This is a genomic window from Kribbella endophytica (assembly GCF_054781295.1).
The window spans coordinates 2,983,683-3,431,912 of the sequence record NZ_BAAGUR010000001.1; the positions used below are offsets into that span (position 1 = coordinate 2,983,683).

Genomic DNA, 448,230 nt, shown 5'->3' on the forward strand with positions numbered 1-448,230 from the left:
AGACCTAGCAACTGTCGCTAACGCCTGCGCTCATCGAGCCAGCTTCGCAGCGCTTCGTGGCCTCGGACACCGACATTCTTCGGTCGCGCCGCTTGTTCCCAGACGCGCCTGGACAGGCTCCAGTTTGCGTACGCCGTGCGCCTAGGCACGGTGTAGGTCGTCTCCCCTTCGGTGTACCCGAGATTGTGAGAGATCGTGTTGGAGCCGACGTTGTCGGGTCGCGCGCGGGAGTGGGCTACGTCGGCGTCCAGCCCATCGAAGGCTAGGACGAGCAGGCCGTAGCGAATAGTTGTGGCGTGTCCTTTCCGTCGATATGAGGGTGCCACCCAGGAGCTTGATTCCAACTGTCGGCCCGGGAGTTTGTCCTCGGGTTGCAAGGATGCCCAACCGATGGGGCAGCCTGGCGCGGCTTCGACGATCAGGTCAAGGTTCCACCATTCGCTGCCAGACGGATGCGGGTTTCGTTCTATTCGGGTTAATATCCCTTGGCGTGCTTGAACAAGTTCAGTGGCCGGCCGAGGTTGAGGCTCGAGGTTGAAGTCGTCGTCAAAGACCGCCATGAGCTTATCAAGGTCGTTCACGTACGGGACTCTTAGCGTCAGCTCTCCGCACTCGACGCGTAGCTGCTCAATGGATCCGTCAAAAGGCACCCGGTCACGTCCTCGTATTTCCTTTATAGATCCGACGCTGCCGCCAGAGTGGGCCGGATCTGACACACCAGACGGCGCTCAGGCCTGCCGCGCTGAGCGCAGTTGCGACGGTACTGTGTCGCGAGCGCTCTCAGCCAGGGGCACGACATGGGCGGGCACCAAGTCACCGGACCACGGATGGTTGGGGCAACCGCGCCAACACATGCCGTCAGCTACTGCGCCGCATCAGTCACATCGCGCGCCTTGACAACAGCCCACGCCTGGCGCGGCCAATGTGTGACGTCCCGTGGCCATTCAACCCGTCGCCCCATCGCCAGCTGGAAATGAGATGGTGTGGGCGCCATGGCCTCGCTCCGAGCCGAGGATCGTCATGGAGGCTCGTACCGACATAGTCAGGGAAGGTGCGCGACAGCGACGGTGCCATCTTCGCTGTTGACGTCACGGACTTGACGTGGCACGAAACCTTCCAGCACACCTCGAAGACTCATTCTCAACTAGAGCGTGGTTTTCACAGCACCGTGGGGTCGCGCTCACGACATCCGACCCTGTCGGTTTCTTTCGAGTTTTCTCTGCGTTCCCAACGAGGAGATGTGCGAGCAGGGGCGCCCTTCCTGGGAAGCGTCGTACCTGTACCTGAGGTGCACGGGCTCCACCGCCGCACCAGATCCGCAAGTTCGAGGCCGTTCAAGCGTCTGCGTCACGGCCGGCGGAGGCCGGATGCTGCGGCTGATTTCGAGCAGTTGTCGATCTCGAGGACCACGGACGTGGCAGGCCTGCATGAGTCCCGTTCATCGCGATCTTGACTTCTGCCAAGCTCAAGGAGAAGTTCCGCACCCGCTGAGACGCACCTTTAACCGCCAATGTGTCGGTGCCCGTCGCTAGAGTTCGCATCGAGTCAATCCGGGGGAGCACCCATGAAGCTGAAGATGCTGTACGTACGGTTCTACAAGGCGTTCAACTACGACTACCTGCGCAAGGGCCACCCGAAGGCCGTTCCCGACCCTTGGGATTTGCTGCCTGAGTCCGAGTTCTTCTTCCCTTACGTCCGCGTTCCGCTCGAGGAAGGCATCACGACCGTCGTCGGCGCGAACGAGTCTGGCAAGAGCCAACTGCTCGGCGCGATCAAGTGCGTGCTGACCGGGGAGGGCATCGAGCGGCGCGACTTCTGCCGATATTCGCAGTTTTTCACCGTCGGCGGGGCTATGAAGGTCCCCGAGTTCGGCGCAGAGTTTAGCGGCCTCAGTGACCAAGAGCGTGACACCATCGGCAAGCTCGCCGGGCTGCACCCGACAGCCTCGATCGGCACCTTTCACTTCTTTCGCGAGAACGGTGGTCCCTCCCTGTACGTCCGCGACGGGGCCGAGTGGAAGACGGTGCCGTTGAAGCCCGCGGCGGTTAAGTCGCTCGGCCTGCCGACGTTCTTCCTCATCGACGCCAAGACCCCACTACCCGACAGTGTCCCGCTCTCCTACCTAACCGCTAGCGAAAGGCGAAGGTCGCTCGGTCGCGCAAGCAAGTCTTCGGCTGGCTCGAGAAGCTGATCGAGAACCAGGACTGGTTCGGCAGCAAGGAAGCCATCGATAAGGCCACACCCGAGATGCTCAACGATTACGCTGCGCTGTCCGCGGACGAGAGTGCGGACGAGGCACAGTTGCTGCGACGTCTCAAGCTCGCGGAGAAGCTCCTAATCCAGGTCGCCGGCATCGGCAAGGAAGCGTTCGAGCAGCTTCGAACCGCAGTCAAGAGCCACGACGGCTACGCCAACGCGATCGTGGCCAAGATGAACGACGACCTGGCCAAGGCCCTCAACTTTCCTAGGTGGTGGTCGCAGGACCGGGAGTTCTCGTTGACGTTGACGCTGCGCGACTTCGACCTGGTCCTTACCGTCCGCGACCGCACCGGCAGCGAGTACGCATTCAGTGAGCGCAGCGGAGGCATGTCGTACTTTCTGTCCTACTTCGTGCAGTACCTATCGCACGTGCCTGCCGATGGGCAAGAGGTGCTGCTAATGGATGAGCCGGACGCGTACCTGTCGATGCTCGGCCAACAGGACTTGCTCAGGATCTTCGACTCATTCGCAGCGCCGGAGGACCCCGATACACCCGCCGTTCAAGTCGTGTACGTGACCCATTCACCGTTCCTCATCGACAAGAACCACAGTGAGCGGATCCGCGTATTAGAAAAGGGAGACGGCGACGAGGGCAGTCGTCTAGTCGCCAACGCTGGCCGTAACCACTACGAGCCGCTTCGGTCCGCGTTTGGTGCCTTCGTCGCCGAGACGACCTTCATTAGTAACTGCAACCTGATGCTTGAAGGACAGGCTGACCAGGTCCTCCTGGCTGGCATCAGCTCGCTGGCGCGTCGACTCGGCTCCCTTGGCGAGTCGCTCGACCTCAACAAGCTCTCGCTCGTCCCGTCGGGTTCAGCCGAGCACATCCCCTACATGGTCTACCTTGCGCGCGGTCGCGACGTTGACACTCCCGCCATCGTCGTCCTCCTCGATGGCGACGGTGAGGGCGATGGAATCCGCAAAGAGCTGAGGAACGGCTACCGCAACAAGAAGTACGTTGAAGACGCCTACGTCATCCAGACCAGCGACCTCGACCTCGCGAACCTCAGGATCGACACCAGCGGCGTGCTCGAAATCGAGGATCTTATCCCAGCCGACCTCGCCGTCATCGCCATCAAAAGGTACGCCTCCGAGGTGCTAGCGCCCGAGGAAGCGGCCAAGGTCGAGGCCACGGCGATCGAGCTCACAATTGAACCCGGCGAGAAGCTCTTCAAGACCGCTGAGGCAGTGTGCAAGACCCTTCCGCACCCGCTCCGACTCGACAAAGTCGGCTTCGCCAGGGCTGTGCTCCACAGCCTGGAGCACAAGGGCGATGACGACCTGCGATCGCGTACGCTCGCGAATTTTCAGGTCCTCTTCGACCGGGTCAACAAAGCACAACGACAGGCGGTCCGCGCAAACAGTCGAGAGCGGGTCCGGCGTACGTTGCGACGTTTCGTCGATGCCTTCCGACGTGACCACCCAGCGTCGGCTCTGAACCGCGACGTCGAGGCGCTGCTCGAAGACGTCGAGGGCCAGCTCACGGAGGTCACTGACGAAACTGAGGAACTGCGCTCGGCTGTACGGCTGATCCGCTCCGACTTCAAGCTGGAGGATGCTCCCGGTGCGCCGGTCGCGAGCTACAACCAACTCCTGGTGCGGCTTGCGGCACTGCCAGACACCGGTGTTCGAGTTGCCCAGGATGACAGCGCGCTTTGAACACTACCTCGGCTCGCAGCCGATCAACGTCGTTCGAGAGGCAACGACTCCCTGACCGCCGGCGGGGCCTAGGAGTCAACGATTTGCGACTGGTTCGGGCTACGGGTGGACCTGAGAGCGGACGGCCGAAATACGTCGGCGTCATCAGCACTAGCCGACGTAGAGGCCAGCGTGTGCATGCAGCGTCCACACCTAATGGCTCAGCGCAACCGTCCGCATGGACATGGCAACAAACTGACACATAGAGCGCGTTTCTCACAGTGTCACGACGTGCTCAACGTGCGGTCACGTCTGGCTCGATTTGCAGGCCGCCCATCAGGCGGTTCGACTGGGCAGTCATACCGCCGGGGAACTGGACGGCGTCGGTGGTGACGGCCATCGCGATGTCGGAGGGAAGTGCTTTGGCGGCCGCCGAAGTAGGTGATGTCGGGCGCGTTCCGCTCGGCCTACTCGGCGCGGGCGACGGTTTCGAGGTGGATGACGGCGAGGTGGCCGTCGCCGGTGATGCGTACGGGTTCGTCGAGTTCGGCGACGTCGCCGGGGCTCAGCGTGGTGTTCGTGGGCTGGAGGGTGGCGGATCCGTCCAGGCACACAAGGACCAAGGGGTTTGCCTTGGGGATCGTCAGCGGGGCGAGCGACAGCTGCTCGATCGACACACTGGCGGTGGCGCGGCCTCGGCGGGTCATCACGTTGAGGTCGCGGGTCGGGCCGGAGACTTGGCAGCGGACCTCGAGGCCTCCGTCGAAGTGAAAGGGCTCGTACGACGTAAGCGTGTGCCCGATCCCGGCTAACCGCAGGGTCATCGGCGGGCCATCGATCAGGATGATCGTCCGGTCGACGTCCGGGAAGACCGAGAAGTCGCAGTCCTCGGTGACCTCGGCCAGGCTCACACGCCAGACGAAGTCACCCGAGGAACCGCCGCTCGCCAGCTCGGTCGTCAGGCCGGCGCCGTTGCGCCACGGCACTCGTTGCTGGTCCGCGGCCCGCTCGTAGCGCAACGCCTCAGCCCAGCCCCTTCAGCAGCTGGCGGGCCATGACGATGCGCTGGACCTGGTTGGTGCCTTCGTAGATCTGGGTGATCTTGGCGTCGCGCATCATGCGCTCGACCGGGTAGTCGTGGGTGTAGCCGTAGCCGCCGAGGAGCTGGACGGCGTCGGTGGTGACGGCCATCGCGACGTCGGAGGCGAAGCACTTGGCGGCGGCGCCGAAGTAGGTGAGGTCAGGAGCATTCCGCTCGGAGCGCGCGGCAGCGGCGTACGTGAGCTGGCGCGCGGCCTCGAGCTTCATGCCCATGTCGGCGAGCATGAACTGCAGGCCCTGGAACTCCGCGATCGCCTTGCCGAACTGCTTGCGCTCCTTCACATAGCCGAGCGCGTAGTCGAGCGCCCCCTGCGCGATGCCGAGAGCCTGCGCGGCGATCGTCACGCGGGTGTGGTCGAGCGTCGCCATCGCCGTACCGAAGCCCGTGCCCGGCGCTCCGATCATCCGCGACGCAGGGATCCGGACGTTGTCGAAGTAGACCTCGCGGGTCGGCGACCCCTTGATGCCGAGCTTCTTCTCCGGGGCGCCGAAGGACACGCCCTCGTCGGCCTTCTCGACCACGAACGCCGAGATGCCCTTCGACCGCGCGTCGGGATCCGTCACCGCGAACACCGTGTAGAAGTCGCTGACGCCGGCGTTGGTGATCCAGCGCTTCACGCCGTTCAGCACGAAGTCGTCGCCGTCGGCGACCGCGCGGGTCTTCATCGACACCGCGTCCGAACCGGCCTCCGGCTCGGACAGGCAGTACGAGAACATCGCGTCACCGCTCGCGACCGGCGGCAGGTACCGCTGCTTGACCTCCTCGGACGCCGACAGCAGCAGCGGCAGCGAGCCGAGCTTGTTCACCGCGGGGATCAGTGAGGTGGACGCGCAGGCGCGGGCCACCTCCTCGATCACGATCACCGTGGCCAGCGCGTCCGCGCCGGCGCCGCCGTAGGCCTCCGGGATGTGCGGGGCGTGGAAGTCCGAGGCCTTCAGCGCGTCGTACGACGCCTTCGGGAACTCGGCGAGCTCGTCGACGTCCCCGGCGTGCGGGGCCACCTTGGCGTCGCAGACGTCGCGGACCGCCGCCCGGATCGCCTCGTGCTCCTCGGACAGCGCGTACAGGTCGAATGAGTTACTCACGAGTTTCAATCTACGACGGATCGCCGCGGACCGGGAGCCGACGGCACCGGAAAGTGACGTACGGCGCACCCACCGGCACCGGGCCGACCAGCGCCGTTCACGGAACGGAAAGTCGCGTCGGTAGAGTCGCCCGCATGACTGAAGGCACGCCCACCGGCTCGCTGCGGATCGCGGTGATCGGGACCAACTACCTCGGCGCCAACACCGCCGCGGGCATGGCCGAGTTCGGTTTCGACGTGATCGGCGTCGAGATCGACGAGCACCGGCTGAAGCTGCTCAACGACGGCAAGGCCCCGCTGTACGAGCCGGGACTGGACCCGCTGCTGAAGAAGCACGTCGACTCCGGGCGGCTGCGGTTCACCAAGGACTACCGCGAGATCGCCGACTGGGCGGACGTGCACTTCGTCTGCGTCGGGACCCCGCAGACCGAGGGCAGCGACGCCGCCGACCTGGCGCAGGTCAACTCGGTCGTCGACATGCTCGCGCCGCTGCTGACCCGGCCGACACTGGTCGTCGGGCGTTCGACCGTCCCGGTCGGTACGTCGAAGCTGGTCGAGCAGCGGTTCCACAACGAGGCCCCGGCCGGCGCCGGCGTCGAGATCGCCTGGCAGCCGGAGTTCCTGCGCGAGGCGCACGGCGTCGACGACACGCTGCACCCGGATCGCCTGGTGTTCGGCGTACAGACCCCGGAGGCCGAGGCGACGCTGCGCCAGGTGTTCGCGACGCCGATCGCCGAGGGCGTGCCGGTCGTGGTCTGCAACCTTCCGACCGCCGAGTTGGTCAAGGCCGGCGCGAACGCCTTCCTGGCCACGAAGATCTCGTTCATCAACGCGCTCTCGGAGATGGCCGACGCGACCGGCGCCGACGTCACCCAGCTCGCCGACGCGCTCGGCTTCGACAAGCGGATCGGCCGCGGCATGCTCAACGCGGGACCGGGGTACGGCGGTGGCTGCCTGCCCAAGGACCTGCGCGCCTTCATGGCCCGGGCCGGTGAGCTCGGGGTCGAGGAGGTGATCACGCTGCTGCGCGAGGTCGACGACATCAACTACCGGCGCCGCGCGCGGATCGTCGACGTCACCCACGAGCTGCTCGGGGCCGCGTGGATCGGGCGGAACGTCACGGTGCTCGGTGCCGCGTTCAAGGCCGGCACTGACGACGTCCGGGACTCGCCCGCGCTCGACATCGCCGGGCGGATCCAGCTGCACGGCGCGACGGTCACCGTGTACGACCCGGAGGCGATGGAGAACGCGCGCCGGGTGCGTCCGACTTTGCGGTACGCCGCTTCGGCGCTCGAGGCGTGCGAGGACGCGCACCTGGTCCTGCACCTGACTGAGTGGCCGGAGTTCCGCGCGCTGGACCCGGTCACGCTGAAGGACGTCGTGGACACCCCGGTGATCCTCGACGCGAGGCTGCTGCTCGACTCGGCCCAGTGGCGCGCGGCCGGCTGGACCTACCGGGCGCCGGGAAAGCCGTAAGGCCAATCAGCTGACGGTCGCGTTGCGCATCACCGGGCGGGTGAGCGCAACGAGGCCGATCAACGCCGACGCGACTCCGATGCCCAGGCAGACACCCGTGATGCCGACGCCGTCCAGGTCGGCGAACGTACCGAGCACCGGGTTCATCACCACGAGCGCGAGGTTCTGGCACAGTACGACGACCGACTGCAGCCGCGACTGGAACTCACGCTCGACCGAGTTCATCAGCAGCGGCAGCACGTGCCCGGTGAACAGGCCGACGCCGATCCCGCTCACCGCTGCGGCAGCGATCGTCAGCGGCAACTGGTCCGACAGCGACAACCCGAGCAGCCCGACCGCCGCGAAGAAAAGCCCAATGGCAGCGACCATCCCGGGCCGGCTGAACGCACCGCGCATCAGGATCCGCAACGCGATCACGCCGACCCCGAGGCTCCGGGCCGCGATCAGCACACCCGCCGTACCCGCCGACCACTGGTGATCGCGGGCGAGCAACGGCAGCAGCAGGATGTCCAACGGCATCAGCAGTCCGGCCGCGAGCGTCATCGTGATCAGCAGCGTCCGCGTGAGCGGCCTGCCGAACGCGACCTTCATCCCTTCGGCGATCGACCGGAACATGCCCAGCGTCGCCTTCGGCGGCAGCTCGATCGTCTTGCCCAGCAGGGCCAGTACGACGATCATCACCGCGAACGTCAGCGCGTCGAACCCGGCCGCCGCGGTCAGTCCGGCCCACCCGACCAGCAGTCCGCCGACCAGCGTGCCGATCACCGCGAACACCATGCCGGTCACCTGGAAGCTCGCCATCGCGCGCGGGATCTGCGCGGGCGGCACCAGCAGCCGGGGCATCGCACGCGACGACGGCAGGAAGAACGCGTCGATCACGCCGACCACGAGGGCCGTGGTGACCAGCAGCCAGACCGGCTCGTCGACCGCGATCGTCGCCGGGACCAGGGCCGCGGTGACCACGAACATCGCCGTACAGCTGACGATCAGGACGCGCGGTGCCCCGAACCGGTCACCGATCGCGCCGCCGATCAGCAGGAGTGCCGCGCGCGGAGCTGCGGCGAGCAGCAGGACCAAACCGGCGACCTGTCCGCCGTAGTGGCTGGCGGACCAGCCGATGGCGAACGACATCGTGAGATCACCGAGCAGGGACACGGCAGCACCGAGCAGCCAGATCCAGTAACGGATCGGGATGCGCTGAGTGTCCGGTTCTGCGGGCGGAGTCACGATCGACGACCTTAGACGACAATGGTTGGGATCTCACGGCTACCCGCCCCGAAGGTGTGGAAAACCGTCTTGCAGCAGCCTTAACGCAGCTCTTCTGCGCCCTCACGCACCGCGACACCCTTGGCCTTGGCCAGCTCCGCCAGCGACTCTTGAAAGTCTGTCATCTTCTTCAGGAGTTCGGGGTCGTGCGCGGCGAGGATGCGCACCGCCAGCAGCCCCGCGTTGCGTGCGTTGCCGATCGACACCGTCGCCACCGGGACGCCGGCCGGCATCTGCACGATCGACAGCAGCGAGTCCATCCCGTCCAGGTACTTCAGCGGCACCGGTACGCCGATCACCGGCAACGGCGTGACCGCGGCCAACATGCCCGGCAGGTGCGCCGCGCCACCGGCTCCGGCGATCAGCACCTTGAGCCCGCGGCCGTGCGCCTCCCGGCCGTACTCGATCATCTCCACCGGCATCCGGTGCGCGGAGATCACGTCCGCCTCGAAGGTCACGCCGAACTCGGCGCACACCTCCGCGGCGGCCTTCATCACCGGCCAGTCGGAGTCCGATCCCATCACGATGCCCACGGTCATGGCCGGTTCCTCACTCGTCGATCGTGCCGGTCAGGTACGCCGCGGCGTGCCGCGCGCGTTCGCGAACCTCGTCCAGGTCGTCGCCATACGCCGTGACGTGCCCGACCTTGCGGCCCGGCTTCACGGACTTGCCGTAGAAGTGCACCTTCAGACCCGGGTCGCGGGCCATGCAGTGCAGCAGTCCCAGGTGCATGTCCTCGACGTCGCCGCCGAGCACGTTCACCATCACCGTGTACGGCGCCCGCGCGGCCGGCGATCCCAGCGGCAGGTCCAGTACGGCGCGCAGATGGTTCTCGAACTGGCTGGTGACCGCGCCCTCGATCGACCAGTGGCCGGTGTTGTGCGGACGCATCGCCAGCTCGTTGACCAGCAGGCGGCCGTCACGCGCCTCGAACATCTCGACCGCGAGGATTCCGACCACACCCAGCTCGCCGGCGATCCGCAGCGCGGTCTGCTGCGCCTGCGCGGCCTTGTCCGGGTCCAGGCCGGGGGCCGGTGCAGTCACCTCGACGCAGATGCCGTCCCGCTGGACCGACTCGACGACCGGGTAGGCGACGGCCTGGCCGTGCGGGCTGCGGGCGACGATCGCGGACAGCTCGCGGACGAAGTCGACCTTCTCCTCGGCCAGGATCGGTACGCCGGAACCGAACGCCTGCGCCACCGCCGCGTCGTCCGGACCGTCGACGAACCAGACGCCCTTGCCGTCGTACCCGCCGCGGGTGGTCTTGAGGATGATCGGGAAGCCGCCGACGCGCTTGGCGAAGTCCGAGACATCAGCCGGTGTCGCGACCACCTGGTGAGCCGGCGCGGGCGCGTCGATCGTGTCGAGGCGCTCCCGCATCACCGCCTTGTCCTGCGCGTGCACGAGCGCGTCCGGACCAGGCCGTACGGCGACGCCGGCCGCCTCCAGCTCACGGAGCAGGGCGGTCGGCACGTGCTCGTGGTCGAAGGTGACGACGTCCGCCTCCGCGGCGAACGCCTTGACCGTCGCCGGGTCGCGGTAGTCGCCGACCGGAGCGTCGGCCACCGCCTGCGCCGCCGACACGGTCGGGCCCTCGGCCAGCACCCGCAGCTGGATGCCCAGCGCGACCGCCGACTCCTGCGTCATCCTGGCCAGCTGACCGCCGCCGACCATGCCCACCACGGGGGTCCCGACGGGGAGATCCTTACGCTCGAACTTCACGGCCCCGAGCCTAGTGGTTGAGGATTCTTCCGCTTACATCACCCGGGGCCGGGCGGCCACCCCGCCGCGCGGGCGATTTTCGTGTCGGCCCCCACGGCGGGTACCGTGAAGATTGCCCCACTGACTGCGCTCAGCCAGTTGTCCGTTCACAGAGAGTCCACTGGTCCGTTGAAGATCTTCACCACGCTGTACCGCCAGGTCGAGCACCTGGTGCACGAAGTGGCCAAGTTCGGGCTGGTCGGTCTGCTCGGCATGGTCGTCGACCTGCCGATCTACAACTGGCTGGTCTTCGACAACCCGCTGGTCGTGTTCGGTACGCACGGCGACGGCATGCTGCACGACCGGCCGGTGACGGCGAAGTTCATCTCGGTCACGGTCGCCACCGTCGCGACGTACCTGGGCAACCGGCACTGGACCTGGCGGCACCGCGAGCGCACCGGGCTGCACCGCGAGTACGTGCTGTTCTTCGTGCTGAACGGCATCGGCCTGCTGATCTCGGCCGGCTGCCTCGGCTTCTCGCGGTACGTGCTGGACATGCACAACGCGCTCGCCGACAACATCTCCGCGAACGTGATCGGCCTGGGGCTGGGCACGCTGTTCCGCTTCTGGTCGTACCGCAAGTGGGTCTTCCGCGAGGAGCTCGAGCTCGACGAGGCAGAGCACCAGGCCAAGGCGCCGGACACCCCGGCCGGCCTGGACGCCGAGAACACCGGCGACATCCCCGTGGTGCGCTGACCCCCACACACTCCTTGGAAGGCCCGGAACTCTCCTGTTCCGGGCCTTTTCGCGTCAGGCGGTGAGGATCGCGTGCAGCCGGCGGGTGGCGCGCCACTGGAGCTGCTTGATCGCGCCCTCGGTCCGGCCCATCGTCCGGGCTGTCTCGGCGATGGACAGGCCGCTGAAGAAGCGCAGCACGATGCATTCGCGCTGCTCCTCGGCAAGGCCGCCGACTGCTCTGCGGAGCAGCTCCGCGTCCAGGGCGGCGAGGGCGGCCTGCTCGGGGCCGGCCGACGGCTCGTGCTCCGGTTCGATCTCCTCGGTGACGACCGCCAGGCGGACCCAGCCGGAGCGGTAGTGGTCGAAGATCAGGTTGCGCGCGATGGTCAGCAGCCAGGCGACGAAGTTGCCGCCGGGCGCCGAGTACGAGTCGAGCTTGCGGAGCGCGCGGACGAAGGTCTCGCTGGTGAGGTCCTCGGCGACCGGTACGGCGGAGACCTTGGCCAGCACGTACCGGTAGACCGTCGCGACGTAGGCGTCGTACAGGTCGCCGAAGGCGGCGGTGTCGCCGGACTGGGCGCGCCGAACCGTCGCCTCGATCCCGTCGATCTCCGGGCCGGCGACGGTCGCCGTCCGGTCGGGCACGCTCGCTCCTCGCCGTAGGTGTTCGCTTCCTTACCCAGCGCGTTCGGAGCGGGGTGCCCGGTGGATGGGTCCCATCCGGAGCGGAGGCGGCTTCGAATGCCCGGGGATGCTTCGGGTCCAGAGCAGGGAGAGTTCATGTACGCACCGGCACCGCTTCGTCGTCAGCTGAACCGATCGGGCTTGATGCTGCTCGGGCCCGCGTTCGTGGCTGCGGTCGCGTACGTGGATCCGGGGAACTTCGCGACGAACATCGCGGCGGGAGCGACGTACGGGTATCTGCTGTGCTGGGTGGTCGTCGGGGCGAACCTGATGGCCGTGCTCGTGCAGTACCTCGCGGCGAAGGCGAGCATCGCGACCGGGAAGACATTGCCGCAGCTGTGCCGGGAGCATTTCCGGGCGACAACGTCACGTGGGTTGTGGGCTCAGGCCGAGTTGGTGGCGATCGCGACCGATCTGGCCGAGGTGGTCGGTGGGGCGATCGCGTTGAACCTGTTGTTCGGCGTACCGCTGCTGCTGGGCGGTGCGATTACCGGGGCTGTCTCGTTCGGGTTGTTGATCTATCAGTCGAAACGCGGGCAGCGGCCGTTCGAGGCGGCGATCATCGGGCTGCTCGCGGTGGTGCTGGTCGGGTTCGTCGTCTCCACCGTCAGGGCCGAGCCGTCGGCGGGAGCGGTGGTGAACGGGATGATCCCGCGGCTCGACGGCACCCAGTCGTTGGTGCTGGCCGCCGGGATGCTCGGTGCGACGGTGATGCCGCACGCGATCTGGCTGCACGGTGCACTGGTCACCGACCGGCACTGGAAGTCGATCCGGTCGGCGTCGGGCAAGCAGCGTGTACTGCGGGCGACCCGCATCGACGTCGCCGTGGCGATGGCACTGGCCGGCGCGGTCAACCTCGCGATGGTCGTTCTGGCCGCGGCCGCACTGAGCGGATCAGGCGCTGACTCACTCGATGCAGCCCACGCGGCGATCGGCGACAGGCTGGGTCAGCTGCCCGCGCTGCTGTTCGCGCTGGCTCTGCTGGCGAGCGGTTTCGCGTCGTCCTCGGTCGGCACCTACGCCGGATCGGTCATCCTGGAAGGGTTCTGGCAGCGCCACGTGCCGCTCGCCGTACGGCGCCTGATCACGCTGCTGCCCGCGCTGATTGTCCTTGCCATCGGCATCGATCCGAGTCGGGCGCTGGTCGTTTCGCAGGTCGTGCTGAGCTTCGGGATCCCGTGCGCGCTGTGGCCGTTGGTGAAACTGACCGCGTCCCGGCGGGTGATGGGGGCCTTGGTCAACAAACTGCCGACCACCCTGCTGGCCTGCCTTGTTGCGACGGCAGTGACCGCGCTCAACGTCGTACTGATCGTCCTCACCCTGAAGAACTGAACTTCCACCCATCCGCGACGGCACCGGGCCCGAAGGACCACTGCCGGCCGGAGAGAGCCGGCGTCCGTGCTGGTGCCGTCGCGGCCTGACGATCCCCGTTGGCGGCACCAGTCGGGCCGATCCCTATTACGGACCCTGTCGTCTCGTAAAGAGGTGTCTCCTCACCACGGGCGGCCTCGTTGGGTTCAGTGGATCGTCAATCCACTGCCCGGCGGTATAGCCGGGCGAACCGCACCATCGGAGTGTCTCCGCGTATGTTCGACAAACTCTTCATCCGTAACGCGATCGACCGCAGTGCCGAGAACGGCGTCGACCGGCGCAAGTTCCTGCGGGCTGCCGGTGTCACCACCGTCGGCGCGGGGCTGGCCGGCGGCGGGCTGCTCGCCGGCGGCGTCCTCAACCCAGCCGCGGCCGACTCGGGTCCGCTCGGACTGGACCTCGGGCTCGGCGACAAGCACCACCCGAGCGCTCAGCCGAGCGACGGCGCGGTGCTGAACTTCGCGCTGAACCTGGAGTACCTGGAGGCCGAGTTCTACCTGCGCGCCGTCCGGGGCTACGGCCTGGCCGCCACCGAGGTGCTGGGCAAGGGCAAGCCGGGCGCCGTGCGCGGTGGCCGCAAGGTCAAGTTCCAGACCAAGGCCGTCAAGGCGTACGCCGAGGAGATCGCTGCCGACGAGCTGGCGCACGTCCGGTTCCTGCGCAAGGCGCTCGGCGGCGCGGCCGTCGCGCGGCCGGCGATCGACATCGACGCGGCCTTCACGGCGGCGGCGACCGCGGCCGGGCTGATCAAGCCCGGTCAGAAGTTCGACGCGTACGCCAACGAGAACAACTTCCTGCTGGCCGCGTACGTGTTCGAAGACGTCGGCGTCACGGCGTACAAGGGTGCCGCGCCGCTGATCAGCAACAAGACCTACCTGGAAGCGGCGGCCGGCATCCTCGCCGTCGAGGCGTACCACGCGGCGAACATCCGCACGAGCCTGGTGGCGGCCGGTCTCGAGGTTCCCTCGGTCGCGATCTCCAACGCGCGCGACAGCCTGGACGGCAAGTCGGACGTCGACCAGGGCGTCACGTACCAGGGCAAGACGAACATCGTGCCGACCGACGCCAACGGCATCGCCTTCAGCCGCGGCGCCGACCAGGTCCTGAACGTCGTCTACCTGACCCCGAAGAAGGCCACCAAGGGCGGCTTCTTCCCGGCCGGCGTGAACGGCGAGATCAACACCAGCCGCGCGAACTGACCTGCGCGGTACGCCGCCTGATCCCCGCGGTCTGACGGCACACGCACGGCCCTCGTGGCGCCGATCCCGGCGCCACGGGGGCCGTGCCATTTCGCCGTCTTCCGCAGTGAAACCGTCTAACCCAGCTTCTTGAACATGTGGACGTCTTCGGCTCCGCCGGGGATGCCGAGGGTGCGGCCGGTCTCGGTGTAGCCGTGGCGTTGGTAGAACGCCGGGGCCTGGAAGGTGAACGACGAGACGCACGCCCGGTCGCACCCGCGGCGACGAGCCTCGTCCTCAGCAGCCTGCAGCAGCTTGGCGCCCCAGCCGTCGCCGCGGCTGTCCGCGCGGATCCACACCATCTCGATCCCAAGCAACCCGGCCCACGTCCAGGCCGTCAGCCCACCAACAAGCTCACCGGCGTCGTCCAGCACCTTGACCGACAACTCACCCTGATCCGCCGCGGTGGTCCCCGTCGCCGCGAAGTTCACCTCGTCCAGCCCGGCCGACAGTTGCTCGCCGAGCTCCTTGTCCCCGTCCCCAACACTGAGCGTCCCGGTGGCCTGATCCGTCATGCCGCTCAGTGTGCCCGGGCGAGGGCTCACTGTCCGACCTGGTGCTGGGGATCCGTCGGTATTGTCGCAGCATGACTCCCGCCCTCCAGAGAGCGCTGTCCACAGTGGGTCGGTTCAACGACGCGCATCCTTGGTCTCACAACGATGCCTATGCCGCGCTTGTACTCCACCATGCGCGTCGGGTCCGTGCGGCTGGTGGGACGGAGGCCCTGGATGTCGGGTGCGGGACAGGGAATCTCGTACGTCGGCTCGCGGGCGTCTTGCCCGCGGTGACAGGGATCGAGCCCGATGGCCCGACCGCGGAGCTGGCTCGGCGTACGACTGCTGACCTCGCCAACGTGCGCATCCTGTCCCAACCGTTCGACGAGTCCCACAAGGACCGCTACGACCTCATCACCTTCGTCGCGGTGCTGCATCATCTGCCGTTGGAAGCCACGCTGGAGAAGGCGCGCGAGCTGCTGCGCCCGGGTGGCCGGCTCGTTGTCGTCGGCCTCAGCCGGGAATCGCCTGCAGACCTTCCCTGGTCGATTGCCTCGCTGGTCCTGAATCCGATCGTCGGCGCCGTCGTACACCCGCGACGAGCAACTGAGACGCCGACACAGATGACCGCGCCCACCGCCATGGCGGCGGAATCCTTTGAGGAGATCGCCCTCACCGCCGAACGCGTCCTCCCCGGCGTACGCCTGAGGCGAGCTCTGTTCTGGCGCTACACCCTGACCTGGACCGCTAGCTGATCCTGAAAGGATGTGGCTATGGAACAGGTCTTGAGTCGGCAGGAAGCATCGGACGCGGTCCAGGACGCCGGGTGGCGCTTCTTGCTGGGCGCTTTGCGTACGTCGGTCCCGGTCGAGTCGTTGACTCGGGCAATCGCCTTGGCGGCAGACGCCGTCGCGGTGTGCGGCGACGACGCCGATCAGCACCTTCAGGTCGATGCACGCCCCGATCGGGTCGTCCTCACTCTGCAGTCGGTGGAGCACGCGGCGGTGACCACCGTGGACGTCGAGCTCGCGCTGCGGATCTCTGCCGCCGCGGACAAGGCCGGGCTGCAGGCGGAGCCCGAGATCGGCACGGGAGCACCGCGATCCGTCCAGGTGCTGGAGATCGCGATCGACGCACTGGACATCGCCGGGATCCGGGGGTTCTGGAGGGCGGTGCTGGGCTACACGGGTGAGGCGGGTGCCGAGGGACCGGAGGATCCGCTCATCGACCCGGTCGGGCAGGGGCCGGCCATCTGGTTCCAGCAGATGGATCAGGCGCGCCCGCAGCGCAATCGGATCCACTTCGACATCTGCGTTCCGCACGACGAGGCACCACGGCGCATCGAGGCAGCGCTGGCGGCCGGGGGCCGGCTGGTGTCCGCGACGCGTGCGCCCGCTTTCTGGGTGCTGGCCGACCTGGAGGGGAACGAAGCCTGCGTGACCACCTGGCAGGGCCGCGACGGCTGACAGCGTTCGGATCAGCTGGCGGTGGCGGCCTGGTGCAGAGCGGCGGCGACGGCTTCCACCGCGGGGGTCCGGGTAGCGCGGGTGAGCAGGAAGACCTCGCGGTCGATCGGGCCTTCGGCGAGCGGGCGGACGGCGACGCCCGGTACGCCGTACCCGAGAACCAGATCGGGCAGCAGTGCGCAAGCGCCGGCGGTGCGGACCATCTCGACGAGGATGAGGAAGTCGTCGGAGGCGTAGCGCAGGTCGGGCTCGAAGTGGCCGAGGTCGCGGCAGGCGCGGATCTGCATGTCGCGATGGCCGGTGCCGGGTTGGCAAGCGGCCCAGCGGGCGTCGGCGAGGTCGGTCATGCGGACTTTCGCGTTACCTGCTTGGGGATGTGACTCGGGCAGGACGAGGCGGACCTGCTCGCGGACGAGCGACTCGCGCGCCAGATCGGTGTGGACCGGGCGCGGCTGGCCGGAGTACTCGTCGCCGACGACCGCGTCGAGCTGTCGCAGCCGCAGGGCCGGGATCGACTCCTCGACCTCGGCTTCGGTGACCTCGACGCGGACGCCGGGATGACTTGCTGCGAGCGCGGCGACGGCCGGGGCGACGATGCGGAGGAAGGCCGACTGGAAGGCCGAGACCCGTACGACGCCTGCTGGGTGACCGGCCGCGATCGCGGCGACCTCGGCCTCGGCGGCTTCCAGGCCGTCGAGCAGTACGGCGGCATGGCGGACGAGCGCCTGGCCGGCGTCGGTGAGGCGGACGTTGCGGCCGGTGCGTTCGAGCAGCTTCGCGCCGGCTTCGCGTTCGAGGACGGCGAGCTGCTGGGAGATCGCGCTGGGCGTGTAGCCGAGGGCCTTCGCGGCGCCGTGCATCGTGCCGCGAGCGTGCAACTCGCGGAGCAGGCGGAGTCTTCGGAGATCGAGCATCGTTCACCAAAGCTATCTGGTGTCATGCAGAAACGTGAGATGGACGTGAACAGTTGAGCGCTGCGAGCATCGTCGCGTGGGTGCCTTCCTCTGTCTCCTGTCCGCCGCCTGCTTCGGTGCCATGGCGATCTTCGGCAAGCTCGCGTACGACGCGGGCGTCGACGTCGGCGACCTGTTGCTCGTGCGGTTCGCGGTCGCCGCCGTCCTGCTGCTCGTCGTCGCCGGTACGACGGGCGCGCTGCGCGGCGTACCGCGTCGCTCGCTGGTCGCCGGTCTCGCGATGGGCGGGATCGGGTACGCGACGCAGTCGGGTCTGTTCTTCGGTGCGCTGGAACGGATCGACGCTTCGCTGCTCGCGCTGCTCCTGTACGCGTACCCGGCGCTGGTGACGATCGGCGCGATCGTGCTGCGTCGGGAGCGGGCTTCGGTGCGGAGGGTTGCCGCGCTGGTGATTGCTTCGGCCGGTACGGCGTTGGTGCTGGGCGGGGCGGCTTCGGGGAGCCTTGATCCGTTGGGTGCGGCGATGGGGTTCGGTGCGGCTGTTGCCTACACGGTCTACATCCTGGCGGGCGACCGCGTCGGCGGCGGCGGTCAAGCAGGTGATCGCGCCGGGATTCCGCCCGTTGCCTTGTCCTCTCTGGTGTGCACCGGCGCGGCCTGCACGTTCGCCGCTTTCTCCGCTGTACAAGGTGGTCCGCGCCTCGACTTCGCGCCGAGCGGCTGGCTCTGGCTGACCGCGATCGCCGTGATCAGCACCGTCGCCGCGATCCTCACCTTCTTCGCGGGCCTCGCCCGCGTCGGCCCGTCGGCCGCGTCGATCCTGTCCACTCTCGAACCGGTCGTCACGGTGTTGCTGGCGGCAACTATCTTCGGCGAGTCCCTCAGTCCGGTCCAGCTCCTCGGCGGTGCGGTCGTGCTCACCGCCGTGCTGGTGATCCAGTGGCCGGTCAGTCGTGCGCGGGAACCTGAGCTGCTCGTCCGCGGGTGACGAAGTACGCGGCGATGAATGCGATCGAGGCCGCGACGATCACGCCGGCGAGTACCGGGTGCATGTCCTTGGACAGACTCGGTGCGCGGTCGGGGCCGATCGCCCACGCGGCGAGCGGGATCGCGTACGCCGTCGCCAGCGCCGCGGCCCACCAGCGGAGGGCGCGAAAGCGGGCGGAGCACAGGGTGCCGGTGAGCAGCACGGCGACCGGGATGATCGCGAGCATCGCGAACTGGCCGACGACCATCACCGGGATGGCGAAGGCCGCGATGATCACCGCGCGGGACGGGCGGCGAACGGCGGTGGACTCGACGGTGGGCTGAGCGGTGGTCGTCATGAGTTGCTCCTCTGGATACGCATGTAAGTTTACGACTGTAACCTTACGCTTTGAGTTAACAGCTGTAAAGTGATCGGCGTGGAACAGCGCAAACGAAGTCGACGGGGCGAAGGCGGGCAGTTGCGCGACGAGATCGTGGTCGCCGCGGCACGGTTGCTCGACCAGGAGGCGGGGGAGCAGGCGGTGACGCTGCGCGCGGTCGCCCGCGAGGCGGGGATCAGCGCGCCGTCGATCTACCCGCACTTCGCCGACCGCGACTCGATCCTGCTCGCGGTCGCCGAGCAGGCCTTCGCCGAGCTGGAGACGCACCTGCGCGCCGTACCGCCGAACCTCGGTCCGGCCGAGCGGCTGCGAGCGATCTGTACGGCGTACTTGGCGTACGCGCAGGAGAAGCCGAACCGCTACCGGACCATGTTCGGCGCGGTCTGGAGCGCCCCCAAGTCCCTCGAACGCGTCCCCGACCTGGCGATCGAAACTCTCGGCATGAACGCGTTCGGCGTCCTCGAGCAGGCGTTGACCGACTGCGTCGAAGCTGCCGAGTCCACCAGCGCCGCCCCCACCGCCGACGCAGCCGCCGTCTGGGTCGCCCTCCACGGCCTGGCCCAACTACGAGTCGCCGCGTCCCTCTTTCCTTGGCCCGCCGACCTCGAAGCCACTCTTGTCGGGCGACTGGCCCTCCTGGCGCCTAGGCGAACGCCAAGCTGACCGCGTGGGTGTCTTCGAACAGGTGCATCTTGACGATCTGGTCTTCGACGACTCGCAGGCGCAGTGCGACCGGGGTGGTGAAGACTCGGCCGGTCGAGGCTGCGGTGTGGGTGAACTCCGCGAAGACGACCGCGGTGTCGCCGTCCATGACGATGCTGTCGGGGCTGACCTGGCTCTGGCCGGCGACGAAGTGCGACCACATCGTGCGGAGGAACACCGGGACGTCGGAGCCGTGCTCGCGGGCGCCGGTCCAGGGGAGTGTCGGGCTGCCGGGGACGTACCAGTCGATGTCGTCGGCGAACAGTTCGCCGACGCCGTCGGCGTCCTGTGCGCCGAGCCGGCCGAGGAAGTCCTGGACGACGGACAACGTACTCATGAGATCTCCCAGATAGTTTTTGACGAGACAGTCCAAAAATAGCGTTTTAGACTGAATAGTCAAGTACGCGCTACGCTCGTGCCATGGGACGACCGCGCAAGTTCGTGGAGGCCGACGTGCTGACCCGCGCCGGCGAGACCTTCGCCAAGCAGGGGTACGGCGGCACGAGCGTCGACGACCTGGCCCGCGCGACCGGCGTCGGCAAGCAGAGTCTCTACAACGCGTTCGGCGGCAAGCGCGAGCTGTTCCTCAAGGCGTTGTCGGCGAAGACCGCCGAGGCGATCGCCCTCGTCGACGAGGAGCTCGGGAGCGAGACCTCGACGCCGCTGGAGCGGATCAAGGCCCAGGTCCTGCGGATGGCGATCACCTTCAGCGATCCCGCGCCGTCCGGGTTCTTCGTCACCAAGGCTGCCGTCGAGATGGCCGACCAGGACGAGGAGGTCGCCCAGTCGGCGCTGGCGGCGTACGAGAGTCTCGAGGCGATCTACAAGCACTGCATCGAGGAGGCCCAGGCCAGCGGTGAGGTCGACGGGTCCGCGAACGCGGGCGAGCTCGCCGGCTACTTCGTCGCGGTCACCCGCGGCCTGGAGGTGCTCGGCGCGGCCGGTATCGGCCGGGCCCGCCTGACCGGGATCGCGGTGACGTCGCTCAGCGTCCTCCTGGCGCCTCACGCCGGGTGACAACCCGCACACTCCACGGGGTCGAAACCGAAAACTTTCGGGTTATCCCCATTGCGCTGAGTGGTCGATCGGATACATGCTGCGGAAGGTTGTAAGCAGCAACTGTCGTGCGGCTCTGTGAGGGAGCTTGCTCTCAGCCGCTGACCGGACCGAGGAGATCCGATGACCTTCCGCCCCCGCCCGCTCGTGCTCGCCACTTTGAGCTCGTTCGCCCTGGTCGCCGCCGCGGCCGGCGGTGCCGTCGCCGCCGTTGCACCGGACGACGCGCCCCAGGCCAAGGCCCCCGCCGTACCCCAGATCAAGGTGCCCGCGGCAACAGACACCGACGGCGACTCACTGCCCGACACCTGGGAGACCAGCGGCTACGACGCCAACGGTGACGGCGTCGTCGACGTCGACCTGCCCGGGATGGGCGCGACGCCGAACAAGAAGGACCTGTTCGTCGAGATGGATTACATGGACGGACGCCTGGCCAGTACGGCGGCGCTCGACCGGATCGTCCAGAGCTTCGCGAACGCGCCGATCAGCAACCCCGACGGCAGCACCGGCATCCGGATCCACCTCGACGCCGGTTCCGCCCGCGGTACGGCGTACGACCTCGGCGGCGGCAACCAGGTGCCGTACGACAGCAACCTGCAGCCGGCCGAGCAACAGACCGACGCGATCAAGTCGGCGAACTTCGCCTCGGCCCGCAAGGCCGTCTTCCACTACATGCTCTGGGCCGACGACTACGACAACAGCTGCAGCAGCGGCAACGCGTTCGCGATCCCGAACGACACGTTCATCGTGACGATGGGCCCGAAGTGCAGCTGGACCGTCACCGAGGACATGAACGTCGGCACGTTCATCCACGAGCTCGGCCACGACCTCGGCCTGACCCACGGTGGGTCGGACTCGGTGAACTACAAGCCGAACTACCTGAGCGTGATGAACTACCACTTCCAGTTCGCCGGCGTCCCGCGGACCAGCGGCGCGGCCTGGTTCAGCTACTCGAACTTCGCTCCGCCGGCGCTGACCGAGACCAGCCTGAAGGAGTCGACCGGCCTGGGCAGCGCCGCCTCGACCTGGAAGACCAAGTGGAAGTGCCCGGACAACACCACCCGGACCTCGGGCGCGGCCAACCTCGGCATCGACTGGAACTGTGACGGCGACACCGTCGACACCGCGTCGGCCGACATCAACCGCGACGGCGGCAAGACGACGCTGACCACCCAGAACAACTGGGCGAACGTCCGCTTCGGCGGCGGTGACGTCGGGGGCGGAGCCTCGCAGAACAAGGTGAGGACCCCGGCGCACGAGCTGAAGGAAATGACCCAGCAGGAGTACCAGCACGAGCACTGAGTACGACGAAGGGGCGCTCACCATCACGGTGGGCGCCCCTTCGCGATGGATCAGGAAAGCGTCGCGAGCGCGTCGTTCCAGGTCTTCGACGGACGCATCGCGGCCGCGGCCAGCTCCGCGTTCGGCTGGTAGTACCCACCCAGCTCGACCGGGCTGCCCTGGACCGCGAGCAGCTCCTCGACGATGGTCTGCTCGTTGCTCGCCAGGGTCTCGGCGACGGCGGTGAACAGCTTGGCCAGCTCCGCGTCGTCGGTCTGCTTGGCCAGCTCCTGCGCCCAGTACAGCGACAGGTAGAAGTGGCTGCCGCGGTTGTCGATGCCGCCGATCCGACGGGTCGGCGACTTGTCCTCGTTCAGGAAGGTCGCGGTCGCCCGGTCGAGGGTGTCGGCCAGGATCTGGGCCTTGGCGTTGCCCGTGGTCTGGGCCAGGTGCTCGAAGCTCGCGGCCAGCGCGAAGAACTCGCCCAGGCTGTCCCAGCGCAGGTAGTTCTCCTTCGCGAACTGCTGCACGTGCTTCGGCGCCGAGCCGCCCGCACCGGTCTCGAACAGCCCACCGCCGGCCATCAGCGGTACGACGGACAGCATCTTCGCGCTGGTGCCCAGCTCGAGGATCGGGAACAGGTCGGTCAGGTAGTCGCGCAGCACGTTGCCGGTCACCGAGATGGTGTTCTCGCCGCGGCGGATCCGCTCCAGCGACAGCTTGATCGCGTCCACCGGGGCCAGGATCTTCAGCTCCAGGCCGTCGGTGTCGTGCTCGCCCAGGTACTCGTTGACCTTGGCAATGATCTGCGCGTCGTGCGCACGGGTCTCGTCCAGCCAGAACACCGCCGGGTCGCCGGTCGCGCGGGCCCGCGTGACGGCCAGCTTGACCCAGTCGCGGATCGGCGCGTCCTTGGTCTGGCAGGCGCGGAAGATGTCACCGGCCGACACGGCCTGCTCCAGTACGGCGTTGCCGTCGGCATCGACCAGTCGGACCGTACCGGTGGTGGCGATCTCGAAGGTCTTGTCGTGGCTGCCGTACTCCTCGGCCTTCTGCGCCATCAGGCCGACGTTCGGGACCGAGCCCATCGTCGACGGGTCGAAGGCGCCGTTGGCGCGGCAGTCGTCGAGCACGACCTGGTAGATCCCGGCGTAGCTGCTGTCCGGCAGCACGGCGAGCGTGTCGTGCTCCCCGCCGTCCGGGCCCCACATGTGGCCCGACGTCCGGATCATCGCCGGCATCGAGGCGTCGACGATCACGTCGGACGGCACGTGCAGGTTGGTGATGCCCTTGTCGGAGTCGACCATCGCCAGCGCCGGGCCGTCGGCCAGCTCGGCGTCGAAGGACGCCTTGATCTCGGCGCCTTCCGGCAGCGCGGCCAGGCCGTTCAGGATGCCGCCGAGGCCGTCGTTCGGGGTCAGGCCGGCCTTCGCCAGCACGTCGCCGTACGCCGCGAAGGTCTTCGGGAAGAACGCGCGGACGACGTGACCGAAGACGATCGGGTCGGAGACCTTCATCATCGTGGCCTTCAGGTGGACCGAGAACAGCACGTCCTCGGCCTTGGCCCGGGCGACCTGCGCGGTCAGGAACTCGCGCAGCGGCGCGACGTGCATGACCGACGCGTCGACGATCTCGTCGGCCAGCACCGGCACCGACTCGCGCAGCACGGTCGTCGTACCGTCGTCACCGACGAGCTCGATCCGCAGCGCGCCGTCCTTGGCGATCACGACCGACTTCTCGGTCGAGCGGAAGTCCTCGGCGTCCATCGTGGCGACGTTGGTCTTGGAGTCCGGGGTCCAGGCGCCCATCCGGTGCGGGTGGGTCTTGGCGTAGTTCTTCACCGAGGCGGGCGCGCGGCGGTCGGAGTTGCCCTCGCGCAGCACCGGGTTCACGGCCGAGCCCTTGACCTTGTCGTAGCGGGCCTGGATCTCCCGCTCCTCGTCGGTCTTCGGCTCGTCGGGGTAGTCCGGCAGCGCGTAGCCCTGGCTCTGCAGCTCGGCGACCGCGGCCTTCAGCTGCGGGATCGAGGCCGACACGTTCGGCAGCTTGATGATGTTCGCCTCGGGCGTCTTGGCCAGCTCACCCAGTTCGCCCAGCGCGTCCGCGATCCGCTGGTCCTCGGTCAGGTGCTCGGGGAACAGCGCGATGATCCGCCCGGCCAGCGAGATGTCCCGGGTCTCGACGGCGACCCCCGCCTGCCCGGCGTACGCCTGGATGACCGGCAGGAACGAGTACGTCGCCAGTGCCGGCGCCTCGTCAGTGTGGGTGTAGATGATGGTCGGGTCAGTCACCGTGTACTCCGCTCCCAGTGTGCCTACGTGCTGTGTTTGCCTACGTTCTGGCGCCTCCACCTTAGTGGCGGCCGATGCCTGACCCGGCCACGGGTTTCGGTGACCTGGGCCACCTGTACGGAGGGTGACCGGCCCTTCGGCCCTCACACGCTCGGCCGCTCGCCCGTTCCATGGGTACAACGAGACGAGGAGAGCACCATGAGCATCCGGCACGCGGTCGTCGGTACGACGCTGGGCGACCTGACGCTGGTCGCGTCCGGTGACGCGCTGACGGGCGTCTACTTCCCGCACCACTGGACCCGGCCCGACCGGACGACCCTCGGCGACGAGGTCCCGGCCGAAGGGGACCCGGTGCTGACCCAGGCGGCGACCGAGTTGCACGAGTACCTGGCCGGCACGCGGCGGACGTTCGACGTACCGCTCGCGCTCGACGGCGACGATTTCCAGCAGCGGGTCTGGGCTCTGCTGGCCGAGATCCCGTACGGCACCACCACGACGTACGGCGAACTGGCGGCGCAACTCGGCGACAAGGCACTGGCCCAGAAGGTCGGCCAGGCCGTCGGGCACAACCCGGTCTGCGTCGTCGTCCCGTGCCACCGGGTGGTCGGCAAGGGCGGCAAGCTCACCGGGTACGCCGGAGGCCTGCGCCGCAAGCAGCTCCTGCTCGACCTGGAGGAGCCCAGCGAAGTCCGCGCCGGGCGGCTGTTCTAGAGGTCCTTCGAGTAGGCCTCGTACGACCAGGGCGCCAGGACCTTGGTCTTGAGGCTTGCGCCGAGGCGGGCGTAGAAGCGCTGGGCGCCTTCGTTGCTCTCGCGCATGCCCCAGCTGATGGTGAGCTTGTGGGGCGCCGCGACCTGGCGGGCGAGCTCGAGCATCAGGAGCTCGCCGATGCGCCGGCCTCGGAAGCGTTCGCGGACGTAGAGGTCGTCCAGGCCGAGCACGTCTCCGCCGGTCCACAGGTGCAGGCGGCGTACGGCGGAGACGTAGCCGGCGGGCTCCCCGTCGTACTCGGCGATGAGGACGGTCACCGTGTCGTCGGCGAGGAACTCGCGAAAGCGGTCGACGGTAACGGTGACGTACTGGCCTTCGTCCTGGTGGTCGGCGATCTCGCCGATCAGCGTGCGGACCAGCTCGGCGTCCTCGGGGACGGCGCGGCGGACAGTGGTGGGCATGCTCGCACTGTACGGAGCCGCGCGGGTCGGCGGCGAGCGTTTGCTTCCTGGGTCAAAGCTTGCCGTTGGTGCGGAGGGTGGCGATCGCGTTCATGGTCGCGATGCCGCGCCAGTCGAGGGCCTGGCCGGGGGACCAGTGCAGGTAGTCGACGTCCCAGCCGCCGTCGTCGTGCTGCTCGGCGGCGAGCCGGTCGAGGTCCGCGTCGAGCTGCTCGGGGGTGAACAGCGCGCGGCTCGGCGTACCGGGGTGCGGGGACATCGTGATCGGGGTGATCTTCTCGTCCTCGGTGCCGCCCTCGACGGGAAGGTTGCCGTTGGCATCGAGTGAGGTACGCAGGCGCTCGACCGCCGCCGCGGCGCGGGCCGGGTCCGGTACGGCGTCGAGGAAGTCGAGCGCGAACTTCACGGTGTACCCGCCGACGCCGTCGGCCTGCTCGATCGTCGTCCAGCACCATTCGGTGGCCTTGGGCAACCACGCGTGCTTCGACCCGGCCTGCCAGAGCTTGCCGGCGATCGCGTACGTGAGGAACCCGCTCTCCGGCGCCGGGACCATCCAGGGTGCGCGCGGGTAGCCGTCGGCGCTCGGCAGGACGGTCGGGATGCCGCCGTCCGGGTTGGTGATGGTGGTCAGCCAGTCGCCGATCTCGTCGACCATCGGATCGTCCAGGGCGTCGATGCCGGCGAGGACGTCCAGTGCGTGCAGTACGGCGGAGGTTTGGCTGCCTGGGCAACGTACGTCGGGTTCGAGTGCGTGCCCGAAGCCGCCGTCCTTGGTGCGGTAGGCGCGCAGGGTGGCGACGACTTGGTCGGTCGGGGCGCCGTGCAGGAGGACGGCAAGCCGGTGCCGATCGATCAGGCGAGCGTTGGCGAAGACGAACTGTTCTGCTGCGGTGAGGTCGATCATGGGTACGACGTTAGGCCGCATGCATCGGCTGGTCTTTCAGGAAACGGTCACGCGGCTGGAATTGGGGGAACGGTCATGCGGCTGGTGGTTCAGGAAACGGTCACGCGGCGGTGAGTGTGGCGTCCTTCAGGAACTGGACCGGCGTCAGCCCGGTCAGCCGGCGGACCTCGTCGTTCATGTGCGCCTGGCTCGCGTACCCGGCGGCGAACGCCCGGCTGGCGAGCGCGTCGTCGCCCGGCTGCACGATCAACCGTCGGAGCCTGGCCACGCGCGCGAGCATCTTCGGCCCGTAGCCGACGGCGTTCTGCATCCGCCGGTTGAGCTGCCGCTCGCTGATCCCGAGATCCGCGGCCGCCGTGGACACCTTCGCCGCCGGCTCCGCGAGCTTCCGCGCCGCTGCCACCGCGAGTGGATCAGGAGCCGCCCGCCGCTGCAGCACGGTCTCGGTCAGAATCCTCAGCCGCTGCGCCGGATCCGCCGATCCGAGCGCGTCGCCGAGTGCTCGTCCCTCAGCACCCCACACCAGGTCGATCCCGACCCGAAGATCCCGCAACTCCGAAGCCGGCAAGCCCAGCACCGCACCTGCCGCTCCCGGCCGCAACCGAATCGCACAGCTGTTCTCCGTCGCAGGGCCTGTCACCCAAGGCCCGGTGTCCGGCCCCGCCACCACAAGCTGAGCCCCGAGCCACACCAGATCAACACAGCCATCGGGGATCACCCGAGTGGTCTTCCCCGCGACCGGGTCGCTCTCCCACAAGCAAGCAACCAGCGGCTCCAAGCCCACCGGCGCCCGGTACTCGCGGTAACTCATACATCCGACCCTAACCCCGCCCACCGACAACAAGCAGGCGAGAGCGAACACCGAGCATCAGCAAGTCCAGTCCCGCGGCGAACAACTTGTCCGGGCCGTCGGCTGCTACCGCGGCGAGAGTCCAGTGGGCGATTGTTTCGAAGGTTACTCGGGCTGTGCTTTCCGGGACACCTAGAGCGACCAGTGCACCGATCTGCGCTCGGACGAGGGCGGCTCGCGAGCCGTCGCCGAGGTCCCGGTACGGCGTTGCCTTCGCCTGGATCAGCGCGGCCAGGCCGGGGTGCTCGGCGTAGAAGCCTCGCAGCCGATGCGAACCAGAGGTGGTGACCGCGATCCAGTCGTCCAGCGTGCGCACTTCCGCGTACGCCGTACGGTCGGCTGCGAACGCGTCGAACGCGTTCCGCGCCACCAGTTCGAGCAGCTCGTCCTTGTTGCGCACGTGGTGGTAGAGCGACGGCGCCCGAACAGCCAGCCGCTCGGCCAGCGACCGCATGGTCAACCCGCCCACCCCATCGACCCGGATCACCCCCAACGCCGCCTCGACAATCGCGGACACGGTGAGGCCGGCCGCCACGTGGGACGAGGCGTCGCGCGGCCCGGCGCTCCGCGCCGGAGCGCCCTGCGCCGGAGCGCCCTGCGCCGGAGCGCCCTGCGCCGGAGCGCCCTGCGCGTCGCGGCGTACCGGCATCGCGGAATCTCCCTTGTCGCGGCTGTCCACCGCGCCTAGCCTACTTGTCTAACGTTGTTAGACGAGAGGACCATCATGCCCGGAGGACTGCGTCCCGACTATCCCGTGCGGACCGATCGGCTGGATCTGCGGCCGCATCGCCGCGAGGATCTGGACGATCTGCTCGCCTTCCACTCCGACCCCGACGTCGTCCGCTACACCCCGTGGCCCGTCCGCGACCGCGAGCAGACCGCGGCGACCCTGGAGACCAAGCTCGGGCAGGGCGAGATCACCGAGCCGGGCCAGTGGCTCGTGCTGGCGGTCGAGCTGCGTGAGACCGGCACGGTGATCGGCGAGGTCCTGCTCAAGTGGGCCAGCGACACCGACCGTCAGGGTGAGCTCGGTTACGCGCTCAACGCCGAGTACCACGGCCGCGGCTACGCCGCCGAAGCTGCCGAGGCGATGCTCGAGCTCGGCTTCGACGACCTCGGTCTGCACCGGATCATCGCGGTCATCGTCGACCGCAACGAGGCCTCGGCCCAGCTCGCGAAGCGCCTCGGTATGCAGCAGGAAGCCCACTTCGTGGACGCCGCGTTCTTCAAGGGCGAGTGGATCGACGACCTGGTCTTCGCCCTCCGTGAGGACGACTGGCGAACCCGCCGGGTCCACCAGGTGGCAGACCGGTGAAACGTTCGGGCCCCTTTCTCCGATAGACGGTAGAGAGGGGGCCGGGGGCAATGAAAATGACGGGGGAGCCGGCGTGGCGCTTGATCGCGCTGCTGCGGCTGGTCGAGCGTGAGCAGGTCGAGCTGGTCGAGGCCAGCGGGGAGGACGTGGTCCTGGACGCCTGGTTCGGGCCGAACTCGCCCGCGTCCCGCACGCCCCGGCCCTGGACCTGCCTGCACTCGTCCCGGCGGGGCGAGCCCCCGATTTCCTGAGTCCGTCCTCCGACACCCGGCGTCATGGATTGACCACACTTGGTGTGGGCACTTGACTGGGGAGAAGGAGGTAGAGATGGCGGCTACGGGGTTTTTCGGTGGGCAGCGCTATCGGATCGTCTGGACGGCCGTGGTCGGGTTCCTGCTGCTGGCCGGTGCCGGCGCCGCCGTCCTGCTGATCAGTCCGGCCACCTGCCTGATGACGTTCGTGATGGGCGCGGGCACGGTCGGCTCGGTCTACCTCAGCGCGGGTCTTGCCGACGGCAAACCGGCGAAGTATGTCGCTCGCCAGGTCGGCAAGTGGTCGCTGCGGTCGGGTGCCCTGACGCTGGCCGTCTGCGGGTACGTCGTGACTGCCGGCTGGACGACGATCGCACTCGTCGTCGCGGTCGCCGCGACCTCGCCGTACGTCGTGAAGCACTTCTGGACGCCGGCCTCGACGATCGAGCAGTACTCCGACGAGGAGCTCTGTCTGGCCTGGTGCCTGAGCAGTACGGCGCTGGAGTCGGCGGCGGGCGCTGACGAGCGGATGGCGATCACCGCGACCCGGCTCAGCTACCTCGACGAGCTGGAGCGTCGGCAGCCGGAGACCTTCGCCGCCTGGCTGGAAACAACTCCCCGGCCGACGGCCGATCCGAGTGACTTCTTCACCAGGACGGACCACCACACGTCGTCGGAGTAAGAATCAGTTAAGCCGCCGCTCACCGGACCCCTGGCGCCGGACGCGGTCGGTAGGATCGCTCGGATGCCGGGGCCGACGAGTGGGGGCGTGATCCGGGCTCGCGACCAGGTGGTCGTCGGGCGGGACCCCCAGGACACGTACTTCTTCCTGACCATGCCGCGCAACGTGCTGCGCACGCATCCGCTGGTGGTGCACACGACCGGCGTCACCGACCGCTGCGCCGTTGCCGGCGACCAGGTCACCCAGGTGCTCGCGAGTGGTGACGAGATGTTCTCGGCGACCTGGACGGTCAGCCGCGCCGAGTGGGGCCGGCAGTGGACCGTCACCACCGACCAGTACGGCTGGCGGGGCGTCGGCGCCCAGGTCGACTACCTCTTCGAACCCGTTGCCGAAGGCACCCGTCTGACGCGGGTGATGACCGTCCGCCTCGCCCCGGGCCACCAGGAGTGCGAGGCGCTCCCGCAGTTCACCGACCACTCGATCCCGAAGCGCTTCCTGCACAACGTCAAGCACCGGGTCGAAGCGGTCCGCGCGGCGTTCTCGTTCTGAACAAGGGGATCACAAGGTGGTCTTGATGATGCCCATCAGCAGTTCCTCAGTCTCGCGCGGAGTACCGGCGGAGATCGAGAGCGCGTCCATGGTGATGACGTACTTGTCGAGGTCCTCGCGCTTGTCCAGGTAGACGGCGCTGGTGAGGTGCTCGATGTAGACGACGTCGGGCAGGTCGGTCTCGGCGAACCGCAGGATGCTGAAGGCGCCGCCGGTGGCGGCGTACAGGCCCTTGTCGAACGGGATGACCTGCAGCGTGACGTTCGGGCGCCGCGAGACCTCCAGCAGGTGCTCGAGCTGCTCACGCAGTACGCCGGGCTCGCCGACGCCGCGGTGCAGGACCGATTCGTCGACAACGGCCCACAGGCGCAGGGGTCGCAGCCCGCGGGTCAGCACGGCCTGGCGCTCGATCCGCAACGTGACGAGCCGCTCGACCTCGGCCGGCGGCAGCGGCGCCTCGCTGTGGCCGAGTTGCATGACGGCGCGGGCGTACCCGGCGGTCTGCAGCAGGCCCGGGATGAACTGCGACTCGAAGGTCCGGATCATGTCCGCGGCGACCTCGAGGCCGAGGTAGGCGTGGAACCAGTTCGGCGTGAGGTCGTCGTAGCGCTGCCACCAGCCGGGGTTGTTCGCCTGCTGGGCAAGGTCGAGCAGCCGCTCGCGCTCCTCGACGTCGTTCATCCGGTACAGCGTCAGCAGGTCGTCGACGTCGCGCGGCTTGAAGCCGACCTTGCCGAGCTCGAGCCGGCTGATCTTCGACTCCGACCCACGGATCGCCCAGCCCGCGTCACCGCGGCTGATCCCGGCCTCTTCGCGCATGCGGCGCAGGTGGGCCCCGAGCATGATCCGCAGGGCGGTCGGACCGCCCAGCGCGCCCTGCTCCTCGGACACCAGGACCCTCCCCATCGACTATCCCGTGACGTGCCCGCCGATCTTTGCACGTCCGATGCGGCAATGGGGAGTCCGGACTCGCTACGGGGTGTGATATTTCCGCTCCGATGTGGATAGGCTCGGATCTTCAGCCGAACCTTCCCCGAGTGAGGTCGCCGTATGTCCGATGCCACCAAGGCTCCGAGTTCCGTCCCGGTGGGTGTGGACACCACCAGGGCCAGTATCGCCCGGGTGTACGACGCCTTCCTGGGCGGCAAGGACAACTTCGAGGTCGACCGCGAGGTGCTGCGTGGGGTCCAGGCCGCCGCGCCGCAGGCCCAGGACCTGGCCTGGTCGAACCGGAACTTCCTGATCCGCTCGTGCCGGTTCCTGGCGGGCCAGGCGGGGATCACGCAGTACCTGGACTGCGGATCCGGTCTGCCGACCGCCGAGAACACCCACCAGGTCGTGCAGCGGATCCAGCCCAGCGCCAAGGTGCTCTACATCGACAACGACCCGGTGGTGCTCGCGCACGGCCGCGCGCTGCTCGAGGAGAACGAGAACACGCTGTTCCTCAGCGCCGACATCTTCGAGCCGGACGAGGTGCTGAGCAAGCCCGAGGTGCGTGAATTCCTCGACTTCAGCCAGCCGATCGCCGTGATGCAGGCCGGCACGCTGCACCACTACATCGGCACCGAAGGTGCGCAGATCATGCAGAAGTACGTCGACGCGGTGGTACCCGGGTCGTACACGGCGATCTCGCACTTCTTCGACCCGGAGACTCCGGAGCACACCGAGGTCGCCCAGAAGATGGAGGAGAAGTTCATCCACAGCCCGATGGGCAGCGGCAGGTTCCGCACCCGCAAGGAACTGATGGAGTTCTTCCCCGGCCAGGAGCTGGTCGCCCCGGGCCTGGTGCTCTGCGACGACTGGTGGCCGGACGGCCCACGGCTCAAGCCGCTGAACCAGGTCGAGGAGTGCATCGTCGGCGCCGTCGGCCGGAAGGTCTAAGCGGACTCCGACACCAGCACGAGGGTCGTGCCCGGCTCCAGTGCGCGGAAGACGTGCGGGAGGTCGCCCGGGTAGGCGATGTAGTCGCCCGGGGCGAGCTCGACCGGCTCGGTGCTGAGACCGATGAGGGCCCGGCCCGAGCCCAGTACGACGTGCTCGATCGTGCCCGGCATGTGCGGTTCCGAGTTGCGGCCGGGGCCGGGTTCGATCGTCAACCGGTAGATGTCGCGGCGCGCGTTCGGCGGGCAGGACGCGACCAGCGTCGCGCTGTAGTCGGCCTTCTCGGACCGGATCGCCGGGCCCTCGTTGGCCCGGATCACCTGCACCTTCGGCCGCGGCGGGTCGATCAGGTCGCCGAACTGGATCTCCAGCGCCACGCACAGCGCCCACAGCGTCTCGACGCTCGGGTTGCCGGTCCCCGACTCCAGCTGCGACAGCGTGGACTTGGCGACGCCGGCCCGTTTGGCGACCTCGCTCAGCGACAAGCCCGTCCGGGTGCGCTCGCGGCGCAGCGAGCCCGCGATCACGTCGAGTGGTGCCTTGGCGTCCATCAGTGTTCGCCCCATCGGTCCATGCGTTCGACTTGACGAACGCCCTCCGTCTGTTCATCATAAAACCCATGCGTTCGATCTGGCGAACACTCGACCCAGGCCTGGCCCGTGACATCGCACTGGTCTGCCTGGCCGACGGGGTCGTCGGGCTCTCGTACGGCGCGATCAGCGTCGGCGGGGGACTGAGCCTGTGGGTGCCAGTCGCGATGTCGCTGCTGGTGTTCGCGGGGGCGTCGCAGTTCCTGTTCGTCGGGATCGTGGCGGCCGGGGGCTCGCCGATCGCGGCGACCGTCGCCGGGCTGCTGGTGAACAGCCGGCACGTCGCGTTCGGGCTCGCGGTCAGCGACGTGCTCGGCGGCGGCTGGCGCCGGATGGCCGGCAGTCACCTGATGACCGACGAGAACGTCGCGTTCGCGCTCGGCCAGGAGGAGCTACGACACAAGCGCGCGGCGTACTGGCTGTGCGGGATCGGGATCTTCATCAGCTGGAACGTCGGGGTGGTAGTCGGCGCGCTCGCCGGGTCGGTGATCACGGACACCGACGCGTTCGGGCTCGACGCGGCGTTCCCCGCCGTACTGCTCGCGCTGGTGCTGCCCGCGCTGAAGGACAAGGCAACCCGTACGGCGGCGCTGGTGGGCTCGGTCGCCGCGCTCGCGGCGACGCCGTTCCTGCCGGCCGGGCTGCCGGTCCTGCTGGCTCTCGTCGGTCTGCTCTTCTACCGCCCGATCACGACCGACAGAACCCTGGAACCCGCCTGATGAACAATCCCGCCCTGGTCCTCGTCGCGATCCTGATCCTTGCCGCAGGCACCTTCTCGCTGCGCGTCGCCGGCCCGATGATGCGCGCCCGCTTCGAGCTCTCCGACCGGGCGCAGCAACTGCTCTCCACCGCCGCGGTCGTCCTGCTCGCGGCGCTGGTTGCCACCGCCACCTTCACCGCGGGCCACACCCATGCCGGGATCGCGCGGCCCCTCGGCGTACTGGTCGGTGGGGTCCTCGCGTGGCGCCGAGCGCCCTTCGTCCTGATCGTGGTCGCAGCAGCGGCCACCGCCGCGGGGCTTCGCCTGCTCGGCGTTCCCTAGAGCACCTGCTGCAGGTAGGTCTCCAGCCGATCCTGCAGTACGCCGGGCGTCAGGTCGGTGCGCCCGAGTTCGCGCCACGGGCCCGCGACCTTCTCGGCGTCGGGCGCGAAGCCGAGCGCGTCGAGGACCTGCCAGTGCCGGAGATCCTTGGAGAGCTGCCCGCCTGCGGCGACGTAGAGGTCGGCAAAGCGCAGGCCGACGTCCGCGCCGTGCAGCAACGCGAGTGCGGTCGAGCAGTGCGCGACATCCAGATCGGCCGGTCCCCAGGAGGTCTCGACCCAGTCGACGACGCCGCTGACCTGGTCGCCGTCGAAGAGCACGTTGCCCGGATGGAAGTCCCGGTGCAGCAGCACTCCGTCGTACGGCGGAAGCTCGCGCGCGACGACCTCGACCGCGCGGGTCCAGACCTCCGGCCGGTTGGTTGCCTCGGGCACCCGAACCTTGTCGGCCGAGACCCAGACCTGGAACTCGCGCGGCCTGGGATCGACCTGGACGCGGTGGATCGCGACCAGTTGCTCGGCGAGCTGACGGGAGCGGTCGGCCTGGACGTCGACTGCGCCTGGCAGCAACGACATGACGAGCGACGGCGCTTCGCCGTACTGCGCTGTCGAATCGACGGCTAGCAGGCGCGGCGCCGGGACGCCGTCGACGTCGGCGAGTGCGCGGAGCATCCCCGCCTCCCGTTCGAGCAGACCTTGCGCGTGCCGGCGGAAGAACTCGGTCACGAACGAGCGGACCACGACCTCCCGCCCGTCGACGAGCCGGACGCGGCGCATCTCCGACGTCCAGCCGCCGCGCAACGGGGTCACCGTGTCGACGCGGCTACCGGTCTGTTCGATCACCCAGCGCAGCAGCTGTTCCACGCACCGCACCCTACGTCGCCCTTTCGGGCAGATTGGCCTGGCGGGATCCTCCGGCGGGTTAGCGTGCGGGGTATGACGAGCTACTCCGGGGGACCTGTGGCACCGAAGCGGACACTGACGTGGATCGCGATCGGCTGCTTCGTCCTCGGGCTGGTGCTGAGCGGGATCTTCGTGGTCCGCCTGGTGCAGAACCTGCCGAAGGCCCCGACCCGGGTCGACGGCGGGACCGTGCAACTGACCGACGACGGGCTGACCGTGTACTCGACGGTCCCGACCCTGATCCCGCCCTGCACGGCGAAGGATGCCTCCGGCACCGACATCCCGCTGGAACGGGTGAAGGGGTCGCAGCAGATCACCCTGAACGGCGACACCTGGTACGTCGTCGCCCAGTCGGTCCGCAAGGTCCCGGCCCAGGAGATCGTGGTCGACTGCGACGCCGCCGGCACCGGAGGAACCTTCTACGCCGGCCCCAAGCTCGCACTCGGCTCCCTGGTGGTGTCGGTGCTGCTGGCGATCGGCTCGTTCGTGATCTTCTTCCTGATCGGCATCGTGCTGATCATCGTCGACAACGTCCGCAGACGCCGCATGAGAAAGGCAACCATGGCTAACCCCGGCCCGAACAACCCTCCGACCCAGGCCAACACGTTCCCGACCTTCGGCCAGAACGGTGTGGACCCGGACTACCCGGTCCCGCCCGCCGACGAGCCCCGCGGCTACACGCAGCACGGCGGCCCCGGCACCGGCAACGACGGCGTAGACCCCGACTACCCGGCCCCCCAGCCGGCCCCGCCCGGCCCGGGCAACGACGGCGTCGACCCGGACTACCCGGCCCCGCCCGCCGAGACCGACGGCGTGGACCCGGACTACCCGGCGCCCCCGGCTGAGACCGACGGAGTCGACCCCGACTACCCGGCCCCGCCGCGCAGCTAGTCAATACAGACCGAAAGAGCTCGACCACCAGGTGGTGGTCGAGCTCTTTCGGTTCAGGGTCGAGCTAGGAACTCGCTCCCACCGATTTCGGGCGGAGGAGGAACGCTCCGATGTAGAGCAGGGCGGCGATGACGATCAGGCCGTCGAAGCCGATGATCAGGGCTGCGTACTCGAGGCAGCCGCCGAGCAGGGCGCCGAGGAGGTTGGCGCCGAAGCTGGCGGTGCCGTCGGCGGTGTCGGTGAAGCGCTTGGCGAAGATCACGTTCGCGGCGAAGATCGGCAGGAACGCGATCACGACCGCGACCAGGGCCCGCAGGCCGAGCGGCATGCCGAGCAGCCAGCTGTCGGGGAAGATCCAGCTCAGGAGCAGACCGCCGAACAGCACGACGTACATGGTCTTCAGGGGTGGAGTCTTGAAGCGTCTGGTGACTTCGACGGCGGCCAGTACGGCGACCAGGACGCCGGCGAAGACGATCGCGTTGACCACCCACGTCGTCCCGAACAGCAGGGCGAAGCCGGTGATCGACTTGGTCTCCAGCAGCATGAAGCCCGCGCCGAGCAGGAACAGGTCGGCGTACGGCCGCATCCGCCGGTACGACGAACCGCCGCCCGCGATCCCCACGCCGATCAGGCCGGCGACCAGGATCAGCGCGATCGTGATCAGGTACAGCGACGGGATCCGGTCGGTGAACAGGTACAGGAACGGCCGGTTGTCCGTCGCCGGCGGCGGCGTGGTCGCGGACGCACCGGCCCACTCCGACCCGCAGGCCTGGTCCGCGGTGGTCAGGCCGACCGTGACGACGGCCTGCTGCAGGTCGTCGCCGACCTTGTCGACGCACGGCTTGTGCCCGAACGCCTTCTGCGCCGTCGAGGCGAGCCGGTCGATCAGCCACGTCTCGCGGTAGTAGTTGTACATCGCGAACGCGCCGCCCGGCGCGAGGTGCTCCTGCGCGCTCTTGAACGCCTGCTCGGTGAACAGGTAACTCTCCAGCCGCAGCGAGCTCGCGCCGTTCACCAGCGTCAGCGAGTCCGGCAGCGCGAGCAGGATCAGGTCGTACTTCTTGTCGGTCCGGGACAGGAACGCCCGCCCGTCGTCGATGTGCGAGGTGACGCGCGGGTCCTGGTACGGGTGGTCCGGGTGCTGCTCGCGGCCGATGTCGCGCAGCCGCGGGTCGATCTCGACCGCGTCGACGTGCTTCGCACCGTTGCGCAGGGCAACGGCCACGTCGGTGCCGGAGCCGGCGCCGATGATGAGGACGTTCTCCGGGTTCTTCTTCGCGGCCCGCTCGTACGGCAGCCCGTACTGCGGCTCCCACTGCAGCCGCTTCTCGGCCGGGATCGCCTGCTGGTGCGGGACGCCGTTCACGGTGATCGTCAGCAGCGGCGTGTTCTCGTACGTCGAGGAGGAGGTCTGCACCTTGTAGTACGGCGACCAGCTGTTCTCCGGCCGGGTCGACTCGTGCAGCAGCACGCCGAGCATCACCAGCAGCGGAGTCGCCACCAGCGCGCCGCTCAGCGCGGCCGCGGTCGCCTTCTTGCCCGGCACCATCAGCGCCAGGAACCCGACGGTGACCAGCAGCCCCCACCAGATCGGCGGCGCGCCGAGGAACGACAGCAGCGTGAACGTCACGATGCCGGTCAGGCTGCCGATCAGGTCGTACCGGTACGCCGTGAGCCGCGGCAGCTCGGTGAAGCAGCGCCCGACCAGCTCGGCCGGCCCGGCCAGGATGACGGCCGCGGCGATGAAGATGATCGGCAGGATCACCCAGACCGGCGGGCCGGTGGTGTCCAGGCTGGTGAAGTAGATGACGCTGTCGCCGGACCGGTTGACGGTCACCGGCTTCCACGCGATCACCAGCACCAGCAGGCCGAGCATGATCGGGGAGTAGTACGGAAGCCGCTTGGCCTTGCCGGCGCGCAGGATGCCGATCCCGATGCCGAGGAACGAGCCGAGCAGCACGAAGTTCGAGAAGTAACTGAGGTGGACCACGTTCGAACCGGTCCAGCGGATCAGCGCGAGCTCCAGGAAGAGCATCAGGGCGCTGGCGGCAACCAAGCGGGGTTTGACCCCGATCGGACTCTGCCACTGGGGAGGTTCGGCCGTACGAGGGGTTGACGAGTCGACTGCCATGGGCTGGGACCTTACCCAGGACAGTGGCCTACGTCACCCCTCGTCCGGCTTTGGAACTACCGGCGTGCCGGTTTCACCAGCTGGCAGCCCGACTTGTTCAGGTCGATCGTGCGGGAGGCGGTCAGGCAGGTGTAGAGCCACCAGGTCTGCTGGCCGTACGCCGCGCCCTGGTCGACGGTGACGTTGCCCGCCGCATCGACCTCGCAGGGGTTGTTCACCGTGCAGCGGGCGCCGTCCTCGTTGCCGGTGTTGTTGACGCCGATCACCTCACCGGTGCTGGTGCTGACCACCGGCGAGCCCGACGTACCGCCGATCGTCTCGCAGCCCGGCTGCAGGTACTTGATCGAGCTCTTCCAGGTCCAGTTGCCCTCGCGCAGCTCGGGAATCGTGGCCTGCACCGAGCAGGTGTAGATCCGCTTCCAGTAGCCGGACACGACGGCCATGCCGGCGCCGTTGGCCGGGCCCTGCTTGGCCAGCGTCAGCGGCGTGACGTTGAGGCGGGTCTTGATCGCGTTGTAGGTCTCGTTCACCTCGTACACGATCATGTCGGTCTTGGTCATCGTGCCGTAGAGGATCCGGCTCGCGCGCACGGTCCCGGCGTTGCTCGCGTTCGGGCGCAGCAGCGTGATCGAGCGAGTCGAGGCGCGGTTGACCAGAACGACGCCTGGGTTGAGGAATCCGCCTTCGTAGCAGTGCCCGTTGGTGAGCACCATCGCCTTGTCGGTACCGACCGACTCGGCGTACCGGACCAGCGAGGCGGAGCAGTTGCTGAGCGCTGCGATGCCGGTGTAGTCGGCACCCGGCGCGGCGGCCTTCGCGGGTGCCGCCGGCGCTTCGGCGACCTCCACCGCGTGGGCCTGGCTACCGCCGAGCAGCACGGCGCTGCAGGCGAGAGCGGAAACGAGAACGGAACGGACGAGTTTCATGGGCGGTGATCCTTTGTCCTCACAGGTGTCCGCGAACTGGGCGGTTGCAGACAGGGCGTAGTGGCCTTGGAACTCTTCGTATCCGAAGACCCGCCGCCGAAACCATCACAAACGCGTGAAACCTGCCGATCCAGGGGCGGTTGCAGGGGTTTCCCTCCGCACCCGCAACCATCCACCACCCCAGCGGACACCAGCAGGTATGCGTTCACTCACCCTGTTGGTGTCTTCCGCCCTTCTGCTCTCTTCACTGACCGTCATGCCGGCGACCGCCCAGCCACCGCCGCCCCCGTCCGAGCCGGTACTGACAACAGTGCCGGTGCTGAAGACGGTGCCGGGCCGCTCGACCCGGCTCGACCCAGGAGCACCCGCGAAGGCGCCCGCCGTACTCGCGAAGCGCTTCGCCGCGGCGAAGACCGCCGCATTGACCCTGCGTCATCTCGACCGGACCGGAACGCTCTCTCCCGGAGCTGAGACCGCGATCGCGAGCCTCGACGGGATCGTCAACGAGCCCGTGGACGTCGGCACCGGCGAGGTGACCGTCGAGCTCCCGCTCGGCCGGTACGTCCTGGTCAGCGTCGTGCCGACCGGTACGACGGCCAGTGTGCTGGTGCAGCCGTTGCTCGAGCTGGGTGCGGCCTCGACGGTCGTGCTCGACGCGCGACAGGCGAAGCCGTTCGACGTGACGGTCGCGGACCACGCCGTCGCGTCGTCGTTCGCCGCGCTGTACTTCTCCCGCCGTGCCGACGACGGCTCGCAGATCCAGTTCCAGCTTCCCGCCGAGACGATCACCGACGTGTTCGCCGCGCAGACGGGTCCGGCCGTTCCGGCCGGGGAACTGACCTCGAGCGTGATGACCCAGTGGGCCGTGCCGGGCAAGGCCGGGGACTTCACCGGGACGCCGATCACCTACAACACGATGAACACCATCCGGGGCACGTTCTTCACCGGCCTCCAGCGCGTGGTCCAGCCGAAGACGCTGGTCCCGTTGGAGGCCCGCCTGTTCACCACCGGTCCTGGCCTGAGTACGACGAAGTCGGTGCATCTGCTCGCGCCGGAGATGTACTCCAGCTGGGGCAAGGGATACGGCGGCCCCGGGCCGCGCACGGTCACCGAGTACGTCGAGCCGGGCGCCGAGGTGCTCGAGAGCTTCCAGGAGCGGGAAGAAGGGCCGGACGCTCTGCTGGTCACCGCGCAGGACGACCGGGCCACCCGGACGATCTCTCCCGGCCGGACCTACACAACGCCGTGGAACAAGGGCGTGCTCGGCCCGTTCGTCACCGAGAGCGCGGCGATGCGGTACGGCGACTTCTTCGGCGTCGGCATCGGGATGTCCAACGACTCCGCGGGCCACACGGGCTGGGGTCAGGACACCGCCGCCGTCACCAGGCTGTACCGCGACGGCGTCCTGGTCGTGGAGGCCGACCGGGCCGGAGATCTCGGTCGCGATGCTCAGGTGGAGCCCGGCCTGGCGTCGTACCGGTTGGAGAGCGAGGTCGTGCGCAATGCCGCGGCGCGTCGATCGACACAGGTGAAGGCGTCCTGGACGTTCCGCTCCGACACGGCGAGCGAGGACGGCGAAAGGCTGCCACTGTGGTCGATCGGCTTCCGGCCGGCCGTCGACGCGACCAACGACGTACGGCGGACCGCGATCACGAAGCTCCCGTTCACCGTGACGCCGCAGCCGGGAGCGACTGTCGGCAAGGTCGGGAAGCCGGTCGTGGAGCTGTCCGGTGATCGCGGCAAGACGTGGCAGCGAGCGACGGTTGTCACGCAGCGCAACGGGTTTGTCGCGGTCGCCGCGACGCCGCCGGGTGCGACGATCTCCTTGCGGGCCAACGCGACCGACTCGGCCGGCAACACGATCGAGCAGACCGTGGTGGACGCGTACGGGCTGCGCTGAGACCTACGTTACGAAGGCGTCGACCCCCGCAGGTCGGCGCCTTCGTTGTGCACTCAGGCTGTTACTCTCCGACTCGGAATCCGCCCAGCTCGAACCATCCCCCGGTCGCGTACGTCGTACGAAGTGACCCTGGGGGAACAGGAGGTGGACGTGATGCGGCCGGAGAAGCCGGAGCTGAAGAATCTGAGTGAGCCGGTCCGCTTCAAGCGGGCGCTGGCGCTCCTGCTGATGACGCTGGTGCTGCCGGGCTCCGCGCAGATCGTGGCGGGCAGCAAGAAGGCCGGCCGGTACGCCTGGCGGGTGATCGCGGGACTGGTCGCGATCGTCGTGTTCCTGGTGCTGCTGTCGCTGGTCTGGCGGTCCGGGACGATCAACCTCATCGTGTCGCCGACCACGCTGCGGATCGTGCAGGTGCTGCTGATCCTGCTGGCCGTCGGGTGGGCCGCGCTGTTCGTCGACGCCTACCGGCTCGGCCGGCCGCTCACGCTGGAACGCAACCACCGGCTGACCGCGAGCATCGTGGACGGCGTGCTCGTCGTCCTGGTGATGAGCGTCCTGATCTGGGGCAGCACGATCGTGTCGGCGCAGCGCGACTTCGTCGCCAGCGTGTTCGGCAACGGCGAGAAGTCCAAGGCGGACAAGGGCCGCTACAACGTGCTCCTGCTCGGTGGCGACTCCGGCGCCAACCGGATCGGCGTCCGGCCGGACAGCCTGACGCTGGCCAGCATCGACGCCGAGACCGGGCGGACCGTGCTGATCGGTCTGCCGCGGAACATGGCGAAGGTGCCGTTCCCGGCCGGGACCGAGATGGCCAAGCAGTTCCCGAACGGCTTCGAGTGGGACGGCTGCGGCCACGACTGCTACCTGAACGGCGTCTACACCTGGGCGATGGGACACAAGCAGCACTTCCCGGGTGTGAAGGAGCCGGGGTTGGTGGCGACCCAGCAGGCGGTCGAGGGACTGACCGGGCTGAAGGTCAACTACTACGTGCTGATCGACATCGCCGGCTTCCAGCACTTGCTCGACGCGGTCGGCGGAATCACTGTCGACGTGGGCAAGAAGGTCCCGATCGGCGGCATCGGCGGGCCGATCAAGGGCTACATCAAGCCGGGCAAGGACCAGCACCTCGACGGGTACCATGCGATGTGGTTCGCCCGGTCCCGGGCCGGGGCCAGCGACTACGAACGGATGACCCGGCAGAAGTGCGTGATGACCGCGATGCTCAACCAGCTCTCGCCGCAGAAGGTGCTGACCAAGTTCCAGGGCATCGCTTCGGCCAGCAAAGAGGTGGTCCAGACCAACATCCCGTCCGGTGAGCTGGGGACCTTCACGGACCTGGCGCTGGACTCCAAGAAGCTTCCGGTGTCATCCTTCTCGCCGGTGCCACCGCTGATCAAGACCGGTGACCCGGACTTCGACCTGGTCCGGACGAAGGTCGCGGAGGCGGTGGGCAAGTCCGAGGCACTGGACAAGGGATCCGACGACGGGGACGGTAAGAAGTCGGACACACCGAGTAGCGTGTCTCCCAGTAAGAAGCCGAGTTCGCCCGGCAAGACCCCGTCCAAGCCATCCACCGACGTCGACGACGTCGCACAAGTCTGTAAGGCCTGACCTGAAGATGCTGTCCAACTGGCCCCCGGTCTCCGTCGTGATGCCCGTGCTGAACGAGGAACGCCACCTCGAGGAGGCGGTCGGCCGCGTTCTCGACCAGGAGTATCCCGGCGAGCTGGAGGTCGTGCTCGCGATCGGTCCGGGCAAGGACCGGACCGAGGAGATCGCTGCCCGGCTGGCGGCCGCCGACGCCCGGATCACGATCGTGCCGAACCCGACCGGCAAGACGCCGGCCGGGCTGAACGTCGGCATCGCGCACGCCCGGCACGACATCGTCGTCCGGGTCGACGGGCACGGCGTGCTGACGCAGGGCTACATCACCCGCGCGGTCGAGGTGCTGGACGAGAGCGGCGCGGACAACGTCGGCGGCGTGATGGCGGCCGAGGGGCGTACGCCGTTCGAGATGGCGGTCGCCTGCGCGTACCGGTCCCGCCTCGGGCTCGGCGCCTCGACGTTCCACCAGGGTGGCAAGGCCGGACCGGCCGACACCGTGTACCTGGGCGTCTTCAAGCGGACGGCGCTGGAGCGGGTCGGCGGCTTCGACGAGTCGATGCACCGCGCCCAGGACTGGGAGCTGAACTACCGGATCCGCAAGACCGGCGGGCTGATCTGGTTCAGCCCCGACCTGTCGGTGACGTACCGGCCGCGCTCGTCGCTGTCGGCCGTCGCGAAGCAGTTCTTCCACACCGGCCAGTGGCGCCGCGAGGTGATCCGCCGGCACCCCGAGACCGCCAGCAAGCGGTACCTGGCGCCCCCGGTCGCCGTCGGCCTGCTCGCGGTCGGGCTGATCCTCGGCGTCGTCGGCCTGATCGTCGGCAGCGCGATCCTCGACCTGGGCTTCATCATCCCGCTCGGGTACGCGCTCGCCGTGATCGCCGGCTCCGCGATGGAAGGCCGCTACCTTCCGTGGAAGGCGCTCTTCTGGCTGCCCGGCGTGATCGCCACCATGCACGTCTCCTGGGGCCTCGGCTTCATCGTCGGCCTGCAGGAGAAGCCGGCCGGCCCGGCGCTCACGTCACCGGGCGCAGCCTGACGCTCTGACGTATGCGATCGGGCCGCTCGGACATGGAGCCGCCCGATCCAATGTCGTTGAATGGGTGGCATGACTGAACTGCTGACGCCCGAAGACCTCGAGTTCCTCGCCCGTCCGCTGCACGGTTTCCTCACCGTGGCCGAGAGCCCAGCTCCGGCACAGCCCCGGCCCGTGTGGTTCGAGGCCACCGACGACGGGACGATCCAGCTCTTCACCGAGCCAGGTGCGCTGAAGGTCCGGCGCCTGCGCCGCGACCCGCGGGCCTCGATCGTGGTTGCGGCGCCCGTCGGTGAGCCCGAGCGCTGGGTGTCCGTGGTCGGCCGAACGACGATCGAGGACGACGGCGCGCACGACCTGTGCTCCCGCCTCGCCGCCCGGTACTGGGACCTCGGCGACGAGGCGCTGGCCGGCGCCCTGAAGGAGATGCTGGGCGCCGACCTGCTCCGCATCGTCATCCACCCGGAGTCCGTCCGCCGCTACGCCCTCTGACGCTCGGCCGGGCGTCGTACGGCGTCAGCGGCGGGTCATCGTGGAGTCGTAGCCGCCACCGCCGGGGTAGATCCACTCGCCGACCATCACCCGGTCGCCGTCGGTGAAGGTGCCCTCGAAGTACGCCGGGCTGCCCTTCGCGCCACCCCAGATGGTCAGCTTGTCGCCGTCCAGTTCGTAGGTGTAGTCGAGCGTGTCGCCGGTCGAGCCGTAGAACCGCGAGTGCACATCGGCACTGGTCGGCTCCCCGAACGGCCGCAGGTTGCCGATGATCTCCACCCCACTCACTCGGTGCCCGGAGTGCTCGAGCTCCACGGTCTGCAGGAGGAAGTAGCCACCCTCCATCCACTCGTACTTCACAACGCCCTCGGCGCCGCCGGTCACGGTCCACTCGCCGACCAGCCGGTCGAGCGCCTTCAGCCCGGCGGTCGGGGCGGGGGTCACGTGGTTCTCGGTCATCGTCGTCTCCTCGGTTCCGGTCCGCAGTTCCTGCGCACTCACCGCCACCTCGGATCCGCCCGGCCGGCTTCAACATCTGCTGGTCTGTGAGGTGGATCACACGTCGGCTGATGTTGAAGCAGCTCTCTCGGCAGCGAGGTAGCGGTGACACACCGACCCGAGGAGCACCCGATGACCACTCTCACCGCCACCAGAACGTCCACCACCCGCCAACTGCTGACCGCCGCGGCGATCGCCGGACCGTTCTTCTACGCGGTCGCGATCGCCCAGATGCTGACCCGCGACGGCTTCGACCTGCGGGTCCACCCGATCAGTCAGCTGGCCACTGGATCACTCGGCTGGATCCAGATGATCAGTTTCGTACTCACCGGCCTGGGCGTGATCGCGCTCGCGGTCGCCCGTCGCCGACTGATCACCGAGGGCACCGGCCGCCGCGCGGTCCCGCTCTTCCTCGGTCTCTTCGGCGCCGGCCTGGTGATCGCCGGCCTGTTCCCGATGGACCCGCAGAACGGCTTCCCGACCGGCGCACCCGACGGCACGGTCGAGATGTCCTGGCGCAGCGTCGTCCACTCGGTCGGCGCGGCGGTCGCCTTCACCGCGCTCGCGGTCGCGTGCATCGTCCTGGTCGTCGACGCGGTCCGGCGCCGGTTCACGAAGGCGGCGGTCGGGCACGGAGTGGTCGCGTTGGTGATGCTGATTCCCGTGTCGCCGACCGGGGCGAGCCTGCAGATCGCCTTGACTGGAGCGGTGGCCTTCACCTGGACGACCGTGTACGCCGTGCAGCTGACCGACCGGAGGACGAGATGAAGTTTCTGGTGCTGAGTTACACCCCGGCGGACAGCTGGGACGGAGCGACGGCTGACGTGCCGTCGGAGGAGGCGCTGGCGGCGTTCGCGGCGTACCAGGTGTTCGAGAAGGAGCTGCGGGAGACGGGGGAGTTCGTCACCAGCGAAGGGCTGGGGCATCCGGTGGTGACGACGACCGTGCGGAAGACGAGCGCCGGGGTGGTGGCGACCGACGGTCCGTTCGCGGAGCTGAAGGAGGTGCTGGCGAGTTTCGCGGTGATCGACTGCGTGAGTCTCGAGCGGGCCACCGACATCGTGAAGCGGATGGTCGACGTCCTGGGCGAGCCGATGGAGATCCGGCCGATCATGGGTGACGACTTCGCCGGCTGAGATGCCTTCCACCGAAGAGATCGAGCACCTGCTGCGCACCGAGGCGCCGCAGGTGCTCGGTGCGCTCGTACGACGCTTCAGCCGCTTCGACACGGCCGAGGACGCGACGCAGGAGGCCTTGCTGGTCGCGAGCCGGCGATGGCCGAAGGAGGGAATCCCGGACGAGCCGCGGAGCTGGCTGATCCGCGTCGGCTATCGCCGGATGGTCGACCTGCTGCGCTCCGAGCAGGCGGACCGCCGCCGCGAAGAGGAGGCCGCCCAGGCCCGCGCCGCTCAAGCTCAGGCCGCCCAAGCCCAGGCCGACCCGGCCGGCCCCGCGCCGCAGGTCGCCGACCAGGACGACAGCCTGCTGCTGCTGTTCCTGTGCTGCCACCCAGCGCTCTCCCCGCCGTCCCAGGTCGCCCTGACCCTGCGCGCCGTCGGCGGCCTGACGACCGCGGAGATCGCCCGCGCGTACGGCGCTGCCGAGCGCTCGATGTCGACCCGGATCAGCCGGGCCAAGCAGACACTCAAGGACAGCGGCGCCCGCTTCACCGCGCCGACCGACGATCAGGACGAGCGGATCGCGGCCGTCATGCACGTGCTGTACCTGATCTTCAACGAGGGCTACACCGCCACCGGCGGGGACCAGTTGGCCCGAACGGACCTGTCTGCCGAAGCGATCCGGCTGACCCGCATGCTGCACCGCCTGCTCCCCGACGACCACGAGGTCGCCGGCCTGCTCGCGTTGATGCTGCTGATCGTCTCCCGCGACGCGACCCGCGCCGACGAGCAGAACCACCTGGTCCAGCTGGAGGACCAGGACCGCTCGCGGTGGGACCAGGCGTTGATCGCCGAGGGCGTCGCGCTGATCGAGGGTGCCTGGGTGCATCGCCAGGTCGGCCCGTACCAACTCCAAGCGGCCATCGCCGCCATCCACGCCCAGTCGAAGGACGCCGCGCAGACCGACTGGCCGCAGATCGCCGCCCTCTACCTCTGGCTGGAACGCCTGGCGCCCACCGCCCCGATCCGCCTGAGCCGCGTCGTCGCCGTCTCCAAGGCCTTCGGCCCGCAGCGTGCCCTGGCCTTGCTGGACGATCTCAACCTTGCCGAAGATCCGCTCGTCCATCACCGCGCGGCCGCCGTACGGGCTCATCTGCTGGAGTCCACCGGCCGCCCAGCAGAAGCCCGGGCCGCTTATCTCGACGCTGCCGACCTCACCGCGAACGAGGTCGAACGTCGCTACCTGCGAGCCCGGGCCGAGAAGCTCTAGTGCCAGTTGGAGATCTGCACGTCGTCCGGCGACGGTGAGCCCTTGCCGGTCTCCACGTAGTCCTTGAGGCTCAGCAGGTACGACGCCCACTTGGTCGAGCAGTGGTTCATGAACTCGACCGGCTCCTTCCAGCCCTCGTGGGCGAACAGCACGACGGTGTGCTCGCCGTCCTGCTTCAGGTCGAACGTGATCGTCGTCCCCATCCACTCCTCGGGTCCCTCGGCGACCTCCCAGCGGACCCGGTCGGGCTTGATCTCGATGACCTTCATGTCGAACCCGCCCGGGATGAACCGGAACTTGATCACCCCGTCGACCGACGCGTCGCCCGCGGTGTCGGTGGTCCACCACGAGGCCAGGCCGTCGATGGTGGTGAGGGCCGGCAGGACGTCGTCCGCGGTCGTGGCCTTGGTGGCGATGCGGTGCAGGATGTCGGGCATGGTCAGTGCTCCTTCTTCTTCGGTGGTACGGATTCGGACTTCTTCTGAATGGTTTCGGCGAGGCGCTTGATGCGCTGCAGGCGGCGGTCCCAGGTGGCGCCGACGTCGGCCAGTTGGGCCGCTGCCCGGGCCAGCTGCGCGTCGTCGACCTGGTAGCGCATCTCGCGGCCCGCAGGGGCGACGTGCACGAGTCCGACCCGGTCCAGTACGCCGAGGTGCTTGGCGACGGCCTGGCGGGTCACGGGGAGCTGATCGCTGAGGCTGGTCGCCGTACCGGGGCCGTCGGCGAGCAGTAGATCGAGCAGCCGGCGTCTGGTCGGGTCGCCGATCGCGGACCAGAGGTCGTCGTCGATCATCGCGCGGCCAGCTTGTCGACGTACCGGCCGAGCCGCGACAGGAAGTGGTCCCAGCCGTTCTCGTGGTCGCGGTACTGCTCCTCCAGTACGGCGACCTCCCAGCCCTGCTCGCGGAAGCCGGTCTCGGTCAGCTTGAGCGTCGTCCCGGTCCCGTTCGGGACGAGCTCGAAGGTGACGAGCAGCGAGTTGGCCGTGGCGGCCGGCTCGCCGACCGGGTGGGTCCAGCGGAACGAGAACAGCCGGGGCTTCTCGACCTCGACCACGGTGATCGCGACGGCCTTCGGGTCGTCGGTGCCCTGGTCGAAGACGATCCGGCCGCTGCCCCCGGGGACGAGCGGGTAGTCGGCCTCGTCGGGCCACCACTCGCGCAGGTGCTCGGGGCTGCTGACCACCTCGAACACCACGTCCGGGCTGGCGTCGATGTGGATCTCGCGTTCGAGGGTGCCGTACTCCATCGGGAACTCCTGGTGATCTGCAACGTTTGGTTGCGCATCACTGTAGTCACGCAACCATCGGTTGCACAAGCCCTCACAGAAAAGCCCCCGGGACCACCGAGGTCCCGGGGGCTTCGCGGCAGGCTCAGCGCTTGCCGGTGGCTTCCTTGTTGTACGCGTCGACAACTTCCTTCACGTCGCCGTCCATCTTCAGGACGCCCTTGTCGAGCCAGATCGCCCGGTTGCAGGTGTCCAGCACGACGTCGAGCGAGTGGCTGACCAGGAAGACCGTGCCGGCCTGGTCGCGCAGGTCCTTGATCTTCTGCTCCGAGCGGACCCGGAACTCCGCGTCACCGGTGGCCAGGGCCTCGTCGACGAGCAGGATGTCGTGCGTCTTGGCCGAGGCGATCGCGAACTTCAGTCGCGCCGACATGCCCGACGAGTACGTCGACATAGGCAGGTCGATGAAGTCGCCGATCCCGGAGAACTCGACGATCTCGTCGTACCGCTCGTCGATCTCGGCCGGGCTCATGCCCATCGCGAGACAGCCGAGCACGACGTTGCGGTCGCCGGTCAGGTCGTTCATCATCGCGGCGTTGACACCCAGCAGCGACGGCTGGCCGCCGGTGTAGATCGCGCCCGAGGCCGGCGGCAGCAGGCCGGCGATCGCGCGCAGCAGCGTCGACTTGCCGGAGCCGTTACGGCCGATCAGGCCGATCGCGTCACCCTTGTTGGCGGTGAAGGTGACGTTCTTGACCGCGTGCACCTCGCGGATGGTCGGCCGGTCCTGACGCTTGAGAATGCGCCGGAACGCGGTCGCCGCGGTGCCCTTGCCGCCGGAGCCGGCCGCCACCTTGTAGATGATGTTGACGTTGTCGGCGATCACGGTCGGGACAGCACCTGACGGCGGCGCGGGGGCCGCCGGGGTAGGAGCTGCCGTCTCAGCCACGGCCATACCTGTCCTCCGCTCGCCAGAAGTAGATGAAGCCGCCGACAAAGGCGATGACCGCCCAGCCGATCGCGATCGGCCACGCGTGCGGGAGCGCGTGCTTCTCGTGCGACTCCAGCAGCGCGCTGCGCATGATGTCGATGTACGCCGAGATCGGGTTCAGCGCCAGCACGTGGATGACCCAGCCCGGAGCGTCCGCGTCGCGCAGCTTGTCCGGGATGGAGAAGAAGATGCCGGACGCGTACAGCCAGGTCCGCGTGATGAACGGCAGCAGTTGGCTGATGTCGGTCAGGAACGTCCCCAGCCGCGCGAAGATCAGCGTCACGCCGACGTTGAACATGGTCTGCAGCAGTAGCGCCGGCACCACCAGGAACCAGCTCAGCGACGGCCCGTCGGTGAAGCCGACCAGCAGCAGCAGGATGCCCATCGAGATGAACAGCTGGTTCAGCTCGTTGACCACGTAGGCCAGCGGCAGCGTCGCGCGCGGGAAGTGCAGCGTGCGGATCAGTGACATGTTCGTCGCGATCGCCCGCGAACCCTCGGTCATCGAGCGCTGCGTGTAGGTGAAGATGAACATGCCGCAGATCAGGAAGGCCGGGTAGTTGTCGATCCCGCCCTTGGTGCCCAGCAGGACACCGAAGGCCAGGTAGTACACCCCGGCGTTCAGTAGTGGGGTGAGGATCTGCCAGACCGATCCCAGCCGAGCACCCGCGTAGAGCGCGTACGTGCGCGCGCGGGCGTAGCTGTAGATGAACTGGCGACGGCCCCACAGTTCACGGAGGTAGCCCCAGAACGGCGGACGTGCCGCGCTCTTGGACAACCCGTAGCGTTCGGCCAGTGCCGCGGCGTCCGCGGTGGTGGCCGACTCGGCGGCGGTTGACATGCGGGACAATCTACTGGGCCCCGGGCTGTGCTCTCACATCGGCGCGCTCTGAACCGTTTCAGTCGGTGACGGATGGTCGCGGCTCGACAACAATTCGCCACAGCCCGAGGCGATCGGCCGACGACCGCATACGTTCTGCGGGTGAAGGATTCCCGCCCGCACGACCTGTCCGAGGAGCAGCTCGGATTCCGCCGCCGGGGAGCTGTTCGCTGGCTCCTCCCGACCGTTCTCGCGAGTGCCGGACTGAAGGCCGTGCTGGCCGGCATCTTCGGCGCGTACGCCGACAAGCGCGAGCTGCAGAGCGGCCTCCAGGCCGAGATCTACCACCACGGCGACGACGAGCTGTGGTTCGACTTCGTGGCCGATCTCGGCGACGGCTTCGACGCGACGTACTCGATCGCGTCGGTGCTCGCGGCGCCGGCGCTGTCGCCCGCCGACAACCTGCACCTGCCGCGTGGTCAGGTGCTCGTGATGGGCGGTGACCAGGCCTACCCGGCCGCGTCCGCGACGGCGTACGAGGATCGGACGAAGGGCCCTTACCGGGCAGCCCTTCCGCGCGATGACACTGCGCGCGAGGATGAGGTCGAGGACAGGCCGACTCTCTTCGCGCTGCCGGGCAACCACGACTGGTACGACGGCCTGACGGCGTTCCTGCGGGTGTTCGCGCAGAGCCGGCCGGTCGGCGGGTGGGACACCGAGCAGGCCCGCAGCTACTTCGCGATCCAGCTGCCGCAGCGCTGGTGGCTGCTCGCGATCGACACGCAGTTCGACGAGTACATCGACGCGCCGCAGCTGGCGTACTTCCGGCGCGCGACAACACAGATGCGCGAGGGCGACGGCGTGATTCTCTGTACGCCGAAACCCGCGTGGATCAAGGCCGGGTCGGGCGGCGACGCCCGTGGGTACGACGCGATCCGGTTCTTCGAGCGCGAGATCGTCCGGCCCGCGGGGGCGACTGTGCACGTGATGCTGTCGGGGGACTCGCACCACTACGCCCGGTACGCCGAGCAGGACGGGACCGGGCAGCGGATCACCAGTGGAGGTGGTGGTGCTTACCTGACCGCCACGCATCTGCTGCCGAAGAGTCTCGAGCTGCCGCCGAAGACGTCGCGGGTGACCGAGACCGATGAGCACACGACGTTCTCTCGCGCGCAGACCTATCCGTCGCGGGAGCAGTCGTCGCGGCTGGCGAACGGGATCTTCCGGCTGCCCTGGCGTAATCCTGGATTCTGGGGACTGACCGCGTTCCTGCAGACGGTGATCGCGTTGCTGCTGCAGTTCGGGCTGGCGTCGGATCCGCAGGGGGTGTTCGGGACGCTGGCGGTGTGGGCGCCGGCGGCCTTTGCCGCGCTGGGGACCGTGGTCGGTGGAGTGCTGTTCGCTCGGTTGGGGTTGGAGCGAAGTTCGTTCGCCGCTGGGATTGCGGGGGTTCTGCACTCGGCGGCGCATCTGGCGTTGGCCGGCTTCTGGGCGGTGGTGCTGTACCGGCTGGAGGCCAGCGCTGAGCAGTGGATCACCGTGGTGGTCGCGTTGGTCGGTACGCCGGTGGTGGTGGGGTTCGTGGATTCGTTGGTGGTCGGGGTGTACCTGCTGATCGCTTGCCGGTTCGGGTTCAACACCAACGAGGTCTTTGCCGGGCAGAGTCTCGAGGACTACAAGGGGTTCCTGCGCTTGCACATCGATCGCGAGGGAGCGCTGACGATCTACCCGATCAAGGTGCCGAAGGTCTGCCGGGAATGGAAGGCCAATCCCGAGGGCGAGCCGGGGACTCCTTGGCTGATTCCGGCCGAGGGATCGATCGTGACCGAGCTGATCGAGCAGCCGGTCGAGGTCACCCGCGCGAGCGCCGCCACGACCGCGCGGGTGTGAAAGGGGGAAAGCCTGGCCGCCCCGAAGCGGCTGCGCCGGCCGGGCTCGCGCCCAAGTAGTCGGCCCGTTTCAGTTCTTGACCTCGCGCAGCCGGCCGGTCTCGACCTCGTAGACGAAGCCGCGGACCGAGTCCTTGACCGGGATGAACGGGTCCGCGGCGATCCGGGCCAGGGACTGGCGGATGTCCTCGTCCAGGTCGGAGAAGGCCTCGGCCGACCAGTCCGGCTTCTGGCCGGTCTCGTCCTGGATCGACTTCTTGAACTCGTCGTCGGTGAAGGTCAGCATCCCGCAGTCGGTGTGGTGGATCAGGATGATCTCCTGCGTCCCCAGCAGCCGCTGGCTGATCGCGAGGCTGCGCCGCTCGTCGGCGGTGATCACCCCGCCCGCGTTGCGGATCACGTGCGCGTCACCTTCGGACAGCCCGAGCAGCCCGTACGGGTTCAGCCGCGCGTCCATGCACGCGACCACCGCGACGCGCTTGCCGGGCGGCAGCGGCAGGTCGCCCTTGTCGAAACTCGCTGCGTACTGCTCGGCGTTCGCCAGCAGTTCGTCGGTCACGCTTATCGTCGCTCCCCAAAGTCGAGTAATCAGATAGACAAAGCTAACTTTTCCTCGTCGTTCCGGGGTGACGTCCCACTAGGCGGACAATCGAGTCCTCACAGCGTCCAGCTCGTCGTCGGTGAGCCCGGCCTGCCGCAGATAGGCGACCGGACCGCCGTACGTCGTGTCGAGGTGCCGCAGGATCGCCGTCATCGACTCGGCGCGGGTGTCGCGGAACTCGAGCAGCTCGGCGTGCAGCGACTCGTCCGGCTCGGCCGCGAGCTGCTCGGCCATCAGCGACGCCATGTTGTCGCGGGTCAGGAAGTAGTCCGCGACGATCTCGTCCTCCGGTACGCCGGCCACCGCGAGCGCCAGCGCGACGATCACGCCGGTCCGGTCCTTGCCGCCGAAGCAGTGCACGACGACCGCCCCCTCGGGCGCGTCGATGATCGCCCGGAAAACCGCCGCGACCAGCTCGGGGTGCAGGTCGAGCATCTCGTTGCAGGAGTCGACGATCGTGGTCGCCGTACTGGGTGGGTCGGCCGGGTCCTGTAGTGGCAGGTGCGCGCCGATCGGGTCGTCGGTGAACGGCGTCGGGTAGCCGCCCACCTCACCGTGCGAGCGCAGGTCGATGATCCGGCTCACGCCGGCCTGCCGGATCGTCTCGACGGCGGCGGGCGTCACGTACTGCAGGCTGTCCGCGCGGATCAGCGCGTTCTCGCGGATCCGCCCGCCGTCCGCGGTCGGCAGCCCGCCGAGATCACGGACGTTCCTGCAGTCGGGCCAGTCCAGTCTCATGAGGTGGTCCGCGTCCGGACCTGGTCGTCGAAGTCGGCGACCGCCTTCGCGATGCCGTCCGCGGTCAGTGCTGACTCTTCCAGAATCGTGATGCGCCCAGGTCTGGTCTGCGGTGCGTACGCCACGATCTCGCCGAACTCCTCCAGCCCGAAGCCGAGCTCCTCCGGTCGGACCGGCAAACCGTGCCGGTGCAGGCAGTCGACCGTCGTCCCGAACGCCGCCTCGTCGCCGCGCAGGTACCACGCGAACGCCGCGCCGAGCCCCACCTGCTCGCCGTGGAAGGCGCGCCGGCTCGGGTGCATCAGGTCGATCGCGTGCGAGATCTCGTGGCACGCGCCGGACGACGGCCGCGACGTACCGGCCACCACCATCGAGATCCCGGACAGCACCAAGCCCTCGGCCAGCGTCGCCAGGAAGACCTCGTCGACGATGCCGCCGGGGTGGTTGACCACGGCCTGCGCCGACGTCCGCGCGAGCGACACCGCGAGGCCGTCGATCTCCTCGCCGTGCGCCGCGTGCGCGGCCTCCCAGTCCGCGATCGCGGACAGGTTCGAGGTGATCTCGCCGATCCCGGACCGGACCGACCGCGGCGGGGCCTGGGCGATCAGGTCGAGGTCGACGATCACCGCGATCGGCGCCGGTACGCCGTACGAGCCGCGCCCGGCGTCGTTGTCCAGCGTGCTGATCGGGGAGCCGATGCCGTCGTGGGCCAGGTTGGTGGCGACCGCGACCATCGGCAGCCCGAGCCGCGCGGCGGCGAACTTGGTCACGTCCAGCACCATGCCGCCGCCGATGCCGACGATCGCGTCGTACCGCTTCTGCTTGATCTGGTCGACCAGCTTGATCGCGGTGTTGATCGTGCCGCCGTCGACGGTGAACCAGTCGGCGTCGACCAGCCCGTGCTCGAAGGCGTTCTGCACGATCGGCCCGTACGTCGGACCGACCGCGATCGCGACCCGGCCGGACGTCGAGATCCGCTGGTCGGCCAGCACCTCGGCCAGATCCTTGAGGGCACCACGCCGGACGTCGACGACCAGCGGCGCGGTGACGAAGCGGGCTAGGAGGGGCATACGATCTCGCGGGCCCGGACCAGGTCGGCATGGTTGTCGATCTCGACCCAGTCGAGCTTGCCGATCGGGGCGACGTCGATCCGGAAGCCCGCGTCGGCGAGCACCTGGTACCCGTCCTCGTAGTACAGGTCGGGGTCGTTCTCCCAGGTCTTGCGCAGCGCGGCGGCCAGGTCGTCGGCCGCGGACGGCTCGATCAGCGTGACGCCGATGTACTCCCCGGTCGCGGTCGCCGGGTCCATCAGCTTGGTGATGCTGCGGACGCCGTGGTCGTCGTGCCAGACCACCTTCATCTCCTCGTCCGCGAGCGTCTTCTCGGTGTCGAGCGCGAGGATGATGCGGCGGTCGTCGCCGCGGGCGTCGAGCAGCGTGCGTTCCACCGAGACCGGGTGCACGGTGTCGCCGTTGGCGAGCACGACCCCCTCGGCGAACAGGTCGCGGGCGCACCACAGCGAGTAGGCGTTGTTCCAGATCTCCGCCTTGTCGTTGTGGACCAGCTGCAGGCGGACGCCGTACCGGTCCTGCAGGTCGCGGACCCGGGCCTCGATCGCGGCCGCGGCGTACCCGACGACGATCGCGACGTCGGTCAGGCCGACCTCGGCGAAGTTCGCCAGGGTCAGGTCGAGCGGGGTGGTCTCCGCGTCGATCGGAACCAGCGCCTTGGGCAACGTGTCCGTGTACGGTCGCAGGCGGCGGCCGGCCCCGGCGGCGAGAACCAGTCCGATCATTGGCCGATGATACCGATTCGGGCCTGTTCGGACAGGGCATCGGCGAACTGGCAGGATGGGCCTCATGACTTGGCTGGTGACTGGCGGGGCGGGGTACATCGGAGCGCACGTGGTGCGCGCCTTCGCGGCGGACGGGATCGACGTCGTCGTGATCGACGACCTGTCCAGCGGGAAGCCGGAGTTCCTGGTCGAGGGAGTGCCGTTCGTCGAGGCGAACCTGCTCGACACCGACGTGGTCCGGTCGACGCTCGCCGGAATCAGCGGTGTGGTGCACCTGGCCGGGTACAAGTACGCCGGGGTGTCGGTCGAGAAGCCGATGCACACCTACACGCAGAACGTCACCGCGATGGTCTCGCTGCTGAACGCGATGGCCGAGACCGGTGTCCGCAACATCGTGTTCTCCTCCAGCGCGGGCGTCTACGGCACGCCCGAGGACGAGATCGTCACCGAGCAGACGACGCCCGACCCGCAGAGCCCGTACGGCGAGACGAAGCTCGTCGGCGAGTGGCTGCTCGCGGACCAGGCGAAGGCCGTCGAGCTGAGCCACACGTCGTTGCGCTACTTCAACGTGGTCGGCTCGGGTGACCCGAAGGTGTACGACGCGAGCCCGTACAACCTGTTCCCGATCGTCTGCAACCTGCTGACCCAGGGCAAGGTGCCGCAGATCTACGGCACCGACCACCCGACGCCCGACGGTACGTCGGTCAAGGACTACGTCCACGTCGCCGACCTGGCCCGCGCGCACGTCGCGGCCGCTCGCGCGCTGGACTCGGGCAAGACCCTCGAGCCCGTCTACAACCTCGGCTCCGGCACCGGCACCAGCGTCCGCCAGATCATGGACGCCGCCCGCCGCGTCACCGGCATCGACTTCACCCCGGGCGAAGCCCCGCGTCGCCCCGGTGACCCTTCCCGCGTCGTCGCCTCCGGCGAGCTCGCGGCCCGCGACCTGGAGTGGAAGAACACCCACACCGTCGACGAAATGTTCGCCTCGGCGTGGGAGTCCTGGCCGCGGAGCTAGAACGTCGTCAGTGCCTGCCGCGCGGGTGATCTCCACCTGCGCACGCCGGCGACCGGTCGGATCCAGGTGAGTCAGCCGTCGCGCTTCTCGATGCCGTAGGCCATCACGATGCCGGCCGGGTTGCCGGTGGTCGCACAGAAGACGGAAGAGCTTCGCACCTTGCTCGGACTCGTCCAGGGGCCGTGCACCTTCGACGCGCTCCAGTTGCAGCGGGCCCAGACGCGGAACGTGCCGTACCCGGACTTGCACATCGCCCACGCCTTCGCCCTGCGGTCGACGCCTGAGCTGCAGCTGGTCGGCGGTGAGGGCTCGCGAGCCTCGGCCGGGGACGTGGTGCCGACCGTCAGGGACAGGCTCGCCGCGGCGAGCACCAGGACCATCGACGCCGCTCGGTTCGGCATCGACACACTTCGTACGGGCAACTTCACGAACGCTCCTTCGCTGGGGTCTCGGACGACGCAAGGCTAGGAACCCCGGCTGTCGTCGTACTGCCCGTACTGCGCCCGTACCCGCAGGTTGTCAGGTGCGGTCGTGGAGGGTGATCTGGTAGCCGTTGGGGTCGGCGAAGGTGAAGGTGCGGCCGAAGGGGCCGTCGGTGGGGGCGGAGACGATGGGGTGGCCGTCGGCGGTCAGGGCGTCGTGGATGGACTGGACGTCGGTGGCGTGGAGCCAGATGGCGGCGCCGATGCCGGGGTGGGGGACGGACGCGAGATCGGTGCCGGGGACGACTTCGCGGAGGGCGAAGGCGATCGGCTTGGTCTCGAAGACGACGGCGTGCGGCGGGCCGGCCGGGGAGCGGACGAGGCCTAGGTACTGCTCGTAGAACGCCTGCGAGGCGGGGAGGTCGTGGGCTTGCAGGGAGATGAAGTCGGGGCCGGTGACGGGCACGGTGATGCTCCTTCGTGGTGTGTGTCAGTTTTCTGACATACCCGAAGCTATGTCAGAATACTGACATGAGTCAAGACGGTGTCGACCTGCAGACGTCACTGGGCTACCTGCTGAAAGAGGCGTCGAGCGCGCTGCGCGCCGCCATGGAGGAGGTGCTGCGCCCGCTCGGGATGAGCGTCACGCACTACTCCTGCCTCGAACTCCTGGCTCAACGCCCGGGCCTGTCGAACTCCGAGCTCGCACGCGGTGCGTTCGTCACCAGACAGTCGATGAACGTCCTGCTCCAGACCCTGGAACGCGACGGCTACGTGGTCAGGCCCGCCCAGGCCCCCGTCGGAAAGGTGCTCCCCACCCAGCTCACCCCCCGAGGCCGAGCCAGCCTCGAGAAGGCCTCCGTCGCGGTCCGTTCCGTAGAGGTCAGAATGCTGTCCGGCATGACCAAGCCCGAACAGACAGCCGCATTCCAAACCCTCCAAAGCATGATCCACTCCCTGCGCGAGGCAAGATGACCGACGGACAGCTGAGCGGCTATCAGCCCGACGGCCCAGCGGGTCCTTGGCGGGCGGTCGAGGGGAGTACGTCGTGCCCGTGCGGCCTGCCTGTCCAGCACCCCTGGAAAACCAGGGACGACACCTTCAGTCCGGCATCCTTCATCGGCGGTCTGGTCTGGTACGTCGTACTCGCGGGCGCCTTGCTCGGCGAGTTCTACCTGTTCAGCTGGATCCTCGGCGGCCTCCTGATCGCCTCGCTCGCCGGATCCCTTGTGGTGCAGGCGATCCGGCACCACCGCAAGTTCTGCTGGCTACGCCGAGGCCTGTGGTTCGGCGTCGCCACCCCCGGTCTGCCTGTGCGGGTTGTGTCGGCCTTCAGCGTTTGACCGCGTCGAAGCAGGCGGCGGGGATCGTCAGGTTTACCTCGCCGCGGCGGTTGAGGTCTTGCTCGACGGCGGTGAGGTCTTCGGCGAGCTCCAGCCAGCCGTCGAGGAAGCCGAGGCGGATGAAGTAGTGGTTGAGGAGGGCGGTGCCGTCGGCGAAGCGCCAGGTGAAGGTGGTCTGGTCGACCGTTGCGTCGAAGCCTGCTGTGGTTAGTAGCTGCAGAGTGCCGTCGACTGTTGCACGGTGGGCCAGGTGCTCGTCCAACGCCTGCTGGTCGACGTACTCACGCAGTACGTCGTAGAACTCCTGCATGTGCCCGACCAGGTTCGTGCTGATCAGCAGCCGCCCACCCGGCCGCAGCACCCGGTGGCACTCAGCCAGTACGACGGAAGCGTTGTCGAAGTTGTTGATGCCCAGGTTGGACACCACGACGTCGACCGACTCATCCGGTAGGTCCAGCGATGCCGCGTCCGAGACGACGAGTTCGACCTCGCGCAGCCCGAGGTACTCGACCTTCCGGCGCAGTACGTCCATCGCGTCGGCCCACGGGTCGACGGCGATCACCCGGGCGGCCGAGCGCTGGGCGAGTTCGACGGTGAGGAAGCCGGTGCCGGCGCCGATGTCCAGGATCGTCTGGCCGCGCCGCAGCGGGACGCGGTCGAGGATCAGCTGGCCGAACGGCGCCGACCACAGCGGTAGTTCGTCGTACTGGTTGGCTACCTCGCGGGTGATCTCCACCCGTGCACGCTAACCACCGGCGGGGTGCAGCTTGACCTCGGCGATGGAGAGCGGGTTGGACTGGGACTCGAGTTGGATGCGGACGTAGCGGGCGGTGGTGTCGAGATCCACGAGCGAAGGCGAACCGGCGGCCGTGGTTTGGCGGAGGGCGGTGACGCCGGGGGTGTTGCGGGCTTCGTCCAGCGAGGTGGCGGTGATGGGGGAATCCGACGTGAGGACCCAGTAGTTGCTGAGGCGGTCGGAGCAGCAGTCGGTGCGGTTGTAGAGGGCCAGCTGCGAGAGCGCCTCGGGCTGCCCGAGGTCGACCTGCCACCAGGCTTCGGTGGACGGCTCGGCGGTGTGGGTGACGGAGTTGTCGCCCCAGCTGCCGCTGGTGTTGCCGTCGACGGCTCGGGAGGCTTCGGCGTTGTGGGCCGTGGTGCTCTGGGTGGCGGGTTTGCCGCGGGCGAGGTTGACGCGCCAGAGGCCGGTACCGGCGCGGGCGGTGAGTGTCCCGTCGGGGCTGGTGTGCGAGGCGGTCAGGGTGAAGTCGCCTTCGCCGGACGCCATCGTGGGCGTGACGGTGAAGACCCCCGTGAACGGCTTGCCCGGTTTCACGGCGGCCGCCGCCACAGTGGTCGGAGAGACCGTCCAGCCGTCCGGAGCGGTCAGCTTCAGCTCGCCGGCGGCGAGCGTGCCCGTCACCGCCGCCTTGACCTCGACCGGCGTCAGCGCGACAGCGGTCGGGGCTGTGAGCTGGAGCTGGGACTTGGAGTGGATCACGTACGTCCGGCCGCCGGCCGCATCAAAGGTGATCGTGTCGGCGGCGGTCCGTTGGTACCTGACCGGTCGCCCGTGCGGATCGACCACGGTGAACGGCCCGGCGAGGATCTGGTTGCGCAGGGCAACGGATCCGGCACGGTCCGGCCGGACCCGGATCTCGGAGGCCGACCCCGACTGCCAGGTGGCGCCGACCGTGATCGCGCCGCGCGCCCGCAGTCCGTCGTACGAGCCCTTGTCGGCCCAGGCATCGGGCAGCGCGGGCAGGACGTCGATCACGCCGGCGTGGCTCTGCAGCAGCATCTCGGCGACCCCGGCGGTCGCGCCGAAGTTGCCGTCGATCTGGAACGGCGGGTGGGTGTCCCACAGGTTTTTCAGCGTGCTCGTCTTCAGCAGCTCGGACAGCATCTTGTGCGAGTGGTTGCCGTCGAGCAGCCGGGCCCAGAAGTTGATCTTCCACGCCTTGCTCCACCCGGTGCCGCCGTCGCCGCGCCCCTCCAGCGTCTTCACCGCGGCAGCTGCCAGCGCGGGGTCCTCCGAAGGAACGATCTGCCGCCCAGGGTGCAGCCCGAAGAGCTGCGACGTGTGCCGGTGCTGGTCGGTCGGGTCGTCCCAGTCCTCCTTCCACTCCTGCAGTTGACCCCACGAGCCGACCTTCGTGCCCGGGTCGAGCCGCTCAAGGATCGATGCGAGCTGCGCCTTGTACGACGACGATTCGCCGACCAGCGGCGCCGCCTCGGACAGGTTGGTGAACAGGTCCCACACGATCTGCTGCGGCATCGCGGCGCCGGCCGAGTAGTCGCCGTGCTCGGGCGAGAAGCTCGGGCTGACGACGAGCTTCCCGTCCCGCGGATCGACCTGCAGTTCGTCGATCCAGAACGCGGCCAGCTCCTTCATCAACGGGTAGGCCCGCTCCTTCAGGAACCGCTTGTCTTGCGTGAACTGGTAGTGCTCCCAGTAGTGCTGCGCGAGCCAACCACCAGCGTCCGGCATCCAGAACGCCAGCGGGTACCCGATCACGCCGGTGAAGCCGAACGGATTCGTCTGGCTGTGGACGACCCAGCCATCAGCGCCGAACATCTCGCGAGCCGTCACGCGTCCCGGCGGCACCAGCGCGTCGACGAAGTCGAACAACGGCGCCGTGGTCTCGCTCAGGTTGGTGGTCTCGGCCGGCCAGTAGTTCATCTGCAGGTTGATGTTGACGTGGTAATCCGAGCGCCACGGCGGGGTCGTCGAGTGGTTCCAGACGCCCTGCAGATTCGCGGGCAGGGGCGAGTTGCCGCGCGACGACGCGATCAGCAAGTACCGCCCGTACTGAAAGAACAGCGTCTCCAGCGCCTTCCGGGCCTCAGGCGTTGCCGTCCCTTGCTGGTACTGCGCGAGCAGCTCGTCGGTCGGCACGTCCGGCATCACCTGCCCGAGCTCCAGGTTGACCCGGTCGAACAGCTTCCGGTGATCGGCGATGTGCCGCGCCTTCAGTACGCCATACGGAAGCTTGCTCGCGGCATCGACCCGGCTGGTGACGCCGGCGTGCGGATCCTTGCCGCGGTACGTCGGGTAGACGTCGGAGTAGTCGGTCCCCGAGCTCATCACGAGCACGGCGGAGTCGGCGCCCGCGACCGTGACGGTGCCGTCGGCGTTGTCGGTCCTCGTGCCGCCGGTGGTGATCACCTGCGCCTGCAGCTCGTACTTGAGACCGTTGTCGAGCAGCGCGCCCTTGACGGTGATCCGGCCGCGTTCGGCGGTCGCCGTCAGCGTGCGGTTCGCCTCGCCGGTCAGGCTCGCGGTGAAGCCGACCTTGCCGCGCCGGTCGGCGTCGATCCGCGCGACGATCACGTTGCCGGGCGCGCTGGCGAAGTATTCGCGGGTGTGACGGACGCCGTCCACGGCGTACTGGACGCCGGCGAGCGAGTTCTCGATGTCGAGGTGCCGTCGGTACGACGTCGCCGTGCCACTGTGCTGCATGGCGAGCTTGAGGTCGAGCAGCGGCTGGTAGTCGCCGAAGCCGATCTCGTTCTGGGCCAGCATGTTCGTGGCGACGTCGGGGGCGACCTTGAGGTCGCGGTTGATCATCGTGCGAATGTCGGTCAGCGCGTTCGGCCGCGGCGTACGCCAGTTGCCGAAGTCGTAGCCCTGCTGGGATCCGGGGCCGCCGGTCCAGAGGGTCTTCTCGTTCAGTTGCAGGTGCTCGGTCGCGGTGTCGCCGAACACCATCGCACCGCTCGCGCCGTTGCCGATCGGCAACGCCTCGGACTCCCAGTCGGTCGCGGGCGCGGTGTACCAGAGCGCCAGTTCGCCGGGGCTCTTCGGTGGTGGTGCCGCTTCGGACGGCTCGGACGGCATCGTCAGTCCGGCCATCAGGGTTGCCGCAGCGAGTAGGGCGAAACCAGCTGTGCGCATCCGAGCCCCCACAGAGATCCGATGAATTCCGCACACTGTAGGCGGGTGGTCACGCTGTGTCTACAGGTCGTCTGCATGCGTCATAGGATCTCTTACCGGTTCAGCGCCTCGGCAATCAGGTCGCCGACCTGGTCGAGCTCGAGCAGGAATCCGTCGTGGCCGTACGGGGACTTCACCAGGTGCAGAGGAGCGTTGCTGGCCTCGGCCAGTTCGGTGGAGAGGCGGGCCGGATAGAGGCGGTCGGAGTCGACAGCGGCGACCACCAGGCGGGCTTTCAGACCGCTGAGGGCTTGGGTCAGGCCGTTGCGGTCCCGGCCGATGTCGTGGGAGTTCATCGCGCGCGTCAGTACGACGTACGAGCCGGCATCGAAACGATTGGCCAGCTTGGTCGCGTGGTGGTCGAGGTAGGACTCGACGGCGAACCGGCCGTCGCCCTGGGGGTTGCGGCCGAAGCGCGTGGCCAGCTCGTACTCCGAGCGGTAGGTGACGTGCGCGATCCGGCGGGCGATGCCGAGTCCTTCGAGGGGTGCCTCGCCGGTGTCGTAGTAGTCGCCGCCGTGCCAGTGCGGGTCGGACTCGATCGCGGCGAGCTGCGGCGCGCACCACGCGATCTGCTCGGCGGTCGCGTACCCGGTCGACGCCAGTACGACGGCCGTCGCGACCCTGTCCGGATAGAGCAACGGCCATTCGAGCGCACGCATCCCGCCCATCGAGCCGCCGATCACAGCGGCCCAGCGGTCGATGCCGAGCTGGTCCGCGAGCGAGGCCTCGGCGGCGACCTGGTCGCGAATGGTGATCGCCGGGAACCGGCTGCCCCACGCCCGGCCGTCGGGCGCCAGCGACGACGGCCCGGTTGAACCTTGGCATCCGCCGAGCACGTTGGCGGCCACGACGTACCAGTCGTCCGGGTTGACGTACGCCGGGATCAACCCGTCCCACCAGCCCGGCGTCGGCTGCCCCGGACCGGCGGGCCCGACGACATGCGCATCCCCAGTCAGCGCATGGCAGATCAGTACGGCGTTGTCGCCGGCCGCGTTGAGCCGGCCCCACGTCTCGTACGCGATCGTCACGTCCGGCAGCGTTCCGCCGTACTCCAACGGCAGTCCGCCGATGCCGGCGAACCGCCGGGTGCCGACAGGATCGCCCGCCCGCCACCCACCGGCCACCTGACCTGGTGAGAGGTCCGCCTCCACGGGCGGGCGATCCTGGTTCATGGACGGCCGTCAGGCCGACTTGGCCGCGGCGAAGCCGACCTCGAGGTCGGCCAGGATGTCGTCGATGTGCTCCAGGCCGACAGCCAGCCGGACCAGGCCCGGGGTGACGCCGGAGGCGATCTGGTCGTCGCCGGACAGCTGGCTGTGCGTGGTCGAGGCCGGGTGGATCACCAGCGACCGGACGTCGCCGATGTTGGCGACGTGGCTGTGCAGCTGCAGCGCGTTCACGAACCGCTTGCCCGCGTCGACGCCGCCCTTGATCTCGAACGCGACCACGGCACCGGCGCCGCGTGGCGTGTACTTCTGCGCCAGCTCGTAGTACTTGCTGGACGGCAGGCTCGCGTACGCGACGCTGTCGACCTCGTCGCGGGCTTCGAGCCACTGGGCGACCTTGAGCGCGTTGTCCAGGTGCCGCTCGATCCGCAGCGACAAGGTCTCCAGGCCCTGGGCGATGAGGAACGCGTTGAACGGCGACACCGCCGTACCGAGGTCACGCAACCACTGAACGCGCGCCTTCAGGATGTACGCCAGGTTGCCGAGCTCGGAGCCGACGCCGAGCGCGGTGCCGTAGGTCAGCCCGTGGTAGCTCGCGTCCGGCTGGTTGAAGCCGGGAAAGCGGTCGGGGTTGGCGGCGTAGTCGAACTTGCCGGAGTCCACGATGACGCCGGCGATCGCCGTACCGTGACCGCCCAGGTACTTCGTGGCCGAGTGCACGACGACGTCGGCGCCGTGTTCCAGCGGACGCAGCACGTACGGCGTGGCGACGGTGTTGTCGACGATCAGCGGGACGCCGAACTCGTGCGCGACACCCGCGATGCCCTCGATGTCGAAGATCTCACTCTTCGGGTTCGCGATCGTCTCGCCGAAGAAGGCCTTCGTGTTCGGCTTGATCGCGGCCTTCCAGGACTCCAGGTCGCTCGGGTCCTCGACGAAGCTCACCTCGATGCCGAGCTTCGGGAACGTGTAGTGGAACAGGTTGTACGTGCCGCCGTACAGGCTCGGGCTGCTGACCACGTGGTCGCCGGCCTCCGCGATGTTGAGCAGCGCGAGCGAGGTCGCGGCCTGGCCGGACGAGACCAGCAGCGCGGCCGTCCCGCCTTCCAGGCTGGCGATCCGCTGCTCGACGGCGTCCTGGGTCGGGTTCTGGATCCGGGTGTAGATGTTCCCGAACTCCTGCAACCCGAACAGGCTGGCGGCGTGGTCGGTGCTGTCGAAGGTGTACGACGTGGTCTGGTAGATCGGCAGCGCCCGCGCCTTGGTGACCGCGTCGGAGGTCTGACCGGCGTGGATCTGCCGGGTCTCGAAGGACCAGCTCGGGGTAGTAGTCATACAAAGACGATAGAGTTACTACACATTCACCTCGGGTGACCATCCACATGGTGGACGGTTGGGTTGCCTAGTCCTTCGCGGCGAGGTTGAGGGCGGCGGCGCCGAGCAGGACCCCGCCTTCGACCGGGAGGGTGAGGCCGGTGATCCAGGCGGCGTCGTCGGAGGCGAGGAAGGCGACGGCCGCCGCGATGTCCTCGGGTTCGCCGACCCGGCCGAGCGGGTACATCTTGGCGAGCCGGACCAGGGCGTCGGGCTGGTTGTCCCAGTTCGGCGTCCGAATGGTGCCGGGGGCAACGATGTTGAAGCGGACGCCCCGGGATCCGAAGCGGGCGGCGAAGTTCTGGGTCATCGCGGTCTGACCGGCCTTGGCGGCGGAGTACTCGACGTTGCCGAAGGCGGCGAGGCCGTTGACCGAGCTGATCGTCACCACGTTGCCGCGGGACTCGAGCAGGTGCGGGAGCGCGGACTGGATGCACCGGGTGGCGCCGACCAGGGTGAGGTCGAGCTGGCGGTGCCAGTCCTCGGCCGTGGTGTCCTCGGCCTTCGAGTTCACGATGCAGCCGCCGGCGTTGTTCACCAGTACGTCGAGCCGCCCGAACCGCTCGACCGCCGCCGCGACGGCCGCGTCGATCTCCTCGCGGCTGGTGACGTCGACCTTGACCGCGAGGGCCTTGTCGCTGCCGAGCTCGGCGACCAGCTCGTCGAGCCGGTCCTGCTGCAGGTCGGTGGCGACGACCGTGCCGCCCTCGGCGACGATGCGTTGCGCCACCGCGGCGCCGATGCCCTGCGCTGCCGCCGTGACCAGCGCGACCTTGCCCTCGAACCGCTGCACCATCAGTCCTCCACCACCCGGTCGACCTTCTCGTCCGCCATCCGTCGTTCCAGCTTGGCGGGATCGAGGTTGCGGCAGAGGACGATCGAACCACCTCCGGAGATCACCCCGACCAGCAGACCGAGTCCGGCCGGGTCGACCAGGTCGCGGGTGACGAGGATGCGCTCCGCGATCGGCGCCGCGGCCGCGATCACCTCCGCGTGCGTGCGTCCGTCGTATGCCGGGCTGTCGGCCGTCGGCGGGTTGAACGGCACGAACAGGTCCGGGTGGTTGTAGACCTCGGCGCCGTAGTCGTGCACGCCGTCCGGCACCGGGTCGCGGAAGCGCCCGCCGAGCGGGAGCAGCGCGGACGCGATCGACTCGCGGTTGCCACGGACCCGGAAGTCCGGGCCGGTAATCGCCAGATCGCCCTCGCCGGTGGTCACCGACGCGCCCGCCGACCAGGTCGCGAGCGCCCAGACGACGCCGAGCCAGTGCGGCGGCAGACCGATCGCGACGGTCTCCTCCGGCTCCAGCTCGTACTCGTCGACGAGCAGGTTCGCGGTCTTGGCGACCCAGTTCGCGGTGGTCACCGCGCTGAGCTCGATCCGCTCCCCGGTGACGTCGTCGTAGTGCGTGAGGAACGGACTGGCGCCGTCGCGGCGTACCGCGGCGGCAAAGAGTTCGGGCAGGGTTCCGGCCATGCCCCGAAGCCTACGTTTCGCATCCGGGGCTAATGTGGTCGGGGAGAAAGAAGGCTTTCGATGGAGACACTGCTGGCGCTGCCCGAAGGCGGCGAGTGGATCGTGCTGCTGATCGTCGTCGTCCTGCTCTTCGGCGCGAATCGCCTGCCCGAGCTGACCCGCAACACCGCGCGGGCCCTGGTCGAGCTGAAGAAGATCACTCGCGAGGCGGAGCAGCCTCCGATCCCCCCGGAGCCGTCCGCCGCGGAGCGCGCCGAGCCCGCTGCTGCCGAGCCGCCCGCTGCCGAGCGCCCAGCCTCCGCCGGACCGGCCACAGACTCCTCCCAGCAGCCGCCTTCCCCCACGAACTAGCTGCCGTACGGACGTCACCAGCGACGACTCCCCGGCGATCGCGCAGGGATGAGTACGACGAAGGGCTGACGACGGTTGCGACCGTGGGTCGATGTTTGCCGACGGCCCGCTTTCTAGGGTCGGGAGCATGTGGACTCCTTTGGTTGCAGCAGTTACCAGCCTCAGCCTCTTCGGCCTCGGCGATCCCGTCTGGCCCGAGCTCGGCAACGGCGGGTACGACGTGGTCAGACAGAAACTCGACTTCGCCTTCGCCAACGACCTGACCAAGTACACCGCCAGTACGACGCTCACCGCGCAGGCCACGGATCGGCTGCGGGAGTTCGATCTCGACCTGCTCGGCCCGCAGGTCAGTGCCGTCAAGGTGAACGGCCGCCCGGCGACCTGGCGGACCACGCCGGAAGGCGAGCTGGTCATCAAGCCGGCCAAGGTGGTCGCCAAGGGTCAGGCGTTCGTCGTACGGGTCGATGTGCGCAACGACCTGCCGGAGACGAGCGAGCAGACGCCGTTCCCGCCGGGGTTCATGCGGCAAGGCCAGTGGGTGCAGGCGGTCAACCAGCCGTCCGGCGCGCGGCGGATGCTCGCGGTCGACGACCATCCCGCGCAGAAGGCGCCGACGGCGGTCAGCATCACCGGCCCGGCCAAACTGAACTCGATCGCCAACGGCCGACTCGTCGCGACTGTGAAGAGCGGTGGCCGGACCACCCGGTTCTTCCGCGAGGGCCGCAAGCTCGCGACCGAGCTGCTGCAGGTCGGCGTCGGTCCGTTCACGGTGATCCACGCCAGAGGACCGCACGGCATGGACCTCCGGTACGCCGTACCGACCGCGCGGCGCGGCGAGATCGAGCCGCAGCTGAAGTCCTTCGACCGGTCGGTGCGGTACCTGGAGCAGCGCCTCGGCACGTTCCCCGGCCGCCGCGCCGGTGCGTACATCACGCCGATGGGCGGCGAGCTGGAGACGCAGGGGCTGACGCTGCTGGCCGCGGACGAGATGACCAAGGAGTCGTTCGAGAACAACGGCAGCGAGGCCGTCGTCCTGCACGAGGTCGCGCACGAGTGGTTCGGCAACTCGGTGTCGCCCCGGCAGTGGTCCGACCTGTGGCTGAACGAAGGCCACGCGGTCTTCTACCAGGGCCAGTGGGCGGCCTCGAAGTACGGCACCTCGGTCACCGACTCGATGCGGCACGTCTACGAGGACCGCGAGCTCAACCTGTTCGAGCACGGACCGATCGCCAAGCCCGATCCGAAGACGTTCCCCGGCGAGCAGAGCCTGATGAAGCCGTACGCCACCCCGGCGTACGAGGGTGGAGCGCTGACACTGTTCGCGCTGCAGCAGAAGGTCGGGGCCGCGACGTTCGAGCGGATCGAGCGGACCTGGGTGCGTGAGCACGCCAACGGACTCGGCAGCACCGAGGACTACATCGCGACCGCGTCCCGCGTCGCGGGCCGAGACCTCGGACCTTTTTTGCGCGGCTGGCTGTACGGGATCAAGCTGCCCCCGATGCCGGGCCACGCGGACTGGAAGCCGGGCAGTGGCAGCTGAGTCGGTCGCCGGTAGGGTCGGTGCATGCTGATCCTGATCGGCCTCGCGCTGATCCTGGCCCTGACCGTTGCCACGGGCTACTTCGTCGCGCAGGAGTTCTCCTACGTGGCGGTGGACCGGAATCGGCTGCAGGGCCTGGCCGACGAGGGGAACGCGGCCGCGGCCCGGGCCCTGAAGGTCACCGCCCGGCTGTCGTTCGTGCTGTCCGGCGCGCAGGTCGGGATCACCGTGACCGCCCTGCTGGCCGGGTACTTCGCCGAGCCGTACCTGGGTGAGGGCCTGCAGAAGATCTTCGGCTCGGCCGGGATGCCCGAGGGCGTCAGCCTGACCGTGTCGGTGATCGTGGCGCTGCTGCTGGCCACCGTGATCCAGATGGTGTTCGGCGAGCTGGCCCCGAAGAACCTGGCGATCGCCCGGGCCGAGGCGATCGCGCTGCGGCTGTCCCGGTCGACGCTGATGTACCTGACCGTGTTCGGGCCGATCATTCACCTGTTCGACGCGACCTCGAACCGGATCCTCCGCCGGGTCGGCATCGAGCCGGTCGAGGAGCTGCCGCAGGGTGCGACCGCTCAGGACCTGGACCGGATCATCGCGACGTCGTACGAGCAGGGCCTGCTGGACCGGGACACCACCCGGCTGCTCGACCGCGGGCTCGACTTCCGCGGCCGGCTCGCGGGTGAGGTGATGGTGCCGCGGGTGGACGTGATCACCGTGCACGAGGACGATCCGCTGACCCGGGTGGTCGAGCTGCTCGAGACCGGGCACAGCCGCTTCCCGGTGGTCGCGTCCTCGGTCGACGAGGTGGTCGGGGTGATCGCGATCGGCGACGTGGTCGAGGTCGAGCCCGGTGATCGGCACCACGTGACGACGGGGTCGCTCGCGGCGCCGCCCGTCCTCGTGCCGGACACGCTGGCGCTGCCCGCCGTACTGGAGCAGCTGCGGACGACGCACCGGCAGCTCGCGATCGTCGTGGACGAGTTCGGCGGGTTCGCCGGGGTGGTGTCGCTGGAGGACATCGCCGAGGAACTGGTCGGGCCGATCCGGGACGAGGACGACCTGCCGGAGGGCGATCTGATCAGCAACGGCGACGGGAGCTGGACGTTGCCGGCGCGCTGGCGGCTCGACGAGATCGAGGAAGCGACCGGGATCTCACTGCCCGAGGACGAGGACTACGACACGGTGTCCGGACTGGTGATGGCGCGGCTCGGGCGGGTCCCGGTGGTCGGTGACGAAGTGGTGATCGACCTGCCGCCGCGGTTCGACCACGACGGGCGCCAGGTGCCGTTGGAGCGCGCACGGGTAACCGTGCAGACCGTGCTGCGGCACGTGCCGGGCCTGATCGTGCTGGAGCGGCTGTCATGAGTACGACGGTTGCGCTGCTGATCTCACTGGTCCTGCTGGTCTGCAACGGGTTCTTCGTGTCGGCCGAGTTCGCGCTGGTCGCCTCGAAGCGGCATCGGCTCGAACAGGCCGCGGCCGAAGGCAGCCGGGCCGCTCGTGCCGCGATCGCCGGGGTCAGCGAGCTGTCGCTGATGCTCGCGGGCGCGCAGCTCGGGATCACGCTCTGCACGCTGGGACTCGGCTCGCTGTCGGAGCCGGCGGTCGCTCACCTGCTGCATCCGCTGTTCGAGCTGGTCGGCCTGCCCGAGAACGTCGGGCACGTGATCGCGCTGATCATCGCCGTCGGTGGGATCGGCCTGCTGCACGTGCTGCTCGGCGAGATGGCACCGAAGTCGTGGGCGATCAGCGATCCGGAGCGGTCGGCGTTGATCCTGGCGCTGCCGTTCCGCGGGTTCACGTACGTGTTCCGGCCGCTGCTCGTCGTACTGAACTGGATGGCGAACGTGTGCGTCCGGGCGGTCGGCGTGACGCCGCAGAACGAGATCGCCAACGCGCACGGTCCCGACGAGCTGCGGTTGCTGATCGAGTCGTCCGGCGAGCACGGCACGCTGGAGGCCGCCGAGCACGACCTGCTGACGGCGATGCTCGCGCTGCAGAACACGACCGTCGCGCAGGTGATGACGCCGACGGCGCAGCTGGCGACGGTCCGCGCCGAGGCGACGGCTCGTGAGGTCGAGCTCGCGAGCCGGCAGCAGGGACGGTCGCGGCTCGCGGTGGTGTCGGCCGAGACGCGGACGCTGTGCGGGATCGTGCACGTTCGCGACGCGGCGCGGGCGACCACGCGGGGTGGCAAGACCTTGCACGCGTTCGACCTGATGACCGAGCCGTTGCGGCTGCAGGCCGGTACTCCGGTGGCGGCGGCGATCCGGGTGATGCGGGAGCGGCGGTCGCAGTTGGCCGTCGTACAGGAGGAAGAGCGGCCTGTTGGCGTGGTCGCGCTGGAGGATCTGCTGGAGGAGGTGATCGGGGAGTTCGACGACGAGACCGACCCGATCATCACGGCCGCGCGGAACGTTCCGGAAGAATGATCGGAGCGCCGGTCGTCGGGTGCGGCCAGACCTCGACCCGGTGCTGGTAGACGTCGGTGACGAGCTCGGCCGTGAGGACCTCGGCAGGTCGCCCGAACGCCGCCAGGCGGCCCTGCGACAGGACGGCGATGCGGTCCGCGTAGCCGGCCGCGAGGTTGAGGTCGTGCAGGACGATCACGACCGCGTCCCCTTCCGCTGCGCGCCGACGGGCGAGCTGGAGCACGTCCTCCTGGTGGTGCAGGTCGAGGGCGGCGGTCGGCTCGTCGAGCAGGAGCAGCTGGGTCTCCTGGGCGAGGGCCCGGGCGAGTGAGACGCGGGCGCGTTCACCGCCGGACAGGGAGTTGAAGACGCGGTCGGTGAAGGCCTGCGCGTCGGCGCGGTCGAGCGCCGTACGGATGGCGTCGTCGTCGTGGTCGGCGCGTTCGGTGCCGTCCCACGGTGCGCGGCCCATCGCCACGATCTGGCCGACCGGGAACGGGAACGAGATCGTTGCCTGCTGCACCATCACGGCGCGGCGCATGGCGGCCTCGACCGGTGACCAGTGCTCGAGCGGTTCGCCGTGCAGCTCGACAGTGCCGTGGTCGGGGTTCAGGTCGCCGCTGAGTACGCCGAGCAGAGTGGACTTGCCGGCGCCGTTCGGGCCGACCAGGGCGAGCACCTCGCCGGTGCGGACGGCCAGAGTGACGTCGTCGAGGACCTGGGTGCCGCCGAGCTGGACGGAGACGTCGTGGGCGGCAGCGATCGTCGTAACGGCTTCGATGCGGTCGGGCAGTCGGCGTTTCATCCCCAGCCTCCTTGCCGGGCGCGAGTTCGGCGGAGCAGCCAGAAGAAGAACGGCGCGCCGACCAGCGACGTGATCATGCCGATCGGCAGGTCGGCGTTGCGGATCAGGATGCGGGCCAGCAGGTCGGCGCAGATGACCAGGACGCCGCCGGCCAGAGCGCTTGCCGGGAGCAACAATCGATGGCCGGGGCCGGCGATCATCCGGATCAGGTGCGGGACGACCAGACCGACGAAGCCGATGATGCCGCTGAAGGCGACGCTCGCGCCGACCAGCAGCGCGACCACGACGATCGCGACGAGCCGGAGCTTCTCGACGTCGACGCCGAGGTGCGCCGCGGAGCGGTCGCCGAGGGACAGCAGGTCGAGTCGCTTGGCGAGGACGAACGCGGCGGTCAGTCCTACCAGCGTGAACGGCGCGACTGCGGAGACGGCCTGCCAGGTGGCGCCGTTGAGGCTGCCGAGCTGCCAGAAAACCAACTGCTCGCGGGCGCTGGTGTCGGCGATGAACGTGGCGAACGAGATCAGCGTGAACGCCAGCGAGTTGACCGCGATGCCGGTGAGGACGAGGGTGACGATCTCCGTACGACGGCCGGCGCGGGACAGGCTGTGGACGAGCAGGGTGGTCGCGAGCCCGGTGGTGAAGGCGGCGACGGCGATCGTCCAGTTGCCGAGCCAGGTGATGCCGGTGACGATCACGAGGCTGGCGCCGACGGCCGCGCCTGAGGAGACGCCGACGACTGATGGCTCGGCGAGTGGGTTGCCGAAGACCCCTTGCATCAGGGCGCCGGCGGTCGCGAGGGAGGCGCCGACGAGGACGGCCAGGGCGACTCGGGGGAAACGCACCTTCCACAAGGCGTTGTCGCCTTGCGGGTGGTGTGGCAGTGGACCGAGATCGAGGGGCAGCTTGAGGTGTAGCAGTCCTTCGAGTCCGCTGTCGATGCGATGCAGAACCGAGCCGATGATCTCTGCCGGTGGGATCTGCAGTTGACCGACACCGGCAGCGACGACAGAGATGATGAGCAGCGCAATTGTCAGGCCGGTCAGCAGACCGGCGGACCGCAGACGCTTCACGGGGTGTAGACGGCCTTGGCCAACGCCTCGACGGTGCGGCCGGTGCGGGGGCCGAAGCTGAGCAGCTCGGTGTCGTTCATGTCGACGATGCGGCGGTGCTGGCCGGCGGGCGTCTGCGCGATGCCGGGCAGTTTGAGCAGGCCGTCGACGCCCTTGAGCGACTTGAGGCCCTCGGTCATCACGATGATCAGGTCGGGCTGCGACCGGATCAGCGCCTCGCTGGTGAGCGGGACGAACGGCTTCGTCAGGCCGATGTCCGTGCCGGTGTCGACGCCGCCGATCGACTTGATCATCGCGTCGGCGCCGGAGCCGGGGCCGCTCATCAGGTAGACGCCCGCCGAGCCGCGCACGTACAGGAACGTCATCCGCAGCGGCTTGGCGGCGGCCGGGGCGAGGCCGAGGGACTTGACGATCTCGTCCTGCGTACGGCGTACCAGCTGCTCGCCGCGCTCCGGCACGCCGAGGGCGCCGGCGACCGCGCGGATCTGGCTCGGGATGTTGTCCATCGTGCGGGCGTCGTCGAAGAAGACCACCGGGACGCCCGACGCGCGCAGTTGCTGGAGCACCTCGGGCGGGCCGATGCTCTTGTCGGTCAGGACGACGGTCGGGTCGAGCGCGAGGATCGCCTCGGCGTTCAGGTCGTGCGCCGACGGGGTGACCTTCGGCAGGCTCGCGGCCTCCGGGAAGCCGGTGGAGGTGTCGCGGCCGACGACCTTGTCGCCGAGGCCGAGGCTGAAGACGATCTCGGCGAGCGTGCCGTACAGGTCGACGGCGATGATCCGGCTGGCGTCCTTGACTTGGACCTGCTTGCCGTCGCAGGACTTCACGTTGACGGGGAGCTTGGGCTGGTCGCCTTCGACCGCGTGGATCGAGTGGTCGGCGAGGGTGGCGGTGGAGGGGCCGGTCAGTTCGTGCGGATCCTGGGTGCCGGCAGTGGTGGTTGCTTTAGGCAAGGGCTTGCCGTCGGCGTCGGTGCTGATCGCGAAGCCTTTGACGGCGGGAAGACAAGCGTTGACCACGCCCGGAGCTGCGGCTTCTTGGAGGGCCGCGGGTCCGGCGCAGCCTGCGGTGATCAACAGAGCGCAGGCCAGGAGAACTCTCACGACGCGACCTGTGGCTGGACGAGTTCGGCCAGGGATGCCAGGACGTCGACGTTGAAGCGGTAGGCGAGCAGCACCTCTTCGAGCACCTGGTCCTGTTCGCGGACGTCGAACGGGGTCTCGTCGAGCAGAATCCGGTAGCGGTCCTTGAACGGCTTCACCGCCGGGACCTGCTCGAACGTGTAGAACCGCACGCCGTCCTTGTCCAGCCCGTACGCCGACGCGACCAGCCGGCCGATCGCCTGCCCGCCGGACAGGTCGCCGAGGTAGCGGACGTAGTGGTGCGCGATGAACCCGCCCGGCCAGGTCGCCAGCTCCTCCAGGCGCCCGGCGTACCGAAGTGTGGCGGCGGTCGGCTCGGGGATCTCGACGCCGACCGAACGCAGGTACGCGAGGTCGGCCTCGAGGGCCAGGCAGCGGTTGAGCTGCGGGAAGTGGAACGGGCCCGCGACCAGGTCGTCGGCCAGGCCGGCGCCGACGCGTTCGAGGGCTTGGTAGATGACCGCGTGCTGCGCGACCAGCGCGGCGTACGCCCCGAGGTCTAGGCGGCCGGTGGTCAACGCGGTCAGGTAGGTGCTCCCTTCGGCGTCTCGGTGCAGGCTGAGACTCCGTTCCCGGAGTCGCTGCGAGAACGGCGGCTGAGCGGTGGCCGTCGGGCCCGATGGTGAGGTCACGAGACTTAGGTTAACCTAAGTTAGGTGAGGCTTACCTATAAAAGTGTCGCTGGGTTGGTGGTTCTAGTGGTTGGGGGTCTGGTCTGGGGGAGCTCCGTCGCGTCCGCCGCACCGGCCGCGACCGGGCCGCAGGGGCAGGTGGTCACCGTGTCGCGGAGCCTTGGGCTGGATCCGAGCGGGACCTCCGTCACCGTGCGTGGCCGGGGATTCGACCTGAACAAGGGGATCTACGTCGCGTTCTGCGTGAACAAGGGCCCAGGGCAACTGCCGTCGCCCTGCCTCGGCGGGGTGGACATGCAGGGCGCCTCCGGGACGTCGGCGTGGATCTCGTCCAACCCGCCGTCGTACGGCGAAGGGTTGGCGACGCCGTTCACGCGGAGCGGTGGCAAGGGATCGTTCGAGGTCCGGCTGACGGTGAAGGCGAAGGACCAGTTCACCAACTGCCTGGATCGCAAGATCGCGCCGAACGGGTGCGTGATCGGGACGCGTGCTGACCACACGCGGACGGCCGACCGTACGGCGGACGTGCTGATCCCGGTCACGTTCGCCGGTGCTGCCTCGTCGAAGCCGACACCGACGCCGACCGCGACTTCGAGCAAGTCCTCCACCGTTGTGAAGCCGTCCGCGGACGATCCGACCACGCCGGTCAAGCAGGAGGGCGGCCCGCTCGCCAACACCGGTGGCACGACGATGACGCTGCTCGTCGCCGCCGCCGTACTGGCTGTCGTCGGTACCACCACCATCGCCGCTACCCGCCGCCGCAAGGAGCCCACCGCATGACCGCCCGCCTGAGTCGACTACGTGGAGTACTGGTTGCCCTTGCTTCGTTGGCCGTTGTTTCTGCTTCTGCACTTCCTGGTGTGGCTGCGCCGACCCCAACAGTTTTTGAACCGAAGCTCGAGGTCTCCAAGACCACCGGAGTGACCGACGGGGAAGAGCTCACCGTGCGCGGCTCCGGCTTCGATCCGGCGGCCAACCTCTCGACCCGCGTCCCGGTGACTCCCGGGCAGCCGGCCGGGGTGTACGTCGTGTTCGGCTCGTTCGCCGACACGTGGCGGCCGTCCGCCGGCGCCGACTCGACGACGCGCACCCTGATCGACACGAAGTGGGCGCTCCCGCAGACCTCCTTCGACCAGGTCGGCACCGACTTCCCGAACCAGAAGCCCCGCCTGGTGCTGCTGAACGCCGACGGGACGTTCGAGGTGAAGGTGAAGGCGAAGACCGTCGCCGAGAACCCCCGCAACTACGGCGTCTACACCTACCCGGGCGGCTCGGCGATCAACGCGGCCCACGAGCTCGCCGTACCGGTGACGTTCGCCGGTGGCGGTGATCCCGAGCCGGAAGGTCCGCCGCTCAACACCCTCGACTGGGGGCTGAAGGCATCGTTCCGCACCTACATCGAAGGCCCGATCGCGCACGGCTCGATCGCGATGCGCGAACCCGCGACCCGCAACGGCGACAACACCTTCCGGTTCCCGGGCGGCAGCGGCACTGCCGAGCAGGTCGGCTTCACCGGTGGCGTGTACTTCAAGGGCCACGAGATGCAGGCCGGCAACCCGCTGCTCGAGCTGACGGTGACCGACGTACGGGTCACCACCTCCGGCAGTACGGGCACGGTCGTCGCGGACGTGGTCAGCAAGAGCCTGGAGACCGGGCAGCCCGCGACGTACGACGACGTCGTGCTCGCCGACGTCGACTTCAGCACGCACCCGGTGGTCGTGAAGGACGGCGTCGCCACGGTGATCGCCGCGCCGACCAAGCTCACCGAGGCCGGCGTTCCGGCGTTCGCGAACTTCTACACCGCCGGTACGGCGCTCGACCCGATCAGCTTCTCGGTGAAGCTCACGACCGCGCCCGTCTGGACACCGAAGCTCGAACTGTTCGGTGCCGACGGCAACCCGCTCGGCACGGTCCCCGCGGCCGGTGCGACGGTCACCGTCCGCGGCAGTGGGTACGACCCTGCCTCCAATCCGTCCACCCGGCCGCCGGTGACGCCCGGTCTGCCTGCTGGCGTGTACGTCGTGTTCGGCAGCTTCGACCAGGTCTGGCAGCCGTCCAAGAACGCGGTGCCCGAGACCCGGCGCGTGCTCGACCAGAAGTGGGCGCTGCCGGATGCGTCCCGGCCGGGCGGCGCCAACCCGGCGTACGTGACGTTGAAGGCGGACGGGACGTTCGAGACGACGCTGACCGTGAAGCCTGCTTCTGCCGCGACCGGGACGTACGGCGTCGCGACGTACGCGGCGGGTGGAGCGTTGCCGAACGCCACGCAGGAGCTGCTGAAGGCCGTTGCGTTCGGCACCGTTGAGAAGCCGGTGCTGACGGTGACGCCTGCCGTTGAACTCACCGACGGGCAGGCCGTCGTCGTGAAGGGGACCGGCTTCGCGGCGCAGCGCGCGCTGTACGTCGCGCAGACGCCGCAGGGCACGGTCGGCGAATCCAACCCCTCGCCGTTCTCGGGCGCTCAGCGCGTCGTCACCACCGCGGCCGGAACGTTCGAGGCGACTGTCGAGACGGCGGTGACGTTCACCAACGAGGGCGCTGACGTCGACTGCCTCGCGGTCGCGTGCCACATCGCGAGCTTCAACTCGCCGCTCGCCTCGGACAACGAGGCCGTCGACCACCGGAGTGACCGGTCGCAGGACGTGTTCCAGAAGATCACCTTCAAGCCGGCCGGGCCGCAGCCGGTGCTGCCGGTGGTGACGAAGCAGCCTGCCGCCGTCTCGGTGGTTGCCGGAGGCGCTGTCACGTTCACCGCGGCGGCGACCGGTACGCCGGCGCCGACGGTGCAGTGGGAGCGCAGCGCTGACGAAGGGAAGAGCTGGGCTCCGATCGCGTCGCCGTCGGCGGTGACCACGACGCTGAGTCTCGTCTCGGTGGTTGCGGATGGCGGGTCGCGGTTCAGGGCGGTGTTCAGTAACGAGGCGGGGTCGGCGACGTCGGCGGCGGCCGTGCTGACCGTCACCGGAGTTGTCGATCCTGCGGTGAAGGTGTCGCCGGATTCTGTGGCGCCGGGTGCGGAGCTGTTGATCGAGGGGACCGGGTTCCCGGCGGGGGCTCGCGTCACCGCTGTCGTGGACGCGGAGTCGACGCCTGGGGTGCCCGAGTTCACGTTCAAGAACGCGAACGGGCAGTCGGTCGTGGTCAGTGGGGTCGGGCTGAAGGTCGCCGAGGGCAAGCTAGTCGTCGCGGAGGGGGCGAAGGTCTCGGCGCGGATCACCGGACTGGTCAACAGCAAGGCGAACACGGCTGCTGCGCCGAGTGGGTTCTACCTGCTGACCGCGGTCGACAACGGGCCTGGCAAGCAGGCGTCGCCGGCGATCGGCGGGGCGGACATGACGGGTGCGTCGGGGACGTCGCAGTGGATCACGAACTTCCCGTACGCCGGGTCGGAGGAACTGGTCGTGCCGATCGGGACTGACCTGGTGGCGCGGACGTCGGTCGAGGTGAAATCTTCCGACGAGCACACCCAGTGCGCGGAAGCACCGAACGGGTGTGTGCTGTACGTGAGGGCGGATCATCGATCGACGGGCAACCGGACGTTCGACGTGAGGATCCCGCTGCAGTTCGCGCCTGCCGGAGCAGGAGGTGCGAGGGCCGTCGCGGATGCTGGGCGGCGGGCCGCCGGCGCGGTGGGCGAGCAAGTAGTTGCCACCGACGGGAGTGTGGGCTTCCGCTGGATGGTGCCCGCGTCACTTGCCGTGGGCAAGCACACGATCACCTTGTCGGCCGGCGACGGGATCGTCGCCTCCGGCGACTTCTCGGTGAAGGGCGCGGCGACGCCAAGTCCTACTCCTGCTCCTACTCGTACTCCGACCGCCACACCGACCAGCACTCAGACGTCGGAGCCGCCGGTGAGTGACACACCGACCAAGCCGACCGGTGCTTCGTTGGCCAGCACGGGTGGCGCGACGTTCTGGGTGCCGGTCGTCGGTGGCTTGCTCTTGCTCGCGGGCGCGGCGCTCGTACTGACGGCTCGACGGAAGAAGGCCCAGGCATGACCGACCCGTTCACTCCCGAGATCGTGTCCGCCGTCCTGCGGCACATGAACGAGGACCACGCGGACGACTCGTTGCAGATCGTCCGCGCCCTCGGCGGTCACCCGGACGCGGTCAATGTCCAACTGGCTACCCTCGACCCCGCCGGCGCCGTGTTCGCGGTCACCGTCGAGACGGGCGACGTCGTACGGGTGCAGCTGCCGTGGTCGGAGCAGATCGTCGAGCGCCCGCAGTTCCGCCACGAGTTCGCCCGGATGCACCGGGAGGCCTCCGGGGGTTAGCCGGCCGGCAGGCGGACGGTGAAGGTGGAGCCTTCGCCGAGGGTGCTGGTGGCGGTGACTTGGCCGTGATGGGCTTCGACCAGGCTGCGGACGATGGCCAGGCCGAGGCCGCTGCCGCCTGTGTGGCGGTTGCGGGACTGTTCGGCGCGCCAGAAGCGGTCGAAGACCTTGGGGAGGTCTTCGGGGGAGATGCCGGCGCCGGTGTCGATCACGTCGATGATGATGTCGGCGCCGTCTCGGCGGCCTTCCAGGCGGACGGTTCCACCCGGTGCGGTGAAGCGCAGGGCATTGGTGACCAGGTTGCCGAGGATTTGCCGGAGACGTACAGGATCGGCGTCGAGTTCCAGATCAGGAGCTGTCTGGACGAGGTCGACGCCGTTGGAATGTTGGGTAGCAACCACCTGCTCGAACAGCGTGGGTAGGTGGACGCGTTCGGGGTGGATGCGGAGGTTGCCGGCGTCGGCGGTGGCGAGGTCTCGGAGGTCGTCGATGATGTGCTGGAGCAGCGCGGCCTCCTCGCTCATCGAGCGGATGAACGCCTCATCGGGCTTGGTCACGCCGTCCTCGACGGCCTCCAGCCAGCCGCGGATGTTGCTCAGCGGCGTTCGCAGCTCATGGGCGATGTCGCTGACCATTGCCCGGCGCAACGACTCGGTGCGGGCACGGCTGTCGGCCAGTTCGTTGAAGGCGGCCGACAGCTGACCGATCTCGTCGCTCCCGCGCACGCGGACCCGGATCGACTCGTCCCCGCCCGTCATCCGCCGCGACGCCCGGGTCAGTGCACGCAGCGGCTGCACCAGCCGGAACCCGCCTGCAACGGTGATGATCACCGTGATCAGCAGGACGGCGGCCGCGACGCCGGCGATCCGCTTCTGGTTCGCCGGGGAGAGGTCGAAGCCGGCCTCGGCGCGGCTCGGGGTGTTCACGAACAGGCGCGCCAGCGGTGCGACGTACGGGTCGAGCTGGGCGCGTTTGGACTGCGTGACGCACGACTCGATCCGCTCGGTCGGCAGGTCGTCCGGTGGTCGGGGACCGCTCTCGTCGGGGTCGAAGACCGTCCAGGTCAGATCCGGCTGCAGCTTGACCGGGAACTGGATGTTCTGCTCGGCCAGGCAGGTGTTGATCATCGACTGCAGTTGCGAGTACGGCGTGCGTTCCGCCCGGGTCAGCGCGTTCAGCACGTTGCCGGAGTCGCACGAGTTGACGGTCGCGTCGCCCGCGCCGACGATCTTCGGCCGTCCGGTCGGCGACGTGACGATCGCGCCGACGCCGGTCCTGATCCGGACGCAGCCCAGCACACGCTTGGCAACGTCGCCGAGGTACTTCTGGTCGGCCGGGCTGAGCTTGTACGGGCCGACCGCGCGCGGGTCGATCCGCTCGGCGCCGCCGAGGTCGGGATCGACGGCGAACGGGTCGATCGCCACCGATGACGCGCTGGCCAGATCCTTCGACGGCCCGGCGATCAGCTTGCGATCGTTGGTCGTCAGGGTGATCTGACGACCGGTCTCGCGGCTGAGCTGCTCGATCAGCTTGCCGACGCCGGGCCAGGCCGCGTGCGTCGCGGCGTACCCGAGCAGGGCGTCGTAGATCTTGCTGTCGTCGGCCAGCGCGCGGCCCTGCTCCTGCTGGATCGCGACCGTCGTACTGCGAGCAGCGAGCCAGGCGGTGGCCGCGATCGAGCAGAGCGAGACCAGTACGGCGCCCGCGAGCAGCCGGACCAGGATGCTCCTGCGCGCTGCCATCTCAGGTGTCGGTCAGCTTGTAGCCCACGCCGTACACGGTGAGCAGGCGGACCGGGCGTCGAGGCTCCGGTTCGATCTTCTTGCGCAGGTTGAGCACGTGGGTGTCGATCGTGCGGGTGGTGATGTACTGGTCGATGCCGTGCAACTGCTCGAGCAGCTGGGCGCGGGTGAAGACCCGGTGCGGCTTGGCGGCCATCGTGGCGATCAGGCGGAACTCGCCCGGCGTACAGGCGATCTTCTTGCCGTCGGCAAACAGTTCGTGGCGGTCGAGGTCGACGGAGACACCGCCGACGCGGAGCAGTTGGCCCTTGTCGGCGCTGCTCGTGGTCGGACGGCTGCGGCGGAGCAGGGTGCGGACGCGGGCGGCGAGCTCGCGCGGGCTGAACGGCTTGGTCATGTAGTCGTCCGCGCCGAGGTCGAGGCCGAGCAGCATGTCGTCCTCCTCGGTCCGCGCGGTCAGCATCAGCACCGGGAGATCGGACTCGCGCCGCAGGATCCGGCAGACGTCCAGGCCGTCGACACCGGGCAGCATCACGTCGAGCACGAGCAGGTCGGGCTGCAGGCGGCGGACCTCCTCGAGCGCCGAGCGGCCGTCGCTGACCACGACGACCTGGTGGTGCTCACGCTCGAGGTACCGGCGGACGAGCTCGGCCTGTTTCGCGTCGTCCTCGGCCAGCACGACCTGCGCACACATGGTTCCTACTGTAGGTCGAGGGTTGGCAGCTTCCGGCGTACTGCGGCGGACCGGGACGAGATCCTGACAATTGCGGTCAGTCGGCGGCGAGAGCCTCCGTGGGGGTGAGGAGGGACGCTCGTACGGCGGGGTAGACGCCGGCCAGGACGCCGACGGCGATGCTCGCGCCGATGCCGGCGAGGAGGGCGTTGACGGGGATGACGACCGGCCAGCTCTGGGAGTCGGCGTAGCCGATCACGCCGAGGACGCCGAGGCCCGCGCCGAGCAGGCCGCCGATCGTGCAGAGCACGACGGACTCGGTGAGGAACTGGCCGCGGATCTGGCCTCGGTTGGCGCCGAGGGCTCGTCGCAGGCCGATCTCGCGGCGTCGTTCGAGGACGGAGATGACCATCGTGTTGGCCACGCCGATGCCGCCGACGAGGAGGGCTACGCCGGCCAGGCCGAGGAAGAGGGTGGAGAAGGCGTTCTGGGTGATGCGTTGGGCGGCCAGGGCTTCGGACGGGCGGCTGACCTGGACGAGGCCGGGTTGCTCGGGGTTGAGGGTTCGGCCGAGGACTGCGCGGACGTCTTCGAGGGAGGTGTCGGTGGCGCGGACGTAGACGACCGAGGGGCGGCCGTCGAAGGAGAGGCTGGTCTTCGCGGCGTCCCAGCCGACGAGGACGGACTGCTCGACGTCCGGTGCGAGGGGCGAGCGGGCCAGGACACCGACGACGGTGAACCAGGTGTCGTTGAGGAGGATCCGGGGTTTGGGTTGGCCGGGTGGGAGGTCGGTGATGCCCAACCAGGTGGCGGCTTTGGCGCCGAGGACGACGGTGGGGAAGCGTTCGTTGGCCGTGGTCAGGAAGGTGCCGGCGTGGATCTTTGCTCCGAGCAACGGGAGGAGGTTCGGTTTGGCGGCGAGCACGGTGATGCCGTTGCCGCTGGCGTCGACTTTGTCGGTACGGCGTACGCCGGCGTGCACGTTGGCGACGCCGCTGGCCTCCTGGACCGGGCCGATCCGGGTCGCCATGCCGATCGATGCTGCTGGGAGACCTGCTGGGGTGTCGTTCTGGGACTGATCGGGGACGGCCGCTGCTCTCAACAGGTCAGGCCCTAGGTTGGCCAGCTCGTCCATGACTGCCTGCTGACTGGACGCAGGGATGCCGGTGACGACGACCACGGTCGCGATGCCGATGGAGATGCCAAGCGCAGACAGGGCTGCTCGGAGGGGCTTGGTCCGGAGTCGGGTCAACCCCAGGAGAAGAAAGTCAGTGAGGGTGAGCCGCACCGGGGAGCTGGCGGCTGCGCCGCCGCTCGCACGCCGCGCGGCTTCGCCGGCGGCTGCGCTCCGGGCGGCTTCGCGTGCGCTCGCCTTCCGCGCGGCGAAGCCGCTGCGGTTTCGGGGGCGCGGCCCTCTCACCTCCCCACTCCCTCATTCACCAGGCGGCCGTCTCGGACTTCTACTTTTCTCGGGAGTTGGGCGGCGATCTCGCGGTCGTGGGTGATGACGGCGATGGTCGTGCCGGTGGCGTGGAGGGTGGTGAGCAGGCTCAGGACCGCTTGGCCGGTGGCGGTGTCCAGCGCACCGGTCGGCTCGTCGGCTAGGACGAGGGCGGGGTTGTTGACCAGGGCCCGAGCGATGGCGACGCGTTGGCGTTCGCCGCCGGAGAGTTCGTGGGGGCGGTGGGTGGCGCGGTGGCTGAGGCCGACCTTGTCCAGCGCTTCGAGGGCGAGCGGCTTGCGATGGCGGCGCGGCGTACCGGCGTACAGGAGACCGGTGGCGACGTTCTCCGTGGCGGTGTGTCCGTCGGACAGGTGGAACTGCTGGAAGACGAAGCCGATCGAGCGGCCGCGGAGGGCGGAGAGTTGCCGGTCGGACAGTGCGGTGACGTCGTGGCCCTGGAGCTCGACCGTGCCCTCGGTCGGGCGGTCGAGGGTGCCCATCAGGTTGAGCAGCGTGGACTTCCCGGAGCCCGACGGGCCCACGATCGCGAGCAGTTCGCCGGCGTCGATGCGGAGGGAAACGTTGTCGAGGGCACGCACTCCACCGGCGTACTGCTTGACGGCGTTGCGGAGCTCGACCACTGGCGTCGTCATGAGGTTGTCACCACCTTCTGGCCGGCCCGCAGTCCCGCGCCGGTGATCTCGACGTTGCCGTCGGCAAACATTCCGGTCTTCACGCCGACCAGCGACGTACTGGTGCCGTTGACAACCTGTACGGCGTACCCGCCTTCGCGCAGCGCGAGCAGAGCGGCGACCGGTACGACGAGCACGCCCTTGCGGACGGCGCCGGGCACGGTCACGGTCGTCGGGCCGGAGTCGATCCCGTTGGCGGCGGACTGCTGGTCGAGGGCGATCGAGGCGGTCACCTGGGGCTTCTTGCCGCCGTCGGCCGGGCCGCCGTCGCTCGGGGGAGGAGCCGCGTTGGTACTGACGGCGCGGACGGTGCCGGTGGTCGACTTGCCGTTGGGCAGGGTGAGTTTCACCTTCAACCCGGCGCGTACGCCGGCGGTGTCGTCGGCATCGAGCGGGAGCGTGACGAGCTTCTCGGTCGAGGTGACGCCGAGGACGTCGGCCGGGGCGGGGTCGCCGAGAGCCAGGGCGATCGAGTCGACGCGGACGGCGTTGGGGAGGACGACGATCGAGGTGGGGTCGAGGACGCCGGTCTGGTCGAGGTCGAGGGATTTCTGCCAGTGCTTGATGGCGGTCGTCGTCGCTGGGGTGAGCTTGTCGCTGCCGGGTGTGCCGAGGAAGTCGAGGGCGGCGAGGTTTTGTTTGATCACCTTGATGTCGGGACCACTTGGGGGTTTCGGGGGAGGAGGCGGCGGGGTGGTGGGTGGGGTTTTCGGGGGAGGTGTGCCCAGCGTGCGGAAGAGTGGGGTGCTTCCGTAGAAGAGGACGATCGGTTTGTCGTCGACGCGCAGCAGGATGTCGCCGCGGTTGATCGTCGTACCGGGCTTGGGGAGCCAGGTGATGGTGCCGGTCGCGCGGGCCTTCACGGTTTTCTTGCCGCCGTAGCCGAGGTCGCCGGACAGCTCGCGGGCCTGGGACAGATCCGTCCGTTCTATGGCGACGGTCTCCGCTGGACCAGGTCCGTCGGAAGCAACAGCGGCTGCAGGCCGATCCAGCAGCCGGAACGCCAAGTAGCCGCCACCTGCGACCAGCGCGGCCCCGAGCAGGATCGCGGTGACTTTCTTCGAACTCACTTGCCGGCCACCTCGCGCTGGCACTCGGGGGTGAGGTCCATGCCCTTGCGGATCGACTCGGCGTCGTTCTGCGGGCCGCCCAGCGACGGGCCGACGATGCCGCTGTCGGTGCCGGTCGACAGCTCGACGTACTTGACGCCCTTGGTCTTCAGGCACGCCACGACCTTGCGGCCGAAGTCGATCGCGTCCGGGTTCTTCGCGTCGATCTCCCAGGCCGGCAGCGGGAGCTTGTTCGCGCAGGCCGCGTTCGCCTTCTTCGCCTTCGCCGGGTCGGTGGTGCGGCCGCCGCTGCCCAGGACACCGGGCTCCTTCGGCTTGGCCCGCTCCGACAGGACGTCGATGCCGTTGTCCTTCAGGCAGACCAGGTAGCCGTTGTACAGCCGGTCGCGGTCGGCGTCGGTCATGTCGATCCGCTCCCGCGGCCGGCCGGCGTCGGGATCGGTCGCCTGGGTCTGCCCGCTCGGCGTGCCGGAGGACGGCGTGCCGGCGGGCGGCGCGGTGGTCAGCGTGGCGATCTCGGGCGTCTTGTCCGCCGTACCGGCCGAGGCGCCGCCCGAACATCCGGTGGCGAGCACCGCGACCAGCAGCAGCGGGGCCCAGCGGAAGAGTCGTGTCGTGGTCATACCGGCCACCCTGCGATGCGAATGTCAGGGAAATGTCGGCCGTCGGTGGCGATCTTGTCCGGAAGCTTTACGGTGGTGCTGGGCCTACCGGTCCCGCCGTACCCGAAGGAGAACGCCGTGCCCATCAGTCGACTCGGTCTGGTCGTGCACCAGGGCCGCCCGCTGGCCGTCCAGGCGGCCGACGTGGTCCGTGCCTGGTGCAAGGACAACGACATCGGCTGCACCGACATCGACGTCTGGAAGCAGCACGAGGACCGCCGCGGCGGGATGGACGAGCTGCACCACGCGGGCAACCCGGATCTGGTCGTCACGCTCGGTGGCGACGGGACGTTCCTGCGCGGCGCCCGGATCGCGGCGAAGAACGACGCGGCCGTGCTCGGCGTGGATCTCGGCAAGGTCGGGTTCCTGACCGAGGTCGCGTGCAGCGACGTCGAGGCGGCGCTCGAGGCGGTGCACCGCGACGAGGCCACGATCGAGAAGCGGATGACGCTGACGATGCGCGCGTCGCGGGCGCTGGAGATCCCGTCCGGGATCGACGCACTGCTGCGGTACGGGCACGGGCCGGCGTTGCCACCGCCCGCCGTACGGCCGGACGCGGCAGCGAACGGGTGGGGTGTCGCGCTGGATGTGACGGCGCTGAACGACGTCGTACTGGAGAAGCTGGCGCGGGATCACCAGGTCGCGCTTGGGGTGTACCTGTCGGGGCGGCTGCTCGCGTCGTACTCGGCGGATGCGGTGATCGTGGCGACGCCGACGGGCAGTACGGCGTACAGCTTCGCCGCTGGTGGACCGATTCTGTCGCCGAACACGGAGGCGATCGTGTTCACGCCGGTCGCCCCGCACATGACCTTCAACCGCAGCGTCATCGCCGCTCCGGACGAGCCGATCGGCCTGCGGGTGCTGCCGCACTCCGGCCAGGCCGCCGTCAGCATCGACGGTCAGCTGCGCGGTGTGCTCGATCCGGGCGACTGGATCGGCGTCTACGGATCCACCCGCCCGCTGCGATTGGTGCGGCTGCGGCCGACCGACTTCTACGGTCGCCTGCGTGATCGCTTCCGCCTGACCGACGCTCCCGCCACCGGCATCGACGGCGAGTCCGACGCGGTCTGGGTGCCCGGCGGTGCGGAGATTCCCGCCGACATGGCCCACCTGCGCCTCCCACGCGCCACGCCCGAACCCGAACTCCCGCAGGGCGTGGCCTGCGAGGTCCCCGAGGACGACCAGACCAGCTGATGAGGTTGTCTGGTCGCGTGGGCAGGTAGGGTTCTTCCTCATGCGGAACGTGGTGATTCTGGCCGGTGGGTCGGGGACTCGGTTGTGGCCGTTGTCCCGGGCGGACAAGCCCAAGCAGGTGCTGCCGTTGGCGGCGGGGAACTCGTTGCTGCGGGTGGCTTACGACCGGCTGAGTGGGCTGGTCGACCCGGCGAACATCTACGTCTGCACCGTGGCGGCGCACACCGACCTGGTGCGCGAGGAGCTGCCCGAGCTGGGTGAGAACAACATCATCGGCGAGCCGGTCGGGCGCGACACCGCGAACGCGGTCGGCCTCGCGTCGGCCGTGGTGGCGCGCAACGATCCGGACGCCGTCTTGGCGATCGTCGGATCGGACCACCTGATCACGCCCGAGGCCGAGTTCCGGCAGGCGATCGAGAGCGGCTTCGAGCTCGTCGAGCAGCGGCCGCGGTCGCTGGTGACGTTCGGGATCGAGCCGACCCACCCGCACACCGGGCTCGGGTACGTCGAACGCGGCGACGCGATCGACGGTACGGCGGCGTACGTGGTCGACCGGTTCCGCGAGAAGCCGGACCGCGCGACCGCCGAGGAGTACCTGGCCACCGGGCGGTTCTGGTGGAACTCCGGGATGTTCGTCTGGCGGGCCGAGACCGTGCTCAGCGTGCTCGACGCGCTGCTGCCCGAGTCGGCCGCGCAGCTGCGGCAGGTCGCCGCGGTCTGGGACACCCCCGAGCGGGACGCGACGCTGGCCGGGATCTACCCGACGCTGCGCAAGATCTCCGTCGACTACGCCGTGATGGAGCCGGCCTCGCAGGGCAAGGTCGACGCCGACGTGGTGGTCGTCCCGATGCCCGTGCACTGGCTCGACGTCGGCTCCTGGGCCGCGCTGGCCGGCACCTACGAGGTCGATGCCAAGGGCAACCGTCACGACGGCTCGGCGCTCAGCTGCCTGCTCGACTCCAACGACAACGTGATCGTCACCGACGATCCCGACCACCTGATCGCCGCGGTCGGCCTGCGCGGCCACATCATCGTGCACACCCACGACGTCACGATGGTCTGCCCCCTCGCCGACGGCGAACGCGTCAAGGACTTGGTCGCCCAGGTCCAGTCCGACCACGCCGAACGCTACGTCTGAGCTGTATTACGCCGTACCGAACAAAAGGGCACCCGATCCGAGAACCGGGTGCCCTTTCAGGCAGTCAGTTTCACCCGCACGCGAGCCAGCCGCTCCACGCGTTGTTGCGCAGTCGGTTGCAGAAGATGCCGCCGGTGGTGGTGCCGACTTCGAGGTCGATGGTGCCCGGGCTCGGGATGCCGAGGATGTTGATCGATCCGGTGATGTTCGCGCCGCCGAGGCTCTTCCAGCCGGTCGCCGCGATCGTCGTCCCGCCGCGGTACTGGTGAACGGCGTTCCACGCGGAGCGCCCGGGGCTGATCACGAACGTGTGCTGGCGGGTGACCGCACCGTCGGTCCAATAGACGTTGGTCACCGAAGTGCCGCACAGTGCGCTGCCACGGTAAGGGCCGGAGTAAACGGACATTGTCTGGCCGGCGGGACAGTCCAGGTAGTACTCGGCGAGGCGTGGGGCACTCCACGCGGTGCCGGTGGCCTGCGCCGCAGGGACGCAGCCGACAACGGCCAGAACGACAGCGGCGAGAACGCCGGTGAGCAGTTGAATCAGCTTCCGCACTGTGACCTCCTGCATCGGGTGCGCCAAACCTAGGCGCCGACCGCGGGCAGGCGGAAGCAAGTTGCAACTAATGGCAGAAACAGAAGGGCGCCCGATCCGTTGTGGACCGGGCGCTCTCCGCAAGCGGCTGGCTGGATCAGCCGCCGTTCGGCTCCTGGGCGTCCATCGCCGGGTACTTGTCCATGAACTGGGTCAGGGCCTCGCCTGAGACCGAGCCGCAGAACTGGCGGTGGCCGAAGGCCTCCGTGGCGCCCTGGGCGTTGCCGCTCCAGTGGGAGAAGGCGACGTTCTTGCCCTCGGGCCAGGCGGCGCCGTCGCCCTCCTTGAAGGGGGCCGCGATGAACTTGCCGAGCGAGGAGTCGGGCAGCTTCGCCTTGGAGATCTGCTCGATCTGGTCGATCTGGTCCTTCGGCAGGGTGTCGCGGTACCACATGATCGTGTAGCCGTGCTCGAGGTTGTGGACCAGGTTCGGGACCGGCGGGCGGTCGTCCTCGGCGTAGAACTTCTTGCCGAACGGTGCCCAGGTCGCGTAGTGCGGGCCCGACGAGGGCGGCGACACGGGGTACATGATGACCTTGCCGTCCGGCTCGTGGATCTGCGTACCGCTCGCCTTGTCGTCGACGACCTTGTCGCACGAGGCGCCGGAGGCGGCCGTGCCGAACGAGGACAGGGCCTGGTCGCGGGTGCGGGAGTCCTGGATCAGCTTGATCGCCGGGTAGGCGATGATCGCCAGGCCGACCACGATCGAGGCCGCGACGATGAGCAGGGTGCGGCGCTTGTCGGACCGGGCCTGGTCCCGCTGCATCTTCTCTACCATCTCGCGGCGCGACTGCTTCTGCGACGACGCTTTACCCACAGTGATTGGTCTTCCGATCCGGGCGGTCCGGCGCCGCCGTGCGGATGCAGTGTACGCAGCCAGCCTGAGAAGTTGCCTAGAAAACTAGTCCGACCGTGAGCCGAACGTGACCGTCGCCTCACTGCCCGAACCGGTCCGGACGGCGACGCCGTAGCCCTCGGCGTGCAGGAGAACGGCCAGTCTCTCGGCGATGATGCCGACCGCGACCGGGTTCTCGCCGAAGACGACGACCGAGCTCTCCAGCACCTCCAGGTGCACGTCCACGTCGTCCGCGAGTAGCCCGTCCCACAGCGCCGGGTCCACCTCGCGCGGCGCTCCCGGCGCCGTCCGTTCCAGTACGGCGGCCCGCGCGGCCTCACGCGTCCCCAGGCTGAACATGTCGTTCTCCGCGTCGCGCACCAGCGCCCGCGCCCCAGGCCCGTCCTCGCCCACAGCCAGTACGACGTCCGAAAGCCCCCGCAGTACGGCGACCGGCACTCCGTCCGCCTTGCCCTTCACCAGCTCGCCCGCCGACGCGATCTCGTCGGCCACCGCCGGCTCGGTGACGGCCAGCACGTTCCCGTGCGAGTCCGTCGATCCGCGCAGATCCTCCACGACCCGTACGCCGGCCGCTCCGATCGCCAGGTCGGTCTGACCGACCCGCCAGGGCCGCCCGAGGGTGTCCGTGACCACGACGCCGACGTTCACGTCGTACCGGGCCTTCAGAGCGCTACGAAGCTCACGGGCCGACAGGTCAGGGTCGACCGGCAGCAGCAACACCGTCCCCGGCGCCGTGTTCGATGTGTCCGTCCCCGCGGCGGCCATCACCAGCCCGTGCCGGGTCTGCACGATCCGGGTCTCCCCGCGCTGCGCCACGACCCGCACCAGCTCGGCGTCGATCGCGTCCTGCCGCGTGCCGGTGCTGAGGCGGCCCTCCGCCTTGCTGACGATCTTCGACGTCACCGCGACCACGTCGCCGTCCCGCAGGTCGGCCGCCTCGCCGATCAGCGCGGCCAGGTCGTCCCCGGCCGCCACCTCCGGCAGTCCGGTGACCGCGAAGATCTCCAGGTGCTTCCTCATCGGCGTACAGCCTCCGCCAGGCTCAGGGCCGCGTCGGCCATCGCCGCGGTCGTCGTCTCGTCCGTCATCCACAACGGCACGGCCTGGGCGTGAATTCCGGCACCGGCGATCGAGTCCAGCTGGGCGGCGTCGGAGGTGTCGATCAGCCAGCCGTCGATGACGCCGTCGCGGGCGCGGGCGCCGTAGTACCGGGCGACGGCCGAGGCGGTCGACTCGACGCCGACGGCCGCGAGCACCTTGTCGGCCATTCCACGGACCGGACCGGTGCCGATGATCGGCGACAGCCCGATCACCGGGGCCGGGGTGTCCCGGACGGCCTCGCGGATCCCGGGCACGCCGAGGATCGTGCCGACCGAGACCACCGGGTTCGACGGCGGCAGGATCAGCACGTCGCAGCTCGCGATGGCCTCCAGCACGCCGGGCGCCGGCTTGGCCTTCTCGGAGCCGACCGCGACGACCTGGTGCGCGGGCACCTCGGCGTGCAGACGGACCCAGTACTCCTGGAAGTGGATCGCCTTCTTCGCCCCGGGGCTGTCCGGGTCGTCGATCACGACGTGGGTCTCGACCCGGTCGTCACTCATCGGCAGCAGGCGGACCGGCAGCTTCCACCGGCTGCAGAGCGCCTCGGTGACCGCGGTCAGCCCGTACCCGGCGTCCAGCATCTGGGTCCGGACGAGATGGGTCGCCACGTCCCGGTCGCCCAGACCGAACCAGGTCGGCTCCACGCCGTACGCCGCGAGCTCCTCCTTGATCACCCAGGTCTCGTCCTCACGTCCCCATCCGCGCTCCTTGGAGATCCCGTCGCCGAGGGTGTACATCACCGTGTCCAGGTCCGGGCAGACCCGCAGGCCGAACAGGGTGATGTCGTCCGCGGTGTTCCCGATCACCGTGATGTCGGCGTCCGGGCGGGCCTTCAGCAGGCCGCGGAGGAAGGTGGATCCGCCGATGCCACCGGCCAGCACTGTCAATCGCATGGGAAGAGTCTGCACGAGTCGTCAATCGGACGAGCCACCGCACGACTATGCTGCCGTGGGTCCGAAGTGTGTTATCCGTCAGTTGCCTTGAATAATGCACGGCCCCCCAACATCCCGAGGAGCCCTCGTGGTCACCGACGCAACCAAGAAGCTCAGAGAGCCGGTCGCGTACATCCTTCTCGCCTTCGCCGGGCTGGTCGCCCTGGCCTCGCTGCTCCAGCTGTTCGTCGGCGGGGCCGGGTTCACCGCCTCCGCCAGCGGGGTGCGCAACATCCTCACCCCGCTCGAGGTGTCCGGACTGCTGCTCGCCGCGGCGCCCGCCGTCGCGGTGTGGCTGGTGGCGGAAGCGGGCGAGCGCACCCAGAACGCCCGGACCGTCGCGCTGGCCGCGCTGATCATCGTCGGCCTGACCGCGCTGATCGGCCTGGTCACGGTCTTCGCCGTGTTCGGTTCGTCGAGCGACGCCGGCCCGAAGATCGCCGGATTCCTGGTCGGCCTCGGTGGGCTGGCCCTCTACGGCGCCTCCGGCTACTACATCCTCAACATCTTCCAGACGCTGCCCGCCCCGGTGCGCGTCCCGAAGCCGGCCCAGCAGGGCCAGTTCGCCGGCCAGGGCCAGGGTCAGGGTCAGGGTCAGTACGGCGGCCAGTACGGCGCTCAGGGCGGTCAGCAGGGCAACCAGTACGGCGGCCAGCAGGGCCAGCAGTACGGCGCCTACGGCAACCAGTACGAGCAGGGCCAGGGCCAGGCGCAGTACGGCCAGTACGGCGCGGGCGCTGCGACCGGTGCGGCCGCGGGCGCGGCCGGCGGCTACGCGGCGGCTCAGCACGGCGACCAGCAGTGGCCGCAGGAGCAGCAGCAGTGGAGTGGCGCCGAAGCGGGTCAGCAGCAGTGGCCCGCCGGTGACGACCAGCCGCAGGGCGACCAGCAGGCCTGGTCGGCTGCCGAGGCGCAGGGCGTCGAGCCGACCCAGCAGTGGAGCCCCGAGGGGCAGCAGCAGTGGGGTGGCGCCGACGCGCAGGGCCAGCAGTGGCCGCAGGAGCAGCAGCAGTGGGGCGGCGGCGACGCCGGCCAGCAGCAGTGGGGTGGCGCCGAGGCCGCGCAGTACGGCCAGCCGGGTCAGCCCGAGTGGCAGGGCCAGGAGCCGGCGCAGCGCCAGGTCGGTCAGCAGGAGCCCGCTCACGACGGCGGTCTGCACGAGGCCGCCGCGCACGACGTAGCCGAGCAGCCGCAGCACGAGGCCGGTCAGGCCGCGGGCGAGCAGGGCTGGTCGGACCAGAACTGGCAGCAGGGTGGCCAGGCCTGGCAGGGCGAGGAGGCCGCACCGGCCGCTACGCCGCAGGCCCAGCCGGAGGCTGACGCGGCCGACGAAACCCGCGTGGATCCGCGGGTTTCCGAGGCGCAGGCCGACGACCCGAAGGACGACGACCAGCCGCAGCAGCCGGGCGGTCAGGGTCAGGCCGGCCAGCAGGGCTGGTGGTCGCAGCCGTCCTGATCGACGGCCCTGCCGGGCGGTGAATACTGCGGACAACGCATTCCCGCGCGGCAGGATCGTGCCAATCCTGGAACGGTTTCCGGTGGTTGACACCGCAGTGAAGAGTCCGAGAGGCCTGTGCACACAGGCCTCTCGTTCTTTTGCAGCCGTGTTGCGGATACCGCCAATAGCAGACCACGGCTTGACTTTCGTGGATTGCAGGAATGTAATTTCAACCGTGTCGTTCGTTGGACACTCGGTATCGGGGACCGTTGCAGAGCGCAGGACGGACGAGGTCAGGCATGTGGTCCGCAAACCCACATGTACAGGGGAACGAACAGGGTCGAGGAGGTCGTACCGTGACAGAAACGCTGATGGCGATTGTCGACGGTGAGGCGATCGAGGAGGAGCCGAACTGGCAGGAACGGGCGCTGTGCGCCCAGACCGACCCAGAGGCTTTCTTCCCGGAGAAAGGCGGTTCCACCCGCGAGGCGAAGAAGGTCTGCCTCGGTTGTGACGTCCGGGGCGAGTGCCTCGAGTACGCACTGCAGAACGACGAGCGCTTCGGGATCTGGGGCGGGCTGTCGGAGCGGGAACGCCGCAAGCTGAAGAAGAAGGCCGTCTAGACACCCACGGATCGACGGGCGTGGTGCCCTGCCACCCCGCCGTCGCCGCTGCGTGTCAGTAGTGAAACAAGTGAACACAGACTTCCGCGTGAGGCCCCGGCCGGACTCTGTCCACCGGGGCCCGCGGCTGTGTACAGGGGCCTTCGCACTTCGCGTAAGGTGAGACCTCGCCGTGACCTCCGGGCCGCGGCAGGCCGATCCTTCCCCTTGAGGTGCAGCGCTCCTGATGGAACCCGAAGCTCCGGCCGGCTGGGACTTTTTCGACGCCGTCGACTTCCCGACCGGACTCACCACCGACCCCATGGGTCGCGCGCCGGTCCGGCACGTCGTCACCGCTGTCGTGGTCGGGCACGAGGGCGCCGCCTGGCTGCCTCGCCTGACCGAGGCCCTGTGGGCGATGGCCCGCCGTCCCGACCGACTGATCGCGATCGACACCGGTTCCACCGACGACACCGCCCAGTTGCTGGCCGAGATGCCCGGCGTCGAGCCGGTGGTCAGCCTGTCCGCCCGGACCGGGTTCGGCACGGCGGTCACCCGCGGCCTGGAAGCGGTCGGGTTCGCGCCGATCCCGTCCGCGGTCGGCCCGTACGGCGACGACGGCAACACCCCGGTCGTCGAGTGGCTCTGGCTGCTGCACGACGACTGCGCGCCGGCCCCCAAGGCACTCGAACAATTGTTGCTTCAGGCCACTTTATCGCCGGAGACGGGGATCTGGGGACCGAAGCTGCGGCTCTGGCCGCGCGACCGCGAACTGCTCGAGGTCGGTGTCAGCACGTCGCTCGGCGGCCGGCGCGACACCGGCATCGAAGCCGGCGAGCTCGACCAGGGCCAGCACGACCAGCCGCGGCAGGTGCTCTCGGTGAGCTCCGCCGGCATGCTGGTCCGCCGCGACGTCTGGGAGACGCTGCACGGGTTCGACCCGCGGCTGCCGATGTTCCGCGACGACCTCGACTTCGGCTGGCGGGCCAGCCGCGCGGGCTTCCGCGTCGGCGTCGCGCCGGACGCGGTCATCTACCACGCACAGGCCGCGGCGACCGGCGAGCGTGCACTGGCGGGCACCCGTCGGCACGCGTACCAGCTGGACCGCGCCCATGCGTACTACACCGTCCTGGCCAACGCGCCGGGCAAGCTGCTGCCGCTGCTGATTCTGCGCTTCCTGATGGGGACGGTTGTTCGCTCGGCCTGGTTCCTGATCGGCAAGACGCCGTCCGGCGCGGTCGACGAGTGGACCGCCCTGCTCGGCACGGTGCTGGCCGGCGGCTGGACCCAAGCTCGCAAGGATCGCCGCCGCCTCGACAAGGTCCCGTACGACGACATCAAGGGACTGTTCTCCCGGTCCGTGCACGCGCTGCGGCACAACCTGGAGGAGACCGGAAGCACGATCTCCGAGCGGCTGCGTGAAGCCTGGGCCGACGAGCCCGAGGAGCAGGCGCCGACCTCGGCCCGCCGGGCCAAGAGCACGGCCCGGGTCGCGGTCGACCAGCCGCGCTGGCGCCGGCAGCTGATCCGCCGGCCGTTCCTGGTCGCGTGGGTCGTGCTCGCGATCGGCGCGATCGTCGCCGCTCGCGACCTGATCGGCGGCGGCGTTCTCCGGTCCAACCTGATGCTTCCCCCGCACGAGAGCCTCGCGTCCTTGTGGCACGCGGCGGCCGCCGCACCGGACGGCGTCACGCCGCCGGCCTGGCTGGCGCAGTTCTGGGCGTTGTCGACGGTGACGTTCGGCCCGTCCGGCGCGACGAACCTGCTGCTGCTCGGGGCGATCCCGCTGGCCGCCCTGGCTGCGTGGGCGTTGCTGCGGGCGTTCGTCGTCGACCGGGTCGCCCGCGCGTGGGGCGCTTCGGCGTACGGGCTGGCGGTGTTCACGAACGGTGCGATCTCGCAGGGCCGGATCGGGACCGTGGTGGCGGCGATCGTGCTGCCGCTGCTCGGTGCTGCCGTGCACACGGTCGCGCGACGCCGGCGTGTGGTCATCCAGGGCAGCTGGCGAGCCGCGTGGTTCGCGGGAATCTGCCAGGCCGTCCTGTTCGCCTTCACTCCGGCACTCGGTCTGCTGGTCGGGATCGCGCTGGTCGTCGGAGGCGTGCTCGGTCTTGGCTGGCGTCGTCAGGGTCGGCAGCTGGTGTTCTCGGTGGTGCTCGGCCTGCTGCTGGTGCTGCCTTGGACCATCCAGCTGGTGCTGCACCCGTCACGTCTCGGCCAAGAGGCCGGCGGTCCGCCGACCTCAGGAGTTGGCCCGGGCGAGAGCCTGGCCAACCTGCTCACCGGTACGCCGGTTGGGGCGCCCACGCCGTGGTGGTTCGCCGTACCGCTCATCGTGGTCGCTCTGCTGGCCCTGACGCGCGAGACGCGGCAGCGGTACGAGCTGGTCGGCTGGTTCGCCGCACTGGCCGGACTGGCCGGGACGCTGATCGCCAGCCGCCTCGGTGGCGGCAGCGGTCCGCTGATGTTCCTGATGACGGCCGGCTGGATCATGACGGTCACCGTCGCCTGGGACTCGGTCGGCAAGTCGTCCGACCTGATCGCCCGGGGCGTGCTCGGTGTGGTGCTGGTGGCCTCGGTCGTGACGGCCGGGTTCTGGCTCGTGCGCGGTGACGACGGGCCGCTGTGGCGTGGACCGGCGCAGGACCTTCCGGCGTACCTGGTCTCCTCGCAAGGACCACCGCAGAACGCGTCGATCCTGGTCGTCCGCAAGGACCCGACCAGCGCGACCCGGTTCTCGCTGGTGCGTGAGGGCGGGCCGCGGATGGGTGCGCTCGAGGCGGCGCCGAAGCCCGAGCAGACCAAGCCGATCACGGACGTGCTGTCCGCGCTCGGCGGCGGTGGCACGGGTGAGGAAGGGCGGCAGCTCGCCGCGCTCGCCGTCGACTACGTGTACCTGCCGGCGCCGGTCGATCCGACGTTGATGTCGACGCTGGACTCGCTGCCCGGCCTGACCCGGGCCAGCGCCGCCGACAACGACGCGTCCTGGCTCGTCGACCGGACCAAGATCGAGGGCAAGACCCCGATCGAGGCCACGGTCCGCAGCCTGTGGCGGGTGCTCGGGATCATCGGCTGGCTGATCGCCCTGATCTTCTGCCTGCCGAGCGCGCGGCGGACCGTCGCCGTACCGCACGGCACCCACGCCCGGAGGAGCTCGTGACCGGCCTGCTGTCCGACCTCAAGTTCCGGATCGGCGCCTGCGTGCTGGCGCTGGCCCTGGCCGGCGGCGTCGGCGTCGTGACGAAGCCGAAGGCCGCGACGACCCGCACCGAGGGCGTCGAGGTGCCGGCCCGGACCGTCGTGAACCGAGCGGCTCTGGCCTGCCCGGTGCCGGGCGCGGGCGTGAAGACGCAGAGCCAGGTCAGCGCGGTCGCGCCGACACTTCCGGACGGTACGCCGACCGCGGCCGGTGACGAGGCGCCGCTGTCGATCTCCCCGCTGGACACGACCGCGAACCCGGTCGGCTCGGTGCTCACCCGCGGCCGGATCGCCACGACGGCACCGAGCAGCAAGCTCACGAGCCTCGGTATCCAGGGCACCGGCCCGCTCGCGGCCGGTACGGCGGCTACCGCGACCACGACGGCGCCCGAGGGTGTGAACCGCGGCATGGCCAGCGTTCCGTGCGTCGTACCGGGGTCGGACTTCTGGTTCGTCGGTGCGTCCGGCGCGACTGGTCGGCGCGACGTTCTGGTCCTGACCAACCTGGACAGCATCAACGCCGAGGTCAACGTCACTCTGTTCGGTCCCGCCGGGCAGCTGGATGCGCCGAACGCGCGTGGCGTCGTCGTACCGGCGCGGGGGACGACCGAGATCTACCTCGGCCAGGTCGCGGCGGGTCAGCGCGATCTGGCGCTGCACGTCGAGTCGACCGGTGGTCGAGTCGCTCCGGCCGTCCGCGACAACGCGACCAACGGCAAGATCCCGGCCGGTGTGGACTGGCTGAACCAGTCGGCGACGCCGGCGGAGAAGATCGTCGTACCGGCGATCGCTCCGGGTGGTGGCGTGCGGATCCTGACCGTCGCCAACCCGACCGACCTGCAGGCGACGGCGAACATCACCGTCAACGGGCCGAACGGGCCGTTCAAGCCCGCCGGGCTGTCGACGATGCAGATCCCGGCCGGGTCGGTGAAGGTGATCCGGCTGGAGAAGGTGCTGCACGGCGAAGCGTCCGCGGTCACGATCACGTCGGATCAGCCGGTGACGGCGTCGGCGCGGGTGACGGACTCGACGGTCCGGGAGTTCGCGTCGATCGGCGCGACCGAGCCGTTGCGCGGCCCGGCGTACCTGGTGCTGCCGGCGCACACGCAGCCCGCGGTGCTGCAGGTGACCGCGCCGGGGGAGACCGCCGGCGTCAAGTTCGAGCTGCGGGACGCGGCGAACAAGATGGTCCAGGCGCGGTCGGTGGATCTGGTCGGTGGCGCGACGACGCTGATCACGTTCAAGCCGCAGGCCAAGCCGACGTACCTGATGGTCGAGGAGCTGCGTGGGGACATCGTCGCCGGCGTCACGCTGATGCCGGCCGCCAAGCCGGACGAGGACGACGTCCCGCAGGTCGCCGTCTGGCCGCTGACGACGTCGTTGGTCTTCCGCGCTCAGCTCGGCGCCCAGCCGGATGTGGGCGCCGCCCTGAAGTAGGTCAGTCCTCTTCGGCGTCGAAGTCCGGGTCGATCTGTTCCGGGGACAACGCCAGTACGTCGGCCAGCTCGAGCACCAGCGCCGAGCGGACCAGCCAGGCCAGCCCGGCGCCGGAGCGTTCGGCGCGGAGCTCGATCGGGCGGCGGAAGACGACGATCCGGTACGGCTCGTGCGACGTGCCGCCGGTGGAGTGGGTGAGCGGGATCTCGCCCGCGTGGGCGTCCAGGTTCGGCACGTCCTCGATCGCGAACTCGACCCGGGCCACCACCTGCGGCAGCCGTTTCTCCAGGCGGGTCACCTCGATCGCGACCACCTCGTCGAACTGCGCTGCGGTGGACCGCTGCAGCGGGAGTCCGCGCGGCGCGAAGCTGCTCGGCCGGCTGATCGGCCCGAGCATGCCCCGGCCGTGCCGGTCGATGTGTCTGCGATGACGGCGAGCCTCGGTCACGCGCTCAGCCTAGTGGGGGTAACGTCTGGTCGTGAGCATCGCCAGGATCTGTTCGCGCGCCGCCTGTCATCGGCCGGCGGTGTCGACGCTCACGTACGTGTACGCCGACTCCACCTGCGTCCTCGGCCCGCTGGCCACCTACGCCGAACCCCACTGTTACGACCTCTGCGCCGACCACGCCGACCGGCTGACCGCGCCGAACGGCTGGGAAGTGATCCGGCTCGCTCCGGATCCGGCCGCCGCGGGTCCTTCGTCCGACGATCTCGAAGCGCTGGCCAACGCCGTACGGGAAGCTGCCCGGCCGTTGCCACCGCGCGACACCGGCCGTCCCGGCTCCACCACGCCCGGTGCGCCGGTCGAGGTCGCGCGCCGTGGGCACCTCCGGATGCTCCAGGACCCGAGCAGCACGCAGAACCACGGCAACACCGAGCAGGGCTGATTTCCCCATTCAGTGGGGAAATGCTGTTCGAACGTGTTTCGTAGCGTGGGATGAGGTTGACCGCGTCGTCAGGTACTGACAAGACTCCTGACCTGTGAACGATCAAAAACTACGGGTCGGAGTGGTCGGTCTCGGCTTTGCCGGGCGGACCGCACTCGAAGCGTTCTCGGAGCTGCCGGACGTCGAGGTGGTGGCGCTGGCCGGGCTGGAGAAGGACATCCTGGCCGAGCTCGGCGAGAAGCACCGGGTACCTCATCTCTACGAGAAGTGGGAGGACCTCCTGCAGGACGGCGGCCTGGACGCCGTCAGCATCGGTACGCCGACGCAGCTGCACGCCCCGATCGCGCTGGCCGCGCTGGAGCAGGGGCTGCACGTGCTCTGCGAGAAGCCGCTGGCCCGCACGGTCGACGAGGGCGAGCAGATGGTCGCGGCCTCGAAGAAGGCCGGCAAGGTGCTCAAGGTGATCTTCAACCACCGCGAGCGCGGCGACGTCGCGGCGCTGAAGCACCAGATCGACGAGGGCCAGCTCGGCCGGATCTACTACGCCAAGGCGCACTGGATGCGCCGCAACGGCATCCCCGGCATGGGCGGCTGGTTCACCAACCGCGAGCTGTCCGGCGGCGGCCCGCTGATCGACCTCGGCGTGCACATTCTGGACCTGGCGCTGCACCTGATGAGCGAGCCGGTGATCACCACCGTCACGGCGGACACGTTCGCCGAGCTCGGCCCGCGTGGCCGGGGCAGTGCGAGCAGCACGATCCGGCCGACCGTCGACACGCTCGGCTCGAAGTTCGAGGTCGAGGACCTGGCCACGGCGTACCTGCGGCTCGAGGGCGGCGGCGCGCTGCAGCTCGAGACCAGCTGGGCGACGTACCGGGCACCTGGTGACAACTTCGGCATCGAGCTGTTCGGCACCGAGGGCGGCGCCAAGATCGAGGTGCAGAACTACACCACCACCGACACGCTGCGGATCTTCACCGACGTCGGCGGCGTACCGGCCGAGGTCCGTCCGGCCACCGGTGCCGGGCTCGGTCACCGGGCGGTGGTCAGCGAGTTCGTCGCGATCGTCCGGGCCGGCGACTGGACTGCCCACAACGGCTCGGAGGCTCTGCTCCGGACCCAGGTCATCGACGCCTGCTACGCCTCGGCGAAGGCGGGACGAGAGGTTGTGCTCAATGGTTAACGTCACGGTGTGGGGCGAGAACGTCCACGACCAGCGCGACGCGTCGGTCCAGAAGGTCTACCCCGACACGATGCACGAGACGATCGCGGCCGCCGTCCGGGCGCAGCTCGGCGACGACGTGAACGTGCGGACCGCCTGGCTGCAGCAGGAGGAGCACGGCCTGACCGAGGAGGTGCTCGCCGACACCGACGTGCTCACCTGGTGGGGTCACGCCGCGCACGGCGACGTCGACGACGCGATCGTCGACCGGGTGCAGCAGCACGTGCTGTCCGGCATGGGCCTGATCGCGCTGCACTCGGCGCACTTCTCGAAGATCTTCATCAAGCTGATGGGGACGACCTGCTCGCTGGACTGGCGGTCGGAGAACGACCGCGAGCTGCTCTGGACCGTCGCGGCCGGGCACCCGATCGCGCAGGGGGTCCCGCACCCGCTGGTGATCGAGCGCGAGGAGATGTACGGCGAGCTGTTCGACATCCCGCAGCCGGACGAGCTGGTGTTCGTCAGCTCGTTCTCCGGTGGCGAGGTGTTCCGCTCGGGCTGCTGCTACCGCCGCGGTCAGGGCCGGGTGTTCTACTTCCGGCCGGGCGACCAGGAGTACCCGACGTACCACCAGCCGGGAGTCCAGACGATCCTCGGCAACGCGGTCCGCTGGGCGGCGCCCACCAGTCCGCGCCAGCTCCCGACCGTGCACCACCGCAAGAACCCGGGCTGGTTCGAGAACTGAGTTGTCCACAGCTGAGGCGTGCCTGGTGAGCCGGGCACGCCTCGGGCCGGATAAAGTCCGGGCATGGTTGACGTAAGTGCCATCTTCAAGGCGTACGACGTACGCGGGGTCGTCCCCGACCAGTTCGACGAGGCGGTGGCCCGGGCGACCGGTGCCGCGTTCGTCGAGGTGCTGGACGTGCTCGCCGGTCCAGGGGCGGTCGTGATCGGCTACGACATGCGCCCCTCCAGCCCGGCGCTGGCGGCCGCGTTCGCCGAGGGCGCGGCCAGCACCGGGGTCGACGTGATCGACATCGGCCTGGCCTCGACCGACATGCTGTACTTCGCCTCCGGGCGGCTCCAGCTGCCCGGCGCGATGTTCACCGCGAGCCACAACCCGGCCCAGTACAACGGGATCAAGATGTGTCGGTCCGGCGCCTCGCCGGTCGGCGCGGAGTCCGGGCTGCGCGACATCGCGGACCTGGTCGCCAAGACCGTCGACGAGCCGATCCCGAGCGTCCCGGCGCCCGGCAAGGTGACCCGCAAGAACCTGCTCACGGCGTACGCCGACCATCTGAACGACCTGGTCGACCTGAGCGGCATCCGCCCGCTGAAGGTCGTCGTCGACGCCGGCAACGGGATGGGCGGGCACACCGTGCCGGCCGTCTTCGCCACCGGCCCGGTCGAGATCGTGCCGATGTACTTCGAGCTCGACGGCAACTTCCCGAACCACGAGGCCAACCCGCTCGACCCGAAGAACCTGGTCGACCTGCAGGCCAAGGTCGTCGAGGTCGGCGCCGATCTCGGGCTCGCCTTCGACGGCGACGCGGACCGCTGCTTCGTCATCGACGAGCTCGGCATGCCGATCTCGCCGAGCGCGGTGACCGGCGCGGTCGCCGTACGGGAGCTGGCCAAGCATCCCGGCTCCGCGGTGATCCACAACCTGATCACCTCCAAGGCGGTGCCGGAGCTGATCACCGAGCACGGCGGCACGCCGGTCCGGGCGCGGGTCGGGCACTCGTTCATCAAGCAGCAGATGGCCGAGACCGACGCTGTCTTCGGCGGCGAGCACTCGGCGCACTACTACTTCCGCGACTTCTGGCGCGCAGACACCGGCATGCTGGCCGCGCTGCACGTGCTGGCCGCGCTGGGTGAGCAGGACAAGCCGGCCAGCGAGCTGTTCGCCGAGTACGAGCGGTACGTGGCCTCCGGCGAGATCAACAGCCGGGTCGAGAACGCGGCCGCCACGGTCGCCGCGATCGAGGACACCTACGGCGGCCGGGACGGGACTACCGTTGACCATCTGGACGGTCTGACGGTGGACGCGGGACAGTGGTGGTTCAACGTCCGCGCGTCCAACACCGAGCCGCTGCTGCGGCTGAACGTCGAGGCCGGGGACGCCGCCACCATGGAGCGTGTCCGGGACGAAGTACTGGCCCTGATCACCGGTGCACCGGTGGAGGAGAAGAACTGATGGCAGTGAACCTGGACCCCGACCTCCTGAGCATCCTGGTCTGTCCGAAGTGCCGGTCGGAGTTCCGCGTGGACGACGAGGCGAACGAACTGGTCTGCACCAACGCCGGCTGTGCGCTGGCCTACCCGGTGCGCGACGACATCCCCGTGCTGCTGATCGACGAAGCGCGTGAGACCAAAGAGGCCGAAACCCACTGATGAGCTCCTTCGACGACTCGCGGCTGGACGACCCCGCCGCCCTCGAGGCGACCGACCACCTGCTGCGCCGGCTCGCCGGTGCCGGAGCCCGCGTCCGGGCCGAGATCGACGCCGCCGAGGAGGTGCTGTCGAAGCTCGACTCCGACGGCTTCCGCCCGCGTGCGATCGTCGCTGCCGGCCGGGACGCCCGCCTGGTGCGCGCGGTGCTGGAGCCGGTTTGCCCGGTGCCGTTCGTTGCGTGGCCTGGTCCCGGCCTGCCGGGCTGGACGGGTCCGCTCGACCTGGTGATCGTGCTCGGTGGCAATGCCGCTGACCAGGAGGCCATGTCCGCCGCCTCCGAGGCCGTACGACGGGGCAGCGGCCTGATGGTCGCCTGCCCGGAGGACTCGCCGATCGCCCAGGCCTCGGCCGGCTCGCGGCACGCGATCCGCCTGCCGTCGCAGTCCGACGACCAGCTGGCCGCGGCTGTCGCCGTACTGCAGGGTCTGCACCAGATGGAGCTCGGCCCGGTCGTCGACGCCAAGGCCGTCGCGACGCTGCTGGACGACGTCGCGATCGAGTGCTCGCCGAACAACGACGTCGCGTCGAACCCGGCCAAGGACCTGTCGCTGATGCTGGCCGACGCGATGCCGCTGGTCTGGGGTGGATCCGTCCTGGCCGCCCGTGCCGCGCGTCGTGTCGTCGAGGCGCTCCGGCTGGCCAGTGGCCGTCCGGCGCTCGCCGCCGATGCTGGCCACCTGCTGCCGGTGCTGAACCAGCCGCCGCGTGACCTGTTCGCCGACCCGTTCGACCAGGGAGACGATCTGCGTCCTGGCCTGGTCATCCTGGACGACGGCGTCGACGACCCGGGCGTGGCCGAGCACCGCCGTCAGCTCGAGGAGAAGGCGGAGCGCAACGACGTTCGCGTGCACGTGGTCACCCAGGCCAGCGGCACCGACATCGCGCGTTACGCGGCGCTCACCCAGCACGGCCGGTACGCCGCGGCGTACCTCGGCATCGGTCTGGGCCGGTACGGGACCGAGGCGACCGAGACCCCGATCGTCCCGGGCAACCCGGCTGTCGACCCGGCTTGGTGATCGACGGTATGAGTGAGGCTTGGGTGACGGCGTGGTAGCTCGACTGTCCAACACCGTCCGCGACTACGCGTGGGGATCGCCGACCGCGATCCCGGCGCTGCTCGGGGTCGAGCCGGACGGCAAGCCCCAGGCCGAGTTGTGGATGGGCGCGCACGAGTCGGCGCCGTCGGTGCTGCCGTCGGGGGAGTCGCTGTACGACCTGGTCTCGTCCTCGCCGTCTGACGTTCTGGGCGCGGAGACGGCCGAGCGGTTCGACGGGCGTTTCCCCTTCCTGGCCAAGATCCTGGCCGCGGCGCAGCCGTTGTCGATCCAGGCGCACCCGTCGCCTGAGCAGGCCGTCGACGGGTACAAGCGCGACGAGGAGGCCGGGATCCCGCGGGACGCGGCCGACCGCAACTACAAGGACTCGTGGCCGAAGCCGGAGATCCTGATCGCGCTCGAGCCGTTCGACGCGCTGGTCGGGTTCCGGCCGTTGGAGCGGACGGTCGCGTTGCTCGAAGCGCTGGGTGCCGTGGGGCTCGAGGAGCTGACCGCTTCGCTGCGGGACGGCAAGCTGCGCGAGGCGTTCACGGAGTTCATGAGCAGCGACCGGGATGCCATCCGTCCGTTGGTCGCCGCTCTGGGCGAAGCCTGTGAGGCGTACGTCGGGCGCGTTCACGCGGGCGGCGACGCCGACGCTCCCGGCGGGGAGTTCTTCGTCGAGGCGGAGACGATCGCGCGACTTGCGGCTGACTTCCCCGATGATCCAGGGGTGCTCGCGGCCCTGCTGCTCAACCGGGTCCGGCTGGAGCGGTTCGAGTCGGTGTACCTGCCGGCGGGGAACGTGCACGCCTACCTGCGCGGGACCGGGTTCGAGGTGATGGCCAACTCGGACAACGTGCTCCGGGGCGGTCTGACCAGCAAGCACATCGACGTACCGGAACTGGTCTCGGTGATCGACTTCGAGCCGCTGGCCGACCCGCTGCTGCGCGGCACGGTCGTCGCGCCCGGAGTGACGGCGTACGAGACCGGCAGCCCGTACTTCGCCGTACGGCGGGTGGATCTCGGCGGCGACGCTGTCGTCGTACCGGCCGACGGTGCGCGGATCGTCGCGGTGGTGGACGGTGACGTCACGGTGGGTGCCGAGGGCACCGATGAGACCGAAGCGTTGTCCGGTGGGCAGTCCGCGTTCCTCGCAGGACCCGAGGGACCCTGTAACCTGCGTGGTTCCGGCACGGCGTTCGTCGTGTCCGCTCGCTGATCTTTTGTGGCCCCCCTGAGTTGCTGGAGGACTGACCGACATGGCTGGTGGCGGTAACAAGGCCGTCGTCGCGGCACTGCTGGCGAACACCGGAATCGCGATCACCAAGTTCGCCGCCTGGGGCCTGACCCAGTCGGCCTCGATGCTGGCCGAGGCGATCCACTCGCTCGCCGACGCCGGCAACCAGGTGCTGCTGCTGGTCGGCGCCAAGCGCGCCAAGCGCCAGGCCGACGAGCTGCACCAGTTCGGCTTCGGCCGGGAACGCTACGTGTACTCGTTCATCGTCGCGATCGTGCTGTTCAGCGTCGGTGGGTTGTTCGCGCTGTACGAGGGCTACCACAAGATCCACGACCCGCACGGGATCGACAACTGGAAGTGGGTCCCGGTCGTCGTGCTGGTGGCCGCGATCGTCATGGAGTCGTTCTCGTTCCGGACCGCGATCGTCGAGGCGAACAAGGTCCGCGGGCACGTCTCGTGGACCCGGTTCATCCGCAACGCGCGGTCGCCGGAACTGCCGGTGATCCTGCTCGAGGACTTCGCCGCGCTCACCGGCCTGGTGCTGGCGCTGATCGGTGTCGTCCTAACGCTTGCCACCGGCAACGGTGTGTTCGACGGCGCGGGTTCGATGGCGATCGGCGCGCTGCTGGTCGTGGTCGCGATCTTCCTGGCGATCGAGATGAAGTCCCTGCTGCTCGGCGAGTCCGCGACCCGCGAGGCGCAGCAGAAGATCGTCGCGGCGATCGAGAGCGTCCCCGGCGTCCAGAAGCTGATCCACATCAAGACGCTGCACCTCGGGCCTGAAGAGGTTCTGGTCGCCGCCAAGGTCGCCGTCGAGCCGGGCGCCGACGCCGCTGCTGTCGCGGCGACGATCAACGCCGCCGAGATTGCGGTCCGCGAGGCCGAGCCGATGTCGCAGCACATCTACCTGGAGCCGGACATCTACGTCGAGGGCTACGTGCGCGAAGAGCGCCCGGCTGTGCCTGAGGCTCCTTCGCACTGAGCACGATCCCAGAACCGCCGGTCGCCGTCGCGACCGGCGGTTCTGTGGTGAAAGCGGAGGGGCCGGGAGCCGCGCCGCGGTGGTGAGCGGGGGAGCGGACGCCGGCGGAGCCTGGCGCTCGGGGCGTGCCGCTCCCTCCCCCTCCCCCTCCCCCTTCCCCCCGTCAGCGGGGCCGGTGGGCTGGGGGTGGGAGGACGCCCGATCGGCCTAGCCAGCGGAGGGCTCTTTCCCTGTCGATCTCGGCGGGGCTGGGGGGTGTGGTGAGGCGGCCGGTGCGGTAGCCGAGGTTGCGGAGGTCTGCGGCTACCGACGGTTCGGCCAGGGCTTTCAGGGCGAAGGCCAGGGCGGCGGGGGTTACGTCGTACCGGTGCTCGAGCTCGAGGGCGAGCTTGACGGCGGCGAGGTCGCGGTCGTCGTACTGGCGTTGGGCGGTACGGCTGGTTCGGGTGCGCGGGAGCAGGCCGAGCGTCTCGCGGTAGCGGAGCATCCGGGCGGTCGTGCCCAGGAGTTTGGCGGCCTCGGTGATGCGCATGGCGACATCTTGACATTTAGCTGTCAGGAACGCCTACCCGGTACGGCACCGAGCCTGCCCTTACCGCTAGCCTCGTCGGCGAAGACTTCACCAACCGACACCCTCAGGGAGCGGCACCGCATGACGTTCGATTACAAGGTGGCAGACCTCGGACTGGCCGAGTTCGGTCGCAAGGAGATCCGTCTGGCCGAGCACGAGATGCCGGGTCTGATGGCGATGCGCGCCCAGTACGGCGAGAGCAAGCCGCTGGCCGGCGCGAAGATCATGGGCTCGCTGCACATGACCATCCAGACCGCCGTCCTGATCGAGACGCTGACGGCGCTCGGTGCCGAGGTGCGCTGGGTTTCCTGCAACATCTTCTCCACCCAGGACCACGCGGCCGCCGCGGTCGTCGTCGGCACCGACGGTACGGCCGACGCCCCCGCCGGTGTCCCGGTCTTCGCCTGGAAGGGCGAGACGCTGGAGGAGTACTGGTGGTGCACCGAGCAGGCGCTGAAGTGGCCGGGCGGTGAGGGTCCGAACATGATCCTCGACGACGGTGGCGACGCGACCATGTTGGTCCACAAGGGCACCGAGTTCGAGAAGGCCGGCGCCGTACCGGACCCGTCGACGGCGGACTCCGAGGAGTACGCGGTCGTCCTGTCGGTGCTGACCCGCACGCTGACCGAGGACCCGCAGCTGTGGACGACCATCGGCCAGGGCATCAAGGGTGTCACCGAGGAGACCACCACCGGCGTGCACCGGCTGTACGAGATGCACAAGGCCGGCTCGCTGCTGTTCCCGGCGATCAACGTCAACGACTCGGTCACCAAGTCGAAGTTCGACAACAAGTACGGCTGCCGCCACTCGCTGATCGACGGCATCAACCGCGCCACCGACGTCCTGATCGGCGGCAAGGTCGCGGTCGTCGCCGGTTACGGTGACGTCGGCAAGGGCTGCGCCGAGTCGCTGCGCGGCCAGGGCGCCCGGGTCATCGTGACCGAGATCGACCCGATCTGCGCGCTGCAGGCCGCGATGGACGGCTACCAGGTCACCACGCTCGAGGACGTCGTCGGGATCGCCGACATCTTCGTCACCACGACCGGCAACAAGGACGTCATCACCGCCGACCACATGGCGCAGATGAAGCACCAGGCCATCGTCGGCAACATCGGCCACTTCGACAACGAGATCGACATGGCCGGTCTGTACAAGACCGCCGGCGTCGAGCGGGTCACCATCAAGCCGCAGGTCGACGAGTTCCGCTTCGCCGACGGTCACACCGTGATCATCCTGTCCGAGGGCCGGCTGCTGAACCTCGGCAACGCGACCGGGCACCCGTCGTTCGTGATGTCGAACTCCTTCACCAACCAGGTGCTGGCGCAGATCGAGCTGTACGTGAAGACCACCGAGTACCCGACCGACGTCTACGTGCTGCCCAAGCACCTCGACGAGATGGTCGCCCGCCTGCACCTCGGCGCGCTCGGCGTGAAGCTCACCGAGCTCACCAAGGAGCAGGCCGAGTACCTGGGCCTCCCGGTCGAGGGCCCGTACAAGTCGGACCACTACCGCTACTGAGTTCTGGTTCGGTACGCCGTACAGAACGCTCGCGAAGGCGTCCCACCCATCAGGGTGGGGCGCCTTCGCGCTGTTCGGCGTACGGCGCCATTCCCGGGCGGGAATTGAGGGCCGCGTGGGTGGCGGTGAGGATCGTCGGGCACGCGACCTTCCCCCGATCCGAGGAGAGAATCCGATGCCCGACACCCACGAGCTGATCACCCGGTACGTCGCCGTCTGGGGTGAACCGGACCCGCGGCGCCGCCGCGCGGCGATCCAGGACCTCTGGGCCGAAGGGGGCCGCCATCTGCTGCACCCGCCGGAGGAGGTCCGCGCCGCGGCGGCCGGACTCGGCTTCGCGACCAGCGAACTCGCGGCCCGCGGCCGGGAGGCGATCGAGCTCCGGGTCGCTCGCAGTCATGACGAATTCGTTGCTGACGGCAAATACATCTTCCGGGCGGTCGGTGACGCGGCGCGGCTGGAGGACGTGGTCAAGTTCCGGTGGGAGATGGAATCGGTGGCCGACGGAGAGGTGGTCGGTGGTGGGCTCGAGATCCTGCTGCTGGACGCCGACGACCGGATCGTCGCGGACTACCAGTTCCCGGACTGACCGGCGACCTGATCAGGAGACGCCGACGGCTCGCGCGCTCCGGGCGAGCAGTGCGGCGGTCTCCTGATCGGCGGGAAGGAACGCCTCCAGCTGCAGCTCGGCCACGGTGACGTCGAGCGCGGTTGCGAACGTGGTGATCGTCGTCAGGTGCAGGTCGCCGAGGTCCGTCCGCAGCTGGAGCGGAGCGGCGAAACCGACGTGCTCGGGGCCGGGCTCGACGGCGGGCACGTAGCCGGACAGTTCGTCGCGGAGCTCACCCGGCGGCAGGCGGTCGAGAATGTGACGGGCCCAGTGGCCGAGATTCACGATGCGGGGCGCCAGACCGTCGGGGTGCAGGGACAGCCGGAGGACGTTGACGGGTGGACGGAGAAGGTGGTCGGCCACCCCGTCGACGAGCAGCTCGAAGCCGTCGTTGGCGAGGACCAGTTGGTGCCCGGCGTCGACGACCACCGCCGGGTACGGCAGGTGCCCGGTCAGGAGGTGGCCCAGCGCCACGCGAACGTGCTCGAGCCGAGGGTCGTCGAAGGCGGTCTGCGGGTAGACGGGGGCGAAACCGGCCGCCAGCAGGAGCTCGTTGCGTTCCCGCAGCGACAGACCCATCGACTCGCCCAGCCTGACCACCAGACCGCGGCCGGGGTGTGAGCGCCCGGACTCGACGAAACTCAGGTGCCGCTGCGTCGTACCGGCGCGCAGTGCGAGCTCCAGCTGACTGAGCCGCCGCGTCCGCCGGGCGGCCTTGAGTGCGTCGGAAAAGCTCACCTCGACAGTCTGCCGGGTGCCACCGACAGCCTCGGCCTGGCCGGCGAGATCGCGTCGTGCCGTCGGGGTGGTCGAGCTCGGGTACGGCGGGTGATCGCCGGTGCGGTTCCGCGTCCGGCTGGCTCGGGACCCCGGCAGCCTGGCAAGGTAGCCCGCGGACCGGGTGAGAGGAGGACCGCTGGTGCCTGACGTGTTCGCCGGACGGTTCGAACTGATCGACCCGATCGGCTCGGGCGGCACCGGAACGGTGTGGCGTGCGTGGGACCGCCGTCTCGAACGTTTCTGCGCGGCGAAGGTGTTGCGGCAGCGGCATGCGGGCGCGCTGCTGCGCTTCGTTCGCGAACAGGGTCTGCGGCTCGACCACCCGAACATCCTCAGCCCGTACAGCTGGGCCGCCGACGACGACCAGGCGCTGCTTGCGATGGACCTCGTCGGTGGTGGGGCCGTCAGCAACCTGCTCGCCGACTTCGGTCCTCTTCCGGATCGGTACGCCGCTGAGCTGCTCGCTCAGCTCCTCGGTGCTCTGGTCCAGGTCCACGCTGCCGGCCTTGTCCACCGAGACATCAAGCCGGCCAACCTCTTGCTGGAGGCCACCGGCACCCAACCCCCGATCCTCCGCCTGAGCGACTTCGGCATCGCGTTGTCCTTGGGTGAACCCCGCCTCACGCACCAGGGCGCCCTGATCGGCACTCCCGGCTACCTCGCCCCCGAAACCCTCGCGGGCTCACCGCCTGCCGTCGCCCAGGACCTGTACGCCGTGGGCGTCACCGCCTGGCAACTCCTCACCGGCGAAGAGCCACCCACCACGCATCCGCTGCCTGCACCTGACCGCCCTACCCCGCTGTGGACTTTGATCGGGCCCCTTCTGGCGGACGATCCCGAGGACCGCCCCTCAGCCGAGTCCGCCCTGGCGGCCTTGGCACCTCTCCTCGCCGATCCGCTCGACCTACCGGCCGAAACAGTCGACCAAGAGCCCATCGAGGTCTTCGACCACCTCCCACCGCTGCCTTCCAGCCACCAACACCTCGCCGTACCCTCTACTCCCAACGCTGCGATCGAGCCGACGGCGTCCGCGGCAACTACCAACGCTGCCGCCGAGCCGGCCAGCTCCGCAGCAACCTCCGACGCACCGCCGACCGCCGCCGCGCATCCCGCATCCACGTCAACCACGCTCGGCCAACCTGCGCCGGCAAGCCCGCCGACCGACTCCCGCGAGACCACGCCCTCCGGACCAGGCGCACAACCCGCCGCAGACCCGCGCGCCGGACGGGTGGCCGAGCCGGGCGCTGACACCGGTCGGAGTACGTCGGCCGAGCCGTCTGCCGCACCACGTGAGGTGGCACAGGTCGGTCCGGGTGTCGAGTCACCTGCTGGAGCGCGCCCCGGGGCAGACGCGGAGTCGCGTGCTGAAGCGAGTGCATCGCCGATTGGGGAGGCGGGCCGGGGAACGTCGGCAGAAGCGGCCGTCGTACCGCGTGAGCAGACGCGCGCTGGGGTTGACGGGGAGTCGCGTGCTGAAGCGGGTGGGTCGCCGAGTGGGGAGGCGGGCCGGGGAACGTCGGCCGAAGCGGCCGTCGTACCGCGTGAGCAGACGCGTGCTGGGGTTGGCGGGGAGTCGCGGGTTGGAGCAGGTCGGCCGCCGGGTGGGGAGGGTGGTCGGAGCGCGTCGGGAGATGCAGCCGCCGTGAAGCTTGGATCCACGCAGGCTGGGGCTGGCGTGGAGTCGGGTGGTGGTGCGGGTGGGTCGCCGGGTGGGGAGGGTGGTCGGAGCGCGTCGGGAGATGCAGCCGCCGTGCTGCGTGGGCGCACGCAGGCTGGGGCTGGCGTGGAGTCGGGTGGTGGTGCGGGTGGGTCGCCGGGTGGGGAGGGTGGTCGGAGCGCGTCGGCCGATGTAGCCGCCGTGCCGCGTGGATCCACGCAGGCTGGGGCTGGCGTGGAGTCGGGTGCTGGGCAGGGTGTGGCGCCGGATGGGGAGGCTGGGCGGAGTGCGTTGGCCGGGTCGGCCGCTGCGCGTGAGCGCACGCGGGCTGGGGCCGGTGGGGAAGCGGGTGCTGGGGTGGGCGCGGGGGCGCGGGCTGTAGCGCCGGGTGGGGAGCGGGGCTCGGCGGGCGCCGTGCGGCCTGAGCAGGCGCGTGCTGGAACGGGGGCGGCGGCGGGGGCTGACGGGAGTGGTGGGTCGGCTGGTGGGCGGGGTGGGGTTGCTGGACTTGGGGGATCGGCGGGTGGGGTGGCCTCGTCGCGGGTGAGGCGGCGGGTGGTGGTTGGGGTTTTGGGGGCTGTGGTGCTGGCGGGAGCTGGTGGGTGGTGGTTGCTGGAGGGGCGGCCTGGGGGTGGGGCGCCTGCGTCGGGGGAGTCTTCGCCGACTCCTACGCCGAGTGTTACTCCGTCGGCGACGCCGCCGGTGGTTCCTACCGGGCCGGTGACTCGGGTGCCTAATGCGGCGGTGACTTTGGGTGGGGTGTGTGGGTGGCAGGAGGCCGGGAGTGTGGAGACGACTGCTGACGGCACTCGGGTGGAGTGCCGTCAGCAGGGGAGTGCTTATCGGTGGGTGAAGGTCTAGTTGTTGGGGTGGTTGCCGTAGGGAGGCTGACCGCCGGGGCCGGCTGGGGGCTGCGGGTAGCCAGGGTTCTGGGGGTAGCCCGGGTTCTGCGGGTACGCCGGTGGCGCGACCGGCTTGCGGCGGCGGAGGAGTAGGGCTCCGAGGAGAGTGGCCAGCGCGACCAGGAGGGCGGCGCCGGTGATGATCCAGGGGAGGTTGGACGACGACGAGTCGTCGGTGGGCGGGGTCTGCGGCGGGACCTCGGCGGTGGTGCTGGAGGACGGGGTCGGCTCGGTGGGCGTGGCCGACGGGGTCTCGGTCGGGGTTTCGCCCGTGGAGGCGCCGTACTCGGGCCCGGCGATCTTCTCGCCGGCAACGGCGACGTCGATGGTGAGCGGGACACCGCCGGCGGGCGCGTCGCCGGAGGCAACGCCGAGGCTGGCGACAATGTAGTACCAGCCGTCGACACTCGACTTGCGGAAGTCGGAATCGTTCGCGTTCCGGTTCAGGTAGACCGCGCGCGGCGTCGCGATCGGCTTGCCGCTGCTCGGCAGGATCTTGGTGACTCCCGTGTACGCCGTGGTGTCGAACTTGATCTCGGCTCGCACTGGACTGAACAGACCGGTCCGGATGTTCGTCGTCGCGCCGTCCGGCCGCCCGGCGAAGGTGACCCGGTACGCCAGCCCCTGGCCCCAGTCGAGCTTGACCCGGTAGAACAGCTGCTCGCCGTAGTAGATCGTCTCGCGGAACCGGCCGCCGCCGCCCAGCGTGGTCGCCTCGTTGAACGAGCCGCCGCCTCGGACCGGCTGGACCCCACCGGCAGGCTGCTGCGCGAAGTCGACCAGGCTGGTCTGCGCCGGCTCACCGAGGCTGCCGGTGACCGGCGGCTCGATCCGCAGCTGCAGCTCGACCGGGACCCGGTCGGTGCCGCCGCCGCGGGCGTCGCGGGTCACCCGGAACACGTACTTGCCCGGCACGCTGCAGCCCTTGGGCTTCGACGATCCCGCGACCGTGCCGTTCCAGCTCAGCACCGTGGTGAGCGATCCGCCGTCCTTGGCCCGGGTGTTCAGCTCGCGCTGGGACTCGTAGCAGTCGGCGCCGTTCGGGCCGGTGATCTTGATGTCGATCAGCTCGAGGCCGCGCGGGTTGCCGCGCGGGAAGACCGCGGTCGCCGCGAAGTACGCCGTGTCGCCGGCCTTCAGGTCGGCGGCGTAGAAGCGCTCCTCGACCGGATCGATGGTGTCCAGGTACTGCCCCGGAGTGACGGTCGGCGCCGTGAACGGATCCCCGGTCCCGGCGACAGGCTTCCCGGTCGGCTCGTAGTGCCGCAGGGCGCGCTCGGTCACGCGGCCCAGTACGCCGAGCAGCGAGTCGGCGTCGGCGGCGTCGTGGTACGTGCCGCCGGTGTTCTGCGCGATGCAGGCCAGCTGGGCGCGGGCCTTCGCGTCGACCCGGAAGCCGATCGTGTGGACGTGCAGGTCGACGCCTTGCTGGTGCAGCTCTTTCGCGACCTCGCAGGGCTGCGGCGGAGCGCAGGTGTCCTCGCCGTCGGAGACGAGCACGACCGAGCGCTGGCCTTCCTTCGGCAGCTGGGCGGCCGCCGTACGGAGAGCTTGGCCGATCGGCGTGTAGCCGCTGGCCTTGGTGGCGGCGACCGCGCGCTTGAGGGCCGGCTTGTTGACCGCGCCGACCGGCTGGACGACGCGGACGTCCTTGCAGCCGGCGGCCTTCTCCGAGCCGCTCGATCCCGTGCCGGCGCCGTAGATCGCGAGGCCGACCTGGGCCTCGGCGGGCAGCCCGTCGACCATCGAGCCGACGGCGCGCTTGGCGGCGTCCATCCGGGTGCCGCTGCCGCCGACGTCGCGGGCGGTCATCGAGCCGGAGGAGTCGAGCACGACCATCACCGGCGACAGCTCGCCCTCGGCGGCCGCGGGCACGGCGTTCACGAATGTTAACGCGGCGGCCAGGGCGGTCAGTGCCGCGAGGGCGGAAGTCCGTCGTATCATGAGGTTCTCCAGGGGATGCGGGCGGTGACAAGCAAGAATCTACCGTTTGCATTCGCAATTTGCAAACCGTAATCCGGAGGTGTGGTGAGCGACGCGCACGAGCGCAACCTCGAGCTCCAGCAGCAGTGGTACGGCGAACCGCTGGGCGCCCGTTTCCGGCGGCTGCTCGACCGGCTCGCGCTGTCGCAGGCCCAGCTCGCCGGCGTACTCGGCCTGTCCGCGCCGATGCTTTCACAGCTGATGTCCGGGCAGCGCGCGAAGATCAGCAATCCCGCGGTGCTGTCGCGGGTGCAGCAGCTCGAGGCGATGGTCGGCGAGCCGGGCTGGGACGCGACGCCGCCGCCCGAGCGGGAGCGGCGCCTCGACGAGGTCCGCGCGGCGAAGCAGACGACACTCACGCTCGATCCTGGCCGTGAAGGACCGCAGGAGCCCGCGGCCGATCCGGTCGCGATCATCCAGTCCCTGCTGCGCGATCTGGCGTCGGCCTCCGAGCTGGAGGGCGCCGCCAAGCTGCTCGAAGCCCAGTACCCCGAGCTGGCCGAGGCGCTGCGGGTCCTGGGCGCCGGCCGCACACAGGATGCCCGGGCGTACTACGCGAAGCTCAGGCGGTAGTTGCCCTACGCAACGGCAAGGCGAAGTGGTCCAGTACCGGCCCCTCGGACTGGACCTTCTGCCGATGCCGGTTCGGCCACAGGCTGAGAGCATCCGCGGCGCACTCGCGCCGTACGAAAGGAGCTTCGCTGTGGCGTCATCCGTGCTCGACATGTCGGTGTCCCTCGACGGCTACATCGCCGATCTCAATGACTACCTCGGCGGGGAGGACGACCACCGGCTGCACAACTGGCCGGACGGTGAGTTCATCGACGAGTGGAACGCCTGTGGCGCGGTGGTCGCCGGGCGGCGGACCGCCGAGCTGATGGATCACTGGGGTGGTTCCCACAACGGCGCACCGATCTTCGTTCCCAGCAACCGGCCGCCGAGCCCTGCCGCGCGGTGGGGGTACCCGCTGGTGACGTACGTGCGCGACGGGATCGTCAGCGCGATGGAGCAGGCGAAGGCCGCGGCCGGGGGCAAGGATGTGCAGGTGCGCGGCGGGTACACCGGGCAGCGGGCGCTCGAGGCCGGCGTGCTGGACGAGATCCAGGTCCACCAGATCCCTGTCCTGCTCGGTCAGGGGCACCGGCTGTTCGACGTACTGCCGAAGGAGGTCGAGCTCGAGATCGTTCGCGTCATCGATACGCCGGCGGCAACCCATCTGCGCTACCGAGTACGTCGGTAGTGACCTCGGGGAGGTCCGGGATGGCGACCGTTGCCGCGGTGAGCGTGAAGCGGTCGTCGGTCTCGTCGAGCGCGGCGAGCAGGCGGGTGCCGTCGGCGAGGATCACCGTCCACAGGCCCGGTGGCTCGGTGTCGCCGTACAGGACCATCGCCTTGAAGTGGGTGGCGAACCGGAGCGCGAAGTCGAAGTGGTCGACGTGACGGGCGCGGTTGGTGTCGACGCCGACCGTGAGTGAGATGGCGAAGTGGCCGTGGACGGGTTCGAAGGTGCAGAAGGTGGCGAAGACGAGATCCTGCGGTACGTCGCGGAGCTCGACCTCGACGCGGTCGGCGGGGGCGACGAAGAGATCGGCCTCGGGGATCGCGAAGGTGTCGAGCAGGAACGACCGCAGCTCCGGCACCTCGACGGTGCGCGACGACAGCAGGTCGTAGCCTCCGCCGCTCATCGGATCGCGGTGAACAGGTGCTTGTCCGCGACCTGCCCGAGTACGGCGACCTCGGCGAAGCCGGCTGAACGGAAGGCCTCGACGGTGTCGGTCAGGGTGATGTCGCGGCCTTTGTGGCGGTCCTTGAAGCGTTCCTCGCGCTCGGCGAGCAGGTCGGTGAAGGCGGGCTCGGTCGCCGCTGCCTTCCACCAGGTCTCCCAGTCCTCGACGCCGTTCGCGTGCGAGGCGGACCAGATCTCGTCGCGCAGCTCGACGGCGAGCGCGTCCAGGCGGGGGACCTCGGTCGGGCCGAGGCGCATGGTGTCGGCGTTGAGGAAGACACCGCCGGGGCGGATACGCTCCGCGAGAGTCTGGGCGAGCGTGGTGAGGTCGGCAGGGTCGAGCCAGTGCAGGGCGGTCGCGGAGCAGACGGCGTCGACAGGCTGATCACCGAGTACGGCGTCCCAGCCGGCGGCGCGGAGGTCTGCTTCCTCGAAGCGGACGCGGTCGGAAGCGACCGCCTGCTTGGCGATCTCGAGCAGGAACGGGTCCAGATCGACACCGGTGATTCGGGCGTTCGGGAAACGAGTGGTCGCGCGGGCGGAGATCGAGCCGGGGCCGCAGGCGAGGTCGACGAAGCGTTCCGGCGTACCGGCGAGCCGCTCGACGATCTCGAGCATCAACCCGAACTGCTCCTCGCGGTCGGGGAGGTAGCCGGCCTGCTGGTCGTCCCACCGCTGAAGCCAACCGGTCCAGTCAATTCCTAGCTGCGACATGGTCGCAAGACTAGAACCACTGGCTGGATTCCCCGCTGCCAGGGGCGTGCCAGCCCTGGGGATTCACCTGCTCGCCGCGAGGTTGCACCGGAGGCGGTACGACGGCCGCGGGCGGTCCGCCGTACGCCGGTGGGTGCTGCGTATACGGACTGGGCGGCGCGAACGGCCCGGTGTGGGCCAGCGGGCGGTGGGCCGCGAGCCGGTCCAGCTCGCGGCGGCGTCGCTCGGCCAGTACTGCGGACAGAAAGGCGGGCGAGCTGATCGGCACCGGCGGCCCGGGCGCAGTGAGCCCGCCGACCTTGAACGCCAGGGCGTCGCCCAGAGCGACCTGCGCGGCAGGCTCCAGCTCCTTGTAGCGGGCCAGGTACTCGCGAGACGTGTTGGCCAGATCGTCGGACAGCCGCGAGAGCTCCAGCGACTGCGCCCACTGGACGAGGTGCCCGGGGACGAACAGCGGCGGCGACGCCATCGGCTGGTGGCGTTCGCGGATGACGACGGTGCCGGCGACCATGTCGCCGATCCGTTTGCCCTGCTTGTTCATCAGGCTCGCGACGATCCCCGGCCCGGCCGCGAACCACGGCGCGAAGTCCACGAAGATCCACAGCAGCGACCGCACGAGCGCGTGCCGGAAGCGGATCGAGCTGCCGTCGTCGCGGACCACCCGCAGGCCGAGCAGCATCTTGCCGACGGTCTTGCCGCGGGTCAGCGTCTCCATGACGACCCGGTAGCCGACCAGGACGAGCAGCAGTACCACGAACACCAGCGCCGCCCCGAGCGCCTCGCTGGCCCCGCCGAGCAGGAACCCGAACAGCGTCAGGAGCAGCACGACCAGCACGATCACCTGCAGCGTGAAGTCGATCGCGCACGCCAGCGCGCGGGTCGGCATCCGGGCGATCCGCACCTGGAGGACGACCGCTTCCCCCGTGACCAGCTCAGCCACCCTCGCCCCCTCCACAACGCTTGAGACAGCTAGTGTCGCCTATCCCAGGTCATTTCGACCCCGGAATGCGCGACACTCGACAGGGCAACCGACGGGAAGGCGGGGGATGGACGTCGAAGCGTACGTGTCGGTCCACCAGCCGCAGTGGGACCGCCTGGCCATGCTCACCCGTCGTCAGCGCCGCCTGACCGGTGCGGAGGCCGAGGAGCTGGTGCAGCTCTACCAGCGCGTCGGCACCCACATGGCCGCGCTGCGAGCCGCCGGTGCCGACCCGGTAACAGTCGGTCGCCTGTCCGGCCTGATCGCTGACGCACGCGGTGCGGTGACCGGTGCGCAGGCTCCTGTCTGGCGCGACATCTCCCGGTACTTCCTGGTCAGCTTCCCCGCCGCGCTCTACGTGTCCCGGCGCTGGTGGCTGACGATCGGCCTCCTGTTCTACCTGGTCGCCGCCTGGGTCGCCTGGCGGATCCTGGTGAACCCCGAGGTGCTCGGCTCGGTCGCACCGCCGGAGGCGATCCAGCAACTGGTCGACAAGGACTTCGCGTCGTACTACTCCGAGAACCCGGCGCAGGACTTCGCGCTCCGGGTCTGGATCAACAACGCGACCATCTGCGCCGCCGTACTGGCGATCGGCGTGCTGATCGTGCCGGTCGCCTTCGTGCTGTGGAGCAACGCGACCAACCTCGGCCTGAGCGCGGGCGTGATGATCGGGCACGACAAGGGCGACGTCTTCTTCGGCCTGATCACGCCGCACGGCCTGCTCGAGCTGACCGCGGTCTTCGTCGCGTCGGCCGCCGGGCTCCGCCTCGGCTGGTCGTGGATCGCGCCCGGCCCGCGGACCCGCATGCAAGCGCTCGCGCAGACCGGCCGCGCGACGGTCGGGATGGCGATCGGTCTGGCCGTGATCCTGCTGATCACCGGCATGATCGAAGCCTTCGTCACGCCGTCGCCGCTGCCGACCGCCGTACGGGTCGGTGTCGGCATCGTCGTCGAGGTCGCGTTCTTCGTGTACGTGTGGACGCTCGGGCGTCGCGCCGTACGGGCTGGCGAGTACGGCGACGTCGAGGAAGCCGATCGCGAGGCGAGCGCGCCGGTCTCGGCCTGATCGTTTGCGACTGGGTACGGGGTTCTGAGGACGGGGACCGCCAGCCGCGTCGTGAGGAGCAGGATGAGAACCGCCAGTCAGGCCCAGAACAGCAAGGTGTACGACTACGCCATCACCGTGGGGTTGGTCGCGTACGGCGTCGTGTACCTGCTGGTCGCGTGGATCGCGCTCCAGCTCGCCTGGGGCAGGTCGTCGGAGGAAGCGTCCCAGTCGGGCGCTCTGCAGGAACTCGCCGACAAGCCGCTCGGCACCGTGTTGCTCTGGGTGGTCGGGCTGGGCCTGTTCGCGCTGGTGATCTGGAAGGCGCTCGAGCTCGCGTACGGGCATCTGGACACCGAGAAGAAGGTCTCCTCGGCCGGCCGGCTCGGCATGTACCTGGTGCTCGGCATCAGCGCGATCAAGGTCGCCGTCGGATCGAGCGGCGGCAGCAGCAGCGGGCAGCAGTCGATGACCGCCAAGCTGATGGAGAACGGCGCCGGCCGTGTGCTGGTCGTACTGATCGGGCTCGTCATCATCGGCGTCGGCGTTCGCCAGCTCTACAAGTCGTACAAGACGAAGTTCACCGAGGACCTGGTCGGTGGGGTCTCCAGGACCACGATCCGGCTCGGCCGAATCGGCTACGCGGCCAAGGGCGTCGCGTTCTTCATCGTCGGCGTGCTGTTCGCCTGGGCCGCGATCGACTACGACCCGAGCAAGGCCGGGGGGCTCGACACCGCGATGCGCACGATCAAGGACCAGCCGTTCGGCGCCGTCCTGCTGACGATCATGGCCCTCGGCCTGGCCTGCTTCGGTGTCTACTGCTTCAGCTGGTCACGCAACGCCAAGCACTGAGAGTTCCTTTCAGCGCCGTACGCGGTACCGGAGGTGGGTCGCGTCCTGGCCCTGGGCGACCTCGAGGGGTTCGAGCTCGATCTGGCCGGGGCCGAGGTGGTCGAAGAGGCGCCGGCCCTGGCCGAACAGGACCGGGACGAGGTGGATCTGGAGCTCGTCGAGCAGGCCGGCGGCGAGCATGCGCTGGGTCAGGCCGGCGCCGTGGACCATGACGTTCTTGTCGCCGGCGGCCTTCTTGGCCTCGGCGACGGCGTACTCCAGGTCGTCGACGTAGTGGACGTTGGACCACCCGGCGAACTCGGCGGACGGCTGGTGCCGGCTGAGGATGTAGATCTGGATGCCGTCGTGGTGGTCGCCGTTCCAGCCGCCGGCGGGCTCGAACGTGCCGCGGCCGGCGACGACCGCGCCGGTGGTCATGAAGTCGTCGATCACGGCGCGGTCGGCGTCGCCGAGGCTGGCCAAGTCGTCCAGCACGCCCCACCCGTGCAGCCGTTCACCGCCGTCGCCGAGGCCGTTCTCGTAGGTCTCGTTCGGCCCGGCGATGAATCCGTCGAGGGACATGGACATGTAGAGCACGGTCGAGGACATGCGGGCCTTCTCTCGCTCGGTGGTAGCAGCAGTATCACAAGTGCCTACGTAACTGAGTAAATCATTGACATTGCTTTACGAATTGGTGTTGCTTTCTCTCTAAACGGCGCTTTGGTGAGAGGTGCGTGGCGGGATGAGGAAGTTGTTCGCGGGGCTGGCGGCGGTGGCGCTGCTGGCAGTGGGGACGGCGCCGGCGCAGGCGGCGGAACCGGACAAGCCCAAGGTCGTGCGGGTGGGCGCGACGCAGTCGATGGACTCGATGAACCCGTTCCTCGCGGTCCGGCTGGTGTCGACGTCGATCCATCGCTGGACGTACGGGTTCCTCACCGTGCCGGACGCGAAGACGTTGCAGCCGAGCCCCGACCTGGCCGAGTCCTGGACGACCTCGCCGGACGGGCTGACCTGGACGTTCAAGATCCGCCAGGCCAAGTGGTCCGACGGGCAGCCGATCACGGCCGACGACGCGGCCTGGACGTTCAACAAGATGATGACCGACGACGGCGCCAAGACCGCCAACGGTCCGGCGGTGGAGAACTTCGCCAGCGTCAGCGCGGCCGGGCAGGACCTGACGATCAAGCTCAAGGCCCCACAGGCCTCGATGCTGGAGAACCCGGTCCCGATCGTGCCCAAGCACGTCTGGGAGAAGGTCGGCGACATCGCCAAGTACGACGCCGAGACGTACCCCGCCGTGACGAGCGGCCCGTACATCCCGGTCGAGCACAAGAAGGACCAGTACGTGAAGCTGAAGGCCAACCCCGAGTACTGGCGGGGTGCGCCGAAGATCGACGAGCTGCAGGTGATCTTCTACGACAACCCGGCGGCCGCGGTGGTCGGGCTGAAGAAGGGCGACATCGACCTGCTCGGCCGGCTCGCGCCGCCTGACTTCGAGGCGCTCAAGGGTGACGCCAACGTCGTGCAGTGGAACAACGAGGGCCGGCGGTCGTCGTACCTGCAGATCAACCACGGCGCGACCACGAGTGACAACAAGCCGATCGGTGACGGGCACCCGGCGCTGAAGGACCCGAAGGTCCGGCAGGCGCTGCACTACGCGATCGACAAGCAGAAGCTCGTCGACGAGGTGCAGAACGGGCTGGCCAAGCCGGCCGACGGTTCGATCGTGCCGCCGATGTACAAGGACTTCTTCTGGCAGGCCGAGGGCGACAAGAAGATCAGCTTCGACCTCACCAAGGCGAACCAGATCCTCGATGCCGCGGGCTACAAGAAGGGTGCCGACGGCATCCGCACGATGCCGGACGGGTCGCGCAAGCTGCAGTTCCGGTTCAGCATCCACACCGACACCCCGATCGAGGACAAGCTCGCGGAGTACCTGACCGGCTGGTTCAAGGAGATCGGCATCGCCGTGACCACCAAGCGGCTGGACTCCAGCAAGTTCACCGAGGAGACCGGTACGACGGCGCTGTTCGACATCGCGGTCAGTGGCTGGTCGGTCAACCCCGACCCGGAGGAGGTGCTGGCCACGCACCTGTGCAGCCGGCGCCCGACGGCGTCCGGTGAGGGCGGCGGGACCGAGTCGTTCTACTGCGACCCGCAGTTCGAGCAGCTCTACCAGCAGCAGCTGAAGGAGCTCGACCGGACCAAGCGGGCCGGGATCATCAAGCAGATGGAGGAGCGCCTCTACACCGACGCCCCCGTCATCGCCCTGTACTACCCGAACGACCTCGAGGGCTACCGCAAGGACCGGATCGCCAGCATCACGCCGATCCCCGAGGACAAGGGCATCCTGTACGGCGGCTCGGGCTACTGGCCGTTCTACACGGTCGAGGCGGTCACGGCCGACAGCGCTGAGGAGGGCGGCTCGAACACGGGCGTCATCGTCGGGGTGGGCATCGGCGTGATCGTCCTGGCCGGCGTCGCGTTCTTCCTCGTACGGCGTCGCGGTGGCGCCGCGGACGAGCGCGAATGACCGTAACCCCGTCAGCGCTCGACACCCTCGAGCAACGGCCCGCCAGCCACGGCGTACTCCGGTACGCCGTGGCGAAGGCGGGCGGCGCCCTGCTCAGCATCTCGATGGTGATCGTGGCGACGTTCTTCCTGTTCCGGCTGCTGCCGGGTGACCCGGTCCGTGCGCTCGCGCAGGGCCGGAACATGACGCCGGAGCAGCTCGACCTCGAGCGGCATCGCCTCGGGCTGGACAAGTCGTTGCCCGAGCAGTTCTTCCAGTTCGTCAAGCAGACCGTGCAGTTCGACCTCGGTACGTCGTACGAGTACAAGCGGCCGGTGCTCGACCTGATCGGGGAACGGATCGGGTCGACGCTGCTGCTGACCGGGACGGCGCTGGTGATGGCCGTCAGCCTCGGGATCTGGCAGGGCGCTCGCGCGGGCTGGAAGCCGGGCAGCCGGTTCGACAAGTTCTCCACCGCGATCTCGCTGGTGCTGTGGTCGGTGCCGACGTTCTGGCTCGGGCTCCTGCTGCTGATGGTGTTCGCGGCCGGCGTCGGGCCGATCCCGGGCATCTTCCCGACCCGCGGGATCGAGAGCGTCGACGCGCCGGACGGGTTCGCGTACATCCTCGACGTCGCCAAGCACATGGTGTTGCCGTGCCTCACGATGGTGGCCGTCGTCTACGCGCAGTACCTGCTGGTGATGCGGTCCTCGGTGCTCGACGAGGTCGGCCAGGACTACGTCACGACGGCGCGGGCCAAGGGGCTCAAGGACGACGACGTACGCCGGAAGCACGCCGTACCGAACGCTCTGCTGCCGACCGTGACGCTCGTCTTCATGCGGATCGGCTTCGTCGTCGGCGGCGCCGTGACCGTCGAGGCGATCTTCAGCTGGCCGGGCCTGGGGCAACTGTTCTACGAGGCGATCCGGGTTCCCGACTTCACCTTGATGCAGGGCACGTTCCTGCTGATCACGGTGTCGGTGATCGTGATGAACACGCTCGCCGACGTCGTGTACCACCTGCTCGACCCGAGGGTGAGGTCCGCATGAGTGTCACCTGGACCCGGCGAAAGCGTTCCCTGCAACGGTTCTGGGCCGACTTCCGGCACCACCGGGCCGGCGTCGTCGGCCTGTCGATCCTGCTCGTCGCCGTACTGCTGGCGGTGATCGCGCCGCTGTTCATCGACGCCGGCGTGACGAACGTGGTCAGCGGGACCGGCGAGAAGATGGCGCCGCCGAGCTGGGACGCGCCGCTCGGCACCGACGAGTCCGGCCGGTCGGTGCTCCTGATGATCTGGTGGGGTTCGCGGACCTCGCTGCTGATCGGCTTCCTCGCCGCGCTGCTGAGCATGGTGATCGGGACCGTGCTGGGCATCGTCGCCGGGCACTTCCGCGGCTGGATCGGCGCGATCGTGCTGCGGATCACCGACTGGTTCCTGGTGCTGCCGTCGCTGGTCACCGCTCTCGTGCTGGCGGCGATCCTGGGCGGCAGTACGGCGACCATCGTCGTCGCGATCGGCGTCACCTCGTGGCCGTCGACCGCGCGGCTGATCCGGGCCCAGACGCTGGCCGTCGAGGCCCGGCCGTACATCGAGCGGTCGACCGCGCTCGGCGGCGGGCACTGGCACATCGCGACCCGGCACGTATTGCCGAACGTCGCGCCGTTGCTGCTGGCCAGTACGACGCTGGAGGTCGCGAGCGCGATCGTCACCGAGTCCACGCTGGCCTTCCTCGGCATCAGCGCCAACAAGACGTCCTGGGGGACCATGCTGCGCGGCTCGTACGACTGGGGTGCGGCGACGTCGGGCGCGTGGTGGTACATCCTCGTACCGGGTCTGTGCATCGTGGCCGTGGTGATGGCGTTCACGCTCTGCGGCCGCGCGCTGGAGACCGTGCTCAACCCGAGACTGCGAGGCGCGCGATGAGCCTGCTCGAGCTGGACGACGTGTCGATCACGTACAAGATCGCGGGCGGCGAGGTGCCCGCCGTACGGGGTGTGTCGCTGGCCCTGAACGCCGGTGAGGCGCTGGGCATCGTCGGGGAGTCGGGGTCGGGCAAGTCGTCGCTGGCGATGGCGATCCTGCGGTTGCTGCCGCGCGACGCGGTGGTCGGCGGACGGATCCTGCTGGAGGACGACGACGTCCTGACGATGTCGTGGGGCAAGCTGCGCGCGGTCCGGTGGGCCGAGGCGTCGATCGTGTTCCAGGGCGCGCAGCACGGACTCAATCCCGTACGACGGATCGGCGAGCAGATCGCCGAGCCGTTGCTCGTGCACAAGCTGGCCGGGCCGGAGAAGGCGCGACGGCGGGTGGCCGAGCTGCTCGATCAGGTCGGCTTGCCGGCTTGGCGGTCTCGGAGCTACCCGCACGAGCTGAGTGGTGGCCAACGGCAACGAGTGATGATCGCGATGGCCTTGGCGTGCGAGCCCCGGTTGATCATCGCGGACGAGCCGACGACCGCGCTGGACGTGATGGTCCAGGCGCAGGTGCTGACACTGATCCGCGAACTGGTCGCGGCCGAGGACATCGCGCTGCTGATGATCTCGCACGACCTGTCCGTCCTGGCCGATCTCTGCGACCGGCTGGCGGTGATGTACGCCGGGCGCGTGGTCGAGACCGGCCCGTCGAGTGGTGCGTTCGCGCATCCGTACAGCCGCGCGCTGTCGGCGGCGTTCCCGACGATCGGGGACCCGGCGTCGCGGCTCGCGCCGAAGGGGCTCGGTGGGGATCCGCCGGATCCGTCGTCGCTGCCGTCGGGGTGCGTGTTCCATCCGCGCTGCTCGGTGGCGTTGGAGACCTGCTCGACGGTCGAGATCGAGCTGCGGCCGGCGGGCGACCGTCGTACGGCCGCGTGCGTGCTGGTGGGGGAGGGCTGATGCTGGAGGCAAGGAACCTGTCCGTCGAGTTCGCGGCGCGCGGGCGGCGGGCGCGGGCGGTCGACGGGGTCAACCTCGCGGTCGGTGCGGGCGAGATCGTCGCGCTGGTCGGCGAATCCGGGTGCGGGAAGACGACGCTCGCGCGAACCCTGCTGGGGTTGGAGAAACCTGCCGGAGGTGAGGTCTTCTACGACGGGAAGCCGTTGAGCTACAAGGCTCGGGAGCTTCGCGCCTACCGCCGTCGGGTGCAACTGGTCCTGCAGGATCCGACCGGGTCGCTCAATCCGCGGCAGACCGTCTACGAAGCCGTTGCCGAGGGCCCCCGGATCCATCGGCTGCCGGACGAGGAGAAGGTGGTTGCCGACGCGTTGTCGCGGGCTGGTCTGAGGCCGCCCGAGCGCTTCTTCCTCCGCTACCCGCACGAGCTCTCCGGCGGCCAGCGCCAGCGCGTGGTCATCGCGGGTGCTCTGGCGCTCAACCCGCAGGTCCTCATCGCCGACGAGCCGGTCGCTTCGCTCGACGCATCCGTCCGTGGGGAGATCCTCGCGCTGCTGCTGAAGCTTCGGGACGAGCTCGGACTGTCGGCGCTCGTGGTCACCCACGACCTCGGCCTGGCCTGGAACATCGCCGACCGGGTCGCGGTCATGTACCTCGGCCGCATCGTCGAGTCCGGCCCGACCGAGCAGGTCCTGCAGAACCCGCAGCACCCGTACACGAAGGCGCTGCTCTCGGTCCTGCCCGAGTCGCCCGAGAAGATCGTCCTCACCGGCGAGCCACCGGACCCGACCCGCATCCCGCCCGGCTGCCGTTTCCACCCGCGCTGCCAGGTCGTCGTCGCGGAGTGCCGTACGGTCCCGCTGGAGATTCTCCCCGCTGCCGTGTCGCAGCAGGCCGCGTGCCATCTCCTTAAGCTGGACGGGTGAGAGTCCACTCGGTCAATCGCGACAGCCAGCACAAGTTCAGCAAGCCGCCGGTGCCCGAGATCACGCTGATCGAGGGCATCGGCGTCGAAGGCGACGCCCACGCGGGCACGACTGTCCAGCACCTCCACCTGATCAAGGTGGACGCCGCCGCGCCCAACCTGCGCCAGGTCCACCTGATCCAGTCCGAGCTCTTCGCGGTACTGGAGGAAGCCGGCTACGAGGTCGGCCCGGGCGACCTCGGGGAGAACGTCACCACGTCGGGTGTCGACCTGCTCAACCTCCCCACCGGCACCGAGCTCCACCTCGGCGACACCGCCGTGGTCACCCTCACCGGCCTCCGCAACCCGTGCAGCCAGATCAACAAGTTCCGCAAGGGTTTGCTGAAGACGATGCTCCACAAGGACGCCGCCGGCGAGGTCGTCCGCCTGACGGGCGTGATGTCCGTGGTGAACCACGGCGGCATCGTCCGCCCGGACGACCAGCTGAAGGTCGTCTACCCGGACGGGCCCCATCAGCCACTCGACCTGGTCTAGTCCCGGTTCGGCAGGCTGATCGTCCGGACCAGCTCGTTCATCACGGCCCAGCGGGCGCGGAGGTCGTCGTCGACCGGCGGGACCGGTTGGCCGGGGACCGCGGGGAGGGCGTGGTCCTGGATCACCTGCTCGGGCCCGGCCGGGCTGAACAGGAACAGCATCCGGGCCGCGTGGTTGGCGATGTTGTGGAACCGGTGCCGCACTCCCCGCGGGATGTGGACGAAGTCGCCGGCCCGCGCCACGAAGGTCTCCTCGCCGTCGAGGAACTCCAGTTCGCCCGACAGCATGTAGAAGCTCTCCTCCTCGGTCGGGTGGGCGTGCGGCGGCGGACCGCCGCCGGCCGGCACGGTCGCCTCGATCAGCCCGAAGCCGCCGTTGGTCTGGGCTCCGGTCGCCTTGATCGTGTAGATGTCGTCGGCGGCCCAGACCGTCGGGCCGCTGCCCGACGGCACGTAGAGGGCGCCACTGCGGTACCAGGCGGGGTCGTCGGTCGGGAGATCGGACCAGGGGAAGCTCATGCGGGACTGCCTTTCCAGGCGTGAGGAATACTTGAAGCATCAATGAGCCTGCCCCCGGGCCGTGGAACCGGCAAGAGGGCAGTTTCTCCCCACCAGGTATCGCGGAGGGAACCATGCCGGAGACGTCGACGGCGCAGCAGGAGCACAGCGAGGGAGAGTGCGACCTGGCCCGTACGGTGCTCAGCCTGATCGGGGACAAGTGGTCGCTCCTGGTGCTGGGCCACCTCGCCGACCAGCCGCTGCGCTTCAACGAGCTGCGGCGGGTCCTGGCCCCGATCACTCAGCGGATGCTGAGCCAGAGCCTGCGGGCGTTGGAGCGCGACGGGCTGGTCAGCCGGACCGTGTACCCGACGGTGCCGCCGAAGGTGGAGTACGCGGTGACCGAGGTCGGCCGGTCCTTCAACGGGGTGGTCGGTGTGATCGCTGCCTGGACCGACGAGAACCTCGCCGCGGTGACGGAGGCTCGGGCCGTGTACGCCGCCAAGGCGGGCTAGAGCCGGCCGGCCTTCTTCAGTGCGAGGTAGGTGTCGGCCAGGGCGGGCGCGATGTGGTCGGGGTTTTCGTCGACGACGGTGACGCCGGCTCGGGTGAGGACGGCGGTGACGCGTTCGCGGTCGAGGCGGGAGCGGGCGGCGGAGGCTGCGCCGTACAGCTCGATCAGGTCGGAGCGGGCGGACTCGAGCTCGTCGAGGCGCGGGTCGGCGACGGACGCCAGGACGACGACGTGGCGGCGGAGGAGAGGGCCGATGACGGGGAGCAGGGACTCCTCGATGACGGCAGGCTCCAGGCCGGTCAGGAGGACGACGAGCGAGCGCTGGCCGAGGCGTTCGAGGGTTTGCGAGACGACGACCCGGAAGTCGGTCTGGACGAGTTCGGCGTCGACGTTGGCCAGGGCGTTGACGAACGACGGCAGCACGTCCTCAGGCGCAGGACGCCGTACGTCGGCCCGCACGGCCGAATCGCAAGCCAGCAACGAGACCCGGTCACCAGCACGCGTCGCCAGCGCCGCGAGCAGCAGCGCGGCGTCCATCGCGTGGTCGAGCCGCGGTGCGTCGCCGACGCGGCCCGCGGACATCCGGCCGGAGTCGATCACGATGGCTACCTGCCGGTCCCGCTCCGGCCGCCAGGTCCGCAGTACGACGCTGCTACGCCGTGCAGTGGCCCGCCAGTCGATGCTGCGGACGTCATCACCCGGCACGTAGTCCCGCAGCGAGTCGAACTCCGTCCCCTGCCCGCGCACGAGCAGCGCAGTCCGCCCGTCCAGCTCACGCAGCCGAGCCAGTCGCGACGGCAGGTGCTTGCGACTGTTGAACGGCGGCAGTGCCCGCACAGTCCAAGGTGCCTCGTGCGACCCCTGCCGTCCGGCAAAGCCCAGCGGCCCGATCGACCGGATAGTCACCCGGAACGCCTTCCGGTCGCCGCGACGAGTGGGCACCAGGTGCGTCACCAGCCGCCGCCGCTCACCACCAGGCAGGTCCAGCTTGTGCGGCGGATCCTGTACGCCGGCCGACGGCGGCCACGCGTCCCGCAGCAACCCCCTGACCCGCCGACCCGGGTTGGCCACCATCAGCGTCACCGAAGCCGGCTGCCCGAGCCGCACCGCGGTGTCCCCGTCCCTGCTGAGCTGCAGCCGCCGCGGCGACCCAGCCAGCAGCAGGTCGACCAGGCACACCACCAGCACGACAGCGACGACCACACCGACGCCGGACCAGCTCGGCATCACCAGTGCGACGAAGAGAACTCCCAAGCCGGCCAGCAGACCGGCTCGGCCAGTGACAACCATCAGCGTGGTACCGGAACCGTGGCGAGCACGCTCTCCAGTACGGCGTCCGCGGTGACGCCCTCCAGCTCGGCCTCAGGCCGGATCTGCACCCGGTGCCGCAGGCAAGGACGTGCCATCGCCTTCACGTCGTCAGGGATCACGTAGTCGCGCCCGGACAGCCACGCCCACGCACGCGCAACTGCCAGCAGCGCCGTGGCTCCACGCGGAGACACCCCGAGCTGCAGCGACGGCGACTGCCTGGTCGCCCGGCACAGGTCGACGACGTACGCCAGCAGGTCCTCCCGTACGGCGACCCGGCGTACAGCAGCTTGCCCAGCCAGCAGGTCCTCCGGCCCGGCCACCGGCCGGATCCCCGCAGCGACCAGGTCGCGCGGGTCGAACCCCTGCGCATGCCGAGCCAGTACGGCGATCTCGGCGTCCCGCGGCGGCATGTCCAGCGTCACCTTGAGCAGGAACCGGTCCAGCTGCGCCTCGGGCAACGGGTAGGTGCCCTCGTACTCGATCGGGTTCTGGGTGGCGGCCACGACGAACGGCGACGGCAGCTTGCGCGGTACGCCGTCGACGGTGACCTGCCGCTCCTCCATCGCCTCCAGCAGCGCGGCCTGGGTCTTCGGCGGCGTCCGGTTGATCTCGTCGGCCAGCAGGATGTTGGTGAACACCGGCCCGGGCCGGAACTCGAACTCGCTGGTCTTCGCGTCGTACACCAGCGACCCGGTGACGTCACCGGGCATCAGGTCCGGCGTGAACTGCACCCGCTTGGTGTCCAGCCGCATCGCCATCGACAACGCCCGGACCATCAGCGTCTTCGCCGTACCGGGCACGCCCTCGAGCAGCACGTGGCCACGGCACAGCAGCGCGAGCACCAGGGCGGTCACCGCGGTGTCCTGGCCGACGACGGCCTTGCCGATCTCCGCCCGCAGCTCGACCAGTGCTTGCCGCGCCCGCTCCGGGCTCACCTCAGCGGTCATGTGTGCCTCGGCCGTCACGGGCTACCTCCTGGGTCAGTACTTGCAGTGCGTCGGACAGGGAAAGCAGAGCGGCGTCGTCGACCGGAGGCCCGCCGTAGAGGATGTCGTACAGCATGGCCGGGTCCAGACCGGTCCGGGCGGCCAGCGCGCTGACCACAGCGGTCGGCTCGGCCCGGCGGGGGATGCCGTGGACCTTGTAGATCTTGCCGAGCGCCGACTCGCGCAGTGCGGCGGCAGCGCGGTCCCGGGCGCGTGAACGCCGGTAGAGCCGGGCCCTGCCCTCAGTGGTCTCAGCTGCGTGTACGACGACCGGCAGCGGCTCCGGTACGACGGGACCGAGCCGCCGGCCGCGCCAGAGCGCCACGACGAAGACGGCGAAGGCTAAGGCCCAAGCGACGTACCGGACGTCCGGCGGGATCAGCGGCGGGCCGTCGTCGTTGCCGGCGTCGTCGAAGTTGGAGGACTCGTACTGCGGTAGGTACCAGACCAGCTCCGGGTGCGTGCCGAGCAGGTTGAGCGCCAGCGCCGCGTTGCCGTCCTCGGCCAGTTCGGCGTTGGTGAACGACTGCTGCGTACCGATCACGTCGACGGTCCGGCCGTCCTGCTCCAGCCGGACGACTGTCGCGTTGACGCCGTCGCCGTAACAGGTCTCGGCCTCGGGAGGTGCCGTGTACGTCGTACCTCTGACCGTCACCGTGCCCGCCTTGACCGCAGCGGGTAGGTCGCAGTTGGGGGAGCGGCTGCCGGCAGGCAGTGTGGAGCTCGCGTTCTCGATGCCTGGAGCAAGGACCTCCAGCGCCTCGCGGTCCGGGCGGACCAGGATCAGGTGGTCCCAGCGCGACGACGCGATCCGGCGCCAGTCGCTGCTGCTGAGGCTTCCGGACGGTCCGATCAGCAACGCCCGGTCGGAGCCGCTGCCGACAGCGTCGTCGAGGTTCTCCGTGCCGGTCACCTGGACGCCGTGGTCTTCCAGCAGCGTCGCCAGCGCCTTGGCGCCACTGCCCTCGGCCGAGTCCGGGCTGAAGGGACCGGAAGTCCGCGCGGCCGTCGCGACCATCAGGATCACCACGCCGAGCACGATCGCACCGGTGACCAGCAAGGGGATCCGCAGCGCCCGCCAGCCTTCGCCGACGCTCCGACCGACCGGTGTGCTCATCCCTGCACCAGCGCCCTGGTGGAGACGTGCCGAGCTGCCTCGTCCGCTGTGACCACTGCGGCGTAGCGCTCCGGCGTACCGGGTCGGTTGCCGTAGACAACCTCCGTGAAGACGTCAGCAGCCGGACGCAGCGGGTCGCGCAGTGCAGGGACCCCGCGGCCTGCATCGGCGACAGCCTCGTACGCCGTACGGCCGGCCCGCTCGTCCAGCACAGTGCGCTCCGTCAGCTCAGCCACGCAGGCGCGGAACCTGCTGCGTACGGCGGCTGTGTAGTCGCCGGCAGCGGCCTCCTGCTCCGCCTGCGACCGGTACTGCGCCGCACTGCGTGGGCGCTCGGTGTCGAACACCGCCTGGCTGGCCTTGCCACCGGAGGTCCGCAGTACGCCAGCTCGCCACAGCACGACCACAACGATCAGCGCGATCAGTCCGAACAGGAGGATCAGTCCGGTCCGGCCGTTGGTGCTCGGACTCACCAGACCGTCCAGCAGGTCGCCGATCCACTCGAACACCTTCTGGACCGCCCGGCTGACCAGGGAGTCGCCGGCCTGACCGTAGACCGGCTTGGACAGCTCCCGGGCGGCCTCGGCCGCGGCGTCTTCCCGGCTGATGTCCACCGGCGGTTCGAAAGGAATCAACGTTGCCACTCCGTCGGTCCGGGCACGGTCGGTCGCAGGGAGGGGCGCATCCACAGGTCGAGGCCCTCACGGCGTACACGGAGGTCCAGGTAGATCAGCGCCTGGACGGCGGACATGAAGGCCAGGCTGGCGATCAGCGTGGCGACCGTGGCGACACCGGCCGCGGCCGCGACTGCGATGCCGACGATCAGCGCCGCGTCACCGCCGCTGCTGTCGACCCAAGCGCCCAGTGTCAGCACCAGCGTGGTCACGCCGAACTGCAAGGCGTAGCTGACGATGTTGACCACCACACCGCCGAACAGCAGCACGCCGAAGACCCGCCAGAACCTGCCCTTGACCAGGTACCAGGAGCGTTTCAGCGAACCGAAGACGCCCACTCGTGCCGGGACATAGAGGCCGATGTCCGGTGCGTGCTTGCCCTCCATCAGCACCACCGTCCCGGCCAGGACCAGGCGGATGCCGAAGATGATCACCAGCACGGCACCGACCAGGATCAGCAGCACCGAGACCAGTCCGGCCGCGTCGGACGAGATCGCGGCGTCCGCACCGAGACCGATGCCGAAGACACTCAATCCCCAGCCCGCCAGCAGTACGACGAACGACAGCGACTGCAGCAACCCGACCGCGGCCAGTGCGGGCAGCGCCGGGCGGACCAGCCGCAGCAGCTCGCGCGGACCGAGCCGCCGGCCCAGCTGACTGCGGACGGCGGCCAGCGCGATGATGCCGGCCAGCATGCTCGACACCACGGCGAACAGCACCAGCTGCACGCCGTACATGAGCAACAGCGCGGCACCGGCCTGCTCCAGCGGGTCGTCCTCGCCGAACAGCGCGCCGATCCCACCAGGCACCGTCAGCTGGGTCAGACCGGCCTGTACGGCGGCCAGCGCGATCCCCGCCAGGACTGGCAGGCCCAGCATGATCGCCTTGTTCTCCGAGATGGTCCGGGCCGCGTTGTCGAGCAGGTCGGCCGGCAGCCAGGGCCGCAGCGGCTCGCCGCCGTCCTCCCGTACGCCGAGGTCGTCGCGCACCCCGTGCCTCCCCTCGTGTCCCCGCCCCGGGTTGTCCCCCGGGCACGACTTGCACCATGATCACCCCCCGGACGGTCCACGCACCCGCATTGGCGGCGGCTCGCACGGCGATCCGGCGTGTGCACTACCTGGGGAATGGGACACTATCCGTAGTGCGGCCCCCGGGCGCACCACCTGATTCGACGAACCGGACCGGCAGACGGCAAGCGGCAAGCAGGCAGACGGCAAGCAGGGAGCACGGCGTGGCAGAAGGCAACCGGACGATGCGAGGACGAGTTCTCATCGTCGACGACGACACGGCGTTGTCGGAGATGCTCAGCATCGTGCTGCGCAACGAGGGCTACGACACCTATCTGTGTGCGACCGGTGACAAAGCGGTACCGGCGTTCCGTGAGTTCAAGCCCGACCTGCTGCTGCTCGACCTGATGCTGCCGGGGATGGACGGGATCGACGTCTGCCGCGCGATCCGGGCCGAGTCCGGCGTACCGATCGTGATGCTGACCGCGAAGAGCGACACCGTCGACGTCGTGCTGGGCCTGGAGTCCGGCGCCGACGACTACGTGGTGAAGCCGTTCAAGCCCAAGGAGCTGGTGGCCCGGATCAGGGCCCGGCTGCGCCGGATGGACGAGCCCGGCCCGGAGTCGCTGACGATCGGCGACCTGACCATCGACGTGGCCGGCCACTCGGTGAAGCGCAGCGGCGAGACGATCCAGCTGACCCCGCTGGAGTTCGACCTGCTGGTCTGCCTGGCCTCCAAGCCCTGGCAGGTGTTCACCCGTGAGGTCCTGCTGGAGCAGGTCTGGGGCTACCGGCACGCCGCCGACACCCGGCTGGTCAACGTGCACGTCCAGCGGCTGCGCTCCAAGATCGAGAAGGACCCCGAGCACCCGGAGATCGTGGTGACGGTCCGCGGCGTCGGCTACAAGGCGGGTGCGGACTGATCGAGTACGGCCGCGACGACGCGTCGCAGGCGGAGAAGGCGGAGTCCGCACCGGAGCCCCGCGGGACGGAGATCGAGCTCACGGCCGCTGGGCTGGACTGGCACGCCGTCCAGCCGCCGTTCTGGCGCACGCACCCGGCCCGCTGGCCCGACATCTGGCGCCGGTCGATCCAGGCCCGGATCGTCACCGGAACCCTGCTGATGTCGATGGTCGTGCTGATCCTGGTCGGCTGGGTGATGATGAGCCAGGTCACCGACGGGGTGCTGGAGTCCCGCCGTACCAGCGCCCAGGCCGAGGCCGCCGCCCAGCTGAACGCGTTGACCAGCTCGATCAACGCCGCCGACCCGGCCACCATCACACAGAAGCTGACCGAACTGGTTCAGAACTCGAACCGTGCGGGCCTGTACGACGTGGTGCTGATGCCCACCGACAACTCCGGCTCCGTGCTGATCCAGCAGACCGGCGGCGTACTCAGCAACTCGGTCCCGCAGGAGCTGCAGTCCTCCGTCGGCAGTGACGGCTCCCGGCTGTGGGACACGTACACGCTGATCAACTACGAGGGCCGGCCGAGCGCACCGGGTCTGGCGATCGGCTCCCAGGTCCGCGTCGACACCACGGCCGAGCGGTACGAGGTGTACTTCCTCTTCCCGCTCACGGCCCAGCAGGAGACGCTGGACGTCGTACAGCGCGCTCTGCTCACCGCTGGCCTGCTCCTGGTCGTTCTGCTCGGTGCAGTGGCCTGGCTGGTCACCCGCCAGGTAGTCACTCCCGTGCGGATGGCCCGGCGGATCGCCGAGCGACTGGCGGCAGGCAAGCTCGAGGAGCGGATGCAGGTCCGTGGCACCGACGACCTGGCCCGGCTGGCGGTCTCGTTCAACAAGATGGCCAGCAACCTGCAGCAACAGATCCGCCGGCTGGAGGAGCTGTCACGCCTGCAGCGCCGGTTCGTCTCCGACGTGTCCCACGAGCTGCGGACCCCGCTGACCACGGTCCGGATGGCCGCCGACCTGCTGCACGAGACCCGCGACGAGTTCGACCCGATCACCCGCCGCTCGGTCGAGCTGCTGCAGAACGAGCTGAACCGCTTCGAGGAGCTGCTCGCCGACCTGCTGGAGATCAGCAGGTTCGACGCCGGAGCCGCCGCGCTCGACCTGGAGGACGTCGACCTGCGCGACATCGTCGCCCGGGTGCTGGAGAACCACGAGACCCTGCTGGAACGCAAGGGCTGCGAGGTGCAGCTGGCGATGCCCGAGCCGTGCCGCGCCCAGGTCGACGCACGCCGGATCGAGCGGATCCTGCGCAACCTGATCGGCAACGCGATCGAGCACAGCGAGGGCCGGCCGATCCTGATCAGCACGGCCACCGACGAGGACGCCGCGGCCGTCGCCGTCCGCGACCACGGCATCGGCTTCCGGGCCGAGGAGGCCGAGATGGTGTTCAGCCGCTTCTGGCGCGCCGACCCGGCCCGAGCCCGTACGACGGGTGGCACGGGCCTCGGCCTGTCGATCGCCTTGGAGGACGCCCGGCTGCACGGTGGTCGGTTGGACGCCTGGGGCTCGCCCGGCGACGGCGCGTACTTCCGGCTGACGCTGCCGCGGCGCCCGGACGTCACGCTGTCCGGCTCACCGCTGCCCGCGCGTCCGTCCGACGCGTCGCGGGTGGTCCCGGAGATGTCGCTGGTCGACGTCGGAGCGCCGTACCAGAAGCTGACCGGTGGTGAGGACCTGTGAGGCGACGAGCTGCTGGGGTGCTGGGCGCGGGGCTGGCCGTCGTACTGGTGGCTGCCGGGTGCGCGTCGGTGCCGACCGAGGGCCAGATCCGCAACGGCAACAAGAACGCCGCCGCTGCCTCGGGTGGCAAGGTCGGCGTCGAAGCGCAGCAGCCCAGGACGAACGCGAAGCCGCCGGCGCTGGTCAGCGGGTTCGTCGAAGCGATGTCCGACTTCAGCAACTACGACACCGCGCGGATGTACATGACGCCCGACGCGGCGGCGAAGTGGGAGCCGGAGAAGGGGATCACGGTCTACGACCAGTCCTCGACGAAGGCACTGACGCAGGTGCCCGGCACCAACACGATCCGGCTGAAGGCGCCGTGGATCGGCACGATCGACGCACGCGGCAGCTGGTCGTCGGCGCCCCGCGGCAAGATGGTGCAGTTCGACTTCACCGTGCAGCAGGCCGACGGGCAGTTCCGCGTCTCCAGCGTTCCGAACGGCACCTTCCTGCCCAACAACCAGCTCGAGTCGCGGCTCGAGCCGTATGCGCTCTACTTCGCCAACCGCGACCGCGGCATGCTCGTCCCGGACCCGATCTTCCTGCCGCAGCTGCCGCCCGGACAGGTCGCGACCCGGCTGGTCCAGGAGCTGCTCAAGGGCCCGACCGTCCGCCTCGGCAACGGTGTCGGCACCGCCGCACCACCCGGCACGCAGGTGAACGTGTCGGTGCCGGTCGAGCTCGGTGAGGCGACCGTCGAGCTGAGCAAGTCGGCCGCCGGAATGTCGGCCGTCGACCGTGGAGTGCTGGCCGCGCAGATCATGTGGACGCTGCGGCCGATCAGCACCCGGGTGAAGATCACCGTCGACGGCGCCGGACTGGTGGACAACAACACCGACGCGCTCCAGTTCGCCAACTACGCGCAGTTCGACCCGACCGTTCCGGTGCCGCAGATGAAGGACCTGTACGGCGTACTGGTCGGGGACGGCAAGATCGTGCGGGCCAACCTGGACAGCGCCACCACGATCGGCGTCACCCGGCTGAACGAGAGCCTGCTCTACAAGTACCGGGCGCGGAGCTTCGCGGTGGACGTGCACGGCTCGTACGGCGCCGTCGTGACCGAGGCCGACGGCAACGAAGTCGTTGCCTACGGCCCGTTGGACGAGGCGACCGAGGACAGCGACAAGGTCGATCTGATCCCGACCGACGGCAAGGTCCTGCGGCCGAGCTTCGACGCCCAGGAGAGCCTCTGGATCCTGGACCGGGCCGACAGCTCCGCGCCCCGGCTGCGGATGCGCACCAAGGACGGCAAGATCGCCGAGGTCAAGACGACCTTCGACGGCCGCAAGCCGGTCCAGCTGCGGATGGCGCCGGACGGCGTCCGGGCGCTGCTGGTGATCGAGGGCAAGAACGGCCAGAACACCGTCGAGACCGGCACGATCACCACCGACAACGCCAAGAAGCTGCAGCTGACCCAGCCGCGCGCGCTGCAGGTCCCGCTGTACGACATCACCGACGCGACCTGGAACCAGCTCGGCGTCCTGGTCTCCGGCCGCCCAGCCCCCAACGGCGCCCGCCAGCCCTGGCTCGTCAACGTGGACGGCTCCGCGCCCCGCATCATCCCCGGCTCGCCGAACAACGCCTTCCAGTCGGACACGCTGGCCTCGAACCCCAACATCGACACCCTCCCGGTGGTCCGAGACGTCGACGGCATCACCCACTGGCAGAGCAAAGACCTCAACTGGTCCGAACTCGAGGAGAACGACCAGCCCATCAACCTCCAACCGGTCTATCCGGGTTGATCCCTTTGGGTTGAGGGTTGGCCCTGTCGGTAGCGCCCCCAGGGCGGTTGGGTGGTTGGCGTGGTCTGGCCCGCCCGCCCCCTCTGTGTCGGGGGTTCACGCGTTGATCGGCGCGAGTGGTGGGTTGCCGACGCGGGAGCCGGTCTGCCACACCGCGGGGTTGGTGGTGGTGTGCCCCGTCGGTGGCGCCCCCAGGGCGGTTGGGTGGTTGGCCTGGTCTGGCCCGCCCGCCCCCTCTGTGTCGGGGGTTCAGGCGTTGGTCCGTGTGAGCGGAGGGTTGCCGGCGCCGGAGCCGGTCTGCCACACCGCGGGTTGGTGGTGTGCCCCGTCGGTAGCGCCCACTCGGCTGATTGGTGGTGCACGACAGCTCGCCCACCCGCCCCCTCTGCGTCGGAGGGAAGGCGTTGATCGGAGTGCACCGGAGGGTGTCCGCGTCGTTGGTCGCCCGAAGCCGCCCGACGGGTGGAGCGTCGGTCGAGCGAGCACTGGAATGTTGTGGCGGTGACGCCCAGTCGCTCCCGGCCTGCAGGGCGGAGGCGCCGGTCAGCCGCAGCCGCCCTATGCGCCGGGATGCGGTGGTCGGGGAACGCCGGAGCCTGGCCGGCTGCGATGGCTTGCTCGGACCGGCCGGGGGCCTGCATTCGGTCAGCTCACGGGAGGCGTTCGAGTAGGCGTCTGGTGTCGCTCAGCGATGCGCCGGTGTGGGCTTTCAGAAGCTTGGCCGCGTGGGTCGGTTTGCGGCTGTCTCGGAGGAGTAGGACCTGGGTGAGGGTGTTGTCGTCGGGGACCAGATGGGACGCGAGCATCGTGGCGGCGATCGAGCGGGCCAGGTCCAGGCGGACCGGGTCGATTGTCGCGGGAGGCGCGGCGGGGAGTTGGCGGGTGGATCGGCCGGGGCCGACCAGGCGGAAGGCCAGGGCGGAGAGGGCGATCAGTGCGACTGGGCCGATGGACAGCAGCAGACCGAGTTCGGTGCTCACCGGGGAAGGTTAAGGGGTCCGCGGGCAATCACGAGGTGTCGACCTGTCGTGCACCAACAGCTCGGCTGTGGTCGGCGACTGGAAGTCGTCGCCGGATGCTTCGAACCGCTGATCGACGGGACTGTGGCGAAGGGGACCTGGGACCGGTCGACTGCAGTGGCTCGCTGAGTCGCTCGGCGGCAGGAAGTCCGGGATGCGGGACTGCCGACGACCGACGCCCGGAGCGTTCCCTAGCATGGAGGTAATGACAAACCCCGTGGACCGACGGCAGCGATGTCGTCTGTTCTGAGTGCGTTCTTCACCCTCGTCGCGGTTGCCGTCCTCGGGTACGTCGTCGGTCGGGCCGGCGTTCTGCGTAGCGAGGACGAGTTGGTGCTGTCCCGGCTGGCGTTCTTCGTCGCTACGCCGGCGCTGATGTTCGGCACGATCGCTCGTGCGGATCTGAACGTGATCTTCTCGCCGATCCTGCTCACCAGCCTGTCCTGTGTCCTGATCATCGTGGTGCTGTCGCTGACCGTGTCCGGCCTGATCTGGCACCGCAACCGGGCGGAGGCGACGATCAGCGCGCTCGCCGCGTCGTACGTGAACGCGGGCAACCTGGGGATCCCGGTCGCCGTCTACGTTCTCGGCGACGGCGCTCTGGTCGCACCGATCGTGCTGTTCCAGCTCCTGGTGATGGCGCCCGTCGCGTTCGCCGTACTGGACGGCTACCGGCAGGGCTCGGGCCGGCGGGTCTCCCTGCGGACCGTCCTGACCCGCCCGCTGCGCAACCCGCTGACGGTCGCGTCGCTGCTCGGTCTGCTGGTCGCTGCCATCGGCTTCGACCCGCCGACGCTGCTGATGCGCCCGATCGAGCTGGTCGGCGCCGCGGGCGTGCCGGTCGCGCTGATCGCCTACGGACTCAGCCTGAGCGGCCGGACCAACAGCACCCGCCTTGGCCCTGGCCCGGATCTCACCCTGGCCGTCTCGCTCAAGATCGTCCTCCAGCCCGTTGTCGCGTACGCCGTGGGCCGCTGGGTCCTCGGCCTCGAAGGGCACGCCCTCCTGGCGCCGACACTGCTGGCGGCGCTCCCCACCGCGCAGAACGTCTACGTGTACGCCGTCCACTACCGCACCGGTCAGCAGCTCGCCCGCAGCACAGTCCTGCTCACCACACTGCTCTCCATCCCCACGATGACGCTGATCACCGGCCTCCTCGCCTGAGCCGGCCTCGGGGGCTGAGCCGGAGTGAGGGCTGAGCCGGAGTTGGAGTCGCAGCCGCAGCCGGAGCCGGACCTGGAGGTCGGGCCGGAGCCGGACCTGGGAGTCGGGCGGAGCCGGGAGCCGGACCTGGCACTCGGGCCGCAGCCGAAGCCGGACCTGGAGTCGGCCCGGAGCCGGAGCTGGGGTCGTGCCGGAGCCGGAGCTGGGTCAGGCCGCAGCCGGAGCCGGCCGGAGGTCCTCGCCTGGGCTGGCCTCGGGGCCTGAGCCGGAGTTGGGGTTGTGCCGCAGCCGCAGCCGCAGCCGCAGCCGCAGCCGCAGCCGCAGCCGCAGCTGGGAGTCGGGCCGCAGCCCAAGCTGGCCGGAGGTCCTCGCCTCAGCCGGTCTCGGGGGCTGAGCCGGAGTGGGTCGAGCCGGAGCCGGACCTGGGGGTCAGCCCGCAAGCCGGAGCCGGCCGGAGGTCCTCGCCTGAGCCGGCCTCGGGGCCTGAGCCGGAGCTGGGGTCGGGCCGGAGCCGGAGCTGGGGGTTAGGCCGCAGTCGGGGCCGGCCGAGGTTGTCCACAGGGGCGGTTTGCAGAGGAGGCCTGCGGCGGCGCAGGGTTTCGGGGTGGGGCTTCGGGACGCGTGGGTGGATCTCGTCCTCGGCGGGACCTGCGCCGGTTGCGAGCGCCCGGGCGTCAGCGTCTGCCGGGACTGCCGTGCCGAACTGGCAGGACTGACTCCGTTTACCGCCAGTCCCACGCCCGTGCTGGCCGGATTCCCGGGCGCGACCGCCTGTTCGCCGTACGACGGAATGCTGCGCCGCCTGATCATCGAGCACAAGGAGCACGCCCGCTACACCTTGGCCCGGCCGCTCGGCAAGACCCTCGCGATCTCAATGGCAGCAGCGATCGCGCCCGGCCGTGCGGCCTGGATCTGCCCGATCCCGTCGGCGGCAGCGACCGTGCGCGCCCGCGGGCACGAGCCGCTGCGGCGGATCGCGATCGTTGCCGCCCGCCACCTCCGCGAAAACGGGTACGACGTTCGTCTGGCGGACGCTCTCAGGCTGGTGCGCCGTCCGGCCGACCAGGCGGGGCTGTCGGCGCGGGAGCGGATCGCCAACATGGACGGCGTGTTCGGGGTCCGTTCGCGCTGGGCTGAAACGCTGACAGATCAACCGGTCGTCCTGGTCGACGACGTGCTGACCACCGGATCCACGCTCACGCAGGCCGCCGGAGCCTTGGAAACAACGGGAATCGCGGTGCTCGGATCCGCCGTCCTGGCCGCGACCCGGCGAGACAGGACGCCCGGTTCATGAGAACTTCTCTACCGGTTTTCGCCGAAGCCGACTAGCGTTGGCCTATGACACCCGCTAGGGCTTGTCGGGCAGTGAAGTGGCGCAGGACCGGATCAGCCGGATTCCTGGCCACGGAGTCCGACCGGCTTGACAGCGGGTGTTCGCGTTTCGGGCCCCGCCAGGTTGGCTACGGAGGTTCCGGGACGTAAAAGAAGTCGCCGAGCGATGGAGGTTTCCGTGGACGTCGTTGTCAAGGGTCATCACTGCGAGGTCAGTGACCGCTTCCGGCAGTACGTCGAGGAAAAGCTCGCCAGGATCGAGAAGGTCGATCACCGGGTGCTGCGCTGTGAAGTGGAAGTCAGTCAGGAGAAGAACCCGCGACAGCACGATCGCGCGATGAGGGTCGAGCTCACGATGTACACCAAGGGTCCGGTCGTGCGGGCCGAGGCGTGCGGGGAGACCAAGCAGGCGGCGTTCGACGTCAGCCTGGACCGGCTGCGGGCCCAGGTCCGCAAGGCCGCCGATCGTCGCCGGGTGCACCGCGGCGAGCACGCGCCCGAGGGGCTGCGGCACGTCAACGCCAAGCAGACGTTCAACGGTGCCGACGTCGTGGTCGAGGAGACCGCCGAGGACGAGGTGCCGACCCAGAAGTTCGGCTCGCTGACGGTGACCGGGGACGGGCCGCTGGTGATGCGCGAGAAGACCCACACCGCCAAGCCGATGTCGCTGGACCAGGCCCTCTACGAGCTGGAACTGGTCGGCCACGACTTCTACCTGTTCGTCGACGCCGACGAGAACCAGCCGAGCGTCGTCTACCGCCGCCGAGGCTACGACTACGGCGTGATCCGCCTGGCCGTCTGAGCCTGAGGACGTGAAGAGGGGCCCGGGCGAAAGCCCGGGCCCCTCCTCTTTCCCTGCGAAGGTCTAGCTGCCGATCTGCGACTGCAGCTCGGCGGAGTACGTCGCGACCTCGGCGTACACGCCCGGGTTGCCGGCGTCGGCGCAGCCGATGCCCCACGAGACGACACCGAACAGACGGCCGTTCAGCACCAGCGGGCCACCGGAGTCGCCCTGGCAGGAGTCCTTGCCGCCGTCCTCGTACCCGGCGCAGATCTCGCCGTTGCCGACGTACCCCTGGCTGGCGTACACGTCGGAGCAGTAGGAGTCACCGAGCACCGGGACGGTCACCTTCTGGAAGGTGTCAGCCGGGCCGGTGCCCTCGGTGTTGCCGTAGCCGTAGACGACGGACTGGGCGCCGGCCACGTCCGCGGCGGTGTCGGTCTCCAGCGGCAGGGTCGGTACGCCGGTGAACGGCGTCTCGAGCGTCATCACCGCGACGTCGTGACCGGGCTGCGACCCGTACGCCGGGTCCGCCCAGATGCTGCTGATCTTCGAGGTCTGGCCGCCGGATCCGGACAGCTCGTCGCGGCCCTGAATGGCCGTGTAGGTGCTGGCCGCCTCCGTCGCGCAGTGGGCGGCGGTGACGATCTTGTTCGCCGCGACCAAGGTGGCGCCGCAGTACTGGCCGCTGGGGACCGGGGATCCGCTGTTGTTCAGCGCCAGCGCCCACGGGGTGTCGGCGGTGTGGGCGATCTCGCCACCGACGATCCGGGTGTGCGGGGGTTCCGGCGCCGGGCTCGCCGACGCGGTGGCGACCGCACCGAGCGACGCGGCGGTCAGCGCCGCCGCGGCCAAGGTGGCACGAACCAGCTGGAGTCTTCCTGTCATTGCCTCACGCTCCACAGGTGAATGAGACCGCGCGGGCGTCGCGGCCTACCGAGCAGCGTCTCCTGTGCACGGTGCGTAGCGCACCTCTCACTTGCGGTAACTCCAGAGTTATGACCGGAAAGGGCAAGGGAAGGACAGGGAAGGAAAGGAGGGGAGGGCGGGGGGATGGGGGAGGAGGCGGAGGGGCTTCGGGGGTTGGTACTTGTTGGGTTTCGGGAGGGGATGAGAGGGGGGTCGGGGGGTGGGTGGTTGTTGGGCTTCGGGAGGGGATATGAGGAGGGGCGGGCGTGGCACCTCTTGGGCTTCGGGGTGGATTGTCGGTGGGGCGCGGCAGAATGCTGGGGGTGACGACTCAGGTGCTGTCTCAGGCTCAGGCTCGGAGGATCGGGCTCGCTGCGCAGGGGTTTGCGGACCCTCGGCCCAAGGGCGTGCCGGACATGCGGGCGCTCAGTCGGGTGCTCGGGAGGATCGGGCTGCTGCAGATCGACTCGGTGAACGTGCTCAGCCGGGCGCAGTACCTACCTCTCTACTCCCGCCTGGGTCCGTACCCGCGCGACCTGCTCGACCGTGCGGCCGGCAAGGCGCCGCGGCGCCTGGTGGAGTACTGGGCGCACGAGGCCTCGCTCATTCCGGTCGAGACGCACCCGCTGATGCGCTGGCGGATGGCCCGGGCGACCACCGAGGCTTGGGGCGGCCCACGCTCGATCGCGGCCGAGCGGCCCGACCTTGTCAAGCAGGTGCTCGCCGACGTCACCACTCACGGTCCGCTGACCGCGCGCGAGATCGACGACGACGTGGAGCGCCAGAAGGACAACTGGGGCTGGAACTGGTCGGACGTGAAACGCGCGCTGGAGTTCCTCTTCTTCGCGGGCGAGATCACCGTCGCCAAGCGCAACCAGCAGTTCGAGCGGATGTACGACGTACCGGAGCGCGTGCTGCCGGCCGCCGTACTGGCCACGCCGGTCCCGACGCTCGAGGACGCGCACCGGGAGCTGGTCCGGATCGCCGCGAAGGCGCACGGGGTCGGGACCGCGCAGTGCCTGAAGGACTACTTCCGGACCGCGCCGGCGCCGACCACCCAGGCGATCGAGGAGCTGGTCGAGGAGGGTGAGCTGCTGCCGGTGAGCATCCAGGGCTGGAAGCGCCCGGCGTACCTGCACCGCGACGCCCGGCTGCCGCGCCGGGTGAACACGCGCGCTCTGGTCAGCCCGTTCGACTCGCTGGTCTACGAGCGGACCCGGACGGAGATGCTCTTCGACTTCCGGTACCGGATCGAGATCTACGTCCCGGCCGAGAAGCGGGTGTACGGGTACTACGTGCTCCCGTTCCTGCTCGGCGACCGGCTGGTGGCCCGGGTCGACCTGAAGGCGGACCGGACGGCCGGCGTCCTGCTGGTGCAGTCCGCGCACGCGGAGGAGGGCGCGCCGGCGGAGACTCCGGAGGAGCTGGCCGCCGAGCTGGCCCAGCTGGCCGGCTGGCTCGGGCTCGACCACGTCCGGGTCGCCGGGGCCGGCGATCTGGCGCCTGCGCTCAGTCACGCCCTGCGCGGACAGTGACTGCAGAGACCGTCTCAGGAACTTTTCGGCGTACTCGTGCGTGAGTCAGGAAGAGCTCGACGCACGCACTAGGCGTGGCTTGGCACACCCGGCCCCGTACGATAGGTGACGCACGCCGCCCGGCGGGTGGACCGTGCCGTGCCCAGTGCGGGTACGACGCCGGCAAGTCCGCCGCAACCAGGCTTCAGCAGCAAGGAGAGAACTGCCCACCATGAAGGTTGTCGACAAGGTCCTGCGCATCGGCGAGGGCAAGACGCTGCGTCAGCTCCAGCGGATCGCGAAGGTGGTCAACTCCATCGAGGACGATTTCGTCGCGATGTCCGACGAGGAGCTGCGGGCCCAGACGGCCGAGTTCAAGGAGCGGGTGGACAACGGCGAGTCGCTCGACGCGCTGCTGCCGGAGGCGTTCGCGGTCGTCCGCGAGGCGGCCAAGCGGACCCTGCACCAGCGCCACTACGACGTTCAGATCATGGGCGGCGCGGCGCTGCACCTGGGCAACATCGCCGAGATGAAGACCGGTGAGGGCAAGACCCTGGTCGGCACGCTGCCGACGTACCTGAACGCGCTGTCGGGCAAGGGCGTCCACGTGGTCACGGTGAACGACTACCTGGCCAAGTTCCAGGCCGAGTGGATGGGCCGGGTGTACCACTTCCTCGGCCTCGACTACGGCGTGATCCTGCCGGAGATGACCCCGGCCGAGCGCCGGATCGCCTACGCCAAGGACATCACCTACGGCACGAACAACGAGTTCGGCTTCGACTACCTGCGCGACAACATGGCCAACGACATCGCCGACTGCGTGCAGCGTGGCTACAACTACGCGATCGTCGACGAGGTCGACTCGATCCTGGTCGACGAGGCCCGGACGCCGCTGATCATCTCCGGCCCGGCCGAGGACTCCCAGCGCTGGTACGTCGAGATGGCCCAGATCGCCTCCACCCTGCAGGCCTGGACCAACGCCGACGACCAGAAGCTGAAGAACGAGCGGCGCGGCGTCACCGACCTGGAGATCGACGAGAAGAAGCGCAAGGTCGCCGACTACGAGGTCGACGAGAAGAAGCGCACCGTCGCCATCCTCGAGCGCGGGATCGAGAAGGTCGAGGACCGGCTCGGCATCGACAACCTGTACGAGTCGGCCAACACCCCGCTGATCAGCTACCTGAACAACGCGCTGAAGGCCAAGGACCTGTTCCGCAAGGACAAGGACTACGTGGTCGTCGACGGCGAGGTGCTGATCGTCGACGAGCACACCGGCCGCACGCTGCACGGCCGCCGCTACAACGAGGGTCTGCACCAGGCGATCGAGGCCAAGGAGAAGGTCGAGATCAAGGAGGAGTACCAGACCCTCGCGACGATCACGCTGCAGAACTACTTCCGCCAGTACAGCAAGCTGGCCGGCATGACCGGTACGGCGATGACCGAGGCCGCGGAGTTCAGCAAGATCTACGGCCTGGGCGTCGTGCCGATCCCGACCAACAAGCCGATGGTCCGCGCCGACCAGCGCGACCTGATCTACCGCACCGAGGACGCCAAGTTCGACGCGGTGGTCAAGGACATCGTCGACAAGCACCAGACCGGTCAGCCGATCCTGGTCGGCACCACCAGCGTGGAGAAGTCCGAGCGGCTGTCCGCGCACCTGCGCAAGGAGAACATCGCGCACGAGGTGCTGAACGCCAAGCAGCACGCGCGGGAGGCCGCGATCGTGGCCGAGGCCGGCCGCAAGGGCGCGGTCACGGTCGCCACCAACATGGCCGGCCGTGGTACCGACATCATTCTCGGCGGCAACCCGGAGTTCCTGGCCGACAAGGACCTGCGCGCGCGGGGTCTGGACCCGGTGGAGACGCCGGAGGAGTACGAGGCCGAGTACCCGAAGGTCCTGGAGAAGTTCGAGCAGCAGGTCAAGGACGAGCAGGTCGAGGTCCGCGAGGCCGGCGGTCTGTACGTGCTCGGCACCGAGCGGCACGAGTCGCGCCGGATCGACAACCAGCTCCGCGGTCGTTCCGGCCGTCAGGGTGACCCGGGCGAGTCGCGCTTCTACCTGTCGCTCGAGGACGACCTGATGCGCCTGTTCAAGCGCGAGATGGTCGACTGGGCGATGTCGCGCAACGACGACGACACCGTGCCGCTGGAGAACAAGGTCGTCACCAAGGCGATCGCGTCGGCACAGTCCCAGGTCGAGGCGCAGAACTTCGAGACCCGGAAGAACATCCTCAAGTACGACGACGTGATGAACCGTCAGCGTCACGTCGTGTACGACGAGCGCCGCCGGGTGCTCGAGGGCGCCGACCTGCGGGACCAGGTGCTCGACATGCTCGACGAGACCGTCACCGGGTACGTCCTGGGCGCGACGGCGGACGGGTTCGCCGAGGACTGGGACCTGGACCCGCTGTTCACCGCGCTGAAGACGCTGTACCAGACGACCGTCACCGAAGAGGACCTGATCGAGGAGGCCGGCGGCGAGCGCTCCGGCCTGACCCAGGACTTCATGGTGGAGAAGTTCGTCGCCGACGCGCGCGAGGCCTACGCCCAGCGCGAGGAGCTCCTCGGCACCGAGTCGATGCGTGAGCTCGAGCGCGGCGTCGTACTGAACGTGCTCGACCGCAAGTGGCGCGAGCACCTGTACGAGATGGACTACCTGCGCGAGGGCATCGGCCTGCGCGCGATGGCGCAGCGCGACCCGCTGGTCGAGTACCAGCGCGAGGGCTACGACATGTTCGCCGCCATGATGGAGTCCATCAAGGAGGAGTCGGTCGCGTTCATCTTCAACGTCGAGGTCGACGTCGAGGCGATGCGCGCCCAGCAGGCCGCGGCGGCCGAGGTCGTCGAGGAGGCCGAGGACATCCTCACGCCGGGTGCCCCGGTGGCGGAGTTCCCGGGTCGCGACGCCGACCGTCCGCAGGACGGCCCGCGCCTGACCGACCGGCCGAAGCTGCTCGCCAAGGGCCTCGGCAAGGAGAACCGTCCGCCCCAGCGGCTGTCGTACTCCGCGCCGACCATCGACGGTGACGAGGAGATCGCGGTCCGCTCCGAGGACGGCACCGACGCCAGCGGCCTGATGTACCCGGGCACCCCGCGCAACGTCGCCTGCCCCTGCGGCTCGGGCAAGAAGTACAAGCGTTGCCACGGCGACCCCGCGGCCGACGTCTACAAGTAGCCCACACCACGAAGGCCGCTCCCACCCAGCGTGGGGGCGGCCTTCGTCGTGTCAGAGCACCGCGCGCAGTTCCGGGGCCAGAAGGTTGCTGTGGGCCTCGACCAGGTCGTTGCACAGGGCCCAGATCTGGTCGACCGTCAGCGTTGCCGCGGTGGCCGGGTCGGCCATCAGCGCCTGCCGGATCGCCCGCGGATCCTGCTCCAGAGCGGCCTTCACCGTTAGCGCGTTCACGTTCACGTACGACGAGTTGACGGCCGCGCAGGCAGCCGGCAGCGCGCCGATCGCCGTCGGCTGCACCCCCAGAGCGTCAACCAGGCAAGGGACTTCGACCACCGACCCGCTCGGCAGGTTGCTGATCAGCCCGTCGTTCACCACGTTCCCGTAGACGGTCCGCGGCACCCCGGTCACGATGCTGTGCACGATCTGCGGCGCGTACTCCATCGTCGCCTCGACCGGCACCGGATCGCCCGCCTTCACCGCGTCCCGCGTCTTCTCGTACGACGCGACGTTCTCCTCCACGATCCGCAGGTACTCGCCGACCGGCAACCGCAGCCGCTCGATCTCGGAATCGTGCGGCAGGTACCACGGCACGTACTCCGACGAGTGCTCGCTGGTCTCGGTCGGGTAGTACCCGAGCCGCCGGTACATGTCGACGCGGACCCGCCGCAGCATCTCCGGATCGCGCCGGATCACCTCGTCCAGCGCCGGGTACAGCGACTCCCCGCCGTGCTCGAAGCGCAGCACCCACGACTGGTGGTTCACCCCGCCGGCCAGGTACCGGACCTCCTCGAACGGTACGCCGACGAGCTCCGACAGGTCGTACATCGTCCAGTGCACCGAGTGGCACAGCCCGACGACGTTCCGCACCCCGAGCGCCGACAGGTACCAGACGTTCATCGCCATCGGGTTCGTGTAGTTCAGCAGCCAGGCGTCGGGGCAGACCGCGGCGATGTCGGCCGCCAACCCGCGCAGTACCGGGAAGGTGCGCAGCGCGCGGAAGACCCCGCCGACGCCGAGGGTGTCGCCGATCGTCTGCCGTACGCCGTACCGGGCGGGCAGGTCGAAGTCGATCCGGGTGGCGTCGTTCATCCCGACCTGGATGATGTTCACGACGAAGTCGCTGCCCTCCAGCGCGGCCCGGCGGTCCAGGTGCGCGCTGATCGTCGGCCGCGCGCCGAGCTCGGTCGCGATCACCGCGGCCGCCGACGCCGCCGTGCGGAGACGCTCGGGATCGATGTCGTGCAAGGCGATGTGCAGCTCGCCGAGGTCGTCGAAGCCGAACAGGTCGGCCAGCAGCCCCTGGGTGAAGACGACACTTCCCGCGCCGATGAAGGCGATCCGCGTCATCCCGCACTCTCCACGGCCAGGTCCCAGTCGGCCTGCGCCGCCGTACCGCCTGCTGCTCTGGTCGACAACGAGCCGCACGCGGCAGCGATCGCGAGTGCCCGGGCCCGTCCGGTACGACGCAGTACGGCGGCCACGAAGCCCGCGTCGAAGCTGTCCCCGGCGCCGACGGTGTCAACCGGATCGACCGCGAGCGCTGGCGCGGTCGTCAGGTTGGTCCCGTCGTGAGCGAGCGCACCGTCGGCGCCGTTCTTCACCACGACCAGCGGGCCGCGGCGAGCAAGGATCCCGGCGGCCTCGGCCAGGACCGGATGCCCGGTCAAGGCGTGCGCCTCCGCCGCGTTGGGCAGCAGGTAGTCGGTGACCCGCAACACCGGATCGAGGACCAACCGCTCCCACCGGTCGGCCGGGTCGTCGTTGGTGTCCAGCGACGTGGTCGCCTTCGCGTTCCGTGCCTCCTTGAACAGCTCGGCCAGCCCCGCGGCCAGGCCGGGCATCAGGTAGAACGATGCCGCGTGCACGTGCCGTACGGAACGCAGCAACGTTCGCGGTACGTCGTTCGAGCTGGTCGAGGCCAGACAGCCCGACGCCGTGAGGATCGCGCGGTCCGAGCCCGAGGTGAGCACGGTCGTCAGGGGAGTGGGCAGCTCGGGATCGACCACGAGCGCGGACGTGTCGACGCCGCGTTCCTCGAGTGCGGACCGGACAAAGGTCCCGGCCGGATCGTCGCCGATCCGGCCCGCGAACGCGACCTTGAGCCCGAGCCGAGCGGCCCCGCAGGCCATGATCGCCGCGGAACCGCCGAGACACAGCGATCCCGTCGGCACGAGTCGTTCCCGCTGGCCGAAGATCATCGGCTGGTTCACGGGTCCGATGACGACGTCGGGATTCGCGTCGCCCAGTACAAGCAGATCAAACATGGGTCAGCCCTTAAGTCCTGAGGAAGCCAGCGAGCGGATGAACGCCTTCTGGGCAAGGAGGAAGCCGAGCAGCACCGGCAGCACCGTGATGACGTTGCCGGCCATCACGGCGGCCCACTGGGTGTGGTGCTGGCCCTGGAAGGTGGTCAGGCCGAGCTGGAGCGTGTAGTTGGTGTCGTGGTTGATCGCGATCAGCGGCCAGGTCAGGTCGTTCCACGTACTCAGGAACGTCAGTACGGCGACCGTGCTGAGCGCGGGCCGGGCCAGTGGCAGCACGATCGAGACCAGGATCCGCAGCCGTCCGCAGCCATCGATCCAGGCAGCCTCCTCCAGCTCGCGCGGCAGCGAGACGAAGAACTGCCGGAACAGGAAGACCGAGAACGGCGTCACCAGCGACGGCACGATCAGCGCGCCGAGGGTGTCGATCAGGCCGAGGTGCTTCATCACGAGGAAGGTCGGGATCATCGTCAGCTGGAACGGGATCACCATCGTGGCCAGCATCAGCCCGAGCAACGGTTTCGACCCGGCGAACCGCATCCGCGCGAACGCGTAGCCGCCGAGCGAGCCGAGCACGAGGTTCGCGGTCACCGCGACCGTTGACACCAGCAACGAGTTGCCGAACCAGCGCGGGAACAGCGCGTTGCCGAGGACGAACCGGTAGCCGTCGAGGTCGATCCGGCTCGGCCAGAGCGACGGTGGGAACCGGTTGATCTCGGAGTTGCTCATCACCGAGCTGACCAGCAGCCACAGCAGCGGCAGCGCGAACAGCAGCGCGAGCGGCGCGAGGACGAAATGCCAAGGACTGAAGGGCAGACGCTTCATCGCTTCACCCGCCGTTGGTAGACCTGCAGCATGACCCCGATCACCAGCAGGGCAACGGCCAGCGCGTACGCCGCGGCCGCGCTGTAGCCGGCGGTGAAGCTCTTGAACGCCTTCTCCCAGATGAAGTACACGATCACCGTCGTCGATCCGAGCGGTCCGCCCTTGGTGGTGACGAAGACCAGGTCGAACACCTGCAACGCGTTGATCGCCTGGAACAGCACCAGGAAGATCGTGACCGGCGTCAGCGACGGCAGTACGACGTGCCGCAGTACGCCGGTCCGCCCGGCGCCGTCGATCCGCGCGGCCTCGACCAGTTCGGGCTCGACGCTCTGCAGCCCGGCCAGGTAGACGATCACGCAGAAGCCCGTCCCGCTCCACAAGGAGATCGCGACCAGCAGGTAGAGCGCCTGCGACGGATCGCTGAAGAAGCCCTGCGCCGGTAGGCCGAACTGGTGCAGCAACGAGTTGGCCGCGCCGAACTCCGGGTCGAGGACGAACGAGAACAGGACACCCTGCGCGGCCGCCGAGACGACGAACGGAACGAAGATCAGCGTCCGGTAGAGCCCGATCAGCCGGATCTTCCGATCCAGCAGCAGCGCGATCGCCAGCCCGCCGACGACACTCAGCGGGACGTAGAGCGCGGTGTAGACGACGGTGTGCCCGACGGCCTCGCGGAACAGCGGATCGGCCGCGAGCGTGCGGTAGTTGGCGAGCCCGACCCAGCGGCTCGGCGAGACCAGGTCGCTGGCCTGGAACGACAGCAGCAACGACCAGAGCACCGGGAGGACGCTGAGCCCGAGGATGATGACGACCGACGGGCTGACGAACGCCCACGCCGTACGGCCTTCGCCACGGTTGCGTCGCTTGGCCGCTGCGGCCCGGGCTCGTGGATCGACGGTGAACGTGCCGACCACGCTGGCCATCAGCTCGGTACCGCCAGGACGGCGTTCGACTGCTCGACGCACTCCTTCAGCGCGTCGGCGGGGGACTTCTTGCCGAGCAGCACGGACACGATCGCGGTGCCGAGATGCTCGGAGATCTGCGGGTACGCCGTGATGGTCGGCCGGACCCGGGCCGTCTCCAGCGCGTCGACGAAGACCTGCAGCCCGTTCGTCTCGGCTGCGTGCTTCTTCCACTCCGGCAGCGCTGCGGTCGTCGTACTGACGGGAAGGCTGCCGCCCTCCAGGTCCCAGCGCACGTCCTGCTTGGCGTCGAGCATCCAGCGGACGAACTCGGTCGCCGCCTTCAGCCGCGCCGAGCCGTTGTCGAACACGGTCCAGGTGTCCGGCCCGGAGATCGTCACCGCCTTGCCCGAGTACGACGGGAGCGGGACGACGCCGTAGTCCAGCTTGCGGTCCAGGATGTCCGGCAGCTGCCAGGGGCCGGTGGCAACCATTCCCATCCGGCCGCCGAGAAAGACCTGGTAGAGCTGCTCGCCGCCGGGCTTCGGGTCGACGTACAGGGACTTGTCGGTGCGCAGTTTGTCGAGGGTGGCCAGCGCTTGCTCGCCGACCTGCTCGAAGCCGACCTTCTTGCCGTCCTCGGTGACGACGTCGCCGCCGAGGTCCCAGATCATCGGCCAGAGCCGCCAGACGGTGTCCTCGTCGCCGACGCCCGGCCAGCCGGTACCGAAGACGCCCTTGCCGGGATCGGTCAGCTTCGCCGCGGTCGCGACGAAGTCGTCCCAGGTCCAGCCCGCCTTCGGCGCCGGGACACCGGCGGCGGCGAACAGCTTCTTGTTGTAGACGACGCAGAGCGAGTCGAGCAGGGCGGGCGCGGCTCGCACTTTGTCCTTGACGGTGATCGCTGCCTTGGCTGCCGGCCACACGGCGTCGAGCTGGAGCTGCCCGGTGAGGTCGGCGACCTGCGGACTGCGAGTGATGCTGGCCAGGTCCGAGCCGAAGATGTACGCGATGTCCGGGAAGGACCCGGCCGCCAGACCCGCGGTGACCTTCTGCAGCATGCTGTCGGCGGTCACGCCGCCACCGCCGCCGATCACGGCGATCCCCGGATGGGTCCGGTTGAACTCGGCGACCAGCGCGTCGAGCGCCTTCTTGGCGCTGTCGGTCTGGCCGTGCCAGAGGTCGACGGTGACCTGGCCGCCGGTGGTTTCAGGATCGGACTTGCCGCAGCCGGCGAGCCCGGTCGCGACGGCCAGTACGGCGGCCGCTCGCAGGACGTCGCGACGAGACGGTGCTGCAGTGCGGGGGTCGGACACGATTTCTCCATCGGGTCCCGCGGACGCTTTCCCCGCCTCGGGCTCGAGCCCTGGCGCCTGACAACCGGACTCCGAGACTGCTACCGGCTGGGTGCGTCACTGTCACACCGGCATCCGGTGCTTGGTCAGTCAGTAGAGCAACGTGGGTCGGCAGCGTCAAGGACCAATTGCAGAAAAGTGCGCGTAATGCGGTCTTGAGCGCGTTCCCGAACAGGTGACCCGAACCCTTGACGGCGCGGGTTTTGACCGGTTTAGTGACTCTTTAAACCGGTTTAAACACTCAGACAGGAGTGCTACGTGGTCAAGGACCGACCGACGATCGCCGACGTGGCGGCCCGGGCCGGAGTCTCCAAGGGCTCGGTCTCGTTCGCGCTGAACGGACGGCCCGGTCTGGCCCAGGCCACCGTCGACCGGATCCTCGCGGCCGCCGACGACCTCGGCTGGCGGCCCAGCAACCGGGCGCGCTCGCTGTCGGTCTCGAAGGCGTTCGCCCTCGGTCTGGTGATCACGCGGGACCCCGCCGTCCTGTCGTCCGACCCGTTCTTCCCGGCGTTCATCGCAGGAGTCGGGAGCGTGCTCTCGCGCGGCGGTCAGGCGCTCGTACTGCAGGTCGTGACCGCGGGCGAGGACGAGGCGGCCGGGTACCGGCGGCTCGCTCAGGACGGCCGGGTCGACGGAGTCTTCCTGTCCGACCTTCGCCACGAGGACCCGCGGATCGACCTGCTCCGCGAGCTCGGGCTGCCCGCGGTGACGCTGAACCGGCCGGAGGGCTCGTCGCCGTTCCCGGCCGTCTGTCTGGACGACCGTCCGGGCACGGTCGAGGTCGTCGAGCACCTGCTCGCGCTCGGCCACCGGCGGATCGCGCACGTCGCCGGTCCGCCGACGTTCGTCCACGCCACCGCCCGGGCCGACGCGTTCGTCGCGACGCTGGCCGACGCGGGGCTGGAGCCGGCCGGGGTCGAGGTCAGCGACTTCACCGCGGCCGGCGGGATCGAGGCGACCCGGCGGCTGCTCGCGCTGCCGGACCGGCCGACCGCGATCGTCTACGCCAACGACCGGATGGCGATCGCCGGGCTCGGCGCCGCGCAGCGGGCCGGGCTGACCGTGCCCGACGACCTGAGCATCGCGGGCTTCGACGACAGCGAGCTGGCCGAGTTCGTCCACCCCGGCCTGACCACCGTGCGCGCCGACCCCTACGCCTTCGGCGAGGCCGCCGCGAACACCCTCAACCAACTCATCGACGGGACCGGTGACGTGGCCGACGTGGAGCTCCCACCGGCCCGTCTCGTCGTACGCCGTTCGACCGCACGACTGGAGGAGTCATGAAACGACGCAAGGTGACCGCGGCGCTGCTGGCGCTGGGGCTGACCGGAGTCGCCGCAGCCTGCGGCGGCAGTGATGGCGGAGGTGATGCCGACGCGGCCGCGCAGGCCAAGGGCGAGATCACGGTCTGGCTGTCGAACAACGCCGAGGAAGTGGCCTGGGGCAAGCAGATGGTGGCTGCTTGGAACACCGCGCACCCGGAGGAGAAGGTCACCGCGCAGGAGATCCCGACCGGGAAGAGCTCCGAGGAAGTGATCGGTGCCGCGATCACGGCGGGCAACGCGCCCTGCCTGATCTTCAACACCTCGCCGGCCTCGGTGTCGCAGTTCCAGAAGCAGGGTGGCCTGGTGGCGCTCGACGGCTTCGACGGCGGCAAGGAGTACATCGAGAGCCGCACCGGCAAGACCGCGGAGCAGTACAAGTCGACCGACGGCAAGTACTACCAGATGCCGTGGAAAGACAACCCGGTGATGATCTTCTACAACAAGAAGGCCTTCGCCAAGGCGGGCATCGACACCGCCAAGCCGCCGCTGGCGACGTACGACGAGTTCCTGGCCACGTCGCGCAAGCTGGTCGCCGCCAAGGCCGCGAAGTTCGCGATCTACCCGGCGCCGAGCAACGAGTTCTACCAGTCCTGGTTCGACTTCTACCCGTTGTTCGCGGCCGAGACCGGCGGCAAGCAACTCATCGCCGACGGCAAGGCGCAGTTCGCCTCGGACGAGGGCAAGAAGGTCGCGACGTTCTGGCGGACCATGTACGCCGACAAGCTGGCCTCGCAGGAGAAGTACACCGGCGACTCGTTCGTCGACGGGACCGCCGCGATGGCGATCGTCGGCCCGTGGGCGGTCGCGACGTACAAGGGCAAGGTGGAGTGGGGCGCCGTGCCGGTGCCGACGTCGGCCGGGAAGCCCGCTGGTGAGACCTACACCTTCAGCGACGCGAAGAACGTCGCGATGTACTCGGCGTGCAAGAACCGTGGGACGGCGTGGGAGGTGCTGAAGTTCGCGACCAGCAAGGAGCAGGACGGCAAGTTGCTGGAGGCCACCGGTCAGATGCCGCTGCGTGACGCGGTCGCCACGGCGTACCCGGAGTACTTCCAGAAGAACCCCGACTACCAGCAGTTCGCCGACCAGGCCGCCCGCACGGTCGAGGTCCCGAACGTGCCGAACTCGATCACGATCTGGCAGACCTTCCGTGACGCGTACTCCAAGTCCGTGATCTTCGGTCAGGAAGACCCGGGCGCGGCCCTCGACGGCGCCGTCCAGAAGGTCGATCAGCTCGCCAAGCAGTCATGAGCACACGTACCGGGGTGCTGGGCAAGATTCTCGGCAAACAGCCGATCGGGTCGCTGTTCGTCACCCCGTACGTGATCTTCCTGGCGGCCGTCTTCGCCTACCCGCTCGGGTTCGCCGTGTACATGTCGTTCCACGACTACTTCTTCACCGCGCCCGGCGCGATCGTCGACCGGCCGTTCGTCGGGTTCGAGAACTACGCCACGGTGCTGTCGGACCCGGCCGTACGGCGCTCGTTCGTCAACGTCGGCGTCTTCCTGCTGATCAACGTGCCGCTGACCGTGGTGCTGTCGCTGCTCCTGGCGTACGCGCTCAACGGTGCTGTTCGGTGGCGCGGGTTCTTCCGGGTCAGCTACTACGTCCCTTATGTGACGGCGAGTGTCGCTGTGGTCGGGGTCTGGCTGTTCCTGTTCAACTCGAACGGTCTGGTCAACTCCGTGCTCGGGCCGCTCGCGCCTGATCCGTCGTGGTTGGTCAACTCGAAGCTGGCGATGCCGACGGTCGCGATCTACGTGACCTGGAAGCAGCTCGGGTTCTTCATCCTGCTCTACCTGGCCGCGCTGCAGAACGTGTCCAAGGACCTGTACGAAGCGGCGTCGATGGACGGCGCCGGGCGGATCAAGTCGTTCTGGAACGTGACCGTGCCGGGGGTGCGGCCGGCCACGACGCTCGTCGTACTGCTGGCGACGGTGACCGGGGCGAACCTGTTCACCGAGCCGTACCTGCTCACCGGCGGTGGCGGTCCGGACGGCGCGTCCGCGTCGCCGGTGCTGATCATGTACCAGCGCGGGATCGAGCAGGGCAACCCGGACATCGGGGCCGCGATCGGGGTGCTGCTCGTGATCGGCGTACTGATCCTGGCGCTGGTCGAACGACGCTTCGTCGGGAGGGAGAACTAGATGAAGAGCCCGTGGAAGTTTCTCGGCCTGCTGGTCGGGGCGTTCGTCTTCCTGTTCCCCTTCTACTACATGCTCGTCGGCAGCCTGCAGACCGAGCCGGATCCTTCGGTCGGCGGCGCCTTTCCCTCGCCGGGGAACCTGACGGGGCACAACTACGCGGAGATCAACGCGGCGATCAACCTCGGGCGGTCGCTGCTGAACTCGGGGATCTTCACCGGTGGGGTCATCCTGGGCACGCTCGTGTTCGGCGTACTGGCGGGCTATGCGCTGGCCCGGCTGCAGTTCCGCGGTCGCGGCGCGGTGTTCAACCTGGTGCTGCTGGTCCAGGTGATCCCGTTCCAGCTGCTGACGATCCCGCTGTACGTGATGATCGTGCGCAGCTACGGGCTGGCCGACTCCTACCTCGGGATGATCCTGCCGTTCGCGATCAACTCGACCGCGGTGTTCGTGTTCCGGCAGTACTTCCTGCAGCTGCCGCAGGAGTTGTTCGACGCGGCGCGGATCGACGGCGCGGGAGAGCTCGCCATCTTGTGGCGGGTGGCGATCCCGTTGGTCAAGCCGGCGCTGCTGACCGGCGTACTGCTGACGTTCATCGGGCCGTGGAACGAGTTCCTCTGGCCGTTCCTGATCACCAAGCAGCAGGACCTGCAGCCACTCGCGGTCTCGCTGTCCAACTACCTGACGACTGTGTCGGCGCGGGCCGCGAACCCGTTCGGCGCCGTACTGGCCGGGGCCTGTGTCCTGGCCGCTCCGGCGGTCGCGCTGTTCGTGATCTTCCAGCGCCGCTTCATCTCCTCCAGCCTCGAGTCCGGGGTCAAGGGCTAAGTCTTGCTGCGCTTTCTTTCTTTGAAGGGGTTTTGACTGTGACTGTTCCGTACACGCTGACGCGCGTCGGTGTCGTGATGACGCCCGAGCCGGGCAACGAGTTGGAGTCCGAGGGTGTGCTGAACCCGGCCTCCGGGCACACGCCTGATGGCACTTTGTACCTGCTGCCGCGACTGGTTGCTCCGGGCAATGTTTCTCGGGTCGGTCTGGCCCGCGTCTCGCTGGACGACGGGGTTCCTGTCGGGGTCGAGCGGGAGGGTGTTGTGCTGGAGCCCGACGAGGGCTGGGAGCGCGGGCTGAACAACGCCGGCGTCGAGGACCCGCGGGTGACGTGGGTCCCGCTGCTGGGTCTGCACGTGATGACGTATGTCGCGTACGGGCCGCTCGGGCCGAAGCCGGCGCTGGCAGTGTCGGAGGATCTGCGGTCCTGGACGCGGCTGGGGCCGTTGCACTTCGAGTACCAGTCCGATCTGGACACGGATCTGAACCTGTTCCCGAACAAGGACACGGTGTTCTTCCCCGAGCCCGTGCCGGGGCCGGACGGCGAACCGTCGTACGCGATGCTGCACCGGCCGATGTGGGACCTGGGCTGGTTCCGCGAGGGCGAGGGCGTGCACCTGCCGGCTGGCGTGACCGATGATCGGCCGGGGATCTGGGTCTCCTTCGTTCCCGTGTCCGAAGTCGAACGCGGGCTGGAGAACCTCGTCCACCTCCGCCACCACCGGCTCGTCGCGATGTCCGAGTACCCCTTCGAGGCGTTGAAGATCGGCGCCGGGCCGGCGCCGCTGCGCGTTCCTGAGGGTTGGCTCGTGATCCACCACGGCGTGACGGGGGAGCAGCCGAAGGGCTTCGATCCGACGACGCAGAAGGTCAGCTACGCGGCGGGTGCGCTGCTGCTGTCGTTCGATGACGTGACCAAGGTCATCGACCGTACCGCGGAGCCGATCCTGGTGCCGGAGACCGAGGAGGAGCGGATCGGAACGGTCGGCAACGTGGTCTTCCCGACGGCGATCGAAGAGGTCGACGGGGTGCACTACGTCTTCTACGGCATGGCCGACGCGAAGATCGGCGTCGCCCGCTTGGATCGGGTGTCATGACAGTCTTACGACGGCCGATTGGGCCGGCTGCCGCGGCCGTGTCGCGGCGAGCTGTCCTCGGCGGATCGCTCGCACTGGCTGCTGGGTTGCCCACGGCAACTGCCACCGCAGCCCCGTCTGTGGTTGGGGCTGCTGCTTCCAAGTACCAGCGCGCCAACCTCAGTCACCTCGACTTCCTGGGTGACTCGGTGTCGCCTCCGGCTGTTGTTGGGCACTCGACGTACAGCTCTGGTCCCCTCGGAGTGCTCTGGACGTACGCCGACCGCCGTGCCGACGGCACGTACGCCCGGATCGGCGGCGGCCCGTACGACGCCGCCACCGACACCTACGGCCAGGGCGCGTTCAACGCCGACGACCTAGCCCGCGCGGCCGTCGTCTACCTGCGGCACTACCGCGCCCATCGCGACGCCCACAGCCGCTCGGCGGCGTACGGGCTGTTGCGCGGGCTGACGTACCTGCAGACGACCAGCGGCGCCAACGCAGGCAACGTCGTGCTCTGGATGCAGCCGGACGGCACACTCAACCCGAGCGCCGAGCCGGTCGAGCTGCCGGACCCGTCAGACAGCGGTCCGTCGTACTGGCTGGCTCGGACGGTCTGGGCGCTGGGGGAGGGGTACGAGGTCTTCCGTACGGTCGATCCGGCGTTTGCTCGGTTCCTGCGTACGCGTCTCGAGTTGGCTCTCGACGCGTTGGATCGTCAGGTGCTGGTTCGCTATGGCACCTGGAACGTGGTCGACGGCCGGCGGGTTCCGGCTTGGCTCATCGTCGCGGGCGCAGACGCTACTTCGGAGGCTGTGCTGGGACTGAGCGCGTACGTGCGTGCGGGTGCGGGTTCCTCAACCGCCTCCGCCAACGCAGCGGGCGCCTCAAGTACCGGCGTGCTCTCCGGAGCTGGTGCCAGTGGCGGGCCCGCCCGTGCCCGGCGTACTCTCGCTCGTTTTGCCGAGGCCATCGCCGCCATGGGCGCCGGCAGCACCCGCGAGTGGCCGTTCCGCGCACTGCTCCCGTGGGGCGAGTCGATCTCCAACTGGCACGCCTGGGGCGCCCAGATGCCCTCCGCACTCGCCGCAGCCTCCACCGCCCTGCACAACCCGCGCCTACTCGCCCCAGCTCTCGGCGACGCCGCCGGCTTCACCCCACTGCTGCTGACCGCAGGCGGCCCTGACAACGGCTGGCTGCCGGCCCCAATCGACCGCACGCAGATCGCGTACGGCGTAGACGCCCGCCTGCAGGCCCTGCTCGGCGTCGCCTCGGCAGGCAACCGCCCCGGCCTCCGCCAGGTCGCCGCCTTCGTCGCCGCCTGGTACTTCGGCGCCAACCGCGCCGGCGAACCGACGTACGACCCCAGCATGGGTCGCACGTACGACGGCGTCTCCGGCGACGGCGTCATCAACCGCAACTCCGGCGCCGAGTCGACGATCCACGGCCTGCTCTCGATGCTCGCCCTGGACGCCAACCCGTCCGTCGCCCACCAAGCCGAAGCCCTGGCCAGTCGTCCTGTGACCTCCGGCCTGCAGGTGGTCGAGGCCGAGTCCGCTCAACTGTCCTCCGGCGCCACAGTCGTCACCCCGCCGTCCGCCTGGACCGGCGAATCCCAGTGGAGCAACGGCTCGTATGTCGACCTGCCCGCCGGCTCCCGAGCCGACTGGACTCTTCCGGCCTCGGTCGAAGGGCGCCTCGTTCTCCCCATCGTGGACCTGATCCCTGACCGCTCGGCCGGTACGACGACCTGGTCCACCGGCGGCGTCATCCGCCACGGCTCCGGCGGCCCGCAAGGAGTCTCGGCCGCCCCCGGCGCTCTGCTCCCCGTAGGGGTCGGTCTACTACCCGCCGCGGCGACCACTCTCACCGCAACGTCCAGCGGCCGCGACGTTCGTGTCGACGCGTTGCTCCTCCTCCCACTGATCAGCAAACTCCAACTAGGCGCTGGCCAGCTCCTGGTCAGCGTCGACCGCCACCCCCGCTCGGTCCCAGTCACCCACCGCGGGACCGCCTACTCCTACACGTCGTCCGGCCAACTCCACTCCCGCCGACCGGCGAACGGCCGCGTAGAGGTCCTCCCCGGCGGCTTCACCGTCGTACTGAACTGAGCGCCTCAGCAACGAACTCCAACGCCAACCCTCTTTGCTGGAACAGCTGCCGACTGTCGGCCTGCTGGTGGTACGCGCGATGAGACCTGTCTCCCGCCTGCCCCAGCAGCGCCGGCAGCCGTACTTCACCCCCGACGCCATCACCTGATCAGCCTCGCCGCTCCACCCGGCCGGCCGCGTCCGTCACGCACTCGACCGACGCGGTCACCGCGTCAACGGGTCGTGCCGCAACGCCGTACGGCCCATTGGTTGCTCACTCACCCCACTTATATGGGTAGTCCCACCCGAGAATTAGGCACCCGTCACCGACGCGATCCCGCCCGGTCTGACGTCCAATCAGAAGCTGTGACCCTCTCCGACCACTCCTCAGTACCGGCCCAGCACCACGCACCTCGCCGCCAGGTGCAACTGCTCGGCAGCATCCCGGCCCCGAGCGCCGAGGCTGCGATCCAGCAGGCGCTCGACCTGCTGGGCACCCGCACCAGCCTCCTCCCCGACGGCGAAGCCGGCGACCGCCAGCTCTGGATCCTCAACCTGATCCGCGACCTCGGCAACCACCCCGACCTCGAACAACGCCGCCCCGGCGATTGGTCGGACTACGACCACACGTCCCGCCTCGGCGTCCGCCGCGGCCACCACTTCGACGGCACCGGCGTCGACCTGGGTCACGTCAAAGCCTTCGAGACGGGGTACGCGGCCCTCCAAGCAGTTGCCGCCCGCAACAACCGCGACAACCTCAGCTTCCTCGTCGGCCTCCCCGGCGACTTCGACCTGGCCCTCTTCACCTTCGGCCCACTCGGCGGCTTCCGCTACCGCAAGGTCTTCGCCAACCTGATGCTCCAGGAAATCGAAGCCATTCACGCCCGCGCAGGCGACCGAGTCGTCTTCCAACTAGAACTCCCCGCAGAACTCGTCTTCATCACCCAACTCCCCAAGGCGCTTCGCTCTCTGGCCGCGCGTTATCTGGCCCGCCAAATCACCACGATGATCCGCCAAGCCCCCACCGGCGCCCGTTTCGCTCTACACCTCTGCCTGGGCGACCTGCAAAACAAAGCCCTCGGCAACCCCCACAACGCCGAACCCATGGTCACCCTCGCCAACGCCCTCCTGAAGTCGTGGCCGACCACCCACCCCCTCGACTACCTCCACCTCCCCTTCGCCGCCGGTGAATCCCCAGCCCCCACCACCCCCGACTTCTACCGCCCCCTGACCCACCTCACCGTCCCACCCGAAACCCGCCTGGTAGCCGGCTTCATCCACGAATCCCAACCAGACAAGGCATTGGCGGACACCCTCCACCTCATCGAGTCAGCCGCCCGCCGCCCAGTAGACATAGCCACCGCCTGCGGCCTAGGCCGCCGAACCCCCCAAGCCGCCACCCAAGCCCTAACCAAGTCCGCCACCACCGCCGACAGCTAACCCAACCCACCGCCACCCGCCCCCGCACCTGACACGCAGCCCCACCCCGTTCCACTCCCACCCCAGCCCACGCCGGCTCCTCACCCACCTGCGCCAATTCCACCCCGGCCCGCACCTCTGACCCGCCGGCCCACTCCGTTTCACCCCACCTCTGCAACACACGCCAGTCCACGCCACTGCCTCACCCAGCTGCGCCACTCCACCCCGGCCTCGCACCTGACGCGCAGGCCCACCCCGTTCCAATCCACCTCGGCTCCGCGCGCCAGCCCACGCCGCCTCCTCACCCGGCTGCGCCAACTCCACCCCGGCCTCGCAACTGACGCAGGCCCACCCCCGTTCCAGTCCCACCTCAGCTCCGTACGCCAGCCCACGCCGCCTCCTCACCCGGCTGCGCCACTCCACCCCGGCCGCGCCGCCGGTGCAGCAGCCCCTACCCCCAGCCGTATCCGGCGCAGCAGCCCCCACGCCCGTCCTACCCCGACCCGCACCCGGTGCAGCAGCCCCGCCGCCGGTCCTACCCCGGCCCGCACCCCGTACGGCAGCCCCGCCCCGAGCCTGGCCGCTCCACCAGCCCGCCAAGGCCATCCGATGCCGGATCGTCGGACCGCCCATCACCAACCGCTACCCAGGCCTAGCCGCCACCCGACACCCGCCCTCGGACGAGGCCCCGACGCCTGAGCAACATGCTCCCCACCAGCCGATCCCAGCTACTGAGGCCACGCCCCAGATGTGGGTAGTCCACCCCGAGATATAGGCAGTCCGCACCGATGCGCCACCCACCCAAGGTGCGGTCCAATAGAACCTGCTGGTGGAGCGCCCGGGGGCGGTCGCTCCACCAGCCCACCCCGAGCAGTCCCGGACCACAAGCGCCCGAGACCGCTCCCGGGGGCCGCTTCGCACCTTCCCAGCGCCCACGCGCCCCAAAGCACCCCCGGGTCAGGTCACCTCCACGCCTTTAGCCCCGCAGAGCCCGTACGCCGAACCCACCTGAGCCGCGTACGCCGAGCCAGGCCACCCGGGCAGCGCCAGCCGCACTGCGCACGCCGAGCCAGCCCCCTCGGGCAGCGTCGCCTAGGGCTCGTACGCCGAGCTGCGCCACCCAAACCTCGCCGCCAGGCCCGGCCTCAAGCTGACTCAGCCGCGCCGATCAGCGGACCACACTGCCCGTCCAACCCACCTGGCCCGTGTATGCCGGGCCATCGGCGCAGCGCCAGCCACACTGCGAATGCCGGGCTCCCACCTGGGTTGAGCCCAGCCCCCGCCCTGAGCGCGAGCCGAGCCCCCGCCCCGAGCGCGCCCCGAGTCGCGCTCGGAGCTGGGCAGTCACGGGTGGGTTGCATGTGCCGCTCAGCCGAGTTCCAGGGCTGTGCAGACCCAGCGGCCTCGGCGGGTTTCGAGGCGGAGGGCCATGGCTCGGGAGCGGCCGCCGGTTCGGAGGTGGGCGGCGACCTCGGCGACGCCGGCCTCCGGGTGGCAGATGTGGACCGAGCGAACCGAACTCCGCTCCCTCGTCGCACGCTTTCCCGCGGTGGTGGTCAGGCCGAGCAGCCGCACCCGGCGGTGCACGTCGACGTACACGGCTGTGTCGGTCCACCGAGTCAGCTGGCTCACTGGGCGATCTCCACCGATCGTCTCGGCGATCGCCTGCACCAAGCGGGTCGCCCACTCGCGGACCTCAGGCAGCGCAGGCACAGTCGGAACGAGCCGCAAGGTCGGACGAGGCGGGATCTCCTCGTCCGCCTCGTACTGCAGGGCCAAGGCGCCGCGAGTAGGCACAGCCTCCGCCCGCTTCCGAAGCGCGGTAGCTGCCGTCGGGTAGGTCCGAGGCGCCTCTGCCGACGGGGCCTGTGCAGTCGGCGTACCGGGGCGATTGGTCAGTACGCCGGTTGTCGCGCCGCCGGCGACCGGCTGGACAGCGCTCGCGACGCCCGTCGGGCCTGAGGTGCGCTCGCTGCCAGCAGTGCCAGCAGTGCCGCCAGTGCCGCCAGTGCCGCCAGTGCCGCCAGTGCCGCCAGTGCCGCCAGTGCCGGCGGGGCTGGCGGGGTCGGCGGTGCCAGCGCTGCTAGCCGTGTCATCGGCGGTCGGGCCTGCGGTGAACTCGGCGATTGATGCCGGGGCGACGTTGTGGAGGCTCGGGCTCGTGGGGTCGGTGTCGGCCGCGGTCGGCGTCTCGGCCGGGGAGGTGGAGGGGTGGGGGACGGACGTGAGGTTTCGTCGGGTGGTCATGTCACTTCTCCTGAGGGGTCTGCGGCACGGGACGGTCGAGGGAGGCCGGCGACTGGAGTACCTGGCCGGGGAGGAGCAGATCTGGGTCGGCGCCGATCACTGCGCGGTTCGCGGCGTACCAGTGCGGCCAGCGCGCGGCGATCGCCGAGTCCGAAGCGTTTGGTCCGAGTTCGGCTGCGGCGATCGACCAGAGCGACTCGCCGCGAAGCACCACGTGCCGGCCGCTCTGCAGATCCGTGTACCGAACCGGAGCCCCATCGGTAGGCCGATCCGGCACCCGAATCCCCGGCTCGCCAGCCCGAGGCCCCACCGGATCTCCGGTCCGACCGGTTCCACCGGGCATCGTCGCGCCCGGCTCCCCGGTTCGAGCAGGTCCACCGGACTGAGTCGCCGTCGGCTGCCCAGCCCGAGCCGGGCCCGGCTTAGTCGCTGACGGATGCCCGCTCCGGCTAAGCCCATCGGTCGGCCCGGACGCTGGCCGATCGCTCGGCCGGGTGGTCGTCGTATCGCCTGTACGAGTGGTCGACGGATCGGGAGTTGCCGGGCCGTTGGGGCGCTCACTCCCCGTCGTACCGGCGATCTCGAGCTTCGAGCTCGGCTCGTACTGCGGGCGGCCTGTGGTCTGGGCCGGGTCGGTCAGGCGAACGCTCGACGGCTTCTCCGTGAGGCGCCATTCGTTGGGCGAGATCGGCTGGTCGAGGCGGACGGTCGAGACCGGCTCGGTCGCGCGCCAGGCGGCGCCGGAGGTCGTCGTGTGCTGCGGCGGATTGGCCGGCGACGCGTGCGCTACGCCGATGGTCAGCGGCGTGACAGCAGCAACGCCCAGTGCCGAGCGGAGCAGAGTCCGCGAGGTCTGCGAGGTGATCCGGCCGACCAGCGCAGCTCCAGTGCGACCCAGTACGCCGGGCGCCTGTTCGAGCACCGTGGCGAGTACGGCGAGCAGCAGCCATGCGTACGCCGTCCAAGCGACCGCGGCGACCGCGACGAACGCCATCGAGATCAGGTCCCGCGTCGACGCCTCGTTCATGGCGCCGGCGGTCACCCAGCGCAGCGCGAAGCCGGCGCCGGTCAGTGCACTCAGCGCGATCAGCGCCTTCAGCCCCCGGATCATCGCGTTCATCTCCTTTTGCCCTCGATCTATGCGTTTGCGTTAGTTTGCATTGGCTTGACCAATATAGACCGCTCTCAGCGAGGTTTGGCAAGTCCAAGACAGATGTATTGGCGACGGAGAGTGGAGATCGAGCACGGAGAGTGCTGGTGAGCGATCGAGACGGTAGGTTCGAGCGCATGCGTCTGGATGCTCTGTTCGAGGACCTGGAGTCGCAGTTCGCGGCGCTGCAGGACGGTGATCTGTACGGCGAGGTCGCCGAACGGATCCGGGCCGAGGTCGGCAAGATCACGCTGCTCGACCGGCTCCGCGGAGCGGTCGGCACGGTCGTCCGGGTCGAACTGACGCACGCCGAGCCCGTTCAGGGCGAACTGGTCCGAGTCGGCAAGGACTGCCTGCTCCTCGAGGCCGAACGCTTCGAGGAATGGCTGATCCCCGTCGAGGCCCTCACCTCGATCCACGGTCTCGGACCCTGGGCCGAACCAGCCGAGGGCGCCATCGCGGCCAAGCTCGGACTAGCGCACCTGCTCCGCGGGATCGCTCGCGACCGGTCGCCGGTGACTCTGTTCTGCGCGGGTCCTCACGCGCATCCGATCACCGGGACCATCGACCGCGTCGGCGCCGATTTCATCGAGATCGCCGAACATCCGCTCGATGCGCCTCGCCGTCGTACCGAGGTCTACAACACCCGGTTGGTCCCCACCCAGGCCCTCTCAGCCCTCCGTCGCCGCTGACCGGCCGACTACTGGTGGACGTCCTCGGACTGCTCGGCTTCCTCGCCGAACGGGTGGCTGGTGATGAACTGGCGGGTCTCGGTGTACAGCCGCTCGATGTACTTCTCCAGCTCGGTGGCCTCGACCCGCCACTGGCCGCGGCCGCCGATCTTCACGGCGGGGATGTCGCCGCGGCGGACCAGTGCGTAGACCTGGTTGGCCGAGATGTTCAGGACCTCGGCGACGTCGGAGAGCTGGAGGAAGCGCGGTGCAGGCATACGTCCTGACGCCCTTTCGCTGGTCGACGTAGGGAGTAGGAACTGCAACTTCCTGCAGTTCCTGTTTCTTTAGTTTGCCACGGTTGGCCCCCGGACGATTGAGTTTGTCCCCAGGCCACTCCGCTGTCGCGACGCTGTGGACAACCGAAAGCACGCAACGCGACGGAGTTGGCAGAATGGGCGGCTCCGGAGCGCGACCGACAGGTGACAGGAAAGAGTCAGACGTGGTGCAGAGTCCAGTTCGCAGCGGGTTCGCGGTGCCGTCGGCGCCGCCGCAGCGCAACCGCCGAGCCCGGTGGAAGGACGGCCGGCTCGTCCTCGGCGTGCTGCTGGTCGCGATCACAGCGCTGGCCGGCGCCAAGCTGCTGTCGTCCGCCGACGACACCACGACGATCTGGGCCGCCGACCGCGACCTTCCGGCCGGCACCAAACTGACCTCGGAGGACCTGACCACGGTCCGCGTCCGCTTCACGAGCGGTGACGCCGCCGGCCAGTACGTCGCGGCCGACGCCGACCTGCAGGGTCTGGTGATGGTCCGCGCGGTGAAGGCCGGCGAGTTCGTCCCGCGCCAGGCCGCGGTGACCCAGACGGACAACGACCGCACCGAACTGCCGCTCGCGATCGCCACCGGTCGCCTGCCCATCGACACTGCGGCCGGGGATCAGGTGGACGTCTGGGTCATCCCCAAGGATCCCGTCCAGCCGGCACGGAAGCTGTGGGAGACAGTTCGCGTCAGCCAGATCGACGCGGTCAAGGGCGTCGCCGGAGGGTCCGCGCGTCGGCAGGTGCTGATCGGGTTGGACCCGGCCGACCTACCGAAGCTTCCCGCCGCGCTCGCTGCGATGAGCGCCGGAGAGCCCGTCCTCGTACGGCGAGGCCGCTGATGGGCAAGCTGAGCACCCGGCGAGGCGGGCGTCGTACGGCGAGGGTGTCGCCGGAGGTGCGCAGTCGGCGTACTGGATTTCGTCCGGCTGGAGTGCGGCTGGGAGCGGTGAGTGCGTGGGGAGCTGGTCCGCGTGTGCTGGCGGCTGCGGTCTGCTGCCGGCGGAGTGGTCGTTGGTCGGTGAGGGCGTTGGTGGGCACGGTCTACCAGGCGCGGTGTGTCCACTGCGGCGGTCGGCGTACTGGCTCGTGGTTGGTGAGGTTCGGTGGGGCGGGGCTTGTTGGGTGGGGGTGTTGATGGCTGTTCCTGTGTTGCTGGCGGTGACGGGTGCGCCGTGGGAGGCGGACGTCGTACGGCGGGCTGAGCAGGCGCCGGGGATTCGGATCGTGCGGCGGTGTGTGGACATTGCCGACGTGATGGCCGCGGCGGCGAGTGGGCAGGCTCGGGCGGTGCTGCTTGCGGAGGATCTGCCGCGGCTGACGTCGGACGCGGTGGCGGCGCTGCATGCGCGGCGGATCGTCGTACTGGCGCTTGTCGACCCGTCCGACAACGGTGCGCCGAGTGGTGCCGAGGATCGGCTGGCGCGGATGGGGATCGAACGGATCCTGCCGGCCGATGTCAGCGGTGAGGATCTCGGGCGCGCGATCACCGATGCGGTGGATTCGGGGCCGCCGACGACGGTGTCGCACTTCGCCGGTGGGTTCGTGCCGGTGCCGCCGGGGACGACGCCGCCCGAGCGGCACTACGACCCGTCGGGCAAGGGGAGGCTGCTCGCGGTCTGGGGGCCGACCGGTGCGCCGGGGCGGAGCACGGTCGCGGTCGGGCTCGCGAGTGAACTGTCGGCGCGGCAGATTCCTACGTTGCTGGCCGATGCGGATGTGTACGGCGGGTCGGTGGCGCAGATGCTGGGGATTCTCGACGAGACCTCGGGGCTTGCTGCTGCGGCGCGGTCGGCCGGCAGTGGATCGCTCGACGTGGAGCTGCTGGCTCGGCATGCGCGCGGGGTTGCTGACTACTTGTTGGTGCTGACGGGGTTGAGCCGCGCCGACCGATGGACGGAGTTGCGTCCGACCGCGCTGGAGTCGGTGTGGTCGACGGCGCGGCAGTTGGCGCCGTGCACTGTGGTCGATGTCAGTTTCTGCGTCGAGAGCGACGAGGAGATCTCGTTCGACACACTCGCTCCACGGCGGAACGGTGCGACCCTGGCGACGCTGGAGGAAGCTGACGAGGTGATCGTCGTCGGTACGGCGGACCCGGTCGGGCTGACGCGCTTGATCCGATCTCTGCACGAACTGCGCGCGATGGTGCCGTCGGCAACTACTCGGGTGGTGGTGAACCGGGTGCGCTCGGGGTCGCTCGGGAGTTCGCCGGCGGATGCGGCGGCCGAGGCGCTGAACCAGTACGCCGGGGTGGAGCCGGCGGCGTTGCTGCCGTTTGACCTGGCGGCGACCGATGCCGCGCTGACCCACGGGCGGAGCCTGCTTGAGACGGCGAAGTCGAGCAAGCTCCGCAAGGCGTTTCAGCAGTTGGCGGCGGGGGTGGAGAAGGACCACCTGAGCTAGTCCACTGTTCGACTCGAGCGATCGAGCCGGAGCAGCCGAGGCGGAGATGGACCACCTGAGCTGCCCGCCGGTGGACTCGATCGAGCCGGAGCGGCGGGGTGGAGGTGGACTGCTCGGGGTAGTCCGTCGGTGGTCTGGAGCGATCGAGCCGGAGCAGTCGGGACAGGTGAACTCGGCGGGTCGGCACCGCCGGGGAGATCGTCGAACCCGCTTGCCCTGATCGCAGGCTGGGCCAGGCGATTGGGAGCGGGGGTGGAGGTGGACTGCTCGGGGTAGTCCGTCGGTGGTCTGGAGCGATCGAGCCGGAGCAGTCGGGACAGGTGAACTCGGCGGGACGGCACCGCCGGCGAGGTCGTCGAACCCGCTTGCCCTGATCGCAGGCTGGGCCAGGCGATTGGGAGCGGGGGTGCAGGTGGACTACTTGGGGTGGTCTGTCGGTGGTCTGGAGCGAGCGGGCCGGGGCAGCCGGGGACAGGTGAACTCGGCGGGCCGGTACCACGCAGCTCGCAGGCCAGGATCAGGCGGATCGCGCGGGGAGGTCGTCGAACTCGCTCGCCCTGATCGCGGGCGTTGGGGCCGGTCGGGTGGGAGGCCATGGGCAGGACGTGGGCGGATAGGTGGCGGCGCACGGCGTTGGTCGGCGGGTGTTCTTTCGCGCGCGTCGGCGTACATCAGGCGTGGGACTTGTGCTGGCTAGTTGTGGGTGCTGCGCGAGGGGGGCGATGTGGTGGATGGACTCGCAGGGCGGTCTCGCGGATTGGCGGATGGAGCACGGGCGAGACCGGGGCACGTGTGGTTGTGCTGGGTCGGACGTGTGGGGTGGTCGTAGGCGGTGGGGTGGCGCTGGCTTGGGGGAGGGCTCAGCGGTCGGGGGGCCGGTGGATGCTCGGGGTGGGATGGCCGACGTGCACCGCTGATCAACCTGGTGTTGCGGGGGTGACACGCGGGGGACACGCCGGCCAGGGGTCTGCCGGAGGAGGTTGATCAGTGGTGGGCGTCGGTGGCTGCCGCCGGGTTGTCCTGGGCGTACGGGCTGATGCCGGTCCGCCTGGACGGCTGACTAGGTGTGGGTGGGTGCGTGGGCTTGGGTGCGGGCTGTGGGGGTTGGGCGGTTGTCGGCGAATGAGGGCGTGGGGTCGTCGTACGGGGTGAGTTGCCGAGCTGCCAGGTAGTTCTGCGGGGTGGTAGTCGGCGGGTGGCGATGGTTGGGGTCGGCGAGTAGGCGCCTCGGGCGGAGCGTGGGTTGGGGCCGGGCGTGGTGGTGGCGGATGGGGATGAAGGTCCCGAGTGGGAGTGGTGCGGCGGCGTACGGGCGAGTGGTGCGCATGTGGGACGGGCGTGGTGGCGAGGTGGGAAGGTCTCGAGCGGGGCGGGCTGGGCCGTGCGGTGCGGTGCGGTGCGCACGGCGTACGGCGTACGGGCAAGTGGTGCGCATGTGGGACGGCCGTGGTGGCGAGGCGGGAAGGTCCCGGGCGGGGCGGGGCCGGGGCGGAAGATGCCGTGGGCCTGCAGGCGTACGGCGTACCGGTCGCTCCAGGGGCGGTGCGGTGCGCGGGATGGGCAGGTGGTGGTGCTCGTTCGGGACGGGGAGTGATGGCGCGGCTTGGGGGCGCGCGGTGGATGGCTGGGGACCGGCGAGGGCGCGGAGCGGGTGGGTCGGGGTTGGAGTGGGGGGAGTCAGGGGTGGATTGAGGTGTTTTCGGGGGGAAACCCCACCGACAGGGGACCGGGGGTGTGCCAGGGTGAGGGGGTCAGCAAGGGAGTAGCTAGGGGAGTGCGATGTCCGAGGTGCAGGGTCGGTCGAGTGGGGCGATGACTCCTGAGCGGCGGTTCGGGATTGCGATCTCGGTGGCGTTGATTCTCGGGGGTGCTTACTGGGCGCTGACGAACCTGACCGAGGAAGCGAAGGCGACGCAGGGTAGTTATCCGGTGCAGGGGACCTCGTTGACGGTGGTGAGCAAGTCGTCGGACATCGAGGTGGTGGCTGGGGACGTGCGGGAGATCAAGGTCGAGCGGAAGTTCAAGAAGACGGTGTTCGGGAGTGATCCGGACGAGAGCTACCGCGACGGCAAGCTCGAGGTGAAGGCGAACGGGTGCACGTTCATGTCCTTCGGGTGTGCGACGGACTACGTGATCACGGTGCCGAAGGATCTGAAGGTCTCGGTCGACAACACGAGTGGGACGGTGAAGGTGTCCGATGTTGCCGAGATCGGGAAGTTGAAGACGACGTCGGGGGACATCGAGGTGCATGGTGGTGGCGGGGAGATGACGCTGGATGCCACCTCGGGGGACATCGAGGGGACGGCGCTGACGGCGACGACGGTGCATGGGAAGACGACGTCTGGGAAGGTCGAGTTGACGTTTGTTTCGGCGCCTCAGGAGGTTCGGGCGCAGGGGACTTCGGGGGATGTCACGGTGCTGGTGCCGGAGGGGTCTGAGACTTACAAGGTCGACACCGACACCTCGTCGGGTGATGAGCACACTGAGCTCAGGACGGATCCGGCGGCGACCCGGACGATCACGGCGAAGACGTCGTCGGGCGATGTCTCGGTTGAGTACGCCAACTAGTTTTCAGGTGCGGGCTGGGGCTGTCGTTTGGCGCCGGAGAAGTTGGCGCGTGCTGAGGTGGTCTGCGGCGCTGAAAAAGAAGTAGTGGGGCAGGGTGCTGATCAGGTCGGCCAAGGGGGTAGCCGGGTTGGAGGGTGGGCGTGAGTAGTCTTGCGCGCATGTCTGACGACAAGGTGTTGCGGGGGCTGCTGGTTGATTGGGGTGGGGTGCTGACGTCTGGGCTGGACGTGGCGCTCGGGCGGTGGGCCGAGTTGGACAACCTTGACTTCGAGGCGTACTTCAAGGCTGTGGTGGAGTGGTTGGGCGCCGATCCGGCGGAGGCTGAGATCAACCCGATTCACGCGTTGGAGCGTGGGCAGATCGCCGTACCGGACTTCGAGCGGAAGCTCGCCGCGCTGCTGCTGACGCGGGACGGGACGCCGTTGAAGGCCGAAGGGCTGATCGAGCGGATGTTCGCGCACTTCGAGCACGAACCCCGCATGACCGCTCTCGTACGACGGGCGAAGGGCCACGGGATCAAGACCGCCCTGCTGTCCAACTCCTGGGGCAACACCTACCCCAAGGACACCTGGGAAGGCATGTTCGACGATCTCGTGATCTCCGGCGAGGTCGGGCTGCGTAAGCCCGAGCCCGAGATCTACCTGCTCGCCGCCGAGAGGGTCGGCCTTCAGCCGGCCGAGTGCGTGTTCATCGACGACCTCGAGCTCAACGTCGAGGCCGCGAAGCAGCTCGGGATGACCGCGATCCACCACACGGCGTACGACGACACGAAGCGCGAGCTGGAAGCACTGTTCGGGGTCGACCTGACGTGACCACGACCTCACCCACCAGCGGCACCACAAGGACCGACCCCCGCTGGATCGTCGTCGCCGTGCTCGGTTGCGCCGCGTTCGTTGCCCTCGGCGCCTGGGCGTACGGGCTGTTCGACGGCATGATCGACCTCCGCGTGTACCGGATGGGCGGCTCGGTCCTGCTCGACCGGGCGTCCTTGTACGACGCGCAGCTGCCCGGTTCGGGACTGCCGTTCACCTACCCGCCGTTCGCGGCGATCGCGATGGTCCCGCTGGCCGCTGTGCCGTGGGGTGTCGCGCTGGTGGTCTGGACGACGATCTCCGTGCTCTGTATCGGTGCGATCTGGCGCGCCGCGCTGCCGGAATCGGCCTGGAACCTGTTGCCGCAACGCTTCACCAACCAGCGGATCGCCATACTGGCAGCCCTGACGCTCGCGTCACTCCTGCTCGAACCGGTCTGGCAGACGATCCAGTTCGGCCAGATCAATCTGTTGCTGACAGCAATGATCTTGCTCGATCTGATCAGGCCGCAGAACGCCCGCTGGCGGGGCTTCTGGGTCGGCGTGACGATCGGCATCAAGCTGACTCCGCTGCCGTTCCTCGCGTTCTTGCTGGTCACGAAGCAGTGGCGGGCGTTCCGCAACGCGCTGCTCGGGCTGCTCGCGACGATGGCGATCGGCTTCGTCGTCGTGCCGAACCAGTCGTGGGAGTACTGGACCGTTGTCATCCGCAACGCCAACCGCGTCGGCGGACTGGCCTACACCGCGAACCAGTCGTTCATGGGCTTCCTCAGCCGCCTCGGCGACGACGCCGGCTGGATCCAGCCGGTCTGGTTCGTCCTGTCGGCGGTCTTCGGCCTGCTCGTGCTCTGGCTGGCCCGCCGCTACTGGCTGGCCGATGAGCGCGTCACCGCGATCTCCGTGATGGCGCTGGCCGTTCTCTACGCGTCGCCGGTGTCGTGGAGCCACCACTGGGTCTGGATCATCCCGCTCGGCATCAGCCTGATCCGCGCGGTCGACCGTCAGTGGGGTCGCCGTCCGGCGATCGCCACAGCCGTGCTCTGGTACGGGTTGTTCGTGCTCCGCTCGATCTGGTGGGTTCCCTACCGCGACGACCGCGAGCTCAGCTGGTCCTTCTGGCAGTCCATCCCGGGCAACTCGCACCTGATCCTGGGCATGATCGCCTTCGTCGTACTGGCGATCACGTCGCGAGCGAAAGCTCCCGCAACGGAGCGCTCAGCCGGCTAGCAAGCGAGGGATCGACCGCGGCGACCTCGCCGAGGAACACCTGGATCGTCGCGCCCAGCGCGCGATCCAGCTCGGCGGGGTCGATCGCGCGGACGAGGCAGCCCTCCAGCGGCCGCAGCAGCGCCGGCGGCAACAGGTGATAGCCACGACCGTCGCCCACAGGCACGCGATGCCGAAGACAAGCAAGCATCAGCACCTGGTCGCGCAGCCCGCTGATCATGTGTTCCGCCTGCCAGCCCTTACCCCGCATGATGCTCGACCGCGCGTGCAAGGCGTACAGCCAGCCCATCCCGATCAGGTCGGCAGCGTCCGGTTGAGCGACCGGTGTCTGCTCGACGGCCTCTCCGAAAACAGTCCGGAACGCCGGTCCCAAGGCACCGAACTCAGCAACCGGCGCGAACGCTACATCCACCTGCAAAGTGCTGCCCAGGAAGAAGACCCGGTACGTCGTACGCCGTACTCGCATGTCCAGATGCGCCACACAGTCGTGCTCCGCGTACATGCGTGCGGTCCACTCGTCGAGCACGACCTGAGGATCCATGACCCCCAGGTACAGGTCGATGTCCGACCACTCGTCCTCAGCTCCAGAAGCTCCCGAGCCCGTCAGCGCCAGCCCGGTGATCCGCGCGTCCGCCCGAGCCTCCGCGACCAACTGGGCGCGGAGGGCCGAGCGTTCCTCAACCGTGAACATCTAGGACGAGAACAGCAGGAGCAGCCCGCCGGCGGTGTAGCCGACCATGACGACCAGCAGCGGGACCTGCCCGGCCAGCGCCTTGTGCCGCGGGAACAACGCGACCGCCCGGTCGTGCGCGGACACCACGCCGAGCAGGTGCCCGCAGACCACGGCCAGCACCTGGATGACCGAGATCGCCGTGCTGTGGTTGGTGATTCCGGTGTTGACGGCGAGCAGGCCGGTGCCGAAGACGTTGGCGCCGTTGCTCAGCGGGTCGCTCAGGTAGATGAGCGTCCGCTGGCCTTCCAGGATGAACAGCGTCAGGTAGTGCGCGACGACGTACCCGAAGGCGATCGGCACGACCGAGTGGGCGAACAGCCCGGGCAGCGACGCGCGGGAGCTGTTGTCCGAGAGTCGCCCGGCCAGCAGCGTCGCGCCGGAGTAGGTGACGAGCACGAACAGGATGAACGCGACCAGCATCAGCGTGCCGAGCAGGGTCATCGAGTAGCCGGAGTTCTGCGCCCAGCCGATCCAGGCCGACGAGTTCGAGAAGCCGTCGTACGCCGTACTGCCGAGCAGCGCGGCGACCAGTCCGACCAGTCCGGGCTGGACCTTCAGGCCGTCCAGGTTCTCCAGCGGGCGGCGGAACACGATCTTCCCGTCGTCACGCCGGCCCCACGGCGACAGCCGGGACATCAGCGTCGCGTACGCCTCGAACGGATCGCCGGCGGCGAACCAGCGGTCGCCGAACAGGATCGCGCCGAACAGCGTGATCACGACGTACAAGGCCATCCAGGCCTGCAGCACCGGCAGCGTCGCGCGGTCCGGTGCGACCAGTTCGAGCCAGGTGAACGCGAGGATCCCGAGCGCGGCCGGCCAGAGCCCGACCCACTTCGGCAGCTCCAGTACGCCGCGAGACGCGGGCTGGCGGAGCAGCTTCGACAGCAGCAGGTGGATCGTGCGCAGCGGGTTGAGCGTGCGCCAGACCGGGCCGAGCAGCAGCGACACCGGCACCAGGCCGACCCACACCAGGATGTAGATGAAGCCGAAGATCGGGTTGGTCAGCCGGTCGACGCCGAACAGCAGCGACACCATCGCGTAGAGGAAGACGGCCAGCCCGACGAGCCGGACGACCCAGCGGAACCAGCCCGCATCGACAGTGCGGGTGACGCCGTCCGGCAGCGGCCGGCCGGAGGCGTTGCCGCGGTACTTCGACGTACGCCACGCAACACCCAGTACGACGAACGACAGCGCGATCGCGACCGCGGCACCACCGACGGCCAGGCCGAACGGGACGGGCAGGTCCTGCCGGCCGCCGATCCCGTGGAGCGGCAGCAGAAGAGGGGTCATCGGGTCAGGACACGACGAGCTTGGCGACCAGCTTGCCGCTCTCGTGCGTCTCCACCTCGAAGGTGCCCTTCATGTTCGCGGTGAACTTGACCGAGGCCGGCTTGCCCGGCGCCAGCTCGAGCTCCTTGTCGTACCCGTGGATGTGCAGCTCGTCGGCGGCGTCGCTGACCGCGGTGACCAGGACGGTCTGGCCGGCGGTCACCTTGATGCTGTCGCCGCTCGGGTTCACCTTGCCGTTGGCAACGGTGACGTTGATGGTCACGTCGGCCTGCTCCCCGGACGGGTCGGCGGTGTTCGACGGCGTGTTCTTCGGGTCGTCCGACGGCGTCGCGGAAGGAGTTGACGAGGGCGTGTCGCTCGGCGTCGTCACCGGGGCGCTCGGGGAGGGCGAACTGCCACTGCCGGAGTCGTCGCCGCAGCCGGCCAGGACCAGCATGCCGAGAGCGGGCAGGAACGCGAGAGCAGTACCGCGGGAGAACGTCGAACGCATGATGCGAGGGGCCTTTCAGCACGAGTCGATACCGGTGGGCGCCGAACACGCCCACAGGGTGCTACGAACACCGGGCGCGCCGGGTTCCCGCAGCCGACGATCAGTCGTGTCACGATCGCCTTCAGTAGTGTTGCAGCTCACTGTCCGAGCAGGCGGCTAGGGTGAGCGGACCACACTTCGAAGGGAAGGGAAACGCGGATGCCGGACCGGTTGTCGTCGCTCGACCTGACCTTCCTCAAGGCCGAGTCCCCGGCCACGCCGATGCACGTCGGCACGGTCGACATCTTCGAGCCGCCGGTGCACTCCGACGACGAGTTCGACTACGAGAGCCTGGTCGCGCTGATCCGCGACCGGATCGCCTTCGTGCCGCGCTACCGGCAGCGCGTCCAGCAGGTGCCGGGCCGCTTCGCCGGTCCGGTCTGGGTCGACGACGAAGACTTCGACATCACCTTCCACGTACGGCGGTCCGCCCTGCCGCGGCCGGGCACGCACGCGCAGCTCCTGGAGCTGGTCGCCCGGATCATGTCCCGGCGGCTCGACCGGGCGCGCCCGCTCTGGGAGATGTACCTGGTCGAGGGCCTGCAGGGCGACCGGTTCGCGATCATCTCCAAGTCCCACCAGGCCCTTGTCGACGGCAACAGCACGGTCGACATCGGCCAGGTCGTGCTCGACTCGACGGCGCACCCGCGGGAGACGCCGACCGACACCTGGCAGCCCGACCACCCGCCGTCCGCGCTGGAGCTGCTCGCTGGCGTCTTCGCCGACGCGACCCGGCACCCGACCGCAGTGCTCGAGCTGGCCCGGGCCGAGATGGCCAGCCTGACCGGTTCGACGTCGGTGCGCGAGGTGATCGGTGACGTGGTCGGCTCGCTGGTGGCCCAGCGGCACGCGCAGGAGAGCTCGCTGCACGTGAAGACCTCCGGGCAGCGCCGGTTCACCACTGTGCAGACCGATCTCGAGGACTTCCGGACCGTCCGCGCGATGCACGGCGGCACGATCAACGACGTGGTCCTGGCCGTCGTCGCCGGCGCGTTCCGCGCCTGGATGATGACCCGGGGCGAAGGCGTCGGCCCGACCCGGAGCGTGCGCGCCGTCGTACCGGTGAGCATCCGTGACGACGAGGACGAGGAGCCGACCTCGCTCGGCTCGTCGGTGATCGCCTCGACCGTGACGCTGCCCGTCGGGGAGAACTCGCCGGTCATGCGGCTGCACCAGATCTCGTACCAGACCAAGGTGCACAAGGACACCGGTCGCGCGGTCAGCGCCCGGTCGCTGGTCGGCATCGCCGGCTTCGCCCCGACCACCCTGCACGCGCTCGCCGCCCGGGTCGCCACCGCCACGGTCCGGCCGATCGACGACGTCGTGATCACCAACGTGCCGGGGCCGCAGTTCCCGCTCTACGCCCAGGGCGCGCCGATGCTCGCGTCGTACCCGGTGGTCCCGCTGATGCCGGGCCAGGGGCTGTCGGTCGGCGTCACGTCGTACGACGGCAAGGTCTCGTTCGGGCTGAACGCGGACCGGACGGCGATGCCGGACCTGGCCGTGTTCGCCCAGTGCGTCACCGACGCGCTGGACGAGTTGCTGGACACCACCAAGGGCAGCCGGAACCGGGCCACACGCGGCCGGAAGAAGCCCCGGAGCACCAAGAAGGCGGACCAATGAGGGTCTACGTACCGTCCACACTGCCGCTGCTCGACGCGGCCTGCCACGCTGCCGAGATCGCCCCGGCGCCGATGACGGTGTACGCCGTGACGCCGGCGCTGCGCGAGTGGTACACCCAGGGCGACGACGAGGAGCTCGAGTACGCCGCGATGGCGCAGGCCGCGAAGGCCTCGGTCGGACTGCTGGCCGCCGACCCGGGCGCGCCGCGCAAGCGGGTCGTTGTCGCCTGCGAGGTGGCAGCCGTGCCGCCGGCCGACGGCAGCGTCCACCTGGGCGACGCGCGGCTGGAGCTGCACGTGGTGATCCCGTGGAGCGCGGTGGCGGCGGTGCACCTGGACGCGGACAGCGCGGAGGACGTGGTCGGCAAGGCGGCGGAGCTGTGGGACGTGGCGCGCGGTGACACCGCGAATCCGGACCACGAGGACGCTGTCTTCGCCCTCGACTCGTGCGAAGGTGAAGACCTGCTGTGGTACGCCACGCAGGAGATTCCTGATCTCCTCGCGGCGGAAGGCCGGCGGGGCAAGGCTTGACGGTTGATCTGACAGGGAGCTGATGGCGATGGCGCAGGCGATCTGGAAGGGGGCCATCTCGTTCGGGATGGTGACGATCCCGATCAAGGTGTACTCCGCGACCGAGGAGAAGGACATCTCCTTCCGCCAGGTCCACGTCGCCGACGGCGGCCGGATCCGGTACAAGCGGATCTGCTCGATCGACGGCGAAGAGGTTCCGTACTCCGACATCGGCAAGGGCTACGAGATGGCCGACGGCCGGATGGTGGTGCTGGAGCCGGACGACTTCGCCGACCTTCCGCTGTCCAGCAAGAAGGTCATCGACGTGCTGGAGTTCGTGCCGGCCGACCAGGTCGACCCGCTCTACCTGGGCAAGTCGTACTACCTGGCCGCCGACGGCGGGCCCGGCGGGAAGCCGTACGTGCTGCTGCGGGACGCGCTCGACGGCTCCGACCTGTACGCGCTGGTGAAGGTCGCGCTGCGGTCGCGGGAGAGCCTCGGGCTGCTGCGTACCCACGAGAACGTGCTGATCCTGCAGGTGATGCTCTGGCCGGACGAGGTGCGCGACGCGGCGTTCGCGGCGCCGGACGAGGACATCGAGATCCGCAAGCAGGAGAAGGCGATGGCCGAGTCGTACATCGACACCCTGCGTGGCGAGTTCGATCCGGACCAGTACCACGACGAGTACCGGCAGGCGCTGGAGCAGGTCGTCGAGGCCAAGGCCGCCGGCGTACCGCTGCCGGCGGACGCCGAGGAGGAGGAGACCGAGGGCGCCGAGGTCGTCGACCTGGTCGCCGCGCTGCGTGCGTCGGTCGAGGCCGCGAAGGCGCGTCGCGCTGGTGGTGGCTCGGCGTCGGAGGAACCGGCCAAGAAGTCGTCCCCGGCGAAGAAGGCCGCTGCGAAGAAGGCAGCCCCCGCGAAGAAGGCGGCGGCCAAGAAGGCAGCTCCGGCCAAGAAGACGGCCGCCAAGAAGAAGTCTGCATGAACGATCCAGTGCTGGCGGGCAACTACCTGCTCGAGCTGATTCCCGTGCCGGTGACGGATCTCGAGCGGGCCAAGGAGTTCTACGTGCGCGCCGGGTTCCACGCGGACGTGGACGTCACCCCGGCCGACGGCGTACGGATCGTGCAGCTCACCCCGCCGGGGTCGCACTGCTCGATCACGCTCGCCGAAGGGCTGCCGATGCTCGACATGCCCGCCGGCACGCTGCGCGGGCTGCACCTGGTCGTCGCCGACATCGAGGCCTCCCGCGCCGAGCTGATCGGCCGCGGCATCGAGGTCAGCCCGACCGAGGACCTCGGCGGCGTCTTCTACGCGTGGTTCGCCGACCCCGACGGCAACACCTGGGCCCTCCAGCACATGCCCTGGCGCCAGTAGCCGCAACTTTCGCCTCCTGCGCGGCATCAGGCTGCTCAGGAGGCGATCGTCATGAACCTGCTCGCCGTACGCCGGATCCTGCCGCTGTCCGTCAGCCTGGCCTTGCTGCTCGGCGCCGCTCACGCCGAAGCCGCCGGGGTCCTGGACCTCGACCGGGTGCCGGCCTCGACGCCCCGGATCGAAGTGCTCGGCGCCTCCACCACGGGCGTGCTCTACAAGGTCAGCCGGGTCGACGGCGACGCGCAGGCCAGTTCCACGACCTGGGTCAAGCCCGCCGCCGGTACGCCGTACCAGGTGGCCGCGAACTTCGACCTCCTGGCCGGACAGCGGATCTACGGCGCGGGCGCGACCGCCATCGAGTTCCAGCAGATCGGCGTGCCCGTCACCAGGAACTGCGACAGCAGTCCGCAGCCGGGTGCGCTCGCGCCGTTCGGCTGGATCGCCGCCTCCGGTGAGCGGGTGGAGATCGACGCGACCGGCTGCCGCGTGACCGCGACGTACCCGCAGCCCGACGGCGTGCCGACCGTGGCCGACGAGCTGGGGTACGTGGTCGTGAAGAACCTGGACGAGCAGGGCAACCGGCAGTTCACCTACCACTCGTACGCCGATCCGACGCACCCGCACGTGATCGCTGACGCCGGGCTCCACCGCTGGCCGAACGGCCTGGCCCTGCGCGGCAAGGTGGTCACCTGGTCGACCATCGACACCGAGCAGCCGGACACCACGTTCGTCATCCGCTCGTCGACCGACGGCTCGGTCCCGCCGGTCACCACGCGGGTGAGCGGCATCGTGCTGCGGACGTCGATCCTCGGTGCCGCCACCGGCTGGGACGCGTGCTACTTCCAGTCCGCGGTCTGCGCGAGCGGGTCGATCGGTCCGGGCAGTGCGCGGCACGTCCTGGTCGGGACGCACAGCGTCTTCAGCGACGGCACCCGCTTCGTCTTCGACACTTACGGGACTCCGGCCGGCATCGACGCCGCGACCGCGGTGGACCCGACGACCGCGCGGACCCGGATCGTCGACGTCCCACAGCTCCCGGCCGTCGCGTACAGCGTCGCGCTCGGCGCCGGCGGTGTCGCGTACGTCGACACGCAACGCCCGGTCGACTCGGTCAACCGACGGACGTACACGCGCTCCGGCAGCACGGTCGGACTGTCGGCGCAGGTCCGGATCGGTGGGACGAACCGACCTGTGGGCGGTCGCGCCGTGTCCAGGGACGGTCGGCGGACCGCTTTCATCGACGCGGCCGGAGTGCTGTGGCTGGTCGGCGACGACGGCGTCCGGACCAGGGTGTTCACCAGTGTCGTGCGCGACGAGGTCGTGCTCGGCGTCGGCCTCAAGCTGTCCGGCTCGCGGTTGCTGTGGACGAAGGGCGTGTACGACGGCGACCGCTGCGACATGCGGCCACCGCCGTGCGATCCGCTCTACAACGGCGTACCGATGCTGTACGACCTCCGGACCGGCGTCAGCACCGCGGCCTCGGCACCGGCCCAGGCGATCGGGAGCCTCGATCTCTGGGGCAACTACCTGGCCTGGAGCGACATCGGCAACGCCGTCTGGCGCCGCGACCTGGCCAGCGGCGCGGTGGTGCAAGCGAAGGCGGCCGGGACCGCACGGGTCAACAGCGTGGCCGTGCACGATGACTACGTGGCCTGGTCGACCTGTACGCCCGGAGTGTCCAGCACCTGCGCGGCGTCAGTGATTGCCCACCGCAACATGACGACCCGGACGGCCGCGATCCAGCTGGTCAGCGCCAACACCGAGAAGGTCAGACTGTCCGGCGGTCACGTCGTGTACGACGCCTACGCGAACGGCTTCCCGCCGAGCGGCACTCTCCGGGTGAACCGGCTGGGGACGTCGGCGACCGGTGTGGTCGGACCGGTCAGGTGGCGGGCGGCGTTCGACGTGCACGACGAGACGCTGGCCTGGGTCGCGCCCGACGACGTGGCGCGGATCGGGCCGAACTCGCCGTTCGTCGCGTACCCGAAGTACCTCGGCAACGGCTCCGCGCCGCCGTCGTTCGACCCGGCGTTGCGGGTCTGGAACCCGGAGTTCGGCATCAGCAAGGCGTTGCCGACCTGCACGTTGACGATCAAGTCGGGGACGGCAGTACGCCGTACGCTCAACTGCGCGACCCCGGACGGATCCGCGCGGGCCGTCTGGGACGGCCGGGACTCGGCCGGACGGCTGCTGCCCAAGGGCGCGTACACCTGGACGTTGGCCGGCCGGGACGGCGACGGCACGCTGCGCTGGTGGACCGGCGCGACCCATCCGATCACCGGAACGGTCAAGATCGTCTGATCCGCAACTTCTGACCGTTCCGCCGCATCGAGTGTGCAAGGGGAGGGGTCGGGATGAAAGCACGCTGGCTGGTTGGGGCGCTCGTGGTACTGGGGGCGGTACCGGCTTCGGCGGAGGCGGCGGGGGTGCAGGACCTGGACCGGGTCCTGTTCGACCGCCCGTACGTCGAGGTCCTGGGGGCCTCGCCGGCCGGCGTGCTGTACAAGGTTTCGCGCAACGACAACAACACGCTGGACCACGTGGCGACCTGGGTGAAACCGGCCGGCGCACCGGCGTACCAGGTGGACGCGAGCTTCCGGCACCTGCACGGCGACAAGATCTTCGGCGGGGCGACGAACCAGACCGCGTACCAGTACGTCGGTACGCCGGTGACCAAGCGCTGCGACGCGTCGCCGCAACCGGCCCGGGCCGTCGGCGATCCCGGTGGCCTGTTCGCGTCGTTCGGCTGGATCAGCGACGCCGGCTACCGCGTCGAGGCCGGGCCGACGGGCTGCCGGATCGCCACCCAGTACCCAGGCGTCGCCGCGGACACCTTGATCGCGATGGACGAGACCGGGTTCGTCACGACCACCGGGACCGACGCCGACGGCAACAGACAGCTGACCTACCGCTCGTACGCCGCCGCCGCGCAGCCGCGGGTGATCGCCGACGGCGGCCACACCAAGTTCCTGGGCGGCGTCTCCCTGGCCGGTACGTCGGTGGCCTGGGCACACCAGGACTACACCGAGAGCCCGCCGACGAGCTCGTACGTCGTCCGCTCGACCACCGACGGATCGGCGCCACCCGTGGCCACCAAGGTCACTGGCTGGGTGATCGCGACGGCGATCGCCGGTGGGGCGACCGCCTGGACAACCTGTCAGGGAACAGCGGACTGTACGGCCGGCTCGGTCGCGGCGAACGGCACCAGTACGCAGACCGCCGACACCCGCACGGTGGCCGGCGACGGCAGCCGTTTCGTCTTCGACTCCCGCCAACCAACGCCCGGCGTCGACGCGGCGGTGGCTGTCGGCGGCTCGGCCGCGAAGACGAGGCTCGCGCCGGTCGACCTGCTGCCGCCGGTGGCGTACGCGGTCTCGCTGGGCGCGGGGGGAGTGACGTACTTCGACAGCCAACTCCCGGCCAACTCGGTGAGTCGCCGGTTCTACACGCGCCCGGCCGGCGCGGTCACGCTGACGGCGCAGACGAAGATCGGCCAGGCAAGCCTCGGACGGTGGACGGTCTCGCGCGAGGGACGCCGAAGCGCGTTCCAGGACACCGCGGGCACGCTCTGGCTCGTCGCCGACGACGGTGTCCGGACCAGGGTCTTCGCCTCGGCGGTGCGCGAAGCGATCGTCGGTGGCCAGCAGTTCCGGATCTCCGGATCGCGACTGCTGTGGTGGAAGGCCCTGTACACCGGCGACCGCTGCGACCCGCCGTCCCCGGTCTGCTACCCGTGGTACGACACCGAAGTACCGATGATCTACGACCTGCGCACCGGCGTCAGCACGCAGCAGGCGATCACGACGAACTATCCCCAGGCCGTCGACCTGTGGGGCAACTACCTCACCTGGGCCGACGACAAGAACGCCGTCTGGCGCCGGGACCTGGCCAGCGGTGCGCTCCTGCAGGTCAAAGCAGCCGGAGCCGCGATCGTCATGAGGGTCGCCGTCCACGACGACTACGTCGCTTGGGCAACCTGTGCGCGCACCGGCCAGGACGACTGCGGCCAGTCGGTCGTCGGGCATCGCAACCTGCAGACCAAGGCCGCGGCGATCCTGGTGACCTCCGCCCACACCCTCAACCTGCGGATGTCCGGTGGGCACGTCGTCTACGACACCTACCCGATCCGCGACGGGTCGCCGGGCACACTCAAGGTCGGCCGGCTCGGCACCTCGGCGACCGGGGTGGTCGGCGCGCTGCGCTACTCCGGTTCCTTCGACGTGCACGACGAGACGCTGGCCTGGATCGCCCCGGACGACGTCGCGCGGATCGGCCCGAACTCGGCGTTCGTGGCCTACCCGAAGTACCTCGGCAACGGCTCCGCGCCGCCCTCGTTCAATCCCGCGCTGCGGCTGTGGAACGCCGAGTTCGGGATCAGCAAGGCGCTGCCGACCTGCACGCTGACGATCAAGTCGGGGACGGCAGTACGCCGTACGCTCAACTGCGCGACGACCAACGGATCGGCACGCGCCGACTGGGACGGACGCGATTCGGCCGGCCGGCTGCTCCCGCCCGGCGCCTACACCTGGACCCTCGCGGGACGCGACGGCGACGGCACGTTGCGCTGGTGGACCGGCGCGACGCACGCGATCACGGGGACGGTCCGGATCGTCTCGTAGCAAACGATCCAATCGATATCCATCTGTAAGATCTGCTACAAAGGTGGAAGACCAGTCGGGTTCGTGGTCCCAGGCTCTGTCGTGGCAGCATGAAGGCGCGAACGTGTCGCGGCTGGCCCCGATCGGGCCGGTCCGCGCGCCCGCAGCCACGTACCGGCGTACCCACCCCAGTCGATCGAGGAGCAGCGCAGCATGGATGCCGTCACCGCCGTCCCCACCCCCGCCAACGAAACGGTCCGGGGCTACGCGCCGGGTTCGCCCGAGCGGGGCAGCCTGGAGGCGAAGCTCAAGGAGTTCAACGCCGCCGGTGCGATCGACCTGACCTGCACGATCGGCGGGGAGCAGCGGCTCGGCGGCGGCGCGCGGATCGACGTCGTCCAGCCGCATAAGCACGCCCACGTGCTCGGCACCCTCGGCAACGCGACCGAGGCCGACGGCAAGGCCGCCGTCGACGCGGCGCTGGCCGCGGCGCCGTCGTGGCGTTCGCTGTCCTTCGACGACCGGGCCGCGATCTTCCTCAAGGCCGCCGACCTGCTGGCCGGCCCGTGGCGCGACACCCTGAACGCGGCGACCATGCTCGGTCAGTCCAAGACCGTGCAGCAGGCCGAGATCGACGCCGCCTGCGAGCTGATCGACTTCCTGCGCTTCAACGTGGCGTTCGCCCGGCAGATCATCAGCGACCAGCCGATCTCCTCGCCCGGCGTCTGGAACCGCACCGACTACCGCCCGCTCGAGGGCTTCGTCTACGCGATCACCCCGTTCAACTTCACCGCGATCGCCGGCAACCTGCCGACCGCGCCCGCGTTGATGGGCAACACCGTCGTCTGGAAGCCGTCGCCGACCCAGCAGTTCGCGGCGCACTGGACGATGCGGCTGTTCGAGGCCGCCGGGCTCCCGGCCGGCGTGATCAACCTGGTGACCGGTGACGGCCTCGAGGTGAGCAAGGCCGCGCTGACCCACCCGGACCTGGCCGGCATCCACTTCACCGGCTCGACCAAGACCTTCCACTCGCTGTGGGGCACGGTCGGCACCAACATCTCGTCGTACAAGACCTACCCGCGGCTGGTCGGCGAGACCGGCGGCAAGGACTTCATCCTCGCGCACCCGTCGGCCGACCCGGCCGTGCTGAAGACCGCGATGGTCCGCGGCGCCTTCGAGTACCAGGGCCAGAAGTGCTCGGCCGCTTCGCGCTCGTACGTCGCCCGCTCGGTCTGGAACCAGATCCGCGACGACATCGCGGCCGAGGCCGACTCGCTGACGATGGGTGACGTGACCGACCTGTCGAACTTCATCGGCGCCGTCATCGACGACCGCGCGTTCGCCAAGCACAAGGCGGCGCTCGACCGGGCCCAGGCCAGCGACGCGATCGAGGTGCTGGCCGGCGGCACGTACGACGACAGCCAGGGCTACTTCGTCCGCCCGACGCTGCTGGTCTCCGACGACCCGACCGACGAGATCTTCACCACCGAGTACTTCGGCCCGATCCTCGGCGCGCACGTCTACGAGGACGGCGACTACGAGACCGTGCTGAAGCAGATGGAGAGCGCGGCGCCGTACGGGCTGACCGGCGCGGTCATCGCGCAGGACCGGCACGCGGTCGCCACCGCTTCGGAGTACCTGCGGTTCGCCGCTGGCAACTTCTACGTCAACGACAAGCCGACCGGCGCGGTCGTCGGCCAGCAGCCGTTCGGTGGCGCTCGCGCGAGCGGCACGAACGACAAGGCCGGCTCGATGTGGAACCTGATCCGCTGGGCGAGCCCGCGCTCGATCAAGGAGACCTTCGCCGCGCCGACCGACTACCGGTACCCGCACCAGGGCTGATCGTGATGGTGCCCGGGACCGTCAGACGGTCTCGGGCACCCTCGCAACGCGCAGGTGCAGCACCAAGGTGATCGCGAGGATCACTGCCGCGAGACCGAGCAGCCCGTACGGCGCTGAGCCCGCGGCCAGGGTCAGGCCGCCGAGCCCGCCACCTAGCGCCCCGCCCAGCGAGATCGCGCTGCCGTTCAGCGCCATCACGATCGCCGCCGAGTCCGGCGCGAGCGCGGCGAGCCGGGCTTGCTGCGGAACGGCCGCGCCGCCGTTTCCGATGCCTGCGGCAAAGAACCACACCAGCCCGAGGATCGCCACCGCGCCGGCCGCGAACGCGACCACGCCCAGGACGGCGTTCACCAGCAGGCCGATCAGGACGACCGTGAGCACGCGCAGCGCGCTGAAACGGTCGACCAGCCGACCGGTCACCGCGTTGCCGAGCATGCTCGCGACGCCGTACCCGAACATGATCACGATGATCACCCAGCCGCCCGGGTACGCCGGACTCAGGATGATCGTGGCGTAGGTGAAGCACGTGTAGCTGCTGCAGAGGATGCCGGTCGTGACGAGCAGCCCGGCCAGCAGTTGCGGCTGACGCAACGGGCGCAGTCGATCGGCCAGTGATCCGGCGGGGAGATGCAGCTGGGGGAGCCGGAGCAGGATGCCGATCAGCGCGATCGTGCCGACGATCGAGACCAGGATCAGCGGGAACCGCCAGCTGGACTGCCCGAGCGCCAAGCCGACCGGTACGCCGAGCGCGGTCGCGGTCATCCAGCCGCCGAGGACGAACGACAACGCCTTGCCGCGATGCCGGATCGGCGTCAGCGCGATCACGTAGCCGGTGACCGCGGCGTTGAGCAGGCAGCCGCCGAGCGCCGCCACCACGCGGCCGCCGAGAGCGATCGGGTAGTTCGGAGCGAGTCCGACGATCAGGTTGCCGACCACGAAGACCGCGAGCGACAAGCCGATCGTGCCGCGTCGTTCCCATCGGCTCGTCACCGTGCCGAGCACCGGTCCCGCGAGCGCGGAGGTCAGCGCGAACACCGACACCAGCTGCCCGGCGAGTGCCGCTTCGACGTGCAGGTCGTCGGCGATCGCCGGCAGCAGACCGGCCAGAACGTAACCGTCGATCCCGGTCGAGAACGTCGCCACAGCGAGCCAGATCAGCGGCCGGTAGGACCACTCGGTTGATGCTTGTCCAGTCACTAGTTCTGGGTGATCAGGCCGCGGCGAACGGTGATGTAGAACGTGGTGAGGTCGTCGATGAGGTCCTCGAGCTGGCGGCGGTCGTGCAGGTCGGCGTCGAGCAGCCAGTCGGAGATCAGGTCGAACAGGCCGCCGACCAGGCCGATCGCGACGCCATGGCGCATCCGGTGGTCGAGCTCGGACGGCGGGCCGTCGTACCGGTCCCAGAGCTGTTCTAGGAATCCGGCGGCCCAGCGGCGGTTGGTCCGGCGCTGCCGTTCGACGGTCTCGGAGATGCCGCCGGCCTGGCCGAAGGTGACCCGGGCGACCCGCGGGTCGTCGACGAGCGCGTGCGCGAACGCCGACAGCAGGCCGGGCGCGACCTCGCGCTCGCTGCCGCCGGTGTTGCCCGCGGCAAGCGTCATCATCGTGTCCTCGAGCCGCTCGGAGGTGCGCTTCAGCAGCCCGACGTAGCAGGCCTCGCGGTTGTCGAAGACCTCGTAGAAGCTCTTCGTCCCGACGTACGCCGTGGTGCAGATCTGCTCGATCGACGTGTTCAGGTACCCCTGCGCCGCGAACAGGTCGAGCGCGGCGTCGAGCACCTGCTCCCGTCGCTCGGCCCGGCGTTGCTCGGCGTCCAAACCTCTGATCACTCGCCCCATGCGCTGGACGTTACCCTGCGCGGCCGGTTGGTAACCAGACGAACCCGTTCTGAACACGAGCTCTTGTCGGAAACCCGTGAACGTGCTCCACTGCCGGATGTATGCATGCTGTCACTTTGTCGTCACCCAACGACACTGCCCCTCTGGAGTCGCGATGAAACCCCATCTCCTTCGACGCGCCGGCGCCGGTCTGCTGACCGCCGTACTGCTGGCCGTCGGCACGACCACGACGGCGGTCGCCGCGCCGTCCTCCGGGTTCGACAACTGGGCCTGCAAGCCGTCGGCCGCGCACCCGAACCCGCTCGTCCTGCTGCACGGCCTCGGCGGCAACGGGCCCGGCAACTACTCGTTCCTCGGCCCGTACCTCGCGGCCAAGGGCTACTGCGCCTTCACGCTCACCTACGGCCAGGCGACGCCCGCGATCCCGGTCGGCGGCACGGTCTCGATCGTGCAGTCGTCGGCGCAGATCGAGGCGTTCGTCGATCAGGTCCGGGCCGCGACCGGCGCCGCGAAGGTCGACATCGTCGGGCACTCCGAGGGTGCCTTCCAGAGCCTGTACGGGCCGAAGGTCCGCGGGTACGCCGGGAAGGTCGGCAAGGTCGTCGCGCTGGCGCCGCCGACGCACGGGACGACGTTCGCCGGGCTGGTCAGTGTCGGCGACTACCTCGGGCTGCGGCCGCTGGTCGACCGGGTGCTGCGCGACTTCGGCTGCCCGGCCTGCGACGAGATCATCGTCGGGGGCTCCGAGGTGGCGAAGCTGACCGCCGGTCCGATCGCGCAGCCTGGCGTCAAGTACACGGTGATCGCGTCGCGCCTGGACGCGCTGGTGACGCCGCACGAGACGTCGTTCGTTCGCGAACCCGGCGTGAAGAACCAGTTCGTGCAGGACACCTGCCCGCTGGACCCGGTCGGGCACGTCGGGCTGGCCTTCGACCCGACGGTCGCGCAGCTGGTGGCCAACGCGCTGGATCCGGCCCGGGCTCGCCCGGTCCTCTGTGGTTTCGGCCCGCCGCTGTAGGCGCAGCCGAAAGGATGGGCGCGGATGCCGACAGCAGGGGAGCCGGCATCCGCGTCCAGCTCTGAGGCCGGTCTGTCCGTCGCCGCCCTGGCCGACAGACCGCCGTACGAGATGTCAGGCGGTGTGTTCGAGGTGCTGCAGCGGCGCGCCGATCAGCAGGGCCGAGCCGCAGCTGACGCAGATCCACTCGCCGGCCGGGTCGTCGACCGGATGGTCCCCGGCCTCGACCCGCTCGAAGAGCACCGTCGCCTCGCAGAACACGCAGTACTGCGTGTCCTCGCCGGCCGACAGTGCGGTAGTCCTTCGCTTCGTACGCACGACAGGCTCACCTCCGGTGACATTCCGTTTCCAGATTGCCACCGGAGCCGCCGCCTGCCGGGTAACGACACGGTTCAGTTGGTGCCGTCGTGCCACTCGCGGCCGAGCTCGTGCTCCTTGGCCAGGCCGGACCGGATCGCCTCGACGACGAACGGCTCGATCTTCTTGCCGATCAACGGGACCGCCACCTTCACGTCCAGCGTGATCGCCTGCACGGTCTTGCCGCCCTCGGACCGGATCGTCGCGTTGCCCTTCAGCGTCACCGGCGTCCCGGCGATCTCGCCGCGCACGTCGGCGTCCCGCGACCCGTCCGGCTTCGCCGCGTGCCAGGTCTCGGTCTGCACCACGGTCAGCGTCTCGCCGACGAACTTGCGCGCGATGTCCGGTACGTCGTCCGACGGCATCTTCCGCTCGACCCGCACCACGGTGTCGTCGCCGGTCGTGCTCACCTTGACGTCGTACGACAGCGCCTTGGTCTTCTCGCAGGCCTGCTCGCGAAAGGTGGCGTCGGTGACGATCGCGAAGACTTCCTCAGGGGTGGCGTCGTACGACGCCGACATCTTCAGCTCCATGCGCCACATCATGACATTACCGATCGGTCACTGCCCGGTTCTCCTTGCCCAGCAGGTCGAGCGACAACTGCCACAGGCGAGCCGCGTCGGTGGCGTCCAGAGCGTAGGACGCGACGCCCTTGAGCTCTCCCGGTACGGCGACGTCGGCCGGGCGGCCTTGCTCGAAGTACCGGCCGGTGACGCCGGCGACGATCGGCGACCCCGCGAGCAGCACCGAGGTGGCGGCGCCTTGTTCGACGGTCTGCCAGCCGATCTCGGGGTTGGTCGCCTGGAACTTGCCGGGGACGGCGGTGTTGGTCTCGTCGCCGATGTGCCGCAGCAGACCGGTGCGGATCCGTCCGGGTGCGAGTGCGTTGACGCTGATTCCTTGGTCGGCCCACCGCTTGGCCGCCTCGACGGCGAAGAGAACGTTGGCGGTCTTGGACTGGCTGTACGCCGCCCAGCGGTCGTACGGGTGGTGCTCGAAGTTGACGTCGTCGAAGAGCACCGGGCCGTTCAGGTGTCCTCGCGAGCTGACCATCACGACCCGGGCGTCGGCGGCTGCTGCGAGCGCGTCGTACAGGCCGGTGGTGAGTGCGAAGTGGCCGAGGTGGTTGGTCGCGAACTGGAGCTCCCAGCCTTCGGGGGTGCGCAGTTCGGGGGTGGCCATCACTCCGGCGTTGTTGACGAGGATGTGCAGCGGCTCTTGCCAGGCAGCGACAAAGGCACGGACGGACTGTTGTGAAGCGAGGTCGAGCGGGGCAACGAGCACAGCCCCGGCGGCGGCGCCCGCCGCGGAGAGCTCTTCGGTGATGGCTGCGGCGGCCTCTTCCCCTGCCTTCGTGTTGCGAACGGCGACGGTGACTTCTGCCCCGGCGGACGCCAGGGCTCGAGCGGTTTCCCGGCCGAGGCCGGAGGATCCGCCGGTGACGACGGCCCGGCGGCCGGTGAGGTCGACGCCTTCGAGGACTTCCGCCGCGGTGGACGTCGGGCCGAAGGGGAACGAGGTGATGGGCATGCTGCTGCTCCTTGCTAGAGTTCAAGCGGAGCCGGATCCGGTTAGCTCCAGAGTAACCGGACGCGGCTCCGCTTATCAAGGAGGGGTGATGAGAGCCGACGCGCAGCAGAACCACGACCGCCTGCTGGAGGCGGCCGCGCAGGCCTTCGCGCGCGACGGCGCCGACGCGTCCCTGAAGGACATCGCGCAAGCGGCCGGGGTCGGCATCGGCACGCTCTACCGCCGGTTCCCGACCCGCGAGGTGCTGGTCGAGGCGACGTACCGCAGTGAAACCGCTCGCCTCGCCGAGGCCGCCGAGCAACTGGCCGACGACCATCCGCCCGTCGAGGCGCTCCGCGTGTGGATGGGCCAGTTCGTCGACTACATCGAGACCAAGCACGGCATGGCCGAGTCACTCCAAGCTGTCCTCTCGGTCGAGCACAAGATGGCGACTCGGCAACTGCTCGCCGACGCCATCGCCGAGCTGCTCCGGGCCGGCATCCAGGACGGCGTACTCCGCACCGGCATCGCCCCGATGGATGTCCTGATGGCCCTCGGTGGCGTCACCCTGATTGCTGCCAGCAACGAGCCCGGCCTGGCCGATCGGTTGCTCGACCTGCTGGTGGACGGTCTGCGGTACGGCGCCTGACAACTTTCCAGCCGGTGGGTCCCGTATTAGCTCGTGACGGATCGAGTGAGGGGACAACCGGATGGGGTCGCGGGACGAGGAGTTCAGCGCGTACGTCTTGGAGCGGCGGACGCAGCTGCGACGGGTGGCGTACCTGTTGTGCGGGGACGTGCACAAGGCGGAGGACCTGGTCCAGACCGCGCTGCTGAAGCTGTACGTCGCCTGGCCGCGGGTGCAGCGGGCCGGGAACGTCGACGCCTACGCCCGGCGGATCCTGGTGAACTCCGGCGTCGACGAGAGCCGGCGTCCGTGGCGCCGGGAGGCGCCGGGCCTGGACGGGCTGGAGGAGCCGTCGATGCAACCACCGGCGGTGGAGGACAGCAGCGCCGTGATGGAAGCCCTGGCGACCCTGCCGATCGGGCAGCGGCGGGTCGTCGTACTCCGGCACTTCCTCGGGATGTCGATCGACGAGACCGCGGCGGACCTGCACTGCAGTCCCGGCACGGTCAAGAGCCAGAACGCCAGGGCGCTCGCCCGGCTGACCGCATTGCTCACCGCCCAGTTCGGGACGGTAGGAGGGCAGGACCGATGATCGACGAGAAGGAGTTGGGGGCTCAGCTCACCAAGGCCGCCGCGCTGCAGGACGATCTGCTGCCGCGCACGGTGGACGACGACCTGATGGCCGGTCGTCAGCGACTGCGTCGCCGGCGAGTGCTGGCGGGAGCTGGTGGAGTTGCCTCGGTGGGCGCGCTTGTCCTGGGGGTGACGAGCTGGCTGACGCCGGGTGCGGTTCAGGGTGAGCTGCCCGCCGCATCCACCGGTACGTCGCCGTCGGTGTCGCCATCGGTCAGGCCGCCGGTGGTCAAGCCCTCCGATCCGGTGGTGAACGAGGCGCAGTTGCGAGCCTTCGACCAGGCGATGCGGGCCGCGCTGCAGCAGCACCTCGATCCGAGCGGCAAGCACCTCGACTACAGCAGCAAGGGTGGATTCGGGCTCGACCAGACCTCGGGCATCCGGCGCGGCGGCGGTCGGGTCGGCTGGCGGATCGCCGGGCAGCAGGGCGTCGGGTACATCGATCTCGGCGTCGCCACGACAGCCTCCGCGACCAGCACCCGCTGCGGGTCGGGGGCCTTCACGCCGGCGCTGAAGTGCCGGTCGGTGACCTTGCCGAACGGGCGGACGGCGCAGCTCGGCCGGCGCGGCGAGTCCGTCGAACTCACGTACACGAAGGCCGACGGCGAGTTCGTGATGGCGACGGTGAACCCGTTCTGGGGCAACAACGCTACCGTTCCCGTGCGCGGGATGGGCATCACCGACGCGATGCTGTTCGCGCTGGTCACCGATCTCCGGGTCGACCTGCCGCCGCTGTCGACGGAGGAGCAGCAGGCCGAGGACGAGCTGAAGAACTTCAAGCCGACGTACGCCGAAGCGCACGCGGCCGGCGTCCGGGTGCTGACCGGTGGGACACTCACCCACGCGTTCAACGACACCGTGCCCGAACAGTTCGGCACGATCGAGAGCTGGCGCTCGGGTGCGATCAAGCAGACGGTGATCATCGCGGTCGACTCCGCGCAGTTCGTGAGCAAGTGCTCCGAGCAGCTCGGCGGTCTGACCTGCACCACGACGACGACGCCCGACGGCCGCAAGGTGATGTACGCCGAGGGAGTGCCGCCCAAGGGCAGGGGCAAGCAGCGCTACATGATGGGCGCCGCGTACCTGCAGCCCGACGGAAACCTCGCGTCGGTCCTGGTCCAGAACCCCGGCATGCAGCCGCAGCCGGGCGGGATCACCAAGGCGCAAGTGATCGCGCTGGTCACTGATTCAGCATTGGACAAGTAACACGCTTGTGACGCACTGTGACTGAAACATAATGTCTATCCAACGATGTAAGCCCGTAAGTTTCCTACCACTGCAGGTTCACCACTAGGTAGGAGTTCGCGATGCGGGTTCGCAGGATGCTGGGGATCACCGTGGGGCTGGCCGGTCTGCTGGCGCCGGGCTTTGTTGCCCTGGGCGCCGAAGCCGCGCCGGCCACGGTGGATGCGGTGGCGAAGAAGTGCAACACCAAGGAGATCAACTGGTACGTCCGCGGCGGCAAGGAGGTCTACGTCGGGACCAACCTGTACAGCGACTGGATGGAAGGCCCCGGCCGGATCACGTACCAGAAGACCGCGACGTCGGAGTCCAACTCCTCGTGGACCGGCGACCTCGGCATCAGCGCGAACGTCGTGATCGCCGAGATCAAGTCCCAGTACGCCAAGACCGTCGGCAAGTCCCACTCGGTCTCCGACAGCTGGTCCTACACCGCCGAGGTGCCGAAGAACAAGGTCCGCCGCCTCCACCAGCTGAAGCAGTCCTGGCGGGTCCAGGTCGTCCGCTGGCGCTACACCACCACCGACTGCAAGAAGACCAAGGAAGTCAGCAACAAGACCGCCACCTTCCCGGTCAAGAACCACGACTACATGTGGATCCTGGTCGGCAAGGCCTGATCTGGTGCCCCGTCTACCCGGCGGCCGAGAGGCCGGGCGCAGTCGCCGCCCGGATCAAGCCGTCGGGGCCGACGGTCGGGTCGGTGATGATGGGGTTTCCCCAGACCAGGGCTTCGTAGTACGTCGTGTTGGGGACGGCCATGCAGAGGTGCTGGTTGGGGACGCCCATGCCGTGGATCTCGGCGCGGAGGGCGAAGCTCTCGGCGAGGTGGGCGATGCGGAGGGCACCGGTGATGCCGCCCTTCAGGGCCGCCGAGGTGCGGACGTACGTCGCGCAACCGGACTGGATGAAGTCGGCGGTGTTGAAGTGGGCGCCGTCGCTGGTTTCGCCCACCAGCAAAGGGATGTCGACGCGTTCGGAAAGCCAGCGGTGGCTGGTCAGGTTGAACTCGCGCATCGGCTCCTCGTACCAGCGGAAGCCGAGGTCGCCGAGCACGCGGCCGAGGCGGACCGCGTCGGGCAGGTCGAAACCGGCGGAGCCGTCGTACATGAGTTCGACGTCGTCGCCGACGTGCTCACGCAGCTGCGTCGCGAGCTGAGCATCACGCCGTACGTCGCCCCAGGCGTGCAGCTTGATCGCGGTGAAGCCGCGTTCGAGACACTGATCGGCGACGTCGAGGTACTCCTCGATCGACGAGTACGTGACCGTCGACGCGTACGCCGGAAGGCTGGTCCGGTACGTCCCAATCAGCGCGTGCACGGGCAGTCCGGCGACCTGCCCGGCGATGTCCCAGAGTGCGATGTCGACCAGCCCGAGGAAGTACAGCGGGAACTCCTCGATCCGGTCGAGCTCCCAGATCCGGTGCCACAACCACTCGCGGTGCAAGGGATCCTGGCCGATCAGCTCGTCGCGCACGCGTCGCTCGACCAGGTCAGCCGCGATCACGCCACGCGGCGTCGGTGCGCGTCCGACGACGCCGTCCGAGGTCGTGATCGTCAGTACGCCGCCCTGCAGCGCCGGCTCGGAGCCGGGTAGTCCGTCGCGCCAGCGGAAGGGATAGGCCGCGGGGATCTCGACCAGCTCGACCTCGACCCGCTCGATCTTGCTCACTGCGCACTGCCCTTCAGTCGGTCCCGGATCCGTTGCTCGAACTGCGCCTGCGTGGTGTCGATGTGCTGCACCATCGCGGTCGCGGCCTTGTCCGCATCCCCAGCCGCGATCGCGGTCGCGATCTGCACGTGCTGCTCAGCCGCCGCCTCCAACGACCCCGGCAGCGCACCGGCGAACAGCAGCCGATCCGACTGCTCCTTGAAGTCCCGCAACGACGTCACCGCCGCCCGCAGGAAGACGTTGCCGGAGGCCTCGGCCACCGCATCGTGAAACGCCCGATCGTGCAGCCGGAACGCGTGAGCGTCCCCAGCCGCGGCGACCGAAGCCTCGGCCGCCGTACGGATCGCATGCACCAAGGCCGGCCGCGCATGCAACGCGGCCAGCCGCGCGGACTCCGACTCGATCAACCGCCGATGATCGAACAGCATCGCGACATGTGCGAGATCAGTCGGCTGGAAGTACGAGACCTGATTGTCGGCATCCTGGTTCGACGGCACCGACACGTAGATGCCCGCGCCCTTCCGTACGGCGAGCCGCCCGACCGCCGCGAGCACCTTGATCGCCTCGCGGGTCACCGACCGGCCGGTACCGAGGATCTCGGCCAGGCCCTTCTCGGTGGGCAGCCGGTCGCCCGGCTGCAGGCCCTGTTCCGCGATGTAGGCCAGCAGTCGCTCGGCGACCGTCTCGTAGCCCGGCCGGTAGGTGTCGTTCATCAGGAACCACCATAGATGCGCAGCTCGTAGATGCTGCCACCGTTCCAGTTGGAGTTCGTCACCGTCAGCCGCAGGTAGCGGGCCTGCGCCGGTGCCGCAGCGATCGACGGGTTCACCCGCGTCGAGGTCGCGACGGTCGTCCGGTCGTCGAAGGTCCGCCAGTCGCTGCCGTCGAGCGAGGTCTCCAGCCGATACTTGTACCCGCGCTCCAGCTCGAAGTGCGTCACGATACTTCGCACCGGAGTCGCCGCACCGAGGTCCACCTGCAGCCACGACGGATCCGGCAGCCCGAGGCCCTGCGCCCACCGAGTCCCTAGGTCGCCGTCGACCGCGTTCGCCGGGAGGTTCGGCTCCGAGTACGACGACACCGTGACAGGTTTCCCGACGGCAAGCCCCGCTTCGCCGTACGTCGTGATGCTTGCCCCGGGACTCGGCGCGGATGCGTTGAGATTCGCGTCCCGGGCGACGATCGTGAACGTGTGCGCCGATCCCGGCTGCAGGCCGTCCACGTGGAGCTTGGTCAGCGGCGTCGTCGCGAGCTTCACGCCGTCCTGGTAGACGACGTAGCTGGTGACACCCACATTGTCGCTGCCCGCGGGCCAGCTCAGATCGATTGCTGTCGGCAACAGTACGTCGGCCGTCGGCTCGACCGGGGCTGAAGGCGGGGTGGTGTCGTCCGTGATCACGGCCGGCTTCCCGTACGCCTCGAGCTCGTAGACGCTGCCGCCGTTGCCGTTCGACCCCGTGACCGTCAGCCGCAGGTACCGCCCACGCACCGAGGCCGGCACCGACGCGTAGTTGCCCGTCTGTGTCGTCGCCTCGCGGGTGTGGTCGTCGAAAAGCGTCCAGTCCGCGCCGTCCGGCGAGACCTCCAGCTTGTACTGGTACCCGCGCGGCAGCTCGAACGTCGTGATCACCCCGGTCAGGTCGTACAAGGCCCCGAGGTCGACCTGCAGCCACGACGGATCCGGCAGCCCCAGCCCCTGCGCCCAGCGCGTCGACAGCTTCCCGTCGACAGCTAGCTGCGGAGTGTTCGGTTCCGAGTACGACGACACGGTGACCGTCTTGCCGAGGGCAAGGTTGTTTGCCGCCGGCATCGTCACTGCGACACTAGTACTGCGCCCGCTTTCGTTGCCGACGGCATCCCGAGCCGCAACGCTGAAGCTGTAGCGCCGCCCCGGCTCCAACCCGGTGACCCGAGCACTGAGCCCACCCGAAGCGCTGACCGCACGACCATCCAGGAAGACCGTGTACCCGGTGACTCCGACAGCGTCGGTCGCCGCGGGCCACGTCACATCAGCGATCGTCGGGAAGCTGGTCGTCACCACCGGCTTGCCCGGCTTGCTCGGCGCCACCCGATCACCAGGCGCCGGCCGCGGATCAAGATGCCGGTACGCCGCCTCGAGCCCCGCGTTGTTCACGATCGACGCGGGCAGCTGCTCGCACCCCGGCACCACCGTGTTGTCCGCGATCGTCGAGTCGACCGTCCCCGCCTGGGTCAGGAACACCGGCGTACTGGTGAAGTTGCGCCGGGCATCGATCCCGAGCGCGTGGTTCAGGAAGATCCACCGCTCGGCCACCTCGCACAACGCGTTCCCGGTGGTCGTGAACCCCTTGCTGCCCTCGTCGTGGTAGATCGCGCCGTACGCCGGTCCCGGCGTCTTGCGGATGTAGTTGCCCGACACCACGCTCCCGGGCTGCCAGCCGAGGGTGTAGATCGCGCCGCCGTCGGCCTGGTTCTTCATGATGTCGCTGATCGCGTTGTCGCGGACGACGTTGTTCTTCGCCGTCGTCGGGGTCGAGTAGACGGGAATCCCGGCATTCCCAGGGTAGGCCGGATTGCCGCCCTGGTCGGTCAGCCCCCAGCCCCACCCGACCGAGATGCCCGAGTACGGCAGGTCGCGGATCTCGTTGTGCTCGATCACGGTGTGCTCGGTGTACCCGGCCAGGATCGCCAGCGAACCGCTGTAGTCGGCCGCTGCTTTGGTGATCAGGTTGTTGCTGATCAGGTTGTCCTTGGTGATCGCGCGGGCGTCGTCCGGGTGGTGGTCGACGATCTCGGTCCCGCCGATCTGGATCCCGGTCGCGGCGACGTCGCGCACGATGTTGCCGCGAACAACGGTGCCCTGGGCGCCGGTGTTGAGATTGAGGCCGGCGGCACCGAGATGCGTGAACGTGCTGTTGGTGAAGGCAACGTCCCGGCTGTAGCCGACGTTCACCGCGGCGGGCGTCTTCTGCCAGTCCGGCCGGGTCTCGTCGAAGTCCGGGTGCCCGGTGCCGACGATCCGGAAGCCGGCCTGGCCCTCGACGACGCCGTCGTCGCTGCTGGGAGCCATCCAGGTCGAGTACGAGAAGGTGACGCCGTCGAAGCGGACGTCGCGCACCGGGTCGGTCAGCGTGCCGGTGACGTTCACCAGGTCCTGCACCAGCGGCACGGTCGCGGTCCGGAGGTCCTGCCCGGGCTTGGGGGAGTAGAAGAGGTCCCCGGACGGCTTGTCCAGGTACCACTCACCGGGTGCGTCGAGCAGTTCGTACGCGTTCTCGATCCAGGTCGGGTTCTGGATCTCGTAGCCCTGGTGCAGGTTGGCGTTGTAGTAGCAGGGCTGCTGCATCGTCACCGTCGTACCAGACGCGGACTGGACCGGGCAGCGGTAGTGCATCCAGCCCCAGCGGCTGTTCACCTCGATGTCGCCCTGGTTCTTCCAGCCGACCATGCTCTGGGTGGTGTCAATGTAGCCGGTCGAGGTCTTGGAGAAACCGGGCGGGTTCTCCGGGCCGCGGGCGCGTTGCTGGCGCTCGCCGTTGATGTAGAGCTGGCGGAAGTCGATTGCGCCGACGTGGGCCTTGTAGATGTTCTTCGCCGGGTCCGACAGCTGCCAGTCGGTGACCTGGCGACCGCCGTTGATCGTCACCTTCGTGCCGGGCAGCGCCTGGTAGACGACCTCGTGGCCGTTGCGGCCGGAGTCGGCGGCGGTGAGCCGGAAGGTGTCCGTACGGCGGTAGTCGCCGGGCAGCAGCACGACCCGGATGTCCGAGCGCTGCTTGCGGGTGAGCTTGCGGACCTGGTCGCGCGCCTGCTCGAGCGTGGTGAAGGGCCGGGCCAGCGTGCCGGCGCCGTGGCTGCTGCCGGTCGGTGCGACGTACAGGGTGGTCGGCGGTGTTGCCGCGGCCGGTCCGGCGAGCAGGGGGACGGGGAGGAGGAGACCGGTGAGCGCGGTGAGGGCGCGCCAAGGCAGTCGAAGCATGAGTCAGGCCAATCGGTCGGGCGGATCCGATTCTTGGGGGATGGTTCAGATCTATCGCCGCTCAGATTGACACACGAGGCCGTTGGAAGGGAATAGATCAGGTCAATCCGAGTTGATCCAGGTCCACGTCTCGGTCTCGGCCGTGACGCCGGCCTGCTCGCACCAGGCGGCGACCTTGCGGTGGTTCTCCTGCAGCGCGAGCCCGTCGCCGAGCTCGCCGGCGTCGACCAGCGCATAGAAGCACGCGACGAACCGGTCGGCCGGTTCGCCCTCGGAGGCCTTGCCCAGCAGCTCCTCGAAGAACTCGGTCAGCGCTTCGAGGGCGGCGTACTCGGTGTAGACGGAGTAGATGTACTCGCGACCGGGGTCGGAGCCCAGCGGGAGGTAGTCGTAGCTCTCGGCGAACGCGATGCCCCGTCCGGCGCGCCCGGCGTCGAGCGTCAGCCGCAGGCCGAACACGCAGTCGTTCCGGGTCCGTCGAACTTCCAGCAGCAGCTCCCGGCGATCCACCGGGCCAGCCTAGACAACGGCAACAACCGACTAACCAGTGGTGTTCAACAGGTCCAGTGCACTCTGCTGCCGCGCCGCGTCGAGCTTGTCGATCGGCCCGTACCAGCGCAGTCCGTACTGGTCCATCGCCGTCCGATCGCTCGCGAACGCCCGGTCGGCCTGCCGTTGGAGGTACGCCGTGTACGGGTGATCCGGCAGCGCCGCGTTGAGCTTGCCGAGCCCCCGCGCGTACGCACCCTTGAACGACGGCCCGTCGCCACCGCAGTCGCCCGACTCGCAGGGCTCGCGCAGAATCCCGTCGGAGGTGTGCAGCCCAGGTGCCGTCGTCGCCGCGTCGGCCAACTGCCGCGCCCGCGCCAGGTATGAGCCGTTCCCCACCGACAACTCGGTCAGCGCACCGATCAGCACGCCTTGGTTGTAGGACCACTCCGTCTGCCCGTTGTTCCGGCAGGTCGCCGTGTCGAGCCCGTCGTTCACCAGGTTCGCGCCGTTGATCATCCCGCTCTGCTGGAACCACGCCCAACCCGCCTGCGCGCGTTGCAAGTACGTCGTGTCGCCCGCGATCCGGTTGTGCAGTGCCGCACTCAGCTGGATGTACAGCGAGTTGGTGATCGCGTTCTTGTACGTCTTCGCCTGGCTCCACCACACCCCGCCGCCGCACGTGTTGTCCCAGTGCGCTGCCATGTGATCGGCATCCACCCGAGCGGTCTGCAGGTACCGCGCCTCGCCGGTCAGGTCGTACGCCGCGACCCATGCGAGCCCCCACCAGCCGGTGTCGTCGATGTAGTCGTTGCGGAACTGCCCCTGCTGCGCGTTCAGGTTGAGGTCGTACGTCCGGCCGATCGCGTACCGGTAGCTGCCCATCCCCGTCACCCGGATGTTGTCGATGACGGCGTTCAGTGCATTCGCCGAGTTCCACCAGCCGGTCGTGTCGAACAGGCCGGTCGCGTAGTTGTAGTACTGCATCTGCGCGGTCGCAGCCGCCGTACGCCGGTCGCCCGCGTTCCAGGTCGTCCGCGCCCACGGCGTACAGGTGACGTCCGGGCGGTCGCCCGCCTTGCCGCACGCGCGCAGGGCGCCGACGCCGTGGTTGGTCCAGTCGTCGACGTTGTACATCTGCGTGCGCCAGCCGGTCTGGCCTGCCGGGATCGTGGTGTTGCCGAGCCGGCTTCCGGAGGCCCAGGTCCGGCCGCCGTCGAACGAGCGGTCCAGCCAGACCTCGTCGCCGGCCGATCCGCCCTCGATCGAGGCCCAGCCCATCGCGTCCGTGTCGTCGAAGTGCAGTCTGACGGTCCGGCCGAACAGCGTCGAACTGACCGGGGAACGGTCGCCGGGGGAGAGCGCCGGGTCGCGGGCGTCGCAGTACTTGTTGCAGATCGTCGCCTGGAGGGACATCGTCACCTCGGGAGTCGGGGGCGGCGGGGCGCCGAGCGGTAAGGACAAGGCGGTCACGACGGAAACGATTCCAGTCAACACGAGATCTCCCTGGGGCGGTAGGAAGAGAGCGGTTTCAGGGAAGTGTCGTCGCCCACGGTGACGACGTCAACACGCCGAACTCTTGACCGGGTTCGTGCATCGTCCTAGGAAGACAACGATGAGGAGACGGATGCTCCGCCTGAGGGGACCGATCGGCTACCTGCTGGCCCTGGTGCTGCTCGGCGCCACCGCGGGCGTGGTCGGCACTGCCCTGGCCGCCGACGGGCCCGACGACGTCTACACCTACCTCGACGACCCAGGCCGGGTCTCCGAGGGCCAGGTCGCGCCGCACACCAGGCTCTGGCCGTACGCCGACGACGCCTCCGCTACCCGAGCGGCTGGTACGCCGTACGTGCGCTCGCTCGACGGCGCCTGGAAGTTCCGCCTCTTCGACAAACCCTCCCAGGTCCCGGGCGGGTTCCAGAAGTCCGACGGCGCAACCTGGCAGACCGTGCAGGTCCCACACACCTGGCAGAGCGACTTCCTCGACCACCCCGTCTTCCGCAACATCCCCGAGGAACTCTGGCCCGACGTCCCACCGAAGACACCCCGCGACGTCAACCCGACCGGCGCCTACCTGAAGACCTTCGACCTCCCGCGCACCGAAACAGGCCGTCAGCAACTGCTCCGCTTCGAAGGCGTCACCAGCGGCTACTTCGTCTGGGTCAACGGCAAGTACATCGGCTACGACCAGGGCGGCTACAGCCCCGCCGAGTTCGACATCACCGCCGCCGCCCGCCCAGGTGCGAACACGGTGGCGGTCCAGGTCCACCGCTGGTCCGCCGGCTCGTACCTCGAGGACTACGACCAGTGGCGCTACGCAGGCATCTTCCGCGACGTCTACTCGTACTCCGTCCCCCGCTCGCGGGTCCAGGACGTTGCGATCAGCACCGACCTCGACCCGTCGTACGAGGACGCGACGCTGAAGGTCGACGCCTCACTGGTCGATGCCCGCGGCTACCAACTGACCGCGTCGTTGCGCGATGCAACCGGCCACGAGGTCACCGCGCTGACCGGCAAGGCCGACAGTGACGAGCTGAAACTGAGCGGCCTGGTGAAGGCCCCGGCGAAGTGGTCGGACGAGACGCCGACCCTCTACGGCCTGGTGCTGACGCTCGCCGACGAGCGCGGCCGCGTCGTCCACCGCACCAGCCAGCAGGTCGGCTTCCGCGAGATCGAGGTCAAGGACAAGCAGGTCCTGCTGAACGGCAAGCGTGTCCTGTTCCGCGGCGTCAACCGCGCCGAGACCGACCCGGAAACCGGTCGGCACGTCACCCGCGCCGCGATGGAGCGCGACGTCAAGCTGATGAAACAGCTGCACATCAATGCGGTCCGGACGTCGCACTACGAGAGCGACCCGTACTGGTACGAGCTCGCCGACAAGTACGGGCTGCTGATCGACGACGAGGTCGACATCGAGACGCACGCGCACGAGAGCTGCCCGAGCAAGTGTCTGGCCGACAAACCCGAGTGGCAGGCGGCGTACGCCGATCGCTTCACCGCGATGGTCGAGCGGGACAAGAACCACCCGAGCGTCGTGTTCTGGGACACCGGCAACGAGGCCGGGCTCGGCGCGGCGCACTTCGCGATGGCCAAGTGGGCGGACGAGAACGACCCGACCCGACTGCTCTACCACCAGTCGAACACCCCCGACGGCGATGCGCCGTACGCCGATGTCGCCGGTCCTCGCTACCCGACGCCCGCGGCGCTGGAGGAGAAGGCGAAGACGTTTACGAAGCCGATCGTGATGGGTGAGTACGCGCATGCCATGGGCAACGGTCTGGGCAACTTCGACCAGTTCTGGGCGCTGGCCCGCAGGTACCCGTCGATGCAGGGCGGGTTCATCTGGGACTGGGCCGAGCAGAACCTCGACCAGCCGCTGATCACCACCCCGGACTCGTCGTCGCGCCGGCTGCAGACCTTCTTCGTCGGCAAGCCATCAGTTGCCCCAGGCCACCAAGGCCAAGGCGTCGACCTCTCCGGTCTCGACGACTTCGTCAACGTCTTCCGCGATCCCGCGCTGGACGTCACCGGGCCGTTGACCGTTGACGCCTGGGTCAAACCCGACGCCTGGGCTGGCTCGTTCCCGATCGTCACCAAGGGCAATCAGTACGCCCTGCAGATGCCCAACGCCGGGACTCTCGAGTTCCGCGTCACCCTCAACGGCGTCGAGAAGGCCGTCACGATGCCGGTCCCGTCGAACTGGCGCGACACCTGGCACCACGTCACCGGCTCGTACGACGGCAAGGCGCTGACCCTTTCGATCGACGACCAACCCACCGCGCGGGTTCCCGCCACCGGCACCATCGAGCCCACGGTCTGGGAGGTCAACCTCGGCCGCAACGCCCAGCTCCAGCAGGACCACACCCGGACCCGCCTCGCCCACGGCACCATCGACTCGGTCCGCATCCTGTCGGGCACCGAGCCGGTCCTGGCCCTCGACTTCGAGTCGACGAAGACCGAAGGCTCGTTCCCAAGCCTGGGCCTCAGCCTCTCCGGCACCGACGGCCTGGTCAGCACCGACCGAACCCTCCAACCCGAAACAGCGGAACTCGCCTGGGCCCAGTCCCCACTCCGCTTCACCTCGCCGAAGCCCGGTGTTGTCACCGCCCACAACGAACAACAGTTCGCCCCGCTGACCTTCACCCTCAGCTGGTCCATCCGCGAAGCAGACAAGGTCATCCGCCAGGGCAAGATCCCGATGACCCTCCCGCCGAACTCGGAGCAGACGATCCAGCTCCCCGCGACCGCGCAGCTTCCGGCCCAGCCGGAACGCTTCCTCGACCTGGACGCAACCGCCCCGCGCGGCGAGGTGCAACGGGCGCAGTTCGCCCTCGGCGGCACCGTCGCCGGCGTACGCCAGGCGCCTGGGCGCCCGGCGATCACCACCACCCCCGGCCGCACCACAGTCTCCGGGGCGGGCTTCGCCTACGCCTTCTCGAGTGGTCGGCTCGTCTCCATGGTTGCTCAGGGCAAGGAGTTGCTGCGCACCGGCCCAACGCTCGACGTCTGGCGCCCGCCGACGTCCAACGAGACCTACGACTGGGGCACCGCCGACCGCCTGATCTGGAACAAACTCGGCCTCGACCGCCTCCAAACCACCACCCAGGCCGTCCAGACCAAGCGCCTCACTGACGGCCGCATCCAGGTCATCGTCCCCAGCACCGCCGCCGCACCAGGCCACGCGACCGAACTCGCCTTCCACCAAACGATGATCTACACGATCGACGCCGCAGGCACCATCACGCTCACCCACCAGGTCACCCCGACCGGCAGCAAACTCTCCACCCTGCCGTACCTTCCGCGCCTCGGCTTCCAGCTCCAGGTCCCGGAGCAGCTCGCCGACTTCGCGTACTACGGCCGCGGTCCCGAGGAGTCCTACAACGATCGCTCGAAGGGCACCCGTATCGGCGTCTACCGCAGCACGGTCGACCAGCAGTACGTCGCCTACTCCCGTCCGCAGGCGTACGGCAACCACACCGACACCCGCTGGACGACCCTGTCCGACAAGCAGCACGGCCTCATGGTCGCCGCCGCACCGGGCGCCTCGGTCGACGTCAGCGTCACGCCGTACGACCGGCTCGACCGCGCCGAGTACGACTTCCAGCTCCCGCTCGTCCGCAACCGAGGCTGGGTCACGCTGCACGTCGGCGTCGCCGAGACCGGTATGGGCGAGACCCCGAACGGCGTTCTCGCGCCGTACCGGATCGACCCCACCAAGCCCCGTGCGTACGCCGTGACGCTCCGCCCGCTGTCGGCCGAGTCCCTACTTCATTAGCGGCCGGATCGTGTCGCCCGTGGTCAGGTGCGCGCTCACCGGCGAGTTCACCTGACCAGGCAGCGCGATCACCGACCCCGGAATGCTCTGCGCCCCGACGGTCAGGCGATCCACGTTCCGGCTTCCCGCGGCCAGCAAGTACGTCGTACCGGTCGGTGAGCGCCAAGCGGTCGTGGCGAGCACGTTCTGGTCGAACCGGCTACAGATCGCCGTGTTCGTCGCGTGCCCCGCGGACAGGCCCGCCGGGAACAGCTTCACGCTCGCCCAGCCGCCGCCCTGCCAGCTGTCCGACCGCGTGCACACCCAGGCGCCGTACGTCCCGTCGGGCAGCCGCTGCTCGGCGAACGTCCAGTTGTTCGCGGCCTTGACGCCCTTGTTCTGCAGGGTTTGCAGCCCGCAGACCGTGCGCGACCAGCTCACCAGCGCCGCGCCGCTCGTCGCCTCGCGCGGGAACCGCGCCGGCCCCATCGACGGGGGCGGCATGTAGGTCAGGTGCGCCGGTGACAGCCCGCCCAGGTACGTCACCAGGAAGGCGTGCTTCTCCGCGATCGCCTCCGACGACCGCAGTTGCAGCGCGGGCCACGAGGAGCAGTCGGCGGCCGGCGGCTTCACCGGCGCGGTGATCCCGTCCGCCGTGGGCAGCTTCCCGGTCGGCGTGTCAGGCTTCTTCAGGTCCCGCAGCCCGGTCTCGGCGACCCACGGCGCGGTCAGGAAGCGCACGCCGTCGGCGTTCTCGCTGATCGCGACGGCCGCCGAGGTGGTCACGTCGGCGTCGTCGGTCCGCGCGACGACCAGCTTCCCGCCGTCGCGGTCGCTGTACCGCGCGATGCGCTGGCCGTCGTGAAGGAGGACGGCCCCCGCGCCGTCCACATCCCCGGCGTACAGGAGCTGTGGCGCCTCGGCGGGCGCGGTGGTCGACGCACCGGCGACAGACGTCACGCTCGTCCCGTCGGTCCAGGTGTTGAGCGCTCGCGACAGCAGCTCGCGGTCGTTGACCCGGTTGCCCCGCACCGGCCACGCGGTGAAGTCCACGCGCGCCGTGTCCTGCCACAACACCTTCGTACGGCGTAAGTCGTCGACGTTCAGCTGCTTGGTCACCTGCTGAGCCACGACCGGGACCGCCTGGGCGGTCGACTGCGCGCGCCCGGCGGTCAGCGCCAGCGAGGCGAGCAGGATCAGCACGAGAATCACCGTGACGATGATCGCCACCGCCCGGCCGCGCGCCTTCCGGCGCATCAGGTCGGTCGGAGCGAGCCGTACGGCGCAGGGATCGAACACCTGCGCGTCCAGCGGCCCGCGGACCCCGGCGACGGCGCTCTCATCGAGCTCGGCCGCCTCCTCGATCGCCGTGGCCGCGGTGTCGATCCCCGCGGCAAGGAGCTCGGCCTCCGCCTCGGTGACGCCGAGGTGCTCGATCCGGACCAGCGCCCACGCGGCCCGGGCTTCCGGCGTACAGGCGGACATCACCTGGTCGAGCGCGAGGTCGTCCGCCGCGCCGGAGCGCGGGAACAGCCGGAATCCCCAGACCGCCGGCAGCAGGCGCAGCGGCGTACGGGCATGCGCTTGCCGTACGGCGTCGCGCAGCACCTTGCGGCGGACGTACGCCGAGGCGCTGGTCTCGCCGATCAGCTGCCGCTCCAGCTTGCGCCGGTCGGGCATCGCCCGCTGCACCACGCCGTGCGCCGCGAGCACCCGCCGGTGCCGTCCCAGGGACGACGGAAGGACCAGGTAGGCCAGGCGCACGAGCGCCGGGTAGTTCTCCAGCAGTGCCGCCTCGACCTCGGCCGGACCGACCTCGATCTCTCTCCGCTCCGCCAGCGTGTGCACGTACCCACCACATCTCACATCGACCCCGTTGACCTCTTTTTCAACGAACGACGGCTGCTCGCGTCACACGAACTTCTCGATCCGGTCACAGCCGCAGGATCAATCGGCCCCGTCACCGGCTGTAGCGGCGGTTATCCTCGCCCCGTGAGCAGCCAGAGCGAGAAGAACGACGAGGCAAGCCCCAGCGCCGACGCGGTGACCGGCCGCTGGGACGGGGTGGACGTGCACTTCGGTGAGGAGGGTGGTCGCCTCACCTACGGCAGCTACCTGCGGCTGCCCCAGCTGCTCGACCAGCAGCGGCTGGAGTCGGACCCGCCCGCGCACGACGAGCTGCTGTTCATCACCATCCACCAGGTGTACGAGCTGTGGTTCAAGCAGGTGCTCCACGAGATGACAGCCTCGCGCGACGCCATGCTGTCCGGTGAGATCTGGCTCGCGCAGCACCTGCTCCGCCGGGTCCACACGATCGAACGGACCCTGACGCAGCAGGTCGACATCCTGGAGACGATGACGCCGCAGGACTTCGGCGAGTTCCGGCACCGGCTGTCGCCGGCCAGCGGGTTCCAGTCGGTGCAGTTCCGCGAGATCGAGTTCCTGTCGGGTGCGAAGGACCCGTCGTTCGTGAAGCGGTTCCGCGGGCTGACCGACAACGAGCGGGCCCGCCTGGACCAGCGGTTGGACGAGCCGACGCTGTGGGACGCGTTCCTCGTCGTACTGGAGGGTGCTGGGTTCGGTACGGCGACCGAGGACGAGCTGCGGACCGGTCTGTCGGCCGTTGCCCGCGACCGCGGCAGGTACGGCGCCATCTGGGAGCTGGCCGAGGCCCTGCTCCAGCACGACGAGCTGGCGGCCGCCTGGCGCGCCCGGCACGTGGTGATGGTCGAGCGGATGATCGGCACCAAGCCCGGCACAGGTGGCTCGTCAGGAGCCGGCTACCTGCGCTCCCGGCTCGACCTGCGCTACTACCCGCACCTCTGGCACCTGCGGACGTCGCTCTAGCCTTCAGGACGAGACGGTCAGCTGGTCCATGTCCACCGTGTGGCCGTTGCCGCACTCGGCCTTGATGGTCACGGGCGCGTCGCAGTCGGCGTGGCTCAGCTTGATCGGCGCAGCCGCCGCGTGGTGCTCGTTGCTCCACTGAGCGAGCGCGAACACCACCGGCATCAGCGCGTCCCCACTGGCCGTCAGCTTGTACTCGTACCGCTTCCGCTGACCAGGCTCCTGGTACGGCAGCTTCTCCAGCACCCCCTGCTCGACCAGCAGCTTCAGCCGCCCAGCAGTAGTCGCCTCGGTCAGCCCCGTCCGCGCCGCGAACTCGTCGAACCGCGTGACGCCGTAGTACGCCTCCCGCAACAGCAAAATCGCCGACCGCGTCCCGACCGCCTGCATCCCGACGTCGATCGGACACCGGTCACCCAACGGCTCATTCCCACGCCGGGCCAACCGCCCAGCCAGTTGAACGTGCATACCTCCACGGTACCCCCTGACTAACCTCTCCTAAAGCCAGAACTTCTGCGTTAGTGTCACGCCCTTAACTGGCTCCCGGGAGGCGGCACGTGAAGCTCTACTCCGCAGTGCGAACCCAGCGTTTCTGGCAGGTCTTCGGCGACCTGATGCTCGTCGGCTGGATCGCCCTCTGTACGGCGCTGGGCCTGGCCGTCTTCCGCATCACCAACGCCCTCGGCTACCCGGGCCGCAAGGCCGCCTCCGCCGGCGACGGCCTCGCCGAAGACCTCCGCAAACTCTCCGAACCAGTAGGCCGGGTCCCCGTAGTAGGCGACGAACTCAAGGCCCCCGTCGACGGCGCCGCCAACGCCGCAGTCCGCCTCGCAGACGCCGGCCGAGAACAAGCCCACGCGGTCGAACAACTCGCCTACCTCCTGGCCGGCGTCACCATCACCCTCCCCGTCCTCTTCGCGTTGCTGATCTGGCTCCCACGCCGAATCCGCTTCTCCCGCCGAGCCACCGCCGCCCAGAAGTTCATCGACAACGCCGCCGACCTCGACCTCTTCGCCCTCCGAGCCATGGCCAACCAGCCCATGCACAAACTCGCCAAGATCAGCAACGACCCCGTCACCGCCTGGCGCTCCGGCGACACAGCAGTAATAGCCCAACTGGCCGACCTGGAACTCCGCTCCACAGGCCTCCGAGCCCCCAAACAACTAACCCCACCACCCCCCACGGACCCCGAACTCACCGAATGAGCTGGGCCGTCCGTCTACGCTCATTCCATGGCTCGGGTGCTGTTGGTTGAGGACGATGACGCGATCCGCACGTCCTTGAGCAAGTCGCTCACCGCCGCCGGGCACGTAGTGACCGCCCTGGCCGGGGGAGCGGACGGCATCGCCGCAGTAGCCCGCGACAAACCCGACGTCCTCCTCCTGGACCTAGGCCTCCCAGACCTAGACGGCCGCGACGTACTGGCCATGGTCCGATCAGTCAGCGACGTCCCCGTCATCGTCGCCACCGCACGCGACGACGACGCCAGCGTGGTCGCCCTGCTCGACGCCGGTGCCGACGACTACGTCATCAAACCCTTCAGTTCCGTCCAGATCGACGCCCGCATCCGCGCCGTACTCCGACGTCGTGGCCCCGAGCAACAATCCGAGGCCCTCCAGCTCGGCGCCCTCTCGATCGACCCACGCAGCCGCGAGGTCACCGTCGACGGCAGCCCGGTCGACCTGACCCGCAAGGAGTTCGACCTCCTCCTCGCCCTCTCCCGACGCCCAGGCGCAGTCGTCACCAAACGCGAACTGCTCGCCGAAGTCTGGGGCCTCCCGTGGGGCGGCGGTGACCGCACCGTCGACGTCCACCTCTCCTGGCTCCGCCGCAAACTCGGCGAAACCGCAGCCCAGCCACGATTCCTCCACAGCGTCCGCGGCGTAGGCGTCAAGCTGGCCGCCCCTGAGGCAGGCGGCTGACGATGCGCCGCCGGATCCTGCTGCTGTCCGTCGGGATGACGACGCTCGTCGTCCTCGCGTTCGCCGTACCGCTGACCCTGCTGATGCGCGACGCGGCCGTCGAGGAGTCCCTCGAGAAGGCGCAGCTCCGCGCCCAGAACGTCGCGTACTACGTCGGCGACAAGGACCACACGCCCGACGACATCACGGCGTACATCGAAGGCATCGGCGACGACGGCCCCGGCCGCATCTCCGTCCAACTCGCCGACGGCACGGTCCTCGGAAACACCCCGCCCGGCGGGATCGACAAGCCCGAGGACGTCCCCGGCGGCTACGACTCGGGCAAGAAGGGCCCGCCGAAGGTGTCGCCCGCGACCGTCCGCGACGTCGACGGCGGCAAGGTGACCGAGATCGACGTCGGCACCTTCAACGGCCCGGCGGGCGTCTGTATCTTCCTCACCACGCAGGAGCTGTACGACGGCCTCGCGCTGCAGATCGGCTTCCTGATCGGCGGCAGTCTGCTCGTCCTCCTCCTCAGCATCGCCGGCGCCGAACTCGTCTCCCGCCGCCTGGCCCGCCCGCTCGAAGAAACAGCCCGTACGGCGGAACGCCTGGCCCGCGGCGACACCGACGCCCGCGCCCCAACCACAGGCCCCGCCGAAGTCGCCCAGGTCGGCGCCGCCCTCAACGGCCTCGCCGACCGCATCGACGAAGTCATCGCCGTCGAACGCGAAGCAGTCGCCGACCTGTCCCACCGCCTCCGTACGCCGCTCACCGCACTCCGCCTCCAGGTCGAAGCCCTCCCCGACCGCGAACGCGCCGAGGAGCTCAACACCCAGGTCACCTCCCTCGAACGCACCCTCACCGCCGTCATCCGAGCCGCCCGCCGCCCCCAACGCGAAGGCCGCGTCCCACACTGCGACGCCGTCGAGGTCGTCCGCACCCGAGCCGCCTTCTGGGCCCCACTCTTCGAAGACCAAGGCCGCCGCCTCACCCTCGATCTCCCCACCCCACCCGCCGAAATCCGCCTAGCCGCCGAAGACCTCGCCGCTGCGCTCGATGCCCTAGTCGAGAACGTCGTAGCCCACACCCCCGACGGCACCGCCGCCCGAATCACCCTCTCCCACGAGCGCGTAGCCTCCGCCCCCGGCATCCGCATCGTCGTAGCCGACGAAGGCCCCGGCATCCCCCTAGGCGCCGGCACCCGAGGCCGCAGCGACCGAGGCTCCACCGGCCTAGGCCTGGACATAGCCCGCCGCTCCACAGAGGCAGCCGGCGGCACCCTCACCATCCACGGCTCCGCCGTACACCTCACCTTCCTCAGCAAGTAGGGGCCCCCACGCGCGCCCCTCCGGTCGCTAGCGCTCCCTACGCGGCGTGCTCCCACCCACCCTTTGCAAAGGTGTGCGGCTACCGCCGCCAAGTACGCGTGCTATCGCGCGCTTCATTCGAAAGCAAGTTGATCCGCCAGGCTGGTATCGCTGCCCGATCGCACATCCGAGACCTGCCACCTCGCCGGTCAGTGCCGCCACCTTGCCGCCGTACAAGCCGTAGGCCACAGCACCCCTCGAATCCGTTGGGATTTTCCCAATCGCCAGCTAGACTCACCCCATGACCAGCATCGGCGCGCGAGTCCATCGGAGCATCGAGCAGGCCCTTCCGACGACTCGCCAGCGCGACATCGCCGACAAGGTCGGCATGACCCCCGACGCCTTCTCTCGTGCGCTGAACGACAAGCGCGCCTTCTCCTCCGTCGAGCTGGCCCTCCTCGCCGACCTGCTCGACGCGGACCTGCACTGGCTCATCACCGGCCAAGCCGATCCGCACCGCATCAAAATCGCGGCCCGTCACGAGTTCGACCACGTCACCGGCGAGCGTCGGGTCCCCGGCCGCGAGCACGACGACGCCGAGCTGGGCAACGTCGCACTCGCCTACCGCCAGGCGTATCCGAACGCGGAACACCCCTCTGCGACGCTTCCGACCTCGGTCGACGCGCTCCGCACCGCGTTGGGTGACGACTACGTGCGCGGGTTCGCCGATCGTGTCGAGCAGCGGCTCGATGTCGACGTCGTGCGGCTTGCCGGTCTGACGACCGACTACTCGTTCACCATCGGCGGCCGGCATGTGATCCTCCTCGCCGCGCGCGCGAACTGGTTCCGCAGCAACTGGTCGCTCGCCCACGAGCTGGCACATCTTGCCCTCCGGCATCACGACGTCGACGATGCCAACGGCGGCCAGGAAGCGGCTGCGAACGCGTTTGCCGCCGAACTGCTGCTGCCAAAGGCGGGTCTCGCCGGTGTCGACTGGCAAGTCATCAGCCCGGCCGACCTGGCGCAGTTCGTGTGGAATGCAGGCGTTTCGTGCGACGCGCTCGTCAGACGCCTTGGCAACCTGCAGCTCCCGCTGTCTCCGAAGGTGCGGCAACTTCTCGACGCTCCGACGCAGCGGTTGCTGCGACAGCATCTGGGCGCCGTCGACGAGCCGGCGACCCGCAGCGGCCCGTTCGTCCTGCCGGTCGATCCGATCACGGAGAGGATGAATGCCTCGGCTGTACGACGATTCCCGCTGTCCCTCCAGGACGCCCATGCCCAGCGGATCGCCCTCGGTGAGCTCGCGCCGGGCACCTTGGCCTGGATGCTGGACACTGCCGAGGAGGACTTGGTCGTGGACCGGCCTACCGTCGTGCACCAGTCCGCCGACGACCTCGCGTCAGCGCTCGGCCTCTGAGCGCTGACGCATGTCATTGTTCTTCCCTGACAACACAGTCCTGATCAACTTCACCGTCATCGGCCGGCTCGACCTCCTCGAGGAGCTTGCCAACGGCAACGGTCGGTGGTGCCTTTCGGTCTCCCACGAATGCGCCAAGTCGGCCCGCATCGACGGGCTGGAAGCGCTGAAAGGGGTCCGCGACTTCCTCGGCGATCCTCTGCAGCCCACGCCGGTCGAGCTTCTGAACACCAGAGTCCTGCGCGACAGCATGGCGTCGCCGGGAGAGGCAGCGACCAAGCATCTGGGTGAGGCCGAAACCATCACCATCATCACCAGTCGAGGCATGCGACCGACGGCCGTCTTCGTCACCGATGACGCCAGCGCCCTCGGCCTGGCCGCCCAGCAAGGCATCAAGGTCGCCGACACCTGGGACCTCCTGAACCTCGCCGAACGCGTCGGCAAGATCACCGCCGAGGAGCGCCTGCAGTACGTCGCAACGCTCAAGGCCGGCGGTCGCCACAGGCCGCGGCGCTGACCGCGCAACGCTTACGGACCCCGACTCTCAAGCCGGAGGGACGAGCTCCGTCGCTGGACGATCTCCGAATTCACCACTCATCTCGAGTGGCGCGCGCCTTCATCGCCAGCCGCAACCGACGATTGGCCGGGCGCGGCGCGCTCGCCGGGTCCGGATGCCGCGGCGAACCAGAACTCTGCCGATTCGCGCTCTCCCTGCGCTGTCAGCAGTTTCCCGAGTTCGAGCATCGCAGCGCGGTCTCCTGATCCGGCCGCGGCCTGGTACCAGCGCTCGGCCGAGGTGACGTCGTCCCGTTCCATCAGCAGGTTCGCGAGTTCGAACATCGCGTCGACCTGCCCAGCTTCGGCCGCGGCGCGGCACCAGCGTTCGGCCTCGGCCAGGTCGTGCCGGCCGGCCAGCAGGGTCGCGAGGGCGTACATCGCATCGCGATCGCCGGTGGTGGCCGCGGCCTGGTACCAGCGCTCGGCCGAGGCAACGTCGCCTCGCTCCATCGACAGGTTCCCGAGCTGGTACATCGCCTCGACCTGCCCGTTCTCGGCCGCGGTGCGGCACCAGCGTTCGGCCGCGGCCAGGTCGCCCTGCGCGGCCAGCATCCCGGCCAATGTGTACGCCGCGTCGCGGTCGCCTGCCTCGGCGTCGGCGCGGAGCCGTCGCGCAGCACCCAGAGAACGACGCCCTCGGGACAGAGAGGCGAGGAGACGGAACCGTGGATCGACCTTTTCAGGGTCGAAGGCCGAGGTCGGGACGGCGTCGTGCGCGGTCGGCTCAGGCTCGGCCGGCTCCGGGACCGGGGCGGTGTCCGCCGCAGCCCGCTCGCGAAGCCTGCGGACCAGTCGGGGAGAGGCCCCGTAGGAGTCCAGCAGGTCGACGAACTCCGGCGAGATCTCCGTCGGCCGTACGGCTGGTTGCCTTCTCCCGGGTCGGTTACTCATGCGCGCTCCACCAACCCCGTGGCGGCGGCCCGAGCCTGTCCAGCGCGACCGCCAGATCACGCAGCACGCGTCGGGTGGCCTCGCTTTCCAGGTCCGGACCCTTGAGTTCTCCGCTGATCAGGATGCAGCCGTTCGGCCTGCCGCTGGGTGCGAACGTCGGGCTGGCGATCATTCCGCTGTGTGGCGCCGTTTGCTGAAGCTGGCCCCACGAAAGACCGTACCGATGCTCCGGTGGTCGCTTCTCCCACGCCTTGCGACCCTCGGTATCGGCCTGGCGGACGAGCGCTGCCCATTCCTCGGTGACCACTTCCTGATCCTTGAACGCGGTGCCGACGATTCCAGTGCCTGCTTTGACGTGGCGCTGGGGTTCGTCGACATCCGCCCCGGCCATGATCGCGGCGACGGGCGCAAGCCGGCCGCGACGCACCCAGCTCCGTCGCCTGAAGTACCGAACGGCGACCTGGTCCCAGGGCACTCCGCAGAGCGTCACCATGCGACCCGCGGCACCGCTGAGTACGGCGCGCACGTCCTTGTCGTACTCCCGGATTCGCCGCGACTGCACGAAGTACGTGACCTCGTGGCCGGTGTTGATCAAGATGAGGAGGGACAGGATCGCCGCGCTGGCCCACAGCGTCGTCCGGTGCCGATCCCAGAAGTTGTCCGGCAGATCGAGTTGCGCGAGCGTCACGACCGCGGTCGACAGCGCCAGCAGCAGCGCACGGACGATCCGCAGGACGATCACAGGGGGATTCTGTCCCGTCGCGCGGTGTGCTGGGAAGCCGAACGGTCTCTCTCGTTCTGGTTGATGCGTCAACCTTGCAAGGTAGGATGGTGACGTGGCGAAAGAACCGTGGCTCGGGGACGACGAGCAGAAGGCGTGGCGCAGCTATCTGCTGATGTGGAAGCTGCTGGAGTCGCACGTGGCCCGGCACCTGCAGCGGGAGTACGGGTTGTCGGCGTCGGACTTCGAGATCCTGGTCAACCTGTCGGAGGCTCCGACCGGGCGGATGCGGGCGTTCGAGCTGGGGGAGGCGACCCAGTGGGAGAAGAGCCGGATGTCGCACCACCTGACCCGGATGGAGAAGCGCGGGCTCATCGCGAAGATCGCCTGCGACGCGCGGTACCCGGAGATCGCGATCACCGAGCAGGGCCTCGAAGCGATCCGGGCCTGCGCGCCGGCGCACGCGGCGCTGATCCGCGAGCTGGTCGTCGAGACGCTCGGGACCGACCGCATGGTCGCGCTCGGCGAGGCCGGTGCAGAGGTGGCGACCGCGGTCGAGAAGCACCGCCAGACCACCTGCCCGCCGGAGGTCCGCGGCGAGTGCTGACCCACAGCCGACCCGCCACAGCCTGACCAGCCACAGCCTGACCAGCCCCAACTGAGAAGCGCTCTCAGCGAAGTCTCAGCAGGACTTGATCGGGCCTTGAGGTTCTCTTGGCGTGCGCCTGAGCCCGTCACGGCGAAGCTGCGGTCATGGTCACCACAGGAGTCCCTCACCTCGCCCGCACCCGTTGGCTCCGGCGCGCAGGTGCCGCTGCCGTCGCGACCGCCGTACTAGGCCTCGGCAGCACAGGCCTGGCGGTCGCCGTACTGACAGCACGCCAGCCAGACACCTCCAGCGATCCGCAAGCCGCCACCAGCTCCGGTACGACGGCCAACAGCGACGACCAAGGCACCACCGGCGACCAGAGCACCAGCGGACTAGGCCAAGCCGACCAGGACGCCCCGGCGCAAGGCGGGAGCAACGGTTCATGACCGCCACCCGTACCTGGACCGCCTGGAGCTGCACAGTCCGCCTCACCGTCGAGGACCCGGCCGCACTCTCCCCGGCCTGCGGAGCCCTCAAGGCCCTCATGGACCGAGTCGACAAGGCCGCGAGCCGCTTCCGGCCCGACTCCGAGCTGGCCACGGTCAACGACCGCGCCGGCGCGATGGTCCCGGTCTCCCGCCTCCTGGTCGACCTCGTCGACGTCAGCCTGGTCGCCGCCTCCCTCAGCGGCGGCTCTGTCGACCCCACGGTCGGCGCAGCGGTCGTAGCGGCCGGCTACGACGACGACATCGAGGCGGTCCGTCAGCGCAAGGCGCCAGACCTCATCCCGCCCGTCATCCCCGGCTGGCAACGCGTGCAGCTCAACCGCAAGCAGGCCCTGATCGGTATCCCCGAAGGCACCGCACTGGACCTCGGCGCGACAGCCAAGGCCTGGGCCGCCGACCGCGCCGCACTGGTCCTCAGCAAGCGCCACGGCTGCGCAGTGCTGGTCGAGATCGGGGGAGACCTGCGCGCCGCCGGTACGCCGGCTGAGCCGTGGGTCATCAAGGTCGCCGAACGCGAAGGCGACCCCGCTGTCGCAGTCACCCTCGCCCACGGAGGCCTGACCACGTCGACCCGTACGGCGCGCACCTGGGACACGGAGACCGGCACAGCTCACCACGTCATCGACCCGCGCACTGGCAAGCCCGCAGACGGCCCGTACCGCACTGCCTCCATCTGGGCGCCCACTGCCGTCCGCGCCAACACCTTCAGCACAGCGATCATCGCTACCGGCGAAGCCGCACTGGGCCGCCTCACTCTGGCTCGCCACCCAGCACGCCTCGTCGACGCCGACGGTGAAGTCACCGAGCTGGCCGGCTGGCCCGCAGCGAGCAGGGCCGCCTGATGACCCTCTGGTACTTGGCCCGCGCCGCCGGAGTCACTGCGCTGGTCCTCTTCACCGTCGCAGCCGCACTAGGCCTGCTCGCAGCAGGCGGACGCAAGCCGGAGCAACGCTTCTGGCTCCAGTACGTCCATCGCTCGGCCTCCGCGACAGGCCTGGTCCTTCTGCTGACCCACGTCGTCGCCGTACTCGCCGACGCGCACGTGGACATCAGTACGTCGGCCCTGATCCTCCCGTTCACCTCCGGCTACCGCCCCTTCGCCATCACCGTCGGAGTACTAGCCCTGTACGGCGTACTGCTGGCCGCCGTCGTCGGCGCCGCCCGTGGACGGCTGGCCCGCTCTCACGCCTTCACCAAGCGCTGGCGCTCGATCCACGTCGCCGCCTCTGTCGGATGGCTCCTGTCGATCGGCCACAGCCTCCTCGCGGGCACGGACCGCGGTACGCCCTGGATGTTCGCCCTCACCCTGGCCTGCCTGGCCACAGTCGGTGCAGCAGCCGCAGTCCGCCTCACCAACCGCACAGCCAGAGCCAGTACGCCGCTCAGCCTCGCCCGAGCCGGGAGAACCCGATGACCATCCTCCAGGAGACCCCGCAGCAGCTCCGCGTGATCGGCGAAGCGCGCCTGCTCGCCGGACTCGACAGCGGCCGAGCTGATCTCGCCCGCCACCTCTGGACCCACGGCGAGCAGCCCCCACTGACCAGAGAGGCCTACACCACGCTCGCCGAGGAGGCAGGCCTCAAAGGCCGAGGCGGAGCAGGCTTCCCCGTAGCACTCAAGCTCGCCGACCTTCCGGCCAAGGGCATCGAGGCAGTAGTTGTCAACGGTTCCGAGAGCGAACCGGTCAGCCGCAAGGACCGCCTCCTCCTCACCCTGGCTCCCCACCTCGTCCTCGACGGCGCCACCGGCCTGGCCCGCGCGCTCGGAGCGCCCCGAGTCGTCATCGCCGTCCACGACGCCACCGCAGCAGCCTCGCTCCGGGCCGCCGTCGCCGAGCGCATCACCGACGAGGCCGAACACCGCTACCGCAGCGACGGCCTCGACATCCAGATCGCCGACACCCCCGGCCGCTTCGTCGCCGGAGAGGCCCGAGCGGTCCTCAGCATCCTGGACGGCGGCCCAGCCGTCCCGCCCGGACGGCGTACTCTGCCGACTCGCCAAGGCCTCGACGGCCGACCCACGTTCCTCTCGAATGTCGAGACCTTCGCGCAGCTCGCCGTACTCGCCCGACTCGGCTCCCGCCAGTTCAGTGCCACCGGTCTCCGCAGCGAACCCGGCACCCAGCTCCTCACCATCGCCGGCGCAGTCCAGCGTCCCGGCGTACTGGAGACGCCCACCGGCATCCCGCTGGACACCGTCCTCCAGTACGCCGGTGCGGAGACCGGCCCGGTCCTCCTCGGCGGCTATCATGGCCGCTGGCTGCCGGGGACCGACGGCGTCACCCTCAGCCGTCCGCAGGTCTCAGCCGGCATCGTCCTGGCCCTCGGCTCGACCACCTGCCCGCTCGGAGAGGTACACCGCGTCGCCCAGTGGCTGGCGAGTCAGTCGGCCGGCCAGTGCGGCCCCTGCCTCTTCGGACTCGGCGCACTGGTCGACGACTTCGCCCGACTCCTTCAAGGCGACCGCACCGGCTGGCAGGACGCGCAACGCCACCTCGGACTGGTCCCCGGCCGAGGCGCCTGCGCACATCCCGACGGCTCGGCCCGCTTCCTGGCCTCGGCCCTGGAGATCTTCACCGACGACCTCGAACGACACCTGACCACCGGCACCTGCGGCAGCGCCGTACAGGGTGTCCTTCCTGTCCCCGGAGGTGCTTGGTGACGGACCACAAGCTCGAAATCGACTGGACCCGCTGCGACGCACACGGACTCTGCGCCACCCTGCTGCCCGACGACATCACCCTCGACGAGTGGGGCTTCCCGGTCCTCCGCGGCCGCCGGATCACTCCAGGTGAGCTCACGAACGCCCGCCGCGCAGCCCTCGCCTGCCCGGCCTTGGCCCTTCGGTTGCAGCGGACCTGAACGGCGCCCGTCCGACTGTTAAATGTGAGCTGTAAGGCACCTCGAAAGGACCGTCCCGCCATCACACCAGTGACAGAAGTGGACTAATCTCTGAGGGAGGCGCACAACGGCGTGCGGCCGGGCGCTCGGAGCGCTGAAATCACGTGTGGAACGGTGGGGAATGCAGAGCAAGCTGGACGTCCAGAAGGCCGATGTGCTCGCCAAGGCAGTGGCTGCGGGATCGCACGGGCACGACAAGTCGGTGGACCCCGAGAAGCTGAAGAGCTTCCTGGAGCGGTACTACCGGTACGTGGCCGCCGAGGACGTGGCCGAGCGCCAGCCGCAGGACTGTCTGGGCGCGGCCAAGCACCACTACAAGTCGGCCACCTCGCGCCCGCAGGGCACGGCCAAGGTGCACGTCTTCACCCCGACGGTGGAGGAGCACGGCTGGTCGGCGAACGGCCGGACGGTCGTCGAGATCGTGGTCGACGACATGCCGTTCCTGGTCGACAGCGCCGCCATGGTCGTCACCGACCGCGGCCTGGAGCTGCAGCTGCTGATCCACCCGCAGTTCGTCGTACGCCGTGATGTTGCCGGCACCCTGCAGGAGGTCCTGGACGACTCCAGCTCGCCCGACGCGCACGACCTGGTCCGCGAGAGCTGGATGCACCTCGAGGTCGAGCGGATCGCCGACCCGGCCGAGCACCGTGAGCTGGAGAAGGCGCTGCAGCGCGTCCTCGGTGACGTTCGCGAGGCCGTCGAGGACTGGCCGAAGATGCACGAGAAGGCCGTCGGGATCGCCAACGACCTGGCCGAGAAGGGCGCGAACCTGCCGGTCGGCGCGACCGAGGTCGAAGAGGCCCGCGAGCTGCTGGAGTGGCTCGCCGACGAGCACTTCACCTTCCTCGGCTACCGCGAGTACGCCTTCACCATGCGCGGCGACCAGGGCGTCCTGCGCGGCGTACCGGGCACCGGCCTGGGCATCCTGCGGCCCGACCCGGCCCAGGGCGACAACGCCGGGCTGCTGCCGCCGGAGGTGAGTGCCAAGGCCCGCGAGAAGAAGCTGCTGATCCTCACCAAGGCGAACTCGCGCTCCACGGTGCACCGCTCTTCGTACCTGGACTACGTCGGCATCAAGTCGTTCGACGAGAACGGCGAGCCGGTTGCCGAGCAGCGCTTCATCGGCCTGCTGTCGTCCACGGCGTACACCGAGAGCGTCATGCAGGTCCCCGTACTGCGGCGCAAGGCGCTGGAGCTGTTCCGCCTGACCGGCTTCGACCCGAACAGCCACAGTGGCAAGGGCCTGCTCGACGTCCTCGAGACCTACCCGCGCGACGAGCTGCTGCAGGCGCCGGTCGAGGACCTGCTGCCGATCGTGCAGTCCGTGCTGCACCTGCAGGAGCGCCGCGCGGTCAAGCTGTTCGTACGGCGTGACGTCTACAACCGCTACCTGTCCTGCCTGGTCTACCTCCCGCGCGACCGCTACACCACCGCCGTCCGGCTGAAGATGCAGCAGATCCTCAAGGACGCGATCGGCGCCGACTCGGTCGACTACGCCGCCTACGTGACCGAGTCCGTGCTCGCCCGGGTGCACTTCGTGGTCCGGATGAAGCAGGGCCAGACGGTCGGCGAGTACGACGCGGAGCTGCTGGAGCAGCGGGTGGTCGAGGCGACCCGCGCCTGGCAGGACGACTTCGCCGTGGCGCTGCACGTGCTCGGCGGCGACGTCGCCGTCACCCGGCTGAACAGCCAGTACGCCGGTGCGTTCCCGGAGGCGTACAAGGAGGACTTCGACGCCCGCGTCGCGGTCAAGGACGTCATGATCCTCGACAAGCTGCCGGCCGAGAACGGCCTGGCGATGTCGCTGTACTCGCCGATCGACGAGGAGTGGGAGGGCGAACGCCGGTTCAAGGTCTACCGGACCGGTTCGGCGCTGTCGCTCTCGCAGGTGCTGCCGCACCTGACCCACATGGGCGTCGAGGTGATCGACGAGCGTCCGTACGAGATCCGTCGTCCCGGCGGCGGTACGGCGTACATCTACGACTTCGGCCTGCGCGCGCCGGGCGAGGCCGAGGAGCGCGAGGAGCTGCGCAAGCTCTTCTCCGACACCTTCCGCGCGGTCTGGGAAGGCAAGGCCGAGTCCGACAAGCTCAACGCGCTCGTCCTGCGCGGCAACCTGAGCTGGCGGCAGGTCTCGATCCTGCGCGCCTACCAGCGCTACATCCGCCAGGGCGGTACGCCGTTCAGCCAGGACTACATCGAGAACACGTTCCTCAACCACGTCGACGTCGCCGGTCTGCTGGTCCAGCTGTTCGAGGCCTGCTTCGATCCGGACCGCGGTGCTTTCGACGATCCGGTACGGCGCGAGTCGATCTCCCAGCTGGAGAAGGAGATCGGCGCCGCGCTGGACACGGTGAAGAGCCTGGACGAGGACCGGATCCTGCGGTCCTACCTGACCGTGATCAAGGCGACGCTGCGGACCAACTACTACCAGCCCGGCCCGGACGGCGAGCCGCGCGCCTACGTCAGCTTCAAGCTCGAGCCGAAGGCGATCCCGGACCTGCCGCAGCCGCGGCCGGCGTACGAGATCTTCGTGTACTCGCCGCAGGTCGAGGGCGTGCACCTGCGCTTCGGCGCGGTCGCGCGTGGTGGTCTGCGCTGGTCGGACCGGCGCGAGGACTTCCGGACCGAGGTGCTCGGCCTGGTCAAGGCGCAGATGGTGAAGAACTCGGTGATCGTGCCGGTCGGTGCGAAGGGCGGCTTCTACGCCAAGCAGCTGCCGGATCCGCTGGCCGACCGCGACGCCTGGCTGGCCGAGGGCATCGCGTCGTACAAGACGTTCATCTCGGGGCTGCTCGACATCACCGACAACATCGTCGCGGGCGACATCGTCCCGCCGCGCAATGTCGTCCGGTACGACGGGGACGACGCGTACCTGGTCGTTGCCGCGGACAAGGGAACGGCGACGTTCTCCGACATCGCGAACGGCGTCGCCAAGGAGTACGGCTTCTGGCTCGGCGACGCGTTCGCCTCGGGCGGTTCGGTCGGGTACGACCACAAGGCGATGGGCATCACCGCCCGCGGCGCGTGGGAGTCGGTCAAGCGGCACTTCCGCGAGATGGGCCACGACTGCCAGAACGAGGACTTCACCGTCGTCGGTGTCGGCGACATGTCCGGTGACGTGTTCGGCAACGGCATGCTGCTGTCGGAGCACATCCGGCTGGTCGCGGCCTTCGACCACCGGCACATCTTCCTCGACCCGACGCCCGAGGCGGCGTCGTCGTTCGTGGAACGGCGGCGGCTGTTCGACCTGCCGCGCTCGTCGTGGGCCGACTACGACACCGCGCTGATCTCGTCCGGTGGCGGCATCTACCCGCGGACGGACAAGGCGATCCCGATCTCTCCGGAGGTTCGCGAAGCCCTTGGCCTGGAAGGGAATCCGTCCACGCTGACGCCGGCGGAGCTGATGCAGGCGATCGTCAAGGCGCCGGTCGACCTGTTCTGGAACGGCGGCATCGGCACGTACGTGAAGGCCGCGTCGGAGACGCACGCCGACGTCGGCGACAAGGCGAACGACGCGATCCGGATCAACGGCGCCGACCTGCGCGCCCGTGCGGTTGGTGAGGGCGGCAACCTCGGCTTCACCCAGCTCGGCCGGATCGAGTACGCCGCCGGTGGTGGGCGGATCAACACCGACTTCATCGACAACGTGGCCGGCGTGGACACCTCCGACCACGAGGTGAACATCAAGATCCTGCTCGACAAGGTCGTCGCCGACGGTGACCTGACCGAGAAGCAGCGCAACGACGTGATCGCGTCGATGACCGACGAGGTCGGCGCGCTGGTCCTGAAGAGCAACTACCGGCAGAACATCGGCCTGGCCAACGCGACCTCGCAGGCCGCCGCGCTGATGCACGTCCACCAGGACTGGGTCCGCCGGCTGGAGCGTCAGGGCCTGCTGGACCGGGAGCTGGAGTTCCTGCCGAGCGTCGCGGAGTTCAAGCGCCGCAAGGCCGAGGGGCGTGGGCTGACCTCGCCGGAGCTGTCCGTGCTGATCGCGTACACCAAGATCGTGCTCGAGGCCGAACTGCTGGAGACCTCGCTGCCGGACGACGACTTCCTGTCCAACAAGCTGGTCAGCTACTTCCCGCGGGCGATCCAGGAACGCTTCGCCGAACCGATGAAGTCGCACCAGTTGCGCCGCGAGATCATCACCACCCAGGTGGTCAACGAGTTCGTCAACTCCTCCGGCATCACCGCGTTCCACCGGCTCTCCCTGGAGACCGGCGGCACCGCCGAGGACGTCGTACGGGCCAACCTGGCGGCGTCGCGGATCTTCGCGCAGCCGGACCTGCTGGCGCTCAACGCCGACCTCGACAACGTCGTCGACGCCGAGACCCAAACTCGGATGCGCCTCGAAACCCGCACCCTGGTCGAGCGCGCCACCCGCTGGCTGGTCAGCAACCGGCGTCCCCCGATGGACATCGCGGAGCTCATCGAGTTCTTCACGCCGGGGATCTCGAAGCTCACCACGGCCCTGCCCGAGGTCCTCCGGGGCCGCGAGCTCGCCCTCTTCGAACAGCGCCGCCAGGCCCTGGTCGACAAGGACGTCCCCGCCGACTTCGCCACGCGGATCGCCGTCCTGCCGCCCGCCTATGCCGGCCTCGGCATCGTCGAGACCGCCGAACGCGACGACCTCGACATCCTGGAAGTCGCCAAGGTCCACTTCGCCCTGGGCGAGCGCCTGCAGCTGGGTCGTTTCCTGGAGCGCATCGTCGCCCTGCCCCGCACCGACCGCTGGCAGACGATGGCCCGAGCCGCCCTCCGAGACGACCTCCACGCCGTCCACGCGCGTCTCACCGCCCAGGTCCTCGCCACCACCGACCCCACGGCCGAGCCGGAGGACCGAGTCATCTCCTGGCAGGACCAGAACGACGCGGCCCTGTCCCGAGCAGCCACCATGCTCGAGGAAATCGTAGAAACCGAAGGCCCAGAACTGGCCCACCTCTCGGTCGGCCTCCGCCTGGTGCGGACGTTGATGGTCAACCAGGCCTAGCAACTCGTACGCCGATGGGCCGGGATCGCATTCCCGGCCCATCCGGCAACGCCAACACACACACCAGGCCCCGGACCGCAGGCGGGCCTACCGACCAGGTCGGCGCGCAACTGATCGCCGTACTGCGGATCGACGGTTGCCGCTTCGTTCTTCGGCGATCTGAGAGGTGTGCTGGTGTTGCCGGTCGGCTAACGGTTTGCGACCGTGGTGCGGGTGCCGCGGAGGGTGCGGAGCGCCGAGGGGATCGCTCCGCCGAGGTGGAGCCAGAGTTGGGTTCTCAGGGCCAGCAGTGAGTACTCGGAACGGTTGACCGACTCGCACAGGTCTGACGCCAGCAACCACGGTACGGCGCCGGCCGCGAAGAGCGGGATCGCGTAGTAGATCTCCTGATCGCCCCACAGGTCGAAGATCCAGCACACCACGGTGATGGGTACGAGGAAGACCGAGGTCAGGTAGATGATCGCGAGGACTTTGTCGCCAGGGGTGACTTTCGAGGGATCCTCGCCCTCGACGACCATCTCCGCGACCTCGCTGTCGGAGCGCACCGGGAACCACTCCTGCCCACGCAGTCGCACCCGCTGGCGACGGGCACCCGAATCGGCCCTGGCGGACCGGTCGCGGCTGTCGGCCAGCGTTGGGTCGGGCCCCGGCGTGCTCACCTGTCCGAGACGATGACTTCTACTGAGTACTGGTCGGCTCGGTAGCAGTGGTCGCCGAACTCGACTGCTGATCCGTCGGCGTCGTAGGCGCTGCGGGTCATGGTGACGAGTGGTTCAGCCTTCGACATGTGGAGGGTGCGGCGTTCTTCGGCGGAGGCGTTGCGGGCGCCGATCCGTTGGCGGGCGACTGTCGGGCGGATGCCTCGGGCGCGGAGGACGGCGTACAGGCCCTCGGTGGTGAGTTGTTCCTGAGTGAGGTCGTCCATTGCCGGGGGCAACCAGTTGCGCATGATCGCGAGTGGGACGTCGCCGGCGTAGCGGAGGCGGACGATCGCGACCAGCGGCGTACCCGGTGGCAGGCCCAGGGCTTCGGCGGCTCGGTCGTCGTGGGCCGCGCAGTTGAGCGACAGGACCTCGGTGCGCGGCGTGCGCCCTTCGCGTTCGAGGTCGTCGTACAGGCTGGTGAGTTCCGCCTTGCGGTGGACCATCTGGTTGGCGACCGTCGTGCCGATGCCGCGGCGTCGGACCAGGAGGCCCTTGTTGACCAGCTCGGAGATCGCTCGCCGGACCGTCGGTCGCGACAGGCTGAGCCGGTCCGACATCGCGATCTCGTTCTCGAACGGGTCGCCGGGACGCAGGATTCCGTCGGTGATGGCAGCCGTCAGCTGCTCGGCCAGCTGGTGGTACAGCGGCACCGGGCTGGTCCGATCGATCTGAATCGGCAGGGCGGCCATGGCCTGGGATGTTACAGGAGAGAGGTATGTATGTCCCGACGTGAAAATGTGCTTACAAAGTATTGACTCTCCCTGGCCGGACCGGAAAGCTGGGGCGCGGCAACCGGCGTCGTGCTCGAGCACTGTCGCGCCCGCGGACGAGTCCTTGCACGGACACGGCCCGCGGGAGCTGCGAGCGTGGCACCGTCGAAGCGGTTGCGTACCGCGGGGAGGCCACAGGGTGACGCAGCACCAGGAAGCCACCGAGGTGGCACAGGGCACGGACCAAGGGACGACGAGAGGGCGGCCGCGGATGCGGATCGGGTTGGTCGGAGTCGGACGGATCGGCGCGTTTCACGCCGCGACACTGAAGGGTCTGCCGGCCGTCGAGCAGGTGGTGATGGCCGACGCGGACGCAAGCCGGGCCGAGCTGACCGCCAAGGAGCTCGGGGCCGAGTTCGCTCCCGATGTCCCCGCGCTGCTGACGAGCGGGATCGACGGACTCGTCATCGCCGCCGCAACCTCCGCGCACGCCGAGCTGATCGAGGCAGCCGTCGCCGCGGGCATCCCGACCTTCTGCGAGAAGCCGGTCGCGCTCGACCTCGCCGAGACCCAGCGGGTTGTCGAGCTGGTCGAAGGCTCCGACGTCCCGGTACACATCGGCTTCCAGCGCCGCTTCGACGCCGGCTACCAGGCCGCCGCTCAGCAGGTCCGCTCCGGCGAACTCGGCTTCGTCCACCACATCCGGGCGAACACCAACGACGCGTTCCCTCCTCCCGCCGGGTACATCCCGACCAGCGGCGGCTTCTTCCGCGACTGCACGGTCCACGACTTCGACATCATCCGGTACGTCACCGGCCGCGAGGTGGTCAGCGTCTACGCGACCGGCGCCAACCGCGGCGAGGCCTTCTTCGGCGAGTACGGCGACGTCGACGCGGCCGCCGCGCTGCTCACGCTGGACGACGGCACCTTCGCCGCGGTCAGCGGAACCCGCTACAACGCGGCCGGTCATGACGTCCGCATGGAGGTGCTCGGCAGCCTCGGCTCGATCGCGGTCGGTCTGGACGAGCACACCGCACTGCGCTCGGTCGAGGCCGGGGTGACCTTCCCCGGCGGGGATCCGCACACCACCTTCATGGACCGCTTCCGCCCGGCGTACGTCGCCGAGCTGACGGCGTTCACCGAGGTCGTCGCCGGTACCCGCGACGTCCCCTGCTCTGTCCGCGATGCCCTGCAGGCTTTCCGGATCGCGGATGCCTGCGAACTGTCCCGTTCTGAGAACCGCGTTGTCCGTATGGAGGAGATCGGCCGATGAGTGACGTAGCTGCCCGGATCGCCGGAGCCCCGATTTCGTGGGGAGTCTGCGAGGTGCCCGGCTGGGGCTGGCAGTACGACCCGGAGACGGTGCTGGCCGAGATGCGCGACGTCGGGATCGCGGCGACCGAGTTCGGACCGGACGGCTTCCTGCCCGAGGATCCGGCGGAGAAGGCGAAGACGCTCGCCGACGTCGGGCTGCGGGCGGTCGGCGGATTCGTACCGGTGGTCCTGCACGATCCGTCGCACGACCCGGTCCCCGAGGTCGCGCGGGCGCTGGAAGGGTTCGTCGCTGCCGGCGCCACGACCCTCGTGATCGCTGCTGCGACCGGGCAGGACGGGTACGACGACCGGCCGGTGCTCGACGACGCGGGCTGGGCCACGCTGCTTGCCAACCTGGACCGGCTGACCGAACTGGCCGCCGCGCAGGGCGTGCTTGCCACGATCCACCCGCACGTCGGCACGATGGTGGAGAACGCGGACGACGTACGCCGGGTGCTCGACGGCTCGACCATCGGCCTGACGCTCGACACAGGTCACTTGATGATCGGCGGCGTCGACCCGGTCGCGCTCACGCTGGAGCACACCGGCCGCATCAAGCACACCCATCTGAAAGACGTCGACGCGGCGTGGGCCGCGAAGGTCCAGTCCGGTGAGTTCAGCTACACCGACGCGGTCCGCGAAGGCATGTACCGCCCGCTCGGTCAGGGCGACGTCGACCTGACCACGATCATCGGTGCTCTGGAGTCTTCGGGCTACCAGGGCTGGTACGTCCTCGAGCAGGACACCATGCTCCAGGCCCGCCCGACCGACGAGGGCCCTGTCGTCGACGTGCGCGCGAGCATCGCTCATCTCCGCCACCTCGCCGCTGGCGCCGACGCGGCCGCAGCCAGCGGAGTAGAAGCCCGCGCCGGAGCCGACCGGGCCGCGGGCGTGGGAGAAGGTGCGCGACCCGACGCAGCCGGTGGTGCGCACGCGCGTGCCGGCGCCGGCGGTGTCCCGGGTGAGGGTGCGCAGGCTGACGCGAGTACCGATGCCGCGGGGTCGGTCAAGGGTGGGGTGGTCTGATGGCGGACGACGTACTGACGATCGGGCGCATTGGCGTCGACCTGTACCCGTTGCAGACGGGGACGCATCTGGAGGACGTCGAAAGCTTCGGGAAGTTCCTCGGCGGGAGTGCGACCAACGTCGCCGTGGCGGCGGCCAAGCACGGGCGCAAGGCGGCGGTGATCAGCCGGACCGGGAACGACCCGTTCGGCACGTTCATCCACCGGGCGCTCGGTGAGCTGAACGTCGACGACCGGTTCGTCACGCCGGTCGAAGGGCTGCCGACGCCGATCACGTTCTGCGAGATCTTCCCGCCGGACAACTTCCCGCTGTACTTCTACCGGTTCCCGAAGGCGCCGGACCTGGTGATCAACCCCGACGAGCTGGACCTGCAGGCGATCAAGGACGCGAAGATCTACTGGTCGACCGTCACCGGGCTGTCCGCCGAACCGAGCCGCTCGGCCCACTTCGCCGCCTGGGAGGCACGCGAACGCGGGCCGATCACCGTCCTCGACCTGGACTACCGGCCGATGTTCTGGGCGGATCCGAGTGAGGCGCACGCCCAGGTCAGCAAGGCGCTCGACTACTGCACGGTTGCCGTCGGCAACCGGGAAGAGTGCGAGGTCGCCGTTGGCGAGACCGATCCGGACAAGGCGGCGCAGGCGCTGCTCGACCGGGGGCTGGAACTGGCCGTGGTGAAGCAGGGGCCGAAGGGCACCCTGGCGCGGACCCGCGACGAACGGGTGGAGGTGCCGCCGTTCCCGGTCGAGGTCGTCAACGGACTCGGCGCTGGCGATGGCTTCGGTGGAGCGCTTTGTCATGGTCTCCTCGCAGGGTGGCCGCTGGAACGGATCATTCGGTTCGCGAACATCGCGGGGGCTGTCGTGGCGTCGCGGCTGGAGTGCTCGACGGCGATGCCCACCGAGGCCGAGGTCCTGGCCCTGATGGGTGAGGACGCATGAGCACCGAACAGCTCGGAGCCGGTGAGGCTGTGCCTGGTGACGGAGGCAAGCCGAGTGCAGCAGTTGGCAACCGGGCCGATGCGGCGGCCGCCATCCCAGGGGCCAATGCAGCAACAGGTGTCAGGCCCGAGGCGCCCACCGCCACCGGTGGGTCCAGTGCTGCCGGGCGGTCGAGCGGATCGGGATCGCGTAATCGTGGGTTCGACTGGGGAGCTGGGCCGGGCGTGGATCTGACCGAACTGCGAGTCCGGCATCCGGAGCGGGTCGCCGAGGCTTGGCAGCAGCGCCGGCAGCGCGAGCTGGTCGGCGAGGACGGGCGTCTGCTGATCGTCGCCGCGGATCACCCGGCGCGTGGGGCGCTCGGAGTACGCGATGACCGGATGGCGATGGCCAGTCGGCCAGGGCTGATCGAGCGGCTGTGCACGGCGCTGCAGCGGCCTGGGGTCGACGGCGTGCTCGCGACTCCGGACGTGCTGGAGGACCTGCTGCTGCTCGGAGCACTGGAGGGCAAGGTCGTCATCGGTTCGATGAACCGGGGTGGGTTGCAAGGTGCCTCCTTCGAGTTGGACGACCGGTTCACGGCGTACCGGACGGCGGACGACATCGCTTCGCGCCGGCTGGACGGCGGCAAGATGCTGACCCGGATCTGCCTGGACGACCCGGGCACGGTGGCGACGCTGGAGAGCAGCGCGCAGGCCGTCACCGAGCTGGCCGAGCGCAAGCTGATGGCGATGGTCGAGCCGTTCTGGTCGACGCGGACCGACGGGCGGGTGAGCAATCTGCTGGACCCGGACTCGGTGATCCGATCGGTGCACATCGCCGCCGGCCTCGGCGCGACCAGCGCGTACACCTGGCTCAAGCTCCCGGTGGTCGACGAGCTGGAACGGGTGATGGAGGCAACGACCCTGCCGACCTTGCTGCTCGGCGGCGATCCGACTGTCGCGCCCGAGGAAACCTATGCATCCTGGGGCAAGGCGCTGAGCCTGCCGTCCGTCCGCGGGCTTGTCGTCGGCCGGGCGCTGCTCTTCCCGCCGGACGGCGACGTGGCCGCCGCAGTCGACCAAGCCGCCACGCTGGTGCACGGAGGTGCCGCATGACGAACACCACCAAGCAGAACCACGGAGGTCGGCATGACTGAGTGGTTCAGGCCGGCCGGGACCACCGCGCGAGACGGCTACGATCTGGTCGTCCACCCCGGAGAACAGGACTGGCATCACACGGGTCTGACCGTGCGGACGCTGCGGCCCGGCCAGTCCGTCGAGTTCGACACCGGAGACTGCGAGTACCTGGTCCTCCCGCTGAGTGGCTCGGCCGAGGTGATCGTCGACGGCGAGACCGTGCCGCTCGGTGGCCGCGCGGACGTCTTCGCCGGTCCGACCGACCTCGCCTACGTCCCGCGTGGCACCACCGTCGCGGTCGTCAGCGCCGGCGGAGCCCGGATCGCCTTCCCGCACGCCAAGGCCGCGAGTGACTACCCGTTCCGCCGGATCGGCACCGAGCAGGTGGAGACCGAGTTGCGTGGGGCCGGGGTCTCGTCCCGGCAGGTCCGCAACTTCGGCACGCCCGGCGTGCTCGAGGCCGACTCGATCATCGCCTGTGAGGTGCTCACGCCGGCCGGCAACTGGTCGTCGTACCCGCCGCACAAGCACGACGAGCACAAGCCGGGGGAGGAGAGTGTGCTCGAGGAGATCTACTACTTCGAGCTGCAGCTCTCCGACGACGCGCCGGAAAGTGTCAAGGGCAACGACCCGATCGGCTACCAGCGGGTCTACGGCACCGAGGACCGGCCGATCGACGTCCTCGCCGAGGTCCGCGACGGCGACCTCGTCCTGGTGCCGCACGGGTGGCACGGCCCGGCGATGGCGCCGCCCGGCTACGACATGTACTACCTCAACGTGATGGCCGGTCCGGGCACCGAACGCGCCTGGCTGATCAGCGACGACCCCCAGCACGGCTGGGTCCGGCAGCTGTGGGACAGCCAGCAGATCGATCCACGGCTCCCGTTCGGCGACCAGTGAGCGGCACGTCATGACCCCAGCAACGATCACCACAGTGAGCTTTGATCCGCGGCTACCTTTCGGAGGACAACGATGACGGTACGTCTCACGGTCGCCCAGGCGCTGGTGCGATTCCTGAGCGTCCAGTACTCGGAGCGCGACGGCGAACGGCAGAAGCTCTTCGCCGGCTGCTTCGGCATCTTCGGGCACGGCAACGTGGCCGGTCTGGGCCAGGCGCTGTTGCAGGCCGAGCTCGAGGACCCGACGGCCCTGCCCTACATCCTGGCCCGCAACGAGCAGGCCATGGTGCACAGCGCATCGGCGTACGCGCGGGCCAAGGACCGCCTGCAGACCTACGCCTGCACGGCCAGCATCGGGCCCGGCTCGACCAACATGGTCACCGGCGCGGCGCTCGCGACCGTGAACCGGCTGCCGGTCTTGATCCTCCCTTCGGACGTCTTCGCGACCCGCGTGGCTTCGCCGGTGCTCCAGGAGTTGGAGAGCTTCTCCGCCGGTGACGTCTCGGTGAACGACGCGTTCCGCCCGGTCTCGAAGTACTTCGACCGGGTCTGGCGCCCCGAGCAACTCCCGTCCGCACTGCTCAATGCCATGCGCGTGCTGACCGATCCGGTGGAGACCGGCGCGGTCACGATCGCACTCCCGCAGGACGTCCAGGCCGAGGCCTACGACTGGCCTGAGGAACTGTTCGCCGAGCGGACCTGGTACATCGCCAGGCCGTTGCCTGAAGCATCGATCGTCGAGAAGGCGGCCGAGCTGATCCGCTCCTCCGAGCGCCCGTTGATCGTGGCGGGCGGCGGTGTCGCCTACTCGCAGGCCCAGGACGCGCTGCGCGCCTTCGCGGAGGCGACCGGTATCCCGGTCGCGGAAAGCCAAGCAGGCAAGGGATCGCTGCGCTACGACCACCCGCAGTCGGTCGGCGCCGTCGGCTCGACCGGAACCACGGCAGCGAACGCGCTGGCCCGCGACGCCGACCTGGTGATCGGCATCGGGACCCGCTACGGCGACTTCACGACGGCGTCGCGGACGGCGTTCCAGAACCCGGGCGTGAAGTTCGTCAACATCAATGTGGCGCGGTTCGACGGTGGCAAGCATGCTGGTCTCCCTGTGGTGGCTGATGCACGGGAAGCCCTTGTTTCGTTGGGCTCCGCGCTCGGCGAGTGGTCCGTGCAGAGAAAGTACACGGATTCGGCCACCGCACTGGCAAAGCAGTGGGACGAGGTTGTGGACAACCACTACAACCCGCCTGCGGAGGTGACCGGAAAGCTCGCGGAAGGACTGCTCACCCAGGGCCAGGTCCTCGGTGCCGTCAACGAATTGTCGGCGGCGTCTGATGTCGTTGTCTGTGCGGCCGGTTCGATGCCCGGCGACCTGCACAAACTCTGGCGGACCCGCGACCCGAAGGGCTACCACGTTGAGTACGGCTACTCCTGCATGGGATACGAGATCGCCGGCGGTCTCGGCGTCCGCCTGGCTGCCCCGGACCGTGACGTCTTCGTCCTGGTCGGCGACGGGTCGTACCTGATGATGTCCAGCGAGCTGGTCACCGCGGTCCAGGAGAACGTGAAGATCATCGTCGTCCTGGTGCAGAACCACGGCTTCGCGTCGATCGGCGCGCTGTCGGAATCCCTTGGCTCACAGCGATTCGGTACGGCGTACCGCAAACGTGGCGCGGACGGGCGGCTCGACGGTGACTACCTGCCGGTCGACCTCGCGGCGAACGTGCGGAGCTTCGGCGTCGAGGTGATCGAGGTGGCGAGTCGCGACGAGCTGGAGAAGGCGATCCACACGGCGAAGGCCGCCGACGGCCCGATCGCGATCCACGTCACCACCGATCCGCTGGTCGGCTCGCCGGACAACGACTCATGGTGGGACGTGCCGGTCAGCGAGGTCTCCGACCTCGACTCGACCCGCGCGGCCTCGGCGTCGTACGAGGAGTCGAAGAAGGCGCAGCGTCCGTACTGGTCCCCGGTGGAAGGTCGATAGATGGGCAAGGTGACGATCGGCAGCGCCCCCGACTCATGGGGCGTCTGGTTCGCCGACGATCCGCAGCAGACGCCGTGGACCAGGTTCCTCGACGAGGTCGCCGAGGCCGGGTACACGCAGATCGAGCTGGGACCGTACGGCTATCTCCCGACCGATCCCGCCGAGCTCAAGGACCAGCTGGACCGACGGGGACTCGAGGTCACCGCCGGTACGACGTTCGAGCATCTGCACCGCGACGACTCGTTCGACTCGACCTGGCGTGACGTCGGGAAGACCGCCGAGCTGGCGGCCGCGATGGGCGCGAAGCACCTTGTCGTGATGCCGTCGATGTGGCGGGGCGACGACGGCGAGATCGTCGAACCGCGACTGGACCACGAAGGGCAGGCGAGGCACGGACGCCAAGTGACCGAGCTCGGCCGTCGGGTCTTCGAGGAGTTCGGGCTGCGGACCCAGTTCCATCCGCACGCGGACGGGCACGTCGACACCCAGGACACCGTCGAACGGTTCCTGGCCGAGACCGACGGCGCCCACGTGAACCTGTGCCTCGACACCGGCCACATCAGCTACTGCGGCGGCGACAACCTGGAGCTGATCCGCAAGTACCCGGACCGGATCCAGTACGTACATCTCAAGCAGGTCGACCCGGTCGTGCTCGCGCAGGCCCAGGCCGAAGGCATCAGCTTCGACGTGGCGGTCCAGCGCGGTGTCATGACCGAGCCGCCAGGCGGCGTACCGGAGATGCCGCCGGTGCTGGAAGCCCTTGCCGGTTTGGACGTCGACCTGTTCGCGATCGTCGAGCAGGACCTGTACCCGGTTGCCCCGGACGTGCCGTTGCCGATCGCGCGACGCACCCTGGCGTACCTGAACAGCCACGGGGGTGGTGCATCCGCCTGACGGCCAGGAGAGTATGCACTCTCTGGTCACTAGCAACGCCGCGGCGTCACCGCGGGGAACTTCGGAAAGGCTGGTTGTGGTCATGGTTCGGTGGCAAAGGAAGGCCCGGCGCAGGGTCGTTGTCACCAGCGCGGCTCTCGCGCTGGTGCTCACGGTGGGGGCCTGCAGCTCGTCCGGCGGCAAGCAGGAGGAGCAGAAGGCCGACGGTGGGTCGGGCAACGTGGCGACCACGCCGCGGATGAAGGTTGCCCTGATCACCCACTCCAAGGCGGGTGACACGTTCTGGGACATCGTGCGGCGCGGGGCCGAAGCGGCCGCGCAGAAGGACAACATCGAGCTGCAGTACTCCTCGGACCCCGACGGCGCGGCCCAGGCCAACCTCGTGCAGACCGCGATCGACTCGAAGGTCGACGGCATCGCGGTGACGCTGAACAAGCCCGACGCGGTGATCCCGAACGTGAAGAAGGCCGTCGCGGCCGGCATCCCGGTCACTGTGCTGAACGGTGGCCTGGACACCTGGAAGCAGACCGGCGCGGTCGGGTACTTCGGTCAGGACGAGAAGATCGCCGGTGAGGCGACCGGCGACAAGCTCAAGCAGCTCGGGGCGAAGAAGGTGCTCTGCATCGTGCACGAGCAGGGCAACGTCAGCCTCGAAGCACGCTGCCAGGGCATCAAGGACAAGTTCGGCAACGTCGAGAATCTGAACGTCGACGGTGGCGACCAGCCCGGCACCCAGGCGACGATCACCTCGAAGCTGCAGCAGGACAAGTCGGTCGACTACCTGGTGGGTCTGAACGCCGGCGTCACGCTGACCGCGGTCCAGGCCGCCAAGGACGCCGGGTCCGCGGCGAAGGTCGGCAGCTTCGACATGAGCAAGGAGATGGCCAAGGCGGTCAAGGACGGCACCGTGCAGTTCGCCGTCGACCAGCAGCCGTACCTGCAGGGCTACCTGGCCGTCGACGCGATCTGGCTGTCGAAGACCAACGGCAACTCGATCGGTGGTGGCGAGGCCACGCTGACCGGACCGTCGTTCGTCGAGAAGTCCAACATCGACGCGGTCGAGAAGTTCGCCACGGCCGGGACCCGCTGAGGCTCGCGATGGCATCGACGATCGCGACCCCCGCCGACGCCGACGACCGCGTCTCGGCGCGCTCGGTCGGCGCCCGCCTGCTCAGCCGCCCGGAGATCGGGTCGCTGGTCGGCGCGGCGGTGATCCTGGTGTTCTTCGTGGTCACCGCGGAGCCGTTCCGGCAGATCAACAACACCGGGACGATCCTCTACCAGGCCGCGCTGATCGGGGTGATGGCCGTCCCGGTCTCGCTGCTGATGATCGGTGGCGAGTTCGACCTGTCGGCCGGTGTGGCGGTGACGACCAGCGGGCTGACCGCCGGCCTCTTCGCCTACCAGTTGAGCGTCAACGTCTGGGTGGGGATGGCGGTCGCGCTCGTCTTCGCCTTGGCCATCGGCCTGTTCAACGGCTGGCTGCTGATGCGGACCGGGCTGCCGAGCTTCCTGGTCACGCTCGGCACGTTCTTCATCCTGCAGGGCCTGAACGTCGCGGTGACCCGGCTGACGTCCGGCGCCGTCGCGTCGAACTCGATCAGCGACATGGACGGGTTCAGCTCGGCCAAGGCGGTGTTCGCCTCGGAGTTCAAGCTCGGTGGGGTGACGATCAAGATCATCATCGTCTGGTGGATCGTCTTCGTTGCGGTCGCCGCCTGGGTGCTGATGCGGACCAAGATCGGCAACTGGATCTTCGCTGTCGGTGGCGACGCGGCCTCGGCGCGAGCGGTCGGCGTACCGGTGAAGAAGGTGAAGATCGGGCTGTTCATGACGGTCGGGTTCTTCGCCTGGTTCACGGGGATGCAGCTGCTGTTCGTGCAGAACGGTGTCGTGCAGTCCGGTGAAGGTGTTGGCAAGGAGTTCCTCTACATCATCGCCGCGGTGGTCGGCGGCTGCCTGCTGACCGGGGGCTACGGCTCCGTGGTCGGTGGTGCGGTCGGTGCGCTGATCTTCGGCATGGTGCAGCTCGGCGTCGTGTACGCCGGGTGGAACCCGGACTGGTTCAAGGCGTTCCTCGGCGCGATGTTGCTGCTGGCCACGATCGTGAACCTGGTCGTCAAGAACAAGGCGGATGCCCGATGAGTACGACGAAGAGCTTCGCCGGCGAGGCGAGCGCGAGCCCGACGACGCCGATCGTTCTGCTGGAGGACGTGGGCAAGAGTTACGGCAACATCCAGGCGTTGCGCGGGGTGTCGCTGGCCGTCCGGCAGGGCGAGATCACCTGCGTGCTGGGCGACAACGGCGCGGGCAAGTCGACGCTGATCAAGATCATCGCCGGGCTGCACGACTACACCTCCGGGACGATGTCGGTGAACGGCGAGGAACGGCACTTCTCGTCGCCGCGGGAGTCGCTCGACAGTGGGATCGCGACCGTCTACCAGGACCTGGCACTGGCGCCGCTGATGTCGGTCTGGCGGAACTTCTTCCTCGGCAACGAGCTCACCAAGGGACCGTTCGGGGTGCTCGACTCGACGAAGATGAAGCGGATCGCGCAGGAGGAGCTGACCAAGATGGGGATCTCGATCCCCAACCTGGAGCAGCCGGTCGGGAAGCTGTCGGGTGGTCAACGCCAGTGCGTCGCGATCGCGCGGGCGATCCACTTCGGCGCGAAGGTCCTGATCCTGGACGAGCCGACCGCGGCGCTCGGAGTGAACCAGTCGGGCGTGGTGCTGAAGTACGTCGTCAAGGCGCGGGACGCGGGGATCGGGGTCGTTTTCATCACCCACAACCCGCATCACGCGTACCTGGTCGGCAACCACTTCGTCATCCTCAAGCTCGGCCGGGTCGCGCTGGACACCCACCGGTCGGACATCACGCTCGAGCAGCTGACCACGGAGATGGCCGGCGGCTCGGAACTGGAGGCGCTCAGCCACGAGCTGCGCGGCTTCGACCCGGAGCGAGTGGTCACACTGCAGGACAAGACGGTGACGCCGCAGGACAAGACGGACTAGCTGGTACGGCGATGAGCCGGTCGGCCTGGTCGAACGGGCCGTCCGGATCCCGCCGGAGGAAGAGGGCGCCGGGAGCTAGCGCAGCCGGCGCCGGAGCAGGACGGTGGTTACCGGGGAGAGCCGGTGATCGCCCGAGTACGGCGCGGGCAGTCGTCGTACAACGTCGTCAGAGAGTTGGTGGAGATGCAGGACCTGAGGATCGGGATCATCGGGGTCGGGCAGATGGGCGCCGATCATGCCGAGCGGGTGGTGCGACGGATCTCCGGTGCGCGCCTGGTCGCGGTCTCCGACCCGGACCTGCCGCGGGCGACCGCACTGGCCGAGTCGCTGGGCGAGGTCCGGGTGGTCGAGGATCCGTTGGCGTTGATCGGGGACGCCGGGGTCGACGCGGTGATTATCGCGTCGCCGGGGTTTGCGCATGCGGAGCAGTTGATGGCCTGCTTGGAGCACGCGAAGCCGGTGCTCTGCGAGAAGCCGTTGACGATGGACACCGAGTCGTCGTTGCGGGTCGTCGAGGCCGAGCACAAGCTGGGGCGGCAGCTGATCCAGGTCGGGTTCATGCGCCGGTTCGACCCGGAGTACGCCGCGCTCAAGGTTCTGCTCGACTCCGGCGAACTCGGCCGGACCCTCCTGCTCCACAACGTGCACCGCAACAAGTCCGTCCCGGACACGTTCCGCAGCGAGATGATCGTGCGCGACTCGCTCGTGCACGAGGTTGACGTCGCGCGTTGGCTGTTCGACGACGAGATCGCCCGGATCACCGTGCACGCGCCCAAGCCGACGAGCATGGTCGCGAACGGCGCGCTCGACCCGCAGCTCGCGATCCTCGAGATGGCGAACGGCGCGATTGCCGACGTCGAGGTGTTCGTGAACTTCCAGGTCGGGTACGAGGTCCGCTGCGAGGCCGTCGCCGAGAAGGGCAGCGCGACCATCGGCCTCGGTGTTGACGTGCTGACCAAGCGCGGCGGGCAGTGGGGCGGAGCCGTGCCGGAGGACTACCGGGCCCGGTTCGGCACGGCGTACGACGTCGAGGTGCAACGCTGGGTGGACGCGACCCACAGAGGCGAGATCGACGGGCCGACGGCCTGGGACGGGTACGCCGCGGCGGCCGTCTGCACCGCGGGCATCCAGTCGTTGCAGGAGGGCCGGCCGGTGGAGGTCGAGATGGCCCGCAAGAGCGAGGTGCTGGGATGAAGTCACCCACACACCACTACGAGATCACCGCAGGACCGACGCGAGGGATACAGCTGTGAGCACTGAACGCATCACTCACCTGATCGGCGGGACGCCCTGGACGGGTGTCTCCGAGCGCACCAGCAAGGTCTACAACCCGGCCACCGGGGAGGTGACCGGCGAACTGGACCTGGCCTCGGCGGCGACTGTCGACGAGGCGGTCAAGGTCGCCCACGAGGCGTCGAAGGCGTGGGGCCGGACGTCGCTGACCAAGCGCGCGCAGGTGCTGTTCGCGTTCCGCGAGCTCCTGAACGAGCGCAAGGGCGACATCGCCGCGCTGATCACCGCCGAGCACGGCAAGGTGCTGTCCGACGCGCTCGGCGAGGTGACCCGCGGGCTCGAGGTGGTCGAGTTCGCGTGCGGCATCCCGCACCTGCTCAAGGGTGGGTTCAGCGAGAACGTGTCGACCAACGTCGACGTGTACTCGATCCGCCAGTCGCTCGGCGCGGTCGCGGTGATTTCGCCGTTCAACTTCCCGGCGATGGTGCCGCTGTGGTTCGTCCCGATCGCGGTCGCCTGCGGCAACAGCGTGGTGATCAAGCCGTCGGAGAAGGACCCGTCGGCGGTGAACGCGGTCGCCGCGCTGTGGAAGGAGGCCGGTCTGCCGGACGGCGTGATGAACGTCGTGCACGGCGACAAGGAGGCCGTCGACCGGCTGCTCGAGCACCCGGACATCAAGGCGGTCTCGTTCGTCGGGTCGACGCCGATCGCGCGGTACGTCTACGAGACCGGTACGGCGAACGGCAAGCGCGTCCAGGCACTCGGCGGCGCGAAGAACCACATGGTCGTACTGCCCGACGCCGATCTCGACCTGGCCGCCGACGCGGCGGTGAACGCGGGCTTCGGGTCGGCCGGTGAGCGCTGCATGGCGATCTCCGCGCTGATCGCGGTCGAACCGGTCGCGGACGACCTGATCGCGAAGATCAAGGAGCGGATGGCGACGCTGAAGACCGGCGACGGGACGCGCGGCTGCGACATGGGACCGCTGGTCACCGGCGCGCACCGGGACAAGGTCGTCGGGTACGTCGAGGCGGGAGTCGAGGCCGGTGCGGAGCTCGCGGTCGACGGGCGCGGCGGTCCGTTCGACGGTGGCGACGACGGGTTCTGGCTGGCGCCGACGCTGTTCGACAAGGTGACGCCGCAGATGTCGATCTACACCGACGAGATCTTCGGGCCGGTGCTGTCGGTGGTCCGCGTTCCGTCGTACGACGCGGCGCTGGACCTGGTGAACTCGAACCCGTACGGCAACGGCACGGCGATCTTCACCAACGACGGCGGTGCCGCGCGGCGGTACCAGGTCGAGGTCGAGGTCGGCATGGTCGGCGTGAACGTGCCGATCCCGGTGCCGATGGCGTACTACTCGTTCGGCGGGTGGAAGAACTCATTGTTCGGGGACACCCACGCGCACGGGACCGAGGGCGTGCACTTCTTCACCCGTGGGAAGGTGATCACTTCGCGTTGGCTGGATCCGAGTCACGGTGGGCTGAATCTGGGCTTTCCGACCGGCGACTGATTCGCAGCTGGGGTGTAGCGTCAAGAGGAACCCCCGGGGCACGAGGAGTACCGCGGCGAACCAGGCTCAGCCGAGTCGTCCGTCGTACGGAGACACCAAGCCCTGGAGTGCGCCATGTCCAAGAACAAAGGCGGACGCGAAGTCCGCAAACCGAAACAACCCAAACAGCCGAAGGCCGCCGCGGGTGACAGCACGATCATCCCGCCGACCAAGCAGGGGCGGAAGTAGTCGCCGAGCAGTGACCGGTTGAGACGCCGGCCGCCACGCATCCTCGAGGAGCGCGGCGGCCGGCGTCTCGCTGTGGTGGGGCGAGCGGCGCGTACGACGTACCCGGCTAGGCGCACGCCGTACTGGCTCGGCCGGTCAGATCTGCGACACCGGGCGCGGCTGGAGGCCGGCGTCCTGGTAGCAAGCGTCGATCAGTTCCATCGTGGCGACCGCGTCGTCGGCGTCGATCGGGAGCGGGGCGCCGTCGCGGAGGTGGGCGGCGAAGGCTTCCAGCTGATACGTGTACGACGACTTGCGGCCGAGATGCTCGACCCAGTGGTCTTCCTTCGTCGTGACGATCACCCGGTCGTCCTGGTGCGGGAGCACGAAGCTCGGCGCGAACGCCTCACCGCGCGTGCCGGTCACCTTGAGGCTGAACTCGAACTCCTCGGACGCCATGCTCGTGCGGACCGCGCCGGTCGCGCCGTTCGGGAACTCCAGGTCCGCGTTCAGCCACTCGTCGACGCCGGGCAGCCGCTTGCGCTCGCCCGCGCGAGCGCTGACCAGCTTGGGCTGACCGCCGCCCCACGGTGCGAGCATCCGCTGAGCGTGCAGCGCGTAGCAGCCGACGTCCATCACGGCCCCACCAGCAAGAGCGAGCGACCAGCGCGGGTCCTCGTCGGCGGGCGGGCCCATGACCATGGTCGCCTCGACGTGCTGCAGTTCGCCGAGCTCACCCTTGGCGAGCAGTTCCTGGATCCGCTTGGTGACCGGGTGGAAGACGTAGTGGAAGCCCTCCATCACCACGACACCGGCCTCGCGGGCGGCGTCACGGACCGCTGCGGCCTCGGCAGCGTTGCTGGCCGACGGCTTCTCGGTCAGCACATGCTTGCCCGCGGCAATCGCGCGCAGGTTCCACGGACCGTGCAGGCCGTTGGCGAGCGGGTTGTAGATCGCCTCGACCTCGGGGTCGTTGATGACGTCGTCGTACGACGCGTGCACCCGCTCGACGCCGTGCTCGGCGGCGAAGGCCTCGGCCCGTTCGGTGTCCCGGGCCGCGACCGCGACCAGCCGGGCGCCGGTCAGCCGGGCCGGTTCGGCGATCGCCCGGCCGGCGATCCGGGCGGCGCCGAGGATGCCGATGCGCAGCGGTTCCATGCCTTCTCCTTCAGAGTTCGTCCGTACGGCGGGGTACGGCGGGCTGGTCGAGGGCCTGCCGGGAGGCCGGGATGGTTCCGTCGAGTCGCGCAGCGGAGGGTTCCGCCGGGAGCGCGGAGCGGCCGGTCATGGTCGAAAGGCCGGCTGGACAAGCCCGAACCGGAAAGCGTAGTCCTCGCCAGGCGGCGATGACGTTGTCGGGATCGAAGGCGACATCCTGCCCGAGTTCAGGCAGCACCCGGTAGGCCGTGACCGCCATCCGGACCCGGTCAGGAGCTGTCCGTACCTGTGCTTCGCGCCGCCGGTAACAGCCCGTGAGGCACGGCCTCTGAGCGAGCAGCAAACCTCACCGTCGTACTCACGCCGAGCCCGCGACGACGCGTCGGCCGAGCCGCGGTCACCCTGCGCGACCACCCTCCGAACCGCTGACAACGTGTGCACATCGGCAGCGTAGAACGCGCCGTCCGGGCCTAGGCCTCGCGATCGCCACCCACCGCCTGACCTTCACCTTCCGGATCCACCCCGTTCACCTCCAACCCCTTGCCGAAGGCACCCTTCCCCCCACCGCCGTCCCGTGGTGAGATCACCTGCAACTCGGACGACGACCGAAGGCGGGGGACATGCGGACTGATCACGGGCTACGGGTGGTTCGGTTGGGGTTGCTGGGCGCCGGACGGATCGGGTCGATGCATGCGGGGAACGTCGCGCGGCGGGTGCCCGGAGCTGAGTTGGTGGCGGTGGCGGATCCTCGGATGGAGGCGGCGACCAGCCTCGCGGGAAAGTACGGCGCGAAGGTCTGTGGTGTGGACGAACTGCTCGGAGATCCTGAGATCGACGGCGTCCTGATCACCTCGATCGCTGCTGTGCAGTCGGAGTTGATCGCCAAGGCCGCGGCCGCGGGCAAGGCGGTGTGGTGCGAGAAGCCGGCTTCGTTGACGGTCGAGGAGATCGATCGGGCGATCGCGGCGACGAAGGCCGCGGGGGTGCCGTTTCAGGTCGGGTTCAATCGAAGATTCGCGGCGGACTTCCGACAGGCGCGGGCGACGATCGACGCGGGTGGGATCGGTACGCCGCAGTTGATGCGGTCGATCACGCGCGACCCTGGCCGGCCGGAGGGGATGGCGCACGCGGGCGGCATACGGCCGTGGACGATCTTCCGCGAGACGTTGATCCACGACTTCGACACGTTGCTCTGGCTCACCCCGAGCGCTGAGGTCGTCGAGGTCTACACGCGCGCCGACGCGTTGGTCGCGCCGCAGTTCAAGGCTGACGGCCTGCTCGACACGGCGGTCGTCGTACTGACCTTCGACAACGGCGCGATCGCGACGGCGGAGGCGAACTTCTCCGCGCTCTACGGGTACGACGTACGCGGTGAGGTCTTCGGCAGCAAAGGCATGGTCGTCGCGGGCAGGCTTCCGAGTACGACGGCTGTGCAGTACGACGCGAGCGGCCTGCACCAGCAGACGATGCGCAGTGACGAACAGATGTTCGGCGACGCGTACGTGCAGGAGCTGATCGACTTCACCGAGGTCGTCCGCGGCAACGCCGAGCCGCCGGTCACCGGCGAGGATGCACGGCGGGCGTTGACGATCGCGCTCGCCGCGATGCGCTCGTACGAGGAACACAAACCCGTCCAGATCGCCTGAAACGGCCGCCTCACAAAGGAAGAGATCTGATCAAATCTGCGCACCGACTCGACGGTGGGCCCCTGACAGCCCAAGATGTGCCCATGAGCACCGTCCAGGTCAGCGTCGATCGCACCAGCCGCACCCCGCTCCACGTCCAGCTCGCTCAGCAGCTGGAGGCAGCGATCCAGGGCGGTGACCTCCCGGTCGGCTCTCGCCTCAGCAACGAGGTGGACCTCGCCGAGGCGTACGGGCTGAGCCGTCCAACGGTGCGGCAGGCCATCGCCAGGCTGGTCGACCAGGGTCTGCTGGTCCGCAAGCGTGGCGTCGGCACACAGGTCGTCGGCAACTCCGGCCAGGTCCGGCGCTCGCTGGAGCTCACCAGCCTGTACGACGACCTGGCTGCCGCGCACCGCAAGCCGGAGACCGAGGTGCTGCGCTTCGGCATCGCACCTGCGAGCCCTGACGTCGCCGCTGCGCTGCAGTGCGAGGCCGGAGACCGCGTACTGCGGCTGGAGCGCCTCCGCCGTGCGGACGGCGAGCCGCTGGCCCTGATGCGCAACTGGCTGCCGCCGGAGATGCTGGACACGGACCCGGGCACGCTGGCCGAGCGCGGCCTGTACGAGCTGCTCCGCGCCGAGGGTGTCCGCCTCAAGGTCGCGCACCAGACCATCTCCGCTCAGCCCGCCACACCAGAACAGGCCCGCCTCCTCGGTGAGGAAGCGGGCCATCCGCTGCTGGCGACCACGCGCATCACGTACGACGACCACGGGCGCGCCGTCGAGTACGGCTCACACCTGTTCCGCGCGTCGCGCTACGCCTTCGAGCACACTCTCGTCCACCGCTGACCCACCCCTCAGAGAGTCAGCGGTGGACGAGAGTCCTACTTTGTACCAGTTCCGGGGAACTTCCACCCAGGAGTTCCGGCCATCGTCAGCAACTGGTCGGTGCTGAACGTCGGCTTCGCGCGGGTGTGCTTGTCGTCCTTCTCCGACGGCCCGTTGTAGCTGGTCATCGTGATCATCCGGCCGTTCGGGTAGTGGATCTCGACCCGGTTGGCGAGCACGCCGTTGATCGCCTGCCGCTCGTCGCCGTACGACGGCTCGTTCTTCGACCAGCCGGTGACCGAGCCGTCGGGCCGGACCTTGCAGTGCTGCGGTCCTTCGCCGGTGCACTTGGTCACCGGGGTCTCGTACTGAACCATCACCTCGACCCGCGCGGCGCCCTGGCCGTCGTTGACGACGTACGCCGCGCCGTTGTGGCCGTTGCTGCCACCGCCCCAGGTCTCGGGGCTGGTGAGCTGCAGTCCGCTCGGCAGCACGCTCTTCAGCATCTGCTGGGTCTGCTCGAGCGGTACGGTCGGCTTGCCGTTGCCCGCCCGCTTGATCGGTCCGTCCTGCTCCTTCGGGAAGACCCACTGGTCGCTGTTGGCCAGGGCGGTGAGCTGCTGGACCGAGAACAGCGGGTTCGTGCGGGTGTGCGCGACACCGCTCTGCTTCGGCGCGTTGTAGTTGTAGATGCTGATCAGCCGGCCGTCGGGGTAGAAGATCTCCACGACCGTGTTCTTGACGCCCCAGGGATTCCGCGCCGGGTTGTCGTCGTACGGGAAGATCGACTCGTTGGCGAACGAGGTGAACACCGATCCGTCCGGGCGCACGGTGCAGGTGCCGTGCAGACCTTCGCAGCCGGGGTTCGGCTTGGTGGTGACGATCTCGAGGGCGAGCAGCGAGGCGCCCTTGCCGTCGTCGACGACGACCTCGGCGCGGTGCCTGTTGTTCTCGTAGCCGCCCTTCGCCGACGACTGCTTCAGGTTCTGCGGCAGGAGTCCCCGCAGCGTCTGGAGAGTCGCGGCCGGCGAGCCCGGTACGGCGGCCGGTCCGTTGGCCGCGGTACTCGGCGCGGCGGTCGACGGGCCGGCGACGGTGGGCTCCGGCGTGCTGCCGGCGAACAGTTGGGTGCCGCCGACGATGATGCCCGCGGTGGCCAGGACCGCGCCGGCACCGCTGAGGCTCAGCATCGCCGTACGGCGACGTCTCAATGTCACGCCGCGCTGGATACCGCGTTCCACCAGGTCGTTCGACTCCGGCTCGAGGTCGTCGGTCGCCCGGCGCATCAGGTCGGGCAAGCTGTCGTTCAAGTTGTTCATCGGGTTTCTCCTGCGAGTCAGAGAGCGATCAGGTGGACGTCGTCGCCGAGCACCGCGCGCAGACGGTCCAGGGCACGAGAGGTCCGGGTCCTGATCGCACCGGCGTTCTTGCCGAGATCGAGCGCGACCTGTTCGACGCTGCGATCTTCGAAGAACCGCAGCACCAAGACCGCACGATCAAGGGGAGCCAGTTCGGCCAGGGCGTCTCGCAGGGCGAGGCGTAGTTCGAGGTCACCGGAGTGGTGGACACCGTCCGGCAACGCGGCCGTCGGCTGCTCGCTCCAGCTGCGTTTGCGCCGTTGCGAGATGAACGTCCGGGCCAGGACGGTCTGGGCGTACGCCGCGGGGTTCTCGATCCGCTGCATCCGCCACCAGGACCGATACATCTTGGCCAGCGTCTCCTGGACCAGGTCCTCGGCGTGGTGCGGGTCTCCGGCGAGCAGCCAGGCCGTCCGGTACAGCTGCGGGGTCCGCGCTCTGGCGAACTCCTCGAAATCGTCCGTCGTCGATCCCATCACTGCCCTTCGTCGTGGTCTCACTGGGTACGACGCCACGACGCGGTGATTTGGTTACAGCGGCTTCCCGGCGTACGGCGTACGGGAGGATTTCTGCAACAAGCTGCAACCGGGGTGGACCGGAGCGTGATCGGATGGTTACGGTCGGGCGGCCTCTGCCCACCGGCCGGTTATCCACAGGTCGGGCGGATCGGGTTGGCGCGGGTGCCCTCCGGGTTGGGACAATGATCGCGCAGGGTGACGAGACGGTCGCCGCCGGAACAGCGACGGACACGGGGAGACGATGACAGCGGACAGGGTCGCCGCGCGCCGCAACGGGTTCGACCGGGGCGAGGCGGTCGAGCTGATCGACGCGCAGGTCCGCGACGTCGTCCGGCGCGAGGGCATCGACCCGCTGCGCGACCCCGGTGCGGTCAGCACGATCGTGGCCACCGTCGTCCGCGAGTACGACGAACGCAGCCTGACCGGGATCGTCCCGCCGATCGGCGACGTCGAGGCGGTCAGCCGTGAGGTGCACGACCGGGTGGCGGGCTTCGGGCCGCTCCAGCGGTACCTGGACGACCCGAAGGTCGAGGAGATCTGGATCAACGAGCCTTCCCGGGTGTTCATCGCCCGTGAAGGCCGGCACGAGCTGACCACGACGGTGCTGACGGAGGAGGAGGTCTCCGACCTGGTCGAGCGGATGCTGAAGACGACCGGTCGGCGGATCGACGTCTCGCAGCCGTTCACCGACGCCCGCCTGCCCGACGGCAGCCGGGTGCACATCGTGCTCGGCGGTATCACCCAGCGGTACGCAGCGATCAACATCCGGAAGTTCACGGTGCGCGCGACCAAGCTGACCGACCTGGTCGCGCTCGGGTCGATGACGCCGCACGCGGCCGCGGTGCTCGACGCGTCCGTTGCCGTCGGCCTCAACATTTTGGTTGCCGGAGGCACCCAGGCGGGCAAGACCACGATGCTGAACGCGCTGGCCGGTTCGATCCCGGGGCGGGAGCGGGTGATCAGCTGTGAAGAGGTCTTCGAGATCAAGCTGCCGATTCCCGACTGGGTGTCGATGCAGACGCGCCAGGCCGGGCTGGAGGGCACCGGTGAGGTGCGGTTGCGGGACCTGGTCAAGGAGTCGCTGCGGATGCGGCCGTCGCGGCTGATCGTGGGCGAGGTCCGAGGAGAGGAGTGTCTGGATCTGCTGCTCGCTCTGAACAGCGGCCTCCCCGGCATGTGCACGATCCACGCGAACTCGGCGCGCGAGGCGCTGACCAAGATGTGCACGCTGCCGCTGCTTGCCGGAGAGAACATCGGCAGCCGCTTTGTGCTGCCGACGGTGGCGGGCTGCGTCGATCTGGTCGTGCACCTCGGGATCGGTAGCGACGGGCAGCGCCGGGTGCGCGAGATCGTCGCGGTCAGCGGCCGGATCGAGGACCAGACGATCGAGACCGAGACCCTGTTCGGCCTGCACGACGGGATGCTGCGCCGGGCCGAGGGCCAGTTGCCGCACCCGGAGCGGTTCCAGCAGGCGGGGTACTCGCCGGCCGGGCTGCTGACCGAGCTGCCGCGCGGGGTGAACTGATGGGACTGCTGCTCGGGCTGTTCTTCGGGATCGGGATCCTGCTGGTCGTCTGGTCGTTCATCGCGCCGTACGAGGACAAGCCGAAGACCGACGGGCGGCTGACCGCGCGCAGCCGGGACCTGCTGGCGCGGGCCGGGGTCGAGGGCGTGACGCCGGGTGCGTTCATCGGCGCTTGTTTCGTGACGGGGTTCGTCGCGTTCGTGCTGATGTTCGTGGTGTCGGCGGCGTTGCCGGTCGGCGTGGTGTTCGGGCTGATGGCCGGTGGGGTGCCGATCGCGCTGCTGAAGAGCCGGGCGCGGAAGCGGCTGGGGGAGTTTCGGGAGCTGTGGCCGGACGTGGTGGACAACATCGCTTCCGCCGTACGGGCTGGGCTCTCGCTGTCGGAGGCGCTGGCGCAGGTCGGGGAGCGTGGGCCCTTGCCGTTGCGCGAGCCGTTCCGGCGGTTCGGGGCGGACTACGCGTCGACCGGGCGGTTCGCGGACTCGCTCGATCGGTTGAAGGCGCGGCTGGCCGATCCGGTGGGTGATCGGGTCGTGGAGGCGTTGCGGATCGCACGGGAGGTTGGTGGGGGTGATCTCGGACGGTTGCTCCGGTCGCTGTCGAGCTTTCTGCGGGACGACGCTCGGACGCGGTCGGAGCTGGAGTCGCGTCAGGCCTGGTCGGTGAACGGGGCTCGGGTTGCGGTGGCGGCGCCGTGGTTGGTGCTGGGGTTGCTGTCGTTCCAGGGGGATGTGATTCAGCGGTACAACTCGCCGGTCGGGGCTTTGATCATCGGCATCGGGGCTGTTGTTTGTGTGGTCGCCTATCGCGTGATGCTGCGGATCGGTCGCCTGCCGGAGCCTGAGCGGGTGCTGCGATGAGGTGGAGGAGACGATGAACCCTCTGGTGCTGGGGGCACTGCTGGGTGGGGTGTTCGGTGCGAGCCTGTTGCTGATCGTTCGGCGGCTGCCGTTCCTGCGGAAGCCGACGGTCGACGACCGGATCGGGCCGTACCTGCGGGATCTCGCCGGGGCCGACGTGTTCTCCGGCGTGGTCGACTCGAGTTCGCCGTTCCACGCGATCCTGCGGATGTTCGGGCCGTCGTTGCGCGCGGGAGCGGCTCGGCTGGAGCGGATCCTTGGCGGGGCGGTGTCGATCCGGCGGCGGTTGGCGCGGGCGGGGATCGATCGGAGCGTGGAGGAGTTCCGGATCGAGCAGGTGCTGTGGGGGACGGCTGGGTTCGGTGCGGGGCTGCTGTTCGCGCTCGTCATGCTGTCGCTCGGGTACGGGAACCCGGTCGGTTTGCTGGTGCTGTGCGCGCTGCTCGCCGTAATGGGGGTGCTTTCGCGGGACACGTACCTGAGCACGCAGGTGCGGAACCGTGAGCGGCGCTTGCTGGCCGAGTTGCCGACGGTCGCTGAGTTGCTGGCGTTGTCGGTCGCCGCCGGTGAAGGTCCGGCTGCGGCGCTCGATCGCGTGGCCCGGTCGTGCAAGGGGGAGTTAGCCGACGAGCTGCAGCGAGTGCTCGCGGAGACTCGCGCGGGTTCGACGCTCGTCCGCGCGCTCGACGGCCTGGCGGACCGGACGGGGTTGGTTGCCTTGTCGCGGTTTGCCGACGGGCTGGCGGTCGCGCTCGAACGCGGTACGCCGCTGGCCGACGTACTGCGTGCGCAGGCCGGCGACATCCGCGAGGCGAGCCGGCGCGAGCTGATCGAGTCGGGCGCTCGTCGTGAGGTCGCGATGATGGTGCCCGTCGTGTTCCTGGTGCTGCCCGTCACCATCCTGTTCGCCTTCTACCCAGGCGCTGTCGGCATCCGGCTGATCGCCGGATGAAACGAGGAGAAACCATGTCCCTGTTGATGACCAGACTCCTGCTGACCCTGGTCCTGAAACCACGCCCGGCCGAAAAGGAACGCGGCGACGTTCCCGGATGGGTCCTGATCACGGTGATGACCGCCGGCCTGGTGGTCCTCCTGTGGGGCGTCGCCGGCAAGCAGCTGCAGGAGATGCTCGAACGCGCCCTGGAATCCGTCAGCGGTAAATGACCGGGGCCCAGGGCAACGAGCGGCGTCGTGACGAGCGCGGGTCGGCGGTAGTCGACTTCGTGCTGGTGACGATGATCGTCGTGCCGTTGTTCCTGGGGATCCTGCAGGTCGGGTTGTTCCTCTACATCCGCAACACGATGACCGCGGCGGCATCCGAGGGTGCCTTGTACGCGGCGGTGCTCAACCGCGACACCGCCGACGGAGAGGCGCGGACGCGGGAGTTGGTTGATGGGGTGGTCCGCGCCGAGCTGATCGAGTCGGTCACCGCCGAAGAGACGGAGATCGACGGGCAGCCGGTGGTTCGCGTGGCAATCGCGGCGCACATGCCGGCGCTTGGGCTATGGGGGCCCGGGATCGACTTCAGTGTCGAAGGCCACGCGGTGAAGGAGACCGGCGAATGAGGCCGCGGGAGCTCCCCCTAGGAGAGGCGCAGCGTGGGCCCTCGGGGAAAGGGGCGCGTCGCGGAGAGTTGGTGAGGGGGGTCGCGGTGCGGGTCGGAGGTGCAGGCGGCGAGGCTCTGCGTTCGGTGGTGCGGCCAGCAGCGCCGTCGCGTGCGGAGCGTGGGAGTGCGGTGGTGGAGTTCTCCTGGCTGGCGTTGCTGCTGTTGGTGCCCTTGATCTACGTGATGCTGGGGGTCTTCGACGTGCAGCGGGCGTCGTACGGGGCGACGGCGGCGACGCGGGCTGCTGGGCGGGCGTTCATCATCGTGCCTTCGGGGTTGACCGAGGATGACGCACGGGCGCGGGCGTTCGAGGCGGCGCGGTTGGCGATGAAGGACCAAGGGATCGAGCTGGAGTCCGGCGATCTGAAGATCACGTGCGATCCGGAGTGTTTGCAGCCGGGTTCGACGGTGACGGTCGAGCTGGACTACGCGGTGCCGTTGCCGTTCATTCCGGAGGCGCTGGGTGGGGAGCGGCCGGCGGTTCATGTGTCGGCGTCGCACACCGAGCCGTACGGCGACTACCGGGAAGCGAAGGGTTCGCCGTGAGCTGGAGAGTGCGGCGCGAGAGGGATGAGCGCGGGCAGATGACGGTGTTGATCGTCGGGTTTGCGGCGATTGTGCTGTTGATGGTTGTGGTGGTTACCGATATCTCGAAGGTGTTTCTCGTACGGCGAGATCTGGATTCGACGGCGGACGGGGCTGTGCTGGCCGCGGCCAATGGGCTGGCGGCGATCTATGCGCAGACCGGGAGTGGTGGGAACGCGCAGATCGATCCCGAGGAGGCTCGGCGGTTGGCGGCTGACTACCTGGACACGGTGTCGGCGAGTGAGCGCTTCGATGGGTTGGACTGGTCGGCGGAGGTGACCGGTACGACGGTGACGGTGGAGCTGACGTCGAGCGTGGAGCTTCCGTTCACCCCACCGGGTTGGCAGGAGAACGCCGAGATCGCCTCCAGCGCATCGGCCGTCGTCCCCGTGCGCTGAAGTTCGCCCGCTGTCTGGAGTTAGTTGTTGTCGGTGGCAACTTGTAGGTGGGTTTGGGGTAAGGGGGCGGTGGGGCACCATGGGGTAATGCGGATCGATCTGGCAGGGCGGCGGGCGTTGGTTTCGGGATCCAGCCAAGGGATCGGGCAGGCGATTGCCACTGAGTTGGCCAGAGCCGGCGCGAGTGTGGTGGTCAATGGGCGGGATCAAGGGAAGACCGAGAAGGCCGCTGAGGCGATCGCGAAGGAAGTGCCGTCGGCAGAGCTGATTCCGGTCGGGGCGGATCTTGCCACTGCTGAGGGGGCCGAGGCGCTCAAGGCGAAGGCGGGCGAGCTCGACATCCTGGTGAACAATCTCGGGATCTTCGGGGCGAAGCCGGTGCTGGAGATCGACGACGACGAGTGGCGGCGGTACTTCGAGGTCAACGTGCTGTCGGCGGTACGACTGATCCGGATGTACCTGCCGGGGATGATGGAGCGCGGGTTCGGGCGGGTGATGAACATCGCCAGCGACTCGGCCGTGGTGACGCCGTTGGAGATGGTGCACTACGGCGTGACCAAGACCGCGTTGCTGGCGGTGACGCGGGGGTACGCGAAGGCGGCGGCGGGGACCGGCGTGACGGTGAACTCGGTGATGGCCGGGCCTACGCACACACCGGGCGTGGAGGAGTTCGTCGCTGAACTGGTCGGCGACGACCTGCCGTGGGACGAGGCGCAGCGCCAGTTCATGAAGGAGCACCGGCCGTACTCGCTGATCGAGCGCCTGATCGAACCGCACGAGATCGGCAACATGGTCGTCTACCTGAGCTCCGAGCAGGCCTCCGTCACCACGGGCGGCGCCGTCCGCGTGGACGGCGGCTACATCGACTCGATCCTGCCTTAGGCAAACACTCCCGGGTGGTCCGCGAGCCACGTACGGAACGTCCGCCCCGAGTGCCCCGTCAGCTTCTCGACCGCAGGCTCGATCGGGTGCGGGCTGCCGACCCGTGAGGCCCAGTACGCGAGCAGCGCCTCGATCTGGGCGGGTCGGCCCAGGGCGCTCATCTCCACGCGCGCCTCGTCGGCGGTGAGGTCGACGGCCTCGAAGGAAGCACCGGTGACCTCGGTGACCTGAGCCAACTGCGCTCGACGGGTCATCGACTCAGGACCAGTGAGCGGATAACCCCGCCCGTCGTGCTCCCCGCCGGGGCCGTCCAGCAGCACCCGAACAGCAACATCCGCGATGTCCTGCTCGTGGATCGGCGCTTCCTCGGCCTCCAGATACGGCAGCCGGACCTGACCCGTCGCGCGGATCGAGTGTGACCAGAAGAGCGCGTTGGTCATGAACGCACCGGGCTGCAGATACGTCGTCGCGTACGAGCCGCTGCCGACCAGAGCCTCGGTTTCCGCGTGCGGATCGCCCGCGGCCTCGTCGTTGTCGGCCTGCGAGGACATCGACGACAGCAGTACGACCTGCCGTACGCCGGCGGCGTCGGCCGCCGTACGGAAGAGACCGGCAGTCGACGGTTCGGCGTACAGGAAGACCTGCGTGATGCCGTCGAGGGCCGCGGACAGGGACGACGGGTCGTCGAAGTCCCAGCCGACCGAGCCGGGGAGGTCCTGCGGCGAACGGCTGGCGATCCGGACGTCGCGGCCGGCGGAAACGAGTCCGGCGGCAAGAGCGCGAGCGATCTTGCCGCGACCGCCGGTGATCAAGATGGTCATGGATGAACTCCAAAGATGTAGTGACTACAAGATTGGAAAGAGTAAAGCATGACGCTCTAGGATGTGTCCATGGAGATCGGCCGCCGGGAGCGGAAGAAGCAGCAGACCCGTCAGGTGATCTCCGACGTCGCGACGGAGTTGTTCCTGGAGCGCGGGTTCGACGCGGTGACGGTCGCCGAGGTCGCGAAGGCGGCCGACGTCGCCGTACAGACCGTGTTCAACCACTTCCCGACCAAGGAAGACCTGTTCTTCGACGAGACCGGCTGGTGGCTGGGCCCCGCCGAGGCGATCAGGAACGCGTCGCCCGACCAGAACCCGATCGACACCCTGGAACAGCAGTACCTGACCGTGGTCCGCGGACGGCTGGCCAACGGTCACCTCGAAACCTGGCGGGAGTTCAGCCGGACGATGGCGGAGAGTCAGGCGCTGCTCGCTCGCCGTCGGCAGATCGCCGAGGAGATGGAGCGCACGCTCGCCGCCGCGCTCCAGGAACGCGATCCGGAGATCGAGCCGCTCAAGGCCAGGTTCGTCGCCGCTCAGTTCGCGGCCGCGCAGAAGGTGCTGGAAGGGGAGTTGGCGGTGATCATGCCGCTGAATGCAACCCCTGAGCAGCTGAGAGAGTCGAACGCGCAACTGGAGCGTGCGACCGCGGAGGTGTTCGAGGCGCTGCGCCGTGCGTGGAGGTGACCGGACAATGGATTCCCGGCGAAGCACGGTCACCGGGTACGCTGCATGGTTGTGGCTGGACTGGATTTTGACGCGGAGCTCAAGCAACTCGACGCGACCCTGACCTCGATCGAGAAGGTGCTCGATCTGGACACCCTGCGCCGGGAGATCGCCGACCTCGGAGAGGCGGTGGCCGCGCCTGACCTGTGGGACGACCAGGCGAACGCGCAGAAGGTGACGTCGCGGCTATCCAGCCTGCAGGCCGACCTGGAGCGGGTGACCAAGCTCCGCGGCCGGGTCGACGACCTCGGCGTGATGATCGAGCTGTCCCGCGAGGAGAACGACGCCGACAGCCTGGCCGAGTCCGAGAAGGAGATCGCCGCGCTGGCCAAGTCGATCCAGTCCCTCGAGGTCCGCACGCTGCTGTCCGGCGAGTACGACGAGCGCGAGGCCCTGGTCACGATCCGCTCCGGCGCGGGTGGCGTCGACGCCGCCGACTTCGCCGAGATGCTGCAGCGGATGTACCTGCGCTGGGCCGAGCGCCACGGGTACCCGACCGAGGTCTACGACACGTCGTACGCCGAAGAGGCCGGGCTCAAGTCGACCACGTTCGGCGTCAAGGCGCCGTACGCGTACGGCACGCTGAGCGTCGAGACGGGCACCCACCGGCTGGTCCGGATCTCCCCGTTCGACAACCAGGGTCGCCGGCAGACCTCGTTCGCCGCGGTCGAGGTGGTCCCGGTGCTCGAGCAGACCGACGAGATCGACGTCCCGGACGAAGAGCTGCGGATCGACGTGTACCGCTCCTCCGGTCCGGGCGGTCAGAGCGTCAACACCACCGACTCCGCGGTCCGGATCACCCATATCCCGACCGGCACGGTGGTCTCCTGCCAGAACGAGAAGTCGCAGCTGCAGAACAAGGCCAGCGCGATGGTGATCCTGAAGGCCAAGCTGCTCGCGCTGAAGAAGGCCGAGGAGCGGGCCGAGATCGACTCGCTGCGCGGTGACGTCCAGGGCTCGTGGGGCGACCAGATGCGTTCCTACGTCCTGCACCCGTACCAGATGGTGAAGGACCTGCGGACGCAGTTCGAGTCCGGCAACACCTCGGGTGTGTTCGACGGGGAGATCGACGAGTTCGTCGAGGCCGGCATCCGCTGGCGCCGGACCGGCCAGACGGTCGCCGACCAGAACTGAAGTGAACGACGAGCTCCGCGCCGACTGCGGTAGCTGCTTCGGCCTGTGCTGCGTCGCGCTGACCTTTGCCCGGTCGGCCGACTTCGCGATCGACAAACCGGCCGGCGAGCCCTGCCCGAACCTGCGGCAGGACTTCCGCTGTGGCATCCACCAGAAGCTGCGTCCCGAAGGCTTCAACGGCTGCACGGTCTACGACTGCTTCGGCGCCGGCCAGAAGATCTCGGCGCAGGCCGGGACGAGTTGGCGCGAGCAGCCGGGCCAGGAGATGTTCGCCGCGCTACCGATCATGCGGCAGCTGCACGAATTGCTCTGGTACCTGTACGACGCGCAGCAGCGCCCGGAGGCCGCGCCGATCCGTTCCGAGCTGCAGCGAAGCGCCAAGCACGTTGAGGCCCTGACCCAGCAGCCGGTCCTGGATGTTGACCTGGGCAACGAACGCGCCCAGGTCAACGAGCTGCTGATCACCACCAGCAAACTGGTCCGCGGCACGCAGAACAAGAAGAAGGAACGCCGGGGCGCCGACCTCGTCGGAGCCAAGCTCCGCAAGGCCGACCTCAGCCGGGCCAATCTCCGCGGCGCTTATCTGATCGCAGCCGACCTGGCCGGCGCCGACCTCCGCAAGGCGGATCTGATCGGCGCCGACCTCCGTGACAGCGACCTGCGCAACGCTGACCTCACCGACGCGCTGTTCGTCACGCAGTCCCAGGTGAACGCGGCCCAGGGCGACAGCACCACCAGGATCCCCAGCAGCCTGCTACGCCCCGACCACTGGAGCTGAACGCCTAAGAGCGCAGCTGACGAGTCACCGGAGTCATCAGCAACGAGATCGCGGTGATGGCCAGTGCGACCGCCGCCAGCGCTCCGCCCTGGCCCCACGAAGTACCGGACAGTGAGAGGTATGCCGTACCGACTGTGGCTGCGCCGAGCGCCAGACAGGTCTGCTGGCTCGTCAGCAGGATCCCGCTGCCGAGTCCGGCCTGTGCAGGCGGCACCTGGCCGATTACGACTCCCATCAGCGGCACCATCACCAGTCCGCTGCCGAAGCCGGCAATCAGCATCGGTACGGCCAGCGTCCACGGAGTCACCTCCGGCCAGAGTGCCAGCGCGACAGCAGCCAGTACGGCGTACCCGACGGCCTGGATCAGCCAGCCGCGGACGATCAGGCCGGCGCCGTACCGGGCCTGCAGCCGCGGACCGTAGACCGAGGTGATCAGGAACCCGACCGCCATCGGCAGCAGGCTCAGACCGCCTTCCAGCGGGGACATTCCGGCCTCGCCCTGCGTTGCCAGGGCGAACACGAACATGAACCCACCGAACGTGGTGAAGAACGCCATCGCCAGCAGCAGCCCGAGCCGCATCGCCTTCAGGCGCAGGACAGTCGGCGGGATGAGCGGAGCCCGCTGGGCCTTCTCCGCCCGGTGCTGGTGCAGTCCAAGCAGCGCAAGAGCCGGTACGACGGCCGCCAGCGACAGCCACGTCCACAGCGGCCAGCCGAGCGGGCGTCCCTCGGTCAACGGCAGCAGCAGGAGTACCAGCGTCAGTGCGAGCAATGCAGCCCCCACCAGATCGACCCGGTGAGCCTTGTCAGCACGCGTCTCAGGCAGCAGCTTCACTGCGGCAACCACCGCGAAGAGACCCACCGGCACGTTCACGAGGAAGACAGCACGCCACCCGAGCCCGAACACGTCGGCCTCGACCAGTACGCCGCCGAGGATCTGCCCGAGCGCCGCGGCCGCTCCGCCGACGACACCGAACATGGCCAGCGCCCGCGCCCGGTGCTCGCCGGTGAGCAGGCTGCTGATCGACGCGAGCACCTGCGGAGTCATGGCTGCTGCAGTCGCGCCCTGGAGCACCCGGGCGGCCAGCAGGACACCGATCGTCGGGGCGATCGCGCAGAGCAGTGACGTCACGGTGAACCCGATCAGGCCCATCAGGAACAGCCGCTTCCGGCCGAAGCCGTCGCCGAGCCGGCCACCGACGACAAGCAGGGTCGCGTTGGCGATGCCGTAGCTGCCGACCACGAGCTGGAGCTCGCCGGGCGTGGCGTGCAGGTCGGTCCCGATCGCCGGGAGCGCGACGTTGATGATGAAGAAGGAGAGCATCGGCAGGAAGGCGCCGAAGAGCAGGGTGGTGAGCGCCACCGGCCCGAGGGGCGACTTGGCAGGCGCGCCGATGGGCGGAGCGGAGGTCTGTGTCATAAGACCAGCGTGCGCTCACCGCGATCCAGGTAGTGAGAGCCTGTTTATCCTATTACTGACACCACCCGGCACCAGCCTTTCGCAGGCCAGCGCACTGGACCACCATGGAGAGGTGAGCATGCTGCAGGCAACCCGGCCGGACGAGAGACGCCGCGCGCTGGCGGAGTTCCTGCGCAGCCGCCGCGAGCGGATCCAGCCCGAGGAGGTCGGCTTCCCACCGGGCGGCCGCCGTCGTACGCCGGGCCTGCGGCGCGAGGAGGTCGCGCAGCTCGCCGGGGTCGGCGTCACCTGGTACACCTGGCTCGAGCAGGGCCGCGACATCAACGTGTCCACCCAGGTGGTCGAGTCGATCTCCCGGACGCTGCGCCTGGATCGGCTCGAGCGCAATCACCTGTACACGCTGGCCGGGCTGCCGATCGGTCCGGTGACCGGCGACTGCGTCGGCCTGCCGCCGTCGGTGCAGAAGATGATCGACCGCGCTTCGCCGTACCCGGCCCTGGTCCTGAATGCCCGGTACGACGTGCTCGCGTTCAACGACGCGTACTGCAAGGTGATGCTCGACTTCACCCAGGTCCCGGAGGACCAGCGGAACATCCTCTGGCTGAGCTTCGTGTCGAAGGAGTGGCAGTGCTCCTTCGAGGACGCCCAGACGATGAAGCTGCACATGGTCGCCGGCTACCGCGCGGCCTCCGCCGACCATCTCGGGGAGCCGAGCTGGCAGGAGATGACGCAGCGGCTGCTGACCGAGTCGGCCGAGTTCGCCGACTTCTGGAACCGGTACGACGTCGCGGCGCCGAGCAACAAGGTCAAGGTGGTCAACAACCCGCGGGTCGGGCGGCTCGAGATCGAACCGGTCAACCTGTGGCTGAACCGGCTCGGCCGGACCCGGGCGACGGTCTACACCGCCGCCGACGAGGAGACCGAGACCAAGCTGCGGATCCTCGTCGACGGCGAGTGAGCCCGGAGGCATCCAAGGTGCCCCCGATGATTCAGCCGATCGGGATGCCCGGGTTGGCCAGGCCGTTCCCGCCGGTGACGGTGTTGCTGCGGTCGATCGTGACCTTGCAGCTGGAGGCGTTGTAGTTGGTGATGTTGAACGCGTACCGGCCGCTGCCGGTCGCGCCGGTCAGGTCGGACCGGTTGTTGCGGAACACCGTGCCGCAACCCCACCCGGACTGCTGGGTGTGGGTCTCGAACCCGTTGTTGGTGGTGTTCTTGCCGGTGTTGTTCTCGATCACGTAGTTGTTGCCCTTGACATCGATCCAGCTGTCGTCGTAGTTCGCGCCGGTCAGGCCGCGGCCGTCGAAGGAGTTGCCCGCGACGCGCCCGCCGGTCGTGCCTTCCTTCAGGTCGATCGCCTCGCCGCCGACGTCCGGGCCGATCGTGTTGTCGAGGATCTGGACGTTGTCGGACTTGTCCGACGTACCGCCGGCGCTGCCGACGTACACGCCTTCGCCCATGCCCCGGCCGTCGTTGCCGGTGTCGTAGATCCTGGAGTTGCGGATCGTGCCGTACGTGCTCGACTTGCGGAAGTGCACGCCTTCCATGTCCAGGCCGTGCACGGTGACGCCGTCGATCACCACCCGGGTGGCGGAGTCGATCATGATGCCCTTCTGGCCACCGGTCACGGTGATGCCCTTGACCTGCCAGTACGACGCGCCGTTCAGGTGCAGGCCGTAGCCGCCACCCGCGGTCAGGACCGCCTTGGCGCTGCCGGTGAGGCTGATCGGCGACGACGAGCTGCCGGAGACCGTGGTCTTGAAGTTGCCGGTGTAGGTGCCGTCGGCAAGCTTGATCGTGTCGCCCGGCTTGGCGCTGGTGAGCGCCGTCTTCAGCTGCGCCGCCGTACTGACGTCGATGGTCGCGGCGTACGCCGGACCGGCCACGAGTCCGGCAGCGAGGAGCGAAAGAGGCAGTGCCGTGCGGAGTACTCGTCCCATGAGTTGTCCTTTCGGAGGGGGCGGTGAGGACTCAGGGGAGACCCGGGCCGGTCCTGGGGGCGGAAGGACCGGCCCGGGCGCGAATCAGCTGGTCGGGAAGTCGTCGGCGGTGCGGATCCGGTCGCGGATCCAGACCCCGGCCGGCTTCAGGACCGACGTACCGGTGAAGTTGTTCCCCGAGCAGGTGCCTTCCTTGAAGACGGCGCCGGAGCGGAAGTCGTCGGAGAAGTTCCAGTTGGTCCAGCCGATCTTCTTGGCAGCCAGGAAGTCCAGGTACTTCTGCGAGTTGGTGAAGTCGTTGCCGCCGTCACCACTCGCGGTCTGGGTGCCGAACTCGGTGACGAACAGCGGGAGCTTGTCGGCGGCCCGGGACAGCGCGTTGAAGTACTCGGTCTTGTGGGACGCGGCGTAGAAGTGGAACGTGTACATGAAGTTCGTCGCGTTGATCGGGTTGTTGACGATGTCGGCCTCGGTGCGGCCGTCGGAGATCCCGAGCGAGGCCCAGCCGTGGGTGCCGACGAACACGACGCCGTCGGAGTCCTTGGCGCGGATCACCGGGATCATCTGCTCGGCGTACGACTTGATGCCGGCCCAGGAGACGTTGTTCGGCTCGTTGGCGATGTCGTAGATGATGTTGTTCTTGTCCTTGTGCCGGTCGGCGATCTCGGTGAAGAACGTCTTGGCCCGGGCCAGGTTGGCGTTCGGGTCACCCGGCGTCAGTTGGTGCCAGTCGACCAGCGCGTACATGCCGCGCCTGGTCGCCTCCTCGATGTAGCCGTGCACCATGTCGGTGAAGCGGCGCGGGTCGGTCTCGTAGCCGCCCTCTTGGATGTACATGGAGATCCGCAGGACATCAGCGTTCCAGTCGTTGGCCAAGGCATCCAACGAGGCGGTCTTGACGCACTGGCTGTACCACTGGAGGCCGTGCGTGCTCATGCCACGCAGCTGGATCGGCTTGCCGTACTGGTTGCACAGCTTGACGCCGCAGACGCGGAGCTGGCCGTTGATCGCGACCGGGGTCGCGGCGGCGGTGACCGTGTCGACGGTCAGCGAGTCGGCGTTCGGACCACCCTCGGCGACGACCGAGCTGGTCTTGATCTTGTTGGTCCCGGCAACGAGGTTCGCGTTGGCGGTGACGGTCTGGTACGTCGTCCAGGCACCGGTCCCGGGGAAGCCGAGGTCGTTGGAGACCAGGGTCCCGTTCACCGCGACGTCGAGCGGGCGGTTGGTGGCGGTGCCGTTGGCGTAGCGGAACTTCAGCGAGTACGGGCCGGCCGACGGCACGGTCACGGTGTACTCGAGCGAGCTGGTGGTGACGTTGTCGAAGTTGACGAATCCGGTGCCGGTGAAGCCGGCGTGGTTGGACTCGACGACGCCTTGGGAGATGGCGGCGGTCTCGGACTCGTAGCGGACGGGAGCGGCCGAGCTCGGGCTCGCGCTCGTGGTGACCAGGGCAGTGGCGGCCAGCGCGGTGCTGGCGGCCAGTGCGGACCAGCGGCGGGTACGCGTCATCGCGAATTGCCTCCTACTTCGCCGGGGGCGGTGGACGGAGTGGGGACTTGCATCGGAACCTAATAGGAAGGTTTCCTAACGGTTCCGGGGAACTTAGCGAGGATGCCGATCGCTGTCAATCGGTCGCTGATCGTTACCGCCAAGAGTTCCGCTGGGGGTGTTCAGGCGGTGCTGCGGTCCCGCCAGGCGGTCTTCAGAGCGCCCAGAGTGACGGCGACTGCGGGCCTGCGGGCGGTCGCCGTACGCCAGACGGCGTACAGGCGACGGCTCGGCGCGGGCTGCAGCGGGACCACCGTGACTCCTGGTGGCAGCGGCCCGCGGCCGAGGCGCGGGATCATGCCGATCCCGAGGCCGCGGTCGAGCATCGCGATCTGGGTCTGGTACTCGGCGACCGAGTAGACGATGTCGGGCTCGACGCCGGCCTTGCGCATCGTCCGGACCAGCCAGTCGTGGCAGATCGTCCCGGGCGGCTGACAGATCCAGCGCTCGCCGACCAGATCGGTCGCGCGGACGGATTCCTTGCCGGCCAGGCGATGCCCGACCGGGACGAGCACGTCGGCCGGATCCGTGCCCAGCTTGGTGCGGGACAGGTCCTCGGTCAGCGTGAGCGGAGTGTTGGCCCAGTCGTGCACGACCGCGATGTGGACCTCCCCGCGCTGGACTGCGGTGACAGCGTCGAACGGATCCATCTCGACGACCCGTACGTCGAGCGCAGGGTTGCTCTCGATCAGCCCTGGCAGCGCGACCGGGAGCAGGCCGCGGGCGGCGGTGGGGAACGCGGCGATGACGAGCTCGCCGATGGCTTGGCCGCGTTGCTCCTCGAGGCGGAGCTCGGCGTCCTCGACGAGCTCGAGCACCTTCGACGCGGTGGCCGCGAGCTCCTGGGCGGCGTCGGTGAGCACGATGCCGCGACCACGCTTCTCCAGCAGCGTCGTACGGGTCTCGCGCTCGAGCTTGCCGATCTGCTGGGAGACCGCGGACGGCGTGTAGCCGAGCGCGTCGGCCGCGCTGCCGACCGATCCGTACAGGGCAACGGCGTGCAGGGCGCGCAGGCGGCCGAGGTCGATCATGTAGCACTCCTACATCGTGCGTGGTAGCAATCTGTGCTGGTCCTTAACTGTAGCCCGCTCCATCCTTGGACGTATGAACCCTCGTCACGTGCTGCTCGCACTCGCCGTCGTCCTCGTCTGGGGGATCAACTTCGTTGTCATCGAAGTCGGGCTGGAGGAGTTCCCGCCGTTGCTGTTCTCGGCGTTGCGATTCCTCCTGGCGGCGGTGCCGGCGATCTTCATTCTCGGGCGGCCGCGAGTTGCTTGGCGGTACGTGATCGCGGTCGGGCTCGCACTGGGGGTGGCGAAGTTCGGGCTGCTGTTCGTGGCGATGGACCACGGCGTACCGGCCGGGCTGGCGTCGCTCGTGCTGCAGTCGCAGGTGATCTTCACTGTGCTGTTCGCCGTACTGGTACTGCGGGAGCGGCCGCGGCGGGCGCAGCTGTTCGGGATCGGTGTTGCCTGCTTGGGGCTGCTGCTGATCGTGCTGGACCGCGGGCTGGCGTCGCCGCTCGGTGCGCTGCTGCTGGTGATCGCGGCCGGGGCTTGCTGGGGTGTGTCGAACACGGTGACCCGGCACGCGAAGCCGCAGGACATGCTGCGCTTCATGGTGTGGGTGAGTGCGGTCGCCGTACTGCCGCTGACTGCGCTGTCGCTGCTGGTGGAGGGTCCTCGGACTGACCTGGATGCTCTGCGCAGCATCGACCTGGGTGGAGTGGCCGCGTTGCTCTACCTGGCGGCTGTCGCCACGCTCTTCGGCTTCGGGGCCTGGGGCTTCCTGCTGGGCCGGTACGACGCCAGTACGGTCGCGCCGTTCTCGCTGCTGGTGCCTGTGGTGGGGATGGGGGCGGCCTGGCTGCTCCGCGGCGAGGCAGTCGGCCTGCAGCAGGCTGTGGCCGCCGTACTGATCATGGGTGGGATGGCGTGCGCGGTGGTCCGGCCTCGTGTTTCTCGGCCGGTTGTCACTGCTCCGGTTGGCTGAGCTGGTCCCGGGCGCGCATCAGGGCGAAGCCGAGCAGGTTGAGACCGCGCCACTGCGCCGGGTGCTCGGCGCGGTCGTCGTCGGCGGCCAGACCGATGCCCCAGATGCGGTCGACCGGGCTGGCCTCGACCAGGACGCGGTCCTTGGTGCCGAGCAGGTAGTCGTGCAGGGCGTCGTTCTGCGCGAACTTGTGCACGTTGCCCTCGACAACCAGATCGAGCCGGCTGCGCTGCCAGGTCTCGGTGTCGAACCCGTTCACCTGGCGGCCGATCGCCTTCGCCTGCTGGGGATGGCCCGCGGCGATCACGGCCTGCTCGGCGTCGCGATCGCCGAAGAGACGGGCCTTGCCGGCCATCATCCAGTGCTCGGCCGTCCGGTAGCGCACCCCGTCCACGGTGAACGACGCGTGGAACCACTGGCTCAGGCAGCTCGCGTCGACCTGCCCGTCGCGGCGCGGGGTGTCGCCCCAAAAGAAGACGTACTTGTAGCGCTTCTTGCGGGACAGGCCGTCGAGCAGGTCAGCGGTGGACCGTGGCGTGGTCATCTCACTCGTACGGATTGGCCGGCGCGGTCACGCTCTTCACCTCGGACACGGTCAGCGCGGCGACATCGCCGTCGGCGCGCTTGGTCGGCTCGGCCCACTCGCCGGTGACGGTGACCCACTGGTTCTTCGGCGGGGCCGCCTGGCCGCGGGCCTCGACCATGAACGCCATACCGTCCGCGACGCAGCAGGTCAGGCCGATGCGGGACACGTACCAGTTGCCGTTCTTGCCGGGCGTGACGAAGCCGGTGAGCTGGAAGTCGCGACCCTTCATGCTCTCCTTCTCCCACACGGCCCAGACGGCGTAGTCCCTCACCGCCAACGGTACCGGTCCGACGTTCTGCGCGCTGTCGGCGAGCCACGAGTTGCCCTTCGGAGCGACCGGTTTGGCCGCCACCGGGGACTGGCGCTGGGCGGCGTCGGCGCCGAGCGCAGGCGGGTCGACGACGAGCAGCGCGAAGACCGGGATCAGCATCAGCCAGGCGGCGCGGGGGAGGCCGTGGTGGTTGTGGCCGTCGTCTTGTGGCTTGTTGTTGCGAGTGTCGGCGAGTACGTCGGCGACGGCGAGCAGGATCAGGATGACGCCGGCGGCGAGCAGCATCCAGCGCATGCCGGGTTTCACGTACCGCAGATAGGTGTTGGAGATCGCGAGCTGCACGATCGCCGCTCCGACGAAGACCACGACGAGACCTGCGACGTTGCGCTTCACAGCAACCACCATCCGACGAGGAGACTGGCCACGATCGCCACCACGAACGTGGCCGGCGCGAACCGTACGGCGAACTTCGGCCCGAACGTTCCGGCCTGCAAGGCGATCAGCTTCACGTCGACGATCGGCCCGACGACCATGAACGCGAGGCGCGCGGTCAGTGAAAACTGCGTCAGGCTGGCCGCGACGAACGCGTCCGCTTCCGAGCAGATCGCCAGTAGTACCGCCAGCAGACCCAGTACGACGACCGAGAGCAGCAGGTTGCTCGCGACGTGGTCGAGCCACTCGCGCGGGACCACGACGTTGAGCGTGGCCGCGGCGGCCGCACCGATCACCAGGAAGCCGCCGGCGTGCAGGAAGTCGTGCAGCATCGACGAGCGGAAGACCTCGAGCTTGGCGGTGCCTTCCGCGTGGCGGTTCTTGGGCATCTTGAGCCAGGAGCTGCCTTTGCCGGTCAGGAGCCAGAGCCAGCCGAGCGCCATGCTCACTGCTAGTGACGTGAGCGCTCTGGCGACGACGACCTTGGGTTGGCCTGGGAAAGCGACTGCGGTGGAAGCCAGTACGACGGGGTTGATCGCCGGGGCCGAGAGGAGGAACGCGATCGCTGCGGCGGGGGTGACGCCGCGGCTCATCAGGGCGGCCGAGACCGGGACCGAGGCGCACTCGCAGCCGGGGAGGATCACGCCGGACGCGCTGGCGACCGGGACGGCGAGGGCGGGGTGCTTCGGGAGGGCCTTGGCGAAGAAGGATGCCGGGACGAAGGCGGTCAGGGCTGCGGAGAGGAGCACGCCTAGTACGAGGAACGGCAGGGCCTGGACGGTGACGCCGACGAACATCGTGGCCCAGGTGCGGACGCCGTCGTCGGTGAACAGGCCCGCGAAGAGTTTGCGGCCGAACAGGGCGAGGCCGACCAGGACGACGAGGGTGATCGTGAAGGCGATCGAGGAGCCGGCGGGCTCCTTGTGCTGATGGTTCTCATCGGGTGGTTGGGACGGCGCCAGCTCGGGGTTTTCCGTCACTTCGGGCGTGCTCATGGGCGGCATCCTGACACAGCACCCTGCGCCGGATCGACTACCGTCCGTGCTCGCAAATGAAAATCACCGTCGTTCCGCTGGAAACTGGTGGGTGGGCCGCTGGTGCATGAAAAGTGCTGGGAGAGTGCGTGCTCGGTTCCTGTTGAGGCCTTCTTCGCCGTGGCAGGGTGGAACGCATGGATGCCAACGTCGTGACCGCGGTCAACAGCCTCACCTCACGCTGGGCGCGCAGCCTAGCCCCGGGGAACACCGTGATCTCCGGGCTGGGCCTGTGGCCCTTGCTCGCCCTGCTGTCCACGGCCGCCGACGAACCAGGCCGCACCGAGCTGGCCGAAGCCGCCGGCGTCGACCCAGCGACAGCCGCCGCGCAAGCGGTGGAGCTCATCGGTGCCCTCGACGAGGCGTCGGACCTGCACGCCGCCCTCGGCCTCTGGGTGCACCAGCAGCTCAAGCTGAGCGAGTCCTTCGACAGCGTCCTGCCCACCGACCTGACCGGCACGCTCGTCGGCGATCCCTCGGTCGACAAGGCCAACCTCGACGCCTGGGCCGCCGAACACACCGACGGGCTGATCCGCGAGATGCCGCTGGAGTTCACACCCGATCTGGCGCTCGTCCTCGCCTCGGCGCTGTCCCTGCACACCACCTGGGTCCGCCCGTTCCGCGAGCAGATCAAACGCATCCACGAGGGCGACTGGTCCGGCGCCTGGCACTGGCTGGACCGCACCGATTCCGACCTGGATGCCGTACGAGTCCACGACGACCCGACCGCCGGCGCTCTGACCGTAATCACCGTCGCAGGTGACGCCGATGTAGACGTCGTCCTAGGCATCGCATCCCCCAACACTCCTCAAGCCGACGTCCTGACCGCCCTCCTCACCGCCATCGCCAACCCCGCCGAGGGACGCCCCGGCACCACCCTCATCAACCAAGCCGAGCCCGGCCAGCAACTAGCCCCCGCCCTGACCCTCTCCCAAACCACCGCAGCCGCCCCCGACCTGACGCTCGCCCTACCCTCGTTCTCCGTCTCAGCCGAGCACGACCTGCTGGCGCTCCGATCCCTCTTCGGCCTCAACACAGTCAGCACCGACCCTGGTCCCCAGGGCCACTTCTCCGCCATCAGCCCCGACCCCTTGGCCGTCGGCCAAGCAAACCAGTCCGTCCTAGCCCGCTTCCACGCCACCGGCTTCGAAGCCGCCGCAATCACCGCCATCGGCATGACCAGAACAGCCGCCCTGATGCCGGCCTCCCCCCGCCTGGCCGTAGCCCTCACCCACCCCTTCGCCTTCACCGCCATCCACCGCCCCACAGGCCTCCCGGTGGTCACCGGCTGGATCCAATCCCCCACCGAGCCGGAGTAGTAGGCGACCCCTCCGAGGCGCCAACCCCACGCCACGCAAACACCGCACCCTCCCGCTGGACCCTCATCCGGCCGGGCGGCATCCGGCTGCCTCCATTCCCCAGCCCGTGCCCCGGATCCCGGCCCTGCCCCCGGATCCCGGGCCTGGCTCGGCACCGGCTCGGCCCCGGGCTCTCCGGATCCCGGTGCCCATGCCCGCCCCAGCCCCAGCCCCTGCCCCTGCCCCGGCCCCGGATCCAGCCCAGCCCGTGCCCAGGATCCCGGCCCAGCCCGTGCCCCGGATCCCGGCCCATCCCGTGCTCCGGATCCCGGGCCCGGCATCCTGCCCCCGGATCCCGGATCCCGGGCCCGGCTCGGCCTCCGGATCCCGGGCCCGGCTCGGCCTCCGGATCCCGGGCCCGGCTCGGCCGCGGGCTCACCGGATCCCGGTGCCCAGGTCTGCCTCTGCCCTCCGCCCCCGACCTCGGACCCGGCTCCGGACCTCGGCTCCGGACCGCGGACCAAGCTCCGGACCTTGGACCCGGCCTCGGCCGCCGGCTCCCGTCCCGCCGGGGACTGTTCCGGCCGGCCCCGGGTTCGACCGCGCCGAACGCCGGCAACAGCAAGCAGCACAGCCTTTGTTGCCTGGTCCTCCACCGCGCGCCGCCACTGCAGCGACCAGCGCCGTAGCCGCAGGACCGTCGTGCAACCACGACCAGGGGCCGCGAGGCCCCAGGCCGCGAGGCCCCAGGCCCCAGGCCCCAGGCCCCAGGCCCCTGACCCCGGCCCCCAGGCCCCCCGACCTCTGACCCTCTGACCCCGGCCCCGGGCCCCCGGGCCCCCGGCCCCCGGTGCCCGGCAGCCGGGACTGTCCTGGCCGGCCCCGGGATCGACGGAGCCCGGGGCATGGCCACAACGCGTTGGGATGCCGTCGTACGAGCTGCTTGGCGCCCACCTCCGAGCCGGCCCGACAGGGCTCGGTGGTGAGGTCGTGCGCGGCGTCACCGCCGGAGGTCGTCGCACCGTCTGTCCGTCGCCAGTGCCCAGCTGACCCCACTGGCCGCGCGCAACATGTCACCGGCATCGGGCAGGTCTTGGCGTACTCCTCGGCCGCCTCTACGATCGCGACGGTGAGGCCGGCGACCAACGGGCCCGCCGTACCGGTGCCTTCCTTGGACAGGCTGTAGAGCGTGCCGGCGCTGCGGACGAAGTCGTGCGGGCTGAACTGCGAGCGGTTGTCGGCCGGGCCGTTCGGGTTGACCCACTTGGCGACCTGGCGGTTCAGCAGGAACTGCACGTTCGGCTGGGCGGTGCCGAAGACACTGGCCCGCTGCTTGGAGCGACTGAACGATGGAGGCCCGGACAGCCAGCTGCCCGGCGGTGCGACAGCGGGTACGCCTCCAGCAGCGTTGACGCGATCGCCAGCAGCACTTGATGGGATGAGCGAGATCAGCTACGCCGTTCCGGTGACCCGGTTGGCGGGCTTTCGGTGGTGGGCGGGGAGGTCCTGGACGCTGCGAGGTGAACGTCGCGAGCGCAGCGGATGCCGCCGTGGGGCGTGGAAGATCCCGCATTTGTCGCATCGGCTGTCTGCCGCGTTGACGCCGCCGCCTGTCGAGCGGCCTCTTTCGGGCGAGGACAAAGAGCGCCCGCACCCTCGGGGTGCGGGCGCTCATCAGGTCATTGGTACGCCGATGGCCGAGCTCACCGCGTCGGTGCGGCGGTGGTTCGGGCTATCTGGGCAAGTACGGGTAGAACGTGGTGGTGCCCGGGCGGTAGACGCCGATCTCGTGACCGTCGTACGGGTGGTACTCGCTGAAGTTGCCCGCGATCGGAACGTCGCTGGTGTTGCCGAACGCGATGGCGGGGTAGCCGCCGATTCGGTGGAAGGTGCTGGTGCCGGACCGGTAGACGCCGACCTCGTCGGCGCCGCCGCCGTTCCAGTCGCCGACGATGGGCCGGTCGCCCCGGTTGCCGAAGGGGAGCGGGCTGTAGTTGCTGCCCGGGACGTGCCGGTAGAAGGTGCTGGTGCTCGGCCGGTAGACCCCGATCTCGTCGCCGCCGCTGCCGTTCCAGTTGCCGACGATCGGGACGTCGCCGGAGTTGCCGAAGACGATCGGCGGCAGGTAGCGGGTGTAGAACGTGCGCGTCGCCGGCCGGTACACCCCGATCTCGTCACCGCCGTAGCCGTCCCAGTCGCCGATGATCGGGAGGTCGCCGGCGTTGCCGTACCGGATGTCCGGGTAGCCGGGGCGGTAGAAGGTGCTCGTGTTCGGTCGGTAGACGCCGATCTCGTCGGCGCCGTCGCCGTCCCAGTCGCCGACGATCGGAACGTCGCCGGGATTGCCGTACTGCGTGGCGTCGTACAGCCCAGCGTGCGCGGGCCCGATCGCACAGATGCTGACCGCGCCGAGGGCGGCGACGGAGACGACGATTCTGCGGAAGTGCTGGAGCAAACCCATGGTTCCCTTCTCCGAAGGTCGAGGCGGGGTCGCGTCCCCGCCGTCACCACCACAGAGCGGTATCCGCCCCGAGAAGGTTGCATCGCATGCTGCTGGGCGTCGTCGCGACGACCTGCTGCTTGGCGGCTGCGGTCAGTGGCTGAAGGCCCACTTGACCATCAGCGGGAATTCCTCGGCCCAGAAGGGATCGCCGTGGTCGCCGACTCGTTCCGTGATCACGACGTCGGCGCCGGCGTCGCGCAAGGCGTCGGCCCAGCGGGTCGCGTTCTCTTGGAACCAGGGCTCCAAGGTGCCGGCGACCAGGTAGATACGCGGCAGCGGACTCGGCAGCTCGGTCGGCGGCTGGTAACCGCCGCCCGGCGAGGCGGAGAAGACCACGCCGTAGATGTCCGGGTGCCGAATCCCCATTGCCAGGGAGAGTTCTCCACTCGCGGACACCCCGCACACCGCGGTGCGCTCGGCCGGCAATGCGACTCCGAATCGCGACCGCACCCACTGGCCGACGTCCTCGACGAAGAACTTCTCGTGCGCCGCGAACCGTTCCTCGTCGAACGACGGGGAGTACTCCTTGATCCGCTCCATCTCGTCCGAGGCATCCGTTCGATGGGCGCCAACGATCATCGTGGGCGGTCCGTCGGCGGCCTCGAGTTGCCCGCCCCACTGGGAGATCAGCTGCCCGTCCCCAGCGAAGACGATCGCCTCGACTGGTTCCGGTGGCACGTACACGGTGACCTGCCGCCCGCCGTCGTACTCGAAGCTCTCGGTGACAAGCTCTCCGGCCAGGTCGTCCATGTCTCGCACCTCGGTTTGCGGTCGCGATGGTCGAGGACCCTCGCAGATCCTCGCGAGACCCGCAGCCTAACGCGCCGCCCGGCCAGGCCCCGGGCCGATCGCGTCAGCTGGTCACGTGCGCGGACTGATCGCGTCAGCAGCTCGAACCGGTGGGCTCGGTCAGCCGGGGCTGGTCACGTGCTCGGACCGATCTCGTCAGCAGCTCGAACCGGCGGGCTCGGTCAGCCGGGGGTGGTCACGTGCCCGGACCGATCGCGTCAGGTGCTGAGAGCTGCGTCGAGCGGGTCTGTCAGGGCAGCGATTGTGGCGGGGGACGGCGGCAGGTGCTGGGTCATGAGGACTGCGGAGATGCCGTGCTCGGGGTAGGAGTACCAGAGCGTGCCGAGTCCTCCGCCCCAGCCGTAGCGGGCTGGGGTTCCTGGCCCGGCAGCGCGGACCTGTACGCCGTAGCCCCAGCCTTCGCCGTCGAGGAAGATCTGGGCAGAGGGCCCCGAACGCTGCTCAGGTGTCAGCCGGTCGACAGCCATGACGTCCGCCAACCGCTCACCGGCCGCGACTCCGCGGGCAGCTCGCCACCCGGGTAGGGCGTCGCCTCGACTCGCTCCGGCCGTGTGCTCGTCCGCTTCGCTGACCCGGCTTCCGGTGGACAAGCTGGTGGCGAAGGTGAGGTAGTCGGCGGCCGTGGAGACCAGGCCGCCGCCCGCGTGGGGAAAGGCCGGCGGGACGAGCCAGTCGCTGTCGGGTACGTCGTCGAAGACGGTCGTTCCGTCGGTGAAGCACGGGATCAGCCGGTCGCGGGCATGCGGGGGCACAGTGAATCCGGTGTCGTTCATGCCGAGCGGAGTGAAGATGCGGTCGCCGAACAGCGTCGGCAGGTCGGTATCGGCCGCGCGAGCGAGGAGGACACCGAGTACGGCGTACGAGAACTCGTAGCGCCAGTGCCGGCCGGGCTGCTCCATCAACGGCAGTTCGGCGAACCGACGTACCCACTCGTCCGGCGAGTGCGGGATCGCGGACGGCATCGGCGGTCCCAATCCGAGCCCCGCCGCGAACGCCTTCTCCGCGACCGGGCAGCTGTCGACCTCGAAGGCGAAGCCGAACCCGAGCTTCATCAGCAACAAATCTTCGACAGTCGGCGCCTTCTCGGCGGGAACGGTGTCGTCGAGCGGGCCGTCGAGCTGCCGGAGCACTCGCTGCCCAGCGAGCTCAGGTAGCCAACGCTCGACGGGATCGTCGAGCCCGAGCACCCCGTCGTCGGCGAGCTGCAGCGTCAGGGCGGCAGTCAACGGCTTCGTCATCGAGCTGATCCGGAACACGGCGTCCGGCCGCAGCGCATCACCATGAGGACGACCCAGACCGGCAGCATGAATCCACTGCCGCTCGCCGTCGGCGACACCCAGCACCGCCCCTGGAACCTCACCGGTCAGAACCAGCTTCTCGACAGAATCCACCACGGACGGAAAGAGCGTCATCGCAGCACAGTAGCGCCGGACGACCTGGCCGGGCGGTGACGCTCGATGGTCGGAAAGACGGCGGTCACCGGAGTTCCGGCGGAGTGAAGAGGCGGTTGAGGAGGGCGGAGGCCTCGTCGACGCCGGTGCGGTCGCCGGTGAGCAACAGGTCGAAGAGCAGGCCGCGGGAGGCGGCCAGGCCGAGGCGGGCGTACGCCGGTGCTTGGGCTTCGGGAATTCCGGCCTTCACGCAGAGCCGTACCAGCGGCGGGAGCCAGACGTTGATCAGGTCGGCCTTCAGGGCCTCGGTGTGGGGGAGGTCCTGCATCGCGTGGGCGGAGAGCTCGAAGAACAACGGCTCGTAGATCAGCGCTGCCTCGGTGACGCGGCGCCAGAACTGCTCGGCTTGCTGCTCCAGCGGGAGATCCTCGAGCTCCGCCAGCAGGTCGCGCTGCTGCTGCTCGACCGTGCGGACGACCTCGGCCAGCAGGCCCTCGCGCGAACCGAAGTGGTAGATCAGCATTCGGTGACTCGTACCGATCGACGCCGCGATCGCTCGCAGGCTGGCGTCGCCGATCCCGTTCTTCGCGAAGTGCTCAACGGCCTCGGTCAGCAGGGACTCCCGGCTCACGCCTCGCTGACTCTCTTCAGGTTCTCGGTTTCGAGCTGGATGTAGCTCCTGGTCAGCTTGGCGTAGAGGCGGCCGAACAGCCAGCCGAGCGGGCCCTCCTGGATGATCGTCGCCGTCGCGACCGTGCCTTCCGGCGTACTGACGACACGGTGGCCGCCGGTGGTCTTGATGCCGGGGGCTCGGGAGACCCACTCGAAGTACTCGCCGTCCTTCAGTTCGGTCACCTCCCAGACGGCGACCGGGAGCTTGGGCTGGCGGATCCGGGTGCGGGCGCCGACGCGCAGGGCGCCCTCGTCGAGCCGCTCGACGGAGTCGACGGTCGGGGTCCAGTCGGGCCAGTGGGTGACGTCGCTGAAGACCGCCCAGACGCGTTCGGCGGGGGCGTTGACGGTGGTGGAGTGATCGAAGCGCATGTACCAAATGGTACATGCGCGGTCCGTGGCCGTCGATCAGCCGAGCGTCGACGCTGCGTGTACGGACGGTAAGAGTCGGGTCAGATCGGCGATTGCGGTGTGCTGACGATCCGGCGCCGCCGGTAAGGTCGAGGCCATGGCCGACCAGAACACGAACCACGCCACCGAGAACGAGCAGGACCCGGGCGCGAGCACCCAGATGTTCCGCGCCTTCGTCAGCGAGGGCGAGGTCCAGCCCGCCGAAGAGCCGAAGATGAACGGCCGCATGCTGGCCGTCGTCGGGGCCGTCGTGGTCCTGATCGCCGTCGTCGCCGCGATCCTCGTCCTCTGACCGAGGACTTCCCCGTACGGCGAAGTGCCGCGCCCCGACGCAGGGCGGCGAGCGCGCGATGCCTTCGGTGCGAGACCGTGAGCTGAACCGATGACCACCGTGGACGTTCACGTCGTACGGGTTTTTGTGGACCCCTCGGGTGCCTTCGGCAATCTGCTGGGGATCGTTGACGGGGCGCTGGTTCCGGTGGAGGAGCGGCAGCGGACGGCTGCTCGGCTCGGGTACAGCGAGACCGTCTTCGTCGATGATCCAGCGACCGGACTGATCCAGATCTTCAGCCCGACCGGCGAGATGCCGTTCGCCGGGCATCCGACCGTCGGCGTTGCCTGGTGGTTGCACGCCCAGGGCCAACACGTCGACGTACTGCGGGTGCCGGCCGGCGAGGTCCCCGTCATCCGCAGCAACGGCATCACCGCCGTAAGGGCGAACTCCTCCTGGGGCAGCACCTTCGACTGGCGCCAGCTCGGCACCGCCACCGAGGTCCTCGCCGCCAGTCCCGCGTCGTACTCAGCAGGTCACACCTACCTCTGGGCCTGGGAAGACGAACCCCAAGGCCGCATCCGCGCGAGAGTCTTCGCTCCCGCCATGGGCGTCGCCGAAGACGAGGCCACCGGCTCGGCCGCCACCCAACTCACCGCACGCCTGGGCCGCTCACTCCACATCACCCAAGGCGCCGGCTCCCAACTCCTCACCACCAACCTCTCCGGCGGCTGGACCACAGTAGGCGGCCGAGTCCTCCCAGCCCCGAGCCGCACGATCACCTCCTGAGCTGAAGAACGCCGTACTCGAACCCCGGTAGCGCCTCCGAATGTCGAGACACTCGGGGGTTTGTCTTGACCTGGTTTTCCATCGTTGTAAACTTCAGGCGCCAATGCATCTTGACTCTGGGGAGATGGGCACGTGGGTTCTGACGTCCGGCAGGCTGCGACACTCGGACGGCGGTCGTTTCTCCTGCGTGTTGGGGGGATTGCGGCTGCGAGTGCGCTCGGCGTCTCGTGTTCCGCGGGCCCGCCGGGGCGTACCTTGCGGTTCTTCGAGCAGAAGCAGGAAGTGATCGCCTACTTCGACAAGCTGCTGCGGGCCTTCGAGGCGGAACACGCGGGTGTGACCGTCGTGCACGACACGACCTCGTCGATCGCCCCGCAGTTCGTGCGGAACGAGCCGGCCGACGTCGGGTGCTTCAACGACAATCTCGAGCTCGCGCGCTACATCAAGCGGGGGCAGTTGAGCGATCTGTCGCACCTGCCGTCGGCGCAGCGGGTTCGGACCGACATCGGTGGGCTGACCGACCAGTACGCGACGTACCCGGGCCGTACGGCGGTGCTGCCGTACTCGCTCGCCGCGGCCGGTGTGATCTACAACCGGAAGATCTTCGCGGACCACAAGTTGCCGGTGCCAACGACCTGGAGCGAGTTCGTTGCCGTGTGCACCGAGCTGAAGCGGGCCGGCGTCGTACCGGTCTACGCGACCGGCCGGACGACCTGGACCATCTGGCAAGGGCTCTTCGACTACTCGGTCGGCAGCCTGGTCGACACCGCGGACTTCTTCGCGAAGATGAATGCGATCGGCCCCGACGTCGGGCCCGACTCCGAGGTGTCGTTCCAGAAGACGTTCGCCGTGGCGATGGAGCGGGCGAAGACGATCTCGACCTTCTTCAACCCCGACCACGCCGTCCGCTCGTACGAGGACGGGAACCTTGCCTTCGGCAAGGGGCAGGCGGCCATGTACCTGCAGGGCCCGTGGGCGATCGGCCAGATCGCGCTGGTCGATCCCAAGCTCGATCTCGGGACCTTCGCGCTCCCGGTCAGCGAGGACCCGAAGGACCGCAAGGCCCGGGTGAACGTCGACCTCGGCCTCTACATCCCGCAGCGTTCGGCGGACGTCAAGGCGGCCGGCGACCTCGTCGAATTCCTGATGCGGCCGGAGATCATCAACGCCTACAACCAGGACAACCTCGCGTACGCGACCACGAAGGACGCCCCGCCTCAGCGCGATCAGCGACTCGCGGGCCTGCAGACGTACGTCGACCGCGGGGCGTTCTACCAGGGCGCGGGCACCTTCATCCCGGCCTCGGTCCCGCTCGGCAACTACTTGCAGTCGGCGATCAGCAGCGGCAACTTCGACGGGCTGCTCAAGGACCTCGACGCCGACTGGCGCCGCCTGGCCCGGCGGGGAGCGACCACGTGACCGCGCCGACCGCCCAGACCGCAGTCGATCCGAAAGGCAGAACGATGACGACCGAGGCGCACCCCGCCGTCGGGAAGCGGCGCCCGCGCCGGGTCGAGCCGATCTACTACCTGTTCCTCGTCCCGACGCTCGTGCTGTTCACCGCGTTCGTCGTCGGGCCGGCGCTGGTCGGCATCTTCTACAGCTTCACCGACTACATCGGCGTCGGCGACTGGTCGTTCCTCGGCCTGCGCAACTACCAGGCGCTGTTCGACGACCCCGCGATCCTCGAGTCGTACACCTTCACGATCGGCTTCGCCGCGGTCACCGTTGTCATCGCCCAGGTGATCGCACTCGGCCTGGCGGTCGGCCTGTCGAGCAAGATCCGGGCTGCCACCACGCTCCGCAGCGTGTTCGTGCTGCCGATGGTCCTGTCCGGCATCGTCGTCGCGTACGTGTTCAGCTTCCTGTTCTCGAACACGCTTCCGGCCCTGGCTACGTCGGCCGGGTTCGCGCCGCTCGAGCAGAGCATCCTCGGCGACCCGGACCTCGCCTGGTTGTCGATCGTCATCGTCTCCGCCTGGCAGACCATCCCCGGCGCGATGCTGGTCTACATCGGCGGCCTGACAGCGATCCCGGGCGACCTGTACGAGGCCAGCGCGATCGACGGCGCCGGCGCGTGGCGCCAGTTCCGGTCGATCACCGTCCCGCTGATCAGCGGATTCATCGTGATCAACACGATCCTCGGCGTGAAGGGCTACCTCGGTGCGTACGACGTGATCGTCGGCCTCACCGGCGGCGGCCCCGGTACGGCGACCCGCAGCGTCGCGATCACGATCTTCGGTGGCTTCACCGGCGGCGACTACGCCTACCAGATGACGAACGCCACCATCTTCTTCATCCTGACCGTGCTCATCTCGGCGGTCCAGCTGGTCGCCACGCGAGGAAGGATGGTCCGCCTGTGACGACCTTGCAGACCGCACCGCGCCGGCGCCGTCGTACGAACTGGCCCGTCACCATCGTGCTCGCGCTGGCGTCGCTGACCGTGCTCGCGCCGCTGTACGTGACGCTGTCGATGGCGTTCAAGACCAGCGGCCAGTCGGTCGACGGCAACGCGTTCGCGCTGCCGAAACCGTTCAACCCGGAGAGCTTCGCCGAGGCGTGGAGGCTCACGAAGTTCCCGGTCGCGTTCGGTGTCTCGATCGCGGTGGCGGCGATCACGGTCGTGCTCACGTTGCTGCTCAGCTCGCTGGCGGCGTACGCGATCTCCAAGAACTGGTCGCGCCGGTTCTTCCGCTGGTCGTTCATCTATTTGCTCGCGGCAATGTTCCTGCCGTTCCCGGTGGTGGCGCTGCCGCAGATCAAGCTGACCGCGCTGACCGGGCTCGACAACCCGGTCGGTGTCGGCATCCTGCACGCGATGTTCCAGCTGTCGTTCAGCGTGCTGCTCTACACGGCGTACCTGCGCACGGTCCCGCCCGAGCTCGAGGAGAGCGCGCGGATGGACGGTGCCTCCACGTGGCAGATCTTCCGGCGGATCGTGCTGCCGCTGCTCGGCCCGATGAACGCCACGGTCGGCATCTTCGCGTTCCTCGCCTCCTGGAACGACTTCATGCTGCCGTCGCTGATCACCGCGAACCCGAAGCTGCAGACGCTGCCGGTGGTCCAGAACATCTTCCAGAGCGACTTCGGCACCGACTACAACGTTGCCTTCGCCTCCTACCTGATGACGATGGCACCGACGATCATCGTGTACCTGTTCGCCCAGCGCTGGGTGATCAGCGGCGTCACCCAGGGCGCCGTCAAGAGCTAGAGGAGAACCGTGACCGACCTTCCCGTTGTCAGGCCGTTGCCCGAGGCATCGCCGAGAGCGCAGACCGACCGCGTGGTGACCGGCGACCACTGGCGGGTCACCGTGCTCGACGCCGGGCTGTTCCGGATCGAGTGGTCCGACGACGGCGCGTTCGAGGACCGGGTCTCGACGTTCGCCGTACGGCGTGATCTCGCGCCCGTCGACTTCACCGTCGAGCGCAACGAGCGGGGGGTCGTCATCACCACCGAGCGGGCGCGGTTGCGGTACGACGGCGAGCAGTTCTCGACCCACGGGCTGCTCGTCGAGTGCCTTGGACGCGACAGCGGACGCTGGCGCTACGGCGAACCGGCCAGGGATCTCGGCGGTACGACGCGGACGCTGGACGACGTCGACGGCCGCGCCGAGCTCGGACCGGGAGTCGTGGCGGCGGGCGGCGTCGCCGTACTGGACGACTCGGTGTCGTTCCTGTTCGAGGACGACGGGTGGATCGGCACTCGCGAGCCGGGTCGGCGTGATCTGTACGTGTTCGCCTACGGGCGGGACTATCCGGCCGCGATCGACGCGTTCTACGCGGTCTCGGGTGCGCCGACGCGGCTGCCGCGGTGGGCTCTCGGCAACTGGTGGAGCCGGTATCACCCGTACACGTCCGACTCCTATCTCGGCCTGATGGACCGGTTCCGGGACGAGGAGCTTCCGTTCTCGGTCGCGGTGATCGACATGGACTGGCATCGCGTCGATTCCGTGCCGCCGGAGTACGGCAACGGCTGGACGGGGTACTCGTGGGAGCGCTCGCTGTTCCCGGATCCGCCGGCTTTCTTGAAAGCGTTGCATGACCGCGGGTTGCGGACCACGCTCAACCTGCATCCGGCGGACGGCGTACGGGCTTTCGAGGACGCTTATCCGGAGGTCGCGCGGGCGGTCGGGGTGGATCCGGAGACCGGCGCGGCGATTCCGTTCGATCCGACGGACCCGGAGTTTCTGCGGGCGTACTTCGCGCAACTGCATCACCCGCTCGAGGCCGACGGCGTCGACTTCTGGTGGATCGACTGGCAGCAGGGTTCCAGCTCGAACGCGGTCGGGGTCGACCCGTTGTGGCTGCTGAACCACTTCCACCACCTCGACGCAGCGCGCGACGGGGGGCCGGGGATGACCTTCTCGCGGTACGCCGGTCCTGGCAGTCACCGGTACGCCGTGGGGTTCTCGGGTGACGCGGTCGTGTCGTGGGCGTCGCTGGCGTTCCAGCCGGAATTCACGGCGACGGCCGCCAACATCGGGTACTGCTGGTGGAGCCACGACATCGGCGGCCACACCCGCGGCGTCCGCGACGACGAACTGGCGACGCGCTGGGTGCAGTTCGGGGTGTTCTCGCCGATCTCGCGGCTGCACTCCGCGAACAACCCGTTCATCCGCAAGGAGCCTTGGGCGTTCCCCGCCGAGCACCGCGACGCGATGGGGGAGGCGCTGCGGTTCCGGCACCGGCTGGTGCCGTACTTGCACACGATGAACCACCGGGCGGCCTCTGGTACGCCGCTGGTGCGGCCGATGTACCACCTGGAGCCGCGGCGTTCTGAGGCGTACGGCGTACCGAATCAGTACTCGTTCGGGTCCGAGTTGATCGTCGCGCCGATCACCGAGCCGCGCAGCCCCTCGTCCCTGCGCGGGCGCGTGCGCGCGTGGTTGCCCGCCGGGGTGTGGACCGACATCTTCACCGGCACGGTCTACCGCGGCGACCGCGCCGTCGAGCTGCACCGTTCGACGTCGTCCATCCCGGTCCTGCTGCGCGAGGGCGGCATCCTGCCGCTCGCCAACGACCTCGACGCGACCCGGAACCCGGCGTCCTTCGAGGTGCTGGTCGCGCCGTCGGCTGCGGGGGAGTTCGTCCTCGCGGAAGACGACGAGGACGACCGGGCCGTCGGCCCCGACGGGGGACCTGCAGCCCGTACGCCGCTCCGCTGGGATCCGTCGACCGGCGATTTCCAGATCGACGCTGTCACCGGCCGCCCCGAGGTCGTCCCCGCCGTACGCGAGTGGACCATCACCTTCCTCGCCAAGCTCCCCACCGGCCCCGTCACCGTCAACGGCACCCCTGTCGACGTGACCGGCACCCACGGCCGCTGGAGCGTCACCTTCAGTGCCCGCTCCGCCGAGCAGGCCGTCGTACACGTCGAAGGCGACCTGCCAGTCGGAAGAGACCAGTCCGAAGCCATCCAGGAGCTCCTCGAACAAGCCCAATCCGGCAACCCCGAAAAGCTCGAAGCCTGGGAGATCATCACCACCAACCGCCCCACCGCCGAACGAATCGCCGAACTCACCGCGGTCGACCTCCCCGAAGCCGTCCACTCAGCCCTGATCGAACTCCTGGGCGCCGTCGACAGCTGACAGACTGCTCCACATGACGGCGGCCCCCGACTACAACCAGCTGGGCGCCGCCGCCTTGGCGTCGGCGGGATGGGCCCCGGAGCGGGCAGTCGACACCGACGCTTACCTCGGTGCGCTGACTGAGGACGGATACCGCCCCTGGCCTGCGCTGGAGTCACTGCTGGCCTCGGCCGGCGGGCTGGTGATTCCGACGGCCGAGGGAGAGCGCCTGGTGATCGACCCGAGCGAGGGCCTGGACATGGTGACGTTCGAGCGGGTGGAGGAGTACGCGCGGGAGTTCGGCACCGAGCTTGCACCGATCGGCCTGGCCATGAGCGACCATCTGACCGTGTACTTCGGCCGGAACGGCCACTTCTACGGCTCCTACGATCGCTACACCTGCTGGATCGGCGCAGCTCTCGAGGATGCCGTCGGACGCCTGGTCACCGGCGACGTGGAAACGCTGAGCACAGGGTGAGGGCAAGGTCGTGGGCGAAGTGAGTGATCATCGCCGAGCCGGCGCGCAGTTGCTGACTGCGAGCGGCTGGGAGCCTGCCCGGATGGCCGACATCGCGGCTGCTGTCAGTGCGCTTACCGCTGATGGGTACGCCGTATGGCCGGGGCTCGAACGGTTTCTGGAGTCGTTCGGTGGGCTGGAGTTCGTCGTTCGGGCAACCGACGGAGACCTGTTCTGGGTGGATCCGGTTGAAGCGCTCCGGATGGTCTATCCGGAGCGGGTGGCGCAGTACTCGGTCGAGTTCGGCACGTACGTTGCGCCGATCGGAGCGGCGTTGGCTGACCACCTTGTCGTGTACCTCGGGCAGGACGGGGCCTTCTATGGCTCGTACGACAAGTACACGTGTCGCGTCGGGGTCGACGTCGAGGAAGCATTGGGGCGGCTGGTGGCCCGTGAGTTGGTGACGATTACGGCGGCCTGACACGAAGGTCGTCGAACGGTGAGGCTGGGTGGGCGGTGCTGGGCGCAGCGCGAGGAGGCTGTTGATGCGTGAAGCGGGGTCCCTGTTTGCGGCGGTCGATGTCAAGGCGTCGGACGCCGCGGCAGTAGGCAGGATGGTGAAGAGCTGGCTGGAGGGCGTGATCCAGGTCGCGGTCGAGGTCCTGGGGATTCAGGTCACCGACGGGATGATCACGACAGGGCGGACCGACGGGTCGGGGTTCACGTCTCGACGGTACGACGAGAAGAGGTGGATCGACGCGCTCGCCCTGTTGCCGGGTGGCGAGTGGGACGTTTCGCTCAGTGGCAAGGGCCCGGCAGGCCGGAGGTTCGAGGCGTCCTCCTACCGAGCACTGGGCGGGCTGGAAGACTACTCACAGCTGGACGCCTTCTTTCTGCCTGGCCGGGGCGACCAGGCAGCGGATGCACTCGCGGCCGGCGTCTGCGAGCTCGCCCAGCTAGCCGCCGGACACTCGGAGGTGCCGTTCGCGTACGTCGGGCTCGACGGGAATCCGGGGATTCTGACGGCGCTGGATGTCGCCACGCGTGGTGCGTTGGCGTCGCGGAGGGAGAGCGCGGAGTGGCTGCGGGGGTACGGGTGGGTGACGGTCTGCTCTCCGCCGCTTCTGGAGAAGCTTGGTGGCGCGGCGGCGCTCGAGGCGACTGGCGCCTTCGCGGACATCGAGGTGCTCCCGGGAGGGAACGTCCTGCTGAAGGCAACACGGGACCCGCGCGAGTTCGACGAGAGGGCGCTCGAAGCCGTCTGGCGCGCTCTGGCGCCGGCGCTGCCGCGGGGACTGCCGAGGAAGCCGGCGGGATACGAGGACGTGGAGGTTGTCGAGCGAGACGCGGCCGACGTGGGGTGATGGGCGGATCCGGTGGAAGCGAGCCGCCTCGGAGTCGGCATCGAGGAAGCTCTGGGGCGTCTGGTCGCTCTTGAGCTCGAGACCATCACTGACGCATGATCGTCAGCCCCGGTGGAAGGATGTGCCGCCGAAGGAGGGTGAGTTGACGCAGATCGAGCAGGTTGTGGCTGCGGTGGCTTCGAAGTACGGGCGGCGTCGGGCTCGGGGGTGCTCGGCGGCTGAGGTCGAGGAAGTGCGGCGGCGCAAGGGGTGCCGGGGTTGCCGGCGGAGTACGAGTACTTCTTACGGAAGATCGGGCGGGGAGCAGGGGACTTCCTTGTCGGTTCGGACGTCTTCTACCCGGTGGTGCTGGAGCTGAAGGGCCGGGCTGAGGAGCTGCTGGCCGAGTGGGACGAGCGCGAGGTGGTGCTCGGAGAGCGCTCGCTGGTGGTGAACATGCATCAGGGGTATCAGTTCGTGTGGTTCGACGACGTGCGGGAGCCAGGAGTCTCGATGTATATGGAGGGGTCTTCTGGCGTGTACAGGTCGTGGCCTGACTTCGCGGACTTCTTGATCGGGATGGCTGACCTGAGGGGGCAGCTGGGTTGACCCGGGCGGCGCGTTGGACGCGATTCGTTGACTCCGGGTAGTGATCGGGCGGAGCATGGGTGCTCGGCTAGCGGGAGGTTCGCGATGGCGGAGATCGTGCGGGCGGCGTTGGTGCAGGCCAACTGGACCGGGGACCAGGAGTCGATGGTCAAGGCGCATGAGGGGTATGCGCGGGAGGCGGCCGCCCAAGGGGCGAAGGTGATCTGTTTTCAGGAGCTGTTCTACGGGCCTTATTTTTGTCAGGTTCAGGATCCTGAGTTCTACGAGTACGCCGAGAGCGTGCCGGGGCCGACCACCGAGAGGTTCCAGGCGCTCGCTGCTGAGCTGGGCATGGTGATGGTGCTTCCCATGTACGAGCAGGAGCAGGCGGGGGTGCTGTACAACACGGCTGCTGTGATCGATGCTGACGGCAAGTATCTGGGGAAGTACCGGAAGACTCACATTCCGCAGGTGAAGGGGTTCTGGGAGAAGTTCTACTTCCGGCCGGGGAACCTCGGGTACCCGGTGTTTGATACCGCGGTAGGGCGGATCGGGGTTTACATCTGCTACGACCGGCACTTCCCGGAGGGATGGCGGGCGCTGGGGCTGGCGGGGGCGAAGATCGTGTTCAATCCGTCGGCGACGTCACGCGGGCTGTCGTCGTACTTGTGGAAGCTGGAGCAGCCGGCGTCCGCGGTGGCCAATGAGTACTTCATCGGGGCGATCAACCGGGTCGGCGTCGAGGAGTACGGGGACAACGACTTCTACGGGACGTCGTACTTCGTCGATCCCGAGGGCAAGTTCGTCGGTGAGGTCGGGGACGACCAGAACGCCGAGTTGATCGTCAGGGATCTCGATCTGAGTCTGCTCGACACCGTCAGGGATCGCTGGCAGTTCTACCGCGATCGCCGGCCGGACGCCTACGGAGACCTGACCAAGCCGTAACGAAGGAGCGCCACAGATGTCGTTGCTGGTCAAGGGTGGGACCGTTGTCGGGCCGACCGGGGCGCACCCGGCGGACGTGCTGATCGAGGGGGAGAAGATCGTCGCGCTCTTCGACCCCGAGCACAGCAGCCAGGTCACCGCCGACGAGGTGATCGATGCCGCGGGCAAGTACGTGATCCCGGGCGGGATCGACGCGCACACGCACATGGAGCTGCCGTTCGGCGGTACGGCGGCCAGCGACACCTTCGACACCGGGACCCGCGCGGCCGCCTGGGGCGGGACGACCACGATCATCGACTTCGCCGTCCAGCGCACCGGCGAGGTGGTCCAGGACGGGCTCGCGGCCTGGCACACCAAGGCCGAGGGCAACTGCCACATCGACTACGCGTTCCACATGATCCTCGGCGGCGTCGACAACGACGCCCTGAAGGCGATGGACCAGCTCGTCGCCGACGAGGGGATCACCAGCTTCAAGCTGTTCATGGCCTACCCCGGCGTCTTCTACTCCGACGACGGCCAGATCCTGCGCGCGATGCAGAGCGCCCGCGCGAACGGCGCGATGGTGATGATGCACGCCGAGAACGGGATCGCGATCGACGTACTCGTCCAGCAGGCGCTGGCGCGCGGCGAGACCGACCCGATCTACCACGGCATCACCCGGCCGCCGGCGTTGGAGACCGAGGCAACGAGTCGCGCGATCGCGCTCGCCGAGGTCGCCGAGGACTGCCCGCTCTACATCGTCCACCTCTCGGCCAGCGGTGCGCTCGAGGCCGTCGCCGCGGCGCGGGACAACGGCCGCAACGTGTTCGCCGAGACCTGCCCGCAGTACCTGTACCTGACGCTGGAGGACCAGCTCGGCGCGCCTGGCTTCGAGGGCGCGAAGTGGGTCTGCTCGACGCCGTTGCGCAGCAAGCACGAGTCGCACGCGCGCGACCTGTGGAAAGGGCTGCGGAGCAACGATCTCGCGATCGTGTCGACCGACCACTGCCCGTTCTGCATGAAGGACCAGAAGGAGCTCGGCCGCGGCGACTTCTCCAAGATCCCGAACGGGATCGGCGGGGTCGAGCACCGGGTCGATCTGGTCTACCAGGGTGTCGTCGACGGGCAGCTGTCGCTGGAGCGCTGGGTGGAGACGATCGCGACCACGCCGGCCCGGATGTTCGGGCTGTACCCGCAGAAGGGCGTGATCCAGCCCGGCGCGGACGGTGACGTGGTCGTCTACGACCCGAACGGGACGACCCGGATCAGCGCCGAGACGCACCACATGAACATGGACCACTCGGCGTACGAGGGGTTCGAGGTGAGGGGACATGTCGACACAGTGATCTCGCGCGGCGCGGTGATCGTGGCCGATGGCAACTACCATGGGCGGAAGGGACACGGGCGGTACCTGCGGCGCGGCTTGTCGTCGTACCTGGTCTGAAGGGGGAAACCGGTGGACTTCGGAGTGGTGTTCCAGTGCGACCCGCCTGCGTCGGCGGTGGTCGAGCTCGCTCAACAGGCCGAGCAGGCCGGGTTCAGCCACGTGTGGACGTTCGACTCGCACCTGCTCTGGCAGGAGCCGTTCGTGATCTACCCGCAGATCCTCGCCGCGACGCGGAACGTGGTCGTCGGGCCGATGGTGACCAATCCGGGCACGCGGGACTGGACCGTGATCGCGTCGCAGTTCGCCACCCTGAACGAGATGTTCGGCAACCGGACGATCTGCGGGATCGGCCGCGGGGACTCGGCGCTGCGGACGCTGGGGTCGAAGCCGGGGACGATCGCGGAGCTGAAGCAGTGCGTCGAGGTGGTCCGCGAGCTGGCCTGCGGGCGCACGGTCGAGTACCGCGGGCAGCAGCTGAAGTTCGCCTGGGTCGAGAACGGCGCGCTCGAGGTCTGGGTCGCGGCGTACGGGCCGAAGGCGCTCGCAGTGACCGGGCAGGTCGGCGACGGGTACATCCTGCAGCTGGCCGATCCGGACATCGCCGCCTGGATGATCTCGGCCGTCCGCAGCGCGGCCGAGGAGGCCGGGCGGGATCCGGCCGCGATCAAGTTCTGCGTCGCGGCACCGGCGTACGTCGGCGACGACCTGGCGCACCAGCGCGACCAGACCCGCTGGTTCGGCGGGATGGTCGGGAACCACGTCGCCGACATCGTCAGCCGGTACGGCGCGAGCGGGACCGTCCCGCCCGCGCTGACCGACTACATCAAGGGCCGTGAGGGCTACGACTACGCCGAGCACGGCCGCGCCGGCAACTCCCACACCAGCTTCGTCCCCGACGAGGTGGTCGACCGGTTCTGCATCCTCGGCCCGGTCGAGAACCACCTCACCCGACTCCGCGAGCTCCAGGCCCTCGGCGTCGACCAGTTCGCGATCTACCTCCAGCACGACGCCAAGCAGGAGACCCTGGAGGCCTACGGGCGGGACATCATTCCCGCGCTGTGATCACGGCGTCCAGCGAAACGCTCCGGGGAGCAGCGAGGTGGCGACGACGGTCCCGGGGCCGTCCTCGCTGGGCAGGATGACGCGGATGCCCGGGTGGTAGTCGACCAGGATCTGCCGGTCGCGGCCGCAGGGGGCGAACAGGCCGCGGCCTTCGTTGCCTACGGCCACGATCGTGGTCAGCTCCCGGGCGCCCTCGGCGCGGGCGCGGCCGAGGGCGACCAACTCGGCGCACGGCCCGCCGAGGAAGTGGTACAGGTTGATCCCGGCGTACATCCGGCCGTCCACGCCGCGCACGGCGGCGCCCATCGTGTAGATCCCGTCCGGGCCGTCGGTGTTGGCGTCGACGGTCCGGCGGGCCAGTTCGATGAGCTCCTCGTCGGCGGCGGTCAGGGGGTCCAGGTCGAGCAAGGGGCTACCTCTCGGGTGGGCCGTACGGGAAGACGACGGTCGGGTCGTAGGTACGCCGGAGGTCGGCGAGGCGTTGGAACGTCTCGGGGGACCAGCAGGCCTCGTAGGAGCCGGGGACGGTGAGGCCGCCGGCGTAGTTGACGTTGTGCTCGGGGGACTTCCACGGCTCGAGTGGCTTGAGCACCGCCTCGGCCGCGGGCGGCAGGACGGACTCGAAGAGACTGGGGTCCGGAGCGCCGATCAGGATCAGCGTGTACGACGCACCGCGGCCGCCGACGGCGGATCCCTCGGGGACGTCGCGCGCGACGGCGCCGCCGAGGTGACGGATCTCGACCGCGACGAACGGGATCTGCTGCGCAGGACCGGCGACCGCGAGGAACGCCTCGACGAAGTCCGCGTCGATGTCGGTCAGCAGTTGGCCGCGGTCCCAGCCGGGGCCGGGGTCGCGGGGGTCGTTGTGGATGTCGGCGATCCGTGCGGCGGGGATCTCGCCGACGAGGTCGATGAGGACGGTCGCCGCGTCCCGGATGGGCTGGAAGAGTCGCTCGCCGGCGGCCGCGAGCGACTCGCCTGTGGCGTCGTCGGCGAGGGCAGCGCCGCTGGAGGCGGGATCGGGCACACCCGCAGCGGACTGGCCCGCGGTGGAGGTGCCAGGCGCCGACGCGCCCACGTACGCGAAGCGGATGCTCAGCACCGTCTTGCCGCGGAGCGGCTCCGGGATGAACTCCAGCGGAGGCAGCCGCAGGATCACGGCCGACGAGGTCGCCGTCTCGGGCAACGTCTTGGTCCAGTCGACCCAGGTGGCGAAGGCCGGGGCGATCTGGTCGGCGTCGAAGAAGACCGAGCCGCCGTACAGCGTGCTCAGTTCGACGAGCTCGAAGTCCATCGACGTGACGATGCCGAAGCCGGACTTGCCGCCGCGCAGGGCCCAGAAGAGCTCCGGGTTCTCCTCGGCCGAGGCGGTGCGGATCGTGCCGTCGGCGGTGACGAGGCGGAAGCCGCGGGCCCAGTCGGAGGAGAAGCCGTAGGTGCGTGCGAGCGGGCCCAGCCCGCCGCCGGTCGTGTACCCGATGCAGCCCACGTTGTCCGACGCACCCGCGATCGGTGCGAGGCCGTGCTCCGCGGCCGCGGCGATCACCTCGGCCCACCGCACGCCGGCGCCGATCGTCGCGATCCGGCTCGCGGGATCCACTACCACCCCGCCGAGCCGACGCGTGGTGACAAGGATGCCGTCCGTCACCGGCACGGCCGAGCCGTGGCCGGTGGCAAGCACGCGGACAGGAACCGAAGAAGCAGCAGCGATCCGTACGACGGCCGCCGCGTCCTCCTCCGACGTGATGCCGACGGCAACGTCCGGCGTGTGCACGGTGGCGGTGTTCTGCGCGGCGACCTCGGCGGCGAAGCCGTCGTCGCTGGGCCCTAGGACCGGGCCGGTGGTCAGCTCGGCGCGGAGCCGGCCGATCAGGTCTGACGTCATGGTGCGTTTCCCCTCCAGAGAAGAACTACTCACTGATGCCCGAGCGCTCGACCCCCTCGACGATCCAGCGCTGCAGGAAGACGAACATCACCACCAGCGGCACGATCGCGACGCTGGCGGCAACAAAAAGCTGTGGCAGGTTGATGGTCTGCGCGGTCAGGAACGTCGACAGTGCGATCTGCACCGTCCAGGCGCTCTGGTCCGGCGCGATCACCAGCGGCCACAGGAACGCGTTCCACGACCCGATGAACGTGATCGTCCCGATCGCGGCGATGAAACCGGTCGAGTTCGGCACGACGATCCGCCAGAACGTCCCCCAGTACGCCGTACCGTCGAGCTGCGCGGCCTCTTCCAGCTCGCGCGGAAAGTTCAGGAAGTACTGCCGGAACAGGAACGTCGCGAACGCCTGGAACAGCCCCGGCACGATCAGCCCGCGCAGTGTGCTCACCCAGCCGAGCGAGGAGACCAGCACGAAGCTCGGCACGAAGGTCACCGCGGCCGGGATCAGCAGCGTCGCGACGATGAAGTAGAACACCGCGTTCGCGTACCGGAACGGGATCCGCGCCAGCCCGTAGCCGGCCAGTCCGGAGATCACCAGGACGCCGATGGTCTGGACGACCGAGATCACCAGCGAGTTGAGCAGCGACCGCCCGATCGGCACCAGCGGATCGTTGAAGAGGTCAACGATGTTGTGCCACTGCAGCGACGACGGGAAGAGTTTCCAGTCCGGTGACGTGATGTCCTGCTCGGTCGACAGGCCGTTGCGGACGAGCAGGTAGAACGGCAGCAGGAACAGGATCGCGCCGACCACCAGCACGACGTACCGGACGACCGATCCGGCCTGGTCCGCGCGGGAGCGCTGGATGGTTGCCATCTCAGTCCTCCCTCTTCCCGAGCCCGAGGAACCTACCTTGCACGAGCGCGACCAGCGCGATCAACAGAGTTAGCAGTACGGCGCCCGCACTGCCGTGGCCGAAGTCCTGTCCTTGCCCGAGCGCCGCGTAGTACAGGTACACCAACGGCGGACGCGCGTACGGCGGGTAGCCGCCGGAGCTCGACAGTAGGTTGTAGAACTCGTCGAACGCCTGGAACGCGTTGATCAGAAGCAGCAGCAGTACGGCGGTCGACGTGGCCCGCAACTGCGGCAGCGTGATGTACCGCAGCACCTTCCAGCCGGTCGCGCCGTCGATCGCGGCCGCTTCGTACAGCGAGGGCGCGATCCGCTGCAGCCCGGCCAGGAACAGGATCATGTAGAACCCGGTCTGCAGCCACATCCGCGCGGACACGATCACCAGCCAGTACCACGGTGGCTGCGTGACCGAGAGCCAGGCGACCGGTTCCGCGCCGAACCACCCGAGCACGGTGTTGGCCAGGCCGAACCGGACGCCGTTGAAGATCGACAGCTTCCAGATCAGCGACGCCACGACGTACGAGCAGGCGGTCGGCAGGAAGAACACCGACCGGAAGAACGTCTTCGCGAACCGGGTCCGGTTGACCAGCAGGGCCAGGCCCAGCGAGGCCACGAACGTCGTCGGCACGATGAACAGCGCGAACAGCACGAACGTGAACAGGCTGGACCGGAACGCGGAGTCCCGGAGCATGTCCAGGTAGTTGCCCAGGCCCACGAAGTTCGTCGGCGTGACGGTGTTGTGCGCGTCGAAGAAGCTCAGCACCACCGACCAGACGATCGGCACGTAGACGAACACCAGCAACCCGAGCACGAACGGCCCGACGAAGATCACGAACCACAGGTTGCGGTCGTAGCGGCCCCGCAGCCGCGCGGCGAGGGCCGGCATCAGCCGGCGATGCGCTTGAGCTCAGCCTCCACGACGGCCTTGACCGCCTTGATCTCGGTGGCCGGATCGCTGCCGTTCTTGACGATCCGGCTGACCGCGTCGGAGTACGCCGTGCCGGCCTTCGGGGTCCACAGCAACGGGGTCTGGGCGTGCCCGTTCTCGTTGACGAACTTCACCGCCTCGGCGGCCGGGCCGGACTTCAGCTTGTCGGCCTTCTCGGCCAGGCTCTTGCGGGCCGGGACGTGGAAGCCGTAGCTCTGGGCCCAGTCGAGCTGCTTGTCGGTCTGGTCGACCCACAGCCACTTGACGAACTTCTTCGCCGCGTCGACGTTCTTCGACTTCGCGCTGACCGACGCGCCGTACGCGCCGACCGGGACGCTCGGAGCGCCGGTGGAGGCGTCCAGCTTCGGCCAGGGCAGGACGCCGAAGTCGTCCGGGAACGCCTTCTGGATCTGAGGGAACGTCCACAGGCCGGTGAACTGCATCGCGGTCAGGCCCTGGGTGAACGCCGACGGGTCGGACCAGTCGGTCGGTGCCCCGAGCAACAACGCCTTCGAGGTGAACAGCTCACGCAGCTTGCGCAGCGACTCGACCGCGGCCGGGTCGTCGAAGCCGAACTGCCCGTCCTCGGTCAGGTAGTCGACGCCGGCCGACCACAGCGCCGGGCCGCCGAGGATGCCGACACCGCCGTCGTTGCCGACGAACAGGCCCTTCACCTTGTCGGTGGTCAGCTTCTTCGCGGCCGCGATCAGTTCGTCGACGGTCGTCGGCGGCTGGACGCCGGCCTGCTGGAGCAGGCTCTTGCGGTAGACCAGCAGCTGCATGTCGGTGGCCTGCGGGAACGCGTAGAGCTTGCCCTGGTAGGTCACCCGGGACAGCAGCGACGGGGTGAAGTCGCTCTTCGCGTCGCCGAGCAGGTCGGTCAGGTCGACGACCTGGCCGCCCTTGATCATGTCGATCGACGGGCCGTTGCCGTACTCGAACACGTCCGGTCCGCCGTCGGTGAGCAGCGCGGCCGCGGTCTTCTTGTCGTAGTCGCCGGGGGACCACTGGACCGTCACGGTCGCGTCCGGGTACTCCTTGGCGTACCGCTCGACGGCCTGCTGGGTGCCCGCTTCGCCGTACTGGTGGTACCACTGCGCCAGCGCCGGCTTGTCGCCGGAGGAGGCGCCGCCGCCGGAGTCCGAGCGGCCGGTGTTCGACCCGCAGCCGGCCACCGCCATCGCCGCGATCCCACCTCCGAGCGCGAGGAAGCTTCTGCGGTTGAACCCGTCTGCACCCGACATCGCGACGTACCTCCAGCTCAGGCGCGGTCCCACGACCCGCGCACCCTGATCCGACCCTACGACCGACCGGGTCCCCAAGTGCCCCTTTTCGGTGGCTGAAAAAACCAGTGGCGCGCTCTCCTTTCCGTTGTAGGGTGTCCGCCATGATCCGCATGCCGCACTAGAGCGGGCTCGTTGTCGCCGAGCCCATCTGTCGTCCCCCGCCTCGTCGAGGCCGGGGCTCTCTAGGAGCGCCCTCTCATGTCCAGCACCCTGAGTGCTGGGAGCTACCGTGCTGTCCTCCTGCTGCCGTCCGCGCTGCGTACTTTCGCGCCGGCGTTGGCAGGGCGGCTGGCCTACGGTCTGCTCTCGCTGTCCACCCTGTTCACCGTCCACGACGCGACCGGCTCGTTCGCCGTCGCCGGAGCCGCTGGAGCCGGATTCGGCCTCGCGTCCTTGTCGATGCCGTACAAGGCCCGCCTGGTCGACCGCTACAGCCAGCGCCGGGTCCTGCCACCTCTGGCGCTCACCTGCGCGCTGGGACTCGTCGCAACCACCTTCCTGAGTACGCCGGCCCTGCTGGTCGCACTGGTCACCGTGACCGGGCTCTTCGCGCCACCACTCGGCCCGTCGATGCGCTCCAACTGGCGACTCATCACCGAGGACACCAGCCTCAAGGAACGCGCCTACGCCCTGGACGCGATCTGCGAAGAGTCCCTCTACCTGGCCGGGCCCTTGCTGGCCGGTCTGCTGATCAGCCTCTGGTCAGCACCCGCAGCGCTCATCTGTACGGCGGTGCTGCTTGCCGCCGGCACCTGTCTGATGGTCACGTCGCCGCTGACGCGCCGGACCACTCCACCGAGTCCGGCCCGGCACCCGCTCGGCCCACTGACCAACGCGGGGCTGCGCAGGATTTTGATCGTCATCTTGGTCACGGCGGCCGGCGTCAGTACGGCGTACCTGTGCGTCGCAGGTGTCGCGCAGGCGCAGGGCCGGCCGGGAGCCGCCGGCTTCGTCGAAGGAGGCATCGGCCTCGGCAGCGTGATCGGGGGACTGGCGTGGGGTCGCCGGAAGCACACCAGGTCGCACGAGACCCACCTGGGCGGGCTGATCGGCGTACTGGCGGTTGGACTGCTCTTGGCGTCGCTGGTCAGCCACCTGGTGTTGCTGGGTGTGGTGATGGCCTTGTTCGGTGTCGCCGTCGCGCCGCTGTTCGTGTCGTCGTACCTGGCCGCGGACGACATCACGCCGCCCGATCAGCGCACCGAAGCCAGCACCTGGATCAACACGGCCAACAACATCGGCAGCGCCGCCGGGGCGTCGCTGACCGGGTTGCTGATCGACCGGGTCGGGCCGTCGTACGGGTTCCTGGCCGGTGGTGTGCTGCTGGTGCTGGTGTCCGGGGTGGTGCTGCTCCGGCGTACGCGATGAGTGGTCAGGCGTCCGAGAGCCGGGCGATGGTCGCGCCGGCCCGGCGGACGATCGGGACCGGGCCTTCGGGGAGGACGTCGCCGATGAAGGTGTAGTGCCGCAGGATGTCGGGATCGATGCCGCCCGGGCGGTGGCGGCTGTGGTCGCGGACCCAGTCGATGATGTCGCCCCACCCGGGCGCCGCGAGCGAGCCGCCGAAGTGCTGGACCGACAGCCCGGCGCACAGGTTGCCGAACGCCAGCCTGTGCGCCAGCGGCCAGCCGCGCAGCGTGCCGAGCACCAGGGAGGCCAGGAACACGTCACCGGCACCGGTCGGGTCGTACGACCGCACCGGCAGCGCGGGGATGTGCTCCTCCTCCCCGGTCGCCGAGTCGATCGCCAGTACGCCGTCCGAACCGTTCGTCACGACCGCCAGCGGGACCCGCTCGGCCAGCTTGTGCAGCGCGGCCTTGGGGGTGTCGGTCCGGGTGTAGGCCATCGCCTCACCGGCGTTCGGCGTGAAGGCGTGGAAGCCTTCGAGTACGTCGAGCACGGCCGGCGACCAGGTGTCGGTCGGGTCCCAGCCGACGTCGCCGAACAGCAGCGCGCCGGACTCGCGGGCCTCGGCCGTCCAGCTCGGCAGCTCCTCGGCGACCGGCACGATCGCCGAGCGGGTGTTGAGGCCCGGGCCGACCAGCTTGCTCGGGTCGCCGGGCGCCTCGTGCGCGTGGGTGACCATCGCCCGGTCCCGGTCGATCGACATCGAGACCGTGACGGGGGAGTGCCAGTGGCCGATCCGGCGCGAGTGCGACAGGTCGACCTTCTCCTGGTCGGCCAGCGTCCGCCAGCAGAAGTCGGCGTACACGTCGTCGCCGAAGACCGCGGCCAGTCCGCTGCGCAGCCCGAGCCGGCTCGCGGCGATCGCGAAGTTCGCGACGCCACCGGGGCACGACCCCATTCCCTCGGCGAAGATCTCGGTCCCCGTGGTCGGGGCAGACTCCAGTCCGGTGAGCACGATGTCGAGGAAAACAGTGCCCTGTACGAACACGTCGTAACAGTCCGGATCTTCCACGTGACGTCCTTGTCGGTGGTGAGTGGTTTGCTGTCCTTCGTAACATCATCAACCGGTCATCACCAGGGATTTGGGAGGACATCGGTGGTTGTGGGGGTGTGTTCGTGATCCCGACCTGGATCTCGGTCGTCGGTGTCGCGATGACCGTGCTGAGTCCGTTGCTGGCGCTCGGCGGCGTCGCTCTGGGCGCCTATCTGACCCGCAAGTCCGACCGCGAGCTGGACACCTGGCGGCACCGCGAGGAGACCATGCGAATGGTCCGCTGGGCGGTCGAGCAGATCCTGAACGACGACGACACCGGCACGGACGCCGGTGTGGTCACGCTGCGTTCACTGATGCGCTCGGAACTGTTGCAGCCCGAGGACTACGAGCTGGTCGCCGCGCTGACCGCCGCCGTCGCGATCGACCGGGTCGGCGAGACGACGTACGCTGAACTTGCCGACGCCGACATCGAGGTGGTCGAGGAAGAAGGAGCCCGCCGATGGCTGAGAAGAAGACCGTGAAGGTCTCCCGCCAGGCCGTGGAGCTGGCCCGGTTGCACGTCGAGGCGGCCCGCCGCGCCGGACGCAAACCGGAGCCCGGAGTCGCCCGGATTGCGGACGCCCGTCCGGAGAACAGCGGCGGTACGGCGCCTGCTCCCGCCTGAGACCCCTCGTCAGGCGGCACGCCTGATCGGATCACCGCCTCGATGCCCCTAGACTGATCGACGGCCGCTCCCGGTGGCGTACGGTGCTGTGGTGGCTACCGACGCGTCGCTCCCTGTTCCCGACCACGGCCGGAATGTCCCGTGATCCGCTTCGAGAATGTTTCCAAGACGTACGAGGGTCAGTCCAAGGCTGCCCTGCTGAACGTGAACGTCGAGATCGAGAAGGGCGAGTTCGTCTTCCTGGTCGGTACCTCCGGGTCCGGCAAGTCGACGTTCCTTCGTCTCGTGCTGCGTGAGCACCGGACCTCCAAGGGCCACATCATGGTCGCCGGCAAGGACCTGAACCGGCTGGCCAGCTGGCGGATCCCGCAGATGCGCCGTCAGATCGGCACGGTCTTCCAGGACTTCCGGCTGCTGCCGAACAAGACCGTCGCGGAGAACGTCGCGTTCGCCCTGCAGGTGATCGGCAAGCCGCGTTCGCACATCCGCAAGACGGTGCCCGAGGTGCTCGAGCTGGTCGGTCTGGACGGCAAGGAGGACCGGCTGCCGGACGAGCTGTCCGGTGGTGAGCAGCAGCGGGTCGCGATCGCGCGTGCGTTCGTGAACCGGCCGATGATCCTGATCGCCGACGAGCCGACCGGAAACCTCGACCCGGGGACGTCGGTCGGCATCATGAAGCTGCTGGACCGGATCAACCGGACCGGGACGACCGTGGTGATGGCCACCCACGACGTCTCGATCGTCGACCAGATGCGCAAGCGCGTGATCGAGCTGGAGAACGGCCATGTCGTCCGCGACGAGTCGCGCGGCGTCTACGGCTACCAGCACTGAGAGCAGGGACTGACTTCGTATGCGCTTGAACTACATCCTCTCGGACCTGGGTATCGGTCTGAAGCGGAACCTGTCGATGACGATCGCCGTCGTCGTCACCATCTGGGTCTCGCTGTCGCTGTTCGGCAGTGCGCTGCTCGCCCGCGAGCAGGTCGACCTGATGAAGGGCAACTGGTACGACAAGATCCAGATCTCGATCTTCATGTGCACCAAGGACTCCGGCGGCCGCGGCTGCTCGGGCGCCGAGGTGACCACGGAGCAGAAGAACCGGATCAAGCAGGTGATCGAGTCCAGCCCGGACACCGCGCCCGAGGGTGTCTTCGGTGAGACGAAGAAGGAAGCGTTCGACCAGTTCAAGAAGCTGTACAAGGACTCGCCGATCGTCTCCACGGTCACCGAGGACCAGATGCAGGAGTCGTACCGGGTCAAGCTGAAGGATCCACAGCGCTACCAGAACCTGGTCAGCGCGGTGGCCGGCCTACCCGGCGTCGACACCGTGCAGGACCTGAGACAGTATCTCGATCCACTCTTCAAGGCGCTGAACGGCTTGCAAGTCGGAGCCCTGGTCGCCGCAGCCCTGCTGCTGGTCGCCGCGCTGATGCAGATCTCGAACACGATTCGCCTGGCGGCGTACGCCAGACGACGAGAGATAGGCATCATGCGCCTGGTGGGCGCCTCGAACTTCTACATCCAGCTACCGTTCCTCCTGGAAGCGGTGCTGGCGGCCCTGATCGGCGCGGTCCTTGCCTGCGGCACCCTGTGGGTCGGCGTGTACTTCGTCGTCATGCAGCGGGCGCAGGAGACGTTCCGGGTCTGGCAGTGGGTCGGCGCGGCCGAAACCTTCCAGGCGACGCTCATCATGGTCGTGGTCGGACTGATCCTCGCGGTGGTCCCGACATTCCTGACGACGCGGAAATACCTCAAAGTCTGACCCGGGTGACTTATCGTGCAGTAGCACGACAACTCAACCCAGAGCAAGGGGTCGACTGTGGTCCCGCACTTCCCCGGTGCGAACCCGCGTGAGCGGGGACGCATCAAGCGAGACGACAGCATCGGCGCCACCGCCACATCGAGCGATCGGTCACGAACCCGACCGGCCGCCCGGCAGACGATTGTCGCCGCTTGCTGCGTTGTCCTGTCCATGACCGCCGGAGCGCTGGCGGTGGTTCCGTCTGCCCAGGCGGACCCACCCGATCCGAACGCGCAGAAGAAACAGCTCGACAGCCAGATCAACCAGTCCAAGGCCGATCTGCACGAGTCGTACGACCAGCTGTCGAAATCCGTTGCCGCCTACAACCAGGCGGAGACGCAGTACCAGGCCGTCCAGGCCCGGTACGCCGCCGTCCAGGGCAAGCTGGCGGCCGCGAAGGCCGCCGACGTGGTGGCCGCGAGCAAGCTCAAGGCCGCCGAGCAGGCGCTGACCACGGCGCGGACGAACGTTGCCGAGGGCCAGAAAGAGATCGCCGCCAAGCAGGCGCTGGCCGGTCGCGCGGTGCGCTCGGCGTACCAGCAGCAGAACCCGCTGGTCGGGCTGGCGATCGTGCTGCGTGGCGCGTCGCCGGCCGATCTGGCCAGCGGCATGCAGGTGCAGCGCAACGTCTTCGGGATCACCGGGAACGCGATCACCGGCCTGAACAACGCGCAGGCGCAGCTGGCGAACAAGCAGGCCAAGCTGGCCGAGGCCGAGCGGATCGTTGCGGAGCAGAAGGCCGAGGCGGCGCGGACCGTTCGCGAGGTCACCACGCTGACCCAGCAGGTCGCGACCGAGAAGGCCGCGGCGGCCGCTGTCACCGCGACCCGGCTGGTCGCGCAGCAGGCGGCCGAGAAGGACAAGAACTCCGAGCTGGCGCACTACCAGTCGCTGGTCACGGAGCGGTCCCGGGTCGAGCAGGTCCTGATCGCGCGGGCGAAGGCCGAGAAGGCCGCGGCTGCCCGGCGTAAGGCAGCTGCCGAGGCCGCCGAGCGGGCGAAGGCGAAGAAGGAGCACCGCCCGCCGAAGCACGTCCCGGATCCGCCGGGCAACGACGGTGGGCTGAGCTTCCCGATCAACACCTACATCACGTCGCCGTACGGGATGAGGTTCCACCCGATCCTGCACTACTGGAAGCTGCACGACGGGACCGACTTCGGGGCCGGCTGCGGTACGCCGATCCACGCCGCGGCCAGCGGCACGGTGACGGACCGTTACTACAACGGCGGCTACGGGAACCGGATCTTCATCAACCACGGCGTGATCGGCGGCGACTCGATCACCACCGTCTACAACCACCTGTCCCGCTACAAGGCGCGCGTCGGCCAGCACGTGACGAAGGGCCAGGTGATCGGGTACGTCGGCACCACCGGTTACTCGACCGGCTGTCACCTGCACTTCATGGTCTACCGCGACGGCCGCGTGACAAACCCGATGAAGTACCTGTGAGCCGTCTGGGATACTGGTCGGATGGTGAAACAGACCGGCCAGAAGCCGATCGCGCAGAACCGTAAGGCGCGACACGACTACCACATCGACGACGTGGTGGAGGCCGGCCTTGTGCTGACGGGGACCGAGGTGAAGTCCCTGCGGCTGGGCCGGGCCTCCCTCGTCGACGCGTTCGGCTCCGTGCGCGGCAAGGAGCTCTGGCTGCAGAACCTGCACATCCCGGAGTACACGCACGGCACGTGGACCAACCACGAGCCGCGGCGGACCCGCAAGCTGCTGCTGCACCGCGACGAGATGGAGAAGCTGATCCGCGCGGTCGAGCAGCAGGGCGTCACGCTGGTGCCGCTGTCGCTGTACTTCAAGGACGGGTACGCGAAGGTCGAGCTGGCGACCGCGCGCGGCAAGAAGGACTACGACAAGCGGCACGCGCTGGCCGAGCGCCAGGCGAACCGGGAGGCGCAGCGGGCGCTGTCGGACCGCAGCCGGCGCTGACCCCGTCGTTCGTCGTACGGAAGTCCCTGGGGTCGGATCAGGGGTTGCTCCGGGCGGCACCCGATGGGGTGGGCGCGGTTTCGGCAGCACAGTAGAGGCATGTCCACTTCAGAGCTGCTGGTGACGCCGGCCCAACGGGACCGTGCGGTCGAGATCCTGCAAGAGATGTACGCCGACGGCCGGCTGACCCACCTCGAGTTCGACACCCGGCTCGAGCAGGCGCTGAAGGCCCGCACCCGTGCCGAGCTGAACGGCTCGTTCGACGGGTTGCTGGCCCGCCCGGTCCCCACCTACGCGCCGGCGGCGTTCACCCGCCCGGCGCCGCTGCAGACGTACCAGGGCTCGGGCCGCGGGATGGGCACGATCTCGCACTGGCTCGGCTACCCGACGTTCTTCGTCGGCCCGGCGCTGATCGTGGCGACGGCCGGCAAGCAGAACCCGGTGATCCGCAAGCACGCGGTCGAGGCGGTCAACTTCCAGATCAGCGCGCTGGCGGTGTTCACGCTGCTCGGCATCGTCACCGGGATCACCGACGGCTTCACCGGCTTCCTGTTCCCGCTCGTCGGCCTGGTCTGGTTCGTGCTGACCGGCATCGGCGGCCTGGCCGCGATGCTCGGCTCCGAGTTCAAGTACCCGTTCACGCTCCGCCTGCTCAAGTAGCTCGGGGGAATCCCTGGTGCGGTCCTGGCGTTGGACTTGGTAGTGTTGGTCTTCTGCGGCCCCTCGGGACCGTAGGAGTTTGACAACTCAACAGGGGGTGAACGGTTTCGACTTTGGACGTACGTTCCAAGAGAAGCGGGCCGAGGATCCAGGGTTATCTCGTAAACGATCTCTGGAAAACAATAACTGCCGCTAATACGCGTCAGAGCTTCGCTCTCGCTGCCTGACAGCCTGAGCACTTAAGAAGCGGTCAGCCCGGGAGTGCTTCCGACCCGGTTCCTGGCCTCAGCTAGGAAGCTTGCTTCGTCAACCCGGTCGCGGGGTTGACGCGGGACATTTACAGCGACTGAGTCTGTCAGCGACGTGTCTGTACGAGCGCTGGGACTGAGAAAACATCAATTCAGACTGCGCCCGGAGAAGTCTTGGGTCGGCGCCGAAGGACGCGGGTTCGATTCCCGCCACCTCCACCACCCCTTGCGAGTTCGAGAAGGCCGGTCCCTCGGGACCGGCCTTCTGTTGCTCCCGGGCGAACCGGTCGTCTGCGTCCTCAGCTGGCCGTCTCGGACCCTAGGGATGATGAGGCACGCCACGGGGCTTGGTTTGGTGATCAAGCTGGATGATTCTGCCGTCGTCGACGCCGGATCCAAGCAGCCAGGGTCTCGGCGATCTGGCCCGCAGATAGGCCGGCCTCGTCCAGTCGCGGTGTGACGTCTTCCAGCCCGTGTGCGGCGTGACCCTCTTGGAGCCTGCGCTTTCCGCGCACCATCGCTGCCTTCATATCGCGGTCGGCGCTCCTAGGGTTCCACCTGCAGCCCTTCAGGCCAGAACCAGGAATCGATCTGGGGTTTCGATTGCGGCAGCGATCCGGAGCCAGTACAACTCCACGGATTTCGGCGGCAGCGCGATGATCCGCCAGTCGTAGCGATCATGAACTCCATCAGACTGACGACGTCCAGCAGCTGCGCCTGCGAATCTGCGCCGGCCTTGTCGATGGTCTCGACCACGGTCAGCGCACACGGACGCTCCTTCGATCCGTCAGTCAGGTTGGGTACCGTCAGATGCTCGACCCACACGGCGGCCAAATCGCGGACCTGGTTCGGCGGTGATCGGCTCCTCGGCCGGCCCAATTCGGCCGCGCAGTGCCTCCTTCAGCAGCCTGCTGCCTTCGTTGGTGCTTTCGCTCCACACCTCAAGCAGAAACGGTCCCAAAAACGCAAGACCGCACCGGATGCCCGGTGCGGTCTTGCGTGAGACTCAGATGTTCTAGTTGCCGCTGTTGCCGCCACCAGACCCACTGCCGTTTCCGTCTCCACCCGACATCCGAATCTCCTATCTAGTGTGATCGAGGCCACACTAGTCCGATTGATTCGTTTAACCGAATGATCGACACGCAGGGATCGCAGTTCCGATTACCGTCAGTTAGTCAGCTGTCGTGCCGTTCTGGTGCCTCTGTCATCGGAGCTCGGACTGGCTCAGGGAGCCGAGTCGTCGAACCAGGCGATCGACACTCCATAGTTCTCTCGCGGGTGGCAGCGTTGAGTGAAGGTGTGCTGAACGCTTCCATCGATGATCGCAAGCAGGCGCGAGTCGCCCTCGGGCGGCCTGACTCGTCGCTGACGCTCGGTCTGCTCGGCGTACCACCAGCAAGCCGCTGGGAGGAAGTCCGGGTCGAATCGCACGCGAATGGTCAAGCCGCTGACTGGGATCTCGCCATGCAGCAGTCGGCCGGGGGCAATGCCGTGATGGTCGATCTCGACGTTGATCCATCGCCGTTCCTCGTGCAGATCAGCCTCAAAGGCCTCGGATGAGAAGAAGTGCCGCTCGTCCCGCATCAGCGGGCGGGGGAACGCCAGCTTTGTCATGGCCGGCTCGCCGGGCGGCGCTGCAATCCGCTCCGCTCGACATCCCCACAACGCTTTGACTGGGATCGTTGCCTGGTCGCCGGTCCACCCAACAAGTGCGGCAGCTGTATAGCCGTCCAAGTTGTCGGCCTGAGAAGTGATCAGTCGTTCGGTGATGCGCCGATAGGCGGCTCGCTGCTTCATGAAGATAGTCGTGACGAACAGCTCCAGGAAGACCGGCTGCGCTCCTTCGGTCGGCGCCTTGAGCCCTACTCCAAGGTCGTTCGGGTCGAGATTCGGATCCTCTCGCCTGAGCACCTCGTCCTCGATGGTGCGAGTCAACTCGACGTAACTTAGCCACTCGTCGCTCCCATCGGCCAAGGTCGCCAGACCACTGCTCACCCGAGGAACAAGCAACTTCAGCCCACGCGTCCAGGCCCTGGTCATCGGAGTCAGGGAGCCCTGGTGCGCGAAGACCTCCCGCAAATTCTTGAGTTGGCCGAAGCGCGCGCCGAGAGTTGCTTCCCACGGCTCGTGGATCTCGGCCCGGCGAGGCAATCGGAAGGCCGCGCTGAGCGCATTTCGCTCCTTCGCGTTCGCACTTGGTCCGACCTGCTGCGCCTCGCTGACAATCAGGCCCCAGACAGCCTCTGCGCGGTTCAGACTCGTGGCGGCCTTGATGGCCGCCGTTGGGTCGACCAGCAACTTGAGAGCATGGCCAGCCTCGCTGGCCGGGCTCTCGATCGCGTAGCGCAGGAGATGAAGAGGGCGGTCTTCGCTATGAGTCGCGAGCCATCGCAGCGCATCCTCGAGCGATGTCGCCGGATCTTCTTTTCGCCTCAATCCCCACCCCAGCGCCCGGGATCAACATTCCCCTGGCCATAGACGACCACAGGTGACCACCAGAGACAAGGGGATGACCATTGGCGACCACCGAAAGAGCATCGAAGAATATGTACGGCTAGTCTATGTAATGAGTTAATGGATTACGATGGCTATGGACACGCTTATCCGTGGCCGCGCCACTCGTCAATCGAGAGGTCGTCATACATCGAGACACGCGGCGGGGCTCGCCTGATCGGCAGCTTCGTCGCACGTGACGACGGTCAGTCTGCCACCGCCCGACAGCATGCCGCCGATCCATTCATTTGATGCCTGCACAGCATCAGGGGCAAGTGGACGGAGCCAGCGATGAGCAAAGCCATCAAGGTCCAGAAGAACGGCAAGTCGGCCAAGCACAAGCGGCGCAATCAACGCGCGATGCGCAACCTCATGGTGAGTATTCTCGGTGCCACCGGCACGCTGTACCTCGTCACGCAGTCTCTTGCCGTGACTGTGATCGGTGCCATCGCGGCCCTTGCCGCTGGCCTGCTCTACCTCTTGATGGGTTGGAAGTAGCACGATTTCCGCTCGGCCATCAGCCCTGTGCGAGATTCGAACGGAGGATGTTCTTCCGGCTGGGTGGTAGTGCGGGTGAGTCAAGGACTAGTCGAGCGATCAATTGGCCGGTCGGCGGACCGAAAGCTCCGATGGCCGTGAAGAACGACACGTGGCGTACCGAATGTTGGGGCAGCTGGCGGATTTGGTGGGGATGGCTGGTCGGCTGCAAGGCATTGGACACTCGCCGGTGGTGCAGGCAAGAGGGCTTCAACCGCTAGACACGGCTGGGTATCTGCGGGGGTGTGGCCGCCGACGGCGAGCTCACTGAACGGGCTCTGACTGAACATCATTCTTGGTCACTCCAGTCAGTCCACTGATGGCGCGAGGCGGGAAGGTCTCTGCTTTCGTGTTGTCGGGCTTGCAGTCGATGACCTGTTCCTGATGAATGGATTCATACTTGGACGCCTGCGGCTTGCCGCAGCGGGTTCATTGATGGGAAGACAGCGCCGACCTTCGGCGTTGCGGGTAGGTATGACGATCAAGCTGGGGTTGATTTTGCCGACGTCCACGCCGGATCCTGCGCGGCCTGTGCTGGGGGATGTGGGGGTCGCTGCTCGGAGGGCTGAGGAGGCTGGGGTTGAGTCGGTGTGGTCTACCGATCATCTGATTGCCAGTGCGCCGATGCTGGACAGCACGGTGGTGCTGGCGACGGCGGCTGCGGTGACTTCGCGGGTGAAGATCGGGTACGGCGTGATGTTGCTGGCGCTGCGGCCGGTGGCTTGGGCGGCGAAGCAGGTGGGGTCGTTGCAGTACGTGTCGGGGGATCGGGTGCTGCTGGGGGTGGGGACGGGGAATCCGGCGCATGGGGACGTGGGGTGGCGGGCTGCCGGTACGTCGTACAAGGACCGGGGGCGGCGGACTGACGACGGGCTGTTGGTGCTGCGGGATTTGATTGCCGGGCGGACAGCGCGGGTGGCGGAGGACTTCGAGGCGGCGATCGCGCCGGGGGCTACGGTGCCGCCGATTCTGGTGGCGGGGGATGGGGAGAAAGCCGTCGCCAGGGCTGCGCGGTTCGGTGATGGGTGGGTGTCGATCGGGCTCGCCGTGGGTGATGTTGCGGCGCGGTTGGGGACGCTGGGGGAGTTGGCGGAGAAGTACGAGCGGCCGCGGCCGACGGTGACGATCGTTGCGCCGCAGGTGGATGCCGACCTGACGACGGCGGTCGCGCAGTTGGCGGCGTACGAGGAAGCGGGCGTCGAGCGGCTGATCCTCGCGCCGACGGGCAACGGCTGGGAGCGCGACTACGCCGCGGCGGCCGAGTTGCAGGCGGCGGTCACTCGGGGTTGAGCTGCGGGATCACTTTCTCGTGATGATCCCGAACACCAGGCTGACGAGCCCGAGGGCCCCGACCGTGACGCTCGTTGTGACGAACCCTCGGGCGACCGGGGCGAACCTGTCGGTGTCTCCTCCGCCGCCGAGGACGAAGAGCGCCGCCAGGGTGAGCAGGATGAGGACGGCCAGGGCCAGCAGCACGCCTCCGAGGATGAGGCCGGTCATGCTGAGTCGCCGCTTTCGTGAGGACTTCTCGTCGTGGGCCTGATACCCCGGGTTCGGGACCGGGCCGCCCTGGTACGCCATGCCTGGACACTACCGATCCGCCAGGCCAGGCTCCTGACCCGGCGGACCGGCGGTGGTTCTCAGTTCAGCGTCATCTGGGGTTCGCCGTTGGTCAGGCCTGGGCCGGCGATGGTGCAGGTGCCGCCTCGGGACTGGACGTAGGTCTGGCGGATGCAGGAGCGGAGGGCCAGTTGGCCCCAGTAGTTGGGGTGGATGGACTCCTGGATGAAGTAGTTCGAGCCGACGGTGGTGACGGTGCGGATCTGGTTGACCCACTCGGTCTTGTCGACGGCGGTGGGTTGGGTCCAGGAGGTCAGGCCTACTTCCTCGTACAGGCCGACTGTCTTCTCGCAGAGGCGGCGGCCGTTGAAGGTGGACTGGAGTTCGAGCAGGCGCGTGTTGGTGAGGCCGGACTGGCCGATCGCGGCGCGGACCGTGTTGTTGATGGTGGTGAGGGCGGTGGCGTTGGCCCAGTCGGCGTCGGTGTTCCAGAAGCCGCAGCCGCCGACGCTCTGGCGGGTGTAGCCGGACTGGCCGTAGCGGAAGCCGCTGCCGGCCGGGATCGGGGACGGGTAGGTCTGGACCAGCAGGGTCCACGCGTTGTCGGCGTACCCGGCGTTGCGCATCGCCGTCGCGACGTTCTGGAATGCCGTCGAAATACGACCTCGTACGGCGGTGACGTTGGCGGCAGTGAAGTTCGCGACCACCGACGAGTCGTCCTTGCAGTAGTCGGGGAACCACGACGGCGACAGCAGGAAGTCGGTCACGCAGGACTGCACGATCGAGGCGAAGTTGAAGTCGTTGCCGCCGATCGACACGACCACCTGCTTGACGTTGTGCGTCGTCGCGAACTGCTGCAGCAGCTTGGCCTGGCCGAGGCGGCCGGCGCCGTTGTCGAAGAAGTCGAGGCCGGGCTTGAAGTCGTCGCCGTTCGAGGTCGCCGTCCGGGCGCCGGAGCAGGCGAGGTTGAGCCCGCCGACTCCGCCGCCGATGTAGGCCTCGGCGGACTTGCTGCGGTGGCACTTGGCGATCTGCTCGCCGGTCCCGGCCGCGTTGTCGTGGTAGGCGTGCGCGCCGAGCGCGTCGGCGGGCGCTTCAGAGTTGTTCGAGCTGCCGGCCCAGCGGCCGGCCTCGCCCGAGATGTAGGAGTCGCCGACGGTCACGACGTACGGCGTACCGGTGCCCGGTCCGTCGGCGTAGGCGGGAGCGGTGGTGATCACGGTCGCGGTGGTCAGCAGCGCGGTGGTCAGAGCGATGGACAGACGAAGGCTCATGGGGGCGGTGGCCTTTCTCGCCGGAGGAGCGGCGACCGCTCGTCACGGTCGCCGTTGCAGCGAGAATGTACTCCCGGGTAACCAATCAGAACAGACCGAGAGTACTGACACCTTTGCGCAGTGTCACCGTTGCGTCAGATTTCAACGCACGGTCGGGTTCGGGTAGTGAGTCGGCCACCAGTCGTTCCAGCGCTTGTCGATCTCCGCGCGGGCCGCGTCGTCCAAGCCGTACAGGCTGAGCACGGCCATCGCGGCGCCCTCGGGCTTCTGCTCGTTCGGGCCGACGTGGCTCAGGACGAGCAGGCCGTCGCCCCAGCCGTCGACGGTCAGGCCGCGCTGGTTCTCGGAGACGAACCAGACCGTGCCGGTCACGCGCTCGCCGATCAGGTCCAGCTCGTACGGCGTACCGGCGGGCAGATCCGGAAGGTTGAACTGGTCCGTCCCCGTGCCGGAGTAGAAGAGCGTGCGGCGCGGCTCGTCCGGGTGACGCTCGAGCGCGAAGCGGAGCTGGTTGAGGAACGTGGTCCAGCCCTCGGTGACGTCGTCGTAGTACGCGTCCCAGTCGGGGTTGTCGCCGTGCGCCGCCCGGGTCAGCGTGATCTTGGCACCGCCCTCGTGCGGCTCGACCTCGAACTTGTCGCCGCCCTGGATGTCCAGCACGTGCGCCTGCGCGTCGTCGACCTCGACGTGGTCGAAGTAGATGACGTCGATCTCCTGGTCGAGCGTGCCCTCGGCGCCCTCGTACTCCCAGCCGTGCCAGTGCCGGATCTTCTCCTTGTCGCGCAGGGCGTCCCACACCGCCTCGACCGGCGCGGCGACGGTGACCACGATCTGCGGGGTCTGCTCGGTCATGCGTCTTCTCCTTCGGTACGGCGGACGGCGGGGTGCCCGCCGGCGATCAAGCGGTACGGGCGGCCGTCGGCGGTGTCGAAGTCCTCGACCACCTGCCGCACCGCCTCGGTCAGTGCGTCGGTGAAGCGGTGCACGTCGCCCGGCTCGGCGAACCGGACCTCGGTCTCCAACGTGAACGTGAGCAGACGCTTGCCCGCGGCATCGGCTTTGCGCTGCATCCCGGCGACGTCGCGAACGGTGCCGGCGGCAACTTCCACCAGGTGCTCGGCGGCGTACTGGTCGTGGATCGCGGTGAACGCGTGGCCCATCACACCGGGGTCGACGACGATCGTCGCCGAGGCCTTGAGGATGCGCTCGACGAACCCGCGGCGCTGCCGCTCCTCGACGAGCTCGATCAGGCCGGCCTTCTCGAGCTCCTTCAGGTGGTAGTTCACCCGCTGCCGCGGCAGCTCTAATGCCGCCGCCAGCTGGGTCGCCGACGACGGCTCCCGCAGGAGATCCAGCAGTTGGCGGCGGATCGGCGAGAGCGCGATCCGGACGGCGTCCGGTTCGTCGAGGTAACGCTGCATGTGGCCCAGGGTCTTATTGACAGATTAATTTGTCAAGAGCCTGCGAGAGGATGGATGGCATGGCGATCGAGGGGCCGCAGTTGCCGGTGGGGACTCAGGTGGTGCTGCGGGTGGCTGGGCCGGATGGCGTGGGTGGGACCGCGCAGCGTGGGGCGACTGGGCGGATCAATGGGGTGACGGCCGACGGCCGGTACGACGTGCGGCTGGTGGACGGGCGGTCGGCAACGGCTCGGCGGGATCAGTTGAGTTTGCGTACGGCGTACCAGGACGAAGCGATCGGGGTGGATGCGCCGGACGGGGATGTGCTGGTGCGGGAGCGGACGATCTACGCGGCGGTCGTCGGGTCGCGGGCGTTCGGGCTCGACACGGACGCGTCGGACACGGATACGCGTGGGGTGTACGTCGCGCCGACCGAGGCGTTCTGGTCGCTGGCGAAGCCGCCGACGCATGTGGACGGGCCGGAGCCGGAGTGGTTCTCGTGGGAGGTGGAACGCTTCTGCGAGCTCGCGCTCAAGGCGAACCCGAACCTGCTCGAGGTGCTGCACTCGCCGCTGGTCGTCTCCATCACGACGCTCGGGGAGGAGTTGCTCGATCTGCGCGCAGCCTTTCTCTCCCAGTTGGCCTACCAGACCTATTCGGGTTACGTGCTGAGCCAGTTCAAGAAGCTGGAGGCGGACTTTCGGCGCGACGGTGCTCCGAAGTGGAAGCACGTCATGCATCTGATCCGGCTGTTGCTGTCAGCTCGCACGCTGCTGGCCGAAGGCAGGCTGGTCGTTGACGTCGGCGACGACCGGGAGCGCCTGCTTGCCGTGAAGGCCGGCGCCCTCCCGTGGGACGAGGTTGAACGCTGGCGCCTGAGCCTGCACGAGGAGCTCGACCGCGCGCTGCAGAGAACCACTCTTCCCGCGACGCCTGACGTCGGCAGGGTCGACGCCTGGCTGAGGTCGGTCCGGAGGAGAAGCGTCGACGACGCCTGAGCGACCGCTTGACCAGCGCCGCTGCGAGCAGCAGCAGGCCTGCGACCCCGCCCGGCCTGCCTGAGAACGCCCGATCATCGACGTGATCGGGCGTTCCCACGTTGTAGAGCTGCGTGCGGGGGCTTAGGGTATTTACTTAACCTCGTGAAGCATTGACATTCGGCGTGTCAGGGTAAATAGTTCCGTCCTGAAATCAATCAGAAAGCAGAGTGAATCAACAGTGTCGAACATCAAGGTGCTGCAGCTCCGCTCAGCGGGTGTCAGCCTAGTGCTGGACTGCTCCGGCCCGGCCCTTCCGTCGGTCCTGCACTGGGGTGCGGATCTCGGTGAGCTGAGCGCGAACGCTCTGGTTGATCTCAGGCGTGGGGCCGGTGCGGTGCAGACCGGCAACGGGCTCGACGACAACCTGCCGGTCGCGATCGTCCCCGAGTACTCCGCCGGCTGGTTCGGTCTGCCGGGGCTCAACGGGCACCGCGACGGCCAGAACTTCTCCGCGTCGTTCCAGCTCCAGAGTGTCGAGCAGGACGGCAACACGGTCACCGTCCAGGCCGCCGACGCCGGCGCGCAGCTCACGCTCGCGCTGACGATCGAGCTGACCGACTCCGGCCTGGTGAAGGCGAAGGCCGACCTGACCAACACGGGCGGTTCGCCGTACACGGTTGACGGTCTCGTGCTCGCTCTGCCGGTGCCGACCGAGGCGACCGAGCTGTTCGACATGACCGGCCGGCACATCGGCGAGCGGCACCCGCAGCGCCACGCGTTCACCCAGGGCGCGCACGTCCGCGACAACCGCCGCGGCCGCACGGGCGCCGACGCGACCCTGCTGCTGATCGCCGGCACGCAGAACTTCGGCTTCGCCACCGGTGAGGTCTGGGGCGTGCACACCGCCTGGAGCGGCAACCACCGCTCGTACGCCGAGCGCGGGATGAGCGGGTACGCCGTCATCGGCGGCGGCGAGCTCCTGCTGCCGGGCGAGGGTCGCCTCGAGCCGCAGGGCAGCTACAGCACCCCCTGGATCTACGGCTCGTACGGCGTGGGCCTGGACCAGCTGTCGACCCGCTTCCACGAGTACCTGCGGGCCCGGCCGACCCACCCGACCACCGACCGCCCGGTCGTCCTGAACACCTGGGAAGCGGTCTACTTCGACCTCGACCTGGACAAGCTGAAGGCGCTCGCGGACGCTGCCGCCGAGGTCGGCGCCGAGCGGTTCGTGCTCGACGACGGCTGGTTCCGCGGCCGCCGTGACGACCACGCCGGCCTCGGCGACTGGTACGTCGACGAGGGCATCTGGCCGAAGGGCCTGCACCCGCTGGTCGACCACGTCACCGGTCTCGGGCTGCAGTTCGGTCTGTGGGTCGAGCCCGAGATGGTCAACCCCGACTCCGACCTGGCGCGCGAGCACCCGGACTGGATCCTTGCCACCGGCAACCGGATGCCGCCGACCGCGCGGCACCAGCAGGGGCTCAACCTGGGCATCCCCGCGGCGTACGACTACATCCTCGAGCGGCTCGACTCGATCCTGAACGAGTACGACATCTCGTACCTGAAGTGGGACCACAACCGCGACTTCGTTGACGGCGGCAACCAGCAGACCGGGACCGCGGGCATCCACGCGCAGACCCTGGCGCTGTACCGGCTGCTGGACGAGCTCAAGCGCCGGCACCCCGGCCTGGAGATCGAGTCCTGCTCCTCGGGCGGCGCGCGCGTCGACCTCGGCGTACTGGAGCGGACCGACCGGGTCTGGGGCAGCGACAGCAACGACGCGCTGGAGCGGCAGAAGATCCAGCGCTACACCCAGCTGCTGCTCCCGCCGGAGCTGATCGGCTGCCACGTCGGCCCGCCGAAGGCGCACACCACCGGCCGGACCCAGACGCTCGCGTTCCGGGCGACCACCGCGCTGTTCGGCCACTTCGGCATCGAGTGGGACATCAGCGCGGCGTCGGCCGAGGAGCGCGAGGAGCTGGCAGGCTGGGTCGCGCTGCACAAGGAGCTCCGGCCGCTGCTGCACACCGGCCGGGTGGTCCGGGCCGACCGTGGCCCGGAGGACTTCCTGCTGCACGGTGTCGTCGCGCAGGACGGGTCGCGCGCGGTCTTCGGCGCCGTACAGCTGACCCAGTCGATCACCTCCGACCAGGGCCGGGTCCGGCTGCCCGGGCTCGACGCCACGCGGACGTACCGCGTCACCAAGGTGCAGACCCCTGGTGCTCAGCCCCGCAACAACGCTCCGTGGTGGGTCGACGGTGGTCACGTCGAGCTGAACGGCGCCGCCCTCGCCAACGTCGGGGTCCAGGTCCCGGCGCAGTGGCCCGAGAACGCGATCCTGCTGGACGTGCAAGCCATCGACTGAGGAGGAGATCGGCTGTGACCGTGACGACGAGTGCCCCACCGAAGCGACAACGACGAAGGCTCGGGGACCTGAAGGTCGCGATGATCTTCCTGGCCCCGGCCACCCTCGGGTTCGTGGTCTTCTACATCTGGCCGACCCTGCGCGGCGCGTACCTGAGCTTCACCGAGTACAGCCTGCTGCAGGCGCCGGAGTTCAACGGGCTGCAGAACTACGAGCGGATGATCCACGACAGTTTCTTCTGGAACGCGCTCGTCGTCACGATCGAGTACGTCGTGATCAACATCGGCCTGCAGACCGTGCTGGCGGTGCTGATCGCGATGCTGATGTACCGGCTGACCAAGTCGATCACGGTCCGCGCGGTGATCCTGCTGCCGTACCTGATCGCGAACGTCGTGGTCGCGCTGGTCTGGTACTGGATGCTCGACTTCCAGGTCGGCATCGTGAACCAGGGCCTGACGCTGATCGGGATCGACCCGGTCGCCTTCTTCGGCGACTCGCACTGGGCGATCCCGACCGTTGCCGGGATCAACATCTGGCGGCACATGGGCTACACGGCGCTGCTGGTGTTCGCCGGTCTGCAGACCATTCCGTCGTACGTGTACGAGGCCGCCGAGGTGGACGGCTCGAGCGAGATGCAGACGTTCTGGCGGATCACGCTGCCGCTGCTGCGGCCCGTTCTGGTGATGGTCCTGGTGGTCACCATGATCGGTTCGTTCCAGATCTTCGACACCATCGCGGTGACCACGCAGGGCGGGCCGATCAACGCCACCCGGGTCATCTACTACTACATCTACGAGCGCGCGTTCACCCGGTTCGACTTCGGGTACGCCTCCGCGATGGCCCTGGTGCTGTTCGCGATTCTCGCCGTCGTCTCGCTGCTGCAGCTGCGGCTGCTCCGCGCCAAGGAGAGTGATCTGGCATGAGGAAATCACTCACTCCGGGCCGGACCGTCGCGTGGGTCGTCCTGATCGTGCTGATGCTGCTGACCCTCTTCCCGTTCTACTGGATGCTCCGTACGGCGCTGTCGGACAACACCCAGCTGGCCGGCCACCCGAACTCGCTGCTCCCGGTGGAGACCACGCTCGGCGCCTTCAAGCGGGTGCTCGGGCTGTCGACGGTCGAGGAGGCCCAGGCCCAGGGCGGGTCCGGTGCCGCGGTCAACTTCTGGCTGTACCTGCGCAACTCGCTGATCGTGTCCACGGTGACGACGGTCTGCCAGGTGTTCTTCAGCGCGATGGCGGCGTACGCGTTCGCCCGGCTGCGCTGGCCCGGCCGGGACAAGGTGTTCGCACTGTTCCTGGCCGCGCTGATGGTGCCGCCGATCTTCACCACGCTGCCGAACTTCGTGCTGATCAAGAACCTCGGCCTGCTGAACAGCTTCGCCGGCATCATCCTGCCGGGTGCGTTCATGACGCCGTTCGCGATCTTCTTCCTGCGCCAGTTCTTCCTGAGCATCAACCGGGAGCTGGAGGAGGCGGCGATGATCGACGGCGCCGGGCACCGCAGGATCTTCTTCGGCATCGTGATCCCGATCAGCGCGGCGCCGATCGCGACGCTGGCGATCCTGACCTACATCAACTCCTGGAACGACTACTTCTGGCCGTTGCTGGTCGGGCAGCAGGAGAACGTCCGGGTGCTCACCGTTGCTCTCGGGGTGTTCCGGTCGCAGACTCCCCAGGGAGGGCCGGACTGGGCCGGGCTGATGGCGGCGACGCTGATCGCGGCACTGCCGATGATCATCTTGTTCCTGGCCTTCGCCAAGCGGATCACCAACTCCATCGGTTTCTCCGGGATCAAGTGAGGGTCGGATGAACATTTCACGACGCACGATGCTCAAGGGGACACTGGCCGGACTGGCCGCCACGGCGGTCGCCGGGTGCAACAACGGAGCGGCCTCGCGCGGGTCCGGTGAGGTCATCTACTGGCTGTGGGACTCCGCCCAGCTGCCGATGTACACCGAGTGCGCGAAGGTGTTCCAGCAGCAGAACCCGCAGTACAGCGTGAAGATCGAGCAGTACGGCTGGAACGACTACTGGAACAAGCTCGTCACCGGGTTCATCTCCGGTACGGCGCCCGACGTGTTCACGTCGCACTCGGCGAAGTACCCGTTGTTCGCCGACAAGGGCCAGGTGCTCGCGCTGGACGACTACGTCGAGCGCGACGGGGTCGACCTGTCGATCTACCAGAAGGGTCTGGCCGACCGCTGGATCGGTGCCGACGGCAAGCGGTACGGACTGCCGAAGGACTTCGACACCGAGGTGTACTTCTACAACTCGGCCCTCACCGAGGCGGCCGGCATCAGCACCGACCAGCTGAACGCGATGACCTGGAACCCGAAGGACGGCGGCACGTTCGAGCAGATCGTGGCCCGGCTGACCGTCGACTCCAAGGGTCGGCGCGGTGACCAGCCCGGGTTCGACAAGGACAACATCAAGGTCTTCGGGCTCGGGTACGGCGACGCCGGCGGCGCCGACGGCCAGACCAGCTGGAGCTGGTACGCCGCGACGAACGACTGGAAGTACTCCGAGGGCGAGCCGTGGGGAACCAAGTTCTTCTACGGCGACCCGAAGTTCACCGAGACGATCGGCTGGTGGCGCGGGCTGATCAGCAAGGGCTTCATGCCGACGTACGCGCAGGCGAAGTCCGGTGTCGACGTGACCACGTCGTTCGGGGCCGGCAAGTACGGCATCACGCCGAACGGGTCCTGGATGCTCGAGACGTACGCCGGTCTGAAGCAGGTGAAGACCAAGCTGGCCCGCCTCCCGGAGGGGCCGAACGGCAAGCGGATGTCGATGATGAACGGGCTGGCGGACACGATCTGGGGTGACTCGACCCGCAAGGACGCGTCCTGGGCGTGGGTCAAGTTCCTCGGGTCGCAGACGGCGCAGGACATCGTCGCCAAGGCCGGGGTCGTGTTCCCGGCGGTGAGCGCTTCGCTGCCGCTGGCGAAGGCGGCGTTCGAGGCCGACGGCTGGGACGTCACGCCGTTCCTGGAGCCGGTGTCGGCGGGCGACGTGTTCGCCTACCCGGCGAACCCGAACGCGGCCGACGTCAGCGCGGTGATGGTGCCGGCGATGGACGCGGTGATGGCGTTCGAGAAGGAACCGGCGTCGCTGGCCGAAGCCAACGACGACGTGAACCAGATCCTGTCGGCGGTGAGCTGAAACGGCGTACTAGGGTCTGAAACGCTGTATCAGCTGCTGGCTGAGCTGTAGCGGCGACTGGCGAGGTGCCAGTGGAACTTGGTGAGCAGGAGTCCGGCGGCGAGCGCCGGGAGAGCGAAGAGCAGAGGTGATGCGGTGCCGGTCAGCGTCTCGACCGGCACCGCGGCCACCAGCCCGGCCGGCGCGAGCGTCATCAGGACGAGCCGGGCGGCGCCGGTGAAGTAGCTGATCGGGTACTTGCCCGCCTCGCGGACCTGCGACGCGATCTCGTTGATCGGCTCCGCGCTCTCGAACCAGAACGCCGAGTAGGCGAGGTTGGCCCAGAGCAGGCTGAACCCGACGAAGCCGATCACGGCCCAGGCCGCCGCCTGGAGGACCAGGCCGGCATCGGGCCGCAGTTCGGCCAGGTGCAGCCCGACCGCGACCATCGCGGCACCGGACAGCACGCGGCCGAGCTCGGCGGGTTCCATCCAGCGCAGCGTCGCGAACACCTGCGCGTCGACCGGGCGGATCAGGATGAGGTCGAGGTCGCCCTGGCGGACGTAGCTGTGCATCTTGGCCAGGTTCGGCCGGACGAAGCAGTCCATCAGGCCGGTCGAGATGCCGAAGATGCCGACCACCACGACGGCCAGCGGTCCGGTCCAGGCGGTGCCGCCGGCGTTGGTGATGATGAGGACCGGTACGACGCCGAGCACGAGGTCGCCGATCGACGAGAACGCGTTGATCGCGGTCTGGCTGCGGAACTGCAGGTCCCGGCGAATCGCCTGCTTGAGGCAGGCCCAGAACAGCCGGGGCGTCATGCGCCGGCTCCCTGGTAGTCGCGCAGGCCGCGGCGCCAGATCAGGATCGCGCCGCCGACCAGGACGGCGCACCAGCCGGCCTGGTAGACGTAGTCGATCGCGTCCGTCGTACCGAGCAGGACCTCGAGCGGGAACGAGATCAGGAACCGGAACGGCTGCGCGTCGAGCCACGGCTGGAAGACGCCGGGGAAGAGCGCCAGCGGGACGAGTCCTCCCGACAGGAGCCGCGCGAGGAGGTAGCGCAGGCGGTCGATCGCGGCGATGTCCTCCATCCAGAACGCGAGCGAGCCGATCAGGATGTCGAGTGCGAACGTCATCGCCGCGGCCACGACCAGGGCCGGGAGGAAGAGGAGCCAGCGGTGCGGCTCGCCGGGCAGGCGGAGGTCGTGGCGGAAGATCACGCCCAGGACCGCGACCGGGGGGACGAGGAGGCCGAGCTTGAGGAACTTCTCGGCGGAGTTGTTGGCCAGGTACGACAGGTGGGTCGAGCAGGGGCGGACGAGCCAGGAGTTGAGGCCGCCGAGGCGGATCGAGGCGGCCAGGAAGCCCGACGTCCAGCTCGAGGTGATCATGGCGACGACGCTGACGAGGACCAGGTAGCTGGTCAGGTACGTCGTGGAGACGGGCGGGCGCGCGCCTTGGTCGATGGCGCCGTGCCAGACCAGGAGCGCGATCGCCGGCGGCAGCACGTTGGCGATCTGGAGCAGGAAGAGCCACCAGCGGTGGTTCATCATCATCCGGACCTCTTGCACGGTCAGGATGCGGAGCAGCCGCAGCTGCCGGGTCACGAGCGGCGGCCCTGGAACATGGCGGCCAGGACCTGGTCGAGGTCGGCGTCCTTGTGCTGGCCGGAGCGTTGGCGGAGCTCGGTGAGGTCGCCGTCGAAACCGATCACGCCGTGGTCGATCAGCGCGATCCGCTGGCACAGCGCCGCGACGTCGCTCATGTCGTGGCTGGTCAGCACGATCGTCGTACCGTGGTCGCGGTTCATCTCCGCCAGGAAGTTGCGCAGGGCAAGTTTCGCGACGACGTCGAGGCCGACGGTCGGTTCGTCGGCGAACAGCAGGTCCGGGCCGTGGAGCAGGGCGAGGACGAGCTCGCAGCGCATCCGCTGGCCGAGGGAGAGCTTGCGGACCGGGATGTTGACCAGGTGGGCGACGTCGAGGCGTTCGGTGAGTTCGGCGACGGACGCGTCGAAGGTCGGCTTCGGGATCGCGTACATCTCGCGGTGGATCAGCAGCGAGTCGTACGTCGAGACGTCCCACCAGAGCATCGACTTCTGGCCGAACACGACCGAGATCCGGCTGAGGAAGTCGAAGGATCTCTTGTGCGGCTCGTGGTCCAGAACGTGGAGTTCTCCGGCGGTCGGACGGAGCAGGCCGCAGAGCATCTTGATCGTGGTGGTCTTGCCGGCGCCGTTCGGGCCGAGCAGACCGATCACCTGGCCCTCCGGGACCGTCAGGGTGACGGCGTCGACGGCTGTGCGCTCCCGGCGTACGGGCTTGAAGAGGCCTTTGAGGGCGCCCTTCAGGCCGGGCTCCTGCTCGGTGTACTTGTAGACCTTGGTCAGGTCGGTCGCGCTGATCGCGTGCATGCCGCGCCTCCAGGGCCGGCCCACGCAGACTGGGGAGCCGGGTCGATGGAGCAAGCCGGAGTCTGCCGGCAGCCGGACCCACATGACGGAGGGTGGCCGCCGACGAGTTTAGTCGGCGAGCCGGGGTGATGCCTGGGGTTTTCCCTGGGGCGGCGTACGCCCGGGGGAGTACGCCGTACTACGTCTGGGGGCTGCCGTGCTCCGCCGGAGGTAGGTGAGGTGTCGCCGCCGAGGCGACGCGGTGAGGGGTGCTCGGAGGACACGATCGGTGGCATCAGAACTGCGACGACCGAGGAGTGTCATGAACGAGAACGTGCGGGTCGGGGACCAGGAACGCGAGGAAGCGGTCAGACGGCTGGGCGAGCACTACGAGGCCGGGCGGCTGACCGCCGAGGAGCACACCGAGCGGATCGGTGTGGCGCTGCAGGCGAAGACGGCGGCGGACCTGGCGGCGCTGTTCGCTGATCTGCCGGGGGAGAAGGCTGAAGGCGCCGAGGAGGCCTGGGCAGGGCCGTTCGGGTGGACTCGTCCGCCGTGGACGTCGGCCGAGGCGGGATCGGAGTCCGGCCGTGCCTCGCGCGGAGGACGTCCGGCGTGGGCGGCTCGGGGGCCCTTCTCCCGGATTCCCCTGCCTTTGCTGATCGCGTTGGCGGCGCTTGCTGTCCTTGCGTCGGTCGGGTGTGTGGTGGGCGGCGGGCATCCGCCGGTGCTGCCGTTGCTGCTGATCGTCGCGGCGGTCGTGTTCGTGAAGAAGCGGCGGCACGCATGAGGACGGCGTACCGGGCGCTCGCCTCGCTGATCGCGCTCGCGGTGGTGCTCCAGGTCGCGGCGATCGCCCTGGCCGGGTTCACCACCGCGGCCGACGCGGAGGACGGGGTGACGATCGGCGCCGACTACAGCAACTTCGGCCAGAGCTACCACAGCATGGCCGGTACGGCGATCGGGCTGATCGCGTTGATCTTCCTGATCGTCTCCTTCCTCACCGACGTACCGCGCGGGCGTCTTCTGGCTGGTGTGGTGGTCGGGCTGGTCGTGCTGCAGTTCCTGCTGGCGGTGGTGTCGTTCGGCATTCCGGCGCTCGGCATCCTGCACGGGATCAACGGGCTGGCGATCGCGGGTGTGGCGGGTGCTGCGTCTCGTCGTGCATCGACGCCGGTGGCAGCCAGTGCCTGAAGGGAACAAGCATCGGCTGAGGAACAGGTTGGTCGCCCTTGGAGTAGCGCTGGCGGTGTTGGTGCCGCTGGCGTACCTCTGGGCGACCAGCCTCGTGCCGTCGTCGTACTCGGCGACTGACATGGGGTACGCCGACTACGGCGGCGGCCCTGCGTCGGGGCATCAGCATCACGGCGGCGCGAGTGTCGCGGACCTGACCGGTCCGCGCACGGGGGTCGCCGATGTCGCGGTGACGCTGACCGCTCGGAAGGCGTCGTTCACGTTGGCATCCGGTGAGTCCGTCGACGGCTACACGCTCAACGGCTCGTCGCCGGGGCCTTCGATCCGCGCCGAGGTGGGCGATCTGGTCGAGGTCACGCTGGTCAACGAGTCCGTCCCCGACGGCGCGACGCTGCACTGGCACGGGATCGACGTCCCCAACGCGGAGGACGGCGTCGCCGGGGTCACGCAGGACGCCGTACCGGTGGGTGGTAAGCATGTCTATCGCTTCAAGGCTGTCGACGCCGGCACGTACTGGTACCACTCGCACCAGGTCTCCAGCGAGCAGGTCCGCAACGGGCTCTTCGGCACGATCGTCATCGGCTCGCGCGGTCGCGATGTCGTAGCCGCGATTCACACGTACGACGACCGCCGGACGATCAACGGCTCGACCGGTGCTTCCCGCGTCGACGTTCCTGCTGGTACGGCGCTGCGCGTGCGGGTGATCAACACCGACAACGCTTTGATCCGCACGGGGTTGGTCGGAGCGCCTTTCAAGGTCGTCGCCGTCGACGGTCGGGAGCTGCACGGGCCGACTTCGACCACCGACACCTTCCCGCTGGCCGCGGGCGCCCGCGCAGACTTCGAGGTCACGGTCCCCGCTGGCGGCGTACGACTGGATGCCGGTGGGGTGAATCTGACCATCGGTCCACCGGGTGTGGATCCGCCTGGTGGATCTTTGTCTTCAGCAACCATCGATCTGCTCACCTACGGCACACCTGCTCCGCTGGGCCTCGACGTCGCGCATCCTGACCGCAGCTTCGAGTACCGCATCGGCCGGCGCCCCGGGTTCCTCGACGGCGTACCGGGCCTGTGGTGGACGATCAACGGGCACAAGTTTCCCGACGTCCCGATGTTCATGGTCGCGTCCGGGGACGTGGTGAAGATGACGATCTCCAACACCAGCGGGCAGTCGCACCCGATGCACCTGCACGGCCACCACGCGGTCGTCCTGTCCCGCAACGGCGTCGCGGCGTCAGGCACCCCTTGGTGGATCGACACGTTGGAGGTCGACGACGACGAGACCTACGAGATCGCCTTCCTGGCCGACAACCCCGGCGTCTGGATGGACCACTGCCACAACCTGCCGCACGCGTCGCAGGGTTTGATGACGCACTTGATGTACGAGGGCGTCAGTACGCCGTACAAGATCGGCGGTACGTCGGCCAACAAACCCGAGTAATCACGACGATTGTGTGTCGAACCACCACGCCGACAGGCGAAACCGCGCATCCTGCGGTATCCCTGAAAGATGACCTGCCCCACCGCCCTCCGCACCGCCGCCTCCCTGGCGGTCCTCCTGGCCGGTCTGGTCATCACTCCGATCGCACTGTCCCACCTGGACGACAACCTGCGGGTGGTCGAGACGCAGCCGGTCCGAGAGGTCGAGGTCGTCGCCGTCTACACCCCGACCCTCCACACCCAACTCACCACAGTCCTCGTCCGGCACCCCGACACAGGCAACCCCACCAACCTCGAAGGCGCCGACAAACTCTTCACCCTCCCGGCCGCCAACACGTACGTCCCCGTGGTCGTCGACCCGGACGACCGCACCAAGGTCCTCATCACCACCGCCAACTGGGCCCCCAGTTGGCTCGACTACACCACCACAGTCGCCGCGACAGCCCTACCTGCGCTGACGCTTGCGGCCTTGCTCTCCGGCACTTTCACCCACCGCCGCCGGCCGGTCGAGTGATCAGGGCCTGACGCGCCGGGGGCCTGTAGGGTCGCGCGCGTGGCGGAGAACGACGTACTGCTGGTGCCGATCCGCGACGACGAGTTCGCGATCGCGCGGATCGTGTGGCAGCGCGGGCCGAGCGTGCTGATCGTCGCCTACCCGGACGTGGTCGGTGCGGACGGCCCGGTTGACCTGGACGGGCGGGAGTGGGAGCCGATCCTTCTCGTCCCGACCGTGTCGGTGCTGATCGAGGACGGTCAGTGGAGGGTCGTCGGGAACTGGGCGCCGGCGATCGACGTCCCCATCCCGGTCTACAAGGTCGAGATCGGGTCGGAGTTCTACGAGCAGCGCATCGACGGAGCATCGGGCCGCGCCTGACCGACGAGGAGGCTGCCCGGCGTACGAACCCCACGTCGTACTCGCCGGCGGTGCTGGAGTGGGCGCTTCAGGCCTACCACGGCTTCGGCACCTGGCTTCCGGCGTACGAAGAGCTCGTCGCCCCGACGCCTTCAACGCCCTCCGCGGACAGGGTGCAGTCGTGAGATCGTCTTCACTGGCGTACTGGGGAGGCGCGGATGAAAGTTGAGCTGAGCGAGGACGAGGCGCTCGTGCTGTCCGACTGGCTCGATCGCGTGATCGCCCGGGAGGACTTCGCGAGGCTCGTCGACGATCGCGCGGTCTGGTCCCCGCTGTTGACGATCAGCGGGAAGCTGGAGACCCAGCTCCCGATGATCTTCAGTTCGTCGTACGGCGAACAGCTGAACGCGGCCCGCACCCGGCTGCTCGTCGAGGTGGGCGACTTCGGCGAGGTCGGCACGACAAGCAGCCGCGGGCCAACGGTCCGAGACAGCCTGCTGAGGCTGATCGCTGGGCCGAGAGTCTCGCTACGCGCCGTAGAACTCGCCGGCTTGGCCCTCGCAGCCGACGCGGTCGCGACGGCGCTGACAATCGAAGCCGATGGCTCGGACCTCACAGATCCACTGCCGGCCCGCCTGGCCCTGACCGACGAGGTGGCAGCAACCGTCCGGCACTTCGAGCAGCAGGACCTGACGATCAGGGAACTCGAGACCAGGCTGGCCGGCATGGTCGCAACTCTCGACGAGTGGACCCAGCGCGAACCCTCCGGATCGGAGAACAGCTGATGCAAGGGGGCTTGCCGTGGACAACGATGTGTTGCTGATTCCTGTTGCGGAGGGCAAGTACTCGGTGGCGCGGATCTTGGTGACGCTGCCGGAGAGTGTGTTCGTCGTTGTGTACGCCGGGCTGGGGTCGGCTGAGGAGGCCGGGAGCGTGACCGTGGAGTCTGGGCTGGTGCCGATGCTCTTTGCCGAGACGACGGATCAGAAGATCGTGTCCGGCGAATGGAAGCTCGTGGGGAACTGGGCGCCGGTGCCGGAGGTGTCGGTTCCGATTCACCAGAGCCGCGTGCAGCCCGGTGGGGAGCGGGTCGACCAGTGGGTCGACGGGGTTGCGGCGGACTGGCTGGCTACGGTGGAACTTCCTACGCCACGACGCGGTCTTCACTCGCCGGCGATGGTGGAGACGGCTGTCCGTGCGCTTCACGGTCTCGAGCCGTGGCGGCCTGAGTTCGAGGCGTTCATCGATTCTGAGTACTACCGGCCGGGTCGGCAGAACGGGGCCCCTGCCGCAGTCGGCGAGTTCGACTACCAGACGGTGTTCAGGCGGTCGGACTGCGGGGCGGGTGCTGCGGGACCTGTCGACGAGTTCCGGCTTCGCGTTCATCGGTACTTGCTGGTCGCGGACGTCGACGGTGGCGCCGAGAGAACAGAGGCGGAGCTGGACGGGATTCTGTCGGTAATGATCGACCATCCCGAGGCCCACGAGGAGTTCGAGCAGACTCTCGTCGCCATGGTGCAGCACCCGACGATCCATGGTGCCACCGAGTTGGTCTCCTTCACCATGCATGTGCTGCGGTGGCCGGCGGTGCAGGATGAGATCGAGCGGCAACTCAACAACACGAGCCGAAACGTCAGTGACCGGCGACTCCACGGCGCCATGCTCAACAGCTACTCGGACTCCTGGCGAGACAAAGACATGTACGTTCGCTTCAGCTGAGCTGGGAACCGAGAGGGGAGTTGGCGGATGAGCGACAACCCGCTCCTGACCGCGACACCGCCTTGGCGGCTCACCGCGACCTTCGGGTCCCCGGCGTTCGAGGCGATGCTCACCGAGCTCCGCGCCGCTGGAGGCGAGGTGATTGCGCTGGACGGCACTCGCGCGCGGACCAGTGACGCCCTCTTCGACCAGTTCGCTGAGGCGGCCAAGTTTCCGGAGTACTTCGGGAGGAACTGGTCGGCACTCGACGAATGCCTGGCCGATCTCGAGTGGCTGCCGGGTACGGCGTACGTGGTGACGCTTGAGAATCCTGAACGCCTGTTGGAGGACGAGCCACTGAGCCGCGGTGCGTTCGAGCGGATGATTGTGGGAGTCGCCGAGGAGTGGGCCGCGGTGGTCGCCGAAGGCGAGTACTGGGACAGGCCGAGCATCCCGTTCCACCTGGTGCTGGACGATCGAGAGTAAGGCGGCGGCGATGTCGTGGATGGTTGAGGGGTACGTCGGGCTGGGGCCGGTCAAGCTGGGTGCGGATCGTGCTGGGGTTCGAGCGGTGTTGGGTGAGGAGCCCAAGAGCTTTACGCGGACCGCGGGGTCCTCCGCGGCTGCCGACGAGGAGTACGTGGCCGCTGGGATCTTCGTGTATTACGACGAGTCGGATCGGGTGGACTTCGTCGAGAGCTATGCGACGGCCGGCGAGAGTGTTCCTCGGTTTGGGGCGGTGTGGTTGAACGGCCGGGATATGAGGGAAGTGCTCGCTGACCTCGATGAGGCCGGGCTGACGCCTGATGATGACGACGGAGCGTCTCGGATCTTCCTCAGGGCGGGCTTCGCTGTGTTCTCATCCGGCTACGTCGTCGAGTCGACCTCTGTTTTTGTGAAGGGGTATTACGACGACTGATTGCCGTGTCAGGCGGAGAGGGCGCCGTGGCTGAGGCGGTTGCATTGGGTTCTGTGGAGGGTGGCTATGCGGGTGCAGGCGGCGTCTATGGCGGCCTTTTGACTCTCGTAGAGGCCGTACCAGTACGGGTCTTCCGGGAGGGGGTCGCCGGCGTCGTCGATGTCGGCGTACCAGGTGGTGCCGGTGCGGAAGATTCTGGCGTGCAGGTGGAGCTCGGTGCCTAGGTCCAGTGCTGTGTTCATCGCGCGGATCACTCCTGGGAGAAGGAATCGGTGCGTTGCCCTGTTTTGATGATGTGACGGGCAGGGGCGAACACCAGGAGCGACACGCGGGTTTACTGAACTAGGACAGTGAGGCGTTGGGCGGTGTTGTTGGCGAAGCCGCCTCGGTTCCAGGGGGCTTCGATGGGTTGGACTCTGCCTGACTTGTCGTGGGCCCGGACCGTGAGGACGTGTTCGCCGGGGGTGGCTTGCCACACAAACGAAAAGGCGCGCCAGGCGAGGTCTTCGTTGCTTGAGGCATCCAACTCCGCGTCTTGCCAGGTGGCGCCGGCGTTGGTGCTGAGCTCCACTCGGTCGATGGGGGCCCAGCCGGACCACGCGCGGCCTTGCAGCGTGACCTCGCCGGCGGGGACGAAGCGGTGGCGGGTCATGAAGTCGGGGTGGCCGGGTGGGATCAGCAGGGCTCGGGGCTCGATGCGGGTGACGGCTACGCCGGGTTCCCCCGCTTCGGTGCGGATGCGGTAGGCCTCGGCGTTCTGGTAACCCGTGAAGGGCTTGTCGATGAGCTCGATCGAGCGGAGCCACTTCACCGACGCCATGCCGTACCAGCCGGGGACGATCAGGCGCAGCGGGTACCCGTGCTGGGGTGGGAGCGGCATGCCGTTCATCTCCCACGCGACGAGGGCGTTGGAGTCGAGGGCCTCGGCGACCGACAGGCCTCGTTGGTAGTCCTGCTCGATGCCGCGTTCCACGCCGTGGTCGGCGCCGGTGAACACCACGTCCACAGCGTCCTCACGAATCCCGGCGGCCTCCAGCAGAGCAGCCAGCGGTACGCCGGTCCACTCGGCGGTGCCGACGGCCTCCATCAGCCACGGCTGGCTGATCGGGCGCGGATGAAGGTTCGCGCGACCGTTGCCTGCGCACTCCAAAGTGACGCGCACGGTCTGCCGGCCCATCGCGCGGAGCTCCGTCAGGCCGAAGTCGATCGGTTGCTCAACACAACCGTCGACGGTGAGGCGCCAGTCGAAGGCGTTCGTCAGCGGGATGTCGTAGTGCACGAGCACGTAGTGCAGCCCCGGAGGGGTCAGGTCGTAGCGCAGTGCCTCCAGCGGGATGCCGTGGTTGCGCGCGGCCAGCTGGAGCTCGTCGGCGGTGATGCCCTCGCCGACGTCGGCCAGGCGACCCTTGGTGCTGAACTGTTCGATCGTCATGGCGGATTCCCTTCCCCTGAGGGTCAGCCTATGCCGCGCGGCGGTGGGAAAAGCAAGAGCGCGAACTCGCCAACCTGGCTACGGTCGGTGGATGGCGTACGACGTACCGCATCCTCGTGACCGTGCGCAGTCGTGGGCCGACTGCGACACCGACCTCAGGCGGTACGTCGAGGAGGCGCTCGCGGCGACCGGGCTGGAGCTGTCGGGGGTCTACGTGCACGGGTCGCTCGCGATGGGGTGCTTCTACCGGGCGAAGAGCGATGTGGATCTGCTGGTCGTGGTCCCGGGGACGTTGACGGCCGCAGAGCGGCAGTATGCGGCTCGTCAGCTGGCCGAGCGGGCGACCGAGAGGCCGATGCTCGGGGATCTGGAGTTGTCGGTGCTGACCGAGCGGCAGGCCGCGGAGGGGACGCGGGAGTACGAGGTGCACTACTCGGCGTACTGGACGGAGAAGATCCTCGCCGGGCAGTACGCCGGGCCGGGGACAGATCCGGATCTCGCGGCGCATGTGAGTGTCGTCCGCCGGCGCGGGGTGGCGGTGAGCGGACGGCCGGCGGCGGAGGTGTTCGCGGAGGTCCCGTACGACGAGTACCGGCGGGCGATCGAGGCTGATCTCGAGGACGTGGATCTGGTGGCCGAGCCGTATTACGGGGTGCTCAACGCGTGCCGGGTGTTGATGCTCAGGGAGTCACCGCAGGTGGTGAGCAAGGACGAAGGTGGGGAGTGGGGGCTCGCCAACCTGCCCGAGGAGCACAAGCCCGTGATCGAGCAGGCGCTGAGGTGCTACCGGAGTGCGAGGGCAGTCGCGCCGGAGGACAGAGGAACCGACGGGCACCCCTGGGATGTGAGGGCCCTGGAGAGCTTCAGGAAGTACGTCGGTTAGAGCCAGCCGTTGTCGACCGCGATCCGCGCGGCTTCGGCGCGAGTCCGGGCCCCGGTCTTGCCGATCGCGGACGACAGGTGGTTGCGGACCGTGCCCTCGGAGAGGTGAAGCTCGCGGGCGATGTCGGCGACCGTGCCGCCGGTACGGGCCGCGCGGAGGACGTCTGACTCGCGAGCGGTCAGCGGGCTCGTGCCCGCGACCAACGTTTCGGCGGCGAGCGAAGGGTCGACGACGCGCAGGCCCTGGTGGACCCGGCGTACGGCGTCGGCCAACTGCGCGGCGGGAGTGTCCTTCACGACGAACCCCGCAGCGCCGGCCTCCATCGCGCGGCGCAAGTAGCCCGGCCGGCCGAACGTGGTGACCATCAGGATGCGCACAGCCGGTACGGCGGAACGCAGCGCGGCCGCCGCCTCGATGCCGTCGAGGCCGGGCATCTCGACGTCGAGCAGGGCGACGTCGGGCTTCGACGTACGGGCTGCTTCCAGGACCTCGTCGCCGCGGCCGACCTCGGCGACGACCTCGAGGTCGGGTTCGAGATCGAGGAGGGCGGCGAGGGCGCCGCGGACGAGTGCCTGGTCGTCCGCGATCAGCAGTCGGATGCTCACGGGCCCACTCTGACAGCCAGCCGGAACCCACCACTCGGCGCCTGGCCGACGGAGAGAGTCGCGCCCACCTGGTCGGCGCGCTCACGCAGCCCGATCAACCCATGACCGCCTGATGAATTAGTTGGTCCGCGCCCGTCGTCCAGGACCTCGATCTGCCCGGCACTGATCCGAACAGTGCACTTGCGGGCCCCCGAGTGCCGTACGACGTTCGTCACGCCCTCGCGGACCACCCACGCGAACAGCTCCCGATGGGACTCGGGCACATCGTCCACCGTCGTCGGCAGATCAGCGCGGATCTCGGCCGCCTCCAACGCGGCTCGGGCGGAGACCAGCTCACCCGCCAGGCTCAGCTCACGGTAACCGGCAACAGCAGCCCGTACGTCGGCCAGCGCCGCCCGGGCGAGCTGCTCGATGTCGGTCACCTCGACCGCCGCTCGCGACGGGTTGGCCTCGATCAGCCGGCCGGCGAGCTCGGCCTTGACCGTGATCACCGTCAGCGAGTGGCCGAGGATGTCGTGCAGGTCGCGGGCGAACCGGTTGCGTTCCTCCTGGACGGCCAGCTCGGCGAAGTCCTGGCGTGCGACCGAAAGCTCCATCCCGCGCTGGATCGCCCGCCGCATCCCGAACACGGCCAACGCGGCGAGGAAGATCGCCAGCCCGTAGCTGCTGTCGTCGTGCCAGCCGGGAACCAGCCGCATCGACAGTTCCGCCCCGCCCAGCGTCAGGAGGGTGACGGCGACCGCCTGCCGAAGCTCCAGCATCACCACCGAGATCGCGGTGACGTAGACCAGCGTGGTCAGCGCGGTCTGCCCGGCGGCCGGCAGCATCAGTGCGGCCAGGGCCAGCAGACCGACCAGGTAGCCGTACCGCTTCCAGAGCGGAAGGCCGCCCTCCCGCCACGAGACCTGCCGCATCCAGATGAAGAAGGACATGTAGGCCGTGGCGAAGGCCAGCAGCGCGAGCACCCCGACCACCCGGGTGACACCGTCGCTGTGCCGGACGATCTCCTGCAGCGGGCTGCCCAGGTAGAACAGCCAGACCCCGCCGGCCAGCCAGCGCCACGACCTGCGTCCCGTCTGGGTGAGGTCGCGGGCGGCCAGCGAATCCGGCGGGGGCTGCTTGCTGCTCACAGTGGTCACGGTAACTCGCCGAGGTCAGGCGCGAGCGGTGTCCGCGCGGAAGCGGCGCAGCCCGATCGCCCCGAGCACCACCGTCCACACCAGCACGATCAGTACGGCGTGCATGTCCAGCCCGCTCTCCGTCAGCGCGCTGCGCGAGCTGAGTCCGGTCCAGTACGCCGGGGTGAGCTGCGCGATCGTCTTCATCACGTGCGGCATCTGCTCGATCGGCAGCCAGAGCCCGCCGAAGGCCGCGATCAGCATCGTGGTCAGACCCGTGATCGGCTGCACGCTGTCGGGCTTGGCGACGTACCCGATCACCAGGCCGAGACCGGCGAACGGCAAGGCACCGAGCCAGGAGACGAGCCCGACCGTGATCCACTGGCCGGCACTCAGGTCGACGTGTCCGATGATCATCCCGGCCACGAAGACCACCAGCAGCGGCGGGATCGCGAGCAGCAGCGACAGGATGACCTTCGACGCGACGTACGCCTGGGGCTTGAGCGGGGTCAGCCGCAGCGTCCGGTTCCAGCCGCCGTCGCGTTCCATCGCGATCACGCCGCCGCTGCTCATCGCCGCGTTCATCGAGCCGAACATCGCCATCGAGACCATCACGTAGGCGATCGCGGAGATGCCGCCCTCGGAGTCGCTGGTGTGCAGCGTGGCGCCGAAGATCAGGAACAGCACCAGCGGCATCAGGACGGCGAAGATCAGCACGCGCCGGTTGCGCAGGGTCCGCTTGATGTCGAACTTCAGGTAGTCGAGGTTCATGCCGCACTCTCCTGCTGGGCGCCGATGGCGAGGACCGCGTCCTCGAGGTCGGCGGAGGTGATCTCGATGTCGTGGGCCGGCGTGTTCGCCAGCAGGTACCGCAGCGTGTCGTCGGAGTCCGCGCACTGCAGCAGCACCACGTCGCCGCGCGTCTCGACGTTCCGTACGCCGGGCAGCGTCGCCAGCGTGGCCAGGTCGGCACCGGGCACGGTGGCCCGGATGGTCCGGCCGGAGACGCTCGCCTTGATCTGCGCGGCGGTGCCGTCGGCAACGATCTTGCCGTCCCGCATCAGCACCACGCGGTCGGCGTACGCGTCGGCCTCCTCCAGGTAGTGGGTTGCGAACAGCACCGTCCGGCCGCGAGCGGTCTCGGCGTGCATCGCGGCCCAGAAGTCGCGCCGGGACTCGACGTCCATCCCGGTGGTCGGTTCGTCCAGCACGATCAGGTCGGGCTGCGCGACGATCGCCATCGCGAACCGGACCCGCTGCTTCTGCCCGCCGGACAGTGCCTTCAGCTTGCGGCCGGCGAGATCGGCGATGCCGGCTCGCGCGAGCGCGTCGGCGACCGGCAGTGGGTCCTTGTGCAGCCCGGCGACCAGGTCGAGCAGCTCGCCGACCTTCGCGTCCTCGATGATCCCGCCGCTCTGCAGCATCACGCCGACCTGGCCGGCCGCGATCGCGTCCGCGGGGGACTGGCCGTAGAGCTGGACGCTGCCCTGGTCGGGCCGGACCAGACCGAGCAGGATCTCCAGCGTGGTGGACTTCCCGGCGCCGTTCGGGCCGAGCAGTGCCACGACTTCGCCCGACCGGATCGTGAGGTCCACCCCGGCCACGGCCTGTACTTCGCCGTACCTCCTGGTCACTCCGCTGAGGGTGACCGCAGTCGTTGTCGTCATACCCAGAATGCTCCGGCCTGGAGCGCGTTCGGCCCTGGATCGGGCGTCACGAGCTGCCCATGACATCCGTCAGCGGTCGGGTGGTTCGTTGGTTGAGGTCAGGCCTCGCGGAGAGTGTGGAGGCCCTGCCAGAGAAGGTCCTGGAGGGTTCGTGCCGTCTTCTCGGCCGACGGCGGGGTGTCGGTGCGGGTGCGCCAGATGGCCAGGCGTTCGGTGGCGCCGGAGATGGTCTGGGCGACGATCTGGATCTCTTCCTCGTCGATGGTCGCCGGGGCGTTGAGGCGGACCATCGTGGCGATCAGCTCGACGAAGTCGGCGCGGACCTCGTCGGCGGCCTGGGCGGCGGGGCCGGCCGACAGCATGCCCTCGTCGACGATCACCGACCAGGCGCGCGGGTGGTCGTCGAGGAACTGGAACCAGGCGACGAACCCGGCGTACATGGACTGCTCGGCATCCGGTGCGGCGAGGACGGCTTCGGAGACGGCGTCGAGCAGCTGGGCGCGCAGGCGGGACAGGCAGGCGAGGAACAGGCCGTCCTTCGAGCCGTAGTACTGGTAGATCAGCGGCTTGGAGACGCCGACCTCGGCGGCGATCTCGTCCATCGAGGTGCCCTGGTAGCCGCGGTCGCCGAAGATCCGCTCGGCGGCGTCGAGGATCTCGCGCTCCCGTGCGGCGCGGTCGCGTTTCCGCTTGACCGGTACGCCGTCCGTGGTGGTCGTCACCTTGCCGAGTCTAACTGACTTGGAGTAACTTACTGGGAGTAAGTTCTTCGGACGAAGGGCGAGAGCATGCAGCAGAACCACCGGATCGTCGTGATCGGCACCGGCTTCGCGGGCATCGGGATGGCGGTCCGGCTCAAGCAGGCCGGGTACGACGACTTCGTGGTGCTCGAGCGGGCGGAGGACGTCGGCGGGACCTGGCGGGACAACACCTACCCGGGCTGCCGCTGCGACGTCCCGTCGCACCTGTACTCGTTCTCGTTCGCGCCGAACCCGGACTGGTCGAGCACGTTCTCGCCGCAGCCGGAGATCGAGGCGTACCTGCGGCAGGTCACCGACGGCTTCCGCGTTCGTCCGCATATCCGCTTCGGCCACGGCGTACAGGCCGCGCACTGGGTCGACGACCACTGGCTGATCCACACCGACCAGGGCGACTTCACGGCCGAGATCCTGCTGTCCGGCATGGGCCCGCTGGCCGAGCCGTCGTACCCGAAGCTGAACGGGATCGACTCGTTCGAGGGCGAGGTCTTCCACTCGGCGCAGTGGAACCACGACCTCGACCTCAGTGGCCGGAAGGTCGCGGTGATCGGGACGGGCGCGTCGGCGATCCAGTTCGTGCCGGCGATCCAGCCGGAGGTCGAGGAGCTGCACCTGTTCCAGCGCACGCCGCCGTGGGTGATGCCGCGGCCGGACCGGAAGATCAGTCGTTTCGAGAAGGCGCTCTTTCGCGCTTTTCCCCTGGTGCAGAAGGCCGTTCGGACCGGGATCTACTGGGGGCGCGAGTCGATGGTGCTCGGTTTCGCCAAGCTGCCGGGGATCATGAAGCAGGCGCAGAAGGTGGCCGAGAAGCACCTCGAGAAGCAGGTCCGCGATCCCGAGCTGCGAGCCAAGCTGACGCCCGACTTCACGCTCGGCTGCAAGCGCGTGCTGATCTCCGACGACTACTACCCGGCGGTCGCGCGGCCGAACGTCGAGGTGGTCACCGACGGCATCACCGAGGTGACGCCGACCGGGATCGTCACCGACGACGGTGTGAAGCACGAGGTCGACACGATCATTTACGGCACTGGTTTCCGAGTGACCGATCTGCCGGTGATGGACATGCTGTACGGCCGCGACGGGCTGTCGTTGCGCGAGGCCTGGGCCGACGGAATGGAGGCGCATCTCGGGACGGCGGTGGCCGGCTTCCCGAACTTCTTCCTGCTGATCGGGCCGAACACGGGGCTCGGGCACAGCTCGATGGTGTTCATGATCGAGTCGCAGATCGCGTACATCCTGGACGCGCTGAAGACGATGGACGCCGAGGGGCTGCGGCAGGTCGAGGTGCTACCGGAGGTGCAGCGGGCGTTCGTCGACGGTGTGCGGTCGTCGATGCGGAACACGGTGTGGACGCGCGGTGGGTGCACGAGTTGGTACCTGGACGCGCAGGGACGGAACACGACGCTGTGGCCGTCGTTCACCTTCCGGTTCCGGCAGCTGACCCGGCGGTTCGATCGGTCGCAGTATCGGACAGTAGCTATGTGACATAGCGCGTGTTACATTCGGATCCATGATCCCCTTGCACGGTATCGGCGGGCGTGGGGACTTGCCGGTGCCGCTCTGGCTGGCGATCTACTCCGCGGCCGCTGCTGTTGCCGTGTCGTTCTTCGCGCTGGCGGCGTTCTGGTCGAAGCCGCGCTTCGAAGTGACTTCCGGTACGCCGCTGGTGGTCCTCACGCGGTTGGTCGACGCCCGGGTTTTCCGGTGGGTCCTGAAGGTCTTGGGCGTGCTCGCGCTCGGGCTGCTGCTCGGGGCTGCGTGGTTCGGCAGTACGTCGCCTGCGCTCAACCCGGCGCCGACCTGGCTGTACGTGTGGATCTGGGTCGGGATCATCCCGGTGTCGCTGCTGTTCGGGCCGGTCTGGCGGTTGGTCAATCCGCTGCGCACCCTCGCGGCGCTGTTTCCCCGCGCTGAACGACGCAGGTTGCCCGACGGGATCGCGTACTGGCCGGCGGTTGCCGGGCTGTTCGGGTTCCTCTGGCTGGAGCTGGCTTATCCGGAGGGTTCCGATCCACTGGTGGTCGCCGTGTTCGTCACGGCGTACTCGGTGATGAATGTTGCCGCAGGCATCGTTTATGGGCCGCGCTGGTTCGCGGTCGGGGACAGCTTCGAGGTGTACGCCGAAGTACTGTCGCGGTTGAGCCCGCTTGGTCGTGGGGACGGCGGGCAGTTGGTGCTGCGCAACCCGCTGGCCGGGCTGGCGACGATGCCGCAGGAGCGCGGGCTGGTCGGGTTGCTGTGTCTGTTGCTCGGGTCAACGGCTTTCGACGGCATCTCGCGGTGGTCGGTGTGGACTTCGGCGACCGGGCAGCTCGGGTTCGCCCAGCACGTTGCCGTTTACACGCTCGGATTGCTGGTGGCCGTGGCGATCGTGACGGCGTTGTTCGTCGGCGCGGCGCGGGCGACCGGGTCCGCGCGGGTACGACCTGGTGCTCTGGGCAACGCCGGCCTGCCGGGCGCGTTCGTGCACTCGCTGGTGCCGATCGCGATCGGGTACGCCGTGGCGCACTACTTCTCGTTCGCGGTGTTCCAGGGGCAGGATGGTGTCCTGCTCGCGACCGATCCGTTCGGTCGCGGCTGGGACCTGCTCGGGACCGGGCAGACCGGGATCGACTACGGCCTGCTGGGGACCGGGGTGATCGCCGGGGTCCAGATCGGCGCGATCGTGCTCGGACACGTACTCGGGGTCGTGTCCGCGCACGATCGTGCGGCCGGGCTGTTCCGGCGCCGCCAGATGCGGCGGGCGCAGTACCCGATGCTGGCGGCGATGGTCGCCTTCACCGCCGGCGGGATCGCGCTGGTGACGGCCTCATGATCGCGCTGCACATGGGTGGGATCCCCGAGCTGGCGATGTTCCTCGGACCGATCCTGCTGATCGCCGCGTTCATCCGCATCGCCCGCCGCAAGGAGGCCGAGGTCGAGGACGACGACTGGGACGCCGACCTCGGCGACTTCGAGAGACAGCGCAACAGTTGACCCAGAGGTGAATAGCTTGCCGCGCTCGGGGGGAGCTGGTGAGACTGCATCGCGACGAGGGGAGGTGTCGCGATGAGCAACCGGGACTTCTGAGTCAACGGACCCTGACGGCCGCGGACGCGCTCTTCGTGCGGCTGCGGCCGTCGGTGACCTCTACGTGGTACGACGGGTTCTGGCCGCTCTTGACGCCGGTGTCGGTGAAGGTGGCGACGGTCGGTCGGGTCCACGGGTACGAGTTGCGGGTCCAGGTGCCGAGCTTCGTGCTGCCGCGGTACAGGGTGTAGGTCAGCGTGATGTTGTCGGTGTCGACGACGGCGGGGAAGGTGACGGTGGTCCGGGCGCGGGCCGGGCTGGTGACCTTCGGGGCGGCCGGGCGGGCCGGCTGGGCGCCGCCGCCGGCGTTGGTGAAGCGGGTCAGGCCCTGCTGGGGCTTGCCGTTCACCTTGGTGAAGTCGCCGCCGACCCAGAGGTCGTTGCCGCCGGAGGTGAACGCGAGCGGGCCGACCTCCGTCGTACCGCCGACGTCGGTGTTCGGGAACCAGGGGCCGAACTTGCCGCTGGTCGTGCTCTCGACCAGCAGGTGGCGGATGCCGGCGCCGTCGCCGAAGCTGCCGTCCTTGCTGCAGTCGTGCGCGTGCGAGCCCTTGTAGAGCCAGCCGCCCATCGCCTTGATCGCCTCGGTCGCGCCCAGGCACTTGCTCTGCCAGACCAGCTTGCCGCTCGTCGCGTCGGCGGCCAGTACGCCGTCGTAGCAGCCGAGGCCGCTACCGGCGTTCGCGACGTACACCCGGTTGCCGAGGGTGTCGATGTCCTTGACGCGGCTGACGCATTCGTCGGTCGGCGGCGGGATCGCCGCGGCGGCCGGCAGCGCGTACGCCTTGCCGTTGGTGAGGTTCAGCATCGCCAGCGCGTAGTGGTCGCCGCCGCCGACCTTCTTGAAGCCGCCGCCGACGAAGATCCGCTGGCCGTCGTCGGTCAGGTCGATCGCGTGCACGTCGTCGTCGGCGTTCGGGTTCCACGGCAGCAGGGCGCCGTTCAGGGAGACCGCGGCGAGCCGGCCGCGCGTCGTACCGGCGATGCGGCCGAAGGAGCCGCCCAGGTACACGGTGTTGCCGGAGATCGCGAGGGCCGAGACCCGGTAGCTGACCGAGGGGTTCCAGCTGGTGAGCTGGCCGTTGGTCGCGTTGAACATCGCGGCGCGGTTGCGCGGTACGCCGTTGACGCTGGTGAAGTCGCCGCCGATCACGACCCACTTGCCGTCGGCACTGGTCGCGATCGCCCAGACCGCGCCGTTCAGCCGCGGCGCCCAGCCGCTCGGTGCACCGGTCGTCCGGTTGAACGATGCGACGTACGGACGGACCGCCTCACCCTGGCCCACAGCCTTGCCGCTCGGCCGGATCCGGGTGAACAGGCCCCCGGCGTACACGACGTTGCCCGCGCTCGCGAGCGCGTTGACGCTGTCGTCGGTCTGCCAGGTCGGCCGCTCGACGGACGAGATCGCCGACCCGAAGCCCGGTGACGCGGCCTCGACCGGCGGGCCGGACGGGATCAGCGCAGCCGCGATGACGGCGCCGACGGTCACGATGACCAGAACAAGCTTCTTCATGACCGTCCTCTGAGCCCCGGATTCACAGTGTGCGACCCTACGCTAACTGTGCGTTCAGGCTTCCGGTGAACTGGGGCCTTGACCTGGAGCGCGCTCCAGGTTGTTGGGTGGACGGATGGACAAGAACTTTCTCGGCCGGGCCGGCCTGCAGGTCAGCGAGCTCGCCCTCGGCACCATGACGTTCGGCCCCGGGACCGACGAACCGACCGCGCACCGGATGCTGGACTCGTTCGTCGACGCGGGCGGCACGTTCGTCGACACCGCGGACACCTACTCCGGCGGGCGCTCCGAGGAGATCATCGGGAGCTGGCTGAAGACCAAGGACCGCGACGAGCTGGTGATCGCGACCAAGGTGTACGGCGAAGCGGGGCCGGGGCTGCCCGTGCGCGGGGCTGGGCGCAAGCACGTGATGGCCGGCGTCGAGGCGAGTCTGCGGCGGTTGGGTACGGACTTCATCGACCTCTACCAGATCCACGTGTGGGACGACGCGACGCCGCTGGAGGAGACGCTGACCACGCTCGACGCGCTGGTCAGCAGCGGGAAGGTCCGGTTCATCGGCGCGAGCAACCTGACCGGCTGGCAGTTCCAGAAGGCGATCGACCTGTCGAGGCATCGCGGGCTCGAGCCGTACGTGAGCCTGCAGCCGCTGTACAACCTGCTCGACCGCGACGCCGAGCTGGACCTGATCCCGGTCGCCCTGAACGAGGGCGCCGGGGTGATCGCGTGGAGTCCGCTGTCGGGTGGCTGGCTGTCGGGGAAGTACACGAAGACGGCCGGTGGCCCGCCGGCCGGATCGCGCTCGAACGACGAGGACTGGGCCGCGCACGACAACGACCGGACCTGGCGGGTGATCGACACGCTGCTCGCGGTCGCGGAGGAGACCGGCAAGACGCCGGCGCAGGTCGCGCTGCGCTGGGTGATGCAGCGGCCGGGGCTGACGGCGCCGATCATTGGCGCCCGGACGCCGGAGCAGCTGGCCGACAACCTCGGGGCGACCGGGTGGGCGCTCGACGACGAGCAGATGCGGCGGCTGACCGAGGCGGGGGAGAAGCCGCTGCCGTACCCGCACAACATCCTGCGGCTGCCGCAGTTCGTACGCCGGGGCTAGCCGGTGGACGGCAGGTCGTTGGGCGGGAGACCGAGTTCCTCGTACGCCGCGATCTCGATCTCGCGGCCCATCGACTCGCGGAAGGCGGCGACCAGAGCCTGGCCGGCCAGCGGGATGATGTTCTCCAGCGTGCGCTGGATCTCGGGCCAGCCGTCGGCCGGCAGGCCCGCGTCGGCGAACTGGCGCCAGACCGTGCCGCGGAACAGCTCGACGTAGATCTTGGCGACCTGGTCGGCCTGCTCGAAGAGTTTGGGCAGCATGACGAAGATCGCGTCCAGCGGTACGCCGAGCTTGATCACCTCCAGGCCGGTCCGCAGCAGGTCCGGGTTCGGGATGCGGAGGCGGTCGTCCTCGACGCGCTCGGCGATGCCCAGCTCGATCAGCTTGTCGATCGTGGCGGCGTTGTGCGGGATGCCGGCCCGCTCGGCCAGCTGGTGCTCGGTGATCACCTCGGGCTCGGCCGGGGTCCACGGGCTGACCAGGGTCTCGAAGACGCCGAGCGCGAGCGCGCCGTCGGGCAGCTCGCTCATCATCCGCTCGACGGCGGCCAGCGTGTAGCCCTTGTCGAGCAGCTCCCGGACCAGCGTGAGCCGCGCCACGTGGTCGGCGTCGTAGTACCCGGTCCGGCCGACCAGCCGGGGCGGTGGGATCAGCCCGCGTCCGGCGTACGCGCGCACGTTCCGGACGGTCATGCCCACCTTCGCGGCGAGCTGGTCGACCGTGTACTCCTCGGTGGCCGCTGCGGCCTGCTGTCCCTCCACCCTTGACAGTCTTCCAGACTCGACGTTACATATCTTATGTAACATCCTCCATGGCGCATGCCCGCTGTCGCCCCCGCAGACCAGGAGCGCGAGATGACCGTCCCACTGGCCGCCACCACCGGAACCGCCAGTTTCGACCAGATCGCGATCGTCACCGGCCTGGTCGGTCTGATGTACGTCGCACTCGCCGTGCTGCTGTGGCGGGAACGGACCGGGCACGCCACGCTGGTAGGGCGCCTCGCGGACACCATCGGGAGACTGGACGGAGTCCCCCGATGGGCCGCGCTCACGCCGTACCTGCACGCCGTCTCGCTGCTGTCCTGCGCCTTCGGTGTCTGGTGGGACATCGCGGTGCACATCGACAAGGGCCGGGACACCGGCCCGTTCGGTACGCCGGCGCACTACCCGATCTTCTTCGGCATCCTCGGCGTGATCGTGTCCGGCGTGCTGCCGATCGCGCTCGCCCGCAAGCCGTTGCCGGCGCGGACGATCAAGCTGACCGCGGGCTGGCGGATCCCGTGCAGCGCGGCGCTGGTCACCGTGTGCGGCACCTTCGCGCTGGTCGGCTTCCCGCTCGACGACGTCTGGCACCGGCTGTTCGGTGAGGACGTCACGCTCTGGGGGCCGACGCACCTGCTGATGATCGGCGGGGTCGTGCTGTCGATCTTCGCGCGGCTGCTGGCCTCGGCCGAGGTGGAACAACTTGTCGGCAGCAACCTTCGTCGCCGGTTCCAGGAAGTCGTTGCCGTCGGCGCCTTGCTGATCGCGTGGGACCTGTTCAGCACCGAGTTCAACTACGGCGTACCGCAGTTCCCGCTGGTGCTGCAGCCGATCCTGATCGTGTTCGGGGCGGCGCTCGCGTTCACGGTGCTGCGGGCGCGGCGCGGGCGGTTCAGCACCTTCGGCGCGCTGGCGACGTACTTGATCATTCGCGGCGGGATCGCGTGGGCGGTCGATCAGCCGCTGGGGGAGATCCTCGGGCACTTCCCGTTGCTGGTGGTCGAAGCGGTGCTGGTGGAGCTGACCGCGTTTGCGCTGGGCAACAAGAACCGCTTCCGGCTGGGTGCGGTCGCCGGTGCGTTGATCGGCACGGTCGGGGTGCTGGCCGAGTACGGCTGGAGCCAGGCCTGGATGCCGATTCGCTGGCCTTCGTCGCTGCTGCCTTCGGCGCTCGGTTTCGGGCTGGTCGCGGGGATCGGTGCCGGGCTGGTCGGAGCGTGGCTCGCGACCCGGTACGCCGAGGTCGCGGGCGAGGTCCGTGCCGAGCCGTCCGTACGCCGTACGCATCAACTCGGCGCGGTCGGGCTGATCGCGGTCGTCGGCGTCGTGTTCTTCTGCGTGCCGCGATCGGCCGATCCGGGGGTGTCGGCAACGATCTCGCTGGAGCGGGTCGCCACCGGTGCCGAGCCGACGGCGTACGTGACGGTGAAGGTGAATCCGGTCGACGCGGCCGAGGGCGCGCGCTGGTTCGAGGCGATGGCCTGGCAGGGCGGCGGGCTGGAGCTGCACTCGTTGGAGAAGGTTGCCGACGGCGTCTATCGCTCGCAGGAACCGTTGCCGATGTACGGCAAGTGGAAGTCGATGGTCAGGCTGCACCAAGGCTCGCGGGACATGGTCGCGGCGTGGATCTACGCGCCGGAGGACGCGGCGATCCAGAAGCCGGCGATCCAGGTGTCGGACGGGCAGACCGTGCAGTTCATCGGCGAGCAGGAGGTGCTGCGCCGGGAGGAGCGGACCGACGTACCGCAGTGGATGTGGAACGGCGGGTACGGATTGCTGGCGGTGGTTGGGGTGCTGGAGATTCTGGGCATCGCTTGGTTGGTCGGGCGGGGTGCTCGGGGTGGACGGATGCGTTCGGCGTACTTGAGCTCTGACGATCGGGAGAAGGAGACCGCATGAGCGGCCGCGGTGGGTTCGTCAGGCGACCTTCCTGGGACTTGGCCGGGAAGCGGGCGTTGGTCACCGGTGCCGCTGGCGCCTTCGGTACGGCGACAGTCGAGCGGCTGCGGGAGCGCGGCGCGACGGTGGTCGGGATCGACCTGCAGAAGAGCGACGACGTGATCGAGTGCGACCTCACGCAGCCGGAGCAGATCCCGGGGGCCGTCGAAGAAGCGATCGGTCGGCTCGGCGGGCTCGACCTGCTGATCAACAACGCGGGCATCGGCGTACCGGCGCTGGCCGGCGACGCGCCGGATGCGACCGCACGCAAGGTGATCGAGGTGAACCTCTTCGCCGGGTGGGGCATGACCGCCGCCGCGCTGCCGGCGTTGCGCGAGGCGAAGGGACGGGTGATCTTCGTGTCGTCGGGGCTCGCGTACGTGACGCTGCCGCTGGCAGCGTCGTACCTGGTCTCGAAGCGCGCGATCGACACGTACGCCGACGCGCTGCGGATCGAGAACGGGCGGCACCTGGACGTGAGCGTGATCTACCCGGGGTACGTGCCGACGCCGATCCACGACGCGTCGCTGGCGCGCGGGGTGGATCTCGGGATGTTCCTGCCGGCCGAGACGGTCGCGGACGTGGTCGGGACGATCGTCGAGGTCGCCGCCGCGCGCAGGCCGCCGCGGAACCGGGCGTCGACGCGGACGACCGGGATCGGCGTCGCGGTGGCGCGGCACCTGCCGTCGGTGGCGGACCGGATCGTGCGATTGCGGACCAACCAACGGCGGCGTGGTCTGGGTGAGCTGACGGATCGACTGGGGAAGATATGACCATGCAGGCAGAGCGGGCTGGGGTGACCACGGCGGACGGCGTGCGGCTGCACGTGGAGACGGCGGGATCGGCTGATGCGCCGGTGACGGTCGTGCTCGCGCACGGGTGGACGTGTTCGACGCGGAGCTGGCATCACCAGTTCGCCGGGTTGCCCGGCGTACTGGGAGCTGATGGGGTTCGGGTCGTTGCCTACGACCACCGCGGGCACGGGCGGTCGGATGCGGCACCGGCCGGTACGACGCGGATCGAGCAGCTTGCGGACGACCTGGTGACGGTGCTCGACGAGGTCGCGCCGTTGGGGCCGGTGGTGTACGCCGGGCACTCGATGGGCGGGATGACGTTGATGGCGCTCGCGGATCGGCGGCCGGAGCTGTTCGGGTCGCGGATCGTCGGGGCGGCGTTGGTGAGTACGTCGTCCGGGCAGATGACGTCGCGGGCCTTCGGGTTGCCGGCGCGGCTCGACGGTGCTGCAGCGGTGGTGGCGCCGCGGGCGATGAACTTGGCCGGCGCGCGAATGGAACGGCGTGAGGCTCGGCGGGCCGCCGTTGAGGCAGAGGTGAAGGCGTGGCGGGCGCTGGCCTCGACTCGGCTGCGACGCCCGGCGTTGAAGCAGCTCGTCTTCGGCAAGAAGGTCGACCCGGCCGAGGTCGACGTCCTGATGGCCGACCTGGAGGTCCTGCCGGGCCGGTCGTTCAGCGGGTTCTTCGAGGCGATCACCCAGCACGACCTCGGCCACGCGCTCGCCGTACTGGACGACATCCCCGTCGAGGTCATGCACGGTACCCGCGACCGCCTGCTGCCGCCGCGGCACGCGAACCGGATCGCCCACCTGATCCCGTCGTCACGCCTGTGGATGTACCCCGGCGCCGGGCACATGCTCATGCAGGAACGCCCCCGAGACGTCACCCACCGCCTGGCGTCGCTGGCGCGTAAAGCCGTCAGCTAGAGCGCGCGCATGCGGTTGTTGCGGGGGTTGTGCTCGACCTCGGCCAGGCCGAGGGCCTCGAGGACGGGTGGAACGTAGTTGCCGAAGCGGCCGCGGTAGCCCTTGCGGAGGCCGTACCAGCCGCCAACCGGGTTGTCGTCGGCGCGGGCCCAGGCCTCGACGGTGCCGGGGGCGGCCGGCTTCTGCTCGTCGGCGTTGCCCAGCGGCATCCAGTCGCCGTGCTCGGTGAGCATCGAGTGCAGGTCGTCGATGCAGCGCAGCTGGTAGCTGAGCTTCGTCGTACCGACCTGGCAGACGAGCGCCGGAGGGTCGGCGGTCTCGTCGCGGTAGACCTCGAACTGGCCTTTGCCGGGCGGTGTGGTCAGGACCCACGGGTCGTCCGTCGTACCGGTGCCTGTGAAGTTCGCCATGGTGGTTCCCCCTTTGAGGCTGACGGTACGCCCCTAGGGTGGACAGGTGCAGAACCTTCTTTCGGACGTCGTGGTCGTGGATCTGACCCGGGCCCTGGCCGGGCCGCATGCCGCGATGATGCTGGGGGATCTCGGGGCGCGGGTGATCAAGGTCGAGACGCCGGCCGGCGGGGACGACAGCCGCGGCTGGGGCCCGCCGTTCGTGGGCGATCAGTCGACGTACTTCCTGTCGGCCAACCGCAACAAGGAGTCCGTGACGGCCGACCTGAAGTCGGCCGAGGGCAAGGAGTTCCTGACTCGCCTGGTCGGCAAGGCGGATGTGCTGATCGAGAACTTCCGGCCGGGGGTGCTCGACCGGCTCGGGTTCTCGGTCGAGCGGCTGCACGAGCTCAACCCGGGCCTGGTGATCCTCTCGATCACCGGCTTCGGGCACGACGGGCCGGAGGGCGGGCGCGCCGGCTACGACCAGATCGCGCAGGGCGAGGGCGGGCTGATGAGCATCACCGGCGCGACCGAACCGACCAAGACCGGCATGCCGATCGCGGACCTGCTGGCCGGCATGTACGGCGCGTACGGCGCTCTCGCGGCGCTGCACGAACGCTCGATCACCGGCCGCGGACGGGTCGTCCGGACGTCGTTGCTCGCGTCGGTCGTCGGCGTGCACGCGTTTCACGGGACGAAGTGGACCGTCGCGGGGCAACTGCCTGAGCGGGTCGGCAACCATCACGCGCAGATCGCGCCGTACGGGATGTACAAGACGCGGGACGACAGCATCCAGGTCGCGGTCGGCAGCGAGGGACAGTGGCGCACGTTCGCGCCGATCGTCGGGCTCGACCCGGACGACGCGCGCTTCGCGGCGAACCCGGACCGGGTCGCGCATCGCGACGTGCTGACGGCGGCGATCGAGAAGGCTTTCGGGGTTGAGTCCGCCGACGTGTGGCTGCAGCGGCTCGCCGACGCGGGGATCCCGGCCGGCAAGGTCCGCGACTTCCAGCAGGTCTACGAGTGGGAGCAGACGCGGTCGCAGGGGCTGCTGATCGATGTCGAGCACCCGGAGCTCGGGACGATCCAACTGCCCGGACCGCCGCTGCGGTTCGACGACAACCCGTACGCCGGTGCGCGGGAGAGCAACCTGCCGCCGCCGCGGCTGGGGGAGCACAACGACGCCGTACGGGCTTGGCTGGACGAGGACTGAGGTCAGTGCAGGTAGACCGACGCGTTCAACTGGATCGCGTTGCTGGCAGCCCACACCAGCTGCCCGCAGCCGAGCACGCCGACGCGGTCGCCGTAGTCCGACAGCGGTAGGTCCTCAGGGAAGCCCGGCAGCGGTTCGCTCAACGCGTCGGCTCCGAAGCGCTCGACGGCGGCACTCAGGTCCCAGTCGTCGGCCGCGCCGAGCAGCGTGAGTGCACGGGCGCTCTCGAACAGCAGCCTCGGCGCCGAGCCGAGCGCCAGATGGTCGCCGTCGACCCGCAGATGCACGACCTCGGCGAAGTCCACCGGCACGAACAGCGCGACCGGCCCGGCCTGGAACAGGTGCGCGAAGTGGACGTCGACCTCCTCGGGCAACTGGTTGTCCAGCGCCAGGACGTCGTTGAGCCCGGCCTTGAAACCCGTGAACAGGTCGTTGTCCGGCCCACGCGGCTCGTCGTGCGGCGGTAACCCGAGCGTGGCGAGGTGCTCGTTCGCGGCCTCCAGCGCCGCGACGAGGAACTCGTGGAACAGGCTGTCCGGCTCGTCGTCGTACCCGGTCAGCGGCCCGACGTTCAGGTCCACACTCACGCGCCCGATCGTACGGCGACCTTTCCAGCCGGATCGAACAGGTTTTGCCCACGGCGGTGCGCTCCTACGGTGTTCGGGTATCGATTCCGGTCCCGGAGTGGGCCAGGGGTTGACGGCTTGGCGAGCACAGGCATAGCGTCCGGGAAATCGATTACTCACCCGATCGCGGAGGTGTCATGGCCGAGTCCGCCCTGGTCCGGATGTCGGGGATCGGCAAGCGGTACGGCGGGGTGCAGGCGTGCCACGAGGTCGAGTTCAGCCTGGGCTCCGGCGAGGTGCACGCGTTGCTCGGCGAGAACGGCGCCGGCAAGTCCACGCTGATGAAGATCCTGTCCGGTGACGTCACCGATTACGACGGGCAGATCGAGATCGCCGGCCAGACCGTGAACTTCAGCGGACCGACCGACGCCCAGGCCGCCGGGATCGCGATGATCCACCAGGAGCTCGACCTGGTGCCCGCGCTCTCGGTCGCCGACAACATCTTCCTCGGCCGTGAGCTGCGCACGCCGTACCGGACTGTCGACCGCCGCCGGATGGACCGCGAGGCCCGCGCCCTGCTGGAGCGCAGCGGGGTGAACCTCGACCCGCGCCGCCCGGTCGGCGAGCTGCGGGTCGGCGAGCAGCAGCTCGTCACGATCGCGAAGGCGATCTCGCTCGACGCCCGGGTGCTGATCATGGACGAGCCGACGTCGGCGCTGACGACGTCCGAGGTCGAGCGGCTGTTCGCGGTGATCCGCGAGCTGCGCCGGTCCGGCGTCGGGATCGTCTACATCAGCCACCGGATGGAGGAGATCGCGCAGGTCGCCGACCGCGCGACCGTGCTGCGCAACGGGCAGATCGTCACCAGCTTCGACCCGCGCAAGCTCAGCACCGCCGAGGTGGTCGAGGCGATGGTCGGACGTCCGGTCCAGACCATGTTCAGCACGCCGGACGTCTCGACCGGCGACGAGCTGCTGCGCGTCGAGGACCTGGTCCTGAAACCCCGACGTCCGCGTCCCGGCCGGCGTGATCCCGAGGGCATCTCGCTGACCGTCCGCTCCGGCGAGATCGTCGGCCTGTGCGGCCTGCTCGGCGCCGGCCGGACCGAACTGCTCGAGACCCTGTACGGCGTGGCGCCGGGCGGCACGCGGACCGGCCGGATCCTCCTGCAGGGCAAGGAGATCCGTCCCCGCAACCCACGACACGCACTGGCGCACGGCATCGGGTTGGTCCCCGAGGACCGGCGTGCGTCCGGGCTCGTGCTGTTCCACTCGATCCTGGCGAACACGGTCGTGTCGAGCCTTCCGGCGTACGGGCGACTCGGTGTGATCGCGCGCCGGATGGAACGCGCCGCGTCGGTGAAGATGGCCGACCGGCTGCGGCTGAAGTTCGGCCGGCTGCAGGACGACGTCGGGACGCTGTCCGGCGGCAACCAGCAGAAGGTCGTCTTCGGCAAGATGCTGCTGACCGAGCCCAAGCTGCTGCTGCTCGACGAGCCGACGCGCGGCGTCGACATCGGGGCGAAGGCCGAGATCTACCGCCTGCTGGGCGAACTGGCCGGGCAGGGCCTCGGGGTGCTGCTGGCGTCATCGGAGCTGCCCGAGCTGATCGGCGTCTGCGACCGCGTCGTCGTACTGAGGGACGGACGCGACGTCGCGTCGTTCAAGACATCTGACTCCGGCGAGAGCGACCTGCTCGCCGCCGCGATGGGAGAGAGCGCTGTGTTCGAAGGAGGACTCCGGTGACCGCCGTTCAGGACAAGCCCACGATGCCGGTGGAGAAGGCGTCCGGGGGCGTGGCCGCGACGCTGTTCCGGTTCCAGAGCGTGTTCGGCCTGCTCGCGGTTTTTGTTGCCGCGATCATCTTCTCGCCCCGGCGCGACGGCGCGATCCTGTTCCTCAGCGCGGACAACCTCGCCAACGTGGTCCGCGCGGTCTCCGAGATCGGCATCATCGCGGTCGGCATGACGTTCGTGATCCTGATCGGCGGCATCGACCTGTCCGTCGGCGCGGTGCTCGGGCTGGCAGCGGTCGGTTCGGCGGTGCTGATGGTCGAGAGCGACTGGGGGTTCCTGCCGTCGATCGTGGTGGTGCTCGCGATCGGCCTGGTCTTCGGCGCGCTGCAGGGGATGGCGACCGCGATGATCGGGATCCAGTCGTTCATCGTGACCTTGGCCGGGCTGCAGATAGCGCGCGGTCTGGCGCGGATCTGGTCCGACGGGCAGGGCGTCGCGATCGCATACGGCGACGGGCCGAACGAGGCGCCATCGTCGTTCGCCATCTTGGGTGAACGCACCTTCGGCGGGCTGGTGCCGATCCCGGTGCTGATCTTCGCCGTGGTCGCGATCGCGGCCGTGGTGTTCCTGCGGATCAGCGCGTTCTCCCGGCACCTGTACGCCGTCGGCGGCAACGAGAAGGCCGCGCGGCTGTCCGGCGTACCGGTGATCCGGGTCAAGATCGCGGTCTTCGCGATCTGCGGACTGCTCGCCTCGCTGGCCGGGATCGTGCACGCGGTCCAGCTCAACCAGGGCAGCCCGAACGACGGCATCGGCTATGAGCTCGACGCGATCGCCGCGGTGGTGATCGGCGGCACCAGCCTGGCCGGCGGGCGCGGCTCGGTCGCCGGGACGGTCGCGGGGGCGCTGCTGCTCGGCGTACTGAACAACATCCTTGCCCTGAACAACATCGACTCCAACATCCAGCTGCTGATCAAGGGCCTGGTGATCGTTGCGGCGGCCGCGCTGCAACGGCTCCGGCCCGCCTCGTGAGGAAGGTCCACCCCTGATGAAGATCCACAAGTTGTCCCTGGCCGTCGCGGCCGTCACCGCCCTGGTCCTGGCCGGGTGCGGTACCACCAGCGATCGGACCTCCGACGAACCGCAGGCGCAGAGCTCCAAGGAGTGCAAGGGGGCCGACGGCAAGTACGTGATCGGGATGAGCCAGGCCAACGTGGCCGAGCCGTACCGGCAGCGGATGGACGACGACATCAAAGCGGCTGCTGCCGAGGTGCCGCAGTTCGAGGTGAAGTTCGCCGACGCGGCGCAGGACAACGCCAAGCAGGTCGCCGACGTCGACAACTACATCACCCAGCAGATCGACCTGCTGATCATCAGCCCGAACGAGGCCAAGCCGCTGACCGCGGTGGTGAAGAAGGCCTTCGACAAGGGCATCCCGGTGCTCGTGCTCGACCGCAAGGTCGAGGGCGACGCCTACACCGGCTTCATCGGCGGCGACAACGTGCAGATCGGCACCGAGGCCGGCAAGTACGTCGCCGAGAAGGTGCTGCCGAACGGCGGGTCGGTGGTCGAGCTCAAGGGCCTGGCCGGCGCGACGCCGCAGGCCGAGCGCAACCAGGGCTTCGCCGACGGGATCAAGGCGAACCCGAAGATCAAGATCATCGCCACCGCGAGCGGCGACTGGCTGCGGGAGAAGGGCCAGGCGCAGATGGACGCGCTGCTGAAGGCGAACCCGAAGATCGACGTGGTCTACGCCCACAACGACCCGATGGCCGAGGGCGCGTACCTGGCCGCGAAGGCGGTCGGGCGGGAGAAGGAGATGAAGTTCATCGGCATCGACGCGCTGCCGATCCCGTCCGGTGGCATCAAGGCCGTCGAGCAGGGCCGGCTGACCGCGACCTTCACCTACCCGACCAACGGCAAGGAAGCGATCGCCGCGGCGAAGAAGATCCTGGTGGACTGCGGAACGGTCGAGAAGTCCCAGGTGCTGCCGACGCGGCTGATCGACAAGGCCAACGCGGCGCAGATCTACGCTGCGGAGAACCCGAACGGCTGATTGCTTCTCGCTCCCATCGCGGCTGCTTCACCCGCGGTGGGAGCTGCCGCGTTCGATCAGGCGGGCGCCGAGCGTGGTCGTGGTCGGCGGGCGGGTGCCGTCGGTGATCCTTGCCAGCAGCAACCGGGCGGCGACGGTGCCGATCTCGTACGCCGGCTGCGCGACCACCGAGAGCGGGGGATCGACGAGCGCGGCCCACGGCGCGTCGTCGAAGGCAACCATCCCGACGTCGCGTCCGGGCCGAATGCCTTTTTCTTGCAGGGCCTGGAGTACGCCGACGGCCATCGCCGAGTTCGCCACCAGCAACGCGTCCGGCGGGTCCTCCTGGCTGAGCACGTCCTGGGCCGCCTTGTGCGCACCGGCGGCCTTGTACTCGGTCCGCCGTACGAGCTTCGTGGAGCTGCGGCGCTTGGCGGCCTTGAGCGCGTCGCGGTAGCCCGCGAGGCGGTCGTCCGCCGTACGGACTCCTGACGGGCCGGTGATGCAGCCGATGCGTTGATAGCCTTGGGCTATCAAGTGCTCGGTCGCCTGCCGCGCGGCCAAACGCGTGTCGACCAGTACGACGTCGCTGTCCTGCTGCGGCAACGGCCGGTCGACCGCGACGAACGCCGTCCCGCGGGCCGCGAGCTTGTCCACCGACGACGTCGTCCCGGTTGGCGACAAGATGACACCGGCAACCCTTTCCTGGATCGCGATGTCGATGTAGCGGCTCTCCTTGCTCGCGCTCTCGTCGGAGTTGCACAGGACAACGGAGTAGCCGACCTCGTGCGCGACGTCCTCGACCCCGCGGGCGATCGCGGTGAAGAACGGGTTCTCCACGTCGGAGATGATCAGCGCGACCACCGCGGCCTCCTGCCGGCGCAGGTTTCGCGCCGGTCCGTTGGGCTGGTAGCCGAGCTCGTCCGCGGCCGTGCGCACCCGCGCGACGAGGTCCGGATCGACCGTTGCCTTGCCGTTCAGGGCCCGTGACACGGTCGCCGTCGAGACGCCCGCGAGTGCGGCGACGTCGCTGATCGTGGCCATGGCTTCTCCCTCCGCTGGCCAGAGCCTAGCCGCCGAGTAAAGGATTACCCAGTCGCTTGGCCAGTGAGTGGCCGTGGACGCAACGTACGGAACCTCCAGCCGTTGGAGTGGCCATGAGAAGATCGCGGGCGTGACTGCCTTGCCGAGCGTTTCCTACTCCATCACCGTCCGGCTCGAGGTGCCTTCGGGCGGCTCGACGGTGAGCAAACTGACGACCGCGGTCGAGCAGGCCGGCGGCCTGGTGACCGCGCTCGACGTGACCGCCTCCGGCCACGAGCGGCTCCGGATCGACGTGACGTGCGCCGCCGCCGACACCGCGCACGCCGGCCGCCTGGTCGAGGCGATGCGCGCGGTGCCGGGCGTCGAGATCGGCCGCGTCTCCGACCGGACGTTCCTGATGCACCTCGGGGGCAAGATCTCGATGGAGGCCAAGCACCCGATCCGCAACCGTGACGACCTCTCGATGATCTACACCCCGGGCGTCGCGCGCGTCTGCCTGGCGATCGCCGAGAACCCCGAGGACGCGCGCCGGCTGACCATCAAGCGCAACAGCGTCGCCGTCGTCACCGACGGGTCCGCCGTACTGGGCCTGGGCAACATCGGCCCGAAGGCCGCGCTGCCGGTGATGGAGGGCAAGGCCGCGCTGTTCAAGCGGTTCGCCGGGATCGACGCCTGGCCGCTGTGCCTGGACACCCAGGACCCCGACGACATCGTCAAGATCGTCAAGGCGATCGCGCCGGGCTTCGCGGGGATCAACCTGGAGGACATCTCCGCGCCGCGCTGCTTCGAGATCGAGGCCCGGCTGCGCGAGGAGCTGGACATCCCGGTCTTCCACGACGACCAGCACGGGACGGCGATCGTCGTGGTCGCCGCTCTCTACAACGCGCTGCGGGTGGTCGGCAAGGACATCAGCGAGGTCCGCGTCGTCCTGTCGGGCGCGGGAGCCGCCGGTACGGCGATCCTGAAGCTGCTGATCGCGGCCGGGGTCAAGGACACGGTCGTGGCCGACATCGCCGGAGTGATCCACAGCGCGCGCGACGGGCTGTCGCCGGAACTGCGCTGGATCGCGGAGAACACCAACGCCGCCCAGCTCAGCGGTGACCTCAAGGGCGCGGTGGCCGGGGCCGACGTGTTCATCGGGGTGTCCGCGCCGAACATCCTGAACGGCGACGACATCGCCACGATGAACGACGACTCGATCGTGTTCGCGCTGGCCAACCCCGACCCCGAGGTCGACCCGGCGGCCGCCGGCGAGCACGCCGCGGTCGTCGCCACCGGGCGCAGCGACTTCCCGAACCAGATCAACAACGTGCTGGTCTTCCCCGGCGTCTTCCGCGGTCTGCTCGACGCGCAGTCGTCGAAGGTGTCGATCGAGATGGAGCTGGCCGCCGCGAAGGCGCTGGCCGGCGTCGTCACCGACGACGAGCTGAACGCGAGCTACATCGTGCCGAGCGTCTTCCACCCGGAGGTGCACACGATGGTCGCGCACGCCGTACGGGATGCCGCCGGAGGCAAGGCGCCGGCGGCCGAGGTGTTCCCGGACGACGCGCCGTCGCTGTCGCTGTAGTGCGGGCTGTGTGGGCCTGGCGGGCCGGCTTCGTGCTGGCCTGCCTGGTCCAGCTGTACGGGCTGTACTCGCCGGAGCAGGCCGGGCCGGACACGAGCACCATCCCGTACTCCGACAAGGTGGCGCACTTCGCGATCTTCGCGGCGGTCGCCTACCTCGGGCAGCGGGTCGGCGTTCCCGCGCGGTGGTTGCTGGCGGCGCTGGTGCTGCAGGCGATCGGCAGCGAGTTCGTCCAGCACTACCTGCTGCCGGACCGCAGCGGCGACCCGTTCGACTCGCTCGCCGACCTGCTCGGCACCGCGACCGGAGCCTGGCTCGGGTTTCGCGCAGTACAAAAGTCCCGCGGCACGACATGATGGGGTCATGACGGCCTCGACCCTGACCGGATCGTTGCTCGTGGCGACCCCGTTGCTCGACGAGCCGCCCTTCCGGCGTTCGGTCATCCTGCTGCTGGACCACGACGAGGACGGTGCTCTCGGCGTGGTGGTCAACCGGGCCGCCGACCTCGAGGTCGACCAGGTGCTGCCGGACTGGTCGGAGACGGTGAACGAGCCCGGCGTGCTGTTCATGGGCGGCCCGGTCGGCACCGACAGCGCGCTCGCGGTCGCCGAGGTGATCGAGTCCGCCGACCCGCCCGGCTGGCGCGAGTGCTTCGGCCGGATCGGGCTGATCGACCTCGACGTCCCGCCCGCGCTGCTCGAGGGCGCGATCCAGCGGATGCGGATCTTCGCCGGGTACGCCGGCTGGTCCAGCGGTCAGCTCGAGGGCGAGATCACCGAGGGCGCCTGGTACGTCGTGCCGTCGGAGCCCGACGACGTCTTCAGCCTGCAGCCCGAGGGCCTGTGGAGGCGCGTCCTGCGCCGCCAGAAGGACCAGATGGCCTACCTGGCGACGTACCCGGACGACCCGACCCAGAACTGACCCGGGCCGGGCTGCTGTCCGTGGGGACGGTGCTACTCCTTGTCGTCCCCGTCGTCGTCACCCGGGTTGAGCGAGTCCCAGATCTCCTTGCACTCCGGACAGACCGGAAACTTCTGCGGGTCCCGGCTCGGCACCCAGACCTTGCCGCAGAGCGCGACGACCGGCGTCCCCATCACCATCGCCTCGGTCAGCTTGTCCTTGGGCACGTAGTGCGAAAACCGCTCGTGGTCACCGTTGTCCAGCGACGGCTGCGTGCGCTCGTCGACAACCGTCTCCGCACCCGGGCTCAACTGAGTACTCATGCCCCGAGTGTAGGCGGATCGGCCCAGGGGCCGCCGTAACTGATCCACAACGAACTGCCCTGTGGACAACCGCCGGAGCCGGGGCAGATCGCGGCATGTTCTTGGTGTGACCACAACAAGGAGGCAGCATGACACTCATGGAACCCATCGGGGACGACCTTCCCAAGCCCTGGGCGCACAGCGGACCACTGACCAGGGCGGATCGGGATCGGCTGCCGGATGACGGGCATCGGTACGAGCTCATCGACGGAGCCCTGCTCGTGACGCCGGCGCCGTCGTGGCGGCACCAGACGGTTGTCGCGAACCTGTTGGTCCAGCTCACGCTGGTCTGTCCACCCGAGTTGCAGGTCCTCACCGCACCCTTCGACGTCGCGCTCTCGAGCGACACTGTGATGCAGCCCGACGTTCTTGTCGCGCGTCGGGACGACTTCACCGAGCGTGACCTGCCGAAGGCGCCGCTGCTGGCAGTCGAGGTGCTGTCACCGAGCACGCGCCGGTTCGACACCATGGTCAAGTGGTCCCGGTACGAAGCGGCCGGGTGTCCGTCCTACTGGGTGGTCGATCCCGACACGCCGACCCTGATCGTCTGGGAGATGCAGGACGGGGCATATGCGCAGGTCGCGAAGGTCACCGGCGACGAGATCGCACGGCTGACCAGTCCGTACGACGTCGAGGTGGTGCCCGCCGATCTGATTGTCTGAGCGTTCTCGGGTAACGTTCCTGCACGGCCGACAGTCGAGTATCGGGGGAGTATGCCGTCCGTGGATTCGCACGTGCCAGCACCACCAGCCGTGCTTCCTCCGGCCTACCCGGACCGGGCAGCTTGGGGTACCGCCAGCAAGCTGCGCGCCTGGCAGGCGGAGGCACTGCAGCAGTACCTGGACAAGCAGCCGCGGGACTTCCTCGCGGTCGCGACGCCGGGCGCCGGCAAGACGACGTTCGCGCTGACCGTCGCCGCCGAGCTGCTGCACCGGCGGGTGATCGACCGGATCACCGTGGTGACGCCGACCGAGCACCTGAAGATCCAGTGGGCCGAGGCGGCCGACCGGGCCGGGATCGCGATCGACCCGACGTTCGCCGGCGGCAAGGGACGGACCAACAAGGACTTCCAGGGCGTCGCGGTGACGTACGCCGGGGTCGCGGTGAACCCGCTGGCCTTCCGCGTCCGGACCGAGCGGTTCCGCACGCTGGTGATCCTCGACGAGGTGCACCACGGTGGTGACGCGCTGAGCTGGGGCGACGGGGTCAAGGAAGCGTTCGAGCCGGCCACCCGGCGGCTCGCGCTGACCGGTACGCCGTTCCGCAGCGACGACAACCCGATCCCGTTCGTCACGTACGAGTACGGGCACGACGGCGCGGCGCGGAGCAAGGCCGACTACACGTACGGGTACGGACACGCCCTGCGCGACCACGTCGTCCGGCCGGTCATCTTCATGTCGTACTCCGGCGAGATGCGCTGGCGGACCAAGGCCGGTGACGAGGTCGCCGCACGCCTGGGCGAGCCGCTGACCAAGGACCTGACCGCGCAGGCGCTCCGGACCGCGCTCGACCCGACCGGCGAGTGGATGCCCGCCGTACTGGCGGCCGCGGACAAGCGGCTGACCGAGGTCCGGCGGCACATGCCGGACGCCGGTGGGCTGGTGATCTCGGGTGATCAGAACACGGCGCGTGCGTACGCCAAGGTGCTGCGCGAGCTGACCGGCGAGGCGCCGACCGTCGTACTGTCCGACGAGAAGGCGGCGAGCAAGAAGATCTCGAAGTTCTCCGGCGACGAGTCGCGGTGGATGGTCGCGGTCCGGATGGTCAGTGAAGGCGTCGACGTGCCGCGGCTGGCCGTCGGGGTCTACGCGACGCCGACCTCGACACCGCTGTTCTTCGCGCAGGCGGTCGGACGGTTCGTCCGGGCCCGCAAGCGTGGGGAGACCGCGTCGGTCTTCGTGCCGTCCGTGACCCGGCTGCTCGGTTTCGCCGCCGAGATGGAGGTCGAGCGCGACCACGTCCTCGGTCGCAAGAACAGCAACGAGGACGGCGACATCTTCGCCCTCGAGGACGACCTGATCAAGCAGGCCAACCAGGCCGAAGGTGCCAGCGACGACCTGGACGCGAAGTTCGAGGCGCTGGGCTCCGACGCCAGCTTCGACCGCGTCGTCTTCGACGGCGGCGACTACGGCACCGGCGGCGACCTTGCCTCCGACGAGGAGATGGACTTCCTCGGCCTGCCCGGCCTGCTGGAGCCCGACCAGGTCCGCGAGCTCCTGAAGAAGCGCCAGGACAAGTCGATCGCCCAGCAGAAACGCACCCAACGAGCCAACGGCACTGCGTCCGCGGACCCGACTCCCACCGAGCTGGCCACCCACGAACAGGTCGCCCTTCTCCGCCGAGAGCTCAACGGCCTGGTCGCCGCCTGGCACCACCGCACCGGCCAGCCCCACGGCGTCATCCACACCGACCTCCGCCGCAAACTGGGCGGCCCCGCGGCGGCCCACGCCTCCTCCATCGAACTGAAGGAACGCATCGAGCTGATCCGAGACTGGGCCACCCAACGCCGAGCCTGAAGTTCACCGACCTGGGTCGGCTGGCCTTCCGTCTAGAGGTGCGCCGGCTGCTGGTGGGCGAGGAGTTGGCGGCGGAGGTGGGGGCGGTCGACCACGCGGCCGGCCAGGATCACGGCGGCGATCTGGCGGGTGCGGGTGATGTCGACGGTTGGATCGCCGTCGAGGACGAGGAAGTCGGCGCGGCGGCCTGGTTCGATCAGGCCGCGGTCGGCGAGCCCGAGGAGGGCGGCCGAGCGGCTGGTGGCCAACTCGATGGCGGTGAGCGGGGAGAGGCCGGCGTCGACGATCGCTTCCAGTTCGCGGTGCTCGGCCAGGCCGGGGAGCTGGGCGAAGACGCCGGTGTCGGCGGAGTACACGAGCCGTACGCCGGCCTCGTGGAGGATGACCAGGTTCTCGCGAAGTCGGCGGTACGTGTCGCCGGTGTCGAAGAGGGGCTCGAGCGCTCGCGCGGCCATGCGGGTCCGGAGATCGTCGATCGACTCCGCGGGCAACGTCTCAGCGACCAGCGGGTCGTCCAGCCAGTCCGTGTGGGTCGGGCCCTGGACCGTCATCGAGGTGAAGACGGCGACGTCGCGCTCGACGAGGAGATCGATCAGTTCCTGGTCCGGTTCGGTGCGAGGCATGTGGGCGAGGATGTCGGCGCCGGCGTACAGGGCGACCTTCGCGTCCTCGACCGAGTAGATGTGCGCGGCGGCGAGCAGGCCGTGCCGATGGGCCTCGTCGACGATCGCCCGTCCGGCGTCCGCTGACAGCTTCGCGGACTGACCACCGCGATCGTCGATCCAGAACTTCACCGCGTCGACCTTCCGCGCGGCGAGCTGACGGACGAAGGCCCGGGCGTCGTCCGCATCGGTCGCCTGGTGGACGGCGTCGACCGCGAAGTACGGCGCACCGCTGGGCAGCCCCGCCGTCGGCGCCGCCACGATCCCCGCTCCCGCGGTGAACAGCGTTGCCAGATCCGGGTCGTCCAGCGTCCCCGCCCGCTGGTCGTCCCGTACGGCGACCTCGGTGCCGTCCAGGTCGGTACCGAGCGACTGGAACGTGCTCACCCCGTGGTAGACGAACCGGCGCAGATGGTCGATCACGTTCTCGCGGGAGTAGTGCGCGGGATCGCACTCGGTCCCGCGCATGTACCCGATGTGCCCGTGCGGATTCACCAACGCCGGCATGATCGTCCGCCCCGCACACGAAACCACCCGCACGTCCTCACCCACCGCGGCGGCTACTGCCGGCGAGGTGCCTGCCGCCAAAGCATCTCCGGCCCCGCCCGCGTGTGCGCCGCCCAGTGACACGCTTCTTCCCGCTAGGGCTCCGGCCCCCGGGGTCCTGTCGGCCGTGGTGATGCTCGTGATGAGGCCGTCGTGGGTGGTGAGGGTGGCGTTGGGGATCACCGTGCGGCCGTCGCCGGTGATGAGGTTGGCGTTGGTGTAGATGGTGGTGCCGATGCCGGACGCGGTGGGCTCGATCGGGGTGGGCATGGTGGGTCTCGTCTCTGCTGGAAGGCGGGCCGGGGGTGTGGGATGGCGGGATCGGCTACTGGTAGCGGGCGGCGCGGCGTTCGTACGCGGCGTAGTCCATGGCGGACTCGAAGTCCTGCTGGCCGAGGATCAGGTGGCTGAGGTCGGCGACCTCGGAGCCCGCGGCGAGGCCGGCCAGAGTTTCGATCACGCCCTTGGCGGCGGCACCGATCACGCTGTACCAGAGCAGCAGGACGTCGGCGCCGGCATCGGCGTACTCCGCGAGCGTGCTGCCCGGACGATCCTTGCCGGGGGCATCGAAAAGGTCGGCGGCGACCATGACGGGGGCCTCGATCGCGGACCGGATCTCCTGGAGCTTCGCGGCCGGTACGGCGGGTGCGAACACCATGTCGGCGCCGGCGGCGACGTAGCCGCGGAGCCGCTCGACGGTCTGGTCCAGATCGCCGTACACCCAGGCGGCGTCCGTCCGCGCGACGATCATGAAGGCCGGATCGGTCCGGGCGTCGAGCGCGGCCCGGATCCGGTTGACCATCTTGTCCGGGCTCATCAGGCCGGCCGGGCGGGCCGTGTGCTTGCCGCCGAGGTTGTCCTCGAGGTGGATCCCGACGGCGCCCGCGGACTCGAAGGCCTGCACGGTGCGCCAGAGGTTCGACGGTTCGTAGAAGCCGTTCTCGCCGTCGACGAGCACGGGCAGGCCGGTCGCGTCCACGACCCGGCGGGTGGCGTCGACCAGCTCGGTCAGCGTCACCAGGCCGACGTCCGGCTGGCCGAAGGTGCTGGCGGCGGCCGCGAAGCTGCCGAGGTACGTCGCGGGGAAGCCGGCGCGTTCGACCAGGCGGGCGCTGAACGCGTCGTACGCGCCGGGGAGCACGAGGGGCTCGGGTGCGTGGACCAGTTCGGCGAAGGTGGCGCGCTGCTGGGACGGGTTCGAGGACATGCGGAGACTCCCTGGCTAGGTTTCGAAAATGAAGCTAGCAGGTCTGAATCTCATTCGGCAACCCAGCGGAGCCGGTTTCTTCAGCACACGTTCTGCTGGATTTTGTGAAGGAAAGTTGCGTCAGGCGACGTCGAGTCGGCGGTCCTCGGTGCGGACGGCCTTGAGCTGGTCGGCCGGCGCTTCGGTGCCGTCCCGGGTCACGAAGGCCAACTGGGCGGCGTCGCCGGAGTCGTCGAGCTCGAAGCGGGGCGACGTGCCTTCGGGGTGGGGGCGGTAGGCCCGGCCCCAGGACGCGAGCGCGCCGATCACCAGGCTGAGCGCGCGACCGGACTCGGTGAGGACGTACTCGTCGCGGGCCCGCTCGCCCGGCTCCTGGTAGGTACGGCGTTCGAGCAGGCCTTCGTCGACCAGCAGGGCGAGTCGTTTGGCGAGGCTGTTGGACGCGATGCCCAGGGTGTCCCGGAACTCCTGGAACCGGGTCGCCCCCGCGATCATCGCCTCGCGGACGATCATCAGCGTCCAGCCGTCGCCGACGACCTCCAGGCTCCGCGCGACCGAGCAGGTGGAGTCCTTGAACGTCTTCGCCATATCCCCACCATAGCGCTGACTTGCGGAACGAAACCGAGAGGCGGGACGCCGGCCGACGACCTCAGCCGCGGGGCGACGGCGTGAGGGACTGGGTGCCGACGACCTCCAAGAGGCGGAGGGACTGGTCGGAGGGGGAGCCGGGGTCGGCGGTGTAGAGGACGACTCTCTGGTCGCGTTCGGGGATGACGAGGACCTCGCAGACGACGTCGATGCGGCCGACCAGCGGGTGGTGGAGGGTCTGGCACATCGTCTGCTGGGTGCCGACCTCGTGCAGGGTCCAGATCCGGGCGAACTCCTCGCTGCCGGTGCGGAGGTCGGTGACGAGCGTCCTGATCGACTTGTCGTCGGGGTACTTGCTGGTCGCGGTGCGGAGGTCGGCGGCGGCCTCGCGGGCGAACTCGGCGGTCTGCTCCTCGCCGAAGAGGTCGCTCTGGGTGGTGCCGCTGAGGAAGCGCAGGCGGAGCAGGTTGCGGTCGCGGACCGGGACGGCGGAGAAGTCGGTGATGAGGGCGGCGGCCAGCGGGTTCCACGCCAGTACGTCGTACTTGGCGTCGAGGACCAGGCCGGGGACGTCCAGGCGAGCAAGCATGCGGAGTACGCCGGTGCGGACGTCCGTGGGTGGGCCTGGTGGTGGGCCGGGCTGTTCGCCGGCCAGGCGGAAGAGGTGGTCGCGCTCGGCGGTCGACAGTTGGAGGGCGCGAGCCAGGCCGGTCAGGACCGCTCGGGACGGGTGGGGACCGCGGGCCTGCTCGAGGCGGGTGTAGTAGTCGGTCGACATGGTCGCGAGGGAGGCGACCTCCTCGCGGCGCAGGCCCGGCGTACGGCGTCGAAGGCCGGCGGGCAGGCCGGCGTCCTCCGGGCGGAGTCGTCCGCGCCGGATCCGGAGGAAGTCTGCCAGCTGGGCCCGGTCCATCTGTCCAGAATCCCAGGTCGCCGAAGAGCCAACCAGGGACGCCCGGTCCCTGGCTGGGCACGCGACGGAGTGGAGGGGAGCCGCCCGGCGCCCGCGGCCGGGGCGGCGTGATCTGCGGGGGCGGCTGGAAGTGTTCCGCCAGATCGCGCACCGCGCCCGCAAGCACGTCGCCCCGGCGGCCACGCGCGGCGGTTTCGGCGAGCCAGACCCGGGGAGGAGTGGGAGTCCTTGGATTCGGCGACTCTGCCGGGGGCGGCGAATGCGGCTGAGGGTTGGGGGCATGACTCAGCAGAAGATCGTGCTTGTGACCGGCGCTACCAAGGGGATCGGGCGGGAGATCGCTCGGCAGTTCGGGGAGCTCGGGTGGATCGTCCTCGTCGGTGGGCGGGACCTCGCCAGGGCGGAAGTGGTGGTGAAGGAGCTGACCGCGGACGGTGCGAAGGCGGCGGCGGTTCGGGTGGAGGTGAACGATGCGAGCACCAGCAAGGAGGCCGCTGCGTGGATCGAGCAGGAGTACGGGCGGCTCGACGTACTGGTGAACAACGCGGCGATCATCGCCGACGGGGACGGGCCGGTGAGTGAGGTACCGATCGACTCCCTGCGCGCGAGCTTCGAGACGAACGTGCTCGGGGTGGTCGCGACGACCCAGGCGATGCTGCCGCTGCTCCGGCGGGCGGATCAGGCGCGGGTGGTGAACCTGTCGACCGAGCTGTCGTCGATGGCGCGTGTCGGCGACCCCGAGTCGCGGATGTCCACGGTGCTCACCACCGGGTACAACGCGTCGAAGGCGGCGGTGAACATGGTGACCGTCATGCTCGCCAACGAACTCCGGGCCGACGGCATCCTGGTCAACGCCGCCGACCCCGGCAACTGCGCGACGGACATGGGCGGCTGGGACGCGGCCAGGACGCCGGCGCAGGGAGCGGCGGTCGCCGTACGCCTGGCGACCCTGCCCGCCGACGCCCCGACCGGCCAGCTCCACGCCGAAGAGGGCCGCCTGCCCTGGTGATCAGTCGAAGTCGAAGATCGAGTTCTTGTCGTAGAAGTGCAGCACGTACCGGCAGTTCTGGCAGACCAGCAGCGTCATCCGGTGGGACGTGAATCCCCACCGGGAGTCGCTGCGGGCCTCCTCCTGCTGGAACTGCGGGCAGCTGCACAGCGGACAGGTCAGCGAAGGGGCTTGGTTCGTCATACGGAGGTAGACGCAGCCCCGCGTCCATCGGTGCCCACGACCTCCTCGTAAGGCACGTCACGTCGTGACATAGGTTACCTATGTGCCTCGTCTGCTGACCGACCTCCGACCGCTCAAGGAGTCGGCGGATTTCCGGCGGTTGTGGATGGGGTCGACGGTTTCGCAGCTCGGGCAGCAGATGACGGCGGTGACCGTTTCGATCCAGGTCTACGCGCTGACGGAGTCGACGTTCGCGGTCGGGCTGGTCGGGTTGTTCGCGCTGGTGCCGCTGATCGTCTTCGGCCTGTACGGCGGCGCGATGGCGGACGCGATCGACCGGCGGACGCTCGCGCTGGTGAGCTCGGGCGGGCTCTGGCTGCTCTCGATGGTGCTGGTCGTGCAGTCGGTGCTCGAGTGGGAACAGGTCTGGGTCCTGTACGCCGTGGTCGCGGTCCAGTCGGCCTGTTTCGCGGTGAACAACCCGGCGCGGTCGGCGATCATCCCGCGGCTGATCCGGCCCGAGCTGTTGCCGGCGGCCAACACGTTGAGCCAGGCGGCGTTCAACCTCGGGTTCACCGCGGGGCCGCTGCTCGGGGCGACGGTGATCGCGTGGCACGGGTTCGCGGCGGCGTACCTGGTCGACGTCATCACGTTCACGGCCGCGCTGTACGCGCTGTTCCGGCTGCCCGCGGTGCCGCCGACCGGTGAGGTCCGCCGGGCCGGGATCCGCTCGGTGCTGGAGGGGTTCACCTTCCTCCGGGCGGCGCCCGCGCTGCTGGCGACGTTCCTGGCCGACATCCTGGCGATGGTGTTCGCGCAGCCGCGGGCGCTGTTCCCGGCGGTCGCGGGGTCGTTCTTCGCGGGTGGCGTGAAGACCGTCGGGCTCCTCCAGGCGGCGCCCGCGATCGGGGCGCTGCTCGGCGTCCTGTTCTCCGGCTGGGTCAGCCGGGTCCGGCGCCAAGGCATCGCGATCGTGGTCGCGATCACGGCGTACGCCGCGGCCGTCGGGCTGTTCGGCTTCGCCCGGACGATCTGGCTGGGAGTGGCGCTGCTCGCGATGTCCGGGATGGCCGACATGGTCAGTTCGGCGTACCGGAACACCGTCCTGCAATCAGCGGCGCCGGACGCGATGCGCGGGCGTCTGCAGGGGGTGTTCATCGTGGTCGTCGCCGGTGGGCCGCGGCTCGGCGACTTCGTGGCCGGTACGACGGCCGACCTGACCACCCCGACGATCGCGCTGGCCGGCGGCGCCTGCGTCTGCATCGTCGGCCTGCTGATCCTGCTCGCCCGCAACCGCCCGTTCCGCGAGTACGACGCCGAGGTTCGCGCCTTGCGCTGAACCCGCTCAGCCTCCGGTGATCAGCTCCTTCAGGACCGTCGGCCAGGAGTCCATCTCGGGGTTGATCTGCTGCAGCTCCTTGCCGCCGACGGTGACGATCTTGCGGTCGCCGAGCGGTTCCTTCAGCTTGATCGGGGTCAGCGAGATCTCGTCGTCGGCGGTGCAGGGCTGGTCCATGTCGATCACCGCGGTGATCTTGTCCTTGCCCTGCTCGACCTTCAGGTCGAGCGCGCAGTCGGCGCCGATCCCGATCAGCAGGTCGCCCTCGTCGTACGACGGACGGTTCTGGATCCACTTCAGGTACTTCGGCTTCTTGTCGCCCATCAGCTGGTACGCCGGGACCGGCTGCGGCTTCTCGCCGGTGATCTCGCCGGAGCCGTCGCCGATGAACGTGCCGTAGATCATCGTCACGCACGGGTCGTCGCTGCTGCGCTTCTGGTTGCCGGCCGGGGCGCGGTCGACCGCGCCCCACGCGGTGGCGGCCTGGTAGCAGCCGTTCGCCTCGCGGTTGAGCGAGATGTTGAACCCGACCAGCCCGAGCGCGACCACGACCAGCAGGCCGGCGAGCATCCGCCGGGACTGGATCCGCTTCGGCGTCAGCCGGCGACCGGCCGGATCGGCGTCCTCGGGGTGCTGCTTGAACAGCCCGAGCACGGTCGTCGTCCACTGCGGATTGACCAGCGTCGGTACGGCGTACAGCAGGATCAGGACGACCGCGATGGCGATGGCCGGGAGGAGTGACCAGTAATTTCGCACGGCAGCAAGATACGGCGCCATCGGTCCGCGCCCGAAAAGCGGATACGCTTCGGCTGTGCCGGCAGAGACGTCCCAGACGCTCGATCGGGGGCTGACCGTCCTCGAGCTGCTGGCGGACGCCCCGGACGGCCTGTCGATCACCGAGCTGGCGGCGTCGCTCGGAGTCAGCCGGACGGTGGTCTACCGGCTGGTCAACACGCTGGAGCTGCACCGGCTGGTACGACGCGACAGCGAGGGGCGGGCCCGGCTCGGTCTCGCGGTGCTGCACTACAGCCGCCGCGTCCAGCCGACGCTGCGTGATGCCGCGCTGCCCGTCCTGCGATCGCTCGCCGAGGACACCGGCGCGACCGCGCACCTGACCGTCGCCGACGGTGAGGAGGCGCTCGCGATCGCGGTGATCGAGCCGAGCTGGACCGACTTCCACGTGTCGTACCGGATGGGCTCGCGGCACGCGCTCGACCAGGGCGCGGCCGGCAAGGCGATCCTGGCGGGACGGCGGAAGCCTGATCCGGCGGGGCGGCCGTTCGTGATCACCGCGGGTGAGCTGCAGGCGGGGGCGCAGGGGGTGTCGAGTCCGGTGCTCGGGGTGCCTGGGGTTGAAGCGAGCATCGGCGTGGTGGTGCTGGGGAAGCTCGATCGGGATTTCGTGGGCCCTCGGGTCGCCCGAGCTGCGGTAGAAGTCGCCAAGCGCCTCGCGTGAACTACTTGAAGTAGGTGCTGGCCTCAGGGCCGACTACTTGGAGGTTGCAGCGCGGAGCAGCGGCAGGACCCGGTGGGGGATCTGCTCGGCCAGCGCGATCACCGTTGACGCGCGTTGGATGCCGTGCACGATGACGACCTGATCGATCACGCGCTGCAGATCCGCGTTCGACCGGGCGACGATGCGGCACCAGAGGTCCTCGGCGCCGGTGATGGTGTGCACCTCGAGGACCTCGGGGATGGCGGCCAAAGCCGCGGCGACCGTCGTATGGCCTGAGCCCTGCTCGATCTGCAGCGTGGCGAAGGCCGTGACGGGATAGCCGATCGCGGCCGTGTCGACGTCGGGCCCCCAGCCGCGGACGACGCCGTCGCGTTGCAGACGGTCGAGGCGGGCCTGCACGGTGCCGCGGGCGACACCGAGGCGGCGGGACGCCTCGAGGACGCCGACCCGCGGCTCGGCGGCGAACAGATCGAGGATCCGGGCGTCCAGGGCGTCGACCGACATGCCAGCCTCCAAGCAGTGGTCAGGGTGACCACATAGCCCAACAGTAACCTCAGAATACTGCACAAGCTGACCAGTCAAAACGAGAACTGTTGCGCAACCTGTCCGCCACCAGCGAGAGTCCTGGGCAAGCTAGCCACCGACCGGGAGGACCCGCGATGACCAGCACCGACCTCACCCCCGCCGAGCTCGACGCCGATCTGGACCTCGATCAGCTCAAGCAGCTCGTCGGCCTCGTCCCGTACGACGAGAGCAGCGACCCGTTCCCGGTGACCGCGATGGACGCCGTCGTCTTCGTGGTCGGCAACGCCACGCAGACCGCGAAGTACTACCAGCTCGCCTTCGGGATGGACCTGGTCGCGTACTCCGGCCCCGAGCACGGCAACAAGGACCACAAGGCCTTCGTCCTGAAGGCCGGCTCGGGCCGCTTCGTGATCACCGGCGGCGTCACGCCGGACAGCCCGCTGAACGACCACCACCGCAAGCACGGCGACGGCGTCTCCGACATCGCGCTCGAGGTGCCGGACGTGGACAAGTGCATCAAGCACGCCCGCGAGCAGGGTGCGACCGTGCTGGAGGAGCCGAACGACGTCACCGACGAGCACGGCACGGTCCGCCGCGCGGCGATCGCGGCGTACGGCGACACGCGCCACACGCTGATCGACCGCAGCCGGTACGACGGCCCGTACCTGCCCGGCTTCGTCGCGGCCGAGACCCAGGTGCGGCGGCCCGAGGGCCACCCGAAGCGGCTGTTCCAGGCCATCGACCACGTGGTCGGCAACGTCGAGCTCGGTCTGATGGACGAGTGGGTGACGTTCTACAACAAGGTGATGGGCTTCGTGAACATGGCGGAGTTCGTCGGCGACGACATCGCCACCGACTACTCCGCGCTGATGTCCAAGGTGGTGGCCAACGGCAACCACCGGGTCAAGTTCCCGCTGAACGAGCCGGCGATCGCGAAGAAGAAGTCGCAGATCGACGAGTTCCTGGAGTTCTACGACGGCGCCGGCGCGCAGCACATCGCCCTGGCCACCAACGACATCCTGCGCACCGTCGACATCATGCGGGCCAACGGTGTCGAGTTCCTGGCCACGCCGGACTCGTACTACGAGGACCCGGAGCTGCGGGAGCGGATCGGCCACGTCCGGGCGCCGATCGAGGAGCTGCAGTCGCGCAAGATCCTGGTCGACCGCGACGAGGACGGCTACCTGCTGCAGATCTTCATGAAGCCGTTCGGCGACCGGCCGACGGTGTTCTACGAGCTGATCGAGCGGCACGGCTCGCTCGGTTTCGGCAAGGGCAACTTCAAGGCGCTGTTCGAGGCGATCGAGCGCGAGCAGGAGCGGCGCGGCAACCTGTAGGGCCGCCGTCACCGACACGCTGGGTACCGCCCCCGACACCGACCGTTCAATGTCCGATTACCGGATTGACTGTCAGGTCAGGGGCGGTTCGCGTACGCTGCCCAGTGGACGGGCGTCGGGGCGCACGTCCAGGAAGGGTTTCCGATGAAGACACTGGGCATTCTGCTCAGCACCGCGGGCCTGGCCGGAGCGGGCGCAATCGCTCTGGCCTCACCAGCTCAGGCCGTCGAACTGGCCAACTGCCCGGGTGCACGACCGATCTCGTCAGCGCAGATCTTTCGCGACAACAAGCCGCCCGGCTGGGGCGACGTCAAGCTCATGCGGGACAACTGCTCGCAGTACTGGGCCGAGGTCGTGATGGACGCCAAGCTGCCGAACTACGCGATGACGACCGCGATCCTGGTGCAGACCGGCGGGTCCAACAACGGCCGGACACTGACCTGCGACAGCGGCGGTGGCACCGGTGCGGTGGTGGCCGGGCAGCGCACCTGCCGGACGCCGAAGGTGAAGTCGAAGGACACCAGTACGACGTTCACGGCGATCGCCCGTGAGTACCGCAACTTCGGCAGCGGCTGGGACAAGATCTCCGAGAACCGGACCGCACGCACCCGCTGACCGCGCACCGGCGACACAACCGCACGACGACAAGCTGCCATGGCACCGAGTGCCTACTAGGCTCGAAGCCATGAGTGAGGTCGTCGAGCGGTTGCGTCAGGTCCTGCCTGCAGAGGCGTTGGTCACCGATCCGGACCGGATGGAGAGCTACCGGTACGACCGGGCGATGTTCTGCCCGGCCGGGGTGCCGGCGGCCGTCGTACTGGCACGGGAGACGGCGCACGTCCAGGCTGCGGTGAGAGCCGCGGCCGAGTTCGGCGTGCCCATCGTTCCGCAGGGTGCGCGGTCCGGCCTGTCCGGCGCCGCGAACGCGCTGGACGGCTGCGTCGTCATCTCGCTGGAGAAGATGGACAAGATCCTCGAGATCGAGCCCGTCGACCGGTACGTCGTGACGCAGCCCGGCGTCTTCAACGCCGTCCTGTCGCGCGCGGTCGCCGAGCAGGGGCTGTTCTACCCACCGGACCCGTCCAGCTGGGAGTTCTGCTCGATCGGCGGCAACCTGTCGACCAACTCCGGCGGCCTGTGCTGCGTGAAGTACGGCGTGACCACGGACTACGTGCTCGCGCTCGAGGTCGTGCTCGCGAACGGCGAGATCCTGCGGACCGGCCGCCGGACCGTGAAGGGCGTGGCCGGGTACGACCTGACCAAGCTGATCGTCGGCAGCGAGGGGACGCTCGGGATCATCACCGAGGCGACCCTCGCGCTGCGGCCGGAGACGGCCAAGCCGCGGACGATGGCGGCGCTGTTCGGGTCCGGCGTCACGGCCGGTGAGGCGATCGTCGAGATCATCCGGTCCGGCGTCTCGCTGAGCCTGCTGGAGATCATGGACCGGACCACGATCCGCGCGGTCAACGCCTACAAGCGGATGGACCTGCCCGAGGACGCGGCCGCGATGCTGATCGCGCAGTCCGACGCGGGCGGTGCCGCGGGTGCGGCCGACATCGCGACGGTGGCCAAGCTGTGTCGCGAGAACGGCGCGATCGAGTGCATCGAGGCCGACGACGAGGCCGAGGGCGACCTCCTGCTGGAGGCCCGGCGGGCCGCACTGCTCGCGCTCGACGAGCTCGGTACGACGATGATCGACGACGTCTGCGTCCCGCGCTCCCGGCTGGCCGACTTCATCGGCGCGACCGAGAAGGTCGCCACCGATCTGGACATCACCGTCGGCGTGCTCGGTCACGCCGGCGACGGCAACATGCACCCGACCGTCGTGTTCGACGCCCAGGACCCCGAGCAGGCCCGGCGGGCACAGGTCGCGTTCGACCGGATCATGGAGATCGGCCTGGAACTGGGCGGAACGATCACCGGGGAGCACGGCGTCGGAGTGCTGAAGCGCGACTGGCTGGCCCAGGAGATCGGCCCGGTGGCGCTGTCGGTGCACCGCTCGATCAAGGCCGCGCTGGACCCGCAGAACTTGCTGAATCCGGGCAAGGTGGTCGTGAGCTGAGAGTTGTTCCACCTTTTGTGACTCAACCGCAACGGAACTGCCGAGGCCACTGGACGATTGTGGCCACCGGTTGTGACGTCGGGGCCGCACTATGGAAGGTAGTTGTCCGAATCACAGGGGCACGGGGGAAAGAAACTGTTCGGTGAGGCACTTCAGGAGGCGACCCATGCGAGCTAGGCAGATGCTGCCGGCAGCGCTGGCTGTGGCCGCCCTGACGCTTTCGGCCGGCTGCGCGAACGGCAGCGGCCTGCGGGTCGAGGGCGCCGAGCCCGCGGCCGGTCCGTCGTCGGCCACGCCGTCGCCGAGCATCAAGGGATTCGGCCAAGGCAAGCCGGAGCAGTCCCCGACGCCCGCTGTCACGGTCAGCCTCGGCCAGGTCCGGCTGAAGCTGCTGGCCGACCGGAAGCTCGAACCCTTCTTCCGCAGCATCCTGGCGGGTTGCACAGTGGTGGAGCGCTGCATGCGCCGCGGCCCTACTGTGAACGTCACGAAGTCGCAGTACCCCCAGCTCGTGGTCTACATCCACCTGGACGGGAACTTCAACTACGGTGCTGTGCTGATGGCCGCCGAGCCCACCGGTCCGCGCCGGATTTGGGGTCTGAAGGCCGACCAGACCAAGATCAGTGCCAGCCGTGGTGGCGACCTCGTCGTGGAGTCGGGAGTCTTCACCGCGGCCGACAAAGTTTGCTGCCCATCTGTAACCCGGATCCAGGTCTACCGTTGGAAGGGTCAGCAGATGTTCTTGGTGAGCTCGCAGGACCAAAAGGGAGACTGAACTTCAGTGGTACCGGAAGAACCGGCAGCGCGCATCCTGATGGTCGAGGACGACGCGGTGATCCGTGAGGCGACCCAGTTGACCCTCGAGCGGCACGGCTACGACGTCACCACGGCCGAGGACGGCCTGGAGGCGATCGAGAGCTTCGAGAAGATCCACCCGGACGCGGTGATGCTGGACATCATGCTGCCCGGCCTGGACGGCATCTCCGTGTGCCGCCGGATCCGGGAGACCAGCCTGGTTCCGATCGTGATGGTGTCCGCCCGCGGTGACGCGCTGGACGTCGTACTGGGCCTGGAAGCCGGTGCCGACGACTACGTGACCAAGCCGTTCGACACGCAGGTCCTGGTGGCCCGGCTGCGCGCGGTGATGCGGCGCGCGGTGGTGGACCCGGAGCGGCCCAGCCCGGCGAGCGGAGCCGGCGTCGAGTCGTTCGGCGACCTGGAGCTGGACCGCGAGGCCCTGGAGGTACGCCGAGGCGGCAGCACCGTCCAGCTGACGCCGACCGAGCTCAAGCTGCTGATCGAGTTCGCGAACAACCCGGGTGTGGTGCTGAGCCGCAGCACGTTGCTGCAGCGGGTCTGGGACTACGAGTGGGGTGGCGACGGCCGGCTGGTCGACGTCCACCTGCAGCGGCTGCGGACCAAGATCGGCGCCGACCGGATCGAGACCGTTCGAGGGTTCGGGTACAAGCTTCGCGCGTAGGCTCCTCCGCACCTGACCTCAAGGACGGAGGACACCTGTGGGGCTGCGGAGCAAGCTCGGCCTGATCTTCCTGCTGGTCTCCTCGCTGGCGATCCTGGTGCTCTGCGTGGCGGTCTACACGCAGGCCCAGACGTCCCGGCTGGACCGGACCCGCGATCTGGCCCGCGAGTCGATCTCGAGCGCGGTGCAGATCTACAACGAGTACGGCGTCGCCACCCGGGACTCCAAGATCGACGACCCGCAGCTGCCGCAGGCGCTGCGGGAGACGGCCGAGGGCGGAACCCGGGCGACCTTCGTGACCGGCGCGCCGAACCCGAAGATGTGGGTCGCGGCGCCGGTCGACGGCGGCAAGGTGCTGTCGATCGTGCAGGACTACAGCAGCGAGGACGACTCGACCAAGGCGCTGCGCCGCGCGCTGATCATCGGCGGCATCGGCACGGTGGCGCTGGTCGCCCTGGTCAGCGTCGTCGCGGCTGGCAGCCTGTCCAAGCGGATCGTTTCCGTGGCCGGTACGGCGCGCCGGATCGCCGGCGGCGAGCTGGACGCGTCGGCGGTCGAGACGGTCAGCAAGGGCAAAGGCCAGGCGAACGCCCGGAGCAAGGACGAGGTGTACGCGCTCGCGACGGCCATCGACTCGATGGCCAGCTCGTTGCGCGGTCAGCTCGAGGCCGAGCGGCGGTTCACCGCCGACGTCGCGCACGACCTCCGGACGCCGGTCACCGGCCTGCTGACGGCGGCCGAGCTGCTGCCGCCGAGCCGCCCGAGCGAACTGGTGCGCGACCGGGCCAAGGTGCTGCGCGGCCTGGTCGAGGACCTGCTGGAGATCGCGCGGTTCGACTCGGGGGTCGAGCAGGCCGATCTGGAACACATCGGCCTCGGCGCGTTCGTCGCGTCGGCGGTCGGCCGGCTGCGGATGCAGCAGGCGATCGCGCCGGACAGCGTCGTCGTACGGCTGAACGGACCGGACGCGACGGTGTCGACCGACTCGCGCCGCGTCGAGCGGATCCTGGCCAACCTGATCGTCAACGGTCTGCGGCACGGCCGGCCGCCGATCGAGGTGACCGTGCAGGGCCGGACCGTCGAGGTCGTCGACCACGGCACCGGGTACCCGGAGGAACTGATTGCCGAGGGCCCCCGACGGTTCCGCTCCGGGATGGCCGAGCGGGGTGCCGGGCACGGACTCGGGCTGACGATCGCTGCCGGCCACGCCAAGGTGCTCGGCGCCGAGCTCACCTTCGGGGCCGCGCCGACCGGCGGTGCACTGGCCCGGCTCGTGCTGCCGTCGTCACCTGAGACGGATTCTTAACACAACTTCTCCCGCGGGGCGGGCGTCTCCTCTGGTGTCGGGTTCACCGGAATCCGTTCCATACGAGGGGAAATCAGAAAATCATGCGCGTTCGTTCTCAGCTCGTCCGTCGTTCCGTCGCCGTGCTCGCGGGCCTCACCGTGGCCGGCGGAGCCGTTGCCCTCGGCACCCTTCAGGCCACCGCCGCACCGACCGCCGGGCACAGCGCCCAGGTCTCGTCGACCGTCGCGGCCGCGCCGACGATCAGCATCAAGTCCGACAAGGCCACCGCCAAGGCGTGGGCCAAGGTCTCCTTCACCGGCAAGACCACGGGCATCGCGGCGAACACCGCGGTCCAGGTGCAGCGGCTGGAGAACGGCAAGTGGGTCAACTTCCCGGCCACCACCAAGGTGACCTCGAAGGCCACCTACTCGGTGTGGGTGCAGAGCGGTCGCGTCGGCGTGAACAAGTTCCGCGTCGTCACCGCCAAGGCCGCCAGCGCCGCGGTGAGCGTGAACGTCACCAAGTGATCCACGCACAGCGGCGCCACCTCCCGGGGGAGAGGTGGCGCCGCTGTCGTCGTCGTACTAGCGCGTGCCGTACACGTTCAGCTCGGCGGCCGAGCCAAACACCGCGCCGTTGAGCGAACTGGTGCCGACGAACTTCACGTACCGGCCGGTGACCGCGGGGAACTCGAGTCGCTGCACGGCGGTCGAGTTGGGGAACTCACCGGTCTTCACCGGCGTACCCCAGTTCTGCCCGTCGGTGCTGACGTACAGCTCGTAGCCCTTGAACATCCCGTTCGTGCCGGACTGGCGCGGCAGGTAGCTGAAGCCGTCCACCGCGTACGACGCCCCGAGGTCGAGCGTCAGGTGATGCGGGTACGTCGCCGGGGTCGGGACCTCGGACCAGGCCGAATGCCACAGCGTGCTGGGGTTTCCGTCCAGTGCCGCGCTCGCCGGGCCGTCGGTCCCGGGGTCCTCGCTGGAGACCTCGGTGATCTTGATCCGGGACTGCGGGACGATCCCCGGCGGCAGCAGGGTCGCTTCCGCCGCGGTGGTCGCGCGGCCGCCGGTCGCGGTCAGCGGGTACTTGCCCTCCGGCGTACCGGTGGGTGGGGTGACCGCGAAGACCGTCTTCACACTGGTGCCTGCGGCAACCGATGCGTGGGTCGCAGGGGTCGTTGCCTCGACGGTCCATCCGGTCGGGGCCTGAAGGCCCAGGGTGATGTCCTTCGCCGCGACCGTGTCGTTGTTGGTGAAGGTCGCGGTGACGTCGTTGGCCTCGCCCGAGACCAGACCGTTGACACCGGTCAGCGCCAGCGACGTGCAGTCGGCGGCCTCGGACGACTTGCCGAGATCGGTGACGGCGAAGTTGTCCAGGACGAAGTCCGCCTGGTCGCCGCCGCCGGACAGCTTGCGCAGCCCGACCCAGTAGTCGCCGCCGCAGCCGGCCACGAACTCCTGGTTGAACGTCGCCTTCGTCCGTTGCGCGCCGATCGGAGTGGACTTGACCTCGACCGACGCTGGCCGGTCGACACCCTGGACCCAGGCGTAGTGCCCGGCCTGGCCGTTCTCGTAGTCGAAGCTCACCTTGTACTTGTGGCCCGGCGTGAACGGCACGGTCGCCGGCGTCGTCCGGTAGACCACGCCCTCGTTCTCCTCGTGCGACTTCAACGACCAGTCGCCGTCGAGCACGTCGTCGACCAGCTTGCCGTTCCAGCCGGCCTGCGTGTACGGCGCGTGCTTGCGAGCGAGGCTCGTGCGCGGGTCCGTCGTACCGCCGGAGTCGCCCTTCACGAACGGGCCCCAGCCCTGGTCGACGTTCTCGAAGTCGTCCACCAGTCCGGCGGCCGGCCGCTTGGTCTCCACGACCCGGACATCGTCGATCCGGACCTTGGCCGAGCCGGCCGCTGCCGCGACGGTCAGGTCGGTGCTGTTGCCGGTGGCATCGAAGACGACGCGGGCGCGCTGGTAGTAGGCGTCGCTCTTGTCGTCCGAGGCGACCTTGTTCTGCGCGGTCGAGCGGGAGATCGTGTTGCTGACCCCGCCCGCGCTGATCGTCGTACGGCGTGACTTGCCTGGTTCGATTTCGACCCAGGCCGAGGCGCTGTAGGTCTTGCCGCGGGTCAGGCCGGTGATGCGCTGCTTGAGCGAGGTCTGCTCGGGACCGAGTACGGCGACGTGCTGGCCGGTGCCGAGCGTGTCGATCTTGGCGTAGCCGGTCGGGCTCCACGCCTTCAGGTCACCGGCGTTGAAGCCGGGGTCCTTGAGGTGGGTGCCGTCGCCCCAGTTCGCTGCCGCCTGCTGCGGCGCCGTGTCGGGGTACAGGACGTACGGCTGCCCGGCGACGGCGTCGAGAGTGACCACGCCCTTGCGGACCGGGGCGGTGGTGACCTTCACGCGACCGGTGTCGGTCAGCTTGTAGACGGTGAACTTGGTCGCGTTCGCCAGCTGGGCCGGGACGCGCCAAGCGGTCAGGCCGCCCTCGGGGTTGTAGTGGTAGAGCTTCTTGTTGCCGTCCCAGGGGAGCAGGTACTTGTCGCCGTCGAGGACCTTGGCGTCACCGGCGTACACGGTGCGCTTGCCGTTCTCGACCGCGCCGCGGACGCCGCCGGTGAAGCGGATGTCGCTCGCGTTCCAGTCGGTGATCTTCTGCTGCTGCAGGAACTTGGCCGGCAGGTTCTTCTGCCAGACGTTGGCGTAGAACTTGTTCCAGTCGGTCTCGCCGGTCCAGCCCTCGAACTCGACCAGCGAGCTCTGACCGAGGATCGGGTCGGCGTTCCAGACGTCCTTCTCGTGGTTGCGGACGAACCGGATGATCTGGCTGTTCAGGCCCTTGTTGGTCGCGCCGCCGTAGTCCAGGTCGTTGGCCCAGTGCGACCACAGCGAGGTGCGCTCGTGCCGGTCGGCCCACTCGGTCGCGATCTGCCAGCCCTGGTCGGCGAGCTGCCGGGTCAGGCCGTCGGCCAGCCAGCCGGACTGGTAGTAGACGTCGATGTAGAGCTCTTGCAGGTTCTTGTCGGTCTCGTCGCGCAGCTGCTGGAACCGCTTCACGATGTTGCCCGTGGCAAGGTCCGGGCGCTGCTTGATGTAGTAGCTCTGGTTCAGCCAGTTCCAGCCCTTGCTGGACTTGTCGACCAGGTCCTCGCTGAAGGCGTTCGCCTCGGGGTAGGACTCGGTCGTGTTGACGTGGACGCCGAACGCGGCGTTCCAGCCCTTGCCCTTCTTGAGCAGCGTGTTGAGGTCGGTCAGGCCGCCGGCGCGGATGTTGTAGTTGCCGCCGTAGTCCGGATGCGCGGAGTCGTGGCCCTCCGAGCCGTAGCCCTTGAGCAGCGCGAGCTGGCCGAGACCGTCGGTGGCCAGCGAGATCCGCTTGACGTCGTCGAGCGTGCGCAGGAACGGGTGCGTGGCCTGGCTGGCGAAGTTGAACGGGATGTGGGTGATCACCCGGTCCTTGACCAGCTCACCACCCTTCGGCTCGGTCATGATCGCGCGGAACGCGAGCGCGCCGTCCTGCCAGTCGACCGTCTTGTCCTTGTTCGCGTCCGGGGTCACCACGACCTTTGCCCAGGGCAAGGGCTCCGTGTACGGCGAAGTGTCCGCGCGGTAGGTCCACTGACCGCTCCACACGCCGACGCGCGAGCTGCCGTCGGCCGCCTTGCGAGCGCGGTGCCAGAACCGGGCACCGTCGTCGACGGACTGCCCGGCCGGCTTGTCGTACGTCGAGTTGGACTCGATCCCGGCGGCCAGTCCGCTGGTGCTGACGAACGCGTACGCCGCGCCGGTCGGCGCCGACTCCGCCGGGGTGGTGGCGGTGACCGGCGTGATCTTGTCGGCGGTGCGGGTGGAGTCGGGGTCGAGCGTGGTGAACGCCGTGGTGGCTTTTGCCTCGGTGCTCGAGACCGAGACGAGGTCGTGGTCGGGGATGTCGATCGTGCCGACCCGGCTGGCCTCGGTGTCGCGGACGGCGTCGATCGCGAACGTGGTGACGCGGCCGGCGAGCGCGAGGCTGGCGTCCAGCTCGACGCCGGGGAGAGCATCGAAGGCGAGGTGGTAGACGGCCTTGGCGCCTTCGACGGTGGGCGCGCTGGTGAGGTGCGCCGTCCGGGCGGTGCCGTTGATCGTGACGGTCGAGATCGCGTCCGGCTGACCGCCGAGGATCCGGCCGGAGGCGTTGTCGGCGTACTGGACGACGCGGGGGAAGTCGGCGGCGACTGTGACGGTCAGCTCTGGTGAGCTGAGGGTCAGCGGGCCGGTGGTTTGGCTGCTGGCGGCGCCTGCTGACGGCGCCGCCAGCAGCGCCGCGGTCAGCGCGAGAGCGGCGGTGGCAGCCGCGGGACGGATGGGAATCACGAGCGCACTCCTCGGACGACGGGCGGGTCGTCGAGGATTCTCTGCTCAGGACCGAGCAGTAGTCAATAGAAACGAACAGCTATGAACAGGTTTTGTTCACTTTCGCGCAGGAACGATCTGTCCGGTGACCTCTCCGAGACCGATCTTCCGGCCGTCCGCGGTGCTCGCCCAGCCGGTGATCGTGACCACGTCGCCGTCCTGCAAGAACGTGCGTTCGTCGCCGTTCACGGTGATCGGCTCGCGGCCGCCCCAGCTGAGCTCGATGAAGGAGCCGCGCTGGTCCATGGCGTTGCCGCTGACCGTGCCGGAGGCGTAGAGGTCGCCGGTGCGGACGGAGGCGCCGTTGACCGAGAGGTGGGCGAGCATCTGCGCGGGGGACCAGTACATCTCCCGGTACGGCGGGGTGCTCACGAGCTGGCCGTTCCAGCGGACCTCGAAGGTGACGTCGGGGTTCTTCAGGTCACCTTGGAGGTAGGGGAGCACCGGCGGGTCCTGCTGCGGGAGCGGGACCGCCGCGTCCTTCAGCGCCTCCAGCGACACCACCCACGGCGAGATCGAGGTCGCGAACGACTTGCCCAGGAACGGCCCGAGCGGCACGTACTCCCACGCCTGGAGGTCGCGCGCGGACCAGTCGTTGACCAGCACCACGCCGTACACGTGGTCCTCGAACGCATCGACCCCGACCGGCGTACCGAGAGCGGACGGCGTACCGACGACGAAGCCGAGCTCGACCTCGATGTCGAGCCGCTGCGACGGGCCGTACGACGGGCTGGTCTCTGCCGGAGGTTTGCGCTGGCCCGACGGGCGCACGATGTCGGTGCCGCTGGCAACGACCGTGCCGGCCCGGCCGTGGTAGCCGACCGGGAGGTGCTTCCAGTTCGGCAGCAGGGGTTCGGAATCGGGGCGGAACAGGCGGCCGAGGTTCGTCGCGTGCACCTCGGAGGCGTAGAAGTCGACGTAGTCGGCGACCTCGAACGGCAGCAGCATCGTGACGGCTTCGCGCGCGATGAGGTGGGGCTCGACGGCGTCGCGGTTGTTCTCGTTGCGGACCAGGTCGATCAGCCACTCGCGGGTCGCCTTCCAGGCCGGGCGGCCGAGCGCGAGGAACGCGTTCAGGGTCGGCTGGTTGAACAGCTGCGACCCGTCCAGCATCTGTGCCGACGCGACCGGCGCCAGGTCGATCAGGTGGTCACCGATCGCGGCACCGATCCGCGGCTCCTCGTCGCCGAGCCGGAACACGCCCAGCGGCAGGTTGTCCGGGCCGAACGGCGTGCCGTCGGGAAGGTCGATCCAGGTCACAGTTCGCTCCAGTTTTTTCAGCTGAGGAGATCGAGCGTCTTCAGGTCGTCGTACGGCTCGGTGATGCTGCAGGAGCCGTACGACGTGAACCAGCGGCGGGTGCTCTCGGCCTGCTGGTCGGTGAGTTCTTTCGCCTTGCTGGCAAGGGTCTTGCCGTCACGTTCGTCGAGCAGCGCTTTGAGGTCGTCCAGGCCGGCGCCGTCGAGGGAGGCGCGGGTGGCGAGCAGGACGTTGAGGAAACCGTGGTGCTCGAAGCCGGTGTCGGCGGCGGTGTGCCGTACGGCGTTGTGCAGGCCGGCCGTGCACTTGAACGCGACCTCGCGATCGAGGCAGGCGGTGATGAACGCGGCGACCTGATCCGCGCTGGGGAAGAGTGACGCGTCGAGGCCGCCGGTGCGGAGCTTGGCGTTGTAGCCGGCGTCGGCGACGACGTCGAGCGCGCGCTCCCAGGCGCCGTCCAGCCCGATCTCGACGAACGCGTTCTCCTCGTCCAGGCAGTCGTCGCAGGCGCGGACAACGCGCAGCGCGTTGCGGGACAGGTCGTCCTCGTCGCGCAGACGGACCTCGATCGCGGTGACGTTCAGGTCGGGCGAGCGGTCGCCGTACCGGATGGCGGGCTCGATGCCGCCGGCGCCACCGGTGATCACCACGGCGACGTTCAGGGGGCTGGTGCTCGCGCCGCTCGATCCCGCGGCCGATGCGTCGCCCAAGTCTGTCGCGGCGCGTGAGTCCGCACCCTCCGCGCGGAGCCTGGCGACCTCGGCGGCGACCTTCATCAGGTCCTCGTCGGAGGTGACGAAGGCGCCGACCAGGTCGGCGTACGGCGTACCGGCGTGAGCGCGGTGAGCGGGCACGGCCTCGGGCAGCGGGAGGTTCCCGGGCGGGAACATCGAGGCGTCGTCGACCAGGTGCCGGAACAGCGGTGGGACGGTTGACATGGGTCCGAGCCTAACGGATGCTTTCGGTAAGCGGACAGTCGTGTCCGATAAACGGCGATGCGGAAGCAGGGGTCATGGCGTACTACCGGCAGGTCGGGCAGGTCCCGCCGAAGCGGCACACCCAGTTCCGGAACCCGGACGGCGCGCTGTACTACGAGGAGCTGATGGGCGAGGAGGGGTTCTCGTCGGACTCGTCGCTGCTGTACCACTCCGGCGTACCGTCGGCGATCGTCGACAGCCAGGTGTGGTCGCTACCGGATCTGTCGACCGTGGCCAACCATCCGCTGACGCCTCGGCACCTGAAGCTGCACGATCTTTTCGACGGGCCGGCCGGTTCGAACGTGGTCGAGCACCGGCGGCTGGTGCTCGGGAACGGCGACGTCCGGATCTCGTACGTCGTCGCCGGCGAGCCGTCGCCGTACTACCGGAACGCGATCGGCGACGAGTGCGTGTACGTCGAGAAGGGCTCGGCGACGGTCGAGACGGTCTTCGGCGTGCTCGAAGCGCGTGAGGGCGACTACGTGCTGATCCCGCGGGCGACTACGCATCGGTGGTTGCCGGGCGCTGACGGGGTGCACGCGTACTGCATCGAGGCGAACAGCCACATCGCTGCGCCGAAGCGGTATCTGTCGCGCTACGGGCAGTTCCTCGAGCACGCGCCGTACTGCGAACGCGACCTGGTGACGCCTGCGACGCCGTACGTGGTCGACGGTGTGGACGTCGAGGTCCTGGTCAAGCACCGCGGGAACGGACCGGGCGGGATCGTCGGTTCGCGGATGACGTACGCGACGCATCCCTTCGACGTCGTCGGGTGGGACGGGTGCCTCTACCCGTACACCTTCAACGTCAGCGACTTCGAGCCCATCACCGGCCGCATCCACCAGCCGCCACCGGTCCACCAGGTCTTCGAAGGCCACAACTTCGTCATCTGCAACTTCGTCCCCCGCAAGGTCGACTACCACCCGCTGTCCGTCCCCGTGCCGTACTACCACTCGAACGTCGACTCCGACGAGGTCATGTTCTACTGCGGCGGCGACTACGAAGCCCGCAAGGGATCCGGCATCGGCCTCGGCTCCATCTCCTTGCACCCCGGCGGCTACGCCCACGGCCCTCAGCCCTCGGCGATCGAGGCGTCACTCGGCGCCGAGTCCTTCGAGGAGCTCGCGGTGATGGTCGACACCTTCCGCCCGCTGGAGTTAGGTGAAGCCGGTACGGCGGTAGACGACGGCGTCTACGCCTGGACCTGGGCTGGTCGGCGCCTCGGGAGCTAGTGCTTTCCCCCACGCGGGCTCCTCCGTTCGCTGGCGCTCACTACGGTGCCTGCTCCCACCCACCCTTGGTTCAGTTGCGCGCTGACGCACGCGGTGCGCGTGCTGTCGCGCGCTTCAAGTACGCGCTGGCGCGCTGAGCACGCGCTGGCGCGCTGAGCACGCGCTGGCGCGCTGAGCACGCGCTGGCGCGCGTAGTACGGGCTGGCGCGCTCAACCACGCGCTGGCGCGCGTAGTACGGCGCTTCCGCGCTGAGTGCGCGCTGCCGCGCTCACGCGAGATAGCGCCCGCGGTGCGCTTGCGACCGCCCGCTTGAGCCCACGCGCGCGGCGCTTGGTCCCACGCCTGCTGCGCCTTGCGCGGCGCTACTGCGCCGAGTGCGCGCGGCCGCGCTCTCGTGCGCGTGCTGACGCCCGCAGTGCGCGTGCTTCGCCCGCTTCAAGTGCGCGCTGGCGCGCTGAACCACGCGCTGGCCCGCTTGCAACACGCGCTGCCGCGCTTTGCGCGGCGCTACCGTGCCGAGTGCGCGCTTCCGCTCGTGCGCGTGCTGACGCCCGCAGCGCGCCTGCATGGCCCGCTTCAAGTGCGCGCTGCCGCGCTCACCTACGCGTGCCGACGCCCGCGGCACGCGTTCTTATCCCGCTTCGGGTGGGCTCGTCGCTGCCTCACCGCGTCTGCTCTTCGGCGGGAAAATGACAAGCGCTGAAGGCATGGAAGGTGCCAGGATGCCGGGATGGTTGCGCGGGCGTTGAGCTTTGGGACAGTGGCGGAAGGGTACGAGCGGTTCCGGCCCGGCTACCCGATGGAACTCCTGGAGCTGGTGACGGCGTACGCCGCAAGGCCGCTCAAGACCGCGCTCGAGTTCGGTGCTGGGACGGGCAAGGCCACGCGGCTGTTTGCGGAGGCTGGGGTTGCGGTCACGGCGACCGAGCCGGATGCGGCGATGCTTGCGGAGCTTCGGAAGCACCTGCCGGCAAGCGTCACCACCGTGCAAGCTGCCTTCGAGGACCTGCCGTTGGATTCGTCGTACGACCTGGTGTACTCGGCGGCCGCCCTGCACTGGACCAACCCCGAGGGCCGGTGGGACCGGATGGCCGCGCTCATTCGACCAGGTGGCGTGTTCGCCTCGTTTGCCGTGCCGATCCAGCTGGCTGACCCGGCTCTCAAGGAGGCCGCGCGTGTGGCGCGGGCGCCGTACCTGGAGAACGACGGCGTCCCGTCGCCCGACAGCAGGCCGCCTGCGGACCGCCCGATGGAATGGCCTGGCACGGAGCTTCAGCAGGCCGAGGGGTTCACCGATGTCCGGCAGGCGGTGGTCGAACGGCGGCTGACGATGAGCGCTCACGACTACGTCGGACACCTCTCGACGGTCTCGGCGTACGTGATGCTCCCGCCCGCCGACCGCGACCAGGTCTTCCGCCGAACCATCGAGGTCCTCCCCGAGACGGTGGAGATCAACGCCGAGGTCACGGCCCACCTCGCCCGCCGCCAGTAGCACGACGTCCCGAGCAGGGCTGGTCGAGCGGCCGCCTACTCGATCTGCGCCTGGAAGCAGTCTCCGCCGCAGTACGCCGAGCGTCCGCCTACTCGAGCTGCGCCCGCAAGCAGTCTCCCGCCCCAATACGCCGAGCGCCCGATGGGTACTCAGATATTTTCGGGCAAGTTTGTCGGATGGGCGGAGGGCCGGTCGTAGAGAGGGTGAAAGGCCGGCGACGGGCCGGCCCGATGCGAGGAGGGTCATCCAGATGGAAAGCATCGAGCGGCAGCTCAAGGAATTGTTCGTACCGATTCACGAGGTCGCCTACATGGCCGAGGAGCCGGACGAGGAGTTGCAGGCGCTCGGGTACGAGGGGTACTGGCCGTTGTACTTCGCCTCGCGGTCGGCGCCGCTCGGGCGGGTTCCGGCTGAGGTTGTGGACGCGTTGTTCTACAACTTCGCGCCGGGTGAGGTCGCCGCTTGTGTCCCGAGTTGCTGGGAGGTCGCGACGCCGGAGGAGGTGCTCGCCGCTCGGGAGCGTGGGTGCGTCAGGGCGCTGCGGGCGATCCTGGGCGACCTCGCGGACAGCCCGGTGATCGCGCGCGCCGCCGAACTCTTCACGCGGGCCGCGTTCAGTGCGCCGGTGGAAGGCAGGATGCTGTACGCCGGACTGCGGTCGCTGCCGGTCCCCGAAGAGCCGGTCGCCCGGCTGTGGCATGCGGCCACCCTCCTGCGGGAACACCGCGGCGACGGCCACCTGGCCGCCCTCGTCGCTGCCGGGATCAGCGGTCAGGAGTCGCACGTACTGCAGGCCCTCCTCTTCGACATGAAGCCCCGCGACTTCGGCCGCCTCGACCCGCTCACCGACGAGCAGCTGGAGGCCGTGATCGACGGTCTGCGGACCCGCGGCCTGGTCGACGACGAAGGCTGGTTCACCCCCGCCGGCCGCAAGCTCCGGACCGAGATCGAAGACCTCACCGACGAACTCGCCGCCCCGGCGTACACCTGTCTCGCCCCCCACGAGATCGAAGAACTCACCACCACCCTCGCCCCACTCGTCCAAAAGATCGTCGCGGCCCGGCCCTTCTGAACACCGGCGCCTCTAACGCAGGCCCAGCCGGTCGCTCGCGCCCGTCCGGCTCGGGCTCCCAATCCACCCGCGGTATTGCCGAGGTGCTGAGAACCAGAGGCCGTGGTCCCGGCGGAGGTGGTACCGACTACTGTGCCGTCGGCAGACAGCCGGAATGCTTCCAGGGGTGGATGATGCGTCGTTTTGGGGTGGGTGTGGCATCCGCGGTCGTCTTACTGCTGGCATCAGCGGGTTGCGACCAGGAGGAGCCGGCGGCGCCGCAGGCCACGCCGGTCGCACAGTCGGCCGGTAGCTTATGTGACCGCGTGCGGCCGACTCTGCCGGGCGGCTGGAAAGCTCAGGATCAGGCGCCCACCGCAACCCCGCTCTCGGATGTCTGCTGGCTGACGGATTCTGCCGACGCGAGCAACCAGTACCGGATCTTGGTCTCCGTCCTGCCCGTGTCAGCGCAGGATGCCGCCGTACTACGGGCGGACGAAGCGAGCCGGTTGAAAGGGCAGTTCACGGCCCAGACCGTTGACGCCGAGGTCGGCCTGGATTCCTGGTCGGTGGACCCGGTTTCGGCGGGTCCTTGGCTGGTGTTCCGCAGCGGCGACAGGCTGGTGAAGGTGGGCCAGAAGCGTAGCGGTGACGGGCAGCTGGACGCGGTGAAGGCCGTCGCCAGGACGATCGACAGCCTGCCGGGAGGAATCCCGCAGGCCCCGGCGCTTCTCCGTCAGCCGGAGTGCGAGCGTGGTACCGCTGCGGCCGAGGCGCTGCTGGGCGCCAAGGCGGCGGCTCGACGTGACACGGTTATCGATGGGTACGTCACCTGCCGCTGGGGCACCCTGCGCAGGGCTGTCTTCATTGAGGGCGGCGGACGGGACTCGGAGGCATTCGTGGCCTTCAGAAATCTGAAGAGCGCAGGAGACAGCGGGAGTCTGGGGAACCGGCGGGTCGACGTCGGCGCGGAAGGCTGGCAGCAGGACAACGGCTTCATGGCGTACCGGGTTGACGAGAAGACCTTTGTCTCCGTCGACCCGTACCCCCTGTCACCTGTCAACTCCGCGGGCATCGTCGCCTTGGCCAGGGCGATGAGGCCGGCGTACACCCGTTGAGTCGCGGACCTGGCAACCGCCTCGGCGCTCGGCGCGGCCTCGGCCGCCTTTCAGAGGTGTCGGGAGGCGAGTGGGCCGGTGGGCTGGGAGGCTAGGGGGATGAGCGAGCAGGTTCCGGTGCAGACGTTTGTGGTCGGCATCGATCGGGAGGCGGTGCTGCGGCGGCGGGAAGTGGTGCGGGCGGGGCTGCGGCGGGGGGCTTGGGTGACCGCCGGGATCGGGGCCTTGGGCATCGGGATCGCCGTGTACGCGCTGGTGGCGTTCCAGGGGTCGGGGATGTGGCCGTTCATGGTGCTGCTGATCGCGAGCATGGTGCCGTTGCTGGCCAGTACGGCGTTGGCGTTGCGGCTGGTGAAGGATCGGGAGCGGTGGTTCGCGGCCAACGAGCTGCAGCCGGTGGCGATGCGGATGTCGCCGAAGGCTCTGGAGCTGGCGTGCGAAGGGGGCTCGTACGCCGTGATGCTGCCGTGGGAGTCCGTGCAGGGGTTTCAGCAGGTGAAGGTCTTCGGGCAGTACGTGCTGGAGCTTCGGCTGCAGCGTGGGGTGGGGGCTACGACGGCAGGCGTGCGGGGGCTGGATCAGCCGGCGGTGCGGGCTGTGGTGAAGCCGCACCCGTTGCTCAAGCCGACGGGGATGTTCGCGGTCAACGCGCTCGACCAGCCGATCCACGTGATCGACCAGGCGTTGCAGCACTACTCCGCCGGTAAGACGGCGATGCTCCGCTAGCAGGGGAGCGAGCGGAACGTGTAGCCCTTGGCGGACAGCTTCGTGAGCGCTCGGTCCAGGGCCGCGACGGTCTGGGAGCGGTTGCCGCCGCCGTCGTGCATCAGGAAGATCGCGCCGGGGCGAGCGCCGCGCAGCAACGCGCGTTCGATGGACGGGGCGCCGGGCTTCTCCCAGTCGCGGGTGTCGACGTCCCACAGGACCTGGTGCTGGTGGTACTCGGCGGCGACGGCCGCGACGTGGGCGTTGGTGTCGCGGAAAGGCGGGCGGAAGCACTTCGACTTCACGCCGGTGGAGATCTCCTGGCGCAGCCGCGTGGGGGACAGCTTGGTCAGCATCGGGTGGTCCCACGTGTGGTTGCCGATGCGGTGACCGGCCCGGCGCGTCGTCTCGACCAGAGCCGGGTGCGCCGCGGCCTCGCGGCCGAGAACGAAGAACGTCGCCTTCGCGTGGTGCTTGGCCAGTACGGCGAGCACCTTCGGCGTGTACACGGGCTGCGGGCCGTCGTCGAAGGTCAGGTACAGGACCTTGCCACCCGCCGGGAGGTTCCAGCTCGGGGTGTCGGTGCGCTGGTTCTTCCGCGTCACCGGCGGCTTCGACGACCGCGGCTTGGAAGTACCGGGCTTGGAATCAGCCAGGTGGACGGACAGCGGACCGTGGGCCGCGACGGACCGCATCGGCGGTGCGGCGACGGTGGACGGGTGGGCGGAGGGCTGGGCAGCCTGGGCGAGGGCGGCCCCGAGGAGGACAGCGGCAGCGAGCAGGAGCTTGCCGGGCGGCGGCACGGGCATGAGCGGCATCCTCTCGCAGCCCCCGGGCCATCCCGGGGTTGTCACGGCGCGTGTCGCCCGTATCGTGGCGGGCGTTGTGACCAACGACGCGTGAGGCGGGACAGATGACGGACAACGGTGACCGGACGATGGGCAGGCGCACGATGATCTCGGGCGCGGCGGCGACCGCACTGGTGGCTGCGGGGTACCAGGCGGCCCCGGCGTACGCCGGGCAGACCCAGAGCTCCGGACAGGGCCACGGGGGCGGGCACGGCCAGCGCACGGTCCGGTTGAGCGTGCTCGGCACGACCGACCTGCACGGCAACGTCTTCAACTGGGACTACTTCAAGAACGCCGAGTACGACGACACGGCGCACAACGACATCGGTCTCGCGAAGATCTCCACCCTGGTCAAGGCCGCCCGCGCCGAGATCGCCAAGGACCGTCGCCGCCCGGCCCCGCTGCTGCTGGACGCCGGCGACACCATCCAGGGCACGCCGCTGTCTTACTACTACGCCAAGATCGAGCCCATCACTGGCGGGCACATCCACCCGATGGCCGCCGCGATGAACGCGATCGGGTACGACGCCGCCGCGCTCGGCAACCACGAGTTCAATTACGGCCTCGACATCCTGCGCAAGTTCCAGCGGCAGCTGAAGTTCCCACTGCTCGGCGCGAACGCGCAGGACTGGACCACCGGCCTGCCCGTCTTCCCGCCGTACGTGCTGAAGCGCGTGCACGTGCCCGGCGCCGGCCGGCCGATCACGGTCGGCATCCTCGGCCTGACCAACCCGGGCATCGCGATCTGGGACAAGGCGACGGTCGAGAACAAGATCAAGTTCGGCGGCATCGTCGAGCTGGCCAAGTACTGGGTGCCGCGGGTGCGCCGCGCGGGCGCCGACATCGTCATCGTGTCCGCGCACAGCGGCATCGACCTCAGTTCGTCGTACGGCGACGCGCTGCCGGTGCCGGAGAACGCGGCCGGCCCGATGGCCGAGCAGGTGCCGGGCATCGACGCCGTCCTGGTCGGCCACGCGCACCAGGAGATCGCCGAGCGGTTCGTCACGAACAAGCAGACCGGCGAGCAGGTCGTGCTGGTCGAGCCGCTGAAGTGGGGCATGCGGCTGGCGCAGATCGACCTCGACCTGCAGCAGCAGCGCGGCCGGTGGAAGGTCGTCGCGCGGCACAGCCAGGTGCTCAACGCGAACACGGTCGAGTCCGACCCGAAGGTCGTCCGGCTGCTGCAGAAGGACCACGACCAGGTCGTCGGGTACGTGAACTCCAAGATCGGCACCTGTACGACGGCGATGTCGGCCGCGACGGCACCCTGGGAGGACACCGCCGCGCTCGACTTCGTGAACTTCGTCCAGGCCGACGCGGTCAGCAAGGCGATCGCCGGTACGCCGGAGGCGACGCTGCCGGTGCTCGCGATCGCGGCGCCGTTCAACCGCGCGGCCGCGATCCCGGCCGGGGACGTGTCGGTGCGGGACGTCGCCGGGCTGTACATCTTCGACAACACGCTGCTGGCGGTGAAGATGACGGGCGCGCAGGTGCAGGAGTACCTGGAGTTCAGCGCGCAGTACTTCAAGCAGGTCAGCGGGACCGGGCCGTTCACGCCGGACCAGGTCACCAACGCGCCGACCCCGACCGCGCCGACCGGGACGCCGGACTACAACTACGACATCCTCGGCGGGCTCACCAAACCGCTGGTCTACAAGATCGACATCGCCAAGCCGGTCGGCTCGCGGATCACCGGACTCTCGTACGACGGTGCGCCGGTCGCCGCGGAGCAGCAGTTCGTCGTTGCCGTCAACAACTACCGGCAGTCGGGTGGCGGGAACTTCCCGCACGTGTCGAAGGCGCCGGTGCTCTACAACCAGCAGGTCGAGATCCGCCAGCTGATGATCGACTACGTCACCGCCACCGGCTCGGTCGACCCGTCCGCCTTCGCGACGACCGACTGGTCCCTGGTCTCCAACGGCGCCCCGATCGTCGTCACCGCCTGAGTCGGCTCCCCCGAGCCGGCGGGAGGACGACTCTCACGGCGTCAGCAGGATGCGGCCGCCCACCCCGCCTTTCTCGAGGCGGCGGTGGGCTTCCGCGGCATCGCTGAGCGGGAGTGTGGTGGTGCGGAGCGGCAGCAGGCCTTCGCGGGCGGCCTCGATCGCGGCCGCGGCAGCGGGGGCGATCTGCTCGGGGTGTGCCGGGATGTAGAGCCCGGCGTTGAAGCCGCGGAGAGCGAGGTTCTTCAGCCACAGCTCGTTGGTGGGCACGCTGTGGGACCAGTCGTCCGAGCCGTTGCCGACGAGCAGCAGCCGGCCCATCGGAGCCATCACCTGGAGGCTGTCGGTGCGGAGCTGACCGCCGACCGGGTCGATCACCACGTCGAAGAGTTGCCCGTCGAGAGCGTCGACGAAGTCGCTTCCGACGACTTGGTCGTAGGGAAGGGAACGCGGGGTGTCGGCCGCGGCAGAGGCTGAGGCCGGATCGCCCGCGGGGGACGTGTCGGAGGCGGAGCCGGACGTTGTGCGAGCGGTGCCGGACGTTGCGCGGGCCGTGCCGACGACCTGTGCGGCGCCGAGGAGGCGGGCCATGCCGGGGAAGACCGAGGCCAGGCCGCCGTACGCGCCGTGGACGAGGACGCGCTCGCCAGGTTGCAGGTGGGCGGCCTGGGTCAGCGCGAGGTGAGCGATGACGGCGTTCGGGATCGCGGCGACGGCCAGGGCCGGGTCGATGTCGGTACCGACGAGGCTGATCGCGTGGACGGCGTCGACGACGGCGACGGAGGCGTAGCCGTCGGTCGGGCCGGAGCCGGCGAGGGTGACCACCGGATCGCCGATCCGGAAGCCGGTGACACCGTGGCCGAGCGCCCGGACGGTGCCGGCGACCTCGAGGCCGGGGACGTACGGCGGGTGCGGGAGGGCCGGGTTGTCCTTCAGCAGCCCTTGGCGCAGGTAGACGTCGATCAGTCCGACGGCGGCGTGGCTGACGTCGATCGACAGTTGCCCGGCTCCCGGCAGCGGATCGGGAAGCTCGGTGAGCTCGAAGACGTCCGGTTCTCCGAAGCTGGTGACCAATGCGGCGCGCATGAGCGGGTTCCTTCCTGAAGGGTTAACGCAATCAGCATGCGTTACAACCATAACGCATGTCAATTGCGTTATCATCGGTTCCATGCGCGCCCGATCACCCGAAGCCAAGCTGCAGCGGACCGAGGACCTGCTCGACGCCGCCGTCCGGCTCGCGGGGGAGCTCGGTGGGGTCCGGCATCTCACTCTGGCCGCCGTGACCGAGGCGGCCGGTCTGCATCCGTCTGCCGTTCGCCGGTACTTCGCGAGCAAGGAGGAGTTGCTGCTCGAGCTTGCCGAGCGAGGCTGGTTCCAGTGGCGCGACGCCGTTCGTGCCGAGGTCGGCGAGCGGTCGGCGCACCTGTCGCCGACGGCGATCGCGCGGCTGATCGGCTCGACGCTGGCCTCGTCGCCGCTGTTCTGCGACCTGCTCACGCACGTGCCGCTCAGTCTTGAAGGGGATGTCGACGTGGAGCGGGCGCGGAGGTTCAAGACCAACGCCTTCGTCGCGTACGACGAGATCGTGGACCTGCTGGTCGGCGAGCTGACCGCCGAGCAGCTCCACGACCTGATCGCCGCCGCGCTCGCGATGACCGCCAACTTCTGGCAGCTGTCGCACCCGACCGCGAGTCTTGCCGAGCTCTACCGGCAGGAGCCGCGGTGGGCGCATGTGGCCCTCGACTTCGAGCCCAAGCTCATCCGGTTGCTGCAGGCAACAGCAAAGGGGCTTCAGGCGTAGGCGAGAGGTCAGCGGACCGACTTCCAGTCGGGGTGGCCGGGCATGGGCGGGGTGGTCGGGGAGTACAGCCAGTTCTTGATGTACGCCGTGAGATCGCGCCCGGAGACCTGGTTGGCCACGGCGATGTAGTCGGCGGTCGAGGCGACGCCGTCGCGGTGGCGGTCGTAGAAGGTCTGCTCGATCCGCCGGAAGGTGGCGTCGCCGACCAGGGTGTTCAGGCCGACGAGCATCAGCTGGCCCGGGACGTCGGTGTCGAACAGGACGGATCCGGCGTTCTTCAGGTGGCCGGCCGGGCCCTGTTCGTTGCGGTTGGTCTGGTCGGTCGAGTACAGCGACCGAAGCTCGGCGTCGAGGTCGATGAAACCGCGGGCGGCGGCGTACTTGCGTTCGTAGTACCGGGCGTGGCCCTCGCTGATCCACATGTCGTCCCAGTTGCGGATGGCAACGGAATCGCCGAAGTACTGGTGGGCCATCTCGTGCACGAGCGTCGGCGCCTCGTCCTTCGCCGGCAGCGACAGGGCACCGCCGAAGCTGGACAGGGTCGCGGTCTCCAGCGCGACGCCGTTGTAGTCGGTCATCAGGCCGAGTACGCCGTACCGCTCGTACGGGAACGGCCGCCCGATCTGCTGCTCGAGCCAACTGAGCTGCGCCGGCGTCTCGCGAGCGCTCCGCTCCATCGCGTCCGAGTAGTCCTTGCCGTCCGGAGCCTTCGCCAGCGTGACATAGCTGCGCACCGGCAGCCCGTGCGGACCGGTCTGCTTGATCTCGCGGAACCGCCCGACGGCGATCGGCAGCACGTCGGGCTTGATCGGGTGATCGGTCCGGTAGATCCAGGTCGTCTCACCGCCGTGCTTGTACGACGCCAGCAGCCGCCCGGCCGACACCGCGGTCCGGTCGCTGGGCGCGGTCAGGCGGACGGTGTAGCGGGCCTTGTCGCTCGGGTAGTCGTTCGACGGGAAGAACTGGTGGGCCCGGTTCGGCTGGCCCATCACGCCGAAGCCGTCGGGGGTGCTCACCCACGCCTCGATCGGCCAGACGACACCGGGCGGCAGCGTGGTGCCGGGCGGTGCCGGGTTCTTCGCGCGGTCGGCGACGTACTCGATCTTGACGGCGAAGTGCGATCCGCGAGGGATCCGTGCGGTGACGATCAGCTTCTCGGCGGCAGGGTCGAGCCGGTACGGGACCGCGCGGCCGTCGACGCGGACAGCGGTGATCTGCTGGGCGACCGAGTCGAGGCTGAACGACGACAGCGCCTGCGTGGCCACAGCGCGCACGGTGACGGAGGCGGCCATCGTCGTCCGGTCCGGCTGGTAGCGCAGGCTGAGGTCGTAGTCCTGGACGTCGTAGCCGCCGTTGCCGAGGGTGGGGAACAGCCGGTCGCCGGCGCTGTGGGCGCCCGGCGTCTCAACAGGAGAGGCGACGGCTGTCGTAGCGACCAGACCGAGTCCGATGGTTGCTGCCAGCAACGCCGTGATGCGGTGAGGAGTGGACATGAACCCACTCTCGCCGAACCGGCCTGGACCGCACATCGGCCCCAGGGCCGGGCCAAGCCCCTACGGAAGTCGTACGCCGCTGAGGTCTTGACGGGCCGAAAGGCTAAGTGATTTAGTCACATTGTGACTTACTCAGCTGCGGAAGCTCCGAGCCTGTCCGATCGCCTGACCGAGGCGATCCTGGGCATCATCCGGGACCAGGACCTCGGTCCGGGGGACGCGATCCCGTCCGCCCGCGAGCTGGCCAAGCGGTTCGAGCTGACCACGCCGACGATCCGCGAGGCGCTGCGCAAGCTGGAGGCGACCGGCGCGGTCGAGTTCCGGCACGGTTCCGGCACGTACGTCGGACCGACGATCAACAACGTCGTCCTGGCCAACCCGCACCGCCCGCCGATCACCAAGGAGTCGGTGCTGCAGCTGATCGGCGCCCGCCTGGTGATCGAGCCGGCCGTCGCCCACCAGTCGGCGCTGGCGCGCGGCGCGGAGAACCTGGAACGCCTCGAAGCCGCGGTCACCAACGCCCTGGTGCCGCCCGGCGGCCCGGCGTTCGCGCTGAACTTCCACGTCGAGCTGGCCGCAGCCTCGGGCAACCCGTTGCTGGAGGAGGTCCTGACCTCGCTGCTGAAGGTCCGGCTGCGCGAGCAGCAGCAGATCCGGCAGCTGTACGACAACCGCAAACGCGACCACGAGGAGCACCGCGCGATCCTGGACGCCGTCCGCGCCCAGGACGCCGAGGAGGCCGAGCGCCTCACCCGCGAGCACCTCGACAACATTCGCGCCGCGGTCCAGTCCGCCGCGTTCCCGGAAGGCCTCTGATGATCAACCGACTCGCTGAGATGACCACGGACCAGGCGAAGGACGCCGTCCGTACGGCGCCGCTCGTGATCATCCCGGTGGGAGCTCAGGAGCAGCACGGCGGCGGCATGGCGATGTCCACCGACACCGTCCGAGCCGTCGGTGTGGCCGACCTGGTCGCCGAGCGCCTCGCTGGTCGAGCCGTCGTCGCACCGCCGTTGACGTACGGCGTATCGCCGCACCACATGGCCTTCGCCGGCACGATGACGTTGTCCCCGGCAACCTTCGCGGCCGTCGTACGGGAGCTCGTGGACAGCCTGTACCAGCACGGCTGGCGGCAGTTCCTGGTCGTCACCGGGCACGGCGGCAACAACGCCGCGCTGTCGGTGCTGGCGCAGGAGTACGTGCGCAGCGACCTGACCTTCGCCTGGACCCCGCTGACCGAGATCGTCTCCGACCTGATCACCGATGTCAGCGAGGTGCACGGTCACGCCGGTGAGGCGGAGACCGCGCAGATGCTGTACCTGGCGCCCGAGCTGGTCCACGCCGAACAGCTGGAACCCGGCGCCCTGACGTTCGACGAACTGAGCACCCCGGCCCGCCTGTCCCGCACCAAGCAGGGACCACGGATGTCGGTCGGGTTCGACGAGTACCACAAGCGTGGCGTCCTGGGAGACCCCCGACGCGCCACCGCTGAGCAGGGTCGTCTCCTCGTCGAGACGGCCGCCGACCGGATCGCAGCCTTCGCCGACGAGCTCCTCTCGGCCTGACCCAGCCCGGTCCCAGCGCCGCTGCGACCGGCCGAATCCGCACACTCACTGGACACGCCCGATGCGTTCCAGGCGCGAGCCTGCCCGCCCGCAGGCCGCACGCCCGAGGAGGCACCCCTGATGAGACTCCATCGCCTTGCCCTCGCCGGCCTGGTCACGGCCGGCCTGGTGACCGCCGTGGCCAGTTCGTCGCTGGTCCCGGCCATCGCCGCCCCGGCGGCCGGGACCGCCCAGGAGCAGCAGGACGCTGCGGCCGACCGCAGTACCGGTTGCTTCAAGCAATCAGCTCAGCAGCCCGGCACCGGCGCCGACTACACGCTGGTCAGCGGCGGGATCGAGCGCACGTACCGCCTGCACCTGCCGGCCAAGTACGACGCGAAGAAGGCCCAGCAGCTGATCGTCGTCTACCACGGCCGCGGCAAGACCGGTGAGTTTACGGAGGCCTTCTCCGATCTGTCGAAGCTCGACGCGATCGTTGCCTACCCCAACGGTGTGCTCGGCGACGAGGACAAGCAGGCCTGGCAGGGCGCGCCGTACTCGAAGGCGGGCGTCGACGACGTGAAGTTCACCGCCGACCTGCTCGACAGCCTCGAGGCGACGTACTGCGTCGACCAGAACGCGGTCTACGCGACCGGCAAGTCCAACGGCGCCGGCTTCACGGGGATCCTGGCCTGCAAGATGGCCGACCGGTTCGCCGCGATCGCTCCGGTCTCCGGCGCGTTCTACATCGAGGGCGGCCGCTGCGCCCCGAGCCGTCCGGTCCCTGTGCTCGCGATCCACGGCACCGGTGACACCACCATCCCGTACGGCGGCGACGGCTCGCGCGACCTGCCGAGCGTGCAGACCTGGGTCCGCGACTGGGCCGTCCGCGACCACTGCGACCCGGAGCCGCGGCTGAGCACCAAGGGCGACGACGTCCTGACCGCGACGTACAAGGGCTGCAAGGCCGATGTCGTGCACGTCGCCGTGACCGACGGCGGCCACAGCTGGCCGGGGTCGGACGCGGCGTCCGGTCCGGGCTACGTGACCCAGACCTTCGAGGCGCACGAACTGATCGGTTCGTTCTTCCGCGCACACAAGCTGAGGAGCTGAGATGAGCACGGCGACCGAGGAGACCAAGGAGCTGCCACGCCTGGTGAGGGCGATGGCGGTGATCGAGAAGGCGGGCAACGCGCTGCCGCACCCGTTCTGGCTGTTCTGGATCCTGTCCGCGATCCTCGCGGTGGTCAGCTGGATCCTGTCGATGCTGGACGTGTCGGTGGTCTCGCCGAAGGACGGCAAGACCGTCGCGGTGCAGAACCTGCTGTCCGGCGACGGGCTGCAGATGGCGGTCTCGACGGCGATCTCGAACTTCGCCGAGTTCCCGCCGATGGCGACCATCGTGGTGGTCATCATGGGCGTCGCGCTGGCCGAGCGGACCGGGTTCCTGCAGTCGCTGATGAAGGTCAGCGTGTCCCGGGTGCCCACCTCGATGGTGGTGTTCGCGGTCGCCTTCGCCGGCACGATGGCGCACGTCGCGTCGGCCGCGGCGTACATCATCCTGGTCCCGCTCGGCGGGCTGGCCTTCCGGGCCGTCGGCCGGTCGCCGATCCTCGGCATCGTGGTCGCCTACACCGCGATCGCCTCCGGGTACGACGCCAGTCCGATCCCGACGCCGAACGACGCGATCTTCGCCGGCATCACCGAGGCGGCCGCCAAGACGGTCGACCCGGGCGCGTCGATCTCGCCGCTGTCGAACTGGTTCTTCAACATCGCCTCGTCGATCCTGCTGTCGCTGGTGATCACGCTGGTGGTCCGCCTGGTGCTGAGCAAGCGGACCGATCTGGACGCCGACCCGGACGCCCCGGGCGACGACCCGGACGCGCTGCACCTGTCGGACCGCGAGCGGACCGGCCTGCGCCGGGCCGGGATCGTGTTCCTGGTCGCCGCGGTCGCGATCGTCGCGATGCTGCTGCCGCACGACTCCCCGTTGCGCGGTGAGAACGGGAGCATCGTCGAGTCCCCGTTCCTGGACGGCATCGCGATGGTGGTCGCCGTCCTGTTCGGTCTGGTCGGCATCACGTACGGCGTGACGGTCGGCACGATCAAGCAGGGCAGCGACGTACCGAAGCTGATGGCCGAGGGGATCAAGCAGATGGCACCGGTCCTGGTGCTGTTCTTCGCGATCGCGCAGTTCCTGGCCTACTTCAGCTGGAGCAAGATCGGCGACCTGCTGTCGGCCGAGTCGGCCCGTTGGCTGGGCGAGATCGGGGCGCCGACGGTGGTGATCTTCCTCGGCATCCTGGTGCTGCTGACGCTGATCAACATCCTGGTCACCAGCGGTTCGGCGATGTGGTCGCTGACCGCGCCGATTCTGGTGCCGATGATGCTGCTGCTGAACGTCCCGGCCGAGACGACCCAGGCGCTGTTCCGGATCGCGGACTCGGGGTCGACGGCGATCACGCCGATGAGCCCGTACTTCGTGATGGCGCTCGGGTTCCTGCAGCGCTACCGCAAGGACGCCGGTGTCGGCACGCTCGCGTCGTACACGGTGCCCTTGGCGGTCGCGATGACGATCGCCTGGACGCTGCTCTTCCTGGCCTGGTGGGCGCTCGGCATCCCGCTCGGCCCCGGAGCTCCGGTCAGGTGAGCGCTCCGGTCAGGTGAGCGCGATCCCTGTCGCGCGCAGCTCGACGAGAGTCTCTTCGGTGCTGGCCGGTGCCACCCCTGCGGTGAGCCCGGTCAGCACCGTCGTCGTGAAGCCCTCGCGGTGCGCGTCCAGCGCGGTCGCGCGGACGCAGTAGTCGGTCGCGATCCCGCAGACCTCGACGTCGGTGACGCCCTTGTCCCGCAGCCAGGCGGCCAGCTCCTCGCCGTCGTGCGACTTGCCCTCGAAGCCCGAGTACGCCGCGGCGTACTCGCCCTTGTCGAAGATCGCGTCGAACGGCTGGGGGTCCAGGTTCGGGTGGAAGCCGACCCCGTCGGTGCCGGCCACGCAGTGCTTCGGCCAGGAGTTCACGAAGTCGGGGGTGTCGGAGAAGTGGTCGCCCGGCTCGATGTGGTGGTCGCGGGTGGCCACCACGTAGCCGTACCTGCGGTCGTTCGGGTCGGCCTCGTGCCAGTCGTGCAGCAGCTGCCCGATCCGGAACGCGACGTCCGCGCCTCCGGCGACGGCCAGACTGCCGCCCTCACAGAAGTCGTTCTGCACGTCGACCACGATCAGCGCCCGTGTCATCGCGGGACTCCTCTCTCCTGCCTCCACGGTACAAGCCGCGGTCCCGAATCGCGGTGAGGAGGAGCACGAGCAGGCCCAGTACGGCGAACAGCGCGTTGCCGACGGTCAGCAGGATCGCCTGGCCGACGGTCGCGTTCTCCATGTTCGTCACGTGGAAGAAGAAGTGCGGGATCGCGAACGCGGTGTAGGCCAGCCCGGCCGGGATCAGGTAGTGCGCACGCGGCTTGACCAGCGCGATCCCGCAGATGATCGTCAGCCCGAGCATCGTCGCGCCCAGGTCGCGGGCGAAGTGCTCGCTGTACGGCGGGTTGATGTCGACGGTCGGGAAGTCGGTGTAGAAGCTCCTGGGCGCGACCGTGTTCCAGACGCCGACCACGAGCACCTCGAGGAACAGAACGCCGAGTACCAGGCGGATGGCGCGGGTCATCAGGACTCTCCTTCGGATGGATGTCGAGTCATGACCGGGCAGCCCGGTGATTCGTGACACGGGTGGTGCTGTCACGAATCGTGGAGCTGCCCGGTCATGACCGAAGTACCCGGAACGAGAGAGGACAGTGATGACGAAGTTCCTGGTGACGGGATCGACCGGGCAGATCGGACGGCCCGCGGCGGAGGCTCTGCGGGCGACCGGGGCCGAGGTGGTCGGACTGACCCGCCGCGGTGGACCGGGCGCGGTGGCCGCCGACCTGGTCAGCGGTCAGGGCCTGGACAGGGCGCTGGCCGGCGTCGACACCGTCGTACATCTTGCTGCAGGCAACAACAAGGGTGACCTGCCGATGATGCGGAACCTGACCACCGCCGCGAAGGCGGCCGGGATCAAGCACCTGGTGATGGTCTCGATCGTCGGGTGCGACCGGGTGCCGCTGACCTTCTACCGGCAGAAGGTGGAGCTGGAGGAGATCGCGCTGGCCTCCGGCGTACCGCTCACGATCCAGCGGGCGACGCAGTTCCACTCGCTGGTCGAGCAGGTGTTCACCTCGCAGAGGTTCCTGCCGGTCGTGTTCGGGCCGGCCTGGCCGTTCCAGCCGATCGCGATGGAGGAGGTCGGCGCGCGGATGGCGGAGGTCGCGATGGGCGCGCCCCAGGGGCGCGCCGAGGACATCGGTGGGCCGGTGCGGCAGTCGGTGCGGGAGCTGCACGCGATCTGGAAGCGGGTGACCGGGAGCCGGCGGCCGGGCGTGATCTTCAAGCCGCCGGGCAAGGTGTCGGCGGCGTTCGCGGCCGGGTACCACCTCGCGCCGGGGTCGTCGTACGGGAAACAGACGTTCGAGCAGTACTTGCAAGCACGATGAGATGGATCGTCGGGGTGCTCGTGACAGTCGCTGTGATGGGCTGGCCGCTGACTGCCTCGGCGCACGGCGGGGTGGCGGCAACCACTCCCTCGGCCGGGGCGCGGCTTGCCGACGCGCCCGCCCGGGTGCGGATCGAGTTCACCACCCCGATCCGCGCCGGGTCGCTCGTTCTGGAAGATGCCGCGGGCAAGGACCGGTCCAGCGGTGAGGTCCGGGTCGAGGGGGTGCTGCTCGAGCGGGTGGCCGGCGCCGGGCTCGCGGACGGGAACTACGAGGCGCGCTGGTCGGCGGTGACCGACGACGGTACGCCGCTGGACGGCGTCCTGCGGTTCAGGATCGGCGTCGTACCGGACGACGGGAACCCGTTCGACGACGTGATCACGCCGCACGGGATTCTGCAGGTGCGCAACGCCGCGATCGTCGGTGTCGGGCTGTTGACGCTCGTCACAGCGGCGGCGCTGGCTGGTACCTATCCACGCCCGCGCCGGTGAGGGATGCTTGAAAGATGAACCCGATCACGCCGCACGGCCTGCACCACGTCACCGCGGTCGCGACCGATCCGCAGCGCAACATCGACTTCTACACGACGGTGCTGGGCCTGCGGCTGGTCAAGCAGACGGTCAACTTCGACCGTCCCGAGCTCTACCACCTGTACTACGGAGACGAGGCCGGGCTGCCGTCGACGCTGCTCACGTTCTTCCCGTGGCCGGAGGCGCCCGACGGCAAGCAGGGGACCGGGCTGGCGACGGCGACCGCGTTCAGCATCCCGCCGGAGAGCCTCGGGTGGTGGCAGCAGCATCTGGCCGGGCTCAAGGTCGACGCGGACGCGCCGGTACGGCGTATGGACGAAGAGGTGATCGCGTTCCGTGACCCCGACGGGCTGGTGATCGAGCTGGTCGCGGCCGAGGGCGACTCGCGGTCGGGCTGGGACGGCGCGGCGGGGATTCCGGCCGAGCACGCGGTCCGCGGGCTGCACGCGATCACGGTGACCGAGGCGTCGCTCGAGCCGACGGCCGAGCTACTGGCTGGGATGCTTGGGATGACGCTCGGTGACGAGAGCGGTGGGCGGGCCCGGTTCACGATGTCGGGGGACAACCCGGGCACGGTGGTCGACGTTGCCGCCGGTGCGGGCGACAAAGGGCTGCAAGCGGGTGGCACGGTGCACCACGTCGCGTTCCGGGCGCCGGATCGGGAGACGCAGGCGGTCTGGCGGGAGCAGCTGATCGAGTCGGGCGCCGAGGTGACCGAGATCCTCGATCGGCAGTACTTCACGTCGATCTACTTCCGCGAGCCCGGTGGCGTGCTGTTCGAGATCGCGACCGACCAGCCGGGGTTCACCGTCGACGAGCCGCTGCTGGAGCTGGGCCGCAAGCTCAAGCTGCCGCCGTGGCTGGAACCGAACCGGGAGCAGATCGAGAACACGCTGCCGTCGCTGCAGCTGCCCAGCTGAAAGGACCGCCTGCGGACCGGATCCTGACAGGATCCGGAAAAGTCTTCGCAAACCTGTGACTCGACCCATTTCCGAGTCATAAGGAACCGCATGTCACGCCTTCTCTTCCTGACCGGCGCAGTGGCCGCCGGTCTGCTCGGTAGTGCCCTGCCCGCTGGAGCTGTTGGCGGGCCGGTCGCCGCACTGCACGGCGACCAGCTGACTGGTGGCTCGGTGCTGTTTCTCGCCAACCTGGACGACGACGCCGGGCGGTGCCGGGCGAAGGCGCGGACGGTGGCGAAGGACGCGGTCGCGCAGGAGGCGGCGTACGACGACGCTTTCTACCAGCGCAAGGAAGAGCTGGAGAAGGAGCCGGACAAGGAGAAGGCGGAGAGGCTCTACCAGGAGCTCGTCCGGACGTATCAGCGGCAGAAGAACGCTGCCGATCGGACGATGGCTGCTTGCAACGACGCCGCGGACTCGGTGGTCAACGGGGCTCAGGACGCGAAGGATCTGGCGCGGGTCCGGACGCAGCCGTGGGTCGGTGCGCCGGCTGGTGCCACCGGTCGGATCACGGTGTCGACCGATCGGGTGCGGGTGTTCGTGAAGCGGGCTTCGGGGTGGTCGTCGTCGACCGTACTGACGGCCGACGAGGTGCGGCACGGGGTCGAGCTGGGGATCGAGGGGCGGGACATCGTCCGGGACTCGGCTGTCTGGGACGGTACGTTGTCGCTGAAGTTGGTTGTCAGTGGCAACGGTTCGACGTCGAGCGCTTCGCTGGCGCTGAAGGAGGCGCCGGTGCTGATGCAGCTGAACACGCAGCGGGTGCAGCGGGTGTTCGCCGGGGTCGCGGGGGACAGCGACAAGGTGGGGACGGCTTGGCGCAAGCAGGTCGACAAGGTGGTCAAGCAGACCGGCGTACCGGGTGGGGTGCAGCTGCTCGATCAGGGGGACGACAGCTGGACGCAGGATCTGTTCGAGCCGGCGTACATGTCGATCCCTGGGCCGGGTGGGACGCCGCAGGGGATGAAGGTGCTGCTCGGGTCGGTGAACGATTCGCGGCGAGTGGGGTCGCGGGTGATCTTCACGGAGCTCGCCGGGGCTGATGTCGCGGGGGTGCATGTGGAGCACGTGCCGGTGCCGGAGGAGAACGAGAGCTACGACTCGATGGGGAACCTGGAGACGATTCCGCCGACGCCGGGGCATCCGGTGGGACGGGTGGTGATCGGAGGCGACGGGTTCGACCACGGGAAGACCGGGCCGGCGCCGGAGATGGTGACGCTGCTGAAGTCGCAGGGGATGCAGGATCCGCTGGCGCTCGACACGTCGTGGTTGACGGTCGGGCATGTCGACGAGTTCGTGCAGTTCGTGGCGGCGCCGGGGAGTCGGTTGGGGTGGAAGGCTCTGGTTGCGGATCCTTCGGCTGGGTTAGAACTGCTGCGCGGCGTACAGAAGAGTGGGCATGGCGGGGAGATCATGCACGGTGGGTTGCCGAAGCTGGAGTGGCCGTACGACCTGCGGATCGATCAGCGGAGCACTGCTGAGTTCCTTGCGGACCAGCAGTTCGTCGAGACGAACGAGCGGGCTGCTGTGAAGATCCGGGCGAACGTCGAGGTGCTGAAAGTTCAGGCTGGGTTGACCGACGCGGATCTCGTGCGGGTGCCGTCGTTGTTCACGGCGAAGTCGATGGACTACGGGATGCTCGAAACCGAGATCAGCCAGATGGAGGCGGGGCCGGAGAAGGACCAGGCGATCGCCAAGCTGCACGCGATGCGGGACGCGGTGGCGGAGATTCCTGGTGCTGTGAACGGGTTGGTGCTGAACGGTGGGCGGTACGTCGCGCCGAAGCCGTACGGGCCGGTGGTCAACGGTAAGGACGTCTTCGCGACGGCGATCGACAAGGCGCTCGGTGGGATCGGCTACAAGGTCACGTACGCCGACGACCTGACCTCGGAGCACGTGTCAGAGGGCGAGATCCACTGCGCAACGAACACTTTGAGGGATTCTTTGTCGACGAGATGGTGGAACTAAGGCCTTGCCGACACCGGGCGGGTTTGATCCTTCTTTCTCGCCCGGTAGGCCTTGGCTTTCATCTTGTTGCCGCAGGTTTCCATCGCGCACCACTCGCGGCGGCCGCCGCGGGAGCGGTCCAGGTAGACCTGGGTGCACTCGGGGCGGCCGCACTCCTTGAGGAGCTCGGCGTCGGAGCCGCCGAGGATGGCGATCGCGTCGCGGGCGACGGCCGAGAGGGCTTGGTCGGCGGTGGCCTCGATGCGGTGGCCGTTGTGGACGAGCTGGGGGACCGCGGCCGGGAAGCGCGCCGCGGCGTTGACGAGCTCGGCGGCGTGCTCGTCGTACGGGAGCTCGTTGAGGCGGGCGAAGACGAGTGTGTAGATCGCTTCGCGGACGGTGACCGCCTGGGGAACGTCGGCGTCGGCGCAGGTGACCTCGCTGCCGGCGACGACGCCGGCCTCGAGGTACCAGGACGCGAGCTTGCCGGGCGCGGTGAGCGTCTCCAGCGGTACGGCGTTCCGGCGCGCCTTCAGCGTGCCGACGAAGTCGAGGGCGGTGTTCCCGCAGGGAAAGGCATGCTCCACGTCACCAGTTTGACAGGTGACGTCCGATGATGCAACGAACATGCGTCCATCGCCCGGCCACGCCGGCCCGGCACCAAGCCAACGTTTGATGCTGGAGTGGTTGCCGCGGGCGACACTCCGGGCGCGGCGGGTGATCGTCGGGCGTGGCAGGATTCCGGGCGTTGGGGTCGGGTTCGCCACGGGGGTGGGGATTGTGGATCGTGCGCTGGCTCATTTTCCGGTGCGGCAGCAGGTGTGGGACGCCTCGTTGCGGTTGCAGGTGGTGCGGGCCCGCTTCTGCGACGAGTGGCAGGCGGGGCACCGGCGGAACGTCGAGGTGAAGGTGTTCGGGCGGGACAGTCTCGGGCTGCGGGACTGGTTGCACGACCTGTGCTGGAACTGTTCGGAGCTGACCGCGGTGACGTCGACGCAGTGCCAGAGCGTGGAGAGTTTCGCGCCGAGCCACAAGGTGAATCAGGTCCTGGTCGAGCGTGGCGTGCGGATGACGAGCTTCTTCGACACCACCGGCGGGACCGACGCGATGACGGAGTTCCTGATCGCGGCCGAGGAGATGCCGTACCACTTGGCGTTCGGGCCGATTCAGCTGAAGGTGTTCGACGGCGAGCGGGTGGTGGTCGAGGGGCCGATCGTCGACGGGCAGCGCAGCTTGATGATGATCAGCGGGCTGGAGGCGGTCAACGCGGCGGGTCAATACCTGCGGGCAGTGCGGGAGACCGCCGTACGGGCGAGTGAGCTGGCGGAGCCGGAGGCTGATCTGACGAGTCGGCAGCAGGTGATCGCTGAGCTGCTGTGCGAGGGGTGTACCGACGATCAGATCGCTGAACGGATCGGGTTGAGCGTGCGGTCGGTGCGGTACGAGGTGGCTCGGTTGCTGGAGGCGTTGCAGGTGCGGACTCGGTTTGCTGCTGGGGTTCGTTATGCGCGGAGCAAGCTCAGCTGAGGTGGTGGGCGATCTCGGCGGCGAGGGCCGTGGTGAGTGATTCCGCGGTGTCGTCGGGGAGCTCCGGTACGACGTGGTGGACGATGCCGGCGTCGCGGAGGTCGGTGGCGGCAATGCGTTGGGCGGTCGCGAGTGCGGGGGCGTGGGTGGTGTCGCCGTACATGATCGCGCTGGCGCCCTCCGGTGGTAGCGGCGCGAGCCAGGCGTGGCCGGCGGCGATCACGGTGGTTGCCGGGAGCAACGCCAGTGCGCCGCCGCCGGTGCCTTGCCCGAGCAGGACGGAGACGGTGGGGACGGTCAGGGTGCTCATGGTCGCGATGCACTGCGCGATCTCGCCGGCGAGGCCGCCTTCTTCGGCGGCACGGGAGAGTTCCGCGCCGGCAGTGTCGATGAGGGTGACGAGGGGGAGACCGAGGTCTTCGGCCAGGCGCATGCCGCGGCGGGCTGTGCGGAGCGCGGCGGGGCCGAGCGGGCGGTCGGCCTCGCGGTCCTGGCCTACGAGGACGCAGGGGCGACCGTCGACGCGGGTGAGAGCGACCAATGTGCTGGCGTCCGCGGAGGTCAGGCGGACAGTGCCGGTACAAGCAAAGCGAAGGAACTCGCGCACCCCGGCGCGATCCTCGCGGCGGGTCGCCACCACGGCGCTCCAGCCGTCGACGGCTGAGCGCGGGGCATCGTCCCGGCGGTTGCCGGCGGCGACTTCGTCCCCGGCCGTCGCGCCACCCGCGTGCGGGGTGGCGGTGCGTCGTACCAACGTTGGCGAGGTCGGAGGATCGACGAGGATGCCGAGGGCTCGGTCCAGGAGGACTGGAAGATCCACGGACTCGACGACGCCGTCGATGACGCCGTGTTCGGCGAGGTTCTCCGCGGTCTGGACGTCGGCGGGGAACGGTTCGTCGTACAGGGCCTGGTAGACCTTCGGGCCGAGGAAGCCGACGAGCGCGCCGGGCTCGGCGACGGTGACGTGGCCGAGTGATCCCCACGAGGCGAAGACGCCGCCGGTGGTCGGGTGGCGCAGGTGGACGAGGTACGGGAGGCCGGCGGCCTTGTGCTCCATCAGCGCACGGGAGATCCGGACCATCTCGTAGAACGCCGGGGCGCCTTCCTGCATGCGGGTTCCGCCGGATGCCGTCGACGCGAGGATCGGCAGGCCTTCCGCGGTCGCACGGCGTACGGCGGACGTGATCCGCGCCGCGGCCGCACGCCCGATCGACCCGGCCAGGAACGCGAACTCACTCACCAGTACGGCGACCGGCCGCCCCCGCATCAGCCCGCGCCCGGTCAGCACCGACTCGTCAGCCCCCGACTTTTCGGCCGCCGCGGCGAGCTGCTTCAAGTAGTCCGGCGAATGTCCGCTCACGTCGGCCGTCTCGTCCCAGGACTGGAACGACCCCGGGTCCAGCACGACCTCGATCAGTTCCCGAGCGCTCACGAGACCCACCTCCGGATCGCCTCGCCCTGCTGATCCAACGTCGGCGGCGCCCCATGATCCCGCCTCGTCGTCTCCGATCCATCAGCACCGAAGAACCGCAACGGCGGCCCCGGCAACCGCACCGACCCCAGCGACGGATGCTCGACGTCGATCAGCAACCCCTGGCTCGCCGTCTGCTCCCACTCGTACACCTCGTCCAGCCGCCGCACCTTGCCCGCCGGCACCCCAACCTCGTCGAGCCGAGCCAGCAACCGTTCAGCAGGCCACTCCGCAAAGGCAGCCTCGACCACCGAGATCACCCGCGCGCGATCAGCCACCCGCAGCGCGTTCGTCTCCAGCCCGGTCTCGTCCAGCGCGAACGCCGAGACCAGCCGCTGCCACAAGCTCTCACTCCCGACCGCGATCTGCACCGATCCATCAGCGCAGTGGAACAGCCCGTACGGCGCGATCGACGGATGATGATTGTCCTGGGCAACCCCAACCTCCCCGGCCACCGTGTACCGCGTCCCCTGGAACGCGTGCACCCCGACAACGGCCGCGAGCAACGAAGTCCGCACCACCTGCCCGGCACCGGTCAGCTCCCGCTCGCGAAGAGCAGCCAGTACGCCGTACGCCCCGTACATCCCCGCCAGCAGATCCCCGATCGGCACCCCGACCCGCTGCGGATCCTCAGGCCCCGACCCGGTCAGCGACATCAACCCGGCCTCGCCCTGCGCGATCTGGTCGTACCCCGCACGCCCACCTTCCGGCCCGTCGTGCCCGAACCCGGTGATCGACAACGCGATCAGCCGCGGATTCCTGGCCTGCAACGACTCCAGCCCGAGTCCGAGCCGTTCCAGCACGCCGGTCCGGAAGTTCTCCACCAGCACGTCGGCCCGATCGACCAACCGCAGCAGCACCTCCCGATCGCCAGGATCCTTCAGATCAAGGGCGATCGACTCCTTGTTCCGGTTGGCCGACAGGAAGTACGTCGACTCGTCACCGACGAACGGCGGCCCCCAACCGCGCGTGTCGTCGCCACGCCCCGGCGCCTCGACCTTGATCACCCGCGCGCCCAGATCGCCGAGCATCATCGTTGCGTGCGGTCCGGCCAGGGCCCTCGACAGATCGACAACCAGTACGCCGTCCAGCGGTCCACTCATCGTTTCACCACCCCGGCAGGACCAGCGCGGCCCAGACCAGCAGCGGGCCGACCAGTACGACGATCATGCTGTAGGTCAGGATCTGCTTGTAGTACACGGGTTCGCTGATCGTGTCCGGCTTGTTCGCGAGCATCAGCGCGCCGTTCGTCGAGAACGGGCTGACGTCGACGATCGTCGACGCGATCGCCAGCGCGGCGACGAACAGGCCGGCGCTGATCCCGCCGTTCGCGATCAGCGGTACGGCGATCGGGATGATCACCGGCAGCAGCGCGGTCGACGACGCGAACGCCGAGACCACGCCGCCGACGTAGCAGAGCACCAATGCGCCGATCGCGACCGCGCCGAGCCCGGCCGCCCAGTTCCCGACGAACTCCGGCGAACCGGCCTCGGTCAGGATCGCGGCGTACGTGCTGACCCCGGCCACCAGCAGGACGGTGGGCCAGGCGATCTGCCGGACCGCGTCCTTGTGCTCGGTCGGCGAGAGCATCGCGAGGATCACCGCGGCGGTGATCGCGACGAACCCGATGTTCTTGTCGAAGGCCAGCGCGACCACGGCGACGCCGACGAACGCGACCAGCGTGAGCACCTGGTCCCGTCGTACGCCGAGCGCCTGCGTGCCGGTCGGAGCGGAGGTGCCCTGGCCGCGTGCCGGGACGGTCGCGCCGCCGCGGTGGAGGTCCTCGGTCAAGGTGTCCTCTTCGTCGGGATCGACCCGCTGGGCCATCAGCTTGCGGCCGCCGAACAGCACGAACAGGATCGCCGCCATCACCAGGTTGACGACCAGGCTGGCCAGGAACACCGTCATCTCGCTCGACGGCAGGTTGTTGTCCTCCATCACCGAGTTGGTGATCGTGCCGTAGATGCTGATCGGGGAGAACCCGCCGCCCTGGGCGCCGTGCACGACGAACATGCCCATCATCAGCGGGTTGATCTTGTACCGGGCGGCGAACCCGAGCGCGATCGGCCCGATGATCGCGCAGGCCGCCGGGCTGGCGGCGCCGATCGCGGTCAGCAGCGCGGTGACCGCGAACATCACCCACGGGATCAGCGCGACCCGGCCGCCGACCGCGCGGACCGCGGATCTCACGATCAGGTCGACGGTCCCGTTGTTCTTGGCGATCGCGAACAGGTAGGTGACGCCGATCAGCGTCAGGATCAGGTCACCGCTGACCCCGCCGAGGATCTCCTTCTCGCTCAGGTCGAGGGAGAACATGCCGACCAGCCACGCCGCGACGTACGCGAGCGCACCCATGTTGATCGGCAGCAGCGTGCCGATCACGAACAAGGCGACCAGCGCGAGGATCGCTACCCATTCCGGACCCATCTGATTTCTCCAATGATGTGGGGGACGCCACAGTTGGCTCAGTGGCCTAGCCAATAGCTCAATGACCCAGTTGTCAATACATTGGTCCTCATGGACGACTCTCCGCGCTTTCCGCGTCCGGTGCTACGGACCCGCCTCTACGAGCAGGTCGCCGAGCAGATCACCGGATGGATCGCGGAGAACGGATTGAAGGCCGGTGATCGGCTGCCGCCCGAGCGGGAGCTCGCCGTCCGGCTCGGGGTGAGCCGGGCGACGCTGAGCCAGGCGCTGGTCGCGCTCGAGGTGATCGGCGTGGTCGTCGTACGGCACGGTGACGGAACGGTGCTGACCGAGCGGGCCCGGACGGCGCCGGTGATCGAGGCGATCCGGGCGCACGCCGACCGGCTGCCGGAGATCATCGAGGCCCGGGACGCGCTGGAGTCGAAGCTGGCGGCCTTGGCTGCCGTACGGCGGACTGACGCTGATGTGGTCGCGATCCAGGCGGCGCTGGCTGAGATGGAACGCGACATCGCGGCCGGTGGGCGCGGCGTCGAGGCGGACGAGCAGTTCCACGGCGCGGTCACGACGGCGGCGCGGTCGGAGCTGCTCGGACAGATGATGGCGGCGATCCACGACCTGATCCGGGAGACGCGGATCGAGTCGCTGTCGCAGCCCGGGCGGCCGAAGGACTCGCTCGCCGGGCACCGCAAGGTCGCCGAGGCGATCGTCGCGGGCGACCCGGTCGGCGCTTCGCAGGCGATGCACGAACACGTGTTGCTCGTCAGCGACGTCGCCCTGCTGCGTGAGCGGACCGTCGACCTTCCTGCTGAGCAGTCGTGACGGGCGCTGAGCACCTGATCGTCATCGCTGCCGGGCTCGCCGCAGGACTGTTGACGTCCACGGTCGGTGTGGCGTCGCTGGTCAGCTTCCCTGTCCTGGTTGCCCTGGGCATCCCGCCGGTGATCGCTAACGCGTCCAACACGGTCGGGATGATCCCGGCGGGCCTCGGTGGTTCCCTGGGCTACCGGCGCGAACTGCGCGAGCAGCCGGCCGTGACCTGGGTAGTGGTGGCCACGTGTGCGCTCGGCTCGATCGGCGGCGCCGTCCTGCTGCTCGCCCTGCCGCCCGGCGTCTTCGAAGCGATCGTCCCTTGGCTGATCCTGTTCACCTGCCTGCTGGTCGGCGCGACACCGACGATCTCCAAGTGGCTCAAGTCCCGGAAACCGCACGAGGTGGAACCGCGCACGAAGATGTCGCCGCTCACCACGTTCTTCGCCACGCTGACCGGCGTGTACGGCGGGTACTTCGGCGCCGGTTCCGGCGTGATGATGATGGCGGTGCTGGGCCTCGGGCTGGACCTCGACCTGCGGATCGTCAACGCGCTGAAGACCCTGGCGGTGATGGCCGCGAACGTCGTGGCCGGCCTGATCTTCGTCTTCGTCGCCGACCTCGACTACACCGCGGTCGGACTGCTCGCGATCGGCTCGATCGTCGGCGGTTACACCGGCGCGCACATCGGCCGGGTGCTCCCGCCGACGCTGCTCCGGATCCTGATCGTGCTGGCCGGCATCATCGCCGCGGTGACGATGCTCACCTGACCGGAGGAGTCAGCCCCTCGAGCAGGTCCGCGACCTCCTGGTCGTCGACCTTCTCGTACTTGCTGTTCTGCAACTCCTCCAGCGCGACCGCGGTCAGTCCGACGACGCCGGCCTTCGCGGCTTCGGCGAGCTTCGGGTCGCCTTCGGTCAACGCACCGAGGGGAGCAGCGGCACCCGCGAACGACACCAGTACGACGATCCGCAGCGCCGAGTCGAGGAACGCGTCCAGTTGCTCGTGATCGACCTGCCGAAGCTGCTCGCGCAGATCCTCCGCCTGCGCGATCGCTTCCTCGGTCGGCCCGGCGTACCCCCGCTCGGTCAGTCCGTCCAGGATCTCGGCGACGTCCTCGCCGTCGAGATCGAGGAACTCCGCCGCGGCATCCAGCGGCTTGTACGCCGTCGCCTCGACCAGCGACGGCACCGCCTCGATGACCCGCTCCCGCGCCTTCGCGTGCTCGACCCCGCGCAGCAGCAGCACGGCCGTCGTGAGGGCGACATCCAGATCCGTCACCACGTTCTTCAGTTCCCGCTCACCGTCCGAGCCCGCGGCGAGAGCAGCCGCCCGCTCCGACTCGTGCTCGAACAACCGCCGAGGCATCGGCACCGCCGCGATCACGGGCTGGAACGCACCCACGGACAACGCGGCCGTCCGGTCCACCGGCGCCTTCTCCCCAGGCTTGACCGGCGCACCGGCCCCCTTACCGGGCACCTTGAAGAAATCCTCACGCCGCGGACCACCAGAGGTAAGACTCACCCGTTCACCCTAACGAACTCACGCACGACGTCGGCGTACCGCTCGGGTTCCTCCGCCCAGACGAAGTGCCCCGACCGCTCGAACGTCTCGACCCGCGGCTCCCGGACAGCCCCGCGATAGGCAGCCACCGCCGCCTCCGGCGCCGCCGTGTCGGCAACCCCGCGCAGCAGCAAGGTCGGCTGCGAAAGCCCGCACAGCAAGGGGATCTTCGACTCGTACAGATCCGCGAACAGCACTCCATGGCTGAGCCCTCGCTCCCAGTACTCCGCCGGGAACCCCGCCGCCTCGCCCACCGCGACGAACTCCCGTCCGCGTGCGGCGTCGTACCAGAAGGTGTCCTGGAACCGCTCGCGCAACCCGAAGGCCAGCTCGTATGTCCGGTCCTCCGCGGTGATCCGCCGCTCCAGCCTGGCGATCCGCCGGCACTCCGCGGCCTGCTTGGGCTCGCCCGACGCGTCGTACAGGTTTGCGAAGATCGGCAGCCGTTGGCGGTCGGCGAGATCCATGTCCCAGGCGGGGCAGTCGAAGATCACCGCGCGCACCGACCTCGGGTACTGCGCGGCGTAGGCGACCGCGAAGTTGCCGCCGGCCGAGTGCCCGAGGATCGTCCAGCTATCGAACCCGAGGCGTTCGCGCAGCGCCTCGTAGTCCTCCAGCAGGACGGCGAGGTCGAGGCGATCGTCGGGTCCGAGCGCGGGTGAGCGGAGGACGCCGCGTTGGTCTACGGCGATCAGGCGAAGATCCGTCGAGAGCCGGTCGGCCTGGTAGTGCGTGAAGTGGTAGGAGCCGGCGCCGTGGCCGTGGACGTAGAGCAGCGGTGGGGTGTCGGGGGAGCCGTGCTGTTCGACGTACAGGTCCATACCGCTCAGATTAGGCGGGCGAAGGCGCTCAGGAAGATCAGGGCGACGATGATGCCGTTGGCGATCTTGTGGTCGACGAGGACGGCGATGAACTCGCGGATGGTGGCGCTGGGCCAGAAGTACAGCGCGGTGGGGGAGCCGAGGACCTGGCCGTTCACCTTGGCCTTGCGGGCGGTGAAGGCGGCGCGGAGGGCGTGGAAGTTGTTGGTGACGATCAGGCAGCGGTACTTCGGGTTCAGCTCGGTCATGATCTTGGCGCTGAAGGTGAGGTTCTCGAAGGTTGTCGTCGACTGGTCCTCGCGCAGTACGGCGTCCGCCGGTACGCCGTGGTCGATCAGGTAGTCGGCCATCGCGACCGACTCGGCGACCTCCTCGCCGGGGCCCTGACCACCTGAGGTGATCAGCAACGGCGTACGGCCCTTGTCGCGCTCCCTCTGCCAGACCGACTGCGCCTTGTCGAGCCGGCTGGCCAGCAGCGGCGGCACCCGGCGGCCGCGCAGGCCGGAACCGAGCACGACGATGAAGTCGGGCCGGCGGAAGAAGCGGATCCGCGCGTAGACGAACGCGTACGCCAGGAAGCAGACGAACAGGAACGACACGTAACCGAGCGTCCCGCCGATCGCGTCGCGGACCGCGGCCAGGAACGGCGAACCGGTCTTCAGGACCAGCACGCTGAAGATGCCGAAGGCAACGATTCCGAGTCCGGCCGCCAGCGACAGCAGGTTCGCCGGGCGACGGCCCTCGCGGCGCAGCATCACCACGCCGTTGCCGATCAGTGCGACCGTCAGTACCAATCCGGTCACCGGGATCATCACGAGCACCAGCACGATCAGCCAGCGGGCGGCTGTCTCGTTGATCGCGTCCAGTGCGAAGACCGTGCCGATGCCGGCGAAGAACACCGTCATCACCAGGTAGATGCCGTTGCGCAGCACCCGCCGGTCGCGCAGGAAGCTGATCACGAACAGCACGAACCAGAACGCCGCGATCCCGAACCCGAAGATCATCCGCGGGCCTGCACACTCTTCGCGCCGGAGCCGGAGCCGGGCCCGCCGGTCGCTGTCCGCGCCGAGCCGCTGGACCCGTCTGCCGTACGCGCCGGTGCGTCGACCGGCAGCGGTCGAGCGACCTCCAGCCGGCGCCAGCTGGCCCAGAAGATCAGCGCGCTGATCGCCGACCCGGCCGACGCCAGCGCACCGGCGCCGAGGTAGAGCGGCCACTGGCTCTCGGCGATCGCCTGCTGCAGCCCTTCACCGACGAGCGGGACACCCCACAGAACTCCGCCGAGCACGAGCCAGGCGGCGACGTACAGGCAGGTCAGTACGACGAAGACGACGCGCGGGACGTACCGCTTGCCGTCGTACGGCCGCACGAGACCGCGGCGAGACAGCCACCACGACGCCAGGCAGGCCAGACCGAGCGCGACCGCGTCGGCGGCGATCGTGTCGGACAGCCGGTGCCACTTCGCGGTCAGCGTGTACGCGCCGATCCCGGTCGCCCAGCTCAGGGTCAGGAACATCGCCCACCCGCGCCACCGGTACGGGACGACGATCAGCGCGGCGAACAGCACGGTCATCGCGATCGTGGTGTGGCCGCTCGGCAGGCTGTTGCCTTTGAAGTCGCCGGTGACGTCGACCAGCTCGGGGCGGACCAGCAGGAAACGCTTGAGGCCCTGGGTGACGACCTGGCCGGCGAAGATCACGCCGACCGCGGCGACCGCGAGGTCGAGCCGGCGGCGCAGCAGCCCGATCAGGCCGATCAGCACGCAGGCGCCGATCAGCGAGTAGAGGGTGATCTGGTCCAGAGCGTTGTTGGCGGCAACGAGCTCGCTGCGGTTCGCGGAGTCGTCGGCACCACGCAGGACCGCGTTCTCGAGTTCCTGGCCGGTCTTCGTGCAGACGGCGAGCAGGTACGTCGCGACCAGCGTCACCGCGGAGGCCCCCGCGATCAGCAACCAGCGCCGAGGGGGTGCCACGCTACGTGTCTCCTTGATCACCGGCGGATGCGAGCGGTCGTATCAAACCATGGACAGCACAGGCCGCCGCGCGCTGGCTCGCCGCAGGTGGCGGAAACTTGTCGGGAAGTGATGTGGAAGGCTCGGGGTGGATCTCGGCGAGAGGAACCGGATGAAGAACTGGGCAGGCAACATCACGTTCTCCGCGCAGGACTTGCAGCGGCCGCGATCGGTCGAGGAACTGCAGGAACTCGTCGGCGGCAGCGAGCGGGTGCGGGTGCTCGGCACCGGGCACTCGTTCAACCGGATCGCCGACACCGCGGGGACACTGGTCTCGGTGCTCGACCTGCCGAAGACGATCGAGATCGCGGGGGACCGTCGCAGCGTGCGGGTCGCCGGCGGACTCCGGTACGGCGAGGTGACGGCCGCGTTGCAGGCCGACGGGCTCGCGCTGCACAACCTCGGGTCGCTGCCGCACATCTCGGTCGCGGGCGCCTGCTCGACGGGGACGCACGGCTCCGGCGACACGAACGGGACGCTCGCGTCGGCCGTCGTACGGATCGAGTTCGTGAGCGCGGACGGCTCGCTGGTGGCGCTCGACAGAACCGATCCGGACTTCGACGGCGCGGTCGTCGCGCTCGGGGCGCTGGGCGTGACGACGCATCTCACGCTCGCGGTCGAGCCGTCGTACGAGATCAGCCAGGTCGTGTACGACGGCCTGCCGGTCGAGCGGCTGGGTTCGTCCTTCGACGAGGTGTTCGGCAGCGCGTACAGCGTGAGCGCGTTCACCGACTGGGTCGATCCTGAGGTGATGGTCTGGCGCAAGGCCAAGCAGATCGCCCTGGAGCCCGAGTGGCTCGGCGCGCGGCTGGCCGACGGCGCTCGCCACCCGATCAAGACGATGCCCGCCGACTTCGCCACCCAGCAGGGCGGCGTGCCCGGTCCGTGGAACGCGCGGCTCCCGCACTTCCGCCTCGAGTTCACGCCGTCGAACGGCGAGGAGCTGCAGTCGGAGTACTTCGTCGAGCGCGCCCAGGCCGCCGCCGCGATCGACCAGATGCGTGCCCTGGGCAACGAAATGGCGCCGGTCATCCAGGTGTCCGAGCTCCGTACGATCGCCGCCGACACCTTGTGGCTCAGCCCGAGCCAGGGGCGCGACACCGTCGCCTTCCACTTCACCTGGATCCAGGACGAGGCCGCGGTCCGCCCGGTCGTCGAGTCCCTGGAGAACGCGCTGCTCCCGCTGGGCGCGCGACCGCACTGGGGCAAGGTCTTCGCCGCCGACGCCGCCACCCTGCAGGTCTGCTACCCGAAGGTTCCGGACTTCACCGAACTGGCCAAACGCCACGATCCCGAGGGTAAGTTCCGGAACGACTACTTGAACACCTACCTCCCGCTCAGCTGACGGCGCTTTCTGCCCGCTCGGCCGACAGCGCTACCTCCCGCTCGGCTGACGGCGCTTTCTGCCCGCTCGGCTGACAGTGTTACCGCGTGCTCGGCGGACAGCGCTTCTGCTCGCTGGGCGGGCGGGGCATTGACGGCGCGGGGGTGCTCTCCTACGGTTTGTCGAAACGCTTCGACAATCGGCTGTGCGGCCGAGCCGCGTCCAGGTAGAGAGGCAGTCGATGAAGTTCACTGACGGCTACTGGCAGCTGCGGGCGGGGTTGACGCGGTTGCGCCCGGCCGCGGTCGAGAGTGTCGAGGCCTCCGAGCGGTCCCTCGTCGTCTACGCCCCGGCCAAGCAGATCGTCGGCCGGGGCGACACCCTGAACCAGCCCTTGTTCACGGTCACGCTCAGCTCGCCGGCTCCCGACGTGATCGGTGTGAAGATCGAGCACCACAGCGGCGGGCTGCCGCCGCGGCCCGCGTTCGAGTTGACCACCGGCGACGATCATCCGGTGAAGGTCGAGGTCGGACGGGAGACCGCGCGGCTGACCAGCGGCGACCTGACCGCCGTGGTCCAGCTCGACGGCCCGTGGGACCTGCGCTTCGAGCGGGACGGCAAGCCGCTGACCGGTTCCAGCGCCCGCAGCATCGGGCTGATCACCGACCCGGAGGGCCGGCAGTTCCTGCACGAGCAGCTCGCGCTCGGCGTCGGCGAGACGGTGTACGGCCTCGGCGAGCGGTTCGGTCCGCTGGTGAAGAACGGCCAGGTGATCGACATCTGGAACGCCGACGGCGGGACCTCCAGCGAGCAGGCGTACAAGAACGTGCCGTTCTACCTGAGCAGCACCGGGTACGGCGTGCTGGTGGACACCCCGGCGCACGTGTCGTTCGAGGTCGGCTCGGAGGTGGTCTCCCGCAACCAGTTCAGCGTCGAGGACCAGCAGCTGACCTACTACGTGATCGGCGGTCCGGAACCGAAGGACGTCCTGCGTCGCTACACCGCGCTCACCGGGCGCCCGGCCCGCGTCCCGGCCTGGTCGATGGGCCTGTGGCTGTCGACCTCGTTCACGACCGACTACACCGAGGAGACGACGAGCAGCTTCGTCGAGGGGATGGCGTCGCGCGACCTGCCGCTGAGCGTCTTCCACTTCGACTGCTTCTGGATGCGCCAGTTCCACTGGTGCGACTTCCTCTGGGACCCGGTCGCGTTCCCCGATCCGGCCGGGATGGTCCGGCGGCTGAAGGACCGCGGGCTGCGGGTGAGTCTGTGGATCAACCCGTACATCGCCCAGCGCTCGGTGCTGTTCGAGGAGGGGCGCCGGCTCGGCTACCTGCTGAAGCGCCCCGACGGCTCGGTCTGGCAGTGGGACCTGTGGCAGGCCGGGATGGCGATCGTCGACTTCACCAACCCGGCCGCGACGGCGTGGTTCCGGTCCAAGCTGCAGGCGCTGCTCGACCTCGGCGTGGACTGTTTCAAGACCGACTTCGGCGAACGGATCCCGGCCGAGGACGTGGTCTGGTACGACGGGTCGGACCCGCGCCGGATGCACAACTATTACCCGCACCTCTACAACCGGGCCGTGTTCGACCTGCTGACCGAGCAGCGCGGCGAAGGTGACGCCGTCCTGTTCGCGCGGTCGGCGACGGTCGGCGGCCAGCAGTTCCCGGTGCACTGGGGTGGCGACTGCGAGTCGACCTTCGAGGCGATGGCCGAGTCGTTGCGCGGCGGCCTCTCGCTGGCGTCGTCGGGATTCGGCTACTGGAGCCACGACATCGGCGGGTTCGAGGGCACGCCGGACGCCGCGGTGTTCAAGCGCTGGGTGCCGTTCGGACTGCTGTCGTCGCACTCGCGCCTGCACGGGTCCAGCTCGTACCGGGTGCCGTGGGCCTTCGACGAGGAAGCTGTCGGCGTACTGCGGAAGTTCACCAAGCTGAAGCTGTCGCTGATGCCGTACCTGGCCGCGATCGCCGAACAGGCCCACACCACCGGTACGCCGATGATGCGGCCGATGGTGCTGGAGTTCCCTGCCGATCCCGGCGTCGCCTACCTGGAACGCCAGTACATGCTCGGCCCCGACCTGCTGGTGGCGCCGGTGATGAGCCAGGACGGCGAGGTCCGCTTCTACCTTCCCGAGGGGAACTGGACGCACCTGCTGACCGGCGAGCGGTTGGCCGGGAGTCGTTGGGTGACCGAGACGCACGGCTTCGACAGCCTGCCGGTGCTGGTCCGGGAAGGTGCCGTGATCGCGGTGGGTGCGGTGGACGACCGCCCGGACTACGACTGGGCTGACGGCGTCGAGCTGCGCTGGTTCGCGCCGTCCGAGGGGCAGTCCCAGCGGGTCGGCCTGCCCGGGCCGAACGGTGCGACCGTCGCGACGATCGAGCTGACCCTGACGGACGGGCAACCGGTCGCACGGGTACTCGAAGGCACCTGCGACCGGTTCACCGTCACCGTGGTCTAGGCAGAGAGAAACGTCAGCTTCTCCAGCGAGATCGCCTCGCTGGAGAAGACGACGTACAGGGCCCGTACGCCGTCGGCCTGCGCGAGGGCGGCGACCTGGTCGGTCCAGCTGTGGCGATGGCCGGTCGGCGGCACCGTGATCGTGCCCAGCAGGGCGCCGTGCAGCGGGTCGTCGAGCCGGAGCTCGAGCGACGCCGGGCCGGGTCCTTCCGACCCGACGGTGGCGACGCAGCGGCCGTACCCGGTCGTCAGGTCGACGTCCTCGAACAGCAGCCACGCCCCGGCTTCCAGCGACCGTACGGCGTCGCCGCGAACCGGTGTCGCGTCGGTGAGCGTCACCGCGCAGTACTCGTCGAAGCCCGTCGCGGCCAGGGGGGCGGCGCCGACGTTCCTGGGCGGGATGCGCTCGCCGTGCACGTCGAAGGAGGCCGTCAGCCGGGTGTCCGTGCAGGATCGCCCGACCAGGACGCTGTACCTGGCCGTCTCGACGCAGGGCCGGTTCCTGGTGACGTCGAAGTGCGCGAGGTCCGCCGCCGGGAGCGCGAACTCGACCTCGATGCTCTCCCCGGCAGCCAGCGAGATTCGCCGGAAGTCGCGCAGCTGCCGCAGCGGCTGCTTGCTCCGGGAGCGCTGCTGGTGCGTGTACAGCTGGACCACTTCCCGGCCGGCCTTGGCACCGGTGTTGGTGACGGTCAGGCTCACCAGGAGCTCGCCGTCGGCCGGTACGGAGGCGGAGCTCAGGCGTAGGTCGGAGTACGCGAACGTGGTGTAGCTCAGGCCGTGGCCGAACGGGTAGAGCGGAGTTCCCCGGTAGTACAGGTACGTCGCGTCGGTGGCGATGATGTCGTAGTCGAGCAGGTCGGGAAGGTCCGCGGCCGACCGGTACCAGGTCTGCGGCAGCCGTCCGGCGGGGTCCGCGTCGCCGAACAGTACGTCGGCCAGCGCGCGTCCGTACTCCTGACCGCCGTGCGCTGACCACAGCACCGCGGGGAGCTGCCGGTCGGCCCACTCCACCGCGAACGGGTAGCTGCTGGACATCACCAGCACTGTCCTGGCGTTGGCCTCCTGAACCGCCCGGACCAGCCGCTCCTGGCCGGCCGGCAGGTCCAGTGACTCGCGGTCCTCGGTCTCCCGGCCGTTCACCAGCGGATGGTTGCCTGCGACAACGATCGCGACGTCGGCCCGGGCCGCCAGTGCGGCCGCCTGGGCGGCGCCGTCGACCAGGGTCTCCAGCGTGAAGGTCGTCGCCGAGCCCACGTCCTCGGCGGTGGCCGTGACCGACCCGTCGGCGTTCACGACGACGTACCGGTTGCCGGTACGGTGCCGCAGGATCGCGTGCGTCTCGCCGGTCAGGTGCAGCTCGAAGGTCTCGTTGACGACCCAGCTGCTCGGCCCGGGGTGATCGGCGCGCAGGGAACCGTTGTCGGTCACCGTGACGTACGACCCGGTCTGCACCGAGCGCAGCGTCCAGGCGCCGCCGCCCCAGTCGAACAGGTCGAAGCCGCCGGCCGGGCCGAGTCCGAGGACGCCGTCCTCGCCTGCGCTCAGGCAGCCGTCCGGCGTCCGCAACTCGATCCGGTCGACGCCCTCGCAGAAGTCGACCGCGTCCGCCCCGAGGCGTTCGACCAGGCCGTCGCGGGCGGTGACCCGGTACGGCAGGGTGCCGGAGTACCAGTCCTCGTACAGCGTGTCGGCGAGCGGTCCGACGATCGCCACCCGGCCGGTGGTCGCGGAGTCCAGCGGCAGCAGGTGGCACTCGTGCTTCAGCAGCACGATCGACTGCCGCGCGGCCTCCTGCGCCAGCTGTCGATGCGCAGGGCAACCGACGACGTCGTCCCCGAGGTCGGCGTACGGATCGAGCTCGGGCGGGTCGAACTCGCCCAGCCGGAACCGCACGGCCAGCGCGTGCCGTACGGCGTCGTCGATGTCGGACTCGGTCAGCAGGCGCCGCTCCAGCGCGTCGGTCAGGTGCCGCACGGACGGGCCGGCGTCGCTGTCGTCCTGCGTGAAGCTGTCGATGCCCGCCTTCAGCGCCGCGGCGTACGCCGACGGGCCGTCGGGGTGGTAGCCCTGCAGCCCGACCAGATTCGCGGGCGCGCCGGCGTCGCTCACGACCAGCAGATCGTCCTCGGTCCAGCCGCGCAGCACGTCGTTGATCAGCGGGCTCAGATGGGCGGGCCGTCCGTTCACCAGGTTGTACGACGGCATCACCGCGACCGCGGCGCCGGCCTCGATCGGAGCCCGGAAGGCCGGCAGCTCGTAGTCGTGCAGCACCCGCGGCGGCAGGTTGCTCGAGGTCGTGCACCGGTCGGTTTCGTTGTTGTAGGCAAGGAAATGTTTCAGCGTCGGCGCGGTCTTCAACGGGCCGGGCGCGGTCCCGGTCAGGCCGCGGCCGTAGGCGACTGCCAGCTTGCCGGTCAGCCAGGGGTCCTCCGAGTAGCCCTCCTCGTTGCGGCCCCAGCGCGGGTCGCGCAGCGGGTTCACCACCGGCGCCCAAACGTTCAGGCCGACCGCGGTCCGGTCGCGGTGGTGGAACGCGCGCACCTCGTCGCCGACCGCGGAGCCGACCGCCTCGACCAGGTCGGTGTTCCAGCTGGTCGCGAGGCCGATCGCCTGAGGGAACACCGTGGCGGGACCGAGCCAGGCGACACCGTGCAGGGCCTCGGTCCCGGTCCGGAAGGACGCCAGACCCAGCCGCGGTACGGCGCCCTGGTGCTGGTGGAGCAGGCCCAGCTTCTCGGCGAGCGTCAGCCGTTCGAGCAGGTCGCCGACGCGCTCCGGCAGCTTGCGGGCCGGGTCGCGGAACGGGGGAGGAGAGGTGGGCGGCGTGCTGGGCGGGGAGGTCATCGTGATCGGGCTCCGGGGCGCTCGGCCGTCTGCCGACGGAAAGGCGGTCGAAGCGCTTCGACAATCAGCTCGGGGAGGGCGGAAGGGCAGTCATCGAAGCGCTTCGATCAGAAGGTGTCTCAGAGCGTCGCACCCCGGGCGCGGGTGGTCAAGATCTCAGCGCGAGTACTGGTGGTGGTTCAGCCGGTGGCGACCGGCAGGCGGCCGGAGTCGAGGCGGTCGAGGGAGCGGGCGACGGCGCCGATCGACGTGGCGTCGTGGCCGAAGGCCGAGGCGACGACCTTGCACCGGCCGTTGGCTGCGACCAGGGCGCCCTCGGCCAGTTCCTGCTCGATCGCGGGCGCCAGCCAGCGACCGAGGGCCGCGTAGGAACCGCCGAGGACGACCAATTCGGGGTCGAGCAGGTCGACCAGCACGGAGATGCCCTGGCCGAGCAGGCCGCCGACCTCCTTCAGGGTCTTCAGGGTCGGTGCGTCACCATCCTCGGCCCGCCGGACCAGTTGGTCGGTCCGCAGTTGCGGGTCCGACTCCGGATCGTCGGTGGGATCGAGTCGGGCGAGGATCGCCGGCAGGCCGGCCATCGCTTCCAGACAGCCGCGCCGCCCGCAACCGCACAACGGCCCGTCCGGCTGGATCCGCAGGTGGCCGATCTCCCCGACGTACCCGTGCCGTCCGCGCAGCGGCCGGCCGTCGCAGATCACGCCCGCGCCGACGCCGGTGTCGCCGGACAGCTGGATCAGGTCCGCGGTGCCGGCGTACTCGCCGTACCGGTGCTCGGCCAGGGCGCCGAGGTTCGCGTCGTTGTCCACCAGCACCGGGAAGGCCGGGCGGCCGAGAGCCGCGACCAGGTCGGCGCGCAACGGCACGTCGTGCCAGCCGAGTCCCGCCGCCAGGACGACGGTCCCCTCCCGGTCGACCAGGGCCGGTACGCCGACGGTGAGCCCGAGGACGTCGCGCCCGGAGGAGTGCACCGCCGAGATCGCGCGGCGAGCCAGCGCGGCCACCGCGGCGATCGTCTTGGCCGGGGTCGCGCCGGTGCCCGGGCCGGACCGGTGCCAGCGCAGCAGCTGCCCGCCGGCTGAGTCGTAGGCGATCGCGGTCAGCCCGCGGGCGCTGATCTCCATCCCGATCGCCGCGTACGCCGAACCGTCGAGCACCAGCAAGGTGGCCGGCCGTCCGACGTGGTTCTGGGTCTGCTCGGTCTCGCGGGCCAGCCGCTGGGTGATCAGGTCGGCGACGATGCTGGTGACGGTGGCCTTGTTCAGCCCGGTGCCGGTGGCGATCGCGGCCCGTGAGCAGGGCGCGTGGGCGCGCAGGTGGCCGAGCACGGCGGCGAGGTTCGTGGCGCGGACGTCGGTGTGGTCCGCGGTGTGAGGGGTCAAGGTCCGTCCTCTTCGGCTCGGTCGGCGCGGGGTGTGGTGCGCCTGGGTCAGTTCTACACCTTGTGGCGGCTGCGGTCCTGCGTTAATTTGTTTGGCTACTAGCCCAACTAATTCTACCCGGAACGGTCGCTCGTTCCCAGTCGGAAGGGATCTCCCCGTGATCGCACCCGCAGGCGGCTCACCCAGCCGCCGGACCTTTCTCTCCCTGCTCGGCGCCGGTGCGGCCGTCGCGACCAGCGGCACCGCTCTGACCGCCTGCTCGAACGACGGCGCCGGGTCGTCGACCAGCGGCCGGGCCGAGACCGAGGACAAGCTGACCGGGCTGCTGCCGACGTACGTCGCGTACGAGCCGGTCAAGCCGGACCTGCCGGGCAGCAACGGCGCGTCGCCGGGGTTCACCAAGTACCCGTCCGAGCTGAAGCGCGCCCTGCCGGACAAGGCGGTGACCAGCGGCAAGGAGGTCAGCGCGATGACCCCGCTGTGGGGTCCGCTGCCGCCCGGCCTGGGCAACAACTCCTACTTCGACGCCAACAACGAGCGGATCGGCGCGCCGGTCCGGTTCAACGTCGTCAACGGCAACGAGTACGGCGACAAGCTCGGCCCGGTGCTGGCGGCCGGCAACGTCCCGGAGCTGCTGTGCGTTCCGGGCTGGGAGATCGCCGGCCAGACCCGGTTCGGCCAGGCGGTCGACACGCTCTTCGAGGACCTCACCCCGTACCTGGCCGGCGACAAGGCGGCGGCGTACCCGATGCTCGCGAACCTGCCGACTCGCGCCTGGGCGTACGGCGTGTGGAACTCGCAGCTCAAGGCGGTCCCTTTCCCGGGAGTGGGACTGCCCTGGGCGCTGTACTACCGCAAGGACCTGTTCACCAGGCTGGGCGCGGAGCCGCCGAAGAACGCCGACGATGTCCTTGCCTTGGGCAAGGAGCTGACCGACGCCAAGGCGAACCGCTGGGCGTTCGGCTCGATCGTGGACGAGATGGCCCGGGCCTTCGGCGCACCGGCGGGCTGGCGCAAGGACTCCAGCGGCAAGCTCGTGCAGAAGATCGAGACGCCGGAGTTCGAGGAGGCGGTGGCCTTCACCCGCAAGCTGTTCCAGTCGGGGTACGTGCACCCCACCGTGGTGGGCAACGCGGGCGCCGACCAGAAGCCGCTGTTCGAGGGCGGCCAGGTCTTGGTGTACCAGGACGGCACGGGGTCCTGGGCCGAGGCGCTGCAGCGGCAGCTGCCGATCAACCCGTCGTTCGAGATGCAGGCGGTGATGCCGTTCGCCCACGACGGTGGCGACGCGATCGTCTGGGGCGGTGACCCGGCGAACATCTTCACCTTCGTCAAGAAGGGCCTCGGCGAGGCGCGGATCAAGGAGCTGCTCGGCGTCCTGAACTACACCGCGGCGCCGTTCGGGACCGAGGAGTACCAGCTGGCGGCGTACGGCGTGGAGGGCAAGCACTACACGAAGGAGAGCTCCGGCGCCCCGAAGCTGACCGCGCTGGGCTCGAAGGAGGTCGCGAACACCTACATCTTCCTCGGTGGGCGGCCGTCGGCGCACACGCAGAGCCAGTACCCCGGCTACGTCCAGGCGATGAGCGCCTGGGAGAACGAGTCCTGCAAGCGGATGGAGAAGAACCCGTTCGAAGGCATCCGGGTCGAGGCGCCGTCCAAGCTGGCCGGCCTGAACCAGCCGTTCGACGACAAGCTGCAGGACATCCTCCGGGGGCGGCGTCCGGTGTCGGAGCTCAAGACGGCGGTGGAGGCCTGGCGGTCCGGAGGCGGGAACGAGGGCCGCGACTTCTACGCGAAGGTGCTCAGTGACAACGGTCGATGAGGTCAGGACGCCGACCGCGCAGCAGCCGGCGCCGGCGCCGGGACCGCGCCGGACCCGCCCGCACTGGCGGGTCCGGTTCCGGCGGGACTGGCCGCTGCTGCTGATGGTCGCCCCGGTGATCGTCCTGCTGCTGCTCTTCCACTACCTGCCGACGCTCGGCAACGTGATCGCCTTCCAGGACTACTCGCCGTACGTCGGGATCCGCGACAGCGAGTTCATCGGCCTGGCCAACTTCAGCCGGATGTTCGGCGACGGCGCGTTCTGGTCGGCGCTGGTCAACACGCTCACGATCACGGCGTTCCAGCTGATCTTCTTCTTCCCGATCCCGATCCTGCTCGCGCTGCTGCTGAACAGCGTGCTGTCGGTCCGGGTGCGGACCTTCATCCAGGGCGTCGTCTACCTGCCGCACTTCTTCTCGTGGGTGCTGGTCGTGTCGCTGTTCCAGCAGATGATCGGCGGGGCCGGGCTGCTCGCGCAGAGCCTGCGCGCCAACGGGTTCCAGGCCGTCGACCTGATGACGAACCCCGACAGCTTCATCCTGCTGGTGACCGCGCAGGCGATCTGGAAGGACGCGGGCTGGGGGATGATCGTCTTCCTCGCCGCCCTGAGCACCATCAACCCCGCGCTGTACGAGGCCGCCGCGGCCGACGGCGCGAACCGGTGGCGGCGGCTGTGGCACATCACGCTGCCGGGCCTGCGCCCGGTCATCGTGCTGCTGCTCATCCTGCGGCTGGGCGACGCGCTCACCGTCGGCTTCGAGCAGTTCATCCTGCAGCGCCAGGCCGTCGGTGCCGGCGCGTCCGAGGTGCTGGACACCTACGTGTACTTCGAGGGCCTGCTGGTCGGCGACTTCGGGTACGGCGCGGCCGCCGGACTGTTCAAGGGACTGGTCGGCCTCGTGCTGGTGCTGGCCGCCAACAAATTCGCCCATCTGGTGGGCGAGCAGGGGGTGTACTCGCGCTCATGAGCTCACAAGCCGTCAAGCCGCCGGCCGGTTCACTGTTCCGGCCGGGACGTCATCCGGACCGGCCGGTCTGGGAGGAAGAGCCCACGTTGGTCGGCCGGCTGGGCAAGCCGGTCGTCCTGGCCCTGGTCTTCCTGGTCGTCGCCTTCCCGCTGTACGTCGTGGTCGTCACCAGCCTGTCCTCCACCGAAGCCGTGACGCGGGCGGGTGGGCTGGTCGTCGTACCGCGTGAGCTGACCCTGGCCGCGTACGTCCAGCTGCTCTCGGGTGGCGTCGTCACCCGGGCTCTGGTGATCAGCACGGTGATCACGGTCGTCGGTACGGCGTTCAGTCTGCTGATCACCGTGCTCGCGGCGTACGGGCTGTCCCGGCCGGCATCGCTGTGGCACCGGCCGCTGCTGTTCGTCGTACTGCTCACTTTTCTGTTCGGGCCGGGCATCATCCCGAGCTACCTGCTGGTGAACTCGCTCGGCCTGATCGACAGCTACGCGTCGCTGATCCTGCCCACCGCGATCTCCGCGTTCAACCTGATCGTGATGCGGGCGTTCTTCATGGGCATCCCGGGCGAGCTGATCGACAGCGCGCGGATCGACGGCGCCGGCGAGTTCGCCGTACTGACCCGGATCGTGATGCCGCTGTCGAAGGCGGTGGTCGCCGTGGTCGGGCTGTTCTACGCGGTCGGCTACTGGAACGCGTTCTTCAACGCGATGCTCTACCTGAACGACAACACCAAGTGGCCGTTGCAGCTGGTCCTGCGGACCTACATCGTCCAGGCGCAGGTGCTGCCGAGCGGCGCCGGCGGCGTCACCTCCAGCCCGGCACTCGGCCTCGCGCCGGCGCCGAGCCTGGCGATCAAGATGGCCATCGTGGTGCTCGCCGTGATCCCGGTCCTGCTCGTCTACCCGTTCATCCAGAAGCACTTCACCAAGGGCGTCATCATCGGCGCGGTCAAGGGCTGAACCGTCCGAAGGAGAGAGATGTCCCTTCCCCGTAGGCACTTCCTTGCCCTGGGCACCGGCGCGGCCGCGGTCGCCGCCTGGCCGCAGCCGGCCACCGCGTCCCCGGGGCACGGCGCCGGCCGGTACCGCTGGCGCAACGTCGAGATCGTCGGTGGCGGCTTCGTCACCGGCATCGTGCACCATCCCGCGCAGCGTGGTCTGGTCTACGTCCGGACCGACATCGGCGGCGCGGCCCGGCTGGACCCGCGGACGCGTCGCTGGGTCCAACTGCTGGAGTGGGTCGGCTTCGAGGACTGGAGCCTGACCGGGGTCGAGAGCCTGGCCCTCGACCCGCGCGACCCGTCGCGACTCTTCCTTGCCGTCGGCACCTACACGAACGAGTGGTCGCCGATCAGCGGCGCGATCCTGCGGTCGAAGGACCAGGGCCGCACCTTCCAGCGGACCGATCTGCCGTTCAAGCTCGGCGGGAACGAGCCCGGTCGCTCGATGGGCGAGCGGCTGGCCGTCGATCCGTGCGACGGGCGGATCCTGTACTTCGGGACCCGCAACGAAGGCCTGTGGCGCAGTACCGACCGCGGTGAGACGTGGGCGCGGGTCGAGAGCTTCCCGACCACCGGTACGGCGGGGCTGGGGCTCGGCTTCGTCTTCTTCGACCGGCGGGCCAGCCGGCCCGGCCGCGCGACGAGGACCATCTACGTCGGAACCACCGATCGCGCGAACCCCGTGTGGCGCAGCGAGGACGCCGGCCTGACCTGGTCGCCGCTCGCTAACCAACCAACCGGTTGGATGCCCCACCACGGGGAACTGGCCGCGGACGGGCAGTTGTACGTGACGTACGGAGACCTGCCGGGGCCGTACGAGATGTACGACGGCGCGGTCCACAAGCTCGACACCGCGACGGGTGTCTGGACCGACATCACCCCGCTCAGGCCGAACACCGGCGGCGAAGCGGGGTTCGGTTACGCAGGCCTGGCCGTGGACCCGCGCCGGCCGGGCACGGTGATGGTGGCCACGATGGGCCGGTGGGGTCCGGTCGACGACGTGTTCCGGTCGGTCGACGGGGGCGCGACCTGGCACTCGATCGGCGCGAAGATCGAGCTGGACACCTCGGGCGCGCCGTACCTGGACTTCCACGGCACACCGAAGCTCGGCTGGATGATCGGCGACCTCTCGATCGATCCGTTCGACTCCGGCAAGGTCCTGTACGTCACCGGCGCGACGATCTTCGGCACCGACGACGCGACGAACGCCGAGAAGGGCCGCAGCACCCGCTGGTCGGTCCGCGCACAGGGGCTGGAGGAGACGGCCGTCCTCGACCTGATCAGCCCGCCCTGGGGACCGCCGCTGATCAGCGCGCTCGGCGACATCGGCGTCTACCGGCACGACCGGCTGGACGTCGTACCGCCGGACGGCCAGGCGTCCAACCCGGTCAGCGGGTCGTCGCCGAGCCTCGACTACGCGGCCCGGGCCGAGGGGTTCGTCGTCCGGGTCGCGTACGGCGACAGCCTGCAGCGCGGCGCGTACTCGACCGACGCCGGCGCGAGCTGGCAGCCCTTCGCGGGAGAGCCGTCCGGGTCCACGCAACCCGGCAAGATCGTTGTCAGCACCGACGCGCGCACGATCCTGTGGGTGCCGGGCGACGTGCTGCCGCACTACTCGCGCGACCGGGGCGCCTCGTGGACGCCGGTGACCGGGCTGCCGCAGCAGGTCGCGGTGGTCGCGGACCGGGTCGACGCGAACCTGTTCCACGCGGTCGACGGCGCCACCGGTACGGCGTACCGCAGTCTCGACGGCGGCCGGAGCTTCTTGCCCACGGCAACGGATCTGCCGGTCGGCGGCGGTAAGCTCGAGACGGTGCTGAACCGGTCCGGGCACTGCTGGCTCGCGGCCGGCGCCGCGGGTCTCTACCGCTCGGTCGACCGCGGCCTCAGCTACCAACGGGTGACGAGCATCCAGGAGGCGCTGACGGTGGGCTTCGGCAAGGCAGCGCCCGGACGCCGGGAGATGGCGGTCTACACCTCGGGCAAGGTGGCCGGGGTGTGGGGCATCTTCCGGTCCGACGACAGCGGCGGCAGCTGGGTCAGAGTGAACGACGACCGGCACCAGTACGCCTCGACCAACGATGCGATCGCCGGCGACCCGCGGGTGTTCGGACGGGTCTACCTGTCCACCAACGGTCTCGGCATCCCCTACGGAGAACCGGTATGACGGGTCTGTACTACGGCGGCGACTACAACCCCGAGCAGTGGTCGCCACAGGTGTGGAAGGACGACGTCGCGCTGATGCTGCAGGCGGGGGTCAACCTGGCGACCGTCGGGGTCTTCGCCTGGTCCAGCCTGGAGCCTGAGCCCGGGCGATACGAGTTCGGCTGGCTCGACCAGGTGATGGACATGCTGGCCGACGGCGGCGTACAGGTCGACCTGGCCACGCCGACGGCCTCGCCACCGCCGTGGTTCAGCCTGGCGCACCCGGACGCGTTGCCGGTCCGCGCTGACGGCGTACGGCTGACGCACGGCAGTCGCGACACGTACTGCGCCTGCGCGCCGGCGTACCGGGAAGCGGCCGCGGGGATCGCGCGGGCGCTGGGTGAGCGGTACGCCGGGCATCCCGCGCTGGCGATGTGGCACGTGCACAACGAGTACGGCACGATCTGCCACTGCGATCACGCGGCTTCGTCGTACCGGCGCTGGCTGCGCGAGCGGTACGGCGACGTGGACCGGCTGAACGCGGCGTGGACGACGGCCTTCTGGAGCCAGGGGTACTCGAGCTGGGAGGAGATCCGGCCGCCGCGTGCCACGCAGTACCTGGTGAATCCGACGCAGGCGCTGGACTTCCAGCGGTTCTGGTCCGACGAACTGCTGGCCGCGTACCGGGAGCAGAAGGAGATCCTGCGGGGGTTCACGCCGGAGCTGCCGGTGACCACCAACTTCGTCTTCGGGGACTGGGTTCCGGTCGACCATGCGCGCTGGGCCGCCGAGGTCGATCTCGTTGCCATCGACCACTACCCGGGCGCTGCTGGCCGCGGTGCCGAGGAGCAGACCGCCTTCGGCGCGGACCTCGCGCGGTCGTGGGCGGGCGGCCGGTCGTGGCTGCTGATGGAGCAGGCCGCCGGATCCGTGAACGTCGGGACCCGCTTGCACACCAAGGAACCCGGGCGGATGACGCGGCACAGCCTGGCGCACGTCGCCCGCGGGTCGAAGGGCGCGCTGTTCTTCCAGTGGCGTGCATCGAGGGGTGGCGCCGAGATGTGGCACTCCGCGCTGGTGCCGCACGCGGGGGCCGACAGCCGGAGGTTCCGAGAGGTTGCTGAGCTCGGGGCCATGTTGCCGCGGCTCGTGGAGATCGACGGGAGCGCGGTGCAGGCCGACGTCGCGGTGCTGTGGGACGTGGAGTCCTGGTGGGCGATGCAGGCGACGCACCTGCCGTCGTCCGAGCTCGACTACCTCGCGGCAGTGCAGGCCGCGCACCGGCAGCTGTGGGCCGCCGGGGTCGGGGTCGACCTGCCTGGTCCTACGGCCGACCTTTCGTCGTACCGGCTGGTGGTGGTGCCGAGTCTGTACCTGGTCTCGGCTGAGGCGGCCGCCTCGATCGCCCGGTACGTCGAGGGCGGCGGGCACGTGCTGGTGACGTACTTCAGCGGGATCGTGAACGAGGACGCGCAGGTCTGGCTGGGTGGTTATCCCGGCGCCCTCACGGAGCTGCTCGGTGTGCGGGTCGAGGAGTTCCACCCGGTCGCCGAGGTGGAGCTCGCGTCGGGCGGCCGTGGCCGTGTGTGGAGCGAGGACGTGCAACTGACCGGGGCCGAGGCGATCGACCGGTACGCCGGTGGCGTGCTGGACGGGTCGCCGGCCGTCACGCGCAACGCGTACGGCGAGGGCGTCGCCTGGTACGTCTCCACGCAGCTCGACGACGGCGGGTACCGGGCGCTGCTGGAGCAGGCGATGCGGGGAGCGGGCATCGAGCTGCCTGACCTACCGGACGGCGTGGAGCTCGTACGGCGCCAGGCGGACGGGACGACCTGGACGTTCCTGCTCAACCACGGGGACGCGGAGGCCGTCGTACCGGCTGAAGGGCGGGAGCTGCTGTCGGGCGCCGACGTGAGTGGACACCTGGTCCTGCCCGCGGGCGGTCAGGCGGTGGTCCGCTCCTGAGCCTCCGGAGCGGAGCAGGTGCTCGCGCGGGCGGTCAGCCGCGCGGGCACCAGGGTGACCGCCGAGGTCCCGTTGCCTTCGAGCTTGGCGATCAGGGCCTCGACCGCGTGCTGGCCGATCTCCTCGGCGGGCAGGGTGACCGACGACAGCTGCGGGACCTGCCGCTCGGCCACGTCGTCGGCACAGATCGCCATCAGCGACATGTCCTCGGGGACCCGCCGGCCGAGCCGGCGCAGGACGTCCAGCAACGGGCCGATGATCGGCTCGTTCTGCACCACCAGGCCGGTGATCCCGGGATGTTTTTGCAGCAGCTCGCCGACGGTCTCGAGGACCGCGTCGAAGGTGGCCTCGCAGGGGGTCTCGATGCCGACGACGCCGCGCCGCTCGGCGGCGGCACGGAAGCCCGCCAGCGTCCGGTGGGCGAACCCGGTCTGCCGCGCGTAGACCGCTGACGGCGTACCGAGCAGGGCGATGCTGTGGTGCCCCAGATCGGTCAGGTGGTCGACGCACTGCTCGGCGGCCGCGAAGAAGTCCAGGTCGATGCAGGTCAGGCCGTCGGTGTCGGCCGGGATGCCGATCAGCACCGACGGCATCGGCAGCTCGCGCAGCAGCGGCACTCGCTCGTCGTGCAGCTCGACGTCCATCACCACCAGCGCGTCCACCAGGGCGCTCTGCGAGACGCGCTCGAGCCCGGAGCGGCCTTCGTCCGCGGTCAGCAGCAGGACGTCGTGGTCGTAGCGGCGCGCGGTGGTGACGACGGCGGTCGCGAACTGCATCAGCACCGGGACGTGCATGCCGGCGCGCAGCGGGATCACCAGGGCGAGCACGTTGGAGCGGTTCGAGGCGAGGGCGCGGGCGCTGGCGTTGGGCCGGTAGCCCAGTGCCTGGACGGCCTCCTGAACCCGGTCCCGCGTCTCGGACGAGATCGACCGCTTCCCGCTGAGCACGTAGGACACCGTGCTGGCCGCCACCCCGGCGTGCCGCGCGACATCGGCGATCGTGACGATGGCTGCCTCCTCGGTCGCACTACCGGTCGAAGCGCTTCGACCACTGTCGGTTCACAGCGTCGAGCGGCGCCCGGCTCCTGTCAAGACCGAAACGCCGACGGACCGGCGCCGGGTCGTGGCCATTGACCGGGGACAAAGCGGCTGTAATAGTTCTCCCACTCCGTCGTGAATGCGACGGAATTCATTCGTCGATTCGATTCGAATTCGACGGCCATCCTCCGGAAAAGACGCTTTCCTGCCTTTCGAATAGTCGTCGAAGCGCTTCGACTGTCGTTTCGAAAGGCGTCGCCCCGGAACTCGTGGGAAGGATGAACGATGAGCAGAACGTGGAAGACGCTGGTGGCGCTGGTGACCCTGCTGGCGGCCTCGGCGGTCGCGGCCCTGCCGGCCAGTGCGGCCACCTGGGAGTCCGGTGACAAGTGGGGCACCTGGTCGAACGGTGGCTACACCGTGCGCAACAACGTGTGGGGTGGTGGCGCCGGCGCCCAGTCGATCTGGGCCAACTCCTACAGCAACTGGGGAGTCTGGGCCGACCACCCGAACACGGGCGGGGTCAAGTCGTACCCGCATGCAGGCAAGGCGATCAACAAGAAGATCAGTGCCCTCGGCACCTTGTCCAGCCGGTTCGACGTGAGCCGGCCGGGCTCGGGGGCGTACGCCACGGCGTACGACATCTGGGCCGGCAACAACGCCTACGAGATCATGCTCTGGATGAACAAGCAGGGCGCGGTCGGCGCGATCGGCAGCAAGCAGACCACCGTCTCCGTCGGTGGTCACACGTGGGACGTCTACCGCGGCAGCAACGGTTCGAACGAGGTCTTCTCGTTCCTCCGGACCGGCAACACCAATGCCGGAACGGTCGACCTGAAAGCGGTGATGAACTGGATCCGCACCCGCGGCTGGATCGGTGACGCGACGATGGGCGAGGTGCAGTTCGGCTTCGAGATCACGTCGTCGAGCGGCGGCCTGAATTTCACCACCAACAGTTATTCAGTGACGTCGTCCTGAACCCCAGGTGCTGCCCCGGGCGGCCGCCCGGGGCAGCACTGCCGTCACATCGTGCTGCGGGGGGCGTACGGGTTGCGGGTGTTCAGGTCGCCGGTGTAGTCCGTCGGGATCGCGGGTTCGCCGCGGCTCAGTTGGCTGGCGCTGCGGGGGAGTTCGTCGCGGACCTTGAGGTGGTGGGCTTGCGACTCCTCGGGGGTGGTGCGGCCGACGATCTTGCCCGCTTCGACGAGGGGCTTGAGGAGGACGCGGTCGTCGCCGTCGTCGACGGGGGCCTCGCCGACGCCGATGACCTCGGCCTCGGCGACGCCCAGGCGGTTGCGGCGGCGCAGCGCGTACTTGCGGCCGCCGATCGAGATCTTGTCGGGGCTCTTCTTCGCGACCGGAACCATCGTGCCGTCGGCGTCCTCGCGGGCGACCAGCTTGTAGACGAAACCGCAGGTCGGGTAGCCGCTGCCGGTCACCAGCGACGTGCCCACGCCGTACCCGTCGACGGACGCCGGTGCGAGCGCGGCGATCTGGTACTCGTCCAGGTCGCTCGTCACGATGATCCGGGTCTTCGTCGCCCCGAGCGCGTCCAGCTGCTCGCGGACCTGACCGGCCAGCGACGGCAGGTCACCGGAGTCGAGCCGTACGGCGCCGAGCTCCGTCCCGGTCACCTCGATCGCGGTCTTGACCGCCTCGGTGAGGTCGTACGTGTCGATCAGCAGCGTCGTCCCCTTGCCGAGCGCGTCCACCTGCGAGACGAACGCGTCCCGCTCGGTGTCGTGCAGCAGCGTGAACGAGTGCGCCGCCGTACCGGCGCTCGGAATGCCGAAGCGCCGCGCGGCCTCCAGGTTCGAGGTGGTCGCGAAGCCCGCGATGTACGCCGCCAGCGCGGACGCGACCGCGGCCTCCTCGTGCGTACGCCGGGAGCCCATCTCGATGCACGGCCGGCCGCCGGCCCACCAGGTCATCCGCGACGCCGCCGACGCGACCGCGGAGTCGTGGTTCAGGATCGACAGGAACACGGTCTCCAGCAGCACGGCCTCGGCGAAGGTCGACTCGACCACCAGCACCGGCGAGCCCGGGAAGAAGATTTCGCCGTCGGCGTAGCCGGAGACGTCGCCGCTGAAGCGGTAGTCGGCCAGCCAGTCGCAGGTCGCCTCGTCCACCACTCCCTGCTCCCGCAGGAAGTCGACCGTCGCCGCGTCGAAGCGGAACCGCTCCAGCGCGTCGAGCAGGCGGTTTACGCCCGCCACCACGCCGTACCGGCGCCCGTCGGGCAGCCGGCGGGCGAACAACTCGAAGACCGACCGGCGGTGCGCCGTGCCGTCGGCGAGCGCGGCCTGCAGCATGGTGAGCTCGTAGTGGTCGGTGAGCAGGGCGGTCGTAGGCTCCACGAAGCTGGTCCCGGTGCTAGTCACAGGGGCAGCCTATTGCGACCCGAGAACCTGTAGTGGAGAGAATGGCCCAGTGACCACCGCACCGAGCGAGCTCGCCAGCCCCGAAGTCGACGAGGCGATCGAGTTGAGCCCACCGTGGGTGACGATCGTCTGGAACGACCCGGTGAACCTGATGGACTACGTCACGTTCGTCTTCCAGACCTACTTCGGCTACTCCAAGCAGAAGTCGGAGAAGCTGATGATGCAGGTCCACGAGGAGGGCAAGTCGGCCGTGTCGAACGGCAACCGCGAGGCGATGGAACGCGACGTCGAAGCCATGCACACCTACGGCCTGTGGGCCACCTGTGAGAAGTCGTGACCCGGTTCCGCAAACGCCGCAAGACCGTCGTCGTCAGCTTCGCCGAGCACGAGGCGGACATCCTGTCCAACCTCCTGCGCAACCTGGTCGAGCTCCTGTACGACGGGATGCCGCCGCGCGCCACCGCGGCCGGTGACGACCCGCTGGCCGCGCTGCTCGACTCGGACGGCCCGACCGCGCCGCCCGAGGACGTCGTACTGCAGCGCCTGCTGCCGAACGCGTACTCCGGGGACGACATGGCCGCGTCCGAGTTCCGCCGGTTCACCGAGCGCGGCCTGCGCGACGGCAAGGCGAACGACGCCAAGCGCGTGCTGACCGCGCTGGAGGACGAGTCCGCCGAGGACGGCATCGCGCTCGAGCCCGACGACCAGCTCGCCTGGCTGCGCGCGCTCAACGACCTCCGCCTGGCGATCGGCACCCGCCTGGACATCAAGGAGGACGACGACTACGCCGTCTGGGAGAAGCTCCCCGACGACGACCCGCGTCGCCTCACCTACGACCTGTACGACTGGCTCGGCTACCTGCAGTCCGCCCTGCTCCACAACATGCGCTGACCGTAGAGTCGGCCGCATGGAGAAGCGGACGCTGGGTCGTACGGGTCGGGATGTCGGCGTGGTCGGGCTGGGGGCCTGGCAGCTCGGGGCCGACTGGGGTGAGGTCGGGGAGGACGCGGCGCTCGGCGTACTGCGGGCTGCTGTGGACGGTGGCGTCACCTTCATCGACACCGCAGACGTGTACGGCGACGGTCGGAGCGAGCGGCTGGTCGGCCGGGTGCTCAAGGAGTACGACGGCCTGACGGTCGCCAGCAAGATGGGTCGCCGGGTCGAGCAGAAGCCCGAGAACTACACGCTGGACAACTTCCGCGCCTGGAACGACCGGTCGCGGGAGAACCTGGACGTCGAGACGATCGACCTGGTCCAGCTGCACTGCCCGCCGACCTCGGTCTACTCCACCGACGCGGTGTTCGACGCGCTCGACGAGCTGGTCGCCGAGAAGCGGATCGCGGCGTACGGCGTGAGCGTGGAGACCTGCGCCGAGGCGCTGACCGCGATCGCCCGGCCGAACGTCGCCTCGGTGCAGATCATCTTGAACGCGTTCCGCCTGAAGCCGCTCGACGAAGTGCTGCCGGCCGCGCAGGAGGCCGGCGTCGGAATCATCGCCCGCGTCCCGCTCGCCAGCGGGCTGCTGTCCGGCAAGTACGACGAGAACACGACCTTCGGCGCCGACGACCACCGCAACTACAACCGCCAGGGCGAGGCCTTCGACGTCGGCGAGACCTTCTCCGGGGTCGAGTTCACGACGGGCCTCGAAGCCGTCCAGCGCCTCCGCCCGGAGGTCCCGGCCGGCGCCACGATGGCCCAGTTCGCGCTCCGCTGGATCATCGACCAGCCCGGTGTGTCGGTCGTCATCCCCGGCGCCCGCAACCCCGAGCAGGTCGCCGGCAACATCGGCGCGGCCGCCCTCGCCCCGCTCACGGCGGAGCAGCTCGCGACCGTCCAGTCGACGTACGACGAGCTCGTCCGCCCGCAGGTCCACGGCCGCTGGTAGTCCACATACTGGACCGGAAGCCGGGTTGGTCGGGACCCCTGGTCGCGCTCCGTATCGTGGAACCGTGCTCACCATCGACCAGGCGACCTACGACGCGATCGTCGCGCACGCGCGCAAGGACCACCCGGACGAGGCGTGCGGCGTGGTCGCGGGACCGGCCGGGTCGGACCGGCCGGAGCGGTTCGTGCCGATGCTGAACGCGGCCATGTCGCCGACGTTCTACGAGTTCGACTCGGGCGACCTGTTCAGGCTCTACAAGGAGATGGACGAGCGCGACGAGGAGCCGGTGGTGATCTACCACTCGCACACCGCGACCCAGGCGTACCCGTCGCGGACCGACATCAACCTGGCCCAGGAGCCGGGGGCGCACTACGTGCTGGTGTCGACCCGCGACGGTGCCGACGCGCCGTCGTACGACGGGCCGGTGGAGTTCCGCTCGTACCGGATCATCGACGGCGCGGTCACCGAAGAAGAAGTGCAGATCGTGGCGAACCACGCCAGCAGCAACCGAGGAGACAACTGAGATGGCGATCGAGCTTCGCGTCCCGACCATTCTGCGGACCTACACCGGGGGCGAGAAGGCGGTGAACGGCGACGGCAGCACGCTGGCCGAGTTCATCGACAACGTGAACGGCAACCACCCGGGCCTCAAGGAGCGGATCGTCGAGGGCGAGCCCGAGGAGCTGCGGCGGTTCGTCAACGTGTACGTGAACGACGAGGACGTGCGCTTCACCGGCGGCCTGACCACCGGCGTCAAGGACGGCGACGTCGTCGTCGTACTGCCGGCCGTCGCCGGCGGCTGACCCAACCCTCTCCCCAGGAGCGTTCATGCGTTTCGACAGCCTGCTCGACTCCGTCGGCGGTACGCCGCTGGTCGGGCTCCCGAAGCTCTCGCCGTCGGCCGACGTCCGGCTGTGGGCCAAGCTCGAGGACCACAACCCGACCGGCTCGATCAAGGACCGGGCCGCGCTGCGGATGCTGCTGGACGCCGAGAAGGACGGCCGCCTGCGGCCGGGCAACACGATCCTCGAGCCGACGTCGGGCAACACCGGCATCTCGCTGGCGATGGCCGCGAAGCTGCGCGGCTACCGGATGGTCTGCGTGATGCCGGAGAACACCTCGGAGGAACGCCGGCAGATCCTGCGGATGTGGGGCGTCGAGATCATCTCCTCACCCGCGGCCGGCGGCTCCAACGAGGCGGTCCGGGTCGCCAAGCAGGTCGCCGCGGACCACCCGGACTGGGTGATGCTCTACCAGTACGGCAACCCGTCGAACGCGCTCGCGCACTACGACGGCACGGCCCGGGAGATCTTCGAGGACCTGCCGTCGGTGACGCACTTTGTCGCCGGGCTCGGCACCACCGGCACGCTGATGGGCGCCGGCCGGTTCTTCCGTGAGCACAAGCCCGAGGTGAAGATCGTCGCCGCCGAGCCGCGCTACGGCGAGCTCGTCTACGGTCTGCGCAACCTCGACGAGGGCTTCGTCCCCGAGCTGTACGACGCGACGCTGATCGACGGCCGCTTCTCGGTCGGACCGCGCGACGCCGTACGGCGGGTGCGCGAGCTGCTCGACAACGAGGGCATCTTCGCGGGCATCTCGACCGGCGCGATCCTGCACGCCGCGCTCGGCCAGGCGGCCAAGTGCGTGCAGGACGGTGAGTCGGCCGACATCGCGTTCGTGGTCGCCGACGGCGGCTGGAAGTACCTGTCGACCGGCGCCTACGAAGGCACCATCGACGAGGCCGAGGACCGCCTCGAGGGCCAGCTCTGGGCCTGACCCGTCAGCTGAGCCCGAGCGCCTTGCGGCGGGTGATCCGGTACGACGCGGCGAAGTCCTTGCCGTCGAAGGCGACGTCGTCGATCCGTGAGTCGCCGTGGAGCGCGATCCAGCTCCCGCCGTGCTTGGCGGAAGCCAGTCCGGCGATCACCGCGAGCTCCGGCTCGACCAGTTCGGCGAAGCTGACCGGCTGGTCGCGCTCGCCGCTCAGATGGCCGACGGTCACGTCGATGAACCTGCCGTAGAGGTCGCTCCCACCGGCCTCGACGTGGTGCACGCCTTCGGGGTGCACGAGCGTCGCGAAGAACCCGTACCCGCCGGTCCCCGGCGGCGCCACGGCGACCACCGCGGTGCGTCCGTCGCGCCAGCGCAGTTCGACCCGCCGGCCCTCGTCGTCGAGTGAGCGGGCCGCCTCCACGCCGGGGCCGAGCAGGCCGGACAGCAGCGCGTAGGCGTGGATCCCGTAGTCGAGCGGATGGCCGTACGTCGCGGCGTACGCGGTCAGTACCTCGTGACCGGTCGCCTGCCAGTCGGCCACGGCGGCCGACCAGCGCAACGCCGAGCCGCCGCTCAGCCGCACGCCGGAGTCGGCCCAGCGGATCATCTCGCGGAGGTCGGCGGCGCGGCCCGCGAACGGCTTGCAGATGTGGATCGGCACTCCGGCCTCGGCGAACGGCCGCGCCCGGACCAGGTGGTGGTCCCAGTCGACGCTGTGGATGAACGCGGCGTCGACCGTGCCGAGCAGGTCGTCGGGGTCCGCGACGACCGAGAGGCCGTGCTCCGCGGCGTACGCGCGGGTGTAGTCGTCGTCGACCACCGTCCGGCCGCCGTACACGGCGACCACCTCGTGGCCGCGCTGTCGCAGGAGCGGCAGGAAGGCTGCCGGGTGGGAGGTGTCCAGATCGACGACGCCGATACGCATGGCCAGCGACTGTATTACGGACAGGGGAGTTGCCACAACAGTGCGCCCAGAAGTTGGCAAGCTGTTCCCGGAAGTCGTTGACAGCGCGCTCTCAGCGTCCTACGGTCACGACCATAAGTCGAGTTCTGGACGTCAGAAAGGCGGGCACCGCGGATGAGTAAGCGTGTGACTACGACCTCGGTGCCACCGGTGGGCCCTAGCCGCAGGAACTTTCTGCGGCTGTCGGGACTGACCGCCCTGGCGCTGGGCGGAAGCTCTACCCTCACCGGCTGCGGGCTGTTCGGCAGCGACGGGAACGAGGCGGTGGCCGGTCAGCAGCAGCTGACGATCGACTACGTCCCGGTCGAGGTGCTCGACCCCCAGCTGATCACCAACGGCATGTGGATCCTGAGCCGGGGCATCTCGGAGGGCCTGGTCGTCCAGAACGACAAGGGCGACGACGTGACGCCGGGGGTCGCCACCGAGTGGAAGCTGTCCGACGACCGGCTGACCTACACCTTCACGCTGCGCGACAACGCCAAGTGGTCGAACGGCGACCCGGTGGTGGCGTCGGACTTCGAGCGCACGTACAAGCGGCTCTTCACCCCGGCCGCGTCGTCGGCCGGCGGTACGACGCTCGGCGCCAACAGCTACCAGACGACGACCGGCATCAAGGGCGGCGAGCAGTTCCTGTCCGGGGTCCTGACGGACTGGGCGCAGGTCGGGGTCAAGGCGACCGGCGATCACGAGCTCGTGCTGACGCTGGCCAACCCGAACCCCGACTTCCTGCTCGCGCTGACCCACCCGGCGCTGCTGCCGCTGCCGATGAACCTGATCGAGAGCAAGCCCAAGGACTGGCAGAACCCGCCGAACTACGTCTCCAACGGACCGTTCACGGTGACCGAGTGGGTGCCGAACTCCCGGCTGATCCTGGTGCCCAACGAGAACTACTGGGACCGGGACAAGGTCAAGCTCAGCCGCATCCAGGTCAACCTCGTCGAGCCGAGCGCGGCCGCGACGGCCACCGTGTCGTACGAGAACGGCGAGACCGACCTCACCCAGGTCAGCGGCGCCGACGTGCTGCGCTTCCAGAAGGACGCGGGTCTGTCGAAGGAGCTGCAGCAGACGGCGAACTACAGCATCCTGTACCTGGCCAAGCTGCGCAGCCAGCACAAGGCCCTGGACGACGTCCGGGTCCGTAAAGCGCTCTCGCTGGCCCTGGACCGCAAGACCCTGGCCGGCGTCTCGCCCGGCCAGGAGCCCGGCGTCTCGCTCGTCACCAGCCGGACCGCGGGCTGGGACGAAAGCATCGCCGTCAAGGAGAACGTCACCGAGGCCAAGGCGCTGCTGGCCGCGGCCGGCTACCCCAACGGGCAGGGGCTGCCGCCGGTCCGCATCCTGATCGGCGTCACGGACACCACGCTCGCCGACGCCATCATCGACGTCTGGACCAAGCAGCTGGGCATCAAGGCGAGCCTCGACCACGTCGAGTCCGGCGTGTACGTCGAACGCCGGTGGGCGGTCCAGAAGGGCGACTACATCGGCTACTACTACGGCACGTTCGCCGGGCTCCCGACCTGGCCCACGATGGTGGGCTCGCTCTGGTCGCCCAAGAACGTCCAGGAGATCAGCCTGCCGAGCGACCAGTGGGAGAAGTACCAGGGGGTCCAGCAGAACAAGGATCTCAAGCCCGCGGAGCGGTCCGCGCAGCTGCAGACGATCCTGGACGGCCAGTCCTCGCCGGCCGCGAAACAGATGGCCACGCTGGTGACCCAGGCCGCCGGTGAGCCGGACGACAAGAAGCGGATCGACCTCTACAAACAGGCGGCCAAGCTGCGCGAGGAGGAGTACCTCTACCTCCCGGTGCTCTGGCAGAGCCTGTACCACGCGGTGAAGCCCAAGGTCGAAGGCCTGAAGCTGCGCGCGTACCCGGACTACTTCTACTTCAAGTCGATGGGTGTAAGGAGCTGAGCGTGGGACTCGCCGCGTACCTCGGCAAACGGATAGTCCGGCTGGTCCTGTCGCTGGTCGCGGTCTCGGTGCTCACCTTCACCCTGCTGCAGCTTGCCCCGGGCAACTTCGCGGACCTGCAACGGGTGAACAGCGGAGCGACCAACTTCGGTGGCGTCGGGACCGAGTCGGTGGTCGGTGAGCTGGCCTCCAGGTACGGCGACGACGTGCCGATGTGGAAGCAGTACCTGATCTTCATGAAGGGTGCGCTGCAGTGGGACTTCGGTCCGTCGTACAAGTACGCCAGCCGTGACGTGCAGGACATCATCGCCGAGGCGTTCCCGGTCTCGGCCACGCTGGCGCTGATCGCGGTGGTGCTGGCGTTGCTGATCGCGGTGCCGATCGGGGTGTTCGCGGCGCTGCGGCACAACTCCAAGACCGACCACGGCACGATGTTCCTGGTCACCCTGGGCCACGCGCTCCCGAGCTACCTCACCGCGGCGTTCCTGATCCTGCTGTTCTCCGCGACGCTGAAGTGGCTCCCGTCGGGAGGCTGGAGCGGCCCGGCCAACCTGGTGCTCCCGGTCCTGGCGCTGAGTCTCGGGCCGGCGGCCGTGCTGGCGCGGTACGTCCGGTCGAGCATGCTCGAGACCTTGCGGGAGGAGTACGTCACGGCGGCGCTGGCCAAGGGCGGTCCGCCGCGCACCGTGATCGTGCGGCACGTGCTGCGCAACTCCCTGATCCCGCTGGTCACCGTCGTCGGACCGTTGCTCGCGGCCCTGATGACCGGCACGGTCTTCGTCGAGGCGCTGCTCCGGATCCCCGGGCTCGGCCTGTACTTCGCCAACGCGGCGGCCAGCCGGGACATGCCGTTGCTGATGGGCACCGCCCTGTTCTTCGCGCTCATCCTGATGGTCACGAACCTGGTGGTCGATCTGGTGTACGGCGTACTCGATCCGCGCATTCGCAGCGAAGGAGGTGGGTCCCATCACGGACATTGACGGCGGCAAGGCCGCAGAAGTTGCCCTCGGCACCGAGATCGAGCAGCCGGTCGTGGCGACCGCCGGGGCCCAGGCGACCCGCGCCCGTGGGCCGTGGGCCCGGGCATGGGGCAGGTTCCGGCAGCACCGGTTGGCGTTCGGCAGCCTGATCTTCGCCGTACTGCTGGTCGTCGTGGCGCTGGCGGCGCCGCTGATCGCGCCGTACGGGTACGGCGAGACCGATGTCGCGAACAAGCTCGCCGGCCCCGGCTTCGACGGGCACCTGCTGGGTACGGACCTGCTGGGCCGCGACATCCTCAGCCGGCTCATCTACGGTCTGCGCACCGCGCTGACCGTTGCCTTCGGCGCCGAACTGACCGCGCTCGTGCTGGCGCTGATCATCGGCCTGGCCGCGGGATACCTCGGCGGCCGGGTCGAGTCGGTGCTGATGGCGGGCACCGACGTGATGTACGCGTTCCCCAGCTACCTGTTCGCCGTCGTGATGGTGACCGTGCTCGGCCGCAGCATCTTCGCGCTGGTGATCGCGATCGGCATCGCGTCGTGGGTCACCCAGGCCCGCCTGGTCCGCGCGCAGGTGATGACGCTCAAACAGCGCGAGTACGTCGAGGCGGCCCGGTCCATGGGCGCCAACGGCGTCACGATCGCCGTCCGCTACATCCTGCCCAACGCGATCGGCCCGATCCTCGTCACCACGAGCTTCGCGATCCCGGCCGCGATCGCCGCCGAGGCCGGCCTCGCGCTGCTCGGGCTCGGCGTCCAGCCTCCGACCCCGTCCTGGGGAGCGATGATCAGCGAGGGCAGCCGGTACCTGCTGGCGGCACCGCACATGCTGGTGGCGCCCGCCGTACTGTTCGCGCTCACCCTGCTCTCCTTCACCTGGATCGGCGACGGCCTGCGCGACGCGTTCGACTCGAGTGGGGAGCAGCGATGACCGGGCCGGACGACGTACTGCTCGCCGTACGGAATCTGCGGACGGCGTTCCAGCGCAACGACGGGGAGCCGTTGACGGCCGTCGACGGAGTGACCTTCGACGTGCGTGCCGGTCAGGCGCTGGCGATCGTGGGGGAGAGCGGCAGCGGCAAGAGCATCACCGTCCGCAGCGTCCTCCGCGTGCTCCCGAAGACCGCGCGCGTGACCAGCGGCGAAGCGCACTTCGGTGGACGCGACCTGCTGACGCTCAGCGAGAAGGAGATGCGCCGCATCCGCGGCCGCGAGATCGGCATGGTCTTCCAGAGCGCGATGGAGGCGATGAACCCGACGCTGACGCTCGAACGTCAGCTGACCGAGCATCTGCTCTGGCACGGTTTGTGCACCAAGGCGGAGGCGCGGAAGCGGGCGGTGCAGGCCCTCGGCGACGTCGGCATTCCCGAGCCCGAGAAGCGCATCCGCACCTACCCGTTCCAGCTGTCCGGCGGGATGCGGCAGCGGGCGATGATCGCGATGGCGATGGTGACCAGGCCCGCGCTGCTGATCGCCGACGAGCCGACCACCGCGGTCGACGTCACCGTGCAGCGGCAGATCCTGGAGCTGCTGGCCGGCCTGAAGGCGTCCGGGACCGGCATCATCATGATCACCCACGACCTCGGGGTCGCGCGCTCGTTCTGCGACGACGCCGTCGTGATGTACGCCGGTCGCGTGGTCGAGCGGGCGCCGACCCGTGAGCTGCTCGACGAGCCGCGCCATCCCTACACCGTCGGGCTGATCGGGTCGAGCGTCGAGGTCGGTGGGCGCGGCCTGCCGCTCGCCCCGATCCCGGGCAGCCCGCCGGACCTCAGCCGCCGGCCCGAGGGGTGTTCGTTCCATCCGCGGTGCTCGCGGGCCGAAGCACCCAGATGCCACACCGAGCAGAAGATCCTCAGCATCGGTGCCGGCCGCGAGGCCGCCTGCTGGAAGGTGACCGCCGATGCCTGAACAGGAATCGAGTCCGCTGGTCCGTGCCGAGTCGGTCACGAAGGTCTTCTCGACCCGGGCGGGGGACGTCCGCGCCGTCGACGACGTCAGCCTCGACATCCGCCGGGGCGAGACCCTCGGGCTCGTCGGGGAGAGCGGCAGCGGCAAGTCGACGATGGCGCGGATCGTGATGGGCCTCCAGCCGTGCACCAGCGGACGGGTGCTGTTCGACGGCCGCGACCTGGCGGCGCTCCCGGCGCGTGAGCTGCGGGAGGTGCGCCCCCGGCTGCAGATGGTCTTCCAGAACCCGTACGGCTCCCTGCTCCCGCACTTCACCGCGATCGCCAACGTGACCGAACCGCTGCGGCTGCACGGCCGCGACGACAAGGCCGTACGGCGTACGAAGGGCCTGGAGCTGCTCGAGCTGGTCGGGATCAACCCGCGGCACGCGGACCTGTACCCGCGGCAGTTCTCCGGTGGCCAGCAGCAACGGATCGCGATCGCCCGGGCGCTGGCCCTGGAGCCCGACCTGCTGGTGTGCGACGAGCCGACGTCGTCGCTCGACGTCTCGATCCAGGCGCAGATCCTGGAGCTGTTCATGGATCTGCGCGCGAAGCTCGGGCTCACCTGCCTGTTCATCTCCCACAACCTCGCGGTGGTCGAGCGGCTGGCGGATCGGGTGGCGGTGATGCACCACGGCCGCGTCGTCGAGGAGAGCGGGACCGAGGAGTTGTTCAGCAGTCCGCAGGAGGAGTACACGAAGCAGCTCCTCGCCGCCGTACTTCCGGTACGGCGTGACGTCTGAGGTCTACCAGGACTGCGGCACCCCGCCGGAGTCGGCACTGAGTTGAGCCAGCAGCGCGATCCGCGTCGCTGCCAGGCTCTCCGCGGTGCCGACCTCCGGGCGGCGGCCCTCGACCAGCGCGGTCAGGAACTCCTCTGCCGGGCGGACGGGACGACCCAGCGCAGGGCTCCAGACGTCGCGATCGTGGGTCACCACGTCGAGCGTCCCTCGTGCCCAGTCGAGCTCGGCCGTGCCCGCCGTACCGGTCAAGCGCATCCGGTAGTGGCCGTGGTACGCCGAGGCCGCCGGCCACATCCAGTGCGCCTCGATCGTCGCGGTCACAGCGTCGGCTCCGAGCAGTACGGCGCCGTGGTCGGAGAAGCCCGGACGGTCCGGCAGCGAGAGGTTTCCGGCCCGCCCGGCCACGGTTCCGGCGCTCGCACCCGACAGAGCCAGGACGAGGTCGATGTCGTGGACGGCCAGGTCACCGAGGATTCCGCCGTACCGGGACCGGTCGAAGAACCAGTCCGGCCGGGAGGCCTGGTTGAGCTTGTGCGGACCGGTCGACGCGACCAGGGCCAGGTCTCCGAGGATGCCGTCGGCAACCAATTGCCGGGCCGCGACGGTCACGGGGTAGCCGCGCTTCTCGAACATGACCGACACCGTGCGGTCGGCCGTCCGGGCCGCCTCGGCGATCCGGTCGAGGTCGGCGAGCGTCGTGCACAGCGGCTTGTCGGCCAGGACGTGCGCGCCTCGGTGCAGGGCTGCCACGACGACGTCCGCCCGAGCGCCGTACTCGCCGCAGACTGCGACCACATCGACGTCGGGCAGCTCCTCGTGCGACGCGTACACCGGTACGCCGAGACCGCCGGCGTACCGCGCGGCCGCGGCCGGGTCCGGCTCGCTGACTCCGACGAGCTCGACCTCCGGCTGGTGGGTGAGCTCGGACAGGACGTAGTCGACGTGGGGATGTGCGGTCCCCGCGACGGCGAGGCGGATCATCATGGCTCCGGAAGGGTGACGGCGTGCCCGGTCCGGCACGCCTCGTAGATGCCGCACAGCAGCTGCACGGTGCGCAGTCCGTCGTGGCCGGTGACGGCGGGATCGTGGCCGTCCCGCCAGGCGCCGAGGATGTCGCGCCACTGGTCGAGGTGACCGGCGTCGCCGATCGCGGCCGGATCGGACGAGCCGGCCGCGACGGCCGAGGCGTGCTCGGGTCGTCGTACGCCGTCGAACTCCCAGCGGGTGATCTCGGTGTGCGTGATCTCGAGTACGCCGGTCGTGGTGAAGATCGTGAGCCGCGCGGGATCTCCGGGGCGGGTGGCCGTCGACGTCACCGCCGTACCGAGCGCGCCGGACGCGAACCGCAGGGTGGCGACGGTGGTGTCCTCGGCGTCCATGCCGGAGCCGAGCGTCGCGTACTGCCCGGTGACCGTGCTGACCGGGCCGAGGAACCACTGCAGGAGGTCGAGGTTGTGCAGGCCCTGGTTCATCAGCGACCCGCCACCGTCCGCGAGGGACCTCCGCCAGTCCGCGTGCGCGTAGTACGCCTCGTCGCGGTACCAGTGCACGAACGTCTCACCGAGGAGCGGGCGGCCGAGCGCGCCGGCGTCCAGGAGCTGCTTGACGGCGACGTTCTGCGGCTCGAGCCGGCGCTGGGCGATGACGGCGACCATCAGTCCCCGATGCTCGCCCAGCCGGACGATCTCCTCGGCCGTCGCGGCGTCGACCGCGAGCGGCTTCTCCACGACGACGGCCTTGCCGGCTCGCAGCGCGGTGAGCGCCTGCGAGCCGTGCGCGCCACTCGGACTCGTGATGGCGACGAGGTCCACGTCCGGATGGACTAGCACCTCGTCCGCCGGCAGGTGCGCGGCGGCATCCAGACCGAGCTCGGTCAGCAGAGCCGGGCTACCGCCGCTGACGGCGACGACGTCGGCCTGGTCGGACAACTGGGTCAGCACCCGGGCATGGGTGCGGCCGATGCTGCCGAGCCCGACGATGCCGACGCGGGGCCGCGCGGATCCCACCTACTCGTCTCCGACCAGGTCGTCCGCGGCGGCCACGACCTTGGCGATGGCGGCCGCGACGGCTCGCGTCCGCTGCTCACTGCCGAGCAGCGTTCGCTGGTTCAGCCAGATGGTGTCCTGCGAGACGAGGTCCGCGTTGGGGCAGTCCGCCACCGGGTACGGCTGTCCCAGCCGGCCGGCGATGTCCTTGCTCTCGGCAACCAAGGCGGCGTTGCGGTGCAGCGGCACGTACCCGCTGGAGACCTCCGCGAGCCCTTCGGCAGCGAGCGCGCGCAAGGCGGCGTCGCGGCGGCCGGGGGCGGCCAGAGCGGGGATCCGCAGCAGGAACAGGTGCAGGCCGTGCGCGGTGATCGCAGGGTCGTCCGGGGCGAGCAGTACTCCGTCCACGTCACCGAGCAAGGTCGTCAGCAGCGCCGCGTTGCGCTGCCGGATCTCTTGCTGCTCAGGGAAACGGGCGAGTTGAGCCCGCAGTACGGCGCCCTGGAACTCGGTGAGGCGCAGGTTGAGCCCGACCGAGTCGTGCTGGTACCAGCCACCGCCGCGGACCCGGCCGACGTTGACGGTGGAGTAGACCGTGGCGGCGAGCGTCTCGTCGTCGGTGAGGATCACGCCCCCTTCGCCGGCCGTCATGTTCTTGCTGGTCTGGAAGCTGAACGTCCCGAGGTCACCGATCGCGCCGACCGGCCGGCCCTGGTACGCCGCTCCGATGGCCTGCGCGGCGTCCTCGACGATCGTCAGGCCGTACCGCGCGCCGAGCGCGACGAACGCGTCCATCGCGGCGGGCCGGCCGGCCAGGTGGACAGGGACGATCGCCTTGGTCCGCTCGGTGACGGCGGCCTCGGCGGCCTCGGGGTCGAGCAGGTGCGTGCGCGGGTCGACGTCGGCGAAGACCGGCACCGCCCCCATGAACAGGGCGGCGGAGGCCGTCGCGATGAACGTGTACGGCGGCACGATGACCTCGTCACCGACCCCGACTCCCGCGGCGCGCAGCGCGGCGGAGATGGCCAGCGTCCCGTTCGACAGGCAGGTGCCGTGCGCGGCCTGCTGGAAGTCGGCGAACTCGCGCTCGAAGGTGGCGACGACGTCGCCGTGGGTGCTGCCCCAGTTCCGCGAGGTCAGGACGTCGAGCAGTCCCTTCTCCTCGGCGTCGTCGTACGTCGGCCAGTCCGGGGCCGGGTCGCCGGCCGGCAGGGCCGCCGGGCCACCGTTGATCGCCAGGGCAAAGAAGTCCGCGGGCATGTTCGGCACCTCTGATCTATTTCGGTCAACCGGATCTTGGATTACGTTACTGTAGAAAATTCCATCGGTCGAGAGTGCCGACGGTGCCAACTGCTTGGAGGTCTCCTCGTGCCGCAACCATCCACGCCGCTTGCACTGCTCGGCGGTCCGCCGGTGCGGACCCTGCCGTTCCCGAGCGTCAGCAGCTCCGCCGGCCGCACCCTCGGCGACGAGGAGGTGGCCGCCGTCACCCGCGTGATCCGCAGCGGGCAGCTCAACAGCACCGTCGGCACCGAGACGGCCGACCTGGAGCGCGAGTTCGCGGCGTACTACGCAGTGCCGCACGCCGTGGCGTCGTCCTCCGGTACGGCGGCGCTGCACCTGGCGGTCGCGGCCGTCGACCCCGACCCGGGCGACGAGATCATCACCACCGGCCTGTCCGACGCGGGCACCGTGCTGCCGATCCTCGCGCAGAACGCGGTCCCGGTCTTCGCCGACGTCGACCCGCTGACCGGCAACCTCGACCCGGCCGCGGTCCGGGCCCTGATCACCGAGCGGACCAAGGCGATCATCGTCGTCCACCTCTTCGGCATCCCGGCGCCGGTCGCCGAGCTGCGCGAGATCGCGGACGCCCACGGCCTGCTGCTGATCGAGGACTGCGCCCAGGCCTACCTGACGCGCTGTCCGCCGGACGGCGCGCTGGCCGGCACCGTCGGGCACCTGGGCTGCTTCAGCCTGCAGCAGTCCAAGCACATCACCGCCGGCGACGGCGGCCTCACGATCACCGCCGATCCCGCGCTGGCCCGCCGGGCCCGGCTGTTCGCGGACAAGGCCTGGCCGCGGGACACCGACGAGCGCACGCACCTCTTCCTGGGGCTCAACTACCGGATGACCGAGCTGCAGGCGGCCGTCGCGCGGGCCCAGCTCGGCAAGCTGGCCGGCGTCGTCGAGGATCGCCGCAAGAGCGCGGAGAACCTGACCGCGGCCATCGAGCCCTTGGCCGGGCTGACCGCGGCGCCAGCTGCTGGTACGGCGTACTGGCAGTTCCCGGTCTACGTCGACGAGACAGTTGCTGGCAGCAACGGTCATCGGTACGGCGAGGCGCTGCGGGCGGAGGGGATTCCGGCCAACGGCGGGTACATCCAGCGGCCGCTGTACCTGACGCCGCTGTTCACGGAGAAGCGGACGTACGGCGCATCGGGCTACCCGTTGACCCTGCCGACCGCCCCGCAGTACGCCGAGGGCCTGTGCCCGCGGACGGAGGAGCTGATCATCGGTGGCCGGCTGCTGGTGATCTCCTGGAATGAGGCCTACACCGCCGACGACGTGGCGGACATCGCGGCGGCGGTGCGGAAGGTGCACGCGGCCTTCACCAGCTGAGGATCGCGCCGAGCTCAGGACGGGGCTGAGCTCGGCGCTGGTCTCAGTGGGACAGCGACACGGTCCAGTTGTTGTCGCCGGCCACGAGATCCACCTCGAGCTCGACGAAGCAACGGCCGTGCCGGGTGACCACGCGCGCGGCCCCCTTGCCGTCCCGGACCACCGGCTCCGCCTCGGCGTCGAGACCCGGCAGGGACAGCAGCACCGACGCGCTCGCGATCGCGTCCTCCGCCTGCGCCCGGACGACCCAGCCGTCCGGCCCGGCCTGCGTGGACAGCGTGACGCCGCGGCGGCCCCGCTCCCAGGTGTTGATCTGGCGGGCCGTCCACCAGGGCATGCCGCGTCGCCGGGCCTCTTCGGCCACCGCGACGCACGCCGCGCGCGTCAACGGACGGAGGTGCAGGTGCGGCCCGTGGAACAGGAAGTGGGCGACGCCGTGCACCGCCTCGGCGCCGTCGAGGATCACGTCGCGAATCGACGCGTGCCCGGCCCAGGCGAGGTCCTGGGTGTGCAGCGGGAGGTTGAGGACGTCGTAGTACCGGTTGCCCTCGGTCGCGTCGGCGATCGGGAACGACACGTGCGCGGTGCCGAACAGGAAGCCGACGCTGCCCTGCTTGCTGGCCCCGCGCGACTCGTCGATCTGCAGGCCGAGCCGCTCGCACCAGGTGTAGAACTCGGTCCAGCCCTCCCAGCGGGTGTAGTGGTTCTTGTTCGACACGATGTCCTCGGTGCCGGTCACGGCCTGCGCCCAGGCGTACTGCGCGCGGATCTGCGGCCAGCCCCACGTGGCGAGATCGGCGTCGCCCATCGCGTTGTAGTGCAACGCGTTCTCGTGCCCGGCGGCGGTGATGGCCGCGCGGATCTCCGGTGCGTAGCCGCCGGGGAACACGTGGCACCAGGTGACCTGGACGTCGGCTGCGGCGAATGCGTCGAGGGCTGCCTGGCCGTGCTCGTCGACGTTGCCGTCGGAGTCGTGTGACATGTGGGCGATGGCGGCGACCCCCGCGGGCCAGTAGCCGAGCCACGGTACGACGGCGCCGGCGTGTTCGGCGGCCGACCACACGGTCTGCAGGACGACCGAGCGCCACAGGTCCGCGTGCGGCTGGTCGAACATCGGTACGGCGGACGGCGGGGGATAGATGTGCTCGAACCGCCCGGCCAGCTCGGGCTCACCCGGTGGCATCGCGCGGTCGCGCTCGAAGCTGAGCGTCATCCCGTCCTCGGCCTTGAGGATGCCGTCGTCGATCGGCGCGGTGCCGTCGGCCGCGGGAGCGCCGTCGGCCTCGACGGCGTAGCCCTGCTGGATGCGGACGATGCTCTGCCAAACGTCGACGCCGAGCGTCACCGCCAGGCCTTCACCGGCCTTGCGCAGTACGGCGGCCGGTTGGTCGTCGTCAGCCCACCGGGCGATGACCTCCACGTCCTCGCCCGGCGTCAGCCGGACACCGCCGACGGCATGCAGCGCGACGTCCGGGCGTGAAGACCACACAGGGTTGTCGAGGATGGTCACCTGCCCGTCGTCAACGGTGTCACCGGCCGTGACCCCGGCGAGGGCCGAGAGCGGACCCGGGTCGCCCACCACGACGAACGTCCCGCCGGCGCGCACCCAGCGCTCGAAGCCGGCGCTCGCGGCCGGGTCGAGCGTCGGCGGTCCGGCGAAGACCAGGACGGCGACGTCGTCGGCCGGCGCGGCTGCCTCGTCGGGCGTCAGCGACCGGAACGGCACCCGGGCGTGGCCGAGGACCTCGGTGACGTAGAGCCACCAGGCGTCCGCGCCCGCCTCCTGGATGCGCTGTGTCGCGACATCGTCGATCACGACGGCTACGGCATGACGTGCGGGCACGGGACCTCCTGCGATGGACGGCGTCCAGTCACCCTGCCTCACGGAGCGGGAATATGGCAAGCACTAAATCGCAGTTAGGGGCTGGCCACAATCGTCACCTCGCCGCGGAATCGGTCAGCGCGGGAGCTTCTCGACCAGCAGCTGGTACGGCCGCGGCGGCCGGCCGACCTTGCTCGAGTGCGACGGCGGCATCGGCCAGGCGAGCCCTTCGTCCACCAGCGTGTGCAGCGACCGCCGGGCGGTCCGCAGCGTCACCCCGAGCAGCTCGGCGACCTTCTCGGCGTCGACGACGCGTTCGCTGTCGCCGAGCTCGTCCAGCCGCTCGGCGAGCCGGACGAGCACCTGGGCGCCCTTGGAGTCCGGTGTCGCCGCCGACAGTTCGGGTGCGTGGGAACGATCGCCCGGGAGCTGCAGCACCGTGTCCCGCGGTCCGACGATGAACGCGGTCCGACCGCCGTCCGAGGCGGCCTTGTCGACCGCGGACTGGGCGTTCACCTCGGCCTCGCGGGTCGAGCGCCCGAGTCCGATGCCGATCTCCAGCAGGATGCCGAGCTCCTCGTGGATCCGGCCGAGGAAGGGCGCCATCGAGAGGTTGTTCGTGGCCAGGCGCAACGACCCCATGGTCATCACGATCAGGAAGCTGTGGTCGTCACGAGGGACCACGGCCGCGTCCATCGGCCGGGCGTCGCGCAGCAGCTCCCGGTGCAGCGAGAGCTTGAGCTCCTGGTACCAGTAGTTGCTGGGGCTCGCGTGGGCCGGCAGTGCCGAGCCCGGGACCTGGATGATCATCGTGACGATCCGCGACTCCTCGAGCTTGGCGCCACTGCCCATCAGGATCGCGGTGGTCAGCGCGTCGCGGATCGTCGTCGCCGACGGGGCCATCCGCAGACAGGGGATGTCCGCCTTGCGCAGCGCGGCCTCGACGCTCGGGACCGTGGTCACGACGCCGCTGGTCTTGCCCCGCTCGTACAGCTTGCGGTGGAAGTCGAAGAACCGATCCGCCGAGGCCGGGCCGGCGTACTCCGACAGGCGGACACCGGTGACCTTGACGCCGATCTCCTCGTAGGCGTGCTGGAGGTCGCGCTGCGAGATGGTGTCGATGCTGATCCGCGCCGGGTCGAAGACGTTCTCCAGCACCCCGCGCAGCAGCGTCGAGAAGAGTGCGGGCCCGCCGGACGGAACGTACGTCGCCGGAACGGGCAGCTGCCCGCCGGCCAGGGCCATGTCGTACGGGAGCGCACCGGCGAACAGGCAGACGTCGACCCGGGACGCGATCCGGCTCGCCTGGGCGTACGCGTCGTGCTCGTCGTCGTACACCGCGGTCACGAGCCGCAGCGACGGGTTGTCGAGCTCGCGGGCCAGTGCCATCGTCCGGTGGACGATCTGCTCGGCGCCGATCACGCCGACCGTGACCTCCTCGTGGGCTGAAGGCATGATCAGGGATTTCGGCTGGCCGCTAGGGAGAGAATCACGCACCTATATTAGCGCCCGCGCCCGTCGAGACGCTCTCTACCGCGCGGCCGCGCGTCCCGATGACCATGACTGGTCAGGCGTCGAGGATTGACGGACAGACATAATGGCAGTTACGGTCGCCCGGTATTAGACCTACCAGGGCAGGAGCATGCGTGCGCACTGTGGCTGAGCTCGAGGAGCGGCTGTCCGTCCCACGGCCCGAACTCGTGGCCGACATCGGCAAGCTGGAGGGCGACCTCGTCGTCCTGGGGGCGGGCGGAAAGTTGGGCCCGAGCCTGGTCCGGCTGGCCCTGCGGGCGGTCGAGGCCGCCGGGGCGTCGACGAAGGTCACCGCGGTCTCGCGGTTCACCGAGCCGGGGCTGGCGGACTCCCTGCGGGCCGCCGGCGCGGAGGTGCACGTCGCCGACATCTCCTCCGACGCCGAGCTGGCCGGGGTGCCGGAGGCGGCCAACGTGGTCTACCTCGTCGGCGCGAAGTTCGGTACGGCGGGCCGCGAGCACGCCACCTGGGCCACCAACACCTATCTGCCCGGCCGGGTCGCCGGCCGTTTCCCGGACTCGCGGATCGTGGCGCTGTCGACCGGCAACGTCTACCCGTTCGTCCCCGTCGGCAGCGGTGGTGCCGTCGAGGGCTCGCCGCTCGACCCGGTCGGGGAGTACGCGATGTCGTGCCTCGGCCGCGAACGGATCCTGGAAGACGCGAGTGACCGGAACGGGACCCCCTTCGCGCTGATCCGGCTCAACTACGCCGTCGAGATGCGGTACGGCGTACTGCTCGACGTCGCCTCGGCGGTCTGGCACGGCGAACCCGTCGACGTGACCACAGGTCATGCCAACGTCGTCTGGCAGGGCTACTCCAACGAGGTGACGCTGCGCGCGCTCCACCATGCCGACAGCCCGCCGTTCGTGCTCAACGTGACCGGCCCGGAGACCGTCTCGGTGCGCCAACTGGCCGAGCGTTTCGGGCAGATCCTCGATCGGGAGCCTGTCATCACCGGCGAGGAGTTGCCGACCGCGCTGCTCTCGAACGCCTCGAAGTGCCATCAGCTCTTCGGCTACCCCGACGAGACGCTCGGCGCGATGGTCGAGGACGTCGCGGCGTGGGTCAGGGCCGATCTGCCGCGGCACGGCAAGCCGACCAAGTTCCAGCGGCGTGACGGCAGGTTCTGATGACGAGCGACGAAGCCCTCAAGCGCTTCCATGCCGGGTGCGTCATCCCGGCCCATCCGCTGGCCCTCGATGAGGACCGGCGTCTCGACGAACGACGGCAACGTGCACTGAGCCGCTACTACCTGGAGGCCGGCGCCGGAGGACTGGCGGTCGCCGTCCACACGACCCAGTTCGCCTTGCACGAGCCCGGTCGCGGTCTGCTGGCCCCGGTCCTCGGTCTGGCGGCGGAGGTCGCCCGTGAGTACCCGGACGATTCGCCGGTCCTGGTGGCAGGCATCACCGGGCCGACGGCGCAGGCCGTTCAGGAGGCCGAGCTGGCGGCCGGCCTGGGCTACCACCTGGCCCTGCTCACGCCGTACGACGCCGGAGACGACAGCGAGGACGCCTTGCTGGAGCGGGCCCGGGCCGTGGGCGAGGTGCTCCCGGTGATCGGGTTCTACCTGCAGCCGGCGGTCGGCGGACGAGTCCTGTCGCGGGACTTCTGGCGCCGGCTGGCCGCACTCGACTGTGTCGCCGGGATCAAGGTCGCGCCCTTCGACCGGTACGCGACGCTCGACGTCGTGCTCGGCGTCCGGGAGTCCGGCCGGGCCGACCGGATCGCGCTCTACACCGGGAACGACGACCACATCGTGCTCGACCTGATCACGTCGTTCCGCTCGCCGGGGATCACCGAGCCGGACCTCGCCTTCGTCGGCGGGCTGCTCGGCCAGTGGGCGGTGTGGGCGCGTGGCGCGGTCGACGTACTGAACGACGCCGAGCTGGCCCGCTCCGGCGACGACGACGCGCTGCGGCGCCTGCTGGCGATCGAGGCGGACCTGACCGACGCGAACTCCGCGGTCTTCGACGTGGCGAACGACTTCCACGGCTGTGTCCCGGGCATCCACGAGGTGCTTCGCCGCCAGGGCCTGCTCGAAGGCCGCTGGTGCCTCGACCCGGCCGAGAACCTGTCGCCCGGCCAGATGGCCGAGATCGACCGCATCTGGGCGGCGTACCCGCATCTGCGCGACGACGAGTTCATCACCACGAACGTCACCCGCTGGCTCAGTTAGAGCGGGAGAGGGTCGCACTCGCCGGGTGCGACCCCTCCTTCTTTCTGGACGTCAGCGGGTGAGCGCGCCCCGGAGGTGCTCGGCGGTCGCCGAGTCCGGGTGGTCGAGCAGCGCCTCCGGCGTACCGGTGAAGAGGATGCGGCCGCCGTGGTGGCCGGGCCCCGGGCCGACGTCGACGATCCAGTCGGCGGCGGCGATGATGTCGAGGTTGTGCTCGATCGCGATCACCGTGCTGCCGGCGTCGACGAGCCGGTCGACGATGCCGAGCAGCTGGTCGACGTCGGCCATGTGCAGGCCGGTGGTCGGCTCGTCCATCAGGTACACCTTGGCCGGCGTCCGCAGCTCGGTGGCGAGCTTGACCCGCTGGGCCTCGCCGCCGGACAGCGTGTTCAGCGGCTGCCCGAGCTTGAGGTAGCCGAGCCCGACATCGTCGAGCGACCGGACGACACGCTCGATCACCTCGCTGTCGAACACCCCGGCGGCCTCGCCGACGGTCAGCTCCAGTACGTCGGTGATCGTGCGCCCGTCGAGCCGGTACTCGAGCACGTCGTGGGTGTACCGCTTCCCGCCGCACTCCTCGCACACCGACTTCAGGTCGTCCATGAACGCCAGCTCGGTGGTGACGAACCCGAGGCCGCGGCAGTTCGGGCAGGCGCCGTCGGAGTTCGCGCTGAACAGCGACGCGCTCACGTCGTTCGCCGCGGCGAACAGATTACGGATCTCGTCCATCAACCCCGTGTACGTCGCGGGAGTCGAGCGGCTGTTGCCGGAGAGCTGGCTCTGGTCGATCGCGACGACCTCCGGGTACCGCTTGCGCAGCTCGTCGTTGACCAGGCTGCTCTTGCCCGAGCCGGCGACACCGCTCACGACCGTGAACACACCGGTCGGGAAGTCGACGGTGACGTCCTGCAGGTTGTGCGCGGTGGCGTTGGCGACGGTCAGTACGCCGGTCGCCTGGCGGGGCTTGCGGTTGAGTCCGAGCTCCCGGTTCATGCAGCGGCCGGTCGGCGTACTGGCCTTGCGCAGGCCGTCGACCGGTCCCTCGTACAGGATCTCGCCGCCGTTCGGACCCGCGCCCGGGCCGACGTCGACGACGTGGTCGGCGATCTCGATCACGTCCCGGTCGTGCTCGACGACGAGCACCGTGTTGCCCTTCTCCTGCAGTTTGCGCAGCAGCTGGTTGAACCGCTGCACGTCGCTCGGGTGCAGGCCGGCGGTCGGCTCGTCGAAGATGTACAGCATGTCGCCGAGGCTGCTGCCGAGGTGGCGGACCATCTTGATCCGCTGCGACTCGCCGCCCGACAGCGTGGTGGTCGGCCGGTCGAGGCTGAGGTAGCCGAGGCCGATGGTGACCAGGTTGCCCAGGCGGTCGCGCAGGCTTTCGACCACCGACACGGCCTCCGGCGTATCGACGGATTCCAGTACGTCGAGCAGCTCGTCAGCCTGCAGCGCCGCCATCTCGGCGATGTTGTGACCGCCGATCCGGGAGGCGAGCGCCGCCGCGTTCAGCCGGTCGCCGTCGCAGGTCGGGCACGTGCCCGACTGGACCAGCCGCTCGAACTCCGCCCGGCGCTTGGGTGACATCTTGCCGAGGTCCTTGCGCAGGAAGATCCGGTTGAACCGGTCGACCACGCCTTCGAAGTCGTGCGGAGTGCCGGGCAGCGGATCGGCGGCCTTGCCTCCGCGACGCAGGGTCTCCCACTCGCTGTCCGAGTAGTTACCGAGCCGCTTGTCGGGATCGAACAGCGGGTTGTCGCCGTAGTACTGCCAGTACCAGGTGCCGACGGCGAAGCTCGTGAACCGGAAGGCGCCCTCGTTCAGCGTCCGCGACCGGTCGAGCAGCTCGCTCTCGACGAGCCGCGCGCTGATCCCGGTGCCGTGGCAGTCCTGGCACATGCCTTCGGGATCGTTGAAGGAGTAGCGGTTCGAGAAACCCGCCGTGGGCCGGCCCGCGCGCGAGAACAGCAGGCGCAGCAGGGGATGGATGTCGGTCACCGTGCCCACGGTGGAGCGGGCGTTGCCGCCGATCCGGCGCTGGGCGACCACGATCGCGGGCGAGAGGTTCTCGATCGCGTCGGCCGCGGGCTGCCCGTACTTCGGGAGCCGGTTGCGGATGAACGTGCTGAAGGTCTCGTTCAGCTGACGCTGCGCCTCGGCCGCCAGGGTGTCGAACACCAGCGACGACTTGCCGGAGCCGGAGACTCCGGTGACCACCACCAGCCGGTGCTTGGGCAGCTCGAGGGACACGTCGCGCAGGTTGTGTTCCCGCGCCCTCACGATCCGGATCACACTCATGCAGGGCAAAGTACCCACGGCCACCGACAATTCGTCGGCCGCGCGCGGACTGGGGTGTTACTACGACCGGGCGCGCTGGGCGGGGGCGCTGTCCGGCCGGTCTCGGTGAATCAGGGTTGTTTGAACAGCACTTTGCGTCCTAGCCGGGGATGGGTGCCACGGCCCTTGCAACTGGTGCAGGGACGGGTGGCGTAGTTGAACAGCGATCCCTTGTGGCGTCCCATGCCCTTGCAGCGGTTGCATTTCGCAAACGGGTGCAGCGACAGCGAGACGATGTAGATCGCGAAGACGGCGAGCAGCAGCACCATCAGCATCCCGGTGGGCCCGAGGGCTCCGGCGATGTCGGCGGCGGTGCTGTCGGCGTTGGCGTCGGCAACCTGTCCGGCCGCTTGCGCGGCGTTCGTCGGTTGCGGATCTGGTGCGGCGGTGGAGCCCAGAGCCACCGCGATGTGGACTGCCAGGTTCATGGCGTCGCGAGGGGCGGTTGCAAATACATCGCTCCAGAGTGGCGTGCGTCACGTGAGATTGCAATTCCGGAGAGTAAAGATGTGGATAACTCCGGCGTGTCGTTCTGCGGTCTTAGGTAAGGGTTACTTCAGAACTGCCCGCTGCCGGTCCTGTCGGCGGCGCGAGCTAATCTTCGGAGTGTGGCAGACGCACCGATCGGCATCTTCGACTCAGGCTTCGGCGGGCTCACGGTGGCGCGGGCGGTGCTCGACCAGCTGCCGCACGAACCGATCCTCTACCTGGGCGACACGGCCCGCCAGCCGTACGGACCGAAGTCGATCGCCGAGGTCCGCGAGTACTCGCTGGAATGCCTGGACCACCTGGTCGAGGCCGGCGTGAAGGCGCTGGTGATCGCCTGCAACTCCGCCAGCGCCGCGATGCTGCGCGACGCCCGCGAGCGGTACGACGTACCGGTGGTCGAGGTCATCCTGCCCGCCGCGCGACGCGCGGTCTCCGCGACCAGGAACCAGAAGGTCGGCGTGATCTGCACCCGCTCGACCGCCGCATCCCTTGCGTACGACGACGCGTTCGCCGCCGCGCCGCAGGTCGAGCTCACCACCCAGGCCTGCCCGAAGTTCGTCGACTTCGTCGAGTCCGGCGTGACGTCCGGCCCGGAACTCCTCGCCGCCGCCCACGAGTACCTGGACCCCCTGGTCGAGGCCGGCGTCGACACGCTGATCCTCGGCTGCACGCACTACCCGTTGCTCACCGGTGTGATCTCGTACGTGATGGGTGACGAGGTCACCTTCGTCAGCAGCGCCGAGGAAGGCGCCAAGGACGTCTACGGCGTACTGACCAAGGCCGGCCTCCTCCGCGACAACACCCTCCCCGAGCCCCAGCACCGCTTCGTCACCACCGGCAACCCGTCCGACTTCGCCACCATCGGCTCCCGCTTCCTCGGCCCGGTCATCACCACCGTCGACCAGTTCGCCTGGGTGCGTTGAGATCCCGGGTGTGACCCAGGTCGCAGCTGATGTTGTCGACGGCACCGGTTCCGCGCGTTATCCCCGCCAGGCAACTGTTCTGCGACGTTCCGGGGTTGCCTGCAGAGTCGGCAACCCGCCGGTAATGTTCAAGGTATGAAGCTCACCGTGCTCGGCTGCTCCGGGTCCGTTCCCGGGCCGGACTCGCCTGCGTCGAGCTACCTGGTCTCCGCGAGCGGGTTCGACCTGGTGCTCGACCTCGGCAGCGGCGCGCTGGGCGCGCTGCAGCGGCACCTCGCCGCGCACGAGATCGGCGCGATCGCCTTGTCCCACCTGCATCCCGACCACTGCATGGACCTGTGCGGTCTGTACGTCGCGCTGAAGTACTCGCCGTCGTCGCCGTTCCCGCGGGTCCCGGTCTACGGCCCGCCCGGCGCGGCCGCGCGGATGGCGCTGGCCTACGACCTGCCCGACGACCCGGGCATGGAGGAGGAGCTGGAGTTCCACACCTGGCAGGAATCCCAGCAGATCGGGCCGTTCACGGTCCGTACGGCGCCGATGGTGCACCCGGTCCCGGCGTACGCGATCAGGGTTGAGTACGGCAACAAGTCGATCACCTACACCGGCGACACCGGCCCGAACGAGGCGCTGGTCGAGCTGGCCCGCGGCACCGACCTCCTGCTGTCCGAGGCCGCGCTGCAGGACAACAACCCGGACAACCCCGGCGATCTGCACCTCACGCCGTCCGACGCGGGGGAGCAGGCGAAGCGCGCCGGGGCGAAGAAGCTGGTGATCACCCACGTGCCGCCGTGGTACGACCGGGTCGCACAGACGGAGAACGCCCGGCGGACCTTCCCCGGCGAGGTCCTGACGGCAACACCCGGCGCGGTCTACGAGATCTGATGCTCGTCGAACTTGCCGACGGCATTCGTTTGCAGACCTACACCTCCGGTACGTCGTCAAGCGCCTCGACGCGATCTGCCTCGGGCGTCTCGCCGCGATCTGCCGGGGCGCCGGCCGCCTCGCCGCCGGTTGTGCTGCTGCACGGTGGGCCGGGCTTGTGGGACTACCTGTCGTCCGTCGCGGACCTGATCGACGACCGCATCGTCCACCGCTACGACCAACGCGGCTGTGGAGGCTCGGACCCGTCCGACGAGCAGTCGATGGCCCGCTCGGTCGCCGACCTCGAGGAGCTGCGCGAGTACTGGGGGCACGAGCAGATCGTTGTCCTCGGCCACTTTTTCGGCGCGACCCTCGCCTTGCACTACGCGGTCACCCACCCCGATCGCGTCGCGCACCTGATCTACCTCAGCGGCGTCGGCGTGGGCGACTGGCGTACGCCAAGCCTCGCCGAGCAGCGGCGACGGATGACCGCCGTACAGGCAGAACGCCTTGAAACGTTGGGAAATCAGCGCCCGCGCAACGCCGACGAGGAACGGGAGTTCCGCACGCTGTCCTGGTTCACCGACCACGCGGACCGCAAGCGGGCGTGGGCCTGGGCCCGGGAGGACGCGGCCGTGCCGTGGCCGATCAACTTCGCCGCGAACAATGCGCTGTCCGCCGACAACAGTGCCTTCGGCGACGACCGCCTGATCGAACTGGCCGCGACGCTGGAGATGCCCGTCGACTTCGTACACGGCGAAGGCGATCCGCGCCCAGCGAGCGCCGTACGGGACCTCGCGGACGCCGTACCGCACGCGGAGTTTCACCTGGTCGAAGACGCCGGCCACTCGCCGTGGCGCGAGCGGCCGGAAGAGTTTCGCCTTCTGTTACAGGGGATTCTCAGCGGTTCTGACCGCCGTCGAAGTAGCTGATCAGCGCCGGGTCGAGCTGCGGGATGTCGATCGGCGTGCCGTTCGACCGCAGCGACGTCGTGGCCGCAAACCCAGCCGCGACCGCGGCACGCGCCGCGATCGGAGAGGTGAGCGTGGCGCCCCCGTCGCGGACGAAGCGGACGAACTCGTCGACCAGCTTGGGGTCCGCGCCGCCGTGGCCCTCGTCCTCGGACGCGACCTCGACGATCTGGTCGGCATCCGTGCGGTAGCCCGAGCGGCCGCTGTTCCACACCTTGACCACACTGCCGGACGTGTCGCCGAAGTTCTCCAGCCGGCCGTGCGTGCCGATCACGGTGTAGTTGCGCCAGTAGTCCGGCGTGAAGTGGCACTGCTGATAGCTGAGGAACACGCCGTTGTCGAGCTGGAAGTTCGCCATCGACAGGTCCTCGACGTCCATCACCGGCGCCAGGCCCTTCTGCTCCAGCGGCGGCCAGTTGTCGTTCGAGACGAACTCCCTGAACCGCTGGTCCGACCGGTCCTGGCGGTCTTCGATCCCGCCGTACAGGACGAGCCCGCCGAGCGCGGTCGCGTGCGTGGTGTACCCGCCGGCCAGCCAGTGCATCACATCGATGTCGTGGGCCCCCTTCTGCAGCAGGAGGCTGGTGGTCCGGCGCCGGTCGGCGTGCCAGTCCTTGAAGTAGAAGTCGCCGCCGTGCCCGACGAAGTGCCGGCACCAGATCGCCTTCACGTCACCGATCGCGCCGGCCTGGATCAGCTCGCGCATCGTCTGGATCACCGGCATGTGCCGCATGTTGTGGCCGACGTACAGCCGCGTCCCGCTCTCGTACGCCGCCTGCAGCACCCGGTCGCAACCGTCCGTGGTGATCGCCAGCGGCTTCTCCACGAACACCGCGACCCCGGCCCGGAGGAAGTCGATCGCCGGGTCCTCGTGCAGGTCGTCCGGCGTGGTCAGGAAGACCCCGTCGAGCTTGAGCTCCAGCAGTTCGCGGTGGTCGCCGTACGCCGTCGCGTCGGGGTACGTCGTCAGCGCGTTCTCGCGCTGCTGCTCGACCGGGTCGCAGACGGCCACGATCTCGGCGCCCTCGCCCGGCTTGTGTGCGTGCCGGGCCAGGCTGCTGCGCGCGCCGAGTCCGACCACACCGAACCGAAGATCAGTCATCGTTCACTACTCCTGCACGTAGTTGTTTGTAAGAGCCTATGTCCGAACACTTGCGATCCTCAACACCTGTTTGCTCCCGCCGTGTTGCCCGACCGGTCATCTGGCCCTCACCCAGCACCCGTTCGGTGTCGTCACCATGACGGAACGTGAGCCTCCACTACGTGGCACTCGGCGACTCGACGACCGTAGGTGTCGGGGACCCGCTGTACGGCAGCACGACCGACCTTTCCGGTGCCGGAGCGCGCCCAGGACAGGGGTGGCGGGGCTGGGCCTCGCTGCTCGCCGACTCCCTGGGCAGTTCCCACCGTGTGACGTTCTCCAACTACGCGACCAGCGGCGCGACCGTTCCGCAGGTCACCGCTGACCAGCTGCCGGAGACCGGCGAGGGCCCGATCGACCTGGCCTCGCTGATCGTCGGCGTCAACGACACGCTGCGCTCGACCTTCGACGCGGGCCAGATCCGGGACTGCCTGCACCAGTGCGCCGCCCAGCTGACCGCGCGCGGCGCGCTGCTGCTCACCGTCCGGTTCCACGACCACGGGCAGGTGTTCGGGTTGCCGACCTGGCTGCGCCGGCCGTTGTGGAACCGGATCGAGCAGGTCAACACCGTGTACGACGACCTGTTCCTGCAGTACGGCGGGATCCGGCTCGACATGGCCGACTACCCGGAGGTGTACCGCCGCGACTTCTGGTCGGTCGACCGCCTGCACCCGGGCGAACGGGGGCACCGGCGCCTCGCGCGGGCCTTCGCCGACGAGCTGGCGGCGCGCGGCGTACGGATCGACGTACCGCCTGATCTGTCCTGTGCCGGGGAGCCGCCGAGCCGGTGGGCGGACGCGCTGTGGATGGTCCGAGAAGGTGTTCCCTGGCTCGGGCGACGCGCCGGGGACCTGACGCCGTGGGCCGCACGGATGGTGCTCGGGCAGTTCCGTCCGCCTGCCGATGCGGGGGTGCAGCGCCTCCGGGCATAAGGTTTTGGGCATGGCTCGTAGCGATGGACGTACCCCTGACCAGCTCCGCCCGGTGACCCTGACCCGGAAATGGCTCGACCACGCCGAAGGATCGGTGCTGGTCGAGTTCGGCCGGACCCGGGTGCTGTGCGCTGCGTCGGTCACCGAGGGTGTGCCGCGCTGGCGCAAGGGCTCCGGCCTGGGCTGGGTCAGCGCGGAGTACGCGATGCTGCCGCGCTCGACCAACACCCGGTCGGACCGCGAGTCGGTGAAGGGCCGGATCGGCGGCCGGACGCACGAGATCTCCCGGCTGATCGGGCGCTCGCTGCGCGCGGTCGTCGACTACAAGGCGCTCGGCGAGAACACCATCCTGCTCGACTGCGACGTGCTGCAGGCCGACGGCGGGACGCGGACCGCCGCGATCACCGGCGCGTACGTCGCGCTGGCCGACGCGGTGTCGTACCTGCGCGACCGCAAGGCGCTGAAGGGTGAGCCGCTGACCGGCTCGGTGTCGGCCGTGTCGGTCGGGATCATCGACGGCGCCCCGATGCTCGACCTCTGCTACGAGGAGGACGTGCGCGCGGAGACCGACATGAACCTGGTACTGACCGGCGACGGGAAGTTCATCGAGGTGCAGGGCACGGCCGAGGGCGCGCCGTTCGACCGCTCCGAGCTGGACGCGCTGCTCTCGCTGGGGACCGCCGGCTGCGAGGAGCTGACGAAGCTGCAGCTGGAGGCGCTGGCATGAGCAAGGTGCTGCTCGCGTCGAACAACGCGAAGAAGCTCGAGGAGCTGCGCCGGATCCTGGCTCCGATCGTGCCGGGGATCGAGGTGCTCGGGCTGGCCGACGTGCCGGCGTACGACGAACCGGCCGAGACCGAGCCGACGTTCGAGGGCAACGCGCTCCTGAAGGCGCGGGCCGCGGTGGCCGCGACCGGATTGCCGTCGGTCGCCGACGACAGCGGGATCTGTGTCGACGCGCTGAACGGGATGCCCGGCGTACTGTCTGCGCGCTGGTCCGGGCCGGCGAAGGACAACCACGCGAACAACGTGCTGCTGCTCGGGCAGTTGGAGGACGTGCCGGACGAGCGGCGCGGTGCTGCGTTCGTCGCGGCGGTTGCTTTTGTGCAGCCGGACGGTTCCGAGGAGGTGCTTCGCGGCGAGATGCGCGGGTCGGTGATCCGCGAGCTGCGGGGGACCGGTGGGTTCGGGTACGACGTGCTGTTCGCCCCCGAGGGGTACGACCGGACGACGGCCGAGCTGACCGTCGAGGAGAAGGACGCGATCAGCCACCGGGGCAAGTCGCTGCGCGCCCTCGCTCCGCTCGTCGCCAAAGCCCTGGAGGCCTGATGCTCTTCGCCGGAACCGACACCGAAGGCGTCGCCGAGGGCCGCATCACCGCGGCGTACCGGCGCTGGGCCGAGCCGCGCGTGATCGAGGGCCGCGTCTACCGCACCAACGCCGGCCGGATCGAGATCGACAGCATCAAGAAGGTCAACCCCGACCTGATCTCCGACTACGACGAGATGCTGCACCTGGCCGGCCGGATGAACGCCAAGGACGCCCGCCGCCGCCTCCGCGGCGACGAAACCCTGCCCACCTGGCTGATCCGCTTCCACCTCGTCGAAGGCCCGGACCCGCGCGAGGAACTGGCCAACGCGGCAGATCTCACGCCGGCTGACGTGGAGGAGCTCACCACCAAGCTCACCCACCTCGACGAACTCAGCCGCCACGGCGCCTGGACCCGCCAAACCCTGGAACTCATCCAGTCCAAACCCGCCACCCGAGCCGGCGACCTCGCCCCCACCCTCGACCGAGACACCCCCGGCTTCAAGATCGACGTCCGCAAACTCAAGAACCTGGGCCTCACCCACAGCCTCGAAGTCGGCTACGAACTAACCCCCCGAGGCAAGGCCTACCTCGACGCCCTGGGCAACTAGCAGGGGCGCTCGTACTCCACCTGGGCCAGTGGGTTGCCGTCGCCGAAGTCTCGGGATTGGGTTTTGCCGGTGGTGGTGAAGCCTGACTTCTCGTAGAAGCGGCGGGACTGTGGGGTGGCTTGCAGGGTCCAGAGGTGGACTGTCGAGAAGCCTTGTTTTCCTAGGGTTTGCAGGGTTTCGGTCATCAGGGCGGGGGCTGCGCCGGTGCCCCAGGATCGGGGGTGGGCGTAGAAGCTGAGGATCTCGGCGACGCCGGGGCGGGTCTCGGACTCGTTGAGCCAGGTCATGGCTGCGGGCTGGGTGTCGACGAGGGCCAGCAGGACGGTGCCTTGGGGGTCGATCACGCGCTCGTGCCAGCGGGTCAGGCGGCTTGCGATCTGGGGAGCTGCGAAGTCCTCGGTGAAGAAGGGTGCGTAGGCGGCGGCCCAGGAGGCGGCGTGGATCTCGCCTACCGCGGTGCCGTCGGCGGCGGTTGCTCGGCGTACGTCGATCATGGCTTCGACCCTAGGAGGTTGCGCCGACAGTTCAGGACGCGGCGCCGACGATGAGGCCGGCGGCCAGTACGCCGTACGCCGTACCGGCCGCGCGGGGGAGCCACTGGTTGGCGGCGCGGTGCTGGCGCAGGAAGCGGCCGGCGCGGACGGCTCCGCTGCCGACGGTGAGGTCGACGGCCAGGCCGATCAGCAGCATGGTCAGGCCGAGGACGAACAGTTGCAGCGCCTGGCGACCGAGGCTCGGGTCGACGAACTGGGGCAGGAAAGCCAAGTAGAACAGCAGGATCTTCGGGTTGGTGAGGCTGTTGACGAGGCCGCGCAGGTAGACCGGCGCGAAGCGGTCCGACACCGCCGCGCCGGCGACCGTCGACGTGAGCTCGGACTTGCGGAGGGACTGGAACGCCATCCACAGCAGGTAGGCGGCGCCCGCGAAGCGGAGGATGTCCATGGCGATCGGCGCCGCGCGCAGTACGGCGGCCAGGCCGAGCGCCACGGCGCTGGTGTGGACGAGCATCCCGGACGCCGTACCGCAGGCGGCGGCGCGACCGGCGCGGCGGCCGCCGGTCAGGCCCTGGGCGAGGATGAACAGCATCCCCGGGCCGGGTGTGAGGTTGATGATCACTGCGGCCAGCAGAAACGCTGCGAACAGTTCGACGTTCATCTCGATCTCCTTGGGTTGTGTGCTCTTACCAACGAGCTTCAGCCAGAAGTCGTATGACGTCCAATGCCAATACCGCCGACAATTCATTGATAAAGTTGATGGATGCTCAACCTGACCCAGCTCAGCGTCCTGGCGGCGGTCGCCCGGCACGGATCGGTGACCGAGGCGGCCAACGAGCTGCACTACTCGCAGCCGTCGGTCAGCCACCACCTCTCGCGCCTCGAAGCGGCCACCGGCGTGAAGCTCATCCAGCGCGTCGGCCGAGGCATCCGGCTCACGCCTGAAGGGCAGCTCCTCGCCAACCGAGCCGCCGAGATCCTCGGCCGCGTCGACGCGGCCAGCAGTGAGCTCGCTGCGCAGGTCGGGCTGCAGTCAGGCCGAGTCCGCTTGGCCGCCAACGCGTCCGCGCTCAGCACGATCGTGCCCAAGGCGGCCGCCGCGCTCGCCCGTTCGTACCCGGGTATCGAGTTGAGCCTGACCGACCATCACCCGGTCGAGTCGCTCCAACTCCTGCGGCACGGCGAGGTCGATGTCGCGCTCGTCTTCCAGTACGCCAACGCGCCGGCCGAGCGGGACGAGTTCCGCCTGGTCCATCTGGGCGATGACCCGATCCACCTGATCAGCCAGCAGGCCGACGACAGCCTCGCGAACCATCGCGAGTCCGCCTGGATCGGCGGCTGCATCCGCTGTGAGGCGGAGCTGCTGGCGGTGTGCCAACGGACCGGTTTCACGCCGGCGATCGGTTCGCACAGCGACGACATCATCGTCGTCCAGGCGCTTGTCGCCGCGGGCCTGGGCGTCGCGCTGCTGCCTGGGCTCGCGCTGCAGGCTCACCGTCGTACGGACGTCCACACCACCGAACTCACCGGTCTGCACCGCCAGATCCACGCGGCGACGTACGGCGACCCGCCGGACCCGCCCGCCGTCGCCGCCGTACTCGAAGCCCTCGCCGAGGCCTACTAGCGCTCCGGAGTGCGGTCCTCGCGTTGCGGCGACTGCCGGGCGGCCGTGGCTCCCGTCGTCGACGAAGCGCGGCCCTGGTGCGAGTGGTTGGTCGCGTTCAGCTCGGCGGCCTTCTGCAGGTCGGGATCCAGCGCCGGCTGAGCGTCGATCCCCGGCCGGCTGTAGACCAGGTTGTTGGTGTGCCGGCTGTAGATGTCGGTGGTGCCGCCGGGTGAGATCTCGATCAGGTTGCCCTTGGTGGTGGCCCGCAGACCGCCGTCGGGCAGGCGCTCGGTGAAGTCCTCGCGCGGCGGGTACATCCGGCCGTCGAACTTGAGGCCCGGGTTGGGATCGCGCTCGACCCCGCTGTGCTCGTCCTCGACCTGGTCGAGCGTCTCGGCAAGCTGCCGGAACGCCTCGTCCGCCGTCCTGGCCGGCGGCAGCGCATTCAGCCGGTGGTAGAGCAGAGACAGACGATCCGGCAGGCTCAGCCGCGGTTCGTCGGGCACGTCAGCTGCGGACCGCGTCGTGGGCGGTTCGTCGGGCACGTCAGCTGCGGACCGCGTCGTGGGCGGAGCGCAGAGCTTCAGCCAGCGAAGGCGCGGTCTCGGCGTGCCCGGCGAAGGCCGACGCGTCGTCGGGGTCGATCGTGAACCCCCACTCGTCACCGGCCGCCGTACCGTCGATCACCACGACGCGAGCCGCCCGAACGACGATGGACACCGCGCCGGACGAGTGCACAGTGACAGTACGCCGTACGTCGGGCCCGAAGACCGCGTCGACCGCCTGCTCGACTTCCTGCTGGTTGCTCATCCCCAGTGCCCTCCCACGTCGCGGATCCACAGTGTAGAAGGCGAAAAGGCTAGCGCCGCCAGCTCGTCGGCACGCCGGCGATCGACGTGGCGTGCTGGTCGCCGCCGGTCCGTGTCATCAGGTGAACGACCGGAGCCACGGTGTGCGGGTTGCCGTACTCGTCGGACCCGGTCGCGCCGCTGCCGTACGCGATCCAGCGGCCGTCCGGCGACCAGACCGGGCTGCTCTCGTACAGGTCCGGCGTGTTGGTGACGCGCTTGATCGCACCGGTCCGCACGGTGATCAGGAACAGGTCGCCAGACGCCTGGACGGCGAGCGTCTTGCCGTCGGGGCTCCAGTCCACCTGGCGGGGCGCGGCGAGCGAGAACGACTTCACCGGCACGGTGTTGCCGATCTGGTAGATGCGGACCTGGTCGGTGTTGGTGACGGTCGCGATGCGCTTCCCGCCGGGAGCCCAGGCCATCGCGATGTCCTCGAA

The 448,230-nt window shown here is 69.2% G+C and carries 435 protein-coding genes and 1 other RNA gene (1 of these 436 cut by a window edge); 255 read left to right on the top strand and 181 right to left on the bottom strand.

The window, feature by feature from the left end; genetic code table 11:
- Window positions 1–17: 17 nt before the first annotated feature.
- The gene (locus ACYVIO_RS14275; protein ID WP_460651218.1) at window positions 18–716 is read right to left on the bottom strand and encodes a GNAT family N-acetyltransferase; all 699 of its coding nucleotides are present in this window, start codon (window positions 714–716) and stop codon (window positions 18–20) included.
- Between the two features lie 848 nt (window positions 717–1,564).
- Between ACYVIO_RS14275 and ACYVIO_RS14280 the strand changes: the two genes are divergently transcribed.
- Both ACYVIO_RS14280 and ACYVIO_RS14285 read left to right on the top strand, forming a co-directional pair.
- Window positions 1,565–2,191 (top strand): hypothetical protein, encoded by a 627-nt coding sequence (locus tag ACYVIO_RS14280; protein WP_460651219.1) that lies wholly within the window; start codon window positions 1,565–1,567, stop codon window positions 2,189–2,191.
- Between the two features lie 56 nt (window positions 2,192–2,247).
- On the top strand, window positions 2,248–3,918 hold the full coding sequence (locus ACYVIO_RS14285; RefSeq protein WP_460651220.1) for an ATP-dependent nuclease: 1,671 nt from the start codon (window positions 2,248–2,250) through the stop codon (window positions 3,916–3,918).
- A gap of 446 nt (window positions 3,919–4,364) precedes the next feature.
- Here ACYVIO_RS14285 and ACYVIO_RS14290 read toward each other — a convergent pair whose 3' ends face one another.
- Window positions 4,365–4,916, bottom strand: coding sequence for a HutD/Ves family protein (locus ACYVIO_RS14290; protein ID WP_460651221.1), 552 nt, complete (start codon window positions 4,914–4,916; stop codon window positions 4,365–4,367).
- Window positions 4,917–4,920: 4 nt separating this feature from the next.
- Window positions 4,921–6,084: an acyl-CoA dehydrogenase family protein gene (locus ACYVIO_RS14295; RefSeq protein WP_460651222.1), complete on the bottom strand. Its 1,164-nt coding sequence runs from the start codon at window positions 6,082–6,084 to the stop codon at window positions 4,921–4,923.
- Window positions 6,085–6,218: 134 nt separating this feature from the next.
- Here ACYVIO_RS14295 and ACYVIO_RS14300 point away from each other — a divergent pair, with 134 nt between their 5' ends.
- On the top strand, window positions 6,219–7,559 hold the full coding sequence (locus ACYVIO_RS14300) for a UDP-glucose dehydrogenase family protein (RefSeq protein ID WP_460651223.1): 1,341 nt from the start codon (window positions 6,219–6,221) through the stop codon (window positions 7,557–7,559).
- Between the two features lie 6 nt (window positions 7,560–7,565).
- On the opposite strand, the gene ACYVIO_RS14305 is transcribed toward ACYVIO_RS14300, so the two are convergent.
- The 3 genes from ACYVIO_RS14305 to ACYVIO_RS14315 all read right to left on the bottom strand — a co-directional run bounded on the left by ACYVIO_RS14305 (window position 7,566) and on the right by ACYVIO_RS14315 (window position 10,547).
- Entirely contained in the window at window positions 7,566–8,786 is a 1,221-nt protein-coding gene (locus tag ACYVIO_RS14305; protein WP_460651224.1) for an MFS transporter, read from the bottom strand.
- An 80-nt stretch (window positions 8,787–8,866) separates the two neighbouring features.
- Window positions 8,867–9,364, bottom strand: coding sequence for a 5-(carboxyamino)imidazole ribonucleotide mutase (purE, locus tag ACYVIO_RS14310; RefSeq protein ID WP_460651225.1), 498 nt, complete (start codon window positions 9,362–9,364; stop codon window positions 8,867–8,869).
- A 10-nt stretch (window positions 9,365–9,374) separates the two neighbouring features.
- Window positions 9,375–10,547: a 5-(carboxyamino)imidazole ribonucleotide synthase gene (locus ACYVIO_RS14315; RefSeq protein ID WP_460651226.1), complete on the bottom strand. Its 1,173-nt coding sequence runs from the start codon at window positions 10,545–10,547 to the stop codon at window positions 9,375–9,377.
- Window positions 10,548–10,715: 168 nt separating this feature from the next.
- Between ACYVIO_RS14315 and ACYVIO_RS14320 the strand changes: the two genes are divergently transcribed.
- Window positions 10,716–11,282 (top strand): GtrA family protein, encoded by a 567-nt coding sequence (locus ACYVIO_RS14320; protein WP_460651227.1) that lies wholly within the window; start codon window positions 10,716–10,718, stop codon window positions 11,280–11,282.
- 54 nt (window positions 11,283–11,336) lie between these two features.
- Here the strand turns inward: ACYVIO_RS14320 and ACYVIO_RS14325 are convergent, their stop codons facing one another.
- Window positions 11,337–11,909, bottom strand: a complete 573-nt coding sequence (locus ACYVIO_RS14325) for a sigma-70 family RNA polymerase sigma factor (protein WP_460651228.1) — start codon at window positions 11,907–11,909, stop codon at window positions 11,337–11,339.
- A 135-nt stretch (window positions 11,910–12,044) separates the two neighbouring features.
- On the opposite strand from ACYVIO_RS14325, the gene ACYVIO_RS14330 reads away from it, so the two are divergent.
- Both ACYVIO_RS14330 and ACYVIO_RS14335 read left to right on the top strand, forming a co-directional pair.
- Window positions 12,045–13,280 (top strand): Nramp family divalent metal transporter, encoded by a 1,236-nt coding sequence (locus ACYVIO_RS14330; protein ID WP_460651229.1) that lies wholly within the window; start codon window positions 12,045–12,047, stop codon window positions 13,278–13,280.
- A gap of 254 nt (window positions 13,281–13,534) precedes the next feature.
- Window positions 13,535–14,518, top strand: a complete 984-nt coding sequence (locus ACYVIO_RS14335) for a ferritin-like domain-containing protein (RefSeq protein ID WP_460651230.1) — start codon at window positions 13,535–13,537, stop codon at window positions 14,516–14,518.
- Between the two features lie 116 nt (window positions 14,519–14,634).
- On the opposite strand, the gene ACYVIO_RS14340 is transcribed toward ACYVIO_RS14335, so the two are convergent.
- Entirely contained in the window at window positions 14,635–15,072 is a 438-nt protein-coding gene (locus ACYVIO_RS14340) for a GNAT family N-acetyltransferase (protein WP_460651231.1), read from the bottom strand.
- A gap of 71 nt (window positions 15,073–15,143) precedes the next feature.
- Between ACYVIO_RS14340 and ACYVIO_RS14345 the strand changes: the two genes are divergently transcribed.
- Entirely contained in the window at window positions 15,144–15,806 is a 663-nt protein-coding gene (locus tag ACYVIO_RS14345; protein WP_460651232.1) for a class I SAM-dependent methyltransferase, read from the top strand.
- An 18-nt stretch (window positions 15,807–15,824) separates the two neighbouring features.
- On the top strand, window positions 15,825–16,517 hold the full coding sequence (locus ACYVIO_RS14350) for a VOC family protein (RefSeq protein ID WP_460651233.1): 693 nt from the start codon (window positions 15,825–15,827) through the stop codon (window positions 16,515–16,517).
- Between the two features lie 11 nt (window positions 16,518–16,528).
- Here the strand turns inward: ACYVIO_RS14350 and ACYVIO_RS14355 are convergent, their stop codons facing one another.
- Window positions 16,529–17,431, bottom strand: coding sequence for a LysR family transcriptional regulator (locus ACYVIO_RS14355; RefSeq protein ID WP_460651234.1), 903 nt, complete (start codon window positions 17,429–17,431; stop codon window positions 16,529–16,531).
- Window positions 17,432–17,507: 76 nt separating this feature from the next.
- On the opposite strand from ACYVIO_RS14355, the gene ACYVIO_RS14360 reads away from it, so the two are divergent.
- Window positions 17,508–18,419 carry a DMT family transporter gene (locus ACYVIO_RS14360; protein WP_460651235.1) on the top strand — a complete coding sequence of 304 codons (912 nt, stop codon included), beginning with the start codon at window positions 17,508–17,510 and terminating at the stop codon, window positions 18,417–18,419.
- On the opposite strand, the gene ACYVIO_RS14365 is transcribed toward ACYVIO_RS14360, so the two are convergent.
- Window positions 18,379–18,756, bottom strand: coding sequence for a hypothetical protein (locus ACYVIO_RS14365; protein ID WP_460651236.1), 378 nt, complete (start codon window positions 18,754–18,756; stop codon window positions 18,379–18,381). The genes ACYVIO_RS14360 and ACYVIO_RS14365 overlap by 41 nt on opposite strands.
- 78 nt (window positions 18,757–18,834) lie before the next feature.
- Here ACYVIO_RS14365 and ACYVIO_RS14370 point away from each other — a divergent pair, with 78 nt between their 5' ends.
- Window positions 18,835–19,461: a TetR/AcrR family transcriptional regulator gene (locus ACYVIO_RS14370; protein ID WP_460651237.1), complete on the top strand. Its 627-nt coding sequence runs from the start codon at window positions 18,835–18,837 to the stop codon at window positions 19,459–19,461.
- Here the strand turns inward: ACYVIO_RS14370 and ACYVIO_RS14375 are convergent.
- A complete protein-coding gene (locus ACYVIO_RS14375) occupies window positions 19,442–19,837 on the bottom strand; it encodes a nuclear transport factor 2 family protein (protein ID WP_460651238.1) in 396 nt (131 codons plus the stop codon). The genes ACYVIO_RS14370 and ACYVIO_RS14375 overlap by 20 nt on opposite strands.
- 83 nt (window positions 19,838–19,920) lie before the next feature.
- Here ACYVIO_RS14375 and ACYVIO_RS14380 point away from each other — a divergent pair, with 83 nt between their 5' ends.
- Window positions 19,921–20,517, top strand: a complete 597-nt coding sequence (locus tag ACYVIO_RS14380) for a TetR/AcrR family transcriptional regulator (protein ID WP_460651239.1) — start codon at window positions 19,921–19,923, stop codon at window positions 20,515–20,517.
- Between the two features lie 162 nt (window positions 20,518–20,679).
- Complete coding sequence (locus ACYVIO_RS14385; RefSeq protein ID WP_460651240.1) at window positions 20,680–21,858, top strand: hypothetical protein; 1,179 nt, start codon at window positions 20,680–20,682, stop codon at window positions 21,856–21,858.
- Window positions 21,859–21,908: 50 nt separating this feature from the next.
- Here the strand turns inward: ACYVIO_RS14385 and ACYVIO_RS14390 are convergent, their stop codons facing one another.
- Window positions 21,909–24,128 carry an NADP-dependent isocitrate dehydrogenase gene (locus ACYVIO_RS14390; RefSeq protein WP_460651241.1) on the bottom strand — a complete coding sequence of 740 codons (2,220 nt, stop codon included), beginning with the start codon at window positions 24,126–24,128 and terminating at the stop codon, window positions 21,909–21,911.
- A gap of 198 nt (window positions 24,129–24,326) precedes the next feature.
- On the opposite strand from ACYVIO_RS14390, the gene ACYVIO_RS14395 reads away from it, so the two are divergent.
- Entirely contained in the window at window positions 24,327–24,839 is a 513-nt protein-coding gene (locus tag ACYVIO_RS14395) for a methylated-DNA--[protein]-cysteine S-methyltransferase (RefSeq protein WP_460651242.1), read from the top strand.
- On the opposite strand, the gene ACYVIO_RS14400 is transcribed toward ACYVIO_RS14395, so the two are convergent.
- The 4 genes from ACYVIO_RS14400 to ACYVIO_RS14415 all read right to left on the bottom strand — a co-directional run bounded on the left by ACYVIO_RS14400 (window position 24,836) and on the right by ACYVIO_RS14415 (window position 27,733).
- Window positions 24,836–25,300, bottom strand: a complete 465-nt coding sequence (locus ACYVIO_RS14400; RefSeq protein WP_460651243.1) for a GNAT family N-acetyltransferase — start codon at window positions 25,298–25,300, stop codon at window positions 24,836–24,838. The two genes, ACYVIO_RS14395 and ACYVIO_RS14400, sit on opposite strands and share 4 nt — an antisense overlap.
- Window positions 25,301–25,352: 52 nt before the next feature.
- The gene (locus tag ACYVIO_RS14405; RefSeq protein ID WP_460651244.1) at window positions 25,353–26,204 is read right to left on the bottom strand and encodes a prenyltransferase/squalene oxidase repeat-containing protein; all 852 of its coding nucleotides are present in this window, start codon (window positions 26,202–26,204) and stop codon (window positions 25,353–25,355) included.
- 100 nt (window positions 26,205–26,304) lie between these two features.
- Window positions 26,305–27,015, bottom strand: coding sequence for an AraC family transcriptional regulator (locus ACYVIO_RS14410; protein WP_460651245.1), 711 nt, complete (start codon window positions 27,013–27,015; stop codon window positions 26,305–26,307).
- Between the two features lie 10 nt (window positions 27,016–27,025).
- Window positions 27,026–27,733: a TetR/AcrR family transcriptional regulator gene (locus ACYVIO_RS14415; protein WP_460651246.1), complete on the bottom strand. Its 708-nt coding sequence runs from the start codon at window positions 27,731–27,733 to the stop codon at window positions 27,026–27,028.
- Window positions 27,734–27,778: 45 nt separating this feature from the next.
- On the opposite strand from ACYVIO_RS14415, the gene ACYVIO_RS14420 reads away from it, so the two are divergent.
- The 4 genes from ACYVIO_RS14420 to ACYVIO_RS14435 all read left to right on the top strand — a co-directional run bounded on the left by ACYVIO_RS14420 (window position 27,779) and on the right by ACYVIO_RS14435 (window position 29,851).
- Window positions 27,779–28,369, top strand: coding sequence for a GNAT family N-acetyltransferase (locus ACYVIO_RS14420; RefSeq protein ID WP_460651247.1), 591 nt, complete (start codon window positions 27,779–27,781; stop codon window positions 28,367–28,369).
- A 50-nt stretch (window positions 28,370–28,419) separates the two neighbouring features.
- Window positions 28,420–28,620: a hypothetical protein gene (locus ACYVIO_RS14425; RefSeq protein WP_460651248.1), complete on the top strand. Its 201-nt coding sequence runs from the start codon at window positions 28,420–28,422 to the stop codon at window positions 28,618–28,620.
- A 76-nt stretch (window positions 28,621–28,696) separates the two neighbouring features.
- A complete protein-coding gene (locus ACYVIO_RS14430) occupies window positions 28,697–29,302 on the top strand; it encodes a hypothetical protein (protein ID WP_460651249.1) in 606 nt (201 codons plus the stop codon).
- 63 nt (window positions 29,303–29,365) lie between these two features.
- A complete protein-coding gene (locus ACYVIO_RS14435) occupies window positions 29,366–29,851 on the top strand; it encodes a hypothetical protein (protein ID WP_460651250.1) in 486 nt (161 codons plus the stop codon).
- A 9-nt stretch (window positions 29,852–29,860) separates the two neighbouring features.
- On the opposite strand, the gene ACYVIO_RS14440 is transcribed toward ACYVIO_RS14435, so the two are convergent.
- Window positions 29,861–30,757: a helix-turn-helix domain-containing protein gene (locus ACYVIO_RS14440; protein WP_460651251.1), complete on the bottom strand. Its 897-nt coding sequence runs from the start codon at window positions 30,755–30,757 to the stop codon at window positions 29,861–29,863.
- A gap of 144 nt (window positions 30,758–30,901) precedes the next feature.
- Between ACYVIO_RS14440 and ACYVIO_RS14445 the strand changes: the two genes are divergently transcribed.
- A complete protein-coding gene (locus ACYVIO_RS14445; protein ID WP_460651252.1) occupies window positions 30,902–31,732 on the top strand; it encodes an SAM-dependent methyltransferase in 831 nt (276 codons plus the stop codon).
- Here ACYVIO_RS14445 and ACYVIO_RS14450 read toward each other — a convergent pair.
- Window positions 31,729–32,298: a helix-turn-helix domain-containing protein gene (locus tag ACYVIO_RS14450; protein WP_460651253.1), complete on the bottom strand. Its 570-nt coding sequence runs from the start codon at window positions 32,296–32,298 to the stop codon at window positions 31,729–31,731. The genes ACYVIO_RS14445 and ACYVIO_RS14450 overlap by 4 nt on opposite strands.
- Before the next feature lie 53 nt (window positions 32,299–32,351).
- On the opposite strand from ACYVIO_RS14450, the gene ACYVIO_RS14455 reads away from it, so the two are divergent.
- On the top strand, window positions 32,352–33,041 hold the full coding sequence (locus tag ACYVIO_RS14455) for an AzlC family ABC transporter permease (protein WP_460651254.1): 690 nt from the start codon (window positions 32,352–32,354) through the stop codon (window positions 33,039–33,041).
- Entirely contained in the window at window positions 33,041–33,364 is a 324-nt protein-coding gene (locus tag ACYVIO_RS14460) for an AzlD domain-containing protein (protein ID WP_460651255.1), read from the top strand. The genes ACYVIO_RS14455 and ACYVIO_RS14460 overlap by 1 nt, the downstream gene beginning before the upstream one ends.
- Here ACYVIO_RS14460 and ACYVIO_RS14465 read toward each other — a convergent pair.
- Entirely contained in the window at window positions 33,361–34,227 is an 867-nt protein-coding gene (locus ACYVIO_RS14465) for a phosphotransferase family protein (RefSeq protein WP_460651256.1), read from the bottom strand. The two genes, ACYVIO_RS14460 and ACYVIO_RS14465, sit on opposite strands and share 4 nt — an antisense overlap.
- Window positions 34,228–34,299: 72 nt before the next feature.
- Here ACYVIO_RS14465 and ACYVIO_RS14470 point away from each other — a divergent pair, with 72 nt between their 5' ends.
- A complete protein-coding gene (locus ACYVIO_RS14470; RefSeq protein WP_460651257.1) occupies window positions 34,300–35,157 on the top strand; it encodes a resistance to Congo red protein in 858 nt (285 codons plus the stop codon).
- A gap of 64 nt (window positions 35,158–35,221) precedes the next feature.
- Here the strand turns inward: ACYVIO_RS14470 and ACYVIO_RS14475 are convergent, their stop codons facing one another.
- Window positions 35,222–37,288, bottom strand: coding sequence for a spermine/spermidine synthase domain-containing protein (locus tag ACYVIO_RS14475; RefSeq protein WP_460651258.1), 2,067 nt, complete (start codon window positions 37,286–37,288; stop codon window positions 35,222–35,224).
- A 56-nt stretch (window positions 37,289–37,344) separates the two neighbouring features.
- Window positions 37,345–38,214, bottom strand: a complete 870-nt coding sequence (locus ACYVIO_RS14480; protein ID WP_460651259.1) for a S1 family peptidase — start codon at window positions 38,212–38,214, stop codon at window positions 37,345–37,347.
- Window positions 38,215–38,470: 256 nt separating this feature from the next.
- Between ACYVIO_RS14480 and ACYVIO_RS14485 the strand changes: the two genes are divergently transcribed.
- From ACYVIO_RS14485 to ACYVIO_RS14500, 4 genes are all read left to right on the top strand, one after another.
- Window positions 38,471–40,114, top strand: a complete 1,644-nt coding sequence (locus tag ACYVIO_RS14485; protein ID WP_460651260.1) for a hypothetical protein — start codon at window positions 38,471–38,473, stop codon at window positions 40,112–40,114.
- Between the two features lie 123 nt (window positions 40,115–40,237).
- On the top strand, window positions 40,238–41,725 hold the full coding sequence (locus tag ACYVIO_RS14490) for an LCP family protein (protein WP_460651261.1): 1,488 nt from the start codon (window positions 40,238–40,240) through the stop codon (window positions 41,723–41,725).
- A 7-nt stretch (window positions 41,726–41,732) separates the two neighbouring features.
- Window positions 41,733–42,758, top strand: coding sequence for a glycosyltransferase family 2 protein (locus tag ACYVIO_RS14495; protein WP_460651262.1), 1,026 nt, complete (start codon window positions 41,733–41,735; stop codon window positions 42,756–42,758).
- A 69-nt stretch (window positions 42,759–42,827) separates the two neighbouring features.
- Window positions 42,828–43,247 (top strand): pyridoxamine 5'-phosphate oxidase family protein, encoded by a 420-nt coding sequence (locus ACYVIO_RS14500; protein ID WP_460651263.1) that lies wholly within the window; start codon window positions 42,828–42,830, stop codon window positions 43,245–43,247.
- Between the two features lie 24 nt (window positions 43,248–43,271).
- Here ACYVIO_RS14500 and ACYVIO_RS14505 read toward each other — a convergent pair whose 3' ends face one another.
- On the bottom strand, window positions 43,272–43,706 hold the full coding sequence (locus ACYVIO_RS14505; RefSeq protein ID WP_460651264.1) for a hypothetical protein: 435 nt from the start codon (window positions 43,704–43,706) through the stop codon (window positions 43,272–43,274).
- Between the two features lie 171 nt (window positions 43,707–43,877).
- Here ACYVIO_RS14505 and ACYVIO_RS14510 point away from each other — a divergent pair, with 171 nt between their 5' ends.
- The 3 genes from ACYVIO_RS14510 to ACYVIO_RS14520 are packed head-to-tail and all read left to right on the top strand — an operon-like array spanning window position 43,878 to window position 46,133.
- On the top strand, window positions 43,878–44,513 hold the full coding sequence (locus ACYVIO_RS14510) for a DUF998 domain-containing protein (RefSeq protein ID WP_460651265.1): 636 nt from the start codon (window positions 43,878–43,880) through the stop codon (window positions 44,511–44,513).
- Window positions 44,510–44,881, top strand: a complete 372-nt coding sequence (locus ACYVIO_RS14515) for a YciI family protein (RefSeq protein ID WP_460651266.1) — start codon at window positions 44,510–44,512, stop codon at window positions 44,879–44,881. The genes ACYVIO_RS14510 and ACYVIO_RS14515 overlap by 4 nt, the downstream gene beginning before the upstream one ends.
- Window position 44,882: 1 nt before the next feature.
- On the top strand, window positions 44,883–46,133 hold the full coding sequence (locus ACYVIO_RS14520) for an RNA polymerase sigma factor (protein WP_460651267.1): 1,251 nt from the start codon (window positions 44,883–44,885) through the stop codon (window positions 46,131–46,133).
- On the opposite strand, the gene ACYVIO_RS14525 is transcribed toward ACYVIO_RS14520, so the two are convergent.
- The 5 genes from ACYVIO_RS14525 to ACYVIO_RS14545 all read right to left on the bottom strand — a co-directional run bounded on the left by ACYVIO_RS14525 (window position 46,130) and on the right by ACYVIO_RS14545 (window position 49,192).
- A complete protein-coding gene (locus ACYVIO_RS14525) occupies window positions 46,130–46,570 on the bottom strand; it encodes an SRPBCC family protein (RefSeq protein WP_460651268.1) in 441 nt (146 codons plus the stop codon). The two genes, ACYVIO_RS14520 and ACYVIO_RS14525, sit on opposite strands and share 4 nt — an antisense overlap.
- 2 nt (window positions 46,571–46,572) lie before the next feature.
- On the bottom strand, window positions 46,573–46,926 hold the full coding sequence (locus ACYVIO_RS14530; protein ID WP_344174902.1) for an ArsR/SmtB family transcription factor: 354 nt from the start codon (window positions 46,924–46,926) through the stop codon (window positions 46,573–46,575).
- A complete protein-coding gene (locus ACYVIO_RS14535) occupies window positions 46,923–47,381 on the bottom strand; it encodes an SRPBCC family protein (RefSeq protein ID WP_460651269.1) in 459 nt (152 codons plus the stop codon). The genes ACYVIO_RS14530 and ACYVIO_RS14535 overlap by 4 nt, the downstream gene beginning before the upstream one ends.
- A gap of 124 nt (window positions 47,382–47,505) precedes the next feature.
- On the bottom strand, window positions 47,506–48,315 hold the full coding sequence (locus ACYVIO_RS14540) for an ABC transporter ATP-binding protein (protein ID WP_460651270.1): 810 nt from the start codon (window positions 48,313–48,315) through the stop codon (window positions 47,506–47,508).
- The gene (locus ACYVIO_RS14545; RefSeq protein ID WP_460651271.1) at window positions 48,302–49,192 is read right to left on the bottom strand and encodes an ABC transporter permease; all 891 of its coding nucleotides are present in this window, start codon (window positions 49,190–49,192) and stop codon (window positions 48,302–48,304) included. Before ACYVIO_RS14545 ends, ACYVIO_RS14540 begins: the two co-directional genes overlap by 14 nt.
- Window positions 49,193–49,333: 141 nt before the next feature.
- Between ACYVIO_RS14545 and ACYVIO_RS14550 the strand changes: the two genes are divergently transcribed.
- Complete coding sequence (locus ACYVIO_RS14550; protein WP_460651272.1) at window positions 49,334–51,061, top strand: metallophosphoesterase; 1,728 nt, start codon at window positions 49,334–49,336, stop codon at window positions 51,059–51,061.
- A gap of 69 nt (window positions 51,062–51,130) precedes the next feature.
- On the opposite strand, the gene ACYVIO_RS14555 is transcribed toward ACYVIO_RS14550, so the two are convergent.
- The 4 genes from ACYVIO_RS14555 to ACYVIO_RS14570 form a co-directional block, all read right to left on the bottom strand.
- Window positions 51,131–51,619, bottom strand: a complete 489-nt coding sequence (locus ACYVIO_RS14555; RefSeq protein WP_460651273.1) for a beta-class carbonic anhydrase — start codon at window positions 51,617–51,619, stop codon at window positions 51,131–51,133.
- Window positions 51,620–51,697: 78 nt separating this feature from the next.
- Window positions 51,698–52,399: a tyrosine-protein phosphatase gene (locus ACYVIO_RS14560; RefSeq protein ID WP_460651274.1), complete on the bottom strand. Its 702-nt coding sequence runs from the start codon at window positions 52,397–52,399 to the stop codon at window positions 51,698–51,700.
- Window positions 52,396–53,469 carry an iron-containing alcohol dehydrogenase family protein gene (locus ACYVIO_RS14565; protein WP_460651275.1) on the bottom strand — a complete coding sequence of 358 codons (1,074 nt, stop codon included), beginning with the start codon at window positions 53,467–53,469 and terminating at the stop codon, window positions 52,396–52,398. The genes ACYVIO_RS14560 and ACYVIO_RS14565 overlap by 4 nt, the downstream gene beginning before the upstream one ends.
- On the bottom strand, window positions 53,457–54,194 hold the full coding sequence (locus tag ACYVIO_RS14570; RefSeq protein ID WP_460651276.1) for a phosphocholine cytidylyltransferase family protein: 738 nt from the start codon (window positions 54,192–54,194) through the stop codon (window positions 53,457–53,459). The genes ACYVIO_RS14565 and ACYVIO_RS14570 overlap by 13 nt, the downstream gene beginning before the upstream one ends.
- Before the next feature lie 64 nt (window positions 54,195–54,258).
- Here ACYVIO_RS14570 and galE point away from each other — a divergent pair, with 64 nt between their 5' ends.
- Window positions 54,259–55,212: a UDP-glucose 4-epimerase GalE gene (gene galE / locus ACYVIO_RS14575; protein WP_460651277.1), complete on the top strand. Its 954-nt coding sequence runs from the start codon at window positions 54,259–54,261 to the stop codon at window positions 55,210–55,212.
- A 71-nt stretch (window positions 55,213–55,283) separates the two neighbouring features.
- On the opposite strand, the gene ACYVIO_RS14580 is transcribed toward galE, so the two are convergent.
- The gene (locus tag ACYVIO_RS14580; RefSeq protein ID WP_460651278.1) at window positions 55,284–55,640 is read right to left on the bottom strand and encodes a hypothetical protein; all 357 of its coding nucleotides are present in this window, start codon (window positions 55,638–55,640) and stop codon (window positions 55,284–55,286) included.
- 91 nt (window positions 55,641–55,731) lie between these two features.
- Window positions 55,732–56,100 (bottom strand): VOC family protein, encoded by a 369-nt coding sequence (locus tag ACYVIO_RS14585; RefSeq protein ID WP_460651279.1) that lies wholly within the window; start codon window positions 56,098–56,100, stop codon window positions 55,732–55,734.
- Between the two features lie 65 nt (window positions 56,101–56,165).
- Here ACYVIO_RS14585 and ACYVIO_RS14590 point away from each other — a divergent pair, with 65 nt between their 5' ends.
- Together ACYVIO_RS14590 and ACYVIO_RS14595 are read left to right on the top strand one after the other, a co-directional pair.
- On the top strand, window positions 56,166–56,609 hold the full coding sequence (locus ACYVIO_RS14590; RefSeq protein WP_460651280.1) for a MarR family winged helix-turn-helix transcriptional regulator: 444 nt from the start codon (window positions 56,166–56,168) through the stop codon (window positions 56,607–56,609).
- Window positions 56,606–56,977, top strand: a complete 372-nt coding sequence (locus tag ACYVIO_RS14595) for a hypothetical protein (RefSeq protein WP_460651281.1) — start codon at window positions 56,606–56,608, stop codon at window positions 56,975–56,977. The genes ACYVIO_RS14590 and ACYVIO_RS14595 overlap by 4 nt, the downstream gene beginning before the upstream one ends.
- On the opposite strand, the gene ACYVIO_RS14600 is transcribed toward ACYVIO_RS14595, so the two are convergent.
- The 6 genes from ACYVIO_RS14600 to ACYVIO_RS14625 form a co-directional block, all read right to left on the bottom strand.
- A complete protein-coding gene (locus ACYVIO_RS14600) occupies window positions 56,967–57,713 on the bottom strand; it encodes a class I SAM-dependent methyltransferase (protein ID WP_460651282.1) in 747 nt (248 codons plus the stop codon). The genes ACYVIO_RS14595 and ACYVIO_RS14600 overlap by 11 nt on opposite strands.
- A gap of 9 nt (window positions 57,714–57,722) precedes the next feature.
- Window positions 57,723–60,872 (bottom strand): glycosyl hydrolase family 95 catalytic domain-containing protein, encoded by a 3,150-nt coding sequence (locus ACYVIO_RS14605; RefSeq protein WP_460651283.1) that lies wholly within the window; start codon window positions 60,870–60,872, stop codon window positions 57,723–57,725.
- 92 nt (window positions 60,873–60,964) lie between these two features.
- A complete protein-coding gene (metX, locus tag ACYVIO_RS14610; protein WP_460651284.1) occupies window positions 60,965–62,065 on the bottom strand; it encodes a homoserine O-acetyltransferase MetX in 1,101 nt (366 codons plus the stop codon).
- Between the two features lie 30 nt (window positions 62,066–62,095).
- Window positions 62,096–63,415: a bifunctional o-acetylhomoserine/o-acetylserine sulfhydrylase gene (locus ACYVIO_RS14615; protein ID WP_460651285.1), complete on the bottom strand. Its 1,320-nt coding sequence runs from the start codon at window positions 63,413–63,415 to the stop codon at window positions 62,096–62,098.
- A 67-nt stretch (window positions 63,416–63,482) separates the two neighbouring features.
- Complete coding sequence (locus ACYVIO_RS14620) at window positions 63,483–64,250, bottom strand: SDR family NAD(P)-dependent oxidoreductase (RefSeq protein WP_460651286.1); 768 nt, start codon at window positions 64,248–64,250, stop codon at window positions 63,483–63,485.
- A complete protein-coding gene (locus ACYVIO_RS14625; protein ID WP_460651287.1) occupies window positions 64,250–64,930 on the bottom strand; it encodes a TIGR03089 family protein in 681 nt (226 codons plus the stop codon). Before ACYVIO_RS14625 ends, ACYVIO_RS14620 begins: the two co-directional genes overlap by 1 nt.
- A 60-nt stretch (window positions 64,931–64,990) precedes the next feature.
- Here ACYVIO_RS14625 and ACYVIO_RS14630 point away from each other — a divergent pair, with 60 nt between their 5' ends.
- From ACYVIO_RS14630 to ACYVIO_RS14645, 4 genes are all read left to right on the top strand, one after another.
- Window positions 64,991–65,281, top strand: coding sequence for a twin-arginine translocase TatA/TatE family subunit (locus ACYVIO_RS14630; RefSeq protein ID WP_460651288.1), 291 nt, complete (start codon window positions 64,991–64,993; stop codon window positions 65,279–65,281).
- A 127-nt stretch (window positions 65,282–65,408) separates the two neighbouring features.
- Window positions 65,409–66,821, top strand: a complete 1,413-nt coding sequence (locus tag ACYVIO_RS14635) for a M1 family metallopeptidase (protein WP_460651289.1) — start codon at window positions 65,409–65,411, stop codon at window positions 66,819–66,821.
- Window positions 66,822–66,845: 24 nt separating this feature from the next.
- On the top strand, window positions 66,846–68,183 hold the full coding sequence (locus ACYVIO_RS14640; RefSeq protein ID WP_460651290.1) for a hemolysin family protein: 1,338 nt from the start codon (window positions 66,846–66,848) through the stop codon (window positions 68,181–68,183).
- Window positions 68,180–69,250: a hemolysin family protein gene (locus tag ACYVIO_RS14645; RefSeq protein WP_460651291.1), complete on the top strand. Its 1,071-nt coding sequence runs from the start codon at window positions 68,180–68,182 to the stop codon at window positions 69,248–69,250. Before ACYVIO_RS14640 ends, ACYVIO_RS14645 begins: the two co-directional genes overlap by 4 nt.
- Here the strand turns inward: ACYVIO_RS14645 and ACYVIO_RS14650 are convergent.
- From ACYVIO_RS14650 to ACYVIO_RS14665, 4 genes are read right to left on the bottom strand one after another with little or no spacing between them, the layout of a single operon-like run.
- On the bottom strand, window positions 69,219–70,034 hold the full coding sequence (locus ACYVIO_RS14650; protein ID WP_460651292.1) for a heme ABC transporter ATP-binding protein: 816 nt from the start codon (window positions 70,032–70,034) through the stop codon (window positions 69,219–69,221). The genes ACYVIO_RS14645 and ACYVIO_RS14650 overlap by 32 nt on opposite strands.
- A complete protein-coding gene (locus ACYVIO_RS14655) occupies window positions 70,031–71,104 on the bottom strand; it encodes a FecCD family ABC transporter permease (RefSeq protein WP_460651293.1) in 1,074 nt (357 codons plus the stop codon). The genes ACYVIO_RS14650 and ACYVIO_RS14655 overlap by 4 nt, the downstream gene beginning before the upstream one ends.
- Window positions 71,101–72,207 carry a heme/hemin ABC transporter substrate-binding protein gene (locus ACYVIO_RS14660; RefSeq protein ID WP_460651294.1) on the bottom strand — a complete coding sequence of 369 codons (1,107 nt, stop codon included), beginning with the start codon at window positions 72,205–72,207 and terminating at the stop codon, window positions 71,101–71,103. The genes ACYVIO_RS14655 and ACYVIO_RS14660 overlap by 4 nt, the downstream gene beginning before the upstream one ends.
- Entirely contained in the window at window positions 72,204–72,878 is a 675-nt protein-coding gene (locus ACYVIO_RS14665; protein WP_460651295.1) for a biliverdin-producing heme oxygenase, read from the bottom strand. The genes ACYVIO_RS14660 and ACYVIO_RS14665 overlap by 4 nt, the downstream gene beginning before the upstream one ends.
- Window positions 72,879–73,025: 147 nt before the next feature.
- Here ACYVIO_RS14665 and ACYVIO_RS14670 point away from each other — a divergent pair, with 147 nt between their 5' ends.
- The 3 genes from ACYVIO_RS14670 (at window position 73,026) to ACYVIO_RS14680 (ending at window position 77,154) form a co-directional block, all read left to right on the top strand.
- The gene (locus ACYVIO_RS14670) at window positions 73,026–73,658 is read left to right on the top strand and encodes an LPXTG cell wall anchor domain-containing protein (RefSeq protein WP_460651296.1); all 633 of its coding nucleotides are present in this window, start codon (window positions 73,026–73,028) and stop codon (window positions 73,656–73,658) included.
- An 80-nt stretch (window positions 73,659–73,738) separates the two neighbouring features.
- Window positions 73,739–76,876 (top strand): HtaA domain-containing protein, encoded by a 3,138-nt coding sequence (locus ACYVIO_RS14675; protein ID WP_460651297.1) that lies wholly within the window; start codon window positions 73,739–73,741, stop codon window positions 76,874–76,876.
- Complete coding sequence (locus ACYVIO_RS14680) at window positions 76,873–77,154, top strand: DUF2470 domain-containing protein (RefSeq protein WP_460651298.1); 282 nt, start codon at window positions 76,873–76,875, stop codon at window positions 77,152–77,154. The genes ACYVIO_RS14675 and ACYVIO_RS14680 overlap by 4 nt, the downstream gene beginning before the upstream one ends.
- Here ACYVIO_RS14680 and ACYVIO_RS14685 read toward each other — a convergent pair.
- From ACYVIO_RS14685 to ACYVIO_RS14710, 6 genes are all read right to left on the bottom strand, one after another.
- Window positions 77,151–78,896: a sensor histidine kinase gene (locus tag ACYVIO_RS14685; protein ID WP_460651299.1), complete on the bottom strand. Its 1,746-nt coding sequence runs from the start codon at window positions 78,894–78,896 to the stop codon at window positions 77,151–77,153. The genes ACYVIO_RS14680 and ACYVIO_RS14685 overlap by 4 nt on opposite strands.
- Before the next feature lies 1 nt (window position 78,897).
- Complete coding sequence (locus ACYVIO_RS14690) at window positions 78,898–79,590, bottom strand: response regulator (protein ID WP_460651300.1); 693 nt, start codon at window positions 79,588–79,590, stop codon at window positions 78,898–78,900.
- 76 nt (window positions 79,591–79,666) lie between these two features.
- Window positions 79,667–80,821, bottom strand: a complete 1,155-nt coding sequence (locus tag ACYVIO_RS14695; protein ID WP_460651301.1) for an ABC transporter permease — start codon at window positions 80,819–80,821, stop codon at window positions 79,667–79,669.
- Between the two features lie 164 nt (window positions 80,822–80,985).
- Window positions 80,986–81,666 carry an ABC transporter ATP-binding protein gene (locus tag ACYVIO_RS14700; protein WP_460651302.1) on the bottom strand — a complete coding sequence of 227 codons (681 nt, stop codon included), beginning with the start codon at window positions 81,664–81,666 and terminating at the stop codon, window positions 80,986–80,988.
- The gene (locus ACYVIO_RS14705) at window positions 81,663–82,775 is read right to left on the bottom strand and encodes a peptidoglycan-binding protein (protein ID WP_460651303.1); all 1,113 of its coding nucleotides are present in this window, start codon (window positions 82,773–82,775) and stop codon (window positions 81,663–81,665) included. The genes ACYVIO_RS14700 and ACYVIO_RS14705 overlap by 4 nt, the downstream gene beginning before the upstream one ends.
- Window positions 82,772–83,398, bottom strand: coding sequence for a hypothetical protein (locus ACYVIO_RS14710; protein ID WP_460651304.1), 627 nt, complete (start codon window positions 83,396–83,398; stop codon window positions 82,772–82,774). Before ACYVIO_RS14710 ends, ACYVIO_RS14705 begins: the two co-directional genes overlap by 4 nt.
- A 117-nt stretch (window positions 83,399–83,515) precedes the next feature.
- Between ACYVIO_RS14710 and ACYVIO_RS14715 the strand changes: the two genes are divergently transcribed.
- Both ACYVIO_RS14715 and ACYVIO_RS14720 read left to right on the top strand, forming a co-directional pair.
- Window positions 83,516–84,631: an NAD(+)/NADH kinase gene (locus ACYVIO_RS14715; RefSeq protein ID WP_460651305.1), complete on the top strand. Its 1,116-nt coding sequence runs from the start codon at window positions 83,516–83,518 to the stop codon at window positions 84,629–84,631.
- A gap of 40 nt (window positions 84,632–84,671) precedes the next feature.
- Window positions 84,672–85,769 carry a mannose-1-phosphate guanylyltransferase gene (locus ACYVIO_RS14720; RefSeq protein WP_460651306.1) on the top strand — a complete coding sequence of 366 codons (1,098 nt, stop codon included), beginning with the start codon at window positions 84,672–84,674 and terminating at the stop codon, window positions 85,767–85,769.
- 70 nt (window positions 85,770–85,839) lie between these two features.
- Here ACYVIO_RS14720 and ACYVIO_RS14725 read toward each other — a convergent pair whose 3' ends face one another.
- The 4 genes from ACYVIO_RS14725 to cofD form a co-directional block, all read right to left on the bottom strand.
- Window positions 85,840–86,325 carry a hypothetical protein gene (locus tag ACYVIO_RS14725; protein WP_460651307.1) on the bottom strand — a complete coding sequence of 162 codons (486 nt, stop codon included), beginning with the start codon at window positions 86,323–86,325 and terminating at the stop codon, window positions 85,840–85,842.
- A 136-nt stretch (window positions 86,326–86,461) separates the two neighbouring features.
- Window positions 86,462–87,130 carry a DUF3105 domain-containing protein gene (locus ACYVIO_RS14730; RefSeq protein WP_460651308.1) on the bottom strand — a complete coding sequence of 223 codons (669 nt, stop codon included), beginning with the start codon at window positions 87,128–87,130 and terminating at the stop codon, window positions 86,462–86,464.
- A gap of 135 nt (window positions 87,131–87,265) precedes the next feature.
- Complete coding sequence (locus ACYVIO_RS14735; protein ID WP_460651309.1) at window positions 87,266–88,240, bottom strand: coenzyme F420-0:L-glutamate ligase; 975 nt, start codon at window positions 88,238–88,240, stop codon at window positions 87,266–87,268.
- Window positions 88,237–89,214: a 2-phospho-L-lactate transferase gene (cofD, locus tag ACYVIO_RS14740; protein ID WP_460651310.1), complete on the bottom strand. Its 978-nt coding sequence runs from the start codon at window positions 89,212–89,214 to the stop codon at window positions 88,237–88,239. The genes ACYVIO_RS14735 and cofD overlap by 4 nt, the downstream gene beginning before the upstream one ends.
- A 127-nt stretch (window positions 89,215–89,341) precedes the next feature.
- Between cofD and ACYVIO_RS14745 the strand changes: the two genes are divergently transcribed.
- The 4 genes from ACYVIO_RS14745 (at window position 89,342) to ACYVIO_RS14760 (ending at window position 95,928) form a co-directional block, all read left to right on the top strand.
- Window positions 89,342–90,709 carry a hypothetical protein gene (locus tag ACYVIO_RS14745; RefSeq protein ID WP_460651311.1) on the top strand — a complete coding sequence of 456 codons (1,368 nt, stop codon included), beginning with the start codon at window positions 89,342–89,344 and terminating at the stop codon, window positions 90,707–90,709.
- Window positions 90,710–91,062: 353 nt separating this feature from the next.
- Window positions 91,063–91,314 (top strand): WhiB family transcriptional regulator, encoded by a 252-nt coding sequence (locus tag ACYVIO_RS14750; RefSeq protein WP_020389877.1) that lies wholly within the window; start codon window positions 91,063–91,065, stop codon window positions 91,312–91,314.
- 226 nt (window positions 91,315–91,540) lie between these two features.
- A complete protein-coding gene (locus ACYVIO_RS14755; RefSeq protein WP_460651312.1) occupies window positions 91,541–94,453 on the top strand; it encodes a glycosyltransferase in 2,913 nt (970 codons plus the stop codon).
- Entirely contained in the window at window positions 94,450–95,928 is a 1,479-nt protein-coding gene (locus ACYVIO_RS14760) for a DUF5719 family protein (protein ID WP_460651313.1), read from the top strand. The genes ACYVIO_RS14755 and ACYVIO_RS14760 overlap by 4 nt, the downstream gene beginning before the upstream one ends.
- 1 nt (window position 95,929) lies before the next feature.
- Here the strand turns inward: ACYVIO_RS14760 and ACYVIO_RS14765 are convergent, their stop codons facing one another.
- Window positions 95,930–96,376, bottom strand: coding sequence for a metallopeptidase family protein (locus ACYVIO_RS14765; protein WP_337926074.1), 447 nt, complete (start codon window positions 96,374–96,376; stop codon window positions 95,930–95,932).
- A 31-nt stretch (window positions 96,377–96,407) separates the two neighbouring features.
- Between ACYVIO_RS14765 and ACYVIO_RS14770 the strand changes: the two genes are divergently transcribed.
- The 8 genes from ACYVIO_RS14770 to ACYVIO_RS14805 all read left to right on the top strand — a co-directional run bounded on the left by ACYVIO_RS14770 (window position 96,408) and on the right by ACYVIO_RS14805 (window position 103,687).
- Window positions 96,408–96,815: a DUF3499 domain-containing protein gene (locus ACYVIO_RS14770; protein ID WP_460651314.1), complete on the top strand. Its 408-nt coding sequence runs from the start codon at window positions 96,408–96,410 to the stop codon at window positions 96,813–96,815.
- Window positions 96,816–96,909: 94 nt separating this feature from the next.
- Window positions 96,910–97,998, top strand: coding sequence for a Gfo/Idh/MocA family protein (locus ACYVIO_RS14775; protein ID WP_460651315.1), 1,089 nt, complete (start codon window positions 96,910–96,912; stop codon window positions 97,996–97,998).
- The gene (locus tag ACYVIO_RS14780) at window positions 97,991–98,722 is read left to right on the top strand and encodes a ThuA domain-containing protein (protein WP_460651316.1); all 732 of its coding nucleotides are present in this window, start codon (window positions 97,991–97,993) and stop codon (window positions 98,720–98,722) included. Before ACYVIO_RS14775 ends, ACYVIO_RS14780 begins: the two co-directional genes overlap by 8 nt.
- 63 nt (window positions 98,723–98,785) lie before the next feature.
- Window positions 98,786–100,174 carry a phosphomannomutase/phosphoglucomutase gene (locus ACYVIO_RS14785; protein ID WP_460651317.1) on the top strand — a complete coding sequence of 463 codons (1,389 nt, stop codon included), beginning with the start codon at window positions 98,786–98,788 and terminating at the stop codon, window positions 100,172–100,174.
- Entirely contained in the window at window positions 100,174–100,371 is a 198-nt protein-coding gene (locus ACYVIO_RS14790; protein ID WP_460651318.1) for a Trm112 family protein, read from the top strand. Before ACYVIO_RS14785 ends, ACYVIO_RS14790 begins: the two co-directional genes overlap by 1 nt.
- Window positions 100,371–101,447, top strand: a complete 1,077-nt coding sequence (locus ACYVIO_RS14795) for an SIS domain-containing protein (protein WP_460651319.1) — start codon at window positions 100,371–100,373, stop codon at window positions 101,445–101,447. The genes ACYVIO_RS14790 and ACYVIO_RS14795 overlap by 1 nt, the downstream gene beginning before the upstream one ends.
- Window positions 101,448–101,478: 31 nt before the next feature.
- The gene (manA, locus tag ACYVIO_RS14800; protein WP_460651320.1) at window positions 101,479–102,687 is read left to right on the top strand and encodes a mannose-6-phosphate isomerase, class I; all 1,209 of its coding nucleotides are present in this window, start codon (window positions 101,479–101,481) and stop codon (window positions 102,685–102,687) included.
- Window positions 102,688–102,727: 40 nt separating this feature from the next.
- The gene (locus tag ACYVIO_RS14805; RefSeq protein ID WP_460651321.1) at window positions 102,728–103,687 is read left to right on the top strand and encodes a cation diffusion facilitator family transporter; all 960 of its coding nucleotides are present in this window, start codon (window positions 102,728–102,730) and stop codon (window positions 103,685–103,687) included.
- A 163-nt stretch (window positions 103,688–103,850) separates the two neighbouring features.
- Here the strand turns inward: ACYVIO_RS14805 and ACYVIO_RS14810 are convergent, their stop codons facing one another.
- On the bottom strand, window positions 103,851–104,219 hold the full coding sequence (locus ACYVIO_RS14810) for a helix-turn-helix domain-containing protein (protein ID WP_184803961.1): 369 nt from the start codon (window positions 104,217–104,219) through the stop codon (window positions 103,851–103,853).
- Between the two features lie 120 nt (window positions 104,220–104,339).
- On the opposite strand from ACYVIO_RS14810, the gene ahcY reads away from it, so the two are divergent.
- Window positions 104,340–105,776 (top strand): adenosylhomocysteinase, encoded by a 1,437-nt coding sequence (ahcY, locus tag ACYVIO_RS14815; RefSeq protein WP_460651322.1) that lies wholly within the window; start codon window positions 104,340–104,342, stop codon window positions 105,774–105,776.
- Window positions 105,777–105,951: 175 nt separating this feature from the next.
- Complete coding sequence (locus ACYVIO_RS14820) at window positions 105,952–106,365, top strand: hypothetical protein (RefSeq protein WP_460651323.1); 414 nt, start codon at window positions 105,952–105,954, stop codon at window positions 106,363–106,365.
- 12 nt (window positions 106,366–106,377) lie between these two features.
- Here the strand turns inward: ACYVIO_RS14820 and ACYVIO_RS14825 are convergent, their stop codons facing one another.
- Window positions 106,378–107,124, bottom strand: coding sequence for a helix-turn-helix domain-containing protein (locus tag ACYVIO_RS14825; protein ID WP_460651324.1), 747 nt, complete (start codon window positions 107,122–107,124; stop codon window positions 106,378–106,380).
- A gap of 181 nt (window positions 107,125–107,305) precedes the next feature.
- On the opposite strand from ACYVIO_RS14825, the gene ACYVIO_RS14830 reads away from it, so the two are divergent.
- Window positions 107,306–109,684, top strand: coding sequence for a serine/threonine-protein kinase (locus tag ACYVIO_RS14830; RefSeq protein ID WP_460651325.1), 2,379 nt, complete (start codon window positions 107,306–107,308; stop codon window positions 109,682–109,684).
- On the opposite strand, the gene ACYVIO_RS14835 is transcribed toward ACYVIO_RS14830, so the two are convergent.
- Window positions 109,681–111,669: a vWA domain-containing protein gene (locus ACYVIO_RS14835; RefSeq protein ID WP_460651326.1), complete on the bottom strand. Its 1,989-nt coding sequence runs from the start codon at window positions 111,667–111,669 to the stop codon at window positions 109,681–109,683. The genes ACYVIO_RS14830 and ACYVIO_RS14835 overlap by 4 nt on opposite strands.
- 84 nt (window positions 111,670–111,753) lie before the next feature.
- On the opposite strand from ACYVIO_RS14835, the gene ACYVIO_RS14840 reads away from it, so the two are divergent.
- Both ACYVIO_RS14840 and ACYVIO_RS14845 read left to right on the top strand, forming a co-directional pair.
- A complete protein-coding gene (locus ACYVIO_RS14840) occupies window positions 111,754–112,281 on the top strand; it encodes a helix-turn-helix domain-containing protein (protein ID WP_460651327.1) in 528 nt (175 codons plus the stop codon).
- 130 nt (window positions 112,282–112,411) lie between these two features.
- The gene (locus tag ACYVIO_RS14845) at window positions 112,412–112,948 is read left to right on the top strand and encodes a dihydrofolate reductase family protein (RefSeq protein ID WP_460651328.1); all 537 of its coding nucleotides are present in this window, start codon (window positions 112,412–112,414) and stop codon (window positions 112,946–112,948) included.
- On the opposite strand, the gene ACYVIO_RS14850 is transcribed toward ACYVIO_RS14845, so the two are convergent.
- From ACYVIO_RS14850 to ACYVIO_RS14860, 3 genes are read right to left on the bottom strand one after another with little or no spacing between them, the layout of a single operon-like run.
- Window positions 112,899–113,393: a hypothetical protein gene (locus ACYVIO_RS14850; RefSeq protein WP_460651329.1), complete on the bottom strand. Its 495-nt coding sequence runs from the start codon at window positions 113,391–113,393 to the stop codon at window positions 112,899–112,901. The genes ACYVIO_RS14845 and ACYVIO_RS14850 overlap by 50 nt on opposite strands.
- Entirely contained in the window at window positions 113,390–114,148 is a 759-nt protein-coding gene (locus tag ACYVIO_RS14855) for a class I SAM-dependent methyltransferase (protein WP_460651330.1), read from the bottom strand. Before ACYVIO_RS14855 ends, ACYVIO_RS14850 begins: the two co-directional genes overlap by 4 nt.
- Before the next feature lie 10 nt (window positions 114,149–114,158).
- On the bottom strand, window positions 114,159–115,088 hold the full coding sequence (locus ACYVIO_RS14860) for an RDD family protein (protein WP_460651331.1): 930 nt from the start codon (window positions 115,086–115,088) through the stop codon (window positions 114,159–114,161).
- Window positions 115,089–115,194: 106 nt separating this feature from the next.
- Here ACYVIO_RS14860 and ACYVIO_RS14865 point away from each other — a divergent pair, with 106 nt between their 5' ends.
- A complete protein-coding gene (locus tag ACYVIO_RS14865; RefSeq protein ID WP_460651332.1) occupies window positions 115,195–116,193 on the top strand; it encodes a stage II sporulation protein M in 999 nt (332 codons plus the stop codon).
- Window positions 116,194–116,256: 63 nt separating this feature from the next.
- Window positions 116,257–117,024: a DUF1206 domain-containing protein gene (locus ACYVIO_RS14870; RefSeq protein WP_460651333.1), complete on the top strand. Its 768-nt coding sequence runs from the start codon at window positions 116,257–116,259 to the stop codon at window positions 117,022–117,024.
- A 9-nt stretch (window positions 117,025–117,033) separates the two neighbouring features.
- Here the strand turns inward: ACYVIO_RS14870 and ACYVIO_RS14875 are convergent, their stop codons facing one another.
- Window positions 117,034–117,612: a dihydrofolate reductase family protein gene (locus ACYVIO_RS14875; protein WP_460651334.1), complete on the bottom strand. Its 579-nt coding sequence runs from the start codon at window positions 117,610–117,612 to the stop codon at window positions 117,034–117,036.
- Window positions 117,613–117,745: 133 nt separating this feature from the next.
- Here ACYVIO_RS14875 and ACYVIO_RS14880 point away from each other — a divergent pair, with 133 nt between their 5' ends.
- From ACYVIO_RS14880 to ACYVIO_RS14905, 6 genes are read left to right on the top strand one after another with little or no spacing between them, the layout of a single operon-like run.
- Window positions 117,746–119,536 carry an ABC transporter substrate-binding protein gene (locus ACYVIO_RS14880; RefSeq protein WP_460651335.1) on the top strand — a complete coding sequence of 597 codons (1,791 nt, stop codon included), beginning with the start codon at window positions 117,746–117,748 and terminating at the stop codon, window positions 119,534–119,536.
- On the top strand, window positions 119,533–120,564 hold the full coding sequence (locus tag ACYVIO_RS14885; protein ID WP_460651336.1) for an ABC transporter permease: 1,032 nt from the start codon (window positions 119,533–119,535) through the stop codon (window positions 120,562–120,564). Before ACYVIO_RS14880 ends, ACYVIO_RS14885 begins: the two co-directional genes overlap by 4 nt.
- A complete protein-coding gene (locus ACYVIO_RS14890) occupies window positions 120,561–121,439 on the top strand; it encodes an ABC transporter permease (protein WP_460651337.1) in 879 nt (292 codons plus the stop codon). The genes ACYVIO_RS14885 and ACYVIO_RS14890 overlap by 4 nt, the downstream gene beginning before the upstream one ends.
- A complete protein-coding gene (locus tag ACYVIO_RS14895) occupies window positions 121,436–122,389 on the top strand; it encodes an ABC transporter ATP-binding protein (RefSeq protein WP_460651338.1) in 954 nt (317 codons plus the stop codon). The genes ACYVIO_RS14890 and ACYVIO_RS14895 overlap by 4 nt, the downstream gene beginning before the upstream one ends.
- A complete protein-coding gene (locus tag ACYVIO_RS14900; protein WP_460651339.1) occupies window positions 122,389–123,312 on the top strand; it encodes an ABC transporter ATP-binding protein in 924 nt (307 codons plus the stop codon). Before ACYVIO_RS14895 ends, ACYVIO_RS14900 begins: the two co-directional genes overlap by 1 nt.
- Window positions 123,309–123,845 (top strand): MOSC domain-containing protein, encoded by a 537-nt coding sequence (locus ACYVIO_RS14905; protein ID WP_460651340.1) that lies wholly within the window; start codon window positions 123,309–123,311, stop codon window positions 123,843–123,845. The genes ACYVIO_RS14900 and ACYVIO_RS14905 overlap by 4 nt, the downstream gene beginning before the upstream one ends.
- Here the strand turns inward: ACYVIO_RS14905 and ACYVIO_RS14910 are convergent.
- On the bottom strand, window positions 123,842–124,363 hold the full coding sequence (locus ACYVIO_RS14910) for a cupin domain-containing protein (protein WP_460651341.1): 522 nt from the start codon (window positions 124,361–124,363) through the stop codon (window positions 123,842–123,844). The genes ACYVIO_RS14905 and ACYVIO_RS14910 overlap by 4 nt on opposite strands.
- A 113-nt stretch (window positions 124,364–124,476) precedes the next feature.
- Between ACYVIO_RS14910 and ACYVIO_RS14915 the strand changes: the two genes are divergently transcribed.
- Window positions 124,477–124,857: a winged helix-turn-helix transcriptional regulator gene (locus tag ACYVIO_RS14915; RefSeq protein ID WP_460651342.1), complete on the top strand. Its 381-nt coding sequence runs from the start codon at window positions 124,477–124,479 to the stop codon at window positions 124,855–124,857.
- Here the strand turns inward: ACYVIO_RS14915 and ACYVIO_RS14920 are convergent.
- From ACYVIO_RS14920 to ACYVIO_RS14940, 5 genes are read right to left on the bottom strand one after another with little or no spacing between them, the layout of a single operon-like run.
- Complete coding sequence (locus tag ACYVIO_RS14920) at window positions 124,854–126,146, bottom strand: DUF58 domain-containing protein (RefSeq protein ID WP_460651343.1); 1,293 nt, start codon at window positions 126,144–126,146, stop codon at window positions 124,854–124,856. The genes ACYVIO_RS14915 and ACYVIO_RS14920 overlap by 4 nt on opposite strands.
- Window positions 126,146–127,114, bottom strand: coding sequence for an AAA family ATPase (locus ACYVIO_RS14925; protein WP_460652085.1), 969 nt, complete (start codon window positions 127,112–127,114; stop codon window positions 126,146–126,148). The genes ACYVIO_RS14920 and ACYVIO_RS14925 overlap by 1 nt, the downstream gene beginning before the upstream one ends.
- Window positions 127,104–128,270, bottom strand: a complete 1,167-nt coding sequence (locus tag ACYVIO_RS14930; protein WP_460651344.1) for a DUF4350 domain-containing protein — start codon at window positions 128,268–128,270, stop codon at window positions 127,104–127,106. The genes ACYVIO_RS14925 and ACYVIO_RS14930 overlap by 11 nt, the downstream gene beginning before the upstream one ends.
- On the bottom strand, window positions 128,267–128,905 hold the full coding sequence (locus tag ACYVIO_RS14935) for a DUF4129 domain-containing protein (RefSeq protein WP_460651345.1): 639 nt from the start codon (window positions 128,903–128,905) through the stop codon (window positions 128,267–128,269). The genes ACYVIO_RS14930 and ACYVIO_RS14935 overlap by 4 nt, the downstream gene beginning before the upstream one ends.
- Entirely contained in the window at window positions 128,902–129,933 is a 1,032-nt protein-coding gene (locus tag ACYVIO_RS14940; RefSeq protein ID WP_460651346.1) for a hypothetical protein, read from the bottom strand. Before ACYVIO_RS14940 ends, ACYVIO_RS14935 begins: the two co-directional genes overlap by 4 nt.
- 263 nt (window positions 129,934–130,196) lie before the next feature.
- Here ACYVIO_RS14940 and mtrA point away from each other — a divergent pair, with 263 nt between their 5' ends.
- The 3 genes from mtrA to ACYVIO_RS14955 all read left to right on the top strand — a co-directional run bounded on the left by mtrA (window position 130,197) and on the right by ACYVIO_RS14955 (window position 134,388).
- Window positions 130,197–130,874: an MtrAB system response regulator MtrA gene (gene mtrA / locus ACYVIO_RS14945; protein ID WP_077013824.1), complete on the top strand. Its 678-nt coding sequence runs from the start codon at window positions 130,197–130,199 to the stop codon at window positions 130,872–130,874.
- A 167-nt stretch (window positions 130,875–131,041) separates the two neighbouring features.
- Window positions 131,042–132,604, top strand: a complete 1,563-nt coding sequence (gene mtrB / locus ACYVIO_RS14950; protein WP_460652086.1) for an MtrAB system histidine kinase MtrB — start codon at window positions 131,042–131,044, stop codon at window positions 132,602–132,604.
- Window positions 132,601–134,388, top strand: a complete 1,788-nt coding sequence (locus ACYVIO_RS14955) for an LpqB family beta-propeller domain-containing protein (RefSeq protein ID WP_460651347.1) — start codon at window positions 132,601–132,603, stop codon at window positions 134,386–134,388. Before mtrB ends, ACYVIO_RS14955 begins: the two co-directional genes overlap by 4 nt.
- 650 nt (window positions 134,389–135,038) lie before the next feature.
- Here the strand turns inward: ACYVIO_RS14955 and ACYVIO_RS14960 are convergent.
- Window positions 135,039–135,368, bottom strand: a complete 330-nt coding sequence (locus tag ACYVIO_RS14960; RefSeq protein ID WP_460651348.1) for a hypothetical protein — start codon at window positions 135,366–135,368, stop codon at window positions 135,039–135,041.
- A gap of 273 nt (window positions 135,369–135,641) precedes the next feature.
- Here ACYVIO_RS14960 and ACYVIO_RS14965 point away from each other — a divergent pair, with 273 nt between their 5' ends.
- The 3 genes from ACYVIO_RS14965 (at window position 135,642) to hpf (ending at window position 138,705) form a co-directional block, all read left to right on the top strand.
- Window positions 135,642–136,571 carry an AEC family transporter gene (locus ACYVIO_RS14965; RefSeq protein ID WP_460651349.1) on the top strand — a complete coding sequence of 310 codons (930 nt, stop codon included), beginning with the start codon at window positions 135,642–135,644 and terminating at the stop codon, window positions 136,569–136,571.
- A gap of 604 nt (window positions 136,572–137,175) precedes the next feature.
- Window positions 137,176–137,865, top strand: coding sequence for a ComF family protein (locus ACYVIO_RS14970; protein ID WP_460651350.1), 690 nt, complete (start codon window positions 137,176–137,178; stop codon window positions 137,863–137,865).
- A gap of 216 nt (window positions 137,866–138,081) precedes the next feature.
- Complete coding sequence (gene hpf, locus ACYVIO_RS14975) at window positions 138,082–138,705, top strand: ribosome hibernation-promoting factor, HPF/YfiA family (RefSeq protein ID WP_460651351.1); 624 nt, start codon at window positions 138,082–138,084, stop codon at window positions 138,703–138,705.
- A gap of 63 nt (window positions 138,706–138,768) precedes the next feature.
- Here the strand turns inward: hpf and ACYVIO_RS14980 are convergent, their stop codons facing one another.
- Window positions 138,769–139,572 carry a S1 family peptidase gene (locus ACYVIO_RS14980; protein ID WP_460651352.1) on the bottom strand — a complete coding sequence of 268 codons (804 nt, stop codon included), beginning with the start codon at window positions 139,570–139,572 and terminating at the stop codon, window positions 138,769–138,771.
- Between the two features lie 344 nt (window positions 139,573–139,916).
- Here ACYVIO_RS14980 and ACYVIO_RS14985 point away from each other — a divergent pair, with 344 nt between their 5' ends.
- Window positions 139,917–141,128, top strand: a complete 1,212-nt coding sequence (locus ACYVIO_RS14985; protein WP_460651353.1) for a winged helix-turn-helix domain-containing protein — start codon at window positions 139,917–139,919, stop codon at window positions 141,126–141,128.
- A gap of 211 nt (window positions 141,129–141,339) precedes the next feature.
- Window positions 141,340–144,282 (top strand): preprotein translocase subunit SecA, encoded by a 2,943-nt coding sequence (secA, locus tag ACYVIO_RS14990; protein ID WP_460651354.1) that lies wholly within the window; start codon window positions 141,340–141,342, stop codon window positions 144,280–144,282.
- Between the two features lie 51 nt (window positions 144,283–144,333).
- Here secA and melA read toward each other — a convergent pair whose 3' ends face one another.
- From melA to ACYVIO_RS15015, 5 genes are read right to left on the bottom strand one after another with little or no spacing between them, the layout of a single operon-like run.
- Window positions 144,334–145,629 (bottom strand): alpha-galactosidase, encoded by a 1,296-nt coding sequence (gene melA / locus ACYVIO_RS14995; protein WP_460651355.1) that lies wholly within the window; start codon window positions 145,627–145,629, stop codon window positions 144,334–144,336.
- Entirely contained in the window at window positions 145,626–146,546 is a 921-nt protein-coding gene (locus ACYVIO_RS15000; RefSeq protein ID WP_460651356.1) for a carbohydrate kinase family protein, read from the bottom strand. Before ACYVIO_RS15000 ends, melA begins: the two co-directional genes overlap by 4 nt.
- 3 nt (window positions 146,547–146,549) lie before the next feature.
- On the bottom strand, window positions 146,550–147,368 hold the full coding sequence (locus tag ACYVIO_RS15005; RefSeq protein ID WP_460651357.1) for a carbohydrate ABC transporter permease: 819 nt from the start codon (window positions 147,366–147,368) through the stop codon (window positions 146,550–146,552).
- Window positions 147,365–148,291: a carbohydrate ABC transporter permease gene (locus ACYVIO_RS15010; RefSeq protein WP_460651358.1), complete on the bottom strand. Its 927-nt coding sequence runs from the start codon at window positions 148,289–148,291 to the stop codon at window positions 147,365–147,367. Before ACYVIO_RS15010 ends, ACYVIO_RS15005 begins: the two co-directional genes overlap by 4 nt.
- Complete coding sequence (locus tag ACYVIO_RS15015; protein WP_460651359.1) at window positions 148,291–149,586, bottom strand: ABC transporter substrate-binding protein; 1,296 nt, start codon at window positions 149,584–149,586, stop codon at window positions 148,291–148,293. Before ACYVIO_RS15015 ends, ACYVIO_RS15010 begins: the two co-directional genes overlap by 1 nt.
- Window positions 149,587–149,883: 297 nt before the next feature.
- Here ACYVIO_RS15015 and ACYVIO_RS15020 point away from each other — a divergent pair, with 297 nt between their 5' ends.
- The 7 genes from ACYVIO_RS15020 (at window position 149,884) to ACYVIO_RS15050 (ending at window position 158,531) form a co-directional block, all read left to right on the top strand.
- Window positions 149,884–150,912: a LacI family DNA-binding transcriptional regulator gene (locus ACYVIO_RS15020; RefSeq protein ID WP_460651360.1), complete on the top strand. Its 1,029-nt coding sequence runs from the start codon at window positions 149,884–149,886 to the stop codon at window positions 150,910–150,912.
- Window positions 150,909–152,204: an extracellular solute-binding protein gene (locus tag ACYVIO_RS15025; RefSeq protein ID WP_460651361.1), complete on the top strand. Its 1,296-nt coding sequence runs from the start codon at window positions 150,909–150,911 to the stop codon at window positions 152,202–152,204. Before ACYVIO_RS15020 ends, ACYVIO_RS15025 begins: the two co-directional genes overlap by 4 nt.
- Entirely contained in the window at window positions 152,201–153,100 is a 900-nt protein-coding gene (locus ACYVIO_RS15030) for a carbohydrate ABC transporter permease (RefSeq protein ID WP_460651362.1), read from the top strand. Before ACYVIO_RS15025 ends, ACYVIO_RS15030 begins: the two co-directional genes overlap by 4 nt.
- Entirely contained in the window at window positions 153,101–153,925 is an 825-nt protein-coding gene (locus ACYVIO_RS15035; RefSeq protein WP_460651363.1) for a carbohydrate ABC transporter permease, read from the top strand. It abuts the gene before it with no gap.
- Window positions 153,926–153,963: 38 nt separating this feature from the next.
- On the top strand, window positions 153,964–155,022 hold the full coding sequence (locus ACYVIO_RS15040; protein WP_460651364.1) for a glycoside hydrolase family 130 protein: 1,059 nt from the start codon (window positions 153,964–153,966) through the stop codon (window positions 155,020–155,022).
- Complete coding sequence (locus ACYVIO_RS15045; RefSeq protein WP_460651365.1) at window positions 155,019–157,112, top strand: hypothetical protein; 2,094 nt, start codon at window positions 155,019–155,021, stop codon at window positions 157,110–157,112. Before ACYVIO_RS15040 ends, ACYVIO_RS15045 begins: the two co-directional genes overlap by 4 nt.
- Before the next feature lie 345 nt (window positions 157,113–157,457).
- A complete protein-coding gene (locus ACYVIO_RS15050; protein ID WP_460651366.1) occupies window positions 157,458–158,531 on the top strand; it encodes a hypothetical protein in 1,074 nt (357 codons plus the stop codon).
- A 1,347-nt stretch (window positions 158,532–159,878) separates the two neighbouring features.
- Here the strand turns inward: ACYVIO_RS15050 and ACYVIO_RS15055 are convergent.
- Window positions 159,879–160,757 carry an Rv3235 family protein gene (locus ACYVIO_RS15055; RefSeq protein WP_460651367.1) on the bottom strand — a complete coding sequence of 293 codons (879 nt, stop codon included), beginning with the start codon at window positions 160,755–160,757 and terminating at the stop codon, window positions 159,879–159,881.
- A 1-nt stretch (window position 160,758) separates the two neighbouring features.
- A complete protein-coding gene (locus ACYVIO_RS15060) occupies window positions 160,759–161,877 on the bottom strand; it encodes a LysM peptidoglycan-binding domain-containing protein (protein ID WP_460651368.1) in 1,119 nt (372 codons plus the stop codon).
- Window positions 161,878–162,044: 167 nt separating this feature from the next.
- Here ACYVIO_RS15060 and ACYVIO_RS15065 point away from each other — a divergent pair, with 167 nt between their 5' ends.
- The gene (locus ACYVIO_RS15065; protein WP_460651369.1) at window positions 162,045–162,599 is read left to right on the top strand and encodes a hypothetical protein; all 555 of its coding nucleotides are present in this window, start codon (window positions 162,045–162,047) and stop codon (window positions 162,597–162,599) included.
- Between the two features lie 8 nt (window positions 162,600–162,607).
- Here ACYVIO_RS15065 and ACYVIO_RS15070 read toward each other — a convergent pair whose 3' ends face one another.
- Complete coding sequence (locus ACYVIO_RS15070) at window positions 162,608–162,856, bottom strand: helix-turn-helix domain-containing protein (RefSeq protein ID WP_184804078.1); 249 nt, start codon at window positions 162,854–162,856, stop codon at window positions 162,608–162,610.
- A 224-nt stretch (window positions 162,857–163,080) separates the two neighbouring features.
- On the opposite strand from ACYVIO_RS15070, the gene ACYVIO_RS15075 reads away from it, so the two are divergent.
- The 5 genes from ACYVIO_RS15075 (at window position 163,081) to ACYVIO_RS15095 (ending at window position 169,907) form a co-directional block, all read left to right on the top strand.
- Window positions 163,081–163,740: an SAF domain-containing protein gene (locus ACYVIO_RS15075; RefSeq protein WP_460651370.1), complete on the top strand. Its 660-nt coding sequence runs from the start codon at window positions 163,081–163,083 to the stop codon at window positions 163,738–163,740.
- Between the two features lie 295 nt (window positions 163,741–164,035).
- Entirely contained in the window at window positions 164,036–165,301 is a 1,266-nt protein-coding gene (locus tag ACYVIO_RS15080; protein ID WP_460651371.1) for an AAA family ATPase, read from the top strand.
- A 1,779-nt stretch (window positions 165,302–167,080) separates the two neighbouring features.
- Window positions 167,081–167,869, top strand: a complete 789-nt coding sequence (locus ACYVIO_RS15085; RefSeq protein WP_460651372.1) for a DUF4097 family beta strand repeat-containing protein — start codon at window positions 167,081–167,083, stop codon at window positions 167,867–167,869.
- A 158-nt stretch (window positions 167,870–168,027) separates the two neighbouring features.
- Window positions 168,028–168,681: an HAD family hydrolase gene (locus ACYVIO_RS15090; RefSeq protein ID WP_460651373.1), complete on the top strand. Its 654-nt coding sequence runs from the start codon at window positions 168,028–168,030 to the stop codon at window positions 168,679–168,681.
- Complete coding sequence (locus tag ACYVIO_RS15095; RefSeq protein WP_460651374.1) at window positions 168,678–169,907, top strand: glycosyltransferase 87 family protein; 1,230 nt, start codon at window positions 168,678–168,680, stop codon at window positions 169,905–169,907. Before ACYVIO_RS15090 ends, ACYVIO_RS15095 begins: the two co-directional genes overlap by 4 nt.
- Here the strand turns inward: ACYVIO_RS15095 and ACYVIO_RS15100 are convergent.
- Genes ACYVIO_RS15100 through ACYVIO_RS15110 form a run of 3 tightly spaced genes read right to left on the bottom strand, consistent with a single transcriptional unit; the run spans window position 169,861 to window position 172,420 of the window.
- Entirely contained in the window at window positions 169,861–170,598 is a 738-nt protein-coding gene (locus ACYVIO_RS15100) for a nucleotidyltransferase domain-containing protein (RefSeq protein ID WP_460651375.1), read from the bottom strand. The two genes, ACYVIO_RS15095 and ACYVIO_RS15100, sit on opposite strands and share 47 nt — an antisense overlap.
- Window positions 170,599–171,930, bottom strand: a complete 1,332-nt coding sequence (locus ACYVIO_RS15105; protein ID WP_460651376.1) for a hypothetical protein — start codon at window positions 171,928–171,930, stop codon at window positions 170,599–170,601.
- 4 nt (window positions 171,931–171,934) lie between these two features.
- Window positions 171,935–172,420 carry a cupredoxin domain-containing protein gene (locus ACYVIO_RS15110; protein ID WP_460651377.1) on the bottom strand — a complete coding sequence of 162 codons (486 nt, stop codon included), beginning with the start codon at window positions 172,418–172,420 and terminating at the stop codon, window positions 171,935–171,937.
- 198 nt (window positions 172,421–172,618) lie between these two features.
- Here ACYVIO_RS15110 and ACYVIO_RS15115 point away from each other — a divergent pair, with 198 nt between their 5' ends.
- From ACYVIO_RS15115 to pruA, 7 genes are all read left to right on the top strand, one after another.
- Window positions 172,619–174,082: a WS/DGAT/MGAT family O-acyltransferase gene (locus ACYVIO_RS15115; protein WP_460651378.1), complete on the top strand. Its 1,464-nt coding sequence runs from the start codon at window positions 172,619–172,621 to the stop codon at window positions 174,080–174,082.
- Window positions 174,079–174,612, top strand: a complete 534-nt coding sequence (locus ACYVIO_RS15120; protein WP_460651379.1) for a DUF6912 family protein — start codon at window positions 174,079–174,081, stop codon at window positions 174,610–174,612. Before ACYVIO_RS15115 ends, ACYVIO_RS15120 begins: the two co-directional genes overlap by 4 nt.
- 28 nt (window positions 174,613–174,640) lie before the next feature.
- Complete coding sequence (gene ku / locus ACYVIO_RS15125) at window positions 174,641–175,576, top strand: non-homologous end joining protein Ku (protein WP_460651380.1); 936 nt, start codon at window positions 174,641–174,643, stop codon at window positions 175,574–175,576.
- Window positions 175,573–175,968, top strand: coding sequence for a VOC family protein (locus ACYVIO_RS15130; RefSeq protein WP_460651381.1), 396 nt, complete (start codon window positions 175,573–175,575; stop codon window positions 175,966–175,968). Before ku ends, ACYVIO_RS15130 begins: the two co-directional genes overlap by 4 nt.
- A gap of 51 nt (window positions 175,969–176,019) precedes the next feature.
- Window positions 176,020–178,269 carry a hypothetical protein gene (locus ACYVIO_RS15135; protein ID WP_460651382.1) on the top strand — a complete coding sequence of 750 codons (2,250 nt, stop codon included), beginning with the start codon at window positions 176,020–176,022 and terminating at the stop codon, window positions 178,267–178,269.
- 53 nt (window positions 178,270–178,322) lie between these two features.
- Entirely contained in the window at window positions 178,323–180,587 is a 2,265-nt protein-coding gene (locus tag ACYVIO_RS15140; RefSeq protein ID WP_460651383.1) for a hypothetical protein, read from the top strand.
- Window positions 180,588–180,779: 192 nt separating this feature from the next.
- Window positions 180,780–182,408, top strand: a complete 1,629-nt coding sequence (pruA, locus tag ACYVIO_RS15145; RefSeq protein ID WP_460651384.1) for an L-glutamate gamma-semialdehyde dehydrogenase — start codon at window positions 180,780–180,782, stop codon at window positions 182,406–182,408.
- A gap of 21 nt (window positions 182,409–182,429) precedes the next feature.
- Here the strand turns inward: pruA and ACYVIO_RS15150 are convergent, their stop codons facing one another.
- Both ACYVIO_RS15150 and ACYVIO_RS15155 read right to left on the bottom strand, forming a co-directional pair.
- Window positions 182,430–183,605: an MFS transporter gene (locus ACYVIO_RS15150; protein ID WP_460651385.1), complete on the bottom strand. Its 1,176-nt coding sequence runs from the start codon at window positions 183,603–183,605 to the stop codon at window positions 182,430–182,432.
- A complete protein-coding gene (locus ACYVIO_RS15155) occupies window positions 183,605–184,246 on the bottom strand; it encodes a TetR/AcrR family transcriptional regulator (protein ID WP_460651386.1) in 642 nt (213 codons plus the stop codon). Before ACYVIO_RS15155 ends, ACYVIO_RS15150 begins: the two co-directional genes overlap by 1 nt.
- Window positions 184,247–184,400: 154 nt before the next feature.
- On the opposite strand from ACYVIO_RS15155, the gene ACYVIO_RS15160 reads away from it, so the two are divergent.
- Entirely contained in the window at window positions 184,401–185,264 is an 864-nt protein-coding gene (locus ACYVIO_RS15160; RefSeq protein WP_460651387.1) for an alpha/beta fold hydrolase, read from the top strand.
- Between the two features lie 114 nt (window positions 185,265–185,378).
- Here the strand turns inward: ACYVIO_RS15160 and ACYVIO_RS15165 are convergent, their stop codons facing one another.
- The 3 genes from ACYVIO_RS15165 to ACYVIO_RS15175 form a co-directional block, all read right to left on the bottom strand.
- Window positions 185,379–185,582, bottom strand: a complete 204-nt coding sequence (locus ACYVIO_RS15165; protein WP_460651388.1) for a hypothetical protein — start codon at window positions 185,580–185,582, stop codon at window positions 185,379–185,381.
- Window positions 185,583–185,656: 74 nt separating this feature from the next.
- The gene (locus ACYVIO_RS15170; RefSeq protein WP_460651389.1) at window positions 185,657–186,154 is read right to left on the bottom strand and encodes a DUF2505 domain-containing protein; all 498 of its coding nucleotides are present in this window, start codon (window positions 186,152–186,154) and stop codon (window positions 185,657–185,659) included.
- Window positions 186,155–186,170: 16 nt separating this feature from the next.
- Entirely contained in the window at window positions 186,171–187,151 is a 981-nt protein-coding gene (locus ACYVIO_RS15175) for an SDR family NAD(P)-dependent oxidoreductase (protein WP_460651390.1), read from the bottom strand.
- Window positions 187,152–187,239: 88 nt separating this feature from the next.
- On the opposite strand from ACYVIO_RS15175, the gene ACYVIO_RS15180 reads away from it, so the two are divergent.
- From ACYVIO_RS15180 to ACYVIO_RS15195, 4 genes are all read left to right on the top strand, one after another.
- Entirely contained in the window at window positions 187,240–187,779 is a 540-nt protein-coding gene (locus ACYVIO_RS15180; RefSeq protein WP_460651391.1) for a TetR/AcrR family transcriptional regulator, read from the top strand.
- Window positions 187,780–187,840: 61 nt separating this feature from the next.
- Window positions 187,841–188,350, top strand: coding sequence for a SigE family RNA polymerase sigma factor (locus ACYVIO_RS15185; protein WP_460651392.1), 510 nt, complete (start codon window positions 187,841–187,843; stop codon window positions 188,348–188,350).
- Window positions 188,347–189,597 (top strand): hypothetical protein, encoded by a 1,251-nt coding sequence (locus ACYVIO_RS15190; RefSeq protein WP_460651393.1) that lies wholly within the window; start codon window positions 188,347–188,349, stop codon window positions 189,595–189,597. Before ACYVIO_RS15185 ends, ACYVIO_RS15190 begins: the two co-directional genes overlap by 4 nt.
- A gap of 101 nt (window positions 189,598–189,698) precedes the next feature.
- Window positions 189,699–190,247 (top strand): hypothetical protein, encoded by a 549-nt coding sequence (locus ACYVIO_RS15195; protein WP_460651394.1) that lies wholly within the window; start codon window positions 189,699–189,701, stop codon window positions 190,245–190,247.
- Window positions 190,248–190,260: 13 nt separating this feature from the next.
- Here the strand turns inward: ACYVIO_RS15195 and ACYVIO_RS15200 are convergent, their stop codons facing one another.
- The 5 genes from ACYVIO_RS15200 to ACYVIO_RS15220 all read right to left on the bottom strand — a co-directional run bounded on the left by ACYVIO_RS15200 (window position 190,261) and on the right by ACYVIO_RS15220 (window position 197,242).
- Window positions 190,261–191,298, bottom strand: coding sequence for an enolase C-terminal domain-like protein (locus ACYVIO_RS15200; RefSeq protein ID WP_460651395.1), 1,038 nt, complete (start codon window positions 191,296–191,298; stop codon window positions 190,261–190,263).
- The gene (locus tag ACYVIO_RS15205) at window positions 191,295–192,011 is read right to left on the bottom strand and encodes a FadR/GntR family transcriptional regulator (RefSeq protein WP_460651396.1); all 717 of its coding nucleotides are present in this window, start codon (window positions 192,009–192,011) and stop codon (window positions 191,295–191,297) included. Before ACYVIO_RS15205 ends, ACYVIO_RS15200 begins: the two co-directional genes overlap by 4 nt.
- Window positions 192,011–195,256, bottom strand: coding sequence for a discoidin domain-containing protein (locus ACYVIO_RS15210; protein WP_460651397.1), 3,246 nt, complete (start codon window positions 195,254–195,256; stop codon window positions 192,011–192,013). Before ACYVIO_RS15210 ends, ACYVIO_RS15205 begins: the two co-directional genes overlap by 1 nt.
- Before the next feature lie 102 nt (window positions 195,257–195,358).
- Window positions 195,359–195,766: a hypothetical protein gene (locus tag ACYVIO_RS15215; RefSeq protein ID WP_460651398.1), complete on the bottom strand. Its 408-nt coding sequence runs from the start codon at window positions 195,764–195,766 to the stop codon at window positions 195,359–195,361.
- Between the two features lie 30 nt (window positions 195,767–195,796).
- A complete protein-coding gene (locus ACYVIO_RS15220) occupies window positions 195,797–197,242 on the bottom strand; it encodes a glycoside hydrolase family 76 protein (RefSeq protein ID WP_460651399.1) in 1,446 nt (481 codons plus the stop codon).
- A 130-nt stretch (window positions 197,243–197,372) separates the two neighbouring features.
- Here ACYVIO_RS15220 and ACYVIO_RS15225 point away from each other — a divergent pair, with 130 nt between their 5' ends.
- Window positions 197,373–201,020 carry a glycoside hydrolase family 2 TIM barrel-domain containing protein gene (locus ACYVIO_RS15225; protein ID WP_460651400.1) on the top strand — a complete coding sequence of 1,216 codons (3,648 nt, stop codon included), beginning with the start codon at window positions 197,373–197,375 and terminating at the stop codon, window positions 201,018–201,020.
- On the opposite strand, the gene ACYVIO_RS15230 is transcribed toward ACYVIO_RS15225, so the two are convergent.
- On the bottom strand, window positions 201,009–202,847 hold the full coding sequence (locus ACYVIO_RS15230; RefSeq protein WP_460651401.1) for a hypothetical protein: 1,839 nt from the start codon (window positions 202,845–202,847) through the stop codon (window positions 201,009–201,011). The genes ACYVIO_RS15225 and ACYVIO_RS15230 overlap by 12 nt on opposite strands.
- 144 nt (window positions 202,848–202,991) lie before the next feature.
- On the opposite strand from ACYVIO_RS15230, the gene ACYVIO_RS15235 reads away from it, so the two are divergent.
- Window positions 202,992–203,846: a tryptophan 2,3-dioxygenase gene (locus tag ACYVIO_RS15235; protein WP_460651402.1), complete on the top strand. Its 855-nt coding sequence runs from the start codon at window positions 202,992–202,994 to the stop codon at window positions 203,844–203,846.
- Window positions 203,847–203,849: 3 nt separating this feature from the next.
- On the opposite strand, the gene ACYVIO_RS15240 is transcribed toward ACYVIO_RS15235, so the two are convergent.
- Complete coding sequence (locus ACYVIO_RS15240) at window positions 203,850–204,314, bottom strand: winged helix-turn-helix transcriptional regulator (RefSeq protein ID WP_460651403.1); 465 nt, start codon at window positions 204,312–204,314, stop codon at window positions 203,850–203,852.
- A gap of 89 nt (window positions 204,315–204,403) precedes the next feature.
- Between ACYVIO_RS15240 and ACYVIO_RS15245 the strand changes: the two genes are divergently transcribed.
- From ACYVIO_RS15245 to ACYVIO_RS15265, 5 genes are all read left to right on the top strand, one after another.
- A complete protein-coding gene (locus tag ACYVIO_RS15245) occupies window positions 204,404–205,051 on the top strand; it encodes a hypothetical protein (RefSeq protein ID WP_460651404.1) in 648 nt (215 codons plus the stop codon).
- A 27-nt stretch (window positions 205,052–205,078) separates the two neighbouring features.
- Window positions 205,079–205,768, top strand: a complete 690-nt coding sequence (locus ACYVIO_RS15250) for a response regulator transcription factor (RefSeq protein ID WP_460651405.1) — start codon at window positions 205,079–205,081, stop codon at window positions 205,766–205,768.
- Between the two features lie 2 nt (window positions 205,769–205,770).
- A complete protein-coding gene (locus ACYVIO_RS15255; RefSeq protein ID WP_460651406.1) occupies window positions 205,771–207,078 on the top strand; it encodes a sensor histidine kinase in 1,308 nt (435 codons plus the stop codon).
- 280 nt (window positions 207,079–207,358) lie between these two features.
- Complete coding sequence (locus tag ACYVIO_RS15260) at window positions 207,359–208,474, top strand: ImmA/IrrE family metallo-endopeptidase (RefSeq protein ID WP_460651407.1); 1,116 nt, start codon at window positions 207,359–207,361, stop codon at window positions 208,472–208,474.
- A 10-nt stretch (window positions 208,475–208,484) separates the two neighbouring features.
- Window positions 208,485–208,991: a hypothetical protein gene (locus ACYVIO_RS15265; protein WP_460651408.1), complete on the top strand. Its 507-nt coding sequence runs from the start codon at window positions 208,485–208,487 to the stop codon at window positions 208,989–208,991.
- Between the two features lie 77 nt (window positions 208,992–209,068).
- On the opposite strand, the gene ACYVIO_RS15270 is transcribed toward ACYVIO_RS15265, so the two are convergent.
- Together ACYVIO_RS15270 and ACYVIO_RS15275 are read right to left on the bottom strand one after the other, a co-directional pair.
- Window positions 209,069–209,923, bottom strand: a complete 855-nt coding sequence (locus ACYVIO_RS15270; protein ID WP_460651409.1) for a tetratricopeptide repeat protein — start codon at window positions 209,921–209,923, stop codon at window positions 209,069–209,071.
- Window positions 209,916–210,665, bottom strand: coding sequence for a hypothetical protein (locus ACYVIO_RS15275; RefSeq protein WP_460651410.1), 750 nt, complete (start codon window positions 210,663–210,665; stop codon window positions 209,916–209,918). Before ACYVIO_RS15275 ends, ACYVIO_RS15270 begins: the two co-directional genes overlap by 8 nt.
- 94 nt (window positions 210,666–210,759) lie before the next feature.
- On the opposite strand from ACYVIO_RS15275, the gene ACYVIO_RS15280 reads away from it, so the two are divergent.
- The 7 genes from ACYVIO_RS15280 (at window position 210,760) to ACYVIO_RS15310 (ending at window position 219,635) form a co-directional block, all read left to right on the top strand.
- Window positions 210,760–211,251 carry a MarR family winged helix-turn-helix transcriptional regulator gene (locus tag ACYVIO_RS15280; RefSeq protein WP_460651411.1) on the top strand — a complete coding sequence of 164 codons (492 nt, stop codon included), beginning with the start codon at window positions 210,760–210,762 and terminating at the stop codon, window positions 211,249–211,251.
- Window positions 211,252–211,397: 146 nt separating this feature from the next.
- Window positions 211,398–211,679: a hypothetical protein gene (locus tag ACYVIO_RS15285; RefSeq protein ID WP_460651412.1), complete on the top strand. Its 282-nt coding sequence runs from the start codon at window positions 211,398–211,400 to the stop codon at window positions 211,677–211,679.
- On the top strand, window positions 211,676–212,581 hold the full coding sequence (locus tag ACYVIO_RS15290; RefSeq protein ID WP_460651413.1) for an FAD:protein FMN transferase: 906 nt from the start codon (window positions 211,676–211,678) through the stop codon (window positions 212,579–212,581). The genes ACYVIO_RS15285 and ACYVIO_RS15290 overlap by 4 nt, the downstream gene beginning before the upstream one ends.
- Entirely contained in the window at window positions 212,581–213,153 is a 573-nt protein-coding gene (locus ACYVIO_RS15295; protein ID WP_460651414.1) for a hypothetical protein, read from the top strand. Before ACYVIO_RS15290 ends, ACYVIO_RS15295 begins: the two co-directional genes overlap by 1 nt.
- A complete protein-coding gene (locus ACYVIO_RS15300; RefSeq protein WP_460651415.1) occupies window positions 213,150–214,400 on the top strand; it encodes an NADH-ubiquinone oxidoreductase-F iron-sulfur binding region domain-containing protein in 1,251 nt (416 codons plus the stop codon). The genes ACYVIO_RS15295 and ACYVIO_RS15300 overlap by 4 nt, the downstream gene beginning before the upstream one ends.
- The gene (locus ACYVIO_RS15305) at window positions 214,397–214,600 is read left to right on the top strand and encodes a ferredoxin (RefSeq protein ID WP_460651416.1); all 204 of its coding nucleotides are present in this window, start codon (window positions 214,397–214,399) and stop codon (window positions 214,598–214,600) included. The genes ACYVIO_RS15300 and ACYVIO_RS15305 overlap by 4 nt, the downstream gene beginning before the upstream one ends.
- 160 nt (window positions 214,601–214,760) lie before the next feature.
- A complete protein-coding gene (locus tag ACYVIO_RS15310) occupies window positions 214,761–219,635 on the top strand; it encodes an NAD-glutamate dehydrogenase (RefSeq protein WP_460651417.1) in 4,875 nt (1,624 codons plus the stop codon).
- A 188-nt stretch (window positions 219,636–219,823) separates the two neighbouring features.
- Here the strand turns inward: ACYVIO_RS15310 and ACYVIO_RS15315 are convergent, their stop codons facing one another.
- Window positions 219,824–220,180, bottom strand: a complete 357-nt coding sequence (locus ACYVIO_RS15315) for a hypothetical protein (RefSeq protein ID WP_460651418.1) — start codon at window positions 220,178–220,180, stop codon at window positions 219,824–219,826.
- A 110-nt stretch (window positions 220,181–220,290) separates the two neighbouring features.
- Complete coding sequence (locus ACYVIO_RS15320) at window positions 220,291–221,028, bottom strand: GntR family transcriptional regulator (protein WP_460651419.1); 738 nt, start codon at window positions 221,026–221,028, stop codon at window positions 220,291–220,293.
- 220 nt (window positions 221,029–221,248) lie between these two features.
- Between ACYVIO_RS15320 and ACYVIO_RS15325 the strand changes: the two genes are divergently transcribed.
- From ACYVIO_RS15325 to ACYVIO_RS15380, 12 genes are all read left to right on the top strand, one after another.
- Entirely contained in the window at window positions 221,249–222,322 is a 1,074-nt protein-coding gene (locus ACYVIO_RS15325; RefSeq protein WP_460651420.1) for a Gfo/Idh/MocA family protein, read from the top strand.
- Complete coding sequence (locus ACYVIO_RS15330; RefSeq protein ID WP_460651421.1) at window positions 222,319–223,389, top strand: sugar phosphate isomerase/epimerase family protein; 1,071 nt, start codon at window positions 222,319–222,321, stop codon at window positions 223,387–223,389. Before ACYVIO_RS15325 ends, ACYVIO_RS15330 begins: the two co-directional genes overlap by 4 nt.
- A complete protein-coding gene (gene iolC / locus ACYVIO_RS15335) occupies window positions 223,389–224,330 on the top strand; it encodes a 5-dehydro-2-deoxygluconokinase (protein ID WP_460651422.1) in 942 nt (313 codons plus the stop codon). Before ACYVIO_RS15330 ends, iolC begins: the two co-directional genes overlap by 1 nt.
- Window positions 224,331–224,554: 224 nt before the next feature.
- Entirely contained in the window at window positions 224,555–225,427 is an 873-nt protein-coding gene (locus tag ACYVIO_RS15340; RefSeq protein WP_460652087.1) for a Cgl0159 family (beta/alpha)8-fold protein, read from the top strand.
- Between the two features lie 33 nt (window positions 225,428–225,460).
- Window positions 225,461–226,348, top strand: coding sequence for a 5-deoxy-glucuronate isomerase (gene iolB, locus ACYVIO_RS15345; protein WP_460651423.1), 888 nt, complete (start codon window positions 225,461–225,463; stop codon window positions 226,346–226,348).
- Window positions 226,349–226,420: 72 nt separating this feature from the next.
- Window positions 226,421–228,331, top strand: a complete 1,911-nt coding sequence (gene iolD, locus ACYVIO_RS15350) for a 3D-(3,5/4)-trihydroxycyclohexane-1,2-dione acylhydrolase (decyclizing) (protein WP_460651424.1) — start codon at window positions 226,421–226,423, stop codon at window positions 228,329–228,331.
- On the top strand, window positions 228,332–229,225 hold the full coding sequence (locus tag ACYVIO_RS15355) for a TIM barrel protein (protein ID WP_460651425.1): 894 nt from the start codon (window positions 228,332–228,334) through the stop codon (window positions 229,223–229,225).
- An 82-nt stretch (window positions 229,226–229,307) separates the two neighbouring features.
- Window positions 229,308–230,315 carry a substrate-binding domain-containing protein gene (locus tag ACYVIO_RS15360; RefSeq protein ID WP_460651426.1) on the top strand — a complete coding sequence of 336 codons (1,008 nt, stop codon included), beginning with the start codon at window positions 229,308–229,310 and terminating at the stop codon, window positions 230,313–230,315.
- An 8-nt stretch (window positions 230,316–230,323) separates the two neighbouring features.
- Window positions 230,324–231,370, top strand: coding sequence for an ABC transporter permease (locus tag ACYVIO_RS15365; protein WP_460651427.1), 1,047 nt, complete (start codon window positions 230,324–230,326; stop codon window positions 231,368–231,370).
- Window positions 231,367–232,239 (top strand): ATP-binding cassette domain-containing protein, encoded by an 873-nt coding sequence (locus ACYVIO_RS15370; RefSeq protein WP_460651428.1) that lies wholly within the window; start codon window positions 231,367–231,369, stop codon window positions 232,237–232,239. The genes ACYVIO_RS15365 and ACYVIO_RS15370 overlap by 4 nt, the downstream gene beginning before the upstream one ends.
- 123 nt (window positions 232,240–232,362) lie before the next feature.
- The gene (locus ACYVIO_RS15375; protein WP_460651429.1) at window positions 232,363–233,433 is read left to right on the top strand and encodes a Gfo/Idh/MocA family protein; all 1,071 of its coding nucleotides are present in this window, start codon (window positions 232,363–232,365) and stop codon (window positions 233,431–233,433) included.
- Between the two features lie 55 nt (window positions 233,434–233,488).
- Window positions 233,489–234,985, top strand: a complete 1,497-nt coding sequence (locus ACYVIO_RS15380) for a CoA-acylating methylmalonate-semialdehyde dehydrogenase (protein WP_460651430.1) — start codon at window positions 233,489–233,491, stop codon at window positions 234,983–234,985.
- Window positions 234,986–235,348: 363 nt separating this feature from the next.
- On the opposite strand, the gene ACYVIO_RS15385 is transcribed toward ACYVIO_RS15380, so the two are convergent.
- The gene (locus ACYVIO_RS15385) at window positions 235,349–236,350 is read right to left on the bottom strand and encodes a Gfo/Idh/MocA family protein (RefSeq protein ID WP_460651431.1); all 1,002 of its coding nucleotides are present in this window, start codon (window positions 236,348–236,350) and stop codon (window positions 235,349–235,351) included.
- Window positions 236,351–236,970: 620 nt separating this feature from the next.
- On the opposite strand from ACYVIO_RS15385, the gene ACYVIO_RS15390 reads away from it, so the two are divergent.
- Complete coding sequence (locus tag ACYVIO_RS15390; RefSeq protein WP_460651432.1) at window positions 236,971–237,996, top strand: Gfo/Idh/MocA family oxidoreductase; 1,026 nt, start codon at window positions 236,971–236,973, stop codon at window positions 237,994–237,996.
- Window positions 237,997–238,079: 83 nt separating this feature from the next.
- Entirely contained in the window at window positions 238,080–238,823 is a 744-nt protein-coding gene (locus tag ACYVIO_RS15395) for a GntR family transcriptional regulator (RefSeq protein ID WP_460651433.1), read from the top strand.
- 35 nt (window positions 238,824–238,858) lie between these two features.
- Here the strand turns inward: ACYVIO_RS15395 and ACYVIO_RS15400 are convergent, their stop codons facing one another.
- Both ACYVIO_RS15400 and ACYVIO_RS15405 read right to left on the bottom strand, forming a co-directional pair.
- Window positions 238,859–240,121 (bottom strand): hypothetical protein, encoded by a 1,263-nt coding sequence (locus ACYVIO_RS15400; protein WP_460651434.1) that lies wholly within the window; start codon window positions 240,119–240,121, stop codon window positions 238,859–238,861.
- A gap of 17 nt (window positions 240,122–240,138) precedes the next feature.
- Window positions 240,139–240,636, bottom strand: coding sequence for a SigE family RNA polymerase sigma factor (locus ACYVIO_RS15405; protein ID WP_460651435.1), 498 nt, complete (start codon window positions 240,634–240,636; stop codon window positions 240,139–240,141).
- 283 nt (window positions 240,637–240,919) lie between these two features.
- Between ACYVIO_RS15405 and ACYVIO_RS15410 the strand changes: the two genes are divergently transcribed.
- The 8 genes from ACYVIO_RS15410 (at window position 240,920) to ACYVIO_RS15445 (ending at window position 246,534) form a co-directional block, all read left to right on the top strand.
- Complete coding sequence (locus ACYVIO_RS15410; RefSeq protein ID WP_460651436.1) at window positions 240,920–242,203, top strand: CpaF family protein; 1,284 nt, start codon at window positions 240,920–240,922, stop codon at window positions 242,201–242,203.
- Window positions 242,203–243,063, top strand: coding sequence for a type II secretion system F family protein (locus ACYVIO_RS15415; protein ID WP_460651437.1), 861 nt, complete (start codon window positions 242,203–242,205; stop codon window positions 243,061–243,063). The genes ACYVIO_RS15410 and ACYVIO_RS15415 overlap by 1 nt, the downstream gene beginning before the upstream one ends.
- A gap of 13 nt (window positions 243,064–243,076) precedes the next feature.
- Window positions 243,077–244,015: a type II secretion system F family protein gene (locus ACYVIO_RS15420; protein WP_460651438.1), complete on the top strand. Its 939-nt coding sequence runs from the start codon at window positions 243,077–243,079 to the stop codon at window positions 244,013–244,015.
- A gap of 14 nt (window positions 244,016–244,029) precedes the next feature.
- A complete protein-coding gene (locus ACYVIO_RS15425) occupies window positions 244,030–244,227 on the top strand; it encodes a hypothetical protein (protein ID WP_460651439.1) in 198 nt (65 codons plus the stop codon).
- Window positions 244,224–244,628 carry a TadE/TadG family type IV pilus assembly protein gene (locus ACYVIO_RS15430; RefSeq protein ID WP_460651440.1) on the top strand — a complete coding sequence of 135 codons (405 nt, stop codon included), beginning with the start codon at window positions 244,224–244,226 and terminating at the stop codon, window positions 244,626–244,628. Before ACYVIO_RS15425 ends, ACYVIO_RS15430 begins: the two co-directional genes overlap by 4 nt.
- Before the next feature lie 173 nt (window positions 244,629–244,801).
- On the top strand, window positions 244,802–245,215 hold the full coding sequence (locus tag ACYVIO_RS15435; protein ID WP_460651441.1) for a hypothetical protein: 414 nt from the start codon (window positions 244,802–244,804) through the stop codon (window positions 245,213–245,215).
- A 38-nt stretch (window positions 245,216–245,253) separates the two neighbouring features.
- Window positions 245,254–245,652, top strand: coding sequence for a Tad domain-containing protein (locus ACYVIO_RS15440; protein ID WP_460651442.1), 399 nt, complete (start codon window positions 245,254–245,256; stop codon window positions 245,650–245,652).
- Window positions 245,653–245,739: 87 nt separating this feature from the next.
- A complete protein-coding gene (locus ACYVIO_RS15445; RefSeq protein WP_460651443.1) occupies window positions 245,740–246,534 on the top strand; it encodes an SDR family NAD(P)-dependent oxidoreductase in 795 nt (264 codons plus the stop codon).
- Here ACYVIO_RS15445 and ACYVIO_RS15450 read toward each other — a convergent pair.
- Window positions 246,531–247,355 (bottom strand): SDR family oxidoreductase, encoded by an 825-nt coding sequence (locus tag ACYVIO_RS15450; protein WP_460651444.1) that lies wholly within the window; start codon window positions 247,353–247,355, stop codon window positions 246,531–246,533. The genes ACYVIO_RS15445 and ACYVIO_RS15450 overlap by 4 nt on opposite strands.
- A 69-nt stretch (window positions 247,356–247,424) precedes the next feature.
- Between ACYVIO_RS15450 and ACYVIO_RS15455 the strand changes: the two genes are divergently transcribed.
- Genes ACYVIO_RS15455 through ACYVIO_RS15465 form a run of 3 tightly spaced genes read left to right on the top strand, consistent with a single transcriptional unit; the run spans window position 247,425 to window position 249,993 of the window.
- Window positions 247,425–248,042, top strand: coding sequence for a TetR/AcrR family transcriptional regulator (locus ACYVIO_RS15455; RefSeq protein WP_460651445.1), 618 nt, complete (start codon window positions 247,425–247,427; stop codon window positions 248,040–248,042).
- Between the two features lie 51 nt (window positions 248,043–248,093).
- Window positions 248,094–249,215, top strand: a complete 1,122-nt coding sequence (prfB, locus tag ACYVIO_RS15460; RefSeq protein ID WP_460651446.1) for a peptide chain release factor 2 — start codon at window positions 248,094–248,096, stop codon at window positions 249,213–249,215.
- Window position 249,216: 1 nt separating this feature from the next.
- Window positions 249,217–249,993: a pentapeptide repeat-containing protein gene (locus tag ACYVIO_RS15465; RefSeq protein ID WP_460651447.1), complete on the top strand. Its 777-nt coding sequence runs from the start codon at window positions 249,217–249,219 to the stop codon at window positions 249,991–249,993.
- Window positions 249,994–249,997: 4 nt separating this feature from the next.
- Here ACYVIO_RS15465 and ACYVIO_RS15470 read toward each other — a convergent pair whose 3' ends face one another.
- Window positions 249,998–251,413 carry an MFS transporter gene (locus ACYVIO_RS15470; RefSeq protein WP_460651448.1) on the bottom strand — a complete coding sequence of 472 codons (1,416 nt, stop codon included), beginning with the start codon at window positions 251,411–251,413 and terminating at the stop codon, window positions 249,998–250,000.
- Between the two features lie 118 nt (window positions 251,414–251,531).
- Between ACYVIO_RS15470 and ACYVIO_RS15475 the strand changes: the two genes are divergently transcribed.
- Window positions 251,532–252,371: a helix-turn-helix transcriptional regulator gene (locus tag ACYVIO_RS15475; protein ID WP_460652088.1), complete on the top strand. Its 840-nt coding sequence runs from the start codon at window positions 251,532–251,534 to the stop codon at window positions 252,369–252,371.
- A gap of 31 nt (window positions 252,372–252,402) precedes the next feature.
- Here ACYVIO_RS15475 and ACYVIO_RS15480 read toward each other — a convergent pair whose 3' ends face one another.
- From ACYVIO_RS15480 to ACYVIO_RS15490, 3 genes are all read right to left on the bottom strand, one after another.
- Window positions 252,403–253,353 (bottom strand): right-handed parallel beta-helix repeat-containing protein, encoded by a 951-nt coding sequence (locus ACYVIO_RS15480; RefSeq protein WP_460651449.1) that lies wholly within the window; start codon window positions 253,351–253,353, stop codon window positions 252,403–252,405.
- Window positions 253,354–253,437: 84 nt separating this feature from the next.
- Window positions 253,438–254,865: a cellulase family glycosylhydrolase gene (locus tag ACYVIO_RS15485; RefSeq protein WP_460651450.1), complete on the bottom strand. Its 1,428-nt coding sequence runs from the start codon at window positions 254,863–254,865 to the stop codon at window positions 253,438–253,440.
- 161 nt (window positions 254,866–255,026) lie between these two features.
- On the bottom strand, window positions 255,027–255,935 hold the full coding sequence (locus tag ACYVIO_RS15490) for a LysR family transcriptional regulator (protein ID WP_460651451.1): 909 nt from the start codon (window positions 255,933–255,935) through the stop codon (window positions 255,027–255,029).
- A gap of 73 nt (window positions 255,936–256,008) precedes the next feature.
- Between ACYVIO_RS15490 and ACYVIO_RS15495 the strand changes: the two genes are divergently transcribed.
- On the top strand, window positions 256,009–256,896 hold the full coding sequence (locus tag ACYVIO_RS15495; RefSeq protein ID WP_460651452.1) for an EamA family transporter: 888 nt from the start codon (window positions 256,009–256,011) through the stop codon (window positions 256,894–256,896).
- On the opposite strand, the gene ACYVIO_RS15500 is transcribed toward ACYVIO_RS15495, so the two are convergent.
- From ACYVIO_RS15500 to ACYVIO_RS15510, 3 genes are read right to left on the bottom strand one after another with little or no spacing between them, the layout of a single operon-like run.
- Entirely contained in the window at window positions 256,877–257,440 is a 564-nt protein-coding gene (locus tag ACYVIO_RS15500) for an NADAR family protein (protein WP_460651453.1), read from the bottom strand. The genes ACYVIO_RS15495 and ACYVIO_RS15500 overlap by 20 nt on opposite strands.
- A 1-nt stretch (window position 257,441) precedes the next feature.
- Window positions 257,442–258,158, bottom strand: coding sequence for a TIGR03943 family putative permease subunit (locus tag ACYVIO_RS15505; RefSeq protein ID WP_460651454.1), 717 nt, complete (start codon window positions 258,156–258,158; stop codon window positions 257,442–257,444).
- On the bottom strand, window positions 258,143–259,180 hold the full coding sequence (locus tag ACYVIO_RS15510; RefSeq protein ID WP_460651455.1) for a permease: 1,038 nt from the start codon (window positions 259,178–259,180) through the stop codon (window positions 258,143–258,145). Before ACYVIO_RS15510 ends, ACYVIO_RS15505 begins: the two co-directional genes overlap by 16 nt.
- A gap of 176 nt (window positions 259,181–259,356) precedes the next feature.
- On the opposite strand from ACYVIO_RS15510, the gene ACYVIO_RS15515 reads away from it, so the two are divergent.
- On the top strand, window positions 259,357–260,538 hold the full coding sequence (locus tag ACYVIO_RS15515; RefSeq protein ID WP_460651456.1) for a serpin family protein: 1,182 nt from the start codon (window positions 259,357–259,359) through the stop codon (window positions 260,536–260,538).
- Between the two features lie 1,711 nt (window positions 260,539–262,249).
- On the opposite strand, the gene ACYVIO_RS15520 is transcribed toward ACYVIO_RS15515, so the two are convergent.
- The 5 genes from ACYVIO_RS15520 to ACYVIO_RS15540 all read right to left on the bottom strand — a co-directional run bounded on the left by ACYVIO_RS15520 (window position 262,250) and on the right by ACYVIO_RS15540 (window position 266,265).
- Window positions 262,250–262,978 carry a hypothetical protein gene (locus ACYVIO_RS15520; protein ID WP_460651457.1) on the bottom strand — a complete coding sequence of 243 codons (729 nt, stop codon included), beginning with the start codon at window positions 262,976–262,978 and terminating at the stop codon, window positions 262,250–262,252.
- A gap of 132 nt (window positions 262,979–263,110) precedes the next feature.
- Window positions 263,111–263,770, bottom strand: coding sequence for an alpha/beta hydrolase (locus ACYVIO_RS15525; RefSeq protein WP_460651458.1), 660 nt, complete (start codon window positions 263,768–263,770; stop codon window positions 263,111–263,113).
- A 257-nt stretch (window positions 263,771–264,027) separates the two neighbouring features.
- Window positions 264,028–265,242: a serine hydrolase domain-containing protein gene (locus ACYVIO_RS15530; protein ID WP_460651459.1), complete on the bottom strand. Its 1,215-nt coding sequence runs from the start codon at window positions 265,240–265,242 to the stop codon at window positions 264,028–264,030.
- Window positions 265,243–265,306: 64 nt separating this feature from the next.
- Entirely contained in the window at window positions 265,307–265,852 is a 546-nt protein-coding gene (locus ACYVIO_RS15535) for a TetR/AcrR family transcriptional regulator (protein ID WP_460651460.1), read from the bottom strand.
- Window positions 265,849–266,265 (bottom strand): SRPBCC family protein, encoded by a 417-nt coding sequence (locus ACYVIO_RS15540; protein ID WP_460651461.1) that lies wholly within the window; start codon window positions 266,263–266,265, stop codon window positions 265,849–265,851. Before ACYVIO_RS15540 ends, ACYVIO_RS15535 begins: the two co-directional genes overlap by 4 nt.
- 136 nt (window positions 266,266–266,401) lie before the next feature.
- Here ACYVIO_RS15540 and ACYVIO_RS15545 point away from each other — a divergent pair, with 136 nt between their 5' ends.
- The 13 genes from ACYVIO_RS15545 (at window position 266,402) to ACYVIO_RS15605 (ending at window position 278,694) form a co-directional block, all read left to right on the top strand.
- Window positions 266,402–266,596 carry a hypothetical protein gene (locus ACYVIO_RS15545; protein ID WP_184804307.1) on the top strand — a complete coding sequence of 65 codons (195 nt, stop codon included), beginning with the start codon at window positions 266,402–266,404 and terminating at the stop codon, window positions 266,594–266,596.
- Between the two features lie 90 nt (window positions 266,597–266,686).
- Window positions 266,687–267,364, top strand: a complete 678-nt coding sequence (locus ACYVIO_RS15550) for a PhzF family phenazine biosynthesis protein (protein ID WP_460651462.1) — start codon at window positions 266,687–266,689, stop codon at window positions 267,362–267,364.
- Window positions 267,365–267,619: 255 nt separating this feature from the next.
- Window positions 267,620–268,783: an ABC transporter substrate-binding protein gene (locus tag ACYVIO_RS15555; RefSeq protein WP_460651463.1), complete on the top strand. Its 1,164-nt coding sequence runs from the start codon at window positions 267,620–267,622 to the stop codon at window positions 268,781–268,783.
- A 44-nt stretch (window positions 268,784–268,827) separates the two neighbouring features.
- Window positions 268,828–269,727 carry a carbohydrate ABC transporter permease gene (locus ACYVIO_RS15560; protein WP_460651464.1) on the top strand — a complete coding sequence of 300 codons (900 nt, stop codon included), beginning with the start codon at window positions 268,828–268,830 and terminating at the stop codon, window positions 269,725–269,727.
- Window positions 269,724–270,575, top strand: coding sequence for a carbohydrate ABC transporter permease (locus ACYVIO_RS15565; RefSeq protein WP_460651465.1), 852 nt, complete (start codon window positions 269,724–269,726; stop codon window positions 270,573–270,575). Before ACYVIO_RS15560 ends, ACYVIO_RS15565 begins: the two co-directional genes overlap by 4 nt.
- A 9-nt stretch (window positions 270,576–270,584) precedes the next feature.
- Window positions 270,585–272,954: a glycoside hydrolase family 31 protein gene (locus ACYVIO_RS15570; protein ID WP_460651466.1), complete on the top strand. Its 2,370-nt coding sequence runs from the start codon at window positions 270,585–270,587 to the stop codon at window positions 272,952–272,954.
- A 13-nt stretch (window positions 272,955–272,967) separates the two neighbouring features.
- Window positions 272,968–273,411, top strand: coding sequence for an SUKH-3 domain-containing protein (locus ACYVIO_RS15575; RefSeq protein WP_460651467.1), 444 nt, complete (start codon window positions 272,968–272,970; stop codon window positions 273,409–273,411).
- Between the two features lie 19 nt (window positions 273,412–273,430).
- A complete protein-coding gene (locus ACYVIO_RS15580; RefSeq protein WP_460651468.1) occupies window positions 273,431–273,871 on the top strand; it encodes an SUKH-3 domain-containing protein in 441 nt (146 codons plus the stop codon).
- A 64-nt stretch (window positions 273,872–273,935) separates the two neighbouring features.
- Window positions 273,936–274,754 (top strand): hypothetical protein, encoded by an 819-nt coding sequence (locus tag ACYVIO_RS15585; RefSeq protein ID WP_460651469.1) that lies wholly within the window; start codon window positions 273,936–273,938, stop codon window positions 274,752–274,754.
- 258 nt (window positions 274,755–275,012) lie between these two features.
- Window positions 275,013–275,342 (top strand): hypothetical protein, encoded by a 330-nt coding sequence (locus tag ACYVIO_RS15590; protein WP_460651470.1) that lies wholly within the window; start codon window positions 275,013–275,015, stop codon window positions 275,340–275,342.
- 84 nt (window positions 275,343–275,426) lie between these two features.
- The gene (locus ACYVIO_RS15595; protein ID WP_460651471.1) at window positions 275,427–276,266 is read left to right on the top strand and encodes a nitrilase-related carbon-nitrogen hydrolase; all 840 of its coding nucleotides are present in this window, start codon (window positions 275,427–275,429) and stop codon (window positions 276,264–276,266) included.
- 16 nt (window positions 276,267–276,282) lie between these two features.
- Window positions 276,283–277,689 carry a dihydropyrimidinase gene (hydA, locus tag ACYVIO_RS15600; protein ID WP_460651472.1) on the top strand — a complete coding sequence of 469 codons (1,407 nt, stop codon included), beginning with the start codon at window positions 276,283–276,285 and terminating at the stop codon, window positions 277,687–277,689.
- 12 nt (window positions 277,690–277,701) lie between these two features.
- Window positions 277,702–278,694: a TIGR03842 family LLM class F420-dependent oxidoreductase gene (locus ACYVIO_RS15605; protein WP_460651473.1), complete on the top strand. Its 993-nt coding sequence runs from the start codon at window positions 277,702–277,704 to the stop codon at window positions 278,692–278,694.
- On the opposite strand, the gene ACYVIO_RS15610 is transcribed toward ACYVIO_RS15605, so the two are convergent.
- Genes ACYVIO_RS15610 through ACYVIO_RS15630 form a run of 5 tightly spaced genes read right to left on the bottom strand, consistent with a single transcriptional unit; the run spans window position 278,695 to window position 283,661 of the window.
- Window positions 278,695–279,102: a cytidine deaminase family protein gene (locus ACYVIO_RS15610; protein ID WP_460651474.1), complete on the bottom strand. Its 408-nt coding sequence runs from the start codon at window positions 279,100–279,102 to the stop codon at window positions 278,695–278,697.
- 4 nt (window positions 279,103–279,106) lie between these two features.
- Window positions 279,107–280,579 (bottom strand): FAD-binding oxidoreductase, encoded by a 1,473-nt coding sequence (locus tag ACYVIO_RS15615; protein ID WP_460651475.1) that lies wholly within the window; start codon window positions 280,577–280,579, stop codon window positions 279,107–279,109.
- Between the two features lie 25 nt (window positions 280,580–280,604).
- Window positions 280,605–281,453 carry a carbohydrate ABC transporter permease gene (locus ACYVIO_RS15620; protein WP_460651476.1) on the bottom strand — a complete coding sequence of 283 codons (849 nt, stop codon included), beginning with the start codon at window positions 281,451–281,453 and terminating at the stop codon, window positions 280,605–280,607.
- Window position 281,454: 1 nt separating this feature from the next.
- Window positions 281,455–282,375 (bottom strand): carbohydrate ABC transporter permease, encoded by a 921-nt coding sequence (locus ACYVIO_RS15625; protein WP_460651477.1) that lies wholly within the window; start codon window positions 282,373–282,375, stop codon window positions 281,455–281,457.
- On the bottom strand, window positions 282,375–283,661 hold the full coding sequence (locus tag ACYVIO_RS15630; RefSeq protein ID WP_460651478.1) for an ABC transporter substrate-binding protein: 1,287 nt from the start codon (window positions 283,659–283,661) through the stop codon (window positions 282,375–282,377). Before ACYVIO_RS15630 ends, ACYVIO_RS15625 begins: the two co-directional genes overlap by 1 nt.
- A gap of 240 nt (window positions 283,662–283,901) precedes the next feature.
- Between ACYVIO_RS15630 and ACYVIO_RS15635 the strand changes: the two genes are divergently transcribed.
- Complete coding sequence (locus tag ACYVIO_RS15635; RefSeq protein WP_460651479.1) at window positions 283,902–285,071, top strand: MFS transporter; 1,170 nt, start codon at window positions 283,902–283,904, stop codon at window positions 285,069–285,071.
- 4 nt (window positions 285,072–285,075) lie between these two features.
- Here the strand turns inward: ACYVIO_RS15635 and ACYVIO_RS15640 are convergent, their stop codons facing one another.
- Complete coding sequence (locus ACYVIO_RS15640; RefSeq protein ID WP_460651480.1) at window positions 285,076–286,122, bottom strand: carbohydrate kinase family protein; 1,047 nt, start codon at window positions 286,120–286,122, stop codon at window positions 285,076–285,078.
- A gap of 104 nt (window positions 286,123–286,226) precedes the next feature.
- Between ACYVIO_RS15640 and ACYVIO_RS15645 the strand changes: the two genes are divergently transcribed.
- From ACYVIO_RS15645 to ssrA, 8 genes are all read left to right on the top strand, one after another.
- Complete coding sequence (locus ACYVIO_RS15645; protein WP_184804346.1) at window positions 286,227–286,625, top strand: hypothetical protein; 399 nt, start codon at window positions 286,227–286,229, stop codon at window positions 286,623–286,625.
- Window positions 286,604–286,768, top strand: coding sequence for a hypothetical protein (locus ACYVIO_RS15650; RefSeq protein WP_460651481.1), 165 nt, complete (start codon window positions 286,604–286,606; stop codon window positions 286,766–286,768). Before ACYVIO_RS15645 ends, ACYVIO_RS15650 begins: the two co-directional genes overlap by 22 nt.
- Window positions 286,769–286,909: 141 nt before the next feature.
- Entirely contained in the window at window positions 286,910–287,599 is a 690-nt protein-coding gene (ftsE, locus tag ACYVIO_RS15655) for a cell division ATP-binding protein FtsE (protein WP_077013482.1), read from the top strand.
- A 19-nt stretch (window positions 287,600–287,618) separates the two neighbouring features.
- The gene (gene ftsX, locus ACYVIO_RS15660) at window positions 287,619–288,530 is read left to right on the top strand and encodes a permease-like cell division protein FtsX (protein WP_460651482.1); all 912 of its coding nucleotides are present in this window, start codon (window positions 287,619–287,621) and stop codon (window positions 288,528–288,530) included.
- 210 nt (window positions 288,531–288,740) lie between these two features.
- A complete protein-coding gene (locus ACYVIO_RS15665) occupies window positions 288,741–290,018 on the top strand; it encodes a peptidoglycan DD-metalloendopeptidase family protein (RefSeq protein WP_460651483.1) in 1,278 nt (425 codons plus the stop codon).
- 21 nt (window positions 290,019–290,039) lie between these two features.
- Complete coding sequence (gene smpB, locus ACYVIO_RS15670; RefSeq protein WP_460651484.1) at window positions 290,040–290,510, top strand: SsrA-binding protein SmpB; 471 nt, start codon at window positions 290,040–290,042, stop codon at window positions 290,508–290,510.
- A 99-nt stretch (window positions 290,511–290,609) separates the two neighbouring features.
- On the top strand, window positions 290,610–291,170 hold the full coding sequence (locus ACYVIO_RS15675) for a DUF4870 domain-containing protein (RefSeq protein WP_460651485.1): 561 nt from the start codon (window positions 290,610–290,612) through the stop codon (window positions 291,168–291,170).
- Window positions 291,171–291,263: 93 nt separating this feature from the next.
- Window positions 291,264–291,640, top strand: a transfer-messenger RNA (tmRNA) gene (gene ssrA / locus ACYVIO_RS15680).
- A gap of 324 nt (window positions 291,641–291,964) precedes the next feature.
- Here ssrA and ACYVIO_RS15685 read toward each other — a convergent pair.
- Window positions 291,965–292,252: a hypothetical protein gene (locus ACYVIO_RS15685; RefSeq protein ID WP_460651486.1), complete on the bottom strand. Its 288-nt coding sequence runs from the start codon at window positions 292,250–292,252 to the stop codon at window positions 291,965–291,967.
- 390 nt (window positions 292,253–292,642) lie between these two features.
- A complete protein-coding gene (locus ACYVIO_RS15690) occupies window positions 292,643–293,854 on the bottom strand; it encodes a hypothetical protein (protein ID WP_460651487.1) in 1,212 nt (403 codons plus the stop codon).
- 348 nt (window positions 293,855–294,202) lie between these two features.
- Here ACYVIO_RS15690 and ACYVIO_RS15695 point away from each other — a divergent pair, with 348 nt between their 5' ends.
- Both ACYVIO_RS15695 and ACYVIO_RS15700 read left to right on the top strand, forming a co-directional pair.
- The gene (locus tag ACYVIO_RS15695; protein WP_460651488.1) at window positions 294,203–294,409 is read left to right on the top strand and encodes a hypothetical protein; all 207 of its coding nucleotides are present in this window, start codon (window positions 294,203–294,205) and stop codon (window positions 294,407–294,409) included.
- 513 nt (window positions 294,410–294,922) lie between these two features.
- Window positions 294,923–295,738 (top strand): LLM class flavin-dependent oxidoreductase, encoded by an 816-nt coding sequence (locus tag ACYVIO_RS15700; RefSeq protein ID WP_460651489.1) that lies wholly within the window; start codon window positions 294,923–294,925, stop codon window positions 295,736–295,738.
- Window positions 295,739–295,747: 9 nt separating this feature from the next.
- Here ACYVIO_RS15700 and ACYVIO_RS15705 read toward each other — a convergent pair whose 3' ends face one another.
- The 4 genes from ACYVIO_RS15705 to ACYVIO_RS15720 form a co-directional block, all read right to left on the bottom strand.
- On the bottom strand, window positions 295,748–296,029 hold the full coding sequence (locus ACYVIO_RS15705; RefSeq protein ID WP_460651490.1) for a hypothetical protein: 282 nt from the start codon (window positions 296,027–296,029) through the stop codon (window positions 295,748–295,750).
- A gap of 59 nt (window positions 296,030–296,088) precedes the next feature.
- Window positions 296,089–297,282 (bottom strand): SGNH/GDSL hydrolase family protein, encoded by a 1,194-nt coding sequence (locus ACYVIO_RS15710; protein WP_460651491.1) that lies wholly within the window; start codon window positions 297,280–297,282, stop codon window positions 296,089–296,091.
- A gap of 141 nt (window positions 297,283–297,423) precedes the next feature.
- Entirely contained in the window at window positions 297,424–298,134 is a 711-nt protein-coding gene (locus ACYVIO_RS15715) for an SRPBCC family protein (RefSeq protein WP_460651492.1), read from the bottom strand.
- Window positions 298,131–298,703 (bottom strand): ArsR/SmtB family transcription factor, encoded by a 573-nt coding sequence (locus ACYVIO_RS15720; RefSeq protein WP_460651493.1) that lies wholly within the window; start codon window positions 298,701–298,703, stop codon window positions 298,131–298,133. The genes ACYVIO_RS15715 and ACYVIO_RS15720 overlap by 4 nt, the downstream gene beginning before the upstream one ends.
- A gap of 59 nt (window positions 298,704–298,762) precedes the next feature.
- On the opposite strand from ACYVIO_RS15720, the gene ACYVIO_RS15725 reads away from it, so the two are divergent.
- The 5 genes from ACYVIO_RS15725 (at window position 298,763) to ACYVIO_RS15745 (ending at window position 305,191) form a co-directional block, all read left to right on the top strand.
- Window positions 298,763–299,680 carry a nucleotidyltransferase domain-containing protein gene (locus ACYVIO_RS15725; protein WP_460651494.1) on the top strand — a complete coding sequence of 306 codons (918 nt, stop codon included), beginning with the start codon at window positions 298,763–298,765 and terminating at the stop codon, window positions 299,678–299,680.
- Between the two features lie 220 nt (window positions 299,681–299,900).
- Window positions 299,901–302,027, top strand: coding sequence for an alpha-galactosidase (locus tag ACYVIO_RS15730; protein ID WP_460651495.1), 2,127 nt, complete (start codon window positions 299,901–299,903; stop codon window positions 302,025–302,027).
- 14 nt (window positions 302,028–302,041) lie between these two features.
- Complete coding sequence (locus tag ACYVIO_RS15735) at window positions 302,042–302,950, top strand: carbohydrate ABC transporter permease (protein ID WP_460651496.1); 909 nt, start codon at window positions 302,042–302,044, stop codon at window positions 302,948–302,950.
- Complete coding sequence (locus ACYVIO_RS15740) at window positions 302,947–303,828, top strand: carbohydrate ABC transporter permease (RefSeq protein ID WP_460651497.1); 882 nt, start codon at window positions 302,947–302,949, stop codon at window positions 303,826–303,828. Before ACYVIO_RS15735 ends, ACYVIO_RS15740 begins: the two co-directional genes overlap by 4 nt.
- 7 nt (window positions 303,829–303,835) lie before the next feature.
- The gene (locus ACYVIO_RS15745) at window positions 303,836–305,191 is read left to right on the top strand and encodes an ABC transporter substrate-binding protein (RefSeq protein ID WP_460651498.1); all 1,356 of its coding nucleotides are present in this window, start codon (window positions 303,836–303,838) and stop codon (window positions 305,189–305,191) included.
- A 29-nt stretch (window positions 305,192–305,220) separates the two neighbouring features.
- Here the strand turns inward: ACYVIO_RS15745 and ACYVIO_RS15750 are convergent, their stop codons facing one another.
- The 3 genes from ACYVIO_RS15750 to ACYVIO_RS15760 are packed head-to-tail and all read right to left on the bottom strand — an operon-like array spanning window position 305,221 to window position 307,585.
- The gene (locus tag ACYVIO_RS15750) at window positions 305,221–305,991 is read right to left on the bottom strand and encodes an ABC transporter permease (RefSeq protein ID WP_460651499.1); all 771 of its coding nucleotides are present in this window, start codon (window positions 305,989–305,991) and stop codon (window positions 305,221–305,223) included.
- The gene (locus ACYVIO_RS15755) at window positions 305,988–306,779 is read right to left on the bottom strand and encodes an ABC transporter permease (protein WP_460651500.1); all 792 of its coding nucleotides are present in this window, start codon (window positions 306,777–306,779) and stop codon (window positions 305,988–305,990) included. Before ACYVIO_RS15755 ends, ACYVIO_RS15750 begins: the two co-directional genes overlap by 4 nt.
- Window positions 306,776–307,585 carry an ABC transporter ATP-binding protein gene (locus tag ACYVIO_RS15760; protein ID WP_460651501.1) on the bottom strand — a complete coding sequence of 270 codons (810 nt, stop codon included), beginning with the start codon at window positions 307,583–307,585 and terminating at the stop codon, window positions 306,776–306,778. The genes ACYVIO_RS15755 and ACYVIO_RS15760 overlap by 4 nt, the downstream gene beginning before the upstream one ends.
- A 301-nt stretch (window positions 307,586–307,886) precedes the next feature.
- On the opposite strand from ACYVIO_RS15760, the gene ACYVIO_RS15765 reads away from it, so the two are divergent.
- The 9 genes from ACYVIO_RS15765 to ACYVIO_RS15805 all read left to right on the top strand — a co-directional run bounded on the left by ACYVIO_RS15765 (window position 307,887) and on the right by ACYVIO_RS15805 (window position 313,668).
- The gene (locus tag ACYVIO_RS15765; protein WP_460651502.1) at window positions 307,887–308,354 is read left to right on the top strand and encodes a DUF1707 SHOCT-like domain-containing protein; all 468 of its coding nucleotides are present in this window, start codon (window positions 307,887–307,889) and stop codon (window positions 308,352–308,354) included.
- Window positions 308,351–308,758: a hypothetical protein gene (locus ACYVIO_RS15770; RefSeq protein WP_460651503.1), complete on the top strand. Its 408-nt coding sequence runs from the start codon at window positions 308,351–308,353 to the stop codon at window positions 308,756–308,758. Before ACYVIO_RS15765 ends, ACYVIO_RS15770 begins: the two co-directional genes overlap by 4 nt.
- A 55-nt stretch (window positions 308,759–308,813) precedes the next feature.
- The gene (locus ACYVIO_RS15775) at window positions 308,814–310,199 is read left to right on the top strand and encodes a multicopper oxidase family protein (RefSeq protein WP_460651504.1); all 1,386 of its coding nucleotides are present in this window, start codon (window positions 308,814–308,816) and stop codon (window positions 310,197–310,199) included.
- A gap of 69 nt (window positions 310,200–310,268) precedes the next feature.
- Complete coding sequence (locus ACYVIO_RS15780; RefSeq protein ID WP_460651505.1) at window positions 310,269–310,712, top strand: hypothetical protein; 444 nt, start codon at window positions 310,269–310,271, stop codon at window positions 310,710–310,712.
- 39 nt (window positions 310,713–310,751) lie between these two features.
- On the top strand, window positions 310,752–311,072 hold the full coding sequence (locus ACYVIO_RS15785) for a hypothetical protein (protein ID WP_460651506.1): 321 nt from the start codon (window positions 310,752–310,754) through the stop codon (window positions 311,070–311,072).
- A gap of 197 nt (window positions 311,073–311,269) precedes the next feature.
- On the top strand, window positions 311,270–311,836 hold the full coding sequence (locus ACYVIO_RS15790; protein ID WP_460651507.1) for a hypothetical protein: 567 nt from the start codon (window positions 311,270–311,272) through the stop codon (window positions 311,834–311,836).
- A 16-nt stretch (window positions 311,837–311,852) separates the two neighbouring features.
- On the top strand, window positions 311,853–312,770 hold the full coding sequence (locus ACYVIO_RS15795) for a hypothetical protein (protein ID WP_460651508.1): 918 nt from the start codon (window positions 311,853–311,855) through the stop codon (window positions 312,768–312,770).
- A gap of 27 nt (window positions 312,771–312,797) precedes the next feature.
- On the top strand, window positions 312,798–313,235 hold the full coding sequence (locus tag ACYVIO_RS15800; protein ID WP_460651509.1) for a barstar family protein: 438 nt from the start codon (window positions 312,798–312,800) through the stop codon (window positions 313,233–313,235).
- Between the two features lie 10 nt (window positions 313,236–313,245).
- Window positions 313,246–313,668, top strand: a complete 423-nt coding sequence (locus ACYVIO_RS15805; protein ID WP_460651510.1) for a hypothetical protein — start codon at window positions 313,246–313,248, stop codon at window positions 313,666–313,668.
- 8 nt (window positions 313,669–313,676) lie between these two features.
- On the opposite strand, the gene ACYVIO_RS15810 is transcribed toward ACYVIO_RS15805, so the two are convergent.
- Window positions 313,677–313,910, bottom strand: coding sequence for a hypothetical protein (locus ACYVIO_RS15810; protein ID WP_460651511.1), 234 nt, complete (start codon window positions 313,908–313,910; stop codon window positions 313,677–313,679).
- 92 nt (window positions 313,911–314,002) lie between these two features.
- On the bottom strand, window positions 314,003–315,100 hold the full coding sequence (locus ACYVIO_RS15815) for a sulfite oxidase (protein WP_460651512.1): 1,098 nt from the start codon (window positions 315,098–315,100) through the stop codon (window positions 314,003–314,005).
- Window positions 315,101–315,191: 91 nt separating this feature from the next.
- On the opposite strand from ACYVIO_RS15815, the gene ACYVIO_RS15820 reads away from it, so the two are divergent.
- Window positions 315,192–315,983, top strand: a complete 792-nt coding sequence (locus ACYVIO_RS15820; RefSeq protein WP_460651513.1) for an aminoglycoside adenylyltransferase domain-containing protein — start codon at window positions 315,192–315,194, stop codon at window positions 315,981–315,983.
- On the opposite strand, the gene ACYVIO_RS15825 is transcribed toward ACYVIO_RS15820, so the two are convergent.
- The 5 genes from ACYVIO_RS15825 to ACYVIO_RS15845 all read right to left on the bottom strand — a co-directional run bounded on the left by ACYVIO_RS15825 (window position 315,980) and on the right by ACYVIO_RS15845 (window position 320,095).
- The gene (locus ACYVIO_RS15825; RefSeq protein ID WP_184804413.1) at window positions 315,980–316,588 is read right to left on the bottom strand and encodes a response regulator; all 609 of its coding nucleotides are present in this window, start codon (window positions 316,586–316,588) and stop codon (window positions 315,980–315,982) included. The two genes, ACYVIO_RS15820 and ACYVIO_RS15825, sit on opposite strands and share 4 nt — an antisense overlap.
- Window positions 316,585–317,718 carry a sensor histidine kinase gene (locus ACYVIO_RS15830; RefSeq protein ID WP_460651514.1) on the bottom strand — a complete coding sequence of 378 codons (1,134 nt, stop codon included), beginning with the start codon at window positions 317,716–317,718 and terminating at the stop codon, window positions 316,585–316,587. Before ACYVIO_RS15830 ends, ACYVIO_RS15825 begins: the two co-directional genes overlap by 4 nt.
- A 24-nt stretch (window positions 317,719–317,742) precedes the next feature.
- Window positions 317,743–318,477 (bottom strand): ABC transporter permease, encoded by a 735-nt coding sequence (locus ACYVIO_RS15835; RefSeq protein ID WP_460651515.1) that lies wholly within the window; start codon window positions 318,475–318,477, stop codon window positions 317,743–317,745.
- On the bottom strand, window positions 318,474–319,373 hold the full coding sequence (locus ACYVIO_RS15840) for an ABC transporter ATP-binding protein (protein WP_460651516.1): 900 nt from the start codon (window positions 319,371–319,373) through the stop codon (window positions 318,474–318,476). Before ACYVIO_RS15840 ends, ACYVIO_RS15835 begins: the two co-directional genes overlap by 4 nt.
- A 98-nt stretch (window positions 319,374–319,471) precedes the next feature.
- Window positions 319,472–320,095 (bottom strand): TetR/AcrR family transcriptional regulator, encoded by a 624-nt coding sequence (locus ACYVIO_RS15845; protein WP_460651517.1) that lies wholly within the window; start codon window positions 320,093–320,095, stop codon window positions 319,472–319,474.
- Between the two features lie 66 nt (window positions 320,096–320,161).
- Between ACYVIO_RS15845 and ACYVIO_RS15850 the strand changes: the two genes are divergently transcribed.
- The 3 genes from ACYVIO_RS15850 to ACYVIO_RS15860 are packed head-to-tail and all read left to right on the top strand — an operon-like array spanning window position 320,162 to window position 323,107.
- Window positions 320,162–321,616: a flavin-containing monooxygenase gene (locus ACYVIO_RS15850; protein WP_460651518.1), complete on the top strand. Its 1,455-nt coding sequence runs from the start codon at window positions 320,162–320,164 to the stop codon at window positions 321,614–321,616.
- A gap of 25 nt (window positions 321,617–321,641) precedes the next feature.
- Window positions 321,642–322,946, top strand: coding sequence for a hypothetical protein (locus tag ACYVIO_RS15855; RefSeq protein ID WP_460651519.1), 1,305 nt, complete (start codon window positions 321,642–321,644; stop codon window positions 322,944–322,946).
- Entirely contained in the window at window positions 322,943–323,107 is a 165-nt protein-coding gene (locus tag ACYVIO_RS15860; RefSeq protein WP_460651520.1) for a hypothetical protein, read from the top strand. The genes ACYVIO_RS15855 and ACYVIO_RS15860 overlap by 4 nt, the downstream gene beginning before the upstream one ends.
- Before the next feature lie 94 nt (window positions 323,108–323,201).
- On the opposite strand, the gene ACYVIO_RS15865 is transcribed toward ACYVIO_RS15860, so the two are convergent.
- Entirely contained in the window at window positions 323,202–324,713 is a 1,512-nt protein-coding gene (locus ACYVIO_RS15865; protein WP_460651521.1) for a fibronectin type III domain-containing protein, read from the bottom strand.
- A gap of 115 nt (window positions 324,714–324,828) precedes the next feature.
- On the opposite strand from ACYVIO_RS15865, the gene ACYVIO_RS15870 reads away from it, so the two are divergent.
- On the top strand, window positions 324,829–325,821 hold the full coding sequence (locus ACYVIO_RS15870) for an aldo/keto reductase (protein ID WP_460651522.1): 993 nt from the start codon (window positions 324,829–324,831) through the stop codon (window positions 325,819–325,821).
- Here ACYVIO_RS15870 and ACYVIO_RS15875 read toward each other — a convergent pair.
- Entirely contained in the window at window positions 325,818–326,582 is a 765-nt protein-coding gene (locus ACYVIO_RS15875) for a MerR family transcriptional regulator (RefSeq protein ID WP_460651523.1), read from the bottom strand. The two genes, ACYVIO_RS15870 and ACYVIO_RS15875, sit on opposite strands and share 4 nt — an antisense overlap.
- 93 nt (window positions 326,583–326,675) lie before the next feature.
- Here ACYVIO_RS15875 and ACYVIO_RS15880 point away from each other — a divergent pair, with 93 nt between their 5' ends.
- From ACYVIO_RS15880 to ACYVIO_RS15890, 3 genes are read left to right on the top strand one after another with little or no spacing between them, the layout of a single operon-like run.
- Complete coding sequence (locus tag ACYVIO_RS15880; protein WP_460651524.1) at window positions 326,676–328,481, top strand: hypothetical protein; 1,806 nt, start codon at window positions 326,676–326,678, stop codon at window positions 328,479–328,481.
- On the top strand, window positions 328,478–329,293 hold the full coding sequence (locus ACYVIO_RS15885; RefSeq protein WP_460651525.1) for an SDR family NAD(P)-dependent oxidoreductase: 816 nt from the start codon (window positions 328,478–328,480) through the stop codon (window positions 329,291–329,293). The genes ACYVIO_RS15880 and ACYVIO_RS15885 overlap by 4 nt, the downstream gene beginning before the upstream one ends.
- Window positions 329,290–330,240 carry an alpha/beta fold hydrolase gene (locus ACYVIO_RS15890; RefSeq protein ID WP_460651526.1) on the top strand — a complete coding sequence of 317 codons (951 nt, stop codon included), beginning with the start codon at window positions 329,290–329,292 and terminating at the stop codon, window positions 330,238–330,240. Before ACYVIO_RS15885 ends, ACYVIO_RS15890 begins: the two co-directional genes overlap by 4 nt.
- Here the strand turns inward: ACYVIO_RS15890 and ACYVIO_RS15895 are convergent.
- Window positions 330,237–330,650, bottom strand: coding sequence for a DUF6855 family protein (locus ACYVIO_RS15895; protein WP_460651527.1), 414 nt, complete (start codon window positions 330,648–330,650; stop codon window positions 330,237–330,239). The two genes, ACYVIO_RS15890 and ACYVIO_RS15895, sit on opposite strands and share 4 nt — an antisense overlap.
- Window positions 330,651–330,696: 46 nt before the next feature.
- Between ACYVIO_RS15895 and ACYVIO_RS15900 the strand changes: the two genes are divergently transcribed.
- Entirely contained in the window at window positions 330,697–331,845 is a 1,149-nt protein-coding gene (locus ACYVIO_RS15900; protein ID WP_460651528.1) for a CaiB/BaiF CoA transferase family protein, read from the top strand.
- 2 nt (window positions 331,846–331,847) lie between these two features.
- Here the strand turns inward: ACYVIO_RS15900 and ACYVIO_RS15905 are convergent, their stop codons facing one another.
- Window positions 331,848–332,432, bottom strand: coding sequence for a hypothetical protein (locus ACYVIO_RS15905; RefSeq protein WP_460651529.1), 585 nt, complete (start codon window positions 332,430–332,432; stop codon window positions 331,848–331,850).
- A gap of 176 nt (window positions 332,433–332,608) precedes the next feature.
- On the opposite strand from ACYVIO_RS15905, the gene ACYVIO_RS15910 reads away from it, so the two are divergent.
- From ACYVIO_RS15910 to ACYVIO_RS15920, 3 genes are read left to right on the top strand one after another with little or no spacing between them, the layout of a single operon-like run.
- Window positions 332,609–334,156, top strand: a complete 1,548-nt coding sequence (locus tag ACYVIO_RS15910) for a sugar ABC transporter ATP-binding protein (RefSeq protein ID WP_460651530.1) — start codon at window positions 332,609–332,611, stop codon at window positions 334,154–334,156.
- Window positions 334,153–335,178: an ABC transporter permease gene (locus ACYVIO_RS15915; protein ID WP_460651531.1), complete on the top strand. Its 1,026-nt coding sequence runs from the start codon at window positions 334,153–334,155 to the stop codon at window positions 335,176–335,178. Before ACYVIO_RS15910 ends, ACYVIO_RS15915 begins: the two co-directional genes overlap by 4 nt.
- A gap of 16 nt (window positions 335,179–335,194) precedes the next feature.
- On the top strand, window positions 335,195–336,202 hold the full coding sequence (locus ACYVIO_RS15920) for a substrate-binding domain-containing protein (protein WP_460651532.1): 1,008 nt from the start codon (window positions 335,195–335,197) through the stop codon (window positions 336,200–336,202).
- A gap of 27 nt (window positions 336,203–336,229) precedes the next feature.
- On the opposite strand, the gene ACYVIO_RS15925 is transcribed toward ACYVIO_RS15920, so the two are convergent.
- Window positions 336,230–337,225, bottom strand: coding sequence for a LacI family DNA-binding transcriptional regulator (locus tag ACYVIO_RS15925; RefSeq protein ID WP_460651533.1), 996 nt, complete (start codon window positions 337,223–337,225; stop codon window positions 336,230–336,232).
- Window positions 337,226–337,355: 130 nt separating this feature from the next.
- Here ACYVIO_RS15925 and ACYVIO_RS15930 point away from each other — a divergent pair, with 130 nt between their 5' ends.
- From ACYVIO_RS15930 to ACYVIO_RS15940, 3 genes are read left to right on the top strand one after another with little or no spacing between them, the layout of a single operon-like run.
- Complete coding sequence (locus tag ACYVIO_RS15930) at window positions 337,356–338,792, top strand: malic enzyme-like NAD(P)-binding protein (protein WP_460651534.1); 1,437 nt, start codon at window positions 337,356–337,358, stop codon at window positions 338,790–338,792.
- A gap of 8 nt (window positions 338,793–338,800) precedes the next feature.
- Complete coding sequence (locus ACYVIO_RS15935) at window positions 338,801–339,148, top strand: VanZ family protein (protein WP_460651535.1); 348 nt, start codon at window positions 338,801–338,803, stop codon at window positions 339,146–339,148.
- Between the two features lie 7 nt (window positions 339,149–339,155).
- Entirely contained in the window at window positions 339,156–339,713 is a 558-nt protein-coding gene (locus tag ACYVIO_RS15940; protein ID WP_460651536.1) for a YqgE/AlgH family protein, read from the top strand.
- 32 nt (window positions 339,714–339,745) lie between these two features.
- On the opposite strand, the gene ACYVIO_RS15945 is transcribed toward ACYVIO_RS15940, so the two are convergent.
- Entirely contained in the window at window positions 339,746–340,015 is a 270-nt protein-coding gene (locus ACYVIO_RS15945) for a DUF3039 domain-containing protein (RefSeq protein WP_184804463.1), read from the bottom strand.
- A 128-nt stretch (window positions 340,016–340,143) separates the two neighbouring features.
- Here ACYVIO_RS15945 and ACYVIO_RS15950 point away from each other — a divergent pair, with 128 nt between their 5' ends.
- Complete coding sequence (locus ACYVIO_RS15950) at window positions 340,144–340,716, top strand: Uma2 family endonuclease (RefSeq protein WP_460651537.1); 573 nt, start codon at window positions 340,144–340,146, stop codon at window positions 340,714–340,716.
- A gap of 51 nt (window positions 340,717–340,767) precedes the next feature.
- A complete protein-coding gene (locus ACYVIO_RS15955; protein ID WP_460651538.1) occupies window positions 340,768–342,570 on the top strand; it encodes a DEAD/DEAH box helicase in 1,803 nt (600 codons plus the stop codon).
- Window positions 342,571–342,602: 32 nt separating this feature from the next.
- Here ACYVIO_RS15955 and ACYVIO_RS15960 read toward each other — a convergent pair whose 3' ends face one another.
- The 4 genes from ACYVIO_RS15960 to ACYVIO_RS15975 all read right to left on the bottom strand — a co-directional run bounded on the left by ACYVIO_RS15960 (window position 342,603) and on the right by ACYVIO_RS15975 (window position 346,486).
- The gene (locus tag ACYVIO_RS15960) at window positions 342,603–344,048 is read right to left on the bottom strand and encodes an amidohydrolase family protein (protein ID WP_460651539.1); all 1,446 of its coding nucleotides are present in this window, start codon (window positions 344,046–344,048) and stop codon (window positions 342,603–342,605) included.
- Window positions 344,049–344,103: 55 nt separating this feature from the next.
- Window positions 344,104–344,985 (bottom strand): isocitrate lyase/PEP mutase family protein, encoded by an 882-nt coding sequence (locus ACYVIO_RS15965; protein WP_460651540.1) that lies wholly within the window; start codon window positions 344,983–344,985, stop codon window positions 344,104–344,106.
- A 120-nt stretch (window positions 344,986–345,105) separates the two neighbouring features.
- Window positions 345,106–345,573: a winged helix-turn-helix transcriptional regulator gene (locus tag ACYVIO_RS15970; protein ID WP_460651541.1), complete on the bottom strand. Its 468-nt coding sequence runs from the start codon at window positions 345,571–345,573 to the stop codon at window positions 345,106–345,108.
- A gap of 61 nt (window positions 345,574–345,634) precedes the next feature.
- Complete coding sequence (locus tag ACYVIO_RS15975) at window positions 345,635–346,486, bottom strand: helix-turn-helix transcriptional regulator (protein WP_460651542.1); 852 nt, start codon at window positions 346,484–346,486, stop codon at window positions 345,635–345,637.
- 280 nt (window positions 346,487–346,766) lie between these two features.
- Here ACYVIO_RS15975 and ACYVIO_RS15980 point away from each other — a divergent pair, with 280 nt between their 5' ends.
- The gene (locus ACYVIO_RS15980; RefSeq protein WP_460651543.1) at window positions 346,767–347,495 is read left to right on the top strand and encodes an SDR family oxidoreductase; all 729 of its coding nucleotides are present in this window, start codon (window positions 346,767–346,769) and stop codon (window positions 347,493–347,495) included.
- Here ACYVIO_RS15980 and ACYVIO_RS15985 read toward each other — a convergent pair whose 3' ends face one another.
- Complete coding sequence (locus ACYVIO_RS15985) at window positions 347,496–347,678, bottom strand: hypothetical protein (protein ID WP_184804481.1); 183 nt, start codon at window positions 347,676–347,678, stop codon at window positions 347,496–347,498. It abuts the gene before it with no gap.
- Between the two features lie 82 nt (window positions 347,679–347,760).
- On the opposite strand from ACYVIO_RS15985, the gene ACYVIO_RS15990 reads away from it, so the two are divergent.
- A complete protein-coding gene (locus ACYVIO_RS15990) occupies window positions 347,761–348,996 on the top strand; it encodes an MFS transporter (protein WP_460651544.1) in 1,236 nt (411 codons plus the stop codon).
- Between the two features lie 6 nt (window positions 348,997–349,002).
- Here the strand turns inward: ACYVIO_RS15990 and ACYVIO_RS15995 are convergent, their stop codons facing one another.
- Window positions 349,003–349,752: a hypothetical protein gene (locus ACYVIO_RS15995; RefSeq protein WP_460651545.1), complete on the bottom strand. Its 750-nt coding sequence runs from the start codon at window positions 349,750–349,752 to the stop codon at window positions 349,003–349,005.
- A gap of 55 nt (window positions 349,753–349,807) precedes the next feature.
- On the opposite strand from ACYVIO_RS15995, the gene ACYVIO_RS16000 reads away from it, so the two are divergent.
- Entirely contained in the window at window positions 349,808–350,452 is a 645-nt protein-coding gene (locus tag ACYVIO_RS16000; protein WP_133977902.1) for an IclR family transcriptional regulator, read from the top strand.
- A 33-nt stretch (window positions 350,453–350,485) separates the two neighbouring features.
- Here ACYVIO_RS16000 and ACYVIO_RS16005 read toward each other — a convergent pair whose 3' ends face one another.
- A complete protein-coding gene (locus ACYVIO_RS16005) occupies window positions 350,486–350,956 on the bottom strand; it encodes an Lrp/AsnC family transcriptional regulator (protein WP_460651546.1) in 471 nt (156 codons plus the stop codon).
- Between the two features lie 155 nt (window positions 350,957–351,111).
- Here ACYVIO_RS16005 and hppD point away from each other — a divergent pair, with 155 nt between their 5' ends.
- The 7 genes from hppD (at window position 351,112) to ACYVIO_RS16040 (ending at window position 357,671) form a co-directional block, all read left to right on the top strand.
- Entirely contained in the window at window positions 351,112–352,314 is a 1,203-nt protein-coding gene (gene hppD / locus ACYVIO_RS16010) for a 4-hydroxyphenylpyruvate dioxygenase (protein ID WP_460651547.1), read from the top strand.
- 144 nt (window positions 352,315–352,458) lie between these two features.
- On the top strand, window positions 352,459–352,929 hold the full coding sequence (locus tag ACYVIO_RS16015) for a hypothetical protein (protein WP_460651548.1): 471 nt from the start codon (window positions 352,459–352,461) through the stop codon (window positions 352,927–352,929).
- A 70-nt stretch (window positions 352,930–352,999) separates the two neighbouring features.
- A complete protein-coding gene (locus ACYVIO_RS16020; protein WP_460651549.1) occupies window positions 353,000–354,376 on the top strand; it encodes an FAD-binding oxidoreductase in 1,377 nt (458 codons plus the stop codon).
- 166 nt (window positions 354,377–354,542) lie between these two features.
- On the top strand, window positions 354,543–355,151 hold the full coding sequence (locus ACYVIO_RS16025; protein WP_460651550.1) for a hypothetical protein: 609 nt from the start codon (window positions 354,543–354,545) through the stop codon (window positions 355,149–355,151).
- A 6-nt stretch (window positions 355,152–355,157) separates the two neighbouring features.
- Window positions 355,158–355,856 carry a two-component system response regulator CseB gene (gene cseB, locus ACYVIO_RS16030; protein WP_460651551.1) on the top strand — a complete coding sequence of 233 codons (699 nt, stop codon included), beginning with the start codon at window positions 355,158–355,160 and terminating at the stop codon, window positions 355,854–355,856.
- Between the two features lie 37 nt (window positions 355,857–355,893).
- Window positions 355,894–357,162 (top strand): HAMP domain-containing sensor histidine kinase, encoded by a 1,269-nt coding sequence (locus ACYVIO_RS16035; protein WP_460651552.1) that lies wholly within the window; start codon window positions 355,894–355,896, stop codon window positions 357,160–357,162.
- 83 nt (window positions 357,163–357,245) lie between these two features.
- Window positions 357,246–357,671 (top strand): hypothetical protein, encoded by a 426-nt coding sequence (locus tag ACYVIO_RS16040; RefSeq protein WP_460651553.1) that lies wholly within the window; start codon window positions 357,246–357,248, stop codon window positions 357,669–357,671.
- 57 nt (window positions 357,672–357,728) lie between these two features.
- On the opposite strand, the gene ACYVIO_RS16045 is transcribed toward ACYVIO_RS16040, so the two are convergent.
- The 3 genes from ACYVIO_RS16045 to ACYVIO_RS16055 form a co-directional block, all read right to left on the bottom strand.
- Window positions 357,729–361,496 (bottom strand): endo-alpha-N-acetylgalactosaminidase family protein, encoded by a 3,768-nt coding sequence (locus tag ACYVIO_RS16045; protein WP_460651554.1) that lies wholly within the window; start codon window positions 361,494–361,496, stop codon window positions 357,729–357,731.
- Between the two features lie 96 nt (window positions 361,497–361,592).
- On the bottom strand, window positions 361,593–362,795 hold the full coding sequence (gene fahA, locus ACYVIO_RS16050) for a fumarylacetoacetase (RefSeq protein WP_460651555.1): 1,203 nt from the start codon (window positions 362,793–362,795) through the stop codon (window positions 361,593–361,595).
- A 17-nt stretch (window positions 362,796–362,812) separates the two neighbouring features.
- On the bottom strand, window positions 362,813–363,733 hold the full coding sequence (locus tag ACYVIO_RS16055) for a hypothetical protein (protein ID WP_460651556.1): 921 nt from the start codon (window positions 363,731–363,733) through the stop codon (window positions 362,813–362,815).
- Window positions 363,734–363,807: 74 nt separating this feature from the next.
- Between ACYVIO_RS16055 and ACYVIO_RS16060 the strand changes: the two genes are divergently transcribed.
- The 5 genes from ACYVIO_RS16060 to ACYVIO_RS16080 all read left to right on the top strand — a co-directional run bounded on the left by ACYVIO_RS16060 (window position 363,808) and on the right by ACYVIO_RS16080 (window position 369,392).
- Window positions 363,808–365,004, top strand: a complete 1,197-nt coding sequence (locus ACYVIO_RS16060; protein ID WP_460651557.1) for a homogentisate 1,2-dioxygenase domain-containing protein — start codon at window positions 363,808–363,810, stop codon at window positions 365,002–365,004.
- 761 nt (window positions 365,005–365,765) lie between these two features.
- Window positions 365,766–366,497, top strand: a complete 732-nt coding sequence (locus ACYVIO_RS16065) for a class I SAM-dependent methyltransferase (RefSeq protein WP_460651558.1) — start codon at window positions 365,766–365,768, stop codon at window positions 366,495–366,497.
- Between the two features lie 250 nt (window positions 366,498–366,747).
- The gene (locus ACYVIO_RS16070; RefSeq protein ID WP_460651559.1) at window positions 366,748–367,569 is read left to right on the top strand and encodes an SCO6745 family protein; all 822 of its coding nucleotides are present in this window, start codon (window positions 366,748–366,750) and stop codon (window positions 367,567–367,569) included.
- 305 nt (window positions 367,570–367,874) lie between these two features.
- Window positions 367,875–368,666 (top strand): hypothetical protein, encoded by a 792-nt coding sequence (locus ACYVIO_RS16075; RefSeq protein ID WP_460651560.1) that lies wholly within the window; start codon window positions 367,875–367,877, stop codon window positions 368,664–368,666.
- 99 nt (window positions 368,667–368,765) lie between these two features.
- Window positions 368,766–369,392: a hypothetical protein gene (locus ACYVIO_RS16080; protein ID WP_460651561.1), complete on the top strand. Its 627-nt coding sequence runs from the start codon at window positions 368,766–368,768 to the stop codon at window positions 369,390–369,392.
- Here the strand turns inward: ACYVIO_RS16080 and ACYVIO_RS16085 are convergent.
- Complete coding sequence (locus tag ACYVIO_RS16085) at window positions 369,389–370,180, bottom strand: polysaccharide deacetylase family protein (RefSeq protein ID WP_460651562.1); 792 nt, start codon at window positions 370,178–370,180, stop codon at window positions 369,389–369,391. The genes ACYVIO_RS16080 and ACYVIO_RS16085 overlap by 4 nt on opposite strands.
- 104 nt (window positions 370,181–370,284) lie before the next feature.
- Between ACYVIO_RS16085 and ACYVIO_RS16090 the strand changes: the two genes are divergently transcribed.
- Window positions 370,285–372,165 (top strand): bifunctional metallophosphatase/5'-nucleotidase, encoded by a 1,881-nt coding sequence (locus tag ACYVIO_RS16090; protein WP_460651563.1) that lies wholly within the window; start codon window positions 370,285–370,287, stop codon window positions 372,163–372,165.
- Window positions 372,166–372,198: 33 nt separating this feature from the next.
- Here the strand turns inward: ACYVIO_RS16090 and ACYVIO_RS16095 are convergent, their stop codons facing one another.
- Window positions 372,199–373,248 carry a quinone oxidoreductase family protein gene (locus ACYVIO_RS16095; protein ID WP_460651564.1) on the bottom strand — a complete coding sequence of 350 codons (1,050 nt, stop codon included), beginning with the start codon at window positions 373,246–373,248 and terminating at the stop codon, window positions 372,199–372,201.
- A gap of 82 nt (window positions 373,249–373,330) precedes the next feature.
- On the opposite strand from ACYVIO_RS16095, the gene ACYVIO_RS16100 reads away from it, so the two are divergent.
- The gene (locus ACYVIO_RS16100) at window positions 373,331–373,963 is read left to right on the top strand and encodes a TetR family transcriptional regulator (RefSeq protein ID WP_460651565.1); all 633 of its coding nucleotides are present in this window, start codon (window positions 373,331–373,333) and stop codon (window positions 373,961–373,963) included.
- An 8-nt stretch (window positions 373,964–373,971) separates the two neighbouring features.
- On the opposite strand, the gene ACYVIO_RS16105 is transcribed toward ACYVIO_RS16100, so the two are convergent.
- Complete coding sequence (locus ACYVIO_RS16105; RefSeq protein WP_460651566.1) at window positions 373,972–375,456, bottom strand: M1 family metallopeptidase; 1,485 nt, start codon at window positions 375,454–375,456, stop codon at window positions 373,972–373,974.
- A gap of 123 nt (window positions 375,457–375,579) precedes the next feature.
- Between ACYVIO_RS16105 and ACYVIO_RS16110 the strand changes: the two genes are divergently transcribed.
- From ACYVIO_RS16110 to ACYVIO_RS16125, 4 genes are all read left to right on the top strand, one after another.
- The gene (locus ACYVIO_RS16110; protein WP_460651567.1) at window positions 375,580–376,272 is read left to right on the top strand and encodes a FadR/GntR family transcriptional regulator; all 693 of its coding nucleotides are present in this window, start codon (window positions 375,580–375,582) and stop codon (window positions 376,270–376,272) included.
- Between the two features lie 20 nt (window positions 376,273–376,292).
- Entirely contained in the window at window positions 376,293–377,021 is a 729-nt protein-coding gene (locus ACYVIO_RS16115) for a creatininase family protein (protein ID WP_460651568.1), read from the top strand.
- A gap of 120 nt (window positions 377,022–377,141) precedes the next feature.
- Window positions 377,142–378,113: a CE1 family esterase gene (locus ACYVIO_RS16120; RefSeq protein WP_460651569.1), complete on the top strand. Its 972-nt coding sequence runs from the start codon at window positions 377,142–377,144 to the stop codon at window positions 378,111–378,113.
- A 1-nt stretch (window position 378,114) separates the two neighbouring features.
- On the top strand, window positions 378,115–379,650 hold the full coding sequence (locus tag ACYVIO_RS16125; RefSeq protein ID WP_460651570.1) for an AbgT family transporter: 1,536 nt from the start codon (window positions 378,115–378,117) through the stop codon (window positions 379,648–379,650).
- Window positions 379,651–379,659: 9 nt separating this feature from the next.
- Here the strand turns inward: ACYVIO_RS16125 and ACYVIO_RS16130 are convergent, their stop codons facing one another.
- Both ACYVIO_RS16130 and ACYVIO_RS16135 read right to left on the bottom strand, forming a co-directional pair.
- A complete protein-coding gene (locus ACYVIO_RS16130) occupies window positions 379,660–380,235 on the bottom strand; it encodes an isochorismatase family protein (RefSeq protein ID WP_460651571.1) in 576 nt (191 codons plus the stop codon).
- The gene (locus ACYVIO_RS16135; RefSeq protein WP_460651572.1) at window positions 380,189–380,662 is read right to left on the bottom strand and encodes a hypothetical protein; all 474 of its coding nucleotides are present in this window, start codon (window positions 380,660–380,662) and stop codon (window positions 380,189–380,191) included. Before ACYVIO_RS16135 ends, ACYVIO_RS16130 begins: the two co-directional genes overlap by 47 nt.
- Before the next feature lie 130 nt (window positions 380,663–380,792).
- Between ACYVIO_RS16135 and ACYVIO_RS16140 the strand changes: the two genes are divergently transcribed.
- From ACYVIO_RS16140 to ACYVIO_RS16155, 4 genes are all read left to right on the top strand, one after another.
- Window positions 380,793–381,527: an SDR family oxidoreductase gene (locus tag ACYVIO_RS16140; RefSeq protein WP_460651573.1), complete on the top strand. Its 735-nt coding sequence runs from the start codon at window positions 380,793–380,795 to the stop codon at window positions 381,525–381,527.
- A 14-nt stretch (window positions 381,528–381,541) separates the two neighbouring features.
- Window positions 381,542–382,018: a copper resistance CopC family protein gene (locus ACYVIO_RS16145; protein ID WP_460651574.1), complete on the top strand. Its 477-nt coding sequence runs from the start codon at window positions 381,542–381,544 to the stop codon at window positions 382,016–382,018.
- A gap of 14 nt (window positions 382,019–382,032) precedes the next feature.
- Entirely contained in the window at window positions 382,033–382,977 is a 945-nt protein-coding gene (locus tag ACYVIO_RS16150; protein WP_460651575.1) for a ring-cleaving dioxygenase, read from the top strand.
- A gap of 90 nt (window positions 382,978–383,067) precedes the next feature.
- Window positions 383,068–384,987 (top strand): protein-arginine deiminase family protein, encoded by a 1,920-nt coding sequence (locus ACYVIO_RS16155; protein ID WP_460651576.1) that lies wholly within the window; start codon window positions 383,068–383,070, stop codon window positions 384,985–384,987.
- On the opposite strand, the gene ACYVIO_RS16160 is transcribed toward ACYVIO_RS16155, so the two are convergent.
- A complete protein-coding gene (locus ACYVIO_RS16160) occupies window positions 384,984–385,553 on the bottom strand; it encodes a CGNR zinc finger domain-containing protein (protein ID WP_460651577.1) in 570 nt (189 codons plus the stop codon). The genes ACYVIO_RS16155 and ACYVIO_RS16160 overlap by 4 nt on opposite strands.
- Window positions 385,554–385,746: 193 nt before the next feature.
- Here ACYVIO_RS16160 and ACYVIO_RS16165 point away from each other — a divergent pair, with 193 nt between their 5' ends.
- On the top strand, window positions 385,747–386,493 hold the full coding sequence (locus tag ACYVIO_RS16165; RefSeq protein ID WP_460651578.1) for a helix-turn-helix transcriptional regulator: 747 nt from the start codon (window positions 385,747–385,749) through the stop codon (window positions 386,491–386,493).
- Here ACYVIO_RS16165 and ACYVIO_RS16170 read toward each other — a convergent pair.
- Genes ACYVIO_RS16170 through ACYVIO_RS16180 form a run of 3 tightly spaced genes read right to left on the bottom strand, consistent with a single transcriptional unit; the run spans window position 386,486 to window position 390,391 of the window.
- On the bottom strand, window positions 386,486–387,925 hold the full coding sequence (locus tag ACYVIO_RS16170; protein ID WP_460651579.1) for a carboxyl transferase domain-containing protein: 1,440 nt from the start codon (window positions 387,923–387,925) through the stop codon (window positions 386,486–386,488). The two genes, ACYVIO_RS16165 and ACYVIO_RS16170, sit on opposite strands and share 8 nt — an antisense overlap.
- Window positions 387,922–389,067, bottom strand: a complete 1,146-nt coding sequence (locus tag ACYVIO_RS16175) for a CaiB/BaiF CoA transferase family protein (RefSeq protein WP_460651580.1) — start codon at window positions 389,065–389,067, stop codon at window positions 387,922–387,924. Before ACYVIO_RS16175 ends, ACYVIO_RS16170 begins: the two co-directional genes overlap by 4 nt.
- A gap of 4 nt (window positions 389,068–389,071) precedes the next feature.
- Complete coding sequence (locus ACYVIO_RS16180; protein WP_460651581.1) at window positions 389,072–390,391, bottom strand: SLC13 family permease; 1,320 nt, start codon at window positions 390,389–390,391, stop codon at window positions 389,072–389,074.
- A gap of 90 nt (window positions 390,392–390,481) precedes the next feature.
- On the opposite strand from ACYVIO_RS16180, the gene ACYVIO_RS16185 reads away from it, so the two are divergent.
- On the top strand, window positions 390,482–391,210 hold the full coding sequence (locus ACYVIO_RS16185) for a FadR/GntR family transcriptional regulator (protein WP_460651582.1): 729 nt from the start codon (window positions 390,482–390,484) through the stop codon (window positions 391,208–391,210).
- The gene (locus ACYVIO_RS16190) at window positions 391,207–391,968 is read left to right on the top strand and encodes a sulfite exporter TauE/SafE family protein (protein WP_460651583.1); all 762 of its coding nucleotides are present in this window, start codon (window positions 391,207–391,209) and stop codon (window positions 391,966–391,968) included. Before ACYVIO_RS16185 ends, ACYVIO_RS16190 begins: the two co-directional genes overlap by 4 nt.
- On the opposite strand, the gene ACYVIO_RS16195 is transcribed toward ACYVIO_RS16190, so the two are convergent.
- From ACYVIO_RS16195 to ACYVIO_RS16210, 4 genes are read right to left on the bottom strand one after another with little or no spacing between them, the layout of a single operon-like run.
- Window positions 391,961–392,722 (bottom strand): hypothetical protein, encoded by a 762-nt coding sequence (locus ACYVIO_RS16195; RefSeq protein WP_460651584.1) that lies wholly within the window; start codon window positions 392,720–392,722, stop codon window positions 391,961–391,963. The genes ACYVIO_RS16190 and ACYVIO_RS16195 overlap by 8 nt on opposite strands.
- On the bottom strand, window positions 392,719–393,582 hold the full coding sequence (locus ACYVIO_RS16200) for an alpha/beta fold hydrolase (protein ID WP_460651585.1): 864 nt from the start codon (window positions 393,580–393,582) through the stop codon (window positions 392,719–392,721). The genes ACYVIO_RS16195 and ACYVIO_RS16200 overlap by 4 nt, the downstream gene beginning before the upstream one ends.
- A gap of 5 nt (window positions 393,583–393,587) precedes the next feature.
- Window positions 393,588–394,586, bottom strand: coding sequence for a YdcF family protein (locus ACYVIO_RS16205; RefSeq protein ID WP_460651586.1), 999 nt, complete (start codon window positions 394,584–394,586; stop codon window positions 393,588–393,590).
- Window positions 394,583–395,554 carry a phosphatase PAP2 family protein gene (locus ACYVIO_RS16210; protein WP_460651587.1) on the bottom strand — a complete coding sequence of 324 codons (972 nt, stop codon included), beginning with the start codon at window positions 395,552–395,554 and terminating at the stop codon, window positions 394,583–394,585. The genes ACYVIO_RS16205 and ACYVIO_RS16210 overlap by 4 nt, the downstream gene beginning before the upstream one ends.
- Window positions 395,555–395,705: 151 nt before the next feature.
- On the opposite strand from ACYVIO_RS16210, the gene ACYVIO_RS16215 reads away from it, so the two are divergent.
- Both ACYVIO_RS16215 and yicI read left to right on the top strand, forming a co-directional pair.
- On the top strand, window positions 395,706–396,938 hold the full coding sequence (locus tag ACYVIO_RS16215) for a D-arabinono-1,4-lactone oxidase (protein ID WP_460651588.1): 1,233 nt from the start codon (window positions 395,706–395,708) through the stop codon (window positions 396,936–396,938).
- Between the two features lie 220 nt (window positions 396,939–397,158).
- Window positions 397,159–399,381 carry an alpha-xylosidase gene (yicI, locus tag ACYVIO_RS16220; RefSeq protein ID WP_460651589.1) on the top strand — a complete coding sequence of 741 codons (2,223 nt, stop codon included), beginning with the start codon at window positions 397,159–397,161 and terminating at the stop codon, window positions 399,379–399,381.
- On the opposite strand, the gene ACYVIO_RS16225 is transcribed toward yicI, so the two are convergent.
- Window positions 399,378–402,227, bottom strand: a complete 2,850-nt coding sequence (locus ACYVIO_RS16225; RefSeq protein ID WP_460651590.1) for a glycoside hydrolase family 3 C-terminal domain-containing protein — start codon at window positions 402,225–402,227, stop codon at window positions 399,378–399,380. The genes yicI and ACYVIO_RS16225 overlap by 4 nt on opposite strands.
- Window positions 402,228–402,406: 179 nt before the next feature.
- Window positions 402,407–403,609 (bottom strand): ROK family protein, encoded by a 1,203-nt coding sequence (locus tag ACYVIO_RS16230; protein ID WP_460651591.1) that lies wholly within the window; start codon window positions 403,607–403,609, stop codon window positions 402,407–402,409.
- Window positions 403,610–403,766: 157 nt separating this feature from the next.
- Between ACYVIO_RS16230 and ACYVIO_RS16235 the strand changes: the two genes are divergently transcribed.
- Genes ACYVIO_RS16235 through ACYVIO_RS16255 form a run of 5 tightly spaced genes read left to right on the top strand, consistent with a single transcriptional unit; the run spans window position 403,767 to window position 411,508 of the window.
- Window positions 403,767–405,434, top strand: coding sequence for an extracellular solute-binding protein (locus tag ACYVIO_RS16235; protein ID WP_460651592.1), 1,668 nt, complete (start codon window positions 403,767–403,769; stop codon window positions 405,432–405,434).
- A complete protein-coding gene (locus tag ACYVIO_RS16240; protein ID WP_460651593.1) occupies window positions 405,418–406,401 on the top strand; it encodes an ABC transporter permease in 984 nt (327 codons plus the stop codon). The genes ACYVIO_RS16235 and ACYVIO_RS16240 overlap by 17 nt, the downstream gene beginning before the upstream one ends.
- Complete coding sequence (locus ACYVIO_RS16245; protein WP_460651594.1) at window positions 406,398–407,357, top strand: carbohydrate ABC transporter permease; 960 nt, start codon at window positions 406,398–406,400, stop codon at window positions 407,355–407,357. Before ACYVIO_RS16240 ends, ACYVIO_RS16245 begins: the two co-directional genes overlap by 4 nt.
- A gap of 18 nt (window positions 407,358–407,375) precedes the next feature.
- Window positions 407,376–409,565, top strand: coding sequence for a WD40/YVTN/BNR-like repeat-containing protein (locus ACYVIO_RS16250; RefSeq protein ID WP_460651595.1), 2,190 nt, complete (start codon window positions 407,376–407,378; stop codon window positions 409,563–409,565).
- A complete protein-coding gene (locus ACYVIO_RS16255) occupies window positions 409,562–411,508 on the top strand; it encodes a beta-galactosidase (protein WP_460651596.1) in 1,947 nt (648 codons plus the stop codon). The genes ACYVIO_RS16250 and ACYVIO_RS16255 overlap by 4 nt, the downstream gene beginning before the upstream one ends.
- On the opposite strand, the gene ACYVIO_RS16260 is transcribed toward ACYVIO_RS16255, so the two are convergent.
- Window positions 411,487–412,455, bottom strand: a complete 969-nt coding sequence (locus tag ACYVIO_RS16260) for a LacI family DNA-binding transcriptional regulator (RefSeq protein ID WP_460651597.1) — start codon at window positions 412,453–412,455, stop codon at window positions 411,487–411,489. The two genes, ACYVIO_RS16255 and ACYVIO_RS16260, sit on opposite strands and share 22 nt — an antisense overlap.
- Before the next feature lie 375 nt (window positions 412,456–412,830).
- Here ACYVIO_RS16260 and ACYVIO_RS16265 point away from each other — a divergent pair, with 375 nt between their 5' ends.
- Complete coding sequence (locus tag ACYVIO_RS16265) at window positions 412,831–413,523, top strand: glycoside hydrolase family 12 protein (RefSeq protein WP_460651598.1); 693 nt, start codon at window positions 412,831–412,833, stop codon at window positions 413,521–413,523.
- 44 nt (window positions 413,524–413,567) lie between these two features.
- Here ACYVIO_RS16265 and ACYVIO_RS16270 read toward each other — a convergent pair whose 3' ends face one another.
- Window positions 413,568–414,857, bottom strand: a complete 1,290-nt coding sequence (locus ACYVIO_RS16270; RefSeq protein WP_460652089.1) for a nicotinate phosphoribosyltransferase — start codon at window positions 414,855–414,857, stop codon at window positions 413,568–413,570.
- Between the two features lie 118 nt (window positions 414,858–414,975).
- Between ACYVIO_RS16270 and clpS the strand changes: the two genes are divergently transcribed.
- The 6 genes from clpS to ACYVIO_RS16300 all read left to right on the top strand — a co-directional run bounded on the left by clpS (window position 414,976) and on the right by ACYVIO_RS16300 (window position 418,587).
- A complete protein-coding gene (clpS, locus tag ACYVIO_RS16275; RefSeq protein WP_460651599.1) occupies window positions 414,976–415,263 on the top strand; it encodes an ATP-dependent Clp protease adapter ClpS in 288 nt (95 codons plus the stop codon).
- Window positions 415,260–415,817, top strand: a complete 558-nt coding sequence (locus tag ACYVIO_RS16280) for a DUF2017 domain-containing protein (protein ID WP_460651600.1) — start codon at window positions 415,260–415,262, stop codon at window positions 415,815–415,817. The genes clpS and ACYVIO_RS16280 overlap by 4 nt, the downstream gene beginning before the upstream one ends.
- Before the next feature lie 16 nt (window positions 415,818–415,833).
- The gene (locus tag ACYVIO_RS16285) at window positions 415,834–416,811 is read left to right on the top strand and encodes an aldo/keto reductase (protein WP_460651601.1); all 978 of its coding nucleotides are present in this window, start codon (window positions 415,834–415,836) and stop codon (window positions 416,809–416,811) included.
- A 64-nt stretch (window positions 416,812–416,875) separates the two neighbouring features.
- The gene (locus ACYVIO_RS16290; protein WP_460651602.1) at window positions 416,876–417,334 is read left to right on the top strand and encodes a M67 family metallopeptidase; all 459 of its coding nucleotides are present in this window, start codon (window positions 416,876–416,878) and stop codon (window positions 417,332–417,334) included.
- A gap of 1 nt (window position 417,335) precedes the next feature.
- Window positions 417,336–417,614 (top strand): MoaD/ThiS family protein, encoded by a 279-nt coding sequence (locus tag ACYVIO_RS16295; protein ID WP_460651603.1) that lies wholly within the window; start codon window positions 417,336–417,338, stop codon window positions 417,612–417,614.
- Between the two features lie 25 nt (window positions 417,615–417,639).
- Window positions 417,640–418,587 carry a PLP-dependent cysteine synthase family protein gene (locus ACYVIO_RS16300; RefSeq protein WP_460651604.1) on the top strand — a complete coding sequence of 316 codons (948 nt, stop codon included), beginning with the start codon at window positions 417,640–417,642 and terminating at the stop codon, window positions 418,585–418,587.
- A gap of 4 nt (window positions 418,588–418,591) precedes the next feature.
- On the opposite strand, the gene ACYVIO_RS16305 is transcribed toward ACYVIO_RS16300, so the two are convergent.
- Window positions 418,592–419,509 carry a Gfo/Idh/MocA family oxidoreductase gene (locus ACYVIO_RS16305; RefSeq protein ID WP_460651605.1) on the bottom strand — a complete coding sequence of 306 codons (918 nt, stop codon included), beginning with the start codon at window positions 419,507–419,509 and terminating at the stop codon, window positions 418,592–418,594.
- 153 nt (window positions 419,510–419,662) lie between these two features.
- On the opposite strand from ACYVIO_RS16305, the gene ACYVIO_RS16310 reads away from it, so the two are divergent.
- Genes ACYVIO_RS16310 through ACYVIO_RS16330 form a run of 5 tightly spaced genes read left to right on the top strand, consistent with a single transcriptional unit; the run spans window position 419,663 to window position 425,134 of the window.
- Window positions 419,663–421,459 (top strand): peptide ABC transporter substrate-binding protein, encoded by a 1,797-nt coding sequence (locus ACYVIO_RS16310; protein ID WP_460651606.1) that lies wholly within the window; start codon window positions 419,663–419,665, stop codon window positions 421,457–421,459.
- Window positions 421,460–421,461: 2 nt separating this feature from the next.
- Window positions 421,462–422,439, top strand: coding sequence for an ABC transporter permease (locus tag ACYVIO_RS16315; RefSeq protein WP_460651607.1), 978 nt, complete (start codon window positions 421,462–421,464; stop codon window positions 422,437–422,439).
- On the top strand, window positions 422,417–423,370 hold the full coding sequence (locus ACYVIO_RS16320) for an ABC transporter permease (RefSeq protein ID WP_460651608.1): 954 nt from the start codon (window positions 422,417–422,419) through the stop codon (window positions 423,368–423,370). The genes ACYVIO_RS16315 and ACYVIO_RS16320 overlap by 23 nt, the downstream gene beginning before the upstream one ends.
- A complete protein-coding gene (locus tag ACYVIO_RS16325; RefSeq protein WP_460651609.1) occupies window positions 423,367–424,350 on the top strand; it encodes an ABC transporter ATP-binding protein in 984 nt (327 codons plus the stop codon). The genes ACYVIO_RS16320 and ACYVIO_RS16325 overlap by 4 nt, the downstream gene beginning before the upstream one ends.
- A complete protein-coding gene (locus ACYVIO_RS16330) occupies window positions 424,343–425,134 on the top strand; it encodes an ATP-binding cassette domain-containing protein (protein WP_460651610.1) in 792 nt (263 codons plus the stop codon). Before ACYVIO_RS16325 ends, ACYVIO_RS16330 begins: the two co-directional genes overlap by 8 nt.
- Before the next feature lie 3 nt (window positions 425,135–425,137).
- On the opposite strand, the gene ACYVIO_RS16335 is transcribed toward ACYVIO_RS16330, so the two are convergent.
- From ACYVIO_RS16335 to ACYVIO_RS16345, 3 genes are read right to left on the bottom strand one after another with little or no spacing between them, the layout of a single operon-like run.
- Window positions 425,138–426,118, bottom strand: a complete 981-nt coding sequence (locus ACYVIO_RS16335) for a Gfo/Idh/MocA family protein (protein ID WP_460651611.1) — start codon at window positions 426,116–426,118, stop codon at window positions 425,138–425,140.
- Window positions 426,115–427,140 carry a Gfo/Idh/MocA family protein gene (locus ACYVIO_RS16340; protein WP_460651612.1) on the bottom strand — a complete coding sequence of 342 codons (1,026 nt, stop codon included), beginning with the start codon at window positions 427,138–427,140 and terminating at the stop codon, window positions 426,115–426,117. The genes ACYVIO_RS16335 and ACYVIO_RS16340 overlap by 4 nt, the downstream gene beginning before the upstream one ends.
- A complete protein-coding gene (locus tag ACYVIO_RS16345) occupies window positions 427,141–428,379 on the bottom strand; it encodes a DegT/DnrJ/EryC1/StrS family aminotransferase (protein ID WP_460651613.1) in 1,239 nt (412 codons plus the stop codon).
- Window positions 428,380–428,487: 108 nt separating this feature from the next.
- Between ACYVIO_RS16345 and ACYVIO_RS16350 the strand changes: the two genes are divergently transcribed.
- Window positions 428,488–429,738 carry a DegT/DnrJ/EryC1/StrS family aminotransferase gene (locus ACYVIO_RS16350; RefSeq protein ID WP_460651614.1) on the top strand — a complete coding sequence of 417 codons (1,251 nt, stop codon included), beginning with the start codon at window positions 428,488–428,490 and terminating at the stop codon, window positions 429,736–429,738.
- A 43-nt stretch (window positions 429,739–429,781) separates the two neighbouring features.
- Here ACYVIO_RS16350 and ACYVIO_RS16355 read toward each other — a convergent pair whose 3' ends face one another.
- Window positions 429,782–431,581: a hypothetical protein gene (locus ACYVIO_RS16355; RefSeq protein WP_460651615.1), complete on the bottom strand. Its 1,800-nt coding sequence runs from the start codon at window positions 431,579–431,581 to the stop codon at window positions 429,782–429,784.
- 114 nt (window positions 431,582–431,695) lie between these two features.
- Window positions 431,696–433,015: a hypothetical protein gene (locus tag ACYVIO_RS16360; protein ID WP_460651616.1), complete on the bottom strand. Its 1,320-nt coding sequence runs from the start codon at window positions 433,013–433,015 to the stop codon at window positions 431,696–431,698.
- Between the two features lie 191 nt (window positions 433,016–433,206).
- Between ACYVIO_RS16360 and ACYVIO_RS16365 the strand changes: the two genes are divergently transcribed.
- Together ACYVIO_RS16365 and ACYVIO_RS16370 are read left to right on the top strand one after the other, a co-directional pair.
- On the top strand, window positions 433,207–434,223 hold the full coding sequence (locus tag ACYVIO_RS16365; RefSeq protein WP_460651617.1) for an NAD-dependent epimerase/dehydratase family protein: 1,017 nt from the start codon (window positions 433,207–433,209) through the stop codon (window positions 434,221–434,223).
- On the top strand, window positions 434,223–435,272 hold the full coding sequence (locus ACYVIO_RS16370; RefSeq protein ID WP_460651618.1) for a dihydrodipicolinate synthase family protein: 1,050 nt from the start codon (window positions 434,223–434,225) through the stop codon (window positions 435,270–435,272). Before ACYVIO_RS16365 ends, ACYVIO_RS16370 begins: the two co-directional genes overlap by 1 nt.
- Window positions 435,273–435,323: 51 nt before the next feature.
- Here the strand turns inward: ACYVIO_RS16370 and ACYVIO_RS16375 are convergent, their stop codons facing one another.
- Window positions 435,324–437,567: an ATP-binding cassette domain-containing protein gene (locus ACYVIO_RS16375; RefSeq protein WP_460651619.1), complete on the bottom strand. Its 2,244-nt coding sequence runs from the start codon at window positions 437,565–437,567 to the stop codon at window positions 435,324–435,326.
- A gap of 110 nt (window positions 437,568–437,677) precedes the next feature.
- Window positions 437,678–438,034: a hypothetical protein gene (locus ACYVIO_RS16380; protein ID WP_460651620.1), complete on the bottom strand. Its 357-nt coding sequence runs from the start codon at window positions 438,032–438,034 to the stop codon at window positions 437,678–437,680.
- Between the two features lie 180 nt (window positions 438,035–438,214).
- Between ACYVIO_RS16380 and murI the strand changes: the two genes are divergently transcribed.
- The 3 genes from murI to ACYVIO_RS16395 all read left to right on the top strand — a co-directional run bounded on the left by murI (window position 438,215) and on the right by ACYVIO_RS16395 (window position 440,811).
- Entirely contained in the window at window positions 438,215–439,018 is an 804-nt protein-coding gene (gene murI / locus ACYVIO_RS16385; protein ID WP_460651621.1) for a glutamate racemase, read from the top strand.
- Window positions 439,019–439,153: 135 nt separating this feature from the next.
- A complete protein-coding gene (locus ACYVIO_RS16390) occupies window positions 439,154–439,900 on the top strand; it encodes an MBL fold metallo-hydrolase (RefSeq protein ID WP_460651622.1) in 747 nt (248 codons plus the stop codon).
- Window positions 439,900–440,811: an alpha/beta fold hydrolase gene (locus tag ACYVIO_RS16395; RefSeq protein ID WP_460651623.1), complete on the top strand. Its 912-nt coding sequence runs from the start codon at window positions 439,900–439,902 to the stop codon at window positions 440,809–440,811. The genes ACYVIO_RS16390 and ACYVIO_RS16395 overlap by 1 nt, the downstream gene beginning before the upstream one ends.
- On the opposite strand, the gene ACYVIO_RS16400 is transcribed toward ACYVIO_RS16395, so the two are convergent.
- Window positions 440,780–441,952, bottom strand: a complete 1,173-nt coding sequence (locus tag ACYVIO_RS16400; RefSeq protein ID WP_460651624.1) for a Gfo/Idh/MocA family protein — start codon at window positions 441,950–441,952, stop codon at window positions 440,780–440,782. The genes ACYVIO_RS16395 and ACYVIO_RS16400 overlap by 32 nt on opposite strands.
- Window positions 441,953–442,098: 146 nt before the next feature.
- On the opposite strand from ACYVIO_RS16400, the gene ACYVIO_RS16405 reads away from it, so the two are divergent.
- The 4 genes from ACYVIO_RS16405 to ACYVIO_RS16420 are packed head-to-tail and all read left to right on the top strand — an operon-like array spanning window position 442,099 to window position 444,842.
- On the top strand, window positions 442,099–442,923 hold the full coding sequence (locus ACYVIO_RS16405; protein ID WP_460651625.1) for an SGNH/GDSL hydrolase family protein: 825 nt from the start codon (window positions 442,099–442,101) through the stop codon (window positions 442,921–442,923).
- 10 nt (window positions 442,924–442,933) lie between these two features.
- Window positions 442,934–443,650: a ribonuclease PH gene (gene rph / locus ACYVIO_RS16410; protein ID WP_460651626.1), complete on the top strand. Its 717-nt coding sequence runs from the start codon at window positions 442,934–442,936 to the stop codon at window positions 443,648–443,650.
- The gene (gene rdgB, locus ACYVIO_RS16415) at window positions 443,647–444,252 is read left to right on the top strand and encodes an RdgB/HAM1 family non-canonical purine NTP pyrophosphatase (RefSeq protein WP_460651627.1); all 606 of its coding nucleotides are present in this window, start codon (window positions 443,647–443,649) and stop codon (window positions 444,250–444,252) included. The genes rph and rdgB overlap by 4 nt, the downstream gene beginning before the upstream one ends.
- Entirely contained in the window at window positions 444,252–444,842 is a 591-nt protein-coding gene (locus ACYVIO_RS16420; RefSeq protein WP_460651628.1) for a hypothetical protein, read from the top strand. Before rdgB ends, ACYVIO_RS16420 begins: the two co-directional genes overlap by 1 nt.
- On the opposite strand, the gene ACYVIO_RS16425 is transcribed toward ACYVIO_RS16420, so the two are convergent.
- Together ACYVIO_RS16425 and ACYVIO_RS16430 are read right to left on the bottom strand one after the other, a co-directional pair.
- A complete protein-coding gene (locus ACYVIO_RS16425; RefSeq protein WP_460651629.1) occupies window positions 444,839–445,336 on the bottom strand; it encodes a GNAT family N-acetyltransferase in 498 nt (165 codons plus the stop codon). The two genes, ACYVIO_RS16420 and ACYVIO_RS16425, sit on opposite strands and share 4 nt — an antisense overlap.
- A 31-nt stretch (window positions 445,337–445,367) precedes the next feature.
- Window positions 445,368–445,997: a LysE family translocator gene (locus ACYVIO_RS16430; protein WP_460651630.1), complete on the bottom strand. Its 630-nt coding sequence runs from the start codon at window positions 445,995–445,997 to the stop codon at window positions 445,368–445,370.
- Window positions 445,998–446,099: 102 nt separating this feature from the next.
- On the opposite strand from ACYVIO_RS16430, the gene ACYVIO_RS16435 reads away from it, so the two are divergent.
- A complete protein-coding gene (locus ACYVIO_RS16435) occupies window positions 446,100–446,960 on the top strand; it encodes a LysR family transcriptional regulator (RefSeq protein ID WP_460651631.1) in 861 nt (286 codons plus the stop codon).
- On the opposite strand, the gene ACYVIO_RS16440 is transcribed toward ACYVIO_RS16435, so the two are convergent.
- The 3 genes in view from ACYVIO_RS16440 to ACYVIO_RS16450 are tightly spaced (at most 49 nt apart) and all read right to left on the bottom strand, a layout consistent with a single transcriptional unit that may run on beyond the window.
- Entirely contained in the window at window positions 446,957–447,448 is a 492-nt protein-coding gene (locus tag ACYVIO_RS16440) for a hypothetical protein (RefSeq protein ID WP_460651632.1), read from the bottom strand. The genes ACYVIO_RS16435 and ACYVIO_RS16440 overlap by 4 nt on opposite strands.
- Before the next feature lie 40 nt (window positions 447,449–447,488).
- A complete protein-coding gene (locus tag ACYVIO_RS16445; RefSeq protein WP_460651633.1) occupies window positions 447,489–447,752 on the bottom strand; it encodes a hypothetical protein in 264 nt (87 codons plus the stop codon).
- 49 nt (window positions 447,753–447,801) lie between these two features.
- Window positions 447,802–448,230: the final stretch of a TolB family protein gene (locus ACYVIO_RS16450; protein ID WP_460651634.1), read on the bottom strand. Its footprint extends 435 nt past the window's final position; only the last 429 of its 864 coding nucleotides appear in the window; its start codon lies off the right edge, out of view; the stop codon is at window positions 447,802–447,804.

Coding starts and splice junctions, on each gene's coding strand:
- ACYVIO_RS14965 (WP_460651349.1), top strand. CDS start 135,642: ATGTCGTCTGTTCTGAGTGCGTTCTTCACCCTCGTCGCGGTTGCCGTC.
- ACYVIO_RS14605 (WP_460651283.1), bottom strand. CDS start 60,872: ATGCGCACAGCTGGTTTCGCCCTACTCGCTGCGGCAACCCTGATGGCC.
- ACYVIO_RS15210 (WP_460651397.1), bottom strand. CDS start 195,256: ATGCTTCGACTGCCTTGGCGCGCCCTCACCGCGCTCACCGGTCTCCTC.
- ACYVIO_RS15700 (WP_460651489.1), top strand. CDS start 294,923: ATGACGATCAAGCTGGGGTTGATTTTGCCGACGTCCACGCCGGATCCT.
- ACYVIO_RS15960 (WP_460651539.1), bottom strand. CDS start 344,048: ATGCCCACCCCGATCGAGCCCACCGCGTCCGGCATCGGCACCACCATC.
- ACYVIO_RS15425 (WP_460651439.1), top strand. CDS start 244,030: ATGTCCCTGTTGATGACCAGACTCCTGCTGACCCTGGTCCTGAAACCA.
- ACYVIO_RS15525 (WP_460651458.1), bottom strand. CDS start 263,770: ATGGACGACCTGGCCGGAGAGCTTGTCACCGAGAGCTTCGAGTACGAC.
- ACYVIO_RS15965 (WP_460651540.1), bottom strand. CDS start 344,985: ATGTCCTCGAACCCGTCCCAGCAGCGCGCCACCTTCGCCGAACTGGTC.
- ACYVIO_RS15840 (WP_460651516.1), bottom strand. CDS start 319,373: ATGACGACAACGACTGCGGTCACCCTCAGCGGAGTGACCAGGAGGTAC.
- hydA (WP_460651472.1), top strand. CDS start 276,283: ATGTCGTTGCTGGTCAAGGGTGGGACCGTTGTCGGGCCGACCGGGGCG.
- ACYVIO_RS14430 (WP_460651249.1), top strand. CDS start 28,697: ATGGCGGCTACGGGGTTTTTCGGTGGGCAGCGCTATCGGATCGTCTGG.
- ACYVIO_RS15430 (WP_460651440.1), top strand. CDS start 244,224: ATGACCGGGGCCCAGGGCAACGAGCGGCGTCGTGACGAGCGCGGGTCG.
- ACYVIO_RS15860 (WP_460651520.1), top strand. CDS start 322,943: ATGATCGCGCTGCACATGGGTGGGATCCCCGAGCTGGCGATGTTCCTC.
- ACYVIO_RS15090 (WP_460651373.1), top strand. CDS start 168,028: ATGTCTGACGACAAGGTGTTGCGGGGGCTGCTGGTTGATTGGGGTGGG.
- ACYVIO_RS14570 (WP_460651276.1), bottom strand. CDS start 54,194: ATGATCGGACTGGTTCTCGCCGCCGGGGCCGGCCGCCGCCTGCGACCG.
- ACYVIO_RS15630 (WP_460651478.1), bottom strand. CDS start 283,661: ATGTCGGGTGCAGACGGGTTCAACCGCAGAAGCTTCCTCGCGCTCGGA.
- melA (WP_460651355.1), bottom strand. CDS start 145,629: ATGACGCGGATCGCCTTCATCGGCGCGGGAAGTGTCGTCTTCACCCAG.
- ACYVIO_RS15835 (WP_460651515.1), bottom strand. CDS start 318,477: ATGAACCTCGACTACCTGAAGTTCGACATCAAGCGGACCCTGCGCAAC.
- ACYVIO_RS14440 (WP_460651251.1), bottom strand. CDS start 30,757: ATGGGGAGGGTCCTGGTGTCCGAGGAGCAGGGCGCGCTGGGCGGTCCG.
- ACYVIO_RS15175 (WP_460651390.1), bottom strand. CDS start 187,151: ATGCCCATCACCTCGTTCCCCTTCGGCCCGACGTCCACCGCGGCGGAA.
- ACYVIO_RS15320 (WP_460651419.1), bottom strand. CDS start 221,028: ATGGCCGCCCTGCCGATTCAGATCGATCGGACCAGCCCGGTGCCGCTG.
- ACYVIO_RS15750 (WP_460651499.1), bottom strand. CDS start 305,991: ATGACGCCCCGGCTGTTCTGGGCCTGCCTCAAGCAGGCGATTCGCCGG.
- ACYVIO_RS14710 (WP_460651304.1), bottom strand. CDS start 83,398: ATGACCACGACACGACTCTTCCGCTGGGCCCCGCTGCTGCTGGTCGCG.
- ACYVIO_RS14450 (WP_460651253.1), bottom strand. CDS start 32,298: ATGGGGCGAACACTGATGGACGCCAAGGCACCACTCGACGTGATCGCG.
- ACYVIO_RS14335 (WP_460651230.1), top strand. CDS start 13,535: ATGTTCGACAAACTCTTCATCCGTAACGCGATCGACCGCAGTGCCGAG.
- ACYVIO_RS15450 (WP_460651444.1), bottom strand. CDS start 247,355: ATGACCATCTTGATCACCGGCGGTCGCGGCAAGATCGCTCGCGCTCTT.
- ACYVIO_RS14915 (WP_460651342.1), top strand. CDS start 124,477: ATGCCGGAGACGTCGACGGCGCAGCAGGAGCACAGCGAGGGAGAGTGC.
- ACYVIO_RS14385 (WP_460651240.1), top strand. CDS start 20,680: ATGACCTTCCGCCCCCGCCCGCTCGTGCTCGCCACTTTGAGCTCGTTC.
- ACYVIO_RS15615 (WP_460651475.1), bottom strand. CDS start 280,579: ATGACGTCAGACCTGATCGGCCGGCTCCGCGCCGAGCTGACCACCGGC.
- ACYVIO_RS14910 (WP_460651341.1), bottom strand. CDS start 124,363: ATGAGCTTCCCCTGGTCCGATCTCCCGACCGACGACCCCGCCTGGTAC.
- ku (WP_460651380.1), top strand. CDS start 174,641: ATGGCGCAGGCGATCTGGAAGGGGGCCATCTCGTTCGGGATGGTGACG.
- ACYVIO_RS15290 (WP_460651413.1), top strand. CDS start 211,676: ATGACCGCCACCCGTACCTGGACCGCCTGGAGCTGCACAGTCCGCCTC.
- ACYVIO_RS14785 (WP_460651317.1), top strand. CDS start 98,786: ATGGTTGACGTAAGTGCCATCTTCAAGGCGTACGACGTACGCGGGGTC.
- ACYVIO_RS15415 (WP_460651437.1), top strand. CDS start 242,203: ATGGGACTGCTGCTCGGGCTGTTCTTCGGGATCGGGATCCTGCTGGTC.
- ACYVIO_RS14375 (WP_460651238.1), bottom strand. CDS start 19,837: ATGAGTACGTTGTCCGTCGTCCAGGACTTCCTCGGCCGGCTCGGCGCA.
- iolC (WP_460651422.1), top strand. CDS start 223,389: ATGGCGGACGACGTACTGACGATCGGGCGCATTGGCGTCGACCTGTAC.
- ACYVIO_RS15155 (WP_460651386.1), bottom strand. CDS start 184,246: ATGGGGCGAGTGATCAGAGGTTTGGACGCCGAGCAACGCCGGGCCGAG.
- ACYVIO_RS14470 (WP_460651257.1), top strand. CDS start 34,300: ATGACGAGCTACTCCGGGGGACCTGTGGCACCGAAGCGGACACTGACG.
- ACYVIO_RS15560 (WP_460651464.1), top strand. CDS start 268,828: ATGACGACCGAGGCGCACCCCGCCGTCGGGAAGCGGCGCCCGCGCCGG.
- ACYVIO_RS15925 (WP_460651533.1), bottom strand. CDS start 337,225: ATGGCCACGATCAGCGACGTCGCCGCACTCGCGGGCGTCTCGACGGCG.
- ACYVIO_RS16140 (WP_460651573.1), top strand. CDS start 380,793: ATGACGAAGTTCCTGGTGACGGGATCGACCGGGCAGATCGGACGGCCC.
- ACYVIO_RS14850 (WP_460651329.1), bottom strand. CDS start 113,393: ATGAGCGGCGGAGGCTACGACCTGCTGTCGTCGCGCACCGTCGAGGTG.
- ACYVIO_RS16400 (WP_460651624.1), bottom strand. CDS start 441,952: ATGACTGATCTTCGGTTCGGTGTGGTCGGACTCGGCGCGCGCAGCAGC.
- ACYVIO_RS15180 (WP_460651391.1), top strand. CDS start 187,240: ATGAGAGCCGACGCGCAGCAGAACCACGACCGCCTGCTGGAGGCGGCC.
- ACYVIO_RS14350 (WP_460651233.1), top strand. CDS start 15,825: ATGGAACAGGTCTTGAGTCGGCAGGAAGCATCGGACGCGGTCCAGGAC.
- ACYVIO_RS15160 (WP_460651387.1), top strand. CDS start 184,401: ATGAAACCCCATCTCCTTCGACGCGCCGGCGCCGGTCTGCTGACCGCC.
- ACYVIO_RS15650 (WP_460651481.1), top strand. CDS start 286,604: ATGGCTGAGAAGAAGACCGTGAAGGTCTCCCGCCAGGCCGTGGAGCTG.
- ACYVIO_RS14820 (WP_460651323.1), top strand. CDS start 105,952: ATGCCCGACACCCACGAGCTGATCACCCGGTACGTCGCCGTCTGGGGT.
- ACYVIO_RS14895 (WP_460651338.1), top strand. CDS start 121,436: ATGAGCCTGCTCGAGCTGGACGACGTGTCGATCACGTACAAGATCGCG.
- ACYVIO_RS14640 (WP_460651290.1), top strand. CDS start 66,846: ATGCTGATCCTGATCGGCCTCGCGCTGATCCTGGCCCTGACCGTTGCC.
- ACYVIO_RS14630 (WP_460651288.1), top strand. CDS start 64,991: ATGGAGACACTGCTGGCGCTGCCCGAAGGCGGCGAGTGGATCGTGCTG.
- ACYVIO_RS14810 (WP_184803961.1), bottom strand. CDS start 104,219: ATGCGCATCACCGAGGCCGCCAAACTCCTGGGCACGACCGCCCGGATG.
- ACYVIO_RS15790 (WP_460651507.1), top strand. CDS start 311,270: ATGAAAGTTGAGCTGAGCGAGGACGAGGCGCTCGTGCTGTCCGACTGG.
- ACYVIO_RS15595 (WP_460651471.1), top strand. CDS start 275,427: ATGGCGGAGATCGTGCGGGCGGCGTTGGTGCAGGCCAACTGGACCGGG.
- ACYVIO_RS15330 (WP_460651421.1), top strand. CDS start 222,319: ATGAGTGACGTAGCTGCCCGGATCGCCGGAGCCCCGATTTCGTGGGGA.
- ACYVIO_RS15575 (WP_460651467.1), top strand. CDS start 272,968: ATGACGGCGGCCCCCGACTACAACCAGCTGGGCGCCGCCGCCTTGGCG.
- ACYVIO_RS15105 (WP_460651376.1), bottom strand. CDS start 171,930: ATGACCCCTCTTCTGCTGCCGCTCCACGGGATCGGCGGCCGGCAGGAC.
- ACYVIO_RS15185 (WP_460651392.1), top strand. CDS start 187,841: ATGGGGTCGCGGGACGAGGAGTTCAGCGCGTACGTCTTGGAGCGGCGG.
- ACYVIO_RS16130 (WP_460651571.1), bottom strand. CDS start 380,235: ATGACACGGGCGCTGATCGTGGTCGACGTGCAGAACGACTTCTGTGAG.
- ACYVIO_RS14795 (WP_460651319.1), top strand. CDS start 100,371: ATGAGCTCCTTCGACGACTCGCGGCTGGACGACCCCGCCGCCCTCGAG.
- ACYVIO_RS15440 (WP_460651442.1), top strand. CDS start 245,254: ATGACGGTGTTGATCGTCGGGTTTGCGGCGATTGTGCTGTTGATGGTT.
- ACYVIO_RS15510 (WP_460651455.1), bottom strand. CDS start 259,180: ATGAGCACGCCCGAAGTGACGGAAAACCCCGAGCTGGCGCCGTCCCAA.
- ACYVIO_RS14880 (WP_460651335.1), top strand. CDS start 117,746: ATGAGGAAGTTGTTCGCGGGGCTGGCGGCGGTGGCGCTGCTGGCAGTG.
- ACYVIO_RS15550 (WP_460651462.1), top strand. CDS start 266,687: ATGACCACCGTGGACGTTCACGTCGTACGGGTTTTTGTGGACCCCTCG.
- ACYVIO_RS15010 (WP_460651358.1), bottom strand. CDS start 148,291: ATGGCCAGCGTGGTCGGCACGTTCACCGTCGATCCACGAGCCCGGGCC.
- ACYVIO_RS14635 (WP_460651289.1), top strand. CDS start 65,409: ATGTGGACTCCTTTGGTTGCAGCAGTTACCAGCCTCAGCCTCTTCGGC.
- rdgB (WP_460651627.1), top strand. CDS start 443,647: ATGAGCAAGGTGCTGCTCGCGTCGAACAACGCGAAGAAGCTCGAGGAG.
- ACYVIO_RS16080 (WP_460651561.1), top strand. CDS start 368,766: ATGAGCGAGCAGGTTCCGGTGCAGACGTTTGTGGTCGGCATCGATCGG.
- ACYVIO_RS14980 (WP_460651352.1), bottom strand. CDS start 139,572: ATGACAGGAAGACTCCAGCTGGTTCGTGCCACCTTGGCCGCGGCGGCG.
- ACYVIO_RS16445 (WP_460651633.1), bottom strand. CDS start 447,752: ATGAGCAACCAGCAGGAAGTCGAGCAGGCGGTCGACGCGGTCTTCGGG.
- ACYVIO_RS14365 (WP_460651236.1), bottom strand. CDS start 18,756: ATGACGACCACCGCTCAGCCCACCGTCGAGTCCACCGCCGTTCGCCGC.
- ACYVIO_RS16300 (WP_460651604.1), top strand. CDS start 417,640: ATGCGTTTCGACAGCCTGCTCGACTCCGTCGGCGGTACGCCGCTGGTC.
- ACYVIO_RS14475 (WP_460651258.1), bottom strand. CDS start 37,288: ATGGCAGTCGACTCGTCAACCCCTCGTACGGCCGAACCTCCCCAGTGG.
- ACYVIO_RS14685 (WP_460651299.1), bottom strand. CDS start 78,896: ATGGCAGCGCGCAGGAGCATCCTGGTCCGGCTGCTCGCGGGCGCCGTA.
- ACYVIO_RS14870 (WP_460651333.1), top strand. CDS start 116,257: ATGAGAACCGCCAGTCAGGCCCAGAACAGCAAGGTGTACGACTACGCC.
- ACYVIO_RS16120 (WP_460651569.1), top strand. CDS start 377,142: ATGAGACTCCATCGCCTTGCCCTCGCCGGCCTGGTCACGGCCGGCCTG.
- ACYVIO_RS16180 (WP_460651581.1), bottom strand. CDS start 390,391: ATGGGTCCGGAATGGGTAGCGATCCTCGCGCTGGTCGCCTTGTTCGTG.
- ACYVIO_RS15355 (WP_460651425.1), top strand. CDS start 228,332: ATGGGCAAGGTGACGATCGGCAGCGCCCCCGACTCATGGGGCGTCTGG.
- ACYVIO_RS15135 (WP_460651382.1), top strand. CDS start 176,020: ATGAACCTGCTCGCCGTACGCCGGATCCTGCCGCTGTCCGTCAGCCTG.
- ACYVIO_RS16005 (WP_460651546.1), bottom strand. CDS start 350,956: ATGTCGGTCGACGCCCTGGACGCCCGGATCCTCGATCTGTTCGCCGCC.
- ACYVIO_RS14720 (WP_460651306.1), top strand. CDS start 84,672: ATGCGGAACGTGGTGATTCTGGCCGGTGGGTCGGGGACTCGGTTGTGG.
- ACYVIO_RS15070 (WP_184804078.1), bottom strand. CDS start 162,856: ATGCCTGCACCGCGCTTCCTCCAGCTCTCCGACGTCGCCGAGGTCCTG.
- ACYVIO_RS14700 (WP_460651302.1), bottom strand. CDS start 81,666: ATGACGACGCCAGTGGTCGAGCTCCGCAACGCCGTCAAGCAGTACGCC.
- ACYVIO_RS14530 (WP_344174902.1), bottom strand. CDS start 46,926: ATGATCGACGACGACCTCTGGTCCGCGATCGGCGACCCGACCAGACGC.
- ACYVIO_RS15370 (WP_460651428.1), top strand. CDS start 231,367: ATGAGTACGACGAAGAGCTTCGCCGGCGAGGCGAGCGCGAGCCCGACG.
- ACYVIO_RS14900 (WP_460651339.1), top strand. CDS start 122,389: ATGCTGGAGGCAAGGAACCTGTCCGTCGAGTTCGCGGCGCGCGGGCGG.
- ACYVIO_RS15620 (WP_460651476.1), bottom strand. CDS start 281,453: ATGGCAACCATCCAGCGCTCCCGCGCGGACCAGGCCGGATCGGTCGTC.
- ACYVIO_RS15260 (WP_460651407.1), top strand. CDS start 207,359: ATGACCAGCATCGGCGCGCGAGTCCATCGGAGCATCGAGCAGGCCCTT.
- ACYVIO_RS15080 (WP_460651371.1), top strand. CDS start 164,036: ATGGCTGTTCCTGTGTTGCTGGCGGTGACGGGTGCGCCGTGGGAGGCG.
- ACYVIO_RS15850 (WP_460651518.1), top strand. CDS start 320,162: ATGCAGCAGAACCACCGGATCGTCGTGATCGGCACCGGCTTCGCGGGC.
- rph (WP_460651626.1), top strand. CDS start 442,934: ATGGCTCGTAGCGATGGACGTACCCCTGACCAGCTCCGCCCGGTGACC.
- ACYVIO_RS15120 (WP_460651379.1), top strand. CDS start 174,079: ATGAGGGTCTACGTACCGTCCACACTGCCGCTGCTCGACGCGGCCTGC.
- ACYVIO_RS15920 (WP_460651532.1), top strand. CDS start 335,195: ATGAAGATCCACAAGTTGTCCCTGGCCGTCGCGGCCGTCACCGCCCTG.
- ACYVIO_RS15505 (WP_460651454.1), bottom strand. CDS start 258,158: ATGGTGGTTGCTGTGAAGCGCAACGTCGCAGGTCTCGTCGTGGTCTTC.
- ACYVIO_RS16420 (WP_460651628.1), top strand. CDS start 444,252: ATGCTCTTCGCCGGAACCGACACCGAAGGCGTCGCCGAGGGCCGCATC.
- ACYVIO_RS15500 (WP_460651453.1), bottom strand. CDS start 257,440: ATGACCACGCCACGGTCCACCGCTGACCTGCTCGACGGCCTGTCCCGC.
- iolB (WP_460651423.1), top strand. CDS start 225,461: ATGACTGAGTGGTTCAGGCCGGCCGGGACCACCGCGCGAGACGGCTAC.
- ACYVIO_RS16295 (WP_460651603.1), top strand. CDS start 417,336: ATGGCGATCGAGCTTCGCGTCCCGACCATTCTGCGGACCTACACCGGG.
- ACYVIO_RS14540 (WP_460651270.1), bottom strand. CDS start 48,315: ATGGCCGTGGCTGAGACGGCAGCTCCTACCCCGGCGGCCCCCGCGCCG.
- ACYVIO_RS14480 (WP_460651259.1), bottom strand. CDS start 38,214: ATGAAACTCGTCCGTTCCGTTCTCGTTTCCGCTCTCGCCTGCAGCGCC.
- ACYVIO_RS15745 (WP_460651498.1), top strand. CDS start 303,836: ATGAACATTTCACGACGCACGATGCTCAAGGGGACACTGGCCGGACTG.
- ACYVIO_RS14735 (WP_460651309.1), bottom strand. CDS start 88,240: ATGAGGAAGCACCTGGAGATCTTCGCGGTCACCGGACTGCCGGAGGTG.
- ACYVIO_RS14615 (WP_460651285.1), bottom strand. CDS start 63,415: ATGACTACTACCCCGAGCTGGTCCTTCGAGACCCGGCAGATCCACGCC.
- ahcY (WP_460651322.1), top strand. CDS start 104,340: ATGACGTTCGATTACAAGGTGGCAGACCTCGGACTGGCCGAGTTCGGT.
- cofD (WP_460651310.1), bottom strand. CDS start 89,214: ATGCGATTGACAGTGCTGGCCGGTGGCATCGGCGGATCCACCTTCCTC.
- ACYVIO_RS14930 (WP_460651344.1), bottom strand. CDS start 128,270: ATGAGCACACCGGTCGGTCGGAGCGTCGGCGAAGGCTGGCGGGCGCTG.
- ACYVIO_RS16335 (WP_460651611.1), bottom strand. CDS start 426,118: ATGATGATCCGCCTCGCCGTCGCGGGGACCGCACATCCCCACGTCGAC.
- ACYVIO_RS16175 (WP_460651580.1), bottom strand. CDS start 389,067: ATGAGTGGACCGCTGGACGGCGTACTGGTTGTCGATCTGTCGAGGGCC.
- ACYVIO_RS16310 (WP_460651606.1), top strand. CDS start 419,663: ATGAGTAAGCGTGTGACTACGACCTCGGTGCCACCGGTGGGCCCTAGC.
- ACYVIO_RS15100 (WP_460651375.1), bottom strand. CDS start 170,598: ATGTTCACGGTTGAGGAACGCTCGGCCCTCCGCGCCCAGTTGGTCGCG.
- ACYVIO_RS14410 (WP_460651245.1), bottom strand. CDS start 27,015: ATGAGTTACCGCGAGTACCGGGCGCCGGTGGGCTTGGAGCCGCTGGTT.
- ACYVIO_RS15405 (WP_460651435.1), bottom strand. CDS start 240,636: ATGGGATCGACGACGGACGATTTCGAGGAGTTCGCCAGAGCGCGGACC.
- ACYVIO_RS14525 (WP_460651268.1), bottom strand. CDS start 46,570: ATGCCCGACATCCTGCACCGCATCGCCACCAAGGCCACGACCGCGGAC.
- ACYVIO_RS14790 (WP_460651318.1), top strand. CDS start 100,174: ATGGCAGTGAACCTGGACCCCGACCTCCTGAGCATCCTGGTCTGTCCG.
- ACYVIO_RS15895 (WP_460651527.1), bottom strand. CDS start 330,650: ATGGCGAACTTCACAGGCACCGGTACGACGGACGACCCGTGGGTCCTG.
- ACYVIO_RS15130 (WP_460651381.1), top strand. CDS start 175,573: ATGAACGATCCAGTGCTGGCGGGCAACTACCTGCTCGAGCTGATTCCC.
- ACYVIO_RS15195 (WP_460651394.1), top strand. CDS start 189,699: ATGCGGGTTCGCAGGATGCTGGGGATCACCGTGGGGCTGGCCGGTCTG.
- ACYVIO_RS14590 (WP_460651280.1), top strand. CDS start 56,166: ATGAGTCAAGACGGTGTCGACCTGCAGACGTCACTGGGCTACCTGCTG.
- ACYVIO_RS15240 (WP_460651403.1), bottom strand. CDS start 204,314: ATGCACGTTCAACTGGCTGGGCGGTTGGCCCGGCGTGGGAATGAGCCG.
- iolD (WP_460651424.1), top strand. CDS start 226,421: ATGACGGTACGTCTCACGGTCGCCCAGGCGCTGGTGCGATTCCTGAGC.
- ACYVIO_RS15190 (WP_460651393.1), top strand. CDS start 188,347: ATGATCGACGAGAAGGAGTTGGGGGCTCAGCTCACCAAGGCCGCCGCG.
- ACYVIO_RS16085 (WP_460651562.1), bottom strand. CDS start 370,180: ATGCCCGTGCCGCCGCCCGGCAAGCTCCTGCTCGCTGCCGCTGTCCTC.
- ACYVIO_RS14865 (WP_460651332.1), top strand. CDS start 115,195: ATGGACGTCGAAGCGTACGTGTCGGTCCACCAGCCGCAGTGGGACCGC.
- ACYVIO_RS14520 (WP_460651267.1), top strand. CDS start 44,883: ATGCCTTCCACCGAAGAGATCGAGCACCTGCTGCGCACCGAGGCGCCG.
- ACYVIO_RS15360 (WP_460651426.1), top strand. CDS start 229,308: ATGGTTCGGTGGCAAAGGAAGGCCCGGCGCAGGGTCGTTGTCACCAGC.
- ACYVIO_RS16155 (WP_460651576.1), top strand. CDS start 383,068: ATGTCACGCCTTCTCTTCCTGACCGGCGCAGTGGCCGCCGGTCTGCTC.
- ACYVIO_RS15585 (WP_460651469.1), top strand. CDS start 273,936: ATGCGTGAAGCGGGGTCCCTGTTTGCGGCGGTCGATGTCAAGGCGTCG.
- ACYVIO_RS15295 (WP_460651414.1), top strand. CDS start 212,581: ATGACCCTCTGGTACTTGGCCCGCGCCGCCGGAGTCACTGCGCTGGTC.
- ACYVIO_RS14515 (WP_460651266.1), top strand. CDS start 44,510: ATGAAGTTTCTGGTGCTGAGTTACACCCCGGCGGACAGCTGGGACGGA.
- ACYVIO_RS15000 (WP_460651356.1), bottom strand. CDS start 146,546: ATGTTTGATCTGCTTGTACTGGGCGACGCGAATCCCGACGTCGTCATC.
- ACYVIO_RS16025 (WP_460651550.1), top strand. CDS start 354,543: ATGCGAGCTAGGCAGATGCTGCCGGCAGCGCTGGCTGTGGCCGCCCTG.
- ACYVIO_RS15035 (WP_460651363.1), top strand. CDS start 153,101: ATGAAGAGCCCGTGGAAGTTTCTCGGCCTGCTGGTCGGGGCGTTCGTC.
- ACYVIO_RS15945 (WP_184804463.1), bottom strand. CDS start 340,015: ATGAGTACTCAGTTGAGCCCGGGTGCGGAGACGGTTGTCGACGAGCGC.
- ACYVIO_RS15455 (WP_460651445.1), top strand. CDS start 247,425: ATGGAGATCGGCCGCCGGGAGCGGAAGAAGCAGCAGACCCGTCAGGTG.
- ACYVIO_RS14460 (WP_460651255.1), top strand. CDS start 33,041: ATGAACAATCCCGCCCTGGTCCTCGTCGCGATCCTGATCCTTGCCGCA.
- ACYVIO_RS15515 (WP_460651456.1), top strand. CDS start 259,357: ATGGATGCCAACGTCGTGACCGCGGTCAACAGCCTCACCTCACGCTGG.
- ACYVIO_RS15205 (WP_460651396.1), bottom strand. CDS start 192,011: ATGAACGACACCTACCGGCCGGGCTACGAGACGGTCGCCGAGCGACTG.
- ACYVIO_RS15470 (WP_460651448.1), bottom strand. CDS start 251,413: ATGACACAGACCTCCGCTCCGCCCATCGGCGCGCCTGCCAAGTCGCCC.
- ACYVIO_RS14505 (WP_460651264.1), bottom strand. CDS start 43,706: ATGACCGAGAACCACGTGACCCCCGCCCCGACCGCCGGGCTGAAGGCG.
- ACYVIO_RS15865 (WP_460651521.1), bottom strand. CDS start 324,713: ATGAAGAAGCTTGTTCTGGTCATCGTGACCGTCGGCGCCGTCATCGCG.
- ACYVIO_RS16330 (WP_460651610.1), top strand. CDS start 424,343: ATGCCTGAACAGGAATCGAGTCCGCTGGTCCGTGCCGAGTCGGTCACG.
- ACYVIO_RS15720 (WP_460651493.1), bottom strand. CDS start 298,703: ATGCAGCGTTACCTCGACGAACCGGACGCCGTCCGGATCGCGCTCTCG.
- ACYVIO_RS15270 (WP_460651409.1), bottom strand. CDS start 209,923: ATGAGTAACCGACCCGGGAGAAGGCAACCAGCCGTACGGCCGACGGAG.
- ACYVIO_RS15760 (WP_460651501.1), bottom strand. CDS start 307,585: ATGCACGCGATCAGCGCGACCGACCTGACCAAGGTCTACAAGTACACC.
- ACYVIO_RS15625 (WP_460651477.1), bottom strand. CDS start 282,375: ATGCCGGCCCTCGCCGCGCGGCTGCGGGGCCGCTACGACCGCAACCTG.
- ACYVIO_RS15065 (WP_460651369.1), top strand. CDS start 162,045: ATGCGTCTGGATGCTCTGTTCGAGGACCTGGAGTCGCAGTTCGCGGCG.
- ACYVIO_RS14920 (WP_460651343.1), bottom strand. CDS start 126,146: ATGGTTGTCACTGGCCGAGCCGGTCTGCTGGCCGGCTTGGGAGTTCTC.
- ACYVIO_RS16270 (WP_460652089.1), bottom strand. CDS start 414,857: ATGCTGCAGGCCGCGCTCGCCGACGGCACGGCGCACCGCCGGTCGGTC.
- ACYVIO_RS16040 (WP_460651553.1), top strand. CDS start 357,246: ATGCGCGTTCGTTCTCAGCTCGTCCGTCGTTCCGTCGCCGTGCTCGCG.
- ACYVIO_RS15480 (WP_460651449.1), bottom strand. CDS start 253,353: ATGGGACGAGTACTCCGCACGGCACTGCCTCTTTCGCTCCTCGCTGCC.
- ACYVIO_RS16015 (WP_460651548.1), top strand. CDS start 352,459: ATGAAGACACTGGGCATTCTGCTCAGCACCGCGGGCCTGGCCGGAGCG.
- ACYVIO_RS16425 (WP_460651629.1), bottom strand. CDS start 445,336: ATGATCGACGTACGCCGAGCAACCGCCGCCGACGGCACCGCGGTAGGC.
- ACYVIO_RS15980 (WP_460651543.1), top strand. CDS start 346,767: ATGACTCAGCAGAAGATCGTGCTTGTGACCGGCGCTACCAAGGGGATC.
- ACYVIO_RS14560 (WP_460651274.1), bottom strand. CDS start 52,399: ATGAGACTGGACTGGCCCGACTGCAGGAACGTCCGTGATCTCGGCGGG.
- ACYVIO_RS14805 (WP_460651321.1), top strand. CDS start 102,728: ATGGCTGGTGGCGGTAACAAGGCCGTCGTCGCGGCACTGCTGGCGAAC.
- ACYVIO_RS15805 (WP_460651510.1), top strand. CDS start 313,246: ATGTCGTGGATGGTTGAGGGGTACGTCGGGCTGGGGCCGGTCAAGCTG.
- ACYVIO_RS14645 (WP_460651291.1), top strand. CDS start 68,180: ATGAGTACGACGGTTGCGCTGCTGATCTCACTGGTCCTGCTGGTCTGC.
- galE (WP_460651277.1), top strand. CDS start 54,259: ATGACTTGGCTGGTGACTGGCGGGGCGGGGTACATCGGAGCGCACGTG.
- ACYVIO_RS15950 (WP_460651537.1), top strand. CDS start 340,144: ATGACACTCATGGAACCCATCGGGGACGACCTTCCCAAGCCCTGGGCG.
- ACYVIO_RS14395 (WP_460651242.1), top strand. CDS start 24,327: ATGAGCATCCGGCACGCGGTCGTCGGTACGACGCTGGGCGACCTGACG.
- ACYVIO_RS15170 (WP_460651389.1), bottom strand. CDS start 186,154: ATGGAGCTGAAGATGTCGGCGTCGTACGACGCCACCCCTGAGGAAGTC.
- ACYVIO_RS15400 (WP_460651434.1), bottom strand. CDS start 240,121: ATGAACAACTTGAACGACAGCTTGCCCGACCTGATGCGCCGGGCGACC.
- ACYVIO_RS14380 (WP_460651239.1), top strand. CDS start 19,921: ATGGGACGACCGCGCAAGTTCGTGGAGGCCGACGTGCTGACCCGCGCC.
- ACYVIO_RS16070 (WP_460651559.1), top strand. CDS start 366,748: ATGGAAAGCATCGAGCGGCAGCTCAAGGAATTGTTCGTACCGATTCAC.
- ACYVIO_RS15885 (WP_460651525.1), top strand. CDS start 328,478: ATGAGCGGCCGCGGTGGGTTCGTCAGGCGACCTTCCTGGGACTTGGCC.
- ACYVIO_RS15030 (WP_460651362.1), top strand. CDS start 152,201: ATGAGCACACGTACCGGGGTGCTGGGCAAGATTCTCGGCAAACAGCCG.
- ACYVIO_RS15025 (WP_460651361.1), top strand. CDS start 150,909: ATGAAACGACGCAAGGTGACCGCGGCGCTGCTGGCGCTGGGGCTGACC.
- ACYVIO_RS15255 (WP_460651406.1), top strand. CDS start 205,771: ATGCGCCGCCGGATCCTGCTGCTGTCCGTCGGGATGACGACGCTCGTC.
- ACYVIO_RS15810 (WP_460651511.1), bottom strand. CDS start 313,910: ATGAACACAGCACTGGACCTAGGCACCGAGCTCCACCTGCACGCCAGA.
- ACYVIO_RS14405 (WP_460651244.1), bottom strand. CDS start 26,204: ATGATCGACCTCACCGCAGCAGAACAGTTCGTCTTCGCCAACGCTCGC.
- ACYVIO_RS15410 (WP_460651436.1), top strand. CDS start 240,920: ATGACAGCGGACAGGGTCGCCGCGCGCCGCAACGGGTTCGACCGGGGC.
- ACYVIO_RS14565 (WP_460651275.1), bottom strand. CDS start 53,469: ATGCCCCTCCTAGCCCGCTTCGTCACCGCGCCGCTGGTCGTCGACGTC.
- ACYVIO_RS14280 (WP_460651219.1), top strand. CDS start 1,565: ATGAAGCTGAAGATGCTGTACGTACGGTTCTACAAGGCGTTCAACTAC.
- ACYVIO_RS15820 (WP_460651513.1), top strand. CDS start 315,192: ATGGCGTACGACGTACCGCATCCTCGTGACCGTGCGCAGTCGTGGGCC.
- ACYVIO_RS15890 (WP_460651526.1), top strand. CDS start 329,290: ATGACCATGCAGGCAGAGCGGGCTGGGGTGACCACGGCGGACGGCGTG.
- ACYVIO_RS14595 (WP_460651281.1), top strand. CDS start 56,606: ATGACCGACGGACAGCTGAGCGGCTATCAGCCCGACGGCCCAGCGGGT.
- ACYVIO_RS15665 (WP_460651483.1), top strand. CDS start 288,741: ATGACCGCCGGAGCGCTGGCGGTGGTTCCGTCTGCCCAGGCGGACCCA.
- ACYVIO_RS15770 (WP_460651503.1), top strand. CDS start 308,351: ATGAGGACGGCGTACCGGGCGCTCGCCTCGCTGATCGCGCTCGCGGTG.
- hppD (WP_460651547.1), top strand. CDS start 351,112: ATGACCAGCACCGACCTCACCCCCGCCGAGCTCGACGCCGATCTGGAC.
- ACYVIO_RS14535 (WP_460651269.1), bottom strand. CDS start 47,381: ATGGAGTACGGCACCCTCGAACGCGAGATCCACATCGACGCCAGCCCG.
- ACYVIO_RS16250 (WP_460651595.1), top strand. CDS start 407,376: ATGTCCCTTCCCCGTAGGCACTTCCTTGCCCTGGGCACCGGCGCGGCC.
- ACYVIO_RS15740 (WP_460651497.1), top strand. CDS start 302,947: ATGAGGAAATCACTCACTCCGGGCCGGACCGTCGCGTGGGTCGTCCTG.
- ACYVIO_RS14750 (WP_020389877.1), top strand. CDS start 91,063: ATGGCGATTGTCGACGGTGAGGCGATCGAGGAGGAGCCGAACTGGCAG.
- ACYVIO_RS15780 (WP_460651505.1), top strand. CDS start 310,269: ATGACCTGCCCCACCGCCCTCCGCACCGCCGCCTCCCTGGCGGTCCTC.
- ACYVIO_RS16020 (WP_460651549.1), top strand. CDS start 353,000: ATGAGTGAGGTCGTCGAGCGGTTGCGTCAGGTCCTGCCTGCAGAGGCG.
- ACYVIO_RS15485 (WP_460651450.1), bottom strand. CDS start 254,865: ATGACGCGTACCCGCCGCTGGTCCGCACTGGCCGCCAGCACCGCGCTG.
- ACYVIO_RS16245 (WP_460651594.1), top strand. CDS start 406,398: ATGAGCTCACAAGCCGTCAAGCCGCCGGCCGGTTCACTGTTCCGGCCG.
- ACYVIO_RS14650 (WP_460651292.1), bottom strand. CDS start 70,034: ATGAAACGCCGACTGCCCGACCGCATCGAAGCCGTTACGACGATCGCT.
- ACYVIO_RS15540 (WP_460651461.1), bottom strand. CDS start 266,265: ATGCGCTTCGATCACTCCACCACCGTCAACGCCCCCGCCGAACGCGTC.
- ACYVIO_RS16375 (WP_460651619.1), bottom strand. CDS start 437,567: ATGAGTGTGATCCGGATCGTGAGGGCGCGGGAACACAACCTGCGCGAC.
- ACYVIO_RS16185 (WP_460651582.1), top strand. CDS start 390,482: ATGGACGACTCTCCGCGCTTTCCGCGTCCGGTGCTACGGACCCGCCTC.
- ACYVIO_RS14455 (WP_460651254.1), top strand. CDS start 32,352: ATGCGTTCGATCTGGCGAACACTCGACCCAGGCCTGGCCCGTGACATC.
- ACYVIO_RS16150 (WP_460651575.1), top strand. CDS start 382,033: ATGAACCCGATCACGCCGCACGGCCTGCACCACGTCACCGCGGTCGCG.
- ACYVIO_RS14855 (WP_460651330.1), bottom strand. CDS start 114,148: ATGTCGCAGCTAGGAATTGACTGGACCGGTTGGCTTCAGCGGTGGGAC.
- ACYVIO_RS14340 (WP_460651231.1), bottom strand. CDS start 15,072: ATGACGGATCAGGCCACCGGGACGCTCAGTGTTGGGGACGGGGACAAG.
- ACYVIO_RS14755 (WP_460651312.1), top strand. CDS start 91,541: ATGGAACCCGAAGCTCCGGCCGGCTGGGACTTTTTCGACGCCGTCGAC.
- ACYVIO_RS14890 (WP_460651337.1), top strand. CDS start 120,561: ATGAGTGTCACCTGGACCCGGCGAAAGCGTTCCCTGCAACGGTTCTGG.
- ACYVIO_RS15815 (WP_460651512.1), bottom strand. CDS start 315,100: ATGACGATCGAACAGTTCAGCACCAAGGGTCGCCTGGCCGACGTCGGC.
- ACYVIO_RS14495 (WP_460651262.1), top strand. CDS start 41,733: ATGCTGTCCAACTGGCCCCCGGTCTCCGTCGTGATGCCCGTGCTGAAC.
- ACYVIO_RS14435 (WP_460651250.1), top strand. CDS start 29,366: ATGCCGGGGCCGACGAGTGGGGGCGTGATCCGGGCTCGCGACCAGGTG.
- ACYVIO_RS15110 (WP_460651377.1), bottom strand. CDS start 172,420: ATGCGTTCGACGTTCTCCCGCGGTACTGCTCTCGCGTTCCTGCCCGCT.
- ACYVIO_RS15115 (WP_460651378.1), top strand. CDS start 172,619: ATGCCGGACCGGTTGTCGTCGCTCGACCTGACCTTCCTCAAGGCCGAG.
- ACYVIO_RS14345 (WP_460651232.1), top strand. CDS start 15,144: ATGACTCCCGCCCTCCAGAGAGCGCTGTCCACAGTGGGTCGGTTCAAC.
- ACYVIO_RS15800 (WP_460651509.1), top strand. CDS start 312,798: ATGAGCGACAACCCGCTCCTGACCGCGACACCGCCTTGGCGGCTCACC.
- ACYVIO_RS14485 (WP_460651260.1), top strand. CDS start 38,471: ATGCCGGCGACCGCCCAGCCACCGCCGCCCCCGTCCGAGCCGGTACTG.
- ACYVIO_RS16100 (WP_460651565.1), top strand. CDS start 373,331: ATGCGCGCCCGATCACCCGAAGCCAAGCTGCAGCGGACCGAGGACCTG.
- ACYVIO_RS15985 (WP_184804481.1), bottom strand. CDS start 347,678: ATGACGAACCAAGCCCCTTCGCTGACCTGTCCGCTGTGCAGCTGCCCG.
- ACYVIO_RS16380 (WP_460651620.1), bottom strand. CDS start 438,034: ATGAACCTGGCAGTCCACATCGCGGTGGCTCTGGGCTCCACCGCCGCA.
- ACYVIO_RS15250 (WP_460651405.1), top strand. CDS start 205,079: ATGGCTCGGGTGCTGTTGGTTGAGGACGATGACGCGATCCGCACGTCC.
- ACYVIO_RS15445 (WP_460651443.1), top strand. CDS start 245,740: ATGCGGATCGATCTGGCAGGGCGGCGGGCGTTGGTTTCGGGATCCAGC.
- ACYVIO_RS15675 (WP_460651485.1), top strand. CDS start 290,610: ATGTCCACTTCAGAGCTGCTGGTGACGCCGGCCCAACGGGACCGTGCG.
- ACYVIO_RS15475 (WP_460652088.1), top strand. CDS start 251,532: ATGCTGCAGGCAACCCGGCCGGACGAGAGACGCCGCGCGCTGGCGGAG.
- ACYVIO_RS15005 (WP_460651357.1), bottom strand. CDS start 147,368: ATGAAGCGTCTGCCCTTCAGTCCTTGGCATTTCGTCCTCGCGCCGCTC.
- ACYVIO_RS16125 (WP_460651570.1), top strand. CDS start 378,115: ATGAGCACGGCGACCGAGGAGACCAAGGAGCTGCCACGCCTGGTGAGG.
- ACYVIO_RS14620 (WP_460651286.1), bottom strand. CDS start 64,250: ATGGTGCAGCGGTTCGAGGGCAAGGTCGCGCTGGTCACGGCGGCAGCG.
- ACYVIO_RS15715 (WP_460651492.1), bottom strand. CDS start 298,134: ATGACCGAGCAGACCCCGCAGATCGTGGTCACCGTCGCCGCGCCGGTC.
- ACYVIO_RS15300 (WP_460651415.1), top strand. CDS start 213,150: ATGACCATCCTCCAGGAGACCCCGCAGCAGCTCCGCGTGATCGGCGAA.
- ACYVIO_RS16360 (WP_460651616.1), bottom strand. CDS start 433,015: ATGCCTTCAGCCCACGAGGAGGTCACGGTCGGCGTGATCGGCGCCGAG.
- ACYVIO_RS15880 (WP_460651524.1), top strand. CDS start 326,676: ATGACCGTCCCACTGGCCGCCACCACCGGAACCGCCAGTTTCGACCAG.
- ACYVIO_RS16090 (WP_460651563.1), top strand. CDS start 370,285: ATGACGGACAACGGTGACCGGACGATGGGCAGGCGCACGATGATCTCG.
- ACYVIO_RS14300 (WP_460651223.1), top strand. CDS start 6,219: ATGACTGAAGGCACGCCCACCGGCTCGCTGCGGATCGCGGTGATCGGG.
- ACYVIO_RS14885 (WP_460651336.1), top strand. CDS start 119,533: ATGACCGTAACCCCGTCAGCGCTCGACACCCTCGAGCAACGGCCCGCC.
- ACYVIO_RS16255 (WP_460651596.1), top strand. CDS start 409,562: ATGACGGGTCTGTACTACGGCGGCGACTACAACCCCGAGCAGTGGTCG.
- ACYVIO_RS15545 (WP_184804307.1), top strand. CDS start 266,402: ATGGCCGACCAGAACACGAACCACGCCACCGAGAACGAGCAGGACCCG.
- ACYVIO_RS15495 (WP_460651452.1), top strand. CDS start 256,009: ATGAACCCTCGTCACGTGCTGCTCGCACTCGCCGTCGTCCTCGTCTGG.
- ACYVIO_RS16305 (WP_460651605.1), bottom strand. CDS start 419,509: ATGCGTATCGGCGTCGTCGATCTGGACACCTCCCACCCGGCAGCCTTC.
- ACYVIO_RS14400 (WP_460651243.1), bottom strand. CDS start 25,300: ATGCCCACCACTGTCCGCCGCGCCGTCCCCGAGGACGCCGAGCTGGTC.
- ACYVIO_RS15855 (WP_460651519.1), top strand. CDS start 321,642: ATGATCCCCTTGCACGGTATCGGCGGGCGTGGGGACTTGCCGGTGCCG.
- ACYVIO_RS15870 (WP_460651522.1), top strand. CDS start 324,829: ATGGACAAGAACTTTCTCGGCCGGGCCGGCCTGCAGGTCAGCGAGCTC.
- ACYVIO_RS14420 (WP_460651247.1), top strand. CDS start 27,779: ATGCCCGGAGGACTGCGTCCCGACTATCCCGTGCGGACCGATCGGCTG.
- ACYVIO_RS15695 (WP_460651488.1), top strand. CDS start 294,203: ATGAGCAAAGCCATCAAGGTCCAGAAGAACGGCAAGTCGGCCAAGCAC.
- ACYVIO_RS15710 (WP_460651491.1), bottom strand. CDS start 297,282: ATGAGCCTTCGTCTGTCCATCGCTCTGACCACCGCGCTGCTGACCACC.
- ACYVIO_RS14425 (WP_460651248.1), top strand. CDS start 28,420: ATGAAAATGACGGGGGAGCCGGCGTGGCGCTTGATCGCGCTGCTGCGG.
- ACYVIO_RS15420 (WP_460651438.1), top strand. CDS start 243,077: ATGAACCCTCTGGTGCTGGGGGCACTGCTGGGTGGGGTGTTCGGTGCG.
- ACYVIO_RS16430 (WP_460651630.1), bottom strand. CDS start 445,997: ATGAACGTCGAACTGTTCGCAGCGTTTCTGCTGGCCGCAGTGATCATC.
- ACYVIO_RS16325 (WP_460651609.1), top strand. CDS start 423,367: ATGACCGGGCCGGACGACGTACTGCTCGCCGTACGGAATCTGCGGACG.
- ACYVIO_RS15725 (WP_460651494.1), top strand. CDS start 298,763: ATGGCGATCGAGGGGCCGCAGTTGCCGGTGGGGACTCAGGTGGTGCTG.
- ACYVIO_RS16390 (WP_460651622.1), top strand. CDS start 439,154: ATGAAGCTCACCGTGCTCGGCTGCTCCGGGTCCGTTCCCGGGCCGGAC.
- ACYVIO_RS16225 (WP_460651590.1), bottom strand. CDS start 402,227: ATGACCTCCCCGCCCAGCACGCCGCCCACCTCTCCTCCCCCGTTCCGC.
- ACYVIO_RS15055 (WP_460651367.1), bottom strand. CDS start 160,757: ATGACCACCCGACGAAACCTCACGTCCGTCCCCCACCCCTCCACCTCC.
- ACYVIO_RS16265 (WP_460651598.1), top strand. CDS start 412,831: ATGAGCAGAACGTGGAAGACGCTGGTGGCGCTGGTGACCCTGCTGGCG.
- ACYVIO_RS14445 (WP_460651252.1), top strand. CDS start 30,902: ATGTCCGATGCCACCAAGGCTCCGAGTTCCGTCCCGGTGGGTGTGGAC.
- ACYVIO_RS14330 (WP_460651229.1), top strand. CDS start 12,045: ATGTACGCACCGGCACCGCTTCGTCGTCAGCTGAACCGATCGGGCTTG.
- ftsX (WP_460651482.1), top strand. CDS start 287,619: ATGCGCTTGAACTACATCCTCTCGGACCTGGGTATCGGTCTGAAGCGG.
- ACYVIO_RS15060 (WP_460651368.1), bottom strand. CDS start 161,877: ATGAACGCGATGATCCGGGGGCTGAAGGCGCTGATCGCGCTGAGTGCA.
- ACYVIO_RS14730 (WP_460651308.1), bottom strand. CDS start 87,130: ATGCAGCGGGACCAGGCCCGGTCCGACAAGCGCCGCACCCTGCTCATC.
- ACYVIO_RS14780 (WP_460651316.1), top strand. CDS start 97,991: ATGGTTAACGTCACGGTGTGGGGCGAGAACGTCCACGACCAGCGCGAC.
- ACYVIO_RS14355 (WP_460651234.1), bottom strand. CDS start 17,431: ATGCTCGATCTCCGAAGACTCCGCCTGCTCCGCGAGTTGCACGCTCGC.
- ACYVIO_RS16115 (WP_460651568.1), top strand. CDS start 376,293: ATGACCACGGACCAGGCGAAGGACGCCGTCCGTACGGCGCCGCTCGTG.
- ACYVIO_RS15975 (WP_460651542.1), bottom strand. CDS start 346,486: ATGGACCGGGCCCAGCTGGCAGACTTCCTCCGGATCCGGCGCGGACGA.
- ACYVIO_RS15385 (WP_460651431.1), bottom strand. CDS start 236,350: ATGGAACCGCTGCGCATCGGCATCCTCGGCGCCGCCCGGATCGCCGGC.
- smpB (WP_460651484.1), top strand. CDS start 290,040: ATGGTGAAACAGACCGGCCAGAAGCCGATCGCGCAGAACCGTAAGGCG.
- ACYVIO_RS16205 (WP_460651586.1), bottom strand. CDS start 394,586: ATGATCTTCGGGTTCGGGATCGCGGCGTTCTGGTTCGTGCTGTTCGTG.
- ACYVIO_RS15765 (WP_460651502.1), top strand. CDS start 307,887: ATGAACGAGAACGTGCGGGTCGGGGACCAGGAACGCGAGGAAGCGGTC.
- purE (WP_460651225.1), bottom strand. CDS start 9,364: ATGACCGTGGGCATCGTGATGGGATCGGACTCCGACTGGCCGGTGATG.
- ACYVIO_RS15140 (WP_460651383.1), top strand. CDS start 178,323: ATGAAAGCACGCTGGCTGGTTGGGGCGCTCGTGGTACTGGGGGCGGTA.
- ACYVIO_RS16105 (WP_460651566.1), bottom strand. CDS start 375,456: ATGTCCACTCCTCACCGCATCACGGCGTTGCTGGCAGCAACCATCGGA.
- ACYVIO_RS15530 (WP_460651459.1), bottom strand. CDS start 265,242: ATGACGCTCTTTCCGTCCGTGGTGGATTCTGTCGAGAAGCTGGTTCTG.
- ACYVIO_RS16135 (WP_460651572.1), bottom strand. CDS start 380,662: ATGACCCGCGCCATCCGCCTGGTACTCGGCGTTCTGTTCCTCGAGGTG.
- ACYVIO_RS16215 (WP_460651588.1), top strand. CDS start 395,706: ATGAAGAACTGGGCAGGCAACATCACGTTCTCCGCGCAGGACTTGCAG.
- ACYVIO_RS15225 (WP_460651400.1), top strand. CDS start 197,373: ATGCTCCGCCTGAGGGGACCGATCGGCTACCTGCTGGCCCTGGTGCTG.
- ACYVIO_RS15970 (WP_460651541.1), bottom strand. CDS start 345,573: ATGGCGAAGACGTTCAAGGACTCCACCTGCTCGGTCGCGCGGAGCCTG.
- ACYVIO_RS14835 (WP_460651326.1), bottom strand. CDS start 111,669: ATGATACGACGGACTTCCGCCCTCGCGGCACTGACCGCCCTGGCCGCC.
- ACYVIO_RS14680 (WP_460651298.1), top strand. CDS start 76,873: ATGACCGACCCGTTCACTCCCGAGATCGTGTCCGCCGTCCTGCGGCAC.
- ACYVIO_RS16095 (WP_460651564.1), bottom strand. CDS start 373,248: ATGCGCGCCGCATTGGTCACCAGCTTCGGAGAACCGGACGTCTTCGAG.
- ACYVIO_RS14545 (WP_460651271.1), bottom strand. CDS start 49,192: ATGTCAACCGCCGCCGAGTCGGCCACCACCGCGGACGCCGCGGCACTG.
- ACYVIO_RS14285 (WP_460651220.1), top strand. CDS start 2,248: ATGCTCAACGATTACGCTGCGCTGTCCGCGGACGAGAGTGCGGACGAG.
- mtrA (WP_077013824.1), top strand. CDS start 130,197: ATGCGAGGACGAGTTCTCATCGTCGACGACGACACGGCGTTGTCGGAG.
- yicI (WP_460651589.1), top strand. CDS start 397,159: ATGAAGTTCACTGACGGCTACTGGCAGCTGCGGGCGGGGTTGACGCGG.
- ACYVIO_RS14690 (WP_460651300.1), bottom strand. CDS start 79,590: ATGTGTGCGCAGGTCGTGCTGGCCGAGGACGACGCGAAACAGGCCGAG.
- ACYVIO_RS15705 (WP_460651490.1), bottom strand. CDS start 296,029: ATGGCGTACCAGGGCGGCCCGGTCCCGAACCCGGGGTATCAGGCCCAC.
- ACYVIO_RS14625 (WP_460651287.1), bottom strand. CDS start 64,930: ATGGCCGGAACCCTGCCCGAACTCTTTGCCGCCGCGGTACGCCGCGAC.
- ACYVIO_RS15390 (WP_460651432.1), top strand. CDS start 236,971: ATGCGGACTGATCACGGGCTACGGGTGGTTCGGTTGGGGTTGCTGGGC.
- secA (WP_460651354.1), top strand. CDS start 141,340: ATGAAGGTTGTCGACAAGGTCCTGCGCATCGGCGAGGGCAAGACGCTG.
- ACYVIO_RS15310 (WP_460651417.1), top strand. CDS start 214,761: ATGCAGAGCAAGCTGGACGTCCAGAAGGCCGATGTGCTCGCCAAGGCA.
- ACYVIO_RS15285 (WP_460651412.1), top strand. CDS start 211,398: ATGGTCACCACAGGAGTCCCTCACCTCGCCCGCACCCGTTGGCTCCGG.
- ACYVIO_RS14500 (WP_460651263.1), top strand. CDS start 42,828: ATGACTGAACTGCTGACGCCCGAAGACCTCGAGTTCCTCGCCCGTCCG.
- ACYVIO_RS15265 (WP_460651408.1), top strand. CDS start 208,485: ATGTCATTGTTCTTCCCTGACAACACAGTCCTGATCAACTTCACCGTC.
- ACYVIO_RS14925 (WP_460652085.1), bottom strand. CDS start 127,114: ATGACCGCTGAGGTGAGCCCGGAGCGGGCGCGGCAAGCACTGGTCGAG.
- ACYVIO_RS15910 (WP_460651530.1), top strand. CDS start 332,609: ATGGCCGAGTCCGCCCTGGTCCGGATGTCGGGGATCGGCAAGCGGTAC.
- ACYVIO_RS16395 (WP_460651623.1), top strand. CDS start 439,900: ATGCTCGTCGAACTTGCCGACGGCATTCGTTTGCAGACCTACACCTCC.
- ACYVIO_RS15045 (WP_460651365.1), top strand. CDS start 155,019: ATGACAGTCTTACGACGGCCGATTGGGCCGGCTGCCGCGGCCGTGTCG.
- ACYVIO_RS15635 (WP_460651479.1), top strand. CDS start 283,902: ATGTCCAGCACCCTGAGTGCTGGGAGCTACCGTGCTGTCCTCCTGCTG.
- ACYVIO_RS15520 (WP_460651457.1), bottom strand. CDS start 262,978: ATGGGTTTGCTCCAGCACTTCCGCAGAATCGTCGTCTCCGTCGCCGCC.
- ACYVIO_RS14510 (WP_460651265.1), top strand. CDS start 43,878: ATGACCACTCTCACCGCCACCAGAACGTCCACCACCCGCCAACTGCTG.
- ACYVIO_RS16200 (WP_460651585.1), bottom strand. CDS start 393,582: ATGGACCTGTACGTCGAACAGCACGGCTCCCCCGACACCCCACCGCTG.
- ACYVIO_RS15395 (WP_460651433.1), top strand. CDS start 238,080: ATGAGCACCGTCCAGGTCAGCGTCGATCGCACCAGCCGCACCCCGCTC.
- ACYVIO_RS15955 (WP_460651538.1), top strand. CDS start 340,768: ATGCCGTCCGTGGATTCGCACGTGCCAGCACCACCAGCCGTGCTTCCT.
- ACYVIO_RS15365 (WP_460651427.1), top strand. CDS start 230,324: ATGGCATCGACGATCGCGACCCCCGCCGACGCCGACGACCGCGTCTCG.
- ACYVIO_RS16370 (WP_460651618.1), top strand. CDS start 434,223: ATGACGAGCGACGAAGCCCTCAAGCGCTTCCATGCCGGGTGCGTCATC.
- ACYVIO_RS16055 (WP_460651556.1), bottom strand. CDS start 363,733: ATGTCAACCGTCCCACCGCTGTTCCGGCACCTGGTCGACGACGCCTCG.
- ACYVIO_RS14875 (WP_460651334.1), bottom strand. CDS start 117,612: ATGTCCTCGACCGTGCTCTACATGTCCATGTCCCTCGACGGATTCATC.
- pruA (WP_460651384.1), top strand. CDS start 180,780: ATGGATGCCGTCACCGCCGTCCCCACCCCCGCCAACGAAACGGTCCGG.
- ACYVIO_RS16285 (WP_460651601.1), top strand. CDS start 415,834: ATGGAGAAGCGGACGCTGGGTCGTACGGGTCGGGATGTCGGCGTGGTC.
- ACYVIO_RS16060 (WP_460651557.1), top strand. CDS start 363,808: ATGGCGTACTACCGGCAGGTCGGGCAGGTCCCGCCGAAGCGGCACACC.
- ACYVIO_RS15490 (WP_460651451.1), bottom strand. CDS start 255,935: ATGATCGACCTCGGCCGCCTGCGCGCCCTGCACGCCGTTGCCCTGTAC.
- ACYVIO_RS16435 (WP_460651631.1), top strand. CDS start 446,100: ATGCTCAACCTGACCCAGCTCAGCGTCCTGGCGGCGGTCGCCCGGCAC.
- ACYVIO_RS15085 (WP_460651372.1), top strand. CDS start 167,081: ATGTCCGAGGTGCAGGGTCGGTCGAGTGGGGCGATGACTCCTGAGCGG.
- ACYVIO_RS16345 (WP_460651613.1), bottom strand. CDS start 428,379: ATGCCCGCGGACTTCTTTGCCCTGGCGATCAACGGTGGCCCGGCGGCC.
- ACYVIO_RS15940 (WP_460651536.1), top strand. CDS start 339,156: ATGACGGCCTCGACCCTGACCGGATCGTTGCTCGTGGCGACCCCGTTG.